The organism is Moritella sp. Urea-trap-13 (genome assembly GCF_002836355.1).
Lineage (GTDB): Bacteria > Pseudomonadota > Gammaproteobacteria > Enterobacterales > Moritellaceae > Moritella.
In genome coordinates, this window is sequence record NZ_PJCA01000001.1 from 173,014 (window position 1) to 500,391 (window position 327,378).

Here is a 327,378-nt window from a genome sequence, read left to right on the forward strand (position 1 = left end):
GAGGATCTGCAGTTTTTATTAGTCGGCCCAGCTTGGTTGTTAGGCTTCATCTATCAACGCGCTGGGATCCGTTATTAATAGCTGGTATGAATAACTTTCTATCAATAATTTAGCTGTTATTTGACCGCCAAATTATAGGAAAAATACGAGGTGTCTTTTACAAAGCCCAACTTTTCATACAAGGCTTGCGCCGAGAAGTTATCTTGGGCTGTATTGAGATCAACCCGAATAGCACCGGTATTGCGAGCCTCCCTCACTACCCGATGAATCAATTCATTAGCCAGCCCTTGTCGGCGATATTCAGGCGCTATAAATAAATCGTTTAATACCATTATTTTTCCCAACGACACAGATGAAAACGAATGGTAGTTAAGTACAAAACCCATCGGGTCACCGGCTTTGTTATAAGCGATAAACACGGTAGCATCGTTATTAAGTAAACGCTCACCTAAATACGGTCGGTACTTTTGTGGTGCTGATGGCTGCTTATAAAACACCATATATTGATCAAATAAACTAACGAGGTCGTTTAACTCTTCTAGTGAGGCTTGTTTGATATTCATAAAATTCCTTTTTAATATGAATCAATAGACAAGGGTAATAATAACGCCTATTACATACATCTATGTTATTAACTTGTGTATCCAGAATATCAATTTCTGATTAAATTACAACAGCATAAAACGCCTTATTTATGCCCCTGGAGATAATTGATATCTGCGTACTTGTTGCTCTTCTGCTGCATAGTAGTATTCATTAAGAAATCGCGCCTCACAACTTTCGATCACCTTACGTGAAGCAATATTAGTCGGGTCGCAACTGATGATAACGTCATCAGTCAGTACCGCCTTTTGAATATGAGACAACATCAACCTCGCTACACCTTTACCTCGCGCTGAGGGTCTGGTTTCATAACCAATATGACCAATAACGTTCTCGATATAGTCACCACAGCCCTGCCTCACTCGTATTGAGCCAAGAATAACCCCATCTTCGATACAAAAATAAGTGCGGATCGGCGTCCAACCTCTCGGTAATTGCTCACCTTTAGCATATGCAATGCGTTTGCTAAGATAGCGCTCGTAATGACTAAGGATAAACTCATAGAGGATAATACCGTCATCGACACATTCGTCGACATAGGATTTGAAAGCGTTTAAATGTTCTATTTTTGCCAGTTCGATTGTTACTGACCCACTTGTTACTAATTCTGTTTTTGCTAATGCCATGCTCATATCACGGTTGTTCCTGAGTTACTAAATTTGGCGCGATTCTGCTTTAAGTTAAATCATACCATGTCCATTAATAAGCTCCAAAACAATGATAGCTTTAATCAATCGTTTTCATAGATTCAATCACCTTTACCTATGAAATCGATTCCCCCATAATCCTTCTCATGGATTCGCAGCAAGATTGCAGCAAGAGTCCCATCACACAATTAACTAATTAACTAATTAACTAATTAATAGGATAACAACATGATCAACACTCAAATTAAACCATTTAACGCAACGGCTTTCAAACAAGGCGAATTCGTAGAAATTTCAGAACAAGACGTACAGGGTAAATGGGCAGTATTCTTCTTCTACCCTGCTGACTTCACATTTGTTTGCCCTACTGAACTAGGTGATGTTGCAGACCATTACGAAGAACTACAAAAACGTGGCGTTGAAGTTTTCTCAGTATCAACTGACACTCACTTCACTCACAAAGCATGGCACGACAGTTCAGACACTATCGGCAAAATCAACTACTTCATGGTAGGCGACCAATCCGGCAACATCACAAACAACTTCAATGTTATGCGTGCAGGTCAAGGCCTTGCAGATCGTGCAACTTTCCTAGTTGACCCACAAGGTGTTATCCAAGCAATGGAAATCACTGCTGAAGGTATTGGCCGTGACGCTGAAGACTTAATGCGTAAAGTTAAAGCCGCGCAATATGTAGCAGCTCACCCAGGTGAAGTTTGCCCAGCTAAATGGAAAGAAGGCGAAGCAACACTTGCTCCTTCATTAGACCTAGTTGGTAAAATCTAATTTAAAGGCAACTTTAAAGATTGATTGTTTAAAGTAACAAAGTCGACCTCAGTATCAGTTAACGATTACTGAGGTCATTTAAAAATACATTTTCGCCAACGCTCTAAAAATAAAAACAAAGAAACAAAGAAACAAAAATAGAAAATAGAAAATAGAAAATAGATTTTTAAATTAACCAAATTGCTAATAGCGTTTTCCATAAACGTATCTCATATAGCCATAAGCAGAATAGAAGGTGTCACCATGTTAGACCAAAATATGAAAACCCAGTTAAAAGCCTATTTAGAAAATTTAAAGACTGAAGTACAACTCGTGCTTAGCCTTGATGACAGTGAGACAGCACAAAAATTACATACTTTAGCCAACGACATCGCGTCATTGAGCAGTAAAGTAAGCGTTATTGAAGACCAAAATGCGAGTGCACGTAAACCTATCATGCAAGTGGTTAACCCAATCAAAAAAACAGCAGTTGGTTTTGCGGGTTTACCTATGGGTCATGAATTTACCTCATTGATATTAGCGCTACTGCACAGTGGTGGTCACCCAATGAAGCTAGGCGCAGACGTCATTGAACAAATGGCTAATCTTGAAGGCGAAATGAACTTCGAAGTATTCATTTCATTAAGCTGCCAAAACTGTCCGGATGTTGTGCAGGCATTAAATATGATGGCAGCAACGAATCCAAATATTAAAACCACCATGATTGATGGCGCTGCATTCCAAGATGAAGTCGCTGAACGTAACATCATGGCCGTACCAAGTGTTTACCTAAACGGTGAAGTGTTCACCCAAGGTCGAATTTCATTAACTGAGATTTTAGCCAAAGTCGATACTGGCGCAACAAAAAAACAAGCGCAGGCATTAAACGAAAAAGAACCATACGAAGTGCTCGTCGTCGGTGGTGGTCCAGCTGGCGCATCCGCTGCAATTTATGCGGCACGTAAAGGTATCCGCACTGGTGTGGTAGCCGAGCGTTTTGGTGGCCAAGTCATGGATACCATGGCTATCGAAAACTTTATTTCGGTAAAAGAGACCCAAGGTCCTAAGCTTGCTGCAGCCCTTGAAGAACACGTCAAAGAATACAACGTCGATATCATGAATGAGCAAAGAGCTCGTGGTATTGTCAGCGCAGAAAAAAACGCTGATGGTTATATTCATGTTGAACTCGACAGTGGCGCGACATTAAAAAGCCGCAGCGTGATCTTATCAACCGGCGCACGCTGGAGAGAAATGAATGTACCAGGCGAACAAGAATATCGTAACAAAGGCGTCGCTTACTGCCCACATTGTGATGGCCCATTGTTTAAAGGCAAAAAAGTAGCCGTGATCGGTGGCGGTAATTCCGGTATCGAAGCTGCTATCGACTTAGCTGGTTTGGTTGAACATGTGACGGTTCTCGAATTTGCAGATACCTTACGTGCCGATCAAGTATTGGTTAATAAGGCCAACAGTATTGCTAATATTACCATCATTAAGCAAGTCCGAACCACTGAAGTGATTGGTGACGGAACCCGTGTCACAGCGCTTAATTATATTGACCGTGCCACAGGTGATGCAAAACAGATCGAACTTGCAGGTATCTTTGTACAAATTGGCTTGATGCCTAACAGTGATTTCTTAAAAGGCAGTGGCGTGGCGTTATCACCACGTGGTGAGATTGAAGTGAATGCTAAAGGTGAAACATCTGTGGCAGGTATATTTGCTGCTGGTGACGTAACAACTGTACCTTACAAGCAAATCATCATTGCGATGGGAGAAGGTTCAAAAGCCAGCTTAAGTGCTTTTGATCATTTAATTCGTACACCATCACCAGCTGATACAGTTAACGCTTAACTTTAAATAATAAATTGTAACCAAAGCAATAAGATAAAATTTGCGCTAGTCCCCACATGCAAGGCTTATCCCCCTATAAACCAGCAGTCGCTAACGATTGCTGGTTTTTTATTATATACCAGCTAATAAATCTCGCACCTCTGTAATACCGGTCGGTCTGACAATTCGCGATACTTCCTGTCCATCTTTTAGCAATACCAACGTCGGCCATAACTTAACTTTAAATATCCGTCCTAGCTTTTTTCCTCGACCATCGGCTATTTTAATATGTGGTAATTGCGGGTGCTCCGCCACTACATCTTTAACAACAGATTCAGCAGCCTGACAGTGCCCGCACCAAGGTGCGCCAAACTCTAAAATGGCATAACCAGTCCACGTTTCAATATCAGCCATTTTAGGCGCATCGTCACGATAGTCAGGGTTAAACGTTAGGTCATTAGTTGTCATATTATATTCCTTGAAAACGCTTGATACATTGTACTGAATTATGCGTTTTTAAGAAACTCAACTGCTTGCTCTTGTTCTTCTAAAGAAAAGCACTGCATATCAATACTTTTAAATATTTTATCTTCGATATTAACAATATGCTCTATCCACTTTTTATCCGTGAGAATTGCGACCTTGTCTATATTGCTAATGCCGACATCAAACAAATATTTAAACTCTTCGATTATCGCCGCAAACTCAACACCGCTAAACGAATCAATCTTTTCCAGCAGGACAATACTGCCATAGTGCTCAATTTTCTCTTTGGCGAAGCGCAGCACTAAAGCCATATCATCTTCAGTTATTTTACCCGACATTTGAAAGGCAACCGCATTGTCAATTTCAATCTCTATCATTTCCAGCATACTCATCTCCTTGTAATAAAAAAGCCTTACCCCAATCCCATTATAGTAACGGAGTTAGAGTAAGGCTTTATTAATCTGTACTGTTTGCTTTGATATTAGCTTAGTGCGATAAAATCTGCTCTAAAAACAATTTTAAACGATCTGATTGCGGGTTATCAAAGAACTCATGCGGTTCATTTTCTTCAATAATCTGCCCTGCATCCATAAAGATAACGCGGTCTGCCACCTTCTTAGCAAAACCCATCTCATGGGTTACACAGATCATAGTGATACCTTCATCTGCAAGCTCAACCATCACATCTAACACTTCCGACACCATTTCTGGATCCAGTGCCGATGTAGGTTCGTCAAACAACATGATTTCAGGATTAATACACAAACAACGGGCAATCGCTACACGCTGCTGTTGTCCACCCGAAAGTTGGTTGGGATACTTATGCGCTTGGTCAGCAATTTTTACGCGTTCAAGGTACATCATCGCAGTTTTAATGGCTTCATGACGGGGTTTTTTATGTACCCAAGTCGGTGCCAACAATAAATTCTCTAACACCGAAAGATGCGGAAACAAGTTAAAGTGTTGGAATACCATCCCCACCTGTGAGCGGATATGGCGTACAACTTTAACATCTTCAATCAAGTCAGTGCCGTTAATGTTAATCTTACCTTCTTGAAATTTTTCCAAGTGATTAAGACAACGGATCGTCGTTGATTTACCTGAGCCAGACGGGCCACAAATAACCACTTTCTCGCCTTTCTTGATATTTAAGTTAACGTCTTTAAGTACGTGAAAATCACCATACCATTTGTTAACGTCTTGCATGCTGATCATATAATCTTGTTCTGACATGATATTTCCTTATACCAATTACCTTACGTAAATGGTCAGTGTTAAGCTGTAAATTTACGGTAATTGCTAGTGATCGGTATTGTATCGACGTTCTATCACGCGCGAGTATTGCGACATGCTGAAACAAAATACCCAATAGATCAGAGTAACAAACACGTAACCTTCGATTTCAAAACCAAGCCAGCTAGTATCACTGTTTGTCAGTGTTACCATTGCCAGAATATCGAATAAACCAATGATTAATACCAAGGTCGTGTCTTTAAATAACGAGATGAATGAACCAACCAAGTTCGGAATTGAGATCTTCAACGCCTGTGGCAGAATAATTAAAATCATACCTTGCCAATAACTTAAACCTAATGATTCGCTGGCTTCATATTGACCCTTCGGGATAGCTTGTAAGCCCCCACGGATCACTTCGGCGATATAAGCGGCCTGGAATAAGGTAATACCAATTAACGCACGTAATAACTTATCAAACTCAATACCATCGCTAAAGAACAACGGCAGTACTACCGACGCCATAAATAAGATAGTAATGAGCGGCACACCACGAATAAATTCGATAAAACCAACACATAAGGTTTTAACAATCGGCATATTGTCTGACTGACGACCCAGAGCTAACAAAATACCAATTGGGAATGATGCGATAATACCAACGGCAGCCACCAAAATAGTCAGCATTAAGCCGCCCCATTTTTCAGTACCAACCACTTCCAGCCCTAAGCCACCACGGATCAAGATAAAGCACACAACTGGGTATAACAGCATACTGACAAATTTGATTTTAATACTACTCAGGCGCGGTATGAAAAATACAAAAATGATACTGATAATAGCGACTAAATTCGGACGCCAATGCAAGGCTTCAGGGTAGAAGCCATACATAAATTGGTCGAACTTTTCGATAATAAATATCCAGCGCGCGCCTTCTTTTACCACTTCTTCTTTAGTCCCACTCCACGTCGCATCAAAGATCATCCAATCTAATAACGGTGGAATCGTGGTATAAATAAAGTACATACCAAGCAATGTTAAAAGCGTATTTGAAATATTGGAAAATAAATTCTCTCGTAACCAGAATACAACACCCTTACTGGTTGAAGGTGCTGGTTTGGCCTCTTTCATCGTATAAACAGCCATATTATCTTCCTTTAATTTCCATTCTTGCATTAACCCAATTCAGCAGCACTGAAATAACAATACTGAAAACAAGATACACAGCCATCGTCATTAAGATAATCTCAATAGCCTGCCCGACTTGGTTAAGTGTCGTCCCAGAGAACAAGGTGACAATTTCTGGATAACCAATTGCTGTAGCCAGTGATGAATTTTTCACTAAGTTAAGATATTGGTTAATAACTGGTGGGATAATCACGCGTAATGCTTGCGGTAAAACGACTTTACGCAAAATCACATGCTCTTTTAACCCTAATGATTTTGCCGCTTCTTTTTGACCTGGAGGTACAGCTTCAATCCCCGCACGCACAGCTTCAGCAATATAAGTCGCGGTATAAATACTTAACGCGAAAATAAGCGCAAGTAATTCCGGAATAATGGTGATACCACCTTTGAAGTTGAAGCCTTTTAGCGCTGGATATTCAGCACTGATTGGTTGTCCTGTGATAAAGAACACCAATAACGGAGCGACGACTAATATTGCCAGCGATACTCTAATTAATGGAAATTCTTCACCCGTTAAGTCATGACGTTTACTCGCCCACTTAGCCAGATATACCACACTGATACAAGCAAGTACGAACGCAACAAGAATAAAGCTACTACCCGACTCGAAGATCGGATCTGGCATGATGAAGCCACGGTTATTAATGAAGACAGAATCAAAATAAGAAATACTTTGGCGCGGACTTGGTAGCGCAGCAAGCACCACGTTATACCAAAACAAGATTTGCAATAAAATAGGAATATTACGGAATGTTTCAATATAAACCAGTGACAGTTTAGCGATTAAATAATTAGAAGATAAACGGCCAACACCAACCAATAGGCCAATAATTGACGCGAGCACGATACCAATAACACCCACGAGCATGGTATTTAATATACCAACAATGAATACATCTAAAAACGTTGAGCTTGTATCATCATAAGGGATAAGCGCTTGGCTGACACCAAAACCAGCTGTTTCACCTAAGAATGAGAAACCTGTAGTAATACCCCTTTTTGCTACATTATCAAACATGTTGTTAACGAAGTAAAAAATGCATAAAACCACAACCACTAAAGAAAGCACTTGGAAAATAATCGCACGATTTTGAGGGCTGTTAAATAAACCGCTGGAGGTTGGGGGGAGTTTTGAATTATTCATAACAAAATAAACCTTTTAAAAAAGGGGGCCAAGCCCCCGATATACTTAGGTCACTTCACATACCAACAGCTGATAATATGAAGCGACTGTAGTATTAATTTATCGAATTGGCATTGCGTACATCAAGCCGCCTTTATTCCATAAATTATTGAGGCCACGGTCAATGTTAAGAGGTGAGTTTTTACCTACGTTATTTTCAAACATTTCTTCGTAGTTACCAACTTGCTTAACAATTTGGTATGCCCAATCAGATTTAAGACCTAAGTTTTCACCGGCTTTACCAGATACACCTAACAGACGTTTAACAGATGGATTAGCTGATTTTAATTGTTTATCTACATTACTTGCTGTTACACCTAACTCTTCCGCTTCAAGTGTCGCAAATAAGCTCCAACGTACCACGTTAAACCATTCATCATCACCTTGACGAACTACAGGGCCGAGTGGTTCTTTAGAAATGATATCCGGTAATACCACTGCAGATTTAGGATCATCTAACTTAATTCTTAAACCGTATAACTGAGATGCATCAGATGTAACTGCGTCACAACGACCTTTTTTGAAGGCATCAATTGTTTGACCTGATGTATCAAACGTAACGGCTTTATATTCCATGTTATTCGATTTGAAATAATCAGTTAAATTAAGTTCGGTTGTGGTACCGGCTTGAATACAAAACGATGCGCCGTCTAATTCTTTCGCTGACGTTACACCAAGATCTTTGTTTACTAAGAAACCTTGACCATCATAATAGTTCACACCCGCAAAGTTTAAACCCAGTGACGTATCACGCGTTGCAGTCCAAGTTGAAGCTCGAGATAAAAGGTCAATCTCACCACTTTGTAATGCGGTAAAACGCTCTTTTGCAGTCAGTGGGATAAATTTAACTTTCGATGCATCACCTAAAACTGCTGCTGCAACTGAACGACAAAAATCAACGTCGATACCTTTCCAAACGCCTTTTGAATCTGTCGCAGAGAAACCTGGGATCCCTGTAGAAACACCACAGTTCAGTACGCCTTTTTTCATTACTTGCTCTAATGTAGCAGCATTAACTAAATTGGGTAATGTTGATGCTAGACCTAGTATTAAAGCTATTTTTGTAACCTTCATATTAATTTCCTTGTCTATTATTATTATTGTAATGTTGGTTTTAGTCGGCTAAATCACCGTTTTAAAAGAGTTGTTTCTCTAATTCCTAAACACAAAATAAGCATAAGGTAATTTCTATACAACATCTATGAAGCAACAACTGATTAACAAAAGCATTAGTGAGTATTAGACACTCGTCACGAATTTAACACTAAATTAACATGACTGTGTGATTTTAGATGAATAATACTTTGTGGATATTCACTTTAAGTGTTTTAGCCATATTAAATTCTATAATGGCATTTAATAAACTATAAAATACACCTGAGTAACCACTAGAGTCTTCACTAGTAATACAAATCTAATACGCTGATTTAAAAGCAAACCTAGGTATTAGCTTAGTATTTAGATTTCCGCTTCGCCAACATTTATTAAAATCGACATAAAGATACGACATAGCCATTTCCAACATATGTTTCAGGAAATTATCGACCATATCAGTGAATACTCCTCCGATGAGTATCGGCTATATTTTGTAACTGAGTTCACATAACAGGATAAACAACATCATCAATACAGGAGAATAATTATCACCATATAAGTAGTTTGGCACGATTGAAGCTACAAGGTACGGCAGGTTAAATTAAATAATCAGTTTTAAATAATGTTTACGCCCGACTGTAGCGAAAAGCGTTGAACCAAAAAGCACTAATATTGGATTGTGAGAAAAGGCATTTTTACGGTGACGGCATCATGGGAGAGATCTTTGGTATGAATAGGCTGGCTAGAACACCAACTGAGTTTGGCTTGCAGGGTTTGGGTATTATCCGGGACATCAACAACAAAGCGTTGGTCTATCTAGAAGAGACCTAAAACGATGACAACTCAAATAAGTCGTCATCACTCTAACGAGACTAAGGTTCTTGACGTGTGCTTGCTAATACGATTTCACGAATACATACATCTTGTGGCTGTGCATAAGCAAATTCAATTGAACGTGCAACATCATCTGGTGCCAGAATATTACCCATTGTGGCTTTCCAAGCTTCATAGCCGGCTTTAATTTCTGCTGACGTTGTATGTGACAACAATTCAGTTTCAACAGCACCTGGAGCAATCGTAATTACACGTACGTCTGACATAGCAACTTCTTCACGTACGTTTTCAGTGATTGCGTGAACAGCAAATTTAGTACCACAGTAAGCAGCATGCGCACCGAATGTTTTACGACCGGCAACAGAACTGATGTTAATGATAGTACCCGTGTTACGCGCTTTCATTGGCGCAAGTACTGCTTGCATGCCGTTTAATAATGCAATGACATTAACGTCGAACATGGTTTTGAATTCTTCAGCAGGCTGAGTATCAATTTGACCTAATAACATCATGCCAGCGTTATTCACTAATAAATCTGCAGGGCCGTATAATGCTTCAGCTTTAGCAAGTGCAGCATGAAATTCGGCATGTACTGTTAAGTCTACTTTTTCACATAAGCAGTTTGGTAAGTCTAGCGCTTCCAATTTTTCAACTCGACGAGCTACTAATAATAATGGATGACCAGCCGCGCTTAAACGCTTCGCTGTAGCTTCACCAATACCTGAACTTGCACCTGTGATCACGACTAATTTTTTCATTATATACTCTCTATGTTGATAACTTTTGATAAGGACAGTTAAAACTAAACGACAGCGATTAGCTGCCTACTCAGTGACTTTATCGCGCCTATTAATGTTAAACCTAAGCGCTCCTGAGTGGATGAAGAGAGTATATAGAAATGACCATTGTTGATATATACACAATAAAGAACATAACTGTTACGCTTTAAGCTACAATGTGATTAATAACTCTTATCCTTACTCAACTTAATCTCTATAGGCACAGCAATGCAAAGTAGTTCTTCTCTTGCCGACATTCGCGCTTTCGTTACCATTGCACAGCAAGGCAGTTTCACCAAAGCTGCAGAAATATTACAGTCATCACGCGCCCATGTATCTCGCCAACTTGCCCAGCTCGAACAACAACTGGGCGTACAACTGATTATCCGCACCACGCGCGCCCAGCGTCTAACTCCGATTGGTGAACAGTTTTTTCAGCAATGCCTTACTTCATTACAAACCATCAACCAAGCCGTGATAGCAGCTAAAGACGATACAGAACAGTTACAAGGTAGCATCTGCATTAACTGCGTCGGTGGCGTGATTGGTGAAGATATTCTAGCCAACATTATCAGTGCGTTTAATTTACAGTACCCCGATATTGATGTGGAGCTAGATTTTAGCAGCCCGCGCGTTGATTTAATTTCCGAAGCATTTGATTTAGTCGTGCGAATGGGGGAATTAGAAGATTCAGGATTAGTGGCGAGAAAGCTCACTGACATTAAGGTGCAAGTATTAGCCAGTCCTGATTATTTAGCCAAGCATCCGGTCATTCAGCACCCAAAAGATCTCGAGCAACATAATTGCTTAACCGGCAGTATCAAGCGCTGGCGCTTTCATCAAAAATCAGTGCAACATAATAATGCTCCGATACATGAGTTAGAGGTCAACGTTAAAGGTAACTTTAGCTGTAAGAGTGGCCGAGCACTCATTAATGCCGCTAAAAATGGCAATGGCATTGTCCGCTTGCCGGAATTGTATTGTGAAGATGAGATTAACGACAATACCTTATCATCAGCATTCATATCAGACTCAGCTCAAGAACAATGGCACTCACCAGATGTCCCCTTGTTCCTACTTTATCACCGCAATCGTTATCAACCAGCTCGTTTAAAAGTGCTGATTGATTTTATTTGCCAACGTTTTAAGCAATTATAAAATCTTTTTCATGAAAACGAGATGTTCGAACAGTCGTTAGAATGCTCATTCGAACATTTGTGATTAAGATCAATTAATCAATGAAAATCTGCTTCATACTTATAAGTAGTTAATTGAGCTGCATATATGGATGAATTATGGGAAAGGTAACCCGTTTCAATACAGAAGTATTGATTATTGGCGGTGGCGCGACAGGCACCAGTATTATGCGCGATTGCGCATTACGTGGCATAACATGCATATTACTTGATAAAGGTGATATAGCTTCAGGCACAACAGGCCGTAACCATGGTCTGTTACATTCCGGCGCGCGTTATGCGGTAACCGATGGTGAATCGGCCCGTGAATGTATCCAAGAGAATAAGATCCTCAAACATATTGCCAGCCACTGTATTGAAGAAACCAGCGGATTATTTATTACCTTACCAGAAGATGATCTGGATTTTCAACATACCTTCATTACGGCTTGTGCAACCGCAGGCATCAACACCCAAAGACTGACCCCACAACAAGCGATTGAACTTGAACCAAACGTCAATCGTAGTCTACTTGGCGCAGTCAAAGTGCCCGACGGTACGCTCGACCCTTTCCGTTTATGTGCTTCTAATGTATTAGATGCCAAAAATCATGGTGCGCAATTACTTACCTACTCTATGGTGCAATCTTTAATTCGTATTGGCGATCGCATCATCGGCGCTAAATGCATTAATACCCGCACCAACGAACAGTTTGAAGTGTATGCCCAAGAGGTTATCAATGCGGCAGGCATTTGGGGTAAAAACATTTGCCACTACGCCGATCTCAATGTGCAGATGTTACCAGCCAAAGGGTCATTATTAGTATTCGAACATCGCATTAATGATCTGGTCATCAATCGCTGTCGTAAACCTGCCGATGCCGATATTTTAGTACCCGGAGACTCTATTTCACTCATAGGTACCACTTCCGAAGAAATTGATTATAACGATATCGACACACTAAAAATCAGTGAAAAAGAAGTCAATATATTAATCGAGGAAGGTGCCAAACTAGCCCCTATACTGGCACAAACCCGTATTTTGCGGGCTTATGCTGGCGTCCGACCACTAGTCGATGTCGGCGGTGGTGATGGCCGTAACATCAGCCGCGGTATTGTATTGCTCGATCACCAGCAGCGTGATGGCCTTGCAGGGTTTAGCAGTATTCTCGGTGGAAAATTAATGACTAGCCGGTTAATGGCAGAAATGACCACCGACCTTGTTGCCAACAAACTCGGTAATAGCAGCGGTTGTACAACACATTTACAGCCTCTGCCCGGCTCAGTGATTAATACTAAAAATAAAAAACGCAAATCTCAACAACCCGTATTTACCACCACGGCTGCAACCCATCGTCACGGTGAAAATGCGGTAGCCGAATTTGATCAAAGTACCAAGGGTAAATCCATTGTTTGTGAATGTGAAATGGTGTCCGTTGGTGAAATTGAGTATGCCATTAAGCAATTAGATGTGACTAACTTAGTTGATTTACGCAGACGTACCCGTCTCGGCATGGGCTCATGCCAAGGTGAGTTATGTACCTATCGCGCGTCGAGTTTATTTTGTGATTTTGGTAACTGCAGTGGTTATGAATCGAGTAAGTTATTAATGCAGTTTTTTGAAGAACGCTGGAAAGGTATTAAACCTGTGTTGTTTGCAGATGCATTGCGAGAAGCCGAATTTACTTATTGGCTTTATGAAGGCCTATTTGGCGCAACGGATATTAATAAGCTCGGTGAACAGCAAGCAGATAAGGATTATTATGAAATTTGATAGCATTATTATTGGTGGTGGTATTGCCGGTTATACCGCAGGATTACGTAGCCTTGAGGCTGGATTAAAAACAGCTATCATTTCCAATGGTCAAAGCGCCCTACACTTTTCTTCAGGCTCTATCGATCTGCTTTCACATACCCCAACAGGTAAGGTTATTCGTAATCCGGCCGCTATTTTCGATAAGTTTACTCAAGAATTTCCTACCCATCCCTATAGTAAAGTCGGTAAAAAAACTGTATTTGAATCTATGCAGTGGTATAAAAATTTACTTACTAACGCAGGCATGCCATTAACGCAACAAGATAACGGTGATAATCATTTGCGCATCACCCCACTTGGCACATTAAAATCAACTTGGTTATCGCAGCCTTATGTGCAGCAACTGCCAATGCAACTAACTGAACACGCCATCAAACGCATTGTGGTGGTACAAATTAATGACTTCCGGGATTTCAATGCCAAGATGGTTACGGATAACTTGATTCAAATACCCGAATTTAAAGACGTTGAAATAACCCATGCTAATATCTCGATTGATGGCTTCTCAGGGCTTAAACGTAACGCCTGTGAACTGCGTTCGATTGATATAGCCCGTATCTTAACTAACGACAGTGAAATAAAAGCACTCGCAGATAAGTTATTAGCTATCGCAAGCGCTGATGATATAGTCATCCTACCTGCTGTTACGGGCAATGGCATGGGGCTTAAAACACTCAAACAATTATATGCACTAACCAATTTAACCTTTCACGAAGTACCAACCATGCCACCATCAATGTTAGGGATACGGCTTGAAGAAACCATGATTGATTTGTTTATCAAACGTGGGGGTATGTTATTAAAAGGCGATCAAGTTACCCATGGTGATATAGCTGAAGACGCTAGCAATAACGGTGAATTGAACCTTAAACGCGTTTATACCCGTAATTTAGAAAGCATGCCTCTGGCGGCCGACAACTTCATTTTTGCATCTGGCAGTTTCTTTAATAAAGGGCTTATTGGTCATCATGACAAGTTACAAGAACCGGTGTTTGATTTAGACATGAACAGCCTTGAGCAACGTAGTACTTGGTACAACCCACAATTTTTTTCGGCTGACTCACAACCGTTTTTATCGTTAGGTATCAAGACTAACCAAACCTTCAATCCAATGCTCAAAGGCAAAGCGATCAATAACCTATTTTGTGCGGGTTCTAATTTAGGTGGTTACAATCCAGTGGCAGAAGGAAGTGGCAGTGGCGTGGCAATTAGTACCGCTTATCATGCCGTTAATCAGCTATTACAAAAAACCAAATATAGTCATTCACATAACATCACCAGCGACAGCTTGGCATAGAGAAGCAATACCATGGATTTAGTATCAACACGTTTTGAAAAATGCATCAAGTGTACCATTTGCACTGTGTACTGCCCTGTTGCCAAAGCCAACCCCGATTATCCCGGACCGAAAGAATCAGGCCCTGATGGTGAGCGTCTCAGAATAAAGAGTCCTGAATATTATGATGAAGCCTTAAAGCTTTGCACGAACTGTAAACGCTGTGAAACAGCCTGCCCCTCTAACGTCAATGTCGGTGATATTATCGCAGTGGCACGTGGCAAGTTTGAGAAGAAAAAAATAAACCCTAAATTAATGCGCGACTACATTTTAAGTCACACGGATTTATTTGGCTCACTATCAACCCCGATTGCGCCTTTGGTGAATAAGATCACCGATTCAAAAATCATCAAAACCATCATGGATAAAACCGTGGCGATTGATAAGCACAAATCATTGCCTAAATACTCATTTGGCTCGTTTAGACACTGGTATAAAAAACAAGCCGATAGCCAAGCGCAGTTCGAACGTCAGATCAGTTATTTTCACGGCTGTTATGTTAACTACAATAACCCGCAACTGGGCAAAGATTTAGTTAAAGTACTTAATGCCATGAATATCGGTGTTAAATTATTGAAGAAAGAGAAATGCTGTGGTGTGCCGCTGATCGCCAATGGTTTTCATGATAAAGCCCGTAAGAATGCCCTGTTTAATGTCAAACACATGACCGACGCTGTCGAGCAATTTAATACCCCGATCCTATCGACATCATCAACTTGCGCATTGACCTTGAAACAAGAATACCCACATGTATTAAATGTTGATAACAGCAAGATCACCAGCAAGTTGGATTTCATTACTTCATTTTTATTACGTGAGTTTATGAACGGTAATATGCCGGCGTTAAAACCCGTTAATAAAACCATTGTCTACCACACTCCGTGTCATTTAGAGCGCAGTGGCTTAGCCATATTTACCATAGAATTGCTACGTACTATCCCCGGTTTAAAGGTTATTGTACTTAACAGTGAATGTTGTGGTTCGGCGGGTACTTATGGTTTCAAAAAAGAAAACTATGACGTATCAATGAAGATAGGTAAAGGCTTATTTGAACAGATCAAACAGAGTGATGCAGACTTTGCAATCACTGATTGTGAAACCTGCAAATGGCAAATTGAAGAGAATACTGACCTAGAAACAATTCATCCAGTGAGTTTATTAGCGCAGTGCTTAACAGATTAATTGATTGAACAGTTAACGAAAAAATAGAACATGAAACTAGATTAGTTTTTCTAATCCTAATGACAAATTTATTTCGCTATAAAGATAAATAATAATAGCTATAATGCAGTTAAAACGGAGGGTTAGAGATAATTAAATCAGATTATCTCTTTCTTATAGTTCTTAGGTAAACTAATTAGAAAGGTAATTATTATGACAACTCAATTGAGCAACAATATCATCACAACTATCATAACAAAGATTATAGCGTCTTACGGTCGTTCATTTGTAGAACTGTATAACCGCGATAATAAGTTATGAAGATAATATCTGTCAGTAACGAGTCTATTCGAGCGCTACTGACAGATGCATTTAGCTATTAATCGTTAAATGAACGTACAATCCAAGCGCGGAACGTACGACCTTTCAATTTACCTTTACCAATTTTCTGCACAGCCGCTTGCGCCACTTTCGCTTCAACAGCAACATAAGCACAATTATCAAACAGTTGGATTTTACCTACTGATTTACCATCAATACCATCTTTACCTGTTAACGCACCAACAATATCACCAGCACGTACTTTCTGCTTTTTACCACCATCAATACGGATACATTCCATCGGTGGCACCATTGGTGTTTCGTTTAAAACACTTTCTGGTGGTAATGCTTCTGGTGTGATCATACCAAAACGATCTTCAAGCTGTGCAACTTGATAACCTTCTTTATCATCAAATAAAGTACAAGCAAACCCTTTACTACCAGCACGGCCAGTACGACCAATACGGTGAACATGTATTTCGCTGTCGTGCGCAACGTTGAAATTAATTACCGCATCTAACGACTCAATATCCAGACCACGAGACGCAACGTCAGTAGCAACAAGAACAGAAACACTCTTCGTTGAAAAACGAACTAGCGCTTGGTCACGGTCACGTTGCTCTAAATCACCGTGCAATGCAATAACGCTAAAACCAAAATGGCCTAATTCATCAGCAACATCTTGCACGTCTTTCTTGGTATTACAAAAGATAACCGTTGATTCAGGTTTGTGCTGTAATAACAAGCCACGTACTGTATCTAAACGCTCACCAAAGTTTTTTACTTTATAGAAATGTTGTTTAATCGTGCTGTCATCATGCGTTGACGCAACTTCAACCATTTCTGGGTTATTCATTATTTTCGCTGCAATTGCTTCAATCTTTTTCGGGAACGTTGCACTGAATAATAATGTTTGACGGTCGCTTGGTGCTTTCTCAACAATTGCGTCAAGCGCATCTTGGAAACCCATTTCTAACATACGGTCAGCTTCATCAAGTACAAAAGTAGTTAGATTATCTAATCGTAACGTGCCTTTCGTTAAGTGATCTAATACACGACCAGGTGTACCAACAATGATATGTGCGCCGTGTTCTAATGAACCGATTTGTGGGCCAAATGGCATACCACCACACAGTGTTAATACTTTAATGTTATGGATAGCACGTGCCAGTTTACGAATTTCTTTCGCTACTTGGTCTGCTAGTTCACGGGTAGGACAAAGTACTAACGTTTGAATACGGAAACGTTCAACGTCTAAACGTTGCAGTAAACCTAAACCAAAAGCCGCTGTTTTACCTGAACCAGTTTTACCTTGGCCAATTACATCTTTGCCTTCAAGGATCGACGGTAAGCTTTGTGCTTGGATTGGTGTCATTTCGGTATAACCGAGCGTATCTAGATTAGAGACAAGCTCTGGACGTAAATTTAGAGAAGAAAAATTAGTTTGGCTCACAGTGCGTACCCTTTAAATGGCAGTAATAAATAAACAAAAAGGGCAAGCTCCGAAGAACATGCCCTTTATACTTAAACGTTTCGATTTATCATCAATTCATTTAAGTTAAACAATCTTAGTGACTATTAATTCAAAGAATTAAAGTACTACGATGTTTTCCGCTTGAGGACCTTTTTGGCCATCAGTAACGTTGAATTCAACTTTTTGGTTTTCTAAAAGTGTACGGAAACCGTCACTTTCGATAGCGCTGAAGTGAGCAAACACGTCAGGGCCGTTTTCTTGTTGAATGAAACCGAAACCTTTAGCTTCGTTAAACCATTTTACTGTACCAGTGATTTTAGACATAATAGTAATCCTATTTATCGAGTAATTAAGTGGCATAAAGCCGATGCTGCTGGAAGTGTTACTACTTACTTATGATAAATCAGGACGAGGTACTAAAAAAACTTCGTAATAAAATACATTCATAAAAAACTAACCTTAAAGCTGGGGCCAATTATATAGACTTCCCAATTTGTGTCAACAAGGTTATGAGCAAATACGACTTTAGACTCGCTATAGCTATGTAGTTTGCACTTGAGCAACCTATCATGTACCCTGCAGCACCGCTGTTATACTAAGCACAAGCACATCAATAGCAACCACATAGATAAAGAGACACTATATGAGTTTTACCGACCTCGGTTTATCCGCACCAATCCTAAAAGCTGTAGCAGAAAAAGGCTACGACACACCATCGGCAATTCAAGCGCAAGCAATACCAGCTGTACTGTCAGGTAGGGATGTAATGGCTGCGGCACAAACAGGGACAGGTAAAACAGCTGGTTTTACTCTACCTATTTTAGAAAAACTAAGCAAAGGCCCGCGCCCACGTGCTAATCAAGCGCGTACGTTAATCTTAACGCCAACACGTGAATTAGCAGCTCAAATCGCTGAGAATGTGGAAGTATATAGCAAGCATTTAAATTTAACGTCAACCGTAGTATTTGGTGGCGTTAAAATCAACCCACAAATGGCACGTTTACGTCGTGGTGTTGATATCTTGGTGGCGACGCCAGGTCGTTTATTAGATTTATATAATCAAAACGCAATTCGCTTTCACCAACTAGAAATATTGGTACTAGATGAAGCTGACCGTATGCTTGATATGGGCTTCTTACGTGATATTCGTAAAATCCTTGCGGTATTGCCAGCAAAACGCCAAAACTTATTATTCTCAGCAACCTTCTCTGATGATATTCGTCAGCTTGCTAAAGGCTTAATCAACGATCCAGTTGAAATTTCAGTAACGCCACGTAACGCAGCGGCTAAATCTGTTGAACAATGGATGCACCCAGTTGATAAGAAGAAAAAACCGCTTCTATTAACGCACTTGATTAAAGAGAACGACTGGAAACAAGTATTGGTATTTACCAAAACTAAACACGGCGCTAACAAATTAACCAAACACTTAGAAGAGCAAGGCATCAATGCTGCAGCTATTCACGGTAACAAGAGCCAAAGTGCACGTACCAAAGCACTCGCGAACTTCAAGTCAGGTGACGTAAGAGCGCTTATTGCCACAGATATTGCCGCACGTGGTATCGATATCGAACAATTACCACAAGTGGTTAACTTCGACTTACCAAACGTACCAGAAGATTATGTTCACCGTATTGGTCGTACCGGTCGTGCTGGCGCTGAAGGTACTGCAATCTCATTCGTTTGTCAGGACGAAATGAAAGAGCTAGTAGCAATTGAACAATTAACGCAAAAACACCTTGAACGCGTTGTTGTTGACGGTTTTGCACCGATGGATTCATTCCCGACTACACCGGGTATTCGTCCACCAAAAGAAAAACAACCTAAGAAAGATCATCAAGATGGTCAACGCTCAGGTGAAAATTCCCGTGGTCACAAACCAGCAAGTAAAAACCGTCGTCACACCGGTCCACGTAGCGAAGCAAGTCCATCTGCAAATAAAGGCAATCGCCGTCGCCCAACTGGTTCTACAACAAGCACTAAATAATAACAATTAAACAGGCTATGCCGTAATAGCTTATTAGCACATTGTCTTTAATAACAAGGCAGTGTGCTTTATTAATGCCCCCTCTCTGCATCAGTCAATTTCCTTCTGCGATCCTAAAGATATCACCGCCTAAACTTATCTGCTCTCAATTAATTTACATTTATTTAATCATTTCTCACTGGTTAACATTATTATTTACGCCCTTATTTGTTAGAATATTCACTCTTCATTCAAGAGCAAAAATAAATGCAACTACAACAAATAGACAAAGTTCGTTATCGTAAACACTTAAACATGGCGAGTGTCATGGCGACCGCGATATTAATCGCTTTTGCGTTATTTTATGGCCAAGTCTTGATCCATTTTTTTGCTGTTCCTGACGGCAATAATTTCAAACTAAACTTAGCGGGTGTTGTGCTTGGCGTGTTTAGCTTATTGATTGCATTCAACCTTGTTCGTAAGCATCCCTACTTAAAAGAAGTCATGTATGTGTGGGATCTGAAGCAAGAAAACAATAAAATATACCGTAAGCTGCACCATATAAAATCGGCATTAAAAGGCAGCGATAATAACGATAAAACTGTCAATATAGACGCTATCACCATCCTAAATTACTATTACGCCGCATCGAAACAACAATACAATTTGGATAACAATACACTAACGATGGAAACTTTAACCGCAGACATCGCTAAATTAGATGCTCTCATCACCGAAAAGCAGTTAACCATTAACGTCGATGACTACAATGTAGCGCTTTTAAAACAGTTTTAAATGACATATTCATAAACACATTAAAACAGGCGCGGCTGCCCTTGAAATAAAAATAGTTGCGCCTGTTTTTAGAATAAAACTTCGATAAATTCACAGAAATTTAGATTTTCATCGCTTTAATCTAAATTAATTTTATAGAAATGCAAAAAAACAGCTTAAATGCTAGCTTATAGTCAGCTATCTCTTTTTTGTTCCCAAAAAACCATGATATACTCCGCGCGAATCTTTACATAAATAAATTATAGAGAACATAATGGCTGATTTATCAAAATACAGAAATATCGGGATCTTCGCTCACGTTGATGCTGGTAAAACAACAACAACTGAACGTATCCTAAAACTTACTGGACAGATCCACAAAACTGGTGAAGTACATGACGGTGAGTCAACTACAGATTTCATGGAACAGGAAGCTGAGCGCGGTATTACTATTCAGTCAGCTGCTGTAACATGTTTCTGGGACAATCACCGTTTTAACGTTATTGATACTCCTGGACACGTTGATTTCACAGTTGAAGTTTACCGTTCACTTAAAGTACTTGACGGCGGTATCGGTGTATTCTGTGGTTCTGGTGGTGTTGAACCTCAGTCAGAAACTAACTGGCGTTATGCGAATGACTCAGAAGTTGCGCGTATTATCTTCGTAAACAAATTAGACCGTATGGGTGCTGATTTTTACCGCGTTGTTAAGCAAACTCAAGACGTACTAGATGCTAACCCACTAGTTATGGTTCTACCAATCGGTATCGAAGAAGATTTCGTTGGTGTTGTTGACCTTCTTACGCGTAAAGCACACATCTGGGATGACTCTGGTCTTCCAGAAAACTTCGAAATCTCTGATGTTCCTGCGGACATGGTAGAGAAAGTTGAAGAATACCGTGAGCTATTACTTGATACTGCGCTTGAGCAAGATGATGAGCTATTAGAAGCTTACATGGAAGGTACTGAACCTTCTATTGAAGAGATCAAACGTTGTATCCGTAAAGGTACACGTACAATGGACTTCTTCCCAACATACTGTGGTTCGGCATTTAAGAACAAGGGTATTCAATTAATCCTTGACGGTGTTGTAGATTATCTACCAAGCCCAACAGATGTTGATCCTCAGCCGCTTACAGATGAAGAAGGCGAGCCAAACGGTAAATTTGCACTTGTATCAACTGAAGAGTCATTCAAAGCGTTAGCATTTAAAATTTCAGATGACCGTTTTGGTGCCCTTACTTTCATCCGTATCTACTCTGGTACGTTGAAAAAAGGTGATACTATTCTTAACGCTGCTACAGGTAAAACTGAGCGTGTTGGTCGTATGTGTGAAATGCAAGCTGATGAACGTAAAGAATTAACTAGCGCACAAGCTGGTGATATTCTTGCAATCGTAGGTATGAAAGGTAACGTTCAAACAGGTCACACTTTATGTGATCCTAAAGACCCTATCATCCTAGAAGCAATGGTATTCCCTGAACCAGTAATCTCTATCTCTGTAACACCAAAAGATAAAGGTTCTACTGAGAAAATGGGTATTGCGATCGGTAAAATGGTTGCTGAAGATCCAACTTTCAAAGTTGAAACTGACCAAGATTCAGGCGAAACAATCCTTTCAGGTATGGGTGAACTTCACCTAGACATTAAGGTTGATATCCTTAAGCGTACATACGGCGTTGATCTAGTTGTTGGTGCTCCTCAGGTTGCTTACCGTGAAACTATTACTCAAGCAATTGAAGATAGCTACACGCATAAGAAACAATCTGGTGGTAGTGGTCAATTCGGTAAGATCGATTACCGTATCAAGCCTGGCGAACCAGGTACTGGTTTCGTATTCAACTCAACAGTTGTTGGCGGTAACGTACCGAAAGAATTCTTCCCAGCTGTAGAGAAAGGCTTCAAGAGCTTGATGGAAACTGGTGTTCTAGCTGGCTTCCCAGTACTAGACGTTGAAATCGAATTATACGATGGTGGCTTCCACGCAGTGGATTCATCAGCTGTTGCATTCGAACTTGCTGGTCGTGGCGCATTCCGTCAATCAATCCCGAAAGCTGGCGCACAGTTAATCGAACCTATCATGAAAGTTGACGTATTCACGCCAGACGATCATGTTGGTGACGTAATTGGTGACCTTAACCGTCGTCGTGGTATGATCGCTGGTCAAGACGCTGGTAACACTGGTGTTCGTATTAAAGCTGACGTACCTCTTTCAGAAATGTTTGGTTACATCGGTTCACTACGTACAATGACATCAGGTCGTGGTCAGTTCTCTATGGAGTTCTCACACTACAACCCTTGTCCAGCTAACGTAGCTGAAGGCGTTATCGCTAAAGTTAAAGAAGACAACGCTAAAAAATAAGTAATTATTTTTAGTTAATCTTCCTAACCCCAGTTATGCAAATAACTGGGGTTATTTTTTGCCTGAAAAACAGTAAATGCTCAGCTAGCCAATAATATGCCACTTATCTTATTCTCTCCTGATCTAGCTTAATCGCCACGTTTCTTATTTTTGCCAAATCGCAGACAAAAAAAAGCACCAAGACCATAAGCCTTAGTGCTATTACTTTTTTTACTAACTAATGCTTGCTAGTTCACACTAACAACGCATTAATGATTACTCAAAGTGCCAGTAACCTAAGTTAACCCATTCAATCAACTGTTGACCAAATACTTTATCTTCCATTAACGCTTCAAGTTCTTTTGCCGACTGCTCAGTGGTATTACATAACGTTTGCACGCTTGCAGCAATACTTGCGTCAAAGTCATAACGCTCGCCATCAATGAAACAGCTCGTTGGCATTTCAGGGAAGTATAATGTCTTTAGGCCATTCACTTTACGTAAATAAGATTCCATACCGATTTCATCTACTACGATAGCGTAATCAGCGATATAACCGCCTTCTGGTACGACAATATCGAGTTCGTGTGCAGATTCACTGTAATGACGGCCAAGGAAATCATGCATAACGCTTTTATCAGCCATTAATGATGTCATGATGTCTGTTAAACCTTGCACTTCGCTTGCTTCGATTGAGCCATGTTCTGCGCGCGGTTGTAATTTAGGATCGCTATAACGAACAAATTCTTTGTCTTGTTGTAATAGGTAATCACCAAAGTCATTTAACAGTTCTTTTTGGTCTTGGGCGCGGAAACCTACTGAGTAGTTAATCGCTTCGCCAACAGCATAACCTTCATGCGGTGCATAAGGTGGGATATATAAAATATCACCTGGTTCTAATACTGTATCAATAACCGCATCAAATGCTTCACAATGCTTCAGAGCGCCGTTAGCAGCAAACTCTTGAGGATTCATATCTTGAGCACCTACACGCCAATGACGCTTGCCTAGGCCTTGAATAATGAATACACAATAACGGTCAACATGCGGACCTACACCACCTGTATCTGTACTGTAAGAAACCATTAAATCATCAAAGCGCCAGCTAGGAATAAAGTTAAAGGTATTAGCCAATTCAGCCGAAGGTTCATGCCAATGGTTGATCGCTTGCACTAAGATAGCAGAGCCATCTTGTTCCATACGTTCAAACTCAGTAAAAGGACCGCATTTCGCTTGCCACTTATCTTCTTCACGCCATACCATACGTGATGTGATTTCTTCTTCCATTGCTAAACCAGCAATTTCATCCGGGCTAATTGGATCGATAAAATCCTTGAATCCCGCTTTAATTAACAGTGGTTTTTTCTGCCAATAATTTTCCATGAAGTCAGCAATATCAAGATTTAATTTATACATAGTCAACCCGCAATAAGTAATCGAAGTAATAGAGCGCGTATCATAGGTATTTTCGCGATAATAGCAACAAAAAAAGCCCTGCGAATATTATGGAATATAACCATCCACTCTATTTAGTCCTGCTTGATTAGTCTGTTGAACTAAGCCAATTCGGATACATAGACATCGGGGAAGTAGACAGCCCTAATCAACTGAGATTTAATTTCATCGTTCAGTAATACATGCAGTTCATACATGATACTAATAATGCCGCCGCGCAAGTCATTCACTTTTCCAGCAAGTTGCGTAGCTGATAAACCATCCGTTGTAAGTGTCGGATTGCTAGCGTGTGCATTACACTCAGCCAATTGTGCTAGAAACAGCGTCCAAGATTTGTTATTCATATCTAACGCTTTACCACTAGAGAATATAGGCACCCATTGGCTAATTCTGTCTTCTAGAGATACGCTCTTGTCTTCATTATCAATAATACCTTCATTATCAATCACGTCGGCATTATCAATATTGTAAGCTTCAGCTTTAACCGATAAATATGACGTTAAAGATGCGAATAGCTTGGTAATGCACTCAGAGTACGCTGCATAGCACGCTGCAATGTCGGCGTTGTTAATCGCTACATCACGATATGCCAGCGCAGAGTCAAACTCACCTTGATAATCATTCACATTAAGAATGCCTTCACCACTGATGTAGACCTTGCTATCCAGGGTGTTTTCGACAAATGGCACCGTGTAATTCCAGTTTCGGGTGTCTGAAACTAAACGCTTAAAGGGATACTTGTTCTCTTCAAACCACTGCTCGATGATTTTATTTTTCAGGCCATCAGTCAACTCTCGATTTGAGTGATCACTATACTTGGTCAGATCGAAAATAAGCTTCTTCGCTTGTTTCTCTGCAATGTTCACTCTTACTTTTAACACTAACAACTCCTTCTACGCTGTTTAACGCCTATTAATGACGTGCAGCTTGTTATTTTTGGGTATTTCATCATAAACATTTTTGTCTGTGTTTAATTTAAAAAACCAGATGACAGATACTAAAAAACCCCGCGGATATTATATAAATAATTTCCGCGGGGCTGATTAACAAACATTAATAAGATATTACAACATCAGTAATACCTGAACAAATTAACGGCTTAAATTAAGCGTCACTGCACGTGCATCGCCTTCATTAAGCGTCACAATATTAGAGTTGATGTCATCTTCTTTGGTTGTCACATCCGAATCTTGAGACAGCTTAGCGCTGACTTTAATTGATGGGAATTGCGACATTTTCATTTGTGCCATCATTGCATCACTATCAGATAATGAGATAGTTAATGGGAACGTTGGGTCCATGATACGTTTAACTGCAAGCGGCGCTTTAGGCCCCGCAGCGGCTTTCACGTAAACATACAAGTAACCTTTCATTTCAGCTTGGTCAGCAGTAATCGTGATCGTTACTTGCTCATTGCCCGCAACTGCATCACTTGTCGCTGCACTCGTTTCTGTACTTGTTGCAACAGGACGACTATCAACTGACGATGCCGCATTGTTAGCAAAAGGTGCTGAACCGTCTTTAGCTGCAATCTGCTTGCGTGCGTATTCAATACTACCTTGGATCATTTCGATACGTTCTGGCTGACCAGCAAGTAACGGTAACATACGTTGCCATTGCTCGATTGCGCCAAGGTAATCTTGATTTTCTAACGCCATGAATGCAGAAGTCGATAACACTTCGATATCGTCAGGTTTCTCTTGTTTAAGATCCATCAATATTTTACGTGCTAAGTTATTCTGTTCAGGATCATCACTCAGCATTAATGCTTGGGCATAACCCGTCACAATCGATGTGTTCATCGGTGCAAGTTTATAAGCACGATCCATAGCAATGAATGCTGCGTTTGAATCACCCAGTGCAACGTTTAAACGACCCAATAATAACCAACCAAATTCGTTATCTGGTTCAGCCATCATCTTAGTGCTTAATGCCAGTTTAAAGTCAGAGATCTCCTGATCTGTCACTTTATCACCTTCATTCATCACGCGATTGGTTAGCTCAGGTAAACGTGAGTACACATCTTCCCAGTTTGCTACCTTGTCACGTGCGCCTAATGTCAGATAAGCAGACACAGAGAAAACCACTAAGAATATAACACCAGCAAGCCAGATGAATGGTGAGTCCGCAGTACTTACTTTTTTCGCTTTCTCATCAACAACGTCATCCAATAGACCACGTTGCATTTCATCAATAAACTCTGCGCTTTTGTCTAACAAACCTTGATCTTCATCGTCAGCTAATTCGCTGATACGACTCTTATACAAGTCTTTGTTTAATTGGTCTCGTGTCGCGCCTGTTAACTTGCTCTTACCACTAATGGGAATAACAAATGCGAGCGCAGCAACGACCACTAATACAATACTTACTATCCAAAATAACAACATGCTATTTCTCGCTATCTTTTAAAATTTTGGCCAAACGGTCTTTCTCCGCACTCGTTAACTCTTCATCGCGCTCATCAGTTGCAACACTAATTTTACGACGGCTGTTACGAACAATGATTAAACCACCAAATAATACAAATAAACCAGGACCAACCCATAAAATGGCGGTGCCTAAGGTTACCGGCGGTTTGTATAAAACAAAGTTGCCAAATCGGTCAATCCAGTAAGTGACAATCTGCTCTTCGTCCTGACCTTCAATCACCATGTTATAAGTTTTTTGACGCATATCTTTGGCAATCGAGGCATTCGAATCAGCAAGGTTATTGTTTTGGCATTTAGGGCAACGTAACTCTGCCGTTAATGTTCTAAACAAGGCTTCTTGTTCTTCAGTCTCAAAGTCATAGACATCAATCACAGCCGCAACACTGAAACTGAGCATTAAAGTCATTAATACGAATAATTTTTTCATCTTAAATCCCTTACTTTAACTGCTCATAAATAGCTTTTAGTTCACCATTCCAATTACGCGGATTAATATCACCTACGTGCTTGAATTGGATAATACCGTTACTATCAATGAAGAAGGTTTCAGGTGCGCCGTACACACCAAGATCAAGACCTAGCATACCATCAGGATCATAAAGGCTGATCTTATATGGATTATCTAACTCTTCTAACCATCTTAGGGCTTTTGAACGCTCATCTTTGTAGTTCATGCCAACAATGTAAACACCGTCTTCAGCAAGTTCATTTAAATACTTATGCTCGGCGTAACATGTTGGGCACCACGTTGCCCATACATTTAACAGCATAGGTTTACCCGACAGCACACTTTTATCGTGCTGTAACTCAGGTTCAACTAAATCGTTTAATGCAAACTCAGGAACAGGCCGACCAATGAAGGTCGACTCTAACACGGTAGCGTCACGAAATAAGCCAATATAAAGAAACACAGACACACATAAAAATACGATCAAGGGTATTAGTCGTGTCATTAACTGATTCTTTTTTTTCACATCATTAGTCATTATTCTTGTCCTAATGATTGTGCTTTCGCGTGACGTTTATTGACAAAACGATAACGACGATCAGATACCGCTAACAAGCCACCAATAGACATGACTAAACCGCCCCACCAGATGAAACGAATGAAAGGTTCGTAATAAATACGAATTGCCCATGAGTCATCTACTAACTGTTCACCAAGTGCGATATAAAGGTCACGAGTTACGCCCCAATCAATCGCAGCTTCGGTCATCGGCATGCTACGTTGGGCGAAATAACTACGTTTTTCTGCGCGCATGACAGTCTCAAACTTACCGTTTTTACTGACATTAAATACCGCTTTATAACCTTCGTAGTTCGAGCCATTTGCTTCACCAATACGGTCGAACTCGAATAAGTAATCAGCAAAGACCACTTCATCACCCGGTAGCATACGTAAGTCTTTTTCGATTTTGTAATTCTGAGTTGCAGAAATACCAATCAACATCATTGCCAGACCAACATGGCCAAGGACCATAGCCCAATGACTACGACCCAGCTTCGTCACACCCGAAACAAAACCATGGCGATGTGTGGCACGGATATACACTTCAAGCGAACTAGTGATAATCACCCAGAATGCTAATGCAAAACCAACAACCGCAACAATCTTAATCTTATCAGCAAAGATGGCTGGTAATGCGACAGCTAACACTATGCTCGCTACTGCACTTACCGCTAACTGCTTAAACAGTGGACGTAAGTCAGCTTCTTGTTTCTTCCAACGTAATAACGGTGCAACACCCAAGGCAATTGCAAGCGGGATAATCATATAGAAGAAAATATTATTAAAGAATGGTACACCGATTGAAATCGAGCCCATACCGAGTTCTTTATGTACTAGTGGTAACAAAGTACCAATAAGTACAACTAATAGCGCTGCAATTAATAACACGTTGTTCATTAACAAGAAAGTTTCACGAGAAAACAGACTGTATTTACCACGACTCTTAATCTCTGAACCTTTCACTGCATAAAGCAGTAATGAACCACCAACAACGGCGATCAAGAAGGCGAGAATAAACAAACCACGTGCCGGATCAGAAGCAAACGCATGCACAGAGACCAGTACGCCTGAACGTACTAAAAAGGTACCTAACAAGCTTAAGCTAAATGCTGAAATAGAAAGTAGCACTGTCCATGACTTGAATACACCACGTTTCTCACTAACCGCCAATGAGTGAATCAAAGCAGTACCGGCAAGCCAAGGCATAAATGATGAATTCTCTACTGGATCCCAGAACCACCAACCACCCCAGCCAAGTTCATAGTAAGCCCACCAACTGCCTAGCGCGATGCCTGATGTTAAGAATACCCAAGCGATAAGCGTCCAAGGACGTGACCAACGCGCCCAAGCAGAATCAAGACGACCCGCCATCAATGCCGCAATGGCAAAAGCGAATGCAACAGAGAAACCAACATAACCCATGTACAGCATTGGCGGATGGAAAATCAAACCAATATCTTGTAGCAATGGATTTAAGTCATTACCGTCGAGTGGTAAGTAAGGCAAGGTACGGTCGAATGGATTTGACGTTAACAAGATAAACAAGTTAAAACCAATCGCGATCATCCCCATCACTGAAAGCACACGTGCTAGCGCAACTTTCGGAATGCCACGGCTAAATACAGCCACTGCAGCAGTCCAAATCGCTAAGGTTAAAGACCAAAGCAATAGTGAGCCTTCATGACCACCCCATACCGCAGATATTTTATACTGTATTGGTAGCAATGAATTTGAGTTAGTTGCAACATAACCAACTGAAAAATCATCAGTTGCAAATGCGTACGCTAATACTGCAAATGATAGACTCATTAGCAGAAACTGCATAATGGCTAATGGTTTAGCGCTATTAATCATACCAGGATGATTAATCTTCGCGCCTATAAGTGGATAAATTGCCAACAAGAACGACAGAGCCGTTGCGACAATTAAACTAAAATGTCCAATCTCAGGGATCATTATAAACTACCTTATTTGATTTCGTTTCCGTATTCAGGTTTCATATGCTTAATGCCTTTAATTGCTTCAGCAACTTCCGGCGGCATATATTCTTCATCATGTTTAGCAAGTACTTCAGATGCACTAATAACATTAGCCGACTTTAATACGCCTTGCGCCACAATACCTTGCCCTTCACGGAATAAATCCGGCAAGATACCTTCGTATTCCAGTGTAACCAGACCACCGTTGTCATCACTTAACACAAAGCTAACCTTAAGGTCTTCCATGTTACGTGTCACTGTACCTGGCATCACTAAACCACCAATACGTAAACGCTGGCCAATTTCAGGTTTGACTTTATCTTCACCTAGACCTTCAACCAGTTGGCTTGGTGTATAGAATAAATCAATGTTCTGTTTTAACGCGTAAAGCACAAGGCCAGTCATACTACCTAAACCAATGATAATCACCAACGCTATAGATAAGCGTTTTTTACGTCTTGGGTTCACAGCGTATTCTCCATTTTTTCAGCAGCGCGCATACGTTCGATACGCAGATGCTTATTTTTAATTTCGTTAATGATTTGGCGACGTTTAACAATTGTCGCAATCGTTAGAGAGCCTAATGATAGCAAGCTAAACGCAACCGCTAGCCAGACATAAAAACCGTAACCACCCATGGCTAAAAAAGCCGAAAAGCTATCAAATTGCATGTTACTTGTCCTCGATAAATAATTTTTTCACCCAAGGTCTGTGCGACTCACGGGTAATTAATTCATTTCTAAAGCGCATCAAGGTCAAGGTACCAAACAGTAAACCGAAGCCTAATAAGTTAATCAGTAAAGGCCATAGCATATCGGTATCCATCGACGGCTTATCGAATTTACTAATCGTGGCTTTTTGATGTAGCGTATTCCACCATTCAACTGAGTAGTGAATAACGGGTAGGTTAATAACCCCCACTAACGCCAAGATACCTGCAGCACGACCGGCAAGCAGTTTGTCGCTAAACGCGCCATAAATAGCAATAACGCCAAGGTATAAAAATAATAAGATAAGTTCAGATGTTAAACGCGCATCCCATACCCACCAAGCGCCCCACATAGGTTTACCCCATACGGCACCAGTAAATAATGCAATGGCGGTAAATACAGCGCCAATCGGTGCGATTGCAGCGACAGCCATATCCGCCATTTTCAACTGCCAAACCAGACCAATAAATGCAGCAATTGCCATACTTAAATAGGCACCCATCGATAAGGATGCGGCGGGTACATGCAGATAGATAATACGGAAACTATCGCCTTGTTGATAATCGGCGGGCGCGAATACAAAACCCCAAACCATACCGATTGTCAGTGAGATCGCACTAAATAGTGCAAACCAAGGCAGCATTTTACCGGCTAAGTTATAACTTTTTTCTGGTTTTGCATAAGGATGGAGCCATTTCCACATATTAAACTCTCTACATAAATAACGGCTCAATTATATGAACCTAAACAATGATTGAAACTAACTTTACTTTTCTTTAATTAAAAGCTTTAACTAACGATTTAACTCAGGCTAACCCGTAATGACGCGGCGATGGCAAACGGAGATAAAGTAACCGATGCTGCCAGCATAGCACCTAGTATAGCAACGGGGCCAACATACGATACACCAAAACTCGCCGCATCGATGGCACTGGTTGCAAAAATCAACACCGGAATAAATAACGGCAGGATCAATAGACTCAGTAATACCCCACCTTTGCGTAAGCCAACCGTCAATGCCACGCCAATAGCACCGACAAAACTAAGTACCGGCGTACCGAGTAATAAGGTAATAAACGTCGCCGTAAAGGTATTCGCATCTAATGATAAAAATACTGCCAGCAAGGGTGAAACAAGCAAAATAGGCAAACCAGTCAATAACCAATGGGCTACGACCTTAGCGGTAACAATCAGCCCCAATGGCGTTGTCGTTAACATTAATTGTTCTAACGAACCATCGAGAAAATCATCGCGGAATAAACGTTCCATCGATAATAATGCCGATAATAATGCTGCCACCCAAATAACCCCAGGTGCAATACGTAATAACAGGTTTGGCTCTGGACCAATCCCTAAGGGAAAAAGTGTGATCACGATAATGAAAAACCACAGTGGATTTAAAATATCTGATTTACGGCGAAAAGCAGTAATGAGTTCGCGCTTAATCACCTGCATAAAAACAGCAAACATATTAATACTCGATTAAGTGTTGACGGGTTAAGGTGATCTTACGTAAGCGTCCAGCTGAGAACTGTAGATCTTGGTGCGTAGTTAACACAACGCTCCCCCCCTTGTCGGCATGTGCTAAAAATAAATTCTCTAATACCTTTACGCCACTTTTATCAATCGCCGTAAACGGTTCGTCTAAAATCCATAATTTCTGCTCAGATAGCCACAAGCGTGCTAACGCAATACGACGTTGTTGACCTGCTGAAAGGTGACAAGCGAGTTGGTCTTCATAACCAGCAAGGCCCACTTGGGCAAGAGCTTCCCAAATTTTATCTTTAGCGACAGGCGCATGCATAGCATGGTAGAAGAATAAATTTTCGAAGGCCGTAAGCTCTGCTTTCACTCCGGGTAAATGACCAAGGTAGAGTAAATCTTGATGATAACTTTCACGGTCTTCTAAGGTATCAGTGTGTTGCCAAAGGATATGGCCATCTGCGGGTGATGATAGTCCAGCTAACAAACGCAGTAGGCTGGTTTTACCGACCCCATTAGGGCCTTCAATTTGAATTATTTCACCAGCAGACACAGTGAAGCTAAGATCTGAAAATAACACGGTGTCTTCACGTATACAGCTTAAATTAACGACTTCTAACATATTTTTCATTCTTCCAGCACCAACCTGTAAGAATGTTAACATATTCCGGCTTTAAGCATAATTAAGCAACATCAAATAACCTGCCAATTATAGGTAATAAACACTACTTTTTATGGAAATTAAGTAGTAGTTCCGCTTCTGCACGTGGTAGTTCGCACTCACGCATGATTTCTTCCAAGCTTGCGCCTAATTCTACCAGCTTCACAGCTCGTGTATAAAAACGGCTATCAGGATCTTGCTGTTCCTGTGTGGTCATCTCTTCTTTCATTTCATCTTGCTGAAATTTAGTTTGCTGTAACTCCGATGCGACTCCCTGAATTGCGCCCCCCAAATTAACATTCGATGTGCTCAGTTCAATGATGCGTTTTTGCAAAGAATCACTTGATTTAGATAAATGTTTGAGCAGTAAACTATGTGTTGCCTGCAACTTAGTTAACTTACGGAATAATACAACACAACCAATAATCGCAGCAATCGCTACCGTCAGCGCAGCACCAGACAAAATCAAAGCAAGCATATTGAGTCCTTCAATAAAATAGCAATTAAAAAAAGCACTGTAACAATCATTACAGTGCTTTTCTAGATAGAAATGAGTATTAAGCTTATAAACCGCTTAATTCATCCCACTCTTCATCACTCAAAAACTTATTCAAATCAACAAGAATAAGTAGTTCGCCTTCACGGTTTGATACACCTTGAATGAACTTAGCACTTTCGTCGGTACCAACACTTGGCGCCATATCAATTTCTGAAGAACGTAAATAAACCACTTCAGCAACACCATCAACTAAAATACCAATCACTTGTTTTTCAGCTTCGATGATAACAATACGTGAGTTTTCACTTACTTCTGATGGCATCAAACCAAAACGAACACGTGTATCGATCACGGTAACAACATTGCCACGTAAATTAATAATACCAATGACGTAGTTTGGTGCACCCGGTACTGGCGCAATTTCTGTATAACGTAGTACTTCTTGTACTTGCATGACGTTAATACCGTAGATTTCATTCTCTAATTTGAATGTAACCCATTGTAGAACTTCATCTTCAGATGCATTTTCACCAAGATTTCGAGACTGACTCATGTTTTATTTCCTTCTACTTATTGCCCATGAATATTGATGCCATTATCCAGCAATTTAATCATTTCGGTTACATGTAATAATACGCACATACGTGATTTAACCATGCCAGCTAACCAAGGTCGACTACCAGGTGTACTTCGCCATTTAATATCATTACGGTTTAAAATTTCAGTACCATGCAAACTTTCACAGCCTAGTACCCAATTCGATTCACTCAGTTGGATCTGATATTTATAATCTATCGCGCCCATATTTTGCTCAGGCATAACCCATTGCGCCGTATCGACAACACTCAATTTTTGTTCTCGATGTTGGATGATACCTAAATACCAATCCGGTTTGCCAAATAGACTATTTACCGTATCGACTTGATGAATGCCACCTAACTCAGTCAAAGGCACCGCGAAAGTAACGCCTGCGACCTCAAAAAACAGCGCTTGGAAGTTTTCTTCAAGTTCAATATTTTCCCACGTAGGCTGCACTTCAACAGCTACAGGCAATGCCTCTTCAACAAGAATTACCTGTTGTGCGGGAACGTCAAATTCATCAGTGCTGAACTCTGGCCTAACAAACTCAGTGGTTAGCGCTTCAGCCTCGAAGGTATCGATAACTGGTTCAACTTTATCGGCAATGACAGTATCAACAACGACTTGCTCTACAGCCAAGTTAACTGACTCAGGCGTATCTAAAGCAGACAAGTCCATGTCTGCAAGATCGATATCAATAACAGAACCTAATAGCTGGTCAAGTTCGCTTAATGATCCCGCACTATCTGGTTCTGGAATTTTGAACTCGCTCAACGCTTGTGGCTCAACAACCGACAATAACGGCTTCACTTCGGCTTCAACAGCTTCAGCTTGAACAGGTTCGGAAAATGCGACTGTTGACTCCGCCACTTTCACTTCATCCACGACAGGTACTGACAACATCGATGAAAAATAATCATCTAACGCAGAATGTTTGTTATGTTTATCCATACATGCGCTCCTGTTGTTTCATTTCTGCCAACAAGTCTTGTAATAGCGCCCCATATGCAGCAACACCACGGCTACTACGAGAATACATAGAGGGTGGCATATGTTTTAAACTGGCATTTCTAAATTGGGTATCAATTGGTACAACTGCGCGCCAAACATGCTGGCTATAGTTTTGTTGCAATGTCTGTAATGATACCAGCGATGCTTTAGTACGGCGGTCAAACATCGTTGGGATCACCGTATATTTAAACTCATTTGCACAACTACGCTGCATGATTTCAAACGTTTTCACCATACGGTCTAACCCTTTCAGAGCTAAAAATTCCGTTTGCACAGGGACTAAAATACGATCACTGCTTGCCAATGCATTCACCATCATCACCCCAAGTACTGGCGGGCAATCTATAATGACAAAGTCATAATCATCCACGACTAAGCTGATAATGTTCTTGAGAATAAGTCCCATACCATCACGATGACCTAGGGTTCTATCCAAGGTTGCTAGCGCCATTGTCGCAGGTAATAAATTAATACCGTTATAAGGTGTTTCTATTGTCGCATTATGCACCAGTTCAGCATCAAGCGTAGGGGCAACAAAAAGATCAAACAATCCAACCGTTAAGTCATCACTGTCATAATTAAGATAGCTGGTTAAGGATGCGTGAGGGTCGGTATCAATTAATAATACGCGCTGCCCTTGCTCTGCAAGTAAACCTGCCAGTGTAATTGCAGTGGTTGTTTTTCCAACCCCACCTTTTTGATTAGCAACAGTCCAAACGTTCAACTTTACCCTACCTTATCTGCGTGTCGTTACCGACAACCGACTTCAATATTAATACGCTCTGCGATTTGTAGCAGATTAATTTGTTCATCGGCTAATCCAGCATTCACAATTGCTTGTGGCATACCATATACAACGCAAGATTGTGCATCTTGCGCCCATACCGTACTACCATGTTGTTTGAGTAATTTAGCGCCTTCTCGACCATCGGCGCCCATACCAGTTAAAACTATCGACAATACTTTATCGCGATATGACTTTGCAGCAGAACCAAATGTAATATCCACACTCGGTTTATAATTAATGCCTTCTGGACTGTCTACGACTTTCAGGTACAAGCCACCGGCTTTACTTTCGATCAAGACTTGCTTGCCACCCGGTGCTAAGTAAGCCACGCCAGGTTGTAAGCGATCACCATGTTGTGCTTCCTTTACCGTGATTTGGCATAAAGTATTCAATCGCGCTGCAAATGCCGAGGTAAATGTAGCTGGCATATGTTGAATCAGCAAAATAGGCAGTGGGAAGTCATGGCGTAAAGGGGTTAATACGTTTTGTAATGCCACCGGCCCACCAGTCGAAGAACCGATTGCCAATAAACCATATTTTTTGCCTGATGCGCGTTTTAGCACACGACTTGCGGTTGGCAATACCCGCGCTTCAGACTGACTGTTGTCGAGATGGTTAGTATGACGAGAATCTAACGAACTTAACGTATTTAAGCGATTCGTATCCGTATTGTGTCGCGCAACGATTGGCGTACTGATACGGTTATTAACAGTATTATTAGCAGTCGTACTATTAGCAATATTGCGCGTTAACGTAGGTGTAGGGATCGTGTTCTTTACTGGCGCAGCAGTCGTTATTGGCGATGTAGCGAGCGTACTACGCGGTGTTCTTAATAAACCTCGTCGTTTACTAATTTCTTTAATATTCAGCTGTAATAATCGAACCGCTTCCGCTTTATCTTTAGCAATATCTTCAAACTTTTTAGGCAAGAAGTTAGCCGCACCCGCCTCTAAGGCCTCGAATGTTGATTTAGCACCTTGATGTGTCAATGATGAAAACATTAAAATCGGGGTCGGTGTTTCTTTCATGATCACTTTAACAGCTGAAATACCATCGAGTACCGGCATTTCAATATCCATCGTGATCACATCTGGGCGTAATAACTTTGCTTGAGAGATCGCCTCTTGACCATTATTGGCAGTGCCAATAACTTCCATTTCTGGATCTGCATTAATAATTTCGCTTACTCTACGTCTGAAAAAACTAGAGTCATCAACGACTAAAACCTTTATTTTCATCTAATCTATCTACTTCAATGTGTCTACTTCAATGTAAAAGCACACAGGGGTTGCCCCCTGCATCAACAAATTAGCGTTTTGCGTAATGATTTAAGAGACTTGGAATATCCAAAATCAGCGCAATACCACCATCACTGGTAATTGTTGCACCAGCCATACCTGGCGTACCTTGTAATAAGTTGTCTAACGCTTTAATAACAACTTCTTCTTGACCAATCAGACTATCAACAACAAAACCAACTTGTTTAATACCTAACTGTACAATCACTACATGACCCAATCCACGATCATTACGTGTTGCCGTTTGTGGATCCATTTTAGTTAGCCAATCATGTAGATAAAATAACGGAATCGCTTTTTCTCTGACAATAATTGTTAACTGGTTATCCACTACGTGAGTTTTATTTAAATCAAGATGGAATATTTCATTCACACTCGTTAATGGCAATGCGAAGATCTGTTTACCTACTTCAACCATTAATGTTGGCAAAATAGCCAGTGTTAGCGGCACCTTAATGAAAATTGTCGTACCAGTACCCAGGTTTGAATCAATCGAAATAGTACCATTAAGCTTACTAATACCAGTCTTAACAACATCCATACCGACACCACGTCCAGAGATATCAGAAATCTGTTCTTTGGTTGAAAAACCGGGTGCGAAAATAAGGTTGTATGCTTCGTTATCCGAAATGCGTGCCGCTGAATCGGCGTCAAGCACACCACGGTCAATCGCAATTTGTTTTAATCGTTCAGCGTCCATACCGGCGCCATCATCAACGATTTTCAAACTAATATGGTCGCCTTCTTGTGAGGCTGATAAGGTAATATTACCTTGTCGAGATTTACCATTTTTCTCACGTACGTCTGGCATTTCAATACCGTGATCCACCGAGTTTCTCACTAAGTGAACCAGGGGATCGGCAAGTGCTTCCACTAAGTTCTTATCTAAATCAGTTTCTTCACCAACCAATTCAAGGTTAATGTCTTTCCCTAAAGTACGCGCTAAATCACGTACAACACGAGGGAAACGACCAAATACTTTTTTGATTGGTTGCATCCGTGTTTTCATTACTGCGCCTTGTAAATCGGCAGTAACCACATCAAGGTTAGACACAGCTTTGGTCATATCTTCATCATTCGTCGAAATGCCCAAGCTCACTAAACGGTTACGAACAAGTACTAACTCGCCCACCATATTCATGATTTCATCTAGCGTACGGGTATCAACTCGTACCGTTGATTCCGCTTGTGGTTTGGCTTTCTTATCTGCTTTAGCTTCGACAACTTTAGCTGGTGCAGCTTTAGCAACAGGGGCTACTGGCGTAGCAACCGCTGTTTCGATATCAACAACAGGTTGTGATAGAACCGCTGGGGTGTTTGGCGCACTGACGACATTCTTAATCATGCCAGCTGCACTTGGTGCATTACCCTTACCATACAGGTCATCAAGTAGACTTTCGAAGTCATCGTCATTAATGCCCGCGTTATTATCTGCAACAGGTGCTGCCACCTTAGGCGCCGCAGGTGTAACTGGAATAGCAGCTACATGTTGACCAACACCATGTAAGTCATCAAGTAGCTTTTCAAATTCATCATCGCTAAAGTCTGAATTTGAACTTACTGGTATCGCCACAGGTACAGGTTTACTTTCTTCAGCGTTAGCAGTAGGCGTACCACCTTTACCGTGTAACTCATCAAGTAGCTGCTCAAATTCAAGCTCAGACATACCATTAATATCAGAACTAGCAGCTGGAGTTGAAACGACAGGCGCAATGATTTTTTCAGCGACAACAGGTGTTTCAATCACAGCTGCTGGCGCAGATTCAGGTTGAGTAAGCAAATGTAGTTGATGAATCAATGCCGCATCTGCAGCAACAAGAGGCTCTCTCTGTTGAATTGCGACAAACATTTCGTTTACACAATCCAATGATTTAAGAATAACGTCCATTAACTCGGGTGTTACCGCTCTCAGTCCATTACGTAGGCCATCAAATACGTTTTCTGCACCATGGCATATATCAACGAGTTCTGATAATGCTAAAAATCCAGCGCCACCTTTAACCGTATGGAAACCCCTAAAGATTGCATTCAGCAATTCTGAGTCTTCTGGGCTTTTTTCTAAATCAACGAGTTGCTCAGAGAGTAGCTCCAGAATTTCAGATGCTTCTATCAGGAAGTCCTGTAGAATATCTTCATCAACATCAAAGCTCATCAATATCTCCCTTAAAATCCTAAACTTGACAATAAATCATCAACATCATTTTGGCCGTCTACCACATCAACACGTTCACTCGCGTTCATGATCGGACCTTCTGCCTCAATGCCACTTATTTCTTTAGATTGCTCTGCTGATTTGCTTAGCGGTTTTGCTGCTTCACCAAACATCGTCAACATTTCAACTAATTTAACTTCAACTTCTTGCACTAGATTAATCACGCGACGGATCATTTGACCAGTTAAGTCTTGGAAATCTTGTGCCATTAGAATTTCAGTTAAGTACTGTCTTAAACTATCGGCATCAGAAACTGAAACTTGAAGGAAATCATCTAATAAATTACAAAGTTCTTTAAATTGACCGAGTTGCAAATCACGATTCATCAAGCTCTTCCAATTTGGCATCACTTGTTGAATACGATCGTTAAAGCTATCGGCGATTGGCAAGCAAGCTTCTACCGCATCCATGGTTCGGTTTGCCGCTTTATCCGTCATCTCGATCACGTAGTTTAAACGCTCTCGTGCATCAGGAAATTCGTCGTTAGCCAAGCTTTCAATACGCGTATCTAATTGGAAGTCTTCTAATGAATCATGTAGCTGGCGCGTTAACACACCGACTTTTTCAAAAAGCGCATCAGAATTTGTATTTTGAATATCGGTAATGATGTCATTTGCCATTTCAATCTGGTTACACTCTAACAGCGCCACCAATTCTTTAGCTTTTTCCAATGAAATCAAAGACTCTAGTTGTTCACTCATACTCATCCTTGATTATTGAATTCGTTCGAAGATCTTCTCTAATTTTTCTTTTAATGTCGCTGCTGTGAATGGTTTGATAATGTAACCATTTACACCTGATTGTGCAGCTTCAATTATTTGTTCACGTTTCGCTTCTGCAGTAACCATCAATACTGGAATATGGCAAAGCGCTTGATCCTTACGGATCTCTTTCAGCAGATCAATACCTTGCATTCCAGGCATATTCCAGTCAGTGACAACAAAGTCATAATCGCCATTTTTAAGCATAGGTAGCGCGGTGTTACCATCATCAGCTTCGTAAGTATTACTAAAACCAAGGTCACGCAAGAGGTTTTTAATGATACGTCTCATCGTAGAAAAATCATCAACGATAAGAATTTTAATTTGCTTTTTCAAGTTGCTCTCCAAAATAAGTAATTACAATATTTACCGGTCCTGATACCCATAAATATATTACTTCAATACTCAGGTACTAAATAAATAGTACCCATTAAACTTAATCATCAATCCAGGCATGCATGCGTGCTTTAACACGATGCATTGCTTGACTGTGTATTTGACTTACTCGAGATTCACTGACACTAAGCACTTCCCCAATCTCTCTTAGGTTTAACTCTTCATCATAATAAAGCGATAAAACTAAGCTTTCTCTTTCTGGTAATGTTTTAATGCAATCAGCCAGTGCTTGCTGAAAACGTTGGTCAGAAAAATCAGCACAAGGGGTACTTGATTTACCTTCATAAGCTGAATAAGCGTCTTCATTACTGACTGTCAAATCTTCAACCGCCAATATATGCCCACTATTAACATCCATCAACATACTATGGTAGTCAGTCAAGCTCACGCCTAATTCGCCAGCAACATCGGTATCTTTTGCATCCGTTCCCGTTTGTTTTTCGATCCGATCAATGGCCGCTGCAATATCACGACCATTTTTATGCACAGATCTTGGTACCCAATCTCCACGTCTCATTTCATCAATCATTGAGCCGCGAATACGAATACCCGCATACGTTTCAAAACTAGCCCCTTTAGAGCCATCAAAGTTACGCGCAGCATCCAGTAACCCAATCATACCCGATTGGATTAAATCATCTAACTGAACACTCGGTGGCAAACGTAGAAGCAAGTGATGGGCAATTCGTTTTACTAAAAAACTGAATTGCTCAACAGCCTGATTCTGTTGCGACTGGATGTTAGTGTAAGCGGATGCCTTATTCACTTCAATCTTCTACCCTGGCTTTGTTCTCAAACAGGTTCTCAATGAAAAACTCTAGATGACCACCGGCTTTATTCGGTACCGGCCAAGTAGCAGCTTTACTTGCCAATGCTCTAAACGCAAGTGAGGCAGGTGCTTTTGGAAACGCCTCTACCACCACTTTTTGTTTACGCACAGCTTGACGAACACTGTTATCAAACGGAATACAAGCAACAAGTTCTAATGTTGCATCTAAAAATCTGTCGGTAACACGAGTTAACTTAGTAAATAATTCTTGGCCTTCACGTAGACTGCGTACCATGTTGGCGACAATCTTAAAACGATGAACACCGTGTTCTTTAGATAATAATTTAATTAACGCATAAGCATCGGTAATCGATGTTGGTTCATCACACACCACCATCAAGATATCTTGTGAAGCACGGCAAAAACTTAATACCATGTCCGAAATACCTGCGGCAGTATCGACTAATAACACATCAATAGGTGTTTTTAGCTCGCCAAAAGCGCGAATTAAACCTGCATGCTCTTGCACCGATAACTCAACCATCGAACGCGTACCCGATGTTGCAGGTGCGATCAAAATACCGTTGGGGCCTTCAATCAAAATATCGTCTAATGTACATTCTCCCGATATCACGTGAGAGATATTTTTGTGTACGCGTAAGCCGAGTAAAACATCGACATTTGCCAATCCAAGATCGGCATCTAAAACCATCACTCGCTTGCCTTGAGCCGCGAGTGCTACTGCCATGTTCAGTGTTACGTTGGTTTTACCTACGCCACCTTTACCACCTGAAACGGCAATAACTTTAACTTTTTTGTTATTACTCATTTGTCTTAGACCACTTGCTTGATCGAAAAAAATATTTTTATTCATTACTATTTATCATCGCCTAACCAAAAATGGGTGTCGTTTTGTTCTTCGAGTGTATCTCTGTTGAGTACAGTGTTCACTAATTGCTGTGCATTAGCAGAATCTATATCTTCAGGTACTCTCTGCCCATTCGTTATATAAGCAATCGGCAGTTGGTGTTGTATTAATACACTTAAAATCTCACCAAGACTTAAACTTTCATCCACTTTACTTAAAATACAGCCCGCTAACGGGATATGGTGAAAATGCTCGAGTGTTTCCTGTACGACCCTACGCTGAGAAGTAGCTGGGACAACTAAATAGTTACGAATCACGACTTTTTCATTATTGACTAATGTCTTTAACTGTTCAGATAAACGCGTATCGCGCTGACCCATACCAGCTGTGTCAATCAAAACTAACCGCTTACTACGTAATTGATACAAGTATTGTGCCAATTCCGCATCATCACGTGCAACTTTGACTGTACAGCCCATTATACGACCATAAGTCGCTAATTGTTCGTGTGCACCGATACGATATGTATCCGTTGTGATCAACGCGACATTATCGGAACCATGCATCATGGCAAATTTTGCCGCTAATTTGGCGATTGTTGTCGTTTTACCGACACCAGTTGGACCAACTAAGGCAACGGCGCCACCTTTACTTAAAATATCATCTTTGGCAATTAGGACATTATCTATTAACAGCGCTTGAATTTGATCCCAAGCCGATTCTATTGAACAGTTTTCTGCCACACAATTTGCCAACTGATCGGCAATTTCTTCAGTAAAACCAATTTTAACCAAATGCTTAATTAACATAGCACGAATAGGTTCGTTACGTTCAACTTCCTGCCACTGTAAGCCTGATACTTGATGCTCGAGCAGCTGCCGGATTGAAGCAAGCTCTGCTTTCATTGCACTGATATCTTGCTGGTTATCTGCTTTTGGCGCAGTTGACTCAAACTGATTATAGCCATTTTGCTGTGGCTTCTTCGCCATACCATCACGCATTTCATTTTGTTCAGCGAGCGTGGCAGGTGCTGACTTTGGTGGTTCAGCGAAACGTCGAGACACAGGTTTATTTAAAAAACTGGTATCCCAATTACTTTCTTCACCCTTGTCATCATTATTTATTGCTTGCGACATCTGCTGTTTATGTTCTTGCTGCCTTGCCAGTAGGCTCGCTAATGAGTCATTTTTCGCCGCAGCTTGCTCAGGTTCAGCTTGTTGCGACATTTCGCTATTCATTAACTTCTTGAAACTAAATTTAGATGCCGATAAATTGACGGAGTCTTCAGAAAGTTGACGGTTCGTCTTATTCGTTACTGGTGCTTGTTCCGCTGCGGGTTTAGGGGCAGCAGGTTTACTTTCAGAGAAATCCACAGCAGCAACAATTTCGATGCCACCGGTGACCTTTTTGTTAGACATAATTACAGCGTCAGGGCCAAGAACCTCTTTGACTTCAGCCAATGCCGATCGCATATCTTTGGCAAAAAAGCGCTTTATTTTCAACTTATCATCCTTAGTACTGTTCGCTACTGTAATTTATTAACGCGTTATTGACCGACAACACTAACAATTCGGATCTGCTTATCATCGGGAACCTCTTGGTACGACAATACCCGTAATGACGGAATCGAGAATTTCACAAATTTCGCCAATGTTGACCTTAATACCCCAGACGTTAATAAGATTGCTGGTTGCCCAGCTAATTCTTGATTCTGTGCAACTTCGGCTAATGACGTTTGCATACGTTCTGCTAATCCAGGTTCAATACCAGCACCTTCACTACCTGCAGCCTGCAAAGACTGGTGTAATATTTGTTCTAATTCCGGAGCCAGTGTAACGACAGGCAATTCACTATCGATACCATTAATATCCTGAACAATCATACGACGTAAGCTGACACGACAAGCAGAAATTAATACTTCTGGATCTTGTGTTTTAGTGCCATATTCTGCCATTGTTTCGACAATAGTACGTATATCTCTAATGGGTACATTATCATGTAATAGCCCTTTTAGTACTTTCACTACCACACCGAGTGGTAAAATCTCAGGCACTAAACTTTCAACCAACTTCGGATGTGTTTTTGCTAACACATCTAATAAATTCTGCACTTCTTCATAGCCGAGTAACTGCGCCGCATTGTTTAACAGTAATTGACTCAAGTGTGTCGCAACAACCGTAGCTGAGTCAACCGCTGTATAGCCCAAGGTTTGCGCTTGATCACGCTGTTGAGGGTTGATCCACAACGCGGGTAAACCAAAAGCCGGATCTATGGTTGAAATGCCATCAATTTTACCGTAAACCTGACCAGGGTTAATCGCTAACTCTTTATCATGGAATATTTCAATTTCGCCATTTGATACCCCCATGATGTTAATACTATAACAATTTGGTGGTAGGTCTAAGTTGTCACGAATATGTACCGCGGGTACCAAGAAACCTAATTCTTGTGACAGTTTTTTACGCACACCCTTAATACGATTTAATAATTCGCCACCTTGGCTCTTATCAACCATAGGGATAAGACGATAACCCACTTCCAAACCGATAGTATCGACGGGTTTAACATCCCCCCAATCAAGGTCTTTTTGGTCATTGAGATTCGCTTCAATCGCCGCATCTTCAGGAATGTTATTTTTGTTTTCTTCGCGTTCAGCTTGTTTTTTCATTAACCACCAAGCCCAACCACCGGTTATCACACCAAAGCCAATAAAAGCCAGGTGCGGCATACCCGGTACTAGACCCATCACGGTCATAATCACGCCAACAACCGCTAATGCTTTCGGGTTAGCAATCATTTGGCTACTGACTTGTGTACCCAGTTTTTCATCTTTATTCTGACGGGTAACAATAATCGCCGCAGCAATAGATAACAGTAATGATGGGATTTGCGCAACCAGACCATCACCTATGGTCAGTAAGGTATAAATTCGACTGGCTTCAGAGAAACTCAGATCATGTTGCATAATACCAATGATTAAACCACCGATAATATTGATAAATAAAATCAATAAACCCGCAACCGCATCACCTTTTACAAATTTACTGGCACCATCCATCGAACCATAAAAATCAGCTTCTTCAGTCACCTCTGCACGCCGCTGTTTGGCTTGCTCTTGGTCAATAATGCCCGCGTTTAAATCGGCATCAATCGCCATCTGTTTACCTGGCATCGCATCCAAGGTAAAACGCGCGCTTACTTCCGAGATACGACCCGCACCTTTGGTCACTACCGCAAAGTTAATAATCATCAGGATCATAAATACGATCAGACCAACCGCCAAATTTCCGCCGATAACCACAGAACCAAAAGCGTCAATCACCTTACCGGCAGCATCACCACCATTATGGCCTTCCAATAACACCACTCGAGTCGAGGCGACATTAAGGGCTAAACGCAGTAGTGTTGCAATTAACAGTACCGTCGGAAAGGCTGCAAATTCAAGGGGTTTATTTACATATACAGAAACAAGTAAGACTAATAACGACAACGCGATATTAAAAGAAAAGAAGATATCTAACAGGAATGCAGGTATCGGTAATACAACCATACCTAATGTAGCTAGTACCACTATCGGGGTGCCGATATTTTCTAGCGCTACCGTTCTTTTACCCCAGATTTTGGATAGATTTGTTGCTACTTGCATTCGAAGACCTCAAAAAATTATGCTCGCTAGTATAAAGCAATAATCATACCGATGGCAAAAGCATTAGCGGTCTTAACAGCAAAATGGCATTAATATTTCAAATCATCAGGTATATCCATGGCTTTTGGCAAGGGTTTCGGGCGATTACCTTTACGCTGCTTAAATTGTTCAAGTTGATAGACGTAAGCGAGGATCTGAGCCACCGCAATAAACAACCCTTCAGGGATGGGGTCATCAATCTCGGTAGAATGATAAATAGCACGAGTTAAGGCCGCTGACTCTAAAATCGGCACTTGATGTGCCTTGGCCATTTCTCGAATTCGAAATGCCGCGTGATCGACACCTTTTGCCACGACTTTAGGGGCGGAGCTCCCCGACTTCTCATATTTTAACGCGACAGAGTAATGGGTCGGGTTGGTAATAATAACATCCGCATCAGGTACATTACCCATCATACGACGCTGTGAGACCTCCATCTGCATTTGTCTTATCTTGCCTTTAAGCTGTGGATTACCATTCACATCTTTCATTTCATCTTTGACTTCTTGCTTAGTCATGCGCAATTCTTTGGCGTGTTTCCAATATTGATAAGGTACATCAATCGCCACAATAATAATCAAAGACGCACATAGCCAAATGAAGACATCTGTCAAGAAGGCTAACGATTCGATAATCGAGATGTGTAATGGTTGAAGACTAAATTCCATGATCTGTAAGAATTGATTTTTTAGCACCATCAAGGCGATGGTGACTACCACCGTGACCTTGGCAATTGATTTAATCAATTCCACCATGGCCTGCGGGCCCATCATTCTTTTAATCCCAGCTTTAGGCGACATTTTAGATGCTTTCGGGCGAATCGACTCACCACTAAAGACCACGCCCCCCATGATAATATTACCGACAATACCGGCAAAAAATCCCACGATCATAATACCAAACAAGGGCCAGAATAACGGTTTAATACTCATTTTCACAATTTCGAGCAAAATATCAGCGTTGAATATTTCTTCACGCTTAAGTTTGAATAACTGGGTCATATTGGTAACAAGCGCACGCGCTAATGCATCACCAAAAGCTAGGAAAGCAGCACCTGTCGCCGTCAGTACAAAGGTCGTCGCCAGTTCTTTCGAACGTACTACCTGACCTTTTTCCCTGGCTTGGGTGAGCTTTTTCTCGGTGGCGTCTTCGGTTTGTTCTTGACCGTCTTTTTCAGCCATGAGGAAATACCTTTATCCTAACGTGATGAGTAGCGCTAATATGCACAAGCATTGTTAAGCAGCGAACAAATCAGTTCACCGGCTCTTTGCCATTGCGCATCAAAATGGAACATAAAGCTCTTTAATGATAAATAAATAATAAATAAACCCGCGACCATACCAACCGCAAAACCTAAACTAAATACGTTTAACTGTGGCGCCGCTTTGGTCATAACACCAAACGAAAAATTAATCACCAGCATAGCAACAACTGCTGATAATGACATACTCAAGGCTGCAGCCATCATCACCGACATCCAGCCTGCTATTTCATAATATTGTATTGCCACTAAGCCTGACGCAGAAACCGGCAAGGTATCAAACGATTTAACCACGGTTTCGATCATAAACAAATGACCGTTAACAGATAAGTAAACTAGCGTGCCTAATAAAATATAGATTTGGCCGATCACCGGAGACGTCTGCCCCGAACTAGGATCTGCCATAGAGGCAAAACCTAAGCTGGTTTGCATTGCAATAATCTGCCCAGCGACCACAAAAGTTTGAATCAACATCAAAGTCACAAAACCAACCGCGATACCAATCAAACTTTGTTGTAGGATTATCATAAAACTGGTTAACGAAAACAGGTCAACATTCGGCATCGGCGGTAATACTGGCGCTACCATAGCGGTTAAAGCGAGGCAATAAAATAACCGGATCATGACGGGAGTGGTTTTAGCACCACTGACTATCATGACCATGACCATGCCAGATAGGCGAGCAAACGGCCAAATATAACTGGCCAAAAACGTCATGATATCAGCAGATAAAATTTCCACTAATTAACCTACAACTTGTGGGATCTGGAGCATCATATTGGTAAAGAATTCCATCAGACGGCCAAAGCCCCAATGCGCACCATAAATAAGCGCTAATAAGGTAGCAATTAAACGCGGTAAGAAACTCAGCGTTTGTTCATTAATAGACGTTGCAGCCTGAAATACAGACACAACCAAACCCACAATCAGACCGGGTACAACAACCGCGCACACCAGCAATAATACCGTCCATAAGGCCTGTCGGAATATATCTACAAAGACTTCAGGTGCCATGGCACTGCTCCCAACTATTTATTAACTGATTTATGAATCGGCTTATGAACTGACTTATGAACCGATTGCCGAGCTTGTTTACAAACGGACTGATGAACTTGCATGAGCATTGGTATGAAGGTGGATATATGAAGGGCGTCGTCATAATCCAAAACTGCTTGCCAGCGTCCCCATAATAAGGCTCCAGCCATCAACAAGTACAAACAACATCAACTTAAAGGGTAAAGATACAATCATAGGCGATAACATCATCATACCCATGGCCATCAAGATACTCGCCACTACCAAGTCAATAATCAAAAAGGGAATGAACACCATAAAACCAATTTGAAAAGCGGTTTTCAATTCACTGGTCACAAAGGCAGGGATCAATACCCTAAAAGGCACTTCTTCCGGAGAGTTAGCTTCCACTTTAGCAATACGCATAAAGGTATCAATGTCAGTCACACGAGTTTGCGCTAGCATAAATTTTTGCATAGGCAGTTTAGCCTGTTCAAAGGCTTGTATCGAGGTGAGTTCTTCATTCAAATAAGGCTGCAGGGCATTATCATTGATGCGCTCAAATACTGGCGACATAATGAAAAAAGACAAGAATAAAGTGATGCCAACTAATACTTGGTTAGACGGGCTCTGCTGTAAACCCAGGGCTTGACGTAAAATAGACAACACAATGATGATCCGGGTAAACGAGGTCATCATAATCAACGCGGCAGGAATAAAACTCAACGCCGTCATCATAGCTAAAATTTGCAATGACACCGAGTATTCTTGCGAGCCATCGTTGTTGGTGATGAGTTTCACCGCCGACATTACCGAGTTATCGGCCCAGGCAGCAGAGGTAAATAATACCAATATTAATGCCAGTAAGATCGTAAACTTATTTTTCATTATGCTGTTTCATCATCAGGGCTAATTTAGTAGCAAATGGATTGAGTTCTGGCTGACTATTGACCAAGGGTTCTGACAATTCTTTGAGTAGGTTTATTTGTTGGCCAGTCACGCCTAAAAGTACTTGCTCAGCGCCGACTTGTACTACCATGATACGTTCTTTAGGCCCCAGTGGTAACGTCGCTATAACTTGTAGCTGTTGATGGTTACTACCAAATACTCGAGACTTCTTGGCAATCCAAGCTAACATCACGATAACCGCAATAACCACAAACAGTGATAATAGCCACTGCAGCATATCGAGATCATTCATACTATTTAAGCTTTTTAATACGTTCGGTTTGACTGATCACATCAGTTAAACGAATACCAAATTTATCGTTCACCACAACTACTTCGCCATGGGCGATAAGTGTGCCATTAACCATGACGTCGAGTGGCTCACCAGCAATACGATCAAGTTCAACAACAGAGCCTTGGTTTAACTGTAATAAATTACGAATACTAATTTTACTACGACCCACTTCCATCGAAATCACGACAGGAATATCAAGAATACTATCTAACTTTTGCTGATGCTCAGCCGAGAATGTATTGTCGTCGTTGTTAAAATCTTCTAATTCAGTCGCTTCAACATGGCTTTGCTCTGCCATTGCAGCCGCCCAGTCATTTGCCATCTGATCTTGATCTGCACTCATTTCGAACCCTTATTTTTCATCGTTGTCATCGTTGTCATCGCCTAAATTCAATAAGCCACCACGTAATGCTACATGGTCGATATCAGATTTAGTTAAATTACTTACTTTTAGTTTTTTACTAATCTTAACCGCTACATTATCTTTATTCCGACCTAGTTTGGCCTTATAGCTAGGTAAGTCTTCAATAAATACCGTGAGTTCTTCAGGCATATCAACTGGGATGATATCCCCTGCTTTTAACTCCATGATTTGCCCTAGCGTTAGCTCAGTTTCAAGTAATCGAGTGCTAAGCTCTACCGGTACATCTAAGATCTCTTCTTGTAATGCCGAACTCCAGCGCTCATCGGTATCTTCTTTATCACTTTGCACACCGGCATCAAGTAATTCTCGAATTGGCTCTAACATCGAATACGGCATAGTAATATGGAAATCACCACCGCCGCCATCAAGCTCAATATGGAATGAACTCACCACCACTACTTCTGTAGGGCTAACAATATTAGCCATTGCTGGATTTACTTCCGAATCAAGGTATTCGAACTCAGAGTCCATAACCGGCGCCCATGCTTCATGATAATCTTCAAACACTATCTTCAATAACATTTGAATAATACGACGTTCTGTTGGGGTAAATTCTCGGCCTTCAATTTTCGCATGATAACGACCATCACCACCAAAGAAGTTTTCAACCAAAATAAACACTAAACGTGCTTCCATGGTCACTAACGCGGTGCCTTTTAATGGTCGAAAACGCACCATATTCAAACTCGTCGGTACAAATAACGTATGTACGTACTCACCAAATTTGAGCATCTGTACGCCATTAATTGAGACTTCAGCAGTACGACGCATCATATTAAAGAGACTGATCCGCATGTGACGAGCGAAACGTTCATTAACCAACTCCAACGTTGGCATACGACCACGCACAATACGGTCTTGCGATGAAAAGTCAAAATCAACAATACTGGCACTGTCTTCGACGGTGTCAAATTCATCTTCTTCAACATCATCAACACCATGTAATAGCGCATCGATCTCGTCTTGGCTTAATAAATCACTCACACTTAACCTACTGCATTACAAAACCAGAAAACAGGATTTTTTCAATCGCCGCGACTCCGGTATATTTTGTCAAAATTTCATTCACACTCGTTAATGAGTCCGTACGTACTAATTCTTTACCTTGATAGGTTGCTAATTGCTGCTCTGTTGTGGCGCTAAAGACTTGCAGCAATGTACTTTCAATTAGCGGTAAATTGGCTTTCGCTAATTCTTGATTATTACTGCCTCGTACCATTAGTTGCACTTTTATCTGTACTAAGCGCTCGCGCTTTAATCCGATAACATTAAAAACAAAAGGACGCGGTAGGGCAACGTAATAAGCAATCTGGTCAGATTTTTTATCGACAATTTGAGTGACTACTCCAGCACTATCTTCGACAACACTATCGTCATCACTTAATAAGAAAAATGCCGCACCGCCACCACCAAGCGCCAATATTAAAATTACAGCAATAATAATGATTTTCTTATTACCTTTACCTTTTTCGTCTAGTTTCAAATCTTTGTCGTCGGCCATTATGGTCCTTAAATCGAATGTGCTATTGCGCTATATGAATGCTGATTACTGTCACTGATGAAACTGCTTAAGCGTAAAAGTCTACCCCTTTAGCCGAGTCTTGCCAATACGGAGTGGTTACAGGGGCTTCAGTCTGTGAATCTATCGCGTAATTAGCTTCATTACTGCTATTTTTTTGTCCGTTTTCTTGTCCTGATTGCTGAAACCCAGATTGCTGCTGGCCACTGTCGGCTTGTACCTGCGTATCACCCAGTGTAATGCCTTGTTGCTGAAGCATTTCTCTTAGTCGCGGCATTTGTTGTTCAAGTAAATCTCGGCTTTGATTATTCTGCGCTTGGATTGTCACATTTATCTGATCGTTTTGCACAACCAATTTGATATTCATGCTGCCTAATTCTGCAGGGTCTAAGCGAATTGTCGCAGTTTGTAATTCTTTACCTGCCATGATGGCAATTTTTTCATTTAATTCCGAACTCGCAAGATTATTATTAAGGTGCACTCGCTTGTCTAATACTTGCTGTTCAGCGTCGGTTAATACTGGAGTCCTTGCCAAGATACGTGTGGTTTGATCTAACTGTTCTGGTTTACGTGCTGACTCCATAATTTGCGCAAAGTCGAGTTGTTCAATAGGTTCAGGTGGTGTTGTACTCAGCTGTTCGAGTGCTGAACTGTTACTCTCTGCTGCAGCACTGCTGATCCCAGCCGCCATCGTATTGGCTTGCCCAAACGGTGTATTTTTCGCCATCCCTGCTTCACCTAAACCAGTGGCTAAGCCCGATTTTCCTGCGCCATCTAATAGCTCACTATCAACTGAGCCATCACGATTCATTACATCGCCTGTAGCCAATAAATCATCTTTCGCAGAGCGGCCGTTATTGTCCGTCAGGCCAGCGATAGTCGACATACCCGCTAACGTTGACGCCGTGAGCGTATCGACGGAGTCTGTTGGAGTGGTAGGGCCTGTAGAGAATTCGCTCGTTTGCAATATTTGCGTCAGTTCATCGTTGCTAGAAGGAGTCACATCAGTCGTTTCTGCAACGTTACTGTCTATCGTGGATAAGTCTGTTGTTTCTGCAAGGCTACTATTTACCGTAGATAAATCAGTCATACCTGCAACACTGCTACCGGTCGTGGGTAAGTCAGTCATGCCTGCTGATGCTAATGAGGCAATATTCGCCCCCTTTGCTGCTGAAGGCAATTCATTACCGTTCTTTTTACCTTCAGTCAATGGGCCACCTTCAGTCGATGGAGCAACGTCACTCGCCGCATTACCTTGCAACAGCATAGACGATTGACCAAGACGCGCTAAAAAGTCATCACTACTTTCACTTTGTAGCGAGCGGTCAGCTTGACTCACGGTACTTAACTCATCACCCGCTATCGCTGCAACGTCATTAGTGTTATCTATTAAGCCAGCGACAATATCCTCATCAATACCATCGTCAATATTGTCGCTAGAACCAAGCACAGCAGTCTCGTCCGTTTTAGCGGCACCACTATCAATAGCGGTTTTATTATCACTATTAAAAAGGGCAAATAATTTAGAAAAGCTGCTTTCAGGCGAACTCGACTCCCCATCACTCGCTATATCTGCAGCAGCATCGCCTTTGACATTAAGCGCAGGCGACTTGTTATTCGCCGCCTGCGTATCTGTCATCGCTGTTGATTTTTGTAGAGAGAAAGTCATAGTTCAAGCCTAAATTTCATCAATAAGAAGTTATAGCGAATACAACTGCAAAATTCACGCCAGATTATGCTCTTGCGTGCGTTTAGCGGTTATTTTTACGCTTGAAGTATTGGAAGTTAGAAAACTCATCTAACTCTTTTTGCTCGCGGCGATGTTCGATAAGTTGCGCAGCGGTTTTACGCTTATCCAACAACAAACCCAGGGCATCACGTTTCTTGCGGATCTCCATCCAATCTCGATGCTTGTTATTGACGGTTTGTTGGATATTGTCGAGTGCTTGCTTTTGCTCAAACTCGGCCAGTTCTAGTTTTTTCATGAAGTTATGATAGTGCGCATAACTATCACCCGAGATACCTTCGGCACCTTTGTCGGTAAACTTTTGCAGATATTGTTTACGATAATCACTCAGTTGTTGCATTTGGGTATGATAACGTACTGCATCTTGTTGGATCAGTGCATATGCTCTGGCGGCATATTTCTCTTGCTCTGTAAGCTGCTGGTGAACACGCTCTAACGCGGTATTAGACATATTATTGACACTGTTTCATTATGGGGCTGCCACGCCTAAATGCGGCGCGATGGCAGTCAGCATTTCTTCACATTGTGAAAACGGAATAACTTCTTTCATTCCTTGCTGTAAGAATTGGTCCATCGCGGGTTTTAAGCGAATGGCGCGGTCAATTTTAGCATCTGCGCCTTGGTTATACGCACCAATAGCCACCAGATCTTTATTCTGTTGGTATAACGAGTACGCTTGCTTAAAACCACGTGCGGCGGCTTGATGAAAATCACTGGTGACCATCGGCATAACACGACTAATAGACTTTTCAATATCAATCGCAGGGTAATGCCCCGCATCCGTTAAGTCACGTGATAATACAATATGACCATCAAGAATGGCGCGTGATGCGTCGGCAATCGGATCTTGTAGATCATCACCTTCGGTGAGTACGGTAAAGAACGCGGTAATAGAGCCTTGTTCTTCACTGCCATTACCTGCTCGCTCCACCAGCTGCGGTAGTTTTGCAAAAACCGATGGCGGATAACCTTTGGTTGCTGGCGGCTCACCGACGGCTAAGGCAATTTCACGTTGGGCTTGGGCAAAACGTGTCAACGAATCAATTAACAGTAAGACATTTAAACCTTGGTCACGGAAGTATTCTGCAATGGCTAATGCTGTTTCACACCCTTTCAGACGCATCAAAGGAGAGGCATCCGCAGGTGCTGCGACAACGACGGAACGCGCACGTCCTTCGTCACCGAGGATCTCTTCAATAAATTCTTTTACTTCGCGGCCACGTTCACCAATCAAACCAACCACAACAACATCCGCCGTTGAGCCCCGCGTCATCATGCCTAACAGCACACTCTTACCGACACCAGAACCAGCAAACAGTCCCATACGTTGACCTTGACCTACGGTTAGCATGGCGTTAATGGCTTTAACACCGACATCCAGTGGTTTGGATATTTGTTTACGTGACAATGGATTAATACGTTTAGCAGTAAAAGACGTGGTTTGCCCGGTGATGATCTCGCCTTTACCGTCAATTGGCTTGCCAACACCATCTAATACTCGTCCAAGTAGTTCCATACCAACTGGGATACCTTGAGTTTCATTAAGCGGTGTAACTTTGGCTCCAGGGATAATACCGGTGACCTGTTCACTGGGCATTAAGAATAATTTATCACCATCAAAACCGACAACTTCGGCATCCATCAAACCGTTATCGGTTTCGACAGAGCACAAACTGCCAATTGCAGCGCGGCAACCAACGGCTTCGAGAGTCAAGCCCACAACGCGAGTCAGCTTGCCCGCGACGGTTGGTTTGTTCGCCAACGAAGCGGTTTTTAATTGTTGTAATCGAGTTAGTAATTCGGTCATTAAGCACCCGGTTTATTGGCAATAAGAAATTGACGCATCATCTGTTTGATACGCTGTTCCATTAACAGTTCTACCGAGGATACTTCATTGTTAATAACCAGATCACCTTGTTTCATCATCGGCTCTGAGATTAATACCCAACCACGTTTTTCGCATTCTTCGGCGGCGTAGTATTCATTAATCACGGCTAAATCATCTGGGTGTAATGTAATGGTAATTTTTTGCTCAAGCACAGGTAATGCAGCCAGTGCTAGTTTTAATGTTTGTAGCAAGATGTCGTGATTAAAAGTGACTTCGGCCTTAATTAACTCTTCTGCTAAGCCTGTTGCGACACGAATTAATTCACTTTCGACTTCGCTATTAACCGCCGCTAAAGGTGCGTGCATGTGTGTTTGCAGCTGTTCCCACGCTGCTACTTTCTCTAACACCTGGTGCTGGCCTTCTGCTAATCCTTGTGCCAGTCCTTGCGCGAGGCCCTCACTTTCACCTTGGCTAAGCCCTTCCGCCGACCCACTAGTGAAGCCATCTTGATAACCTTGTTCTTTACCCTCAGAAAAACCATCGTCATAAGCCGCTTGGCGTATTGCATCAAGCTCTTCAGCCGTCATTGGCTGAGGTTCAATATCCTCAATCTCTTCGTGACTCGGCTTACCTTCGTACCAATCATGCTTCATGCCCAGTGCATTAGTATTAAGCGCTGCCGCTTGGGTGTTCTCAAACTCAGGTAAATACCAATCTTCTATTTCATATTCATCACCACCTGCAAAAGGTGGGGTATTGGATTTCAAACTATCCGTCATACCAGTATTCCAGCAACGGCCATGGGTTTATAAGAAGTCATCACCACCGCCTCCGCCTAACATGATGTCACCGCTGTCAGCTAAGCGTCGCGCAATGGATAAGATCTCTTTCTGTGCCGATTCAACTTCACTAACACGAATAGGGCCCATTGCTTCAAGATCGTCTTCCAACATTTCAACTTGACGTTTTGACATGTTTTTAAAGATCTTATCTTTAAGCTGATCATCAGTTCCTTTAAGTGCTTTTTGTAATTGCTCTTGGCTCACTTCACGCAGCAAGGCTTGAATACCGCGGTCATCAACATCGATAAGGTTTTCAAATACAAACATAAGGTCTTGGATCTGCTGGCTGATCTCTTCGTCAGACTCACGAATTGCATCCATTAACTGACCTTCAATATTGGTATCGAGGTAGTTCATAATATTGGCAGCTGCTTTCAGACCACCCATCTTCGCTGCTTGCGCGCCAGATTGACCAGCAAACTGTTTCTCCATGATCTCGTTTAATTCATGCAGTGCCGCGGGTTGTACTTCTTCGAGATTCGCAATACGCATCATTAAGTCGATCCGCACTTTATCTTGGAATTGCGATAAAATTTCAGCTGACTGCTCAGGTTCTAAATAAGACAATACAATAGTTTGGATCTGAGGATGCTCATTATGAATGATATTCGCCACCTGACGTGCATCCATCCATTTCAATGAATCAAGACCTTTAGCGCCACTGCCCATGATGATTTGATCAACCAAGTTACCGGCTTTATCAGCACCCAGCGCTGCCGTTAAGGCGTTACGCACGAAGTCTTCGCTACCCACACCAATATTAGTGAATTTTTGAATATCATCAATGAACGCGCGGTGTACACCAGCAACTTTAATTTGTGAAAAATCTTTCATCGATGCCATTGCCATACCCAAGCGTTGTACTTGTTTTGGCTCTAATTGGCGAAAAATAGTGGCAGCATCACCTTCATTCAGACTCAACATTAATATCGCCGAACGTTCAATGCCGGTTAAGGTACTCGCATCGAACTTCTCGGTCGTTGCTACTTGTTTATTCGAATTAGGCATCTTCTATCATCCATTCTTTTATCACTAACGCAGTTAAGTCTGGTTCGTTGGCAACAAGTGCACGCACCGCTTCTAGCAAGTCTTCATCTTTATGTAAATTAGGTAATTGTAAATGACCACTGCGCATCGCAAAGTCAGTATCACCATCGGCATCGGCGGTAAGCAATTGCATGTCTTCATCATTTTCAATCGCGCTAATACCTAAATCTAAATCTTCATTGTCGTCTTCAACGTCATTGTTGATTAGACGTTTAATCATTGGACGGATAATTGCCATGATTAAGACCACGATCACAATCAAGCTAGCGACAATACGAATTGCCCGCCAGAACCACTCTTCTTCCCAGATTGGCAACGCTGCCATCGCGGCTAATTCGGGACGATTAAAAGGAATAGCAACGACTTCTAAACTATCACCACGATTGACATTAAAACCAACACCACCTTGTAATATCCGGCGGATACTGGCTATTTCAGCTTGGCTACGTGGCTCTCTCACCAAGGTACCGTCAGCGCCAGTACTGTTAATGTAATCGACCGCAACCGAGACACTTAAACGTTGAATAATACCGCTTTGTGACTTGGTATGGCTAATCGTGGTATCGAGTTCATAGTTTCGGGTTGATTCTTTTTGCGACTGACCAATTGGACGTGCAGCGGCATTACCCGCCCCCGCTTCTTCTGGAATGTCAGCATCCAATGGCGGTTGATTGGTTAATGCACCCGGGATACCTTGATTACCATTACCGAGTGATTGACGTTCAAGTAACATTTCACTACGCACTGCGGGTAAATCTGGGTTAAAACGTTTTTGGGTTTGCTCTGTCACGCTAAAGTCCATGGATACATCAACTTCAGCGGTATAGTTACTTACTCCTAGGATAGGAATAAGAATTGAATCAATTTTTTCGCGGTACTCACGTTCGTGATTTTGCACCATTTCAAATTCACGTCGACCTTGTGCAGCCAGCATATCTTGGCTGCCGGAGTTAAGTAAACGGCCATTTTGATCGGTTAATGTGACGCGTGTTGGTTCTAAACCTTGTACGGCAGACGCAACCAATTGCACCATAGAGTCAATATTTTCTTGAGAAATAGCGCCACTATTACGTACCGTTAATACCACGGTTGCGCTGGGTTTCTTTTCACGCTTCGCAAATACATTTTCTTTTGGGATCGCCAGTAGAACCTGTGCCTTTGACACATGTTTAAATTCTTCTAATGCGCGTGAGATTTGACGTTCACGACCGAGTTTCAAACGTTCTCGTTCAACCCGCTGACTGACACCAAAGCCCATATCTTTCATTAAGATATCGTCACCTTGTAATTGTGTCGTGGTTAATCCTGAACGGCGTAAGTTAAGTTTAATGTCTTGATATTGCTCTGCTGGTACAGACACAGTATCACCACTAATTTTATATTCTATTTTCTGTAGGTCTAAAAATTCGAGGGTTTCAATAAGCTCAGCTGTTTGATACGTGCCTAACGGACGCATTTCAGGATCTTTACCCCAAAGTAAAATAAATACCACTAAAGTTAGCGATATCGCTAATGCCAGAATGAGAATAATTTGACGTAAGATATCGGAATTAGAAAAAAAACCAAATGCTGAGCTTTTCTGTTCATTCTCATCTAATTGCGCTAGATCATTACCCATATCGTTGTTATTTGCGATACCTGTATTTGAAGCTGTATCAGCCACAGCAGTACTCCTTTACCCGAGATTAAACAGGCATGCTCATTATTTCTTTATAAGATTCGATCAATTTATTACGAACCTGAACAGTAGCATCGAAAGCTACCCCAGATTTTTGCGAGGCTATCATAACATCACTTAGGGACACACTGCGATCTCCTTGATCAAATCGGGTGCGTAAATCGCCTGTAGTCTGTTGTAATCCGTTCACATTTTCCATTGCTTGCTGCAACATATCACCAAAATTAGCCGATGTCGTGCTTGGCGCTTTTACGGCAGTTGGATCTGCTTCAAATTTAGTCGCCTGTAACGACATGCTTTGCATTTCAGAGTAAAGATTATTGGCTGCGATATTCATTGATTATCCTTGTTGTCATATTTTTGACCTACCCGACTAATTTCTTACCTAATCAATTAAAGCAATTGTCATGCCAATAAAAAAGGCCGCAATTTCAATAAATTGCGGCCTTAAGAGAGTACTAACAGGTGATCAAGCTGGAATTTCAATTCCTTGCTCACGCATTTTCGCTAATTTATAACGTAAGGTGCGCGGACTAATACCGAGTTTCTCTGATACGTCCTTACGCACGCCGTGACAACCAATCAAGGTTTCCAAAATAATTTGATATTCTTGCTGACGTAATTCGTTACCTAAAGGTTCTGTTGGCATTGTGACACTTCGCACTGGTATTTCAGTCTTAACCTGCAGTTGTGGCGCCAAGCCTTCTTCAGTCGATAATGTAAAGTCAGCGGCGGAGAAATCTTCTAAAATCAGATCTGCAGTCTTAACCTGTCCATCAACCGCTAAAATCATCGCGCGTTGGATCACATTGTCTAGCTCACGTACATTACCTGGCCAGTGGTAGATCTGTAATTTAGTTTTCGCACAATCGAGTAACTCGAGTGTCGGAATGTTGTTTTGTTTACAGTGTAATTTTAATAAATGCTGGGCAATCGGTAAAATATCACCTTTACGCTCAGTCAATGGTAACCAGGCTAATGGAAATACATTTAAACGATAATATAAATCTTCTCTAAAATCACCGTTCGCTACCGCTTGCTTCATATTGCGGTTACTGGTGGCAATGACACGCACATTAAGTTTAATGGTTTTACGACTACCGAGTCGCTCAACTTCACGTTCTTGTAATACCCGTAGTAGTTTCACTTGCAGGGCTAAATTCATTTCTGAAATTTCATCAAGTAAGATGGTACCGTTCTGCGCTTGTTCAAACTTACCTGGGCACGCTTGGATCGCGCCAGTAAATGCGCCTTTTTCATAACCGAACAAGGTTGCTTCGAGCATATTATCAGGGATCGCCGCGCAGTTTATCGCCACATACGGACCATCGAAACGCATCGAGTTATCATGAATATAACGCGATAATACTTCTTTACCAGTACCACTTGGGCCTGTCACCATCACAGTGGCATCTGACTTAGCGACTTTACGTGCCAAGTTTAACAACTGCTCGGTTTTTACATCACCATAACAAGGGGTACGTTTCACTTCTTTTTGTGGTGGCACATAACGACCCACCTGATTAATCAATACTTCTGGCGAGAACGGCTTACCGATGTAATCCACAGCACCATTACGCATTGCGGTGACCGCATCATCAACTTTGGCATAAGCCGTCATCAACAACACAGGTAAATCAGGGTGTTTTTGTTTAATGTTATGCAGTAATGTTAACCCGCTCATGCCACCCATCTGGACATCACTCACGACCATATCATAGGCTTTTTTAGCTAATGCAATCAGGGCGCCTTCGCCACTATCAACTTCATCACATTCGTAACCAGCCATTAATAAGGTATCAACCAAGGCTTCACGGAGACCTAAATCATCTTCAACAACAAGAATTTGAGAATGGGACATACTATTATCCACCTATTACCATTGGTTGCGGTTCTGCTACGCGATGTAGCGGTACGATTATACTAAAACTACTGCCTTCACCTTCAGTTGAGTCTAACTTCAAACTGCCTTGGTGGGCTTTGACTACACTTTGCACGACGGCAAGGCCAAGACCTGTACCTTGTGATTTAGTGGTGAAGAAAGGTTCTAAAATTTGTGCTTGCATATGTTTGGCGATACCAGGACCATCGTCAGTAACAATAATCGCCACGTCGTCATCACCGGAGCGTACTGCAGATATCGCTAGACTTGCGCCTTGACCACAAGCATGTAAGGCATTTTGTATTAAGTTACCAATCGCGCTAGAGAGTGCATTGCGATTAGCTAAAATTAACAAATCCGGTTCCGGCAGTGTCACTTGCATTCGACTGTTGGTCTGCAACATCATCGCTTCACTACCCGCTTGTACTTGGACTAATAAATTTTGTAGCGAGATCTCTTCAACCACTAAATCTTTACCGGTGCGTGCAAACAGCAGCATGTCATTAACCTGGTTTTCTAGATCATTAAGACGCTGAATAAGTTTGCTTTGAAAGCGCTGTCTTGACGCCGGTGGTAGATTGGGATTAGCCAGGTTAGAACCGTATAATAATGCCGCCGATAATGGTGTGCGGATTTGATGTGCTAATGACGCTACCATACGACCTAATGACGACAATTGCTTCATATGGCTGACACGTTCTTGTAAATGACGTGTATAGGTTAGGTCCGTTAACATAATTAATTGCCCAGGCTGAGAACCAAGCGTGGTAATAGAAAGTTGTACTTTACAGCCATTTTTCAATGAAACTTCATGACCATCGTCTTCTTTCGGGGTAAATGCACGTTGAATAACATCCATCCAACGCGACCCCATTAGCGGCTCTCCCAGTAATTGAATAGCAACTTTATTGACTTCAATGACAATACCGTTGCCATCAAGAATGACCAACCCAGACGGCAGTGCTTCTACTAACTTTTTGCTACGATCTTTGTGTGCTCGTAGTGCTGCTAATTCGCCGGGATAAGATTCTTGTACCATGGTAGTACTCCGCTAAAAAATTGACTCACACCTAATAATGCATTTAGTGTGCCAATAATAATAACCTCGTAATACATTGAAATTAATAACTTTAACCGTTTATTAAAAAGCAAAAAGCCCAACATCATGTTGAGCTTTGTGTTTGCTACTTTTTATTTAAGCTTCTTTCTGCAATCCATACTTACGCATTTTTTCAACCAAGGTTGTGCGGCGCATACCCAGTTGGTCAGCAGCCCGAGCCACCACATGTGCCTGTTGATCTAACGCTTGCTTGATCATATCAATTTCAAATTCAGCCAACATCTCTTTCAGATTAACACCTGCTTCTGGCAAACTACTTGGCATTGAAAAAAAGCCATCTTCTTGCGGCTCTTCTTCTACGTTCGCAAAAATTTCATCGCTGAACATAGCAGAGATAGCATCACGCTCGGCTAACTCACTGGGAACCTCATGACTATGCAGTTGAACTTCACCATCATCATTATAACGATATTTAGCCGGTAACTCGCCAATATCAACGATATTACCTGCAGTCATGATAAGTAGACGTTCAATCAGATTTGATAACTCACGTACATTACCTGGCCATGAATGTTGCATTAACGATTCCATCGCACGCTGAGTAAATAAGATCGTGGCATCATGCTCTACTTCGTGGCGACGTAATAACTCTTGAATCAATAATGGAATATCATCAGGGCGCTCTCGCAGTGCCGGACTTTCAATTGGGAATACATTCAAACGGTAAAATAGATCTTCACGGAATTCACCGTCGGTGATCATTTTTTCTAAATTACGGTGTGTTGCAGCAATAACCCGTACATCGGCTTTAATGGCTTTACTGCCACCCACGCGCTCAAAAACACGCTCTTGCAACACGCGTAATAATTTCACTTGCATTGGCTGCGGCATATCACCAATTTCATCAAGGAATAATGTACCACCGCCAGCGAGTTCAAAGCGGCCTTTACGCGCTGAAAATGCGCCGGTAAATGCACCTTTTTCATGACCAAATAATTCACTTTCTAACAATTCAGCCGGAATTGCACCGCAGTTAACCGGTACAAATGGACCATCGCTACGTGATGACGCATCATGGATGGAACGGGCAATCACTTCTTTACCGGTACCGGATTCACCCAATACTAATACATTTGCGCCCTTGGTCGCGACTTGCGTGATCAAGTGACGGACACTTTGGATGGCATCACCACGACCAACTAATTGCTTAATGAGCGCTTTTGATGTCGAGGGTGATTGACCAAGCTTACTCGCCACACATTGACGATAAGATTGACAACGTCCGAGTAACAGTGTCAGTTGCTGATAAGATAAAGGCAGTTCGATATGGCCGACTAAATTACCTTGCTCTGATGCTTTTTCTTGCGCACCAAAGGTTAAAAATGGGTTCATTGGATTGGCATCAAATAACGCGGCTAAATCCTTTTCTGAGTAACTTTCTGAAGACACAATAACGCTATTTGCAGCAAGATCGATCTTCGCACTGATGTCGATATGAGAATCGAAACTCTGCCAGCCTTCGCCAAGAAAAGACAAGATCGTTTCTAAATTTTGTCTGCGTTCAATATTCTCATCAATTACAAAAACTGACTTCGTAGTATCCATATTACAGCCTGTGCTAAACCTTACTTAAACTTAAAGAAATTAATCACCTTAACGATTAACTGTTAAAGTGTGTCAAAAACCAACCTCCGCCAATTAATTGACATGGGTATAGTACACATTCCTAAATCAAGATGAAACAGTCACAAGAATTAATTAGAAGCTAGAATAAAAATAGTCAGTGCTATATCACAATATCTACAGCTAGATCCGTCAATTACAGATAAGCGCATGGGAATTAGCCTACCCCATACGCTATAGTTATCCGTCATAGTTACCGACGACGGCAGTTCACTAACCTTCGCCAAACTCCTCTTTCAACTCAATAACTTGGTAATGGCTGGCATTGAGTCCCCAAAATTCCGGTAATGTCGTCGCTACCGCTATCGATGACCAAGTACCGACAATCAGACCAATAAACATCGCGATAGAGAAACCATCCAAAGGTCCTCCTCCCAACAACCATAATGCTGAAACAGTCATCAATGTAGTGCCCGATGTCACTAAAGTGCGTGATATTGTTGCCGAAATAGCTTGGTTATTCACATCTGCAATCGCTAACGTGGGTTTTAGAATAAGTAACTCGCGGATACGATCGCCGATAATAATTGAATCATTTAATGAATAACCGATAATCGCTAATATCGCCGCAAACACGGTCAAGTTAAACTCAAGTTGCAAAGCAGCAAACACACCAAGCACAAATAACACATCATGGACCAAGGCAAATAACGCCCCCGATGCCAAGCGCCATTCAAAGCGATAGCTTAAATACGCCATGATACATAACATCGACACTAACAGTGCCAGCCCCCCCTGTTCCGCCAACTCTTCACCAACTTGAGAACCGACAATGCTGGTATTTAATACTTCAATATTGGTTGCTAATGGCGCCAGTACATCAGTAATATCCGGAATACTCATGCCAGCAGCAGGCTCTGCATAACGTAAGATCCAGCGGCCCACGTCTCCGCCTTCAATAACACTGACATTTTGATCCAATGCCGATTGTAATAACGGTGAGATCTCGCTCATGGTAATGCTCGGATCAAGTTGTATTTCGGTGATCACACCACCGGTAAAATCCAGCCCCCAATTCAAGCCATTAACGCTGATAAAACCAATCGCAATGAGCATGAAAATAACCGACATAGCACTGCTGATATAACGTAATTTACTGTAGTTTTTGTTTTTGTTGCTATTGTTTATGTTGATAGTCATCATTACTATACCTTCAAGTCATGACGAGTATCACGACCCCATATTTTATTAATTAAAGCGCGTGATACGATGATCCCAGTAAACATACTGGTCAAAATACCTAAACCAAGTGTTAACGCAAAACCTTGTACTGGCCCTTGGCCAATTGAATACAGCACCACAGCAATAATTAAGGTAGTGATGTTGGCATCAACAATGGTGCTAAACGCACTATCAAAACCACTATTAATGGCTTGTGCGAAACAGTGCCCTTCACGTAATTTGTCTCGAATTCGCTCAAACACCAGTACATTGGTATCAACAGCCATACCGACCGTCAGTACTAACCCTGCAATGCCAGGTAGCGTTAATACCGCACCAGGGATCAAAGCTAATAAACCAAATAGCATGATGACATTAGCCAATAAGGCCACATTCGCTACCCAGCCTAAGCGGCGATACCACAGCGCCATAAATACCAAGGTTAATCCTAACCCAAGTGCCAGTGCTGAAAAGCCATTTTGAATATTTTCGGCACCCAATGAAGGACCAATGGTTCTTTCTTCAACAATTGTCACTGGCGCTGTTAACGAACCTGCACGCAATAATAACGCTAACTCTTGGGCGTCAGCCATGTTACCCGCACCCGTGATCCTAAACTGGCTACCGAGTTGTGCTTGGATAGTAGCGACACTAATAACGTTATTGGTTTTTTTAGTTGAACCATCGGTATTGCGGCTGTACTCGCTGTAAAGCGTTGCCATTGGCTTACCAATATTATGCTTGGTGAAGTCAGACATTTTCTTGCCACCAGCATTATCTAAGGTGATATTTACCTGAGCAGCACCCATTTCACCAACACTGGCCCGTGCATCAATAATATGCTCGCCACCTAATATAGCGTCACGGGCAATGCGTATTGGTGCACCGTCATTATTACTAACGACCATGCTGCCACTATTGATTGATTTAAGTTCATGAAACGCAAGGCTGGCTGTAGCACCAATCACATTTTTAGCCGTAGCCGGATCTTGTACACCCGGTAATTCAATACGAATGCGATGTTCGCCTTGGCGCTGTACCATCGCCTCGGTAATGCCTAACTCTTCAATACGACTGCGCATTGTTTGTAAGTTCTGCTGCACGGTTAAATTAACGATGTCGGTTTTTTCAGCTTGCGGCATGCTCACTTCAACGAACAATCCCGAACTTTGCGTTACTTTCCATTGTGGATAAGTGGTTTTCATCCGTTTTAACAATGCGACTTTGGCTTCATCCGTTGGCAAGTTCAGCTGCAGGCGATTATCGCGATCAATACTGATCCTGACGCCACGTAAACCTTGGTCACGAAAATCAACACGTAAGTTATCCAGTAACTGCTGGGCTCTGATATTGAACACCGGTTCCATATCAACATCTAACAAGAACTGCACACCACCACGTAAATCCAAGCCTAATTTGATCGGCTTCATTCCCATGTTCTGTAGCCAAGACGGTGCAGCAGAAACCAAGGCTAAGGTAATATCATCATCTGCAGGTAAAATGCTTTCAAGTATCGCCTTAGCGCGGGTTTGGGTACTACCTTCTGCCAGTACAATAGTGGTTTTATCGACCTCTTGATCGATACGCGTCACTGTAATATCATTATTTTCAAGGGTTTGCTTAAGCGTATAAATAGCAGTTTTTGATGCTTGTTGGTGATTAATTTGCAACGCTGGATATTCACCATATAAGGTTGGAATTGCGCTGAGTAACATCAATAAGAGTGTGCAGATCAAGGCCACGTATTTCCAACCAGCATAGTGGTTAAGTAGTTTACGTGGTACTTTTGTATTTGATTTTCTTGTCATTTGATAGCTGTCCATCAATGCCCATGTCTACATAAAGTGCGTATATAAAGTGTTTGTTTAAAGTTCCGATATAAAGAACTTACATAACGTATTTATATAAAGTAAACACATAAAGTGCAGGCATATTGGTGATTAACTTGCTTATATATCCTGACAATAGCGTTATTTAACGCGCTCGTGAAACTAGGATAGATAAACAGATAAAGGCAACAAAAAAGCAGTATGTTTAATACTTACATTTCTGTCTAAGCAGATGTAATAACAGCGGGGTAAAGGCGATGAGAATATAATAGATTACTGTCTTTCCAGCCTGATATGCGTGACTTAGAAAAGGACGTACTCGTTAACCAGTATTGATAGAGATTAAAATTGACCGCATAGCCGATCACAAAAGACGGTGATGGTGGGATCGATAATTCAATTTCGACTTGATAGTCCGGTTCAGGGTTGTTCAACACTAAACGACCAGTACTGCTATAACGGGAGGTTTCCGTTAACGTAAATTCATAATTATGGCGTGTTTTCGATGAAATTGGCGGTTGTTCTGATTCACCGAGATCTTGGCTAACGCTATTATCTTCATTCACGTTAACCAGTAAAGATGCTGGTGCGAATGATGACAACGGTATTTCCGATAATTCTACCTGTGTACTAGCCTGAGCATTAAAGCCCAAAACTATAACAAACAGCAGAATAAAATATCGCATCAACCGAACTAGCATAGAATATAATTAATCATAAAAAGATAATTACATATCATATATCACTATAGTTTAAAGAGACAAGGATTATTTTAAACGTCAGAAAGCAAAAAAGGCTTACCGTTAGGTAAGCCTTTTTCTAAATTTGGTGCCCGAGGCCGGAATTGAACCGGCACGCCTATTAAGCGAGGGATTTTAAATCCCTTGTGTCTACCGATTTCACCACTCGGGCTGAGTGATAAACTGTTAAGCTGCTGCCTAACCGGATATGCGCTTACTTTACCTGATTCTAATATCGAGTCAATACAAAATATTAAACATAAATCAAATGGTTGAAAATAAGCGCTAATTGTTCATCTAGCAATCATCAGAAACAATCGTAATATCATTACCCTCGAGAGAATCGGCTGAACGGTATTCAACGTGACACTTATAATGACCCAGCTCTATTTCTTGCAGCTTATTAGCCCATTGACGAGGTATTATCTTCAAAGGGTAACCATCGACAAAAACAAACTGGCTATCAATTAACCCCATCGCAGATTTAAAATTAGCATTTGTGACAATATCATTTTCAACCCTGCTATAAAGTGGATATCCCCATTCGATATACAACTTTGTACCATCAACGGTATTAATAAAATAATGCCCAAGGCCAATATCCCAATAAGGGTGGCCATTACAGTCATACGAACAGTCATCACTAATTGGTATATTATCCAACTGTGCTTTTAGAAAAGCTATCTTACTCTGATCTTCTAGCTGCCCCGCAATACCTGATAATGTCGAAATTTTAGCATCGCGCTGAAGATTCATAAATTTAGGTAAAGCGACACTCGCTAACACGCCCAAAACGATAATAACAATGACTAATTCGATTAACGTAAATCCCGCAGACTTACTTTGCCTTTGACTCTTCACTACGGCCTATAAAATACTATATGATGAAATAAAGACCGCATTATACGTATGGTTTAATAAAATAATATAACGAATAAAAATATAATTAAGCTGCATCTGTAAACAATAGCAGACATAAAACCGTTAAACCTTTATTTTACGAATAATAACTTGGAATTTCAGTGGTATAGAAGATGATGATAAATCAGGGCATGAATAAGGATTAACTAAATTACAGACATAAAAAAACCAGCTATAGCTGGTTTTTTTATAAAATATTGGTGCCCGAGGCCGGAATTGAACCGGCACGCCTATTAAGCGAGGGATTTTAAATCCCTTGTGTCTACCGATTTCACCACTCGGGCACTGAATTTTTTATTAATCAGTTTTCAGTGCAAAACTAATCAATTAAATTTGTGTCTAAGGCTTTGCCTTGAGAACGAGGTACACTTTACTTGATTCTAATAATGAGTCAATAGAATATCAATCGATTTAAAGCAACTGATTTAAAAACAACCTATTTAGCATATTTCGCGCAATTATAATGTATACAAGGCGTTAGTTCTAACGCTCACCATTACCAAAGCGGTAAATAACCTGGCCACTGGCTAAATCATCATTGGCTGAAAACTTAGTACCATAATAATGTTGCCAATCAAATTGCAGAGCCCAATTACGATCTAGTTTGTAATATATGCCAACGCCTGCATTACCCTGGAATGTTTTAATATCTCGATCCTGATCCTTGAGTGCCTCACCTAAGCCAATATTGATATAAGGACGTAAATCGTTATCCGCATTGAAGTAATACTGCATATCAACGCTATAGTTCTCATAAACAATATGCTCTGCGCTGGTTTTCTCTTTCATTTCACCACGACTATAACTTAGACGCGACGAAAACTCGGGGCTAAAGTAAAGACCGAGACTGAATATCGGTGCCCAGCCATTTTCAAGCCCCCACTCATCATCCAAATTAAGATAAGCATAACCAGCAGAAAAACCAACAATACCAAAATCAACCGGATCGTCAGCGCCTGCAGCATTATACATATCACTACGCGCCTTGGTCGAATTGCCTTTACCACTACCCATCGCGTATCTGAGATTGATTTTAACCTGAGTTTCCGAGCTGCCATTCGGTAAGCTAACTTCTTGAATTCCTACATAGCCAGTACCCGCTATAACCACCTGTTTACCCACTAACTGGTTAATGCCATGGCCTATACTGTCTACAGGGTCAAGGAAGAATAACGCTGTACTGCCAAGCGCTTCAGAACCCCAGACTGTGCCACCGCCCTGGATAATGTCTTTTTCCTGATTAAACGCCCACTCACCGTACACCCAACCAAGCACAGGCGTGACAACCAGATCCTGTAGTGCAGGTATTTCAGCAAATGCTTCGATACCATATTCCCAATAGAAAGTAGACATCAGCGCTGAATAAATAAAAGCATCCCACTGTCGGTAGCCTGATTTACGCGCTGACTGGTAATACACGCCACCAAAATAAGGATGGCCGATGTAATTGATGTACCACACATCCCGATCCCAAACAGGTCCCTCTCGTACATTGTCCCACCACTTTTCAGCTAGCCGTTCATCACTCGTTTCCCAATTGGTAATATCACTTGGCAATACCGCTAAAAACCCCGCAACACCAACACCATACCAAGCCACAGATTTAGTTTGTGACCATAGCCGTTCGCCATCTTCGCCATTGGCTGTATCAAACAGTGAAATTTTATATGGCTGTGCGTAAACGCTATAAGGCAGGTTTTTATCTTCCCAACTACTATTTGTAACGGTCACAATAGATACTTCATTTACGGGCGTAGAAGTGATAACGACGTCTTCAGGCGCAGCAGGACTAGGTATTACTTCTTCAGCGCTAATATGAGTGCTATTGAGCAATAATGTGGTGGTGAAGAGTATTTTATATAGCTGAAGTATCATTCCTTGATCTGTCATGCAGTACTCAATTTGTAATTTTATATAACACAAACATAGCATTGCATGCTGTATCCTGCATTTATCAGCTGTAAGTATTTTTGGAGGCTAAATTTTAGATACAAAAAAACCAGCATCAGCTGGTTAGGGTATTTATAATCAATTTACATTTAGAATATGGAGGCGGGTCCCGAAGTCGAATCGAGGTCCACGGATTTGCAATCCGCTGCATAGCCACTCTGCCAACCCGCCATATACTGTGATGACAAATTAATTGTTAACACAGAGTGCTAATTTTATATCTTAGCGATATACACTATTTAAGTATTAGTTGGTGCCCGAGGCCGGAATTGAACCGGCACGCCTATTAAGCGAGGGATTTTAAATCCCTTGTGTCTACCGATTTCACCACTCGGGCACTGAATTATTTTTATAGTTTATTCGTTCCAGTGCAGAACCAATAAACTTGCTCTTTCAAGCTTAAATCATGGAGGCGGGTCCCGAAGTCGAATCGAGGTCCACGGATTTGCAATCCGCTGCATAGCCACTCTGCCAACCCGCCATATCCTGCCATCACAATTTTCGTTGCTAATACAGGGTGCTAATTTTACATCTTAGCGAGATATACTATTGCTAGCATTAGTAATAATTGGTGCCCGAGGCCGGAATTGAACCGGCACGCCTATTAAGCGAGGGATTTTAAATCCCTTGTGTCTACCGATTTCACCACTCGGGCACTGAATTTTTATAGTTTATCCGTTCCAGTGCAGAACCAACAAACTCGCTCTTTCAAGCTTTAATCATGGAGGCGGGTCCCGAAGTCGAATCGAGGTCCACGGATTTGCAATCCGCTGCATAGCCACTCTGCCAACCCGCCATATTTTACATTTAAAGTCATATGTTTAATGTTATATCTAACAAAAAGAAATTGGTGCCCGAGGCCGGAATTGAACCGGCACGCCTATTAAGCGAGGGATTTTAAATCCCTTGTGTCTACCGATTTCACCACTCGGGCACTGAATTCTTTTACATATCATCTAAGCTATTTTATCAAACCGCTGTAGACCCTATGTGCTGACGCATTCTACAGACCTAAAAAATAGAGTCAACACCCTTTTAGCGGCAACGAACAAAACGCTTACGTTTCAACCTAAACAGTCTGTTTTTTAACTAAAAGGGCTTAAATGCCGCCATAATAGCGACTTACTCTAAAACAACTTATAGGGTTACTAGAAATAATGTCTTAATCTTCGCTGGTTAACTCGCCCCACGCCGCAGAAAAGTACTGCACCATAGAAATCACGGTTAACACCATAGCGGCATAAAAAACTAAATACGCAAGATAGACCATCCACGGGCCTTGTTGCCAAATAAAACCGCCTAGCGCCATCATTTGCAAACTGGTTTTCCACTTACCTGCGTTACCAACTGCAACATTCGCACGTTTACCGAGATCTGCCATCCATTCACGTAAACCTGAAATAGCCAGCTCGCGGCCAATCATAATCAGCGCAGGGATCATCACCCATAATGCACTGTGCTCACCAATGGTGGCAGCGATACGGTCGTGATCGCCCGCTATCATCACTAGCGCCGTGATCACCATGATTTTGTCTGCAACAGGATCTAAGAATGCGCCAAGCTTGCTTGATACATTCCAACGTCTTGCTAGATAACCATCAAGGTAATCGGTTACGCCAGCAATAAAGAAGATCCACGTGGCAATATAAAACGAATTTTCAATTGGTAAATAAAACGCGAGAACAAAAAAAGGAATTAAAATCACGCGAAACAAAGTTAAAATATTGGGTATGTTTTTCATTATTCTCATGCTTTTGAAATTGAAACATCTCTATAGTCCTATATCTTGCTTATTGATGCAATGAATCATAGATTTTTTCTGCTAAATCAATACTGATACCTGGTACTTTTGCAATTTCCTCCCTACTCGCACTGCGTAATTGCTGTAAGCCCCCCATGAATTTAAGTAATACTTGGCGACGTTTCGGCCCAACCCCAGTAATATTTTCTAACCCGCTAGTACGTTTAACTTTGTTCCGACGGGCACGATGTCCCGTAATGGCAAAACGATGAGATTCATCACGAATATGCTGTACCAGGTGCAATGCCGGTGAATCACTGGGTAAATAAAACTCGGTATCAGCCACGTTATCCAATGCGCCGGACAAAATTAATGTTTCTAGGCCCGCTTTACGGGTCACGCCTTTAGCAATACCAATTATTTTAGGTCGTTTAACGGCAAAGTTATCAGCGTACTGAGTAAGTACCTGCTCTGCCTGGGTCATCTGGCCTTTACCACCATCAATAAATAAAATATCCGGTATCTTATCCACTTCAATGGCCTTTTTAAAACGACGCTCTAATACTTGCGCCATCGCCGCGTAATCATCGCCACCGGTAATACCACTAATATTAAAGTGTCGATATTCGCTTTTATTCGGTCCATCGCGATTAAACACCACGCACGATGCCACCGTTTGCTCACCACCCGTATGACTAATATCGAAACATTCCATACGTTGGATCTTGCCATCAAAACTCAGTACTTTCTCTAACGCTTTAAAGCGGTTTAGCACTGTACTCTTGGTTGCTAGCTTAGTTGTTAATGCTGTTTCAGCATTAGTAAGCGCTAACCTTAAAAACTTAGAACGATCGCCACGCTTAGGGTTAGTCAGCTTTATTTTGCGCCCTGCTAGTTGGCTTAAACTTGCCTCAATTAATTCATGTTCTTCAGGTAACTCAGTTAACAGTACTTCTTTTGGGATCGCCTGCTGTGTTTCTTTATTCAGGTAATACTGTAATAAGAATGCTTGAATAACTTCATTATTATCTGTGTTTACAGGCACGGTAGGAAAATAACTCCGACTGCCAAAGACTTTACCCGATCGCACGAATAACAGATGCACACAAGCAATGCCATTTTTGAAGGCAAAACCAATCACATCCATTTCACCTAAATCAGACGTTACATATTGCTGTTCTTGAATGGTTCTTAGGGCTTGGATTTGATCGCGATAACGTGCCGCGGCTTCAAAATCTAACTGTTGGCTAGCCTGCTCCATCTTAACCACTAATTCATTAATGACATCGATATTTTTACCCTTCAAGAACAACGCTGCAAGTGCTACTTGCTGGTCATACTCATCAGGATTGTGCATCTTTACACAAGGCCCTAAACAGCGTTTTAGCTGGAATTGTAAACACGGGCGAGAGCGGTTTTGATAATAACGGTCTTCACACTGACGCACAGGAAAGAGTTTTTGCATTAAATGCAGACTTTCTCGCACCGCACTGCCACTTGGATAAGGACCAAAATATTGCCCCTTACGCTTATTCCGCGTGCGGATAGACATTAGCTGTGGGTGTTTGTGATCGGTAATCAGAATATAAGGGTAAGACTTATCATCACGCAGTGACACGTTGTAACGCGGCTGATAGCGCTTAATATAGGTATGCTCAAGTACCAAGGCTTCAGTTTCGGAGTGCGTTACCGTGACATCAATATTAGCGATATGCGTTACCAGTACGCGGGTTTTTTCACGATCGACGGTTGCTCGAAAATAACTGCTTAAACGTTTGTGTAGATTTTTGGCTTTACCGACATAAATAACCACATCTTTATGATCATACATACGATAAACACCGGGCTGGTGCGAGACTGTTTTTAAAAAATCTTGATGATTGAATTGTTCTTTAGAAGGCATAAAATAAAAGACACCCGAAGGCATCTTTCTCAATTGAAATTAAGTAAAGTAATACTTAATTATAGTGTATCTGCATCTAAGATACCGTGTCTAATCGCTAAGTGAGTCAATTCAACGTCACCGTTAATATTAAGCTTACTGAATAAGCGATAGCGATAAGCATTAACAGTCTTAGAGTTAAGGTGTAGCTGCTCAGCAATATCAACTACTTTCTGTCCTTTCGTAATCATCATCATGATCTGTAACTCACGTTCAGACAAACTTTGAAAAGGACTTTCATCAGCAGATGAAAATTGGCTTAATGCCATTTGCTGTGCAATTTCAGGGGCTATATAACGTTGCCCACTATGCACTTTACGAATTGCGCCTAATACCTCTTCTGGTGCTGCACTTTTAGTTAGATAACCTGCACCACCCGCTTGCATTACTTTGCTTGGGAAAGGTTCTTCCGTGTGTATCGTTAACACGATAATTCTAATATCAGGATTATTTCGTAAAATTTTACGTGTCGCTTCTAATCCGCCAATACCTGGCATGTTCATGTCCATCAAGATCACATCAGGTTGATTGTCTCGACAAAATTGAACGGCATCCTCTCCGCATGAAACTTCACCCACGACTTTAATACCACGTACATCTTCAAGAATTCGGCGAATTCCGGTACGGACTAATTCGTGATCATCGACAAGGAATACATTAATCAAAAGAATATCTCCGCATACACATACATACAATTTCTATAGAGCATAATACCTTAGATGGTCAAAAATAGGTTGTTATTTTTGCTATCTCGCTCGCCATATAAGCTAATATGCTTATACCAAATAATAATATCATATTATATATCAATAATTTAATAACGTTATGACTTTAAACCTAAAATGCGGTGCAGTTGGCAAAATAACAATTAGTTACTAAGAAAGGCTGAGATTTCGGTCACTCTATAATTACTTTATAAATATATGTAAACGATATATATATTTTTATCGCTGATAATACAGTCGCTTATTAATTCGCCAGCATTGCTTATTGCTTGCCGTTAAAAATATGTTACATTTTGTCTACAGTTAGCTAAGAGGACGAACCCATGGAAATACCGCAACCACAGTTAATAGAAAAACCCTATCCGCCTGCAGATGATGATTGTTGTGGCGGTGGCGCTTGTTGTCCGTGTGTTTGGGATTATTATTATGCACAACGAAAATTATGGAATGCACAACGTGCAGCACTGCTTGAGCAAGCTGAGTAAGCTGAGTAAGACAATATTTTGAATTTACTAATCGTCAGATAGCAAAAAGGCGCTGTTCTTTATCAGAACAGCGCCTTTTCTATGTAGATGGCGGAGGAGGAGAGATTTGAACTCTCGAGGAGCTATTAACCCCTGCTGGTTTTCAAGACCAGTGCATTCGGCCACTCTGCCACCCCTCCGCAGCAATGGAGCGTATAATAGAGAGATAGCGGCGACTTGTAAAGCAAAAATCCAAAGCCTGCAAACTTCGCACAAAATAAAACCAACTTGATCAACTTCCTAGCGACACAGCAAAATAAGTGCTTAAAAACATCTCATTCGAGAGCTCTATCAGTAAAGTCTCGATGACTATCAACTACACTAAAAAATGATAGTGCATGCAATGGTCTGATGGTGATGAGATAGTACTAAAATTAGGTACTAAAATAGAATAGTGGAATATTGAGAAAGAGTGCTGGGATCGTATCAAACGAGAGTACTGAAAGGCGAACGGTCAGGAAAAGAATAAGCGTTAGATGCAAAAAAGGCGCTACCTTTGCAGATAGCGCCCTTCTCTATATAGATGGCGGAGGAGGAGAGATTTGAACTCTCGAGGAGCTATTAACCCCTGCTGGTTTTCAAGACCAGTGCATTCGGCCACTCTGCCACCCCTCCGCAGCAATGGAGCGTATAATAGAGACATGATGGCGACTTGTAAATATCAACAAGCTAAAAATTGATAGCAAACGTTTTAAGCGTTTACTTTTCATTCGCTTCGCGCTGTAATTCGACGATACAACACAATAACAAGTAACAGCAGAAAGCTGCTGTCGAACATAACACCGGTATTTATCATTAAAGGTGCAACATGGATAAACAAGCAGTCAAAATTACGCTCTATCGCTGGGCTGGTAATTGGGGACCTTTTCACATTAAGATCCCTTGTGGCGAATGCGCACTAACCAAAGATATTGTCTTGGATACCCTAAAAAATGAATTAGGTGGTATTCCGGTCGAGCTAGAAATTAAAGACTGGTTAAATGAATGGTGGCAACCGATGCTTAAAGGTGGTTGGCATGCCCCTATCGTCATGGTTGCAGATAAGGTGATCAGTCAGGGTCGCGCATTAAACCGCGGCGTATTAACCCAAGCCGTAATCGAAGCACATTCCCAACAAGTACCCATCACAGGTCAGCACATTTTTGGCAAGCAAAACTGCCCGCATTGCCAACGCGCGAAAACATACTTACAACAAGCGAATATCGAATACATCTATCATGATGTGATCACCAGTCCTCGCGCCCTTTATGAAATGCTCTCGAGAGTAAAGCCGTTAATCGATCCTAAACAACCGGTGACAGTACCGCAGATATGGATAGACGGGCATTATGTTGGCGGCGCAGATGAGTTAAGTAGTATCGTAAAACAAGATGTAGAGGCAAATACAGAACGCGGGCAATGCTCCTTGTCTGAGAAGTTATGAGGGTTGTGAGAGGTAACGAAAGTTATAAAAGTACTGATAAAGGCTAAAATGCAAAAAAGGCGCTATCTTTGCAGATAGCGCCCTTCTCTATATAGATGGCGGAGGAGGAGAGATTTGAACTCTCGAGGAGCTATTAACCCCTGCTGGTTTTCAAGACCAGTGCATTCGGCCACTCTGCCACCCCTCCGCAGCAATGGAGCGTATAATACAGAGTTTGAAAAAAAGATAAAGTGTTTTAAAAAATTAATCAAATTTTTAAGTCAAAAGGCTTGTTTTTAACTTATTTGACTATAAATTAACTACATTGTCATAATATGTCGGAACTTTAGGGTATACTGATACTCTAACTGGCAGTGTTAATTATTAAGGAACAGACACAATGCAACAACGTACGATTCAGACTCAGTCGCAAACAAGCGTACTAGCGACCAATAAGGTACTTCGAAATACCTATATGCTATTAGCGATGACACTCGCGTTTTCAGCGATAATTGCTGCTGCAGTAGTAACATTAAACTTACCTGCGCCTGGCTTTATCATTACCCTTGTTGGTGTATACGGTTTAATGTACTTAACAGAAAAGAACCGTAATAACTCAATGGGTATTTTATTTGTATTCCTATTCACTGGTTTCTTAGGTTATACGGTTGGCCCATTAATTAACATGTACATAGGTGCAGGTATGGGTGACATTGTTGTATTAGCCTTTGCTGGTACTGCATTTACTTTCTTTGGTTTGTCTGCATACGTGCTGACAACGAAAAAAGATATGTCTTTCCTAAGCGGCATGATGACAGCAGGCTTTGTAGTATTAATCGTTGCTATGATTGGTAACATCTTCCTACAAATCCCAGCACTTAGCCTAGCTATCAGTTCAATGTTCATCTTGTTCTCATCAGGTGCTATCTTGATGCAAACAAGCTCGATCATTAAAGGTGGCGAAACGAGCTACATTTCTGCAACGGTAACTATCTTTGTATCACTGTATAATATCTTTATTAGCTTACTGCAAATCCTAGGTGTTATGAATAGCGATGACTAATTACAATTAAACTGTAATTATAAATAGTGAAAAGCCTCGTTTGACGAGGCTTTTTTGTTTTCCCTTTACGATTAGTTTAAACCTATGTTAATTATCAACGAACAACAGATCGCTACCGACAAGCAAGGTTACCTACTTAACTCGAGTGATTGGAGTGAAGCACTGGCACCTTTGATTGCCGAACAAGAAAGTATTGAGATGAGCCCCGCTCATTGGGAAGTGGTGCTTTTCGTGCGTAATTTCTATCTTGAATACAATACCTCCCCTGCTATTCGCGCATTAGTGAAAGCGATGGCGAAAAAGCTCGGTGCAGATAAAGGTAACAGCATTTACCTATATAAGCTGTTCCCAAAAGGCCCAGCCAAGCAAGCCACTAAAATAGCCGGCTTACCTAAACCAGCCAAATGCCTATAAATAACCTCTTTAAAGAGTGTCTGCAAATGTGTCATAAATAGGCCTGTAATCTGTGCCTATAAAAAGAGCCTTTCATTAGCTCGCTAATAAACACAGAAATAAAAAAGCCCCGCTTAGTTATCGTCATAACTAAGCGGGGCTTTTTTATTTGTTACTCAGTCTAATCGACCATCTGTAGCACGCTAGGTTAACCTAGGTGCGTTAGACCGCCCATGTAACCTTGCAGTACTTCAGGCACTTCAACACGGCCATCTTCTAACTGGTAGTTCTCTAGGATTGCTACTAGTGTACGACCTACCGCTAAACCAGAACCATTGAGTGTATGTAGCAATACCGGCTTCTTATTGTCTTTAAGACGCGCACGCGCCTGTAGACGACGAGCTTGGAAATCTTCACAGTTAGAAACTGAAGAGATTTCACGATATGTTTTCTGTGCTGGAACCCATACTTCAAGATCGTATGTTTTCGCTGCGCCAAAGCCCATATCACCAGTACATAGCGTAACTACACGGTATGGAAGATTAAGCTTGATTAAGATGTTTTCAGCATGCTGACGCATCTCTTCAAGCGCTTCGTATGATTTTTCAGGATGTGCTAATTGCACCATCTCAACTTTATCAAACTGATGTTGACGAATTAGACCACGTGTATCGCGACCATATGAACCTGCTTCACTGCGGAAACAAGGTGTGTGCGCCGTTAGACGTACAGGTAGATCAGCTTCATCAGTGATGGTGTCACGCGCTGTATTTGTTACTGGCACTTCAGCAGTAGGGATCAGGCTTAAACCTTGGCCTTCTTCTGTTGCAGGTTTAGTGTGGAACAGATCTTCACCAAATTTTGGTAATTGACCAGTACCGTATAACGAATCAGAGTTCACAAGGTAAGGTACATACAATTCTGTATAACCATGCACATCAGTGTGTGTATCAAGCATAAATTGCGCGATAGCACGGTGCATACGGGCAATTTGACCACGCATAACAATGAAGCGTGAACCGGTAATTTTAACTGCGTTTTTAAAATCTAGACCGCCAAGTGCTTCGCCTACATCAACGTGATCTTTAATTTCAAAATCAAATTCTTTTGGCTGACCCCAACGCTTTAACTCTACATTTTCATCTTCATCTTTACCTAGTGGTACCGATGGATGTGGTAGGTTTGGTAGCGATAGTGCAATATCTTCAATTCTAGTTAGTAGCTCAGCTAATTCAGCTTTAGCTGCATCAAGCTCTTCGCCTAATTTACCAACTTCCGCTAAAAGTGGTTGAATATCGTCACCACTTGCTTTTGCTTTACCAATGGATTTAGAACGTACGTTACGATCATTCTGTAATTGCTCTGTACGGATCTGTAATGCTTTACGTTGTTCTTCTAATGATTTAATTGTCTCAACGTCTAGTTCAAAACCACGGCTCGCTAAACGCTGTTTAGCTTCTTCTAAGTCTGCTCGAAGAAATTTAGGATCTAACATTCTTTACCTACTCTGCTTGTTTTATTTCGACCTGAGTACGATTTCCTTGCACTGGGTCAGGAATATCTGTGGGTGTTATTAACACATATTATTTTAACGTGTATTTACACTTTCATCACGGCTTTTATACTTAAAATACGGGTCTTTATGCTCGAAATACTAAGCGCATACCTAAATATGCAACAAAAATACACACGAATACGTTTAAAGACACATTTAGGCCTGCTTTTAACCACTGCCCATCTTGTAACAACAACAAGGAATCCATCGAGAATGTCGAAAATGTCGTCAGTGCACCTAAGAAACCTAAACCAATAAGTTGTCGCCAAGGTGTTTCAGCAATCAGGTTGTCATCGAGTAAGGCAAATAGTATCCCCATTAACAACGAGCCTAAAATATTGACGATAAGCGTGCCGTACGGAAAACCTTTACCTAACACTGCCGTTGCAGTTTGAGCTATAAAAGTACGTAATACTGCCCCAGTTGCACCACCGAGTGCCACAAAACCGTATAATGCTAAATTATTCATTGATAATACCGTCGTTATTTATAGCGTTTTCTTGGACTGTTAATATCGAGCTGATGTAAGTAATCAAGTTTTTGCTTAATTTGCTTTTCAACACCGCGATCGACAGGATGATATAGCTTGATACCTTGCAATGCTTCCGGCATATAACATTCACCCGGCGCATACGCCCCTACTTCATCATGGGCATAACGATAGTCATCACCATAACCAAGATCGGACATCAATTTGGTTGGGGCATTACGTAAATGCATAGGGACATCAAAGTCTGGCTGCTCTTGTACCATCATCTTCGCTTGGGAAAATGCGGTATAAACCGCGTTACTCTTGGCTGCAGATGCAAGGTATACAATCGCTTGAGCAATCGCACGTTCACCTTCATATGCACCAACACGGCTAAAGCAATCCCATGCCGATACTGCAACTTGCATCGCTCTTGGGTCAGCATTACCAATATCTTCAGAGGCAATAGCGAGTAAACGGCGGGCAACATGCAGTGGGTCACAGCCACCAGCTAACATACGTGCAAACCAATATAATGCCGCATCCGGTGATGAACCGCGAATGGATTTATGTAGTGCAGACATCAGGTCATAATAAAGCTCACCTTTATTATCAAAACTATTCACCTTACGGCCAACAACAGACATCAATCTTTCCAGCGAGATCAGCTTGCCTTGACCTTCGTCTTCAGCCATGTCATTTAACAGTTCAAGGTAATTGAGGCTCTTTCTAGCATCACCATCAACCAATTCGCAGAGTTTTTCTTTTACACCCGGCGCAAAGTTAAACTTCACATTAGCCAGTCCACGTTCATCCGTTAACGCTTGCTCCACAACTTGTTGTATTTCATCTGCCGTTAATTTTTTCAGTACATAGACACGCGCACGTGAGAGCAAAGCGTTATTGAGTTCAAATGACGGGTTTTCGGTTGTCGCGCCAATAAAGATAATAGTGCCATCTTCAATATGCGGTAAAAAGGCATCTTGTTGGCTTTTATTAAAGCGATGCACTTCATCGACAAACAAGATGGTACGGAAACCTTGAATGGCATTATCTTTGGCTTTTTCTATCGCTAAACGGATATCTTTGATACCCGAGGTAACAGCATGCACACGCTCAACTTTCGCATCACAATAATGCGCAATCATTTCTGCGATGGTGGTTTTGCCTGTACCAGGAGGTCCCCATAAAATCATTGAATGGGCATGACCTGCTAATAGCGCTCGGTGTAAGGGTTTACCTTCACCTAGAATGTGCGTTTGACCAATATATTGCGACATTTTTTGTGGTCGCATTCTGGCGGCTAACGGTTGAAAATCGGGACTAAAATCAAGTGACATCGTATTATTCATTAGCGTTGGTCATCTATATCTGTATCTTCCGGGATAATAAAATTAAACAACGCAGGATCCATCTTGTTCATTGTCTTATGATTTGTTAACGCAAATTGGCTGTTTTGGCCTTGTTGCTCTTGTACCGAGAACTGGGCTATTTCACCTTGTTTAAATTGTAAGGTGAAGATCGCTGCAGCAGGATCATTTGGGGTAATAACCGTGTAAATACCGGCTTGTTTGGTGACTCGATACGTTTCCCATGCTGCTTGCTGAGCACCCGCAATTAACATGAAGGGTGTATTGGCAATAGCATCTTTAAGTGTGTAAATACTAACTTGTTCAACAAACGGGTTATAAAACCACAGGCTTTCACCATTCGATACGATCAATTGTTCATCCGGCGACGTCGTTTCCCAGCGGAATTGATTGGGACGTTGTAACTGCATCAATCCCTGTGCAGTAGCCAGGTTATCACCCTCAGCTGACGTGACTATTTGCGTAAAGTCAGCGCTAAATGGCTTTAACTGAGTTAGTTGACTTTGTAGTTCTTGTTTTACGCTTTGCGCATGCGTTAGCATAGAGGCAGTCATTAGCACTGCTGTTACGACGATTTTTTTAAATGACATGTTGTTTCTCATAAATTAATCCTTTGGTGGCGGTGGCGCCAATACTTCTCGATTACCGTTATGTCCTGGTGAACTCACAATGCCCTGCACTTCCATCTCTTCGACGATACGTGCAGCACGGTTATAACCGATTTTAAATTTACGTTGTACGCCCGATACTGAACCTCGGCGCGTTTCTGTAACATGATATACCGCTTGATCAAATAGCTCATCGACATCTGATGAACCTTCTGCAACCTCACCTGGCAATAAGCTATCAGCCGTTGCTTCACCATGTAAAATTTCTTCCACATAATTCGGCGCACCACGTAATTTCCAATCTGCAACCACACGATGTACTTCATGGTCATCAACAAATGCGCCATGCACACGAATTGGTACACTGGTGCCAGCTGGCTGATACAACATATCACCCATACCCAGCAGCGTTTCAGCGCCGCCTTGATCAAGAATAGTGCGTGAATCAATTTTGCTTGATACTTGGAACGCAATACGTGTGGGAATATTGGCTTTAATCAAACCTGTGATCACATCTACAGAAGGACGTTGGGTTGCTAAGATCAAGTGGATACCAGCAGCACGGGCCTTTTGGGCAATACGGGCTATTAGCTCTTCAACCTTTTTACCGACAATCATCATCATGTCAGCAAATTCATCAACTACGACCACGATAGACGGCAGTTTAGTTAACGCTGGCGCTGTTGCATCCATACTGTCACCCGGTTTCCATAATGGATCGAGTATTGGCTGACCAGCATCAATCGCTTGTTGTATTTTACTATTAAAACCAGCGAGATTACGTACACCAACCGCTGATAATAATTTATAACGACGTTCCATTTCACCAACACACCAACGCAACGCGTTTGCGGCATCTTTCATGTCAGTAACAACTTCAGTTAATAAATGTGGGATACCTTCGTACACCGAAAGTTCCAACATTTTTGGATCGATCATGATCATGCGCACTTCTTCTGGCGATGCTTTATACAGCAAACTCATGATCATCACGTTCACACCAACCGATTTACCCGAACCCGTGGTACCCGCGACGAGTAGATGTGGCATTTTAGCCAAATCAACAACCACAGATTCTCCGGCAATATCATGACCTAATACCATTGATGTTTTTGACTTCGCGTCCATAAATGATGGACTCGACATCACATCTGAAAGGAACACAGTTTCTCGGTATTTGTTCGGCAACTCGAGACCAATAACCGATTTACCTGGAATAACTTCAACAACGCGTACACTCATTGCTGACAGTGAACGAGCTAAATCTTTCGATAATGCCGAGATCTTACTGACTTTAATACCCGGTGCTAAATCAAGTTCAAAACGGGTAATAACAGGCCCTGGATGGACATCAACCACTTTCGCTTTAATATTAAACTCGAGCAGCTTTTCTTCAACTAAACGGGCGACATGATCTAACTCTGCTTGCGAGATTGGATTGGCTTTTTTATTTGGTTTATCTAATAACTCTAAACCAGGTAGTAAGGTCACTGGTTTTTCTTTGAATTGTAGCTGATTAGTTGAGACCACTTGGTCACCAACAATTTCGAAACCATTACCTGTGCCGTTATTATTAATCTGGAATACCGGCGCCAGTGCGGGTTCACCTTGCTGTTCGATAATCTGCTCGGCAATAGTCTGTTCCACACTACCTTGTTGATTCATGCTTTGTTGATTAATATCGGCGGTATTAAAGCTACTCACATCAATCACATTGCTGTTATTAACCTGTGCAAAGTCATGTTCAAACTCATCGTCTGTATCTGTGGCTGAGTCATTAAAATGGCTATTATCAAAATCGGACGTATCGAAAGCCGACATTGAGGGTTCTTGTCGTGAAGCTGCATTATCCACCGCTGTAAATGACATGTTAGTAATGTCATCCTCTGCAGTAACTTGTTCTGACTCTAATGGGGCCGAGTCTATTGGTGGCGCTGATACCAGGCTTGAATTGAGTTTCGGTTCATCATATTCGACAGCAGTAGCATCTTTACTTGGTGTTTTAGTAAATTGTTTTGCCGTTAATTTTTTTACTTTAGTAAGGATAAATTGACCCGCGTTAATGGCGCTAGCACCAAGCATATCGACAATGGTCAGCCAAGAAATACCCGTTAGTAAGGTAAAACCAATAGCAACAAAACTTAATAAGATAAGCGTTGAGCCTAATACCCCAAATAGTTCACTAATTGCTTGTTCAATCACATCACCAATTAAACCACCTGATGAAAAATAATACAGGTCATCAAAGTTAACCGATGCCAGACCACACAAGCCGATTAGTAGTAATAATGCGCCGATCATACGTAAACCGACGGTAAAAAAGTCGATTTCATCAAGCTGTCTTGGACGCCAAAATATAAACCAAGCAAATGCTACAAATGCTAGGGGTATGGCAAACGCATAAAGGCCAAAGGTAAAAAACAGCACATCACCAGTCCATGCACCTAATGAGCCAGCCGCATTTTTCACAGGGCCTTGCCAACTCGTTTGCGACCATGATGGATCAGCTGGATCAAAAGTCACTAATGCAACCATTGCATAACAAGCAATAAAGGTAGAAAAAATGAATCCGACTTCGAAAACGCGCTGAATACCAGATAATGGCGCAAGGTATTTGGATGGAATGGCTAAATTAAATTTGTTCATCTTGATTTATGACTCTTGAAGGCGACGGTGGTACGTTATCTACTACCCAAGTTACTTCAAGATGCGACATCAGCAAACCGAATTAAGGTCACTTGGGTATATGAGCTATCAACTTTAAATAAATGCTGGAAACAAAACAAGCGGCAATATGCCGCTTGTTGATTATTTATCACTTTATTTGCGTAAATCGAGGATTACGCGAAAAGATTATGTGCAATAAGTTAAATTAACGCGTTTTAATAACTAAACGGTTACTTTGTTTTACTTCTTCCATCACAACATAAGTACGTGTGTCATTAACACCCGGTAAACGTAATAACGTTTCACCCAGTAAACGACGGTAAGCTGACATATCAGATACACGTGTTTTTAATAAATAATCGAAGTCGCCAGATACTAAATGACATTCTTGAATTTCTTCAAGTTCTTGAACAGCTTTGTTGAATTGCTCAAATACATCAGCAGCACCACGATTAAGCGTGATTTCAACAAAAACAAGCAATGAAGCATCCAGAAACTGTGGATTTAGAATTGCGGTATAACCTGTAATATATCCTTGGCGTTCTAAGCGTCGTACGCGCTCTAAACATGGCGTAGGGCTTAAGCCTACACGTTTAGACAACTCTACATTGGAAATTCGGCCGTCTTTTTGTAATTCATTAAGAATGTTACGGTCGATTCGATCTAGTTCCTTCATTGGTCGAGTTTTTACTTCCATCATTATTTTTTCCGCCCTTTTACGTCCCAGTAAAACTTAGTTTTTCAAATAATCCATTCATTTGAATACGCCATAGTTAGAAGCAACTTAAAGTGCTAGCTAAATCCTAACCAAAATTATAATAGCCTACAATAATTCAATTTACGAGGCTTATGTTATGCTTTCCCCGCTGTGGAGAAACATAATATTTACAAATACACCGACAGCATAACAATAGGCTAACATCGATGTTTTATCTTACAACCATCGAAATAGACGTTTCTTTGGTTTAAGTAGACACTAACAGAACATTAATTCCATTGAAAGGGGCTATATGCAAAATATATAGCTGAATCGCGGTTTTCGTTATTTTTGCATTATTATGCATTTTAAAAATATATTTTTACTCTACTATTTACCCCGCGCCACAAAGTTTTTACAATTGACCACAATTATTGGTATTAAGGAATCGTAATGAGTAATACAAAACACTGCCGTCTACTTATATTAGGCTCAGGCCCAGCAGGATATACCGCAGCGGTTTATGCGGCTCGTGCAAATCTAAACCCAGTAGTAATCACTGGCATGCAGCAAGGTGGTCAGCTAACGACTACGACTGAAGTTGAGAACTGGCCGGGTGATGCTGAAGGTCTAACAGGCCCAGCACTAATGGAGCGTATGAAAGCGCACGCAGAGCGTTTTGAAGCTGAGATCATTTTTGATCATATCAATGATGTTGATTTATCAGTCCGCCCATTTAAGTTAAAAGGCAATGATGTTGAGTACACCTGCGATGCATTAATCATTTGTACTGGCGCATCGGCAAAATACCTTGGTTTACCTTCAGAAGAAGCATTCAAAGGCCGTGGCGTATCTGCTTGTGCTACCTGCGATGGTTTCTTCTATCGTAACCAAAAAGTGGCAGTTGTTGGTGGTGGTAACACCGCTGTTGAAGAAGCACTTTACCTATCAAACATCGCTTCTGAAGTGCATTTAATTCACCGTCGTGAAGAATTCCGTAGTGAAAAGATCTTAACCAAACGCTTACAAGAAAAAGTAGCCAACGGTAATATCACACTGCACCTAAACAAAACACTTGATGAAGTATTAGGTGATGAAATGGGTGTAACCGGTATTCGTATGCGTGATACACGCACTGACGAAGCCAGCGATCTTGATGTGATGGGTGCCTTTATTGCTATCGGCCACCAACCAAACACAGATTTATTCACCGATCAATTAGCCATGAAAGATGGCTACTTGAAAGTAAATTCAGGCACTGAAGGCTTCGCAACGCAAACCACTATCCCAGGGGTATTTGCTGCGGGTGACGTATCTGATCATATTTATCGTCAAGCAATCACATCAGCCGGAACAGGCTGTATGGCAGCATTAGATGCTGAACGTTTTCTTGATGGATTAGGCGATTAATCCGTTTATTCTGCTAAGGTGATACCCTCGGTATCACCTTTTTCAAGGCTCTCTTTTTCAAGACCTCCTATATGCCAATCTATTTACCCGAACTAAACCAAGACTTAACCTTCTTTCCAGCAGTCAACACCGCGTTAACCGATCCCGATGGTTTACTAGCGATGGGTGGCGATCTTTCCCCACAACGTCTGATTAATGCCTATCAACGCGGTATCTTTCCTTGGTTTGAAGCTGATCAACCGATTCTGTGGTGGTCACCAAGTCAACGTATGGTATTAAACCCCGGTGAGATGCATATATCGCGTAGTTTACGTAAGTCTTTTCGTCGTCAAAACTTTACCCTGTCGATTAATAACGCCTTTGCAGAAGTAATTGAATCTTGCGCAGAACCGCGTGGCTATGCCAGTGATACTTGGATAACCGAGTCCATGCAAAATGCCTATTTACAGTTGCATGATATGGGCTTTGCCCACTCCATCGAAGTATGGCAGGACGGGCTATTAGTTGGCGGGTTATATGGTTTATATATTGGTGATATCTTCTGTGGTGAATCGATGTTCCATACCGTTACCGATGCGTCTAAAATTGCCTTTATCGGCCTGCAGCAACAATTGGCGAGTATTGGCTGTAAATTGATTGACTGCCAATTGCATAATGAACACCTTGCGTCACTAGGTGCCTCTGAAATCAGTCGCGAAACCTTCATCACCCAGCTCAACAGCCGTAACACCACAATCAAACCTCAGCAATGGCAGCCTCAAGCGCTTGTATTAGACTTAATAAGTAAAGCCAATACAACAGGGAGTACAATATGATTAAAGTCGCCTTAACCCCTCCCATGCCTTGCAGCTACATAAATGAGCAACAAGAACAGATCCTCGTTGTTCAAGATGATGATTTACATAATCAAGCTGGTTATGAAGTGTTGCTGCTTAATGGCTTTCGTCGCAGTGGTAATGATGTCTATCGACCGCATTGCCAAACTTGTCAGGCCTGTCAATCAATCCGCATTGATAGTCAGCTATTTAAACCAAGTAAGAGCCAAAAACGTTTGATCAACAAAAATAAGCACCTTGAAATGCGTGTTAGCCACCAGCCACAACCCGATTATTATCCCTTGTACGAGCGCTACATTAATACCCTGCACAGTGATGGCGCGATGTTTCCAGCTAGCCAATCGCAGTATGATGGTTTTATTACTAACGCATGGTTAACGCCCACCTTTATTGAATTTTATCTGGATGGCACGCTTATCGCGGTAGCCGTCACTGACGTGATGGCAAATAGCATGAGTGCGATGTATTGCTTTTATGACCCTGAGCTTCTCGCCCATTCCTTGGGTACCTATGCGATTTTACAGCAGCTGATTATAGCCAAACAAACAGGCAAGAAATGGCTCTATCTCGGCTATCAAATAGATCAATGTAGCAAGATGAATTACAAGGTTAAATTTAATCCACATGAGCGCTTAGTCGCAGGAAAGTGGCAATGCTGATACCACCGAAGAGTCAATAATAAAGCGTTATTAAAAATAAAACGTAAATATCTTATCTATAATATATACAGGCCTGTGTAAATCTGGCATCATCTTGCGGTCAAATATAGCTATTATAATTAAATTTTAAGAGGACTCATGGCAAAAGAAGACAGCATTGAACTACAAGGTACAGTTCTAGATACACTTCCTAACACAATGTTTCGTGTTGAATTAGAAAACGGCCACGTGGTTACTGCGCACATTTCAGGTAAAATGCGTAAAAACTACATCCGAATTCTTACTGGTGATAAAGTAACTGTAGCACTAACACCTTACGATTTATCTAAAGGTCGTATCGTCTTCCGTGCCCGTTAATCACGAGCCTCTAAAAAAACCAGCGTAAGGCTGGTTTTTTTAGGTCTACGATTTACTACACTTTCAATAATTCTTTATTTAATAACCACTTAATATCAGACAGCCCACTATTCGATAACCGCTAGTCGACATCCGACTTCTCGATATCCTAACAGCTCGACATCCAACCGCACTGTCCGATATTTTATGACTAATCCTTACAGGTTATTCAACATCAACGCGTAAAATCTCTTCTTCCCGCGCCGCTTTTTCATCTCTAAACTGTTGCTTTAACACTGCTTTTTTAAGCATGGCGATCTCACCATCAGTACCTATGGTAAAATGTTCCGGTTCAGTATTGAAACGCGACTGATATAGCATCACAGCTTGCAATGAGCTATCTTTTTGCGCCTGCGTTAATACCACACCATTTTCCCACTTGCCAAGCTCTACGGCTGTTTTAAGCTTTTCATATACTTCTGGTGTCATGCTCTCAAGCAACTTTTCAACTGACATCTTTACGTCCTTGGTTAATGCTCAGGGGGTGTCCCCTGCTCAATAATAATATATACCGCAACCCTACTATAAATACGCACTGATTTAAACTATTACAGCCCGCGTACACAACTCGTTTCACATAAACGATTGGTTGCAATAAACAAAAAAGGAAGCCAATTGGCTTCCTTAATACAGCGATGTTAATCCATCGCCTTTCATACTATCTAATGCACACCTGTCTAATGCACTGCTATCTCATACCCAACTTGCTTATGCAAATTCGTGCATGTCGATGCCAGCCATTTTTTGCATTACACGTAATACCTGGCAGCTATAACCAAACTCATTATCATACCAAACGTATAATATTGCACGGTTACCTTCAGCAATCGTTGCCAATGAATCAACGATACCAGAGAAACGGCTACCAACCATATCTGTTGATACTAATTCTTTCGATGTACTGAAATCGATTTGATTGTGTAATGGCGAGCTTAACGACATTTCTTGTAAGTAGCTGTTTAGCGATTCTCTTTCAACTTCTTTCTCAAGATTTAAGTTAATGATTGCCATTGATACATTCGGTGTTGGTACACGGATAGCGTTACCAGTCAGCTTACCTTTTAATTCAGGTAGTGCTTTTGCTACAGCTGATGCTGCGCCTGTTGACGTTAATACCATGTTCATTGCAGCGCCACGGCCACGACGATCACCTTTATGGAAGTTATCAATCAAGTTCTGATCATTGGTATATGAATGCACAGTCTCTACGTGTCCATTGCTAATACCGTATGCATCTTGGATTGTTTTCAGTACCGGTGTGATTGCATTCGTTGTACAGCTTGCTGCTGATACGATGTTATCTTCAGGTAGGATATCCATGTGGTTAACACCATAAACGATGTTTTTAATATCGCCTTTACCAGGTGCTGTTAATAATACTTTTGCAGCGCCAGGTGCTTTTAAATGCAGACCTAGGCCGTCAGTGTCACGCCAGATACCGGTGTTATCTACTACTAATGCGTTGTGAATACCGTGTGCAGCGTAATCGATTTGATCAGGACCATTTGAATAAAGGATCTTGATGTAAGTACCGTTGGCAATGATGGCATTGTTTTCAGTATCAATATCAATCGTACCGTTGAACTGGCCATGTACTGAATCTCGACGTAATAACGACGCACGTTTTTCAATATCACCAGGACCGCCACGTACCACGATTGCACGTAAACGTAATAAGTTGCTCTCACCTGTTTTATCAACAAGTAGACGCGCAAGTAAACGACCAATACGGCCAAAACCGTATAATACGACGTCACGAGGTTCAGTCTGAGTATCGTTGTTTAATGCAGGTGCTAATTCAGCACGTAAGAATGCGTCGATACCAGTAGAATCTTCGTTTTCACCCCAATAGCGAACAGCCAAACGACCTATATCAATTTGAGCGTTACTAATAGGTAGTTCACTGATCACTTGTAGTAATGGGAAAGTTTCAGTGAAACGTAAAATACGTCCTTCATGACGCTTAACTACGCGGTGTGCTTTTTGCAGATCAATTGCTGTTGCATTTTGTAGTGGGCGGCCATAAATTAATACTTCAACGCCTTTATTACGATACAGCTTTCCTAACAACGGTAGCATAGATTCTGCGAGTTCTTGGCTCTCTTGCCAATTCAATAAATGACTTTCAGATGGCATCTTTTTTCCCTTTTAATCACAACTACATGTAAGAAACATTAAAACAACAGTCATATAACTAACAACTGACATTTAATCAATTTGATAGCGTAATCATACAAAAATAACCGCTAATTTACCAATTAATCATGTGGATTAGCTCTTTATTTACTTTCTAGCTTTCATTCAAAACACAAATATTTAACAATGAAATAGGAACACTTTCACTTTTTCCGCTTGCTCACTTTATAACCGAGGTGATTTCAGCTCTTACTCTAACTGATAGCAAGTGAATACGAAGAAGTTGCGGCTCTCCACTAATTTAAATCGCCTCATTAGACAGTACGCGTTAATCTGTGATAGGGTTTCGTCACCGCCTATTTTAGTCTTAGCTTTATGCACCTTTTTCGCTCTATTAGCCGTTTAATTCCTGCTGTTGTTATGGCGAGTTTATTGGTCGCCTGTAACGACCCCCGCAATGTGGCAACGATATGTGCGAACGATGGGGCTATTTGCGCCGATTTAAATACCGATGAATGGTGTCAGACAGAAACAAATAACCTAATCTCCAGCCGTTTTGAAGCCAAGGGAAATACTAACGAGCAAGCCCAATACAGGTTATTAACGGCGCTGAGCGGTTTTCAAGAATGTATTAAAATAGCCGCACTCATCGAACCAAGATCACACCCCGAGTTAAAAACCCTGCGGGTAGCGGCAATGTTGAGCACTTACGATGAACTTATCGCATTAGAAAAACAGACTCTCAGTAGTAATAACCCTTATATACTCAACTATCATTGGGTATCGCATAATAACGAAAATGCCAAACGACGCTTTATCGCCTTATCCACACAACAAAGCTTTGATGACCCCGCGTTGTATTTCGCTATTGCTAATATTTATGGTAACAATAACGACCAAGTTATCGCTAATTTACTCAAAGGAATAAGTCTGCTTAACAATAATGCTCAGTTCGACAACTCTCAATTAGATAATGATAATAACAGCGACATGACCACCAAACTGCTCTATGCCATTATCACCACTTACATGCATAAAAGAGATTACCCACTGGCTTATCTGTGGTCGCAGGTAGCGATAATTTCTGATGTGGAAAATATAAACCTAGGTGTCTTTAATAAGCATAAAATAACGACAAGTGAACAACGCCGTTTAGATACGTTAGCAGGTAAGGTTGCAGAACAAATAGAAACACAGAAATTTACTGATGAAAGCTATGAACAGACATTGGCAGCAGTCGGGCTTTAACCTAGCGATAAAACCCGTTTACTAGTAGCAAACCAATGGCGTTAGTTAGTTAGTTAGTTAGTTATTTACTTAAATAAATACGTAAATAAATAGTTAAATAATTAGATAAATAGACCAACGCCAGTACCCACTTCAAGTAATCATTACAGCGATAACAACTACAGTGATAACTGTTGCACACCGCGAGCGGCTAAATAATCCATTAGCTCTTCAGGTAGCTCAGCATCCGCTTGATAATAACAAGCGCAAGCATGACGCTCACAACTCAATAGAATGATGCTCAACAATTCATTGAATTCATGGTTCTGCCAGATACCTGCATCACCAATCGTTAACCATTGCTGCATAATCGATAATGGTTGATTAAGTACGATCCCTGCAGATTGCATCGTCGTGAAGTCAACTAAAGCGCGGAATGCAGCATAATTATCTTGGCGTAACTGATAGCTGTTAATGCCTTTTGCAGCTGAACTCGCCAATACATTATCTAACTGGCAATGTGCTAACTGATAGTCAGCTAATAACCAAGCTGTAAATGAATCAGCATTTGCAGTGCCACCAGCAAAATCAACATCGCGTAATAATACGTTTGCAGTCAGTGCATTATTCGCCGTCACAACGAGCCATAAGTAAAATGCATAATCATCACTATTGGCATCTTGCCATTCTAGCGTTTGCGTTACTTGGCGCGTCGCCGTCACACCATCAGTAGCATAAGCCGCTAAGTATTGGGCTAGATGGGTTTGCTCCAACGGCACCGTTGCCATAATAGTTTTCAGCGCTAAGGCCAATTCAGCCTGCTCTTTGTCGGCATTAAACTGTTGTTGTAATTGGGCAAGTTGCGCAGGTAAAGTAAGTGCAACATCGTTACTATCAATCGCCACTGCAGACAAGCTAGACTGCGCGTGAGTCAATAACTGGCTCAGCACTGCCTCTGTTGTCGGTAATGCTGCTGCTGTAGTTGTAGCAGCAGGCGTAGACGTTAACGTCGCCGGTGGATTAACTATCCAGCTTTCGCCCAATGGCTCTTCACTACCTTGGTCAAGAATAACCAATTGGTAAGCGCCAACAGCAAGTGGCTCCTCTAAACTAATTTGATAGCTCTGCATCTCCATATCGTGTAAATGATAAATACCATTTAACGACCATTCGATTGGCGTAAACTCAGCTGTTTCAATAACAGTTTGGTTTGCTCTTACTTCCCAGATTAAATCTTCAGTCACAAATTCGATCGGTAAATGCAGATCAAATTGGATCACAGCTGATTCATCCATCACGATCACAGGCGGTAATGCGCGTAACCAAAACTGCTTAATTTCTTCTTCCAGCTTTACTTCTAATTCATCCGTAAAACCAAAATCAGCCAATGCTTGTATCATTAGCGTCGTCGGTAACGCTTGCTCATCGCCATTGGCATTTAATTCCGTACAGCTAAGACCAAGCATTTGGCCTAATTGCAGAATATGTTGTGCTGTCATTTGACACCTTAAATAGTGAACCTAACGCTATTATACCCAATCAATATCAAGATGCGAGGTCACGCAGTATCACAACCACACTGTTTCATGGGTTTTCTGCCACTCTTGTCTATACTCCACTAAGGCAAATCTTTATAACTGAACTGTATTATTTAAACAAATTTCGATTTATTTAATCTTACAATTTTAAAATACCATACAAATAAGACACTTAATCAGGATGTTGAACGAATTAAAATAAGCATAAAGAACACATCAGGGAAATACTCATGCCAGTACCGCGGCTGATAATGCCAATTTGTGATCCCGGTTATTTACTTTTTGTAATAAATAGTACAAAAACACATGATAAAGTGACTTAAATCAGTTAATTTTCGTAAATTTGCAACAAATTGTGATTCAACTCATACATTTTAGTATTTATTCTTGTCTTTTTATCAGAATCTTGTAAATTTACAACCAAGCAAGATTATTAATTCAAACTTACATTTAATTTAATGGATACAAGTTATGACAATTAAAGTAGCAATCAATGGTTATGGTCGAATCGGCAGAAACGTACTTCGTGCATTCTACGAAGGTGGTAAAGAACAAGATCTAGAAATCGTTGCAATCAACGACCTAGGTGATTCAAGAATCAATGCTCACCTAACTAAATATGATACTGCACACGGTCGTTTCCCTGGTACTGTTGATTTTGATGCTGAAGCACTAATCATCAACGGCGATCGTATCAAGACTTTCTCAGAACGCAATCCGAAAGACTTACCTTGGGGTGAGTTAGAAGTAGACGTAGTTCTAGAATGTACTGGTATATTCACTAGTAAAGAAGCTTGTCAAGCACACCTTGACGGCGGCGCTAAGAAAGTACTTATCTCTGCTCCTGGTAAAGATGTTGATGCAACAATCGTTTACGGTGTTAACCAAGACGTACTAACGTCTGACATGACAGTTGTTTCAAACGCTTCATGTACTACTAACTGCCTAGCTCCAATTGCTAAAATCTTAAACGATAACGTTGGTATCATCAGCGGCATGATGACTACTATCCATGCTTACACAAATGATCAACGTCTATCTGATGTATACCATTCAGATCTATATCGTGCTCGTGCTGCTGCACAAAACATGATCCCAACTGGTACTGGTGCTGCTGCAGCTGTTGGTCTAGTAGTTCCTGAACTACAAGGCAAATTCCAAGGTATGGCGGTACGTGTACCAACAATCAATGTATCTCTAGTTGACCTTACTTTTGAAGCTGGTCGTGATACGACTCCTGAAGAAATCAACCAACTTATCACTGATGCAGTAGCTGCGGATCCAATCCTAGCGCGTGCACTAGCTGTTAACAACGAACCTCTAGTTTCTAGCGACTTCAACCATGATGCACACACATCTAACTTTGATGCGACTCAAACTAAAGTTCAAGGCAAACTTGTTAAAGTTATGTCTTGGTACGACAATGAGTGGGGCTTCTCTAACCGTATGTTAGATAACGCTATCCTACTTATGAGCGCTAAATAATCAAACTAGATTAAATAATCTAAGTTAATTGATTTATAATGCTAAAGGCGACCATTAGGTCGCCTTTTCTATGTTGGGGATTTTATGTCATACCGCAATACAATCACGGATCAAATACCATTAACTGAGCACATTAGCTTAGTCACGAGTAAGGGTCTCAAATACATTCATATTACTCACCCAAAAGCGCATACTCGTATCAGCTTGTTTGGTGCACATCTGCTTAGCTTCACCCCCGCAAACTCAGCGTCGGTGATATGGATGAGTGATGATGCTATATTTAATGGCGTAAAAGCGATCCGTGGTGGCGTACCCATCTGTTGGCCTTGGTTTGGTCCGGCAAAAGAAAGTCCGACTGTTCAACCTCTGGCACAAACAAAAGATTTTCCCTCTCATGGTTTTGCCCGCAATAACCATTGGCAATTACTTGATAGCCAAAGTAATGCTGATAGCTGTCGTGTTCGTCTACAACTAGCGCCAAACCCTGAAACAAAAAGATTATGGCAACATGATTTTAATTTGATTGCTGAATTTATTATCAGTGATACCTTGACGCTCAATCTAATAACCGAGAATACCGGTAACAGTAGTTTTGACTATAGCGGCGCGTTACACAGTTACTTCCAAATTTCACAACCCAACGCAATACAAGTACATGGTTTAGATAAAAGCAATCCAGAACCGCGTACATTAACGGGTGATGTAGATATTATTTGTGCAAATCCAGCCGCCACGATTACCTTAGAAGATAATAAACTTCAACATAAGATTAATATCAATAACGCAGGTAATAATGCCATGGTCGTTTGGAACCCTTGGCAAGCTGGGGCAAAAGCATTTGTAGATATGCCGGATGATGGTTACCAGACTATGTTCTGTTTAGAACCTGCTATTATAGGTAATAACGCAGTAACAGTTGCGCCAGGAACAAGTCATACACTGACAACTAAACTCAGTGTTACAGCGCTGTAATTATTGATAGCGGTTTGTCGTTATTAAAAGAGTACTGTCATTATTAATAGGGTGTTGCCATCTCAAGATGAACATCTGAACTATAGCCAGTGCTCATCTTGAAATAATCGGCCCTGTCCCGAAATCTGTATAACGCCAATATTGATTAGCAGATGCGCATTATCGTTGTGCTAATGGTATATCAAGACTTTCATCAACCAATGAACGTACCGCAAAAATAAGGCTATCCACTTGTTGAGAAATACTGTACCTACTCATATCCTGTCCCGTTAACAAGCGACCGAGTTCGGCAAGTTGACGCTGTAACTTTTCCTCTTTCAGCACTTTGTCTTTATCTTGCTGTGATATTTTCGCTGCCATAGCAGCTTTTATACCACTCACCTGAGATTGAAAGTCCAATGCAGTTAACTCTTCCGTGCCTAAATAGCTATTTAATGAGCTTAAGTGATCACGGTAATTTATCACCACCCGCTCCGCCGATGTCTCAATTCTTGATTTAACCCACATCACTTCTTTGCCAATGCTCTCAGCTTGTTTGATTTTAATATTGCTATCAGTTAATTGTTGCTGGATGGCAGGGTTATCACGGGGATCTTTTTCGATTAACCGTTCTAAACTGTATAAGCCATTTAATGCTTTGTTATAGCTTTCGGGTACCAATTCCTGATCAAGTAAATTAAACTCTGACGTTGGAAAACGTAACACTTTACGTTTGATCATATCGATTTCAAGACTATTATAATCACGTTCTAGTTTGATCTTTTGGTGTTCTAAACCTAACCCAGTGCCACGACTCTCAATTAACCCAGCAAACTGAGTTGTCGAATTACGCAACTTATCAAAGATCGTTTCAAAACCATCAACATCAATAGTTTGAATGAACTCATCATGGTCACGCATTATGGTTAATAACGGTTTAGTAATAACTTTGGCTTGAAACGCTTTATTCATCCGCAACACAAATAATGCTGATTCCGCTTCAATATCTTCACTGCCAGAACTCGAAAACCAGCTACCACCATTAGGTGTATAGTCCTCATACATATTCAATAATTTTTCACGCTTATTAAGAGCCAGCTCAAAATTACTCGGCGCATAGTAAGCAAGATCTTGTTTATTACCCCGTTGATATAATGTTTCGACGGTATTCATGGCGGTATTTACGGTGTTCATTTCTTCAGAATCATCGGCAGACATAGTGAAACTATCAGCACTACCAGTAAATTCTGACAGCGTGACACATCCGGAAAATAAACTCGTAGCTAGCATCAGGCCAGAAAATTTAACCGATAATTTGACTTGTCGTTGACTTGGTAATTGTCGAGGGCTTGGTAATGTAGTGAGCATGAACATCATCCTTTTATTCGAGACAGACTAGAATTAACAAGAACAGCATACGCTGGCACTAGCAAAAGTTGTGTCTGACCAAGGATTAATGCGACAAGACGTTATAAAACAGCACTTAACTCAATACTAAGAAGGGAGAAGGTATGAGCAGTATTATTTACATTTATAATACTACCCATACTTAACAATGACTAAGCGAGTACACTCAGTAACGCTTTAATAGGATGATTAAGTCTCACCTTTTCCATGCGTTTGACCTGACTACGGCAAGAATAACCCGTGGCCAAACAACGTGAAGCATCACGCTGTGATAGCGCATGTTTCCAGCTTTGATTATAAATAGACTTTGATGCCACGACATTTTTGGCATCATGACCATAACTGCCCGCCATACCACAGCAACCCGTAGCTACCGTTTCTAACGCTAGGCCAAAGCCGTTAAATACCTGTTGCCACTCTTGTTCTGCCGTTGGCTTGTTAGTCTTTTCGGTACAATGGGCAAATAGATAATACGGTTCAGCCTGCTCACCTTCAACCTTGGCACCCCGATCACTAATAGCTTCACGTAGATGCATTTGCGCATTATCCGTTAATAACCACTCTTGAATAAGCTGAACGCTAAAGTCACCGCGTTTATCCGCTAAAATTTGGTTATATTCGTCGCGATAACACAGCACTAATGCAGGTTCAACGCCCACCATAGGCATACCCAACTGCTGTAAGGCATTCAAAAATTCAGCTGCCGTCGCTGCCGTCTTAGCAAACTTGGCCAAGAAGCCTTTCACATGCTGCGGTTTACCATTGGGTTTAAACGGTAAGATCACCGGCTTCAAACCAAGCTTCTCAATCAACGTTACTAATGTTTGTACTAGTTCTGCTTCATAAAAACTGGTAAACGGATCTTGGACAATTAATACATGCTTGGCTTTATCTTCCGCGCTTAAACGCTGTAGAAAAGCTAAATCAAAACTTTGTGCATAATGACCACGTAATGATTCAGCTAAGGTCGGCACACTTAATAACGGAATATCCACCATGCCAATGGTATGCTTAGTCGCTGCTTGCAACCAATCTTGGCCTAACCAGAAATTAAAGAACTTCGGCATTTTCGCCATCACCGGCGTATAACTTTCAGAGTAGCCCACCGCAAAATCTTTAATCGGACGTAAGTAACGGCTGTGGTATTGATCAATAAAGCGCGACCTAAACTCAGGTACGTCAACTTTAACCGGACATTGTACAGTACAGGCTTTACAGGCGAGACAGCCTTGCATCGCATCCATGACTTCATGGGAGAAATCATAACGGCCACGGGCTTTATTCCAGCTGTTTTTTAACCGCGTAGTAAACGTCGCAACACCGCCTTGTTGAATAGTGAGTTGTTGACCTAACTCATGCTCAGTCATTTCATGACAAGATAACTGACGCAACCATTCACGCATTAAACCAGCACGGCCTTTTGGCGAATGGCGGCGATCGCCAGTATGCTTAAACGACGGACACATCGGGCTTTTGGTATCATAGTTAAAGCACAAGCCATTACCATTACAGTCAATTGCTTGCTGAAAGCTCTCGCGCACTGTTACAGGGATTTGGCGATCGTAAGCTCCGCGTTTAGTCGCATCGACTGATACTAACTTTGCATCGCTGCTGATAGGCGTACAGATTTTACCTGGGTTTAGACGATTATCCGGATCAAAGGCGGCTTTAATCTTACGTAACTCAGTAAATAGTTCATCACCAAAAAACTCAGGGCCATATTCTGAACGGAAACCTCGACCGTGTTCACCCCACATCAAGCCTTTGTATTTCGCTGTTAATGCCACGACCTTATCTGATATTTCACGTAGAATAACTTCTTGTTGTGGATCTAACATATCCAACGCTGGTCGTACGTGCAGTACTCCCGCATCAACATGACCAAACATGCCATAATGCAGGTTGTAACTGTCTAATAATGCTCTGAACTCAACGATATAATCGGCTAAATTTTCAGGCGGCACTGCAGTGTCTTCGGCAAATGCTAACGGTTTTGCTTGGCCTTTGGTTGCGCCTAACAAACCAACGGCTTTTTTACGCATGCCGTAAATTTTCAGTACGTCCGATAATTGGTCACAAATTTGATAACCAATCACCCCTGCTTCACCCGCCGCCATAAGGCGATCAAGCTCTGCCGTTAAATAGTCTATTTTTTGCTGCTGAATGTCACCATCGTCTTCGGCAAATTCGACAAAGTTAATACCCTGCATTGCTTTATTCGGCACATCGGTGATCAATGATTTAACCGAGTGCCAAACGATATCTTGTTTGGCTAAATTCAACACCACCGAGTCAACCGTTTCAACTGACAAGGCATTGGCTTCAATTAAGAATGGCGCATTACGCAATGCCGAATCAAAGCTGTCGTATTTAACGTTTACAAGACAACGAAATTTCGGGATTGGCGTTAAATTCAGTTTCGCTTCGGTGATAAACGCCAGAGATCCTTCAGAACCACAAAGGATACGGCCTAAATCAAACGCTTCGGTGTTTTTATCATACAGATGAACAAGGTCATAACCGGTCAGAAAACGGTTTAATGCAGGAAAGGTATCTGCAATTTTTTGCTGTTTGTGGGTGATTGTATCAATCACTTGATGACACACTTTACCCAGATAATTATCACTCTGTGCTTGTGCTTGTAGCTGCTCATTAGATTGACTTGCAGTGACTAATTCAGTGCCATCCATTAATACCGCAGAAACACTGAGTACATGATCACTGGTTTTACCGTATTTCAATGAGCCTTGACCCGACGCATCCGTGTTAATCATACCGCCAATAGTGGCGCGATTACTGGTAGATAAATCAGGCGAGAAGAAGAAGCCATACGGTTTAAGAAATTCATTGAGCTGATCTTTAACCACGCCCGTTTGCACCTGTACCCAGCCTTCTTCAACATTAATATCGATAATGTTGTTCATGTGACGCGATAAATCAACAATGATACCGTCGGTCAACGACTGCCCATTAGTGCCCGTTCCGCCACCACGAGGAGAAAAAGTAATGGTTTTAAATTCAGATTGTAATGACAACTGCGTCAAGATCACCAGATCTTGATGTTTACGCGGCAGTACCACCGCTTGCGGTAATAACTGATAAATACTGTTATCCGTCGCAACCGCTAATCGGCTGGCGTACGACTTTTCAATATCGCCACTAAACTCACTGTTCTCTAACGCGCTTAAAAAAGCGAGATATTCAGATTTTACTGCATCCTGATAACTTAATTCGGGGATCATCATCCATTCCCTTGTGACAATTTTCAACTAAATGCATTATAACATGAGTGATTTAATTCATCGCCTATAGATAAAGGCTAAATTGATCTCAGTTATAACCACTCTCCATATTAGGGAGCGATTCCCGCTATCGTCGCACTGCCTCATAGAGACTACAGTTAATACACATAATGTACATCTACATAAATTACTCAAACTTAAACCAAATATGTGACGTGTTTGCTTGCGATTTTAGCTCTGAACAAATAACATGGACGAAAAATAATATACTCATCTGATATGTGGGTAATTACAAGATGTAACACAGAGTCCGTGTTTTATTACATCAAATAAGCATCTATTAGGAAATAAACAAATGCGCATTGCTTTAATTGCCCTTGCCACCAGCTGTATTTTGATTGGTAACACAGCTCAAGCCACTGAAACAAAACAACAAAACAACACTGTAGATAATTTGCAAACCGAGCTTCAAAGTATTCAATCTGAATACAGCACATTCATCACGTCACTCGCAGTGGTCAATGACAATATAGCTATCGAAAAAGCCAAATTAGCGCAAACGAGAACGCAAGGAAAAGCACTTGTTGGGCAAACAGCCAAAGCATTGGCACAAATGAATGAACAATATGCATTGATGATTGATAATCCAATGCAAGACATTACTACGTCACAAAATGATTATCGTCAGGCAATTCAGCAGCAACAGCAAAATAAACAGCTTATTAAAGATTCAGTTGCTACCTTGGCGCAACTAAACAAACAATTGTCAGAAAAGAACATTGAACGCGTTAGACTGCTAAATCAACGTGAAACAATCAGTGAAGAGATAAACATTTCACGTATTAACCGTCTGACCAATGAAATGCAGCAAACTCAATCGCGTAACGTTAGTCAAAGTGTCAGCTGTGATCTAGAAACGTCGTTTTCAAAATGTATTACTCGTAGCAATCTATTGAGTAAGCAAAAAGCCTCGAAGACCTATTTAAATACCCTATTTAACTCAGTAACTGAAGCCAAACTCGTCGGTAAACATAAAACCAACTCCAGTGCTCATGTCAAATTGTTAGGCAATAAAGTACTAACCGGTGAATTCAGTGGTCAAGGTACTTATAGCTCAAGCATGCAGGTAACAATGCAGGGCGTATTACCAAAAAATGAAGCCTGTAAGCTATTAAATGTCTCAACGCGTTACTGCGCAGAACAAGCACCGCAAGTTAAAAAAAACCTGACCAAAACGGATCAAGGTACGTTATACGAACTGACTATTCGTTCTAACCAATATGATGATGAAGTTTTTATTGATGGCGTCAGCTATGGTTCAACCAAACTTTCGGTGATGTTGTCACCGGGTGCTCACCATATCGTGATCAAAAAACCTAACTACATGGATTTTGAGCAAAGTGTAAAACTAAAAAATAACACTATGGTACGAGCGGAGTTAGTGAAGGCCAGCGTTTCGTGGAAAAATGGTCAAGCAGTGCAAGACTTTTTAGCGTCAGGTGAACGCGGTCCAGAATTAATCTCGGTACCAGCAGGTCAATTAGCCGCTAGCGACAAGCAAGCCAACGAGCAAGCGATTAAAGCTTTCTCGGTCGGTACAAACCCGATCACAGTAGCTGACTTCAAACGTTTTGTTACTGCGAGTAACTACACTACCGCTGCAGAATCAGGTAATGGTTGTGTAGAGTATGTTAACGGTAAAGAAACATATAATGCCGACTTAAACTGGCGTCAGCCTGGTTTTGCACAAACTGACGAGCATCCAGTGGTGTGTATTAACTCTGCCGACACCAACGCTTACTTAACTTGGTTATCGAAAGCAACAGGTCAAAAATACCGTTTACCGAATAATGGCGAATGGGAATATTCAGCGCGTGCAGGCAGTAGCTACAACTACTGGTGGGGTAATGATGCCGGCAACTCAAAAGCGAATTGCGCTTACTGTGGTAGCCAATGGTCAAATAAAAGTACCGCGCCAGTTAAATCATTTAAAGCCAATAGATTTGGCCTATATGATACCGTCGGTAACGTTTGGGAACTGACTAGTGGCAATAATTTAGTGGCAAGGGGCGGCGCTTGGAACTTCGCACCAAAGCTAGCTCAGGTTGATGTACGCCTAGAATTAAAACCCGATTTCCGCGCTAACTACGTAGGTTTTAGAGCACTACGCGAAAACTAAAACTCGCGGTACAACAAGTCTTAAAATATATTGACTCTGATGTCATTTGAACGCCCAGTGTAACCACTGGGCGTTTTGCATTTTAAGGTTCCCACTTTGTACTCGATCCTACCTATCTAAGAAACCAACCTTGCCTTTAATATTTAAGATCCGGTCTGTATTATCAGAACCCTGCAGACAAAAAAAAGCCCCAATCATAATGACTGAGGCTTTGTTATCACAAGTTATTCACTCAAGGTTTATTTAGGGTGTTTGTCCGCTAGATATAACCAAGTGCTCAATACTGTATCAGGGTTTAGCGATAAGCTATCAATACCTTGCTCAACTAACCAAGCAGCGAAGTCTTCGTGATCCGATGGACCTTGACCACAAATACCGACGTATTTACCTGCTCTTTTAGCCGCTTGAATCGCCATTGCTAACAATGCTTTCACGGCTTCATTACGTTCATCAAACAGATGAGAGATGATGCCTGAATCACGATCGAGACCTAATGTTAACTGCGTTAAGTCATTTGAACCGATTGAGAAGCCATCGAAGTACTGTAGGAACTTGTCAGCCAGTAATGCGTTCGATGGTACTTCACACATCATGATAACGCGTAAACCGTTCTCACCACGTTTCAGGCCATGTTCTGCTAGCAAATCAATTACTGAAGCCGCTTCGCTTAATGTACGCACGAATGGCACCATGATTTCAACGTTAGTTAGACCCATGTCATTACGTACGCGTTTCATTGCTTCTGTTTCTAGGGCGAAACAATCACGGAAATCTTCAGAGATATAACGTGATGCACCACGGAAACCTAACATTGGGTTTTCTTCTTCTGGTTCGAAGAATTCACCACCGACTAGATTAGCGTATTCGTTTGACTTAAAGTCAGACATACGCACAATAACTTTTTTCGGGTAGAACGCAGCAGCCAGCGTTGAAATACCTTCTTGCAATTTAGCAATGTAGAATTCAACTGGTGACTCATAACCTACAATCATGTCGTTGATTTCAGCTTGTAGCTCAGGAGATTGCTTATCAAAGTTAAGCAGTGCTTTTGGATGAATACCAATCATACGGTTAATGATGAATTCAAGACGCGCTAGACCAACACCTTCGTTTGGTAATGCCGCGAAATCGAATGCACGATCAGGGTTACCCACGTTCATCATTACTTTAACTGGAATTTCCGGTAGGTTATCTACTTTCGATGATGTTTCACGGAACGGTAAGATACCTTCGTAGATAAAGCCAGTGTCACCTTCAGCGCAAGATACTGTTAGCTCTTGACCGTTTACAATCAGGTCTGTCGCGTTGCCACAACCGACAACAGCAGGGATACCCATTTCACGTGCAATAATTGCAGCGTGACAGGTACGGCCACCACGGTTTGTTACGATTGCAGAAGCACGTTTCATGATAGGTTCCCAATCTGGGTCTGTCATGTCTGTTACTAATACGTCGCCTTCTTTTACTTCATCCATTTGCGAAATTGATGAAATAACTTTCGCAGGACCAGCGCCAATCTTACCGCCAATCGCACGGCCTTCAGTGATAACTGCAGATTTAGCGTCTAAGTGGAAACGTACCATTACTTGTTTGTCTTCACGGCTACGTACTGTCTCAGGACGTGCTTGAACGATATAAATCTTGCCATCAATCGCATCTTTAGCCCATTCGATATCCATCGCATGGCCGTAATGTTTTTCGATGATCACAGCTTGTTTCGCTAGTTCCATTACTTCTTCGTCAGTAATAGAGAACTGACGAGACTTGCTTGCTTCAACGTCAACGATTTGTACTTGCTTGCCATGTTCTTCGTCAGCAGAGTAGATCATTTGGATCTGTTTGCTACCGATGTTACGACGAACTACAGCTGGTTTACCTTTAGCGAGTGTTGGTTTATGCACATAAAATTCATCCGGGTTAACTGCGCCCTGTACAACCATTTCACCAAGACCGTATGAAGAAGTAATGAATACCACATCTTCAAAACCAGATTCTGTGTCAATAGAGAACATCACACCAGATGATGCTTCGTCACTACGTACCATACGTTGAATACCCGCAGATAATGCCACGCCACGGTGGTCATAACCAGAATGCACGCGGTAAGAGATAGCACGGTCGTTAAATAGCGATGCGAATACATGTTTAATCGCAACAATAATGTTGTCATAACCACGTACGTTGAGGAAAGTTTCTTGCTGACCAGCAAATGATGCATCTGGCATATCTTCAGCTGTTGCCGAAGAACGTACTGCAAATGATGCTTGCTCGCCTGCTTCACCAGCTAGTACTTCATAGCTTTGGGCAATAGCGGCTTCTAATTCAGGTTGGAAAGGTGTGTCGATGATCCATTGGCGAATTTTCGCGCCAGCTTCTGTTAACGCTGCAATGTTATCAACATCGAGATTGTCTAGTAGTGTGTAGATTTGATCGTTAACACCACTTTGCTCTAAAAACTGATTAAACGCATCAGCGGTAGTCGCATAACCACCAGGAACTTGCACTCCTGCGCCAGCTAAATTACTGATCATCTCGCCTAGAGATGCGTTTTTGCCGCCAACTCGTTCTACGTCGTTCATTCCAAGTTTTTCGTACCCAATTACGTACTCTATCACGGCAGTTCTCCAGATTTAATCGATCTCAAAAATGATTTTAATTGTGGGCGATATTAGATATTGCTCACATATTATTAATGCAAAATAATCATCTTGCTTTCCTTAGTGTTTTTAATCATACACAGCTATTAATTTCAATGTAAGATACTTACTTATAAAAATTCATCTGTTTATGAAAAGGATAGAGTAAATGCAAACTGTTTTTTATGTATCTGATGGCACAGCGATCACCGCTGAAGTCTTTGGTCACGCGCTTCTAAGCCAATTTCCGATCGAATTTGAACAGCATACTTATCCCTTTATTGAGACCGAAGAAAAAGCCAAAAACGTCACTCAAAAAATCAACGAACATGTTGCCAAAACAGGACAGAAGCCACTGGTGTTTCATTCGATAGTTTCATCTGAAATAAGGACGATAATCGAATTAAACGAAGGTCATTCTCACGACTTTTTAAGTACATTTGTTGCACCGCTTTCTGAGCAATTAAATATCACCGCAGCACCTAAATCACATCGTACGCACAGCCTTAAACATGAAACTTATGATGCGCGTATTGAAGCGGTCAATTATGCGTTAGCAAACGATGATGGTATTACTTGTAAAGATTATGACGATGCAGATTTAATCTTAGTCGGTGTATCTCGTAGTGGCAAAACCCCAACCAGTTTATATCTGGCATTACAGTTTGGTATTAAGACCGCCAACTACCCATTTATTGCCGATGACATGGATGAGTTAAAACTACCAAAAGAATTAAAACGCAATAAACATAAAATATTTGGCTTAACCATTGATGTAAAACGTCTGCAGGATATCCGCAGCGAACGCCTTGCTAACAGTAATTACGCGTCATTACGTCAATGTAAGTTAGAAATAGCCGAAGTGGAATACTTATACCGCAGCGAAAAAATTCCTTTCATTAACAGTACTTCATTTTCGGTTGAAGAGATCGCCACGAAAATCTTGGATAAGAAAGGTTTGAAACGTCGGATTTTTTAACTTTTTATTTATTAAACACACTGCACGCTGTCATAGTCTATTAAGCGTGTAGTGCTTTTTATAACTCTTGTTGTAACTCTTGCTGCAACAAACGCCATACCGATGAATCATGCACAGTAAGATCATAACAAATATCGTCCGAATGCTGACTCACTTGCGGGTTAACAATCGCCTTTACTGGCACTACGCCCATCACTGAATTAGTGATGAAAATCTCGTCAGAAATACACACATCAGCAATAGTATAATCTCCTGATTTTAGCGTAAAACCCAGAGTATTCAACAAGCTGGAAATATGGGTTTTCATCACCCCTTCAACACCACTGCGTTTTGTGCTTGCGGTATAGACTTCACCGGCTTTCACCCAAAAGACGTTAGCCACAGAGGTTTCAATCAAATAACCATCTGTCGAGCACACTAGTCCATCGGCCATGCTATTAGCATCAAGTTCTTGCTTAATCATCACCTGATCGAGTCGATTTAAGGTCTTTAATCCCGCCAGTACTGGATTAACAGTTTGCTGATATTGGCACAGCATTAATTCAATACCAGAGCGAGCCCATTCACTGTACTGGGGCGGGATCGGTCGATGCTGTAAATACCAATTTGCACTTGAACAACCGCTAGTACCATAAGTGTAACCGTAACCACGTCCGCCTTCGCCACGAGTGATAGTGACCTTTAATACCCCGACCTGTAATACTTGTGCTTGCTCCGTGATTTTGGCGGTCAGTGCATCCCATTGGTTAAACTCAATGGCTAACACCTTGCACGCTTGCTGTAATCGCGCCATATGCAGATCGAGCAACTGCGCTTTTCCTGCGGCCATTTTGATCGTGGTAAAGTGCCCGTCACCAAAATTAAAACCACGATCGGCAATTGCAACATCTTGACTGGCAGCGCCATTAATTATCATATCTTATGCATCCAAGTTACTGTCTTCCATTAAGGTTTAAGCACTGATTGTATGTTCACTCTGGCTTGGCTTTCAAATTTTTCGGTAAAATAGTCAGAATAATAAATTTTTGGCTGCCGTAATAACTGTTTAAGTAAACGTTTACGGCCTAATTTGTACAAGCATAACGGTACGTGTTGATATTCAGCGCGAATGGCTTGCTCATAGTTGGCATAAATAGCGCCTTGTTGACCTAATATGGTTAAATCAATATCTAGAAATAATGCCTGATCATGGTGAGTCACCAGTCCTTTAAGCTTATGACTCGGCTTGCTGGGATGCTGAGTTAATAAAATTAGCTCATACACTTGCTGGACTAACCTGGTCGATACCGCAAAGTTAGTTAGCGCGGTCACCGCGTACTGGGCACTTTTCTCTTCATTATCACTGCGCCGCACATCATAGATAATATCGCGAAACCAGATAGCCAAGGCCACCGCTAACGGATTATCCAATTTAGCCTGCACCTGATCAAACCAAGTAAAACAGGCGTCAATATGGTTCAAGTCATGATAATGCCGATGTGCTTGTTGATAATGCGGTAACAGTCGTGACCAAGATTGCTGTATTTGTGCCAAACTCAACTGGGTAAAGTGCTGTTGCAGCAAGGTCTGCCAGCGTAAGACCAAATGTTCACTCATCATTAATTCCTATAACAAGGCGGAAATTGCTGGGGAATATCAGAGCAGATGCCAGTAACGCCCCAGTTATACAGCTGGTTCGCCCGCGCTAAACTATTTACCGTCCACACGTTGACGCTATAACCTGCAGCGGTCATGGCATTGACTTGCAGCTCGCTCAGCCCTTTATCCTTAGGGTGCACAAACTCAGCGCCGACATACTGCATCGACGTCAGCCAATCATCCGGTAATGGCGAACCAAACAAACACGCTAAGCTGATTTCTGGAGCTCGACGTTTGATTTCGGCTAACAACAAATGATTAAAGCTGGAAATCAGTAATTGCTGGCCGCCTTGCCAATGGTGATTGATATCGCGAATAATGCCGTCGATTAATCTGTCTGTCGCGGCTTTATCTGTTCCTGACTTAATCTCTAAGTTCAAGTTCATGCCAGTCTCATTGGTGAATAAAATAAGCTCCACCAGCGTGGGAATACGTTCACCGACAAAATCTAATCCGAACCAAGCGCCTGCATCAATATCATCAAGATCTGTCACTGTCTTATCGCGTAATAAACCATTGTGATCACTACAACGATCTAGGCTGGCATCATGACAAATAACCACAGTACCATCCCCGAGCATATCCGCGTCCACTTCAATCCAGGGAACATTGTTGTCCTCGGCTAATTGAAACGCGGCTAAGGTATTCTCGGGGGCAATAGATGACGCACCACGATGCCCCATCACCATCTTGCCGGCTTTTTCACTGGCCGATGGATTGTACTGAAAAGTATTTGGCATAATTTCAGACGTTGTATTTGTCATAAGCTAATCTCAGCTGCTGTGTTTAGGTCACGATTATTTTTATAAATTAGGCGCTATTTCGCTGGGCGAGTAATAACGCACGTCGCAGTACAATGCGCGTAAAGTTTACCAGCGGCATCACGGATATCACCTTCAGAGATAACAACCGTTCTCGATACGTTTAATACCTTACCCTTGGCATGTAATTCGGTGTCTTTTGGAATTGGGCGCACCATTTTTACATTCAGATCTACCGTGCCATAACTCTCACCAGCAACCAACGTGGTATGTGTTGCGCAGCCAGTGACTGAATCGAGTACCGTCGCCGCAAAACCACCATGAACACCACCCATTGGATTGAGATGACGATCATCGGCTTGTACCTTAAAGTAGATCTGACCTTCGCTTAAATCAACACATTGCATTGGCATTGTGTGGCAAATTGAAGGATGTGGGAATATTCCCTCCGCCATTGCTTGTAATATCTCTAGTCCACTCATTTTTGCTGGGTTTAACTGCTGGTTCATGCTCTTTCCTTGTCTCATTAACATTATTTTTAACTGCTGTATTACAACAATATTCTCACAAAACTACCGTAACCCGGTAACCATTGCTGATAATGTTACACCCGAATCTTATCAATTAACAATGGCGCAACAATAAATCGTGTAGATCGCCAAATATCACTTCCAACAATGCCTTATATACGGTACTTTTATTACAGAAAGATTAACAACAAACATAATTAAAGCGGTGGAGACGGGATGTACTCAATAGAAAAATCTCATAAATTAGATAACGTGTGTTACGACATACGTGGGCCAGTATTAAAAGAAGCGAATCGCTTGGAAGAAGAAGGTCATCGAGTAATCAAATTAAACATCGGGAATCCCGCCCCATTTGGTTTTGAAGCCCCGGAAGAAATTGTAAAAGACGTTATTCATAACCTGCCATCGAGCCAAGGTTATTGTGACTCTAAAGGGCTATATTCTGCACGTAAAGCCGTGATGCAGCACTATCAACAGAAAGGTCTGTTGGATGTGTCTATTGACGACATTTATTTGGGTAACGGTGTATCTGAATTAATCATGATGTCGATGCAGGCATTACTGAATAATGGTGATGAGATATTAGTACCATCTCCGGATTATCCATTGTGGACAGCGGCAATTACCCTTTCAGGCGGTAAAGCAACACACTACATTTGTGATGAAGAATCGGATTGGTATCCTGATCTGGATGATATTAAAGCCAAGATCACCCCGAATACCAAAGGTATTGTGCTAATCAATCCGAACAATCCTACGGGTGCGGTATACAGCAAAGAATTCTTGCTTGAAGTCATTGAAGTTGCGCGTCAGAACAGACTGATTATTTTTGCTGATGAAATCTATGACAAGATCTTATATGACGGTGTTGAGCATGTGCCTATGTGTACACTGGCGCAAGATATCCTGATTGTGACTTTCAATGGTTTGTCTAAAGCCTACCGTATTGCTGGTTTCCGTTCTGGTTGGTTGGTATTAAGCGGTGCGACGCACCTTGCTAAAGACTATATTGCCGGATTGGAAATGCTAGCCTCGATGCGCCTGTGTTCTAACGTACCGATGCAACATGCGATCCAAACGGCGTTAGGTGGTTATCAAAGTATTAATGAATTGATTCTACCGGGTGGCCGTTTACTAGAACAACGTGATTTAGCTTGGAAGATGTTAAATGATATTCCGGGTATTTCGTGTGTGAAACCAAAAGGTGCCATGTATCTGTTCCCGAAAATTGATATCGAAATGTTCAATATCAAAGACGATCAGAAATTTGCCTTAGACTTGTTACAACAAGAAAAGCTATTGATTGTACAAGGCACAGGTTTTAACTGGGGTCGCCCCGATCACTTCCGCGTAGTATTCCTACCGCGTGTTGAAGAGCTAACGATTGCGATTAACAAGCTAGCTAACTTCTTGAAGACTTATCGTCAGGATTAGTTGCTGATTGATTCGATATCAAGAATACATGATGAACAAAGGCGCTATTATTAGCGCCTTTGTTGTTTCTGCAATCTGATTCTACTTAAGCCATAGATGTAGCTTTTTTTAATACTCCACGGATCTCTAACTCATGCTACAGTAATGAAACCGATGACTTACTTGCACTTAGCCTGTATTGTCATTAGGAGCCTTTCTTATTTGGAGAACGTTATGAGCCATTTTTTTGCCCACCTCGCCCGCATGAAACTCATTTACCGCTGGCCGCTGATGCGTAATGTCACCCACGAGAATATAGCCGAGCACAGTTTACAAGTTGCTATGGTCGCCCATGCATTAGCGCTGATCGGCAATACTTATTACGGTAAGAATTATGATCCAGACAAAGCAGCGTCGATGGCACTGTTCCACGACACCACCGAAGTGCTGACTGGCGATTTACCTACCCCAGTAAAATATTACAACAAAGCCATCATTCGAGAATATAACAAGATAGAGTTAGCTGCAGAGCAGACGTTATTAGATATGCTGCCAGCAGAGTTACGTGATGCTTACAAACCATTATTATCAACACCAGATCTAGACCCTACGTATAAAACCTTAGTCAAAGATGCTGATATTTTATGTGCGCATATGAAGTGTATTGAAGAAGAAAGCTGTGGTAACCATGAGTTTTCGAAAGCTAAGATCCGTTGCCAAACCGCACTAGACGAGCGCATGACAGATGAGATACGTTATTTCCTAGATGTATTCTTACCAAGTATTGGTCAACCGTTTGATGATATGAGTTAATATCTTGAGCATCTACAGTGGTAGGTATTAGCAAGCCCTCAGATAGAGGGCTCATTAGTTTTAAGTAATAAACAGCTGTGACAATAATTTCGGCACTATATTGTTTTCATCCATAAATTTAATCCCAACACTGACCTCACCCTGTTCGTTCCTGCTATTACAAATGTGCGCCGGAATTTTTATTTCACCATCAACAGGACTTTGAATACACACCAGCACATCACGTTTGTTCACCGTAGTTCGGTCACTTTTGGTTTTAAAAGAAAAACAACAGCCAGCCGCTGAAATATCGATAATGACACCATTAATGGTCGCGCTTTTGTTTTTGCTCTCGTCTCTTAATTTGATGCATGAGGCCAGATGAATACTGGTTCGTTGCTGTGTGCGTAATTGGCGATTTTCAATTTCTTTGGGATATTCTAAAAACAATAGTTTTTCAGGATGTTGGGTCACGCAACGAATAGAAGAACTAAAAGCAAAGCATTCCCCTTTATCACCTTCCAGCAAGTAACGCACAATCACGCCATTACCTTCGGTAAGGACATCTTTGTATTCTAAGCTATTGCTCACCCGAGGATACTTTAAGATGATATAGCGACCAAGCTCATAACCAACAAGGGCCAATTTAAGGCGAACAGGCAGTGGATTATTTATTTGTAGATCAAGCATTTTACCTGGTTCTAACTCAAATAATTGTGTCTTTGTCGCAACACTGGCTTCGGACATCTTATTTAATTTCCTTGTAGAACACTCAAATATCACTTATTCCATAATATAACTAATGTTATTTAAACCTACAATGTTTGAAGTAAATTAATGAGTTATGTGCTGATATGCGTTAAGACATTATTAACCTAAGTAGCATGGAGAATCATTACACAGAATCATGATGCAATGAAAAATAGAAGACCTGCTCCCAGAGATACTGAGCTCAGGCCTTTATTTATTGGTTATGTGAATTTATGCAGTGCGAACGTCAGTCTTGACCAGTAAGGGCTGTAGTAATAGATAAAACAGCACACCAGAAGCAAATAACGTGATCACGATACTTGCACCACTGGGTAAGTCATAGTGAGCAGACAACACAATACCCGACATGATCCCGGCAACGCCAATACCCATGCTCGCGATAAAAAACCGTATACCTTTTAACGCAGACGCACACAGCGCAGGGATCACCAATAACGCAAATTCAAGGTAAATACCCGTCAACTTGACCGTTATCGGCATCAATATCGCGAAGATAATGTAAAATCCACGTCCTTGCATAAATGCCGGTTTCAATGTAATTAAAGCTAACATCGCCGCGGTAATAATCGCTAATGGCCACACATCATCCCAAGTTGCCCATAACAACTGACCATTTAAGATCCCTTGAATGAAGTCTGCACCATGCGGGTCTTTACTTGCCAACAAAATTGCCAATGACGCCGACACAGCAAACAAGCTACCGATCATAGGCTCAAGATGCTGCTGATAGTGCTTTTCCATCAAGGCAATTAAGCCACATAGTAATAATGATAATACCCAAGGACCGATCATTTGCCCTAACCAAGTATCGGGTAATACATCAAAACGACTTAGCCAATACTGACTAAATGCAGCACCTAATGCAGCAACTTGTGCTACTGCCAAATCAATAAAAATAATCTTACGCGCTAGCACTTGTTGCCCTAATATCACATTGCCCACCAGCGCAATCAGTCCACACAATACTGCGGGTGCTAGCCAAAGATAATCTACCAACATAGACTAATCCTTTATTGGTTCTACAAGTACATTCAACAAGTAATCCAATACCTGGTCATACAGCTCGTCAAGGGGTTGTCCTTTCGATACCGTCAGCGGTAATTGGATCACAGGTTTGTGCGTTTGTTGATGCAACCAATTTGCTGCGCGTTTATTCTGATGAGAAGAATAAATAATCGCATCAAACGACGCAGGGTCTAACTTGGCCAAAGATTGCAAGTGTGCCGTCGTTGGTGAAACACCAGGTTTAGGCTCAAGGTCCGCAATCTGCTCCATCCCCAACCAATCAAACAGATAACGATAGGTCTCGTGATAACTCACCACTTGCTTACCTCGCAGCGGTTCAGCACGTTGTTCCCATTCAACTAACTTTTTCCGCCAATGCTCACGAAACTTCACGCCATTGACTAAGTAACTAAATGCATTAGCGGGATCTATACTTTCCAAGCGTTTGCTCACCACGCGAGAAATTCGGATCATATCGTTGGCAGCAAACTGCACATGCGGATTACCATAAGCGTGAATATCCCCCATACTGCGGTCAACATGATGATGCGTATCCAACATGCTAACAATCTCTGACGCATACAGCATACTTTGCTTATTATTCTGCACCGCAGGATTGCTGCTTCGCGCCTGCAACATCGGCAACCAACCAATTTCCAATTCAGCACCAGAACACATCGCCATATCGGCTTGGCGCATCTTGGCAATTAAAGACGGCCTAGCTTGCACGTAATGTGGGTCTTGCAGCGCTGTTGTCGCAGAATAGATGGTTGCTTTGGGTGCATGTGCAGCCAATAGTGCTTTCCATTCAGGCTCGCAAACGAAAATATTCAACGCAAGAGCAGGTGCAGACAACATAGCCGCACTCACTGTAACGAATAATGTGCTTTTCTTAAAACGCATGGGCACCGTGCGCCCCAAACGTCATGACATATTGCAGCGTGAATACGTTATCAGTGGCTTTGTCTTGGTTTTCAACACGCGTATATTGCGCACGTACAGTCCCAAAGTGAGAAGAGTCCCACGCGACCATTGCTTCGATCTCGCTATCACTCAAAGAGGTTAAGTGGACGTGGTTTCCATGAGCATGACCGTCGTAACTTTCAGCATCACTGTAGCGCATACCCGCAGACCAGCTTGGTGTAAAGCGATATACGCCCGATACATAATAAGCTGCTAGCGTATCTGGCGCATTTTTTTCACCTTTAAATTTGCTATCCAAAATGTCATCTAACAACATATACTCAGCTGATAAGGTGAAATTACTGTATTTATAATTGCCATTAGGTGCCCATTTCCAGACAAAGTCAGCACCATATAGATTTGTACCAGTCACTGCTGATGCGTGGCTGTGATCATGCTCGTCATGGCTGTGTGCACTATGATCATGCTCGTCATGGCTGTGTGCACTATGATCATGCTCTTCAAAATTAGTCACTTTACCATTTTCATTACGTAAGTAACTTAAACCAAACTGCCAACTCGATGATTCAGAAAAATCATCACCAATCTTTAATGTCGTGGTATATACACCGACGGCAGTAGCATCGTCCACAGCAGACATCTTGCTACCACTTAACGCTTCAACGCCTAGCTTTACATACATATCAGTAGGTAATACCAGATTCGCACGTAAACCATCATCGTAATAATGAGAGCCTAAGAAAGTACGATAAGCAATAGGTCGCTCAACGAAACTGTCTGAATGCATATGCTGATTGTTCATGTAACCGAAGTCAGATAGGAAACGACCACCGCGGATATTAAAGCCATATGGCATGGTTAATGTTTGAATGAATGCTTCTTCTAACAGCAATTCAGTTTCATCACCATGCGTTTCTAACACTGTGGTTAATACACCATGAAACTTGTCGTCGATGTTAGCGGACATGCTAATTTCTGTGTGCCCTAGTCCGAATCCCTCACTACGTTCTGAATTATTACGCTCACCATTTTGATAATAACCATCGAGCACCACACCGATTTGTGGGTTTGACAAGGTATTTGCAAAAGCAGGAGATACCAACATGCTACTAATCGCGAGGGAAACCAATTTCTTTTTCACAGCTACTTTCCTTAATTGTTATAATATAACACTACATTTTGTTATGTTATAACATAACAACTTAAAGGCAAGCGATAAATATAACTGATTGTAATTTAGGCAGTATAAAAATAGCGGTCGATGTGATTCAGCAAATGAAGGTATCGCAGACCGAATTTACAGGGGAAAATGGTTAATTCTGTGTTTTTGATGATCGGAGGTGTTATTTATGATCTAGGATATTATTTATGATCAAGAGTATTAGCTATGATCGAGAGTATCAGCATAGCGGACAACCAGATTGTCCGCTGAAATTCAGTTCGCCAGTTATTTATTTCGTGATGATAGGCGTCCAGTTAAATTCGGCGTTGTAGCTCGTGCAGTCAAACAGGTCGGCATCGGCATTGGTTACATATACTTGCTTCTTTGCAGAGGTTGGATACTCAAGATACTCTGAACACGTCGTACTTTGTCCTGTACCTACCACCACTTTAGCGCCTGCTTTTAAGCTACACAGGGTCATTTTATCTAACGGCGACCATTGATAACATATTTGATAATCGCGGCGGTAGTCGGAGATTTGACCACGCGGGCTCTTTAATGCCCACCAGTCACCGAGCTCACTTGCAGGGTTGCTGCCATTCCAAGCACGAAACAGCATTATTTGGGTGTTCTGTTTAGCCACATACACTTGGCCCTGACAGAGTTTGCCTTCATTCGCTTCACCAATCGCTTGTTCTAATAGCTCAGGATCTGATACCGCGGTAAATTTACGACTAAACTCGACAGGTAACGCCATATCACCAGCACATTCCGCTGCTGATGTCGGCGTTGCAGTTGGCGTTAATAGTGATACCGGGGCTGGTGCATCCGCAGGATCTATGACTGGTGCTATCGGATCTTTCTTTTCTAATAAAACACAGCCAGAACAACTTAAAATAAGTATGCCCGTTATGGTATTTTTCAACATAAACTCTCCTTAGTCCAATGTCGTATTATTCACTTATATCGCAGTAGTTTAAGTAATTAAAACAGGAAATGTGAGCCCTGCCCATCTTTGAGTAGATTCGCTAGCGATACAACACCTTGCTGGAAGCGTTGCTCATCATTGATCGCCATTAACGATAAGCGAATATGATTACTTTTATCACTCTGCTGCGAGAAATAACCGCCGCTGCTCACCAATAATTGCTGATTTTTAGCTTCCATCACAAAATGCTCTTGTCGCCAATGCGCAGGCAGCTCCACCCATACGTGATAACTTGTCGGTTGACTGGTAAACGCTAAGAAGTCAAATTGCTCAGCCACGAATGTTTGACGCTGCGTTGCTAGGTGTTTTTGTTTGTTCGCCATTGCAAACGCTTCGCCAGAATTAATCAACTGCGCTGCTACCGCAAAATTAAGCGGCGATGCCAGCCAAATAGAAGTACGAATACACGCCCCTACTCTGCGGACTTCACTTTTTGGTGCTTTAATAAAGGCACAGCGTAGCGCCGGACTAATGGCTTTCGACAAACTGGTAATATGAAAACTTATTTCCGGTATGTAGTTGCTGATTGCTGGAATGACGGTTGGGTTTAAGAAGCCATAAATATCGTCTTCTAACAACCAAATATCACCAGCTGCAATCACCTTAGCAATCGCTTCTCTACGCGCTTTCGGCATCGTCACCCCCGTCGGATTTTGATGGGACGGCACGATGACAACTACTTTTGGCTTATCGCTAAGAATAGTCTGTTTAAGCGCAATCGGGCACATGCCTTTATCGTCCATCGCGACTTCGACAATACCACGACCCAATAAATTAGCGATAGAGAGAATACCAGGGTAAGTAAATGCTTCAACGGCAATACAATCACCCGGATTGGTATAGGTCTGGATCAGAATTTCCAGTGCATTCTGTGCACCACTGGCAAGTAGCATTTGCTCAGGATCAGATACTGACAAACCAAACTCTGCGGCCCATTTCATCCCCGCTTGTCGATGCGCTAGATGTCCTGAGTGTTCAATATAACCTAATAGTTCACTCGGTAATGTCGCATAGGTTTTTTGAAATGCGGCCTGCAGTGGCAAGACGTTATATTCTAAACAAGGCTGTAGAATCGAAAAGTTATAATCCGCATCATCCTCTGGTGCTTGAATAACCGTTTCCAATTCTGAATCACCACAGACAAACGTGCCACGACCAACAAAGGATTCCACTTTGTTTTTATCTGCCAATAATTTGTAAGCTTTAGACACTGTTGTTGGCGTCGTTTCAAGCTCATCAGCGAGCACCCGATGTGGTGGTAATTTGGTATTAGCGGGATAGACACCGGTATTAATTCTAGCTTCAATGGTTTCGGCGATCTGTCGAAACTTAATATCACTCATTAACTTGCCTCTAATGAACACTGTAAAAACATAATCTTGATTGCCCTTAGTTTACCTTGCTGAAATAAAACATACAGCGCTAGATCCATTACTCCTCTCTATTTATCTATTAATAAAAGCACCCTTGTTAATTAATTGTACAAATACAATTGACATACCACACGGTAATGCAATACCGTATAAATTGACATATGTCATTAGTATTTTCGTTATATTAGATCCAAGTCAGGATCAGTAAGGATCATGGTGATGGCTAAATTACTTACACTGAGGAGATAATGACGATGGAAATTTTTGGTTCAGATATTACGCTATGGATACTGCTAGCGTTAATGGCATCGGCTTTTGCGGCGGGCTTTATTGACAGTGTGGCAGGCGGTGGCGGCTTGATACTGGTGCCTTCGTTCATCTTAGCAGGGCTACCACCACAATTGGCGTTGGGGCAAGAAAAGATAGTCAGCACGCTGGGCACGATTGCGGCAATCCGTAACTTTGTCAAAAACAAGAAGGTTATTTGGAATGCCGTAGCATCTGGGATCCCTGCAGGATTAGTTGGCGCTTACCTGGGCGCTGAAGCGATCCTCTACTTTGATCCTGATACGGTCGGTAAAATAATCCTCGGTATGTTACCCATCGGCATCATCATCTCTTTTATTCCCAAGCAAGATAATCACCACAGTGAACAGGTGATTAATACTAAGGTGATCTATTTTGGCGTGCCATTGGCAGTATTTGTGATTGGTTTTTATGATGGCTTCTTTGGTCCAGGTACCGGCAGTTTCTTGATTTTGGTTTTACATTACTTGTTAAAGTTTGACTTAGTCTCGGCATCGGCGACCTCAAAGCTCTTCAACTTTTCGTCAAATATAGGTGCACTGATTGCCTTTATGTTAGCGGGTCAATTACTGTATATGCTGGCCTTGCCTTTAGTGGTAATGAACCTGATAGGTAATCATTTAGGCAGTGCATCAGCACTGAAATTTGGCCCTGATTTTGTGCGTAAAACATTATCGGTCTCCTTGATGTTACTGATGGCATCATTAGGCTATAGTTTCTTATGATGTAAGTGTCTTCTGCTATAATAATAAGGTTGCGCGCTAAAATTATTATCATGCCATTAAGCTGTAAGGTGGTTACCATGTTAAGGCATTATTATATAATCGATTCTCTGGATGAACTGGAGATGGTCGAACATGAATTGCAATCCTTTGGCATCGATAAAGGTCAGATCCACACCTTAACCAATGATGATAAATCCCTCGGCAAGCATTATTTATATCAGGTTGATAACTCACTGAAGAAAGGTTTAGTTAAGAGTGGTGATATCGGCGCTGCGATTGGTATCGTGTTCGCTATCACCATCTTGTTGCTGACTTATATTCAAGGTTGGTATCATGGCCCGCTGGGTGGCATGCCGATTATCATGTTCGCCTTAATGGTACTGGTCTTTTGCACTTGGGAAGGTGATCACATTGATATTCAGCTACCCAATATTAATAGTAAAGTATTCAAACAATCCCTCGAAAATGGCAAGACCATCTTATTTATCGATCTCGAACAGCAACAAGAATTAACGGTGAATAAAATAATGCTATCGCACCCGATGTTAAAGCCTGAGGGAATAACCACCACAACGCCAGAATGGCTATTGCAGCAGCAAAAAAAATTCCGCAGTTTACTGAAGTAACAACCAGAGATTGTTATACTTTGCGCCCACAGCACTATAATGGTCTCAGCCTTCATGCCACACACAGCCCTATTCTTTAGTCAGCAATTAACCTTTAGCTCGCATAGCGGCTTGCCAGTCAAGGCCGATGCGCCAATGGACGTTTACTTATTCAACAGTAACAACATTGCTAGCGAACAGATCACGGCACTGACTGCGCAGTATTTACACCCACAAGAACAGCTCGTGTTTGCCAAACGTAAGCAGCTGCAAGCAAAACAAGAATACCTCGCGAGTCGCGTTATCATTAAGACCTATGCTAGCCAATTTTTAGGCTATGATTTTGACTCCCTGACTGTGCTATTCGATGAGCAGGATACTTGCTTAAAGGTCTATCAGCATGGCCAAGCTATCGCGCTACACACCTGCATATCTCATTCGCACGGCCAAGTGTTGGTTGCCCTTGTTCCGGTCAAACAATCTGCAACGCCAGAATTAGTGCTAAAACCAATGCAACTGGGTGTGGATTTAGAATGGCTCTCGACCAAGCGTTCACTCGACAAAGTAGCGAAGCATTATTACCATAGCGAAGAGTTACGAGCCTGTATGGTTCAAGCTGAAGATGTTACTGAAGAGATGAGCAAAGCGTTGTATTCCAAGGCCTTGTATCGTATATGGACGTTAAAAGAAGCGTTAGCCAAAGCGATTAAGCAACCGATAGCACAATTGTTACGTGATAATGTGTTTGAATATTGTCTGCCGTTAAATGTGCATTCAGGCCATTATGAAATGCTAGAAAAAGGTGATAAAAGGCAGGCCAAAGCGTTTGATTTAAGCATTATCAGCGATATGGAACTCACTGATAATGCCAATATTCATATCAATATACTAACGGGTAGATTAGATCAGGATTTTCGTAGCGTTAAATAAATAAAATACAAGCTAGCGGCAAACCACAGACCGCCCCACATAAAGGTCGCGCCGCCCATTTCATTGGCTAACATGCGGGCATCAGATAATGCCCCACTATGCACGATAGTATCTTGCCAAATATCGATAGGCACATAGATCATACTGGCGCTAGCAAACACCAATAACACGGTTTGCTTAATCGCCGCACTGGCATACTTTAATAATGCCATGATCGCCAAGGCAATCACCGCCGCAAAGCCAATGGTATATAAAGTGCCGCCAAAGAAAACAGCAACCACTAACATGGTAATCGCCAATAGCGCTAAGCTAATATCTGTGGTCTTGCGACGACTGCTAGCCGCATAAAATAACAAGCCAAACAGTAACGAGCCTAAATAACCAGCGCTAAGAATAATAAACCGCGAGCCGCCCATAGAACGAACATGGCCACTTTGATAAGCCGAGACCACAAACTCCACAACCTTGCCGCCAGTTAACCAAGTCGCTAACGCATGGCTCAGCTCATGCAAGAACACCACTAAGATTTTCAGTGGGGCAATTAGCGCACTTTGCCACATAAAAGCGAGTACCGTGAACACCAGTATAAATAGAATTCGTCTATCTCTCGCGATCATGCTTAATTACTCGGGTAACAAATACCACTGCCGCCTAAGCCGCAATAGCCTTGTGGATTTTTAGCCAGATATTGCTGATGATCTGCTTCGGCATAATAAAATGGCGCAGCGAGATCGATCTCAGTAGTAATAGTTTCAGTACTACCGCTATCTAGCAATGCTTGTTGATAATGCGCAGCAGACGATTTCGCTTCAGACAATTGTTGTTGCGAAGTGCAGTACAGCGCAGATCGATATTGCGAGCCCTGATCATTACCTTGGCGCATACCTTGGGTTGCTTGATGATTTTCCCAAAACAAGATCAATAACTCTGCGTAGCTAATCACTTCAGGATCGAAAACCACTAATACAGCTTCTGTGTGCCCAGTTTGACCTGTGCATACTTGCTGATAACTTGGGTGGACAGTGTAACCACCTTGGTAACCAACAGCCGTGGTGACAACACCGGGAATCGACCAGAATAATCGTTCCGCGCCCCAGAAACAGCCCATAGCGAAATAGCATACTTGGTATTGAGCAACAAACGGCGGCACCATTTTGGTGGCAGATACATAATGTAACGCATCAACGGGGATCGCCGTCGGGTTGTCAGGCAGTGCATCAGACTTACTAACCATAGCTAGTTTATTTTTTGCAAAAAACATAGTGAACTCCTGCGTTAATGAGTCAAAGACAGCATTTACTTAAACATGCTATCGCCAACTTGGTCGATGAATAACTTACATTTTTGTAATGTGATCTGTTCAGCTTGCTGTTTGTTCATGCAAACATCAGAACGAATAAATTGGTGTTTTAAATTATCCGCTGCTTCGTCGTCTACAACAGGTTTTTCAATTAAACCCGCGACACGGTATTGACCCGATTCTTCCTTCGGCATCACAAAGATAAGGTAGCCGTTGTAATCAATAGGTTCAACATTTGGTGTGTTGTCGACAGGTTTAGCATCTGAATCCGCAGAACCAGAAAAAAGTCGTTTTAATAATCCGAACATGAAATCACAGCCAATTTATTGTTTGATAGTTAATCAAGTATAATCAGCAAGCTAGGACAGAGCAATAGCCTTTATTAAGAATGAAACTAATTTTCATCCTCACCCTATCAGGGTCGCAATCAGTTTCTGGTCATTAAAAACAATAAAGGCTTGTTACCGAAACAGTAACAAGCCTTTATAAGTATAACCTAGCGCTTAACAGTCGCTATATTACAAGATACGTTTAAGCAACATGTCCAAACGCGTCGTTTTAATACGGCGCATAAATTTCTGCACAGGTGCTGGGTAATCCGCCATGCTTTCTAAATCAGAAAGGTGATTAATACGACGGGTGTTTTTCAACACATGCTCTTGTTCAGCTTGCAGGGTATCTTTTAATAACTGCTTAGTATCATGAATTAAAATACCATTTTCGAGATCTAAACCCCATGCGCGTGGATTTAAGTTATTACCCGTTAATAGGTGATACTTATAATCACAACACAAACCTTTAAGATGGAAACTGTTGCCTTCGTCGGTCCATAAACGCACATTAAGCAGGCCTTTGTCGATATAAGGCTGACAAGTTTTTACAAACTTATGCAGGTAGGTTTCATAGATATAAGGCAGTGCTGATATCACCTTAAACGGTTCTTCCGGTGGAATGAAGAAATCGTTGGCGGTTTTATCACCGATAACCAAGGTTACTTTCACATTACGTTTTAACAGACGCTTAATATCTTTAGATATTGATAACGGCAAATTAAAATACGGAGTGAAAATAGTCACTTCGCTTTCTACGGCACGTAATAAGTTAGTGATAGTTTGATTTAACTTATTACCATGACGACCAAAACCTGAAATAGGCGTGATACCCACCTCATTACTTTCTGGTGTGTTATTAATATAGTGATACTGCGCGCTGCGTAACGTTTGTTTGAATTGACGAATATCTTGCTTCAAGGCTTTGCTTGTTGGAATAGACTCGTCATCAAGTCGGGTGACCGCACTTTGACTAACAAAGTAATCTTCTAAATACGCTACCATTGAATCTGCTAATGCGGGGTTGTACAACACATGGTAACGGTCACAGCGGTATTTTTCCGCTTGCTGTAGATAGATATCATTAATACTCGCGCCACTGTAGAGCACGTTATCATCGAAGATAAAGCCTTTAAGATGTAATACACCCAGAACTTCTTTACCTTTAACAGGCACGCCTAGGATCGTGACTTTATCGCCTAAGTTTTTGCGCATTTCTTTATAAAGATCAGCATTACCGCCATGATCTTTCTGGCCAATAAGGCCACGCTGTGCACGATGAAAATCAACGAACACTTTAATAACTAAGCCCGGGTTATTTGCTCGAGCTTGGTACAGCGCATTAAGTACTTCTTTACCTGCATCATCATCTTGGAGATACAAAGCCGAAAGATAAATACGTTTCGAAGATGAAGCAATTAAGTCTAATATTTTTGTTTTAAAATCACGCGCTGAAAATAAAACATCAATATGCTCTGCCGACATCGGCAGTTGCTTTAAGTTGGTAATCGTAGATTGATAAAACTCTAATGATTTCATATGTCGTTTCAAGCTGATTTATAAAAGTTAATAGATAATTATCACCGATTCCAATCCTGATTGCTATTTATCTCTGCAATTATTAGAACTCGATGCTGAAAATTTACGTTTCTTAACAGAAGTTATACGGATAATGTTAAATTTGTCATCAATAGCTAATTCCTATTAATTATTATTAAATAAACAATTTCATTTTATTTCAGAAAAACATATCATGTAGGTATTAAGAGTGAACTCACTCAGTCGCAACTGGTACTTGATAATAGAGTACATATCGCGTGCTAAGCAATTTTTTTACCCGGAGTATTTATATTATGTTTACAGTTATCTTTGGTCGTCCTGGTTGCCCTTTCTGTGTACGTGCAAAACAAATTGCAGAAACATTAAAAGCTGACAATGAAGATTTTGATTACAACTACATTGATATGCTTGCAGAAGGTATCAGCAAAGCTGACCTAGAAAAATCAGCTGGCGTTCCTGTTAATACAGTGCCACAAATCTTCGTCGATCAAAAACACCTTGGCGGTTGTACTGAATTTGAACAGTACGCTAAAGAAAACTTAGGTCTATACGCATAAGGCTTAGCCATGTCGTTATTAAATAAGATTCGTTGTGCATTTACCTTAGGGCAAGGCGTATTAATCGACTTGCCCGACCTTGATCCGAGTGTTGATCCATTTGACCAGTTCCAAAACTGGTTCAAAGCGGCGCAAGACTGCGGCATCGTGTTACCTGAATCCATGACAGTGTCTACTGTTGATGCTAACGGATTCCCTTCATGCCGTGTGGTATTACTGAAAGAGTTAACTAAAGAAGGCTTTGTTTTCTTTACTAACTACGGCAGTCGAAAAGGCCAAGAGCTGGCTCAAAACCCACATGTTGCATTAACATTCCACTGGAATATTTTACAGCGTCAGGTACGTATTCAGGGTGTAGTCGAAAAGATCTCAGCTGAAGATTCTAATGCTTATTTCCAATCTCGTGGACGTGGCAGCCGAATCGGTGCGTGGGCATCAAGACAAAGTGCAGTGATCTCTTCTCGCAAAGTCCTCGAACAACAAGTTAAAGATGTGACGAATAAATTTGCGGATAAAGAAGTGCCATTACCTGAGTTTTGGGGCGGCTACGTGGTAAAGCCAAGCAGTATTGAATTCTGGCAGGGTAAAGCCGATCGCTTACATGATCGCTTTAGTTATGTGAAAGATGGTGATGATTGGCGTGTTGATCGCCTAGCGCCTTAACTTTGCGAGAGTCGCTAAGATTGGCGATTATTCGCTTTACAGATGAAAGCGCATAAGCAGGTAAGTCATTACCTGCTTTATTTCTATTTTACAACCAATCTAATGCTTCAAACATGTCAGCAACTCGATTGAGTTCGGCGTCCAAGCTAACCGCATGATCATCCGCTTCACCAACCCAGCCTAACTTACCTAAAAAATGATTGATAAAACCTTTATTATCAAACAATCCATGTAGATAACAACCATAAATATTGCCTTTTTGCCAGCCTAGATCCGCTTCAATAAAAGCTTTACAGCGCACAGTTTGAGTTTCGCCACTGTCATTGCTTATCATGGTATTACCGTGATGAATTTCATAACCGGATAATTTAAAACCTTGCCAATCAATCTCACGCTGTCTGGTGGTTTTAGTCTGCGCATGTGCAGTGATTATAGGCAGTAACCCTAAGCCTTGTTCATCACCACCTTCAATATGGTGCGGGTCAAGGATCTGTTCGCCAAGCAATTGCATGCCGCCACAAATACCGAAGATTGGCTGGCCACGTTGCGCGGCCTTGCTGATCTCGTTGGCTAATCCCGATTCACGTAGATGTAATAAGCTGACGGCGGTATTTTTGCTGCCCGGTAATATAATGGCGTCAAAGTCAGCCAATGATTGGCCATCACGCAGTGGCACCACACTGACATTATCTTGATGGATCAAGTTATCAAACTCATCCATGTTCGCGGCATACGGATAAGTAATTAAGGCGATATTAATCTGGCCACTGTTAAATGCAGCACGATGATGTAAGGTATCTTCTTCCGGTAAACGATGCGGGAAATAATGAATATTAGCCACTGTCGGCACACCCGTTTTATCTTCTAACCAGTCCATCGCATTGCCCAGCAGTAATGGGTCGCCACGGAATTTATTTAACACAAAACCTTTAATCAGTTTTTGCTCTGCCTCGGCAAGGCACATGAACGTACCAAGCAGATGGGCAAAAGCGCCACCCTTATCAATATCGGCAACCAAATAAACATCGGCATTACAGGCCAAGGCGACACTCATATTAACAATGTCACTGGCACGTAAGTTCACTTCTGCAGGACTGCCCGCCCCTTCAATGACAATTTGTTGGAAATCTTGTTGCAGGTCAGCAAGGGCTTTTTCAACATGATTGAACAGGTATGATTTACGTTCCATCCACGGAATATTGCTCAGCTCAGGTGCGGGTTTACCATTGAGAATAAGTTGACTTTGGGTATCGGCACTGGGTTTAAGTAAAACAGGATTCATGCGTACATCAGGCAGGACTTTTGCAGCAATGGCTTGTAAGTATTGCGCACGGCCAATTTCTTCACCGTTGGCGGTCACGGCAGCGTTATTACTCATGTTTTGCGCTTTAAAAGGGGCAACACTGACACCACGATTAGCGAACATACGGCATAATCCGGCGACAACGAAACTTTTACCGGCGTCGCTAGTACACCCCATGATCATGATTGGCTTGGTCATTTTATCTTCTTGAATTAAATATTAAGTGTAAGTGGTTACTGAAAAGTAAGATCGGTGAGTTTTAAAAACGATTTACGTACACCATGTTTGTATACTTCAACTTGCGCAAGTTGATAATCGAGTTTTGGAATAAACCAGTAATAGGTCGCACGGTTTTTTTTCTTTTTAACTTCTTTTACTTTAACCGCGGTCATGTCGCCAAATATGGTGTTGATGGTTTCTTGCTGTACGACTTCAAATTGAATGGTTTCTAATTTTTTTTCAAATACCCATTCGTAACTTAATGCTGTCTTACCTAACTTAAGATCATTTTGCACTACAATGGTCATAGCACCAACATCCATCACATCCGGCTTTGATTTTATTTCTACATGGCCATCTTCAAAATCCATTAAAATATCACCATTATCTTCAAAAGAAGCGGATGATATTTCCCCAAAGCCCATTACCGATGTTTCATGCTCGTAACGGTTGGTGGTTAATACGTTGTCTTTAAAGCTAAACCACGAATTGTTTTTATAGTCACCGGTGCCAAATAATACGCTTGCTTGCGTGGTTAGTTTATAGCTATCACCATTTAAACGACGCAATGTACGCTCACCGCTACCAAATTTTACGTCTTTGTAATACACCGCATATTTAGCTTGAAAAGGATAGAGTTCAGCGTGGGCTGCAGATATGGTCATAGCATAAGTCCCTATACTCAATATAATCATGTAAACAAATTTGGTTAATATCGTCATCTGTGGACTCCTCTTAAAATAGCTCGCATACGTGGGGGCTAGCTATTTTTAACAATGATTATTTTTTAGTAATTTGATAATCACGTAATTTATTCGCAATGGCGGTATGTGATACCCCTAAGCGTTTTGCCAATTGACGGGTACTTGGGTAAGACGGATATAAACGCTGCAATAACAGCTTTTCAAAACGCTTGCAGGCCTCATCTAATGAGCCATCAAACAAGGCTTCATCAAAGCTTTCGTTCTTGGTTGTCGGTAAGTTCAAATCACACGGATTTAGCACATCACCTTCTAACAAGGTCAGCGCGTGATATAACACATTACGTAATTCACGTACGTTGCCAGGCCAAGGATAAGATTGTAATAGATCGAGTACATTACGGCTTAGCTGAGGTTTAGTACGCTGTAACTCATGACTAAAGACGCTGCAGAAGGAATGGCAAAGCGGGATAATATCTTCTTTGCGTTCACGTAGCGCGGGTACCGTCATTGATAATACGTTCAAACGATAATACAGATCTTGACGGAATTTACCGTCGCTAATCAGCTGCGGCAGATCATTTTGCGTGGTACAAAAAATACGGACATCAACGCGTACTTCTTGCTCATCACCAACGCGGCGGAAACAGCCAGTTTCAAGTAAACGTAAGAACTTAGTTTGTAAGTACGGCGACATGTCACCGATTTCATCCAGCAGAACCGATCCTTCATTGGCTAATTCAAAAATACCACGCTTGGTTTCACCGTCATCAGTGACAACACCAAACAACTCTGATTCAGCAACAGCATCGGGCACCGCGGCACAGTTTAGCGCTAAAAATTGTTGTTGTGAGCGCCCACTCGCTTGATGACACGCTTTAGCAATTAGCTCTTTACCTGCGCCCGTTTCACCTAAGATCATCAGCGGTGCATCTAACATAGCTAATTTTTTAGCGGTACTGATTAACTTATTCATTTTTTCGCTTTTGGCATGGATCTCATCAAACGCGGCAAACTGAAAGGTACGTAAAAAATTAAATTGCTTGCCAATACGGTCAACCGATTTAAGAATAATGACAGCGCCAACGAGTTCATCTGGTTTTACGCTCGCGGCTGCTTTTGATAATGCCACTTGATTAATATCACTGCTAATACTCAGCGGTAGAATATCACCAAGAAAGTCTTCATCTAATAGAGTCAGTTTTTGGGTTTGCGCGCAGACCTCTTCTGATTCTAACCATTTAGCAATGGAGAATCCTTTGACAAAATTGCTAATACAATGGCCTTTCACTTGTGACTCCGAAAGTCCAAGCGCGGTCAATGCCGGTGCATTAACCAAAGACACTAAGCCTTTTACATCCACCGAAAATACAATATCAGGTAAATTAGTCATCAAGGTTTGAATTTCTTGATGCTCAAGTTCAGACGGTAAATAGCTGACAGTTTTAACATCACACACGCCACTAATACGACGAAGATTGGTCATCAAGGCCTGCAGATCAGAAAATTCGAGGTTCGGTGATTTAATAAATATCCGATCAGGTTGTTGGATCTCAATCGCCGATAAATTAATATCTCGCGCTAAAAAACAATCAAGGATTTCTCGACTGATACCGACTCTATCTTCACAAACTAATTCCAAACGCATTATTGTAACCACCATTAAATACTATATGCCAATGATAGCATGTAACATACGCTATCAACGCCACTAAAAATGTATCGCATGATATTACGATAAGCGGCATAGGTGAGATCAATAAATCACCTGACAATGTTGCGAAATAATACCCAATCGTAACAAAACAGGCTGATATGAATCGACTTTTTACACCATATAGCAATAAATTTAACTATTATGGTGTAAAAGGCACAGATTAACTTGGTTGAACATTGCCTTAATGATAAATTAGTCAGGTGAGTAACCGTGATAAAACAATATGCATATTATAAATTTGATTAAATATATACTGCCGCTAACCGTGATCTTGTTGTTAACAGCGTGCGATCAGCACCCCCCAATTAAACAGAATGGCCTGTCTTATTGTACCGAGGGTAGCCCCAGTTCATTTAACCCGCAAACTGCCACATCTAATGTGACCCTTGATGCGACGACTAGTCAGCTGTACGATCGCCTGCTATTTACAGATCCCAATACCCAACAATTCAAAGCGGGTTTAGCCATCGCTTGGGAAATATCTGCAGATCGTCTCTCTTATCGCTTTTTCTTGCGCAAAAACGTACATTTTCATCAAACAGATTACTTTACCCCAACACGTACGTTTAATGCTGATGATGTCATTTTCAGCTTTGCTCGGATATTAGATAAGACCAATCCTTATCATGATGTGTCTAAAGATGGTTATCCGTTTTTTGAGGGCATTGAACTCGACCAACAAATCCAATCATTGGTAAAGATTGATGATTACACCATTGAATTTAATCTGGTGTTACCTGACTCTTCATTTATTGCCAATTTAGCCAGCGATTTTAGTGTCATTTTATCTGCTGAATATGCCGATACCTTAATTGCGTTAAACAAAAAAAACGATATCGATAACCTACCCATTGGTACTGGCCCATTTAAGTTTAAAGAATACCGCACTGATAATTTTATTCGCTATCAAAGACACGATGAATATTGGGGCGAAAATGCTAAAATTGAGCAGCTTATTTTTGATATCACCCCGAGTTCATCTTCACGTTTAGCCAAATTATTAACTCAAGAATGCGATATCATGGCTTATCCTGCGGCGAGCCAAGTAGCAATGATCAGCAAACATGACCGCGTTAAGATATCGGTAGAAACCGGGTTAAACGTGGCTTACTGGGCTTTTAACACTGAAAAAGCGCCGTTTAACAACCCTAAAATACGCCGTGCATTAGCCCATACCATTAATCAAGAAACCCTGTTACAAGCGGTTTATTACAATACCGGCGTTAACGCCAAGTCAATTTTACCACCAGTTTCTTGGGCTTATAACCCTTATCTGAAAAGCTATAAATACAACCTTGCCTATGCCCGTCAATTAATCACTGAAGCGGGTTATCCCAATGGTTTCAAGATGAATATTATGGCGCTAAAATCATCGCAAGTTTATAATCCCGACGCAGTTAAAATGGCTGAACTGATTCAATCAGAATTGGCGCAAATTGGTATCGAAGCAAAAATTATTAAATATGAGTGGCAACTCATGGAAAATAAATTACAACAGGGTGAATATGATAGTTACCTGTTGGGTTGGGTGGCAGATAATAATGACCCCGACAATTTCTTCCGTTTCCAATTAAGTTGCAACGCGATTAATACCGGCTCTAATTATACCCGTTGGTGTAACTCCGAGTTTGATGATTTGATTAACCAAGCGGTCACAGAAACAGAATACATTGAACGCGTCACGCTCTATTATCGCGCCCAAGAAATTATTCAACAAGAATTACCCCTTATCCCACTGGCACATTCTTTGCGTTTACATGCTTATACCAGTGGATTAAAAGGCGTGGAAACGACTGCTTTCGGCGGTATCAATTTCATTAATACAGTGCGGCAGTAACTCATGTTTTTTTATATAATAAGACGAATTAATTTACTGGTCATTACCGTGACGGCATTAACCGTTATTGGTTTTTTTCTACGTAGTCGTGTGGCTGGTGACTTAGCCTTAGACGGCAATGTATTCAGTAACTATGCAGATTATGTATTGGCGATAGCGCAAGGGAATTTGGGTGTTACCAGCGGTACTGGCCAACCGGTACTCGATGAGATATTAACGGTATTTCCCGCCACACTAGAACTTTGTTTCAGTGCCTTTATTCTATCAATTGCCATCGGTGTGCCCATAGGTACAATTGCCGGTATGCAACGAGGCAGCTCACTTGATAGCACTATTATGGGCATCTCACTGTTTATTTTTTCAATCCCAGTATTCTGGTTAGCATCATTAGTGATGATGTACTTTGCGCTTAATTGGAACTGGCTGCCCGTAACGGGGCGACTGAACTTACTGTATGAAATTGATTCCGTTACCGGATTCATGCTTATTGACACCCTTATTTCTGATAACCCGCATAGCCAAGATGCATTTTACGATGCACTTAAACATTTATTACTGCCGACGATTGTGTTGGCTACAGTCCCCACTACCGAAGTTATTCGCCAAATGCGTAATCACGTCAGTGATGTGATGAAACAAAAATACATTAAAGCGGCAGCCAGCAAAGGCTTAAGTAAAACCGAAATTATCATGCGACACGTGCTCCGTAACGCCATTCCTAACATGATCCCCCATCTGGGTTTGCAATTCAGTACGGTATTAACCACCGCGATGGTCACCGAAGCGGTCTTCTCGTGGCCAGGGATTGGCCGTTGGTTAATCAACAGTATTTATCAACAAGATCACGCCGCGATCCAAGGTGGTATGTTAACAGTGGCTATTTTCGTGGTCACTGCAAATGTATTAACTGAGATATTAACCGTCGTCATTAATCCAATTCGCAGGAAAGAACTTTATGCCCAACATTAATGTCTTTGCGGATGAACATATTCTGTCTCCTGCAGAGCAAACCTGGAAGCATTATTCATCACAACAAATCGCTATGGCGGCATTGTGGGCCCTGGGGCTACTGTTTTTCTTATTAGTATTTGCGCCTTTTATTGCGCCACATGCTCCTGATTTAAGACAAGCTCACTTACTATTACAACCACCGTCATGGGATGATCAAGGCACTGTCGATTACTTTTTGGGTACTGATGATCTGGGTAGAGATGTACTATCGCGATTATTATACGGCTTACGTTTAACCTTTGGTAACGCGTTACTGGTTAGCTTTATCGCCTTGATTATTGGCACCACAATTGGCATTAGTGCCGCTATCAGCAGTGGCCTGCTATCGAGTACCTTACATCATATTATGGATACGGCATTATCAATTCCGTCGCTATTATTAGCAATTATCTTTATCTCAGTGCTTGGGCCTGGTTTAGACCACAGTTTATTAGCTATTTTATTGGCTTCTATTCCCCAGTTTATTCGTGGTGTCTATCTGTCGGTTTACCAAGAACTACAAAAAGAGTACATCATTGCGCTCAAACTAGACGGTGCCAATAATTACCGTATTATTCGCTATGGGGTATTCCCGAATATCATTGAGACACTGGTTAACTTACTTACTCGCGCGATCTCGTCAGCTATAATTGATATAAGTGCATTAGGCTTTTTAGGCTTGGGTGCACAGCGCCCGCTGTCAGAATGGGGCACTATGTTATCCGGTGCAACCGACTTGGTATTTATTGCACCTTGGACAGTTATCCTACCGGGACTGGCTATTCTAGTGACGATCTTCATCATTAATATCGTCGGCGAAAGTTTAAGACAATCTATTATTGCGGGAATTGATTAATGGCTCTACTTGATATTCGAAATCTCACCATCGAAATTATCACACCGCAAGGTACGTTAAAGGCGGTTGATAAATTTAACATTACCCTTAGTGATGGTGAAGTTCGTGGGCTGGTAGGTGAGTCAGGCTCGGGAAAAAGTCTTGTTGCAAAAGCAATTATGGGTATCACCAAAGATAACTGGCGGGTCCGAGCTGACCGCTTGCGACTCGGTGATATTGATTTACTTAATTTAACCCCAGTACAACGCCGCCGAGTAATGGGCAAAGAAATCGGCATGATTTTTCAAGATGCCGCCGCCCATTTAGACCCATCAGAAAAAGCCGGTGATCAACTTGCAGAAGCTATCCCATGTGATCAGTTTACCGGTCACTTTTGGCAGCGTTTTAACTGGCGTAAAAAACAAGCCATTGCCCTACTGCATAAAGTCGGGGTAAAAGATCATAAAAAGGTGATGAATAGCTATCCTTTTGAACTCTCTGAAGGACTTTGCCAAAAAGTGATGATAGCGATGGCTATTGCCAAAAAACCGCGTCTGTTGATTGCTGATGAACCGACAACGGCGATGGAACCAAAAACCCAGAATCAAATATTACGCTTATTAGATAAATTAAATAAGTTGTCCCACACCACAATTCTGCTGATCAGCCATGATTTAGAAACCGTAAGTTTATTAGCGGATAATATGACGGTGATGTATTGCGGCCAAATGGTTGAAAGTGGCACGCGAGATCAGGTATTTAACCATACTCATCACCCTTATACTGATGCCCTATTACGCGCCAATCCCGACTTTAGCCAAGTGCCACATAAAGCACGGTTGAATACCTTGGCCGGACAAGTACCGCTATTGCACCATTTGCCGATTGGTTGTCGACTCGGACCGCGCTGTCCTAATGCGCAAAAAAACTGTGTAATCACCCCACCGATGCAAAAGGTCAAAGGCCATTTATTTAGCTGTCACTTCCCGTTAAATGCCGATGAATTAAAAGGTAAAAAATGCCAGAAAAAATAATCGCCATCGCCGCAACAACACCTGTGCAACCTTTATTGCGAGTGGAAAAACTAGGTAAAACCTATATCAACCCAACTGGTTTTTTTAAACGTCAGGAAGTTATTGCCGTCAATGATATTTCATTTAGTTTAAATCGTGGCGAAACACTGGCGATTATTGGTGAAACGGGGTCAGGTAAATCCACCCTCGCGCGGTTATTGGCGGGAGTGATAACACCGACGACGGGTCATATCTATGTTGATGGCTGTAAACTTGATGCCAGTAATACTGATTTACGCTGTCGCTCGATCCGGATGGTATTTCAAGACCCTGAAACATCACTTAACCCACGGACTAGCGTTGGGCAAATCTTAGATGCGCCATTGCAATTAAATACCGATATGTCGGTAGCTCAACGCACCGAGAAAATAACCGATACATTACGCCTAGTTGGCTTGTTACCTGAGTATGCAACCTTCTATCCACCGATGTTATCAAGTGGACAAAAACAACGTATTGCGTTGGCCAGAGCTCTTATTCTTAATCCCAAAATTATTATTGCCGATGATACCTTATCAACACTGGATATTTCATTACGCTCACAGATGATTAATTTGATGTTAGAGCTACAAAAAACAATCGGTATCTCTTATATCATCGTTACCCATAATATGGGTTTAGTGAAGCATATAAGTGATAAAATGATTGTGATGCATCAAGGGGAGTGTATCGAACAAGGTAATACTGAGCAGCTATTCTCGCAGCCTACTGCAGCCTTATGCGGACAGATATTGTCGAATCAATACAATATGAAAAAACAAAACGGTTGATTGATTAGCGGCTAATTATGCTGAGGATTATTCATCACTGTTAATCGCTTATTCTTATTCTTATTCTTAATCGTTAATCGTTAATCGTAGCGATTAACTTTACTCTTATCTATCGCCTCTTTACGCTCTTCAAAAGAACCTACTCGTAAGAAAAAACGCCATGTTTGACGTGGTACCCGCTGCTTAATCATATTATCACTAACCAATAAATACTCCGTACTTGCTAGGTTCGTTATCACTGTCACCTTCTGGCGCGAGATATCAAACTCAGCAGGTACATGACTGCCATTTTTAAACATACCGAATTCAGTGAACACTAATAGTGCTGGCTGTCCGTATACATCATCTGTCGATTGCCACTCACCTAAAAGTGGATTGTCTTTGGGTAAATAAACCCACAACCCAGCCAACAAGATCAGTATAGTCATAACCAAGGTAACAATATATTTAATCATAATAGTCGCTTTAATAGCAAAAATCTCGGTGTAATATACATCACACCGAGATCCAATTAACTAACTTAACCTAGACGTAATTACCGTCTGGCGAGTCCTGTTATTACGTTATGCTTTACTCTGCAACAGCAGGATAAGATACATCAGCTGCTTTGATCAGCGTTTGTATCAACATCTCGTAGTCAGCTTGAGCATTAATATTTTTTAAAGTATCCGCTAAACGTGTTGCTTCTTCAACATTGATTTCAGCATCACGCACAGACGTGAATTTAAGCAATGTTACATCACCACTAAGTGATATTTCTGTTGCAACGTTTGCTTGTGCTGCAGCAGGTTTCGGCATTGAGAATAATTTACTCAATACTTTAAAGTCTGCTTTTGTATAATCAAAACGGCTTAGCCATTCCGGAGCAGTAAAGCTTGCATCAACACTTGCTAGTTCAGCAGCAACGCTTTCACCCACATTAATTTTAGCTGAAACAGTGCTCATAAAGCTTAATGCTTTTTGCTCTGCTTTTGTGGCGGTTAAGCGTTCTACGATTTCGTCATTAACATCTGCTAACGCTTTTGTCGTTTGTGGCTTGTATGCATTAATGCGAACAACAATGCTTTGGGTATCAGAAATATTAATGATTTCAGAGTTCAGTGCTTCCGCAATAAAGTCTTGGTCAAATAATATAGCGGCTACTTTCGGATCATTTAACGGTGCAGGGATCGCATTAGCAGAAAACAGTTCTGTTGACACAACCACTAATCCTGTCGCTTCAGAAGCAACATCCAGTGAATCTGGCACTTCAAATGCTTGTTCAGCTAATTGCTCAGCTAGCTCATCAAAACGAGACACTGCGTGTTCGCTTTTCAAACGTGTTTCAATAGTTGCTTTAACGTCAGCAAATGCTTTCACTTTACCTGGTGCAACAGCAAGTAGTTTAATGATATGGAAACCAAAATCACTGCGAACTAGTTCAGTTGTTACATCACCATCATTCACTAATGCAAATGCAGCCGTTTCAAACGCAGGATCCATAATATCTTTTTCTAACCAATCCAACTCACCGCCATTCTCGCCACTGAACGTATCATCTGATGATGATTTCGCTAGCTCAGCAAAGTCTGCGCCTGATTGGATTTGAGTTAGTAAATCTTGTGCTTTCTGTTCTGCAGCTGACTCATCATCATTGAATGCCACAAGGATATGCGCGACTTTACGCTTATCTTCTTGCGCATAAGATGCTTGATGTTCATTGTAGTAAATTTCAGCGTCGTCAGCAGCTAATTCAATATCAGCACTGATGTTCTTCATATCAACTAAGATATAGTCTACAGAAGCTTGTGGTGGTGTCTGGAACGATGCTTTACTCGCTTCGTAATAGCTACTTACTTCAGCATCTGTAACAACGATATCAGCCGCAAATTTATTTGCTGGCACGATAAGTTGGCTTAATTGACGTTGTTGATTTTGTAGTGCCGCTAATTGCTGCACTTCATTTGGTAAACTAAATTCAGAGTTTACTAATGCGTCAGTCAATTGTTGTTGTGCAAAGTCAGTACGTAATCGTTCAACAAATTGCGCAGGAGTCATACCACTTTGACGTAGTAAGCTCACATAACGGTCATCATTGAAAACACCATCAGTTTGAAATTCTTGCATTGCAAAAATATAACCACGGATTTTTTCATCGCCAATGCGTAACGTTAAGTCATGTGTCATTTGCTGTAATAAATTTTGCGCAACTAACGTATTAAGAGACTGTTGACGTACTTGATTTTGAAATGCTGGTTGTTCCCAACGCGCGGCAAATGCTTCACCTTGTTGAGACTCTAAACGAGAACGATCTGTTCTCACTTGATTTTCGAGTGCTTGTGTTGAAATATCGACACCATTCACTGTTGCAGCGGATTGAGCGCTACCACTACCTAGATAGCTACTTACACCAGCAAGGGCAAATGTAACGATCACTGCGCCTAAAATAATCTTAGCACCTGGTCCTTGTGAACCTTCGCGAAACTTCTCTAACATAATTCTATTCTCTAAACTGCAATACAGTAAATAACAATAAAAACGCACCTTTATGGTGCGTCTTTACTCAAAAATCAAAACGAATAGCTTATGCTTTTAATGCATCTTTTAATAATTTCCCAGCTTTAAAAGCGGGTAGTTTAGATGCTGCTATTTGAATTTCTGCGCCTGTTTGTGGATTACGGCCAGTACGTGCCGCACGATCTCGTACGCTAAAAGTACCAAAGCCCACTAGCGTAACAGATTCGTCTTTTACTAGTGTTTCAGTTACCGATTCGATCATTGCATCAATAGCACGACCAGCGGCAGCTTTAGAAATATCAGCTTTAGCGGCAACACTATCTATCAGTTGAGCTTTATTCACTTTCTTCCCCTAAATAGAACTAACGTTTATAGCGTTTATAGCGTTTATAACAAGGTTAGAGTGACTATTCAAGTCTGGGTCGACACTCTAACCTATAAAACCATCACACTATTTTGATACCACTTCGAAAGAATCTGGATGATTCTCTAACGCAAGCACGAGTACTTCTTCAATCCAACGTACCGGATGGATCTCCAGATCACCAATCACGTTTGCTGGAATTTCTTCCAAATCACGTTCGTTTTCTTTTGGAATCAAGACACGCTTAATACCACCACGATGCGCCGCAAGTAACTTCTCTTTCAAGCCACCGATAGGTAATACTTCACCTCTTAACGTGATCTCACCTGTCATTGCAACGTTTGCACGTACAGGGTTACCCGTTAAGCTCGATACCAGCGCTGTACACATAGCAATACCAGCACTTGGACCATCTTTTGGCGTCGCGCCTTCAGGTACGTGTACGTGAATATCACGTTTTTCGTAGAAGTCATTATTAATGCGTAGTTTTTCAGCTCGAGAACGAACAACCGTCATCGCCGCTTGAATAGACTCTTGCATCACTTCACCTAATGAACCGGTGTAGTTAAGCTTGCCTTTACCAGGAACAGAGGTGGTTTCAATAGTCAGTAATTCACCGCCTACTTCTGTCCATGCTAGACCCGTCACCTGACCAACACGACTTTCACTTTCAGTCTTACCAAAATCAAAGACTTGCACGCCTAGATATTCAGATAAGTTGTCTTGGGTGATCGTCACTGATTTAAGTGATTTGTTCAGCAATATCTGTTTCACCGCTTTACGGCATAATTTAGAAATTTCACGCTCAAGTGAACGTACACCCGCTTCTCGAGTGTAATAACGGATAATACCCATTAATGCACTATCTTCGATGTTAATTTCTTTGGCTTTTAAACCATTACGCTCAATTTGCTTATCCAGCAGATGCTGTTTAGCAATATTTAGTTTTTCATCTTCGGTATAACCCGATAAACGAATAACTTCCATACGGTCAAGCAGTGGACCAGGAATATTCATTGAATTCGATGTCGCAACAAACATCACGTCAGACAGATCGTAATCAACTTCTAAATAGTGATCATTAAACGAGGTATTTTGTTCTGGGTCTAATACTTCCAGTAATGCCGAAGCTGGATCGCCACGCATATCCGACGCCATCTTATCTATTTCATCTAATAAGAATAGGGGATTGCGAACTTCAACTTTCGCCATTTTCTGGACTATCTTACCCGGCATAGAACCAATATAAGTACGGCGATGTCCACGAATTTCCGCTTCATCACGTACGCCACCAAGAGCCATACGTACATACTTACGTCCAGTTGCTCTCGCAATCGATTGACCTAACGAAGTTTTACCTACACCAGGAGGACCGACAAGACATAAAATTGGGCCTTTAAGTTTATTCACTCGGCTCTGTACTGCTAGATATTCTAAAATGCGTTCTTTTACTTTATCCAAACCAAAATGGTCTGCATCAAGTATTTCTAGCGCTTTAGCAATGTCTTTTTTAACTTTTGAACGTTTCTTCCAAGGAACTGAAATCATCCAATCGATATAACTACGTACTACAGTTGCTTCTGCAGACATAGGCGACATCATTTTTAATTTATTTAACTCAGCAATGGTTTTGGCTTTTGGTTCAGCAGGCATTTGTGCTTGCTCAATTTTCTCAGCCAACTGTTCAAATTCATCAACGCCATCTTCAGATTCACCTAGCTCTTTTTGAATCGCTTTCATTTGCTCATTCAAATAGTATTCGCGCTGGCTTTTTTCCATCTGCTTTTTAACACGTGTACGAATTTTCTTTTCAACGTGTAATAGGTCGATTTCAGATTCCATCTGTGCCATTAGGAACTCAAGACGTTCTGCAACGTTACTCAGTTCTAATACCACTTGCTTGTCTTCTAATTTCAACGGCATATGTGCTGCCATTGTATCTGCAAGACGCGCAGCTTCGTCGATCGCCATAACTGATGTAAGTACTTCAGCAGGGATCTTCTTGTTTAGTTTTATATAACCTTCAAACTGACCGATTGCAGTGCGAATAAGTACATCTTCTTCTTCGTCAGATACTGACTCAGAAACAATGTATTCAATCTCGGCTTGGAAGTAATCATCGCCATCACTCAAGCTATTTAATTTAGCTCGTTGTGTGCCTTCGACTAATACTTTGACCGTACCGTCAGGCAATTTTAACATTTGTAAAATATTAGCGACTGTACCCACGCTATTCAAATCATCAACTTGGGGATCATCTTGAGCTGCATCTTTTTGTGCAACTAAAAATATTTGTTTATCTGTATCCATTGCGGCTTCAAGACAACGAATTGACTTTTCTCGGCCAATAAACAAAGGAATTACCATGTGGGGATAAACCACAACATCACGCAATGGTAATACAGGAATATTTACGCTTTCCGTACGCTCAAAACTCATCTTGTCCTCACTTATAAAACTGGACTAAGGGCTAATATTGAATATATAGGGGTTATTACTCAACAATCAATGCTAGGAGCTTAAATTATGAAAAATAATATAAAAAAAGGGGCATTGCGCCCCTTTTTAACAGTAAGTGTTTAAAAATATAACACTAGTCTGCAGATGCAGCCTTATTTTCAGTATTTTCATAAATCAAAATTGGCGCTGATTCTTCTTTAATGACAGATTCATCAATCACAACTTTGCTAATATCTTCAACTGAAGGAAGATCGTACATCGTATCCAGTAAAACGGCTTCTACAATTGAACGTAAACCACGTGCCCCAGTATTTCGAGACATGGCTTTTTTAGCAATTGCAGTAAGAGCATCTTCACGGAACTCAAGTTCAACACCTTCTAAATCGAATAATGCAGCATACTGTTTAGTCAGCGCGTTTTTCGGTTCAGTTAAGATCTGAATCAATGCAGTTTCATCAAGTTCTGTTAATGTTGCTGTCACAGGTAGACGACCGATAAATTCAGGAATAAGACCGAATTTAACTAAATCTTGTGGTTCAACTTTAGCAAAGACTTGCGATAATGTTGCTTTGTCAGCCTCGCCTCTCACTTCTGCCGTAAAGCCAATACCACTGCCTACGTTACTGCGCATTTCGATCACTTTCTCTAAGCCAGCAAATGCACCACCACAGATAAATAAGATCTTAGATGTATCTACTTGTAAAAACTCTTGTTGAGGATGCTTACGACCACCTTGTGGCGGTACTGAAGCAACAGTCCCTTCAATTAGTTTTAATAATGCTTGCTGAACACCTTCACCCGATACGTCTCGAGTAATAGATGGATTATCAGATTTACGTGAAATTTTATCAATTTCATCGATATAGACAATACCGCGCTGGGCTTTCTCTACATCATAATCACATTTCTGCAATAATTTCTGAATAATATTTTCAACATCTTCACCAACATAACCAGCTTCAGTTAATGTTGTTGCATCAGCCATAGTAAAAGGTACATCAAGAATACGCGCTAATGTTTCAGCTAATAATGTTTTACCACTACCAGTTGGACCAATTAACAAGATATTACTCTTACCTAGTTCTACACCATTAGATGTATCGCCATTGCGTAAACGCTTATAGTGATTGTATACCGCAACTGCTAATACTTTCTTCGCATGGTCTTGACCAATAACGTAATCGTCTAACTTGCTACGAATCTGATGCGGTGTCGGTAGTTCATCACCTTCACGTTTTGGTGCAATTTCTTTAATCTCTTCACGAATAATATCGTTACAAAGATCAACACATTCATCACAAATGTAGACAGATGGGCCGGCAATTAACTTACGTACTTCATGTTGGCTTTTGCCACAAAAAGAACAATAAAGTAATTTACCGTTATCCCCACTTTTTGTTTCTGTCATTCGATAACCTCACATTACAGGTAGAAAGTCTTATGCCTAATCTTAATTATGGCCAAAAGAGACTCCACCTGTCAAAAATTACTTAATCGCGTTTTGTTATTACTGTATCGATAAGACCGTAATCCATCGCTTCAGCTGAAGTCATATAATTATCACGATCTGTATCAGCTGCAAGACGATCAAATTCTTGACCTGTATGCGCTGCTAATATTTCATTCAATTTACGCTTAGTTTTAAGAATTTCTTTCGCGTGAATTTCAATATCAGATGCTTGACCTTGATAACCACCTAACGGTTGGTGAATCATGATCTTAGCGTTAGGTAATGCATGACGCTTACCTTTTTCGCCACCAGCAAGAAGGAATGCACCCATGCTCGCAGCCATACCCATACAAATCGTCGACACATTTGGCTTGATAAACTGCATAGTGTCATAAATTGACATGCCAGCACTTACAGAACCGCCTGGTGAATTGATATAAAGAAAAATATCTTTATCTGGGTTTTCTGATTCTAAGAAAAGTAACTGTGCAACAACTAGATTAGCCATGTGGTCTTCAACCTGGCCAGTCAAAAAGATTACACGGTCTTTTAAGAGTCGAGAATAGATATCATAAGAACGCTCACCTTTAGCTGTTTGTTCAACAACCATAGGGACTAACGCGTTTGACGGAGACTCTGTGATATCATTAAAGAATTTTGACATATTATCATCCCTAAATAAAAATGGCCCAAGTGAAATACCCCCACTCGAGCCATTATAGCGCTTAATTACGTATTTTGTTCAATCGAATCAGCAATTATGCGTTTTGAGTCGCTTTATTCATTAGTTCTTCAAACGCAACTTCTTTTTCTGTAACGTTTGCTTTTTCTAATACTAAATCAATAGCTTGGTCTTCAACAGCTACGTTACGAACGTTTTCTAGTGCTTGCTCGTTGTCTTTGTAGTGTGCGATTACTTCAGCTGGATCTTCGTATGCAGAAGCCATAGATGCGATCATGTCTTGAACACGTGCGTCATCTGCAGTGATTTCGTTTACTTTGATGAATTCACCAAGTACTAGACCGATTTTAACACGACGGCTAGCTTGCTCTGTGAATAACTCATCAGGAAGTTCTGGAGCGTTTTGTGGAGCCATTTGACCAAAACGTTGCATAGCTTGCTCACGTAATGTAACGATTTCTTGCTTAACTAGTGCAGCAGGAACGTCGATGTCATTTGATTCAACTAATGCGTCAAGCACTTTAGTTTTTGTGTCAGCTTTGATAGCTTGCTCAAGTTCACGGCTCATGTTTTTGCTGATTTCAGCTTTTAGAGACTCAAGAGTACCGTCTTCAACGCCGAATTTACCTACGAATTCTGCATTGATTTCTGGAAGTTCTTGCGCTTCAACAGCATTTAGCGTGATAGCGAAACTTGCAGTTTTACCTTTTAGGTTTTCTGCATGGTATTCTTCAGGGAAAGTTACTTCAACAGTGAACTCTTCGCCTGCAGATTTACCTACGATGCCTTCTTCGAAACCAGGAATCATACGACCTTGGCCCATAGCTAGTGTGAAATCTTCAGCTTTGCCGCCTTCGAATTCTTCACCATCGATGCTACCGTTGAAGTTAACTTTAACTTGGTCGTTAGCTTCAGCAGCACGATCAGCAGTAACCCACTCAGCGTGTTGCTTACGTAAGGTTTCGATCATGCCATCAACATCAGCGTCTGTTACTGAAGATACTGATTTTTCGATTGTGATTGCTTCGATACCAGCAACTTCGAATTCAGGGTAAACTTCAAGTGTTGCAGTGAAAGAGAAGTCTTCGCCTTCTTTAACTTGTGCAGGTTCAAGAGTCGGAGCACCAGCAAGGTTTAATTTTTCAGCTACGATTGCTTCGTAGAAGTTACGTTGCATGATTTCGCCAGCAACTTCTTCAGCTACAGCAGCGCCAAAGCGTTTTTTGATTACTTTAGCTGGAACTTTACCTGGACGGAAACCATCGATACGTTGAGTTTTTGCTAAACCACGTAAACGGTTGTCGATTTCTTTGCTAACTGTTGCAGCTGGAACTGTGATAGTTAAACGGCGCTCTAGGCCTTGAGTCGTCTCTACAGAAACTTGCATTTAGATACCTCTAAGTAATTTATAACATTTCCAACTGGAAATTTATGACGCGACATTATAGCTAGCAGCAATAAAAAAATCGAGCATTGCCGCCCTAAATAGCACTTAAATAATTTATTTGCTTATAATGTATGGATGAAAAGTTAAAATTCAAGAACAAAAATGACTTTTATGACTAAATAAGGTGAAAAACTACAAATTTACAGTGCTACAACTCCACTTTGGTTAATTAGTCACCATCAACTTTAAGATCATTAATCCCCCTGCGCAGTAGAAAATTAAGATTTACACTATAATCAATTTGACGTGAACCAGATCAACCTGCTTTAGATTGCTACTAGGAGTTGCTATGACCCTTATCGAAATTGAACGTGCATTTTTAGATTTTACCAATCAGCTAGAATCACTCAAAGAAAAGTACCCCAACCCAGAGATGATGCAGCATATTGATAATCTGATGACAGATACCCAAATCATTAAACTAAAAGTAATGCGCTTAGACAGCGTTAAAGAACAAGACCAACAAGACTTGTCGCTATCGGTTGCCTGTCACATCAAGAAGTTACAAGAGCAGATATCAGCACTAAAGCAATCATTTGAAATAGTTACCTTCAATGCTTAGGCACAATAGATAAAGTGCTTTATCTTCACCACAAAGTAGCGCAATTAACATTTCTGTAACTATACTTCGGCAAATAACAGTGGATTGTTAAATGCTTAGAGTCGTAGCAAGGGACACAATTCACTCATTATCTAATCTATATTTTGCGAGTCATTATGGATAATTTTGAGGGAGGTTATGTGCGCTTATCTAAACTAACGATAAAACTAATCGCATTTGTACTAGGGATTGTATCAACACCGTTATTTGCCCAGCAGTCGACATTGAATATGACGGAGGGCGTCACGGGTATCAGTAATACCGTTTATAACTTACACATGACCATTCTCTATATTTGTATTGCGATTGCGGTAATTGTGTTTGGCATTATGTTTTGGTCTTTATATCGCCACCGTAAGTCCAAAGGTGCTGTCGCAGCCAAGTTCCATGAAAGCACAACTGTCGAGATTATTTGGACAGCTATCCCCATCGTCATTTTAATTGCCATGGCGATCCCGTCAACACAAGCGCTAATCTTGATGGAAGATACCACAGAAGCAGATATCACCATTCAAATCACGGGTTCGCAATGGAAGTGGCATTATCGCTATTTCGATCATGATCTTGAGTTTTACAGCCGTTTAACCACCAGCCAAGCCGAAATTAATAACGAGATAGAAAAACAGCCGCATTATCTAAAAGAAGTGGATCATCCATTGGTATTACCGATCAATAAAAAAATCCGTTTCTTGGTTACAGCCGACGATGTCATCCACTCATGGTGGGTGCCTGCCTTTGCGGTAAAGAAAGACGCTAATCCCGGCTTTATCAATGAGGCTTGGACCAAGATAGATACAGCTGGTACCTACCGCGGCCAATGCGCAGAGCTGTGTGGCAAAGACCATGGTTTCATGCCAATTGTGGTCACCGCGCTAGAGCCAGAAGCATTTGATGCTTGGTTGGCTCAAGCAAAAGTCACGGCAAAACAACAGTTACAAGCAGAGCAGCAAAGTCTGACCAAAACCATGGACATGCCGACGATGATGACGCTCGGTGAAACCGTATATAACCGTACATGTGCCGCTTGCCACCAAGTCGGTGGGCAAGGTATTCCCGGCGCGTTCCCCGCATTAAAAAACAGCCCTGTTGCACTTGGCGATGTCAATAAACACATCACCATTGTCCTGCAAGGTGTATCCGGTACCGCAATGGCAGCGTTTGCCAAACAGTTAACTAAACAAGAGCTCGCAGCAGTTATCACCTATGAACGTAACGCTTGGGAAAATAATACCGGTGACATTGTACAGCCAGCACAAATCGACACTGCATTAACCAATAGCAACTAATCGGTAATTCAAGGGACTGCACATGAGTGATATACAATTAAAAGATAATGCAGAGCAAGTAATTAACTCTATTTCTGAACCACAGCACGATGCTGAACACCACGGCGCACCAAAAGGTTATAAACGTTGGTTATTTTCAACCAACCACAAAGACATAGGTAGCTTGTACTTGTGGTTTAGTTTAACCATGTTTTTTATTGGTGGCGCAATGGCCATGATCATTCGCGCGGAGCTATTCCAACCCGGCCTACAGTTAATCGAGCCCAACTTTTTCAACCAAATGACCACATCACACGGCTTAATAATGGTGTTTGGCGCCGTTATGCCTGCATTTGTTGGCTTGGCTAACTGGATGCTACCCTTGATGATAGGTGCGCCGGATATGGCACTGCCACGGATGAATAACTGGAGCTTTTGGATCTTACCGTTTGCCTTTTCATTATTGCTGTTATCGTTGTTTACAGAAGGTGGCGGCCCTAACTTTGGTTGGACCTTCTATCCGCCGCTATCAACTAAATACAGTCCCGACAGTACCGCGATGTTTGTATTCTCCGTGCATTTAATGGGGATCAGTTCGATCATGGGGGCGATTAACGTCATCGTCACCATTTTAAATATGCGCGCACCGGGCATGACATTAATGAAAATGCCGATGTTCGTGTGGACTTGGTTGATTACTGCATTTTTGTTAATCGCCGTGATGCCAGTATTAGCTGGTGCAGTGACGATGATCCTGACAGATAAATACTTCGGCACCAGTTTTTTTGATGCTGCCGGGGGCGGTGATCCAGTCCTCTTCCAACATATATTCTGGTTCTTCGGCCATCCCGAAGTGTATATTATGATCTTGCCATCATTTGGCATCATCTCAGCTATCATTCCGACATTCGCTCGTAAACAATTATTTGGCTATCACTCTATGGTGTATGCCACTGCATCGATTGCCATCTTGAGTTTCACAGTATGGGCGCATCATATGTTTACTGTGGGCTTACCTTTGGCAGCTGAGCTGTTCTTTATGTATTGCACCATGTTGATATCAGTGCCAACTGGGGTGAAAATATTTAACTGGGTATCTACGCTCTGGCGTGGCTCGATTACCTTTGAAGTGCCAATGCTATTTGCCCTAGCTTTCATTGTATTGTTTACCATAGGTGGTTTTTCGGGACTGATGCTGGCCATTACCCCCGCCGATTTTCAATATCATGATACCTACTTTGTTGTGGCTCACTTTCATTACGTACTGGTAACTGGCGCGGTGTTCTCGATTATGGCGGCAGCCTATTACTGGCTGCCTAAATGGACCGGCTACATGTTTAATGAAAGACTGGGTAAATGGCATTTTTGGTGTTCTTTAATATCAGTCAACATTCTATTTTTCCCGATGCATTTCTTAGGTCTTGCAGGTATGCCGCGCCGTATTCCCGACTACGCGCTGCAATTTGCCGATATTAACAAAATAGTCAGTATTGGTGGTTTCCTATTTGGTCTTTCTCAACTGATTTTTGTTACCGTTGTTATCATGGCCGTTCGCGGCGGTCAAAAGGCACCAGCAAAACCATGGGAAGGTGCCGAAGGATTAGAATGGACGGTTCCTTCACCAGCGCCTTACCACACCTTTGATACCCCACCTGAGGTGAAATAATGACAACAGCGAAAATAAAAAAACACTTACGCCTGCTGATCTTTAGCGCTGTCGGTATGTTCGGTTTTGGTTTTGCCTTAGTGCCACTCTATGATATTTTTTGCGACATTACTGGGTTAAATGGCAAAGATTATAGTCGCGCATCATCCGTACCGATGACAACCGTCGATGAGTCTCGCACGGTCAAGGTTGAGTTTGTCACGTATTTAAACAAACAGCTGCCTTGGCAATTTAAGCCTGAAATTAACAGTATTGAGTTACATCCTGGTGAACGCTATCAAGTCAGCTTTGTGGCGATCAATCAAAGTGACCAAGACACCTTTGGCCGAGCTGTGCCTTCGATTAGTCCTGGTTATGGCGCGCAATACTTAGTCAAGACAGAATGCTTTTGCTTTCAAGAACAAATGTTAGCGGCCAATGAAGAGGCGATAATGCCACTTATTTTTTATATCGACCCTAACATACCCGCAGATATATCGACATTAACCCTCGCCTACACTCTGTTTAAAAATGAACCAACTGAAGTAGCAATGCGCTAGGAGCCTTGTAATGGAAGATAATAACGAATACGCCAACGCCCCAAAGAACTACTATGTACCAGCCAGTAGTGCTTGGCCTTTAGTCGGTGCTATCGCACTTTTTATCATTGCCATTGGCGCAGCAACGACAGTACAAATGATCGGTAAGGAAGGCAGCAATACCGGTATACCGATTTTATTTGTGGGTATCGCGGTGTTATTATTCATGCTGTTTAGTTGGTTTCGTAATGTCGTTAGCGAATCAATGAAAGGGCTCTACAATGAACAGCTCGATCGTTCATTTAGAATGGGTATGTTGTGGTTTATCTTTTCTGAAGTGATGTTTTTCGTGGCGTTATTCGGGGTATTATTTTACCTGCGTAACTTATCTATTCCTTGGCTCGGTGGTGAAGGTAATAATACCATGACCCATGCGGTAATTTGGTCTGAATTTATCCCAACATGGCCATTAACAATTACCCCAGATGGCAGAGAAACACAAGCCATGCCTTGGTATGGGTTACCATTAATTAATACCGTGATTTTGATTAGCTCATCAGTAACGCTACACTTTGCTCATCATAACCTGATTGCCAAACATCGTGCCAAGTTAGTCACTTGGTTAGCGATTACTGTGGCACTTGGTATTACCTTCTTATTTTTCCAAGCTGAAGAGTACATACACGCTTATCAAGTATTATCATTGCGCTTTGATTCTGGCGTCTATGGCAATACTTTTTATATGCTCACTGGTTTTCATGGTATGCACGTTACATTGGGCGTGATCATGTTAACTGTGATGCTATTGCGGGTCATCAACGGTCACTTTACCCCAGGTAAACACTTTGCCTTTGAAGCCGCCGCTTGGTACTGGCATTTTGTGGATGTGGTGTGGATCATTTTGTTTATCTTTGTCTACATTGTTTAGTGACAATGCTGATTTTAACAGTAACAAGTCTAACTTAAACAGTCGCTCTCACTATTACTCTGACCTTACCATATAGGATGACTTCGATACCAAATAATCTAAAATTAACAATAGGCTTGCTTGGTATCGTCTTTTCACATCAATTGCTACTAGCGCTTTGACTTCACCAGCATTAATCTTTAGAATCTGCGGAAATTAGCGATGGAGAAATCAAATGGAAACTTTAACGATCACCCGCCCAGATGACTGGCACCTGCACCTTCGAGATGGTGATGTTTTAAAACATACTGTTGCGGACATTAGCCGTTACATGGGGCGCGCAATAATTATGCCGAACCTAGTACCACCAGTAACGAATGCTGCGATCGCCCAAGAATACCGCCAACGTATCTTAGCTAACGTACCCGCTGATTCTTCATTTAGTCCATTAATGACTATCTATCTTACCGATCAAACCACTGCTGAAGATATCCGCGCAGCAAAAGCAAGCGGTATCGTTTATGCAGCAAAGCTTTACCCAGCCGGCGCAACGACAAATTCATCATCAGGTGTAACTTCAATTAAAAATGTTTACCCTGCGCTACAAGCATTACAAGATGCGGGTATGCCACTGTTATTACACGGTGAAGTGACAGATGCAGATATCGATATTTTTGATCGTGAAAAAGTATATCTAGATACAGTGCTAAAACCTGTTATTGCTGATTTCCCCAATTTAAAAATTGTGCTTGAACACATCACTACTGCAGATGCAGTTGAGTTTGTGAATAATGCTAGCGACAATATCGCTGCCACAATCACAGCGCATCACTTATTATTCAACCGTAACCACATGTTAGTGGGCGGCATCAAGCCACACTACTACTGCTTACCAATCTTGAAACGTAATACCCATCAAGCAACACTGGTTCAAGCGGCAACAAGCGGTAGCAATAAGTTCTTCTTGGGTACTGATTCAGCGCCACACGCAGATGATAAAAAAGAGTCGGCTTGTGGTTGTGCTGGTGCTTACACATCACATGCTGCAATTGAGCTCTATGCAGAAGTATTTGAGCAACAGAATGCCCTTGATAAGCTAGAAGCATTCGCCAGCTTCAACGGCCCTGATTTTTATAACTTACCACGCAACACTGACACTATCACGTTAGAAAAGTCTGCATGGCAAGTACCAACAACGCTACCGTTTGGTGACGCGAAGATGGTACCAATCAGAACTGGCGAGACCATCGCTTGGCAAGTAAAATAACACTTCTTTAGACATGTGTTGCTATCCCAGCACTCTGTGCTGGGATATTCCTCTGTAAGCGACTCATAAAATTAACCTTTCTGTTGTTCTTCACCCACTTTATTAAAACAACTCTATGCTTAATTGCACGCTGCTATTGATCGAGAGTAAATATGCAAACTCATGTTGATACCATACCTAAGCCAGAGCCTAAATACCCTAAACGCTTAATCGGGTTCGTGCTCTTTAGCCTACTTGCCGTCGGTATTTGTATGAAATTGGGGTTGTGGCAACTTGCACGAGCACAAGAAAAACAAGCGCTATTAGATATCGACCAAGCCGTCATCACCACACTAACCCAAGTAACAGCCCAAAACCTGCATCATCAAGTGTCGTTGCAAGGCTATTTTGACAACCAACAGCCAATATTACTCGACAATCAGATTAATAATAAACGTATCGGTTATCATCTATATCTGCCTTTTCACAGCGATAAACAAACCATATTGGTGAACCTAGGCTGGATAGCGGCCTCTCCATCACGACAAGTATTGCCAGTAATACCGACATTCACCAGTAACTATCATTTAACCGGCACATTAAGCGCACCACAAGGTTCACCTTGGTTACTCGGTGATAATATCTATGCTGGTGAAAATAATATTTTGGTGATACAGCGTACAACTATTTCACAACTGCAGAGCTACCTAGATACCCCACTGAAACCATTATTATTACAGCTTGAAAATAATTCCCCTGTTGGCTTTAGTAAAACGTGGCAGATCACCGTCATGCCACCTGCAAAACATACCGCCTATGCCGTGCAATGGTTTGCCTTAGCGTTTGCATTGACCCTGTGCAGTGGCTACTGGATAAAGAAATACCAAGTAACTAACAAGCTAAATACCTAAATACCTAAATACCTAAATACCTAAATACCTAAATACCTAAATACCTAAATACCTAAATACCTAAATAATGAACAATAATACGCAAGATAAGGATTAGTCATGCAAAAAAAACCTTTATTTATCATGCTCGGTTTATTCGTCGCGCCGATCTTAGTCGCAAAATTGGTGTTGGTTAATGACTGGTACCAAGGCGCTAAAACCAATACTGGCGAATTAATCACGCCGCCTTTAACGCTCGCATCCGCACCGCAAGCCTGGTTACTGCTCTACAACCCCAATACCGACTGCAACGCGGTTTGCCAAGAGAGTATATGGCAGATCCAACAAGTGCATACACTACTCGCTTCCGAAGGCCGTCGCGTGCAGCGCTACCTCACTGTGCCTCCAGCATTTGAATCAGAGAACATAGATACCCAAGCGCTCACAAAATTACAATTAAGCGCGGTTAATCAGCAGCAATTAATCTCGGATACACTATATTTAGTTGATCCATTAGGAAATATTTTCATGCGTTATCAGTTCCCTGCAGATAAAGCAGCGGCATTGAAAGTATCAGCGGGTTTATTAAAGGATTTAAAGCGCTTACTTAAAATATCAAAAATAGGGTAAGCACAGCAATAAACAAGGATTGTCTATGTCAAAACTGCTCAACCTGACGATATTATTAGCTTTTTTCGTCATTATTCTTGGTGCTTATACGCGCTTAACCGATGCCGGACTCGGCTGCCCTGACTGGCCTGGTTGCTATGGGTTTAATGCTGTACCAACCAATGCTCAAGATATCGCCTCCGCGCAACTCGCTTATCCCAACCAACCTTTACAGCCAGAAAAAGCCTGGAATGAAATGATCCACCGCTATATTGCCGGGCTGTTAGGCTTACTTATCCTCATTATTTTCATCGTCAGTGGTAAGCAAAGGCAGCAGCTGCGATTAGCGACAGCACTCACGCTACTGGTTTTATTTCAAGCCGCATTAGGCATGTGGACGGTCACCATGAATTTACAGCCCATCATTGTCATGGGCCATTTACTGGGGGGCTTTAGTATTTTATCCCTACTGGTATTATTTCGATTACGGTTATCTCGACCTGCAATGCCGCCGAATCTATTAACCCAACCGTTAAATGATCTCAGGCACAGTGAGCGTATATTGCCCATCCATAGACAACGATTAGTCCGCGTTCAATTATATTGCGTTATTGCGTTGCCAGTCGTCATTATTCAAATTGCCCTAGGCGGTTGGACAAGCTCAAACTACGCCGCCATAGTCTGCACTGAATTACCGATTTGTAATGGCGACTGGTTAAGCCGTTTTAATCTCAATGATGTATTTAGTCTCAGTCCAGTGGCTGACACCTACCAGTATGGGGTGCGTGATACCATCGCCAGAATGAACATCCATATCACCCATCGTATCTGGGCTGGAGTGACGATCGTTTATCTGCTGCTTACTGCCTACCAATTACTCAAGCATCAACCCGAAAGAAAAATACGTTTTGTTGCCATAACCCTGCTTGTCATTCTTTGCTTACAAGTCAGTTTAGGTATCGCCAATGTTTTATTCCTGCTACCGCTGGGTATCGCAGTGGCGCACAACCTAGTCGCGGCGATCTTACTGATAACCTTAGTCACCCTACTTTGGTTCAACCAACAGCAACTGCAAGAGGTGTCATGAATACGCAATCCATCAAATTAACGCTTACCCCCAACTGGCGCGCCTACTATCAACTAACCAAACCTAAGGTTGTGGCGCTGTTACTGCTCACAGCATTAGTCGGTATGGTGCTAGCCCTTCCTACTTTACCCTCACTGAGTTTATTAGTACCAGCATTAGTGGGTATTGGACTATTGTCTGCAGCAGCAGCAGCCTACAACCATATTCTCGACCAACGTATTGATGCCATCATGACCCGAACCCATCAGCGGCCATTAGTGCAAAATACCATTAGCACGGCAAAAGCATTGGTCTTTGCCACGGGCATGGCAATAATCGGCATGGCGACACTATTTGTCTTTGTTAACGCATTAACGGCTTGGTTAACCTTTGCCAGTTTGATTGGTTATGCAGTGATTTATACCATGTACTTGAAACGAGCAACACCACAAAATATTGCCATCGGTGGACTTGCAGGCGCAACACCTCCACTGCTTGGTTGGACGGCAATGACCGGCGAGGTCACAGGACAAGCGTTACTGCTAGTAATGATTATTTTCATCTGGACGCCACCTCACTTTTGGGCGCTAGCTATCCATAGAGAAAAAGAATATGCCAAAGCTAAGATCCCGATGTTACCAGTGACACATGGTGCGGAATATACTAAAACCCTGATACTGCTGTACACGCTACTGCTATTACCTGTCACTTGGTTACCTTGGCTGACGCAACTCAGTGGCTTACTCTATTTTGCTGGTTCAACAATCTTAGGGCTGAGCTTTATTTATTACGCTTATCGCTTAAAATTCAAACCCACCAGAAAAACCGCCTTCCAAACATTTAAATTCTCGATCATACATTTAATGGTGTTATTTATATTGTTGTTAGTCGATCACTGGATTATTCACTATTAGCAAGCAATTAGCATTCCAGCCTAAACTATTAATTATTAAAGGTAATCTTCATATATAAATAAATGCGTTAAATACACGCGTTTATTACCTCGGTAATTAAAAGTTCTCTGCCAAATAAAATAAACAAAGCTTTACACTGCATTTTTTAAACATAATGAATTGTTATATGGGATCAACCTCTAAATAACAGTGTTGCCTACTATATTGACAGTTGTTTTTTCGAATTAAATCGCTATTATAGCGTCATAAAATTTGAGAGATTAAAAAAAAGTTTAATCCCCCATTATTCTGCCTAACAAGAAACTGTTAGAGCGCTAATTATTTAAGCTTATATAACTTAAGCATCTGCTGAGGAATTACTATGATCAGTGTATTCGATATCTACAAAGTTGGTATTGGTCCATCAAGTTCTCATACTGTTGGTCCAATGAAAGCTGCCAAGCAATTTATCGACGACCTACGAGCGACAGGGAAGATCCGCGAAGTCACTCAAATCACAGTGGATGTGCATGGTTCATTATCGTTGACTGGTAAAGGTCACCACACTGATATTGCTATCTTAATGGGTTTAGCAGGTAATTCACCTGAAACTGTTGATATCGATGCAATACCAGAGTTTATTCACCGTGTTGAACAAACACGTCGTTTACCAATCGGTCTACACTGTCATACTGTTGATTTTCCCCCTTCAGCGATGAACTTTATTGATGAGCCTCTTGCACTACATGAAAATGGTTTGAAAATTCATGCTTATATCGATGGTGAAGTTTCATTTACAAAAACATATTACTCTACTGGTGGTGGTTTCATCGTTGACGAAGAAAACTTCGGTCTAACACAAGGTGAAACAGCTGACGTTAAATACCCATTTAACAGCGCAGCAAAACTGGTTGAACACTGTCAAGATAACGCTTTATCTATCAGTGCACTAATGGCTGAGAATGAAAAATCATTCCGCACAGAGCAAGAAACACATCACCAGTTTTCAATTATCTGGACAACGATGTCGGCCGCAATTGAACGTGGTTCTAAGACTGAAGGTTTATTAGCGGGACCATTACGCGTACCGCGTCGTGCAGCAGCACTTAAACGCCAGCTAGAAGCAAGCGATGGTTTTAACACAGATCCAATGAACATCATTGACTGGGTTAATATGTTTGCACTTGCAGTGAGTGAAGAAAATGCAGCCGGTGGCCGTGTTGTAACAGCACCAACAAATGGCGCTGCGGGTATCATCCCAGCCGTGTTAGCTTACTACGACAAGTTTATCCGTCCATTAACGCGTGATGAATATACTAAATTCTACCTCGCATCTGGCGCTATTGGTATTCTATACAAAACTAACGCATCTATCTCGGGCGCGGAAGTAGGCTGTCAAGGCGAAGTAGGCGTATCATGCTCTATGGCTGCGGCAGGTCTTGCTGAACTGATGGGTGCAAGCGCATCACAAGTTTGTCAAGCAGCTGAGATCGGCATGGAACATAACTTAGGTCTAACTTGCGACCCTGTTGGTGGCCAAGTGCAAGTACCTTGTATCGAACGTAACGCGATTGCAGCAGTAAAAGCAATCAATGCTTCACGTATGGCAATGCGCCGTACAAGTGAGCCTTGTGTGTCGTTAGATAAAGTTATCGAAACAATGTACGAGACTGGTAAAGACATGAATGCTAAATACCGTGAAACATCACAGGGTGGTTTAGCAATTAAAGTACTGAATGTTGGCGATATCAAAAAAGCCCACACTTGTACTTAATCTGTCTCACCTAAATAACTAATATTATTTAGGAACAGAACGAATAAAAGCCAGAATGTGTTCGTCACTATTCTGGCTTTTTTATATCCCTCACAACATGCTCTTTCAGTACCTCATAACAGGTATTACCCTGCCCTCATCCCTTTGATTACTGATTTATTTCAATGCGTAGAAACGCCTGAGAACAAGCCTCATACTTTTAGGTGTAAATAGCAGTGAATAGCCTTGGCCCTAATGACTTTACCGCTTAATTACTCTCTACTTCCCATTAGGTCACTTATTCTATTTTATCGCACGACGTAACCAGTTGTCCGCTATGCCAACATTAGGGAAATATTCATGAAAGCGCTCACTCTACCCGATATGGGATTCCTGTATTGCGAAACGGTATCTCGCCCAAACCATGTAGCAGCAATGCAAATTTTTGATATTCCAAATAACTATCAAGGCGATTATGGTGAAGATCTGTATCAACAACTAATGGCATGTACGCAAATAGAAAAGCCGTTTAATTACACATTACATACCGCTTACTCGGGGATGATGCACTGGCAAGAAGACCATAACGTTGATCTGGGTTATCACGTTCGTCGAATTCGCTTACCTCAGCCAGGTACGCGGGAACAACTCATTGAATACATTGAGCACTCCCACTCTAACCTGATGGACCGTAGTCGCCCACTATGGGAAATGCACTTAATTTCAGGGCTAGCCAATAATCAATTTTCCATCTATTTAAAATTGCACCATGCCTTTACTGACGGTGTCAAAGCCAACCGTATTATCCTTAGTTATTTATCCCCACAAGCTGATGGCGCACTGCAAGCATTTTGGAGCCAAACAGGTTTTGAGAGTAAGCAGCCTGATACAGAAATAAAAACCAGTTTAGTCGATAAATTAAAACAGAATGGGGCTATATTAACCAAGCAAGTACGGGCAATACCATCGATTATTGGACTTGGTTCTAAGCTGTTATTACAAGGCGCTAAGGTCTATAAAGCCAATATCCCGACCCCGTTTACAGCACCCAAAACGCCATTTTCAGTAAGCCCAAAACGAGCGCGCCGAGCAGCAACGAGCCTGTTACCACTCGCACGAGTAAAGAACATAGGCAAAATAGCTGGCACAACGGTAAATGATGTCGTGGTGTGTATTTGTGATATAGCCTTACAACGTTATTTGGCGGATATAAACTTTCAGCTTAAGCAACCACTTACCGCACAAATTCCAGTAAGCCTACGCGATCCCAACGACACTACATCGAATAACCGTATTGCCATTACGATGGTGGAGTTGGCCCATAGCGACGCTTCACCACTAACCCGTCTGATGGCCATTAAAGACGCTTGTGACAAATTAAAACAACAAGCTCGGTTATTATCCGATGAAGCATTAACCAGCTATACACTCGCAAGCCAAGGTCTGGCGGTGATCAGTGAATTACTCAATCTTGACACGGTATTACCACCCGTCGGTAATGTGCTTATCTCAAATGTCCCGGGCCCACGTAAACCTATGTATATGATGGGGGCAAAAATGCAGGAATGCTTCCCGTTATCAGCATTGCCACCGGGGATGTCACTGAATATCACCTTGTACAGTTATATGGAACATCTCAATGTGGGGTTAATTGCCTGTCGGACAAACCTACCCGAACTGACAAAGATATCGACTTACATCGAAGATGCATTTACCGAATTAGAACAGGTAGTAATGACCAGTGCGATCGATATTGTCAGTGAACAAATCGCCCGACTGGGTGACGATGATGCGTTATCACATAGTTTGCATGAATTGATTGGTGTCATTAACGATAATGCTTGTTCAACTGTCGCACGAGATACAACAACTACAACATTAACACCCCAAAAAGCCGACTCGGCCACCCAGAAAGACAATCAGAAAGGTAGTAAACAGATTAAAGATAATAAAAGGCAGGCTGAAAAAACGCTCGGCTAAACACAGAAAATTAGCCGAGTCATACTATCTCGTTACCTTGTTGGTAGCGAGATCTCTTTAAACATGTCATCAATCTCTTCTGCTGTTTTTAGCATAATCGCTTTATCAACAACATCTCGCGTCAAATGCGGAGCAAAACGTTCCATGAAATCATACATGTAAGTACGCAAGAAGGTACCTTTACGGAAACCAATTTTAGTTGTGCTCGAGGTAAATAAATGACTTGCATCGATACGCACTAAATCATCATCAGTTGCATCATCAAACGCCATTGTGGCTAACACACCCACACCGATACCAAGTTTCACGTAAGTTTTAATCACGTCAGCATCTGTTGCCGTAAACACAATTTTAGGCTCTAGCCCAGCTGCATCAAACGCACAATCTAATTCTGAACGGCCAGTAAAACCAAATACGTAGGTAACCAGTGCATATTTTGCGATATCTTCAACCGTGATTTTACCCACTTTAGTCAGTGGATGACCTGGTTTTACGATAATAGAACGATTCCAGTGGTAACAAGGTAGCATCACTAAGTCACTGTACAAATGCAATGCTTCAGTGGCAATAGCAAAATCAGCCGTGCCCTTAGAAACCGAATCACTGATCTGTGCCGGCGTACCTTGATGCATGTTTAATGACACATCCGGGTAACGTTCAATAAAACCTTTAATCACTTTCGGCAGTGCATAACGTGCTTGGGTATGCGTTGTCGAAATATTTAATGTGCCTTTCGAAGGATGGGTATGCTGACTCGCCACCGCTTTAATGCTTTCAACCTTGCCTAGAATATCAGCAGCAATACGAATAATATCTTTACCAGCAGGCGTCACTTTAGTGAGGTGTTTACCGCTACGTTCGAATATTTGTACACCAAGTTCATCTTCTAGCATACGCACTTGCTTACTGATGCCAGGCTGCGAAGTATAAAGACTTTCTGCTGTCGCAGACACATTCAAATTGTGATTGAGAACTTCGACTATGTATCTAAATTGCTGTAACTTCATTCGTGATATGCTCTATATTCCAAATAATTAATTCTATTCTAACAAAACCAGAGCAGAATACTGTTATTTCTTGCTAATAAGATATGCTATGGATAATTACTTTTATGCTAGTTAAAGATATGATAACACCATTAGACGATAACATTAAACCAACTAAAGACACAGTCGATTATGCGCTGATCCTGACATCGGCGGTGCACGATATGAAAAACTCATTATGCTTGTTATTGCAATCGATCGAGTCTATGTCTGCGGATATGCACACCGTGCCAGATAAGGATAAACAGGCCGCTAAGCTGGCCGATTTACACTATGAAGTATTGCGTCTTAATAGCAGTTTGGTCCAAGTGTTATCGCTTTATCGAGATGAAAAAGATCAGCTACCAATAAACATTGCTGAATGTTTTATTGCTGATTACTTCACTGAGTTTTGTATTAAAAATCAATTGTACAGCGAAAGTAACAACATCGATATTAACATTAACATTGATCCAGACCTAGCTTGGTACTGCGATCACAATTTGATTAGTTACTTATTATCCGACGTCTTTATCAATGCGCTGCGCTATAGCAAAGGCAAGATCCTCGTGACGGCGAACCTGGTTAATAAACAATTGGTCATTGAGATTGCCGACAACGGTGACGGCTACCCAGAAAGCATGTTACAGGCGCAGCACAACTCAATGGCGGAGCTCAGCAGCAAACAAGGGCGTACTGGATTAGGGTTATATTTTGCGAGATTAATTGCTAACGCACATGTAGTCAAAGCAAAATCAGGGTTTATCTCACTGAGAAATGGCGGCAAACTTGGCGGTGGTATCTTTACCTTAACACTACCTTAACTAAGGTATTTATAGTAATATCTTAGTACCGCAGCAAACTTAGGTTTATTATACAATGAAGCTCACATTTATGGTCATCGCGATTGCTGTGCTATTATTTTTAGTGATCGGCTATAATATCGTCCTGCAATACAAGCGTAAGGCTGAAACTGAAAAGCGTCAACTGATCATCAAGCACAAACAAGTCATTCAAGAAACTGAAGAATTGCTGCTGAACGCCACCTCATTACCGTATAGTAAAGTACTAACGCTAGTACTAAACAGTCGTATGCATGACTCACTTTCCGCGACATTACAAATAGATCCAAGTTTACCGCAAGTACGTCAACGCTTAGCCAATGTCAAAGCGCAAATGGCACAACTAAGAGAAGCACCAGGACAAAGCGAAGAAAAAATGTTTCGCTCTCCGAATACCGATCGTGAAGCGATTGTATTACTACAACAAATCAAAAAAATTCGTGCGGTATTACGTGCAGAGCATGCAAAAAGTAAATTGAATACGCAAACGTTTGTGATTGAAGATCGTAAACTTGAATTAATGCAGCTTAATGTCAATATCGATAATTTATTGAAACGAGCCTATGAATCGCGCGCTTCGCGTCAATTTGGTTCTTGCAAGCAGTTGTTACGTAAAGGTATCGATACACTCAATAGTATTAATGATAAAAATGAAATACTTGTCACTAAACAGCAAACCTTGGTTTCGTTGCTAAATGAAGTCAATGAACAACTTACCCAAGCCTCTTCAGATGATTTGAAAGATCGCCAAGAAAAAGAAGATGAAAAGAACGAACTAGACTTACTGTTTCAACCAAAACAGAAATGGTAAAGAGCTAAACTTAAACATCCAGTATAGAACTCGTTGTGACTGCTACATCAGCTTTAGCACTCACAACGTGGTAACGATAACAATAAACTACTTACCCTTCACACGATCATATTCAGCACGACGTTCTATTGAGCCAAACTCTGCCGCTAAATCTAATCCTAACAGCTCTCTTCTAAGCATATCTAACGCCACATATAACGCCACAGTACGGATGCCTTGACGCCCCCAGCGTGGGATAAATAACAGCTGACTGTAGGTATGGGTTTTACTTGCCAGTGCAAAAGCAACCGTGCCCACTGGTTTTTCGTCACTACCGCCACCAGGACCAGCAATACCTGACACCGCAATACCAAAGTCGACACCCGCATTGAGCATGGCACCTGCAGCCATTTCTGCAGCAACTTCGATTGATACCGCGCCATGCTTATCTAACGTAGTTTTATTAACATTAACTAAGCGACACTTGGCTTCGTTACTGTAAGTAACATGGCTCGAATCAAGATAACCAGAGCTCCCTGCTACGGAAATTAATTCACTAGCGATCAAGCCACCTGTACATGACTCGGCAAGCGACAAAGTATGGCCTTTTCCCAGCATTAATCCTTGTAAATATTCGGCAAAAGATTCATCGCCTTCATACAGGACAAACTTCGCTAACGCAGCAAGTACTTTGACTCTCGCCAGCTTTAAATCGACAGTATCTGTCGAGAGTAATTTCACTTCTACCATCGGAAAATCAACCCGAAAGCCCAAGGTGATAGTCTCAGGTAAATTTAATGCCAAAAGCTGTTCATTCAACACCGCTTCAGAAATACCAAAGGTTTTAATTTTAATTAAAGTCGGCACTCGAACCGCAGTAAATCGCTGTTGAATATCCGGTAATATTTGCTCTGCGACCATGTGCTTGAACTCACTCGGTACGCCGGGGGTAAAATAAAAGCGCGCGCGATTCAGCTGGAAACTAAAACCACAAGCGGTGCCGACAGGATTATCCACAACTTCACTACCCTGTGGTAGCCAAGCTTGTTTTTCATTACTCTGCGACAGAGTACTACTCGACTGGGCATATTTAGCCACTAAATAATCGTACCAAGCTTGCGATAATACTAATGGCACAGCCATGGCTTTCGCTGCAGCTTGCGCACTTAAATCATCAGATGTTGGCCCTAAACCACCATTGACGATCACCACATCAGCACGATGGCTGGTTTCAGTAATAATATCAATGAGCGACTCAAGATCATCTGCCACAGTATAGCGACGGCTGAACGCACGACCTTGGTGAAAGAAAAGTTGTGATATCCATGCTGCGTTGGTATCAACAATCTGACCTGATAATACTTCATCGCCAGTACTAATAAATTCAATACGCATTAACTGTCCTTATTTGCTCTATCCGTTAATATGAAATAACTCAGAAACGATAATATTCCGCAGCCGCTAATCACCATGATCATAGGTATTGGCGTACCATCATGTAATATACTAACCACTAACCCTGATATAGCACCACAACCAAAACGAATGGTGGCCGATAATGCCGATGCCGTGCCGGATATATGCGGGAACTCAGCTAATACTCCGGTCATCACATTCGAGCCGATAAGACTGATTAACGAGATATAAGCGACTGTTGAAATAACCAGACCGACTAAGCCAAATGTCAGGTTCGCATTAACTAACCAGAATAATACCGACACCACTGCACTAATGATAATGCCCGCACGTAATATCTGTTGATAGCCGAAGCGCATTACAATCTTGGCATTCATCCAAGTAACCGCCATCATACCGAGAATATTACACGCAAATAGATAGCCATAAGTTTGCGCATCTATGCCAAAATACTCAATATACACAAACGGTGATGCGGTTAAAAATGCAAACATACCTGAGACATTAAAGGCGCCACACAGCATCAGCCCCAAGACTTTACGATTGCGTAAAATCAGCCAATAGTTACTGAATACCTGCCTTAAATTAAACGCTACTCGACGTTCTTTCGGTAGCGTTTCTTTAATGCCTAAATAACTCACTAACAAACATATCGACGTCAAGATTGCCAATACCACAAAAATACTCGGCCAGCTAAACCACACCAATAACTGTGCGCCGATTAACGGCGCAACAAGCGGAGCAAGTGTCATTGATAGCACGACATAAGACATCATTTTAGAAAACATCGAACCGGAAAATAGATCGCGTAACAAGGAACTGACAACGACAGATGCAGCGCCACCACCGATGGCTTGTAATAACCGTAACCATTTAAATTGTTCGATAGAATCGCCGTAAACAATACCAATACTGGCAATTAAATAAGTGATGAGTCCACAAATAAGCACGGGTTTACGACCATAGCTGTCCGCTAGTGGGCCATAAAAAAGCTGACCAATGGCAAAGCCTAATAGGTAGGTACTGAGGGTGGTTTGAATAATTTCAATAGAGACATTAAAATCGCTGGCAATGTTAGGCATTGCCGGCAAATACATATCAACAGCAAGCGGGGTTAATGCTGATAATAATGCGAGAAAAGGAATTAAAAAATATGTTTTCATCATAAGCCAAACTATCGGAATAGCTTATGATTATATACTTAAATAATAGTAACATGCAGTCTTATCAATCGACTTTCAGCCTACAAGCCAAATTAATCCAATGACATCACCGTACATTATCTTAAAACTATTATTTCCAAGTATCAGAAATATCCGTTTGGTCTACCTCAAATAACTCGCGTTTATATTTAACCTTCGCAGCTTCTAGGTAGTTAATATAAATATTGAGTCCTTGCTGATAGTAAATTAGACCTTGCTCTGCAGTAGCAGGTAACAACAACATCTTAATTAATGCCGCGTGACAATGCTGTAACGTGCCATTTAATAACTCAACCAAAAACGCATGTTTGGTATTAAGTTGGCTATTTAATAGCTTAAATTGCTGATGAAGTTGCTCTAATGCATCATAACGGCTGAGAACCGGAGATTTAATAATCACGATCATTTCATCGACAAAATCAGCAAATATATCTTGTTCTAAGATAGCGCTATACTGCTGGGCTAATACCTGCGTATCCGCAGAGTAATGTGCCAGCATACGATTAACAAATTCCGCTTTATCAAATACCTCATCGGTCAATTCAACATCGGCTTGATAAGTCGGTATGGCATTTTTAATCTTGATACCATTACCTAAGTTATAACATTTAACATCCGGATAAAAATCGAGTAACTCTCCCATGCCTTTGGCTGACATTTGGAAGATCATTGTCGTTTCCACTTCGTCAACGTGATTACCAGGGGACAGAAAACCTGACAAGGCTTTCTTATCAAATAACAATTTATCTTCACCTGACTGATTGTAATAAATACTTTTTTTACTGTGATGCGCTTCACCAGAAAAACCCAGATCAACACCAAACAAATAAATATTTTTAAAACCCATGCGGGTGAAATAAGATAACGCTAGATTAGACACGGTCGGGTTAGCAAAAATCAATTGGGTTACATTATCGCTGTCACAACCCAACTCTGCATTGAGAATGATTTCAGTTGAAGGCTCTTGTAATTTTAACCCCATCAAGCTGCGATCAAATAAATTGAGCACATCAGGGGTCACCGTGTTTAAGGTTAATAATGGGATTGATTTTAAATAGGCATCATCATCAACTGACTTAAGGACTGTATAAGTAACCTTAGTACGCTCCATCTCTAGATGGAAGTCGGGGGTAATACCATATTGTTGTAAGGCTCGGATCGTCGTCCCGCCGCTAACAAGTAATACCTTATCTCGGTTTTCTCGAATATAGTCAATGTGTTCATCCAGAGACGGACCATTACCTAATATAAATACCGAGCGGGTTTCGCATTCAGGTAGTGGTTCGACTTTCGCGAGTAAAGGCACGTGATTGTTTAAGGTATGGTACTGATGGGCCAACGCCATTAAGCTATCATCAAAGAAACCTAAACCGAACGCAACATGAAAATTTTGTTGATTGAATTTTTCTAACGCTCGATTTGTTTGCTCAGTCTGATAATGCTGATAGCAAAAACTAAAAGTCGAATCATAACGACCTTTAGTCATTAATTCATAGGAAATATCCTGAAAGAATACATCTTCATCGGCACCGAGACAGAGATGTAAACTACTGCCGCTATCATCCAAACGTTGCAGAATATCAGCCCAATCGAGGGTAAATAAACTGGCATAGAAGAAGTCATTCTCCGGTTCATAGATGTATAACCGTTTAACGCTGTGTTTACTGAGCATTTCAGGTAAGAAGTAACCTAAACCTAAACCAAAGCACACCATCAAATTAACAGCTTCAGGTAGCACAAACTCTGCTTTATGTTTTTGGTTAATGCCCTGTAACGCACGAATAAATTGGTTGAGATATTTGACATGAATGAAATCACAAACACTATCGATCTCTTCGGCAAAATCAATACGCGCAAGCTGTGGGTTAACGCGGTACTGTTCAAAATCAATCAAGCTATCACGAAAATAATTTTCACCTAATACCAAATTATCATCGACATCCACGAGGTGCAGTACTTCAGCTATCTTTGCTAATTCAAATTTAACCGGCTGATAATTAACAAACGACTGATAGATATCAGGGATATACTGCTTAAAAGCTTGCATATTGGCATGGTACAAAGCCATCGGATCTACGCTAGGTTGTGTTCTAGCATTGATGTCATCAATAGCATGCGCTAAGCTTACCTGCTTTTTTAGTTGCTGTTGCTGTGACTCTAATGTGGCTATTTTCGCGGTAATATCGTGATTTAAATGGTCCATAATAACAACCTAAAATTGTTTAATAGTAAGATAGCGATTAATTGATTTAGCACTGCGCTTATTGATAATTTGCTGGGATTCAAGGGCTGACTTTGTGTTTTTTAGCGCTGCTATTTGCGTTTGATCAGCAGCCATTAACTGGATTAGAAAAGTACGTGTACTAGGGGATTGAGCTGGATTTTCTAGTTTAACTAATTGCTCAATTAAAATCTGACGTTGGATTAATAGCTGATCACATTCAGTCAACTGTTCTGCTATAACCGCCTGCTTTGCTTGGCCAGAGAGTGACGATATCTGTGCCATTAATTCAACGTCAGTTAGATTCATCATTAAGCACCGCTAGCTTGCTTTCGAGCCGCTTCAGCTTTTTCTTTTTCTGCTTGAGGAATGTTTATCCATGCATCTTTAATCGGTGTTACTAAGGTGGTGATTTCATCTAATGGTTCTACTGACTGCTCTAATGACGCATCATTTAAACGCAATTGTATATAACGGTATAGCGCATCAAAGTTTTCGCCAATCTCAGGATGGACCTTGTGGTTGATACCATCGATTAAACCCGAGGTAATATTGATTGATTTGTTAATTGCTTTCGCTCTAGCTTCAATATCTTTACGTAAAATGCAGCCTTTTGCTACAGCTACAGAATCCAACAACCCCTGTAACAACATAAAAATCACTTGGTGGTTATCAGCGCTAGCAATACCACTTTCTCGGCTTACTTGCTGATAACGTCTTATATTAGCTCTCATGCTTTTTTACCTAACTATTAATTTATTTAAATACCAAAGAATAATATGCTTAACCTAATACATTGCGAATGTAATCACCGGTGGCATTATAACGTGTTACCGTATTATCTAAGGCGGTATATTTTTTGCGTAATGTATCTTCAAATGAGGCAATGTGACGATCTAATTTAGCTCGATCATCGCCAATGTCGCGTAAATTTTCACTAAGCATGTTTTCTTGCTGAGAGATCATGCCCTTATTGCCCAAATTGTTTGCCAACACGCGATTCACTTGTGCCGCAATACCATTGTTCCCTGCAAAAAGTTTGCCAAGATCATCCAATGAGTTATTTACTGCCTCATTTAAACGTTGATCACCAGACTTAGAACCACCCATACCAAATGGATTAACAGCTAACATGCCACCCTCTTCTAATGAGATACCTGCACCGTATAAGGTATTGAGGCGCTTGTTAGCATCATCAACAACACCGCCGGTAATACTCTGTAGTTGTTGCTTGATACTTCTGGCACTTGAATCAAACTTCAAAATACCGGTCTCAGGGTGGGTCAATTCATTGATACTACCCATCAAGGTATTATAACCATCGACAAAGCCATAAATGAGGTCTTGTACAGCAGCATGATCTGTCGACGTTGAAAAATTGGCAGGCTCGTTCAGTTTAGTCAAACTATTGGCAGTGATCGTAACGCCAGATACCGCATGATTAAAGATATTCGTATCTTTGGTTATGGTGTTTCCATCAACCGTAATAATCGCATCGGTAGCAGACTGACCTTTCATTCCGGATGAAACAATATTCAAACTTGAATCAGAAGTGAATACCGTTAAATCATTGGCTTTACCGCTTTTATCTGAGGTATAAACCATTTTAGCGCCTAGGTCAGAACTAATTACATTGGCACTAATACCGTAATTGTCAGGTGCATCATTAATCTTTTTTTGAATCTGTTGTAAGGTATCAGTAACATTTACATCAACTTGGAAAGTATCTTTACCGGCATCAAAATATAACATGCCCTGTCCCGGTTTTGTTTCTCGATCGGGTAAAAAATCAGATTCTAATCGCGCGCCCTGTGCAAGCTGCATAACTTCAACATCAAATGCACCTTTTGGTACCACACCTTTAGTTTGAATAGTAATAGGCAAAGCGGCGCTATCACCAACTCCACCGGCCGTTGTTTGCTCAACATCACGACCTTGATAACTAATATTGGTTTTACTTTGATAAAAAGAGTCCAGATTACCCAACTTACCTGTAATTGCCTTAAAATCGGCCAAACCCGCTTTTAAAGTACCAACACCAGATAACTCTGTTGTAAGGTTGGTTTCTTTTTTATTTAAGCGTGATTCTTTTGGCGTTTTTTCAGCAGTCACAAATGTTGAAATGATCGTTTCTAGATCTAATCCAGAACCTGAACCTGCCATCGTAATACCGGCCATGCGTATCCTTAATTTCCATCAATAGTAATGTGATAGGCAATAAATTGCCTATCACATTAAACATCCGACTATCCTATCACGCTATATTAATCAAACCATCTCATCAAATAAGAAACCTGAACTAGCCGATATATTGTCCTGAAACTTTTCAATGTTAGTTGCCATCTTTAATACAGCTTCTGACGGCAGTTCTTTAAGTATTTCTCCACTCTCGGGATCAACAACTTTAACAACCAGACGGCCAGTGTCACCATGAACACTAAAGTTTAGCTTTTTATTATTAACATCAAAATGCGTTTGCAGCGTATCCTTTGCCTGATGCAAATTTTGTTCCAAATCTATATTATTGGCAAATTCTGGTTCAGATAATGGATTTTGTTCAGGTAAAGGTTTATCAACAGGTGAAATTAAAACGGCAGGATTGGTAATGACAGGTTCTTTTGTCACTACAGGGTCAGGATAGACACCAATGATCTTATTACCCACATTGTTATCAATGGACATAGTAACCCCCAAAGACTAAAATGCCCCGCAAGGTGCGGGGCAACAATAAACCGAAACGATTACAGTAGTGATAACGCTACTTGTGATGTTTGGTTAGCTTGGCTTAGCATAGAACTTGCCGCTTGTTGTTGCACTTGAGTTTGAGCCATTTTAGCTGATTCAGCCGCAAAATCGGTGTCAACAATTCGAGATTTAGATGCCGATACATTTTCTGAAATATTAGAAATGTTACGGATTGTTGATGAGAAACGGTTTTGTTTCGCACCAAGATCAGCACGCGTACCCGTTACCGATTGAATTGCTGTATCAAGTAGATCAATTGACGCCTGCGCACCTGCTGCAGTTGAAATGTTAGCAGCAGCACTACCCACACCTAATGTCGTTGAATCCATACCTGAAGTCATTTTCAATGCAATAACTTGGTTCGAATCAGCACCAACTTGGATTTCTTCATCATATGAACCATCAAGCAGTTTCTTACCACCGAATGTTGTATCTGTTGATACACGCGTAATTTCAGTTTGTAATTCATTGAACTCTGATTGCAATGCATTACGGTCAGCGTCACTATTCGAACCATTGGCAGATTGAATTGAAAGTACACGCATACGTTGTAGCATATTCGTTGTTTCGTCTAATGCACCTTCGGCTGTTTGCGCGAGTGAAATACCGTCATTTGCATTTCGTGATGCTTGGTTTAAACCACCCACTTGAGCTTCTAAACGAGAACCAATTTGTAAACCAGCAGCATCATCAGCAGCGCTATTGATACGTTTACCAGATGATAAACGTTGGAAAGAGGTTTGTAGATCATTGGTAGCGTTGCTCAAATTACGTTGTGAATTTAAAGATGCTACATTAGTGTTTACATAAACAGCCATATTCGTCTCCTAAAAGAAATCCTGTAAAGGACTGCTGTGTATGTAAAATACAGCCCTTATTCATAATCGGTTATTTGTATTGTCATAAAAGTTATCGACACTAAAAATACATCCTTTAGGGTTATTTTTATTTTTTTCAGTTTTTTTTCAACATAACCCAGGAAATAAAAGCATAACCGTTAACTTTCAATTGGTTATAAGAAATGTTTATTTTTGACGCGTAAGCTATATTACTGATTAGCATAGGGTATAGAGAAATAAAGTGAGATTAAAGCAAAGCAAGCTTGCATTAAGAAGGCCACGATTAATTAACCAGAATAATGAAATACTGAGTAAGCAAGCAGTGCTAAAAAAGAAGGGATGCTATTTTGGCCCGCTTGAGCCAAAATAATGATGTGGTTAACCTTGTAGTAATGTCATCGCTACTTGCGATTGCTGATTTGCTTGACTAAGCATCGTACTTGCAGCTTGTTGTGATACTTGATTTTGCGCCAGTTTAGCGGATTCCACAGCAAAATCTGCGTCCATTATACGCGATTTAGACGTAGATACATTTTCTGAAATGTTAGCTAAATTACGGATTGTTGATGAAAAACGGTTTTGCTTGGCACCAAGATCACCTCGTGTTTCAGTGACTTTCGCAATAGCTTCATCTAAACTATCAATCGCTGTTTGCGCATTAACTTCTGTTAAAATATCTGATGTTGCAGTACCAACACCTAAGCCTAATGCATCCATATTGGTGGTGATTTTAACATTGATAATTTGATTCGCATCCGAACCAATTTGAAAGTCTCGATTAAAACTCGCATCAAGTAAATTTAATCCGCCAAACGTTGTATCATCCGCAATCCGGTTCATCTCTTGTTGCATCTGACTGTATTCTCTATTAAGTACAGCACGATCTGCATCATTGTTTGAACCATTACCCGATTGAATTGATAATACCCGCATACGTTGCAACATATTGGTTGTTTCGTCGAGTGCACCTTCAGCTGTTTGCGCTAATGAAATACCGTCATTAGCATTACGTGAAGCTTGATTCAAGCCGTTTATCTGAGACTCTAAACGAGAACCGATCTGTAGTCCTGCGGCATCATCGGCAGCAGAGTTAATACGTTTACCAGACGATAGTCGCTCAAATGATGTTTGCAACGCATTTGTAGAGGTCGTCAAATTACGCTGTGAATTTAATGATGCTACATTTGTATTTACATATAAGGCCACTGTATCTTCCTCTCTGCTTATTTTAAGTTAAAAATTCATATATTGTTTTTAATGCAATAAATAAGCCAAGAGATAAGACTACGATAATAGATGTAAGCCGTTGTTTTAAAATAAATAAAACATTTATCACAATAAGGTATAAATCCCGATTTCGATTTATATTAACCAAGCCAAAAATTTGCCGCTAATTTGCCGGATCATTACTCATGCAAAATAATGCTCAATTACTGAGAGTGCTAGAGGGAAAAGTAATAAATGCCAACAGAAGTAGTGGTAAAGAGAAAGTAAACGAAGAAGACGTGGTTAAAAAAGGGAGATAAAAAATACTTTTACCTATACGCTTAGGCAGAACTAAAGCGATAAGGACATAGGTAAAAGCAATACATTAGGCAGCCCCCAAAGGGGGCAGAGGGGCCCACCCTCTTAGCCTAATAATGACATCGCAACTTGAGATTGCTGATTTGCTTGACTTAGCATTGTACTTGCTGCTTGCTGTGATACTTGATTTTGCGCTAGTTGCGCAGATTCAGCAGCAAAATCAGCATCCATAATACGTGATTTAGATGCAGATACGTTTTCAGCAATGTTCGATAAATTACGGATTGTTGATGAGAAACGATTTTGTTTCGCACCCAAGTCACCTCGTACATCAGTAACTGACGCAATAGCAGTATCTAAAGAGTCGATTGCTGTTTGAGCACCTGCCGCAGTTAGAATGTTAGACGCTGCAGTACCAACACCTAAACCAAGTGAATTCATGTTCGTCGTAATTTTAACTGTGATGGTTTGATTAGAATCAGCACCAACTTGAAAATTATTATTAAACGTTGAATCAAGTAACGTCTCGCCACCAAACGTTGTGTCTTTTGCTACACGGTCGATTTCATTTTGTAGCTGACCAAATTCTTTATTTAACGCGGAGCGATCTTCAGTACTGTTTGAACCATTGGCAGACTGAATTGAAAGGACACGCATACGTTGTAACATATTCGTTGTTTCGTCTAATGCACCTTCAGCAGTTTGTGCCATTGAGATGCCATCATTGGCATTTCGAGCACCTTGATTGAGACCGTTAACTTGTGCTTCTAAACGAGAACCAATTTGTAAGCCAGCCGCATCATCTGCTGCTGAGTTAATACGTTTACCTGAAGATAAACGTTCAAATGATGTTTGTAGCTCATTCGTTGAGTTCGATAAATTACGTTGTGAATTTAAAGATGCAACGTTAGTATTTACATATATAGCCATTTGTATTCCCTCTGTATTTAACTTTATTAAGCAATTACATAATGAATATGTAGTGCTGATTAAATGTTAGTTAGTTCATTAACTAGTTAATAATATAAGAGCAAGTTGTGTGCCAATTACGATATTGAATTAAATAAACTTAAGTTATTGATCTTATTAAACGATTTATAACTCATTTCTAAAATGCTTTGCTCTTTAGTTAGGTCAGTCATTGCCGCGGCAAGATCTGTCTCGGTAAGAATTGCCATTGCCTCTTGATTAATGATCTTAAAAGACGCGTTTGATTCAGTCACTCGCTCAATAGTGTTATTACGACCACCGATCGTCGATATTGTTGAGACTACTGAATATTGTGCGTTCTCAATACCGACTTGCGCATCTGCCATACGCTCGCGAAAATCGACTTTTTCTAATGAAGCGTCTGATAATGCAGCCTTTAATGACTCTAACGTATTAAGAATATTGGTATTAACACTTGGCATTAACGATATATCAACACTACCCGGTGACGCACCTTGCGCCGAAATATTGACGCCATTAAAGCGAACGCCTTGCTCTGAAGAAAAACGGCCACTCTGCAGTACGTTATTTAAATTATCTTTGATCTCATAGGTATCGTTATCACCGGGAATTAACGGTGCCATGAGATTTAATTTGAAGGTATTATTTACCGGATTGTTATGATCATAATTGTGAGTATGAAAATTATCATATTCACCTTGATCAACAACTTCGCTTTTCGCAGAGGTAATAAGCCCAGTCAGGTTACTCGTGCTCGCGGTTAACCGCGCAGGGGATGATTCAAAGACTCGTCGACCATTATCGCCACTACCAATATAAACACTGGTTGCGATTTGAATATCATTGTCTTGCTCGTTACCACGATAAGTATATAGACCCGTTTGGTCATCCTTAACATACGGTTGTAATTGCGAAGACGTTCCAGAAAAAATATAATCACCATTGGCATTTTTAGTGTTTACCAAACTAAATACTTCTTTTTGCACTTGCCCTATTTCTAACGAAATTGCATTTCGGTCTTGTTCACCAACCGCACCATTTAATGCTCTAACAGAAAGCACACGCCCACGTTCCATCGCGGTGTGTAAGTTATCAAGAGTCGTCTCTTCCAAACCTAATGTACTTTTCAACATCGAGCTATTCGTTTGGTATTGGGTATTTTTTTTGATTTCATCATTCAAGTAATTCGATTTCGCTATTTCCGCGGGAGCATCACCCGAGGTACGAAATTTTTCTTGTGATGTCACTTGTGCATGTGCCGAATTTAGCCGTTTTTGTGTTTGCGACATATCTTGCATCGAGCGCGAAAATATTTGATTATTGGTTAATCTCATGTTTGTTACCTCGCCGCGTTCAGAATTGTGTCAAATATTTTTTGAGAAATACTCACCACTTGCGCAGAGGCGTTATAAGCTTGCTCATAACGAATCATATTGGCGGCTTCTTCATCAAGATTGACACCTGATACACTCTCAATCCAATTCTGGCTTTGTATTAGTTTAGCTTCATTCGCAGCTGTATTAACCCGTGCTGCACGAGTGGCATTACCAACCGTTGAAATTAAAGTAGAAATACCTTCGGCAAACGTCATCTGATTCTCACCGTTATTCTTATGGTTTTTCCGTAATTTATCGTCGTTCTCTAAGCCCGCAAGTTTTAAGCCGTTACTGTTATCCGCTATCGAATTTCGGTTAAAAGCCAAAGTAAAGGTTTCGCCGGGATTTGGTTTTCCATCCATTTTAATTTCATAGCCGACACCTGGATTTAACGGAGGAATAGCATTAGCAAATAAATCTTGGCCACTTAGCGCGCCAGAACTTGTCGCCATGTAAGCGCCATTACCATCATAAATGTCAAAGTCACCGCTATTGTTAACAGTTACTTGCTGTGGCGCGGTCATATTCAAATCATTATTAGCAAAGGACAACGTAGGATCAGATATTTGTGTAACAGCAAGTCGGCTCAACGTTGTGTTGTTAGCGCCCGTGGTACTTTGTAATACTGAGGCAAAAGCAAGATCTTCTGGTTGCGTATTAGTGATGTCATAATCATTAAGATTAAATAATGTCGGACTAATTAAAAATTTATCGCCACTTTGAAAACCACCCGCTGCGGCAGTAAAATCAATTTCAAAACCATGTTCAGCCACTTCGACAGGTCCCGGATAACTACCGTTAACCGTTAATGGATTCGTGCTACGTTCGCCGTTTTTTATTTCATAAACATCAAATGTGAGCGGACTTGTCATCGACACTTGATATTGACTTGTTGTCAACGAACTGCCTTTACCTGAAATGATTTGAGAATTGATGATATGAGCAGCATTAGAGTTAGCCGCATAATTTTTTGCTTGGGTTGGTGGAATGGTATATATATTTTTACCAATCTCACCGTTTAGATCTAAACCCATTTTATTTTGTGTATTAACCGCATCAGCAACACCAAGACTTAACTGGCCAATCTCACGCAGTGATGTATAAATAGTGTCATCACGAAACTCTATTAATGCGCCAACACGTCCACCTAAATCAACATCTTGCAAATTCAAGATATTGCTATCAATTTTTAATTCCAACTCCACGTTGCTTGGATCGGGGTCATTTCCGACAGCCTGAAATTGGCTCACACTATTTTGCATGACTAATGGTTGGCCATTAAGTAAGTTAATTGAGATCCCTTTGTTATCATTTACAATCGTTGATATATCAAGTTCCTTTGCTAACTTCTCGATTGCAACATCACGCTGATCAAGTAACGTACCGGGTGCGCCTTTAGGGGTGTGCTCAGCTATAATGACTTGTTTATTAAAACCGTGTACTTCTTGAATTAATGAATTTAACAGGGCTGGTTTTTCTGCTATTTCACTGTTTGCTGTTTTGGCTTGGTTACTTAGTTGCTTGCCAACGTTACGAAAACTTATTGATAGAGTTTGCGCATCAGTGATTGCTAATTGACGGTTTGATATTGACGTTGGATCATCATTCGCGGTATGAAAGGATTCAAATAATTGCGAAACACCTGTACCCATGTTGTTTGATTTATCAGATAAGATTTGATCGGTACGCGTAATTTCATCCAGAAATTTTTCCTGATTACTGAACGCACTGGTATCAATTAATAACTCAGCTTGCGCAAACTTATTAATTTCTCGGCCAGTAACAGAACGAGCAAGCCCCATATTATCGGTTTGCGAATGATGCTGAGTGCGCTGACGGCTATACCCATCGGTATTAACATTCGAGATGTTATTACCTGTGGTATTAAGCGTTTGCTGGTGACCTAAAACACCAGACGTGCCGATTTGTAATAAACTAGTCATCAGATTACGACTCCAACCATCAGAAAATCACTCCAAAATAAGATTTTTTTCACTTATTCTTTATTTATAGTTTGCTACTAACCCACTAAACAAGGTTATTTAAATGCATCATGTTTCATCACATTCTGAATTTTCGCTGCGTAGTTAGGATCTGTTGCATAACCCGCTTGCTGTAAACCATTCAAGAACTGTGCCGAATCTGCAGAATTACTTAATGCATCACTATAACGGTCACCGGATTGCAAGAAGTTAGCAAAATCATTAAAGCTAGATTGGAAGTCTTCGTAGCTTCTAAACTGATGCTTTTCACGCTTGGCGACACCGTCAGTAAACTCTAAGGTATCGACACTGGCTGTTGGGCCTTCCCAGCGTTTATCTGCTTTAATGTTAAACAAGTTATGCGAGCTATCGCCTTTGTTATCTGTGGATACTTTCTTACCCCAGCCAGTTTCTAACGCCGCTTGCGCAAGTAATACATCAGGAGAGACATTCAAGCGTTTCCCTACTGAGTCAGCAAAAGGCGCTAATGAGGCGATAAATTCTTCGGGGCTATTAAACTGCATTTTTGGGGCTGCCGGAGCTAACGCTGGATCGGTTTTTGCACTGCCAGCCGCTGCACTACCAACTGCGTCAACAGCAGGGATAGCTGCGCTATCTAAATCTTCCGCTAATGCTTTGTCTGTAGCAGTGCCAGCCTTAGCTGGTTGCAGGTTCTGCAATGGGTTGCTATCGCCTTTTAATGACGATGCTGGCATATAATTGCCGCCATCATTGGATAGCTGTTTAACAATGACATCCGCTAGACCTAAACTGCCTGTTTGGCTCATATCTGCAGCCATCTGCTTATCTTGCATGTCACGATAAAACTGCGTGTAGTTATTATTCATCGGGCTGTCGGTCTCGAAGGCGGCATTGGCTTCACGCATACTTTTCATCAACATATTGGTAAACAAAGATTCAAATTGCTTTGCTACTTCTTTCAATGCCGTTTCATCATTGCCTTGCGCACGTTTACGCAAAGAATCCAGATTATGCGTATCTAAGACGTTACTGCTCACATTTGATTTAAATGAATTATCCATACCCAGCCCGTTATTATTTTCGACAATATTATTTTTTGATAGTCAGTTATTCGTGTTATAAATTAATAAGCTAATATTACTGCCATTTATTTGTCATATCTCAAAACAAATAAAATCAACAACTTAAGATTAAAAGAACTGATTAACGCTAATCGTTATATATAACAAAGCAATTCTTAGACCAACTAATACTTTAATAAAAAATAGCTACAAAAAAAGCGCTAAACCACATCACGGGTTATAGCGCTTTCAAATAATTGAGCATTGAAGTGAACCGAGCTGAACTAGCTTAGCGGTATTAAATAATAATCAGCTGGCCATCTAGTGCACCCGCATCTTTCAGCGCTTCTAAAATTGACATTAAATCACCCGGCGCAATACCTACCTGATTGACGGCGCGGATCAAATCATCGAGTGTCGCCCCCGCATCCAGCTTAAACATACGCGCATCTTCCTGCGTGACATTAATAGTTGATTTGTTGGTGACGACCGTTTCACCGTTGGCAAACGCATTAGGCTGTGAGACCTCTTGGGTTTCATTGATGGTTACGGTCAAGCCACCGTGAGTTATCGCAGCGGGTTTAAGTTGGACATTTTGGCCAATAACGATAGTACCGGTACGTGAATTAACGATAATTTTTGCAGATTCATCTGCCATTTTTAATTCTAGGTTTTCTAATGTTGCCAAATAAGCGACACGTTGAGAAATATCACGCGGTGCCAGCACACGTACTGATGTCGCATCCATCGGGTAGGCAGTATTAGGTCCAACGAGGTTATTAATCGAATCTGCTAAGCGTTTGGCGTTAGAGAAGTCACCGCGATGTAAGTTGAATGTCAGATAATCACCATCACCAAACGGGGTTGGGACTTCTTTCTCTACAATCGCGCCACTACTAATACGACCAACAGTTGGTGTATTAATGATAACTTTAGAACCATCTCGGCCTTCAACACCAAGGCCACCAACAACCAAGCTGCCTTGTGCTAATGCATACACTTGACCGTCAGCACCTTTCAGAAAGGTTTGCAGTAGTAAACCGCCACGTAAGCTCTTAGCCTCACCAATAGCAGCAACGGTCACATCGATGGTTTGACCAGGTTTCGTAAATGCAGGTAACACCGCGCTAACCGCAACCGGTGCCACATTTTTAATTTTTACCTTGCCACCTTCTGGCATAGTAATACCAAAATTATTCAACATGGTTTTAAAACTTTGTTCAGAAAAAGCGTTACTCTTTTCACCCGTTCCCGGCAAACCTACAACAAGACCGTAACCAATTAATTGGTTATCTCGGACTCCTTGTACAGAGCTAATATCTTTAATACGTGCCGCATGTGCAGAATTAATAGTGAGCACAAAAAAGCTTAACAAAGCAATGCTCATGCCCAATAATAGGTTTTGCGGTAATTTAATACGATGCGATAGCTTGATCTGAGTTGATAATTTCATCTAGATAACCTGTGTTATAAAAATTGTCATTATTTTGGTTGGTAATGCTTCACTGCCAAAATTATGACAACCGCTAAATAATGTGCGTTATATAGCTAAAAGCAATTGTCATACCAAGATGTAATTTACACATAGGCTCCGGGTATTATCATACCCGGAGCCAGTTTCTGTTATGCCTTGTTAGAAAGGCCATTTACTGCCGTTAAGGAATTTGGTTGCCCAACCTTGTACCTGCGCTTCACCCAAGTCATCAACCGCACCATATTGAATACGCGCATTAGCGATCAACGATGAATCAACTCGGTTTTCGGCATCAACATCTTGAGGGCGTAACAACCCGGTAAGACGAATAAATTCATTACCATTGTTGAGCATTAGCCATTTTTCACCTCGAATAACTAAGTTATTATTTGGCAATACACGTATGACAGTGACGGAAATATTACCTTCTAGGCTGTTACTCTGATCGGCAGAACCATTACCCGCAAAAGAGCTACTTTGTTTTAATTTACCTTCAATTGTATAACCGCCGATAACGACATCTTCGCCACCAAGGCTGAGCGGGTCTAATTCAAATGAATTATCTTTACCGAGATTGGAACTGGCTTGTTTTTTAGCACTGGTAGACTCTGTTAACGTTACGGTAATAATGTCACCGACGCGACGTGCTTTAATGTCAGAAAAAATATTATTATTGTATTGCGGGTTAAACAACGACCCCGTTACTTTCGCTTGTACTGGATTATCATCAGGTACAATCGGTGCATAATCAGGTGAATCTTGCTGTGGGGTTTCATTCTCATCAGCAGGTTCTTTGGCATCTTCAGTTTTGGTGGCGTCTTCATTTCTAGCGACCACATTTTCTTTTACTTTAGTTAAAGATGTGCAACCTGCTAGCTGCATAAAAACAAACAGAGCAAAGATAAAATTACGCATGACAATTCTCGATCATAAGAGTTAACGGTTAGCAGTTAAATTAAAGCTGTTGATTGGTGTAACTTAACATTTCATCAACGGCAGATATCACTTTTGAATTCATTTCGTATACCCGCTGACTTTCAATCAGGTTGACTAATTCTTCAGTCACGTTGACATTCGATGTTTCAATCGCACCTTGCACTAGTTTACCTAGACCTTCATTACTTGGCAGACCTTGCACTGGGTCACCACTGGCACCGGTTTGAATATACATATTTTGTCCAATAGGCTGTAAACCACCCGGATTGACAAAATCGGAAATATTAATTTGACCAACTGTTTGGTTGTTGGTTTGACCCGGTAGACTTACCGAGATCTCACCATCTTCCGATACGGTCACAGTTTGTGCATCCGCTGGAATTTGGATCTGCGGTTGCAATGGGTAACCTGTACCCGGAGTCACAATAATACCTTCATCATTTAAGGTAAATTGACCATTACGGGTATATGACGTGGTCCCATCCGGCATTTCTATTTCGAAGAAACCACGGCCGCTGACCATTAAATCTAACGAGTTATCCGTGGTTAACATATTACCTTGCGAATGGTCTTTCTGCGTTGCCACAACACGTGCACCTGAACCAATCATCAAACCTGAAGGTAACTTGGTATTTTGTGTGGATTGACCGCCTGGTTGATTAACCGCTTGATACAGTAAATCTTCAAAAATTGCGCGTTCTTTCTTAAAACCAACGGTACTGGCATTGGCCAAGTTATTGGAAATGGTAGAGATATTTGTTTGCTGTGCTTCTAAGCCGGTTTTACTTATCCATAATGCAGGATTCATAACGCTTTCCTCGTCTAATATATGCTATTTGGGACTCATCAATGAAAAATTAACTGACTTGTAATAAAGAGTCGGATGCTTTGTCATTTTCTTCTGCTGTCTTCATCATTTTTATCTGCATTTCGAATTGACGTTGCAAATTAATCATTCCGGTGAGTTCACCAACAGCACTTACATTACTTGTTTCTAGCGCGCCACCTGCTACTTGGACATTTAAATCAGCCGCAGCTGGAGTGCCATCTGCTTGTCGAAACATGCCATCATGGCCTCTCACTAAATTTCGCACATCCGGATTAACCAGTTTTAATTGATCCACTTCTTCCAATGCATTTGCTGGTGCGCCTTGCGGACGAACCTCAATACGACCATCAGCATGGATTTTAATTTGTTCAATGGGCGTGGGAATAACTATTGGACCATTTTCACCAATGACAGGACGACCAGATGATGTTAATAACTCACCAGTAGGGCCCATGTGTAAACTACCAGCTCGGGTATAACTTTCATTGTTCTGATCATCGAGTACACTTAACCAGCCATTACCTTGGATCGCCACATCTAATGCATTGCCGGTTTGTTGCAATGCGCCAGATGTAAAGTCTTGCCCTGGACTTTCGGTAATAGCAAATACGCGTGTTGGTAGACCTTCACCAAAAGCTTGCATTGAACGTGCTTGTTCAAAGTCAGATTTAAAACCATGTGTATTCACATTGGCGATATTATTGGCACGAACAGCCAATGCATTCATATTTTCTTTGGCACCCGACATCGAGATATAAAGCATATTGTCCATTCGTCAATCCTCTGTCACTTTTCGTTAAAATCGTTGATTACCCGTCTAATACCAGTAATAAAGCAATTAAAGTGCCAAAATGAAAAAGCCACCCTAAATAGGATGGCTTTTTATCAAAATACAATTTACTGAGAGAGCTTAAATAACGCTTAAACCCGCTTGCAACATGGCTTAATGGCCTGTTAGATTAACGGATCTGCAATACTGTATCTTGCAGTTTAGAATTCACTTCTAAGGTTCGTGAGTTGGCTTGATAGTTACGCTGTGCCGTAATTAAGTTAACCAGTTCGCTGGTCAAGTTTACATTTGACTGCTCTAGCGCCGATGAGTTAATTTTACCAAAGGTTCCAGAATTAGGTTCGCCAGCAATCGCACTACCCGAAAGTTGTGATGCACGCCAGCCCGTATCACCGGTCTGACTTAAACCTTGTTCATTAGCAAATTTAGCCATTGCAATCATACCTAATTTATCATTACGACCATTAGTATAACTCGCTGATATCATGCCATTAGGACCGATATCAATACCTGTCAAGCGCCCTACCGTCGCCCCGTCTTGCTCAAGCTTAGAAACTTCAAATGCAGAGGCAAACTGAGTTGGATTATTAATATTAACTTTAATCGTCTGAGTAGTATCAGCACCGTTGGTTAAAATAGCGCCCAATGGCACTGTCTCAGCAATCGCAGGGAGTTGCTGTTGCAATAAACCTGAAGAATCAAAAGTCAGACGTAATGCGGCTGGTTTTATCGGAGTACCCGGTGCTGCGGCAACAGCTTGGCCGCCAACAATATCAATAGGTTTATCATCCACATAGTTGAATTCCAACCAAGAATTCGCAGGCGCTCCTACGGTACCATCTTTAACATAATAAGTTGATAAGGTATGAGATTCACCTAATGAATCATAGACAGATACTGATGTCGCAGAGGTAAACGTGCCACTATCCGTTGGGTCAAACTTGGTCGGATCTAATACCGGGGATGTGGCTGGTAAATTCATCGTCATATCAACATTGCTAGTTGACTCAGGTACACCAGCGGTATCTGGAATTTGTAACGCTTTTGTTGACGCCATACTCACGGCTTTTGGTGATCCGTCATCATTTACATCATAAACTTGCAGGTAATTACCTGCCGAGTTAGTAACAAAACTGTTCGCGTCGAGCTTAAATGCACCTGCACGAGTATAGTTACGATCCATAGAATCAAGACCATCCGACATAACAAAGAAACCGTTACCGTTAATCGCTAAATCCAACGAATTTTCAGTAAAGTTCAAGCTACCTTGTTGGAACTGCTGGGCAACATGCGCTGTTGCCACACCGTTACCAACCGATGTTTTAGCGTTTGAGAAAATCGATGTTGCATACACATCACCAAACTCAGCGCGCGACTCTTTAAAACCTGTAGTATTAACGTTGGCAATATTATTAGCCGTGGTATTAAGGTCTTTCTGAGCAGCGTTGATCCCACTCAAGGCGATGTTAAATGACATAGATCTTCCTTTTTATTCAATAAATTTAGTAAGTTTTAGAGGCAACCTCTGTTGCTTGGCTCAGTGGTAAACTACCCATACCTTTTAAGTTCAGCATAATACCGTTACCGGTATTACCAATATTAACGCTTTCAACATGCTGGAAACTTGAGATTTTAAGGTCTTGAGCATTACCTTCTATCGACGCAGACGCTTTTAAGCGGTAACTTCCTTCCGCCACTTTATTGCCGTTCATGTCCGTGCCATCCCAATCAAAAGGGATCGCACCACTCTTTTGTTCACCCAAATCGATAACTTTAACAACTTCACCGACTTGATTAGCAATTTGTAAGCGCATATTCGGCGCACTCTGCGGCAAATCAATACGACCAGTTACATTCTCACCAGCAGATAGAAATGCTGATGATGCAGGCGCGAGTACCTTGCTACCCACTAAGCTAGACGCTTGCAGTGCTTGGTTCGAGCTCATGATGGTATTTAACTGTTCAAACTTACTGTCCATCTTAGAAATACCATCGGCCGTGGTGAATGACGCCATTTGCGCCACCATTTCCGAGTTTTCTACCGGTTTAAACGGGTCTTGATAAGCCAGCTCTTGTGTTAGTAACGAGAAAAAATCTTCTTGGCCAAGCTCTTTGCGGGTAGTTTCTGCCGCCTGCTCTGCCGCGTCCTTTTTTTCCGTTTTAAACTGACTGCTAAAGTCAGCTACGTTATTGCTATTATTAATTGTCGTCACAACGAAATACCCTCTATTAGCCTTGACCTAACGTTAATGTCTTATTTAACATTTTCTTAGCTGAATCAGCTATTTGCACGTTGGTCTGGTATGAACGAGATGCGCTAATCATGTTTGCCATCTCTTCCATTACGTTTACATTCGGACGATATACATAACCATCTTCGTCAGCTAATGGGTGGTTTGGATTAAACTCATTAACTAATGGTGCATCACTCTCTACAATCCCTGCAACATTCACGCCAACTGCATCATTTTGTGCAGAATTAGCTTGGTCTAATTGTGCTTGGAAGATTGGATAGCGCGCTTTATAGGTTTCACCAGCACTGCTACTCACTGTATTTGCGTTAGCAAGATTACTCGCGGTGGTATTTAAACGCACCGATTGTGCACTCATTGCCGACCCGGCAACGTCAAAGACTCGAAATAAGCTCATAATTATTGTCCTTTAATTGCCTTGCGCATAGTTTGAATTTTGCTGCTTAAAAACGACAGTGACGCCTGATATTCCATGCTATTTTGCATAAAACTAGCACGTTCAGTTTGTACGTCAACGGTATTACCATCACCAGTATCGGGCTGGTTAGGTACTCTAAATTGCAAATCAGACGCGATTCCTCTACCGCCTGATATATGACGTTCACTGGTTTTTGATAAATTAAAACTAGTGCCTTGAGTAGCACTTGCTAGGGCATCTTTAAAGCTTAAGTCTTTGGCTTTAAAACCCGGCGTATCCGCATTGGCAATATTACTCGCCAATACTTCTGCACGGCGTTCTCTTACGCCGACTGAATATTGGTGTATACCTAATGCATTATCAAAATTAATAGCCATGAACGCCTCCTAAATATTTATATCGTAATCAATCGCATGATAATTACGATGATAGAAAGAATAAAGCAACATGTATGCCAAAATATTAGTTTAGGAGGGTGGATTATTTTAAAATAAGGAGAGAGAACATTTAGCAGATAAAAAACAATGAGTTGCAAAGTGAGGTAGCGAGTTAACAAGTCTCACCAAAGGAGGTTAAAACAAGGAGGAATGATTAATACAGATATAAAATGTTGAAAAAACAGTTTTTTGACGCTGTACTAAGGTTAGTCACCGCCAATAAATGAACATCCTTGTTCACACACTAACTAGCCGTAAGATAGACTATTTCAGTTTGTATACGATACCCGGATTACAACGAACCATTTCGAATTTATCCGTTAATCCAGTCAGGGATTCTGATGCCCCTAAAAATAAATAACCGCCCGGTTTTAATGAGGCGGCAAATTGATTTAGGATCTGACTTTTAATCTTTGGTGAAAAGTAAATAAGTACATTACGGCAAAAAATGATATCGAACTTGCCCAACAAGGCATAACTTTCTAACAAATTGATTTCACGAAATGATGTTAATTGCTGAACTTCTCGATTCACCTTCATTTTGTCATCAGGTAATGTCGTAAAGAACTGACGTTTACGTTCAGGCGATAAACCACGGCCAAGCGCTAGGCGATCATAAACCCCTTCTTTACAGTGCTTAATCATGGTCGGAGAAATATCGGTACCGACAATTTGCACATTAGGTTTCACCAAACGTTTTAGTCTTTCCTGTGTTTCAATCGCTGACATCGCAATTGAAAACGGTTCTTGGCCAGACGACGATGCCGCAGACCATATTTTTACAGGCTGACCTTTATTGATGAATTCAGGTAAAATCTTAGCTTGTAAATACTCAAACGGATACACGTCGCGAAACCATAAGGTTTCATTGGTGGTCATCGCATCAATTACATCATTACGTAAATCACGCGCTAACATGGTCATCGATTTTTGTACTAGCTCAGTTAAACTAGTCATCTTATGTTTTGCCAATAGCGGCAATAAACGACTTTTAACTAAATATTGTTTATTTTGCCCTAATACAATACCGCACTGAATCTCAAGAAATTCACTAAAACGGGTATATACTTCATTTGACAATGTTTGCACTATTTTTTACTCAACTTTCTATCTAAAGATATGTGTTCGATATTACAGGTCACCTAGCTAGGATCCGCTGCTTTTAACGCTTTTAATACTGCACCGGCAAGTTCATCAGGGTTAAATTTAGCAATAAAGTCATTCGCCCCCACTTTAGTCACCATAGCTTGGTTAAACACCCCACTTAATGAGGTATGCAAAATAACATATAAACTATTTAATGATTTGTCATTTCTTACTTCAGCAGTCAGAGTGTAACCATCCATTTCTGGCATCTCAATATCTGAAATCATTAACGCAACTTGGTCGCTAATAGGTCCATTAGCCGCCATTTCACGTAATTGATTTAAGCCATCACGACCATCTTTAGCTAATACGATTTTAAAACCAAGATCAGATACCGCTTTCTTAATCTGATTACGTGCCACACTTGAATCGTCGACGACTAGAATCACTTTCTCGATCGCGGTCTTATCAATGTTGGTTGCTGTATCCAGCACTTCCTTACTAATTTCCATACTAACAGGCGCGACTTCATGGAGAATTTTTTCCACATCTAGTACTTCAACTAATTCATTATCGACTTCAGTCACCGCGGTTAAGTAGCTAAAGCGACCGGTGCCTTTTGGCGGTGGTAAAATAGATTCCCAGTTAATATTGATAATACGCTCAACGCTTGATACTAAGAAACCCTGCACAGAACGGTTATATTCAGAGATAATAATAAATGCTTTACTCAGATCCTCAATAGGACGACCGCCCGTAGCCAAGCTTAAATCAATCACCGAGATCGTTTTGCCACGAATATGTGCAACACCACGTACCACGCTATTCAACTTAGGTAAAATCGTTAATGGCGGGCATTGTAGTACTTCTTTCACTTTAAATACATTGATGCCGAAACGCTGACGCCCATTTAAACGGAACATAAGTAGTTCTAGACGGTTTTGCCCAACGAGTTGTGTACGTTGATTGACCGTATCGAGTAATCCTGCCATTATTCATCCTCAGCTAAAGTAGCTATTATTATCAAAGTGGCTTAAATCTTGCGTTCCACTGTATTATCCATTTATATTGTTGTTGACGGTATAAAGTAGTCAAAAACTTGGCTATTAAATCACTTTATACGTAACCTTTAATCTTATATCGGCTTAGAAACCTAAATGCTTAAATATATTTTCTCATTGCTGCTTTTATATTGTTTCAGTTTAGTAAGCTATTTACCACTTGCGCACGCCACAGCAGATAAACATCGGGCTATTGAGGAGTTTGCGGAATCTTTTATCAAAGCGCAACTGTTTAGCGCTGAGAATGAAAGAGTAAGCATAGAAGTAACGAAAATTGACCGCAGAATAACAGTAACTCAGTGTGAAGGTAATATGTCAGCAGAGTTAGTCGGTAATAAAAGTTTACAACGCTCAGCGACAGTGCGGATCCGTTGTGATGATACTAAAAATTGGCAACTTCACGTAGCGGTAAAGATTATTCGGCTGGTGCCAGTAGTCGTCAGTACCCGACCATTATCAAAAGGCCGTCTATTAACTAAAAACAATACTAAAATAGTATATATGAACCGAGTATTATTACGCTCCGGTTATATTTCTGATTTAGTCTTTGTAAATAGAGCCAAATTAAAAAGACAACTCTCGGGAGAGCAAATGATCTCAACACGAGATATTTGTCTTGTGTGTAAAGGTGAAAGCGTTACAATTACCAGTTCGGTGGGAAATCTGACCGTAAAAACGGGTGGTGTAGCTTTGTCTAACGGTATTCTTGGTGAAAAAATCAATGTGCGTAACGTCAAATCGAAACGAATCGTTTCAGGCGTTGTCCAAGCAGCAGGCGTAATTCAAATAAACTATTAAAATATGCTAAAGTTTTATTATCCAGGGTCGATAATATTTTAGTACACCTGTTTACAATTCAATAGGTAGAGAAATGGCCATAAACTTAACCAATTTAAATAATCGTAGTCTCCAGCTTGATCAAGCGAGAAGTGCACAGCAGAAAGCCAACGTTAGCGGTGGTAATTCTACTCAAGCTTCACCGCAACGTATCGCCCAAGGTGACTCGGTTAACATTACATCACAAGCCAAAAGTTTGACCGCTATGGAACATGATTTAGCTCAAGGTACACCCGTTAACGAGTCGAAAGTAGAAAGTTTGAAAAAAGCCATTGCTGATGGAAGCTATCAAGTTGATGCGAATAAATTAGCAAAGAACATGTCTAACTTCGAATCTTTACTCTCATAACTAGTGCACTGTAGATACAGATGACAATAAAAACATTGCCTGAATTACTTGGTTTACAAGTATCTTATGTAGAACAACTACTGGCTCTATTAACAGCTGAAAAATCAGCGTTAGAGTCACGCGATGTCACAGCTTTAGAAAAGCTCAGCCAAGAAAAACAGCAGAAAATAACGCAAATTGCCGAGCTTGATGTCAAGATTAGTCAGCATGCAGATGCCGCAGAATTACTGTCGACCTACTTATCTCAAAAACAACAAATTGAAACCGAACTCACCCAATGCCAAGAATTAAATGATGTTAATGGCAAATTAATTGAGCTCAATTTACGCAATACCAAACGACTCACTGATACCATCATCCGTAGTCGCTCTCGCAATAATATTACCTATGACAAGTTAGGCCGTACTCGCGGTTCATTCTCAACACTTGGCATGACGTTTAAATCATAACGCTCCTCGCGTCTATTAACATCCCACTTAACGTACTCTATTACACTATCGATCACACTCTCTATTAACAGACCGTCACATTAATGGCCAAACCACCTTTCGATGTTTCTTTGTATTTATTCTTCATATCATCGCCTGTGGCTTTCATGGTCTTAATCACCTGATCAAGTGATACCTTATGGTCTCCAGTACCCATACGAGCCATACGCGAGGCATTAATCGCTTTCACGGCACCAATAGCATTACGTTCAATGCACGGAATCTGCACTAACCCCCCTACCGGATCGCAGGTTAAGCCCAGATTATGCTCCATGCCAATTTCAGCGGCGTGTTCCACTTGCTCTAACGTGCCACCTCGAATAGCGGTTAACCCTGCAGCCGCCATTGAACAAGCAACGCCAACCTCACCCTGACAGCCGACTTCCGCGCCAGAAATAGAGGCGTTTTTCTTATACAAGGTGCCAATTGCAGCACAAGTCAGCAGGTAGGTTTTAATTTTATTTTCCGTTAACGGACTGACAAACTGATCATAAAAGTACATCACAGCAGGAATAATACCCGCAGCGCCATTAGTCGGTGCGGTCACCACACGGCCACCCGCAGCATTCTCTTCATTCACCGCCATCGCATACATGTTAACGAAATCCATACCATGAAAAGTATCATCCTTGGCATCTGGCGCTTGTAGCTTTTCAAACAATCCAGGCGCGCGGCGACGAACGTTTAATCCACCCGGTAAGATACCGTCATTACGACAACCACGATGGATACAATCAACCATAATACCGTGGAGTTGTAATAATTTTTCATCAATAACCGCATCGGTATTTAACTGGCGTTCATTTTCATACATCAATTTTGCGATCGACAAGCCATGTAAACGGCACGTGGCAAGCAGTTCATCAGCACTATCAAATTTATACTTAGGCGGGGTCTTGGCATTTTCTTCCAGTGGCCTATCAATATGATCATGGTCAAGAATAAAACCTCCACCAATCGAATAGTAGGTTTTTGTAAGGACGATATCATCGTGACTGAGTGCCGTTATCGTCATACCATTACTGTGGTAAGACAAGGTTTTACGCTGATGTAAGATAATGTTTTCAGCGCGAGTAAAAGGCACAAAACCAATATCGGTTAGGTTAATGCCTTGTGCTGTATCTATTGTCGATAAGATTGAGGGGACTTGTTCTGAATCTATTTTATCTGGCTCATAGCCTGCTAACCCGAGAATAATCGCCATATCACTGCCATGACCTACCCCCGTTTGCCCTAGCGAACCAAACAGTGCGGCATTAATACTTAAGATTGATTGTCGATTATCGAGCGCTTTGAGGTGTTGTAAAAAATCAAACGCGGCACGCATAGGGCCAACGGTATGTGAGCTCGATGGTCCAATTCCAATACTAAACATATCAAAGGTACTGATCATAAAATGCTCCCTAATTAATGAATAAGACTTACTGTAGGTATAGCACATGATTTTTGATGCAAGTTTCTTACTGTTTGGGAAAAATATTACGACTATAATTAGTTATAATCTTACATATTCTCTGCTTTTAAAATCAGCAATCGCATTATGTTTATGCTAGTCAAGCGTCTTTAACTGTAATAAAGTCACAAAAATCGCTTAAACGATGCTAAAAATAAGTAAAAAATGTAATAATAGTTCGACTTAGTTCATATTTTTTACATAATTGACGTAATAAATATCCAGTAAGGTTTATAATGCCGCTATAGATTCGCATTTATCTTAATCACTTTCATCATGCGCCCACTGCGGAGCTTGCCAGGAAAATATCATGAGTATGCTCGAAAAAATTATCCAAAATTTAGAAATATTCAGTAAATCTGAAAAAAAGGTTGCTGATGTTATTCTAGAATCTCCGCAATCTGCAATTCATTCAAGTATTGCAACGCTTGCCAAAGTGGCTGATGTAAGTGAACCGACAGTAAACCGTTTTTGCCGTCGTTTAGATACCAAAGGTTACCCTGATTTTAAATTGCATCTCGCACAAAGCTTAGCTAACGGTACCCCATACGTAAACAGAAACGTAGAGGCCAACGACGGTCCAGAAGTGTATACACAAAAGATCTTTGAAACGACAATCGCTCACTTAGATTCAGCAAAAAATAGCTTGGATCCAGAAGTCATTAATAAAGCCGTTGATCTGCTGATTCAATCAAAACAAATTTCGTTCTTTGGTTTAGGTGCTTCCGCATCCGTTGCCCGTGACGCTGAAAATAAATTTTTCCGCTTTAACGTACCGGTTATTTGTTTTGATGACATTATGATGCAGCGCATGAGCGTGATAAACAGCACTGAAGATTCAGTGGTGGTATTGTTCTCACACACAGGCCGTACTAAGAGTATGGTAGACGTGGCTAAACTAGCACGAGAAAATGATGCTATCGTTATCGGTATCACGGCTCAAGACTCTCCGTTAGCAGAATATTCGAATTTAGTTATCTCACTGGATGTACTCGAAGATACTGACGTGTACATGCCAATGGCATCACGTGTCGCGCAATTAGTACTGGTCGATGTACTTGCGACTGGTTTCACATTACGCCGCGGAGAGAAATTCCGTGAGAACTTGAAAAAAGTGAAGTCAGCGATTAAAGATTCGCGCTTTAATAAAATAGATTAATCTAATAATGGCCGCTGATATGTGGCCATTTTTGTATCCCGCTATCACTACTTTTATTTATTGTTGTCACAAAGCGGTCATCAAGTGTTTGCATACTAATACCCTTTAAACCCCTTTGTCGACAGTATTTAAATTACATACTATACAATCAATCATCTCATAATTCATATGGAGTCATTATGTTACGTCGTACTAAAATTGTAACCACTTTAGGTCCAGCAACAGATCGTGATAATAACCTAGAAAAAATTATTCTTGCTGGTGCCAATATGGTACGTATGAATTTTTCTCACGGCAATGCCGAAGACCATATTAAACGTGCCGAAGACGTACGTGCTATCGCTAAAAAACACAATAAACACGTAGCAATTTTAGGTGACTTACAAGGTCCTAAAATCCGCGTATCTAAATTTACAGACGGTAAGATCCAATTAAACCTCGGTGATAAATTTTGCCTAGATGCAACATTCGATAAAACAGCTGGCAATCAAACATGTGTGAGCATTGACTACCCAGAGCTAGCAAGTGATGTATTCGCTGGTGATGTGCTGCTACTTGACGATGGTCGCGTACAATTAAAAGTAATCGAAATTAACGGTCAGCAGATCCACACTGAAGTAACAGTGGCAGGCCCATTATCAAATAATAAAGGCATCAATAAGCAAGGCGGCGGGTTATCTGCTGAGGCGCTTACTGATAAAGACAAAGCCGACATTATTACAGCGGCTAAAATTGACGTTGATTTTGTTGCGGTCTCTTTCCCACGTAACGGCAGCGATATCAATTATGCGCGTGAACTAGTGCGTGCTGCAGGTTCAAATGCAAAAATCTGTGCCAAAGTAGAACGTGCAGAAACAGTTGCAACAAAAGAAACAATGAAAGAAATCATCTTAGCCTCTGATGCAATCATGGTTGCTCGTGGTGACTTAGGGGTTGAAATTGGTGATGCAGCATTGGTTGGTGTACAAAAATCATTGATCAACTTATCACGTAAATATAACCGTGTAGTGATCACTGCAACACAAATGATGGAATCAATGATCACCAGCCCAATGCCAACCCGTGCCGAAGTAATGGACGTGGCAAATGCGGTACTTGATGGTACAGATGCTGTAATGCTGTCTGCAGAGACTGCTGCGGGTGACTTCCCAGTAGAGACGGTTAAAGCTATGGCTGAAGTATGTTTAGGCGCAGAAACGCACCCAAGCGTCAATGTATCGAACCACCGTATTGATTACACATTCGATTCAATTGAAGAAACAATTGCAATGTCGACTATGTATGCAGCCAATCATTTAACAGGCGTAAAAGCGATTGTGGCATTGAGTGAATCAGGTACCACACCACTATTGATGTCTCGCATCAGTTCAGGCTTACCTATCTTCTCACTATCTCCACATCAGAAGACCCTAAACGCAACTGCATTATACCGTGGTGTAACACCATTACAGTTTAATACTGAAGGGTTATCACAAGAGCAAATCGTTGAAGGTACTTACGCTGTACTTAAAGAGACTGGTCAAGTTAAAGCCGGTGACATCATCTTGCTAACGCTAGGCGATAAAATGGATACCGTTGGTTCAACCAATACCAGCAAGATTCTAACGGTAAAATAAGTCTATTTATCTACAAGTTAGCGATTTAATTTAGTTAACTTGTAGAAAATGAACAGGCATAAAAAAACCGAGGTTATTATAAATAGCCTCGGTTTTTTATTCTTTATTAAAAATCTAACCCGTAAGCTAGATTTTTAACGTGTTGTTAATCGTTAAATTAAGCAACTTTATCGTTTTTTGTTACTGTCGAAATACCCGCGAACTCTTCTGCTGTGAATGAGTCAACGTTAATCGCAGCAAAACGTAATGCATCAGCAGCAAGTAGTTCATCCGCTTCAACTTGGGTAATAATACCTTTCTCAACAGCAAGTGGCGCAGCCACTTTAGCCGCTAGCTTACGTGGCAATGTACCTTTAGATGCAGCAATCGCAATTTTCTTCTCGATTGGCTGTACTTTGTACATAGCTTGGAATGCAGATTCCATATCGTAGATAGCTGTGTTGGCATCATTCTCATCACCAACATAACAAAGGTGCGTTAGACGGTCACGCGCTTCACTTGGTTTAAGCAATACTTCACAAATTTCTTTTGAAATATCATCCGCAGGCATTTTATAGTTGATGCCGAATGGGAATACCACCGCTTTCAATGTACCGGCGATGCCTTTGTTACCGAAGTTTTGGAAGAAACCAGTAAATGCTTTACCAATTTCAAACAAGTTACGTTCGATAGCCCAAGATAACATAGGTAAATCTTCAGCTTGACGACCTTGCTCTTCAAAATGTTTCAACGTTGCAGATGCAAGATACAAGTTACTTAGTACATCACCTAAACGTGCAGAAATCATCTCACGACGTTTCAAGTCACCACCAAGTACTAGCATAGAAACGTCAGCACATAATGCTAATGCTTTACTCATACGCGTCAGTTGCTTGTAGTATTTCTTCGTTGGACCAGATACTGGTGCAGAGTTTAATACACCACCAGTTAGGCCTTGACCTAATGCACCAAAGAAATTTTTAGTTCCAAAGCCGATGTGTTTAAATAACAACTCATCAAATTGCGCTAGGCCTTCTTTCTCATTTGGATTTGCTGCTGCTTGTAACTCACCCAGTACGTATGGATGACAACGTGTTGCACCTTGACCAAAGATCATTAGGTTACGTGTAAGGATGTTTGCCCCCTCAACCGTAATTGCAACTGGGATACCCCAATAAGCGTGTGCAAGGTAGTTTTTAGGACCACATTGGATACCACTACCAGCTTGAATATCAAGCGCATCATCAATAACTGTACGTGCCATTTCAGTCATGTGATATTTAGAAATCGCCGTTACAATCGCAGGGCTTTGACCTAAGTCTAGGGCACCTGTAGTGAATTTACGTGCAGCTTCAAGTTGGTAAGTTAAACCACCGATACGTGCTAGAGACTCTTGAACACCTTCAAATTTACCAATTGATAGACCGAACTGTTTACGCACGAATGAGTAAGCACCCGTCATACGTGCAGCTAGGTGACCACATGCTGTACCAAGTGCAGGTAAAGAAATACCACGGCCAGCAGATAGACACTCAACCAGCATACGCCAGCCTTTACCGACCATTGAAGGCCCACCGATAACCCACTCTAGTGGAATGAATACATCATCACCATAAGTAGTACCGTTCATGAATGCCAGACCCATTGGGAAATGACGGTCACCCAGTTCAACACCTTCGTGTGAAGTTGGAATTAACGCACACGTAATACCGATATCAACAGTATCACCAATTAAGCCATCCGGATCTTGAAGTTTAAATGCCAGACCAAGTACAGTGGCAACTGGTGCTAGAGTAATATAACGCTTGCTCCACGATACGCGGATGCCCAGTGTTTCTTTACCTTCGAATTGTTCTTTAACAACGCGACCCATGTCTGGAATACCACCAGCATCAGAGCCCGCTTCAGGACCTGTCAGTGCGAAACATGGTACTTCAGTACCGTTTGCTAGACCTGGTAACCAACGATCTTTCTCTGCTTGTGTACCGTAATGTGCAAGTAACTCGCCAGGACCCAATGAGTTAGGCACCATGACTGTTACCGCTGTAGATAAGCTACGCGTTGCAATCGTGGTTACAATTGTTGAGTTAGCGTAAGCCGAGAATGCTTTACCGCCGTATTCTGTAGGAATGATAAGCGCAAAGAAACCATTTGATTTAATGAAATCCCAAACTGGTTTTGGTAAATCACGGTCTTCATGAACAATTTTATAATCATCCAGCATTGCCATTAATGTTTTAAGTTCGTTATCAATGAAGCTTTGTTCAGCTTTACTTAACTTCGGTGTTGGGTAGCTAAGCATTTTATTCCAATCAGGGTTACCTGCGAATAAATCACCATCCCACCAAACACTACCAGATTCCATTGCTTCCTGCTCTGTTTGCGAAAGCGGTGGCAAGATCTTCTTAAACACTTTAAATAATGGTGCTGTGATATTATTTTTTCTAAATTCACTCATTGCGCTCATAACGATTTCCTTTTGTTTCACCATTTTGATGTTGTACTCACAACATCAAAATGGCTGAATTGCATCTACATGCTTGTAGTTTCAGTTGAGGTATTCATTCCCGATGCCAAATAAGGGATCACTTTACGAATTAGTCCCTCGACATCAATATCTTGATTAAAGTCTGCTTTAGCAATATCCATTAATGCGCCACTTGAGCCCATGGTAAATACTGCCGTACCCAAGGTGAAATGTAATCGCCAGAATAGTTCTTGCGATGACAACGTTGGGTTCGCTTTCAATAAAGCCTTAGTTATGTTGGCTAAGACTTCACCGTAATGCGTTGTTGTGTACCAACGTAAATGCCCTTGCTCATCGGTATAGCTTCGACCAAGCAGTTGCATAAAAATCACGGTACCATTTTTACTTTGTTGCTCTAATGCTAATAGCGGATCAACAAAACTGTTAAACACATCTAATAACGATGGCTTTTCAGCTTGTGTGCATAAGGCTGTTAACTTCTCATTCAGTAGGGGCATGAAGAGTTCGAGATGTCGGGCAATAACCGCCTGAATCAATTCTTTCTTAGAACCAAAATGATAATTAACTGATGCCAAATTCACACTTGCTCGTGTAGTTATCAAGCGTAAAGAAGTATCTGAAAACCCGTGTTCTGCGAACAAGCTTTCGGCTGCATCTAGAATGCGAGTTTTTGTATCCAACTTACTAACCATAATTAACCCTTTTTAAACGAACGTTTTAAAATTACGTTCTGACGGACTAAATGTCAACACAATGTAAACAAATGTTTGAAACAAATGTATTGAACTTGCCCTAGTTCGCATTTTTGTACGACTATAAAATTTAAATACCCATTAGTAAGTAGCTAAAATAAGGGGTTAAAGACAAACACGAGCGCCGATATTTATCTTCTACTCCCTTAAATATAGCACTGTTAAAAATGAATAAAGCGCCAACCTAAGTTGCCGCTTTATTTATATTTAAACAGTTTTTAAAACACTAACGAATCACTATGTTTTATTTATTTAGCTTTATTCATTCAGTTTTATTTTCCAGATAGCTGGACCTTCAACATGCGCAGAGACACCGTTGGTATCAACCGCAACTGTCATTGGCATATCAACCACATCAAATTCGTAGATGGCTTCCATACCTAAGTCTGCAAAAGCAACTACGCGTGACTTCTTAATCGCTTTAGATACTAGGTAAGCAGCGCCACCAACAGCCATCAAATACACTGCCTTATGCTTCTTGATACTTTCAACTGTTGCAGGTCCACGTTCCGATTTACCGATCATGCCTAATAAACCCGTCTGTTCTAACATAGTATCGGTAAACTTATCCATACGTGTTGCAGTTGTTGGACCAGCAGGGCCTACAACTTCATCACCCACAGCATCGACTGGACCCACGTAATAGATAAAGCGGTTAGTAAAGTCTACGCCTTCTGGCAAACCTTCCCCTCTATCTAACATGTCTTTAATGCGTTTATGTGCCGCATCACGACCGGTTAGAATTTTACCTGACAAGAGAACAGTTTCGCCTGTTTTCCATTCAAGGATAGATTCTGGTTTGATACCATCAACATTAACACGGCGAACACTATCACTAATTTCCCACGTCACTTCTGGCCAATCTTCTAGTTTTGGTACATGCAATTCTGCCGGACCAGAACCATCAAGCGTAAAGTGAGTATGGCGTGTCGCTGCACAGTTCGGGATCATCACCACAGGTTTTGATGCCGCGTGGGTTGGACAAGATTTGATCTTAATATCCAATACCGTCGCCATACCACCTAAGCCTTGCGCGCCAATACCCAGTTTATTTACACGATCAAAAATGTCTAAACGCATTTTCTCATCGGTAGTTTCAGCGCCACGTTCCATCAGCTCATGAATATCAACCGCTTCCATTAATGACTCTTTTGCCATTACTGCCGCTTTTTCAGCTGTGCCGCCGATGCCTATACCTAACATACCCGGTGGACACCAACCTGCACCCATAGTCGGTACGGTTTTTTCAACCCAAGCAGCAACATCATCAGACGGATTTAACATCACCATCTTACTTTTGTTTTCAGAGCCGCCGCCTTTCGCTGCGATCATCACTTCTACTTTCGCGCCAGGTACCATTTCGACGTGCACAACACCTGGGGTATTGTCTTTGGTATTTTTACGGGCGCCAGCTGGATCCGCGACAATTGAAGCGCGCAGTGGATTTCCGGCAAAGTTATAAGCACGACGAATACCTTCATCAACCATTTCTTGTACAGTTTGATCGGTTTCCCACTGCACGTTCATGCCAATTTTAACGAAACAAGTAACGATACCAGTGTCTTGGCAGATTGGACGTTTACCTTCCGCAGACATGCGAGAATTAATTAGAATTTGCGCAATCGCATCTTTAGCGGCTTGGCTTTGTTCTGCGTTGTAGGCTTTTTCCATTGCTTGGATAAAATCAAGCGGATGGTAATATGAAATGTATTGTAGTGAATCTGCAATACTGTCGATAAAGTCCGCTTTACGGATAACTGTACTCATGGTCAACTCCCTTTTGCTTACTCACTGTGTTAACTGATTATTATATTTATCATGATTAAGACGCGGTAACGGTCTCAACCTAGTTAACAATAAGATATGTGGTTCTAAATCTACCTCTATCATACCTTTGCTGATCGCTTCTCTCCACTAAAAATACGCGAAACCGATACTAAATAACAACAGCGGCACAACTTTATAGCAACACGGTTTTGATTTTCGGCTGCATATCGTTCAAGATTAATCGACCTATTTGTGATAATCTGCGCGCATCAAAATTTAGGGATATGCTGTACCAATGAAATCACTTGTAATAAAACCTATTGCCTTTCCTAGCAACGGCATTCACGCATTTTTTGCCCCGCTAAGTCATGCCCCTTGGTCAATTTTACTCGAGTCAGGATCGGCAGATCACATTGATAGCCGTTTCCACATTATTGTTGCCGACCCTATCGCAACCATTATTACAGAAGATAAGCAAACCACCATCGAGCAAGCCAGTGGTAAAACCGTCACCAGTGAAGATTCATTTTCCGTGTTGCAGCGTCTTAATCAACAACTCATTGGCGAAGTAGCGGCGCATACACTGGATATTGAATTACCTTTCATCGCTGGCGCACTGGGGTATTTTGGTTATGACCTTGGCCGTAACATTGAAACCATTGCCAACACGGCCAGTAATGACCTGCACTTCCCTGATATGGCGGTGGGTTTATACGATTGGGCGATTGTGGTGGATATTAAATGTCAGCAAGTATGGCAAATCCAATTTAGTGACAATGCCGAGCACGCTTGGCAACAGCGTCATGATTGGTTAGCTGAGAGTGGCGTGGGTAAAGTATTACCAAACCAAGCCTCCACGTCTGCATTCAAGCTACAAAGCAGCTGGCAGTCAAATATGTCAGAGCAGACATACCATCAAAAATTTGCCCAGATACAAGACTATTTATACTCTGGTGATTGTTATCAAATTAATTTAGCCCAGCGCTTTAACAATCAATACCAAGGTGATGAATGGCAAGCTTACTGCACCTTAAGTCAGCATAATAAAACGCCCTTCTCGGCATTTATGCGCCTGGAAAATAAAGCAGTATTGTCTATTTCACCGGAACGTTTTATTCAAGTTAAAGACGGCAATATTGAAACCAAACCAATTAAAGGCACTCGCCCACGTAGCCAAGATCCGCAAATTGATCAAGCTAACGCACAAGCATTACAAATTGCCGAAAAAGACCGTGCTGAAAACGTGATGATTGTCGATTTACTGCGTAATGATATTGGTAAAATTGCCGTACCGGGTTCGGTCAGTGTACCGAAACTGTTTGATATCGAAAGTTTTCCCGCAGTCCATCATCTGGTCAGCACTATCACTGGTAAGCTACCAGCGGATAAGAATGCGAGTGAATTATTACGAGCCTGTTTCCCAGGTGGCTCTATCACCGGCGCACCCAAGGTGCGTGCAATGCAAATAATTGAAGAACTAGAACCACATCGCCGCTCACTTTATTGCGGTAGCATAGGTTATCTTTCTGCACATGGGCATATGGATACCAGTATTACTATCCGCACATTATTGTGTGATAGCGGTGAAATATACTGTTGGGCTGGCGGTGGTATTGTTGCCGACTCTGTCGTCGAAGAGGAATATCAAGAAACATTTGATAAATTAGGTAAAATATTACCTATACTTTAAATTAGTCATCCAGTATTTTAGCTAATAAGCATCATAAATCAGTGCATGAGCTAGATTACACTGGTTCAACATAACAAGTTGCAGGGACGCATATGGATATAGATTCGTTAACTTCACGCTTTGTACTCTCACCAAGCCGTGAGCCGATCAGTAAATTAACCAAGGTATTTACCCCCGCAGCCGTTCTATTTCTGATTGTTGAACGCGAGCAACAGCTCAATTTAATTCTCACTCGCCGAGCGTCACATTTGCGTCATCACAGTGGCCAAATTGCCTTGCCGGGTGGAAAAACAGAAAAAACCGATAGCTCAGCGATTGCCACGGCATTACGTGAAACCCACGAAGAAATTGGTATTCCAGCCAATAAAATCACCGTATTAGGCACCTTACCGAGCAGAGTAACGGTTAGCCGTTATTATGTCACCCCCGTCGTTGCCTTAGTCGATGATGATTATGAATCTAAAATTGATCCTAACGAAGTGGATGAAATTTTTGAGGTACCCTTAGCTTTTTTACTTGATGATGATAATCATATTATTGAAAAAAGTTTATTTAAAGGTAAATACCGTGAAGTGATGTTTATGCCTTGGGGTAAGTATCCGATATGGGGAACGACGGCAGCAATTATTAAAGATTTTTCCAAACATATTAGGTCACATGAAGCGCAGACCTAATGACACACCCAATGCATGCTCTGTACTATCGGTGTGATAAATAATGCATATCTACAATACCTATTTCAGTACTAACCAAAGCGCATGCAGCATGCCAGGGATAACAAACAAGAAGCAAAGTAGGATATTAATCAGCAAGTCTTTACCAGCGCCATTGTTAAGAAATACAGCGACAGGTGGTAGCAATATAGCCAAAATTATTAACACTATTTTATTCATTTAAGTTTCTCCAACCGCAATTAATCATCACATTAAGTCATTTCATTATAGAAGTGATACTACCGCCAGTCCAAATTAAGACCGACGGCAGTAATTAAATCCAACTCTTATTCAGCGGCTTTATCTACCATGTGCAGATGCACATCTTGTTGTGGGAATGGGATCGACAAGCCTTCTTTATCAAAACGTATTTTCACTTCACGCGTGATATCCCAGTACACATCCCAATAATCTTCTGTTTTCACCCAAGGGCGAACAATAAAATCAACCGAAGAGGTATTTAACGTATGCAGCTTGATCATTGTTTCAGGGTTCTTTAATACCAAAGCATGTGACAGCACAATATCAGCCAATACCGTTTCAGCTAGCGCGATATCATCGCTATAACCAATACCAAATACCATATCCACACGGCGTACACGTTCATGGGTGATATTTTTAATGATATCGCCCCATATTTTACTGTTCGGCACGATAATAACTTGGTTATCAAAGGTTTTGATCGTGGTATTCACCAGACTCATATGAGCCACTTTACCTGATACACCACCCGCTTCAACAAAATCACCTTCATCAAAAGGACGATAGATCAGCAGCATCATGCCCGAAGCAAAGTTCGACAAGGTATCTTGCAATGCAAAACCAATCACTAAACCTGCCACACCAAAACCAGTTAAGATTGGCGTTAAATCAACCCCCACTTGTGACAATGCGATAAGCAAACCAACCGCAAACACAACATTACCCGACATCGAAGTAAAGAAATCTTGTATCAAGCGCGACAATTGCAAGTTCGGTGACGACACCGCTCTTTTCACCATTTTACGGGTTAGTTTTTTCAACCAACGGAACGCTAAAATAATCGCGACAAAAATTAATAGCTTGAATAATAATTCCGGTGCATTGTTGGCTAACCACTCGCCAGCGCCCTCACCCCAAGTCGACACGATCGACAAGATTAAATCCACATTAAGTAATTCATCAGTCAATGTACCAGTGGCTTCAAACAGCTGTTGTTTATATTGCGTCGTGTCTAAAGACATTTTATCGGCAAGCGTCACTAAAAATTGTAACGTAGTGATATCGTTATTTACTTTACGTTGGGCAATAATATGCTCTAACTGTATTGCAGTTTTCTCACCTTCGGTAGCCGACTTAAGCTGCTTACTCAACAATGCTTCTTGTTGATTATCAAAAGTCAAAGACGCAGACATGAATCCAAGTCGACGCTCAATATCACCAATTAAGGCTTTTTCTTTTGCTGGTGCTGATTGATCGAGTAACTTTAACCATTGATAGTTGGTCCACTGATCGGCTAATAATCGCGTTGAAAAACGACGAGATTCATCCAATGATTTTTGCGCTGATAATTTACCTTCATTGGTTTCTTGTTCTAACACTTTTTCAGTCATTGCGATCTTATTTAACAGATACTTTGACGCGTCTGCAATAAACTCCACCTGCTGATTAACTTGCTTTAACAAGATGCCGTGAGTCTCATCTGTACGCTCATCAATAAGATCTTGAATCATTTCTCGCAGAGCATCATTTTTATTTAATAATTGTAAACGAACGACATCTCTGGCTGTACCAGTCATGTTTTTTGACTCGTTATATAACTCCGAGATGTCATTATCGAGATTATTTAGCTTTTCTATTTGTGGTGAGGTTACTTGTTGGGTAGCTAGTTGTGGTGAAACAGCTTGTGGCGAAGATGCTTGTACAAAAGACAGGCTAGGCACCAATAACATCAATAATAAAACTATAATTTTCATTATTACTTCAACTTTATCATTAGGATTTAACAAGAATAGCAAACCAATCATCATTTGCTAAAATGAAGGGCATTAAAAAACCACGCGATTAAGCGTGGTTTGAATTAAATACTATACCCAGGCTCGTGGTTGTGTGACGACATCGACTAACGCTTGTTGCGCTTCGTTCTGTGGTTCTAAATCATCATAGTGCCAGCTAGCAAGTGGTGGCATCGACATCAAAATTGATTTTGTGCGGCCTTTACTTTGCAAACCAAAAATAGTGCCACGGTCGACAATCAAATTAAATTCGGCATAACGGGTACGACGGAACAATTGGAACTGACGTTCTTGTTCAGTATATGGCTGATTTTTACGTTTCGCGACAATCGGTGCATAAGCTTGGATATACCCTTTAGCTACAGACTCAATAAAGCTTAAGCTTTTGTCGATATCCCATTCATTCAGATCATCATAAATAATACCGCCGATACCACGATATTCTTCACGGTGTGGCATATAGAAGTAATCATCTGCGTCTTGTTTGAATTTTGCATACAAGTCATCACCAAATGGGGTCACAGCATCACATGCTACGGTGTGGAAATGACAGGCATCATCGGCATATAAATGAATTGGCGTTAAATCGAACCCACCACCTAACCACCAATGTTGTTGACCATCATTATCAGTCACCATGAACATTCGTACGTTGGCATGACTTGTTGGTGCATGTGGATTACGCGGATGCACAACCACAGATACGCCCATAGCTTGGTATGACATACCAGTAAACTGTGGACGCTTAGCCGATGCAGCAGCCGGTAATTTATCACCGCTCACCATCGAAAAGTTCACACCAGCACTTTCATATACTTTGCCATCACGTAATACACAACTTGTACCCTGACCTAAATGGCTAGTCCAATTGTCGGCGATAAACTCGCCGTTGGTTTCTTCCGCTTGAAAAGCCGTGATAATCGTTTTTTGTATATTACGAAAAAATGATTCTAAATCATTGATATTGACAGTCATAACTACCTTACTTACAACTTAATTGACACGGCATACGCACGGTCATTTAAAAAGATTATGAATAAAAAAACCCATACTGAGTATTAAAGTATGGGGATCAAAAAATAACTTAATTTAGTATTATGCAGAGATCTCAGCGTACAGATCACAAAATTGCTGCGTCACTTTATGCTTCGGCGCACAATTGATCAAGGGTTGGGAGATATTATGTGATTCTTTTACTTTCACTGAACTGTGGATCAGGGTATTTAAAATCGGTAAATTTTCAGCCCTTAGTTCTGCAACCAGTTTTTTAGGTAAGCTGGCTTGCCCTTGATATTGATTCACCACAATCCCTTCGACTCGTAATTTATCATTGTGATCTTGGCGTGTTTCTTCAATGTTGGCTAACAAACTGTATAACCCACGACGGGAAAAATCATCACAATCGAAAGGAATCAAACAACTATCTGCAGCAATCAAGGCTGACAAACTGTAAAAATTAAAGGCTGGGGGCGTATCTATATACACTTCATCATAATCACGCTTTAATTTCACCATCGCATCACGTAATTTATAGATTTTATGACGTTGTTCTAATTTAACAATCAAGTCACCCAATAATTCAGATGCAGGCATAATAGATAAATTAGGAAATGCAGTGGGGGTAATAAAATCATGATAAGGTCGCCCTTTCATGATGATATTTAAGGTCTGCTCAAAAAACTCAGCAACACTGAAATCAACTTTATAATCATTCCCTAATAAATAAGCACTGGTATTACATTGACTATCTAAGTCGATAATCAAAGTGCGCTTGCCTTCTGATGCAGCAATCGCTGCCAAATTACTGCAGATCGTAGATTTACCTACGCCACCTTTTTGATTAAACACAACACGGATCACGAGATACTCCCTTCTCTTAATTATTTAATTTGTTATTTTCTATATAATAATTTTTAGCTGTCTGAACTTGCTTCGCAGACTATCGATTCAACTTGGTGTAATTGTAATAATTTAGCCAGTTCTTCTGGTGGCTCAATGTCGGTAAACAATTTATTCACCTGATTAATATTACCAATATTGACCATGGCATTACGGCCAAATTTAGTATGATCGACCGGTAAGAACACTTCTTGTGAGCACTCGATGATCGCTTGTGTTACCCGCACTTCTTGATAATCGAAATCAAGTAATGAACCATCCATATCCAAACCACTGATAGTAACGATGCCAAAATCCATTCTAAACTGCTTAATAAAGTCAACGGTCGCTTCGCCAACCACACCAGCATCTTTATTACGTACTTCACCACCAGCAACAATGACTCTGAAGTCGGGTTTTTGCATCAAAATAGTGGCTACATTGAGATTATTGGTGACAACGCGTAAATTGTTATGATTAAGTAATGCACGCGCTAATGCTTCAGACGTGGTACCAATATCAATAAATAGTGATGAACCATCTGGAATTAACTCAGCCATCGCCTGTGCGATTTTCATTTTTTCTTTGGCTGTTTTCTGCTTACGGTTAACGTATGAATCGTTAACAACACTGCTTTCTAATAGTGATGCACCACCATGATGACGACGCACTAAATTGTTTTCAGCTAATTCATTTAAATCTCTGCGGATGGTTTGCGGACTTACTGAAAAGTGTTCAACCAACACTTCAGTACTGACAAACCCTTCTTCTTTAACCAACGAAATTATTTTTTGGTGACGTGTATTTTGTCTCACATCTTTCTCCCTGTTTCCCCTAATATCATTATCGAAAGGGAGTTAATATTACCCCTTAGTTTATATCATATTTACACCTGTAAACCTGAAAAATAGCGTCAATAAACAAAGTTTAACGTTATTTTGAGATATACTCATACCAGTTCATCAATATTATCAAGCTACGATCACCACGTTAATAATGGCTCGTAACGACGATATGCAAATAACAGCAACACGACGAGACAAAAAAAATGGCTTCAGATCCCGATAAACTACTCAAGAAACACCCAGGATTAACCCATTCAGAACTGCAAAAGGTGATCTCTCACGTACAGCGAGAGAAAAACGAGTGGTTTCTCAATACCGTGATGATTAAAGGCCACACTGTACCGTTTAAGTTTAAACGTAAAAAAGCGTATAAATCGTTAACCGGCGCAAGTGTTAATCTTACTTACTACCCAGAGGTCGAAACCGTTGCTGGCTTCAAGGTAGAGATTATGCATGTGGTCAGAATTAAAAAATCATAACCTATTTTAGGTGGCCTTAAGCCAGCCTTTTTTAATATGGTGATTAAGCTTGTTGCAAACATTTCAGCGAGTTACACTAGAGTAAATATTACTAACCTAACGTATTATTCGAGGGAACGACCAGATGAGTAAATCTAAAATCATTGCGGGTATTGCTACTGTCAGCATTATCTTTTATGCCATTTCAGTTTATTGGAGTGTTGAACCAGACAATTTTAGTCCAACACAAGTTACGGAAGAACTGACTAAAAATAATGCCGATATAGCGGTTGGTTCTTACATGACGGCAACGCTAATTAAATCGATTCAAACGTTAGATGAAAAAAATGGCGGTTACCTGAGTAATTCAGTATTACCACCAGCAATCTTGATGGATAACATGCCATCGTGGGAATATGGTTTATTAGAACAGTCTCGTGACCTTATGTTAGTGTTACGCCGTGATTTAAGTCGTTCACAAACACAGTCAACTGAAAATAAAGACCTACAAAAAGCACACGGTTCGTTAAATGTTGAACACACGCGTTTATTCCCAACCAATGCCAATTCTGAATACAAAAAAACCATTGCTGAACTGCAAACATACCTAGATAAATTAAACGATTCACAATCAAAAAATGCACAATTTTATGCCCGTGCTGATAACCTTGCAGAATGGTTCAAACAAGTTGAGAAACGTCTTGGTTCATTATCACAGCGTTTAAGTGCGTCTGTTGGTCAATACCGTATTAACACTGATTTATCCGGTGATCTTGGTGCTGAGCAATCAACATTCACAGAGTCAGGCTCTAACGTTAAAACCCCATGGTTAGAAATCGATAATGTATTCTGGGAAGCACGTGGTTCTTCTTGGGCGCTATATCACTACCTAAAAGCAGCACGTATTGATTTTAAAGGCGTATTACAGAAAAAAAATGCCTTAGCAAGTGTTGACCAAATCATCCTTGAATTAGAAGCATCACTTCAGCCTGTCGGCAGCCCGATGATTCTTAATGGTGCTGGTTTTGGTTTTTTTGCTAACCACTCTCTGGTAATGGCAAACTATCTGTCTCGTGCGAACGCGGCAGTTATTGATCTACGTAGATTACTAGAACAAGGTTAATCTTCGTTAGCATAAGTAACGCTTAAGCCCGTGACTCTATTTAAACCGAGTCACGGGCTTTTTTGTGCCTGAATTTCATGCCACACTTCATTATTATTTATAGCTAATAATTAATAGCTAATGCCGAACAAAACTATCAGCGATTTATTAAGCTTGAAACAGCAAAGGATACTCTTAAATGCAAACAGTACTCATCACTGGGGCTTCAACAGGGATAGGCTATCACGCTGCAACCACACTTAAAGCCGCGGGTTATCGTATTTTTGCTACAGCAAGAAAACCAGCAGACGTAGCAGCGTTAATTGCCCAAGGTTTTGAAAGTGTGCAGCTAGACTTAAGCTCGACAGAATCTATCACTGCAGCCGTTACCCATATCGTTAAGCTCACAGAGGGTAAGATTGATGTACTGTTTAATAACGGTGCTTATGGCCAACCCGGTGCGGTCGAGGACTTACCGACGGATGCATTGCGTGAACAATTTGAAGCTAATGTATTTGGCTGGCACGAACTGACGACACAAATAATTCCATTAATGCGCGCTAATGGTCATGGTCGCATCATCCAAAACAGTTCAGTATTAGGCTTGGTGGCAATGAAGTATCGCGGCGCCTATAACGCCAGCAAATTCGCAATCGAAGGCTTAACAGACACGCTACGCTTAGAGCTAAGAGACTCGCCAATCAAGGTCTCATTAATTGAACCGGGACCGATTGTTAGCCAGTTCAGAGCTAATGCATTAGCAGCCTTTCAAGAACACATTGATATTGAGAACAGCGTGCACAATAAAGATTATCAACAACAAATTAGTCGCTTGGGTAAAAAAGACGTCAGCAATAAATTTACTTTAGGGCCTGAAGCCGTCACCAAAGCGCTGATTCATGCGATTGAAAGTAACCGACCTAAGGTGCGTTATTACGTGACCTTCCCAACCTATTTATTTGCCTTGTTAAAGCGTGTTTTACCGTTTAGAGTATTAGACAACATTTTAGCCAAATCTGGTTAGCATTCTCCCTTTCCTCTTATCCAACTTTGGAATGAACATGACAACAAAATCAGCCTATGAACAGCTCTCTAAGCATTTTAAAAAGATCCATAATCTAAGCCATTTGTCTTCTATTTGTGGCTGGGACCAAGCAGCAATGATGCCTGCTGGCGGTAACGAAGCACGCTCTGAAGCGATGGCTGAACTTGCTGTCATGATCCACCAGCAAAGCACTGCACCACAACTTGCCGATTTAATTAAACAAGCGCAATCAGACCAATTATCGACAGAACAACAGGCGAGCTTGGCGGAAATAGATCGCAGCTGGCAGCAAGCTAACATAGTACCTGAAGCGTTAGTTTCAGCTCAATCGTTAGCTGGTTCTAAATGTGAACACGCTTGGCGTACCCAACGTAAAGAAAACGACTGGGCTAGTTTTGCGAAAAACTTAAAAACAGTGGTTGAGCTGTCACGTGAAGAAGCAAGCATTCGCGCACAAGCCAACAACTGCAGCAACTATGACGCCTTGATGGATTTGTACGAACCAGGCATGACCAGCGCACAGCTTGATCCGATCTTTGATGACGTTAAGTCATGGTTACCAGAACTAACGCTAGTTGCACAAGAAAAACAAAAATCAGACAATGTCATCATGCCAACAGGTCACTTCCCGATTGCCGCACAACAACAACTGGGATTAAAAACCATGCAGACCTTAGGTTTTGATTTTGACCACGGTCGTCTTGACGTTTCAGCGCACCCATTCTGCGGTGGTGTAGCTTCAGATGTGCGTATTACCACGCGTTATGAAGAAGATGATTTTACCCAAAGTCTAATGGGCGTAGTCCATGAAACAGGTCACGCGCGTTATGAACAAGGCTTACCAACAGCATTGAACCACTTACCTGTGGGCCAAGCGCGTTCAATGGGTATTCATGAAAGCCAAAGTCTGTTATTTGAAATGCAATTAGGTCGTAGTGAAGAGTTTTTAACTTTGCTAACGCCAGAAATTAAACAAGCATTTGGCGGCATAGATAGCGCTATTTATAGCCCATTAAACTTAAGCCAGTGTTATACCCGCGTAAAGCCTGACTTCATCCGTGTTGATGCCGATGAAGTGACTTACCCTGCGCACGTCATGCTACGTTATGAAATTGAACAAGCATTAATGAATGGCGATATCGAAGTAGATGATATCCCTGAGTTATGGGCGCTTAAAATGCAGCAGTACTTAGGTGTGGATACCAAAGGTAATTACCGTAATGGTTGTATGCAAGACGTGCATTGGACTGATGGTAGCTTTGGTTACTTCCCGTCTTATACACTAGGCGCTATGTATGCTGCGCAATTCATGACCACGATTAAGCAAGAAATGGATGTTTCGGCAATCATTACTAGCGGCGATTTATCCCCTATCTTCACTTGGCTTAAAACCAACATTTGGCAAAATGCGTCCTTGTTAAGTACTAATGACTTAGTGAAGCAAGCAACGGGCGAAACTCTAAACCCTACGCACTTTAGACGTCATTTAGAAAGCCGCTACTTGAAGTAAGATTAAGTTAAAATTATCGACTGAATACGAAGGAATACCAGATTGAAACAATCAATAATACACGTTGCCATTGTTGTTAAAGATTATGATGAAGCAATTGATTTTTATGTCAACAAGCTAAAATTTGAACTCATTGAAGATACTTATCAAGCAGAGCAAGATAAACGCTGGGTAGTTGTTTCACCACCCGGTTCTAATGGCGTCACTTTATTATTAGCTCGTGCATCTAAGCCTGAACAACATGATTTCGTCGGCAATCAATCCGGCGGTCGTGTATTTCTGTTTTTAAGTACTGATGACTTTTGGCGAGACTATAATCGCATGGTATCTGATGGCATCAAATTCATTAGAGAACCACAAGAACAAGATTATGGTACGGTTGCCGTATTTGAAGATCTGTATGGTAATCTGTGGGACTTACTCCAACTTAATTCGACTCATCCAATGGCATCCAGAACAGTATAACAACTCAATCTAGCGAGATAAAAACAACAGGTTTATAATTTAAACCTGTTGTTTTTTTAGAATGAATCATTCAATGATTACATCAGTTCATCACCTTAGGCAACAAGCGTAATAACTTAAATGCTTCAGGCATATTCGCTTGTGTCACCACAAAACCAATTAGTTGCTCTGCACTATCATAAGCCTTTGCCGTCATACCCGATGTCGTCAACTCTACTTGCCAATTCGCATCAGTAGCTGTGGTATTGCCGCTTAATTGAATTGGAAATAGTGGTGTTTTCACTTTAACTAACATCGCCGGAAACATAACTTCGCTCACAGCGCCTGTTAGGGTTTTCGCTAACGTATTAGCACTGAGTATTATTGGTTGTAAAAACGCTAAATGTTTACCGTCAATCTCAGCGCAATCACCAATGGCAAAGATATGTGGATCATTTGTGCTTAACTGTTTATCAACAACAATGCCGCGATTAACGGCTAAACCAGCTTGACTGGCTAATGCCGTACTAGGTTTCAAACCTGCTGCGCACACCACACTATCAACTTTAGCGGTATGCCCGTTCTTAAAGCTAACCGTAATGCCAGTGTCTATTTTAGTCATACTACTGAGCTCATTACCCAGTTGTAATTCCACCCCTTGTCTTCTCATGGTTTGGTAAAGCTGAGATGACACAAATTCAGGTAATAAACTCGGTAATAATGCATCAGCACGATCACTTAATATCACCTTATAATCAGCAATGGCTAAATCCATCGCGATTTCAGTCCCCACTAAGCCCGCACCAACCACCAATACCGATTTAGCCGCAGCCAACTTATCTTGTGACTGCTGATACTCCTCCAGACTATTCAAGGTAATAATGTCTTTCGCCGCATCACCATCAACAAAGGGCACAAATGATTGCGCGCCTGTTGCCAGTACTAAATTTTCGTAGGCGATTGCGATACCCTGACAACTCACCGTTTTTTCGGTGCGATTAATGTCATCAACACGAGTATGGTTCATCAGGGTAATATTATATTCCGCGGCAAAGTCAGTGCCGCTTTGCTTGACCATGTCTTGCGCTGTGAGTTTTTTACTAAATACATGGCTTAATTCTGGCTTAACATAATCATCGCCACTACCTGCTGTGATGACAATGATGGCTTGTTCCTGATTTGCACGACGGATTGATTTAACTAATTGATAGGCAGCAAAGCCACTGCCTATGATAACGACTGATTTTTCATTACCACCAATCATGCTACCGCCTTCTTGGTTTTTATTTCTTCGAATACATCCTTACCTAACCCGCATTCAGGGCAGAGGAAGTAATCCGGTACATCTGACCATGCAGTGCCGGGGGCGACATCTTGATTCGGCTCACCTTGCGCAGGATCGTATACCCACTGGCAGACAGTGCATAACATCGAGCTATCTACATCAAATTGGACAACCGGATTTTCTGGTATCGACTTTGCAACTGCTTGTGGCTGTGATTCTGGCGCTGTTTCTTGTACTGCCTGTTCTTGTATTGCTTGATTTGCTGCAGGTACAGATACATTAACGACAGCGGCGCTTGTTAGTGCCCACTCTTTGGCGATCATACGGCCATATTCACGGCAGGCTAATATTGCTTTACCGTCTGGTCGCCACTTCGTTTTAAGACTTTCGAAGCGTTCAAAACCAGCGTCGTCTAAGCGGCTTTCAATGCGATCAATGGCGCCACCATTCCAACCATAACTGCCAAATGCAGCTGCTTTTTTATTTTTAAAACGCAGACCAGTGATCTCTTCAAGCATGCCAGCTACTTTCGGCATCATCACGTTATTCATCGTTGATGAACCGACTAGCACACCTTTGGAAATAAAGGCATTGGATAAAATTTCGTTTTTATCATGACGTGCTACATTAAATACTTTCACCGCAACCTGACTATCAACCTCATGGATACCTTGAGCAATCGCATCCGCCATCATCCGGGTATTGTTCGACATTGAATCATAAAAAATAGTAATGCGGTCTTCTTGATATTTATCTGCCCACGTTAGATATTGCTCAATAATCTGAATTGGGTTGTCACGCCATACCACACCGTGCGCCGTTGCAATCATATCAACAGGTACATTCAAGCTTAATACTTCTTTGATCTTAGCGGTAACCAACGCACTGAATGGTGTAAGAATATTGGCATAATAACGCAGGCACTGATCCATTAACTCTTTAGTATCGACTTCATCATTAAATAAACGTTCATCACAATAATGCTGACCAAATGCATCGTTACTAAACAGTACTGCATCCCCGGTCATATACGTCATCATACTGTCAGGCCAATGCAGCATCGGGGTTTCAATAAACACTAACTGCTTGCCATTACCCAAATCTAAACTGTCACCCGTCTTCACCACATTGAAATTCCAATCTGGCTGGTGATGATGGCCTACAATTGAATCAATGGCATTTTCGGTACAATAAATCGGCGTATTGGGAATTTTATTTAACAACGCCGCTAGTGCACCTGCGTGGTCTTCTTCTGCGTGGTTAATAACAATGTAATCAATTTTGTTAAGGTCTATTTCTAATTCTAATTGTTGAATAAACTCGTAACAAAATTTGTGGTCAACCGTATCGATTAATACCGTTTTTTCCTCTTGAATCAGATAACTATTATAACTTGTGCCTTTTTCAGTTTTAAATTCAGTACCGTGAAAATCACGCACTTCCCAATCACGTTGTCCAACCCAAGAGATATTACTTTTCACATGAATAGTCATATTGTATTCCAATTAAAGAGTTTACGAATTTATATACTCTAGTAATTGCATCTACCGTGCCAAAAGTTAACTTGTTGATTTTAATATATATGACATACGATCACTGTCATAATGACTACCTTTACACATTGTCATTATGACTATACACTGTCGATAAGACAGTCTTTTATATGATTATAACTATGCAGCATGATACTAAAGATCTTATCCATATCGCCTTGGATTTAACCACCAATATTTCCAGTCAAGATCGCTTCGAACGCTTACTCACCACCATGCGCAAGCTATTCAACTGCGATGCATCGGCACTGTTAGAGTTTAAAGGGCAACATTTCAAACCCTTAGCCATTAATGGTCTGAGTGCAGATGTATTAGGCAGGCAATTTAATATCAATGAGCACCCAAGATTAGAAGCGATTGCGAGAGCCGGTGATGTCGTCAGATTTCCAGCGGATAGCGACCTACCCGACCCTTATGATGCCCTTATTACTTCGCACCAAGGTGATTTGCATGTGCATGCGTGTGTCGGCTTGCCCTTAATGGCAAATCAACGCCTGATTGGTGCGCTAACTATCGATGGTTTTAATCCTCACCAGTTTGATAACTTCAGCAATGATGAACTACGCACCGTAAGTGCATTGGCAGCAGCGACACTAAATATCGCGTTATTGATGGATAAGCTGGAAAAAGTGGCAGGCACCATGGCAGAGTCCGACCCAGCCAAACATCAACCACAAAGTAACACTGAAATTATTGGTCAGTCAGTGCAAGTCCAAGCCTTAAAAAAAGAAATCAGCGTTGTGGCCAGCACCGATATGACGGCTTTGATATTGGGTGAAACAGGGGTGGGTAAGGAACTCGTTGCCACCGCAATCCACCAGCAATCGTCCCGAGCAGATAAACCGCTGATCTACCTTAACTGCGCAGCATTACCCGAATCTATCGCCGAAAGTGAGCTGTTTGGCCATGTCAAAGGCGCCTTTACCGGCGCTATCAGTAATCGCAGTGGTAAGTTTGAATTAGCCGATAAAGGCACCTTATTTCTTGATGAAATTGGCGAGTTAACCCTGACTTTACAAGCAAAATTACTGCGGGTTCTACAATATGGTGATTTACAGCGTATTGGTGATGACCGCAATTTAAAAGTCGATACTCGCATCATAGCGGCAACCAATAAAGACTTAAAAGAGGAAGTCCTTGCAGGTCGATTTAGGGCTGATCTTTACCATCGCCTGAGTGTCTTTCCTATTATGGTATCGCCTTTACGTGAACGCGGCGAAGACATTCTATTATTGGCCGGTTTCTTTATGGAACGCTGTCGCAGCAAGTTGCAATTAAGCCATTTGAGTTTAAGTACTGCTTGCCAAAAAACACTGATGAGTTATCCATGGCCAGGGAACATCCGCGAACTAGAACACAGCATTAATCGTGCTGCTATTCTCGCCAAAGCAGAAGCTAAAGATGAATTAGTGATACTACAACCTTCACATTTTAGGATTGAACATTCCCCACTTGAAGTAACAGATGTGATCACGCAACCGACACTCGCCGTGACGAATATCCCCGTGGATAATTTACGCGAGGCCACCGAACAATTTCAACGACAGTTGATCACTAATGCACTGCAAGAAAATGATAATAACTGGGCTGCAACGGCGCGCCAGCTTTCAATCGATGTGGGCAACTTACACCGCTTAGCCAAGCGGATAGCATTGAAACAATAAAATTAGCAAAATAAAAAGGTAAAACTGAATGAATAAAGGCCGCACATTTCTATTTATGAAATGTGCGGCCTTGGTTTTCGCTAAAGTAATAAATAACTACGCCATCATTACTTCATCGGTAATGAAATCTGCCTAAGTGATACCGCGCCAGGTACTAACTCGAGCGTCATAGTGGCGCTTCCACCACCAATACTTACATCAATCTCGATATTGTTTTTATTACTTAAACTAATCTCCATACGACCATCATCTAAGAACTCAATAGGTCCTTGCAGATCCATGGTGATTGGATAACTGTGTAAGTTATGCGATAAGTCTAAGGTTACATGCATATTTGGCGAATCCATATATACATCAAGTTCAATAATAAAGTTAAGTTGCTGCGTCTCTTCATTCCAAATAATATAACCCGTTGGCACCACTGTTTTACCATCAACAGTAGGATAACGCGGACGCATAATCATAGTGCCAGTCGGGGTATCAGAATTGATAATACCAATTAACTTAGCTTGTACATAAACATCTGATGAGATCATCTGTTGAGCATGAATAGTTACCGGAATACGATTATTAATAGCATCGTACTCCCCCACTTCTGTTGGCATAAAGGCGCTAATAAAAGTCTTCGAATAATTTTCATCACAACGAGTACCAATAGCACAACCCGTTTGAGCAGCTGTCAGTAGACCACCAAAGCTACCCTCTTGTACTCTTAATTTTGCATAGTTACTGGTAAGCGTTTCAGCGCCTTCATTCCAACGGTAATCACGGTTACTATCTGTCGTAGGCATCATCAGTGGGTTAAATACAAATTTATCGGTAGGAGCAGCTCTAAACGGAATGCGGATATCAGGGCCGCCTTGGTCTTCAGCACTCGACTCTTTCAATAATGTCGTCTGTAATGCATAACCGGCTTCACTACAGATCGCAGAGCCATTAGTACAATCGACTTGCGCTTGCGTGGCATTCTCCTGTGAGATTAACGAATACTGATAAACATTCGCGCCTTGATCTTGCCAATTATCCGTTGGCGAGAAGGTTAAGATCTTATTATCATACTCCATCACACCCGGTACCGTTGACTGACAAACACCAGCACTATTCACAACTTCAACGCGGAATGAACCACTATTACAGCTACTACCAAGTATTAAACTTGCTTTGTCGATTGGCTGACTAAAGGCAATAAAGATGTCGCGTTCGGCCTGTAAACTAAAGATATTAAACTTATCATCATCAGCTAATCCACCATCACAACGACCGGCTATATCATTAGCATAGTTAGCTTCAATCAGTGCACAGGTATAACCAGGAACGGTGCCTTCAACCATAGGCGATGTTTGTCTTAATGCTTGGGCTTTATAGGGTGTGGTCAATGTTTGCTGCACGGCTGCTGGATTACCCGCTAAATCACGAATACTACCAGTAATGGTATAATCCGTTGCCGAAGATAAGCTAGCAACAGGATCTATCACAATCGATGAGCCATCTTGACTAATGATTGCGTCAACCCGAGTCCCGTTTTCATCTCTCAACACAAGACTTTCTAACGAGGCTAAATCAAGCGGTTCGTCATAAGTAACGATAACATTATCGCCCAAACTAAAGTGGGTAATATTCTCCGCCGGATAAGCAGATTGGAATTGTGGCGATAAGGTATCAACGACGGCTTCAGGGGTTGCATCCGCAGTATACGATTCCATATGGAATGATACTTGTGCGTGAGCATTATCAACGCCTAAGATCTTCACATCAATTTCACTGACCGCATCAATAATCATCGCTGCGCCTTCCGTTCTCACGGTACCCATCAATTCAAGATGCATGATATTCTGACTTAAACCACCATTGGCTTTGCCATTGAGCTTACCGGCTTCGTCGTAACCATCAGTCGTCATAGCGACATCCATAAACAGATGTAATTGCTTAGGTGCGTACTTATGCTCTGAGCTGGTATTATTAATTAAATAACCGGTGGCATCAGAAATGTTAGTCATACGAATATTACCGGTATCGAAACCAGTCGGGAATTCACCGCCCACTTTCACTGTTAAGCTAGAGCTATTTAAAATAGAACCTTTACGAATAACCAGTGGCGTAGCGTCATCAAAGTTACCCAAGTTCGCTAATTCAGTCACTAAATCTGAGTCCACATAGGTCGTATCATTACCACCAATCAGCACCGACTTTATCGTTACCGCATTGGTCAACTCCCCAGAGTAAGGTGATGCTTGGCTATTATCATTCATGGTGACGTTCATTGGTTTAAATGCATGCTCACCTGAATCTAATACCGTGAAGGTTTTTTCTAAACCCGTAAAGCTGTTACCCGCCTTGTCTTTAACGCCATCACTGACGATAAGTTCATAACTGCCATCAACATCAAGATCTGTCGCCGGATCAAACGTGATATAACGACCTTTGACAATTAAATCACCAGCAATTTGCTCACTTGTACCGACTTTCTGGAATTTAAAGCTATCACCAGTAACTAAGGTCTTGGTATCAATGTCATTAGTCATGCGTAGACGTAATGTCGTGAACGTCGTAAACGGTAATTCATCGCTTGGGAAAAAACCGTCCGTATCCAAAGCAAAATTAGCCGAATCTTTCGCTAACCGAGTGGTGAAGGTAAGCGGGTCTTGTGCAGTACGCGCTGCAGTTAGTTCTTTATTACTATCCGCTTCGTTAATCAAACCAACTGCGTAAGTGACAGTGTACTGCTCACCCGCTTTTAGCGTTTGCGCTGGTTTAAAGGCTAAGCCATTAGCTTGTGGGTTTTCTGGATCGATCGCAAAACTACTCTCAGTCACTTCAACCGATGTTACCTCAACGACATTACCAGCACTGTCTGTCAAGCTAAAAATTTGCGATAAAAAGGTATCTAACGGATGCGAAAATGACAGTAATACCGAGGTATTAACCGCAACATCTGCTTGGCCGTTTGATGGGAATGAATAGAACTCATGGGCATCAAATAAACTTTTCGCTCGACGCGCCGCTAATGCAGCTCGACTTTCTTCGGCCGTTAATACTATGTCTTCAGTTGTTTCATTGTCTTGTAACTCAGCACCACAGCCACTCAACATAATGGCTGAAGTAACAAGGCTACTCTTAACAAAAGCGCTAAAAGAAGCATTAAACTTAGTGTTAATGATTTTCATAAAGCCGCCTTAAAACTTAGTCGCGAATGACAGTGAAATTGTTGATACCGTACCTTCTAATTCAACCGATGAATTATTAGCACTGTCTTGATGAGAAATAGTATGGTCCGTTGGATCAAGCACTTGTAGTTGATAGGCTAAATCAATCTGCCAAGGGTAAGCCGTTAAACCAGTCCCTTTATGAAAATAAGAAAAACCTGCGCCCACGACTAACTTGTCAGCACTAAGGTAATTAACATCCAAGGTCGCTTCTTCAGGATCTAAAGGTGAGACTTCATAACTTGCACCGGCCATTAATTTAATCGTATCGTTAAAATTAAGCTCAATACCGGCACGGGGAATAATAATATCTTCAAAACCAACACTCGCTTGGTCTTTAACTGTGTCGTCTAACATTAAGGTATTTAAGTCTGACCAGCTTTGCTGTTCAGCACTCAAAGCTAAACTAACAATCCCCGCTTTAAAGCGTACGCCTGCAGAGATAATATCTGGCTGGTAAGCATCATACGTTAATAAGTTAATTGGTAGGTCTGTGACCGTTTGGGTAATAGTGGCAGCCGCTTTAATATTGGCTTGACCATAACTTTCACCACGAAAAGCAGCAGCAAAAGTAATACCATTACCCGAGCAAGTTGTATCACTACCACACATCATACGGCCAAAATCTAAGGTAATACCGGCAATAGGGGTGATAACTGGTTCTGCTGCAATGGCGACACTCTCATTGCCCGCAGCGGTACCATCCAATTCACTTTCTAAATTCATCGCCGCATCAGCATGTAAAGACACTTGCGCGCCACCACCAATAGTTAAACCAGGAATAATTTGGATTGAACCCGATGCCGCAACAAACAATGGTTTCTCACCATAATTAGCTAACTGACCAGTTTCTGATGTTGACGAGCTAAACGCCATCATCTCAGTACCGTAATTTTCGATACCAGCAATCAAGCCAAAATAAATAGGATAAGAAAAATTAAATAAGTTACTCACATTAACATTCATGCCAGCAAGTATTGGTTGCGTGGCTTCATCAAATGCTTGCTCACCAGCAGTAATATCTGGGGTTGCTGATAATAAACCAACATACATCTCGCCTTGGTCTGCCGTGGCGAGTGCCGATGGATTGTAATAAGCAGCAGATGATTGCGAATTAAATAAAGAAAAAGATTGAGCAGAGGCAATATCGACAGGTGATAAACCAAATGTTGTGCCTAAGTTGCCGAGGCTGGCCTGAGCAGTTCCCGCACTCAGCGCGAAAGCTACCGATGCAGTAAGTAGAGAGATATTGTTAGAAAGTGTTTTCTTAGTCATTGGTGCTAACTCCATTTAGCGAAACTAAAATAAGTATTCTCTAGTGGCTCCAGCCACAACAACGGAATACAGATCAAATTGTGAAACACATCCAGCGGACATGTTGTCATTTTCTGGGAGTAAACATACCTTAATTGCCATACTCAATGCCGTGCATAAATCTATTTATGCCATCATTCAGACACTAATGAGCTAGAAGCATGAACCACAAACTCATGCCTTGTTTTTATTACACTGACCCTGACTTAGTTATTTCAATTTACTTAGTGTTTATACTCAAACTAAATGCGCAGATATGCTAATAAGCAGAAATCCATGAAAATGGCGCAGGTAATACTGCAGTGGCACCGTCAGTTTTAACCGCTTCAACCCGCTGTATAAAATCATCGATATTGGTCATCCTCACTCCTTTCAGGGCTTGGCTATGATTATTAAAACTGTTGTTATCGAAGCTGTTATTACCAAAGAAGTCCTCCCAATGGCCCATAACAATCATGCTCGGTTTAGTCTGTTGCAAGATAGCCTCAGGGTAATCATCAACTTGATGAAAGGCCGCAACACACAATATCGCCATATCAACGGCCTTGGTATCAGCCATTACTGGCATCAATCCATCTGGCGAATTACTGGCGGCATCTTGATAATGGATACGGTAAATGGACTGCTGTTGAGCGTCTAAAAAATCGATAACATACGCGTAGGTTTGTCCTTCTTTCCAGCCATAAGCAGTACTTGGCAATTCAGTTAAAGGCTCAGTATATTTTCCTGACATTACTTTTATGCCCATAAAGTGCGGTGCATGGTCGGATTTAATTGGCATCATTCGGATAGTATTATTATCGTTATATAACCACCTGCCCGGCTGTTTACCAACCGCAGCATAGTCAGTAATATCAAGCACACGTTTATCATCAATAACGGCGGTGACAATACTTTCCATCGTCGTCGAACCTACAACCGTTGTCGTCGGCATATGTTGCTGCATGATATAAGGTACATCCAGCAAATGATCATAATGTGCATGGCCCACTAAAATAAATTCAGCCTGCTTTGCTGGTAACGGTAATAATTTATCAATAAGATCGTGATCCGCTGCAATTGACAGTGGCAACGTCACATTCATCAAACTCGGATTGGTAAAAGAGGGCGCAGTCATAATACTGTCTTCACCATATTGAAATAAGTAACCACCGACACCAAGATATTGAATATTTAACTGTTTGTCACCTTGCAGTAGCCCCTTCCCCGCCACTTGCTGCAGCGTAAGGTCAGGATGATGATATACCTCTAAGTCATCCACAGACGTAGAGCAACCCGCTAATAGCCCAGTCATCACGCTACAAAACAATACTTTCAATATATAACCCTTCATTCGTCCCTTCCTGTCATAAATAGCGATGCCCTTGTTATAAGGGTCTTAAAATAACAAAAACGCGATAACGAAACTAATTAATGTGCGTTTCATATCTCATTGCATTGAAAGTAGTACTAAAAATAATACTGTAAATAGTACTTTTAATGCCAGTCCAATTAATGGATGTCGTGACATTTAATGTTTTCAAGCTCTGTCACTTTTCGTCATTATTGATACCTAACTTGTCATTTTGTTGGCAGCAAAAAGCCTTTATTGGTTGCTTTAATAGAGTCATAGCTTGTTAAGCAGTCTTACACCAATAAGGGAACTGACCATGAAAAAATCTATCTTCGCAAAAACATTACTGATCACGTCAATGGCGTGTACTAGCATCTCAGCCAATGCAGCAGAACAAGAGCCACTAACAAACTGGGAAAAAGCTGGAGTATTTTCATCTACCATTATCGTTGGCACCATTGCTGGCGGCCCGATTGGTTTGGTCCTTGGCGTCGCAGCAGGTGATTGGATTAATAATACTTGGGATAAGTCGATTGAATCTGACCAGTTGATGGTAGAAAACCAACAAATGACAGAGAACTTACTCGCCAGTGAATTACAAAATAACCAACTACAACACGATGTATTAATTTTGGACCAGCAAATTCAAAACATTTCAGAGACAGAAGAAGTAAACCAACAACTGGTCATGGATGCTTTACAACTGGACCTACTATTTGCAGTTAATCAAAGTGCAATTGATATAACTAATCAAGCACGACTAATGCAAATTGCTGATTACCTCATCGAAAACCCAAGCATGAGTATCGTGTTGTCAGGCCATACCGATCCGAGCGGCCAAGAAGAACTGAACGCAAATTTAGCCCAGCAAAGAGCAGTGGCAGTACAAGATAAACTGATTGCGTTTGGCGTAAACGAAGATAATATTCAAGTACAATCATTTGGTGCCGATCTCGCCAGTGCAGAACTCGGCGAACTGATTCAATATCCACGAGATCGTAAAGTGAGTGTCGAGTTTATCGATAACTTAAGAGATGACAACGCTGAAGAAATGGCAATGCAATTCTAGTCATATTCACATCACACGAAACTTAGATTAGGGCTGGCGATAGCAGGTTATAAATAGCGCGCAGGCCTTTTATCTATGTTGTTATATTACCTCGGTTAGCGACGCCCAACCTTGTGCTCCATATTCAGCTAAAAAATAATGATTATCTAGCCTATAACTCTTTTCAAAACTTACATCGCCTTGTTCTATACTGAAATAGCCATCGCAAAATATTTAAATAGTATTTTATGATCTAAGTAACAGTTTACCATCCCCAAATGAGTATATTTAGTAGTGTAAATACATTATTTCACGACTATTTAGTTAGTCTTATCTTTATCTGGAGCCTCATTATGACCATTAACAATATCCTTTGCCCTACCGACTTTTCAGACACGGCCAATAAAGCGTTAGGCTATGCAGCAGAAATGGCAATCAAACATGACGCTACCTTGCATTTAGTCAGTGTGATTAATGAGATCCATGGCTTCGATAGTTTTCAGGTTCTCGCCATCACGCCAAGTGATATTCACGAGCATATGCTAAAAATAACCCAAGAAAAACTAGACGAATTAACCAATGACATCAAGCCTAGTATTCCACGACACACGGCGGTCTTGGAAGGACATCCATCAACAGAGATCGTCCAAGCAGCTGTCGATTTTGATTGCGACATGATCGTTATCGCCAGCCATGGTCGCACAGGTTTAGAGCATATATTGATAGGTAGTGTGGCTGAATCGGTTACCCGCCATGCGCATTGCCCAGTATTGATTGTCAAATAGATAAGACCAGTCGTAGATAACGTCTCAAAATAATCCTCGTTAACAATTGATTTAATGAGGATTGTTACTATTTTGGCGTGAATTCATGGAACCAGGTCGGAATTCGCTCTTCTAACCAATATTTTGGCTTCAAAATTGAACCATAGACAAAGCCAACATGACCACCATAACGACTTAATTCGAATGCTATATTCGCAGACATGTCTTCAAGTTTTGGGATCACCTTTTTGGTTAAAAACGGATCATCCTCGGCATGAATAAATAAGGTTGGGGTTTGGATCTTGTGCAAAAATTGCAAACTACTGCATTGACTATAATAATCCAGTGCATCTTTAAAACCATGTAACGGCGCCGTAACCCGATCGTCAAACTCAACAAAGGTATTGAGCTTCTTCACTTGCTTGGTGGTCATGTCTAACGCTGAACGCATGTCTAAATGTTCAAACTTACGCACCACGCTGGCTTGTAAACGTTTAATCAATCGACGTTGATAGGCTTTGGAAAAACCTTTTTTAATCCGCTCAGCACTTTCCGCTAACAGCAATGGCGCTGAAACAATTGAAGCAGCTAACAGCTGTGATTTTGTACCGGTTTGAGCCAAATAATGCGTGAGTACGCTGCCACCCAGTGAATAGCCAACCGCAAATAAAGGCGCATTCGGGTAACGTTTGGCAATTAATCCAATCACATAACTGGCATCGCTGGTATCACCGGAATGATAAGCGCGTAATAAACGGTTTGATTCTTCACTGCAACCCCGAAAATGCATCACCAATCCAATCCAACCCGCCGCACTGACCGCCCGCATAATGCCCTTCACATAGGGAGACTCGACAGAGCCTTCAAGCCCATGGAAAATAATAACAATCGGCTTATTATTCTCGACAGTTGGCTTCGTGGTCCAAGCAAGATCAAGAAAATCACCATCTTCAAGCTCGAGCCTTTCATTGATTGTCGGTATCTCCAGATTGCGAAGATTAATCGTCGGCAGCATGGTTTGTAAATGCGCATTACGCATCCACCACTGCGGCTGAAATTGACTCGGTTGAAACATCTTTGAATACCTTAAGTTAACCAACTGACCGTTTAAACAACGTCTTACATTTGATTGGATATATTATAATAACACCACTAGGAGATTTTATAATAACACTACAAATATACTTTATAATAACATTACAAATAGTTAAATTACGGCCAGTTGAGTAATTAATACCGCCCAGGTTAATAATGTTGTAAACTGAAAATAATTTTATTTATAGCCAGTAGCATTAATGAATTATATAGAACTTGAATCTTATTCTCGAAAATGGATCTTTAATCATAAATCGTTACCTGTTAACAGTGATGATTTAGCTAATATCAAACCATTTAGTAAAGCCAGAGCCAGCCAACTGTGGAGCCAACTGATTAGCTCGCAATGTAATTTTACCGATCAATTCAGTAAAGGCGACTGGCCACACGACCAAAAGACTTGGTCACAAGAAGCCGACTGGCAAACAGCTTGGGATGATGACGATAATAATGAGTTACCTGAAGCAGTGCTCGCGCATCTAACCTGGGATGATAACAGTAAAGTTTATTTTTGCTATGAACGCTTCAATATGATTGAAACGAACTGGGGCACATTTAAACGCAACTGGAAAAACTTTTTGTTTTATGATGATGGCGCACTATTAATCTCTGCAAAACGCAAAGAAACCCTCTCATTTCGACAAAACGGTAGCGTATTAATTGGTACCCGCGCACCTGTTGCGCCAGCAAAATAAAGAGCCATTATGCATACTCCTTGTAGTTGTGGTTTAGCAATGCCCTTTAAAGATTGCTGCGGTAAATATATTTATGGGATAGCAGCGGCTGCAACTGCCGAGCAACTAATGCGTTCGCGTTATAGTGCTTATGTGCATAATGCGCCGGTATATTTAATGGCAACCCATCATCCTGATTTTATTCGCGATTTAAATGAAGATTTAATTGCCGATACGGCGAAAAATACTCAATGGTTACGATTAGAAATAATCATGAGTCAAGGTGATGAAGAAAGCGAAACTGGTATAGTAGAATTCAAAGCTTGGTTTCAAGATGGTGAAGAAGAGGCATGTCTGCATGAGCGTTCTAACTTCATCGTTGAAGACCAGCAATGGTTTTATACTCAGGGTGAACTAAACCCGGCACCGCTTAAGCAAGGTCGAAATGATCTGTGTTTATGTGGCAGTGGTCAAAAACACAAAAAGTGCTGTGGTTAACGCCAGCAGAAAATATGGCTAAACAGATAGTAGAAACAAATATCTTGTTTAGCCATAGACAATTACACATCAAATAAAGTAGTAGATATAATCATGGAAAAGAAAATATTACTGGCTGATTGTCCCGATCAAAAAGGACTTATCTCAAAAATCACCAACATCTGTTACAAGCATCAACTCAACATCACCAATAATACCGAATTTGTTGATAACACCCATAATCGCTTTTTTATGCGTACCGAACTCGAAGGCATATTCAACGATGAAACCTTGCTTACCGATCTGGATAGTGCTCTTCCAACAGGCTCGCACCGCAAACTAGTGTCAGCTGGTCGCAAACGCATCGTCATTTTAGTAACCAAAGAAGCGCATTGTCTTGGTGATATCTTAATGAAAAATTACTACGGCGGCTTGGATGTTGAAATCGCCGCAGTTGTTGGTAATTATGATAGCCTTGCTGAATTAGCAGAAAAATTTGATGTACCTTATCACACGGTTTCTCATGTCGGTATTAGCCGTGAGGAACACGAAGCACAGATCATTGAGACAGTAGCAAAATACCAACCGGATTATGTTATTTTAGCAAAATACATGCGTATTTTAACGCCACATTTTGTTGCTGCATTTGAAAATAAAATCATCAATATTCATCATTCTTTCCTACCTGCTTTTATTGGTGCACAACCTTATAAGCAAGCATTTGAACGTGGTGTAAAAATTATTGGTGCCACAGCCCACTACGTCACCAATAATCTTGATGAAGGGCCAATTATTTTGCAAGACGTGATCCACGTGGATCATAAATATAATGCCGAAGATATGGCACGTTCAGGAAAAGATGTAGAAAAGTCAGTGCTCAGTAAAGCGCTGCGTCTGGTACTTGAAGAGCGCGTCTTTATTTATGAAAACCGCACCGTCGTATTTTAGGCATTTGCCTATTTTAGCACTCACTGCAAAAAAAGTTGTTTCAAAGAAATAGCTGCGGCATAAAATGTCAGGCTCATAAATCATTATGGGCCTACCTCAGTTAATCTTCACATTTACCTTTACACTATTCACTATATTGCTAATATTAATCACTTATTCCTCATATCACGGTTTATTATGCTAACAATTATTTTTACTGCCTTACTCAGTAGCCTCTTTACCGCACTGGCTTTTATATCTGTATTCAATAGAGTGATTAAACCTTACCTAGCAACACAAATCACCTTAATAAAAACCGAAGCAGAAGCTACAATTAGCCAAGCATCGCCACAAATAAGTAAAGAGATAGCAGATGCTATAGAAGCAAAAATTGCTGAACTACAGCCAGCGCTAGAAGCGCATGTGAAGCAGGAACTTGATCAAATCATTGACGATTTTTTACCACAACTCAGTAAAGAAGTAGAAGACGGAGTTGATAATTCCTTTAAAAAGTTTATCCCAACCATGATGGGATCAGCAGCGACTATGCCTGCTGAAACGCTAATTAAAACCAGTTCAAGCTTATTTAATACCGGCATTGGTATATTACGAAGTGTCACTCCAGATGTAAAAAAATAGCCTAACGACGTGATCCAGTTAGCATTTAAAACAATCAGACTTGCAACTGGATCGACCTGCCTATGAGCAAATTTAATGTAAACTGGTGTTTTCATTATCGTAGCTTAATTAAATATGTTTCTAAACGAATTCTATTCTCAAAAAGACAGCTCTTTTCGCTTTACTCAACAACAGGCTAGTCGCTTTGCTAAAACGGTAGCAAACGATTATAACAAGATCCATGATGTGGATAATAAACGTTTTTGTGTACCTGGCGACTTACTTTTTGCTGTCTCTTTGGCTAAATTTGGTTTATCTGAAACAATGAAAATTGACTTTACCGGTATGGTTAAGAACGACACAGACCTAGTATTCTCCCCGTTATTAGACAATAAAACTGAAATACTTAATCCCGAGCAGAAATCCTTTATGGAATTAGAGCTTGGCGGTCAATCATCGCATGATGAAAGTATAATCAGTAAAATTATTAAAGAATACGTGCAGTTCTCAGGTAAGAATTTCCCCGACATCATGGTGCCATTAATGCGCTCAAAAAACCTGATGTTTAACCCTGCACGTGCTTTAATCATGTATAAATCAATGCAAATAAGCATGACTCGCGTACAAGTTAATAGCATTGAACTTAAATTTGATGAAGCGATTATTGAAGTGCAAGGTAAGCGTGCAACGGTGACGTTTAAGTTCGATTTTTATGAAGGTGATGACAAAGTCGGCACAGGTCAAAAAATAATGCTGTTAAGCGGCTTGATCGCTTACGAAGAAGCGGTAATGGCCGGTGTAATTGCCGATTATCAATCGGCAAAGACTAAATACCTTGCTGCTGCGAGCTAATTCGTTATTCGTTTTTTTTATTACCAACTATTTAATATGGTCGAGCGGTAATACCGTTCGGCTTAAAACATTACGCAGCATAAAACTCGATCTAACCCCCGTTACCCCTTTAATACGCGTCAACTTACCTAATAATAATTCTTGGTAATGATCCATATCCGGTACGATAACCTTTAACTGAAAATCTGCATCACTACCGGTGATAATGCAACATTCCATTACATCAGGAATGGCGGCAATCTCCGCTTCAAAATTATCAAATCGCTCAGGTGTATGTTGGTCCATACTAATATGGATATAAGCTGTCAGCTTTAAACCGAGTTTGGCTTGGTCAAGCAAGGTCACGTGTTTATCTATTAAGCCTAATTCTTCTAAATGCTTAACGCGGCGTGAGCAAGGTGACGCCGACAGGCCAATTTTATCGGCTAATTCTAAATTACTGATCCGGCCATTTTCTTGGATTAAATTTAAGATTAATTTATCCGTGCGATCAAGTTTCATCTTTGCATCTCCGTATCATCAAATTATAAAAGGCTAAAAGGCATAAAGGCATAAAAGCCAATTTTTCTGGTCATTATCGCCTCCATTTAATGAAAGTTAGAATATAAATAGCGCACCAAAACAACCCAAGGGTTAATTATTGCCAATAATTACGATAAATACAAATGTAATTGCGAAGAACATGATAATTAATGCAAACATCGCAACCACATTCCAAATCGTTATGGCTATACTAAACCCAGTTAAAGATAACGCCAAAAGCTGATTAGCAAACACCTTAACCTAGGTCGCTGCGGTGATAGAAGTACCCTTCTTGCAACCAATCAGGCACCAATCCTTACCCAGGAATATTCGTCATAACCAATGACAGGCAATATTAACGCAAAGATAGGCACCTTAAACGGTGCCTTTTTTGTATGCGATTTTCCCAGCAGACATCCCAGATACTACAAATTAACTACCACTTTCAAAGGCTAACCTCTATAATTGGCTAATAAGATTAATTATACTAATTGGCACTCAGCCAAACAGCGTATAATAAAATACTTAATCACTTCGTATTGCGTATATTTCACGACCCACTCTGTATTATCCAGTCACAAACATAGGTAAATTTTAATGCACTATGCAAATATCACCGGTTGGGGTAAATGCTTACCGCCCGCAACGCTAACAAACCAAGATCTCAGCACTTTTCTTGATACCAATGACGAGTGGATCCAGTCTCGTACTGGTATGCAAGAACGTCGTATCTCACATGTAAGTACATCAGAATTAGCGTATGTAGCAGCTTGCCAAGCCATTGCAGCAGCGGGTATTGAGGCATCAGAGCTTGACGGTATTTTCTTTGCGACTTGTACTGCCGATTGCACACTGCCAAGTGCGGCATCAAAAGTACAAGCTAAATTAGGCGCAACTAACGCGGCAGTATTTGATATGAATGCCGCTTGTACTGGTTTTGTGTATGGCTTGAGTACCGCTAATGCGTTTATCCAAAGCGGTCAAATGGACAAGATATTAGTGATCGGTGCCGAACGCATCAGCTATTTCCTTGACTGGACAGAACGTGGTACCGCGGTATTATTCGGCGATGGCGCAGGCGCGGTTATTCTGCAATCAAGCACAGAAAAGCAAGGTATTTTAAGTAACAAAATTGGCTGTGACGGTGATGCTGGGCATATTCTTTCAGTACCTAACTTTGGTACAGACAGAGCGCGTTTCAAAAATATTGATGGTCTATTTGACTTTAACTTCGAAGGCAAAGAGATCTTTAAACGTGCGGTAACTCGTATGGGTGAAGCGTCTGCGATTGCCCTAGAAAAAGCCCACATGACCCCTGAAGATATTGATTTTATTATTCCGCATCAAGCCAATCTACGTATCATCGATTTCTTAGCTAAGCGTATGGGAGCCAGCAAAGAAAAAGTAATGGTGAACGTACATAAATATGGTAATACCTCATCTGCAACAGTGCCGATTGCACTTTGTGAAGCACTCGAAGAAGGCCGTATTAACGCTGGTGACAACGTATTACTGGCTGCATTTGGTGGTGGCTTAACGTGGGGCGCGACAGTCATCAAGTGGGGTGAAAGAACCACGCCTATCGCAACATCAGATGTGACATTACCAGAATACAATGGCACAGCATTAGCATTGATCCAAGATGCGATTAAAGGCTGCCAAGACGCGAAATTGGCCCGTGAATCACAAGCAGATTAATTACGATAGCTAAGTAAGCAGTAGTCATTAAACAAAAAAACCAGTGAATCACTTCACTGGTTTTTTTTCATATTAACCTTTAGCTACGAATTAAACTGGAGCTACTGCTTAAACTGAAGCTACTTACACTCACCTTCAGTGAAACCACGTACCGTTGCATCTGAACAAGCGCCACATGCATTGCCGAATGTTTTCAATTCACCCGATTCAGTAGTGCCGCATACAGGACGGTAATCCATCGTGCAAATCTGTGGACGTTCATCTGGGCAGCTATTACCGTAAGTTGGTAATGTCGGCAATGCCTTTGCCGTTTCCGCAGTCGTCTCGGTATTACTACATGCCGTTAAACCAAATACTGTTAATGCTACTAAAATTACTTTTTTCATCTTAATTCCTGCTCTTCATTGATTATTATCACTTTTATTTTCAACTGCTTATTATTCAACATTACAGCAACGGGTTGAATAAATAAAACACGCTTTCTAAAAAGCGTTGTACTCGACCTCGTTGTCGCCATTGAGTGAGGCATACTTTATGCGAATGAGCGATATAAGATAACTGTAATTGATAAAGTTCAGCAATAAAAGGTGACTGATCAATCAGTAATGTCACTTCGAAATTGAGCCAAAAACTGCGTTTATCTAAATTAACCGTACCCACCAAACATAGCTCATTATCGACAAGAATACTTTTGGTGTGCAGTAAGCCATGTTGGTATTGATATATTTCCACACCACAAACCAGCAATTCCTCAAAAAAACCCTTGCAGGCATAATCGACCATACGAGAGTCATTCTTCGCTGGCAGAATAATTTGTACTTTCACACCGCGGGCACTGGCGGTTTTAAGCGCCGCTTGCAGCGCTTCATCAGGGACAAAGTAAGGCGTAGTTAAAATAAGTGACTTTTGCGCCGAATAAATCGCCGAAACCAATACTTGATGGATATTATCATCATCCACATAAGGGCCTGATGGGATCACTTGCACATGACTGTTCTCATCAAATACAGGGCTTTCCTTACATTTAACCAGCATGTTTTTAACTAAGCTTTCACCGGTTTCCATCTCCCAGTCAAATTCCAGCAGTGAACCGGTAATCGGAATAATTGGACCTTGCATGCGGATCATAATATCAACCCACTCACCCACCCCAGCATCTTGCTTAAACACATGAGGATCAACCAAATTCATACTACCGGTATAACCAACATGGCTATCAATGGCGATAAGCTTACGGTGCATACGTAAATCTTGGCGATGAAAGAATATCCGCATCGGGCCGACAGGCAATACTTCAATAAGGTGAATGCCTGCCTGCTTAAACTGCTTCGGCCAACGGCTTTTAAAAAATGGTGAACTGCCAACAGAATCAAGCATGACGCGACAGTCAATACCACGTTTAGCGGCATTAATCAGTGCCAGAGCCACCTGATCAGCTTTACCGCCAACCGCCCATATATAAAACTCGAAGTAGACAACTTGGGTTGCGGCGTTAATATCGGCGATTATCTGCTCAAGAATACCGTGCGGACTGGTTAATAACATCAGTTGATTACCGGTTACCGCCGGCATTTTAAAACGCCCATAAATCAACTCACGCAATGACGTGACTAAACTTCTATTATCCTCATCATAAGGCACCAGATACGGCGCAGCACATTGATTAATCTGTTGGGTAAAAGGATCAAACATCGTTTCAGCTCTTTGTACCCGTTTTTTACCCAGGTACAGTTCACCAAAAATCAGATAAATAATCACCCCAGCAAACGGTAACGTGTAAATCACCGATAACCAGGCCAGTGAGATACTAGCTGAACGTCGTTTAGTGATCACCCGCAATGATACTAATATAATGATCACCGCATGCAGAAAAACCAGCAGTAAGGTCATAAAATTAGTAAACGAATCCCATTTATCCATCTTGATTTTCAATCCAGGTCTTCAGACGATTAACATCATGCTGATATTCAGTATTTATTTGTTCAACCCAATCATCGATGTTTTCCCACCAGGTTGGTTGCTCTGGTGACTGGGCTAATTGTGATACCTGTTGAATACGTATCAGTCCAATCGATCCTGCCGCCCCCTTAATCTTATGCGCTTCATCAACAATCGCATCTTGATCTCGCGCGGTTAAATTCGTATTCAATAAGGTTAAATAATGTGGCATGGTTTGTTCAAATAAAAGCACACTTTGTAGTAATAGATCTTTGCCTAAGGTATCCAGATATTGTTGTAATAAATCAACATCAAGATATTCATCGAGCATTTTTTGTTCATCAGTAAGTTCATCAACAGCATAATTCAGATGAGGTTCCGTCCCCTGTCCTACAGGGCTAAATAAACGACTGAGAACCCCAGTTACGGCATTGATCGAGAGAGGTTTACTGATCGCATCATCCATACCTTTATCAATATACTCTTGGCGATTATTAATGACATTAGCCGTTAACGCGACAACTGGCGGTAACTCCAGGGTGTTATTTTCACGTAAGGTTTTAATCACGTCAAAACCCGACATATCCGGTAAATTAATGTCTAAGAAGATTAAATCATAACGATTATTCTCTGCCATTTCGATAGCACAGTGACCATCGACAGCAACGTCAACACTATGACCGAGTTTATTTAAAATAGCGGTACACACAGTGACATTCAGTTCGATATCTTCAACAAGTAATATAGACAGTTTAGTTTGCTCACTTTCCGCCATATCACCCTGTTGCAAACTTTCCACGCCATCGACATCAAACTCAATCGTGAAGCAAGACCCCTTACCTAATTCACTGCTGACCCAGATATCACCGCCCATCGCGGTCATTAAACTTTTAGCTACCGACAAGCCAATACCGGTACCAGTTGCACGTTTACTGCCTTGCTCCTGATAATACATCGCGAATATCTTATCTTGCCCTTCCGCTGAAATACCAATACCAGTATCTTCAACCTCAAAGGTCAAACCAATTCTATTATCGTCTTCTTCACTGGTAAATACCCGAATACTAACTTCACCAGAATCGGTAAATTTCACCGCATTAGACACCAAATTCCATAACACTTGACGTAATCGAGTGCCATCAGCATTAATAAAATCGGGGATATCACCAAATACATCAAACGCTAATACCAACCCCTTTTGTTCCGCTTGTAACAGCGCTAAGGTTTTAATGTCATTAAGGAAGCTTCTGAACTCAATCGGTTGATTAACGATCTCAAACTTACGTCGATCAAATTTATCTAAATCAATAATATCGTTAAAGATATTACCCATTGTTTGGGCGCTAACATAAATGGTATTTAAATGCTGACGCTGCTCTTCACTGAGTGAACCATCAAGTAAGATCCGGCTTAAACCAACAACACCATTTAACGGAGTACGTAATTCGTGGCTAATCGTTGAAATGAAAGTAGTTTTATCACGACTGGCTTTTTCTAATGCATTTTGGTATTTCTTACGTTCGGTAATATCACGGCCATAACCGAGTACCCCGATATATTCATTTCGTCGTCCAAAGAAAGGCACTTTACGTAATTCAAAGCAGGCCTTATGACCATCAGGATAAGTTAGCCATTGTTCGTAGGTTTCTGATAACTGAGTGCTTAATACGGCTTTATCGGTTGCCGCAAATTTAGCTGCGATCTCGGTATCGTAAACATCAAAAGGGGTTAAACCAATAAGTTCTTTTTCAATTTTACCCGTCAGCGCTTCCATCGCTAAGTTACAACCGGAAAATTGGCCTTGTTCATTACTGTAATAAACCAAATCTGGCGAGCTATCAATAAATGAACGGACTAACGCAGAGCGTTCTTCCACCACTAATTGTGCCTGCTCACGGTGAAAGACTTCATTCTCTAAATCTTTGAATGCTTGATTTCTATCTGCTTCGGCTTTTTTACGCTCTTCAAACTCAGCATTAAGTTCAATCAGGTTTACTTGTAATTCTTGTTGTAGTTGTAAATCACGTGCACGTACTTCTTGCAGTTTGTAGACCATTTTACTGAGTCGTTTGCGTGAATCTTCGAGTTGCTGGACAACGATAGAAAGGAAAAACACCACCCAAGGCGTAACGATTATCGCGAATAGAATTGCCGCATAGAGAGCGTCAAGTTTAACCTCACCACGTAGAATATAATTAATGCTCGCTTGGATCATGATAGAAAAGAAAATGATCATGGCCGCTGAGAGGATACTGAAACGAATGACACCCAGTTTAGTGAGCATATCAACATAGTACTGAGCCCAAGCTCTGATTTTAATCATGGATTACCCACAGTAATAAAATTATCTAGATAATTAATAATATACGATAGATTATAAGCAAACCACTGATAAATTAAGGTTTTAATAAATCTATGATTTTAATAGAGCAAAATTTAATTCGAGCATGTCATTATCATCCACTTCATCTCGGTAAACACAATACTGATTACGTCCATGCTCCTTAGCAAGGTATAGCGCCTTATCAGCATTTTCGAGTAATTGCGCTGCTGAACTTTCACTTTCCGGGCACATGGTGGCAATACCGATACTTAAGGTGACATGTTTTGCCGCCTTAGAATAAGCATGTTCAATGGCTAAATGTTCGATCGCTGCAAGGATCTTACTAGCAAGACGAATCGCACCTTCTTCATCGGTATTGGGTAAAATAACGGCAAATTCTTCGCCGCCATAACGCGCGACTAAATCTGCTCCCCGGTGTACTTGGCCATCCATCACTTGGGCAATGCGAGTCAACACGGTATCGCCCATGGGGTGACCGTAATTATCATTATACAATTTGAAGCTGTCGACATCGCAAAACAGCAAAGACATCTGCTTAACTTCACTATGATGGGTTGACCAATAATGCTGTAATTTATTATCAAACGTGCGTCGATTGGCGATTTTAGTCAGCTCATCAGTTGAACTCAGCTGATCAAATTTTTCTATAGCCTGCTCAAGTTCATGCTCGATACGCTTACGCTCGGTTAAATCGCGATAAATAATTAAAATACCACTCTCACCATTGGTATTATTCACATAGCGCTGTTTACATACTTCGTACCAACGTGGTTCTTTATCTTCAAGGTGTAATAATCTTTCATAGCGGACTGCTTTACCATCGATTAATAATTGATTCTCTTGCTGTAATAACCACGATTTTTTATCGCGGCTGACCAAGGCTTGCCTATCCATACCAATTAAGTCGCGATGCTCAACACCAACAACCTCACAATAACCTTTATTGGCACCAACATATTTACCATTACCATTCATAAACGCAACGGGATCTGGCGTCGCATTAATAACCGAGTTTAATAAACTATTGTGGCGGCTTAATTCGGCCTCAATACGCAGGTGCTCGCCATTTTCATTCTGCAGGCGTTCATTAAGTTCCATCACTTCCGTTTGGTCATGCGATACCGTTAAGATCGCGACAACTATTTTATCTTCGTCATACAACGGATATTTGATGGTACGTAATAAAATATTATTGTCATCGACAGTACTCCACTCCTCATATTCTTGTATTTCACCGATAAGCACAGACTTTTCGTAAGACTTGATCCGCCCTAGTTTCGACGCACTATAAAAATCGTCTTCAAAATGGCCATTGACTTGATCTACCGATTGGCCAAATTGAGTCGCCCATGATGGTGAACAACTGAGAATGAGACCATCTAATGTTTTGATATGAATAAATGCCGAGTTGGAGGCAAATAAACAATTAATGATTTGCCCATCCATATCCCAAGGTGAAATAGTGGCAGAGTTGCTATCAATCACCAGGGTCGGCGTTGCTGAATCGGTCAGTAAAGATTTATAGGTCGAGAGTTTTCGCGATAGCATTAAAATAACCAGCAGGCTCATCAATAAGACAATCACAACTAGCCAAAACGTTATTTCGAACGTGGTATTTGTTGATAATTCAGTAATGCCCAGCCACCAATTAAATATTGGCTGTATAAAAGATTGGTTATTAAAATCCATTTTTTCGCCTAAGATCCATCTCACACTTAACCGACCATACAACACCAAAATAAGAACACTGTAAAGCTGTTATGATAAAAACTAGCGCCGATAGCCATTTTTGTTTTACATACTTTAGTACCAAGTGGCATAAACCTAATAAATCAATGCATTAAAAATAGATTAAAGCTAAAAAATGGCATAACGGTGGAAACGACGATCCCAACAGAGCTAATAGATTACAAGATGTCATATTGTTAAAATTAAAAACCATATTTTCAATAATCCTCAGTGTTTCGACCAGTTTATTGTCCAATGTCAAAACAAATGGACCATTTACATGAAAAGGTGATAAGTAACTCGGAATACATTTTTAGATTGACCTAAGTGTTAATTCTGGTAAATTTGGCAGGTTAGCCAATTTTCGGCTTTTGGAAACTTTAATGATTTACCTATTTTTATATGTATGTTTTTCCTCTGAGTAGAAGCTCTCGAGGTATACATATTCAGTATTTAGTAAATTGGATGCAAGGGAGAAGTGCAATGTCAGTCTATGACCCGTCGCTGGAAAAAGACAACTGTGGTTTTGGTTTAATCGCCCACCAAGAAGGTGAAGCTAGCCATAAGTTAGTTCGCGTCGCAATATCATCATTAGACCGTATGCAACATAGGGGCGGTATCGCAGCAGATGGAAAAACAGGAGATGGCTGTGGTTTACTCATGCAGAAACCTGATAGTTTTTTCCGTGCTATTGCGATAGAAAATGATTGGAATTTAAGAAGTAATTACGCCGTCGGTATGATTTTCTTAAATCAAGATACCGATAAATCTGCTGCAGCACAGCAAATCATCAAAGAAGAACTCGAACGCGAAACACTGAATGTGGTTGGTTGGCGTGAAGTTCCTCTAGATACTAGCGTGCTTGGCGAAATTGCCATGTCATCACTGCCACAAATCCAACAGGTATTTATTAATGCTCCTGCTGGCTGGGCACCAAAAGATATTGAACGCCGTTTATATTTAACTAAACGTCGTATCGAAAAACGTATTACCGATGACAGCGATTTTTATATTGCCAGCTTATCAAACCTAGTGACTATCTATAAAGGTTTGTGTATGGCCGGCGATCTGCCGAAATTCTTCCTTGATCTTGCCGATCTGCGTATGCAATCTGCAATTTGCTTGTTCCATCAACGATTCTCAACCAATACCTCGCCAAAATGGCCATTAGCCCAACCGTTCCGCTTTATGGCGCACAATGGTGAAATTAATACCATCGAAGGTAACCGAGAATGGGTACGAGCACGTAGCTACAAATTTAGCTCACCACTACTCCCTGACATGCATGATGCAGCGCCGTTTGTTAATACCAAAGGGTCTGATTCATCCGCTATGGATAACATGCTCGAGCTATTTTTAGCCGGTGGTATGGACATTTTCCGTGCTTTCCGTCTGCTCGTTCCGCCAGCATGGCAAAATCATCCAAATATGGATGATGATCTACGCGCATTCTATGACTTCAACTCTATGCATATGGAACCTTGGGATGGCCCAGCGGGTATCGTCCTTAGTGATGGCCGTTATGCTGCCTGTGGTCTAGATCGTAATGGTTTGCGTCCAGCACGTTATGTCCGTACCACTGATGGTTTAATTACTGTTGCCTCGGAAGTTGGTATCTGGGATTACACTGCAGATGAAGTTATCGAAAAAGGTCGTGTCGGTCCAGGTGAACTGCTGGTTATCGATACGCAAACCGGTAAATTATGGACTTCTTGGGATATTGACCAAGAGTTAAAAGGCCGTAATCCTTACCGTGAATGGCTATCAAATAACTCAACGAAATTAACACCGTTCGAAGCGCTGCCTCCAGAAGCAATTGGTACGCGCACGTTTGATGACGAGCAACTAGCAACGTATCAAAAACAATTTGATTACAGCAAAGAAGAACTCGATCAAATTATTCGCGTATTAGGTGAAAATGGTCAAGAAGCCACTGGCTCTATGGGTGATGATACACCGATGGCAGTACTGTCGACGAAAACACGTTCGCTATATGATTATTTCCGCCAGAAGTTTGCGCAAGTAACCAATCCGCCAATAGATCCATTACGTGAAAATCACGTGATGTCACTGGCAACGTGTATTGGTCGTGAACACAATGTATTTAACGAAACACATGGTCATGCTCATCGCGTACTATTTGATTCGCCAGTATTACTTTATTCTGACTTTAAACAAGTTACCGATTTAAGTAATGAATACTATAGAACAGCAACAATTAATCTGTGTTTTGATGGCCAAGCTGAAACCTTAGGTCGTGCAGTAGCACGTATTACAGCTGAAGCGGTTGAACAAGCAGGATCTGGCGCGGTGTTATTAGTCTTAACAGACCGTACACTGGCTAAAGATAATTTACCTATTCCAGCAGCAATGGCTGTCGGTGCGGTGCAAACGGCATTAGTGAATGCAAACTTACGTTGCGATACCAATATTGTGGTTGAAACAGCAAGTGCCCGTGACCCTCATCATTTTGCCGTATTGATTGGTTTTGGTGCGACCGCTATTTACCCGTATCTAGCTTATGAATCACTGCGTAAACAAGTTGAAATTGGCACGATTAAACAAGACATAACAAAAACTTTATTAAACTACCGTAACGGTATTAATAAAGGTCTGTACAAGATCATGTCGAAGATGGGTATTTCTACCATTGCCAGCTATCGTTGTTCACAACTGTTTGAAGCCGTTGGTTTAGCTGATGAAGTGATCGAATTATGCTTTAAAGGCACCAGCAGCCGCATCAAAGGCGCTGACTTTAGCGACTTCCAGATTGATCAACAGAAATTAAGCAAACTAGCATGGACAACACGTAAGCCAACCGCGCAAGGCGGCTTACTTAAATATGTTCATGGTGGCGAGTATCACGCTTATAACCCTGATGTGGTGAGCACGCTACAAAAAGCAGTGCAAAGCGGTGAGTATGCCGATTACCAACAGTATTCAAAAGAAGTAAATGAGCGCCCGGTTTCAAGCCTGCGTGACATGTTACAACTGAAAAAGTCGGAGACACCGATTGCACTTGATGCTGTTGAACATGAAGACAACCTATTTAAACGTTTTGATACCGCAGCCATGTCAATTGGCGCATTAAGTCCTGAAGCGCATGAGTCACTGGCGATTGCGATGAATACCTTAGGTGGTAATTCAAATTCAGGTGAAGGTGGTGAAGATCCACGCCGTTTTGGTACCCTTAAAGTATCAAAAATTAAACAGATCGCTTCAGGTCGTTTCGGTGTCACACCACACTACTTAATGAACGCAGAAATCATTCAAATTAAAGTAGCGCAAGGTGCAAAACCCGGTGAAGGTGGACAACTACCAGGTCACAAGGTTACCGCTGAAATTGCCAAGTTACGTAATTCGGTACAAGGTGTAACACTTATTTCACCGCCACCGCATCACGATATCTATTCAATTGAAGATTTAGCCCAGCTGATTTTTGATATTAAGCAAATCAACCCGACAGTATTAGTATCGGTGAAATTAGTATCAGAACCCGGTGTTGGTACCATTGCCACAGGTGTTGCTAAAGCGTATGCCGATTTAATCACTATTTCTGGTTATGATGGTGGTACTGCTGCAAGTCCGATTACGTCAGTTAAATACGCAGGTAGCCCTTGGGAACTCGGTTTAGCTGAAACCCAGCAAGCACTGGTTGAAAATGGCTTACGTCATCGTGTTCGCTTACAAGTTGATGGCGGTTTAAAAACCGGTTTAGACGTTGTTAAAGGCGCTATTCTAGGTGCAGAAAGCTTTGGTTTTGGTACTGGTCCGATGGTTGCACTAGGGTGTAAATTCCTACGAATTTGTCATCTCAATAACTGCGCGACAGGTGTTGCAACACAAGACGAAAAATTACGTCAAGATCACTTCCATGGTCTTCCGGAAATGGTGATGAACTACTTCAAGTTCATTGCCCAAGAAACCCGTGAAATCATGGCTTCACTTGGCGTAGCTCAGTTAACCGATTTAATTGGTCGCACTGATTTATTAGTCCAGTTAGAAGGCTTAACCGCGAAACAACGTAAGCTTGACTTGTCTGGCATTACCTATAAACCACAGCCAAAAGCAGGCCTAGGTATATATTGCCAAGCAACCAATGAACCGTATGATAAAGCTGAACTTAACGAAGCGTTAATAACCCATTACTTAGAAGCAATCACTGAGAAGACAGGGTTATCAAGTAGCTTCCCAATTAAAAACACCGATCGTTCTGTGGGCGCACGTCTGTCTGGCGAAATCGCTAAACAGCACGGCAACCAAGGTATGGCATCAGACCCTATCACTGTTAACTTTACCGGTACTGCTGGTCAAAGTTTCGGTGTTTGGAATGCGGGCGGCTTGAACCTAAATCTCACTGGCGATGCCAACGATTATGTCGGTAAAGGCATGACTGGTGGCCGTATTATGATCCGTCCTGAACCGGGTTCAGCATTTAAATCAAATGAAGCGGTGATTGCAGGTAATACTTGTTTATACGGCGCAACAGGTGGCGAGTTGTACGCTGCTGGTTTAGCTGGCGAACGTTTTGCCGTCCGTAACTCGGGCGCGAATGCGGTTATCGAAGGTATCGGTGATAACGGTTGTGAATACATGACCGGTGGTATTGTCACTATCCTCGGTAATACTGGCGTTAACTTTGGCGCAGGTATGACCGGTGGTTTTGCTTACATCTACGATGAAGATGGTCAGTTAGCGTCTAAAATTAACTATGAACTTGTTGAAAAACATGCTGTAACGGATTACCCAATGCATGTTGAACATCTCCGCGGTATTATCATTGAACACCTTGCACAAACATGCAGTCAGCATGCGCAAGACCTGCTTAATGTATTCGATACTGTGGTAAATAAATTCTTTATTATCAAGCCTAAATCAGCTGATATTAACGCATTACTTGGCCACAAATCACGCTCTGCTGCAGAGTTACGTGTCCAGGCTCAATAGGAGGGATCATGAGTAATAATGTATTTCAATTTGTCGATGTACAACGCATTGATCCAGTAAAAAAACCGTTAAAGATCCGTAAAGTCGACTTTATCGAGATTTATAAGCCATTTACGTCGAACCAAGCAAAAATGCAAGCGGGTCGCTGTTTAGAATGTGGTAACCCGTACTGTGAATGGAAATGTCCAGTACACAACTACATTCCCAACTGGCTGAAACTCGTTGAAGAAGGTCGTATTATCGAAGCGGCTGAACTTTGTCACGAAACCAACAGCTTGCCTGAAGTTTGTGGTCGAGTTTGTCCACAAGATCGCTTATGCGAAGGTTCTTGTACATTGAATGACGACTTCGGTGCTGTAACTATTGGTAATGTTGAAAAGTACATTACCGATGAAGCCTTTAAACTCGGCTGGCGCCCTGACATGTCGAAAGTGATTCGCAACGATAAAAGAGTGGCGATTATCGGCGCAGGTCCAGCTGGCCTTGCCGCTGCCGATGTCTTAGTCCGTAATGGGGTAACGCCTGTGGTATACGACCGTAATCCAGAAATTGGCGGTCTATTAACCTTTGGTATCCCAGCGTTTAAATTAGATAAAGGCGTGATGAGCCATCGTCGTGAAGTCTTCGCCGAAATGGGCATTGAATTTTGCCTAAACACTGAAATTGGTAGAGATATTCAATTCAGTGAGTTAGTTGCACAATATGATGCTGTTTTTGTTGGCGTAGGGACTTATAAATACATCAATGGTGGTTTTGATAACGGCACTGCGCAAGGTGTTTATGATGCCCTGCCTTACCTGATTGCTAATACCAATAATCAACTCGGCTTTGAAAAGAGTAGCGACGATTTTATCAATTTAAAAGGTAAAACCGTGGTTGTCCTTGGTGGTGGTGATACCGCGATGGACTGTGTACGTACAGCTGTACGTCAAGGTGCAAAGACTGTGTCTTGTGCTTATCGTCGTGATGAAATCAGCATGCCAGGTTCTAAGCGTGAAGTTAAAAACGCCAAAGAAGAAGGCGTGAAATTCTTATGGAATTTACAGCCACTTGATGTCGAAGTCGTTAGCGATAAAGCTGTCGGTGTTAAAATGGTAAAAACCCGTTTAGGCAAGCCAGATGCAAATGGTCGTCGTCGCGCCGAGGAAGTGATTGGTTCTGAACACGTACTCAAAGCCGATGCGGTTATTCAAGCATTTGGTTTCCAACCTGACCCTGCACAATGGTTATTGGATGAAGGTGTCACCACCAATAGCTGGAATGGTATTATTGCCCCAGCCGAAAGTGACTATCCATTCCAAACTGCAAATCCTAAAATATTTGCAGGCGGTGATGCGGTACGAGGTTCAGATTTGGTGGTAACAGCCATTGATGAAGGTCGTCGCGCTGCCGAAGCGATGTTGGATTATTTAGAAGTTTAAAGCGTGTATAAAATGAAGCGTTAAGCAACATTTTTAATTTACTACTAAAGCCTCAACTATCTATTTAAAAACGCTAGCATTAATTAATGCTAGCGTTTTTTTATCGGTAAATTCCGACTATAAAAACGATAATATATTTAATTACTGGTCATTATTTTGTATCATAGCCATCAATTCAAAAGGAAATATGGCGTAAACACCTGATAACAATGAACTCGTTTAATATCTTCACCACAACTAAATCAACATTGATTGTTATTAGTATCGCAGTTAGTTTTTTAAGCACGTTATTTAGCGTGCCAAGCTTTGCTGCGCAAGAAATAATTTTAGGTGACTATATTAAGACACCAGCGCCTAGCACAGCGGATGAATCAACCAGTATTAGCACCAATATTACCGAAAATACCGATGCAGTGACGACCACTGAAAACAGTCAAGAAGTTATACTCGCTGATAGTTTAGGCGTAGACGTAGATTGGCTATGGTTAAAATCCGGTGAATTCTTAATTGGTAACATCGAAGATCTTTATGAAGAAAAAATGGCTTTCGATAGTGATGATCTCGGCGATTTAAAAATTAAGTGGAAAGATATCAGTCGTATTAACAGTCGTCAATTATTCACCGTTCGCACCATTGACGGCAAGATCATTACTGGCACCATCGCGCTTGAAGATGGCATATTGATTATCAGTAATAATCGTCAGCATAAAATCCCCCAAGACGACCTCATGACCCTGATTGCGGGTTTAGAAACCGGCGCCAACATCTGGGAAGGCAAAGTTACCTTCGGGGCTAATCTAAGCTCAGGTAATACCAACAAGCTGGAATATAATACCAACGCTGAGCTTTCTAGGCACACCACAGCATCACGTATCAAAACCTCATATACCGCCATTATCGGTGAAACTAATAATGTGCAGACAGATGAAAACCATCGTTTCTTAGCGACCTACGATGTCTATAGTGACAAAGACCTGTTTTTCCGTCCGCTCGATTTAAGCTTCTATCGCGATCCATTACAAAATGTAAACAGTCGAATCAATCTTGGTATGGGTATCGGCTATCAATTTATTGATGATGGCGACCAAGAGCTAGAAATGAACTTAGGTCCCTCTTATCTGTATACCAAATATGAATATACTGACCCCCAGATCAGTAACAGTGATTCCAGTCTTGCGCTATCCATCACTGTCGATTATGAACGTGAAATACATGACCAAATTGATTTTGAATTAAGTTATAAAATAACCGCCACAGAAGCTGAACTTGGCGGCTATTTGCAAAACACCAAGTTAAACTTTGATATTGAACTCACAGATGTGCTGGATTTCGACATCTCATTTTTCTGGGATAGAGTGAATAATCCTTTACCTGATATTGATGGCAATCCATTAAAGAAAAATGACTTTCGTATTGCTTTTGGCTTAGGTGTTTCTTTTAATTAATACCTTAGCCAAATTGTGCTAGCATGGCATTTTTCGAAACAGATTAGAGACGACGATGAAAATAGGTATTATTGGTGCAATGGAGCAGGAAGTTGAGATCCTGCGTGAGCAACTAGCTAACGTAACAACATTTACCCAAGCGGGTTGCGAATACTACAGCGGCACACTTGCTGGTCATGATGTGATTTTAAGTAAATCAGGTATTGGTAAAGTAGCAGCCGCAGTTGCAACAACGTTACTACTTGAACATTACAAGCCTGATTACATCATCAATACCGGTTCTGCTGGCGGTTACGATAAAACCCTTAAAGTAGGCGATGTGGTGATCTCAAGTGAAGTTCGTCATCACGATGTTGATTTAACTGTATTTGGTTACGAAATGGGTCAATGTGCACAGAAACCTGCTGCCTTTATCCCAGATACTCGTCTTGTCGAAGCAGCGAAAAAAGCCATCTCAGCAGACAGCGAAATCAAAACTATCGAAGGTCTCATTTGTACTGGCGATAGCTTTATGTGTGATCCGAAAAAAGTGGAAGAAGCGCGTATTAACTTCCCTACAATGGCCGCAGTAGAAATGGAAGCGGCAGCAATTGCCCAAACATGTCACCAGTTTGACGTACCGTTTGTGGTGATCCGTTCTCTATCTGATATCGCTGGTAAAGAATCACCAACGTCATTTGAAGAATACCTAGTTGTTGCAGCGAAAAACTCATCAGCTATGGTACTAAACATGCTAAAAGAATTAAAATAGCATGAATTTGGCCATGGATTGGACCAGTATGCAGTCAGTATTTATCTTACTGGCTGCTATCATCATTGCCCGCTTACCACTCTGCCCACCGCGCTATCATCCGACACAACTGTTAAACAACCTTTTTAGTAACATTGCCAACAAAGTAAATAACGCCCAACGTAGCCACCAGCAACAATACATCGCCGGCAGCCTTGCCACGTTAGTTATGCTGGGATTTATCTTAGCTATCGCCGTCGTCATTCAATTTATTGTGATTGAAGCCATCATCTTTGAATTGCTGTTGTTACTGTGTTTATTACAGTGGGAAAAAATCAGTTTACCCGAAATTAATTTAGGCGCGCTCGAGAAACAAACCATCATCAGCCAAATACAGCCGCGCATATTACGTGATTTAGACCAGCTATCCTTGCTCGGATTGCATAAAGCCAGTATCGAAAACCTGTGTTTACGTAATAGCTACCAGTGGTTTGCGGTTATCTTTTGGTACAGCTGCTTGGGTATTTGGCCAGCGATAATTTATCGTGTTATTCAATTGATGGCCCATAACTGGAATAGCAAGCTAGTGGTTAACCATCAATTCGGGCGCCCTGCGGCATCCTTATTGCAGTTATTATCCGCACCAACCCATGTTATACTTGCATGCACATTACGCAGCTTACAGCGCGCGACAAGCCCATTTTCAAATTTAATCCAACAAGCAAAACAATGGCATCACTTTAGCAGCGGTTTGTTATTATCCAGTTTTGCTTACAGCCTCGCGATTCAACTCGGTGGCCCACGCAAATATCAAGGTGTGATGCTGCGCTTTAGTCAACTTGGTCATAGCCAACCAGCACAGCGTAATGATATCCATCGCGCACAACAAAAACTGACCTTGGCAATGGTGGTTTGGTTATGCTTTATCAGTGCTATCTATGTGCTTATTGCGATTAAATAAGCCGGTCATTTATTCAATCTATGTAATACCCTTTTCACCTTTCACTACAATGAGTTTCTATGTTTGTTCCCGCTCGCTTCGTTAGCCTCTTCATCATGACACTATTCGCATTATCAGTGCTGCCACCGCCAGTACAAGCGCAATCATTAGCAGTGCAAGAAAAGTACCCACAGCGCATCGTCTCGCTGTCACCGCATACCACTGAACTGGTTTTTGCGGCAGGTGCTGGCGATAGACTCATCGGTGTCAGTGCGTACTCTGATTACCCCGAAGCGGCCAAAGCATTGCCGATCGTCGCGAGCTCACAACAGATCAACATCGAAACCATACTAGCGCTGAAACCTGACATGATTATTTACTGGCAACAAGGTAACTCTGCCGCAGACATCGAGCAGCTGAAAAAATTTGGCATTCCGGTTTATGCGTCAAAGACCGGCGGATTAGATGATATTGGCACACAAATACAGCGGCTTGGAAAAATGCTCGGCACTGAAGCGATTGCTGAACCCGTTAGCAAAAAATACCGTCAAGCCTTAGCCGCTTTACGTGCTAAATATAAGCACAACCCTACACAGGACTTGTTCTATCAAGTCTGGCCTACCCCATTAATGACGGTAGCTAACGATCCTTGGTTACAACAACAATTTGAGTTATGTGGCTTTAACAATGTGTTTAATGACAGTCCTGTCCCCTACCCTGTTATCAATGTGGAACAAGTATTGGTGAAACAACCTGCAGTGATAATAGCTGGTTCGGTGAATGACGCCGAGTTAGCACAATGGCAAACGTGGCAGAGTATTCCAGCAGTCAAAAACGGCAATATATTTAGGGTTAACCCCGATGTATCACACCGTTTTTCTCCGCGTGTTATTACTGGTATAACAACATTATGCGAAATTGCGTTGCAAGCAAAACAAATAAGAGAGTAATTTAAAAGTCATCATGTTGCGTTAATTCAAACAGCTAACTAAAGTTATTCATAACATTATGAATAACTTTAGTTAATTAAAATTAACTTCGCTGACAAGGATGAACGCTAAGATGAACGCGTGGGCATGGTTATATCGTTGCTATGGTATCCTGTGGCGGAAACGCATTTACTTGCTGCTGCCGGTATTAATTATGCCTATCATAGGCTATCAAGTTGGCCGCAGCATTCCAGAAAGCTATTATTCTCATACCACTATTTTATTGCAAGAAAGTAGCGTACTAAACCCCATTCTGGCCGAGTTATCCCTACCGCTTAATGTGCAATCACGTTTTAAAAGCATTAATATATTAGTAAAGCGTAAACAAATATTATTGAATGCTGCCACACAAGCAGGGTTAATCAAGCTCGACGATACAGAGCAACAGCAACAAAGCATTATTAACCTGATAAAACAGTCACTCACGCTCTCGCTCTCAGGTACTGACCTGATAACAATTTCACTCAAATGGCCAGACCCAACACAGCTAACGATTATATTAAATATAATCAGTGAACAATTCATTTTACGACTAACCAAACCAAATCAAGATATAGCACTCAACAGTAAGCTATTTCTTGCTCAGCAAGTCAATCAACAACATACCCTGCTACAAGAAGCTGAGCAGGCGCTGTTTAGCTACCAATTTGAGCATGCCCGCATCATCCCGGAATTATATCAAGCCAGAGAAGCAACACTAATGAGCATTAACAAACAGCTGAAAAATAAATCGCAAACGTTAACCTCACTCCAATCTAAATTATCGACTTTAACAAAAAAATTAATCCTCACTAATCCAGCGGCGCAGTATCTTGATAATAAAATAACCCAACTAGAAACAGTAAAAACGCAACAATTGGCATATTACACCACTGCACACTCAAAAATTAAAGCCATCAACCTGCAAATAAAAAACTTACTACAGCAGCGCCGTTCATTACAAACGGCGATACAAGATCAGCAATCACTCGAGCTATTATTAAATCGTATGACCAGGCTTACCAAATCGGCTTTAACAACACAGGTAACGCCCTTGTTACTGCATCAACTCGATGAATATGAAGGTTATAAAAGTGCCATTATCAAGACTAAAATTGAATTGAAAAAGCTCAAACAACAGCAAGTATACTTTCATCAAAATCAAACTAAACATGTGATAATAGAACAACAACTACTACAGTTAAAACGTGATCTCAGCAATAAAAACACACTTTACTTAGACCTATTAACCCGCCATGAGATGGTTGCGATTCGTTATGACCTTGGTGAATTTGAAGCAACGACTAACGTGCAAATTATCACGCCACCTTTTGTCCCTGAACAAGCAATTAACCTACCTATTTTCCTCTACGTATTGTTGGGATTATTATTAGGATTAATACAAGGCATCGCCATTAGCTTCACCCTATCAATAACCCAAGACACGCTATGGGATGAACGTAACATTGCTTATGTCACCGGTTTAAGAACTATCGCACGCATCCCCTTGATCCCATCTGCATCGGGTCGCTAATGACGGTCATAAGACCGCGATCATGACGATAATTTTAAGTAACTACATTTAATATCCCTATCTAGCCATTATTTCGATGTGATCAAATTAGTGTAAAGGCTCCGCCCAAAACTACTTTGATATTATTGTGAGGTCAGGTTTAATTTAACCGTAATTTACATGTATCGTAACGATCTACGTCACCAAGTTAACAATCATCAAAAATAAACCAGTAAAAATACGATATCAACAGTTGCATATTAAAAGTAATGCGCTATATTTAAATTAGAGACCGAAACAGCCGACCACTTTATTGGTCAAACAGATGTAACTACATCGTATTTGAACTTTCGATGCCGGCGTGCTTGGTTATCTCACTCTAACTTAGGGTTAGCGCTTTCGAACAATACAGCATTTAGATTTACAAAAAAGCTCACAACGATTAGTGAGCTTTTTTGTGTCTGTAAAATAACCTAATAACATAGCAGGTTAACGATAAATTAATGGCTGTTTACTATCGTCACCAATCGCGTCGACATAGCATTAAGTTCATCACTGACTTGCAACAACTCACCAATACTTTGATTCATTGCCTGTGCACTTAACTCATTAGCCTTAGTCACTGAGGTTACTTGCTCACTAGCAGACAATACCCCACTGATATTTTTATCCGTCGTCACCACATTGGTGGTTACACTCGTTATTTGACTACTCATGTTAGTCACAGCATCTATAATCTCGGCAAAGGTTTCGGCGTTAGTTTCCACGGCTTCATAACCATTGTTCACATCTGCTGAACTTTTTTCAATTAACAGTTTAATTTCATTGGCTGATTCAGTACTACGTTTTGAGAGATTACGCACTTCGTCCGCCACAACGGCAAATCCACGTCCCATTTCACCTGCTCTCGCCGCTTCAATCGCCGCATTAAGTGCTAATAAATTAGTTTGATTGGCAATATCCGTGATCACCTTAATAGCTTTTTCAATCGCATCATTACTGTCTTTAATATCCGACATCGAGGTGATAGTCGCCGTCATCGCAATAGAACTGTTATCAGCCTGCTCTTCTGCGCGCAGAGAGTCATTACCCATGGCTTGAATAATGCCACTGGCATTGCCTACCAAAGTAGCGGTATCTTGCAGCAAATCGTTAATATGGCTGGTTGCAGACACTTGCTCTCCGACACCGTCATCAATGTCTTTGGCATACTGTGACATAACCGTTAAATGGGCAGTCAAATCGCTCGACGTTTGCATTAGCTGCGTGACCGTGTCACCGACTTGATTAAATAGCAGTTGTAACTCTTCACGGCTTTGTTCCGCACCCTGTGACGCAGACTCCGCGGCCAATAGTGCAGCCTGATTACTGGCCATGGCTTTACTGCGTAAGGTGTTGTTGTAGTGATTTGAGAACCAAATAGCGAGAGGGGGTAAAAGCAGCGCTGAATAATGTTCAACTTTGGCGTCTTTGGCAGATAACACTAATTGCGGTAACTCATAACCGTTATTGTCCATGATTATCATGGCCACGTACGTAATCATCATCACCACAGACCAAAAGAAACCAGAACGGGCATTCATTAATAAATAGGCAAATACCGTCATTGCCGCAATCCACATAATCGAATGTGAATTAGCACCACCGGTCTGAAACATTAAATTGGTCAGATGGAGCATGCCGCCAAGTTGCATGACGTTTCCGGCAATAATCGGATTTACAGCCAGTTTTATCAACATGATACTGCAAATAAAACCGATGAGCATAATCATAGAACTATTGACTAGCGCAGTGACATCTAGGTTATTCCATTTCAGTGCGCTATAACCACCAATAATAATACCGACCAGTGCAAAGGTAATAATCCCTCGACCTTTAATTTTATCATCGTCACTTTTTTGTGCGCTAAGCAGATACTGATAAAAGTGGTTTCCAAGTGATGACATCCATAATCCTTTATTTTAATAAAATAGAACAAATCTTGTTATGAGAATCTAGCATGCTTGAAGTATTAACACTATAAAACTATCTCTAAAGTATTACCTAGGCAGTGTTTGCTATTAAATATCTAGCACTCAGTATTAACACTGTAACCTTAATTAAAACACATGGCTGCGGACAGTAATGCTTGGGTATAGGCGTGCTGCGGTTGCTTAAACACCGCTTCGGTTTCACCTTCTTCAACCACTTTACCTGCTTTAAGCACTAAAATACGGTGACTTACCGCGCGAACCACACTTAAATCATGAGTAATAAAAATATAACTCAGTTGGTGCTGTTGCTGTAACTGACACAATAAATCTAAGATCTGTTTTTGCACGGTGCGATCCAGTGCAGATGTCGGTTCATCTAAAATCAGGATCTGAGGTTTTAATACTAACGCCCTCGCGATAGCAATACGCTGGCGCTGGCCACCCGAAAATTGATGTGGGTAGCGCGCTAACGAGGCCACAGGCAAGCCAACATCAATCAAGGCTTGTTGGATAGCGATTTCAATCTCGGCATCGCCATGCTTACCCTGTACCTCTAAACCTTCACTAATGATCTGACGAACAGACATCCGTGGGCTTAGACTACCAAACGGATCTTGAAACACAATTTGCAGTGATTGGCGATATTCGCGCATCGCTGTCAAATTCAACCCTTGTAGATTAGTGCCGTTAAAATAAATATCGCCTTCGCTATTAATCAGCCGCAGTAATCCTCGTACCAAGGTGCTTTTACCTGAGCCACTTTCGCCGACAATACCCAAGGTTTCCCCCTGATGTAATTGCAACGATACCCCATCAACCGCTTTGAAATGGTCATAGGTACGTTGCAGTAGACCTTTCTTTAACGGGAACCATACTTTAAAGTCTTTTACCTGTAATAACGGCTGCGGATGTATCAACGCAGGTATGTCACGTTGCGGCTCTGCGTTCAACAGGGTTTTGGTATACTCATGCTGTGGATCAGCAAAAATACGCTCAACGCTGCCGATCTCGACTATTTGACCTTGCTGCATAACCGCCACATCATCGGCTAAATGCTTCACAATATTAAGATCATGGGTGATCATTAAAATCGCCATCCCCAGCTTAGTCTGTAATGATTTTAACAATTCCAAAATTTGTAATTGCACCGTGACATCCAGTGCAGTGGTCGGTTCATCGGCGATTAATAAATCAGGCTCATTGGCTAACGCCATCGCGATCATCACGCGTTGGCGTTGACCACCAGATAATTCATGCGGATAAGAGCCTAAGCGCGTTTTCGGCTCCGGTATTGCCACTAATTCCAACAATTCCAAACAGCGTAACTGCGCCGCTTTTTTATTTAAGCCCTGATGTAAGTGCAGTATTTCAGATATCTGTTTTTCAATGGTGTGCAGCGGATTTAACGACGTCATCGGTTCTTGAAAAATAATACTGGCTCTGTTACCACGCAACGCTTGCATCACCGCGTGGTCTTTGCCTATTACCTCTTGGCCCATTAGCTTAATACTGCCTGCAGGGTAGTTTGCCGCGGGAAAAGGCAATAGCTGTAAAATAGATAGTGCAGTCACCGATTTACCCGAGCCACTTTCGCCAACTAGGGCAAAGGTTTTACCTTGTTCAATGCGAAAAGAAACACCTTCAACGACCCGTTGCGAACCAAAGCTAACCGATAAGTCGTTAATCTCCAGCACTCTAGCTTGCGATTCAGTAGTAGATATCACTTTTGCTTTAAGTTGAACGTTACTCATTATGCTCCCTTACGCGGATCAAACGCGTCACGTGCCGCTTCACCAATAAACACCAGCAATACCAAGAGTATCGCCATCGACACAAACGCGGTAATTCCCAGCCAAGGTGCTTGCAGGTTATTTTTGCCCTGTTTGATTAATTCCCCTAACGACGGCGAGCCCACTTCCAAACCAAAACCGAGAAAATCTAACGAGGTTAATGTGGTCAGCGCGCCAGTGAAAATAAACGGCATGAAGGTCATCGTCGCAACCATGGCATTGGGTAAAATATGCTTAAACATAATCGCGCGGTGCGATTGCCCCAAGGCTTTTGCGGCAATGACATATTCTAGATGACGGCCACGTAAAAATTCTGCCCGTACCACATCAACCAATGCCATCCAGCTAAATAGCAACATAATACCCAGTAGCCACCAAAAATTAGGTTGCACTAAACTGGCTAAAATAATCAATAAAAACAGCATCGGCAAGCCAGACCATATTTCGATAAAGCGCTGACCATACAAGTCAATACGACCACCAAAATAGCCTTGTGTCGCGCCGACCGCAACACCGATAATCGAACTAAATATCGTCAAGGTTAGCGCGAACAATACCGATATACGAAAGCCATAAATAAGCCGAGCTAGGACATCGCGACTTTGATCATCGGTGCCTAATAAATTATGGCGGTCTGGCGCAGAAGGCGCTGGGACGGTTAAATCATAATTAAAAGTATCGTAACTAAAAGGGATCAGCGGCCACCACATATCCCCCTGCGCTAAGATAATCTCTTGAATATACTCATCACGATAATCCGCGAGAATGTCCATCTCACCGCCGAACTCCAACTCGTTATAATCATATAGAATAGGCAAGTAATAACTGTCGTTGTAACGTACTAACAACGGCTTATCGTTGGCAACGAACTCTGCGCATAAACTAAATAAAAATAATCCCGTAAACAGCCATAACGACCAATAACCACGTTTATTATGTTTAAAGGTTTGCCAACGGTTTAGGTTCATCGGATTTTGTTTGATTCGCTGCCAAGTGGTGATCCAGCCCATTATGATTGCGCCTCAAAATTAATCCGTGGGTCAATCAACATATAAGTGACATCACTGATTAGCTTAATAATCAGCCCCATTAAGGTAAAAACATACAAGGTGCCAAACACCACAGGGTAGTCGCGGTTAATCACCGATTCAAAGCCTAATAAACCTAAACCATCGAGCGAGAAAATAATTTCAATCATCAAGGAACCAGTAAAGAAAATACTGATTAGTGCGGCCGGTAATCCGGCAATCACCAATAACATCGCATTACGAAATACATGGCCGTATAACACTTGGTTTTCGGTCAGGCCTTTGGCTCTGGCGGTAGTCACATATTGCTTATTAATTTCATCTAAGAAGGTATTTTTAGTCAACAAGGTTAACGTGGCAAAACTGCTGATCACTGAGGCCATAATAGGTAAGGTTAAATGCCAAAAATAATCTTTAATTTGCTCGAAGGTAGATAATTCATCGAAATTAGCCGACGTTAATCCACGTAGTGGAAACCAATCAAAATAACTGCCACCGGCAAATACCACAATCAGTAATAACGCGAATAAAAAATTAGGAATAGCGAAACCAATCACCACCGCACTGGAACTCCAAACATCAAACGCAGAACCATGAGAAATGGCTTTTTTAATACCCAGCGGTATCGAAATCAGATACACCAAGATCGTCGTCCACAAACCTAATGAAATAGACACAGGTAACTTATCGAGCACCAAATCAATTACCGAGCTATCGCGGAAAAAGCTATCACCAAAATCAAACTGCACATAGCTTTTTAACATTAACCAGTAACGTTCATGCAGCGGTTTATCAAAACCATATAAACGCTCTAACTCTTTAATATATTCAGGATCAACACCCTGTGCGCCTCGGTACTGTCCACCACTACCTTGTCCACCACCGCTGTTTAAATTCACTTCGCCCTGACTATTACCATCAACTCGACTGGTCGCCGAGGATTCAATGCCTTGTAATTTAGCCAACGACTGTTCAACAGGGCCGCCCGGCGCCGCTTGAATAATAATAAAATTAAGGGTGATAATACCCAACAATGTGGGGATCATCAGCAAACAACGGCGCAGTATATAACTCCACATTTAGCTAGTTTCCTTTCTTGCTTGCGGTGTCTTTCTGCCACCAACTATCGATGGCTAAGCCGTATTTAGGCAGTTTTTCGGGACGTTGTATTTGTTGCCAATATGCCACCCGATAACTGCTTATATGCCATTGTGGGATCACTAAATTTTTCCACAATAACACCCGGTCTAAGGCTTTAGTGGCCGTGATCAGCTTGTCTCTATCTTCCGCATTAATGACTTCTGTGACCAAGGCATCAACCACGGGATCTTGTAAACCAATACGGTTAAGCGTACCTGGTACATTGGCAAACTCACTGCCCCACATACTCAACTGCTCATTCCCCGGCGATAGGCTTTGCGCTTGCGTGAGGGTGTAAATGTCAAAATCAAAATTATTTAAGCGATTAATGTATTGCGATACATCAACAATACGAATTTCAGAAGCAATACCGATACGTTGTAAATTTTTACGAAATGGCTGAATAACACGTTCAAACGATGGACTATAAACTAAAAATTCTATGCTGAGTTGCTGGCCATTGGCATCCAGCATTTTACCCGCTGTTAATGTCCAACCTGCTTGTTTAAATAACTCAATTGCTTGGCGTTGCTGCTTACGCACGCGACCATTACCTTGGGTTTTATCTAAACGATAAACTTGTGTGAATAATTCAGGAGGAAGTTGGGCTTTAAAAGGGCTCAGCAGGGCTAATTCATCGCCAGCAGGGATACCGTTCGCCGCCAGTTCGGAATTACTAAAGAAACTGTCAGAGCGCTTGTATGCACTGTAAAACAGCGTCTTGTTTGTCCATTCAAAATCGAACATTAACCCCAATGCTTTACGTACCTTGGGATCTTTAAATTTGTCTTTACGTAAATTAAACCAAAATGCCTGCATCCCTTGCGGGTTCTGATGCTGGATCTCTTCTTTAATGATGTTACCGGCAGTAAATTGTTTGCCCTGATAACCCGTCGCCCATTGCTTGGAAATATTTTCTGCTCTGAAGTCAATTTCACCGGCTTTAAATGCTTCAAAGGCAATACTGCCATCTTTGTAATAATCAAAAATAATATGTTGAAAATTATAACGCCCACGGTTTACCGGTAAGCCTTTTGCCCAATAGTCATCATTACGCTGATAATCAATACCACGACCAGCATCAAATGACTTAATGGTATATGGCCCTGAACCCAGGGGGATATTTAAGCTTGCCTTAGCAAAATCTTTATCTTGCCAGTCTTTTGCTGAAAACACCGGAAGCTGTGCCAATATCAAGGCTAATTCTTTATTTTTGTTATCTTTAAAACTAAATTTAATCACTGATTTACTTTCGACTTCGACCTTGGTGACTTCTTTGTACTGCGCGCGTAACTGCGGGACGCCTTTTTCGATCAATACATTAAAAGTAAACTCAACATCACTGGCGGTTAGCTCGGAGCCATCAGAAAAACGCGCATTGGGATTCAAATGAAAACGTACCCAACTGCGATCGTCCGGTACTTCAATGAATTCTGCGACTAAGCCATATAAGGTAAATGCTTCATCGCCACTTTGCTGCATCAAGGTATCAAACAAATAACCTGTGCCATCAGCCGCAACACCTTTGACAATATAAGCATTAAAATTATCAAAACTGCCCATCGCAGCACGCCGTAATGAGCCCTCACGAGGCGCGTTTAAATTAACATAATCGAAATGGCTAAAGTCTTTGCCGTAGGCTGGTTGCCCATGCATCGCAATCGCATAGCGTAGCGGTTCACTGGCATGCGAAGTGGCAAAAACAGGTAAAGTGAATAACAGAGAACTGAGAGACAATAATGCAGCACGAAGCAGTTTATTCATGGCGAGGTTCCTTTAGCCGATGAAGAACGTAATTTAATGAGTTACTAAAATAATAGCATTTAACTCTTATTTAACTCTTATTTACAATGATATAGATACTAAAGTGAAAAAAATGTTCAGAAAGTTTCTAAATTTATAACCTTAGGGTTATAACCAACGCCTAACTATCCTTGTAGACGTTTGATGTAAAGTGCCAAGTTTTCTGCTGACAAAGGCTTGCTAGCATAAAAACCTTGATAGAAACTACATTGTTGACCTTGTAAAAATTCGAGTTGCTGACGGCTTTCAACACCTTCAGCGGTGACATTAAAGCCCATGTGTTTAGCCATAGCCAGAACCGCTTCAACAATCGCCATATCAGAGACATTATGCGGAATGTTTTGAATAAACGAACGATCAATTTTCAATTCATTTGCCGGTAAGCGTTTTAAGTAACTTAACGATGAGTAACCAGCGCCAAAATCATCAATAGCAAAACTGACACCGACATTCTTCAAATCGGTCATTTTACGAATAGCGTCCTCAGCATGCTCAATCACCACAGATTCAGTGATTTCTAAGTTTAATTGCATCGGATCCATACCCGTTTCATCTAATACCATGAGTATCGAATCAACAAAATTTTGATCATGAAACTGGCGGGTACTGACATTGACCGATAATTGCGGTACATCAACACCTTGCGATTGCCATTCTACAAATTGACGACACGCGGCTTGCAACACCCAAATACCAATATCAATAATCAGGTCGGTCTCTTCGGCAATGGGAATAAACTCGGCAGGTGAAATCAATTGTTTACCCTCTAAGTGCCAACGCACCAAGGCTTCAACACCAATAATTTCACCGCTTTGCACGATATGCTGAGGTTGGTAATGTAAAAATAGTTCATTTTTAGCAATCGCACTTTTCAGGCAATTGTAAATATGCAGGCGTTTATCTGCTTTACGCTGCATGGTGACATCAAAGAACGACACTTTTTTACGGCCATTGGATTTAGCCTGATACATGGCGGTATCGGCTTGTTGTAATAAATCATCGGCTTGCTGATCTTTACTTGGAAACAAGGTGACACCAATACTGGCGCCAATATACAAGGCTTGGCCCTTGTATAAATAAGGCTGAGAAATACGCGCTATTAATTGCTCTGCCAGTAAATTAGCATGTTGCTCAGCATGCATCGGATTTTCCGATAAATCTGGCAATAAAATCACAAATTCATCACCACCAAGGCGGGCAATAAAATCTTCTGCGCGTGGTATTTCTTTTAAGCGTTCAGCAACCTCAACCAATATGCCATCACCTACAGCATGTCCCAAAGAATCATTAATGGCTTTAAAAAAATCCAGGTCAATAAATAATAACGCGCCGACCACCTGATTATTTTTGGCTAACTGATATTGTGCTTCAATGGTTTGTGTTAATAAACGGCGATTAGCAAGACCGGTTAACGAATCAAAAAACGCTAAACGATGGAACTCGTCTTGCGATTGACTCGCGGTGAGCATAGATAAACCATAGCATAATTCGTTATCCATCAAGCGGAAATTACGTTGGATTAGCGCCCCGATAGCAGCACAAAAAGACAAGGTGATGCTGGAGGGGACATCACTCTCGATGACACCATTAAAATTCATCACACCGACACATTTATTCTGATTAAATAACGGTATGGCTAAATTAATCGTTTTTAAAAAATCATCTTTTTCAATAACCTGAACGACTTCACTGCGTGAGTGGAGCTGGGATAACTCGGTCACATTAAAGGCGTGATTAGGATTAACGTTGGTAAGATATTTTGGCAATAGCGACATAAGGTCGCCAAATGTATCGCTAAACAACTGGATATTTACATCAACAAGGTTTAATGACCGTTTCGTGGCATTGACGATAGCATCGACAAAAGCAACAAATTCATCACTGCCACACCAATCGATGACCGTTAATTGTAATAACACATGGTTAAGCCGTGCAGACTTGGCAACAAATTCATCATGTGAGGAAGTGATATTACATTTATCAGGCATATTATAAGATTCAGTAATCATTTGATTTTATCTACGAAGGTCTATGCATAATGCCTAAGCAGAAGGTATAAAACAACGCATTTAAGATAAACACCTATAAATGATTAGCTGATCACACTTTTTATGCATTAAAAAAACTATATTATAAAACGTGATATACATCACGTTATTTTAACCTAAAAGTCGTATTCTGAAGTTGTACCAAATAATGCAATCACCCAAGGAGATGTCTATGACATTTGAAATAACCAGTAAAGAAATCAAAGTTACGGCTCCTATGCAAGAAAAACTTGCGATGAAATATGCGAAGCTAGAACGCTTCAATATTCCAATGATTAATCCGCACGTAACGATCAGTAAAGACAAGAATAATGTTAAAAAGATTGAGGCTAGCATTCATCTTCCTCAAGGCCAACTACTCGCAGTTTCTGAAGGAGAAGATCTTTACGCTGCAATTACGATTTTAGGCCAAAAGCTAGAGCGTCAATTAAATAAATATAGCGAAAAACACTCAGCGCATAAAAGCGGTAAAGAGCAGTGTCGCGCAGGTGTAATCAGCGGTGAAGAACTACCTGCTGAAAAGATTTCTGACGACGAGTTAGAACTCCAAGAGTACTAATCAAGAGTACTAAGAATCCTGATTCTCTATTAATTAGAGGAACAACAAATAAGCGCAGCATAGGACTGCGCTTTTTTTATTTCCGCAGTTTGCCCCAGATACCTTGACTTTGCCTCGCTAGATAAATAAATTAAACCATCAATTAAAAATAAACTATCAATTAAAAATAAATGCGCACTATTAAGCATATATATCGAATAACCTTATAGAGTACGCACAAGGATCTTATTTCATGGCAGACCTGAACGATATTAGAACTCGCATCACCACACTTGATAACAACTTGTTACAGTTACTAGCCGAACGCCGAGAATTAGCCATCGAAGTGGCAAAGAGTAAGCAATCGACAAGTAAACCGGTACGCGATCAAGACCGTGAACAACAATTACTAGTGCGTCTAATTAATCAAGGTCGTGAACTTGGCCTTGATAGCAACTACATAATGAACATTTACCACACAGTGCTGGAAGACTCAGTGTTGCTACAACAAGCCTTTTTGCAACAAATTAAAAACCCCAACGCAGCAGTATCCGTTGCGCGAGTGGCGTTCTTAGGCGATAAAGGTTCTTACTCTAACCTGGCTTGTAAGAAATACTTTGCCCGTCAAGACGACAGCTTAGTCGAATTAGGCTTCCCAACATTCCAACAAATCATCACAGCGGTCGAAAAAGGCCAAGCTGATTACGGTATGCTGCCAATTGAAAATACCTCTTCTGGCAGTATCAATGATGTTTACGACTTATTACAACACACCAGTTTGTCGATTGTCGGTGAATTAACTCAACCAATTGAGCACAGTTTAATCACCACTTGTGATACTGACTTATCAAAAATTGAAACTATCTACGCGCATCCGCAACCGTTTGCCCAATGTTCATTGTTTTTAAGTGCCCATCCACATATTAAAATTGAATTTGTCGACAGCTCATCAGCAGCAATGGCGAAAGTAAAAGAATTAGACAGCGATAAAGTCGCCGCTATTGGCAGTATTACGGGTGGCGAACTGTATGGTTTGAAACCAATTCATACCGGTCTAGCAAATCAAACTGAAAACTACAGCCGCTTTATTGTGGTGGCACGTAAGCCGGTTGATGTTGCGGTGCAAATTCCAGCTAAAACGACGTTTACTATGTCGACAGGTCAACAAGCAGGTTGTTTGGTTGAAGCGTTATTAGTATTGCGCGAGCAAGGCGTTAATATGACAAAATTAGAATCACGCCCTATTCAAGGTAACCCTTGGGAAGAGATGTTCTATATTGATGTCGCGGCTAATTTACAATCAGCAAACATGCAGACGGTGATTAAACAACTAACGCGTATTACCAACCAGCTTAAAGTATTAGGTTGTTACCCTAGTGAAGATGTTGCGGCAACGGATGTACCTGAAGATTTACTGTAATTTATTAGGACTAGTTAACGGTTATAATTGACCGTTAACTAGCTATTAGTAAATAGCAGATTAAAACAGACGCATAAAAAAAGAGCATCATTTAGATGCTCTTTTTATTTGTCTACAATCCACCTTCATTGGCGGTTAGCGAATGCTTAATTCTCAACAGCAACTTTTAACAACAAAGCTTTTAACCCTCAACAGCAACTCTTAACTTTCAACACCAAAACTTTTAATTTTCAACACCGAAGAATTGTCGATTATCATTGGCTTGTAGCAACAAGTTACGGCTTTCTTGTAAGAACTGAGTTGAATAATCACCAAACCAATCCGATACCGTTTCAAACGAACGAATAAAGCCATCTTTATCCTTACGCTCTAACATGTCAGCGGCTTGCATAAAGCGTTCGGCATAACGACGGATCATGGCAATGTTATTATCCGACGCTAAAATAATATCCGCATACAAGGTTGGGTCCTGTGCAAACAGACGCCCGACCATAGCTAATTCTAAGCGATAAATCGGTGAACTCAGATCCAGTAATTGCTGGATATCTGGATTCTCTTCGGCTAAATGCGCACCATAAACAAACGTCGTAAAGTGACGTAATGCTTGGATCAGCGTCATCGCTTCATCATGTTGCTTGGCGTCAACGTCATAAATACGCGCGCCCCAGATCTGCATTTGCGCTAGCAACCATTGGTACTGGTCTTTGCCACGACCATCACAACAAACAATCACTTGCTTGGCCAAATTACCGACATCAGGACCAAACATCGGGTGTAACCCGACCACAGGTCCTTGGTGAGTATTGAGCATAGCTTGCAGCGGTTTATTCTTAATACTGGTAATGTCGGCCAATACACAATCTTTTGGTAAATTGCCTAACTTAGCAATAATGGTTTCGGTTAGATTAATAGGTACAGAGACAACCACCAGCCCAGCATTGGCAAATAACGCATCAGCCTTATCCCAATCGCCCTGCTCGAGAATATCAACCTGATAACCAGACAGACGGAACATGCGCACAAATAGCATACCCAGTTTACCTCCGCCACCGATCACCACGACACGACCAAGCTCAGGTTTCACGGTTTTGAAACCAGAATCTTTTTCAGAGGCATACGACTCGCGCATTACACGGCGTAATACATCTTCAATCAAGTCGCCAGGTACACCTTTGCTTTCGGCTTCCTCACGTCTTTTTTCCAACATAGCGGTTTCACGTTCAGGTACATAAATAGGTAAGCCATGCTCACTTTTTATGTCCCCGACTTCTGCCACTAATGCGATGCGTTGTGCGAGTAAGTCAACCAGTTGCTGGTCAACATCGTCGATTTTATCTCTTAATTTACCTAACGGATCCAGTTTCACTGACCATTCACCTTATAACGTACTTCATCTATCGACCTAAGCACTGTGTATTACAACCTAAGACCTATATTTTACAACCTAAGGCCTATGCTCTTTTAGTTAAACAGTTGCTTAATTCAATCGCGGTTTCACGTAATAATTTATCCGTCGTCGCCCAATCAATACACGCATCAGTCACTGATACGCCATAGGCCATATCCGCAATCGGTTGTTCTGACGATTGATTACCACCATTAAGATGACTTTCAATCATCACGCCGATAATAGAAGTATTACCTTCTTGGAGCTGATGGATCACATTTTTAGCAACAAGCGGCTGTAGTTCATGGTTTTTATTAGAGTTAGCGTGGCTACAATCAACCATCAAGCTTGGACGTAAGCCCGCTTTAATCATGTCTTGCTCTGCTAATGCCACTGCCACTGAATCGTAGTTAGGTTGCTTACCACCACGTAAAATAACGTGACCGTCTGGATTACCTTGGGTTTGCAGTAATGCCACCTGACCTTCTTGGTTAATACCCATGAAGCGATGTGAATGCGACGCAGATTTCATCGCATTGATTGCGGTTGATAAGCTGCCATCTGTACCGTTTTTAAAGCCAACAGGCATAGAAAGACCTGAGGCCATTTCACGGTGCGTTTGTGATTCAGTGGTACGCGCGCCAATCGCCGACCAAGCAAATAACTCGGCAAGATATTGTGGGCTAATTGGATCAAGTGCTTCCGTTGCTGTTGGGATTTCCATCTCAGCAAGAGTAATTAATAATTTACGTGCATTGATTAAACCCGTTTCAACATCAAATGAACCATCCATATGCGGGTCATTAATTGCGCCTTTCCAGCCAACTGTCGTACGTGGTTTTTCAAAATACACACGCATAACAATATATAGCTGGTCGCTTAACTCGTCATGCAGGGCTTTTAATTTGTGGGCATATTCTAACGCCGCTTTTTCATCATGAATTGAGCAAGGACCACACACCACTAACAAACGCTTATCACGACCAGCGATAATATTAGCAATCGTTTCACGTGCAGAGTGTATATAGCCAAGTGCATGATCTGAAATAGGTAGTTTTGATTTTAATTCGGCTGGGGTCATCAATACTTGTTCAGAACAAATATGTACATTATTTAAGGTATCTTTTTCCATTGCGTTGCTCATATATCCTATTTATTTTATATAAACAACATACCGCAGCAGAATGTGATTGCAAGCACTATTTTATCAACAAAGTTTGTCCCAAAAACGTGATGAAAGCCTACATACTTTCAAGTGAAAGCTATGATAAGATACTCCTCAGCAATTACCGTTATTTCGCTAATACTAAGATTCCCAAAAAGTCTGGTTTTATGGTATTGACATTATACTCAATATTTATGATAGTGACGGTAGCCCTTACCCCGAACAATACTATAATTGTGGACATAAAATAATGAGTAATCAGTTAGAACAGCTAAGTAAATTAACCACTATTGTTGCAGATACAGGCGATGTGGATGCAATTAAATTATACCAGCCTCAAGATGCGACGACGAATCCATCACTTATCCTAAAGGCAGCTGCATTACCGACTTACCAACCACTAGTAGCACAAGCAATTGCCTATGCTAAAGAAAATGCAACGCCAGAAACACAAGTTGCACTTGCATGTGACAAGCTAGCTGTATTAATTGGTAAAGAGATCTTAACGACTATTCCTGGTCGCATCTCTACAGAAGTTGACGCTCGTCTTTCTTACAACACTGAAGCAAGTGTTAAACAAGCGTTACTACTAATCGAACTATATAAAGAAGTGGGTATTGAGAAAGAAAACATTCTGATCAAACTGGCTTCTACTTGGGAAGGTATCCGCGCTGCAGAACAGCTTGAAGCGATGGGCATCAACTGTAACCTAACGTTACTATTCTCTTTCGCTCAAGCGCAAGCATGTGCAGAAGCAGGCGTATTCCTAATCTCACCTTTCGTTGGCCGCATCATGGATTGGCACAAAGCGAAAACGGGCGAAACATATGAAGGCGCTAACGATCCAGGCGTTATCTCGGTAAGCACGATCTACAACTACTACAAAGCATCGGGTTATAACACAGTTGTTATGGGCGCAAGCTTCCGTAACACAGGTGAAATCCTAGCACTTGCTGGTTGTGACCGCCTAACAATTGCACCACAGCTATTAGAAGAACTACAAAACTCTTCAGAGCCTGTTGTACAAGCGTTATTCTCAGAAGCAGTGGCAGTTGCACCAAAAGCGAAACTAACTGAAGCTACATTCCGTTGGGATCACAGCCAAGATCCAATGGCTGTTGAAAAACTAGCTGAAGGTATCCGTAACTTCGCTATCGATCAAAACAAACTAGAAACGATGATTGCTGACTTATTCTAATTCGAATAAGACTAATTTTGTTCTTATTTGAATCAGACTAATTTTTTTCTTATTTGAATAAATAGTACCGTCGTTAACAAAAATGGCCAACGTATCGCTACGTTGGCCATTTTTTTATGCATTATTTAACCAAGCTAATAATTCATCAAACTACTGTTTAATCAAGCTAATAGTTAATCAAACAAGTGTACTGTAGCTTGGCTATAGCAATTATACTTTTGGCCAAGCCAAAGTCTCAGGCTGTGCATAAGCAACTAATGCTTCTTTACATGCAGCAGTCTCAAACTCTTTACCGTTTAATTCATCAGCCACAAAGCTAAAGTCTTCGCCATCTAACGTAAACTGTAAGCAATACGCGTGTAAGTAAGCACGATCGTATTTCCAAGCATCAGCACTTTGATATAGCGGATCACCACAGATAGGGCTACCTAGGCTGTTTAACGCTACGCGTAACTGGTGTGTCTTACCTGTTAATGGTTTTAATACCACTAAACGCTTGCCATCACCGATGCTCTGAGTGAAAAACTGCGTAACAGCTGGGTTAGTTAGCGTTTTAGTTAAACGCCACATGCTGCGACGTGAACGTTCCATATCGCCTTTTACTAAACCTTGTTTTTTCTTTGGCTTGCTATCGATAACACCCAAGTAATATTTTTGGATCTCGTGCAATTCAAATAACTTCGCTAATTTAGCAGCCGCTTCCGATGATTTAGCTAACAACAACAATCCCGATGTTACTTTGTCTAAACGGTGTACTGGAAAAACTAATCTGCCAATATCCTTTCTGACAATAGAACAAATACCATCAACGCCGTCTTCATCATGAAAACCAATACCCGCTGCCTTGTTGATAACCAAGAAATCATTATTTTGAAATAGAATGCTATACATTTAAAAAACCGATGCTGAAAATGAGGCCGAAGTGTACCCTAAATAAGCGACAAAATCATATACCCAAGTCAATAATAACGCTAGGATGAGTAATCTTACGTTAGAATAAGTTATAAAAAGAGGACCTTGACGTGTCAGAGATAAAAGCTGAAATTGATATTTACTATTGCAGGCAGTGTAACTGGATGTTGCGCTCGACCTGGCTAATGCAAGAACTCCTACATACCTTCGCTGAAGATATCAGTAAAATCAGTCTGCACCCAGACACAGGTGGTCGCTTTGAGATCCATTGTAACCAACAACTGATTTGGGAACGTAAACAAGACGGCGGTTTTCCTGAAGCCAAAGTATTAAAACAACGCGTCCGTGACATCATCGCCCCAGCACGTGACCTTGGCCACTGCGACCGCACGGTATCACCTGATGCCAGCTAACACATTACTTACAACAGACACGTTAACAGGCCAAACACAAAGCCATGTAATAGCCTTACCTGCTCGAGATGATAATAAACAGTCGGCGCATAAACCGCTGCATCTTATCCACCAGCAAACATTGCCCGCATTTCAACAGCTACAAGCACGAGCAAAGCAAGCAGGGTTTAATCTGGATGCTGTTTCATGTTTTCGCTCGTTTGAGCAACAACTGCGTATTTGGAATAATAAGTTTAACGGCATCAGGCCTATTTTAGATCATGACAGCCAACCGCTAGACTCCGCTATACTTAGTGAAGAACAAAAGGTATTCGCGATATTACGTTGGTCGATGCTGCCTGGTGCCAGTCGCCATCATTGGGGTTGCGAAATTGATGTCTGTGACTACAGCGCGCTACCGAAAGATTATCAGTTACAGCTGATCCCACAAGAGTATGATGAAGGGGGTTATTTAGCAGCGCTATCAACCTGGTTAGATAACAATATTGCCGACTGTGGTTTCTATCGTCCTTATCGACAAGACCTTGGTGGCGTATCACGCGAGCCTTGGCACTTAAGTTACCAGCCAATCGCTGAGCCAGCACAACAAGCGTTCACCTTGGCATTAATTACCGACACTATCCGTGATGCCGACATTCAAGGTAAAGCGGCTATTTTAGCCAATATAGAGCAAATTTATAGCCAGTATATCTGTAACGTAGCAGCACCTAATTAATATTTGATGACGACGAACCGTGATTAAATAACAACAACCGATTACCGATGAACAATAATATCAACGATTAACTATCAACAGGAGGATTTATGGTTTGGCTTATTATTCTGGTTGCCTTAGGCTTTATTCTAGGGTCGATCATGACGTTAAAGTACACGGCAAACATGAAAATGAAGATACCCAAAGAGATTGAGCATCAATACAATAAAGCCTTCCATCTGGATGCCGGTGAACACGCGAAACCACTACCAGATCATGATGACGATGATCAGCAAGAATATCACAATGAATACCAGAATGAATACGGCAAGAATCCAATGCCAGATGATGAAGATGTTAAAAAAGACCAAGAGAAATAATATTTAATCAATCGAGTGCTATAACCTCTATCTATAAAAAAATAGTAACAAAAAGATAAAAATAAAAACAAAAAGGCCTATGTATCACTACATAGGCCTTTTTATTACATGATTAACACCTTAGGTGTATCACATTAGGTGTATCACATTACTTTTCGTTTTCAGCTTCCGCTTTCTCTGCACGTAATGCAGCAGCGGCGTCTTTCAAACTAATGAATAACTGACTCATTACTTCTGCTGACAATGGCTGTTTCTTCTCAGTAAAGAACGCGATTGAAGTATGGCCTTTGATTTCACCAACCTGAATACGGTAATCATCTTCTTCTAATGTCACTGGCGTTACTTTATTATCAGCCCAGAAATAATCTGGTTGCTCGTCAAAACTAACTAACATAGTCGCAGCCAATTTATCTTCGTCTTCAACTCTCATACCCACTTTGCCTAATACCATTGGCATTAACTTCCAAGCATCATCAAACGGGATATTTAAGGTAATTACTGGATTTTGCTGATCAACAAAATCAATCTTCAGCTTCGACGCTTTTTGTTCTGCTGTTTCTTTGTTATTACCTTCGATACGATCTACTTCATAGTAAATGCTCAATAAGTTTAACATTTTCACTGCAAAACGACGGCGATCGCCTTTACTTAACTCATTATCAACCTTAGTGCCTTCTAAACGCTCTTCGTGTTCAATCAAGTCCACTTGCAGGCCGACAGTACGTTTACTGGCTGCCGTTAATAAGGTGAATTTATAACGTTGCTTAAGTTCGTATTCCGATTCTTCTTTAAACTCATCAAACGTTTCTTCGTTAATTAACCAATCCGTTTCTAACGTATGACTCGCGTCATCAAGCTTAGCTATCGCCACTTTCTTATCGGCTAAAAAGTTAGCTAACAACGACCATACCTGTGAAGTAACATCATCTTGTACACTACGGCTGTTAAACCAAATAGTCACGTTTTCGCTACCTTCTTCCACACGTACTAATGGTGATAACGCTAAAATTTGTACTGGTGAACGCACATCAACAGCAGCACCGACAGGATAACCTTCAGTCCCTTCGACTAATTCAGGTACGTCATAACGCTTTGTGTATAACGGTGTATCAAGCCCTTCTGCAATCACCAATTCTGGTTCGATTGTTTGCTTTAAATATTCAAAGTCTTGATTGGCCTGACGTCTTGTATCTGTTCCTGAACAAGCACTAACTAAAATAGCACACGCTAATACGCTATAACGCTTCGCGTGAGTCAAGCTGTGACCTGTTGATGACATAGTCATAGTATTAATATTCCCTAATTCAAAAATTTATGCATCCACTGCAAGCGCGAGTGCCGCACTCACTTGAGCATGATATTGCTGATCTAATTCAATTAATGGTAACCGTAAATTAGCCGTTGCAGTCAAAGATAACTGTTTGCATGCCCATTTTACCGGGATTGGGTTTGCTTCGACAAATAAATCTTGGTGTAAACGCATTAATTTGTTATTAATTTCAGTCGCTTCTTGGCGTTGTCCTGCTAATGCAAAGGTACACATACGGCTCATGGCATCGGCAGCGACATTACTGGTAACAGAAATAACCCCATTACCACCTTGCAACATAAACTCACAACCCGTTGCATCATCACCACTATATAGTAAAAAATCATCCGGTAGGAAGGGTTTAAGCTGAGTTAAACGCGTTAAATCACCGGTAGCGTCTTTGATACCTATGATAGCATTAAGTTCCGCTAATCTAACCACGATCTCATCGCTAATGTCACAACCTGTACGACTCGGTACATTATACAAAATCTGAGGTAAATCACAGGCTTCTGTAATGGCTTTATAATGCTGATATAAGCCTTCTTGGGTTGGTTTATTGTAATAAGGCGTGACACAAAGTCCGGCAGTCACACCCAACTGGTGTAATTCTTGACTGAGTTTAATGGCATTACGGGTGCTATTTGACCCTGTACCGGCAATAATCGCGATACGACCTTGCGCCATTTCCAGTACTTTTTTGATGACGTCAATATGCTCATCTTGAGCAAAAGTACAAGATTCACCAGTGGTGCCTAATACCGCTAATGCAGTGGTATTGCTCTGGATATGATATTCAACTAAACCTTGTAAAGAGCAAAGATCGACGTCTCCGTTGTCGAGCATAGGAGTGATAAGTGCGACGATATTACCTGTTAACATATGGGCCTTGTTATAACTAACGATAAAACACGTGGCATAGTAATAGTAGGAGTCTGTTGTCGCAAGCATATTCTGGCTATATGCCTGCCAACATCAATATGCTGGTTGATAAGCTTGCGGATTGTTGCATCTTGAAGTTGCTTGGGTATATGATGCTCTATTGTTTACTTTAATTTACTTGGAACAAAATGACGCAGAATTTAGTTATCACCGCCCTTGGCAGCAACAGTCCAGGTATCGTTCACAAGCTCATTGGTCACGTCAGTAACTGCGGTTGTAATATCGTTGATAGTAAACTGGCTATTTTTGGTAATGAGTTTACCTTGATCATGCTGTTGTCTGGCGAATGGAATGCGATGATCCAACTGGAATCTAGCTTGCCATTGAAGAGTCAAGAACTTGATTTAATCACCATGATGAAGCGCACCGAACGTCACGAACCAATCAGTTATGATCATACCATTGAAGTCGACATCACCATTCCAGATGCCACCGGTATTATTGAGAAGTTCACGTTATTCTTTACCAACAACAATCTTAATTTAGCCGGTCTACGCTCAGAAATAATAGCCGAGACAGACAGCTCAGATATACTCAAAGCACACTTCACCTTAAACACCACCTCTGACTGTGATTTAGCTATTTTAGAATCAGAACTTTCCGGTCTGTGTACAATTTTGCATGCTGAATATCAATTTATGGTTGATAACAAGCTACTCACTGCTTAATTCAGCTATCTGATAAACCATCTAGCAGTAGATCGTTACGGTTAATCAACACCATTAACCGTAACTGCTATAGCGAATAAATATAATCTAATACTTCGTGTTTTTTCGGCCCTTGAATACGCCATTGCATTTCCAGACTATCAGCATGTAACACAAACGAAGCATCGTAATTGTCCGCTGCACATTGATGCGACTGACGGGTGACTAACTGCCCTTGCTTATTTTCGATAATATCAAACAAGAATACCGGCTTATCCCAGCCAAAGCGTAAATGGGTTAGGCGAATATGATCACCTTGGAACTGCCACAAATATTGATTATGCATAGGTACTTTACGATCTGCTGATACCTGATAATCTCCACGTTCAATTGTTTCGACTATCGACCCTAACTCCGGCTCGACAGACTCACCAGTGACGCTGCCACGGCGTTTAATTAAGCCCTGCCCTTCACCTTGCCAACCTGTCACGGATTCATTATCGCTATTCACTTTAAAACTAAATCTGTTTAAGCGATTAAGCAAAAACCATAATTGCGTTAATGTTTGCACTGTCATCTCCTTAAAAACTACTTAAGTACTATTTAAGTACTCTTTAAATACTCGTTATCACTATTTTACGCATTCGTTATGCTACGTTATATCGATTACCAATAGTCCCTTGTCGATAGACAAAAACTCCCGCACAATAGTCACATATGATTTATTCATCATTTATTAACTGTTAGGACTAACTCCATGCAAACTTTAAAGTCTGGTGATAAAGCACCATCGTTTACTCTGCTCAATCAACATAATGAAAGCGTTTCACTTGATTCATTCGCAGGCAAAAAAGTATTAGCTTATTTCTATCCAAAAGCAATGACACCGGGTTGCACGACTCAAGCACAAAATTTACGTGATCATATCACAGCACTAGCTGAGCTAAATGTAGAAGTCGTTGGCATCAGCCCAGATGAAGTGGTTCGCCTGACTAAATTCAGTGACCGTGATGAATTAAATTTTAGCCTACTTTCAGACCCTGATCACGCGGTAGCAGATGCTTTCGGTATCTGGGGCCTTAAAAAATTCATGGGCAAAGAGTACGACGGCATCCACCGCCTGTCTTTCTTAATCGACGAGCAAGGCATGGTTGAACACGTATTCACTTCTGCATCGCTAAAAGCTGTGCCACTAGAAGGCGAATACAGCAAGTTTAAGACTAAAGACCACCACCAAGTAGTATTGGATTATTTAGCTGCTAAATAAGCGTGCCGGATTTATTGTAAGAACAACACAAAGCCAGCAGGATTGAGTATTTAATGACTCAGGATTGTTGGCTTTTTTAATACATTCTTATCCAATCACCTACCGTACACCAGTAAATAGCGCGCCATTTTGGTGCTATTTTTTTCAGTTATTACTCTGTGTTAAATTAAGCGTATGGGTAATCATCGATTGATCATGTCCAATCTTGCCATGCCCAGGTATTACCAATTTAATGTCCGCGTATTTATTTTTAACATTAAGTACAGATTGATGCCATTGCTCTAGATTTGCATCACCTATCCAACCTAACCCTTCAGCTTCGTTTGCTCTAAGCATACAACCGCCAAATAATATTTTTTCCTTTGGCAGCCATACCACTAAATTATCTATCGCGTGCCCGGGACCTGAATAATAGATTTCAATTTCCCCTTTTACCAGATCAAATGTATCACCTTCAAAGGTATTGGTAGCGACTGGCTTATGCTCGGCCTTTAGTAAGCTATTCGTTAATGCTGATGCGTATGTACTAAAGCCATGTTCTGACAAGTAGCCTAGTCCAGCACTGCGATCTTCATGAGAATGCGTTACCACGGTATCTTTTAATGTTAATCCTTTGTCCTCTATCCAATCCATCAATTGAGGCATGTCAGCAACATTCCATGGGGTATCAATTAAATATGCATCTTTCCCTCGGATATAAAGTAGCGCATTGGCATCAATGATTTTGGGCGTATCACTTTCATACACATTTAATATGGTTTTATACGATGTAACCAAATATACCTTAGATGAAAGCGCCTCTATTTTTAATGGTACGTTTTTACTTACTTCCGGCTCTGACTTGGCCGCAACGATAAAGCTAAAGAGAAGTGCAGATAAATAAATAACGATGGATTTTTTAAACATGAAATTTCTCTAGTCATAATGAGTGGATATTGGATTTACTAAATTCGATTCTGTTTGTAGGACATTATCTAGAATAGATAATTCCCCTCATAAAGCTTATTACAATGAATCAACTCAAATTGAAAATGAAATTGCTGATAACTGACTTGGTGAAAATAAGTAATGGGCGAATACAGCAAGTTTAAGACTAAAGACCACCACCAAGTAATATTGGGTTATTTAACCGCTAAATAAGCGTTTCTTAATTTATTTTAAGAACACAACAAAACCAACAGGATTGAGGATTTAATGGCTCAGGATTGTTGGTTTTTTTTGTTGAATAAAATAGTCATTAGGGTCAGGGGGGAGTTTAAGCTGGATTTAAACTAGTCGTGTAGGCATGTTTAGAACACTGCTTAGACCTTTCTTATCTAATCACATGCTTATGATATCGAAATACAGCAGCCATTTTATCGCCATTATTTTCAGATGATATTAACTGAATGTATGTACTACCCGTTAGTTATACCTTATTATTGGTATTTAATTGATTCTATTAGAATTACCTTAATATATTGGGCTTGGTTGTTTCTGCGTTTAGATATGCATAAGATCAAAACATTACATAGATGGGAGTTAGTAAATATGCCAATGATACCTGCATTTTGTGATACATGTGCGACACCGTTTTCATCGGGTATTTTTGTTGACAATTGTCTGGAATTGACAATGACTGGAAATCGTTCTGGTCCATGTCCAAAATGTGGTGGAATGGGGAGTGTTCCTGATGGTGTATTCAATGTACTTGAAGGTGCAATAGAAATCCTTAACGCTCCGGCTAGGACCGTCGAGCAGTTGATGCGATATGTACAAGTGTTGAATACGGCAAAAGAACAACACCTTTCTAGTGAAGAGGTTAAAGAACGAATTGATAAGGAAGCACCTGAATTATCCTTAATGTGTATGTTTTTGCCTAAAAACTTTTCTGATCTTTGTGTTTTTTTGACTCTTATTGTCACTTTTTTGATGTACGTAAGTAGCCTAAATGCTTCGGATAATTTTCCATCAGAAAATCAGGTTGAGTATATGATTAATAGCTCAATTGAACAGATGTTAATGAAACAAGAAATAGAGCAATTAAGTGAGGACAATGAGAAATTAAAACAGCAAAACTTGTCTCGACCTTATAGAAACTCATTGTGTGAATGCGATTCGGGAAAAAGGTATAAGGCTTGCTGTGGGCAATTGATATGATTATGTGTTGAAGAGCACGATTAGTTATTATTTCTGCCGCCATTACTTTTCTTTTGATATAGGTTAGTCCTTTGATTAACAGCCCTTTCCCCGCACGGGGCAGAGGGTACGTCAACCGCGTGAAAGGGGGGGGCAGCCCCCGAAATATACTTATCGATAAGCGATGGTATAACTGATTAATATCGATATCCCCGTCAGTAATCATAAAATAACTCGCAACGTATGACATAACACATGGCTCATTTGGCTTGTAAGAAAATCCCCCATATATCATCAAGTCCATGCCTGTCATAATAAGCCTTGATTATAACGAGGCACACCTCACTACTTCATCGTGCCTGACAGAGACTTTAAAAAATGAAACACAACGCTAAAACCAACTTTATGCTTGTCATAATTTCCTTCTTACTAACCCTATCGACACAAGTCCAAGCTGGCGAACTCCTGTATGCAAAAGGATTCACTCCATCCCAAAAAGCCCAAGTTAAAGTATGCTACAAAAAAGACAAAACCTTTCCCCAGCAAGTGAGTAAACTCACAGCCAATGGCGATATAGCTATTAAAGGTATGCACAAGCAGCGTGACGGTTACCTATTCATAACCATCACCAATACTCACGGAAAATGGCTGGCTCACCCCCCACTTAAATGCGATCTTCGCAGCGACGCAAAGAAAGCCTCCGACCGCGAATTAAAACTAAACCAAGAAAAAAAACGTGCGCTGAAGCTCCAACAAGAACAGAAAATAAAGCAGGATACAGCCAAAAGGAAAACCCTTGAAACGAGTAAATCAGCCGATAACAAAGCACAAACAGACAAGCAATACAGAGAAGAACAAGCGCAGAAAGCCAAGAAGATTGCTTATCGAAAAGCGGATATAAACAAACAAGCCGTTAACTGTAAAAACGAGCTGCTCAGCACATTAACGATCCCCAATGACCCATCATATAAAACCTCTGGGAATATGCAGGTTTCAAGCAACCATATTAATGTCACCGTTCAAGTCGCTAAATATAAAGATGGTCTGAAACGTTCTACTAAAAGTCATGCTAAAAAATGTAAGGTAAAGCCGACAGTATTCCCACGTAATATCTGAGGTATGTAAACAGTTGACCATCAAGACCCTGATGTATTAGACAAAATACGTTCACCTACTAATAACAGTGCTGAGGCAAGACCTACATCTTAAGCTTTTTAAATACACTATGTATTTTGTCGCCAGCCGCACTATTGTTTTCTTTTATGGTCGCTTAATTTTCTGACTATTACCCCTTTCCTCATTCGAGTAAAGGGGCAAGACAACCCCCGAAATAACCAGTGATACTCTACTTGGCCAGCAATAATCAGATGCTATCTTAAGTACATTCGTTACGTGCAGTGAGCAGGTTGGCACACGTTTTATATTTTTGGCGTTACAAATGGTAGGTTATTCATTATCAGCCAATTATCAATACCCAGCATAGTGATAGCTATTAATAGCTGCCCATCTTCTGCTTTTTTTAACTGGATGCTATATGAACTCAAACCGACTAGTTTTATCTTTTCAAGGTCAATATATTCAGGGGTACAAGGGCAACGATGACACACAAAGCGACAAACGCTTCGGACTTCACAAGTCGCTGCTTCCTTAATATCGTTAATTAAATTTTGATAACATAAATGTTTAAAATTTATAACTCTTGTTTGTAATGATTTATCCATGCTCATCCCCTTTATAACACTGAGAACAGTTAAGAATATATTCATTCATACGATTAGAGAAAGAAAAATAGCCTTCGAGGTCTGTTCATCATAGTTACCTAATTATTGACTTATTTTGTCACCTCACACAGACTCAATCTATACACCGAAGTTAATTAGTCGCTGCGATACAACTAAAACAATAGTACTACTAAATAGGTACCACCGTATTGACATCGAGGTGATAAATCATACTTTTGCGTGTCAGATAGCATAACGTACATTACGAAATGTGATATCAACAGCATTTACAGAACGTAAATATACCAAATATCTCTGCATCTCTCATCGCGGTGGTCAAAGGCTATACACCTCGAAATAAATGATCCTTACACCATCATAGAAGATAAAATCAACGACTCGAGATTAAATCCCTTTAAATTTAATCACTCCTATAAGTTGTATATAAAATACAACTTATGTAATATGCACCTCATATTCAGTATGAATAATAGAAGCTTGCCTAACGAATCAAATATAGTTCTGCCAGCTGCGAAAGTGAATAAGCAAAGTTTCTTGCATGACACACCTCCGAATTATTATCACTGTCCCCTACCACGCACTTATAACGGAATTCATTATGCACTCACTTTTTCTAAGAATGAGACTGATTCATTGGCTAGGCGCTATTTCACTATTCATTAATGCCCTCTTTTTTACTGAGCAACTGTATTCACAGATATTACAATATGTTGTCGTTTTCTTACTTATTATTCATGATCTTGATGAGAAATTCTGGGGGGTCGACTCCCTACATAAAATTACTGATTACATGCGCGCATTTGAACAAAAAGATCTGTCGGTCGAATGTCAGGTCAACAGTGACTACAACAGTGAAATGGGTAAAGTATTAAATGTTATTAATTCATTTAGACTCAATGTAAAAGGTGCCTTAATAGATATCCAAACTCAAGCCATTACATCTGATGAAATTGCAAATACGCTGACGTCAAAAACCAGCGATATTGCACAGCGTATTCAAACTCAAGATCAACGCGTTGATAATATTGCCCAGCAGTTTGAAATATTAGATGAGCATTCTTTAACATTACAAACCAAAGCAGAACAAACTCAGGTACAGGTTCGTCATACCAGAGAAGGATTACAGTTATCAAATGAAGCCATGAGCAATATGGCTGATATGCTAGAAACCTATGTCAGCAGCAGTGAAAACCTAAGCGGTAAGTTTGAATTACTATCAGAACAAGTACAGTCTATTGGTGGCGTGGTATCGGTGATCAACAATTTGGCCGATCAGACTAACCTATTAGCATTAAATGCCGCCATTGAAGCCGCACGAGCCGGAGAACACGGTCGCGGTTTTGCAGTCGTGGCAGATGAAGTTAGGCAGCTTGCGATGTCAACTCAAAGCAGCTTAGATCAAATCAATCAGATTATTGACGGTATTTCGACGGCAGTACTGCAAGCTGGCGAGCAGATAGAAGTGCAATCAAACAACCTGAGTGATCTTTCATCTCATTCGAAAAACAGTCAGGCAGAAATCAATACCGCCTGTGATAATATTGACAGCATATTGAATTTAATTGGCCAAAAAGAAAGCCAAGGTCAGGTTACAGATAACGTTGATATCCGTTACATTCACAAACTTGTAGTTGATGTTTCTCATGAAATACAGGCATTAAAAACCTTGTCCAATTCAAATGCAGAGGATTGTAACGAGTTGCAAACACAAAGTAAGCGTCTTAACGAAGTCTCTGATAATATTGTCAATCAACTGGCCGCGTTTAAAACCCAATAAGGATAATCACCATGAGGCTTACTACCTTTACAGACTTAGGCCTGCGCACACTGATGTATCTTGCCGATTTACCTGCAGGTCAACTGAGTAGTGTGCCGGAAATATCAAAGTTACATAATATTTCCCAAAATCATATGGTAAAAGTCTCGGCTAAATTAAAACAACACGGGTATATAACCGCGATTAGGGGAAAAAATGGTGGTATTGCACTTTCTCAACCACAAGATGAAATTAATATAGGACAGGTGATCAGAGATTTAGAAAATCACCTCGATGGCATAGACTGCAATACATCTAATTGCCGACTACTTCCATCTTGTGAATTAAAGAAAGCATTATCAAAATCAATGGATGCTTTTTTAAGTGTGATGGATAGTTATCACCTCAATGATTTAGTTGCGAACAAGCAAGATATTATCCACATTGTAGAGGGATAATATTTAATTTTACGATGAAACAGAGTCTGTCACACCGTTTGTAATAAACGTTGATCCAGTGATGTCAGCCTAATGTGGCTCGTTATTATTAGCAACGAGCCAATATAGAGTCTAGTTATGGGCTATATTTTCCACTGATACAAAGTAACGTATTGGCATTTATTCTTTTAAGAAAAAAATAATTAACCATCAAAAAATGTTAATGCCTCATCAAAATCAAAATTATTCACATGCTTAATTAACATTTGATAATCAGATATAGATAAGCCGATTTCATCGGCTGAATACTTTTCTACTAAATCAATAACGACAGTATCTGAAGCTCTTAGCGCTTGCTTGATGCTGTCTATAACCAACCGATTCTGCGTTTGTTTTTCACCTTGGTTAATTGGAGTACCAGCAAGGCTAAACTCACACTCTTGAAAGTATTGTTTTAGTTTTATACATGTATCTTCTAACATTTGTTCAAGAGTATGCAACTGGTCATTTTTTGATTCTTCAGTACCTTTATACTTTTCGACGATCTGGCAAAGTTGATAGATTGTAGAAAAACCTAAGTTTCCTGCAAGACCTTTTAAAGTATGGATAAAGAGTTGCTGTTCACTAGAATCTAACTCAGACAAAGCCAAATCATCATGCTTTTTAGCATATTTGCTTGAGAATCTAGCCAGTAATTTGTAATAAAGGGTTATATCATTATTAGCACAAGATAATCCCATGGCATGATCAAGGCCGGTAATGTTCATTTCGTTTTCTACATGCTTTACGGTAAGCCCGGTACCAGCTGCAAGCTCAGGTAGTTTAAGTGCGTCCGGTTGTTTTATATTGACCCATTTAGCAAGCGTCGTCATCATTTCAGTAATGTTAATTGGCTTAGCAATCACGTCATCCATGCCACATGCTTTAGCTCTTTCCAAATCTTTTTCCATGATATTTGCGGTCATAGCCATAATAGGTAGCAACCGTAAAGAGTCATCCGTTCTTATTATTTCTGTCGCGTCATAACCATTCATTATTGGCATTTGACAATCCATAAGCACGCAATCAAAAGTTTGATTAGCTAAACATGCAATCGCTTCTTTGCCATTATTGGCTATGGTTACGTAAATCCCTTTGCTTGTTAGTATTTCATAAACGAGCTCTTGGTTAATGTCATTATCTTCAACCAATAAAAAACTAGCGCCTAGCAACTGCTGTTCAACTGTTTGTTCTGCACTCTCATTGTCGTTAACAACGCATACTTTACTATTGTCTAATGCTGTCGGTATTTCATCTAGGAGATATGGCGATATTTTTGAACGCTCAAGTATCACGAAAAATGAAAAGCAACTGCCAACACCAACTTCACTGGTTACGGATATGTCACCTTGCATTAAGTGCGTCAATCTTTTGCAAATTGCTAAGCCTAAACCGGTACCACCATATTTTCGGGTGGTCGAGGTATCAGCTTGAGAAAATGCAGCAAATAGACCTTTAATTTGCTCTTCTGTCATACCAATACCAGTATCTTGTACATTACAAATTAGTACGATTTTATCGCCTTCGTTCATTTGGCATGTAAAGCTTAATTTGATTTCTCCTTCGGTAGTAAATTTAACCGCATTACTCCCTAAATTTACCAGTACTTGCTGTAACCGTAAGGGATCGCCAATAAAACTGGTCGGTAGAGTGCTATCAATATCAAATAGTAATTCTAAACCCTGTTCTTGTGCTTTAACGCCGATGATGTCTGCCACATCATCGATAAGATCAACAATATTAAATTCAATTTTTTCAATGGCTAATTTACCGGCTTCTATTTTAGAAAAATCTAAAATATCATTAATAATCCTAAGTAAAGTATTAGCAGAACGATTTACTTTACCAATGTAATTCTGTTGTTTAGGATTTAATGCTGTTTCTAGCGCTAAATAACTCATGCCGATAATGGCATTCATTGGGGTTCTTATTTCATGGCTCATATTAGCTAAAAAATATGATTTCGCTCGTTCTGCATTCTTGGCTTGCTCTGCCGCTATCCCCAATTGTTGGGTTAAGTTGGTTAACGATGTTTGCGTACGGCGAATCACATAGCCAAGTAATACAATGCCGATTAAAAAGAAAATAGACAAAATAGACATTTTGTTCGCTAAACTTCGTGAATCGGCCATTTCTTCAAACTTGAGCTCACGAAAATCAAACAAAATATCATTGGCCATTAGGGCCGACTCATTCATGTCATTTATCAATGCCAATCTTTGTTCTTTAACATTCGCTAACGTCAAAAAATCACTGAGGTAAAGTTCAATGCTGGGTAAAAATTCATGGAAGGCGAGTTTCTCATCTTGCTCTATCAGTGAAGAGGCAATAATTTCAACTTTAGCTTTGGTTAAAGTTAATAATTGTTGAATTCGGCTATACAATGAGTATCGAGTTTCTCGATTACGTGCTGACGAAAGCTCTTTATCAAGTTGTCTAGCGATAGTTATATTACTCAATAAAACATCAATTTGTTCAGCCAGGACTAATCTTCGAAACATTAAATCTTGAGATTTGTCACTGAGTTCAAAGGTTGATTCAAGGATACGTTTTTCATTAGTTCGCAAATCAAAATCGAGTTCAGTAAGTAGCAAAATTTGTTTATCTATATCAATAATTAATGGCGTATTGATAGTCAGTTCTACATAATTATGTAGATTTTCTAATTGTTTAAAAAGTGCTTTAAGCTTAGTTGATTGAGACTCTAATTCCACAAGAGTGTTGAAGCTTGCATTATTTTTCACATCTACTTTCAAGGTTTTGATAAGAGAGGTGATTTTATCGATACATTTTCCAAGACGTTCAAGGTTAGGCTTTTTATTTGAGAGCAATAAATTATTTTTAATACCCATAGCTCTTTCAAGAAGGATTCCTAATTGGTAAGCACTCCTCGTATTTTTCATTATTGCATCAGTTTCTAGCCTAAATCGCATAATATCTTGTTTATCGAAATCGATATTTTTGCGTTGCATCATGTTCAGGGTTTGAGCACTGCCGTTTGCTAATGTTGCTGAATTAACCATATCGTTGCGCTTTTGACGAGATTCTTTAGTCAACAATACGTAACGTTCAAAATCTATTTGATATTTATGAGCTATTTTTAATAACTGTTCAGTATTTACTATTCCTGAGTCATTGCTTTTAGTAAATGACTTAGCCAAAGACAATACTATTTCAATATTATCCGTTGCTTTTTTGGCATCTCGCTCTAAACCATCTCGGGTATAAATAAGTTCTGAAAGACGGGCAGTATCCAGTGCATGTAAGAACGCCTCCGTTTTTGCGTACTGGTCAATTGCGGTTGTTAATTTATTGAGGTTTAAAGCACCCGCTAGAGCAATTGCAACAAGCAGCAATATGACGCTAATAAAGCCGAACATGATGCTCGTATTGTTTGAATTGTTTGAATTGTTTAAAGAAATAGCCACTTTATTTTCTCTACTGTGGTGTGTAATTAATTGCGATTATTTTCTGCTATTTCTTCAAACTCAGGCAGGTAATTTAAAAAGTGGATCACTAAATCCGGATCAAAGTGCTCTCCAGACTCTTCCTTGATTAATTGAACCGCCTTTTCAATTGGCCAAGCTTTTTTGTAAGGACGTTCACTGGTTAAAGCATCAAAAACATCGGCAAGCGCCACGATGCGCGCAGACAGCGGGATATTTTCTCCAGATAATCCATGCGGATAACCCGAACCATTCCATTTTTCGTGATGATACAATGCGACTTCTTTTGCTAACACTAATAAGCTGGATTTCTCTCCATCTAATATCTGTGCACCAACAACAGCATGGGTTTTCATGATTTCCCATTCTTGGGCGTCAAGTTTTCCAGGTTTACATAAAATAGCATCGGGAATGCCAATTTTACCTACATCATGCATAGGAGCCGCATTATATATTAAATCAATCCATGCTTTATCTTCACTGACTTTTTCTGCAAGTAATTTGCTATATAAAGCCATTCTAACGACATGCATGCCGGTATCGTTATCTTTATATTCAGCAGCTTTACCTAGCATATTTATAATGGATTTTCTGGTACTCTCTAACTCATGTGTTCGTGCTTTGACTAAGTTTTCAAGGTCATTATTTTGCGCCGACAGAGATAACTGGGCTTTAACCCTTGTTTTTACAATGGCTGGATTATATGGCTTAGTTATGTAGTCAACAGCGCCCAATTCAAACCCTAATGATTCGTCTACTTGCTCACTTTTGGCGGTGACAAAAATCACCGGAATATGCTTAGTTGCGGGATCTTTTTTAAGTAATCGACAGACTTCAAAGCCATCTATTTCAGGCATCATAACATCAAGTAAAATCATATCTGGTTGGGGATATTGTTGTGCAATAGCTAAGGCTTTATGACCACTTGTTGCGGCTAGCACCTTATATTCAAGGTTAAGAAAACCATTTAAAATCTGAATGTTGTCCGCTATATCATCAACGACCAGAATAGAGCCTAATGAGGGTGTTATGTGCATGAAAATCCTTTGTATTAATTATATTGTTGAATAGTGTCATCAAAATCCACTTACTCAGCTACGATCTAAACCGAAAAAATCCGAGATTTTATCTTTTTCATCTTCATCTCCAATGTGTAGTGTTTCTATAAGATGAGTCACTTGTTGTTTATCGTCATTATTTAATAATGAAAAACTTTGTATTATAGATGCTACATCAGCACTTATTTTGGTATTATTGTGGACATAGCTTTGCAGTATATCGAGTGTACATCTACAACTAGCCTCGCCCAAAAATATGTTATTTAAGGCTATCATCTCTTCACGAGTAATGATGTTGTCGTGATTCATTTTCACGAGGTCTTCAAGGTGATGATTTTGCACCGACAGAGAGAAATGGGCTTTAACTCTTGTTTTTACAATGGCAGGATTATATGGCTTCGTTATGTAGTCGACAGCACCCAACTCAAACCCTAATAATTCATCTACAGCTTCACTTTTTCCGGTGACAAAAATTATAGGGATATGCTTAGTGACAGGGTCTTTTTTTAGTAATCGACAAACTTCAAAGCCATCTATTTCAGGCATCATAACATCAAGTAAAATCATATCAGGTTGAGGATGTTGCCTTGCTATAGCTAATGCTTTATTGCCACTTGTTGCGGCAAGTATCTTATATTCAGCGTTTAGAACACCGTTCAAAATTTGGATGTTATCTGCTATATCATCAACGAGCAGAATAGAACGTAATGAGTGTCTTATATGCATACAAATCCTAGTTTTAGTTAGGCCGCATGAAAACTGACAATCAGAATTACATTATATAACTTGAGGCCTTGGTTCAACAGTAAGATAACTTTTTTCCAACTAAAAAGATGCCTAGTCAGCTGACAGTCCATGTTCATAGCATTCATTAAAACCTATAGCGTGATTGATTACTCGTTTATTGATTACCTGCCAAAACTCCAATCCTCGTCCCCAAAAGTATCATCTACACCACTAGAACATCAGCTCACAAAAGGCTGTTAACGCTAACAATAAATTAAGTATATTATGAATTAAAATCATATTTTATATATGCAAATGATTTGCACTATTTATAAACAATCTGCCACATTTACCTTGTCGTCCATGCAAAATGAAATAAGATAAATCCTATTAATAAGATAATTGATACAGGGATTTATGTCGCAAAATACACATACTAATAGCAGCAATGCAAAGAGCCGCGGCTTTACCCTGATTGAATTAGTCATAGTGATTGTAGTACTTGGCATATTAGCCGCAACAGCTGTACCTAAATTCATCAATCTAAGAGCCGATTCAAAAGCAGCGACATTAGAAGCCGTAAAAGGAACAATGGAAAGTGCAATGCAGCTTGTTTATGCCAAAGCAGCCATCGAAGGTAAAACTACAGGTAAAGCTGAAATAACAATTAATGGTACTAAAGTCCCGATATACAATGGTTACCCTACACTTACCATTAATAGACAAACTAATTTAAAGATCATTAATGAGCAGCTTCAAGCTTGGCTAGAAATCGATAGCGTAACTGCTGCTGTAGCATACAAAGATAATAAGGCTGCGCCATTTTATGTATCTAAAGATTCATATAACGGCATCCTTTACATTATGTTCAGTAGTGACCGTGATTCAATGGGTGTGCGCTTCAAATGCCAAGTTAATTATACAAATAAAATACCTGATGATCCAACAAAGCCAATAGTACCAGTATCTATTGCCGTGTTAACAAATGAATGCTAAGCCAGTATTGCTAATCAACCAAGCCATTACGTTTCAAGCCGCGTCGTACATTCTTACACAGTTTACCGACGCGGTTTAATTCATCAAAAGTCGGCGCAGTACCATGCTTAACTTGGTCTTCCCAATAACACAGTTCAGTATCGACTAATTCCAATAATTTCTTCGGACAACCTTCACACGAATCACCACAAATACTCGATTCAGGTTCATAGAAAGGAAACACGCCGCGTACTTCGGTAATTAAATTAGTCATAGCGGTAGAAAGATTCGGTTTTTGACTCATGGCTTTTACTCACACTTTTGGCCGATAAAAAGGCCAACAAAAAATAAACGGGGACTGCTTAAATTCAAGCAACGTAACTGTTAAAACATATCCCTGTTCTATTTCAGTGCGCGGTTATTATAACGCCTCGCAGATTGATGGGTAAAGTAACAAATTCCTTACCCCGCCAAAATACCTTGCGCTATATCAGCTAATACCTTGATACTGCCCTGCATATCTATTTTAGGGTCGCAAGCACAATTAATCCGAATACAGTGGTCAAACTTATTCGTAGCACTGCTTAACTGCCCCGGAATAATGCCAATGCCCATCTCAATAGCTTTAAGATGCAGTTGATGACCATCAATACCTTGGGGTAATACCACCCACAAAATACAGCCACCTTGCGGATTAGAGACTTGCGTACCCTCGGGAAAGTGTTGGCGAATTAACGACTGGATCTGATACACCTGTTTGGCGATCTTAGCCGTTAATTGCCGAAGATGACGCTCATACTTCCCACTATTATAAAACTGCGCCACGACAATCTGCGAAAATTGTGGCGCGCTAATATTAGTGAACGTCTTAAAATAAGACACTTCTTTGTAATACGCCCCCGGCGCGATCCAGCCGACACGTAACCCCGAGGCTATAGTTTTTGATACCGACGAGCAATACAGCACCATGCCTTTTTTATCGAATGCCTTACAGGGTTTCAAACGTGAGCCATCAAAGGATAAATCCCCTAACAAGTCATCTTCAATTAATGGAATATCTTTATTTGATAACAGCTCCACCAGCTGTTTACGATTCGTTTCAGGCATACACGAACCCAGTGGATTACTGTAACTCGGCACCACTAATACCGCCGATATTTGCCACTGTTCTAACGCTAACTCTAACGCTTCAAGGCTCATGCCGGTAACCGGATGACAAGGTATCTCCAGCGCTTTATAACCTAACGATTCAATTAACTGCAGCGAACCAACAAAACCCGGTGACTCTAAAGCAATGGTTGCGCCCGGTTTAGCAACGGCACGCAAGCACACCGACAAGGCCTCTAAACAGCCATTGGTGACAATGATATCGTCTGACGATACCTGACAACCGGATTCATTCATGCGCTTGGCCAATACATCACGCAATACCGCATTACCAGCCGAAAACTGTACTTCAACAATATCCGCCATGTGATGCTTAATCACTTGGTTAGCGATTTTTTGTAATGCTGGCGTTGGCATAAAATCACTCGACGGATATGACGTGCCCATGTTAATCACATCAGGCTCACCACATTGATGAAATATCTGACTGGCGAGTTCATGGATCTTCACCGACTTGGGTTTCATGGTAATGCTAGGCAGTTCAATCGCAACATCAGTTCGGTTATTAAAACACACGTAATAACCCGATTTTGGCCTAGCTTCAATAAGTCCAACAATCTCAAGTTCTTCAAGCGCCCTTTGTATCGTGGCGATGCTCATTTGTCGCTTTACCGACAAGGCTCTAAGCGACGGTAACTTATCACCCGGTAAATATACGCCCTGATTAATCAGATCGCGTAGGTCGTCGGCTATTTGCTGATATAACAATACTTTAGTCATTGGTGTTAGCTACTTTTATCATTATTTTTAATAAATCAATCATCGATAAATAACCGGCAAGTAATATGCGTGTAATAGACCAGTACAGTTTATAAAATTACTCACCAGTACAGTGACAGATTAACATAACTGTACTGGTTTATTTATCATTTTATTGAATCTGTACTGCATATTTAATTAAGGTTAAGCTAATATCAATTGAACAACACAGCACTAGGAAGTAATTATGAACTCATCTTTAGCTATTAAACCTAATTTGGCCATAGCAGCGAAAACAAAATATGTTTCACGCCAACCAGATCACAACGGGTTCATCAATTATAGCGATGAGGAACACAGTACTTGGGCAACTTTATATAACCGCCAAACCGAGATTATTAAAAACCGTGCCTGTGATGAATTTATTGCGGGTATTGAACTACTGCAAATGGGTGCTGAGCGCATTCCACAATTACCGGATATCAATCGTAAGTTAAAAAAATTAACCGGCTGGCAAGTTGAGAACGTGCCCGCTTTGATTGGCTTTGAACGCTTTTTTGAATTATTAGCGAATAAACGTTTTCCTGCGGCCACTTTCATTCGTACCAAAGCAGACATAGACTACATTCAAGAACCTGATATTTTTCATGAATTGTTTGGTCACTGCCCGCTACTAACCAATCAAGCTTATGCTGATTTTTCTCAGCATTACGGTGAGCTAGGGTTAAAAGCCGACAAAGCCGACCGCCCTATGCTGGCACGTTTATACTGGTTTACCATTGAGTTTGGTTTAATGCAGAGTCAGCAAGGATTGAAGATATTTGGTGGTGGTATTTTGTCGTCGAAACAAGAAACTTGTTACAGCTTAGAAAGCGATATTCCCAATCGCCAACCACTGCAAGTGATCGAGGCATTTCGTACTCATTACCGTATTGATGAACTGCAAAAGAATTACTTTGTGATTGATCAGCTAGCAGACTTACAGCAACTCATTAAGCTCGATTTAATTACCTTGATCAAAGAAGCTAAAATATTAGGCATGAAACCGTCGGCTTACGCGCCGAAAGAAGATGCGGCTTGCTAAAATCAGAATAGACCGAATAAAAACTAATTAAAACCTAATTTAAAAACATAAGACGAGAGCAAATCATGACTGAATTAAACCAACAAAATTGCCAAGCATGTCGCGCCGATGCACCACAAGTCAGCGATGCAGAGTTAGCTGTATTAGTAAATCAGATCCCTAATTGGGTGGTAGTAGTACGTGACAACATCATGCAATTAGAGCGTGAATTTAAGTTTAAAAACTTCAAACAAGCTATCGCCTTTACTAATCAAGTAGCAGAAATGGCAGAAATGGAAGGCCATCACCCGGCTTTATTAACTGAATGGGGCAAAGTGACGATCACTTGGTGGTCGCACAGTATTAAAGGCTTACATAAGAATGATTTTGTCTGCGCAGCAAAGACAGATGCATTACTGGCTGAATAAATACACAAACAGCCCGTGACCTAAAGTAACAATTTAGATTCACGGGCTGCTTATAGCTTGGCTATTCTTGTTTAGACTGTTCTGTTCTTGTCTAGTCTAGTCTAATTAAATTTCAGCTGGTATATCACCGCGTTTCGGCCAAGCATTAAATACCGCTTTCACCAAGGTTGCTAATGGAATAGCGAAGAACACACCCCAGAATCCCCACAGACCACCAAACACTAATACCGACATGATGATCGCCACAGGATGCAGGTTCACCGCTTCCGAGAACAACAGCGGTACTAACAAGTTGCCATCCAGTGCTTGCACAATACCGTACGCTATCATCATATAAGTGAACTCAGGCGTTAGACCCCACTGAAACAAGCCCACTAACATCACAGGTACAGTCACCGCTGCAGCGCCAATATAAGGAATTAATACCGAGAAACCCACCAATACTGCAAGCAGTGCAGCATACTGTAAATCAGTAAAGAAAAACACCAACCAAGTACAAAAACCAACGATGATAATTTCAAATACTTTGCCGCGAATATAATTGGCAATTTGGCCGTTCATTTCGGTCCACACTTCCATCGCCAGACGACGATTCTGCGGCAAGATACTCACCAAGGCAGTTACCAAAATACGCTTGTCTTTGAGCATGAAGAACACTAACAAAGGCACTAAAATTGAATAAATTAGGATCGCAGCCAAATCAAATAAAGAGGCAAACGAAGCACTTACTATCATTTCACCTGAACTCACGACGTGGTCCTGAACCGCTATCGATGCCGTTTTAATCAAGTCTGCATTAAAAAGATCCGGATTTTCTTGTGGTAACATCAATAAGAATTCTTGACCTTGCTTAAGCATAGTTGGCATTGCTTTAACCAGCGTTACCCCCTGATGCCATACCGTTGGCACTAAGCCTAACGTCAGCATCACCATCATGGTGACAAACAGCAGTAAAATGATCACTGTCGCCCAGGTCCTTGATATCCCCAAACGCATTAACTGCAATAATGGCCAATCCAATAAATAAGCTAAAACCACAGCCACTAAGAAGGGGGTAATTAAACTACCAGCGAAATAAATAACCGAAAAGCCAAATACTAAGAGTAAGAATAAAGTGACTGCATGTGGGTCAGAAAAGCGTTCCTGATACCAACGAGATACAACAGAGATCATAAATTGTGATTGCCTTAAAATTGTATTTATTATTAAGTACTGAGCTGTGTCAGCGATAAGTGTGGGGTTAGTTTGGTCACCTTAATACGTAACATTAATGGCGAATTATCTAACTCAACAACTGTTTGACCAAGACTGGTTAAAAATTTAGGTATATCTTGACGAGAACCTGAATCGGTCAGTAATACGATAATTTCAGTGCCTAGCTCAGCTTGCTTTAACCAGAGTTTTATTTTAATCAGTGGTAAAGGACAAGTGTAGGCGCTTAGGTCTAATTGCTGCATTGTATTTACCTGCTTTTTAAAGCTAAAAAATGTAGCTAAAGATTAAGCTTATAGGCCAAGTAAAATGCCCGACGAGAAATTTCGAGCCATTATCAACTGTTTTCAATTGATACACAACAAGCTTACGGTTTGAATATGAAGTAGATACTGCAAGGAGGAAATCAAGGGCAGAATGAGTAATACAATTGCATATAGAATAACGGTTAACCCAAAGATTAACCGTTATTTTTCGCTATTTAATAAAAGTGGATTGAATCTTTTAGAAGCTGTAACCGATGCTAGGTGAAATATGACAAAGATGTGTGATTAACATGAACAAAAAATGTAAGATAAATGACAGCCTTATTACATTTTTTAAAATAACTATGACGCATAACAACAAGCTAAGTCTTTCGACTTATGAAGGTAACCAGACAATGCAGAACAGCAATATCAATAACACCAGCACCAGCACCAGCACCAGCACCAAGATTAAATTTTTTCTAATAACCTGTGCAATGTTAATGTTTAGCAATATTCTCATCGGGACATTGGGGGCGCATTTATGGCATTCACAGCTGGTACTGAATAACGGCGTGGCTAACTTTGCCACCGCGCGAGACTATTTATTTATTCATACCTTGAGCATTTTATTTTTGGCGCTGTTAGATAATAAATTTCCAGAAGGACGTTTTAATTGGGTTGCCGGATTACAATTAGCCAGCATTATGTTGTTTAGTGGCAGTTTGATTTTATATGCATTAACGGGCGAGAAGTGGTTAAGTAACATCACCCCATCGGGTGGCAGTGGTTTGATGTTATCTTGGCTATTACTAGTTTGGCGAGCGTGTAAGATTAAATAATTGTTATCATCAATATGAATTAAGACAAAAAAACAGGTACTAAATTAGCACCTGTTTTTTATTTTAGCGTCGTAATTACGAATCTAACCGGCTCACAGTCAATGTCGCAGAGTCTTGCTTTTCTGAAGAATAAGCAACATGCTGATCATCATCAAAACTGACATCGTCATTAACTGTCACGTCAGTCACATCAACAGCAGATTCGTTTTTATGCAAACGTCGACTTAAGCGGTCACCCAATACCAACATACAGGGTGTTAATACTAACGTCAGTACCGTCGCAAAGGTTAACCCTCCCGCAACCGCAGTGGCCAATTGTGACCACCATTGTGTTGATGGCGCGCCAAAGGTGGTACTGCGATTAACAATATCGACATTCATCTGCAGTACCATCGGCATCAAACCCAAGATTGTGGTGATAGTCGTTAACATTACTGGACGTAAACGCTGCGCGCCAGTACGTAATACCGCGTCAACGGCAGTCAGACCTTCGCGCTTGAGTACATTGTAAGTATCGATTAACACGATATTATTATTCACCACAATGCCAGCTAACGAGATCACCCCGATCCCAGACATAACGATACCAAACGGCTCTTGCACTATCATCAAGCCGAGAAATACCCCCACAGTAGAAAAGATCACTGCGGTTAAAATCAAGAACGCTTGATAGAAAGAATTAAACTGGGTGACCAAGATAATTGCCATCACCGCTAAAGCAATTAACAGCGCATTTTTAAGGAACTCAGCTGATTCTTGTTGGTTTTCGTTTTGACCTCGTAAGCGAATTGCCACGCGTGGGTCGAGATCAAGCGCCTGCATCAAGCCCATTAACTTCGGCAGTTGCTCATTTAAGTTATAACCCGGCAATAAATTCGCTTCAATCTTCAGTGCTTGGCGACCATCCACTTTACGCACCGCGTCTTTTTTCTGCTCTGGCGTTAAGGTTGAGAACACACTTAATGGTACTTGCCCTGCCGCTGTTTTCAAACGTAGGTCTTCTAATCGGTCGATGTGACGGTATTGCTCAGAGAAACGCACGCGAATATCCATCTCGTCATCAACATCATCGGCGCGATAACCGCCAAGACGTAAACCAGTTGTCACAAATTGGACGTTGTTACCCACTAACAAAGCATCGGCACCGTAACGGGCTGCAACAGCGCGATCGACTTTAATCTGCCATTCGATACCTGGTTTGGCGCTATTATCACTGACATTGGTAAAGATACCCTGCGTCGCCACAAAGTCTTTAATTTTCGCCAATGTTGGTTCTAATAACTCCGGATAACGTGAGCTTAACTCCAGCTGTAAGTCTTTACCTTGCGGCGGACCACTTTCATCTTTACGGGCTTCAATTTCGATACCCGCTAAGCTCGCCGTTTTCACCACAATATCAGCGATGATCTCATCGGCTTTACGGCGCAGTTGCCAATCAACTAAGTTAACGCGTAACGAACCTATCTGTTCGCCGTTTTGATCACTTTTACCTGTGCGTGCATAAAGTGTTTCAATCTCAGGCATACCCAGCAATTTAGCTTCGACTTGCTGCATTAACACGTCTTGCTCATAGATAGATAAATCACCTTGCGAGCGCACGATAATATTAAATCCCGGCGGTTCTACATTGGGAAAAAACTCCGAACCTTGACCATAAACGCCATAGGCTTTAATCACCAAAATAGAAAACAGTACTGCGCCACCTAAACACCACCAAGGTTTTTTAATCGCGCTATTCAGCACTTTAATATACCAGCCAGTCATGCCCGGCATCTGGGTCACATCGCCTGTTTCAGAAATTTCAGTTTGTTTCTGCTCTAATACTGACAGCTTGCGGCGACGACCAAAAATACCACCCAGTGTCGGTACAAAGATCAGCGCCATCACTAACGACGCACTTAATGTGGTGATCAGGGTTAACGGCAAGAACTTCATGAACTCGCCCATCATCCCCGGCCAGAACAATAACGGCGCAAATGCCGCTAATGTAGTGGCTGTCGAGGCTATAATCGGCCAAGCCATGCGTTTCGCCGCAAGGCCATAAGCTTCTTTATTACTGCGGCCTTCATTCATTTCACGGTCAGCAAATTCGGTCACTACAATCGCGCCATCCACCAGCATACCTACCGCCATGATCAAGGCGAATAACACCACGGTATTAATGGTATAACCCCACATGGCCAGCATCAAAATACCCGCCAAAAATGACCCTGGAATAGCAATACCAACGAGGAAGGCACTACGTGCACCCAAGCTCGCGATAATAACAATAACAACCAATATGACCGCTGACAGTACGTTGTTTTGCAAATCCCCGAGCATGTCTTTTACGTCTTCAGAACTGTCGGCGGTGAAATCAACTTTGATCACCCCCTGCCAATACGCACTTTCTTGATTGACTAAGGCTTTGACCTTATCAACCGTCTCAATGATGTTTTCACCCGGTCGCTTCTTCACTTCCAGTGATACCGCAGCTTGACCATCAATACGGGCAAACGATACAGGGTCCTTGTATGAGCGACGTACTTCAGCGACATCACCAAAGGTGATAACACGCGTACCATCGACTTTAACGGGTAAATCGAGTACGTCTTTTAACGAGTCAAATACCGAGGGTACTTTAACCGGAAAACGGCCTTGACCACTGTCTAATGTACCCGCTGCCACCAGCAAGTTATTACGCGAGATAAGGTTATAAATATCGTTTTGATCTAGGTTGTAGCTTTCCATTAATAACGGGTCGACTAAGATCTCAATCATGTCTTCGCGATCGCCACCGACACTGACTTCCAGTACTTCGGTGAGCGCTTCAATTTTTTGTTTTAAGTCCCGTGACACACTAATCAAGGCACGCTCTGCTACGTCACCCGACAAGATCACTGTCAGCGCGGGTTTCTGCGTCGCCATGCTGATCTCTTTGACCACAGGCTCTTCAGAATCATCCGGTAATTGCGCTTTGGCTAAACTGACTTTTTCACGCACGCTGGCTAAGGCTATATTACTGTCAATACCAGCATGGAATTCCAGCTTAATAGACGCATGGCCTTCACTGGCTGTGGAGGTCATTTCTTTGAGACCATCAATACCACGGAGTTCTTGTTCTAACGGTCGCAATAATGCCCGCTCACCATCTTCAGGGGAAATACCATGGTGATTAACTGACACGTAAATAAACGGGATCGGCACATCCGGTTCCGCTTCTTTGGGAATATTAAGATAAGTAACACTACCAGAAATTAAAATAAGCAGCAGTAACATGATAACGGTGCGGCTATGATTTAACGCAGCAGTAATAATACCGTTCATTATTGCGCCCTCGTTAATACGGTATCAACTTTATCACCCGCGCGTACAAAACCTTGGCCAACAGTAATCACTTCAGGGTGTTTGCCTAGCCCTGTTAACCAAGATCCCTGAGCATCTGCTTTAAGAATATCGACAGGGGTAAATACCACGTGTTTATCAACGACGGTTTTAACCCCAATAACACCCTCTTCATCCAAGGCCAGCGTGGATGGGGATAACTTCACTGCCCATTCTTGACGTAATGGTAACGACAGCTCGGCACTACCACCTGCTGACAGCGTTAAGTCGCTATTATCAATTGCAACTTCGATACGGAAAGTATTGGTTGCGGCGTTTGCGACTCGAGAAATGTAACGTACTTTCCCTGTGATCTCTTGGCCACTGACCAAGCGCACCTTAGCCACTTGCTGTAATTGCACATTGGTAACATCAAGCTCGGTGACATCCGCTTTGATAATCAGTGGATTAATATCGGCGATAGTGGCAATCGGATCACCTTTGGCTAAATAGTCGCCGACTTCGACATGACGTTCATTCAAAATACCGGAAATAGGCGCAATAATGACGGTTTTTTCTAACTGTAATTTAATAGTGAAGACATTGGTTGAAGCATCCATGAGTGCGCTCGCCGCTTCCGCTAACCGGGCTTTACCTTGAAAACCTTGGGCGGCAAGCTTTTTTGCGCCTTCATATTCAATTTCACGTTGTTTATATAAAGTCTTAGCACGCTGCAATAACTGTGGCAGATCGTTTTCTTCCATGCGCACAATAATGTCACCTTTATTGACAAAACTACCGCGTTTGGCCAGTACTGCCTCTACCCGACCAGCGATTTCAGCGCCAAGATTGGTTTCACGATCGGCTGCCGTACGGCCATAAAGAGAAATGGAACGAGCGACCAACTGTGCATCAAACTGCTGAGTACGTACTTGTGGGATAGGTTTAGCCACAACCGTGTTGCTAGTGGCATTATCTGCTTGCTCACCTTGTCCACCAGTCGTGCCAGTTGTCATCCATAACATAAAGGCAGCCGCAATCAGCGATGCTTGAAATAATGGCTTTTTAACAATAGCCAGCGCAGTGAAGTGATTCATTATCATTCCTTTGAGCATAATTGAGTAACTATGATGCAACATATTTAACAAGATAGGAATGGTTATAATATAAAATAAGACGATCGGTCACAAACATTAAAAAATAAGCTAGAAGCACTAATTTCTTTATAATAAAAAGAGCTAACAGGGAATGAGGGAAGGAATTAACTGTACTATGAGAAATGACATAAAAAAATGCCGTACTTAACAATAGCTAAGTACGGACACTATTTTTAATTAAAACCAAGGCTTAGATTAAGCCAACGTTTAAATTGAGAAGCTTGAACCACAACCACAGGTTGTTGTTGCGTTCGGGTTGTTCACTAAGAAACGTGAACCTTCTAGGCCATCAATATAGTCAACGGTGCCGTCAACTAAATATTGCAGACTCATAGAATCAACTACCATGGTTACACCGTTCTTTTCGATAACAGTGTCACCAAAGTTAATTTTCTCATCAAAAGTAAAACCATAAGAGAAACCAGAACAACCACCGCCAGTAACATACACGCGTAATTTAAGCGCTAGATTTTCTTCTTCTGTGATCAATTCTTTCACTCGTGCTGCAGCGTTATCACTAAAATAAATAGGTAATGCCATATCATCTACACTTGCTTCCACAGCAACAGGTGTAACAGCTTGTTCAACAATCTCGTTATTGTCAGCCTGAGTTGCACCAACGTCTGTAAATAGTTCCATATCTGATCTCACTTAAACTCGATTTATACATTCAATTATCTAATACCTGACTAATTCAGTCAACTATCGTTTTCGACTGTTAATCACTGATGTCGATAATCGGCCTTTATTAACCCGAGATCGCGTCACTGCTTTGCAATACAGCACGCCAATCAAAGTTTTGTTTTAAATGCAGACCTGAATTCCAACGATTACCCTTTACCCGACCAATAAATGCAACACGTTCTGGTACAAAGCCTAGTGGTAATTTTATCGATGCTTCTATCGTTTGAAAATAACGGAATGAAAATGTTAGCTTTTGCTCTTTTTCATCCACCAGCTCACTCCAACGATATTCCACTGGTTCACCTTCTTCACTGCCATAAAACACCAAATCTGCGCTGGCTTGGATGTGACGTTTTTTCTTTTCTACCTGCATCAGTACAATTTGCACAAAGTAATAGTCTTCACTAACTTCGGGAATAAATGTCAGGCGCTCTAATTTAACCCCATTAATGACATCTTCTGGCGCCATGATACGTTGATAAAAAACGAGATCGCGTTTTAGTTCGGCATTTTCATTAAACAAAATACGTTGTTGTTCAGTCAACTGGTCTACCAGAATCTGTGAGGTTTGCAGTTCCACTTCAACTTGCGCCTTCACCTTGCTGGTTTCTGTAAAGGCGGTATTAAGGCGTGCAATTTCATCATCTTTCATGGTTATTTTTGCTGCTGACTCCATGCCTTTCAGATAAGAAAAACCATAACCCAATAATATAGCGAGCGCCAATAACACGATGTAACGTGGTTTAATAAACTTAAGCATGTCGGCCTTTTGTCGTGAGGATGGATAAAAATAAAGCGCTATTTTAACGATTCTGCCGATGAAAACAAAGACAAGTTAAATGTAAGTCGCTAAAAATGTAAAAAATCTACGCTTAAACCAATGAACAGGTATAATGAGCGCCTGAAATTTTCTTCATAATTAGTCCCAGACAGTAGATAAAAGGATTGCAGATGTCAAAATCAAGCCAACTTTTCACGCAAGCTCAAGCAATTATTCCTGGTGGCGTTAACTCACCAGTGCGCGCATTTAATGGCGTTGGTGGTAGCCCACTCTTTATTCAACGTGCCGAAGGCGCGCGTATCTATGATGTAGACGGCAAAGCCTATATTGATTATGTGGGTTCTTGGGGTCCGATGATCTTGGGTCATAACCACCCTGCAATCAAATCTGCAGTACTTGCTGCTGTTGAAAATGGCTTAAGTTTTGGCGCACCGACTGAAATCGAAGTGATCATGGCGCAAAAAGTACAATCTATGGTGCCATCAATGGAACAGATCCGTATGGTTAGCTCTGGTACAGAAGCTACCATGAGTGCGATCCGCTTAGCGCGTGGTTACACTAATCGTGACAAGATCTTAAAATTTGAAGGTTGCTACCATGGCCATGCAGACTCGCTACTGGTTAAAGCTGGTTCAGGCGCATTGACATTAGGTCAACCAAGCTCTCCAGGTATCCCTGCTGACTTTGCTAAACACACATTAACAGCAACGTTCAATGATCTAGCATCTGTTGAAGCATTATTTGCGGAATACCCAGAAGACATCTCGTGCATCATTGTAGAACCAGTTGCGGGCAACATGAACTGCATTCCACCACAAGACGGTTTCCTCCAAGGTCTACGTACTATTTGTGATAAATACAATGCGGTACTTATCTTTGATGAAGTAATGACAGGTTTCCGCGTTGCAACAGGTTGTGCACAAGCACTCTATCAAGTAAAACCAGACCTAACGACATTAGGTAAAGTGATCGGTGGCGGTATGCCAGTGGGCGCATTTGGCGGTAAACTTGAAATAATGCAATACATAGCGCCAACAGGTCCGGTATACCAAGCTGGTACGTTATCAGGTAACCCAATTGCAATGGCGGCTGGTTTAGCGGCATTAAACGAAATTGACAAACCAGAAGTGGCAGCGCAATTAAGTGCCAGCACTAAGCAACTAGCTGAAGGCCTTAAAGCCGCCGCAGTACGTCAAAACATCCCACTAGCGGTAAACTATGTGGGCGGTATGTTTGGTTTCTTCTTTACTGACCAAGCTGAAATCACTGGATTTGAAGGCGTATTCAAATGTGACGCAGAACGCTTTAAGCAGTTCTTCCACCTGATGTTGGCTGAAGGTGTTTACCTTGCACCATCAGCATTTGAAGCCGGTTTCTTATCTACTGCGCATACCGCGGCAGATATTGAAGCAACAATTGCAGCTGCTGAACGTTGTTTTGCTAAACTAGCGTAACAATTCCACCGTTAAAAGTATGATGAAAGTACCATTTTCATGATTTAATTAAGCCCTATCTTAGGGCTTTTTTGTGCCTTTTTTTTACCTCGTAAAAGTACTAGGCAAAAATAAGTTCAACTACTTTGGTTAAAATGCCATAAATAACGTATTAAACATGATAATTTAACTGCAAAATGTATAATAGCCGACAAAAATAACCGTATATCAATGGTTTTATAAAAACTAATATTAGCGCTAAACTTTTTGCCGCACCGGCCGAAAGTATTAACAGTGAGTTGATAGCATTAGGATTTAATGAATAAATGTCTAATACTTATTAACCAAAGACGCTTGCTGTTACTGTTGCGCAAAATAATTACATAGATGAACATGGACTCATTATGAAAAAACAACTACTTGCACTAACTCTTCTTACCGGTCTTTCAAACAACGTTATGGCTGATGTTATTGGTACCTATTTTGGTGCGGACGTATGGCAATCAGGTGTTGATGGTACCCTTAGCTACAAAGGCAATGATCTTGCAGCTACTGGTTATGAAGATACTTACAACTACCGTATGTATGTGAAAGTGGAACACCCGATTCCATTAATTCCAAATGCAGCACTAAGCTTCTCGAATGTAGATGTTGAAGGCTCTTCAGCGAACGAAAATGTTAACTTAAAAACGGTTGATTTCACCCTGTACTATGAATTCCTAGACAATGACATTGTATCACTTGATGCCGGTGTTACATGGCGTCAACTGAACGGTACTTTCGAAGATGGTAGTACTGATGTGTCATTCTCAGGTCCATTACCTATGGGTTATGTTTATGGTGAAGTTGGCCTGCCAATGTTCCCACTTAAAGCGTTCGCAATGGTAAATGCCATTGGTATCACCGGCGATGTATACGGCGATGCTGAAATTGGCTTGGCTTTCATGTTAAACCCAGGTTATGTACTAGATTGGTCTATCCGTGCGGGTTACCGTATTCAACAGCTTGACTTTAAAGTTGATGACGTGAAAGCAGATGCAACAATTGATGGTGTGTTTGTTGGTTTAGAAGGTCACTTCTAAATACCATTCATCTTTTAAATAATAAGATGAATGACGAAGACAAATAGATAAACGGCGAGCCATTAGGCTCGCCGTTTTTAGTTTTATTACTTTATTACTTTATTACTTTATTACTTTATTACTGACTATATTATTTACTACTTTAATAATAATGATAACTGACTAAGTTAATTCACCGCTAAACTATCCGCACCACGTAATTTCATATAATCGCCAAAGACCGTCAATGCTCCGCTCGACCCCGTTAATGTCGAGGTCTTATTATCATCACGGCCAACCCAGACAGTCACTACGTCACGATTATCTAATCCGACAAACCAGCTATCGCGTAACTTATCGGTTGAACCGGTTTTGCCCGCAAAGTTAATGCCGGGGAACTGCCAGCTTAAACGGCGCGCGGTACCTTGCTTAGCGACCAATGTCATATTATAAATTGTCAGATCGGTATATTTACGATCAAAACGACGGTTACCTTTTAAGTCTTGTTGATAAACCAAATCGCCGTCTTCATCAACCACAGCAACCAGCGCTGTCAACTTATGGTATTCACCTGCGGTCGCAATCGTTTGATACATTTGAGATACTTGAAACGGTGACATATTTAACGCCCCGAGTAACATTGACGGGTAGTGATTATCGACTTTTTTAACGCCCAGACGTTTTAAACTTTCAATGACATTATCAACCCCAAGCGCCATACCTAAATTAACCGTTGGTACGTTCAGCGACTGCATCAAGGCTTGATATAACGGCACTTCACCACGGTATTTTCGGTCATAATTTTTTGGTTGCCAATTATTACCGTACTGGTTATTTAAGCGCAGCGGTTTATCTTCTAACGGTGAGTTAAGGTCATAACCTTGTTCAAACGCGGTTAAATAAATCGCAGGTTTAACCACAGAACCAATCGAACGCGAGGCATCAAGCGCCCGGTTAAAACCCGCATACTGGGTATTACGTCCACCGACAAGTGCAGTCACTCGACCATATTGGCGATCTGTTACTACCATTGCCGTTTCTAGTCCGGAGATGTGACGGGCTTTCTCTAAGCGCGGTAGACTTTCACTAATCGCGGTTTCTGCAGCACGCTGCGCGAGTGGATCTAAACTGGTAAATATTTTTAATCCCGATTGATCATAGAGTGCCTCACCAAACGTGGTTTTTAACTCTCTACGCAGCAATGACATAAATGCCGGCGCTTTCGATACGCTCATGTGGCCACGCGGTATAATCCCCAACGGACGCGCAATTGCCGCACGATATTCAGCGGTACTGATTTTACCGTTTTTAGATAATAAGCGGATGATCATGTCACGACGTTCAAGCGCACGTTCCGGATAACGCCATGGGTCATAAAACGACGGGCCTTTAACCACTGCCACCAAAAACGCCATTTGGTCTATGCTCAATTCCGGTACCGGTCGACCAAAATAAAAGTAACTCGCTAAACCAAAACCATAGACACCATCACTGTAATTTTGGCCTAAATACACTTCATTAAGGTAACCACTTAATACCGCATCTTTACTTAAACGATAGTTAATTAATAGCGCCATGTAGGCTTCGTTAAACTTACGCCAAAAGCTACGTTGACGGGTTAAGAAAAAGTTTTTCACTAATTGCTGAGTTAAAGTACTACCACCTTGCACTGTGCGTCCAGCATTCATATTGGCAAATGCAGCTCGTACAATCGCCACAGGAGATACACCGCTGTGATGGTAGAAATTACGGTCTTCCACTAGCAATAAGGTGTCTACTAACAGTTGTGGGTAGTTCTGTAATTCCACCAAGATACGGTCTTCTTGATTAGGTGCTTGTAAAGTATCAAGCAACATAGGATCAAGATTGACGGAATTAAGGTGTTTACCGGTTTGCTGATCGCGAATACTGACTAAGCGGTTATCTGCAAAGCTTAAAAATAGCGCCTGATCAGGTTCGGTACCATCGAGATAAGTAAAGCTTCGGCGCAATAATTCCACTTTAGTCTTGGAGACTGAAAACTGCCCTGCACTGCGTGGTTTAGCTACTTTTAAATAATTCAGTAACACCAATTCTTCAACCAACTTGTCGTGGGGTAAAAACATGCCAGGTGTTAACTCTAAGCTACGAGCATAGATCTGCGCTGGTGTTTTCCAAATAGGACCAGAGAATCGCGCTTGGATCTTACTGTCTAAATACATGCCGTAAAGAACAAAAATTGCCGAAAATGCCAAGCTAAATTTGAACATGAAAATAGCGAGACTGCGTTTCCAAGTTCGATTTTTAGCTTTACTGGTTTTTTTCTTGGTGGTTTTTCTGGCGGTCGTTTTTTTGGCTGCTGGTTTTGTTGCTGGTTTTGTTGCTGGTTTAGCTGCTGGTTTAGCGGGTGTTTTAGCGGGTGTTTTGCGTTTGCTGACCGGTTTTTTGGGAGCATCAGTTACGGGACGTTTAGCCAAGAGAAAGGGTCCTAGAAATTGCATCAAATACGATCTAATACGATAAAATAAAAAAACGTAATAAAGAATAGTTAGTTTACCCTGTTCCCTCCTCCCAACTCAACCGTTGCGAGGCTATTTAAACGACCTTAACCATATATAATTCATTGTCCGCTAGGTCGTCAATCATCCCTGGCGGCTTTACTGTTTGTTGCTTGAATCCCGTATTTTCATAGAATGCGATCGCGTTCTCATTATTGACCATAACGGTCAATTCTAGCAGTGGTAACTGATGTAGCCGGGCCCAGCCGTCAATATGCAACAATAACTGCCGCCCAAGTCCTCTGCCAATACTCGCTTGTTCAATGCCAATAACCACGGATACGCGCTGACTATCACCGCTAATATAACCGGTGATAGCAATCGCAAATCCAAGCAGCTTATGTTCGCCTGCCTCTATCACATACAGCACTTGGGCTGGCGAGTTAATAAATAACGCCAGATGCTCACAGAGTTCAGCGGCACTATTTTGTTCACCCATGGCCAAGAACGGGGTTTCGTCATTCAATTGGCAAAATAATGTGGATAAGACTAGTGCATCACTCACCTTGACTGGTCGAATTACCATGATAAATACGCTCTACTAACATAGAAGATAATAACTGCTAAGCATTAACAACTCACAAATGAGCATTAAGCGTTGAACGTTAACAGCTGAATATTGAGAACTAAAAATTGCAAATTAACAATCGCAGGAAACAGGAGTATCATAGGCATATACCCAAATTACTTCAAGATACCCAATCACCAAGGTTTATTAATGCTCGTAATCTCTAGCAATGTGTCAATTCCCGATTCAGAAATTGATATTCAAGCCATTCGCGCACAAGGTGCCGGTGGTCAAAACGTCAATAAAGTATCAACAGCGATCCATTTACGCTTTGATATCAAGGCTTCGTCATTACCGGAGTTTTATAAAGAAAGGTTATTGGCATTACGCGATCACCGCATCACCAAAGACGGCGTAATAATAATTAAGTCGCAAGAATCACGCAGTCAAGATTTTAACAAGCAGGTAGCGTTTGAACGCTTAGTTGAATTGATTAAACAGGCGACAGTGATCCAAAAGGCCCGTCGTGAAACCAAACCGAGTCGTAATGCCAAAAAGAAACGTATGGACACTAAAACTCAGCGTGGTAAAACTAAAAATATGCGCGGTAAAGTGAGTCTTTAACTTTCCTTCCAAGCCGCATGATAATTACTTAACGCCAGTTTGAATGCCGCTTGTTGCTTTTTCTCAATCGCAGTTGCAATCGGTATATCCGCTGTCATGGCATTCACCGCACGGCCACGCATATGTAGTTCATAATGCAGATGCGCTCCGGTAGTACGGCCACTATTACCTGATAGTGCAATTTTCTGCCCACGTTTAATTCGCTGACCTTTTTTCACTAACACCTTACTTAGGTGTAAGAAACGAGTACGGTATGTTTGGCCGTTTGAGATCTCGATATACAAGCCTGCATACTTATGATTAAGCACACGCGATACCACACCATCGCCAGTGGCATAAATAGGCGTGCCAATAGGTACAGCAAAATCAGTACCATTATGCGGACGTAACAATCCCGTCACCGGATGTGTACGGTTGGGATTAAAGCTGGATGATATACGATATTTACTGCTAACCGGACGACGCACAAAAGCACGTTCAATACTTAATCCCGCTTCATCATAATAAGCACCTTCATACAAGTAGGCACTAATATTACGACTACGGTTATTAATACTCACCGCGTCAATACGATTTTCACCAGTACGTTCGTCACCTATATATTGACGCGATACCAATACTTTGAAAGTATCACCACTACGTAAATCACGGCTAAAATTAATTTTGTCTTTTAATAAGCTGGCAATAAATTGCGCTTCAAATAACGATAACCCGGCTGTTTTGGCCGAGCCTGCAAAACTGTATTCAACCTTACCAATATAACTGTGCTCACGCCATTCACCATCAAGGGTTATTTGCTCGAACTCAAAACCATTATCACCCGAACGTTTATAGACCACTTGATGCGCGAGACTAATTTGTAATTCAAGGCGCGTTAACTCACCTTCAAACTCGGTAAAGACTAAGGTTTGTCCCGGTTTAATACTGTCTAATGCCAGTACGTTTAAATCCACTTCCAGAATTTGGTATAAACTAGTTTGGCTTAAATCTAATTGCGCAAAAATAGCCCCTAAAGTGTCACCCTTTTGGATCACGTAGTTAATTGTTTTTGGATACGCCTTTGCCAATTCTGCCGCGATTGATGCCACCGCTGATTCAGTCACCGTTGCGCCCTGTGCATTGGCGTCATAAAGGGGTGATTCTGGGTCATAGGTAAGATCAGTTGCCACAGGTATCGCGCTATCAACCGATGCTGTAGATGCAGTTTCTGATACTGGCTCAGATAACAGTTCAGGTGCTGGCTCTTTATTAGATTTTTGATTAGATAGTAGCGCCGCACTTGTTATTTGCGGATCCTCTGCTGTCATAGGCGCAGCCTTTATCTCAGCACTTGCCTCGACTTTATCACCCACAGGTAATAGCGCGACAATGCCCAGCAATACGCTGGTTAATAGCACCCACATCAGTACTAGTTGTAATTTATTGTTCTTAATTGACGACATTAATGAATACCCAATACTCGTTCAAAATAGCCGTAATTAGCATAATAAGGCCGAAATGGTATACCACAATAAAACAAAGGCATAGTATAGATAGCGTAAAAGTGTGTAAATCAGTTGAAAAATTTGAATTCAGCAATTAGTTAATCACAACATAGCTAGGATCTATTTGGAAAATGCCCAGTACTATGAATAGATTACCAACAATCGTTAACCAAAAAATGCGCTTGAAGCTAATCTTACTTATTTTATGCGAAAACAATTTTTGGCCGAGCAGCGCGCCAGGCCAACCGCCTAACAATGCCAGTAAGTGTAATGTTCGCTCAGGCGTGCGCCATGCTTGTCGCTTCGCAGCCCATTTGTCTTTGCCATATACCAGCAGCGTGATGATGCTTAATACTACATAGCTGTAACCTAGCCATACCAACATGTCATTATCCCCTTAAGTTCAAACTAGCTCTGAAGTCGATACCATTTCAAATATAAAAATCGCAGATACAAAAACGGCAAGCGCGATGCTTGCCGTATTAATCTACCTAATTATAACCTGCTCTACCAGTCTGTTTAACACAATAGTCGTTTTCAACGTTAGTAAGCAGTAGCGTTTACCACTGATCGGCAGCCCACTGTTGTTGCTCGTCAGCATCCATAAAGCTCCATGCTAATATACGGCTGACTTTTTGGCCTTGTGACATAGGTATCACGCGGATTTGTTTTACATCTAGCGTATTTAAATATTCTTCAAGTTCTTCGATATGTTCGCCCTTTGAGATAAGGCTGGTAAACCAACATACTTGCTCAGTAAAGTCTTTACTCTCTTTGGCCATGTCTTTCACAAAACGAAGTTCGCCACCTTCACACCAAAGTTCCGAGTGCTGACCACCAAAGTTCAACTTAGTGGTATTGGTTGGCGCTGCTTTACCTTTGTGTAAATTGATAATTTTACGTTCAGTGCCTGCGGCAGCTGCTTCCATTGACGCGTGAAATGGTGGGTTACACACAGTCACTGAATATCTATCGCCATGCTTAATCACACCTTTGAACATACTGCCTGGTGTTTTCTTCAAGACAATTTTAATGGCTTTGTTTAGACCTGGATTCGCTTGTACGATGACGTTAGCGGTTTTTGCAGCCACTTTATCAACATCAGTACCAACAAAACCCCAACCGTAGCTGCGATGACCAAGAATAGGATAAATACAGTTAGCGCCTGTCCCTATGTCTAATGCTTTTACACGTTTACCAGTCGGTACTTCGCCATTATTCATTTCTGCCAACAAGTCAGCAATATAGTGAATATAATCAGCACGTCCTGGAATAGGTGGGCATAAGTAGCCCGCAGGGATCTGCCAATTCGGTACTTGGTAAAAATGTGCTAATAAGGCAGCGTTCAAACATACAACGGCTTTATCATCACTAAAATCAACCGTTTCTTCTCCACTCGGATTTTGCGTTATGTGCGTTTGTAACGCTGGGTATGTTTTAACTAAGGCTGTTAAATCATAACGTCCCTGATGTGGATTACGGGGATGCAATGTGGCAATTTTTTTAGTCATGATAAATCTTCTTTTATTTTGCTGGAACGAACACGGGCGGATAATAGCAGATTCCGATTAATTATGGCTGCTTTCCTACATATGTTTTTTAACCCGGCGGGTCGGCATCGCTTCCAGTGGATTATCTGGCCAATAATGTTTCGGATAACGACCCTTCATTTCTTTTTTAACGTCGTTATAACTGCCACTCCAAAAACCGAGTAAATCTTGGGTTATTTGCAACGGACGTTGAGCGGGAGACAATAATTCGATCACAATCGGCACCCGACCATTAGCCACTGCTGGTTTATTCGCTTGGCCAAACATCTCTTGAATACGCACCGGTAAACTCGGGGCATTGTTATCGTGGTAACGTAGTTTAATTTTTGAACCTGTTGGCACAGTAAAGTGAGTCGGTAACTCTTTATCTAAACGTTGTTGTAGTGACCATTCTAAGCGTGATAATAACGCATCCGTTAACGGTATTTTTTTCATCTGCGCAGGTCCCGTTACGCCCGTTAAATACGGCAACAGCCAATTTTCTAAATCAGCAATCAAGGCCGTTTCACTGTAATCAACAAAGCCCAATTCAGGCAGCCATTGGTGTGCGCAACGTAAACGTGTGAGTAAGGCTTTATTTTGCTCGTTCCACGGCAATACCGACAAACCCGCTTTGCGAATACCGGCCAGTACGGCAGTTTGCTTTTGCGCTGGGGTAATATCCGTTAATACTTTACGGGATAATACTAACTTGCCTAAACATTGGCGCTGCTCAGCAATTAATTTCTGGGCTTTTAAATCCCATTCCACAAACGCCTGCTGGCTAAACAGTTGCGGTAACCAAGTTTGTAGTTCCGCGAGATCGATGGCACAGGCGTTATACACCATGGCATCGGCGCCTTGTTCGGTTAATGACAAGTCCGCTACAACCATTAACTCTGCACTGGTTAGGCTGGCGTCGTTCATCAATTTAACCCCGAGGCCGTTACTTAACATATACGGTACATCTGAACCGTGGCCTGCTTGGCCCCGTCCGGTATTATCACGACGCTGAGCGATACGGTCTGGATACGCTAAGGCTAATAACAAGCCAGTATAGGCATTAGTGTCTGCGCTATTATTGCTAGTATGGCTGCTACTTTTGATAAAACTAAAACGCTGAGCCCATTGCTGCGCTTGACGCTGTGCTTGTTTAAAGTGTCCCGCAGCCATTTGTTGCAGGCCAAAGTCTAAATCAAGAGGTAAGCGTTCACTGCCTTCCAACAAGGCGATTAAACGACAAGCTAACCAGCTAATACCCGGTAATTCATCTTCCCATGTTTGCGCCGTTAATAACATGTGCGCTAACCGTGGTGACATACCAAATGCAGCTAATGCTTGGCCATGTTTACTGCAATTTCCCGACGCCAGCGCGCCTAAATCAGTTAACAAGCCTTCGGCATAATCGACGTTTGCCTGCGAGGGTTGATCCAATAACGCCAATTCGGCAAAACTATTAACGCCCCATACCTTTAACTCTAAACAGGTTGAGGTTAAATCTGCGGCGAGAATTTCTGGTTCTATTTGTGGCTCTAAACGGCTGTGGTCTTCTTCGCGCCATAACCGATAACAATGTCCAACTTGTAGTCGCCCTGCTCGTCCAGCACGCTGGGTGGCTGATGCTTGGCTAATACGCTTTGTTTGTAAGCGGCTGACACCAGAGCGTGGCGAGAAACTCACTTTACGCTCGAGACCGGAGTCAATCACCACAGAAATACCTTCAATGGTTAAAGATGTTTCCGCAATATTGGTCGCCAATACAACTTTACGTTGCCCTGCGGCCAAGGGGTTAATAGCCGCCTGTTGCTGTTGTTGCGTCAATTGACCATATAACGGCAACACATGCAGACGTGCATTAACCAGTTCTTGTAACTGTTGCTGACAACGTTTAATTTCACTCACGCCAGGCAAAAACACTAAAATATTACCGTCTTGCTGCTGCAATGCTAATTTAACGGTTGCCGCAATCGCGCCCGGTAATGCTTGTTTAATGGTACTGCGCTTTAAATCCACCGGGTGATAACTATACGTCACCGGAAAACAGCGGCCTTCCGCCGTCAACAATTGTGCATCAGGTAGCATTTTTTGCAGCCCAGCACTGTCGAGTGTCGCTGACATGACTAATAGTTTTAAATCATCACGCAAGCCTTGTTGCACTTCTAATGCAAAGGCTAAACCAATATCAGCATTCAGTGAGCGTTCATGAAATTCGTCAAAAATAATTAAATCGTAATCGCTGAGTTCCGGATCTTGCTGGATCATCCGCGTTAAGATCCCTTCCGTGACCACTTCCAATCGCGTTGATTTTGATACCTTGGTATCGCCACGCATACGATAACCGACATCTTCACCGACTTTTTGCTGCAGTTGCGAAGCCATATACGTGGCAATATTGCGCGCGGCAAGACGGCGGGGTTCAAGCATCAGAATACGGCCGCTGAAGATATTTTCTTGCAGCAGCTTTAACGGTAATAGCGTTGACTTACCCGCCCCAGGTGGTGCTTGCAAGATAACTTGATTGGATGATGTTAAGGCCGTAAATAAGTCGGCTAATACAGAAGTGATCGGTAACGCTGCCACAAAGGCCTCTCAAGATAAAATAAATTAATCAGTAATAGCTGTATTTTACCCTAAAAACACCATCCATTAAATTTAAGTCTATTATTTATAAGGAATAGCAAAAGGAACTTACTATGCGCCTACCGATGCCAATTGTTTTATCTTTATTACTGATGTTCAGTTATAACCTCTCAGCGCTTGCCCATATCGGCTTTTGGTCAAAAACCTATATCATTACCCACCAGCTAACCAATGGTGAAAGTATTGCCAGTGCCAAGCAAATAATGTTAGAAAAAGCACGGATCAAAGCCAGTTTTGATGTGCGTGATTATCAATTAATGAACAAACCAGTCGACCTCACCAACTACAAACAATATGTACCGATTATTCAAGCCGCCTATATCAAGATCACCCCACAAAACAAACCACAGATAGTCAAAGATAAAGATGTCTATAAAGGCCAAGTTTTTGTAGTCCAGCAAATACGGGCAACTTTTGACGAACATTACATTGGTGAGAGTATGGCGATATTACGCGAAAATCTCAGTATCGAAAAAAGCCTGATCACGCTGGATAACGAGTTCGATAACAATTTGAAAAATCTCGGTGAGATAAAATTAGCGATTGCCGAACAACAAATTTCAACGCAGCAAAGCGCGCGTTTAATTCGCCAACAAGATCATGAAGTCATGCAGCTAACATCGGTACTTGATGATGTGAAACGATTGTTTTCAGCACACGGTCGCAGCCCACAATTCAACCTCGCGCAATTATTGAAAGTACGCAGCAGTATTGATACAGACGTCATCGAGCCCATTCTCAATACGAAAGTACAAACCCGTATTACCGACGTTGAAGAACTGAGTAATGGCGACGTAAAAGTGCAAGTTCAAGTGGGCTGGACACTCCCTACTCACCATATGCGCATATTACATAAGTACGTCCGCGCTGCCGATGTCACAGCGCCTGGAGGCAGCTCCACGTATTTAAAGCTATCGCGGTTTTATAACGAAAAAGAACGTGCCCCATCCGCATTATCGGCCAACATTTATCATTACCTTGCCAGTCAGAAAATTTACTTTGATGTCTCTATCGGCAACCAACATCAACGATTAGGGGTGCTGTATCCCAATGGTGGTGACGTAATGAACCATTGCAACAATCCACTCGCACGCGATGCTAACAGCCCAGATAAAACCTCAGTGTGTATCGTTGAGCAATTATTTAACGACCAAAGTATTTTATCGCAACCTAACATCGCCAACCCACTGACGTTCACGCTCAGTGCCAATGAAATTGATGGTCAGCTGAGCGTGAATGTAAAACAAGTATGGCAGAAGCCTGGCGCTGGCGATGAAGAAGATAAACAATGGCGACGAGACTTATCTAAATTCAAGTGATGGATAACAGCAACAATAACCATACCCAGTTTTACCGAGTTACTTACTGACTTAACATAGTCCTACGTATAGCTTTATTGTTGGAAAATTATTATGCTCTCAATTAATGACCAACTAATTGAGCTATAAAATGCAGTATCCGAGCCCGTTACAATCCGCGACATTAATAAAACGCTACAAACGCTTTTTAGCCGATGTCATTCTTGAAAATGGTGAAGAAGTAACAATCCATTGTGCTAATACCGGCGCAATGACAGGTTGTGGCGACGCTGGCGATACCATTTGGTACTCGACATCTGATAACCCGAAACGTAAATATTCACGCTCTTGGGAACTCACCGAAAAAACCAATGGCGATATGATCTGTATTAATACCGCTAGAGCCAATCAACTGGCTAAAGAAGCCATTGAATTATCGGCAATACCACAATTAACGGGTTATGACATCTTAACCACTGAAGTGAAATACGGCGATGAGAATAGTCGCATTGATCTGTTGCTCGACGACGCTAAATTGGGTAAATGTTACATCGAAGTAAAAAGTGCTAGCCTGTTACAAGATGACTGTGGCTATTTTCCTGATACTGTTAGTGTTCGCGGGCAAAAACACCTCAGAGAATTAATGGCTGTAAAGAAAAACGGACACAGAGCGGTATTATTATTTGTGGTGCAGCACACTGGAATTACCACTTTAAAACCTGCGAAACACTTAGATAGAGACTATAGTGATCTTGTTACGCAGGCGATTAATCAAGGAGTAGAAGTATTCGCATACGCGAGTAGAATAAACACAGACAAGATTTCGCTGGTAGAACAAATTTCATTCAACTGTGATTAAGATCACGATCAAACTAACCCATAAGAGGGTGTTAGGGAACAATTTGCCAGTTTAGTTTGCGCAGTTTGTGTGTTTCTGGTATTTATACCGCCCATAAATATTGCTTAGCAGTGCTCGGCAATATTACGGCGTAATGCGGACTAGGAGAGATAGCATGCCTCAAGCGAAAAAATTACTCGGTGTTTTAGCCATCGCAGGTGTAGAAGCTTACCAAGAACAACCTGGTGAAGAATACATGGGCGAGAAGCAACGCGATCACTTTAGAAACATCTTAAGTGCATGGCGTAATGAACTACGTGAAGAAGTTGATCGCACAGTGGTTCATATGAAGGATGAAGCGTCAAACTTCCCAGATCCTGTAGATCGTGCAGCCCAGGAAGAAGAATTTAGCTTAGAACTTCGAGCACGTGATCGTGAAAGAAAACTGATCAAAAAAATCGAAAAAACACTTCAATTAATTGAAAATGATGAATTCGGTTTTTGCGAAACTTGCGGTATCGAAATTGGTATCCGTCGTTTAGAAGCTCGACCAACTGCAGATAAATGTATTGACTGCAAAACGCTTTCTGAAATTAAAGAAAAGCAAATGGTTGGCTAATCAGTTTCTACTGACATGATTTTATTGAGGGCTTATTAGCCCTCTTTCTATTTCTAGCCTTTTTTATTTTAAGCTCTCTATTTAAGAACTCTATTTATGTCCAATAGCTATGTAGGACGCTTTGCGCCCTCACCTTCAGGGCCATTACATTTTGGCTCCCTGATCGCTGCTGTTGGCAGCTACTTACAAGCAAAAGCCAGCCAAGGCACTTGGTTAGTACGGATGGAAGATCTTGACCCACCACGCGAAGTTGCCGGTGCAGCAGCCAATATCTTAACGACCCTTGAAGCCTTTGGCTTACACTGGGACCGTGAGGTTATCTATCAAAGCCAGCGTAGTAGTGCTTATAAAGACGCCATTGCTCAGCTTAACCAACAAGATTTAACCTATTACTGCCATTGTACGCGTAAGCAGATACAAGCTCAGGGTGCTTTTTATCAAGGCCAATGCAAGCATAAACAACTTCCCGCAGACAATGCCTCGTTACGCGTAACGACTACGACGCCAGTGAATTATTTTATTGACGAACTGCATGGTAGAATAGCGATTAATCAACAGCTAGCGGCAGAAGATTTTATCATTCATCGTAAAGATGGTCTGTTTGCTTATAATCTTGCGGTTGTGGTTGATGATATTTACCAAGGTATTACCCAGGTTGTAAGAGGCGCAGATCTGATTGAACCAACAGGTCGTCAGTTATATCTATTTGAACAATTTGCGAAACCTGCACCGTCCTATTTACATTTGCCTTTAGTCAGTAATGCCGACGGCTCTAAATTGAGCAAGCAAAATCACGCACCCGGTTTAGATATCAGTCAGGCTAAAACGGAGTTAATTGCTGCATTTAGATTTTTAGCTCTACCTGTTTTTACCGAACTGCAAGATCTTTCGATCCCAGCGCTATTACAATGGGGCACAGAACATTGGTCCGTCAAAAACCTACCCAGACAGAAATCAATCGTATTAAACCTATAAGGCAAGATTAATACTAAATTTCTTCAACAATCTTTGTCATTTAACCTACGCAGCGCTATGATAGGCGGCACAAAAAATTCAACCTATTTTAATATTAATTCGAGGTGTACCATTTTCACTCAAATCACTAAATTCTGTAAAAATATACTGAGCAGAAAGCTGATAGATCAAACGCCAGATGTGCAAGAAACGGCTTCTGCAGCAGTGCCAAAGGCGCACAACGATCGTGATACTCAGAGTAAAAACGCACCTGAAGAGACTCGTTCTACTAAGGCTATTGCTCCAGCACCTGCGCCAGTTGTACTAGCGGATGCACAGAATCTAGGATTAAATGAGCTGAAGTTGGAAAAGGGTCAACACCCAGTAAGCCATAATTTAATTAGCGAAAACGCACTGAAAGTGCTCTATCGTTTACACAAATCAGGTTACCAAGCTTATCTTGTCGGTGGTGGTGTACGTGATATCTTTATTGGTCAAGAACCAAAAGATTTCGATATTGCGACCAATGCTGAACCAGAGCAAATCAAAAAATTATTCCATAACTGTCGCTTAGTTGGCCGCCGTTTCCGTCTTGCTCACATCCTATTTGGCCGTGACATGATCGAAGTTGCAACCTTCCGTGGTCATCACGTTGAAGAAGAAAATCAACAAACATCAAAACAATCTGATGGCGGCATGTTATTACGCGATAACGTCTACGGTACCATCAGTGAAGATGCTGAACGTCGTGACTTTACCGTTAATGCGCTTTATTACAACATTGCTGACCGTGCTGTTTATGACTACGCTGGCGGCCTTGCCGATTTACAAAGCAAACAACTGCGTTTAATTGGCGATCCAGAGACACGTTATCGTGAAGATCCAGTGCGCATGCTACGTGCTGTACGTTTTGCTGCTAAATTGGATATGCAAATTAGCCCTGAAGCTGCCGCGCCAATCAAACAACTAGCAAGCTTGCTACAAAGTATCCCATCAGCGCGTTTATTTGAAGAAACGTTAAAGCTGTTTTTAAACGGTCAAGGCTTAGCAACATACAAGTTGATGAAAGAATATGGTTTATTCCAACCATTATTCCCACTAGTCAGTAAATATCTCAATGAAGACGGTTCAAGTAACGGTGATAAGTTCATCGAGATTGCACTAGCAAATACCGACAGCCGCATTAATGCTGGTAAGCGTGTAACACCGGCTTATTTATATGCCGCTATGTTATGGTATCCACTAGAAGCGTTAGCTGAAGAGCGCGTGATTGACAGTGGTCTTAACTACAATGACGCCTTGTTATTAGCGATGAATGACGCGCTTGATTCACAAACCAAGAGCATTGCCATTCCACGTCGCTTTACTTCAACAATCCGTGATATTTGGCATTTACAAAGCCGTCTACCACGTCGCCAAGGTAAACGCGCAGAAAAAGCCTTCGAGCACTTAAAATTCCGTGCTGGTTTTGACTTTTTAGAAATGCGTGCAGATATCCAAGGTGGCGATTTAGTTGAAGTAACACAATGGTGGAGTGATTACCAGAGTGCCAATGCCACTGGTCGTCTGAACTTAATTAAAGAACTAAATGCACCTGCAGTTAAAAAAACACGCCCACGTCGCGTGAAAAAGAAAAAACCTGTAGGCGAAATGAATGAACAGACCAATGATCAAAGCAATGATTAATAGCGTCGAACAAAATAGCAACCTGGGTTATAGCCGTTGCTATGTGGCGATCGGCAGTAACCTTGCCGACCCAGTCACACAAGCACAAGAAGCAATTGTGGCGCTACAAACATTAACCATGAGTCGCTTGGTCTCGGTATCCTCACTTTACGCAAGTAAACCTATGGGCCCGCAAGAACAACCTGACTATATTAATGCCGTTGCTTGTATTGATACGCGTTTAGCGCCAATCGAATTACTTGATGCGCTACAGCATATTGAAAATGAACAAGGCCGTGTACGTAAAGAACATTGGGGGGCAAGAACCCTTGATTTAGATATCTTACTATACGGTGATGACATTATGAGTACACCACGCTTAACTGTGCCGCATTACGGTATGAAAGAGCGTGAGTTCGTGCTTTATCCCTTAGCAGAAATAACGCCACAATTGCAGTTGCCTTGTGGCCAAGCTTTGTCAGTATTACTTGAGGCCTGTCCTCGTAACGACTTAGCTATTTATCAAAACATAGAGTAATGTGAAGAAGGATTTCCAATGAGTAAAGTTACCGTATCGAAACTGCTTAAGATGAAAGAAGCAGGCCAGAAGTTTGCCAGTATTACCGCTTATGATGCTAGTTTTGCAGCATTATTTGACGAAGTCGGCGTGCCAGTATTATTAGTTGGTGACTCGATGGGCATGGTATTACAAGGCCACAATGATACGCTACCTGTTACCGTTACAGATATTGCTTATCATACCCGCTGTGTACGTGCTGGTGCAACCAAAGCACTGGTTATCGCTGATATGCCATTCATGAGCTACGCCACTAAAGAACAGACCTTAACCAATGCCACAACGCTAATGCAAGCGGGTGCTAACATGGTTAAAGTCGAAGGCGGTGAATGGTTAGTTGACAGCGTTGCTGCATTAACTGAGCGCGGTATTCCAGTGTGTGGTCATCTTGGTTTAACACCGCAATCAGTCCATGTATTTGGTGGTTTTAAAATACAAGGTCGCGCCCAAGATAAAGCCGATGAAATGGTTGAGCATGCGCTGTTATTGCAAGCCGCTGGCATCCAATTATTAGTAGTAGAGTGTATCCCTGCACCACTGGCAAAACGCATTTCTGAAGCCTTAACAATCCCAGTGATTGGCATTGGCGCAGGTCGCGATACTGATGGTCAAATCTTAGTAATGCACGATGCATTCGGCATTTCGAAAGGCTTTGTACCTAAATTCTCAAAAAACTTTTTAGCCGCAACTGGTGACATGCGTGACGCTGTTAGCGCCTATATCGATGAAGTTGCTGCGCAGACTTTCCCTGCCGATGAGCACATGTTCTCATAGCATAAATGGCGCTAGGGGTTGATAAGCAAATAGTTAAAATTTGCATGCCCCCTATTTTCACCATACCCCTCATTTTATTAGGTAATTCATATATGGATATTATTGCAAATATTGATGTGCTGCGAGAGCAAGTTATCGCTTGGCGTCGTCAAGGTCTATCTACCGCGTTCGTACCGACTATGGGTAACTTACATGATGGTCACTTGACCTTGGTAAAAGAAGCGCAAAAATTCGCTGACCGTGTTGTTGTCAGCATCTTTGTTAATCCGATGCAGTTTAACCAAGCTGCCGATTTAGCCGCTTACCCACGAACACTCGATGCCGATTGCCGAGCATTGCAAAGTGTTGATACTGACCTAGTATTCACACCAGCTCCAGAATTAATTTATCCACACGGTTTAGCCGCACAAACCTTTATTCAAGTACCGGTTATTTCTGAAGTACTTGAAGGTGCGCATCGCCCTGGTCACTTTAATGGTGTATCGACTATCGTGGCGAAGCTATTTAATTTAGTACAACCTGACGTGGCTTTATTCGGTGAAAAAGATTTCCAGCAATTAGCCTTAATTCGTCACATGGTCGCCGATCTGGCAATGCCGATACAGGTTGTTGGCGTACCGACCGTACGCGAAGAGTCAGGCTTAGCAATGAGTTCTCGTAATAGTTTATTAACGGCTGAAGAGCGTACTGTCGCGCCACTATTAGCAGAAGTGATGGCGACCATTGCTAGCCAAGTGTCAGTGGATGAACAATCCAATCAAGCATTAATCACACAGGCAACAGCACAACTCAATAACGCCGGTTTCAATACCGACGCGATTGATATTGTTGATGCAGATACGTTAGCGATGCTCACGCAGGACAGTAAGCAAGCCGTGGTATTGATGGCTGCGTTCTTAGGCAAAGCCCGTTTGATCGATAATAAAGTGATTAAACTGAGCTAACAATTAGCGTGTTTAATCCGGTAATTAAGGTAAATTAGTCTAGCCGTTAGTGTTCATTTACCTAACCGCTAGTACATATTTTCCTAACGACAAGTGCAATTGCGCTAATTAAACAAATACGCTACTATGGACGTCGGTACGTATTTTGTACGACATATACTTTATATGTATAGTCATAAACAATTAATGGAATGGGTTTTAGAACAATGCAAACCACAATGCTAAAAGGTAAGTTACACCAAGCGCGTGTAACACATGCGGAACTAAATTATGAAGGTTCATGTGCAATCGATCAAGATATGCTTGATGCATCAGGGATCCTAGAATATGAAGCAATCGATATCTACAACATTGATAATGGTGAGCGCTTTTCAACTTACGCAATCGCTGGCGAACGCGGTTCAAAAATCATTTCAGTGAACGGTGCTGCAGCACGTAAAGCCGCAGTAGGCGATCGCATCATCATCTGTGCTTATGTTCGTATGGATAATGAAGCAGCGAAACAACACAAGCCTTCACTTGTTTATCTTGATCAAGTGAATGATATTGTTCGCACAAGTAACGATATTCCAGTACAGGTTGCCTAGTTAGCAAACCGATACGGAATAATGAGAAACCAGCTTAATGCTGGTTTTTTTATGCCTGCCATTTACAACCATCTACATGATGATGTGCTTAATCATAAATTACAGGTAATAAAAAAGAGCACCGAAGCGCTCTTTTTTGATATCAACATGGTTCATATCAGTAATAGTTAAACCTTACATAACAAGGATTATGCAGGTTTAGTTATTAAAGTGATTCAGCCGTTGCGATTACGTTAGCAACAGTGAAACCGAACATTTCAAACAGTTGCTCAGCAGGAGCTGATTCACCGAATGTAGTCATACCGATGATAGCACCGTTAAAGCCTGTGTATTTGTGCCAGAAGTCAGCAATACCCGCTTCAACTGCAACACGTTTAACAACGTCTGAAGGTAAAACTGATTCGCGGTATGCTGCGTCTTGCTTGTCAAATACATCTGTAGCAGGCATAGATACAACGCGAACCTTACGGCCTTTCGCTGTAAGTTCTGCAGCCGCTTTAGTACAAAGTTCAACTTCAGAACCCGTAGAGATAAGGATAAGCTCTGGTTTGCCATCACAATCAACTAGTGTGTAACCACCTTTAACAACGTTGGCTAATTGTGCTTCATCACGTGGCATAGGTGCTAGACCTTGGCGGCTGAAGATTAATGCAGTTGGACCGTCTTTACGTTCAATTGCATATTTCCAAGCAACTGCTGATTCAACAGAATCACATGGACGCCATGCGCTCATGTTTGGTGTTAGACGTAAGCTTGCAACTTGTTCTACTGGTTGGTGAGTTGGACCATCTTCACCAAGACCGATTGAGTCATGTGTATAAACTTGGATGTTTTGCACTTTCATCAATGCAGCCATACGCATTGCGTTACGCGCATATTCCATGAACATCAGGAATGTAGCACCGTAAGGCGTGAAACCACCGTGTAAAGACATACCGTTGATGATTGCAGTCATACCGAACTCACGTACACCGTAGTGTAAGTAGTTACCAGATGCGTCATCAGCAGTGATTGCTTTAGTACCAGACCACATTGTTAAGTTAGATGGTGCTAAATCAGCAGAACCACCTAGTAGTTCAGGTAATATTGCACCGAATTCTTCGATACAGTTTTGCGATGCTTTACGTGTTGCTACTTTTGTAGAGTCAGCTTGTAGCTGCTTGATGTAAGCCGACGTTTTAGCTTCCCAATCAGCTGGTAATTGACCAGAAGTACGACGCGCGTATTCAGCAGCTAGTTCAGGATATGCCGCTTCATATGCAGCGAATTTTTTATTCCATGCCGCTTCCGCTTGTGCGCCAGCTTCATTAGCATCCCATTCAGAATAGATATCAGCAGGGATTTCGAATGCTGGGTGTTTCCAACCTAATTTCTCACGTGTAGCAATGATTTCTGCGTCACCTAGAGGAGCACCATGACAGTCATGCGTACCTTCTTTGTTTGGTGAACCGAAACCAATTACTGTTTTACAACAGATAAGGCTTGGACGTGATGTTTCTGCTTTAGCAGCATCAATTGCCGCTTGGATTTCAGCAGGATTGTGACCGTCTACAGAAACAACATGCCAACCGTAAGCTTCAAAACGTTTCACAGTATCGTCTGTGAACCAGCCATCAACTTCGCCGTCAATTGAAATACCGTTGTCATCCCAGAATGCAACTAGCTTTCCTAGGCCTAATGTGCCAGCAAGTGAGCATGCTTCGTGTGAGATACCTTCCATTAGACAACCATCGCCTAGGAAAGAATAAGTAAAGTGATCAACAACTTCATGCTCAGGTTTATTGAACTGCGCTGCTAATGTTTTTTCAGCAATCGCCATACCAACAGCATTAGTAATACCTTGGCCTAGTGGACCAGTCGTTGTTTCAATACCAGGTGCATAACCGTATTCAGGGTGACCCGGTGTTTTTGAATGCAATTGACGGAAGTTTTTCAACTCTTCAATTGGGAGTGCGTAACCTGTTAGGTGTAGCAGTGAGTAAATAAGCATTGAGCCATGACCGTTTGAAAGAATAAAGCGGTCACGGTCAACCCAGTTTGGATTGGCTGGGTTATGGTTTAGGTTTTTACGCCACAATACTTCGGCAATATCTGCCATGCCCATAGGTGCGCCTGGATGGCCTGAATTTGCTTGTTGAACTGCGTCCATACTTAGGGCACGAATTGCGTTCGCTAGCTCTTGACGAGTTGGCATATTTTGCTCCTGCTGAGAATAATTTAAAATACTTTTAAGCTGTTATATTGTCATAAAATTATCTTATGTATAACAAGTTTTTTGAGTTTATTTATATTTATCGATTTTTAACTTCACGATTACGCTTTAACATTCTAAGCTAACCACAAGTGGTTTCGAATGAAAGCATTTTAGCACTCAAACGAATTTCAATGTGTACTTTTATTCGTAATTATGTGAGCGTCACACAGAAAATATATTTTTTAATCGCCATTATTTTTTATTCTGCCTATCTAAAAAGAGATACTATCCATGCTGTTTATTCGCTATACTGTTTTGGCATTGCTCCTCCACAACGATTTAACTAAAAGCTATTACACAACGATAATAAATAACGCGATAATACCGCTATATTTACCTTGCGCTAACGCCTAGTTTTTACGACTCGAACGAGCTTATTTGCACTCTTCTCACTCGAACAGGCAGCTAATACGCATGGCTAAATCTCCCAATTTTAGATTTTTTCAAGGTGGTATTCTTAAACACCGCACCAGCCCCAAAATACTCTCAACCAAACATGATTATATCGTCTTGCTTGCCCTTTCTGCTGGTGTAGGTGCTTTAACGGGTCTGATTATCGCATTGTTTGAAGGTTCTATTTTGTGGGTTAATGAGCACCGCATGCAACTTTTTGAACAACTTACATTTCCATCTGCAGTGAACATTCTTCTAATGATGTTAATAGGGGCTGTTATGGTTGGGTTTGCTTTCTGGCTCACGCACCGTTTCGCTCCGGAGACTGGAGGCAGCGGTATCCCACATATCGAAGGAGCGCTCGATGGTATCTATGACATTCGCTGGCGTCGTGTTTTACCCATTAAGTTTATTGCCGGAACGCTAGCCATAGGCTCTGGCATGGTACTAGGCCGCGAAGGTCCATCAATTCAAATCGGCGGTGCGATCGGGCGTATGTTTTCAGATACAGCCAAGCGCTATGCACATGCAACACATATTTTAACCGCGGCAGGAGCCGCAGCAGGTCTGGCAGCAGCATTTAATGCACCACTCGCTGGGATATTATTTGTCATTGAAGAGATGCGACCACAGTTTCGTTATAATATCACATCGATAAAGTGTGTGACGTTAGCTGCAGCAGTTGCGACTATTATAATGCGCTCATTTCATGGACAACAAGCAGTTATGCACATCCCCAAATTTACCGTGCCACCGCTATCTTCACTTTGGTTATTTCTGCTATTGGGCACTATTTTTGGTGTCATAGGGGTGAATTTCAACCGCTGGATTTTAAGCAGCACCAAATACCTAAAACAGCGACAAGATGAAAAGCTCAGCCGTATAGTGATGACAGGCATGACATTTGGCGGCGTATTTACTCTCATGCAAATTCTTGCACCGGATACAGCTGGTAGTGGTATTGAGTTAATCACCATTATTATTCAGGACCCTCTAACCTGGCTGTTACTAGTAGCATTATTCCTAGTACGTTTGTTCGGAACTATCGCTTGTTTTGCTTCAGGCGCACCTGGGGGTGTATTTACTCCAATGCTCACGCTGGGTACTTTATTTGGTTTAGCCTATGGTGTGATAGCTGCCGATTTGTTTCCAGGCTTCGTCGCAGAGCCTGCGGTATACGCAGTTGCTGGTATGGGGGCATTATTTGCAGCCACCGTCCGAGCACCAGTAACCGGTATCGTATTAGTGGTTGAGATGACAGATAACTATGCGCTTATTCTACCTTTGCTGATGACCTGTCTGGGAGCTACATTTATAGCGCAGGCGCTGGGTGGTAAACCACTTTATTCTGAATTACTCAAATTATCATTGAGGGAGAATAAAGAATTAACGCAACACAAATAAGTAGAAAATAATTACACGACACGTTTCAGATTAAGTCATTATTAATTTAAAATATTACGACTAAAAAAATTAAAGCATCCGATAAAGGATGCTTTAATTTACAATAAGATTAAGTTCTACTCGCTCTTAGAATACCCACGCTAAACCAAATAGAATGTCTGCGGTTAGACGTTCTTCAGGCATGTTGTCGTACTCAACTGTTGTGTGATTATACTCAACAAACAAACTTGCAGTCGGCATTAGCGCATATTTAGCACGGAAAACCCACTCGGTGTAATTTTCAGTGTCGCCAAATGCTAGGATTTCAGGGCTGTAATGGAATTCAGCTTCTAAGCTAAATTCTTCAGTTAGACGTAAGCCACCTAAACCACCAAATGCCAATGCATAACCATCACCATTATCGTTATCCATTCTCAGGCCTTTCGCGCCCAGCTCAAAGAATGTTGCACCCGCATCTTGAAACGCATAAATACCAGTATCTAAGGTATAGCCGTTATCGATAGTTTGTAGGTAATCACCTTTAACCTTGAGTGCTTCTTGTAGCTCAACATCATAACCCAATACGATATTGTCGTTGTTGAACGCAAGTGAGACGTTTGATGCTGCACTACTAAAACTAGTAAGGCTAGCAAGTAATCCAGCCGTGATAACGAATGATTTTTTCAATGACACTTTATTCTTCCCAATGGCAAATGAGTGGTAGTTACATGTAATGATAGTGAACGAATAATTATTTTCAGCTGAAAAATGTTCGTCACTTCATACTTTTAATACTTTCGCACTATGCTACTGCATATTGGCTGTTTATAACATATATACATAAATAAAATCCGCTGATAACAGGTCTTTTAAACAATTTGCAAAATAAATATGACCTAGGGTCTATCTTAATACTGCTAAGATCGTTTAGAATAGCCGTCTAGATGTTAAAACTTCTACACATATGAACGTACATCACGTCGATTGTGTTTAAATTAAGAGAGAATTAAAACCATGGCTAAACACTTGTTTACCTCTGAGTCAGTATCAGAAGGTCATCCTGATAAAATTGCAGACCAAATCTCCGATGCTGTACTTGATGCAATCATCGCTCAAGACCCTAAAGCACGCGTAGCCTGTGAGACTTATGTTAAAACAGGTATGGTTATGGTTGGCGGTGAAGTTACTACTAACGCTTGGGTTGATATCGAAGAGATCACCCGTAAGACTGTACGTGAAATCGGTTACATCAACTCAGAAATGGGTTTTGACGCGGATTCTTGCGCAGTATTAAACACCATCGGTAAACAGTCTCCTGATATTAATCAAGGTGTTGATCGTGATGATCCACTAGAACAGGGTGCTGGCGACCAAGGTTTAATGTTTGGTTATGCAAACAATGAAACTGAAGAGTTAATGCCTGCGCCTATTACTTACTCACATAAGCTGGTTAAACGCCAAGCTGAAGTGCGTAAAAGTGGCACACTTCCTTGGTTACGTCCTGATGCAAAAAGCCAAATCACATTTGCTTATGACGACGGTAAAATTGTTGGTATCGATGCAGTTGTTCTTTCAACTCAGCATTCTGAAGATATCAAACAAGCAGACCTTGTTGAAGCTGTGATGGAAACTATCATCAAGCCAGTTCTACCTGAGCAATGGTTAAACAAAGACACTAAGTTCTTCATTAACCCAACTGGCCGTTTTGTTATCGGTGGTCCAGTAGGCGATTGTGGTCTAACTGGTCGTAAAATTATCGTGGATACATACGGCGGCATGGCTCGTCACGGCGGCGGTGCATTCTCTGGTAAAGATCCTTCAAAAGTTGACCGTAGTGCCGCATACGCAGCGCGTTATGTAGCGAAGAACATCGTAGCGGCTGGCTTAGCTGACCGTTGTGAAATCCAAGTTTCTTACGCTATCGGTGTTGCTGAACCAACGTCAATCTCTGTTGAAACATTCGGCACAGGTAAAGTAAGTGAAGAGCTATTAATTAAGCTTATTCGTGAACATTTTGAATTACGTCCACACGGTCTAATCAAAATGCTTGATCTTATGCGTCCTATTTATCAAAGTACGGCTGCTTATGGTCACTTTGGTCGTAGCGAATTCCCTTGGGAAGCGACAGACAAAGCTGAAATCCTACGTGATGCAGCTGGTCTTTAATCAACACTAGCGTTTAGCTAACAGTTGATCGCTTCTAATTAGATAGTTGATAGCTTTTAATTAGGTAGTTGATAGTAAGAGGCGCTTTTGGTAATTTAACCAAAGCGCCTTTTTTTATAGATGACGATCATGCAAGACAGCTCAGCTCAGCCAAATTCAACGCCAATTCTCAATCCACAAACTCTTAATCAACAGAGTATCGAGAAGTTAGTGCTAGACAAGATCACCGCCTGTTATCTGCAAGCAGAACAACGTTTAAATCGCACTTTCTCCCGTCCAATTATCAATTTCAATCAACGTGGTAAAGCCGCCGGTAGCGCCAGATTACAAACCAATGAGTTACGCTTTAACCCTATTTTATTACAAGAAAACCAGCAACACTTTATAATGCATACCGTCCCTCATGAAGTTGCTCACCTATTAACGTATCAACTTTATGGTCGTACTAAGCCGCACGGCAAAGAGTGGCAGCAAATCATGAATCAAGTATTTGACCTCGCAGCCAAAACAACACATCAATATGACGTCGCCAGCGTAAAAGGTAAAACCTTTAGCTATGTTTGTCAGTGCACAAACCACCAACTAACTATTCGTCGTCATAATAAAATAGAGCGTGATAATATCAAATATATCTGTCGTTTATGCAAACAAAGTTTAAGCCGAGAACATTAAATAACATTTAATAACAGTAAGTTAACTTTACACCAGAGAAGTGACAAGGTGTTTGATAATAATCTGAAAAATAAGCTTATATAGGTGTATTTATCTAATATCATCAGATAAAATGACGCTATACATACTATTGTGATAGGGAACTAGGTTATGACTCACACGTTAGATACTGCGAAATCAACCGATTATGAAATGGAAAAACTGATAACAGCAGTTTTAAAGCGTAACAAAGATCAAGCAGAGCAAATTGCTCGTAGTCTCGATCTCAGCGCTTTATCTATCTCTCAACGTATTTTCATGGCGAAGTCCGGTGTGTTAAAAGAAAAAATGCTAATAGATTCTGATATCGCCGTGCGTTACGCCGCGTCTCGCGCAAACTAATCACGTCGAACTCAAATCTAAAGAGCAGTTGTTATCATCTGCTCTTTTTTTATGCCTGCTTTTTAGCGCTCCTTTTTATACCGTCACGTCCCTCCGTAGACTCAAAAATTTAGTTTCGTCTCCTCTTTTTTAAATCATCTATTTCAGCGTCATCATAAGTTGCCATTAAATAACCCCTGCAATCACAAAACCACACTAATTTCACTATCCTAAAGTCTTATTTTAGCTGTGCTACAATGTTGAATTATTACATTGGAGCAGTCTGTAATGTTAAAACAACTCAGTATTATGGTTATATCAACCACGTTATTACTCCCCTCTTTCTCTTATGCTTCTGATAATGGCAATCAAACTAACCAATCTTTTAGTAAAGCCAAAAAGATGCTCGAAAGGCAGGTATACAATGATGTACCTAAGCTGACTATCTATTGCCTAGCTGATTTCAATAGTAAAAAGAAGATCACCGACCACAATGGTTTTACATCAACAAAACATGTAAAGCGTCAGGCCAAAGTGGAATGGGAACACGTAGTGCCAGCAGAGAATTTCGGGCGTAACTTTAGCGAGTGGCGTGAAGGTGATAACGCCTGTGTGAACAGCAAAGGTAAGAGTTTCAAAGGTCGTCGTTGCGCCGAAAAAATGAATATCCCTTACCGTTACATGCAAGCGGATATGTATAATCTGTACCCTGCTATTGGTGCTGTTAATGCTCTGCGTAGTAACTATAATTTTGCATCTCAGGTAACCGCAGAGAAAAATCAATTCGGTAGCTGCCCGATCAAAATTAACAACAAAACAGTACAGCCGCCCAATTATGCCAAAGGCCAAATAGCCCGTGCTTATCTGTATATGGAAGCTGCTTATCCAGCCTATAACATAGGTAGACAAAAACGTGAGTTGCAAGCATGGGATAAACAATACCCAGTAACGCAGACTGAATGTCGACGTACACAACTGATTGAAAGCCTGCAGGGGAATGAAAATAGGGTAGTTAAGTCGGCGTGTATAGATCGTGGGTTGTGGTAACAACGTAAAATAACGAATAGCGCTACAAGGTCTACATCGCCACGTTTAACTGTCGCCTTGTAGACTTATTGTGTGTTTGCATGGTGCCACTGTCGTTGTAACTCTGCGTGGTTCACGCCAATCCATTTTTGTAATCCCTGTAATTGCTTAAACGGAATCACACCACTTATGACACTACCGTCAGCAATCGCGACACGGCAGTTTCTTTCTTTATATTGCGCTAATACATGCGGTACTGCCACTTTATTAGGGCTACCAATTTGAGTCGCTAAACCCAAAAATATTGTACTCGATGGCATTACTTTACCTGTAACATAGCTTTAGACATGTATGATTATCATTAAATTCTCATGAAAATAAAGAGTAAAAATAAAAGTAAACACCAAGTATTATGCCTACACGCTAATTTTTGATTATATTAAATAGCTAAGGCATTAATAAATCATACAAATTCGGTGTATGCAGCTCCATATAAATCGCTGGCGATGCTAATGCTGTAAATCCAAATTTGTGATATAAAGCATGCGCATCTCTAGTCGCTAGCATCATACGTCTGAGTCCCTGTAATTCTGGATGCTCTAATATCGCTGCCATCAGCAATTTACTCAAGCCTTTAGCCTGGTGTGCTTCTAACACAAATACGTCAGCTAAATAGGCAAAAGTAGCCTTGTCGGTGATCATGCGTGCAAAGCCTACTTGCTCACCTGCTTGGGTAAACACACCAAAACATAATGAATTTTCAAGCGCTCGCTGTAAGGTTGCAACAGGGATCCCTTTCGCCCAATATGACCCAGCTATAAACCCGTGTATAACATCTAAATCCATATCAGAAAAATTAGCACTGACGTTATAAGCTTCATCCATAATTATTACCTTCCTTATTACTTAAATTGCTAGCAGCCATTAATACTTAACACCCATTTAAGGTTACAATAACCTATATAATAACTTTATTGTTAACAAAGGATTGCCATGAAAATTGATCTCACATTAAGCGGCTTAGTTGCACAGAAGCACACATTTACCTTGCCACTTGATTACAACAAGCCTGACGGTGACAGTATTAACGTCTTTGTACGTGAACTTGTCGCGTCAGATAAACAAGATCAAGACCTACCGTATTTGGTTTATTTTCAAGGTGGTCCAGGCTTTGCCGCTGTACGTCCAATGGCCAATGGCGGCTGGATCAAACGGGCATTACAAGAATATCGGGTATTACTATTAGATCAGCGTGGCACAGGACTATCAACACCTATCAGTTCAGTCAGTCTTGGCCACTTAACACCCAGTGAACAAGCTAACTACTTAAGCCATTTCCGCGCCGATAATATTGTCCGTGATGCTGAAGCGATCCGAGCACAGTTATCACCATTTAATACTTGGAGCATCATCGGCCAAAGCTTTGGTGGTTTCTGTGTATTACGTTATTTAACCGCGGCGCCAGAAGGCCTAACGCAAGCCTTTGTTACCGGCGGATTACCTTCACTAACACGTCCTGCGGATGAAGTTTACCAAGCAACCTATAAACGTGTGCTAGCAAAAAATAGCGACTTCTTTAATCGTTTTAGCGACGCGCAAGATCTTGTCACTGCATTAGCAACACATATTAGCGAACACGATACTTACCTTGCCACAGGTGAGAAGCTTACCGTTGAAATGTTACAACTGCTTGGTGTTAACATCGGTATGGAAGAAGGCCCTGAAGCGGTTTATTACTTACTGGAACAGGCGCTTATCACTACACCGCAAGGCACGCAAGTTAACCCGCTATTCTTAGCACAGTTCTGTCAGTTCCTTGATTTCAATAGCAACCCGCTCTTTGCCGTGCTGCACGAGTCTATCTATTGCCAGCAGCAAGCATCAAATTGGGCTGCGCATACTGTTCGCGCTGATTATGATGAATTTAATTACAAGCCGGGTCAGCCGTTCTTATTCACTGGTGAAATGATTTATCCGTGGATGTTCGAACAATTTAATAACTTAAAACCACTGCAAGCAGCGGCGCAACAGTTGGCAGGTAAACAAGATTGGTCAGATCTTTACGACCTTGAAGTACTTAAAAATAATAAAGTACCAGTGGCCGCAGCTATTTATAGCGAAGACATGTATGTGGAAATGCAATACAGCCTAGAAACCGCTGCACGCGTTAATAACCTCAAGTACTGGTTAACGTCTGAGTTCGAACACAACGGTATCCGTATGGACGGTGATAAAGTGCTGAGTAAGCTTATCGACCTAAATAATGGTGTTACGCTGCGCTAACCACATAATTAAAACTTGTCAGCCTGCTGCTGCAACCAAGCTAATAACACCTTAACGCGCGGGTTAGGTGTTATATCTGCGCTATATACCGCGTGATATTGATACGTGGCAGGGCTAATCAGTGCCGGAAAAGGCGCGATCAACTCACCACTGCGTAAATGTTTATCAACTAGACGTTTACGACCAATCGCCAAGCCAGCATTATTAATCGCGGCAATCATAGCGAGATCGGAACGATCAAAACTTAAACCACGATTATAATTAACCCCACTTATCTGATGACGCTCGACCCATTCTAACCATTCCGCATTATAAGCCGCTTGGGGCCAAGCTTTGCAATCATGCAATAGGCTGCAATGACGAATATTGTCGGGGTTATCAATTAGGTTATGTAACTCAGCATAAGCCGGAGAGCAGACTGGCGTGACTTCTTCTGACATTAATTCAATGTTTGATAATCCCGGAAAAGGCCCCGAGGTATAATAAAGCGCAACATCAATAAATTCAGTTTGAAAATTAATATCATCATTACCGGTCAGAATATCCAACTGAATAGCCGGATATTGACGATGGAAATCATGGATACGTGGTACCAGCCAACACAATGAAATAGACGGTCGGGCATAGATTGTCAGACGACCAGATAATTCATTACTGCGAATATCATTTAACTCTTCATCCAATGAATTAAATAACTGCTCGCAACTGCGGCATAAGCGTGCACCCTCGCCCGTCAATTTAAGCTGTTTATGCAAACGATGAAACAGCTTAAAACCAAGTTCTTGCTCCAGCTTGGCAATGCGATGACTCACGGCGCTAGGGCTGAGGAAAAGCACCTCTGCCGCTTGCGTAAATGAACCATACTGCGCTGCTTTAACAAAAGTATCTAGGTTAGCTAATTGACTACCGCTAAATTTTTTATGACTACCGAATGTTAATTCCATGACTAAAATACTTCCATTATAAACAAAACCGAGTCCTAAGAGACCGTCGTTGAATTTAACAGATCGCATATCAAAAGGCTCAACTTTTAGCGAGTTGTAAATAGGCTGTCATTTCCGCCTCTGGCACCATACCGCCGCCAGTAGCCCAGACTAAATGGGTAGCATTCACTAATTTATCAGTAAGTTGCATTCGTTCAAGGTAATCCGCATTGTTGGTAACATGAACAATACCCGGCATGCCTGCCAGTGCAGAAGGCTCTAATTTAAGCAGTTCAGTCTCATGTACCAGCCCTAATAACTGATACATGTCCGCATCTGTTAAGGTGATATAACCATCTAACATCCGCTCCATCGCTTTACCGATAAACCCCGAAGCGCGACCAACAGCAAGGCCGTCGGCAGCCGTGACATTATCAATACCGAGATCTTGCACCGAGATCTGATCATGCAACCCAGTATAAACGCCTAACAACATACACGGAGAATGAGTCGGTTCCGCAAAAATACAATGCACATGATCGCCAAAAGCTAATTTAAGACCAAACGCAACGCCACCAGGACCGCCACCAACACCACAAGGTAAATAAACAAATAACGGATGCTCGGCATCAACAACGATGCCTTGCTCATCAAACTGCTGCTTTAAGCGCTCTCCAGCAACGGCATAACCTAAGAACAGCGACGTCGAGTTTTCATCATCAACAAAATGACAGAACGGGTCTTGCAGTGCTTCTTCACGACCTTTTTCAACCGCAATGCTGTAGTCAGATTGATACTCAACCACATTCACGCCATGCTGACGCAAGCGATCTTTTTTCCACTGCCTTGCATCAGCAGACATATGCACACTGACCTGAAATCCTAAACTGGCACCTATAATACCAATCGATAAGCCTAAGTTGCCGGTTGAACCAACTGCAATTTTATATTGACTGAAAAATGCCTTAAATTGTGGCGAATTAATTTTACTGTAATCATCATCGATACGCAGTATACCCGCAGATATGGCCAATTTCTCTGCATGCTGCAGTACTTCATAAATACCACCTCGCGCTTTAATTGAGCCCGATATTGGCAATTGCGCATCAAGCTTGATCATCATCCGGCCTGGTAAGTCACTCTGATAATGTTTACCCAACGCCGCTTGCATCAGCGGTATAGCCTGTAACCGAGACTCAATAATACCGTTACTTTTTTGTGTTTCAGGAAATGCCAGGCATAGAAAAGGTGCAAAACGTAATAAGCGATCACTGGCATCTTGTACATCAAGCGCGGTTAAACCAACATAAGGTAAAGCCTCGACATAGCTCGTTACCTTCGGATTGAACCAACTCAGCGGTTGAAGATCTATCAGTAATTCCAGCAATGGAAACTCATTTATTAGTTGTATTATTCGCGTATTGTTCATCATATGCTCTTCATTAAACGATTAAAAATAGTATGCATTGACTCTACTAGTACGAACAAAGGATCAATTTTTAGCCTTAGGATGAATCTGACGATGCCATAAATGAGACTGATATCACTTCTCTGACTGCGCCAGTAAACAACTATTTTATTTGTTAACTGATAAATTTCATCTGCTCATAAAAAAAGTGGGTATAATCATTTTATTAACTACATATTTAAATAAAGGTAACCAGCATGCGTCATCCTCGCATCTTCGAATCCGGCGAACTAATCGTGGGTTCTAGCTTTGAATTATCACCAGACGGCGCAGGCCACGTTGGTCGTGTATTACGCATGACAACCGGTGATACGCTAACTTTATTTAACGGTAAAGGTGGCCAATACCAAGCCACAATTGAACAAACCACAAAAAAATCAGTGACAGTTCAGATTGATGAATTCCAAGATATTAACAGTGAATCGCCATTAAAGATCCACCTTGGTCAAGCGATCTCGCGCGGCGAAAAAATGGATTTTACTATCCAAAAATCAGTCGAGCTGGGTGTAACAACTATCACGCCACTGTTTAGTGAGCGTTGTGGTGTTAAGCTATCTGGCGAGCGTTTAGAGAAAAAAGTACAGCAATGGCAAAAAATTGTCATTTCTGCGTGCGAACAAAGTGGCCGTAACTTCGTGCCACAAGTATTAGCACCAAAACAATTAAAAGACTGGGCAGCAGAAGAAACGACAGAACTTAAACTGAACCTGCACCCACGCGCAAAATACAGTATTAACACCTTACCCGAGCCTACCAATGGCGTGCGTTTGTTAATTGGTCCTGAAGGCGGTTTATCTGCGGATGAAATCAGCATGACAGAGCAATTTAACTTTGAAGAAACGTTATTAGGTCCTCGAGTATTACGAACAGAAACAGCAGCATTAACGGCAATCACCGCACTACAATGCCGCTTTGGCGATTTAGGATAGGATAAAGAATATGACAATTAAACTTGGCATCGTGATGGATCCCATTACAGACATCAACATTAAAAAAGACTCTAGCTTTGCAATGTTAATGGAAGCGCAAAACCGTGGTTACGAACTTTTCTACATGGAAATGCAAGACCTATTTATGCTTGAAGGCCGTGCATATGCTGCGTCTCGTTCATTGAAAGTACAACAAGACCCAGCAAACTGGTACGAATTAGGTGAAGAAACTAACCACCTAATTTCAGATTTAGACGTAGTATTAATGCGTAAAGATCCCCCGTTTGACACTGAATTTGTTTACGCTACTTACATGCTTGAACGCGCAGAAGACGAAGGCACGTTAATCGTGAACAAACCACAAAGTCTACGTGATGCAAATGAAAAACTGTACACGGCATGGTTTAGCGAATTCACCCCGACAACGCTAGTAACACGTCGTAAAGACAAATTACGTGCGTTCCATAACGAACACAAAGACGTGATCTTAAAGCCATTAGATGGCATGGGCGGCGCATCAATCTTCCGTCTTAACGAACAAGATAAAAACGTTAGTGTGATCATCGAAACACTGACTGAACATGAAACGCGTTACTGTATGGCACAAAAATTCATTCCTGATATTAAAGATGGCGACAAACGTATCTTAGTGATTGATGGTGAACCAGTACCGTATTGCCTAGCTCGTATCCCAGCAAGTGGTGAAACGCGCGGTAATATCGCAGCTGGCGGTCGTGGTGTAGCACGTCCATTGTCTGAAAGTGATTGGAAAATTGCCAAAGCATTAGGCCCTAAGTTAAAAGAAAAAGGTCTGATCTTTGTTGGTCTAGACGTGATTGGCGACAAGCTAACTGAAATCAACGTCACTAGCCCTACTTGTATTCGTGAAATCGAAGCAGCTTATGATGTAAGCATCACAGGCATGTTGATGGATGCAATTGAAGTACGTTTAAACAAAGCTTAATTTACCTGCGGCTCTTAATCGCTAGCCAAATGAAGAGCCAAACTAAACATAAAATAAGCATAAAATAAATCATAGCTTATCGTGAATCTTCACCGCTTAAGCTATGATTGTCTGCCATAATAAATTCACTGCTAACAACAAAAGATAGGCCTATGGACTCTTTGCAAGATCACTTCCTTATCGCAATGCCAAGCATGAAAGATGGTATTTTTGAACGCTCTGTTATCTATATTTGTGAGCATAACAACGAAGGTGCGATGGGTATCATCATCAACCTGCCCGTTAATATTTCTATCGACGAGTTGTTATCACAAACTATCGAACCTGACCTCGACGATGAAACAGCCGCACTAGCAGAGCCAAAAACCGTCATCAATGATCCGGTATTTAAAGGTGGTCCAGTATCTGAAGAGCGTGGTTTTGTATTGCATACCGCCTCTCCTGGGTTTAGCTCGAGTTTACAAATCAATGATGAGTTGATGATCACCTCATCACTTGATGTATTAGCGACACTAGGCACCAACAAACAACCTGACAATTATATTGTCGCGTTAGGGTATTCCGGTTGGACTAAAGGCCAGTTAGAACAAGAAATAGCAGACAACAGTTGGCTAACCATTAATGCCGATGAAGATATTCTATTTAACGTGCCCGTACACCAACGCTGGGAACAGGCCGTGCAGAAAATAGGTATCGACGTCAACCAATTATCGAGTCAGGTAGGACACTCGTAAAGCCCCCTACGGAGAAGAATATGAGTAATGCAGAAAGCGGACAAAGAACCTTACTTGGTTTTGATTTCGGAACAAAAAGTATTGGTATTGCTGTTGGCCAAGAGATCACTGGCACAGCTCGCCCGCTTGTGGCTTTTAAAGCCAATGATGGTATTCCCGATTGGGATTTAATCGAGCAACAAATTAAAGAATGGCAACCAGATCTGGTTATCGTCGGTAAGCCACTTAACATGGACGGTACCGAGCAAGAGATCACCAAGCGTGCGATCAAGTTTGCCAATCGTCTAACAGGCCGGTTTAATGTCAAAACAGAAATGCATGACGAACGTCTAACAACCAAAGATGCCAAAGCCCGTTTATTTGAAGAAGGCGGTTTTAAAGCCCTGCAAAAAGGCGCAATTGATAGTGCCTCAGCCATGGTTATCTTAGAAGGCTGGATGGAATCACAATACGGCGCAGAGTTATAAATAGGACACGCACAGCATGACGTTTATTAATGGATTATTACAACGCTTATTATTCACTTTTGGCGTCATGCTATTTATGCAATTACCACAGTTTATCGATCATTACAGCCAACAATTTTCCGGTTATTACCTTGCCCAGCAAACCCAGCTGCAACAATTTCAATTCATTGCCGATACTAACTTTAGTGGCCAGCTCGACACACTGATTGCCGACTTTGATGCTAGTCCTGCACCAGCAGTGCAACAAGTAGGTAAGCAAGTATTCACCTTACAACAGTCATTACCGCTACTGGCCGCAGATTTAGCGATCCTGACCGACGGTAGTTATGTAAATAAACTGGGTTATTTTATCACCCGAGTCGACAGTAAATTAGCTGAAAATACCTTATCACTGTACACCCCTGGCATCCCTTTGAGCCAAGCGGCGATAGTGACAGGGTTAATTGGCGGCGTAAGCTTGAACCTATGTTGGTTACTGAGTTTAAAACTACTCTCAGTTATTTTCTTCCGTTTGCGTCTTTTAACTAACAAAACAACTAACAAGCCTGCTTAACGGCGCTATTCGACTATAAATATTTTAAATATCAGTACGGCAAACCTCAATAAAAGCAGCATCGATAAAGGCTTATTAATAAAGGCTATTCACCAAAGGAAGTATCATGAAAAACGTCATTATTGTTGGAGCTACTGGCGCAACAGGCTATCAACTTATGCAGCAGTTAATCAATGATCCAGCAGTTGAAAATATCTATGTTGTGCATTATCGAGTAACGCCTTTCGCGCATCTCGACAAAGTAACTGAGATCACCCTAGATTTAGCCAATTTTGATGATTTAGATATTACGGTAAATAGCTCTGTGGATAGTGCCAAAGAAATTGATTGTGCTTATTGCTGCCTTGGCACTACCCGTAAAAAAGCCGGTTCGTTAGCCGCATTCAGACAAGTCGATAAAGACTATATTGTTAACTTCGGTACTTGGGTCGCAAATAATACCAAGGCGCAATTACATGTCATCAGTGCTGTCGGTGCCAACGCTAAATCAGCAAGTAGTTACTTACAAACTAAAGGTGAAACAGAGCTGTTATTACGTCAGTTACCGCTCGCGGCTTTATTCCTTTATCAACCAACACTGTTACACGGTAAGCGTGACGAATTTAGATTAATTGAAGCTGTCGCTTATTACCCACTGGCGATATTATCACTGCTGCCTTTGACGTTATTAAAGCAGCAAAAGCCGATAGCCATCGACCAACTTGCTAATGCTATGTATCAACTGAGCCAGCAAGTAACTGATGGCCACCACGTCATCAGTAGCCTAGAGATACAACAGTATTAAAGCTTATTTTATAGTGCACTTATAAAGAGTCTGCACGCAGTTCCGTTGCAGCTTCGAGCACCAGTTGACGGAACCAGATATGGCTAGCGTCATGATGTAACAACGGGCTCCAGATCATCTTCAATTCAATATTCGGGATCGGAAACGGCGGTTCAAGCAAAGTATAATTACTGTTATTTTGATGGATTAGCGCTGCCTGAGTGGGTAGTGTGGCAATCAGTTCATCTTGTAGTGCTAGCTGCATCGCGACATTATAGTTACGGGTAAATACCTTGATATCGCGTTTCTTACCTAAGCGATTAAGTGCTTCATCCACCCAACCCAACTTCTGCACATCATGCGGATTCATGCCGACACCAACGCCAAAACCAGTCTTCGATACCCACACGTGTTTAGAGTCTAGATAATGGTTAAGGTTAAACTTATTCACGATCGGGTTATCCGCATTCATCATGCAAGTAAACGAGTCATGCCATAAGGTCTTTTGATAAAACGATTGCGGTAATTCATCAAAGCGGTTAATCGCCATATCAATCTTGCCTTCCTCGACATCATGGAAGGTCACATCCGATGGCGTCATGATATCGACCGTCATATTTGGCGCAACCTTACTCAACTTACTCAGTAAGCGCGGGATCAGCGTCGATTCAGCATAGTCACTGGCCATAATACGAAAAACACGCTGACTGCTCTGATCAAATTCTTTTTCTTCTTGTAAGGCTTCTTCGAGTTCCAACAGTAATTTTCTGATCACTGGGGCTAATTTACGTGCCTTTTCAGTTGGGGTCATGCCACCAGAGGTACGTACTAAAACTGGATCGTCCAGTAGAGTCCGTAATCGGCGTAAACCGTTACTCATTGCTGGTTGGGTAATGTTAAGCATACTCGCCGCGCGGGTTACATTCTTCTCACGCAGTAAAACATCGAAGTAAATCAATAAATTAAGATCAATCCCTGATATATTCATAAAATAAATACCTACAATAAAAAATTAATAACGCATTAATGAAACAGCGCTAATTCAATGATATAAAAGCTGACATCTCGTCAAATTTACTCATATCTACCAACTTCAACCAGAATACACCATAAATGAGCTAAATGAACAGCGCATATTATTCACCGTGTGAATGGCGACTATAGAAATTATAAACTAACTAAATATCAATTGAGCGTTTAATATTAACTCATCAAAACGCAAACGAATAAAAGGCTTTAGTCGCTGCGTTTCAATTTAATTAATCATCATTTGATCACTGAAAGGGATTTGCTATGTCAACATACAACACTGATATCGATGCGGTTGCTACACTAAAAGCTGAACATGGTTCTAAATGGGCTGCAATTAACCCAGAATATACGGCGCGTATGCGTGCTCAAAACCGTTTCAAAACAGGTATTGAGATTGCACAGTACACAGCAGACATTATGCGTGCTGATATGGAAAACTATGATAATGATTCTTCACTGTAC

The 327,378-nt window shown here is 41.2% G+C and carries 296 protein-coding genes, 11 tRNA genes and 1 pseudogene (1 of these 308 only partly in view); 119 read left to right on the forward strand and 189 right to left on the reverse strand.

Going from position 1 to position 327,378, the window contains the following annotated elements; all coding sequences use genetic code 11:
* Positions 1-78 carry the 3' end of a DUF962 domain-containing protein gene (locus CXF93_RS00700; protein ID WP_101060404.1) on the forward strand. 402 nt of this gene lie to the left of the window's left edge, so the window shows 78 of its 480 coding nt (coding positions 403-480); the start codon falls outside the window, past its left edge; its stop codon occupies positions 76-78.
* 38 nt (positions 79-116) lie between these two features.
* On the opposite strand, the gene CXF93_RS00705 is transcribed toward CXF93_RS00700, so the two are convergent.
* On the reverse strand, positions 117-563 hold the full coding sequence (locus tag CXF93_RS00705) for an N-acetyltransferase (RefSeq protein WP_101060406.1): 447 nt from the start codon (positions 561-563) through the stop codon (positions 117-119).
* Between the two features lie 129 nt (positions 564-692).
* Entirely contained in the window at positions 693-1,235 is a 543-nt protein-coding gene (locus tag CXF93_RS00710; protein WP_232784044.1) for a GNAT family N-acetyltransferase, read from the reverse strand.
* A 243-nt stretch (positions 1,236-1,478) separates the two neighbouring features.
* Between CXF93_RS00710 and ahpC the strand changes: the two genes are divergently transcribed.
* Positions 1,479-2,036, forward strand: a complete 558-nt coding sequence (gene ahpC, locus CXF93_RS00715) for an alkyl hydroperoxide reductase subunit C (protein WP_101060408.1) — start codon at positions 1,479-1,481, stop codon at positions 2,034-2,036.
* A 243-nt stretch (positions 2,037-2,279) separates the two neighbouring features.
* Positions 2,280-3,869: an alkyl hydroperoxide reductase subunit F gene (gene ahpF / locus CXF93_RS00720; RefSeq protein WP_101060409.1), complete on the forward strand. Its 1,590-nt coding sequence runs from the start codon at positions 2,280-2,282 to the stop codon at positions 3,867-3,869.
* A gap of 111 nt (positions 3,870-3,980) precedes the next feature.
* Here the strand turns inward: ahpF and CXF93_RS00725 are convergent, their stop codons facing one another.
* From CXF93_RS00725 to CXF93_RS00760, 7 genes are all read right to left on the reverse strand, one after another.
* Positions 3,981-4,316, reverse strand: coding sequence for a thioredoxin family protein (locus tag CXF93_RS00725; protein ID WP_101060410.1), 336 nt, complete (start codon positions 4,314-4,316; stop codon positions 3,981-3,983).
* Positions 4,317-4,354: 38 nt separating this feature from the next.
* Positions 4,355-4,720, reverse strand: coding sequence for an STAS/SEC14 domain-containing protein (locus CXF93_RS00730; RefSeq protein WP_101060411.1), 366 nt, complete (start codon positions 4,718-4,720; stop codon positions 4,355-4,357).
* A 100-nt stretch (positions 4,721-4,820) separates the two neighbouring features.
* On the reverse strand, positions 4,821-5,567 hold the full coding sequence (locus CXF93_RS00735; protein WP_017220927.1) for an amino acid ABC transporter ATP-binding protein: 747 nt from the start codon (positions 5,565-5,567) through the stop codon (positions 4,821-4,823).
* A 66-nt stretch (positions 5,568-5,633) separates the two neighbouring features.
* On the reverse strand, positions 5,634-6,713 hold the full coding sequence (locus tag CXF93_RS00740) for an amino acid ABC transporter permease (RefSeq protein ID WP_101060412.1): 1,080 nt from the start codon (positions 6,711-6,713) through the stop codon (positions 5,634-5,636).
* 1 nt (position 6,714) lies between these two features.
* The gene (locus CXF93_RS00745) at positions 6,715-7,899 is read right to left on the reverse strand and encodes an amino acid ABC transporter permease (protein ID WP_101060413.1); all 1,185 of its coding nucleotides are present in this window, start codon (positions 7,897-7,899) and stop codon (positions 6,715-6,717) included.
* Between the two features lie 99 nt (positions 7,900-7,998).
* Positions 7,999-9,012 carry an amino acid ABC transporter substrate-binding protein gene (locus CXF93_RS00750; protein ID WP_019441941.1) on the reverse strand — a complete coding sequence of 338 codons (1,014 nt, stop codon included), beginning with the start codon at positions 9,010-9,012 and terminating at the stop codon, positions 7,999-8,001.
* An 893-nt stretch (positions 9,013-9,905) separates the two neighbouring features.
* The gene (locus CXF93_RS00760) at positions 9,906-10,625 is read right to left on the reverse strand and encodes an SDR family oxidoreductase (RefSeq protein ID WP_101060414.1); all 720 of its coding nucleotides are present in this window, start codon (positions 10,623-10,625) and stop codon (positions 9,906-9,908) included.
* A 249-nt stretch (positions 10,626-10,874) separates the two neighbouring features.
* On the opposite strand from CXF93_RS00760, the gene CXF93_RS00765 reads away from it, so the two are divergent.
* The 4 genes from CXF93_RS00765 to glpC all read left to right on the forward strand — a co-directional run bounded on the left by CXF93_RS00765 (position 10,875) and on the right by glpC (position 16,154).
* On the forward strand, positions 10,875-11,804 hold the full coding sequence (locus CXF93_RS00765; RefSeq protein WP_101060415.1) for a LysR family transcriptional regulator: 930 nt from the start codon (positions 10,875-10,877) through the stop codon (positions 11,802-11,804).
* Between the two features lie 137 nt (positions 11,805-11,941).
* Positions 11,942-13,594 carry an anaerobic glycerol-3-phosphate dehydrogenase subunit A gene (gene glpA / locus CXF93_RS00770; protein WP_101060416.1) on the forward strand — a complete coding sequence of 551 codons (1,653 nt, stop codon included), beginning with the start codon at positions 11,942-11,944 and terminating at the stop codon, positions 13,592-13,594.
* Entirely contained in the window at positions 13,584-14,933 is a 1,350-nt protein-coding gene (gene glpB, locus CXF93_RS00775; protein WP_101060417.1) for a glycerol-3-phosphate dehydrogenase subunit GlpB, read from the forward strand. The genes glpA and glpB overlap by 11 nt, the downstream gene beginning before the upstream one ends.
* A gap of 12 nt (positions 14,934-14,945) precedes the next feature.
* On the forward strand, positions 14,946-16,154 hold the full coding sequence (glpC, locus tag CXF93_RS00780; protein WP_101060418.1) for an anaerobic glycerol-3-phosphate dehydrogenase subunit GlpC: 1,209 nt from the start codon (positions 14,946-14,948) through the stop codon (positions 16,152-16,154).
* A gap of 358 nt (positions 16,155-16,512) precedes the next feature.
* Here the strand turns inward: glpC and dbpA are convergent, their stop codons facing one another.
* Together dbpA and CXF93_RS00790 are read right to left on the reverse strand one after the other, a co-directional pair.
* Positions 16,513-17,907: an ATP-dependent RNA helicase DbpA gene (gene dbpA / locus CXF93_RS00785; protein ID WP_101060419.1), complete on the reverse strand. Its 1,395-nt coding sequence runs from the start codon at positions 17,905-17,907 to the stop codon at positions 16,513-16,515.
* 138 nt (positions 17,908-18,045) lie between these two features.
* The gene (locus tag CXF93_RS00790) at positions 18,046-18,252 is read right to left on the reverse strand and encodes a cold-shock protein (RefSeq protein ID WP_017220939.1); all 207 of its coding nucleotides are present in this window, start codon (positions 18,250-18,252) and stop codon (positions 18,046-18,048) included.
* 319 nt (positions 18,253-18,571) lie between these two features.
* Between CXF93_RS00790 and CXF93_RS00795 the strand changes: the two genes are divergently transcribed.
* The 3 genes from CXF93_RS00795 (at position 18,572) to fusA (ending at position 23,030) form a co-directional block, all read left to right on the forward strand.
* On the forward strand, positions 18,572-19,915 hold the full coding sequence (locus CXF93_RS00795) for a DEAD/DEAH box helicase (RefSeq protein WP_101060420.1): 1,344 nt from the start codon (positions 18,572-18,574) through the stop codon (positions 19,913-19,915).
* Between the two features lie 246 nt (positions 19,916-20,161).
* Complete coding sequence (locus tag CXF93_RS00800) at positions 20,162-20,689, forward strand: DUF3087 family protein (protein ID WP_101060421.1); 528 nt, start codon at positions 20,162-20,164, stop codon at positions 20,687-20,689.
* Between the two features lie 253 nt (positions 20,690-20,942).
* Entirely contained in the window at positions 20,943-23,030 is a 2,088-nt protein-coding gene (gene fusA / locus CXF93_RS00805) for an elongation factor G (protein ID WP_101060422.1), read from the forward strand.
* A gap of 255 nt (positions 23,031-23,285) precedes the next feature.
* On the opposite strand, the gene CXF93_RS00810 is transcribed toward fusA, so the two are convergent.
* The 57 genes from CXF93_RS00810 to uvrY form a co-directional block, all read right to left on the reverse strand.
* Complete coding sequence (locus CXF93_RS00810; RefSeq protein ID WP_101060423.1) at positions 23,286-24,425, reverse strand: cupin domain-containing protein; 1,140 nt, start codon at positions 24,423-24,425, stop codon at positions 23,286-23,288.
* A gap of 140 nt (positions 24,426-24,565) precedes the next feature.
* Positions 24,566-25,345, reverse strand: a complete 780-nt coding sequence (locus CXF93_RS00815) for a hypothetical protein (RefSeq protein ID WP_101060424.1) — start codon at positions 25,343-25,345, stop codon at positions 24,566-24,568.
* A gap of 210 nt (positions 25,346-25,555) precedes the next feature.
* A complete protein-coding gene (ccmI, locus tag CXF93_RS00820) occupies positions 25,556-26,851 on the reverse strand; it encodes a c-type cytochrome biogenesis protein CcmI (protein ID WP_101060425.1) in 1,296 nt (431 codons plus the stop codon).
* Position 26,852: 1 nt separating this feature from the next.
* The gene (locus CXF93_RS00825) at positions 26,853-27,320 is read right to left on the reverse strand and encodes a cytochrome c-type biogenesis protein (RefSeq protein WP_101060426.1); all 468 of its coding nucleotides are present in this window, start codon (positions 27,318-27,320) and stop codon (positions 26,853-26,855) included.
* A gap of 10 nt (positions 27,321-27,330) precedes the next feature.
* The gene (locus tag CXF93_RS00830) at positions 27,331-27,879 is read right to left on the reverse strand and encodes a DsbE family thiol:disulfide interchange protein (RefSeq protein ID WP_101060427.1); all 549 of its coding nucleotides are present in this window, start codon (positions 27,877-27,879) and stop codon (positions 27,331-27,333) included.
* Positions 27,879-29,858, reverse strand: coding sequence for a heme lyase CcmF/NrfE family subunit (locus tag CXF93_RS00835; RefSeq protein WP_101060428.1), 1,980 nt, complete (start codon positions 29,856-29,858; stop codon positions 27,879-27,881). The genes CXF93_RS00830 and CXF93_RS00835 overlap by 1 nt, the downstream gene beginning before the upstream one ends.
* 11 nt (positions 29,859-29,869) lie before the next feature.
* Positions 29,870-30,349 carry a cytochrome c maturation protein CcmE gene (gene ccmE / locus CXF93_RS00840; RefSeq protein WP_101060429.1) on the reverse strand — a complete coding sequence of 160 codons (480 nt, stop codon included), beginning with the start codon at positions 30,347-30,349 and terminating at the stop codon, positions 29,870-29,872.
* Positions 30,346-30,552 (reverse strand): heme exporter protein CcmD, encoded by a 207-nt coding sequence (ccmD, locus tag CXF93_RS00845; RefSeq protein WP_101060430.1) that lies wholly within the window; start codon positions 30,550-30,552, stop codon positions 30,346-30,348. Before ccmD ends, ccmE begins: the two co-directional genes overlap by 4 nt.
* A gap of 1 nt (position 30,553) precedes the next feature.
* Positions 30,554-31,294: a heme ABC transporter permease gene (locus tag CXF93_RS00850; RefSeq protein ID WP_017220951.1), complete on the reverse strand. Its 741-nt coding sequence runs from the start codon at positions 31,292-31,294 to the stop codon at positions 30,554-30,556.
* A 98-nt stretch (positions 31,295-31,392) separates the two neighbouring features.
* Positions 31,393-32,061 (reverse strand): heme exporter protein CcmB, encoded by a 669-nt coding sequence (gene ccmB, locus CXF93_RS00855; protein WP_101060431.1) that lies wholly within the window; start codon positions 32,059-32,061, stop codon positions 31,393-31,395.
* A 1-nt stretch (position 32,062) separates the two neighbouring features.
* Positions 32,063-32,704 (reverse strand): cytochrome c biogenesis heme-transporting ATPase CcmA, encoded by a 642-nt coding sequence (gene ccmA, locus CXF93_RS00860; RefSeq protein WP_198551554.1) that lies wholly within the window; start codon positions 32,702-32,704, stop codon positions 32,063-32,065.
* A gap of 94 nt (positions 32,705-32,798) precedes the next feature.
* Positions 32,799-33,212: a DUF2802 domain-containing protein gene (locus CXF93_RS00865; RefSeq protein WP_101060432.1), complete on the reverse strand. Its 414-nt coding sequence runs from the start codon at positions 33,210-33,212 to the stop codon at positions 32,799-32,801.
* Between the two features lie 85 nt (positions 33,213-33,297).
* The gene (locus CXF93_RS00870; RefSeq protein ID WP_101060433.1) at positions 33,298-33,786 is read right to left on the reverse strand and encodes a chemotaxis protein CheW; all 489 of its coding nucleotides are present in this window, start codon (positions 33,784-33,786) and stop codon (positions 33,298-33,300) included.
* A gap of 17 nt (positions 33,787-33,803) precedes the next feature.
* Positions 33,804-34,763 carry a chemotaxis protein CheW gene (locus CXF93_RS00875; protein ID WP_101060434.1) on the reverse strand — a complete coding sequence of 320 codons (960 nt, stop codon included), beginning with the start codon at positions 34,761-34,763 and terminating at the stop codon, positions 33,804-33,806.
* Positions 34,756-35,547: a ParA family protein gene (locus tag CXF93_RS00880; RefSeq protein WP_101060435.1), complete on the reverse strand. Its 792-nt coding sequence runs from the start codon at positions 35,545-35,547 to the stop codon at positions 34,756-34,758. Before CXF93_RS00880 ends, CXF93_RS00875 begins: the two co-directional genes overlap by 8 nt.
* Positions 35,548-35,573: 26 nt before the next feature.
* The gene (locus tag CXF93_RS00885; RefSeq protein WP_101060436.1) at positions 35,574-36,848 is read right to left on the reverse strand and encodes a chemotaxis response regulator protein-glutamate methylesterase; all 1,275 of its coding nucleotides are present in this window, start codon (positions 36,846-36,848) and stop codon (positions 35,574-35,576) included.
* Between the two features lie 70 nt (positions 36,849-36,918).
* Positions 36,919-39,060 (reverse strand): chemotaxis protein CheA, encoded by a 2,142-nt coding sequence (locus CXF93_RS00890; protein ID WP_101060437.1) that lies wholly within the window; start codon positions 39,058-39,060, stop codon positions 36,919-36,921.
* Positions 39,061-39,071: 11 nt separating this feature from the next.
* On the reverse strand, positions 39,072-39,821 hold the full coding sequence (locus tag CXF93_RS00895) for a protein phosphatase CheZ (RefSeq protein WP_101060438.1): 750 nt from the start codon (positions 39,819-39,821) through the stop codon (positions 39,072-39,074).
* A gap of 12 nt (positions 39,822-39,833) precedes the next feature.
* Positions 39,834-40,217: a chemotaxis response regulator CheY gene (cheY, locus tag CXF93_RS00900; RefSeq protein WP_017220961.1), complete on the reverse strand. Its 384-nt coding sequence runs from the start codon at positions 40,215-40,217 to the stop codon at positions 39,834-39,836.
* 100 nt (positions 40,218-40,317) lie between these two features.
* Positions 40,318-41,043: an RNA polymerase sigma factor FliA gene (locus CXF93_RS00905; protein WP_101060439.1), complete on the reverse strand. Its 726-nt coding sequence runs from the start codon at positions 41,041-41,043 to the stop codon at positions 40,318-40,320.
* Position 41,044: 1 nt separating this feature from the next.
* Entirely contained in the window at positions 41,045-41,920 is an 876-nt protein-coding gene (locus CXF93_RS00910) for a MinD/ParA family protein (protein WP_101060440.1), read from the reverse strand.
* Between the two features lie 2 nt (positions 41,921-41,922).
* Positions 41,923-43,416 (reverse strand): flagellar biosynthesis protein FlhF, encoded by a 1,494-nt coding sequence (gene flhF, locus CXF93_RS00915; protein ID WP_101060441.1) that lies wholly within the window; start codon positions 43,414-43,416, stop codon positions 41,923-41,925.
* A 44-nt stretch (positions 43,417-43,460) separates the two neighbouring features.
* Positions 43,461-45,560 carry a flagellar biosynthesis protein FlhA gene (gene flhA / locus CXF93_RS00920; protein ID WP_101060442.1) on the reverse strand — a complete coding sequence of 700 codons (2,100 nt, stop codon included), beginning with the start codon at positions 45,558-45,560 and terminating at the stop codon, positions 43,461-43,463.
* 89 nt (positions 45,561-45,649) lie between these two features.
* A complete protein-coding gene (gene flhB / locus CXF93_RS00925) occupies positions 45,650-46,780 on the reverse strand; it encodes a flagellar biosynthesis protein FlhB (protein ID WP_101060443.1) in 1,131 nt (376 codons plus the stop codon).
* Positions 46,781-46,815: 35 nt separating this feature from the next.
* Positions 46,816-47,601, reverse strand: coding sequence for a flagellar biosynthetic protein FliR (gene fliR / locus CXF93_RS00930; RefSeq protein WP_101060444.1), 786 nt, complete (start codon positions 47,599-47,601; stop codon positions 46,816-46,818).
* 3 nt (positions 47,602-47,604) lie between these two features.
* Complete coding sequence (gene fliQ, locus CXF93_RS00935) at positions 47,605-47,874, reverse strand: flagellar biosynthesis protein FliQ (protein WP_101060445.1); 270 nt, start codon at positions 47,872-47,874, stop codon at positions 47,605-47,607.
* A 141-nt stretch (positions 47,875-48,015) separates the two neighbouring features.
* Positions 48,016-48,762, reverse strand: a complete 747-nt coding sequence (gene fliP, locus CXF93_RS00940; RefSeq protein WP_101060446.1) for a flagellar type III secretion system pore protein FliP — start codon at positions 48,760-48,762, stop codon at positions 48,016-48,018.
* Positions 48,752-49,075 carry a flagellar biosynthetic protein FliO gene (gene fliO, locus CXF93_RS00945; RefSeq protein WP_101060447.1) on the reverse strand — a complete coding sequence of 108 codons (324 nt, stop codon included), beginning with the start codon at positions 49,073-49,075 and terminating at the stop codon, positions 48,752-48,754. Before fliO ends, fliP begins: the two co-directional genes overlap by 11 nt.
* A 1-nt stretch (position 49,076) precedes the next feature.
* Positions 49,077-49,460: a flagellar motor switch protein FliN gene (gene fliN / locus CXF93_RS00950; protein ID WP_101060448.1), complete on the reverse strand. Its 384-nt coding sequence runs from the start codon at positions 49,458-49,460 to the stop codon at positions 49,077-49,079.
* A 9-nt stretch (positions 49,461-49,469) separates the two neighbouring features.
* Positions 49,470-50,525: a flagellar motor switch protein FliM gene (gene fliM, locus CXF93_RS00955; RefSeq protein ID WP_101060449.1), complete on the reverse strand. Its 1,056-nt coding sequence runs from the start codon at positions 50,523-50,525 to the stop codon at positions 49,470-49,472.
* A gap of 7 nt (positions 50,526-50,532) precedes the next feature.
* Positions 50,533-51,042: a flagellar basal body-associated protein FliL gene (fliL, locus tag CXF93_RS00960; protein WP_101060450.1), complete on the reverse strand. Its 510-nt coding sequence runs from the start codon at positions 51,040-51,042 to the stop codon at positions 50,533-50,535.
* A 67-nt stretch (positions 51,043-51,109) separates the two neighbouring features.
* Entirely contained in the window at positions 51,110-52,729 is a 1,620-nt protein-coding gene (locus tag CXF93_RS00965) for a flagellar hook-length control protein FliK (protein ID WP_101060451.1), read from the reverse strand.
* A gap of 82 nt (positions 52,730-52,811) precedes the next feature.
* Positions 52,812-53,258 (reverse strand): flagellar export protein FliJ, encoded by a 447-nt coding sequence (gene fliJ, locus CXF93_RS00970; RefSeq protein WP_101060452.1) that lies wholly within the window; start codon positions 53,256-53,258, stop codon positions 52,812-52,814.
* Positions 53,259-53,276: 18 nt separating this feature from the next.
* Positions 53,277-54,614: a flagellar protein export ATPase FliI gene (gene fliI / locus CXF93_RS00975; protein WP_101060453.1), complete on the reverse strand. Its 1,338-nt coding sequence runs from the start codon at positions 54,612-54,614 to the stop codon at positions 53,277-53,279.
* Complete coding sequence (locus CXF93_RS00980; RefSeq protein WP_101060454.1) at positions 54,614-55,414, reverse strand: flagellar assembly protein FliH; 801 nt, start codon at positions 55,412-55,414, stop codon at positions 54,614-54,616. The genes fliI and CXF93_RS00980 overlap by 1 nt, the downstream gene beginning before the upstream one ends.
* A gap of 27 nt (positions 55,415-55,441) precedes the next feature.
* The gene (fliG, locus tag CXF93_RS00985) at positions 55,442-56,485 is read right to left on the reverse strand and encodes a flagellar motor switch protein FliG (protein WP_101060455.1); all 1,044 of its coding nucleotides are present in this window, start codon (positions 56,483-56,485) and stop codon (positions 55,442-55,444) included.
* Positions 56,478-58,187 (reverse strand): flagellar basal-body MS-ring/collar protein FliF, encoded by a 1,710-nt coding sequence (gene fliF / locus CXF93_RS00990; RefSeq protein WP_101060456.1) that lies wholly within the window; start codon positions 58,185-58,187, stop codon positions 56,478-56,480. The genes fliG and fliF overlap by 8 nt, the downstream gene beginning before the upstream one ends.
* Positions 58,188-58,209: 22 nt before the next feature.
* Positions 58,210-58,539, reverse strand: a complete 330-nt coding sequence (fliE, locus tag CXF93_RS00995; protein WP_101060457.1) for a flagellar hook-basal body complex protein FliE — start codon at positions 58,537-58,539, stop codon at positions 58,210-58,212.
* 132 nt (positions 58,540-58,671) lie between these two features.
* Positions 58,672-60,063 carry a sigma-54 dependent transcriptional regulator gene (locus CXF93_RS01000; protein WP_101060458.1) on the reverse strand — a complete coding sequence of 464 codons (1,392 nt, stop codon included), beginning with the start codon at positions 60,061-60,063 and terminating at the stop codon, positions 58,672-58,674.
* Positions 60,064-60,067: 4 nt separating this feature from the next.
* Positions 60,068-61,123 carry a PAS domain-containing sensor histidine kinase gene (locus CXF93_RS01005; RefSeq protein ID WP_101060459.1) on the reverse strand — a complete coding sequence of 352 codons (1,056 nt, stop codon included), beginning with the start codon at positions 61,121-61,123 and terminating at the stop codon, positions 60,068-60,070.
* A gap of 156 nt (positions 61,124-61,279) precedes the next feature.
* Positions 61,280-62,749: a sigma-54 dependent transcriptional regulator gene (locus tag CXF93_RS01010; RefSeq protein WP_101060460.1), complete on the reverse strand. Its 1,470-nt coding sequence runs from the start codon at positions 62,747-62,749 to the stop codon at positions 61,280-61,282.
* 291 nt (positions 62,750-63,040) lie between these two features.
* Entirely contained in the window at positions 63,041-63,970 is a 930-nt protein-coding gene (gene secF / locus CXF93_RS01015; RefSeq protein ID WP_101060461.1) for a protein translocase subunit SecF, read from the reverse strand.
* 2 nt (positions 63,971-63,972) lie between these two features.
* Entirely contained in the window at positions 63,973-65,796 is a 1,824-nt protein-coding gene (gene secD / locus CXF93_RS01020; RefSeq protein ID WP_232784046.1) for a protein translocase subunit SecD, read from the reverse strand.
* Between the two features lie 245 nt (positions 65,797-66,041).
* On the reverse strand, positions 66,042-66,419 hold the full coding sequence (locus CXF93_RS01025; RefSeq protein WP_232784048.1) for a hypothetical protein: 378 nt from the start codon (positions 66,417-66,419) through the stop codon (positions 66,042-66,044).
* Between the two features lie 224 nt (positions 66,420-66,643).
* Positions 66,644-66,729, reverse strand: a tRNA-Leu gene (locus CXF93_RS01030).
* Positions 66,730-66,854: 125 nt separating this feature from the next.
* The gene (locus CXF93_RS22410; protein WP_101060464.1) at positions 66,855-67,418 is read right to left on the reverse strand and encodes a type IV pilin protein; all 564 of its coding nucleotides are present in this window, start codon (positions 67,416-67,418) and stop codon (positions 66,855-66,857) included.
* 258 nt (positions 67,419-67,676) lie between these two features.
* A tRNA-Leu gene (locus CXF93_RS01040) sits at positions 67,677-67,762 on the reverse strand.
* 199 nt (positions 67,763-67,961) lie between these two features.
* Positions 67,962-69,368: a DUF3943 domain-containing protein gene (locus tag CXF93_RS01045; protein WP_101060696.1), complete on the reverse strand. Its 1,407-nt coding sequence runs from the start codon at positions 69,366-69,368 to the stop codon at positions 67,962-67,964.
* 157 nt (positions 69,369-69,525) lie between these two features.
* Positions 69,526-69,599: transfer RNA gene (locus tag CXF93_RS01050), tRNA-Cys, on the reverse strand.
* A gap of 80 nt (positions 69,600-69,679) precedes the next feature.
* Positions 69,680-69,765: transfer RNA gene (locus tag CXF93_RS01055), tRNA-Leu, on the reverse strand.
* Between the two features lie 70 nt (positions 69,766-69,835).
* Positions 69,836-69,909 (reverse strand) — tRNA-Cys (locus CXF93_RS01060).
* A gap of 88 nt (positions 69,910-69,997) precedes the next feature.
* Positions 69,998-70,083, reverse strand: a tRNA-Leu gene (locus CXF93_RS01065).
* Positions 70,084-70,150: 67 nt separating this feature from the next.
* Positions 70,151-70,224: transfer RNA gene (locus CXF93_RS01070), tRNA-Cys, on the reverse strand.
* Between the two features lie 52 nt (positions 70,225-70,276).
* A tRNA-Leu gene (locus tag CXF93_RS01075) sits at positions 70,277-70,362 on the reverse strand.
* Between the two features lie 228 nt (positions 70,363-70,590).
* Positions 70,591-71,169 (reverse strand): CDP-diacylglycerol--glycerol-3-phosphate 3-phosphatidyltransferase, encoded by a 579-nt coding sequence (gene pgsA / locus CXF93_RS01080; RefSeq protein WP_101060465.1) that lies wholly within the window; start codon positions 71,167-71,169, stop codon positions 70,591-70,593.
* 49 nt (positions 71,170-71,218) lie between these two features.
* Positions 71,219-73,096 (reverse strand): excinuclease ABC subunit UvrC, encoded by a 1,878-nt coding sequence (gene uvrC, locus CXF93_RS01085; RefSeq protein ID WP_101060466.1) that lies wholly within the window; start codon positions 73,094-73,096, stop codon positions 71,219-71,221.
* A 35-nt stretch (positions 73,097-73,131) separates the two neighbouring features.
* Positions 73,132-73,776: a UvrY/SirA/GacA family response regulator transcription factor gene (uvrY, locus tag CXF93_RS01090; protein ID WP_101060467.1), complete on the reverse strand. Its 645-nt coding sequence runs from the start codon at positions 73,774-73,776 to the stop codon at positions 73,132-73,134.
* Positions 73,777-74,159: 383 nt separating this feature from the next.
* Between uvrY and CXF93_RS01095 the strand changes: the two genes are divergently transcribed.
* The gene (locus tag CXF93_RS01095) at positions 74,160-74,321 is read left to right on the forward strand and encodes an oxidoreductase-like domain-containing protein (RefSeq protein WP_101060468.1); all 162 of its coding nucleotides are present in this window, start codon (positions 74,160-74,162) and stop codon (positions 74,319-74,321) included.
* 88 nt (positions 74,322-74,409) lie between these two features.
* Here CXF93_RS01095 and CXF93_RS01100 read toward each other — a convergent pair.
* Both CXF93_RS01100 and CXF93_RS01105 read right to left on the reverse strand, forming a co-directional pair.
* Positions 74,410-74,500: transfer RNA gene (locus tag CXF93_RS01100), tRNA-Ser, on the reverse strand.
* A gap of 384 nt (positions 74,501-74,884) precedes the next feature.
* A tRNA-Ser gene (locus CXF93_RS01105) sits at positions 74,885-74,975 on the reverse strand.
* Between the two features lie 193 nt (positions 74,976-75,168).
* On the opposite strand from CXF93_RS01105, the gene CXF93_RS01110 reads away from it, so the two are divergent.
* Complete coding sequence (locus CXF93_RS01110; protein WP_101060469.1) at positions 75,169-75,783, forward strand: glutaredoxin domain-containing protein; 615 nt, start codon at positions 75,169-75,171, stop codon at positions 75,781-75,783.
* A 96-nt stretch (positions 75,784-75,879) separates the two neighbouring features.
* Here the strand turns inward: CXF93_RS01110 and CXF93_RS01115 are convergent.
* Positions 75,880-75,970, reverse strand: a tRNA-Ser gene (locus CXF93_RS01115).
* A gap of 192 nt (positions 75,971-76,162) precedes the next feature.
* Between CXF93_RS01115 and CXF93_RS01120 the strand changes: the two genes are divergently transcribed.
* Together CXF93_RS01120 and CXF93_RS01125 are read left to right on the forward strand one after the other, a co-directional pair.
* The gene (locus CXF93_RS01120) at positions 76,163-76,825 is read left to right on the forward strand and encodes a Bax inhibitor-1/YccA family protein (RefSeq protein WP_101060470.1); all 663 of its coding nucleotides are present in this window, start codon (positions 76,163-76,165) and stop codon (positions 76,823-76,825) included.
* Between the two features lie 84 nt (positions 76,826-76,909).
* Positions 76,910-77,239 (forward strand): TusE/DsrC/DsvC family sulfur relay protein, encoded by a 330-nt coding sequence (locus tag CXF93_RS01125; RefSeq protein WP_101060471.1) that lies wholly within the window; start codon positions 76,910-76,912, stop codon positions 77,237-77,239.
* A 187-nt stretch (positions 77,240-77,426) separates the two neighbouring features.
* Here the strand turns inward: CXF93_RS01125 and serS are convergent, their stop codons facing one another.
* The 6 genes from serS to lrp form a co-directional block, all read right to left on the reverse strand.
* Positions 77,427-78,713 (reverse strand): serine--tRNA ligase, encoded by a 1,287-nt coding sequence (gene serS / locus CXF93_RS01130; RefSeq protein WP_101060472.1) that lies wholly within the window; start codon positions 78,711-78,713, stop codon positions 77,427-77,429.
* Positions 78,714-78,858: 145 nt separating this feature from the next.
* The gene (gene crcB / locus CXF93_RS01135; protein ID WP_101060473.1) at positions 78,859-79,242 is read right to left on the reverse strand and encodes a fluoride efflux transporter CrcB; all 384 of its coding nucleotides are present in this window, start codon (positions 79,240-79,242) and stop codon (positions 78,859-78,861) included.
* 14 nt (positions 79,243-79,256) lie between these two features.
* A complete protein-coding gene (locus CXF93_RS01140) occupies positions 79,257-80,594 on the reverse strand; it encodes a replication-associated recombination protein A (protein WP_101060474.1) in 1,338 nt (445 codons plus the stop codon).
* A complete protein-coding gene (lolA, locus tag CXF93_RS01145; RefSeq protein ID WP_101060475.1) occupies positions 80,594-81,214 on the reverse strand; it encodes an outer membrane lipoprotein chaperone LolA in 621 nt (206 codons plus the stop codon). The genes CXF93_RS01140 and lolA overlap by 1 nt, the downstream gene beginning before the upstream one ends.
* Positions 81,215-81,217: 3 nt before the next feature.
* The gene (locus tag CXF93_RS01150; RefSeq protein ID WP_101060476.1) at positions 81,218-83,866 is read right to left on the reverse strand and encodes a DNA translocase FtsK; all 2,649 of its coding nucleotides are present in this window, start codon (positions 83,864-83,866) and stop codon (positions 81,218-81,220) included.
* Positions 83,867-84,092: 226 nt separating this feature from the next.
* The gene (gene lrp / locus CXF93_RS01155) at positions 84,093-84,587 is read right to left on the reverse strand and encodes a leucine-responsive transcriptional regulator Lrp (RefSeq protein ID WP_019440948.1); all 495 of its coding nucleotides are present in this window, start codon (positions 84,585-84,587) and stop codon (positions 84,093-84,095) included.
* A 450-nt stretch (positions 84,588-85,037) separates the two neighbouring features.
* Between lrp and trxB the strand changes: the two genes are divergently transcribed.
* From trxB to infA, 4 genes are all read left to right on the forward strand, one after another.
* A complete protein-coding gene (gene trxB, locus CXF93_RS01160; RefSeq protein WP_101060477.1) occupies positions 85,038-85,994 on the forward strand; it encodes a thioredoxin-disulfide reductase in 957 nt (318 codons plus the stop codon).
* Between the two features lie 71 nt (positions 85,995-86,065).
* Complete coding sequence (gene aat, locus CXF93_RS01165; protein WP_101060478.1) at positions 86,066-86,809, forward strand: leucyl/phenylalanyl-tRNA--protein transferase; 744 nt, start codon at positions 86,066-86,068, stop codon at positions 86,807-86,809.
* Positions 86,806-87,489: an arginyltransferase gene (locus tag CXF93_RS01170; RefSeq protein ID WP_101060479.1), complete on the forward strand. Its 684-nt coding sequence runs from the start codon at positions 86,806-86,808 to the stop codon at positions 87,487-87,489. The genes aat and CXF93_RS01170 overlap by 4 nt, the downstream gene beginning before the upstream one ends.
* Positions 87,490-87,627: 138 nt before the next feature.
* On the forward strand, positions 87,628-87,846 hold the full coding sequence (gene infA, locus CXF93_RS01175) for a translation initiation factor IF-1 (protein ID WP_006032603.1): 219 nt from the start codon (positions 87,628-87,630) through the stop codon (positions 87,844-87,846).
* Between the two features lie 204 nt (positions 87,847-88,050).
* Here infA and CXF93_RS01180 read toward each other — a convergent pair whose 3' ends face one another.
* Together CXF93_RS01180 and CXF93_RS01185 are read right to left on the reverse strand one after the other, a co-directional pair.
* Positions 88,051-88,341 carry a YeaC family protein gene (locus CXF93_RS01180; protein ID WP_101060480.1) on the reverse strand — a complete coding sequence of 97 codons (291 nt, stop codon included), beginning with the start codon at positions 88,339-88,341 and terminating at the stop codon, positions 88,051-88,053.
* Positions 88,342-88,593: 252 nt separating this feature from the next.
* A complete protein-coding gene (locus CXF93_RS01185) occupies positions 88,594-90,021 on the reverse strand; it encodes a glyceraldehyde-3-phosphate dehydrogenase (protein WP_101060481.1) in 1,428 nt (475 codons plus the stop codon).
* A 375-nt stretch (positions 90,022-90,396) separates the two neighbouring features.
* Between CXF93_RS01185 and CXF93_RS01190 the strand changes: the two genes are divergently transcribed.
* A complete protein-coding gene (locus CXF93_RS01190) occupies positions 90,397-91,269 on the forward strand; it encodes a DUF2989 domain-containing protein (RefSeq protein WP_101060482.1) in 873 nt (290 codons plus the stop codon).
* 158 nt (positions 91,270-91,427) lie between these two features.
* Here the strand turns inward: CXF93_RS01190 and CXF93_RS01195 are convergent, their stop codons facing one another.
* The gene (locus CXF93_RS01195; RefSeq protein ID WP_101060483.1) at positions 91,428-92,747 is read right to left on the reverse strand and encodes a hypothetical protein; all 1,320 of its coding nucleotides are present in this window, start codon (positions 92,745-92,747) and stop codon (positions 91,428-91,430) included.
* 510 nt (positions 92,748-93,257) lie between these two features.
* Between CXF93_RS01195 and gap the strand changes: the two genes are divergently transcribed.
* Together gap and CXF93_RS01205 are read left to right on the forward strand one after the other, a co-directional pair.
* Positions 93,258-94,271 carry a type I glyceraldehyde-3-phosphate dehydrogenase gene (gene gap / locus CXF93_RS01200; RefSeq protein WP_101060484.1) on the forward strand — a complete coding sequence of 338 codons (1,014 nt, stop codon included), beginning with the start codon at positions 93,258-93,260 and terminating at the stop codon, positions 94,269-94,271.
* Positions 94,272-94,355: 84 nt separating this feature from the next.
* Positions 94,356-95,243, forward strand: coding sequence for a D-hexose-6-phosphate mutarotase (locus CXF93_RS01205; RefSeq protein ID WP_101060485.1), 888 nt, complete (start codon positions 94,356-94,358; stop codon positions 95,241-95,243).
* A 159-nt stretch (positions 95,244-95,402) separates the two neighbouring features.
* On the opposite strand, the gene CXF93_RS01210 is transcribed toward CXF93_RS01205, so the two are convergent.
* Together CXF93_RS01210 and CXF93_RS01215 are read right to left on the reverse strand one after the other, a co-directional pair.
* On the reverse strand, positions 95,403-96,590 hold the full coding sequence (locus tag CXF93_RS01210; RefSeq protein WP_101060486.1) for a hypothetical protein: 1,188 nt from the start codon (positions 96,588-96,590) through the stop codon (positions 95,403-95,405).
* Positions 96,591-96,781: 191 nt separating this feature from the next.
* The gene (locus tag CXF93_RS01215) at positions 96,782-99,871 is read right to left on the reverse strand and encodes an FAD-binding and (Fe-S)-binding domain-containing protein (RefSeq protein ID WP_101060698.1); all 3,090 of its coding nucleotides are present in this window, start codon (positions 99,869-99,871) and stop codon (positions 96,782-96,784) included.
* A gap of 857 nt (positions 99,872-100,728) precedes the next feature.
* Here CXF93_RS01215 and CXF93_RS22450 point away from each other — a divergent pair.
* Together CXF93_RS22450 and CXF93_RS22455 are read left to right on the forward strand one after the other, a co-directional pair.
* The gene (locus CXF93_RS22450; RefSeq protein ID WP_369832181.1) at positions 100,729-100,785 is read left to right on the forward strand and encodes a tetracycline resistance efflux system leader peptide; all 57 of its coding nucleotides are present in this window, start codon (positions 100,729-100,731) and stop codon (positions 100,783-100,785) included.
* 218 nt (positions 100,786-101,003) lie between these two features.
* Positions 101,004-102,050, forward strand: coding sequence for an SUMF1/EgtB/PvdO family nonheme iron enzyme (locus tag CXF93_RS22455; RefSeq protein ID WP_369832182.1), 1,047 nt, complete (start codon positions 101,004-101,006; stop codon positions 102,048-102,050).
* A gap of 239 nt (positions 102,051-102,289) precedes the next feature.
* On the opposite strand, the gene ppsA is transcribed toward CXF93_RS22455, so the two are convergent.
* Positions 102,290-104,665 carry a phosphoenolpyruvate synthase gene (gene ppsA / locus CXF93_RS01225; RefSeq protein WP_101060488.1) on the reverse strand — a complete coding sequence of 792 codons (2,376 nt, stop codon included), beginning with the start codon at positions 104,663-104,665 and terminating at the stop codon, positions 102,290-102,292.
* Positions 104,666-104,855: 190 nt separating this feature from the next.
* Between ppsA and CXF93_RS01230 the strand changes: the two genes are divergently transcribed.
* A complete protein-coding gene (locus CXF93_RS01230) occupies positions 104,856-105,665 on the forward strand; it encodes a pyruvate, water dikinase regulatory protein (protein ID WP_101060489.1) in 810 nt (269 codons plus the stop codon).
* A 58-nt stretch (positions 105,666-105,723) separates the two neighbouring features.
* Here the strand turns inward: CXF93_RS01230 and pabC are convergent, their stop codons facing one another.
* Genes pabC through CXF93_RS01250 form a run of 4 tightly spaced genes read right to left on the reverse strand, consistent with a single transcriptional unit; the run spans position 105,724 to position 108,573 of the window.
* Positions 105,724-106,581, reverse strand: a complete 858-nt coding sequence (gene pabC / locus CXF93_RS01235) for an aminodeoxychorismate lyase (protein ID WP_101060490.1) — start codon at positions 106,579-106,581, stop codon at positions 105,724-105,726.
* A gap of 29 nt (positions 106,582-106,610) precedes the next feature.
* A complete protein-coding gene (locus CXF93_RS01240; RefSeq protein ID WP_232784050.1) occupies positions 106,611-107,264 on the reverse strand; it encodes a hypothetical protein in 654 nt (217 codons plus the stop codon).
* A complete protein-coding gene (locus CXF93_RS01245; protein WP_101060492.1) occupies positions 107,264-108,067 on the reverse strand; it encodes a glycerophosphoryl diester phosphodiesterase in 804 nt (267 codons plus the stop codon). The genes CXF93_RS01240 and CXF93_RS01245 overlap by 1 nt, the downstream gene beginning before the upstream one ends.
* A 53-nt stretch (positions 108,068-108,120) precedes the next feature.
* On the reverse strand, positions 108,121-108,573 hold the full coding sequence (locus CXF93_RS01250) for a PaaI family thioesterase (RefSeq protein ID WP_101060493.1): 453 nt from the start codon (positions 108,571-108,573) through the stop codon (positions 108,121-108,123).
* A gap of 237 nt (positions 108,574-108,810) precedes the next feature.
* Here CXF93_RS01250 and CXF93_RS01255 point away from each other — a divergent pair, with 237 nt between their 5' ends.
* Both CXF93_RS01255 and yfbR read left to right on the forward strand, forming a co-directional pair.
* Positions 108,811-110,028 (forward strand): pyridoxal phosphate-dependent aminotransferase, encoded by a 1,218-nt coding sequence (locus CXF93_RS01255; protein ID WP_101060494.1) that lies wholly within the window; start codon positions 108,811-108,813, stop codon positions 110,026-110,028.
* 213 nt (positions 110,029-110,241) lie between these two features.
* Complete coding sequence (yfbR, locus tag CXF93_RS01260) at positions 110,242-110,820, forward strand: 5'-deoxynucleotidase (RefSeq protein ID WP_101060495.1); 579 nt, start codon at positions 110,242-110,244, stop codon at positions 110,818-110,820.
* Between the two features lie 60 nt (positions 110,821-110,880).
* Here yfbR and CXF93_RS01265 read toward each other — a convergent pair whose 3' ends face one another.
* The 6 genes from CXF93_RS01265 to CXF93_RS01290 form a co-directional block, all read right to left on the reverse strand.
* On the reverse strand, positions 110,881-111,546 hold the full coding sequence (locus tag CXF93_RS01265; RefSeq protein ID WP_101060496.1) for a flagellar brake protein: 666 nt from the start codon (positions 111,544-111,546) through the stop codon (positions 110,881-110,883).
* A 234-nt stretch (positions 111,547-111,780) separates the two neighbouring features.
* Positions 111,781-112,569: a metal ABC transporter permease gene (locus tag CXF93_RS01270; RefSeq protein ID WP_101060497.1), complete on the reverse strand. Its 789-nt coding sequence runs from the start codon at positions 112,567-112,569 to the stop codon at positions 111,781-111,783.
* 3 nt (positions 112,570-112,572) lie between these two features.
* Complete coding sequence (locus CXF93_RS01275; RefSeq protein WP_101060498.1) at positions 112,573-113,478, reverse strand: metal ABC transporter solute-binding protein, Zn/Mn family; 906 nt, start codon at positions 113,476-113,478, stop codon at positions 112,573-112,575.
* The gene (locus tag CXF93_RS01280; protein ID WP_198551566.1) at positions 113,468-114,604 is read right to left on the reverse strand and encodes a hypothetical protein; all 1,137 of its coding nucleotides are present in this window, start codon (positions 114,602-114,604) and stop codon (positions 113,468-113,470) included. The genes CXF93_RS01275 and CXF93_RS01280 overlap by 11 nt, the downstream gene beginning before the upstream one ends.
* Positions 114,605-114,950: 346 nt before the next feature.
* Positions 114,951-115,589: a hypothetical protein gene (locus tag CXF93_RS01285; protein WP_101060500.1), complete on the reverse strand. Its 639-nt coding sequence runs from the start codon at positions 115,587-115,589 to the stop codon at positions 114,951-114,953.
* A gap of 56 nt (positions 115,590-115,645) precedes the next feature.
* On the reverse strand, positions 115,646-116,992 hold the full coding sequence (locus CXF93_RS01290) for a PLP-dependent aminotransferase family protein (RefSeq protein WP_101060501.1): 1,347 nt from the start codon (positions 116,990-116,992) through the stop codon (positions 115,646-115,648).
* Between the two features lie 278 nt (positions 116,993-117,270).
* Here CXF93_RS01290 and CXF93_RS01295 point away from each other — a divergent pair, with 278 nt between their 5' ends.
* The 3 genes from CXF93_RS01295 (at position 117,271) to CXF93_RS01305 (ending at position 119,588) form a co-directional block, all read left to right on the forward strand.
* Positions 117,271-118,053, forward strand: coding sequence for a TSUP family transporter (locus tag CXF93_RS01295; RefSeq protein WP_232784051.1), 783 nt, complete (start codon positions 117,271-117,273; stop codon positions 118,051-118,053).
* A gap of 77 nt (positions 118,054-118,130) precedes the next feature.
* Positions 118,131-118,679: a hypothetical protein gene (locus tag CXF93_RS01300; protein WP_101060503.1), complete on the forward strand. Its 549-nt coding sequence runs from the start codon at positions 118,131-118,133 to the stop codon at positions 118,677-118,679.
* A gap of 54 nt (positions 118,680-118,733) precedes the next feature.
* Complete coding sequence (locus CXF93_RS01305) at positions 118,734-119,588, forward strand: 4'-phosphopantetheinyl transferase superfamily protein (protein WP_101060699.1); 855 nt, start codon at positions 118,734-118,736, stop codon at positions 119,586-119,588.
* Here the strand turns inward: CXF93_RS01305 and CXF93_RS01310 are convergent.
* From CXF93_RS01310 to pssA, 4 genes are all read right to left on the reverse strand, one after another.
* Positions 119,564-120,205 (reverse strand): M50 family metallopeptidase, encoded by a 642-nt coding sequence (locus tag CXF93_RS01310; protein WP_101060504.1) that lies wholly within the window; start codon positions 120,203-120,205, stop codon positions 119,564-119,566. The genes CXF93_RS01305 and CXF93_RS01310 overlap by 25 nt on opposite strands.
* Before the next feature lie 2 nt (positions 120,206-120,207).
* Positions 120,208-120,849: a peptide-methionine (S)-S-oxide reductase MsrA gene (gene msrA / locus CXF93_RS01315; protein ID WP_101060505.1), complete on the reverse strand. Its 642-nt coding sequence runs from the start codon at positions 120,847-120,849 to the stop codon at positions 120,208-120,210.
* A gap of 35 nt (positions 120,850-120,884) precedes the next feature.
* Entirely contained in the window at positions 120,885-121,196 is a 312-nt protein-coding gene (locus CXF93_RS01320; protein ID WP_101060506.1) for an HlyU family transcriptional regulator, read from the reverse strand.
* 210 nt (positions 121,197-121,406) lie between these two features.
* Positions 121,407-122,756: a CDP-diacylglycerol--serine O-phosphatidyltransferase gene (pssA, locus tag CXF93_RS01325; RefSeq protein ID WP_101060507.1), complete on the reverse strand. Its 1,350-nt coding sequence runs from the start codon at positions 122,754-122,756 to the stop codon at positions 121,407-121,409.
* Between the two features lie 314 nt (positions 122,757-123,070).
* Here pssA and CXF93_RS01330 point away from each other — a divergent pair, with 314 nt between their 5' ends.
* Positions 123,071-123,334, forward strand: a complete 264-nt coding sequence (locus CXF93_RS01330) for a GrxA family glutaredoxin (RefSeq protein ID WP_101060508.1) — start codon at positions 123,071-123,073, stop codon at positions 123,332-123,334.
* Between the two features lie 9 nt (positions 123,335-123,343).
* Positions 123,344-123,997 carry a pyridoxamine 5'-phosphate oxidase gene (pdxH, locus tag CXF93_RS01335; protein ID WP_101060509.1) on the forward strand — a complete coding sequence of 218 codons (654 nt, stop codon included), beginning with the start codon at positions 123,344-123,346 and terminating at the stop codon, positions 123,995-123,997.
* Between the two features lie 88 nt (positions 123,998-124,085).
* Here the strand turns inward: pdxH and CXF93_RS01340 are convergent, their stop codons facing one another.
* From CXF93_RS01340 to tyrR, 3 genes are all read right to left on the reverse strand, one after another.
* On the reverse strand, positions 124,086-125,498 hold the full coding sequence (locus CXF93_RS01340) for a cobyric acid synthase (RefSeq protein WP_101060510.1): 1,413 nt from the start codon (positions 125,496-125,498) through the stop codon (positions 124,086-124,088).
* A 35-nt stretch (positions 125,499-125,533) separates the two neighbouring features.
* Positions 125,534-126,184 (reverse strand): DUF3108 domain-containing protein, encoded by a 651-nt coding sequence (locus CXF93_RS01345; protein ID WP_232784053.1) that lies wholly within the window; start codon positions 126,182-126,184, stop codon positions 125,534-125,536.
* Between the two features lie 115 nt (positions 126,185-126,299).
* Positions 126,300-127,868 carry a transcriptional regulator TyrR gene (gene tyrR, locus CXF93_RS01350; RefSeq protein ID WP_101060512.1) on the reverse strand — a complete coding sequence of 523 codons (1,569 nt, stop codon included), beginning with the start codon at positions 127,866-127,868 and terminating at the stop codon, positions 126,300-126,302.
* 292 nt (positions 127,869-128,160) lie between these two features.
* On the opposite strand from tyrR, the gene sapA reads away from it, so the two are divergent.
* Genes sapA through CXF93_RS01375 form a run of 5 tightly spaced genes read left to right on the forward strand, consistent with a single transcriptional unit; the run spans position 128,161 to position 133,442 of the window.
* Positions 128,161-129,774 (forward strand): ABC transporter substrate-binding protein SapA, encoded by a 1,614-nt coding sequence (sapA, locus tag CXF93_RS01355; protein WP_101060513.1) that lies wholly within the window; start codon positions 128,161-128,163, stop codon positions 129,772-129,774.
* A 3-nt stretch (positions 129,775-129,777) separates the two neighbouring features.
* Positions 129,778-130,743, forward strand: coding sequence for an ABC transporter permease subunit (locus CXF93_RS01360; protein ID WP_101060514.1), 966 nt, complete (start codon positions 129,778-129,780; stop codon positions 130,741-130,743).
* The gene (locus CXF93_RS01365; RefSeq protein ID WP_101060515.1) at positions 130,730-131,620 is read left to right on the forward strand and encodes an ABC transporter permease subunit; all 891 of its coding nucleotides are present in this window, start codon (positions 130,730-130,732) and stop codon (positions 131,618-131,620) included. The genes CXF93_RS01360 and CXF93_RS01365 overlap by 14 nt, the downstream gene beginning before the upstream one ends.
* On the forward strand, positions 131,620-132,633 hold the full coding sequence (locus tag CXF93_RS01370) for an oligopeptide/dipeptide ABC transporter ATP-binding protein (protein WP_101060516.1): 1,014 nt from the start codon (positions 131,620-131,622) through the stop codon (positions 132,631-132,633). Before CXF93_RS01365 ends, CXF93_RS01370 begins: the two co-directional genes overlap by 1 nt.
* Positions 132,618-133,442 carry an ATP-binding cassette domain-containing protein gene (locus CXF93_RS01375; protein WP_101060517.1) on the forward strand — a complete coding sequence of 275 codons (825 nt, stop codon included), beginning with the start codon at positions 132,618-132,620 and terminating at the stop codon, positions 133,440-133,442. Before CXF93_RS01370 ends, CXF93_RS01375 begins: the two co-directional genes overlap by 16 nt.
* Before the next feature lie 80 nt (positions 133,443-133,522).
* Here the strand turns inward: CXF93_RS01375 and CXF93_RS01380 are convergent, their stop codons facing one another.
* The 7 genes from CXF93_RS01380 to tig all read right to left on the reverse strand — a co-directional run bounded on the left by CXF93_RS01380 (position 133,523) and on the right by tig (position 142,281).
* Positions 133,523-133,897, reverse strand: coding sequence for a hypothetical protein (locus tag CXF93_RS01380; RefSeq protein ID WP_101060518.1), 375 nt, complete (start codon positions 133,895-133,897; stop codon positions 133,523-133,525).
* Positions 133,898-134,012: 115 nt separating this feature from the next.
* Entirely contained in the window at positions 134,013-135,917 is a 1,905-nt protein-coding gene (locus tag CXF93_RS01385; RefSeq protein ID WP_101060519.1) for a SurA N-terminal domain-containing protein, read from the reverse strand.
* Between the two features lie 88 nt (positions 135,918-136,005).
* Complete coding sequence (locus CXF93_RS01390; protein ID WP_101060520.1) at positions 136,006-136,281, reverse strand: HU family DNA-binding protein; 276 nt, start codon at positions 136,279-136,281, stop codon at positions 136,006-136,008.
* A 108-nt stretch (positions 136,282-136,389) separates the two neighbouring features.
* On the reverse strand, positions 136,390-138,741 hold the full coding sequence (gene lon / locus CXF93_RS01395) for an endopeptidase La (RefSeq protein WP_101060521.1): 2,352 nt from the start codon (positions 138,739-138,741) through the stop codon (positions 136,390-136,392).
* A gap of 154 nt (positions 138,742-138,895) precedes the next feature.
* Positions 138,896-140,170 carry an ATP-dependent protease ATP-binding subunit ClpX gene (gene clpX, locus CXF93_RS01400; protein WP_101060522.1) on the reverse strand — a complete coding sequence of 425 codons (1,275 nt, stop codon included), beginning with the start codon at positions 140,168-140,170 and terminating at the stop codon, positions 138,896-138,898.
* A gap of 82 nt (positions 140,171-140,252) precedes the next feature.
* The gene (gene clpP / locus CXF93_RS01405; RefSeq protein ID WP_101060523.1) at positions 140,253-140,876 is read right to left on the reverse strand and encodes an ATP-dependent Clp endopeptidase proteolytic subunit ClpP; all 624 of its coding nucleotides are present in this window, start codon (positions 140,874-140,876) and stop codon (positions 140,253-140,255) included.
* Positions 140,877-140,970: 94 nt separating this feature from the next.
* The gene (tig, locus tag CXF93_RS01410; RefSeq protein WP_101060524.1) at positions 140,971-142,281 is read right to left on the reverse strand and encodes a trigger factor; all 1,311 of its coding nucleotides are present in this window, start codon (positions 142,279-142,281) and stop codon (positions 140,971-140,973) included.
* A 349-nt stretch (positions 142,282-142,630) separates the two neighbouring features.
* On the opposite strand from tig, the gene CXF93_RS01415 reads away from it, so the two are divergent.
* The 12 genes from CXF93_RS01415 to CXF93_RS01470 all read left to right on the forward strand — a co-directional run bounded on the left by CXF93_RS01415 (position 142,631) and on the right by CXF93_RS01470 (position 155,735).
* Complete coding sequence (locus tag CXF93_RS01415) at positions 142,631-142,903, forward strand: hypothetical protein (RefSeq protein WP_101060525.1); 273 nt, start codon at positions 142,631-142,633, stop codon at positions 142,901-142,903.
* Positions 142,904-143,058: 155 nt separating this feature from the next.
* Complete coding sequence (coxB, locus tag CXF93_RS01420) at positions 143,059-144,228, forward strand: cytochrome c oxidase subunit II (RefSeq protein ID WP_101060526.1); 1,170 nt, start codon at positions 143,059-143,061, stop codon at positions 144,226-144,228.
* A 22-nt stretch (positions 144,229-144,250) separates the two neighbouring features.
* Entirely contained in the window at positions 144,251-145,873 is a 1,623-nt protein-coding gene (gene ctaD, locus CXF93_RS01425; protein ID WP_369832180.1) for a cytochrome c oxidase subunit I, read from the forward strand.
* Positions 145,873-146,412, forward strand: a complete 540-nt coding sequence (locus CXF93_RS01430; RefSeq protein ID WP_101060527.1) for a cytochrome c oxidase assembly protein — start codon at positions 145,873-145,875, stop codon at positions 146,410-146,412. Before ctaD ends, CXF93_RS01430 begins: the two co-directional genes overlap by 1 nt.
* Positions 146,413-146,422: 10 nt before the next feature.
* Complete coding sequence (locus CXF93_RS01435) at positions 146,423-147,319, forward strand: cytochrome c oxidase subunit 3 (protein ID WP_101060528.1); 897 nt, start codon at positions 146,423-146,425, stop codon at positions 147,317-147,319.
* 214 nt (positions 147,320-147,533) lie between these two features.
* Positions 147,534-148,565 (forward strand): dihydroorotase, encoded by a 1,032-nt coding sequence (gene pyrC, locus CXF93_RS01440; RefSeq protein WP_101060529.1) that lies wholly within the window; start codon positions 147,534-147,536, stop codon positions 148,563-148,565.
* Between the two features lie 152 nt (positions 148,566-148,717).
* On the forward strand, positions 148,718-149,455 hold the full coding sequence (locus tag CXF93_RS01445; protein ID WP_101060530.1) for an SURF1 family protein: 738 nt from the start codon (positions 148,718-148,720) through the stop codon (positions 149,453-149,455).
* A 99-nt stretch (positions 149,456-149,554) separates the two neighbouring features.
* Complete coding sequence (locus tag CXF93_RS01450) at positions 149,555-150,064, forward strand: hypothetical protein (protein WP_101060531.1); 510 nt, start codon at positions 149,555-149,557, stop codon at positions 150,062-150,064.
* Positions 150,065-150,089: 25 nt separating this feature from the next.
* A complete protein-coding gene (locus CXF93_RS01455; protein ID WP_101060532.1) occupies positions 150,090-151,130 on the forward strand; it encodes a heme A synthase in 1,041 nt (346 codons plus the stop codon).
* Positions 151,127-152,023: a heme o synthase gene (cyoE, locus tag CXF93_RS01460; RefSeq protein WP_101060533.1), complete on the forward strand. Its 897-nt coding sequence runs from the start codon at positions 151,127-151,129 to the stop codon at positions 152,021-152,023. Before CXF93_RS01455 ends, cyoE begins: the two co-directional genes overlap by 4 nt.
* Positions 152,024-152,384: 361 nt before the next feature.
* Complete coding sequence (locus CXF93_RS01465) at positions 152,385-153,776, forward strand: L-serine ammonia-lyase (protein WP_101060534.1); 1,392 nt, start codon at positions 152,385-152,387, stop codon at positions 153,774-153,776.
* A gap of 339 nt (positions 153,777-154,115) precedes the next feature.
* The gene (locus CXF93_RS01470; protein ID WP_101060535.1) at positions 154,116-155,735 is read left to right on the forward strand and encodes a wax ester/triacylglycerol synthase family O-acyltransferase; all 1,620 of its coding nucleotides are present in this window, start codon (positions 154,116-154,118) and stop codon (positions 155,733-155,735) included.
* A gap of 32 nt (positions 155,736-155,767) precedes the next feature.
* Here CXF93_RS01470 and cysB read toward each other — a convergent pair whose 3' ends face one another.
* A complete protein-coding gene (gene cysB, locus CXF93_RS01475) occupies positions 155,768-156,742 on the reverse strand; it encodes an HTH-type transcriptional regulator CysB (protein ID WP_101060536.1) in 975 nt (324 codons plus the stop codon).
* 104 nt (positions 156,743-156,846) lie between these two features.
* Here cysB and CXF93_RS01480 point away from each other — a divergent pair, with 104 nt between their 5' ends.
* Together CXF93_RS01480 and CXF93_RS01485 are read left to right on the forward strand one after the other, a co-directional pair.
* The gene (locus tag CXF93_RS01480; RefSeq protein ID WP_198551556.1) at positions 156,847-157,584 is read left to right on the forward strand and encodes a sensor histidine kinase KdpD; all 738 of its coding nucleotides are present in this window, start codon (positions 156,847-156,849) and stop codon (positions 157,582-157,584) included.
* A gap of 55 nt (positions 157,585-157,639) precedes the next feature.
* Positions 157,640-158,413, forward strand: a complete 774-nt coding sequence (locus CXF93_RS01485) for a DNA repair protein (RefSeq protein WP_101060537.1) — start codon at positions 157,640-157,642, stop codon at positions 158,411-158,413.
* 87 nt (positions 158,414-158,500) lie between these two features.
* Here CXF93_RS01485 and CXF93_RS01490 read toward each other — a convergent pair whose 3' ends face one another.
* The 23 genes from CXF93_RS01490 to CXF93_RS01600 all read right to left on the reverse strand — a co-directional run bounded on the left by CXF93_RS01490 (position 158,501) and on the right by CXF93_RS01600 (position 182,905).
* Entirely contained in the window at positions 158,501-159,787 is a 1,287-nt protein-coding gene (locus CXF93_RS01490) for a CinA family nicotinamide mononucleotide deamidase-related protein (RefSeq protein ID WP_101060538.1), read from the reverse strand.
* Entirely contained in the window at positions 159,787-160,974 is a 1,188-nt protein-coding gene (locus CXF93_RS01495; protein WP_232784055.1) for a Bcr/CflA family multidrug efflux MFS transporter, read from the reverse strand. Before CXF93_RS01495 ends, CXF93_RS01490 begins: the two co-directional genes overlap by 1 nt.
* Before the next feature lie 127 nt (positions 160,975-161,101).
* Positions 161,102-163,213, reverse strand: a complete 2,112-nt coding sequence (locus tag CXF93_RS01500; protein ID WP_101060540.1) for a 6-hydroxymethylpterin diphosphokinase MptE-like protein — start codon at positions 163,211-163,213, stop codon at positions 161,102-161,104.
* A gap of 9 nt (positions 163,214-163,222) precedes the next feature.
* On the reverse strand, positions 163,223-163,543 hold the full coding sequence (locus CXF93_RS01505; RefSeq protein WP_198551557.1) for a hypothetical protein: 321 nt from the start codon (positions 163,541-163,543) through the stop codon (positions 163,223-163,225).
* The gene (gene fliS / locus CXF93_RS01510; protein WP_101060541.1) at positions 163,543-163,965 is read right to left on the reverse strand and encodes a flagellar export chaperone FliS; all 423 of its coding nucleotides are present in this window, start codon (positions 163,963-163,965) and stop codon (positions 163,543-163,545) included. The genes CXF93_RS01505 and fliS overlap by 1 nt, the downstream gene beginning before the upstream one ends.
* Positions 163,966-164,014: 49 nt before the next feature.
* The gene (gene fliD, locus CXF93_RS01515; RefSeq protein ID WP_101060542.1) at positions 164,015-165,409 is read right to left on the reverse strand and encodes a flagellar filament capping protein FliD; all 1,395 of its coding nucleotides are present in this window, start codon (positions 165,407-165,409) and stop codon (positions 164,015-164,017) included.
* A 90-nt stretch (positions 165,410-165,499) separates the two neighbouring features.
* Positions 165,500-165,913 (reverse strand): flagellar protein FlaG, encoded by a 414-nt coding sequence (locus tag CXF93_RS01520; protein ID WP_101060543.1) that lies wholly within the window; start codon positions 165,911-165,913, stop codon positions 165,500-165,502.
* A 59-nt stretch (positions 165,914-165,972) separates the two neighbouring features.
* Positions 165,973-166,794, reverse strand: coding sequence for a flagellin (locus CXF93_RS01525; protein ID WP_101060544.1), 822 nt, complete (start codon positions 166,792-166,794; stop codon positions 165,973-165,975).
* A 399-nt stretch (positions 166,795-167,193) separates the two neighbouring features.
* A complete protein-coding gene (locus tag CXF93_RS01530; RefSeq protein WP_101060545.1) occupies positions 167,194-168,021 on the reverse strand; it encodes a flagellin in 828 nt (275 codons plus the stop codon).
* A gap of 423 nt (positions 168,022-168,444) precedes the next feature.
* The gene (locus tag CXF93_RS01535; RefSeq protein WP_101060546.1) at positions 168,445-169,269 is read right to left on the reverse strand and encodes a flagellin; all 825 of its coding nucleotides are present in this window, start codon (positions 169,267-169,269) and stop codon (positions 168,445-168,447) included.
* Positions 169,270-169,385: 116 nt separating this feature from the next.
* Positions 169,386-170,624, reverse strand: coding sequence for a flagellar hook-associated protein FlgL (gene flgL, locus CXF93_RS01540; protein ID WP_101060547.1), 1,239 nt, complete (start codon positions 170,622-170,624; stop codon positions 169,386-169,388).
* Between the two features lie 5 nt (positions 170,625-170,629).
* A complete protein-coding gene (locus CXF93_RS01545; RefSeq protein ID WP_101060548.1) occupies positions 170,630-172,609 on the reverse strand; it encodes a flagellar basal body rod C-terminal domain-containing protein in 1,980 nt (659 codons plus the stop codon).
* A gap of 95 nt (positions 172,610-172,704) precedes the next feature.
* Complete coding sequence (gene flgJ / locus CXF93_RS01550) at positions 172,705-173,691, reverse strand: flagellar assembly peptidoglycan hydrolase FlgJ (RefSeq protein ID WP_101060549.1); 987 nt, start codon at positions 173,689-173,691, stop codon at positions 172,705-172,707.
* Positions 173,692-173,989: 298 nt separating this feature from the next.
* Positions 173,990-175,144, reverse strand: a complete 1,155-nt coding sequence (locus CXF93_RS01555; protein WP_101060550.1) for a flagellar basal body P-ring protein FlgI — start codon at positions 175,142-175,144, stop codon at positions 173,990-173,992.
* 180 nt (positions 175,145-175,324) lie between these two features.
* The gene (locus CXF93_RS01560; protein ID WP_101060551.1) at positions 175,325-176,080 is read right to left on the reverse strand and encodes a flagellar basal body L-ring protein FlgH; all 756 of its coding nucleotides are present in this window, start codon (positions 176,078-176,080) and stop codon (positions 175,325-175,327) included.
* A gap of 40 nt (positions 176,081-176,120) precedes the next feature.
* Positions 176,121-176,909, reverse strand: coding sequence for a flagellar basal-body rod protein FlgG (gene flgG / locus CXF93_RS01565; protein WP_017220300.1), 789 nt, complete (start codon positions 176,907-176,909; stop codon positions 176,121-176,123).
* 49 nt (positions 176,910-176,958) lie between these two features.
* Positions 176,959-177,702 carry a flagellar basal-body rod protein FlgF gene (flgF, locus tag CXF93_RS01570; protein WP_101060552.1) on the reverse strand — a complete coding sequence of 248 codons (744 nt, stop codon included), beginning with the start codon at positions 177,700-177,702 and terminating at the stop codon, positions 176,959-176,961.
* Between the two features lie 187 nt (positions 177,703-177,889).
* Positions 177,890-179,197 (reverse strand): flagellar hook protein FlgE, encoded by a 1,308-nt coding sequence (flgE, locus tag CXF93_RS01575; protein WP_101060553.1) that lies wholly within the window; start codon positions 179,195-179,197, stop codon positions 177,890-177,892.
* Positions 179,198-179,222: 25 nt separating this feature from the next.
* Positions 179,223-179,933 carry a flagellar hook assembly protein FlgD gene (locus tag CXF93_RS01580; RefSeq protein ID WP_101060554.1) on the reverse strand — a complete coding sequence of 237 codons (711 nt, stop codon included), beginning with the start codon at positions 179,931-179,933 and terminating at the stop codon, positions 179,223-179,225.
* Positions 179,934-179,949: 16 nt separating this feature from the next.
* On the reverse strand, positions 179,950-180,369 hold the full coding sequence (gene flgC / locus CXF93_RS01585; RefSeq protein WP_101060555.1) for a flagellar basal body rod protein FlgC: 420 nt from the start codon (positions 180,367-180,369) through the stop codon (positions 179,950-179,952).
* Between the two features lie 2 nt (positions 180,370-180,371).
* Entirely contained in the window at positions 180,372-180,767 is a 396-nt protein-coding gene (flgB, locus tag CXF93_RS01590; protein WP_101060556.1) for a flagellar basal body rod protein FlgB, read from the reverse strand.
* Between the two features lie 324 nt (positions 180,768-181,091).
* A complete protein-coding gene (locus CXF93_RS01595) occupies positions 181,092-181,916 on the reverse strand; it encodes a protein-glutamate O-methyltransferase CheR (protein WP_101060557.1) in 825 nt (274 codons plus the stop codon).
* A gap of 53 nt (positions 181,917-181,969) precedes the next feature.
* Positions 181,970-182,905, reverse strand: a complete 936-nt coding sequence (locus CXF93_RS01600) for a chemotaxis protein CheV (RefSeq protein WP_101060558.1) — start codon at positions 182,903-182,905, stop codon at positions 181,970-181,972.
* Positions 182,906-183,070: 165 nt separating this feature from the next.
* Here CXF93_RS01600 and flgA point away from each other — a divergent pair, with 165 nt between their 5' ends.
* From flgA to CXF93_RS01615, 3 genes are all read left to right on the forward strand, one after another.
* Complete coding sequence (gene flgA / locus CXF93_RS01605; RefSeq protein WP_101060559.1) at positions 183,071-183,772, forward strand: flagellar basal body P-ring formation chaperone FlgA; 702 nt, start codon at positions 183,071-183,073, stop codon at positions 183,770-183,772.
* 73 nt (positions 183,773-183,845) lie between these two features.
* The gene (gene flgM, locus CXF93_RS01610) at positions 183,846-184,160 is read left to right on the forward strand and encodes a flagellar biosynthesis anti-sigma factor FlgM (protein WP_101060560.1); all 315 of its coding nucleotides are present in this window, start codon (positions 183,846-183,848) and stop codon (positions 184,158-184,160) included.
* Between the two features lie 20 nt (positions 184,161-184,180).
* The gene (locus tag CXF93_RS01615) at positions 184,181-184,609 is read left to right on the forward strand and encodes a flagella synthesis protein FlgN (RefSeq protein ID WP_101060561.1); all 429 of its coding nucleotides are present in this window, start codon (positions 184,181-184,183) and stop codon (positions 184,607-184,609) included.
* A gap of 64 nt (positions 184,610-184,673) precedes the next feature.
* On the opposite strand, the gene CXF93_RS01620 is transcribed toward CXF93_RS01615, so the two are convergent.
* Positions 184,674-186,041: an L-serine ammonia-lyase gene (locus CXF93_RS01620; RefSeq protein ID WP_101060562.1), complete on the reverse strand. Its 1,368-nt coding sequence runs from the start codon at positions 186,039-186,041 to the stop codon at positions 184,674-184,676.
* A 370-nt stretch (positions 186,042-186,411) separates the two neighbouring features.
* Here CXF93_RS01620 and CXF93_RS01625 point away from each other — a divergent pair, with 370 nt between their 5' ends.
* A complete protein-coding gene (locus CXF93_RS01625) occupies positions 186,412-187,260 on the forward strand; it encodes a MurR/RpiR family transcriptional regulator (protein WP_017220288.1) in 849 nt (282 codons plus the stop codon).
* Positions 187,261-187,439: 179 nt separating this feature from the next.
* Positions 187,440-188,876 (forward strand): pyruvate kinase, encoded by a 1,437-nt coding sequence (pyk, locus tag CXF93_RS01630; protein WP_101060563.1) that lies wholly within the window; start codon positions 187,440-187,442, stop codon positions 188,874-188,876.
* A 157-nt stretch (positions 188,877-189,033) separates the two neighbouring features.
* Here the strand turns inward: pyk and CXF93_RS01635 are convergent, their stop codons facing one another.
* From CXF93_RS01635 to CXF93_RS01645, 3 genes are all read right to left on the reverse strand, one after another.
* The gene (locus tag CXF93_RS01635; protein WP_101060564.1) at positions 189,034-191,322 is read right to left on the reverse strand and encodes an acyl-CoA dehydrogenase; all 2,289 of its coding nucleotides are present in this window, start codon (positions 191,320-191,322) and stop codon (positions 189,034-189,036) included.
* A 65-nt stretch (positions 191,323-191,387) separates the two neighbouring features.
* Positions 191,388-192,035, reverse strand: coding sequence for a TetR/AcrR family transcriptional regulator (locus CXF93_RS01640; protein WP_101060565.1), 648 nt, complete (start codon positions 192,033-192,035; stop codon positions 191,388-191,390).
* Positions 192,036-192,353: 318 nt separating this feature from the next.
* Positions 192,354-193,862: a fumarate hydratase gene (locus tag CXF93_RS01645; RefSeq protein ID WP_101060566.1), complete on the reverse strand. Its 1,509-nt coding sequence runs from the start codon at positions 193,860-193,862 to the stop codon at positions 192,354-192,356.
* Positions 193,863-194,157: 295 nt separating this feature from the next.
* Here CXF93_RS01645 and pabB point away from each other — a divergent pair, with 295 nt between their 5' ends.
* Together pabB and CXF93_RS01655 are read left to right on the forward strand one after the other, a co-directional pair.
* On the forward strand, positions 194,158-195,552 hold the full coding sequence (pabB, locus tag CXF93_RS01650) for an aminodeoxychorismate synthase component I (RefSeq protein ID WP_101060567.1): 1,395 nt from the start codon (positions 194,158-194,160) through the stop codon (positions 195,550-195,552).
* 92 nt (positions 195,553-195,644) lie between these two features.
* Positions 195,645-196,226, forward strand: coding sequence for a CoA pyrophosphatase (locus CXF93_RS01655; RefSeq protein ID WP_101060568.1), 582 nt, complete (start codon positions 195,645-195,647; stop codon positions 196,224-196,226).
* Positions 196,227-196,286: 60 nt separating this feature from the next.
* On the opposite strand, the gene CXF93_RS01660 is transcribed toward CXF93_RS01655, so the two are convergent.
* From CXF93_RS01660 to CXF93_RS01680, 5 genes are all read right to left on the reverse strand, one after another.
* Positions 196,287-196,445 carry a YqaE/Pmp3 family membrane protein gene (locus CXF93_RS01660; RefSeq protein WP_101060569.1) on the reverse strand — a complete coding sequence of 53 codons (159 nt, stop codon included), beginning with the start codon at positions 196,443-196,445 and terminating at the stop codon, positions 196,287-196,289.
* Between the two features lie 107 nt (positions 196,446-196,552).
* Positions 196,553-198,220 (reverse strand): mechanosensitive ion channel family protein, encoded by a 1,668-nt coding sequence (locus CXF93_RS01665; protein WP_101060706.1) that lies wholly within the window; start codon positions 198,218-198,220, stop codon positions 196,553-196,555.
* A gap of 111 nt (positions 198,221-198,331) precedes the next feature.
* Positions 198,332-199,234 carry an oxygen-dependent coproporphyrinogen oxidase gene (hemF, locus tag CXF93_RS01670; RefSeq protein ID WP_101060570.1) on the reverse strand — a complete coding sequence of 301 codons (903 nt, stop codon included), beginning with the start codon at positions 199,232-199,234 and terminating at the stop codon, positions 198,332-198,334.
* 120 nt (positions 199,235-199,354) lie between these two features.
* Complete coding sequence (locus CXF93_RS01675; protein ID WP_101060571.1) at positions 199,355-200,119, reverse strand: ParA family protein; 765 nt, start codon at positions 200,117-200,119, stop codon at positions 199,355-199,357.
* A gap of 53 nt (positions 200,120-200,172) precedes the next feature.
* Complete coding sequence (locus CXF93_RS01680) at positions 200,173-200,952, reverse strand: DeoR/GlpR family transcriptional regulator (RefSeq protein ID WP_101060572.1); 780 nt, start codon at positions 200,950-200,952, stop codon at positions 200,173-200,175.
* 233 nt (positions 200,953-201,185) lie between these two features.
* Between CXF93_RS01680 and CXF93_RS01685 the strand changes: the two genes are divergently transcribed.
* The 5 genes from CXF93_RS01685 (at position 201,186) to CXF93_RS01705 (ending at position 205,562) form a co-directional block, all read left to right on the forward strand.
* A complete protein-coding gene (locus CXF93_RS01685; RefSeq protein ID WP_101060573.1) occupies positions 201,186-201,461 on the forward strand; it encodes a hypothetical protein in 276 nt (91 codons plus the stop codon).
* A 124-nt stretch (positions 201,462-201,585) separates the two neighbouring features.
* Positions 201,586-202,563 carry a DUF2333 family protein gene (locus CXF93_RS01690; protein WP_101060574.1) on the forward strand — a complete coding sequence of 326 codons (978 nt, stop codon included), beginning with the start codon at positions 201,586-201,588 and terminating at the stop codon, positions 202,561-202,563.
* Between the two features lie 178 nt (positions 202,564-202,741).
* On the forward strand, positions 202,742-203,566 hold the full coding sequence (locus CXF93_RS01695) for an SDR family oxidoreductase (RefSeq protein WP_101060575.1): 825 nt from the start codon (positions 202,742-202,744) through the stop codon (positions 203,564-203,566).
* A 37-nt stretch (positions 203,567-203,603) separates the two neighbouring features.
* Positions 203,604-205,097 (forward strand): carboxypeptidase M32, encoded by a 1,494-nt coding sequence (locus CXF93_RS01700; RefSeq protein ID WP_101060576.1) that lies wholly within the window; start codon positions 203,604-203,606, stop codon positions 205,095-205,097.
* Between the two features lie 42 nt (positions 205,098-205,139).
* Positions 205,140-205,562: a VOC family protein gene (locus CXF93_RS01705; RefSeq protein WP_101060577.1), complete on the forward strand. Its 423-nt coding sequence runs from the start codon at positions 205,140-205,142 to the stop codon at positions 205,560-205,562.
* An 82-nt stretch (positions 205,563-205,644) separates the two neighbouring features.
* Here CXF93_RS01705 and norW read toward each other — a convergent pair whose 3' ends face one another.
* Together norW and norV are read right to left on the reverse strand one after the other, a co-directional pair.
* The gene (gene norW, locus CXF93_RS01710; protein ID WP_101060578.1) at positions 205,645-206,805 is read right to left on the reverse strand and encodes an NADH:flavorubredoxin reductase NorW; all 1,161 of its coding nucleotides are present in this window, start codon (positions 206,803-206,805) and stop codon (positions 205,645-205,647) included.
* The gene (gene norV / locus CXF93_RS01715) at positions 206,802-208,319 is read right to left on the reverse strand and encodes an anaerobic nitric oxide reductase flavorubredoxin (protein WP_101060579.1); all 1,518 of its coding nucleotides are present in this window, start codon (positions 208,317-208,319) and stop codon (positions 206,802-206,804) included. The genes norW and norV overlap by 4 nt, the downstream gene beginning before the upstream one ends.
* Positions 208,320-208,501: 182 nt before the next feature.
* Between norV and norR the strand changes: the two genes are divergently transcribed.
* Positions 208,502-210,043 (forward strand): nitric oxide reductase transcriptional regulator NorR, encoded by a 1,542-nt coding sequence (norR, locus tag CXF93_RS01720; RefSeq protein ID WP_198551558.1) that lies wholly within the window; start codon positions 208,502-208,504, stop codon positions 210,041-210,043.
* Between the two features lie 107 nt (positions 210,044-210,150).
* Here norR and CXF93_RS01725 read toward each other — a convergent pair whose 3' ends face one another.
* The 3 genes from CXF93_RS01725 to CXF93_RS01735 all read right to left on the reverse strand — a co-directional run bounded on the left by CXF93_RS01725 (position 210,151) and on the right by CXF93_RS01735 (position 215,893).
* The gene (locus CXF93_RS01725; RefSeq protein ID WP_101060581.1) at positions 210,151-213,207 is read right to left on the reverse strand and encodes an Ig-like domain-containing protein; all 3,057 of its coding nucleotides are present in this window, start codon (positions 213,205-213,207) and stop codon (positions 210,151-210,153) included.
* Positions 213,208-213,216: 9 nt separating this feature from the next.
* Positions 213,217-214,521, reverse strand: a complete 1,305-nt coding sequence (locus CXF93_RS01730; protein WP_232784057.1) for an OmpP1/FadL family transporter — start codon at positions 214,519-214,521, stop codon at positions 213,217-213,219.
* 298 nt (positions 214,522-214,819) lie between these two features.
* On the reverse strand, positions 214,820-215,893 hold the full coding sequence (locus CXF93_RS01735) for an MBL fold metallo-hydrolase (protein ID WP_101060583.1): 1,074 nt from the start codon (positions 215,891-215,893) through the stop codon (positions 214,820-214,822).
* Positions 215,894-216,209: 316 nt separating this feature from the next.
* Between CXF93_RS01735 and CXF93_RS01740 the strand changes: the two genes are divergently transcribed.
* Both CXF93_RS01740 and CXF93_RS01745 read left to right on the forward strand, forming a co-directional pair.
* Positions 216,210-216,962: an OmpA family protein gene (locus CXF93_RS01740; RefSeq protein ID WP_101060584.1), complete on the forward strand. Its 753-nt coding sequence runs from the start codon at positions 216,210-216,212 to the stop codon at positions 216,960-216,962.
* A 332-nt stretch (positions 216,963-217,294) separates the two neighbouring features.
* The gene (locus CXF93_RS01745) at positions 217,295-217,726 is read left to right on the forward strand and encodes a universal stress protein (RefSeq protein WP_101060585.1); all 432 of its coding nucleotides are present in this window, start codon (positions 217,295-217,297) and stop codon (positions 217,724-217,726) included.
* Positions 217,727-217,793: 67 nt separating this feature from the next.
* On the opposite strand, the gene CXF93_RS01750 is transcribed toward CXF93_RS01745, so the two are convergent.
* Positions 217,794-218,780 (reverse strand): hydrolase, encoded by a 987-nt coding sequence (locus tag CXF93_RS01750; RefSeq protein WP_101060586.1) that lies wholly within the window; start codon positions 218,778-218,780, stop codon positions 217,794-217,796.
* Between the two features lie 220 nt (positions 218,781-219,000).
* Here CXF93_RS01750 and CXF93_RS01755 point away from each other — a divergent pair, with 220 nt between their 5' ends.
* The 5 genes from CXF93_RS01755 (at position 219,001) to CXF93_RS01775 (ending at position 222,348) form a co-directional block, all read left to right on the forward strand.
* Positions 219,001-219,495 (forward strand): DUF2947 domain-containing protein, encoded by a 495-nt coding sequence (locus CXF93_RS01755; RefSeq protein WP_101060587.1) that lies wholly within the window; start codon positions 219,001-219,003, stop codon positions 219,493-219,495.
* A gap of 9 nt (positions 219,496-219,504) precedes the next feature.
* Complete coding sequence (locus tag CXF93_RS01760) at positions 219,505-219,972, forward strand: YchJ family protein (RefSeq protein ID WP_101060588.1); 468 nt, start codon at positions 219,505-219,507, stop codon at positions 219,970-219,972.
* A 93-nt stretch (positions 219,973-220,065) separates the two neighbouring features.
* On the forward strand, positions 220,066-220,899 hold the full coding sequence (gene purU / locus CXF93_RS01765) for a formyltetrahydrofolate deformylase (protein WP_101060589.1): 834 nt from the start codon (positions 220,066-220,068) through the stop codon (positions 220,897-220,899).
* Positions 220,900-221,076: 177 nt separating this feature from the next.
* Complete coding sequence (locus tag CXF93_RS01770; RefSeq protein ID WP_101060590.1) at positions 221,077-221,517, forward strand: hypothetical protein; 441 nt, start codon at positions 221,077-221,079, stop codon at positions 221,515-221,517.
* A 114-nt stretch (positions 221,518-221,631) separates the two neighbouring features.
* Positions 221,632-222,348, forward strand: a complete 717-nt coding sequence (locus tag CXF93_RS01775) for a DUF3581 family protein (RefSeq protein WP_101060591.1) — start codon at positions 221,632-221,634, stop codon at positions 222,346-222,348.
* Positions 222,349-222,375: 27 nt separating this feature from the next.
* On the opposite strand, the gene CXF93_RS01780 is transcribed toward CXF93_RS01775, so the two are convergent.
* A complete protein-coding gene (locus CXF93_RS01780; protein WP_101060592.1) occupies positions 222,376-222,849 on the reverse strand; it encodes an Lrp/AsnC family transcriptional regulator in 474 nt (157 codons plus the stop codon).
* A gap of 618 nt (positions 222,850-223,467) precedes the next feature.
* Here CXF93_RS01780 and CXF93_RS01785 point away from each other — a divergent pair.
* Positions 223,468-224,568, forward strand: coding sequence for a ketoacyl-ACP synthase III (locus tag CXF93_RS01785; RefSeq protein ID WP_101060593.1), 1,101 nt, complete (start codon positions 223,468-223,470; stop codon positions 224,566-224,568).
* A 119-nt stretch (positions 224,569-224,687) separates the two neighbouring features.
* Here the strand turns inward: CXF93_RS01785 and CXF93_RS01790 are convergent, their stop codons facing one another.
* The 4 genes from CXF93_RS01790 to CXF93_RS01805 all read right to left on the reverse strand — a co-directional run bounded on the left by CXF93_RS01790 (position 224,688) and on the right by CXF93_RS01805 (position 230,539).
* Positions 224,688-224,954 (reverse strand): lipoprotein, encoded by a 267-nt coding sequence (locus CXF93_RS01790; RefSeq protein ID WP_101060594.1) that lies wholly within the window; start codon positions 224,952-224,954, stop codon positions 224,688-224,690.
* Positions 224,955-225,015: 61 nt separating this feature from the next.
* On the reverse strand, positions 225,016-226,488 hold the full coding sequence (gene cls / locus CXF93_RS01795; protein ID WP_101060595.1) for a cardiolipin synthase: 1,473 nt from the start codon (positions 226,486-226,488) through the stop codon (positions 225,016-225,018).
* On the reverse strand, positions 226,481-228,829 hold the full coding sequence (gene arcB / locus CXF93_RS01800; protein WP_101060596.1) for an aerobic respiration two-component sensor histidine kinase ArcB: 2,349 nt from the start codon (positions 228,827-228,829) through the stop codon (positions 226,481-226,483). The genes cls and arcB overlap by 8 nt, the downstream gene beginning before the upstream one ends.
* A 90-nt stretch (positions 228,830-228,919) precedes the next feature.
* On the reverse strand, positions 228,920-230,539 hold the full coding sequence (locus CXF93_RS01805; RefSeq protein ID WP_101060597.1) for a sensor domain-containing diguanylate cyclase: 1,620 nt from the start codon (positions 230,537-230,539) through the stop codon (positions 228,920-228,922).
* Between the two features lie 522 nt (positions 230,540-231,061).
* Here CXF93_RS01805 and gltB point away from each other — a divergent pair.
* The 7 genes from gltB (at position 231,062) to CXF93_RS01840 (ending at position 242,563) form a co-directional block, all read left to right on the forward strand.
* Complete coding sequence (gene gltB / locus CXF93_RS01810) at positions 231,062-235,525, forward strand: glutamate synthase large subunit (protein ID WP_101060598.1); 4,464 nt, start codon at positions 231,062-231,064, stop codon at positions 235,523-235,525.
* Positions 235,526-235,533: 8 nt separating this feature from the next.
* Positions 235,534-236,946 carry an FAD-dependent oxidoreductase gene (locus tag CXF93_RS01815; protein WP_101060599.1) on the forward strand — a complete coding sequence of 471 codons (1,413 nt, stop codon included), beginning with the start codon at positions 235,534-235,536 and terminating at the stop codon, positions 236,944-236,946.
* A gap of 209 nt (positions 236,947-237,155) precedes the next feature.
* Positions 237,156-238,391 (forward strand): YdiY family protein, encoded by a 1,236-nt coding sequence (locus CXF93_RS01820; protein WP_101060600.1) that lies wholly within the window; start codon positions 237,156-237,158, stop codon positions 238,389-238,391.
* Positions 238,392-238,446: 55 nt separating this feature from the next.
* Positions 238,447-239,142, forward strand: a complete 696-nt coding sequence (gene mtnN / locus CXF93_RS01825; protein WP_101060601.1) for a 5'-methylthioadenosine/S-adenosylhomocysteine nucleosidase — start codon at positions 238,447-238,449, stop codon at positions 239,140-239,142.
* A gap of 13 nt (positions 239,143-239,155) precedes the next feature.
* Positions 239,156-240,082 (forward strand): cobalamin biosynthesis protein, encoded by a 927-nt coding sequence (locus CXF93_RS01830; RefSeq protein WP_232784059.1) that lies wholly within the window; start codon positions 239,156-239,158, stop codon positions 240,080-240,082.
* A 59-nt stretch (positions 240,083-240,141) separates the two neighbouring features.
* Entirely contained in the window at positions 240,142-241,011 is an 870-nt protein-coding gene (locus CXF93_RS01835; protein ID WP_101060603.1) for a cobalamin-binding protein, read from the forward strand.
* A gap of 112 nt (positions 241,012-241,123) precedes the next feature.
* Positions 241,124-242,563, forward strand: coding sequence for a GNVR domain-containing protein (locus tag CXF93_RS01840; protein ID WP_101060604.1), 1,440 nt, complete (start codon positions 241,124-241,126; stop codon positions 242,561-242,563).
* Between the two features lie 479 nt (positions 242,564-243,042).
* Here CXF93_RS01840 and CXF93_RS01845 read toward each other — a convergent pair whose 3' ends face one another.
* The 6 genes from CXF93_RS01845 to CXF93_RS01870 all read right to left on the reverse strand — a co-directional run bounded on the left by CXF93_RS01845 (position 243,043) and on the right by CXF93_RS01870 (position 252,285).
* The gene (locus CXF93_RS01845; RefSeq protein WP_101060605.1) at positions 243,043-244,488 is read right to left on the reverse strand and encodes a methyl-accepting chemotaxis protein; all 1,446 of its coding nucleotides are present in this window, start codon (positions 244,486-244,488) and stop codon (positions 243,043-243,045) included.
* A 149-nt stretch (positions 244,489-244,637) separates the two neighbouring features.
* Positions 244,638-246,266 (reverse strand): ABC transporter ATP-binding protein, encoded by a 1,629-nt coding sequence (locus CXF93_RS01850; RefSeq protein WP_101060606.1) that lies wholly within the window; start codon positions 246,264-246,266, stop codon positions 244,638-244,640.
* The gene (locus CXF93_RS01855; RefSeq protein WP_304442112.1) at positions 246,266-247,288 is read right to left on the reverse strand and encodes an ABC transporter permease; all 1,023 of its coding nucleotides are present in this window, start codon (positions 247,286-247,288) and stop codon (positions 246,266-246,268) included. Before CXF93_RS01855 ends, CXF93_RS01850 begins: the two co-directional genes overlap by 1 nt.
* 26 nt (positions 247,289-247,314) lie before the next feature.
* Positions 247,315-248,412, reverse strand: coding sequence for a microcin C ABC transporter permease YejB (locus CXF93_RS01860; protein WP_101060608.1), 1,098 nt, complete (start codon positions 248,410-248,412; stop codon positions 247,315-247,317).
* A gap of 4 nt (positions 248,413-248,416) precedes the next feature.
* A complete protein-coding gene (locus CXF93_RS01865) occupies positions 248,417-250,237 on the reverse strand; it encodes an extracellular solute-binding protein (RefSeq protein WP_101060609.1) in 1,821 nt (606 codons plus the stop codon).
* A 164-nt stretch (positions 250,238-250,401) separates the two neighbouring features.
* Positions 250,402-252,285 carry a bifunctional diguanylate cyclase/phosphodiesterase gene (locus CXF93_RS01870; RefSeq protein ID WP_198551559.1) on the reverse strand — a complete coding sequence of 628 codons (1,884 nt, stop codon included), beginning with the start codon at positions 252,283-252,285 and terminating at the stop codon, positions 250,402-250,404.
* 211 nt (positions 252,286-252,496) lie between these two features.
* Between CXF93_RS01870 and hpf the strand changes: the two genes are divergently transcribed.
* A complete protein-coding gene (hpf, locus tag CXF93_RS01875) occupies positions 252,497-252,883 on the forward strand; it encodes a ribosome hibernation-promoting factor, HPF/YfiA family (RefSeq protein ID WP_101060610.1) in 387 nt (128 codons plus the stop codon).
* A 232-nt stretch (positions 252,884-253,115) separates the two neighbouring features.
* On the forward strand, positions 253,116-254,282 hold the full coding sequence (locus CXF93_RS01880; protein WP_101060611.1) for a chorismate mutase: 1,167 nt from the start codon (positions 253,116-253,118) through the stop codon (positions 254,280-254,282).
* A gap of 223 nt (positions 254,283-254,505) precedes the next feature.
* Here the strand turns inward: CXF93_RS01880 and tyrA are convergent, their stop codons facing one another.
* On the reverse strand, positions 254,506-255,648 hold the full coding sequence (tyrA, locus tag CXF93_RS01885; protein ID WP_101060612.1) for a bifunctional chorismate mutase/prephenate dehydrogenase: 1,143 nt from the start codon (positions 255,646-255,648) through the stop codon (positions 254,506-254,508).
* An 85-nt stretch (positions 255,649-255,733) separates the two neighbouring features.
* Positions 255,734-256,801 carry a 3-deoxy-7-phosphoheptulonate synthase gene (locus tag CXF93_RS01890; RefSeq protein WP_101060710.1) on the reverse strand — a complete coding sequence of 356 codons (1,068 nt, stop codon included), beginning with the start codon at positions 256,799-256,801 and terminating at the stop codon, positions 255,734-255,736.
* A 283-nt stretch (positions 256,802-257,084) separates the two neighbouring features.
* Here CXF93_RS01890 and tal point away from each other — a divergent pair, with 283 nt between their 5' ends.
* Positions 257,085-258,032 (forward strand): transaldolase, encoded by a 948-nt coding sequence (gene tal, locus CXF93_RS01895; protein WP_101060613.1) that lies wholly within the window; start codon positions 257,085-257,087, stop codon positions 258,030-258,032.
* Positions 258,033-258,242: 210 nt separating this feature from the next.
* On the opposite strand, the gene CXF93_RS01900 is transcribed toward tal, so the two are convergent.
* Positions 258,243-258,923 (reverse strand): TIGR01621 family pseudouridine synthase, encoded by a 681-nt coding sequence (locus tag CXF93_RS01900; RefSeq protein WP_101060614.1) that lies wholly within the window; start codon positions 258,921-258,923, stop codon positions 258,243-258,245.
* 131 nt (positions 258,924-259,054) lie between these two features.
* On the opposite strand from CXF93_RS01900, the gene CXF93_RS01905 reads away from it, so the two are divergent.
* The 3 genes from CXF93_RS01905 to CXF93_RS01915 all read left to right on the forward strand — a co-directional run bounded on the left by CXF93_RS01905 (position 259,055) and on the right by CXF93_RS01915 (position 260,431).
* Positions 259,055-259,357, forward strand: a complete 303-nt coding sequence (locus tag CXF93_RS01905) for a SelT/SelW/SelH family protein (RefSeq protein WP_017220226.1) — start codon at positions 259,055-259,057, stop codon at positions 259,355-259,357.
* Positions 259,347-260,072, forward strand: coding sequence for a M15 family metallopeptidase (locus CXF93_RS01910; RefSeq protein WP_101060615.1), 726 nt, complete (start codon positions 259,347-259,349; stop codon positions 260,070-260,072). Before CXF93_RS01905 ends, CXF93_RS01910 begins: the two co-directional genes overlap by 11 nt.
* 89 nt (positions 260,073-260,161) lie before the next feature.
* The gene (locus CXF93_RS01915) at positions 260,162-260,431 is read left to right on the forward strand and encodes a DUF2897 family protein (RefSeq protein WP_101060616.1); all 270 of its coding nucleotides are present in this window, start codon (positions 260,162-260,164) and stop codon (positions 260,429-260,431) included.
* Between the two features lie 148 nt (positions 260,432-260,579).
* Here the strand turns inward: CXF93_RS01915 and bamC are convergent, their stop codons facing one another.
* Together bamC and dapA are read right to left on the reverse strand one after the other, a co-directional pair.
* On the reverse strand, positions 260,580-261,716 hold the full coding sequence (bamC, locus tag CXF93_RS01920; protein WP_101060617.1) for an outer membrane protein assembly factor BamC: 1,137 nt from the start codon (positions 261,714-261,716) through the stop codon (positions 260,580-260,582).
* A gap of 27 nt (positions 261,717-261,743) precedes the next feature.
* Positions 261,744-262,622, reverse strand: coding sequence for a 4-hydroxy-tetrahydrodipicolinate synthase (gene dapA, locus CXF93_RS01925; protein WP_101060618.1), 879 nt, complete (start codon positions 262,620-262,622; stop codon positions 261,744-261,746).
* A gap of 188 nt (positions 262,623-262,810) precedes the next feature.
* Here dapA and CXF93_RS01930 point away from each other — a divergent pair, with 188 nt between their 5' ends.
* A complete protein-coding gene (locus CXF93_RS01930) occupies positions 262,811-263,350 on the forward strand; it encodes a glycine cleavage system protein R (protein ID WP_101060619.1) in 540 nt (179 codons plus the stop codon).
* A 67-nt stretch (positions 263,351-263,417) separates the two neighbouring features.
* On the opposite strand, the gene CXF93_RS01935 is transcribed toward CXF93_RS01930, so the two are convergent.
* Entirely contained in the window at positions 263,418-263,906 is a 489-nt protein-coding gene (locus CXF93_RS01935; RefSeq protein ID WP_101060620.1) for a DUF6314 family protein, read from the reverse strand.
* A 180-nt stretch (positions 263,907-264,086) separates the two neighbouring features.
* Here CXF93_RS01935 and bcp point away from each other — a divergent pair, with 180 nt between their 5' ends.
* Positions 264,087-264,596 (forward strand): thioredoxin-dependent thiol peroxidase, encoded by a 510-nt coding sequence (gene bcp / locus CXF93_RS01940; protein ID WP_101060621.1) that lies wholly within the window; start codon positions 264,087-264,089, stop codon positions 264,594-264,596.
* 144 nt (positions 264,597-264,740) lie between these two features.
* On the opposite strand, the gene bla is transcribed toward bcp, so the two are convergent.
* Positions 264,741-265,502, reverse strand: a complete 762-nt coding sequence (gene bla / locus CXF93_RS01945) for a subclass B1 metallo-beta-lactamase (RefSeq protein ID WP_101060622.1) — start codon at positions 265,500-265,502, stop codon at positions 264,741-264,743.
* A 708-nt stretch (positions 265,503-266,210) separates the two neighbouring features.
* On the opposite strand from bla, the gene CXF93_RS01950 reads away from it, so the two are divergent.
* Positions 266,211-266,735 (forward strand): SEC-C metal-binding domain-containing protein, encoded by a 525-nt coding sequence (locus CXF93_RS01950; RefSeq protein WP_198551560.1) that lies wholly within the window; start codon positions 266,211-266,213, stop codon positions 266,733-266,735.
* A 357-nt stretch (positions 266,736-267,092) separates the two neighbouring features.
* On the forward strand, positions 267,093-267,830 hold the full coding sequence (locus CXF93_RS22185; protein ID WP_232784061.1) for a hypothetical protein: 738 nt from the start codon (positions 267,093-267,095) through the stop codon (positions 267,828-267,830).
* A gap of 302 nt (positions 267,831-268,132) precedes the next feature.
* Here CXF93_RS22185 and CXF93_RS01960 read toward each other — a convergent pair whose 3' ends face one another.
* Positions 268,133-268,435, reverse strand: coding sequence for a hypothetical protein (locus tag CXF93_RS01960; protein ID WP_101060623.1), 303 nt, complete (start codon positions 268,433-268,435; stop codon positions 268,133-268,135).
* Positions 268,436-269,054: 619 nt separating this feature from the next.
* Here CXF93_RS01960 and CXF93_RS01965 point away from each other — a divergent pair.
* Together CXF93_RS01965 and CXF93_RS01970 are read left to right on the forward strand one after the other, a co-directional pair.
* On the forward strand, positions 269,055-270,233 hold the full coding sequence (locus CXF93_RS01965) for a methyl-accepting chemotaxis protein (RefSeq protein WP_232784063.1): 1,179 nt from the start codon (positions 269,055-269,057) through the stop codon (positions 270,231-270,233).
* A gap of 11 nt (positions 270,234-270,244) precedes the next feature.
* Complete coding sequence (locus tag CXF93_RS01970; RefSeq protein ID WP_101060625.1) at positions 270,245-270,670, forward strand: Rrf2 family transcriptional regulator; 426 nt, start codon at positions 270,245-270,247, stop codon at positions 270,668-270,670.
* Positions 270,671-270,852: 182 nt separating this feature from the next.
* On the opposite strand, the gene CXF93_RS01975 is transcribed toward CXF93_RS01970, so the two are convergent.
* The 3 genes from CXF93_RS01975 to CXF93_RS01985 are packed head-to-tail and all read right to left on the reverse strand — an operon-like array spanning position 270,853 to position 275,918.
* Complete coding sequence (locus tag CXF93_RS01975; RefSeq protein ID WP_232784064.1) at positions 270,853-274,116, reverse strand: hybrid sensor histidine kinase/response regulator; 3,264 nt, start codon at positions 274,114-274,116, stop codon at positions 270,853-270,855.
* A 26-nt stretch (positions 274,117-274,142) separates the two neighbouring features.
* Positions 274,143-275,171, reverse strand: a complete 1,029-nt coding sequence (locus CXF93_RS01980) for an HD domain-containing phosphohydrolase (RefSeq protein ID WP_101060626.1) — start codon at positions 275,169-275,171, stop codon at positions 274,143-274,145.
* A gap of 54 nt (positions 275,172-275,225) precedes the next feature.
* Positions 275,226-275,918 (reverse strand): response regulator, encoded by a 693-nt coding sequence (locus tag CXF93_RS01985; RefSeq protein ID WP_101060627.1) that lies wholly within the window; start codon positions 275,916-275,918, stop codon positions 275,226-275,228.
* A gap of 417 nt (positions 275,919-276,335) precedes the next feature.
* Here CXF93_RS01985 and CXF93_RS01990 point away from each other — a divergent pair, with 417 nt between their 5' ends.
* The gene (locus CXF93_RS01990) at positions 276,336-276,914 is read left to right on the forward strand and encodes a type II secretion system protein (RefSeq protein ID WP_101060628.1); all 579 of its coding nucleotides are present in this window, start codon (positions 276,336-276,338) and stop codon (positions 276,912-276,914) included.
* A gap of 10 nt (positions 276,915-276,924) precedes the next feature.
* On the opposite strand, the gene CXF93_RS01995 is transcribed toward CXF93_RS01990, so the two are convergent.
* Entirely contained in the window at positions 276,925-277,197 is a 273-nt protein-coding gene (locus CXF93_RS01995; protein WP_101060629.1) for a hypothetical protein, read from the reverse strand.
* A gap of 158 nt (positions 277,198-277,355) precedes the next feature.
* Positions 277,356-278,780: a PLP-dependent aminotransferase family protein gene (locus CXF93_RS02000; protein ID WP_101060630.1), complete on the reverse strand. Its 1,425-nt coding sequence runs from the start codon at positions 278,778-278,780 to the stop codon at positions 277,356-277,358.
* Between the two features lie 226 nt (positions 278,781-279,006).
* Here CXF93_RS02000 and phhA point away from each other — a divergent pair, with 226 nt between their 5' ends.
* Together phhA and CXF93_RS02010 are read left to right on the forward strand one after the other, a co-directional pair.
* The gene (gene phhA / locus CXF93_RS02005; protein WP_101060631.1) at positions 279,007-279,843 is read left to right on the forward strand and encodes a phenylalanine 4-monooxygenase; all 837 of its coding nucleotides are present in this window, start codon (positions 279,007-279,009) and stop codon (positions 279,841-279,843) included.
* Positions 279,844-279,908: 65 nt separating this feature from the next.
* Positions 279,909-280,250, forward strand: a complete 342-nt coding sequence (locus tag CXF93_RS02010; RefSeq protein ID WP_101060632.1) for a 4a-hydroxytetrahydrobiopterin dehydratase — start codon at positions 279,909-279,911, stop codon at positions 280,248-280,250.
* Positions 280,251-280,355: 105 nt separating this feature from the next.
* Here CXF93_RS02010 and CXF93_RS02015 read toward each other — a convergent pair whose 3' ends face one another.
* Together CXF93_RS02015 and CXF93_RS02020 are read right to left on the reverse strand one after the other, a co-directional pair.
* Positions 280,356-281,423, reverse strand: a complete 1,068-nt coding sequence (locus tag CXF93_RS02015) for an AI-2E family transporter (RefSeq protein ID WP_101060633.1) — start codon at positions 281,421-281,423, stop codon at positions 280,356-280,358.
* Between the two features lie 32 nt (positions 281,424-281,455).
* Positions 281,456-281,707, reverse strand: coding sequence for a sulfurtransferase TusA family protein (locus tag CXF93_RS02020; protein WP_101060634.1), 252 nt, complete (start codon positions 281,705-281,707; stop codon positions 281,456-281,458).
* A 416-nt stretch (positions 281,708-282,123) separates the two neighbouring features.
* Between CXF93_RS02020 and CXF93_RS02030 the strand changes: the two genes are divergently transcribed.
* Positions 282,124-282,549 carry a DUF423 domain-containing protein gene (locus tag CXF93_RS02030; RefSeq protein ID WP_101060636.1) on the forward strand — a complete coding sequence of 142 codons (426 nt, stop codon included), beginning with the start codon at positions 282,124-282,126 and terminating at the stop codon, positions 282,547-282,549.
* A 75-nt stretch (positions 282,550-282,624) separates the two neighbouring features.
* Here the strand turns inward: CXF93_RS02030 and CXF93_RS02035 are convergent, their stop codons facing one another.
* From CXF93_RS02035 to CXF93_RS02050, 4 genes are all read right to left on the reverse strand, one after another.
* Positions 282,625-285,855, reverse strand: coding sequence for an efflux RND transporter permease subunit (locus CXF93_RS02035; RefSeq protein WP_101060637.1), 3,231 nt, complete (start codon positions 285,853-285,855; stop codon positions 282,625-282,627).
* Entirely contained in the window at positions 285,855-286,949 is a 1,095-nt protein-coding gene (locus CXF93_RS02040) for an efflux RND transporter periplasmic adaptor subunit (protein WP_101060638.1), read from the reverse strand. The genes CXF93_RS02035 and CXF93_RS02040 overlap by 1 nt, the downstream gene beginning before the upstream one ends.
* A gap of 267 nt (positions 286,950-287,216) precedes the next feature.
* Positions 287,217-287,549 carry an iron-sulfur cluster insertion protein ErpA gene (gene erpA, locus CXF93_RS02045; protein ID WP_036336781.1) on the reverse strand — a complete coding sequence of 111 codons (333 nt, stop codon included), beginning with the start codon at positions 287,547-287,549 and terminating at the stop codon, positions 287,217-287,219.
* Positions 287,550-287,757: 208 nt separating this feature from the next.
* On the reverse strand, positions 287,758-288,453 hold the full coding sequence (locus CXF93_RS02050; RefSeq protein WP_101060640.1) for a DUF6776 family protein: 696 nt from the start codon (positions 288,451-288,453) through the stop codon (positions 287,758-287,760).
* Positions 288,454-288,644: 191 nt separating this feature from the next.
* Here CXF93_RS02050 and hemL point away from each other — a divergent pair, with 191 nt between their 5' ends.
* Positions 288,645-289,928 (forward strand): glutamate-1-semialdehyde 2,1-aminomutase, encoded by a 1,284-nt coding sequence (hemL, locus tag CXF93_RS02055; RefSeq protein ID WP_101060641.1) that lies wholly within the window; start codon positions 288,645-288,647, stop codon positions 289,926-289,928.
* A gap of 383 nt (positions 289,929-290,311) precedes the next feature.
* A complete protein-coding gene (locus tag CXF93_RS02060; RefSeq protein ID WP_101060642.1) occupies positions 290,312-290,989 on the forward strand; it encodes a TIGR04219 family outer membrane beta-barrel protein in 678 nt (225 codons plus the stop codon).
* Positions 290,990-291,156: 167 nt separating this feature from the next.
* On the opposite strand, the gene mrcB is transcribed toward CXF93_RS02060, so the two are convergent.
* On the reverse strand, positions 291,157-293,424 hold the full coding sequence (mrcB, locus tag CXF93_RS02065) for a penicillin-binding protein 1B (RefSeq protein ID WP_101060643.1): 2,268 nt from the start codon (positions 293,422-293,424) through the stop codon (positions 291,157-291,159).
* A gap of 118 nt (positions 293,425-293,542) precedes the next feature.
* On the reverse strand, positions 293,543-294,031 hold the full coding sequence (locus CXF93_RS02070; RefSeq protein WP_198551561.1) for a GNAT family N-acetyltransferase: 489 nt from the start codon (positions 294,029-294,031) through the stop codon (positions 293,543-293,545).
* 192 nt (positions 294,032-294,223) lie between these two features.
* Here CXF93_RS02070 and arfB point away from each other — a divergent pair, with 192 nt between their 5' ends.
* Positions 294,224-294,637 (forward strand): alternative ribosome rescue aminoacyl-tRNA hydrolase ArfB, encoded by a 414-nt coding sequence (gene arfB, locus CXF93_RS02075; protein WP_017220192.1) that lies wholly within the window; start codon positions 294,224-294,226, stop codon positions 294,635-294,637.
* On the opposite strand, the gene CXF93_RS02080 is transcribed toward arfB, so the two are convergent.
* From CXF93_RS02080 to hrpB, 4 genes are all read right to left on the reverse strand, one after another.
* Positions 294,634-296,079, reverse strand: a complete 1,446-nt coding sequence (locus CXF93_RS02080) for a peptidoglycan DD-metalloendopeptidase family protein (RefSeq protein ID WP_101060645.1) — start codon at positions 296,077-296,079, stop codon at positions 294,634-294,636. The genes arfB and CXF93_RS02080 overlap by 4 nt on opposite strands.
* A gap of 136 nt (positions 296,080-296,215) precedes the next feature.
* Entirely contained in the window at positions 296,216-296,506 is a 291-nt protein-coding gene (locus CXF93_RS02085) for a DUF1294 domain-containing protein (protein ID WP_101060646.1), read from the reverse strand.
* A gap of 175 nt (positions 296,507-296,681) precedes the next feature.
* Complete coding sequence (rlmF, locus tag CXF93_RS02090; protein WP_017220189.1) at positions 296,682-297,632, reverse strand: 23S rRNA (adenine(1618)-N(6))-methyltransferase RlmF; 951 nt, start codon at positions 297,630-297,632, stop codon at positions 296,682-296,684.
* A gap of 75 nt (positions 297,633-297,707) precedes the next feature.
* Positions 297,708-300,230 carry an ATP-dependent helicase HrpB gene (gene hrpB, locus CXF93_RS02095; RefSeq protein WP_101060647.1) on the reverse strand — a complete coding sequence of 841 codons (2,523 nt, stop codon included), beginning with the start codon at positions 300,228-300,230 and terminating at the stop codon, positions 297,708-297,710.
* 113 nt (positions 300,231-300,343) lie between these two features.
* Here hrpB and CXF93_RS02100 point away from each other — a divergent pair, with 113 nt between their 5' ends.
* The 9 genes from CXF93_RS02100 (at position 300,344) to panD (ending at position 308,546) form a co-directional block, all read left to right on the forward strand.
* A complete protein-coding gene (locus tag CXF93_RS02100; protein WP_101060648.1) occupies positions 300,344-301,609 on the forward strand; it encodes a sugar fermentation stimulation protein in 1,266 nt (421 codons plus the stop codon).
* Between the two features lie 130 nt (positions 301,610-301,739).
* Positions 301,740-302,447: a DNA/RNA nuclease SfsA gene (gene sfsA / locus CXF93_RS02105; protein ID WP_101060649.1), complete on the forward strand. Its 708-nt coding sequence runs from the start codon at positions 301,740-301,742 to the stop codon at positions 302,445-302,447.
* Positions 302,448-302,601: 154 nt separating this feature from the next.
* Positions 302,602-303,045, forward strand: a complete 444-nt coding sequence (dksA, locus tag CXF93_RS02110) for an RNA polymerase-binding protein DksA (RefSeq protein WP_101060650.1) — start codon at positions 302,602-302,604, stop codon at positions 303,043-303,045.
* A gap of 96 nt (positions 303,046-303,141) precedes the next feature.
* Positions 303,142-304,020, forward strand: a complete 879-nt coding sequence (gene gluQRS / locus CXF93_RS02115; RefSeq protein ID WP_101060651.1) for a tRNA glutamyl-Q(34) synthetase GluQRS — start codon at positions 303,142-303,144, stop codon at positions 304,018-304,020.
* A 57-nt stretch (positions 304,021-304,077) separates the two neighbouring features.
* Positions 304,078-305,685 carry a polynucleotide adenylyltransferase PcnB gene (pcnB, locus tag CXF93_RS02120; protein ID WP_232784066.1) on the forward strand — a complete coding sequence of 536 codons (1,608 nt, stop codon included), beginning with the start codon at positions 304,078-304,080 and terminating at the stop codon, positions 305,683-305,685.
* Complete coding sequence (gene folK / locus CXF93_RS02125; RefSeq protein ID WP_101060715.1) at positions 305,678-306,202, forward strand: 2-amino-4-hydroxy-6-hydroxymethyldihydropteridine diphosphokinase; 525 nt, start codon at positions 305,678-305,680, stop codon at positions 306,200-306,202. Before pcnB ends, folK begins: the two co-directional genes overlap by 8 nt.
* Before the next feature lie 18 nt (positions 306,203-306,220).
* Entirely contained in the window at positions 306,221-307,015 is a 795-nt protein-coding gene (panB, locus tag CXF93_RS02130; protein ID WP_101060652.1) for a 3-methyl-2-oxobutanoate hydroxymethyltransferase, read from the forward strand.
* Positions 307,016-307,107: 92 nt separating this feature from the next.
* Positions 307,108-307,959, forward strand: a complete 852-nt coding sequence (gene panC, locus CXF93_RS02135) for a pantoate--beta-alanine ligase (RefSeq protein WP_101060653.1) — start codon at positions 307,108-307,110, stop codon at positions 307,957-307,959.
* Positions 307,960-308,165: 206 nt separating this feature from the next.
* Entirely contained in the window at positions 308,166-308,546 is a 381-nt protein-coding gene (gene panD, locus CXF93_RS02140) for an aspartate 1-decarboxylase (protein WP_101060654.1), read from the forward strand.
* 205 nt (positions 308,547-308,751) lie between these two features.
* On the opposite strand, the gene tkt is transcribed toward panD, so the two are convergent.
* Positions 308,752-310,740: a transketolase gene (tkt, locus tag CXF93_RS02145; protein WP_101060655.1), complete on the reverse strand. Its 1,989-nt coding sequence runs from the start codon at positions 310,738-310,740 to the stop codon at positions 308,752-308,754.
* 474 nt (positions 310,741-311,214) lie between these two features.
* On the opposite strand from tkt, the gene clcA reads away from it, so the two are divergent.
* Positions 311,215-312,597: a H(+)/Cl(-) exchange transporter ClcA gene (clcA, locus tag CXF93_RS02150; protein WP_101060656.1), complete on the forward strand. Its 1,383-nt coding sequence runs from the start codon at positions 311,215-311,217 to the stop codon at positions 312,595-312,597.
* Between the two features lie 126 nt (positions 312,598-312,723).
* Here clcA and CXF93_RS02155 read toward each other — a convergent pair whose 3' ends face one another.
* Positions 312,724-313,269: a YfaZ family outer membrane protein gene (locus CXF93_RS02155; RefSeq protein ID WP_101060657.1), complete on the reverse strand. Its 546-nt coding sequence runs from the start codon at positions 313,267-313,269 to the stop codon at positions 312,724-312,726.
* A gap of 321 nt (positions 313,270-313,590) precedes the next feature.
* Between CXF93_RS02155 and metK the strand changes: the two genes are divergently transcribed.
* The 4 genes from metK to CXF93_RS02175 all read left to right on the forward strand — a co-directional run bounded on the left by metK (position 313,591) and on the right by CXF93_RS02175 (position 316,821).
* Positions 313,591-314,742 carry a methionine adenosyltransferase gene (metK, locus tag CXF93_RS02160; RefSeq protein WP_101060658.1) on the forward strand — a complete coding sequence of 384 codons (1,152 nt, stop codon included), beginning with the start codon at positions 313,591-313,593 and terminating at the stop codon, positions 314,740-314,742.
* 129 nt (positions 314,743-314,871) lie between these two features.
* Positions 314,872-315,414: a SprT family zinc-dependent metalloprotease gene (locus CXF93_RS02165; protein WP_232784069.1), complete on the forward strand. Its 543-nt coding sequence runs from the start codon at positions 314,872-314,874 to the stop codon at positions 315,412-315,414.
* Between the two features lie 150 nt (positions 315,415-315,564).
* Complete coding sequence (locus CXF93_RS02170) at positions 315,565-315,795, forward strand: hypothetical protein (RefSeq protein ID WP_101060659.1); 231 nt, start codon at positions 315,565-315,567, stop codon at positions 315,793-315,795.
* A 267-nt stretch (positions 315,796-316,062) separates the two neighbouring features.
* Positions 316,063-316,821 (forward strand): endonuclease, encoded by a 759-nt coding sequence (locus CXF93_RS02175; protein WP_101060660.1) that lies wholly within the window; start codon positions 316,063-316,065, stop codon positions 316,819-316,821.
* A 65-nt stretch (positions 316,822-316,886) separates the two neighbouring features.
* On the opposite strand, the gene CXF93_RS02180 is transcribed toward CXF93_RS02175, so the two are convergent.
* Together CXF93_RS02180 and CXF93_RS02185 are read right to left on the reverse strand one after the other, a co-directional pair.
* Positions 316,887-317,120 carry a DUF4160 domain-containing protein gene (locus CXF93_RS02180; protein ID WP_101060662.1) on the reverse strand — a complete coding sequence of 78 codons (234 nt, stop codon included), beginning with the start codon at positions 317,118-317,120 and terminating at the stop codon, positions 316,887-316,889.
* Positions 317,121-317,247: 127 nt separating this feature from the next.
* Entirely contained in the window at positions 317,248-317,685 is a 438-nt protein-coding gene (locus CXF93_RS02185; protein ID WP_101060663.1) for a GNAT family N-acetyltransferase, read from the reverse strand.
* A gap of 108 nt (positions 317,686-317,793) precedes the next feature.
* Here CXF93_RS02185 and CXF93_RS02190 point away from each other — a divergent pair, with 108 nt between their 5' ends.
* A complete protein-coding gene (locus CXF93_RS02190; protein ID WP_101060666.1) occupies positions 317,794-319,083 on the forward strand; it encodes an alpha/beta fold hydrolase in 1,290 nt (429 codons plus the stop codon).
* Positions 319,084-319,091: 8 nt separating this feature from the next.
* Here CXF93_RS02190 and dsdC read toward each other — a convergent pair whose 3' ends face one another.
* A complete protein-coding gene (gene dsdC / locus CXF93_RS02195; RefSeq protein WP_101060668.1) occupies positions 319,092-320,027 on the reverse strand; it encodes a DNA-binding transcriptional regulator DsdC in 936 nt (311 codons plus the stop codon).
* 79 nt (positions 320,028-320,106) lie between these two features.
* Positions 320,107-321,435, reverse strand: coding sequence for a D-serine ammonia-lyase (gene dsdA / locus CXF93_RS02200; protein WP_101060670.1), 1,329 nt, complete (start codon positions 321,433-321,435; stop codon positions 320,107-320,109).
* Between the two features lie 236 nt (positions 321,436-321,671).
* Here dsdA and rsmE point away from each other — a divergent pair, with 236 nt between their 5' ends.
* From rsmE to CXF93_RS02230, 6 genes are all read left to right on the forward strand, one after another.
* Positions 321,672-322,403 (forward strand): 16S rRNA (uracil(1498)-N(3))-methyltransferase, encoded by a 732-nt coding sequence (gene rsmE / locus CXF93_RS02205; protein WP_101060671.1) that lies wholly within the window; start codon positions 321,672-321,674, stop codon positions 322,401-322,403.
* Positions 322,404-322,413: 10 nt separating this feature from the next.
* Positions 322,414-323,367, forward strand: coding sequence for a glutathione synthase (gene gshB / locus CXF93_RS02210; RefSeq protein WP_101060673.1), 954 nt, complete (start codon positions 322,414-322,416; stop codon positions 323,365-323,367).
* Positions 323,368-323,519: 152 nt separating this feature from the next.
* Entirely contained in the window at positions 323,520-324,101 is a 582-nt protein-coding gene (locus tag CXF93_RS02215) for a YqgE/AlgH family protein (RefSeq protein ID WP_101060675.1), read from the forward strand.
* 20 nt (positions 324,102-324,121) lie between these two features.
* A complete protein-coding gene (gene ruvX, locus CXF93_RS02220) occupies positions 324,122-324,568 on the forward strand; it encodes a Holliday junction resolvase RuvX (RefSeq protein ID WP_017220155.1) in 447 nt (148 codons plus the stop codon).
* A 16-nt stretch (positions 324,569-324,584) separates the two neighbouring features.
* Complete coding sequence (locus CXF93_RS02225) at positions 324,585-325,121, forward strand: DUF2937 family protein (protein ID WP_101060676.1); 537 nt, start codon at positions 324,585-324,587, stop codon at positions 325,119-325,121.
* A 106-nt stretch (positions 325,122-325,227) separates the two neighbouring features.
* Positions 325,228-325,905 (forward strand): short chain dehydrogenase, encoded by a 678-nt coding sequence (locus CXF93_RS02230; RefSeq protein ID WP_101060678.1) that lies wholly within the window; start codon positions 325,228-325,230, stop codon positions 325,903-325,905.
* Between the two features lie 19 nt (positions 325,906-325,924).
* Here the strand turns inward: CXF93_RS02230 and CXF93_RS02235 are convergent, their stop codons facing one another.
* Entirely contained in the window at positions 325,925-326,872 is a 948-nt protein-coding gene (locus CXF93_RS02235; protein WP_101060679.1) for a LysR family transcriptional regulator, read from the reverse strand.
* Between the two features lie 305 nt (positions 326,873-327,177).
* On the opposite strand from CXF93_RS02235, the pseudogene CXF93_RS02240 reads away from it, so the two are divergent.
* Positions 327,178-327,378: pseudogene (locus CXF93_RS02240) on the forward strand (isocitrate lyase); the annotation flags it as partial.

Excerpts from the sequence above, each read along its gene's own strand:
- CXF93_RS01385 (WP_101060519.1), bottom strand. The coding sequence starts at position 135,917 with ATGTTAGAGAAGTTTCGCGAAGGTTCACAAGGACCAGGTGCTAAGATT.
- CXF93_RS01310 (WP_101060504.1), bottom strand. The coding sequence starts at position 120,205 with ATGATCGCGAGAGATAGACGAATTCTATTTATACTGGTGTTCACGGTA.
- pdxH (WP_101060509.1), top strand. The coding sequence starts at position 123,344 with ATGTCGTTATTAAATAAGATTCGTTGTGCATTTACCTTAGGGCAAGGC.
- CXF93_RS02010 (WP_101060632.1), top strand. The coding sequence starts at position 279,909 with ATGACTGAATTAAACCAACAAAATTGCCAAGCATGTCGCGCCGATGCA.
- panB (WP_101060652.1), top strand. The coding sequence starts at position 306,221 with ATGAGTAAAGTTACCGTATCGAAACTGCTTAAGATGAAAGAAGCAGGC.
- ctaD (WP_369832180.1), top strand. The coding sequence starts at position 144,251 with ATGAGTGATATACAATTAAAAGATAATGCAGAGCAAGTAATTAACTCT.
- pssA (WP_101060507.1), bottom strand. The coding sequence starts at position 122,756 with ATGAAATCATTAGAGTTTTATCAATCTACGATTACCAACTTAAAGCAA.
- CXF93_RS01665 (WP_101060706.1), bottom strand. The coding sequence starts at position 198,220 with ATGAAAATTATAGTTTTATTATTGATGTTATTGGTGCCTAGCCTGTCT.
- fliI (WP_101060453.1), bottom strand. The coding sequence starts at position 54,614 with ATGACCGAATTACTAACTCGATTACAACAATTAAAAACCGCTTCGTTG.
- CXF93_RS02185 (WP_101060663.1), bottom strand. The coding sequence starts at position 317,685 with ATGGATGAAGCTTATAACGTCAGTGCTAATTTTTCTGATATGGATTTA.
- CXF93_RS01545 (WP_101060548.1), bottom strand. The coding sequence starts at position 172,609 with ATGACTAGTTTATTACAAATCGGCACGTCTGGTGTTTTAGGTCACCAG.
- CXF93_RS01230 (WP_101060489.1), top strand. The coding sequence starts at position 104,856 with ATGCAAACTGTTTTTTATGTATCTGATGGCACAGCGATCACCGCTGAA.
- CXF93_RS00765 (WP_101060415.1), top strand. The coding sequence starts at position 10,875 with ATGCAAAGTAGTTCTTCTCTTGCCGACATTCGCGCTTTCGTTACCATT.
- fliL (WP_101060450.1), bottom strand. The coding sequence starts at position 51,042 with ATGGCCGACGACAAAGATTTGAAACTAGACGAAAAAGGTAAAGGTAAT.
- CXF93_RS01620 (WP_101060562.1), bottom strand. The coding sequence starts at position 186,041 with ATGATCAGTACCTTTGATATGTTTAGTATTGGAATTGGACCATCGAGC.
- CXF93_RS01860 (WP_101060608.1), bottom strand. The coding sequence starts at position 248,412 with ATGTGGAGTTATATACTGCGCCGTTGTTTGCTGATGATCCCCACATTG.
- tal (WP_101060613.1), top strand. The coding sequence starts at position 257,085 with ATGAGTAATCAGTTAGAACAGCTAAGTAAATTAACCACTATTGTTGCA.
- CXF93_RS00965 (WP_101060451.1), bottom strand. The coding sequence starts at position 52,729 with ATGACTTTCTCTCTACAAAAATCAACAGCGATGACAGATACGCAGGCG.
- CXF93_RS01760 (WP_101060588.1), top strand. The coding sequence starts at position 219,505 with ATGCATACTCCTTGTAGTTGTGGTTTAGCAATGCCCTTTAAAGATTGC.
- CXF93_RS01870 (WP_198551559.1), bottom strand. The coding sequence starts at position 252,285 with ATGATTACTGAATCTTATAATATGCCTGATAAATGTAATATCACTTCC.
- norW (WP_101060578.1), bottom strand. The coding sequence starts at position 206,805 with ATGATTGGTGGTAATGAAAAATCAGTCGTTATCATAGGCAGTGGCTTT.
- CXF93_RS01995 (WP_101060629.1), bottom strand. The coding sequence starts at position 277,197 with ATGAGTCAAAAACCGAATCTTTCTACCGCTATGACTAATTTAATTACC.
- CXF93_RS01660 (WP_101060569.1), bottom strand. The coding sequence starts at position 196,445 with ATGAATAAAATAGTGTTAATAATTTTGGCTATATTGCTACCACCTGTC.
- coxB (WP_101060526.1), top strand. The coding sequence starts at position 143,059 with ATGGATAATTTTGAGGGAGGTTATGTGCGCTTATCTAAACTAACGATA.
- CXF93_RS01210 (WP_101060486.1), bottom strand. The coding sequence starts at position 96,590 with ATGCTCACTACATTACCAAGCCCTCGACAATTACCAAGTCAACGACAA.
- CXF93_RS00870 (WP_101060433.1), bottom strand. The coding sequence starts at position 33,786 with ATGAGTCAGTCTCGAAATCTTGGTGAAAATGCATCTGAAGATGAAGTT.
- norV (WP_101060579.1), bottom strand. The coding sequence starts at position 208,319 with ATGACTATTCATGTGAAAAGTAATATCTCTTGGGTTGGACAACGTGAT.
- CXF93_RS02170 (WP_101060659.1), top strand. The coding sequence starts at position 315,565 with ATGACTCACACGTTAGATACTGCGAAATCAACCGATTATGAAATGGAA.
- CXF93_RS01245 (WP_101060492.1), bottom strand. The coding sequence starts at position 108,067 with ATGACAAATACAACGTCTGAAATTATGCCAAATACTTTTCAGTACAAT.
- ccmA (WP_198551554.1), bottom strand. The coding sequence starts at position 32,704 with ATGAAAAATATGTTAGAAGTCGTTAATTTAAGCTGTATACGTGAAGAC.
- CXF93_RS02190 (WP_101060666.1), top strand. The coding sequence starts at position 317,794 with ATGAAAATTGATCTCACATTAAGCGGCTTAGTTGCACAGAAGCACACA.
- CXF93_RS00740 (WP_101060412.1), bottom strand. The coding sequence starts at position 6,713 with ATGGCTGTTTATACGATGAAAGAGGCCAAACCAGCACCTTCAACCAGT.
- CXF93_RS01255 (WP_101060494.1), top strand. The coding sequence starts at position 108,811 with ATGTACTCAATAGAAAAATCTCATAAATTAGATAACGTGTGTTACGAC.
- CXF93_RS01645 (WP_101060566.1), bottom strand. The coding sequence starts at position 193,862 with ATGAGTACAGTTATCCGTAAAGCGGACTTTATCGACAGTATTGCAGAT.
- CXF93_RS01285 (WP_101060500.1), bottom strand. The coding sequence starts at position 115,589 with ATGTTGAAAAATACCATAACGGGCATACTTATTTTAAGTTGTTCTGGC.
- CXF93_RS00735 (WP_017220927.1), bottom strand. The coding sequence starts at position 5,567 with ATGTCAGAACAAGATTATATGATCAGCATGCAAGACGTTAACAAATGG.
- dsdA (WP_101060670.1), bottom strand. The coding sequence starts at position 321,435 with ATGAACAATACGCGAATAATACAACTAATAAATGAGTTTCCATTGCTG.
- CXF93_RS01770 (WP_101060590.1), top strand. The coding sequence starts at position 221,077 with ATGCTAACAATTATTTTTACTGCCTTACTCAGTAGCCTCTTTACCGCA.
- sfsA (WP_101060649.1), top strand. The coding sequence starts at position 301,740 with ATGCAGTATCCGAGCCCGTTACAATCCGCGACATTAATAAAACGCTAC.
- ccmI (WP_101060425.1), bottom strand. The coding sequence starts at position 26,851 with ATGTTGTTATTTTGGATAGTAAGTATTGTATTAGTGGTCGTTGCTGCG.
- tig (WP_101060524.1), bottom strand. The coding sequence starts at position 142,281 with ATGCAAGTTTCTGTAGAGACGACTCAAGGCCTAGAGCGCCGTTTAACT.
- CXF93_RS01450 (WP_101060531.1), top strand. The coding sequence starts at position 149,555 with ATGCAAAAAAAACCTTTATTTATCATGCTCGGTTTATTCGTCGCGCCG.
- secF (WP_101060461.1), bottom strand. The coding sequence starts at position 63,970 with ATGATGACTATCAACATAAACAATAGCAACAAAAACAAAAACTACAGT.
- CXF93_RS01820 (WP_101060600.1), top strand. The coding sequence starts at position 237,156 with ATGAACTCGTTTAATATCTTCACCACAACTAAATCAACATTGATTGTT.
- hemF (WP_101060570.1), bottom strand. The coding sequence starts at position 199,234 with ATGACTGTCAATATCAATGATTTAGAATCATTTTTTCGTAATATACAA.
- secD (WP_232784046.1), bottom strand. The coding sequence starts at position 65,796 with ATGACAAGAAAATCAAATACAAAAGTACCACGTAAACTACTTAACCAC.
- gshB (WP_101060673.1), top strand. The coding sequence starts at position 322,414 with ATGACAATTAAACTTGGCATCGTGATGGATCCCATTACAGACATCAAC.
- bamC (WP_101060617.1), bottom strand. The coding sequence starts at position 261,716 with ATGACTATGTCATCAACAGGTCACAGCTTGACTCACGCGAAGCGTTAT.
- CXF93_RS01725 (WP_101060581.1), bottom strand. The coding sequence starts at position 213,207 with ATGAAAATCATTAACACTAAGTTTAATGCTTCTTTTAGCGCTTTTGTT.
- CXF93_RS01910 (WP_101060615.1), top strand. The coding sequence starts at position 259,347 with ATGCCAGCTAACACATTACTTACAACAGACACGTTAACAGGCCAAACA.
- lon (WP_101060521.1), bottom strand. The coding sequence starts at position 138,741 with ATGAGTTTTGAGCGTACGGAAAGCGTAAATATTCCTGTATTACCATTG.
- CXF93_RS02225 (WP_101060676.1), top strand. The coding sequence starts at position 324,585 with ATGACGTTTATTAATGGATTATTACAACGCTTATTATTCACTTTTGGC.
- CXF93_RS01250 (WP_101060493.1), bottom strand. The coding sequence starts at position 108,573 with ATGAACCAGCAGTTAAACCCAGCAAAAATGAGTGGACTAGAGATATTA.
- arfB (WP_017220192.1), top strand. The coding sequence starts at position 294,224 with ATGCTCGTAATCTCTAGCAATGTGTCAATTCCCGATTCAGAAATTGAT.
- CXF93_RS00980 (WP_101060454.1), bottom strand. The coding sequence starts at position 55,414 with ATGACGGATAGTTTGAAATCCAATACCCCACCTTTTGCAGGTGGTGAT.
- CXF93_RS01445 (WP_101060530.1), top strand. The coding sequence starts at position 148,718 with ATGCAAACTCATGTTGATACCATACCTAAGCCAGAGCCTAAATACCCT.
- CXF93_RS01830 (WP_232784059.1), top strand. The coding sequence starts at position 239,156 with ATGGATTGGACCAGTATGCAGTCAGTATTTATCTTACTGGCTGCTATC.
- CXF93_RS01890 (WP_101060710.1), bottom strand. The coding sequence starts at position 256,801 with ATGGAAAAAGATACCTTAAATAATGTACATATTTGTTCTGAACAAGTA.
- CXF93_RS01845 (WP_101060605.1), bottom strand. The coding sequence starts at position 244,488 with ATGTCATCACTTGGAAACCACTTTTATCAGTATCTGCTTAGCGCACAA.
- CXF93_RS01535 (WP_101060546.1), bottom strand. The coding sequence starts at position 169,269 with ATGGCTATATATGTAAATACTAACGTTGCATCTTTAAATTCACAACGT.
- CXF93_RS01095 (WP_101060468.1), top strand. The coding sequence starts at position 74,160 with ATGGAAATACCGCAACCACAGTTAATAGAAAAACCCTATCCGCCTGCA.
- CXF93_RS01805 (WP_101060597.1), bottom strand. The coding sequence starts at position 230,539 with ATGGATTTTAATAACCAATCTTTTATACAGCCAATATTTAATTGGTGG.
- CXF93_RS00850 (WP_017220951.1), bottom strand. The coding sequence starts at position 31,294 with ATGTGGAAATGGCTCCATCCTTATGCAAAACCAGAAAAAAGTTATAAC.
- CXF93_RS00910 (WP_101060440.1), bottom strand. The coding sequence starts at position 41,920 with ATGAATAAAAATATTTTTTTCGATCAAGCAAGTGGTCTAAGACAAATG.
- CXF93_RS01655 (WP_101060568.1), top strand. The coding sequence starts at position 195,645 with ATGGATATAGATTCGTTAACTTCACGCTTTGTACTCTCACCAAGCCGT.
- CXF93_RS00760 (WP_101060414.1), bottom strand. The coding sequence starts at position 10,625 with ATGAAAAAATTAGTCGTGATCACAGGTGCAAGTTCAGGTATTGGTGAA.
- CXF93_RS01500 (WP_101060540.1), bottom strand. The coding sequence starts at position 163,213 with ATGGACCATTTAAATCACGATATTACCGCGAAAATAGCCACATTAGAG.
- bcp (WP_101060621.1), top strand. The coding sequence starts at position 264,087 with ATGCAAACTTTAAAGTCTGGTGATAAAGCACCATCGTTTACTCTGCTC.
- norR (WP_198551558.1), top strand. The coding sequence starts at position 208,502 with ATGCAGCATGATACTAAAGATCTTATCCATATCGCCTTGGATTTAACC.
- rlmF (WP_017220189.1), bottom strand. The coding sequence starts at position 297,632 with ATGACTAAAAAAATTGCCACATTGCATCCCCGTAATCCACATCAGGGA.
- CXF93_RS01615 (WP_101060561.1), top strand. The coding sequence starts at position 184,181 with ATGACAATAAAAACATTGCCTGAATTACTTGGTTTACAAGTATCTTAT.
- CXF93_RS00810 (WP_101060423.1), bottom strand. The coding sequence starts at position 24,425 with ATGTATAAATTAAATCTTGATATTGCTGACTTCATGGAAAATTATTGG.
- cysB (WP_101060536.1), bottom strand. The coding sequence starts at position 156,742 with ATGAAGTTACAGCAATTTAGATACATAGTCGAAGTTCTCAATCACAAT.
- CXF93_RS01320 (WP_101060506.1), bottom strand. The coding sequence starts at position 121,196 with ATGTTCGGATTATTAAAACGACTTTTTTCTGGTTCTGCGGATTCAGAT.
- metK (WP_101060658.1), top strand. The coding sequence starts at position 313,591 with ATGGCTAAACACTTGTTTACCTCTGAGTCAGTATCAGAAGGTCATCCT.
- CXF93_RS01305 (WP_101060699.1), top strand. The coding sequence starts at position 118,734 with ATGCCACACACAGCCCTATTCTTTAGTCAGCAATTAACCTTTAGCTCG.
- CXF93_RS01490 (WP_101060538.1), bottom strand. The coding sequence starts at position 159,787 with ATGCGTATTGAATTTATTAGTACTGGCGATGAAGTATTATCAGGTCAG.
- CXF93_RS01205 (WP_101060485.1), top strand. The coding sequence starts at position 94,356 with ATGTCATACCGCAATACAATCACGGATCAAATACCATTAACTGAGCAC.
- CXF93_RS01480 (WP_198551556.1), top strand. The coding sequence starts at position 156,847 with ATGCTAGTTAAAGATATGATAACACCATTAGACGATAACATTAAACCA.
- ruvX (WP_017220155.1), top strand. The coding sequence starts at position 324,122 with ATGAGTAATGCAGAAAGCGGACAAAGAACCTTACTTGGTTTTGATTTC.
- ahpF (WP_101060409.1), top strand. The coding sequence starts at position 2,280 with ATGTTAGACCAAAATATGAAAACCCAGTTAAAAGCCTATTTAGAAAAT.
- CXF93_RS01290 (WP_101060501.1), bottom strand. The coding sequence starts at position 116,992 with ATGAGTGATATTAAGTTTCGACAGATCGCCGAAACCATTGAAGCTAGA.
- CXF93_RS01240 (WP_232784050.1), bottom strand. The coding sequence starts at position 107,264 with ATGATGAGTGAACATTTGGTCTTACGCTGGCAGACCTTGCTGCAACAG.
- trxB (WP_101060477.1), top strand. The coding sequence starts at position 85,038 with ATGAGTAATACAAAACACTGCCGTCTACTTATATTAGGCTCAGGCCCA.
- bla (WP_101060622.1), bottom strand. The coding sequence starts at position 265,502 with ATGTTTAAAAAATCCATCGTTATTTATTTATCTGCACTTCTCTTTAGC.
- CXF93_RS01755 (WP_101060587.1), top strand. The coding sequence starts at position 219,001 with ATGAATTATATAGAACTTGAATCTTATTCTCGAAAATGGATCTTTAAT.
- erpA (WP_036336781.1), bottom strand. The coding sequence starts at position 287,549 with ATGGCATTACCTATTTATTTTAGTGATAACGCTGCAGCACGAGTGAAA.
- fliQ (WP_101060445.1), bottom strand. The coding sequence starts at position 47,874 with ATGGCACCTGAAGTCTTTGTAGATATATTCCGACAGGCCTTATGGACG.
- arcB (WP_101060596.1), bottom strand. The coding sequence starts at position 228,829 with ATGATTAAAATCAGAGCTTGGGCTCAGTACTATGTTGATATGCTCACT.
- CXF93_RS00875 (WP_101060434.1), bottom strand. The coding sequence starts at position 34,763 with ATGGATAAACATAACAAACATTCTGCGTTAGATGATTATTTTTCATCG.
- CXF93_RS01045 (WP_101060696.1), bottom strand. The coding sequence starts at position 69,368 with ATGACAGATCAAGGAATGATACTTCAGCTATATAAAATACTCTTCACC.
- gluQRS (WP_101060651.1), top strand. The coding sequence starts at position 303,142 with ATGTCCAATAGCTATGTAGGACGCTTTGCGCCCTCACCTTCAGGGCCA.
- panC (WP_101060653.1), top strand. The coding sequence starts at position 307,108 with ATGGATATTATTGCAAATATTGATGTGCTGCGAGAGCAAGTTATCGCT.
- flgG (WP_017220300.1), bottom strand. The coding sequence starts at position 176,909 with ATGAATCCTGCATTATGGATAAGTAAAACCGGCTTAGAAGCACAGCAA.
- CXF93_RS01745 (WP_101060585.1), top strand. The coding sequence starts at position 217,295 with ATGACCATTAACAATATCCTTTGCCCTACCGACTTTTCAGACACGGCC.
- CXF93_RS02030 (WP_101060636.1), top strand. The coding sequence starts at position 282,124 with ATGCAGAACAGCAATATCAATAACACCAGCACCAGCACCAGCACCAGC.
- folK (WP_101060715.1), top strand. The coding sequence starts at position 305,678 with ATGATTAATAGCGTCGAACAAAATAGCAACCTGGGTTATAGCCGTTGC.
- CXF93_RS01915 (WP_101060616.1), top strand. The coding sequence starts at position 260,162 with ATGGTTTGGCTTATTATTCTGGTTGCCTTAGGCTTTATTCTAGGGTCG.
- glpB (WP_101060417.1), top strand. The coding sequence starts at position 13,584 with ATGAAATTTGATAGCATTATTATTGGTGGTGGTATTGCCGGTTATACC.
- CXF93_RS01930 (WP_101060619.1), top strand. The coding sequence starts at position 262,811 with ATGACGCAGAATTTAGTTATCACCGCCCTTGGCAGCAACAGTCCAGGT.
- CXF93_RS01415 (WP_101060525.1), top strand. The coding sequence starts at position 142,631 with ATGACCCTTATCGAAATTGAACGTGCATTTTTAGATTTTACCAATCAG.
- clpP (WP_101060523.1), bottom strand. The coding sequence starts at position 140,876 with ATGTCAAAATTCTTTAATGATATCACAGAGTCTCCGTCAAACGCGTTA.
- CXF93_RS01555 (WP_101060550.1), bottom strand. The coding sequence starts at position 175,144 with ATGAAATTATCAACTCAGATCAAGCTATCGCATCGTATTAAATTACCG.
- CXF93_RS01640 (WP_101060565.1), bottom strand. The coding sequence starts at position 192,035 with ATGGTTAGTAAGTTGGATACAAAAACTCGCATTCTAGATGCAGCCGAA.
- CXF93_RS01185 (WP_101060481.1), bottom strand. The coding sequence starts at position 90,021 with ATGCCATCTGAAAGTCATTTATTGAATTGGCAAGAGAGCCAAGAACTC.
- CXF93_RS01005 (WP_101060459.1), bottom strand. The coding sequence starts at position 61,123 with ATGGTACAAGAATCTTATCCCGGCGAATTAGCAGCACTACGAGCACAC.
- CXF93_RS00830 (WP_101060427.1), bottom strand. The coding sequence starts at position 27,879 with ATGACTAATGATGTGAAAAAAAAGAATCAGTTAATGACACGACTAATA.
- CXF93_RS01950 (WP_198551560.1), top strand. The coding sequence starts at position 266,211 with ATGACTGGAAATCGTTCTGGTCCATGTCCAAAATGTGGTGGAATGGGG.
- CXF93_RS00795 (WP_101060420.1), top strand. The coding sequence starts at position 18,572 with ATGAGTTTTACCGACCTCGGTTTATCCGCACCAATCCTAAAAGCTGTA.
- CXF93_RS01270 (WP_101060497.1), bottom strand. The coding sequence starts at position 112,569 with ATGTTGGTAGATTATCTTTGGCTAGCACCCGCAGTATTGTGTGGACTG.
- CXF93_RS01455 (WP_101060532.1), top strand. The coding sequence starts at position 150,090 with ATGTCAAAACTGCTCAACCTGACGATATTATTAGCTTTTTTCGTCATT.
- CXF93_RS01465 (WP_101060534.1), top strand. The coding sequence starts at position 152,385 with ATGATCAGTGTATTCGATATCTACAAAGTTGGTATTGGTCCATCAAGT.
- CXF93_RS01125 (WP_101060471.1), top strand. The coding sequence starts at position 76,910 with ATGTTAATTATCAACGAACAACAGATCGCTACCGACAAGCAAGGTTAC.
- CXF93_RS00895 (WP_101060438.1), bottom strand. The coding sequence starts at position 39,821 with ATGAGTGAACAACTAGAGTCTTTGATTTCATTGGAAAAAGCTAAAGAA.
- lrp (WP_019440948.1), bottom strand. The coding sequence starts at position 84,587 with ATGATGGAAGTAAAAACTCGACCAATGAAGGAACTAGATCGAATCGAC.
- CXF93_RS01965 (WP_232784063.1), top strand. The coding sequence starts at position 269,055 with ATGCACTCACTTTTTCTAAGAATGAGACTGATTCATTGGCTAGGCGCT.
- CXF93_RS01740 (WP_101060584.1), top strand. The coding sequence starts at position 216,210 with ATGAAAAAATCTATCTTCGCAAAAACATTACTGATCACGTCAATGGCG.
- cls (WP_101060595.1), bottom strand. The coding sequence starts at position 226,488 with ATGGATAAATGGGATTCGTTTACTAATTTTATGACCTTACTGCTGGTT.
- CXF93_RS01150 (WP_101060476.1), bottom strand. The coding sequence starts at position 83,866 with ATGAACAAATTTAATTTAGCCATTCCATCCAAATACCTTGCGCCATTA.
- purU (WP_101060589.1), top strand. The coding sequence starts at position 220,066 with ATGGAAAAGAAAATATTACTGGCTGATTGTCCCGATCAAAAAGGACTT.
- serS (WP_101060472.1), bottom strand. The coding sequence starts at position 78,713 with ATGTTAGATCCTAAATTTCTTCGAGCAGACTTAGAAGAAGCTAAACAG.
- CXF93_RS01815 (WP_101060599.1), top strand. The coding sequence starts at position 235,534 with ATGAGTAATAATGTATTTCAATTTGTCGATGTACAACGCATTGATCCA.
- fliS (WP_101060541.1), bottom strand. The coding sequence starts at position 163,965 with ATGAGAGCTAATATAAGACGTTATCAGCAAGTAAGCCGAGAAAGTGGT.
- clpX (WP_101060522.1), bottom strand. The coding sequence starts at position 140,170 with ATGACAGAAACAAAAAGTGGGGATAACGGTAAATTACTTTATTGTTCT.
- flgM (WP_101060560.1), top strand. The coding sequence starts at position 183,846 with ATGGCCATAAACTTAACCAATTTAAATAATCGTAGTCTCCAGCTTGAT.
- CXF93_RS02070 (WP_198551561.1), bottom strand. The coding sequence starts at position 294,031 with ATGGTAATTCGACCAGTCAAGGTGAGTGATGCACTAGTCTTATCCACA.
- CXF93_RS01775 (WP_101060591.1), top strand. The coding sequence starts at position 221,632 with ATGTTTCTAAACGAATTCTATTCTCAAAAAGACAGCTCTTTTCGCTTT.
- fliP (WP_101060446.1), bottom strand. The coding sequence starts at position 48,762 with ATGAAAAATAAGTTTACGATCTTACTGGCATTAATATTGGTATTATTT.
- CXF93_RS00865 (WP_101060432.1), bottom strand. The coding sequence starts at position 33,212 with ATGCTTGCTTTGATTTTGTCTGGTGCTGCGCTGACGGTAGCGATTGCT.
- CXF93_RS01430 (WP_101060527.1), top strand. The coding sequence starts at position 145,873 with ATGACAACAGCGAAAATAAAAAAACACTTACGCCTGCTGATCTTTAGC.
- cyoE (WP_101060533.1), top strand. The coding sequence starts at position 151,127 with ATGAATACGCAATCCATCAAATTAACGCTTACCCCCAACTGGCGCGCC.
- hpf (WP_101060610.1), top strand. The coding sequence starts at position 252,497 with ATGACATTTGAAATAACCAGTAAAGAAATCAAAGTTACGGCTCCTATG.
- CXF93_RS01370 (WP_101060516.1), top strand. The coding sequence starts at position 131,620 with ATGGCTCTACTTGATATTCGAAATCTCACCATCGAAATTATCACACCG.
- glpA (WP_101060416.1), top strand. The coding sequence starts at position 11,942 with ATGGGAAAGGTAACCCGTTTCAATACAGAAGTATTGATTATTGGCGGT.
- CXF93_RS02020 (WP_101060634.1), bottom strand. The coding sequence starts at position 281,707 with ATGCAGCAATTAGACCTAAGCGCCTACACTTGTCCTTTACCACTGATT.
- fliN (WP_101060448.1), bottom strand. The coding sequence starts at position 49,460 with ATGAGTGCAGATCAAGATCAGATGGCAAATGACTGGGCGGCTGCAATG.
- CXF93_RS01295 (WP_232784051.1), top strand. The coding sequence starts at position 117,271 with ATGACGATGGAAATTTTTGGTTCAGATATTACGCTATGGATACTGCTA.
- flgB (WP_101060556.1), bottom strand. The coding sequence starts at position 180,767 with ATGGCTATTAATTTTGATAATGCATTAGGTATACACCAATATTCAGTC.
- flgA (WP_101060559.1), top strand. The coding sequence starts at position 183,071 with ATGCTTAAATATATTTTCTCATTGCTGCTTTTATATTGTTTCAGTTTA.
- CXF93_RS01360 (WP_101060514.1), top strand. The coding sequence starts at position 129,778 with ATGTTTTTTTATATAATAAGACGAATTAATTTACTGGTCATTACCGTG.
- CXF93_RS01635 (WP_101060564.1), bottom strand. The coding sequence starts at position 191,322 with ATGAGCGCAATGAGTGAATTTAGAAAAAATAATATCACAGCACCATTA.
- CXF93_RS01340 (WP_101060510.1), bottom strand. The coding sequence starts at position 125,498 with ATGACCAAGCCAATCATGATCATGGGGTGTACTAGCGACGCCGGTAAA.
- CXF93_RS01010 (WP_101060460.1), bottom strand. The coding sequence starts at position 62,749 with ATGGATACTACGAAGTCAGTTTTTGTAATTGATGAGAATATTGAACGC.
- CXF93_RS01935 (WP_101060620.1), bottom strand. The coding sequence starts at position 263,906 with ATGACAGTGCAAACATTAACGCAATTATGGTTTTTGCTTAATCGCTTA.
- fliO (WP_101060447.1), bottom strand. The coding sequence starts at position 49,075 with ATGAATGATCTCGATATGCTGCAGTGGCTATTATCACTGTTTGTGGTT.
- pabC (WP_101060490.1), bottom strand. The coding sequence starts at position 106,581 with ATGATAATTAATGGCGCTGCCAGTCAAGATGTTGCAATTGCCGATCGT.
- flhB (WP_101060443.1), bottom strand. The coding sequence starts at position 46,780 with ATGGCTGAAAAAGACGGTCAAGAACAAACCGAAGACGCCACCGAGAAA.
- CXF93_RS02165 (WP_232784069.1), top strand. The coding sequence starts at position 314,872 with ATGCAAGACAGCTCAGCTCAGCCAAATTCAACGCCAATTCTCAATCCA.
- CXF93_RS01140 (WP_101060474.1), bottom strand. The coding sequence starts at position 80,594 with ATGAATAATACGATGTCACTTGATTTTAGTCCCGATTTTCAACCGTTA.
- fliE (WP_101060457.1), bottom strand. The coding sequence starts at position 58,539 with ATGAATATCGCAGCCAATAATCTTTACTCTGAAATGCAAAGCATGTCG.
- CXF93_RS01785 (WP_101060593.1), top strand. The coding sequence starts at position 223,468 with ATGCACTATGCAAATATCACCGGTTGGGGTAAATGCTTACCGCCCGCA.
- CXF93_RS02235 (WP_101060679.1), bottom strand. The coding sequence starts at position 326,872 with ATGAATATATCAGGGATTGATCTTAATTTATTGATTTACTTCGATGTT.
- tyrR (WP_101060512.1), bottom strand. The coding sequence starts at position 127,868 with ATGCGTTTGGAATTAGTTTGTGAAGATAGAGTCGGTATCAGTCGAGAA.
- CXF93_RS01520 (WP_101060543.1), bottom strand. The coding sequence starts at position 165,913 with ATGTCCATTGATAACAATGTGGGTAATAAGATCATTGGTGTCTATCCT.
- flhA (WP_101060442.1), bottom strand. The coding sequence starts at position 45,560 with ATGCAAGTAGCAACAAATCTATCCAAAATCTGGGGTAAAAGAACGGTA.
- CXF93_RS00725 (WP_101060410.1), bottom strand. The coding sequence starts at position 4,316 with ATGACAACTAATGACCTAACGTTTAACCCTGACTATCGTGACGATGCG.
- CXF93_RS01880 (WP_101060611.1), top strand. The coding sequence starts at position 253,116 with ATGGCAGACCTGAACGATATTAGAACTCGCATCACCACACTTGATAAC.
- flgE (WP_101060553.1), bottom strand. The coding sequence starts at position 179,197 with ATGTCATTTAACATCGCCTTGAGTGGGATCAACGCTGCTCAGAAAGAC.
- CXF93_RS00800 (WP_101060421.1), top strand. The coding sequence starts at position 20,162 with ATGCAACTACAACAAATAGACAAAGTTCGTTATCGTAAACACTTAAAC.
- lolA (WP_101060475.1), bottom strand. The coding sequence starts at position 81,214 with ATGAGAAACAACATGTCATTTAAAAAAATCGTCGTAACAGCAGTGCTA.
- CXF93_RS00710 (WP_232784044.1), bottom strand. The coding sequence starts at position 1,235 with ATGAGCATGGCATTAGCAAAAACAGAATTAGTAACAAGTGGGTCAGTA.
- aat (WP_101060478.1), top strand. The coding sequence starts at position 86,066 with ATGCCAATCTATTTACCCGAACTAAACCAAGACTTAACCTTCTTTCCA.
- CXF93_RS01980 (WP_101060626.1), bottom strand. The coding sequence starts at position 275,171 with ATGCACATAACACCCTCATTAGGCTCTATTCTGGTCGTTGATGATATA.
- CXF93_RS01700 (WP_101060576.1), top strand. The coding sequence starts at position 203,604 with ATGACAACAAAATCAGCCTATGAACAGCTCTCTAAGCATTTTAAAAAG.
- CXF93_RS01215 (WP_101060698.1), bottom strand. The coding sequence starts at position 99,871 with ATGATCCCCGAATTAAGTTATCAGGATGCAGTAAAATCTGAATATCTC.
- CXF93_RS00790 (WP_017220939.1), bottom strand. The coding sequence starts at position 18,252 with ATGTCTAAAATCACTGGTACAGTAAAATGGTTTAACGAAGCTAAAGGT.
- CXF93_RS22455 (WP_369832182.1), top strand. The coding sequence starts at position 101,004 with ATGCAGGGCGTATTACCAAAAAATGAAGCCTGTAAGCTATTAAATGTC.
- CXF93_RS01280 (WP_198551566.1), bottom strand. The coding sequence starts at position 114,604 with ATGTTGGTATCTCCTGCTTTTGCAAATACCTTGTCAAACCCACAAATC.
- CXF93_RS01505 (WP_198551557.1), bottom strand. The coding sequence starts at position 163,543 with ATGATGAATCTAACTGACGTTGAATTAATGGCACAGATATCGTCACTC.
- CXF93_RS02050 (WP_101060640.1), bottom strand. The coding sequence starts at position 288,453 with ATGCTTAAGTTTATTAAACCACGTTACATCGTGTTATTGGCGCTCGCT.
- uvrC (WP_101060466.1), bottom strand. The coding sequence starts at position 73,096 with ATGCCTTCGGGTGTCTTTTATTTTATGCCTTCTAAAGAACAATTCAAT.
- CXF93_RS01600 (WP_101060558.1), bottom strand. The coding sequence starts at position 182,905 with ATGGCAGGATTACTCGATACGGTCAATCAACGTACACAACTCGTTGGG.
- CXF93_RS01365 (WP_101060515.1), top strand. The coding sequence starts at position 130,730 with ATGCCCAACATTAATGTCTTTGCGGATGAACATATTCTGTCTCCTGCA.
- CXF93_RS01265 (WP_101060496.1), bottom strand. The coding sequence starts at position 111,546 with ATGTCCGAAGCCAGTGTTGCGACAAAGACACAATTATTTGAGTTAGAA.
- CXF93_RS02175 (WP_101060660.1), top strand. The coding sequence starts at position 316,063 with ATGTTAAAACAACTCAGTATTATGGTTATATCAACCACGTTATTACTC.
- dapA (WP_101060618.1), bottom strand. The coding sequence starts at position 262,622 with ATGTTAACAGGTAATATCGTCGCACTTATCACTCCTATGCTCGACAAC.
- CXF93_RS01840 (WP_101060604.1), top strand. The coding sequence starts at position 241,124 with ATGAACGCGTGGGCATGGTTATATCGTTGCTATGGTATCCTGTGGCGG.
- CXF93_RS02180 (WP_101060662.1), bottom strand. The coding sequence starts at position 317,120 with ATGCCATCGAGTACAATATTTTTGGGTTTAGCGACTCAAATTGGTAGC.
- fliD (WP_101060542.1), bottom strand. The coding sequence starts at position 165,409 with ATGGCCGGTATTACGATGGCAGGTTCAGGTTCTGGATTAGATCTAGAA.
- CXF93_RS02015 (WP_101060633.1), bottom strand. The coding sequence starts at position 281,423 with ATGATCTCTGTTGTATCTCGTTGGTATCAGGAACGCTTTTCTGACCCA.
- panD (WP_101060654.1), top strand. The coding sequence starts at position 308,166 with ATGCAAACCACAATGCTAAAAGGTAAGTTACACCAAGCGCGTGTAACA.
- CXF93_RS02100 (WP_101060648.1), top strand. The coding sequence starts at position 300,344 with ATGCGCCTACCGATGCCAATTGTTTTATCTTTATTACTGATGTTCAGT.
- CXF93_RS02230 (WP_101060678.1), top strand. The coding sequence starts at position 325,228 with ATGAAAAACGTCATTATTGTTGGAGCTACTGGCGCAACAGGCTATCAA.
- CXF93_RS01495 (WP_232784055.1), bottom strand. The coding sequence starts at position 160,974 with ATGATGAAAACATATTTTTTAATTCCTTTTCTCGCATTATTATCAGCA.
- CXF93_RS01380 (WP_101060518.1), bottom strand. The coding sequence starts at position 133,897 with ATGATTAAATATATTGTTACCTTGGTTATGACTATACTGATCTTGTTG.
- CXF93_RS02060 (WP_101060642.1), top strand. The coding sequence starts at position 290,312 with ATGAAAAAACAACTACTTGCACTAACTCTTCTTACCGGTCTTTCAAAC.
- pabB (WP_101060567.1), top strand. The coding sequence starts at position 194,158 with ATGAAATCACTTGTAATAAAACCTATTGCCTTTCCTAGCAACGGCATT.
- CXF93_RS01435 (WP_101060528.1), top strand. The coding sequence starts at position 146,423 with ATGGAAGATAATAACGAATACGCCAACGCCCCAAAGAACTACTATGTA.
- CXF93_RS00885 (WP_101060436.1), bottom strand. The coding sequence starts at position 36,848 with ATGAAAATAAAGGTTTTAGTCGTTGATGACTCTAGTTTTTTCAGACGT.
- CXF93_RS02085 (WP_101060646.1), bottom strand. The coding sequence starts at position 296,506 with ATGTTGGTATGGCTAGGTTACAGCTATGTAGTATTAAGCATCATCACG.
- CXF93_RS02080 (WP_101060645.1), bottom strand. The coding sequence starts at position 296,079 with ATGTCGTCAATTAAGAACAATAAATTACAACTAGTACTGATGTGGGTG.
- hemL (WP_101060641.1), top strand. The coding sequence starts at position 288,645 with ATGTCAAAATCAAGCCAACTTTTCACGCAAGCTCAAGCAATTATTCCT.
- CXF93_RS01970 (WP_101060625.1), top strand. The coding sequence starts at position 270,245 with ATGAGGCTTACTACCTTTACAGACTTAGGCCTGCGCACACTGATGTAT.
- mtnN (WP_101060601.1), top strand. The coding sequence starts at position 238,447 with ATGAAAATAGGTATTATTGGTGCAATGGAGCAGGAAGTTGAGATCCTG.
- CXF93_RS02040 (WP_101060638.1), bottom strand. The coding sequence starts at position 286,949 with ATGAATCACTTCACTGCGCTGGCTATTGTTAAAAAGCCATTATTTCAA.
- CXF93_RS00745 (WP_101060413.1), bottom strand. The coding sequence starts at position 7,899 with ATGAATAATTCAAAACTCCCCCCAACCTCCAGCGGTTTATTTAACAGC.
- CXF93_RS01780 (WP_101060592.1), bottom strand. The coding sequence starts at position 222,849 with ATGAAACTTGATCGCACGGATAAATTAATCTTAAATTTAATCCAAGAA.
- CXF93_RS01330 (WP_101060508.1), top strand. The coding sequence starts at position 123,071 with ATGTTTACAGTTATCTTTGGTCGTCCTGGTTGCCCTTTCTGTGTACGT.
- dksA (WP_101060650.1), top strand. The coding sequence starts at position 302,602 with ATGCCTCAAGCGAAAAAATTACTCGGTGTTTTAGCCATCGCAGGTGTA.
- CXF93_RS22185 (WP_232784061.1), top strand. The coding sequence starts at position 267,093 with ATGAAACACAACGCTAAAACCAACTTTATGCTTGTCATAATTTCCTTC.
- CXF93_RS01750 (WP_101060586.1), bottom strand. The coding sequence starts at position 218,780 with ATGTTTCAACCGAGTCAATTTCAGCCGCAGTGGTGGATGCGTAATGCG.
- CXF93_RS01525 (WP_101060544.1), bottom strand. The coding sequence starts at position 166,794 with ATGGCTGTTTATGTAAACACTAATGTAGCATCTTTAAATTCACAACGT.
- CXF93_RS01695 (WP_101060575.1), top strand. The coding sequence starts at position 202,742 with ATGCAAACAGTACTCATCACTGGGGCTTCAACAGGGATAGGCTATCAC.
- ahpC (WP_101060408.1), top strand. The coding sequence starts at position 1,479 with ATGATCAACACTCAAATTAAACCATTTAACGCAACGGCTTTCAAACAA.
- CXF93_RS02000 (WP_101060630.1), bottom strand. The coding sequence starts at position 278,780 with ATGACTAAAGTATTGTTATATCAGCAAATAGCCGACGACCTACGCGAT.
- CXF93_RS01690 (WP_101060574.1), top strand. The coding sequence starts at position 201,586 with ATGAGTAAATCTAAAATCATTGCGGGTATTGCTACTGTCAGCATTATC.
- msrA (WP_101060505.1), bottom strand. The coding sequence starts at position 120,849 with ATGTTTTTTGCAAAAAATAAACTAGCTATGGTTAGTAAGTCTGATGCA.
- CXF93_RS01180 (WP_101060480.1), bottom strand. The coding sequence starts at position 88,341 with ATGTCAGTTGAAAAGTTGCTTGAGAGCATGACACCAGAAGTATATGAA.
- CXF93_RS01110 (WP_101060469.1), top strand. The coding sequence starts at position 75,169 with ATGGATAAACAAGCAGTCAAAATTACGCTCTATCGCTGGGCTGGTAAT.
- CXF93_RS01685 (WP_101060573.1), top strand. The coding sequence starts at position 201,186 with ATGGCTTCAGATCCCGATAAACTACTCAAGAAACACCCAGGATTAACC.
- CXF93_RS00825 (WP_101060426.1), bottom strand. The coding sequence starts at position 27,320 with ATGAAAAAATTATTCGTATTAATGACTTTAATGCTCAGTTTCAGTGTT.
- CXF93_RS01000 (WP_101060458.1), bottom strand. The coding sequence starts at position 60,063 with ATGTCCCATTCTCAAATTCTTGTTGTTGAAGATGATTTAGGTCTCCGT.
- tkt (WP_101060655.1), bottom strand. The coding sequence starts at position 310,740 with ATGCCAACTCGTCAAGAGCTAGCGAACGCAATTCGTGCCCTAAGTATG.
- CXF93_RS01190 (WP_101060482.1), top strand. The coding sequence starts at position 90,397 with ATGCACCTTTTTCGCTCTATTAGCCGTTTAATTCCTGCTGTTGTTATG.
- dsdC (WP_101060668.1), bottom strand. The coding sequence starts at position 320,027 with ATGGAATTAACATTCGGTAGTCATAAAAAATTTAGCGGTAGTCAATTA.
- CXF93_RS02215 (WP_101060675.1), top strand. The coding sequence starts at position 323,520 with ATGGACTCTTTGCAAGATCACTTCCTTATCGCAATGCCAAGCATGAAA.
- CXF93_RS01790 (WP_101060594.1), bottom strand. The coding sequence starts at position 224,954 with ATGAAAAAAGTAATTTTAGTAGCATTAACAGTATTTGGTTTAACGGCA.
- CXF93_RS01960 (WP_101060623.1), bottom strand. The coding sequence starts at position 268,435 with ATGGATAAATCATTACAAACAAGAGTTATAAATTTTAAACATTTATGT.
- CXF93_RS01120 (WP_101060470.1), top strand. The coding sequence starts at position 76,163 with ATGCAACAACGTACGATTCAGACTCAGTCGCAAACAAGCGTACTAGCG.
- pyrC (WP_101060529.1), top strand. The coding sequence starts at position 147,534 with ATGGAAACTTTAACGATCACCCGCCCAGATGACTGGCACCTGCACCTT.
- CXF93_RS01900 (WP_101060614.1), bottom strand. The coding sequence starts at position 258,923 with ATGTATAGCATTCTATTTCAAAATAATGATTTCTTGGTTATCAACAAG.
- CXF93_RS00750 (WP_019441941.1), bottom strand. The coding sequence starts at position 9,012 with ATGAAGGTTACAAAAATAGCTTTAATACTAGGTCTAGCATCAACATTA.
- gltB (WP_101060598.1), top strand. The coding sequence starts at position 231,062 with ATGTCAGTCTATGACCCGTCGCTGGAAAAAGACAACTGTGGTTTTGGT.
- ccmD (WP_101060430.1), bottom strand. The coding sequence starts at position 30,552 with ATGCAATTTGATAGCTTTTCGGCTTTTTTAGCCATGGGTGGTTACGGT.
- yfbR (WP_101060495.1), top strand. The coding sequence starts at position 110,242 with ATGAGCCATTTTTTTGCCCACCTCGCCCGCATGAAACTCATTTACCGC.
- infA (WP_006032603.1), top strand. The coding sequence starts at position 87,628 with ATGGCAAAAGAAGACAGCATTGAACTACAAGGTACAGTTCTAGATACA.
- sapA (WP_101060513.1), top strand. The coding sequence starts at position 128,161 with ATGCATATTATAAATTTGATTAAATATATACTGCCGCTAACCGTGATC.
- CXF93_RS01470 (WP_101060535.1), top strand. The coding sequence starts at position 154,116 with ATGAAAGCGCTCACTCTACCCGATATGGGATTCCTGTATTGCGAAACG.
- CXF93_RS01170 (WP_101060479.1), top strand. The coding sequence starts at position 86,806 with ATGATTAAAGTCGCCTTAACCCCTCCCATGCCTTGCAGCTACATAAAT.
- CXF93_RS00705 (WP_101060406.1), bottom strand. The coding sequence starts at position 563 with ATGAATATCAAACAAGCCTCACTAGAAGAGTTAAACGACCTCGTTAGT.
- phhA (WP_101060631.1), top strand. The coding sequence starts at position 279,007 with ATGAACTCATCTTTAGCTATTAAACCTAATTTGGCCATAGCAGCGAAA.
- CXF93_RS00835 (WP_101060428.1), bottom strand. The coding sequence starts at position 29,858 with ATGATCCCTGAGATTGGACATTTTAGTTTAATTGTCGCAACGGCTCTG.
- fusA (WP_101060422.1), top strand. The coding sequence starts at position 20,943 with ATGGCTGATTTATCAAAATACAGAAATATCGGGATCTTCGCTCACGTT.
- CXF93_RS01730 (WP_232784057.1), bottom strand. The coding sequence starts at position 214,521 with ATGACTAAGAAAACACTTTCTAACAATATCTCTCTACTTACTGCATCG.
- gap (WP_101060484.1), top strand. The coding sequence starts at position 93,258 with ATGACAATTAAAGTAGCAATCAATGGTTATGGTCGAATCGGCAGAAAC.
- pcnB (WP_232784066.1), top strand. The coding sequence starts at position 304,078 with ATGATAGGCGGCACAAAAAATTCAACCTATTTTAATATTAATTCGAGG.
- CXF93_RS01485 (WP_101060537.1), top strand. The coding sequence starts at position 157,640 with ATGAAGCTCACATTTATGGTCATCGCGATTGCTGTGCTATTATTTTTA.
- CXF93_RS01560 (WP_101060551.1), bottom strand. The coding sequence starts at position 176,080 with ATGCGTAATTTTATCTTTGCTCTGTTTGTTTTTATGCAGCTAGCAGGT.
- CXF93_RS01850 (WP_101060606.1), bottom strand. The coding sequence starts at position 246,266 with ATGAGTAACGTTCAACTTAAAGCAAAAGTGATATCTACTACTGAATCG.
- flgC (WP_101060555.1), bottom strand. The coding sequence starts at position 180,369 with ATGAGCTTATTTCGAGTCTTTGACGTTGCCGGGTCGGCAATGAGTGCA.
- CXF93_RS01990 (WP_101060628.1), top strand. The coding sequence starts at position 276,336 with ATGTCGCAAAATACACATACTAATAGCAGCAATGCAAAGAGCCGCGGC.
- CXF93_RS01375 (WP_101060517.1), top strand. The coding sequence starts at position 132,618 with ATGCCAGAAAAAATAATCGCCATCGCCGCAACAACACCTGTGCAACCT.
- flgL (WP_101060547.1), bottom strand. The coding sequence starts at position 170,624 with ATGAGATTAACCAATAATCAAATATTTTCGCGCTCGATGCAAGATATG.
- CXF93_RS01275 (WP_101060498.1), bottom strand. The coding sequence starts at position 113,478 with ATGCGTTTTAAGAAAAGCACATTATTCGTTACAGTGAGTGCGGCTATG.
- crcB (WP_101060473.1), bottom strand. The coding sequence starts at position 79,242 with ATGAATAATTTAGCATTATACGGTTTTGTGGCACTCGGTGGTGCAACT.
- CXF93_RS00890 (WP_101060437.1), bottom strand. The coding sequence starts at position 39,060 with ATGAGCTTTGATGTTGATGAAGATATTCTACAGGACTTCCTGATAGAA.
- CXF93_RS01985 (WP_101060627.1), bottom strand. The coding sequence starts at position 275,918 with ATGCATATAAGACACTCATTACGTTCTATTCTGCTCGTTGATGATATA.
- rsmE (WP_101060671.1), top strand. The coding sequence starts at position 321,672 with ATGCGTCATCCTCGCATCTTCGAATCCGGCGAACTAATCGTGGGTTCT.
- CXF93_RS01735 (WP_101060583.1), bottom strand. The coding sequence starts at position 215,893 with ATGAAGGGTTATATATTGAAAGTATTGTTTTGTAGCGTGATGACTGGG.
- fliJ (WP_101060452.1), bottom strand. The coding sequence starts at position 53,258 with ATGTCTAATACCGCGTTAGAGCGTGTTCACCAGCAGCTTACAGAGCAA.
- fliG (WP_101060455.1), bottom strand. The coding sequence starts at position 56,485 with ATGCCTAATTCGAATAAACAAGTAGCAACGACCGAGAAGTTCGATGCG.
- CXF93_RS01625 (WP_017220288.1), top strand. The coding sequence starts at position 186,412 with ATGAGTATGCTCGAAAAAATTATCCAAAATTTAGAAATATTCAGTAAA.
- CXF93_RS01835 (WP_101060603.1), top strand. The coding sequence starts at position 240,142 with ATGTTTGTTCCCGCTCGCTTCGTTAGCCTCTTCATCATGACACTATTC.
- ccmB (WP_101060431.1), bottom strand. The coding sequence starts at position 32,061 with ATGTTTGCTGTTTTTATGCAGGTGATTAAGCGCGAACTCATTACTGCT.
- pyk (WP_101060563.1), top strand. The coding sequence starts at position 187,440 with ATGTTACGTCGTACTAAAATTGTAACCACTTTAGGTCCAGCAACAGAT.
- flgJ (WP_101060549.1), bottom strand. The coding sequence starts at position 173,691 with ATGGATAATTCATTTAAATCAAATGTGAGCAGTAACGTCTTAGATACG.
- CXF93_RS00730 (WP_101060411.1), bottom strand. The coding sequence starts at position 4,720 with ATGCTGGAAATGATAGAGATTGAAATTGACAATGCGGTTGCCTTTCAA.
- CXF93_RS01865 (WP_101060609.1), bottom strand. The coding sequence starts at position 250,237 with ATGAATAAACTGCTTCGTGCTGCATTATTGTCTCTCAGTTCTCTGTTA.
- flgF (WP_101060552.1), bottom strand. The coding sequence starts at position 177,702 with ATGGACAATATGCTTTATATCTCGATGTCGGGTGCCAAAGAAAATATG.
- pgsA (WP_101060465.1), bottom strand. The coding sequence starts at position 71,169 with ATGAAAAACATACCCAATATTTTAACTTTGTTTCGCGTGATTTTAATT.
- clcA (WP_101060656.1), top strand. The coding sequence starts at position 311,215 with ATGGCTAAATCTCCCAATTTTAGATTTTTTCAAGGTGGTATTCTTAAA.
- CXF93_RS01345 (WP_232784053.1), bottom strand. The coding sequence starts at position 126,184 with ATGACCATATCTGCAGCCCACGCTGAACTCTATCCTTTTCAAGCTAAA.
- CXF93_RS01195 (WP_101060483.1), bottom strand. The coding sequence starts at position 92,747 with ATGACAGCACAACATATTCTGCAATTAGGCCAAATGCTTGGTCTTAGC.
- CXF93_RS02035 (WP_101060637.1), bottom strand. The coding sequence starts at position 285,855 with ATGAACGGTATTATTACTGCTGCGTTAAATCATAGCCGCACCGTTATC.
- CXF93_RS01300 (WP_101060503.1), top strand. The coding sequence starts at position 118,131 with ATGTTAAGGCATTATTATATAATCGATTCTCTGGATGAACTGGAGATG.
- glpC (WP_101060418.1), top strand. The coding sequence starts at position 14,946 with ATGGATTTAGTATCAACACGTTTTGAAAAATGCATCAAGTGTACCATT.